A 453,149-nucleotide genomic window follows, 5' to 3' on the forward strand; every position below is an offset into this window, starting at 1 on the left:
TCCCGCGGACCTGAAGGATGATCTGCGGGCACGTTCCTACATCGTGGACAGGGTCGCACCCGGCACGGAAATCAGCAGACGTCTCCGCGTGGAGAACAACACCGGGGCGCCGCAGACGGTTCGGATTTATCCAGGGGCTGCGCAAATCAGGGATGGGTCATTTACCGGTGAGGGTGTTGACGTCGCAAGCGACCTCACCCTCTGGGCCGCGGTCGAACGTCAGCAGCTGCGCCTGGCGCCGGGCGAGTCAGCCGATGTGCCAGCCACCATCAACGTGCCGGCGGATGCGCCCGAGGGCGAACACTACGGCGTTTTCTGGGCCGAGATCCGCGGTACTGCAGGTGCCGGCGGAGTCATCGCCGTCAACAGGGTCGGTGTCCGCATCTATCTGTCTGTGGGTCCCGGCGGCGGCAAAGCCGCCGATTTCACCATCACGTCAGTCACCGTTGCCCGGGACACTGAGGGCAACCCCCAACTAAAGGCCGTAGTCACCAACTCAGGGGGACGAGCTCTTGACCTCACCGGCGAACTCAGCCTGACAGCAGGCCCGGGCGGACTTTCCGCCGGTCCGTTCGGTCTGCAACAGCAAACGACACTTGCCCCCGGCGAGGTCCGCACCGCGGACTTTTCGGTGCCCCGCGAAATACCGAACGGCCCATGGAACGCCCGGGTCACCCTGAAGAGCGGACTCCTGGAACGACAAGCCCAGACCCGAATTACTTTCCCGGACGACGGGCCCCCCACCGAGTCGGTGGCGAAACCGGCGCAGGAACCGGCAGCCCCGTGGTGGCAAATCCTCGCCGCCCTGGTCTTGCTTGCCGCTGCGCTGGCCTGGGTTCTGATGCGCCGGAGCCGGCGCACCCGGCCCGCCCCCGACGACCCGGTCTGACCCCCGGCTCCTTCTCCGCCCCGCATCGTTCCTGGTCCGCATTCGACGGTGACTACTGACATCAGCCCTGCGATTCGCGGACCTAGCACGCAGTCTCGCTCTTCCCCGGCGCCAAAGACGCCGGCTCCGCTGCAGACCTATATCTGTGGGCCGGAACGGTTTACGGCGCAATACTGGAAAGGGACCGCTGGCATCGCCTCGTCCCGGTGTTAGCGGCCATGAAAAACTGCCCATAGGCGGCCACGGAACTGCCCACTGAGGCGGGTTCTAGCGATCGTTGCAACACCCCCGAATAATCGGGAGTTGCAACACCCATGGAATCACCATCAAGGATTGGTTCTTCCTTAAAGAAAAAATCTGCTTCAGCGGAGAAATCCGTGCCTTTGGCTGGGGGCACCGTGAAGCGTCTGCAGCAGTCCCATACCGGTGCCCAACGACAAGATTTCCTGGCAGCGGTGGCGCGTCTGGGAACTGTCGCCGCGGCGGCCAAGGAACTCGGCATCAACAGGAGTACCTGCCAGAAGTGGGCGAACGCTGCCGGGATCAGGCGCAAGCGCCAGTACACCCAGGCCGAGAAGGAACAGTTCCATGCCGCCCTTGATCGAACCGGGAGAATCGTGGCGGCAGCCAGGGAACTGGGGCTGAATATCGGCACCGCGCATAACTGCGCTGGCAGGATCAATTCAGCAGCTAGCCCGGATTTTGCATCGGTCGTCGGTCGGGGGTGTTGATGGCGGCTGAGCGGCTGGCGTGTTGTCTGGGCGGATTCCGGGCACCCTCGACCGTCCCATGCGCCGGGGTTGGCGCGGGTTTCCACGTACCCGTGATGGCTGTCTGTCTGCTCGCAGTGATGGGGCTGGTTCCGGGCGTCAGGTCTGCATGATGGCGGTGGGGTTCTTGAGGCTCGCCGCGATGCTTGCGGTGGCTTCGAGTAATCTGTGGATCAGTTGGTGTTCGGGTGCCGTTCCGGGCAGGAGGAGATAGCTCTTTCTGGCGCGGGTGATGATCTTGCCTGCAGTGGCGAAGAGCCGGTAGCGCCAGCGTTTGATGTCCCATCCCTTGGCGTGGTCGCCGGCGGGGAGCGCGGTGAGCTGGAGCCAGGAGACGAGGTTGGAGGCCAGGGCTGCGATCCACGCCCAGGCCTGGTTCGCGGCGAAGTCGAAGAACGGCAGCTTGCCCAGACCGGTGTTTTTCAGGGTCTTGATCCGGTTTTCGCACCGGGCCCGGGCCCGGGCGCGGTGTCTGGCGTCAAGGAACGGGCCGTGCCAGCGCGGTGAGTTGGTCAGGAACGCGGTGATCCGGTGCCCGTCGATGTCCAGCAGCGTCGGTTGCGCGCCGGAACAGGTTCGTTCCCGGCGGGTAGTCGGTGAGCGGGATGATGTCGGTGGCGTTGATGACCCAGGCATCGGTCCGGTCGTTGCCGGCCTGGTCCAGGGCCGGCTGCCAGTTCTTCTTGTCGTTGATCCAATCGACCATGTGGGCTTTGGCCGCGGGGACGGGGTAGGAGACGGAGAACTGGGCGTTCCGGCTGTGCAGGTACCAGAGGAACTTCCTTGAGGCTCCGGCGCTGTCGGTGCGGACCAGGACGTTCTCTCCGGCCAGCGCCCCGGTCTCGTCGAAGAATCCTTCGGGCAGGCCGGACACGGCGGTCTCGAAGACGCGGATGTGGTCATCGGCGCTGTTCGCGCCGGCGTTGCCGGGCCGCAGCAGGCAGGCGAGGATTTCCCCGGTGCCGTTACCGGCACCGTAGTCACAGGACGCGATGAAGGGGGCGAAGCCGTAGCCGCCCTTGTAGGTGCCGGCGACGTTTTCCTTCTCCGAGTGTGAGGCCACGAGGGTGGCGTCCAGGTCCAGGATGAGCGGATCCGCCGCTGTCGCCGACAACGCCGGGTTCCGGTTCCCGGCCGCTTCCCGGGCCGTGGAGCGCAGTTGCCGGGTGAGGGTTTCGATGCCATAGTCGAACAGCTCGGGGTTCGTCACGGTCCGTTCGAAAAACCGGGACACCGTCGCGTTCGAGGGCAGCTGGCCGAAGACCCCCGGTGAGACCCGCAGGATGTCCAGATCGGACACGTGTTCACCTCCGGCGGCCAGCATCGCCGCCAGAGAACCGACCAGCCGGCCGGGCCGGTGCGTCGCGCCTGCGGGAACGAACTGGCCCAACCGGTCCTCGCACAGTGCCCCGAAACCCAGGGCATCCATGAAACCGGTCAGGACCTTCACCCCGCGGTGGGAGACCAGCGACTGGCCGGTGAAAGTGACCGGAACCGACGGAAAAACACAGGTAGACTTTTGCATCGAAAGGGTGCTCCTTCACTCGGCAAATAACGGTCTCGACAACCACTATTTTCCCAGCTCAGAGCACCCTTCCCTGCTTAAACACACACCCTCAGCCACCCGCCATGAAATCCCCGGGCTAGGAAGCCACGGAACACCAGGTTAGTGAAGACCGGGCCGCCGCAACGCTACCCGTCGGCGCTGATTGAGGAGTTCCTCAGCGTGCTGCGCGAAATCGGCAGCGTCAGCGCGGCAGCGAAGCAGCTGGGTCTGAACCGCTCCACGTGCTCGAACTGGGCGATCGATGCCGGCATCGTCTCCACCTGTCTGCGACGCTCGTCGGCGAAACAGATTCACTACCTGCGCTTGCGCCAAGAAGGTGCCGGCCGGAGGGACGCCGCCCTCGCCGTTGGTGCCAGCAAACAGAGCTCTTACCAATGGGACCGGCAGCAGGCTGCGAAGGACACGGCCGCGACCGAAGGTCATGCCGGGGATCTGCCGTATAAACAGGAAGTGACAACTACATTCGCGGAACCTTCGTCTCCTGCAGCGGCGCCGGAGCTGCCAGCCTTAGCAACGGAGCCTGCACCCGCCGCGGTGGCGTTGGAAGCTCTGGAGCAGTCCGTCAGCGCCCGATACCTGTCATTGCAGGAGCGGGAGAGAATTGCGGACCTGCGCTCCCACGGAACCTCAATGCAGGCGATCGGCAGGGCATTGGGTCGGTCTGTGGGCACCATCAGCCGGGAGATCAAGCGCAACAGTCACCCGATGCTGGGTTACCGGCCTTACGGTGCTCACCGGGCCGCCACGGCGGCCCGGGCACGGCCGAAGGACAGTAAGCTGGCAGAACCGGGGGAACTGCACGACTACGTGAAAACCAAGCTCCTCACCCGCTGGTCCCCGCAACAGATTTCGAAGCTCCTGATCAAGGAATTCCCCGATGACGGGCAGATGCGCGTGAGTCACGAAACGATCTACCAGGCCCTCTATTTTCAGGCCCGCGGCGGACTCAAACGTGAGGTCAAAGAGGCGTTGCGCTCCGGCAGGACCCGCCGCAAGCAGCACAGGAATCCCGAAGAACGCACCTCCCGTTTCCGGGACCCGATGATCAACATTTCCGAACGCCCCGCCGAGGTCCAGGACCGCGCCGTCCCGGGCCACTGGGAATCTCAATGTTTCTGTCAAGCCGCCTGAGCGGTGATGCTTGGCAGTGGTTCCCGGTAGGTGCTGTGGTCGCGGAGCATGGCCCAGAGGACGTTGATTCGGCGTCGGGCGAGGGCGATGAGCGCCTGCTTGTGGGACTTTCCTTCGCGGCGTTTCCGGTCGTAGTAGATTCGTGAGGCCGGGCTGTTCTTCAGGCTGGAGAGGGCGGCGAGGTAACAGGTTCGGAGAAGCCTGCGATTGAAGCGACGCGGCCGGTGCAGATTCCCGCTGATTCGTCCTGAATCTCGTGGGACCGGTGCCAACCCGGCGACGCTGGCGAGCCGGTCGACCGAGTCAAAACCCTCCAGATTGCCGCCGATGTTCGCGAGAAAAGTTGCCGCGAGAACGGGGCCGAACCCTGGCATACTCAGCAGAACGTCGGCGCTCTCGTGCTTCCGGAAGATGTCCGTGATCTGGGCATCGACGCCGGCGATCTCTGCGTCGATTGTGCCTATTTGGTCGGCCAGCCGGGCGACCAGGGCTGAGCCCGTGGATTGGGCCGGCAGGACGGTGTGCTGGGAGTTCGCGGCCTCAAGGGCTTTCTCTGCCATGGCAGCGCTGTTACGGCATCTGCGTTTCTTGAGCCAGCTTGTGAGCCGGGTCAGTCCTATCCGCCGAATGCCTTCCGGCGTTTGATAGCCGCCCAGGAGGATCAGGGGCGCCTTCTTGGAGTAGTCGAATGCCCGCTCAAGTGCGGGGAAGTACTCCAGCAAAGTGGCCCGGAGCCGGTTGATCGCCCGGACCCGATCACACATCAGATCCGTGCGGCGGGCAGTAAGCAGCTGCAGGTCAACGCTGATCTGGTCCGCAGTGCGAACCGGTTGGAGGTCGGTGCGCATGCGTGCCTGGTCGGCGATGATCCGGGCGTCTTTGGCGTCAGTTTTGCCATCCCCGCGATAGGTTGCTGCGGCGTGATGCACGACCCGTCCGGGGATATAGAGCAGCCGCTGGGCGTGCGCGGCCAACAGCTCGATCATCAGCGCCGCGCCGCCGGCGTTCAGATCCGTGGCCCAGCAGACCTCGCCACCGGCGGCGATCTCCGCGACCTCGGCTATGAGCTCGAGGAGTACGCCTTCGTCGTTTTCAACCCGTTTCGAAAGCATTACCGTCCCGGATTGGTCGATAAGTACGCAATGATGTGTTCTCTTGCCTGAGTCGATTCCTGCCCACACCGCCGGCATGCCTTGTCCCTTCGATCAGCTCCGATTTTTCGTGGCCCTGTCGATAACTGCGCCGGCACGTCCTTACCCAACGATCAATGTCGTAATTCTCAATCAGCGGTCGAGTTATCGGCGGGCAGCGGGCGGCCATTCCCAGTGGGCCGTCCAAGCGGCAGGGAGATCTGTGCCATACCCGCCACCCGAGGGTGATCGAAACACTACGACAGCCCCGAAATCACCCACAACAACACCGTAAGGAGGGGGATTTAATAACCGGAGCCTACAACCAGTCGGCGATCGCCACCCTGGTCGAGCGCACCACCCGTTACGTGATGTTGGTGCACCTCCCGGTGTACCATACCGCCGAATCGGTCCGCGACGGGCTGATCAAGACCATGGGGACCCTGCCGGCGCACCTGCGCGGATCCCCTGACCTGGGACCAGGGCGCCGAAATGGCCAAACACAAGGCTTTCAGCATCGCCACCGACATGGACGTCTACTTCTGCGACCCCGCCAGCCCTTGGCAACGCGGATCCAACGAGAACACTGTGAGGTCTGCTACGCCAATACTTCCCCAAGGTGCCGACCTGAACGCCTACGGGCCCGAGGACCTGGAGCACGTCGCCCAGGAACTCAACGCACGACCACGCAAAACACTGGACTGGGACAGCCCGGCAGAGCGTCTTCGTGATTTACTGATAGCCAGCTGACCTCGGGTGTTGCATTGACCCCTTGAATTCGCCCAGCGGGCATTTCTGCTGGCCGCCCGTGGGCAGAAACTATTGGCCATTGACATCCCGGCAATTCCGTCAGCCCGGGGAAAGGGGAAGGCCTGTGACGTCCGGTCAAGTGAAGCCACCAGGGGACATCTGGCGGACGGACCCGTTTACCTTGCGGGACATCGTCCTGGACCGCGCCGCCACGGAGGACTGCCTTACACAATGCCCTGCGCTGGAACGGATCTGGATTCTGAGCCTGTTGGACCTGCTGCCAGGAGCATCGGACCGGTTCCGGACACTGCTCGTGCTCGCCCAAGGCCTACCAGCGGCAGTACTCCTGGCACGAGGCCACCCGGCTGCACGAAGAGGCCCTGCGCCTGGTCCGCCGTCAAATCGGCAAGCGGCTGTTCAATGAAGCCCGGTACAGGGAAGCTGCCTCGGAGTTCGAATGGGCCCGGGACCTCTATCGCAGCACCGGCCAACGCGAGCATCTCGCACAGGCATGCCAGCAGGCCCTCAACAGAGCACGGCAACTGACCAGCACGGCCTAACCGTCCGAACCCGGGCCTCTTGAAAAGAACCAGAGCGGAACGACCAAGCCGGCTCCGCGCATAACGGATGCCGGCGTTCCTTCCCACCGCATTCAATCCCCTGCTGTTGCCACACCCCGACCGCTGACCCCAACGTCTACAGACCCGTGACCACAAGGACTACGGAGATCAGGCCACAACCGGCAGAACCGCCCACTCCCAACTGTGAAATAACCGCCATGCCCAACGAAAAGTCACACCTAAACCGTACCGAAAGTTATCCATGTGACAGGTGATTATGGCGGTGGTTTTTGAACAACATACGGGACAGTCAGATTACGCGGCATCTAAACGATTCAGATTCGTGGGGGAGCGTCCCCCATGGGCGTTCCAATTCCAAGGAACTGGGACACTTCCCCAGGTGTGCCGGCAGCCACGGGACCCTAGACAGCAGGGCAGGAATTATGCGTCCGCCCTGATCCCGAGGAGCCATGCGTAGAGCGCCATCGATACAATGTAGAGCGCGAGGATAATGGCGTAGCCATACAAGTGGACGCGAAGCGGCTGGCCGCGCTTGAGCCACCAGCCAAAACGCTGGAATGCCCATGGCACGAGGAACCAGCCCAGCAACTGCGTGCTCACTAAGTTTCCAATGAACAGCGACAGCCAGAACGGTACGCCATGGCTGTCGATAAGCGGCTCGCTGACGAAGTACCCCCACAGGAACACAAGGGGGTACAACATCAGCAGCACCACGAGATTGCTCTTGAAGATGGGGTCCGGAGTCGGCGAACCACCGGACCAGAAACCGAAACCATAGCTGGTCTTGGCCAATGCCAGCTCCCTGTTGAAGGGTGCCCCCGCCTTCAACAGCGCGGCGCGTTCGCCCGATTCGAGCCAGGCATTGAGATGTTCGTTTGAATCAAAGCTCAGGACCACCACCCAGTGGTCCCGTACACCCGGCACCGGCCGCTGGACCTGATGGCCGATGAACCCATCAAACGTCGACTCTGCGGACGAGATGATCCGCTGCCACGCCAGGAACTCCTCTTCCTGGTCCGGATCGACCCGGCTGGAGATCAGCACCGATGCGGCCTGGGATGGGTATCTCGTGGTCTCGGTGATGAGATGGACGTCAGCGTCCCCTTTGAAATGGCCCACCATCTCGGCTTCAAGAGCTTGGCGGTCTTTGCTGTGTAACCAGGCGCGCGCCGAAGCTGCATTCCGGAAGTGTTGCACGATGACCCAGTCGCTCTGCACGGGCGGCCGCGGCTCAATGATTTCCTGGCCGAGAAACCCGGGCCAGGAAGCCAACCGCTCGCACACCTTTACGTGCCAGGCCTCGTAGGTGGGATAGTTGGATTCCGCCAGTCGGCGGTGCACCACGAGGGCGACAGGCTCAGCTGGTTCCACTGCACCGTCGCGCACCTTCTGCTCGGCCATGACGTTCAGGCCTTCTTGTAGGCCCGCTCGCCCATGATCCATGTTTCATCCACGGCACGTTCGTCGCCAACCATCATGATGCCGAACAGCAGTTCCGCGGCGGTGTCGATATCCTGCGGGCCACCGTCCTGGACGAAAAGGCTCATGTGCCACTCGGTTGCCGGTGGGCCGCCGTTCCAATCAAGGGCCACGAAGTCCGCCTCCTTGCCGACGTCGAAATTCCCCACCAGATTGTCGATGTACAGCGCCTCGGCGCCGCCCTTCGTCACAGAATAGAACGCGCGGTACGGGGAGAGCTTGTTGCGCTCCGATTCGGCGAGGTCTTGCTGCATGGGATCGATGCTGCCATCAAGGATCGTGTTGTTCAACATGCCCACCTTGTAGGCATCTTCCAACGTATTGAGCAGGCTGAAACGGTTTCCACCGCCCATATCCGTGCCGAAGGTCAGCAGGACCCGATGCTCGGGGTCGGTCGCCCGTCCGAGGCGGAACAGCCCACTGCCCAGGTAAAGATTGGAACCCGGGCAGAACGTGACAGCGGCACCAGCATCCGAGATCCGCCGGAACTCATCGTTTGTCAACCAGACGCCGTGCCCTCCCGTGAACTTGGGGCCGACCAGCTCGAACTTCTCGTACACCCCAAGGTAGTCCTGGCAGTCCTTATGCAATGCCGTGACTCCGCGGACCTCGGCCGGGTTCTCCGAGACATGTGTATGCACCCAGAGGTCGGGATTCTCCTGCTTGAGCCGGTGGCACGCCTTCAACAGCTCGTCGGAGGCGCCGAAGGCAAAACGCGGCGTGATCGCGTAGAGGTTCCGCCCCATGCCGTGGTATTTCTTGATGAGCCTCGTGCCCTCGGCGTAGAAGTCATTGGCTGAGATCGTGAACCATTCGGGGGCGTTTTGGTCGATGCCGGTGATGCCGGTGATGATCCGCATGTTGCGGCGCGACGCCTCCTCAAACACCTCTTCCGTGCAGACGGACGTGCTGTTCGTGAAGGCCTGGCAGGTGGTGGTTCCGGAGGCGAGTAGATTGTCGAAGAAACGCGCGACGCCCTGCTTCGCATACTCGCGCTCACCGTACCTGCGTTCCTCGGGGAATACCGACTTCTGCAGCCACGGCAGCAGCTGCTCGCCGTAGGCGCCAAGTATGCGTGTCTGCGGCACGTGGATGTGGCCGTCAATGAATCCAGGCAGGATCAGCCTGTTCCAGATCTCGATGACCTCGAGGTGGTCATATTTCGGCAGGAGGTCGGCAGCCGGGCCGAAATCGACGATGATCCCGTCGACGACGACGAGAAGGCCGTCGGCGAGGAATCGGGCCGCATCGTGTTCGTGGCCGACGAACTTCCACGGGTCATCGACGAAATCGAGGAAGGTGCCGCGAATGGCTTTCTGAGACATGGGAATCGCCCTGACCGTCGATGTATCACCGAGCCGAATTGACCGTACTTGGTGTCGTCGGCCACGAACCCATGATGGCACGGTGGGTCCGCATTGGAAACCCTCGCGTTGACTCAAAGATGCCCGCCTAACCGCCATCTTCTGCCGCACGCGCCGGCCCTGACCATGGATTACAAAGAAGCAAAAGCTGCACAGGAGGCTACCATCCCGGATGGAACGAAGCTGCTCGTTGAGCGGCCGCATGTTGGTCTGTACCGTTGTGCGCCTGCCGTGGCCGGAGGGATTACCTGTACGCGACCAGTGCCTGTTTGCGGGCGTTCGTCCAAGCGTCGCTGCTGGTAACCCGCCGTGCGGCTCCTTGGCTGCGGGGAGACGCGGCACGGCCCTGACGGGGTTAAAGTAGTGCTGAAACGGAAGGCAAGGCCGCATGATGGAACAAACGGAGACTGACTTATCCGGCACGGTCCTGCGCGAGCGTTACAGGGTCGGCGAAGTGCTTGGCCACGGCGGCATGGGGAGCGTCTACCGGGGAACTGATCTGGTTCTGGACCGGGAGGTGGCCCTGAAGATATTCCGGGCCGATGTCGCTGACCCGGAGGAATTGGGCAGGCAGCAGATAGAAGCCCGGATACTCGCCCGGTTGAACCACCATGGCCTGGTCACGCTCTTCGATACCGGGACGCTGCTCCGCAACCAAAGGGAAGTGCCCTTCCTGGTGACGGAACTCGTCAATGGAGTTGACCTTCGCCGCCGTCTTGCGCAGGGGCCGCTGCCGGGGGCTGAAGTGGCTCGGCTGGGCGCTGAACTGGGTGAGGCATTGCAGTACATCCACCATCGCGGTGTGGTGCACCGGGACGTAAAGCCGGCCAATATCTTGCTGACCCGATACGCGGCCGATGCCCCATTGCGCCCTAAACTCGCAGACTTTGGCATCGCACGGATGCTAGACGGAGCCCGGCTCACCGCGACCGACATGGTTCCTGGTACGGCCGCCTACCTGAGCCCGGAACAGGCCAGCGGAGAACCAGTGGGCCCGCCTGCAGACATCTATTCGCTGGGCCTGGTGTTGCTGGAAGCCCTCACTCGGAGAGTGGCATTTCCCGGACCACCGCTGGAAGCTGCAGTGGCCCGGCTCTCCCGTCTCCCTGACATCCCTGATGCCCTGGGTCCGCGATGGAAATCGTTACTTACCGCGATGACCGCCCGGGATCCGCACGACAGACCGGACGCCGGAAGCATCGCAACGACACTTCACGTCGGAGACTGGAACGCGACGGCCGAATACAGCACTGAGGCAAGAACTGTCACCCAAGCGCTTCCACTGGGAACCCTCGTCCTGAACGCGGGCGGACCAAAGAGTCCTGAACCCGGTGAGCGTGCCGGGGCGCAGGGTGCCAGGCTGCCTGCCCTGCCGCGCAGCGAAATAACCAACGCCACCTCATTGCAACCAGCCCCTCAGGTGCCGGCGCGTGAACCGGTCTCCGCGCAGGGGAAACCGGACCGGCGGCGTCTCAGGAAGAAGTTGGGCAACATCGGAGGCCGCCGGCTTCGGGCCCTCGTTGCCGGTGCCGCTCTCGTTGTGATCATCGCCGGAGTACTGCTGACTTCTATCCAGCGGCCGCCCCCCGCACCGGTGGAAACTCCGCAGCCGGTTATTTCTGGGCAGATGGGCGAACATTTCAAGGAACTGGAAGAAAGCGTCACGCCATGAACCGAAGAGAACTTGCCGACGTGAAGGGGACGAATCCCGAACTGCCACCCGGCGCCGGGCCGCGCAGGAAACCTTCCTTCCGAAGGGCTCTTGGCTGGGTTCTAGCTGCCTGTCTTGGATTTTTGTTGTTCACTGCATGCTCCGCCGCGCCCGAGCTGGATAAAGGAACGGCCGGGAAATTCCAGACCCGCGTGGCTGCAGCGAAACAACTCACCGCGCAACAGAACTTCCCCGCCGCGGTGACTGAGCTTCAGCAATTAGGCCAGGATGTGACAACAGCTGCAGAACAGGGCCTGATGTCACAGGAGCGGAAGACCCGGATTGAGGCTGCAATCAGCAAAGTCAGGGCCGACGTGGAAGCCGCCATGACCCCGGCGGAGCCCCAACCTGTCCCACCGGCCCCTGCTACTGAACCTCCAGCAGGAAACGACGGAAAACAGCAGGAAGAAGACGCGAAAAAGGAGGCCGAGAAACAGCAGGAGGAGGAGGAGGAAAAAAAACAAAGACGAGAAGGAGAAAGACCGAGACAACGACTGATGGCGACGCTCGTCACCGAACATAACGTCCCGGCTTCCAAATGTCGAACACCTTCAACATGTCACCGCTGCCCCGACCGGCGTTGGTGCTGGTAAACCCTGTCGTCTGTGTCCTACACACAGTGACTGTGTCAACCCCTGTTGGCCCGGCAGGGCAGGTATTCTTGGCCCCGGTCGGCAGGTTCGCATACGGGACTTTCAATGACGCGGGGATCCTCGCCGCTTGGCAGAGCGGATACACCCTCGGAAGCGTTCCACCGGTCGGATTCTCCTGGGACCCGGTCAACGACACGCTCAAAGGCCAGCTGGACCTTGAACAACACTGCGGACGCACTCCGGCCGGAGTCATGCCCAGAATCGTTCAACGACTACTGGCAATGACAACAGCGATCTGGCACAACGACAGCACCGGCGCAACTATCCGCCGCTCACTCACCGCCTACGACCACTAACATCCCTTCGAATTACTCATCTAGGTATTGCTCAGCATTATCTACGGCTCTTCAACGTTGAGTTGGACAGGTAAGTCGAATTTGGACGAGGTCCCGTGGATTTCAAAATTTCTTGCGGATCGAAGTTACGCTTGCTGATCGAGATCAAGAAAGCTCACAACGGAAAGTTCTGGCATGGGCTCCAAACTCAGTTACCCAGCTACCTTCAATCTGATGATTGCGACTATGGCTGGTATCTGGCGATCCGCTATCGGAGCAACCCCGCCTCTGAGGTTCGCATGAAAGACTTCCTGGTCGCGTGAAAAGTACCGCCCATCACGTAGGTAAGACCATTGAGTACACGGCGGTAGACGGACGGCGGAAAGACTCTGCATCCAAGCAAGAATAATCCCCGCGTGATCGGTCTTCGATTCATGGCGGCCTGACCGAACGTCGATAATGGAGATCTACTCGCGGAGGTATTGGCGGAGTCCGGGGATTGCGAAGTCGACTTTGCCATAGCCCGCGGTCTCGATCAGGCCCGCAGCGATGAGCCTTTTCCGGTACTTGGAGACGACGTTGGGCTTGGCCTTGAGGATGGTGCCAATCTGGCTGGCCGCGGAGGGGCCGTCCTGAGCGGCCATGGCGTCCAGGAACTCGCGGTCTTTGTCAGAGATGTCCGACAGCGCCGACTCGACGACCACCAATGTGTTCCGTCTTTGGGCGGCGGTAATGGCACGCTGAACGCTGCTCTGATCCAGTTTCCATCCTGCCTTGTCGGCTTCGAGCCAGAGGCAGTAGCCGACCAGTTCGATCAGGAAGGGATACCCCTCGGTGGCCTCGGCTGATTCGTTGATGAGGTCGGGGGAGATGCTGATGCCTCCCTGGCTGAAGAGCTCGCTGTAGGATGCGGTGACTTCGGCGATGGCTGCTTCGTGGAGATTGATCCTGTCGGCGCGCCGCAGGAAGGTGGCGACGCCTTCGTTGAGGAGGTCGGACACGGCTGATGGCAGGCCGGCGAAGATCAGGCCGATGGGCAGCCCCTCGCGGATGGAGTGCTCGACGTCGGCGGCCAGCTGGGAGATCTCCGTCCTGTCGACGGCATGAATCTCGTCAATGGTGATGACCAGTCCTGTGCCTTGTGCGTCCAGCAGGCGCAGCAGCTCGTTCCCGGTCCGACGCCAGTCGGCCGCCCGTTCCGGGAGGAGCTGAGTTGTCAGTCCGAACCCTGCAGCGGAAAAGGCTGTATTTTTCGGGCAGGAAGCCCGTCCCCGAGCTCCTCGACGAGCGCGAGCATGTCGTCGCCGACCCCGGCCAGGAACCCGGGTGTGGCTGTCCGGGAGATGACGGCCCAGCCGTGAGCCCGGGCGATCCCTTCGGCCGCGCTCAGCATGACTGTCTTGCCGATGCCTTTGGACCCCGTGATGATGGTCAGGAGGCCGGGCGCCCCGGAACCTTGCTGCAGGCCGTACTCGAACTCGTACAAAAGGCCGGCCCGCCCGACCAACGCAGGGGGTGTTGCTCCGGCCGTCGGCTTGAAGGGGTTCTGCACAGACCTCCTAGTAGTACTTTGTTAGGTTGGTGGGGCGTGTTGGCAGTAGGGGCAGCGTCTGAGCTGTCGGATGAGGATCCGTTGGAGTTCCTTGAGGACCCCGTACAGGCTCAGGCTGCCCCTGCTGCTTTTGGGGTGGCAAGGCGTTTTTTGGTGATGAACAGGTGTGCTGCGGACACGAGGGTGACGTGGTGGTGGAAGCCCGGGAAGGATCGTCCTTCGAAGTGGGAAAGGCCGAGGCCGGTTTTCAGTTCGCGGTAGTCGTGTTCAATGCGCCACCGGATTTTCGCCAGCCTGACCAAGGTCCTGGTTGGTGTGTCGGCGGGCAGGTCGGAGAGCCAGTAGTCGGTGGGCTCCTTGGCGCCGGGTGGCCATTCGGCGATCAGCCAGGCCTCGGGCAACGATCCGTCTTCGCCGGGGGCGATGTGCCGGCTGGCAGGTCTGACGCGCAGGGCCAGGAAGCGGGATTTCATGGCCGCGGTCCTGTTGGTGCCGGTGTTCTTGGTGCCGTGCCGCCAGGTGATCCTGCGTAGTTGTCCCCTTCCGGCGGCCACCGCGAGTTCGGCCAGGCTGGCCGGGTCCTGTCGGTAGCGGGGCACACTGGGCCTGCCCCTGGGGCCGGAGCGTTCGGCGAGTTCGGGAACGGCATTGGCCGGGTAGGCGCTGGTGGATGCCTTGACCGCCATCACCCACGGAATGGACCGCCGGGTCAGCTCAAGCCGGAACAGCGCGTTGTCCCCGTACCCGGCGTCGGCAACCGCGACCGGGCACCTGCGCCCCCAATGGGCGAGTTCATCGATCATCTCCAGCGCGAGTTCCCACTTGGGCCGGTGCCGTACGTATTCGGGGATCTTCGCCTTGATCCGGCGGGCGGCGACGGCTTCGGCGTGCTCGTTGGTGTCCGCACAGGCGTCATCCCAGGCCTCGGGCACGAACAGGCGCCAGTTCACCGGGGCCGAGGCATGGTCGGTGACCATGTGCACGGTGGAGGCAACCTGGCAGTTGCCGATCTTGCCCAGCGTGCCCGAGTACTGGCGCGCCACGCACGCCGAGGCGGCCCCGTCCTTCTTGAACCCGGTATCGTCAATCACCCACGCCTCCGGCACGATAGCCTCATCGGCCAGGGCTGCCAGGCGGCGGCGGACCGGCTCCACCTCCCACGGCGAGGACGTAACGAACTGCTGCAGCTGCTGGTGGTCCACATCCAGGCGCTCCGCCATCGGCTGCATCGACTTGCGCCGCCCCTCCAGCATCAACCCCTGCAGATACAGCCGGCCCTTCGCCCGCTGGTCCTTCCGGCCCAACGACGCGAACACCTGCCCGACGTAATCCTCCAGCTCGACCCGCAGTCCTGCCTCTTCCATGCCCACGAAACGAAATTAACAGCTCAGGCCAGCGATTAAAAGCCCCTCACCGAAGACCTAACAAAGTACTACTAGTGTCCTGCGCCTGAAATTCGCTTCAGAAGTCGCCCGAGGGATTCGAGGATCTGTTCCGCGGTCTTTGTCCAGGTGAAGGGTATGGGGTTGGTGTTCCATTCGCTGACCCATTTGCGGATGTCCGCTTCGAGGGCCTGGACGCTGCGGTGGTCACTGCGGCGCAGCAGGTCCTCGGTGACGAATCCGAAGAACCGCTCGACCTGGTTGAGCCAGGAGGAGTAGGTCGGGGTGAAATGCATGTGGAAACGCGGGTGATTCTCAAGCCATGTCTTCACGGTCGGGGTCTTGTGGGTCTGGTAGTTGTCGCAGATGAGATGGACGTCCAGGCCCTCGGGGACCTGGGTGTCGATCTTGGCCAGGAACTTCCTGAACTCGGCGGCCCGGTGCCTGCGGTGCAGGCTGGAGATCACTGACCCGTCCGCGGTGTTCAGGGCGGCGAACAGGGTGGTGGTCCCGTGCCGGACATAGTCGTGGGTCCGCTTCTCCGGCATGCCGGGCATCATGGGGAACGCAGGCTGGGACCGGGCCAGCGCCTGGACCTGGGACTTCTCGTCCACACTGAGCACGACCGCCGATTCCGGGGGATTCAGATAGAGACCGACCACGTCGTAGACCTTCTCGACGAACAAGGGATCGTTGGAGAGCTTGAAGCCGTCGGCGCGGTGGGGCTTGAGTTCGAAGGTCCGCCAGATCCGTCCGATCGTGGACTTCGAGAGCCCGGAGCGTTCGGCCATCTTCGCCCTCGACCAGTGCGTGGCGTTCGCCGGCGTGGATTCGAGCGTCGCAACGACCACGTCCTCGACCTGGTCGGCGGTGATCGAGGCCGGCCGTCCGGGCCTGGGATCGTCGACCAGTCCGTCCAGCCGGTGCTCCAGGAACCGGCGCCGCCACTTCGCCACAGTATGCGGCTCGACACCGCACCGGGCTGCGACAGCCACGTTCGTCAGACCCTCGGCGCTGGCCAGCACGATCCTCGACCGTGTCGCCAACGCCTGGGATGAGTTCCGTCTCCGGGCCCACCGCTCCAGCGTCCCGCGTTCTTCAGCCGGCAGATCCAGCAAGGCCTTCGGCCGCCCGACATTCGCCATATCCTGATTTTATAATTACGAAGCGAATTTCAGGCGCAGGACACTAGGGGAAAGTGGGTGAAACTAGTGTCCTGCGCCTGAAATTCGCTTCAGAAGTCGCCCGAGGGATTCGAGGATCTGTTCCGCGGTCTTTGTCCAGGTGAAGGGTATGGGGTTGGTGTTCCATTCGCTGACCCATTTGCGGATGTCCGCTTCGAGGGCCTGGACGCTGCGGTGGTCACTGCGGCGCAGCAGGTCCTCGGTGACGAATCCGAAGAACCGCTCGACCTGGTTGAGCCAGGAGGAGTAGGTCGGGGTGAAATGCATGTGGAAACGCGGGTGATTCTCAAGCCATGTCTTCACGGTCGGGGTCTTGTGGGTCTGGTAGTTGTCGCAGATGAGATGGACGTCCAGGCCCTCGGGGACCTGGGTGTCGATCTTGGCCAGGAACTTCCTGAACTCGGCGGCCCGGTGCCTGCGGTGCAGGCTGGAGATCACTGACCCGTCCGCGGTGTTCAGGGCGGCGAACAGGGTGGTGGTCCCGTGCCGGACATAGTCGTGGGTCCGCTTCTCCGGCATGCCGGGCATCATGGGGAACGCAGGCTGGGACCGGGCCAGCGCCTGGACCTGGGACTTCTCGTCCACACTGAGCACGACCGCCGATTCCGGGGGATTCAGATAGAGACCGACCACGTCGTAGACCTTCTCGACGAACAAGGGATCGTTGGAGAGCTTGAAGCCGTCGGCGCGGTGGGGCTTGAGTTCGAAGGTCCGCCAGATCCGTCCGATCGTGGACTTCGAGAGCCCGGAGCGTTCGGCCATCTTCGCCCTCGACCAGTGCGTGGCGTTCGCCGGCGTGGATTCGAGCGTCGCAACGACCACGTCCTCGACCTGGTCGGCGGTGATCGAGGCCGGCCGTCCGGGCCTGGGATCGTCGACCAGTCCGTCCAGCCGGTGCTCCAGGAACCGGCGCCGCCACTTCGCCACAGTATGCGGCTCGACACCGCACCGGGCTGCGACAGCCACGTTCGTCAGACCCTCGGCGCTGGCCAGCACGATCCTCGACCGTGTCGCCAACGCCTGGGATGAGTTCCGTCTCCGGGCCCACCGCTCCAGCGTCCCGCGTTCTTCAGCCGACAGATCCAGCAAGGCCTTCGGCCGCCCGACATTCGCCATATCCTGATTTTATAATTACGAAGCGAATTTCAGGCGCAGGACACTAGGTGAATGTGGTGAAGTGGCTCGGTACGGCAGCGGTGTCGTGCCGGGCAAGTCCGTGCGCCGGGAGTGCCGAAGGGTAAGGCGGTAGCATCGGGGGCATGACTGGGAAGAGAACTATGTCGAGCACGTGCTGCAGGTCGGGGAGGGGCTTACGGGCCTGACCCTGAAGCAGTTAGGTTTCGAACCGCGCCTGGACGATCTGACGGAGGATCAGCGGAGCCGCCTGGACGCTGATGACCTCGAATGGGCCGGCTCAATCACCCCGGAGCGGCGCGACAGGAGCCTGTTCTAGGCAAAGCTCCTGGCCGGCGCCCTGTGGGAGGCCTCCGCCGTCCTGATCGACCAGCTTTTCGAGGATCTCGACGGTTTGAGGGAACCTTGACCGGGTTCGCCAGGACATCGCCAACACCTTCGTCCTGTCCGCTCTGCCACCCCGGCACGCCGACAAATACGACGTCCGGTTCGCCCAACAGTTTCTCATCATAGCTGCGGACATGACCGGGGCGCTGGTCGGCGGCTGGACGCGTCCTTCCTGCGTCCCAGGAGCTGGCGCTCCGCTGCCTTTTTGACCAGGTCGAAGTCATACAGGACCTGTAAAACCTCGATCTTGCAGACAACTGGCGGGGCCTGCTTGAACAACACCTGCTCGAAGACACGGACAGCGAGTTGCGCTGCCAGAACGCCATGGACGGTTTCGAAGGCGACATCGAACTGAACATGCAACTGGGCCTTACCCCAATGAAAATCAGGACTGGTTCGAGCCCTTCAACGACGCCTGCCTCCCGCCCTACGTGCGCTGAAGCACGGGATAGCTCCCCGTTCTGAGTACGGTGGCGGACCCTGAAAGAATGGGCTGCATGGACAAACTTGAGGCCGGCAACCGGGTTCGCCCGGAGATCCTGGAGGTTCGCGTGGAACTGGTCCACAGCGAGCCTGACATATGGCGTCAGTTCAAGATCCGTGGCTCCATGGCACTGGATCAGGTACACCAGGTCCTGCAGGCCGCCTTTGGCTGGGAGGACGCGCACCTGCACAGGTTCACATCAGATGATCCGTTCGGGCCGCTGCGGCCGGTTGATGGAGAGGTTCCGGAAGACCTGCAGTGGCTTCCCGGGCAGGAGTGCGAAGAACCGGCGGACAGGCCTGAGGAGGATTGTTCCCTTGATCGGCTGCTCGCGCTGGGTTCAGGTGCGGCGTTCTACGAGTACGACTTTGGTGACAGCTGGCTTCACCGGCTCGAGCTGGTTTCCCGCCGGCCCGCGGACGAAGACACTCCGCCGGCCCGATTGATCGACGGCGCCAGGCGCGGCGCGCCAATTTAGACTGCATCCATGACCGAAACTGAACGAACCACCACGGACCCGGTTTTCGAAGCTGCCTACGAAGCCGCACAAAAGAGTCTCCGAGAGGGCGGCATCCCGATCGGCGCTGCCTTGGCCCGCGGCGGGGAAGTGATTGCCAGCGGCCACAACGAGCGTGTCCAGCATGGTGATCCAATCGCCCACGGCGAGATGTCTGCGCTGCGGGCTGCCGGACGCCAGAAGAGCTACCGGGACACGACCCTCTACACCACCCTGGCGCCGTGTGCGATGTGTACCGGTACCATCATCCAGTTCAAGATTCCGCGCGTGGTGGTGGGCGAGGCCGAGACGTTCCCCGGCGAATTCGATCTTCTGCGCTCCCGTGGCGTCGAAGTAGCGGTGTTGAATGATGCCCGATGCGTCGAGATGATGCGCACCTTCCAGGCCGAACACCCTGAACTGTGGGCGGAGGACATCGCCGAGTAATCAACGGCACAAAGAAGCAACGGTGAAATGGGTCACGACCATGCCAAAGCCATCGTGTGCCGCGAAATCATGCGCCTGTCGCCTGGCGGTCCAGTGCCGCAGGCGTTCTTCTCCCTCGTTTGCCACCTGCCACGCATACTTTCCAGCCGCTGCTCCGGTCTGTAGGTAGGAGAAGTTGCTCTGGTTCTCCTCTGAGGTTTGTCCCGTCTCAGTAAAGTTGGCAACGGCGACGTGGGGTTCTGCCAAGTTGACTGAGACAGATCCTGTCGCCGGCGTCTCATTTGAATTGGCAATTCCGTATGCATCTCGGCGGCCGCGAGGTGCGACTGGTCAGGTAGCGCAAGGCCAGTCCGCCAGTCGCGTTGCCAAGTGGTGGTGAGACAGAGCTTGGCCGGTCGTACATGGCCATGTCTATTGAGAATTCTTGCCAACATAACTGAGATCGGACAAGGTTCCAGCCGAAGTAATAGTTAACTATTGCTTTACTGGTGAGCCGGCGTATTCGGAACCTGCGAATACGCCGGCTTGAATTGCTCGACTTAGCCTCGGAGAACGTGGGTCGCCGCGGGTCGGTGATTTGCTGGTTGGCGTGGTTATGAATGAAGTGCTGCGCGGGCGAAGGCTTGCCCTGGCGCTTTGACGGTGTTTGCTTTGAGCCCGACGCGGTCGTCGAAGATGCCGAGGTTCAGCAGGACGTCTTGGGCGTCGACGAGGAGTGCTTGGACGGTTTTCGGTTCCAGTGCGGCTCCGGTGCGGGTGCTCCAGCCGAGTGCGCCGAGCCCGAAGGCGACGGCTTCAAGGTAGTCGGCCCATTCGGTTCGTTTCCCTGCGGCGACCTCGAGGAGGAACAGCAGGACCGCGTCGCGCTCGGAGTCGTGACGGTGCCGGTGGGCAAGGGCTCGGGCGAGGAAAAGCCATAGGCCTGCGGGGTCATCGAGCAGCCGCTTGGTGGCGGATGTGAGGACGAGCCTGCCTTTGATTTTGCGGATCAGTCCGAGGCGCTGGGCGCTTTCGCGCAGCTGGAGAACGGGCAGGGTCTGGTCTTCGCGGTTGGCTTTGCCGATCCAGTCTTTGGCCCAGCCGAGTTCGGTCATTGCCTCGCGGACCACGGCCGGCGGCAGCCAGCCGGCAGCGGTGAGGGAAATGCCGTCGGGCCCGATGCGGCGGGCGAGCCAGAGGTAAGGGGCGGTCATTGATTCAGCGATGTCCCTGTCCACCTGTGTGGGGCGGTCGAGACCTGCTGAGGCGGCGTAGGAACGGAACTCGCGGCGTATTCCCGGGGGCAGCCGGTGCGTGAGCTCCCGGATCAGTGGCTGGCTGGCGGGTCCGGGTTCGTTGACGGTTGCGCCGGGGAACAGCAGGGCGAGCTCGTTGTTCACCGCATTGATATCCAATTGTTCCGGGTCGAATTCCTGCCATGGTCCGGCTGTCCAGGCGACCCATGCCTTCAGGTCCCGGTGATTGTCGTGGCCGGGGTCTGCGAGGGCGTCGAGCAGGTCGTGGTAGCCGCCGATGCCACCGGAATCTTCCAGCGGTGCCCGCCGTGCCCCGTCCAGGAGCCGTGCCCTCGGAGCGTTGGCCGGGGCGGGGAGGTTGCCTGTGAGTTCGAGGCGGTGGATCCACCCGTCGCCGAAGTCATATTCATAGAACAGGGGACCTGATTCGGGGGTGAGGATCTGGCCCAAGGCCCAGTCCGCCTCCGGGAGGTCCTCGTCGCTGTCCTCCAGCAGGTCCTGGGAGACCCACCGCCGAGGCTCCTGTAACTTCCCGTTGACGGGCCGCAGCCGCTTGTAGGGGTCGGTGTCGGTGAAGGAGTGCAGATGCGAATCCCGCCAGCCGACGGCCGTTTGGATGACGTCGTGGATCCTGTCCAGGGTAAGGGAAGGGTCGACCTCGAGGAGCCGCCAGATAGCCGGTTCGCTGCCTTCGATCGACACTCTCATCCGCAGCTGTGTCGGCCTATCATCTCCGTCAAACGCCTGTTTCGTCACAGCACTATCCTGCCAGTCGTCTTGGGGAGCGCCCCGTGCATTGTGGCAGCTGGCCGTGAGCTATCGCCGGTAAGAGGCGTAGGTGGTCCAGGTGTTGCCGGCTTGTTTGGCGTGTTGTTCGGTGATTTGGGGGCTGTAGCCAAGCGCCTGGGCGGCAACCGGTGGGGGCATGGTGAGCACGAGCGCGCGGAGCGTGGCGTTCCTGGCGCCCAGGAGGTGGATGCCGCTTTCGCGGAGCTTCTTCATGAGATGGCCGGGATGAAGATGTTGGCCGGTGCGGTAGCCGGGAAAGAGCCACGCCGAGGTGCTCTTGAAGGATGTTGTCAAAGGGATGGGGGACAGGGACCGGTCGGTCATCGAAGACGACGACGGTTTCGCCGTCGCCGTCGCGGCTGATTTGCTCACATCGCATGCTGGCAATGCGTGTCAGCGGCTGGACGTAGAGAAGAAGCAGGACCGCTGCGGCCCGGTGGTGGAGCGGAATATCCCGGTTCTCGAGGGTTTCCCGGAGCAGCCGGAGCCGTTCGTTCTGGTCCAGGACGGGCCGGGTTTCAGCTTTGCGGTAGGGGAATTCGACGCGGGGAAGATGCTGGTTCCGGACGGCCCAGCGCACGAAGGTCCTGGCCGTGCTCCGCGTTGTCGGTCCCGTCGCGAGCCAGTGGTCGATGTCCGACTGTCGGCATTGGGAGGGCAGTTTCCCTCGTTCTGAGAGATGCCGGAGGAAGTCCCGGGCTACGGAGATGTCTTGTTTGGCTGCCCGGGCGGTGCCCCAGTGCAGTTCTCCGGCGGCGGAGAGTCGGCGCATCCGGCGCAGGTGGTGCCAGGTGGCGAACTGTTTGATGAGGGCGTGGTGGTCCGGGTCCGTGAGCTCGGCCAGGAACCGGTCCAGCCAGGTCTCGAAGTGCAGCAGGTTCCGGTCGATCGGCTCCAGCAGTCCGTGCTCGATGAAGAGTTCCCGCAGGTGCATGGCGGTGCGCGGTGACCGGTGGTCATCGAAGGTGGCGTGGGCCAGCGGCCGGGCGCCGGTGGCGATGGAGGACAGCAGATCGCGGACGTCCGGGTTGCGCAGCCAGGTCAGTGCTGCGGGGATGGGGCTGAGAGCAGATCCCTTCATGCAGGGGCTTGAGCGGTTCAGCTATGGTCCCGGTGTCGTCGTCGAGGAGTTCCGAAAGGTGGTCGCGCAGGCAGCAGCGGGCGCAGCGCCGGGCCCGGTAGGGTTCTTCCTCCGCTGAACATTGGGCGCAGTGGAAGTCGGCCGGGATGCCGGCGCAGTCGACGCAGACCGGGGAGCCCGTTCCGTCCAGGCCCGGCAGTAGCCGGTCGGTGCCGCGGCCCGGACAGGTCCCATGGGTCCGGGCAGCGCGCTGGTAACAGAGCCGGCAGACCCGCCCTTCTGGCCATTTCGCCCCGAGCCTGGCGGCCGGTTTCCGGCAGCGGGCGCAGAACTTCTCGTTTGGGGTAAGTATCACTCGACGGGACGGACGCGGGCGCGTTTGGGCCGGATCGTCGTGTTCAGGTCAACCACTTTCGGGCCGTTCGATGCAGGCCCGTTCACGGTGTTTTTCCGCCGCTGGGCTGTGGCAACGGCGCGGAAGTGGCACAAATCCTCGACCGTGCAGTCGAGGGCATCGCAGAGGGCGCCGAGCAGAGTCATGGACATGCGTTCGGGTTTCTGTCCCACGAGCCGGTAGATCTGCGAAGGGGAGAGTTCGATGCCGCGTTCGACGAGCAGGGGGATGAGGTCGGAGATGTTGAACAGTCCGCGTGCGGCCATGATTTCGCGAAGCCGCCAGGAGTATTCGATGTGCTTTTTCATGGTGTCTTCCTCTGGTTGGTGCCGGTGGCTTCTGCGGCAATCTTGGTCATGGCCGCCCGCAGGGTGCGGGTGCGGTAATCGGAGGAGACACCGGTGTAGAGGGCGGTGGTGGAGGAATGTTCGTGTCCGACCTGTTGCTGGACGAACAGGGCGTCGTAGCCGTCCTCGACTAGGTGGGTGACGTAGGAGCGGCGCAGGGAATGGAAATCAATACCGTCCGCGAGCCCGAGCCCGGTCCGCAGCAGCGTGAATTCCCTGGTCAGTGCGTCGGCGCTGACCCGGCCGCTGCGCTCGGTCGGCCAAAGGGACGCCTGGTCCTCACCGGTTCCGGCCGGCCGGACCTCCTCGATCCATTGCCTCAGGCAGTCCACGGCCCAGCCGGTGTGGGGGACCGTCAGGACGCTGCGGCGCTTGGGAGGGCAGCCGCGCATCGCCTTGCCATGCCGGACGTAAAGAACGCCGTATCCGCCGAACTCGGGCGCGTGCGGGTTGGTCCCGAAGTCGGGCAGTTCGAGCATGCGCACCTCGTTGCGCCGCAGGCCCCAGGCGTAGGCGACTTTGATCGCCGTCGCGATACGGAAGGCCGAGATCCAGCCTTTGCGCCACTGCTTGCGGGCGTGGTCGACCCGGTCATCGGCATAGTCGAACAGGTCCTGGAGCTCGTCCCGGGTCAGCGGCCGTTTGCGCGGGCGGGCGGAGGCTTCCTGGACATGCGCGGCGGTGCTCCACTCGTGGCAGACCTGCACGGGGTGGGTGCCGAACCGCTCCATGCGAACTCATCGACATCGCCCACGGTCCAGGACCACGGATCCTCACCGGTAAACGAGCGGAAACGCTGGATGACCTGCTCACGGCGGGCGATCGTCGTGAAGGCAAGGTTCCGGCTCAGCTGCTGATTGCGCCAACCGTCCAGCATCGCCTGGAACACCTGCTCGGCAGGGTTGAACAACGCCACATCCCGGGCGATTTGCTGCCCGGCCGTTCCCGCCGGTCCTCGCTGCCTGGTCACATCTTGTCCTCGCATAACACGCGATACTTTCGCATATTCTGCGAGACAATGGCAAAACGGCCTGTAACTGCAGGGAATTTCATTCGCGCAGCACGCCACGTCTGGGTGATTTAGCTCCGGTAATATGTTTCCGTTCGACCTCTCATGAGCCGAAAACATAATGATCCCGGGGGTGTGGCCGGTTATCGGCGGGGCAGCGGTATCGAACTCCGTCGAATTCGCACCAGATGCGATTCGCCGGGTTCTGGCTTACATAAGGTCCTTATCGGCGCACAAAGTACGGGAGTAGAAGTGGATGCGAGAACTGCCGTCTCCTGAAGAACCGGACGTTTTCGCAGGTCAGAGGCAGTTCTGCATTCCTTGGTCATCCGGACGCGCCATCCGGATTTGATCCGCTGCGGCTGAACGCTATAGGTTTCCGGCATCTAATGCATGTTTCCATGGTTTAGGGGTTGCAGTGAATGGTGCCGTTCCGGGATTCGTTCCGCGGATGCTCAGGGATCCGGATGTTGGCCTGTTCAGGGCCGACGAACGGGCGTTCACGGCCATGCTGGATGGCTGGCGTGCGCAGATGCTTGCCCGGGGACTGACAACGCAAACGATCGAGAAGCGCTGCCAGGTGTTGACCCGGTTTCAGGGGTTTACTGGTGAGTTTCCCTGGCACTGGCGGCCGGCGGACGTCGAGGACTTCCTGGCCAAGCTGCGCTCCGGGGAGAAACCGATTAGTCTGGCCACCTTGCGCTCCTACAGCAATGCCGTGGCGATGTTCTGCGCCTACCTGACGCACCCGGGCTATGGATGGGGTGAGTTCTGCGAACGCACTTTCGGCGATATCCCGACTCAGATCTGCTTCGAGTGGAACACGCCCAGGCACACGGCCGACGACGCGGTCCCGGCCAGGCGGCGGGCGTTCACCAAGGCGGAACTGCAACGGATTTTCGACCATATCGACGATCTTGTCGACCATGAATATGCTGCCGGGAGCAAGCGGTGGTTGCCCCTGTTCCGCGACTCGGTTGCCTTCAAGGTCTGCTACGCCTACGGGCTTCGCCGGCGTGAGATGACCATGCTCGATCTGGAGGATTTCGGCCCCAATCCCCACGTCAGCGACTATGGACGGTTCGGCGCCGTCCAGGTCCGTTGGGCCAAAGGCACCGCAGGTTCCGGACCCAGGCGGCGCACCGTTCTGACCGTCCCCGAGTTCGACTGGGTCGTCGAGCAACTGCGGACCTGGACAACCGGCGGGATGCGGGCGCGGTTCCCGACGGCAGACAGGTCCTCAGCCCTCTGGCCAAGCGAACGGGGCGCCCGGATGACACTGGGCGGTTTCGGGGACGCCTTCGCGGCGGCACGCGACGCAGTGGGACTGCCCAAGGACCTCGGGCTGCACTGCCTCAGGCACTCCTACGTAACCCACCTGATCGAGGCCGGCTACGACCCGGCGTTCGTCCAGACCCAGGTCGGCCATTCCTATTCCTCCACGACCGGGCTCTACACCTCGGTATCGTCGGACTTCAAGCAGAAGACCGTGCAGAAAATGATCGCCCACCGCCTCGCCAACCAGGAGGACCCTGATGCCTGAACAACGCCGCATCGGCTATCGCTGGAACCTGCGCGCCCTCATGGCCAAACGCAACCTCTGGAAGACCACCGAACTGATGCCCCTGCTGAGATCCCGCGGAATCAACCTCTCCGAGAGCCAGGTCTACCGGCTGGTCACAGCCACGCCCGAACGCATCCCGGCCAGGACGTTCGCAGCCCTCTGCGACATCCTGGACTGCACGCCGAATGACCTGTTTGAACCCTTCGTTGAGATGCGTGCCGCGTCCACAGCAAACGCCCCGCAGCGCAGCGAAGACCTCGGAATCCAACCGGGAAACCCGATCGCCAAGCGCATCCGCCTCGTCGCACCCGGGAACGGTGAGTAGGCCACGCAAAGCAGAGGACCCGATCCGCTGGCCGGTCCCCTGCGCCCGCTGCGGCCAGCACCATCAGACCGTCGCCCGATGGCCCGACGGCGGAGTCTGCGGCTACTGCTACCAGCAAGCCAAACGCACCGCCGGCACCTGCGCCTGCGGACACGTTGGAGTCCTCCCCGGCCTCATCGATAACCAATCCGCGTGCCGTCGATGCTCAGGCATCCGACTCAACGTCGACTGCCGGACCTGCGGAGCCGAAGACGAACTTCACAGCGGCGGCAGCTGCTGGACCTGCGTCCTCGGCGCAGCGGTGGATGACCTCCTCACCGACCCGGCCACGGGATCCATCGCCAACGAGCTGATCCCGCTGGCGGCAGCGCTGAAGTCGATGAAACGGGCCAACAGCGGCCTGACCTGGATCCGCCAAAAGCACGTCACCGCGTTCCTCCGCAACCTCGCGGCCGCACCCGAGATCACCCATGAAACTTTCGACGAACTGCCCGAGTCACGCACCCGCGAATACGTCCGCGGACTCCTCACCGAACACGGCGTACTCCCCCGACGCGACGAACTCCGGATCCGTTACGAAAACTGGGCGGCCGAAGCAATCAAACGCGTCAGCGACCCGCAGAACCTTGACGTTTTCCGCCGCTACATCCGCTGGCACCACCAACGACGGATGAACCACATGGACGAAGTCACCCGCGGCACCTTCCTCCGCGCCAAACAGGAAGTCACCGTGGCCATCGACCTCCTCAACTGGCTCACCGGCCACGACATCAAACTGCCCGAGCTGCAGCAATCCCACCTCGATGTATGGCAGGCCGAGGGGCCAACAACCCGGCGCATCGCCGAGCGCTTCATCAAATGGGCCATCAAAACCAAAGCCGCTCCTGCAGGTCTCGCCATCCTCCCGCACCGCCGCGGCACCAGCCAAAGACTCGCCAAACCAGGACAGGATCAAGCACTCAAACGAATCATCCACGCCGACGAATTCGAAGCACGTGACAGGGCCGCCGCGATCCTCATCCTCGTCTTCGGCCAACAGGCTGAAAACATCGCACGACTAACCTGGACCGACCTGACCATCACCGAAGAACTGGTCACCATCCAGCTCGGGACAACCCGCATCGCACTGCCGGATCCGCTCGCCCAGCCATGGCGCGAACTCGCCGCAAACCCAGGACATAGCCAGACCGCCTCCCATCCCAACAGCAAGTGGGTATTCCGCGGAATCTCGCCCGGGCGTCACATCCACCCCGGACACCTCACAGTACGCCTCGGCCGGCTGTTCAGTACCGGGCCGCACGGCTCGGAACCCTCCACGAACTCACCAAACTCGCACCCGTGGCCATCATCGCCGAGACCCTGGGCTATTCGCCTACGACCATCGAAAGCCACGCGACCGATTCGGCCGCCGCTTACGCCCAGTACGTCGCCGCAGCACGCGAACAGCACACGCGCGATAGCTGACTGCCCGAGACTCCCCGGTTGCCTTCTCTGACCAGGGGCCGGAGGCTTGGGGCCGCTGCCACCAGCAGGGACCCCCGGACCCGGCCCGACTCGAACGGGCAGCCACCCTCTCCATCCTGGGTACGGTCATCCGGAGCTGTCGCACCTTGAGCGAGATCGAATCCATTGACTCACACCCCACGTGCTCGATGCGGGCCGACGGCTTCCATTCCTGCCGCCTACGATTGGGGCGCCCAGGCAGGGTGAGCCCTACTCCCGGCCCATGAATACCCGTGCATGCCAGTTTGCCGTGGAAGGGGATGGGAGTCCTGTGCCGCCACCAGTGACACAGGCGGGTTCGGCAGAAAATTAAGGGCAATGAGCAAAGCCGCACGCATTGCAGCGATAGAAGCTGTCTCCGACGAACTAGCTATCCTCGCCTCAGTTCCGCGATTTTCTTCGCAGGCGCTCTCTTTGATCAGCTAAACCGTCAGTCGGCGCCGCCGTTGCCGGGCGGCGGCCCGGACTCCGGGAGCTCACTGAAGCGGTCCGTGCTGACGTTGCCGGTTGACTATGGCACGACCTACCTCGTGCTGGTAACAGTGCCGTGGACCGGCATCTTCCGGCCGTTGTACGCGGCCTTGGCGCTCATTCATTGCCTGTTCTGCGCAGCCTACCTAACCAAGTTCTACCGTACCCTGGCGAGGATGGACTGAATGGGCCGGCTCAGCCGGTACGTTGCCATCGGGGACCAGGCGGTATCGAGCATTTCCAACTTCGTGGCAGTGGCCATCACGGCCAACGTTGCGACCGCCGGGCAATTTGGCCAGTTCTCCCTGGGCTACGCCGGTTTGCTCCTCTTTCTCGGCGCCCAGCGCGCGCTCATCGGAGAGACACTGCTGGTCAAGTACTCCGGGGCGGGCAAACTGGATGCCACAGTGAGGAGGGCCGTCCTTGGCGCCAGCGTGCTGGCATCCGCAGCGGCCCTGCCATTGTTGCTGGCCGGCGCCATCCTGACCGACGAATCGTCCCGCCTCCTCTGGCTCGTGATCGCCGCGAGCCTGCCGTTTGTGCTCGTACAGGACACGCTCAGATACCTGTTCATCTGCGCGGACCGCCCATCGCGCGCTCTGCTGATCGACGGCGTGTGGGCCGTCCTGTCCATCGCTTCGATGGCGCTGGTCGCGCTGAACGACGGGACAGTGTGGGCCGTCGTGCTCTGTTGGGGTGGCGGTGCAGCTGCGGCACTGGTTTTGCGCCTCGTCCTTGGCCGGACGCTGCCGTCGCCCCGCGGCGGCACGCGCTGGCTGAGCGCAAACCGGAACCCCGGCCTGCGCTATCTTGGCGAGTTCTCGGCCCTCAACGCGTCCACCTTTGTCGTACTGTACTTACTCGCGATCCCCTTGGGAGCTGCGGGTGTCGGCGCGTTGCGCGCCGCACAATTGCTCTTCTCGCCGCTTAATACCGCCTTTCTCCGCGATTAAGATGGCTGTCATTCCTGAACTGGTGCGTTCCAGGGGAACCGGAGCGTTCCGGATCCGGCTCATTGAAACGTTCGTCGTGGTGGCAGCCTTGGCAGGCTTCTGGGGCGGCGTGGTGATGTTCCTGCCGGCCTCCGTGGGAGCCCTCCTGCTCGGTGACACGTGGCAGTCGGCATCCGAACTCCGGTTGCCATACTTCCTGCAATACGTGGCGATGGTGCCCTGCACGGTCCTGCTCGCCTACTACCGGTCAGCCCAGGCGGACCGGCTGTCGACGCTTATGCGCGCGGCTCTGGTCCGGGCTGACCCTCGTGTTGCCGCTTGCTCTGGCCTATGCGGGAGGGACCCCGGCATCGGCATGGGCATTCACCCTAGCGGTTGCGGCGGCCACGATCGTCGGAGGGATTGCCACACTGCTGTCCATGTCGAAGTCCCGGACGGAAGCATCGCACCGGTTCGATCCGGCCGATGCCGAGGTGTGGCCGGCTGCCGGCCAACGATGAGTGCCGGAACTGAACAAATTAACCGGGGTGCCGGGCGTCCCACGCCGCGGACTAAGTGATCATCATCGATTCTCCGCCGGTCCTCCCGGTCGCGGACGCCAGTGTCCTGACCCGAAGCACAGACAGTGTGCTGCTGGTGGTCGGCACGAAGAAGGTCAGCCAGCACAGCTTGTCCAAGGCCATCGACCAGCTGAACTTTGTGGACGCCAACATCCTGGGCGTAGTTCAGAACAGGATTCCCCGGCGAGGCCCCGACGCGAATACGGCTTACATTGCCGGGTATGGCGCCACTCATACCGAGAGCCGTCCCACCGCGCCGCCCAAGCACGACGACGACGGGTCCTTCCGGCCCGCGCACGTCCGCCGGGGCAAGTTTGTGAGCGTGGAAACGTGATGGATCCTGCACTGCCGGACGGGAAGGAGACCGCGGCCAGGGGCGGATAACTCTTCGGTAAAGGCCCGCCGCGCGACGGTGCCGGGCGGGCCGCTGTGTCTATCCTGAAAGGGTTAGCTGCAGTCTCGGGGGAAGCGGGCTACGCCGTCAACTGTCCGCCGAACAAGGATTTCCGTGGCATTCGCAGAGTACGACGTCCTCATCCAGCGCGACGCAATGAGTGTTTACAACTTCCTCGCGGACCCCCGGAATCTGCCGCGCTGGCGAGTCGGCATCCGCAGCATTGAACTGCAGTCCGGCGCTGAGGGGGCCAAGGGTGCCGTCTACCGGCAGTTCCTCACCGGCCCGGGGGGACGCGCGGTGGCCGGGGATTTCGAGATCATCGAAGCGCGGCCGGGGGCGGAGATCCAGTATCAGGTCATCGTCGGCCAGGCCCGACCGCGGGGTGGCTACTACCTGAGCACCGAAGGCGAGCGCACGCGGGTCCGCTTTGCGCTGGAGTGCGAGCCGAAGGGGATCCTGGCGCGGTTCACGAGCCCGTTCCGGCGGGCGATGAAAGCGGAAGTCTGCCAGCTGGAACGGCTCAAGACGGTGCTGGAAGACATGCCGCACTCGGAATAGACGCTCCCGGCGGGGTAGCAGGCGAGGCCGGAGCCGGAGGGCGTAATACAGGCCTCCGGGGAGCCGGCCTGGATGGAGTGCGGTATTTTTGATCTGTGCTGATCTCAGACCGCGACATTCGTGCCGAAGTAGACTCCCAGCGGATAGTGCTGGAGCCGTTCGACCCTGCCATGGTTCAGCCATCGTCGGTGGACGTCCGGATCGATAGGTTTTTCCGGCTCTTCGACAATCACAAGTACGCCCACATCGATCCGGCCGAGGATCAGCCCGAGCTGACCCGTCTCGTCGAGGTGGAGTCCGGCGAGCCGTTCATCCTGCACCCGGGGGAGTTCGTCCTGGGCTCCACCTACGAGACCGTGACCCTGCCGGACGACATCGCCGCCCGGCTGGAGGGCAAATCCTCGCTGGGCCGGTTGGGATTGCTCACGCATTCCACCGCAGGCTTTATTGATCCGGGTTTCTCGGGCCATGTCACGCTGGAGCTGTCCAATATGGCTACGCTGCCCATCAAACTGTGGCCGGGCATGAAGATCGGCCAGCTGTGCTTCTTCCGGCTCAGCTCCGCCGCCGAGCACCCCTACGGCTCTGGCAAGTACGGCAACCGGTACCAGGGCCAGCGCGGCCCCACGGCGAGCCGCAGCCACCTGAATTTCCACCGCACGGAGATCTGACCCGCAGCTTCGCCCGGGCCGGCGGATGGCAGGCGCCCGCCGCGCTCTGGCTGCCGGCCGCTAGACTCCGCCGGCCGTGCGTACAGCCGGCGGACTGGCCGGGCGGCGCAGCATCGCAACTACAGGTTCCACGTACCTGGCTGCGAGCGGGCCGGTGATGGCCATAATCAGCACGTAGGCAGTGGCGAGGGCCGCGAGCTCCTGCGGGACCACGCCGGAGGCGACGGCCAGGCCTGCTATGACTATCGAGAACTCGCCGCGCGCGATCAGCGCGGCGCCTGCGCGGAAGCGGCCCGGCACCCCGATCCCGGCCCGTCTGGCGGCCCAGATTCCGGTGAGCATCTTGGTCGCCGCCGTCACGAATGCCAGCAGGAGGGCCCAGCCCAGGACCGGCGGAATGGTCGAGGGATCAGTGTTGAGGCCGAACACCACGAAGAAAATGGCCGCGAAGAGGTCCCGCAGCGGCTCCAGGATGCGCGTCGCGCTGTGCGCGGTGGCGCCGGAAATGGCGATCCCCAGCATGAAGGCTCCCACGGCTGCGGACACCTGCATGGCGGCGGCGAGCCCGGCCACAAGCAGGGCGGCGCCGAGCAGGTTGAGCAGGAAGACTTCGGAGTTTTCGCTGTGCACCGCCTTGGACACATGATGCCCGTGCCGCAGGGCCACGAGCAGGACCACCGTGACGACCGCGAGCGAGATACCCACCGTCTGCAGCCCGGTGACAAAGCTGACACCAGCCAGGGTGGCCGTCAGGACCGGCAGATAGACGGCCATGGCGAGATCCTCGAACACCAGGATGGAGAGCACCACCGGCGTCTCCCGGTTACCGATCCGGCCCAGGTCCGTGATCACCTTGGCGGCGATTCCCGAGGACGAGATGTACGTGACACCGCCCATCACCATCGCCCCCACCAGACCCCAGCCGAGCAGGACGGCCAATGCGGCGCCGGGCAGGAAGTTCAGGACCAGGTCCAGGACGCCAGCCTGCCACGACCGCCGCAGGCCCGTGACGAGCTCACCCGCCGTGTATTCCAGTCCGAGCATAAGCAGGAGCAGGATCACGCCGATCTCGCTGGAGAGGTGGGCGAACTCCTGCATCCCTTCGAGTTTGACGAGGCCGCCGGATCCGAAGAACAGCCCGCCCACGAGATAGAACGGGATGGGTGACATTCCGATCCGCCCGGCCAGCCTCGCCAGCAGGCCGAGGCAAAAGACGACGGCCCCGAGTTCGATCAGGGTCAGTGCGAGCGGATCCATGCCGTTTATCCGTTGCGCAGGATGCTGGCCGCTGTATCCAGTCCTTCTTGCGTTCCCACCGCAACGAGCAGGTCACCGGGATGCAGAACGACGTCGGGACCCGGGGAAGGGACGACCTCGCCTTCCCGCATGATGGCCACGATCGACACGCCGCTGCGGGTCCGGATGCAGGCCTTGCCCATCGGCTGGTTGACGAACGGGGAGTCGGGGGCGATGGAGAACTGTCGCGTGACGATGCCCGGGATCTCCCGGTGCTCTTCGGAAAGTTGCATGGCAAGGCGCTGCCCGCCCAGGAGGTTGCCCAGCGCGGCGGCTTCCTCGGCCGTCAGCGGGATGGACGCCTGGCAGGTGTCCGGGTCGTCCCACGTCGAGACGATCAGCTCGGTCTGGCCCTCGCGGTACTCAACGACGCCGATCCGGCGTCCCGATGCGGTCATGAAGTCCTTGCGCCGGCCGAGACCGGGGAGGTCTGTCTCATCCACGTTCATGCTCCCAGCCTAGTGCGCGGCAGGGGTTTGAGGCAGCTTCAGGCGGCGGGGACCACGGCGATTTCCGATTTGCCCGGCGGCCTGACCGGCAGCAACGCCAGCAGGCCGGCCAGCAGCACCACCATGATGCCGAGGATGCCCCAGCGCTGGGCTTCTCCGGGTGCCACGAGCGGGGCGGCGACGGCGATGCACAGGGTAAACAGTGCGGGGGCGAGGAAGCTGACGGCACGGCCGGTGGTGGCGTACAGGCCGAACAGTTCCCCGGACTCGCCGTACGGGGCGAGCCGTGCGAGGTAGGCACGAGCGGCGGACTGCGCGGGTCCCACGAACAGGCTCAGGAACAGCCCGAATACCCAGAAGGTCGTGGTGCCGGCCCAGGCCATGCCGAAGACGACGTAGTTTCCGTCGCCAAGGATGAGGATCATGGTGCCCGCGATCAGGAGACCGATCAGGGAGCCGATGATGACGGCTTTCGGCCCCACCCTGTCGTCGAGGAAACCACCGATGATGGCGCCCACGGCAGCGACGACGTTACCGAAGATCGCGAAGACTATGACCTCCCTTAGCTCGAAGCCGAAGGTTCCGGCGGCAATGATCCCGCCAAAGGTGAACACTGCAGCCAGCCCGTCACGGAAGACGGCGCTCGCCAGCAGGAAGTAGATCGTGTGCGGGCTGGTCTTGTAGATCGCCCTGATGCGCCGGATCAGCAGGCCGTAGGATGCCAGGAAGCCCAGGCCGGTGCCCTGCCTGGTCCTTGGCACTTCCGGCACGGCGAATAGCACCGGGATCGCGAAAATCACCAGCCACAGGGCCGAGAACACCGCGACGAGGCGGATGTTCAAACCTTCCCCGGTGGATGCCCCGAACCAATCAAAACCGGGCTGGACAAACAGCTGCAACACGATCAGCAGTGCCACGATCCCGCCGAGGTACCCCATGCCCCAGCCGAAGCCGCTGACCTTGCCGATGTTCTTCGGGGTGGAGATCTGGGCCAGCATGGCGTTGTAGTTCACGCCGGCGAACTCGAAGAACACATTCCCGAGTGCAATGAGCGTCACGCCAAGCAGGAGAAACTCCGGCCGCGGCAAAACAAAGAAGCACAGTCCGGTCAGGAGCGCGACGGCGGCCGTGTTGACTCCCAGCCACAGCTTGCGCCGGCCGCCGGTGTCCGAGCGCTGCCCGGTGACCGGGGCCAGCAGGGCAATGGCGGCGCCTGCGATGGCCAGCGCGCCGCCGAGGACCGCCGAAGTCTGGTCTTCCCCGCCGAAGGGGCTGGAGGTCAGGTAGACGGTGAAGACGAAGGTGGTCATGACGGCGTTGAAGGCTGCCGATCCCCAGTCCCACGCCGCCCATGCGAGGACCCGTCCCCTGGAAACCCCGCTTCCGGATTCCAGTTCCGAGGCAGGATGAATGGCCTCGGGGGCAGCAGCGGAGTTCATAGCCGAAATAGTATCTGCCCCTGAAAAAGAATTTGTCCCCGCTTGGTAAACTGGCCGCACCGAACCCAACGAATACCCGCCAGCTCCAACTCTTGACCATCGAATGCCTGACGTTGCGGAGTTACCAGTGATCACAGTCCTTGCCGTGCACTTTGCGGTGGCTGCCGTGGCGCCGTTTCTCTTTCGGAAGTTCGGCCGGAACTCGTTCTACGCCCTCGCGGCGGTGCCGGCGGCGTCGTTCATCTGGCTGATCCTGCAGCACGGCGCCGTCTATTCGGACGCTGGTGCTGGCTCTCCGCACCCCGGAACGGCCGAGGTGTTGCCATGGATACCGGGGCTGCAGCTGGAGCTCGCCTTCCGCATGGACGCCCTGGCCTGGGTGATGTCCCTGCTGATTCTGGGTGTCGGCGCCCTGGTGCTCATCTACTGCGCCCGGTATTTCAAGCCCACGGATGACTACCTAGGCGGCTTCGGCGCGCAGCTGCTGGCCTTCGCCGGTGCCATGTTCGGGCTCGTCACGGCGGACGATCTGCTCCTGATGTTCATCTTCTGGGAACTGACGACTGTCCTGTCGTATCTGCTGATCGGCTATGCACGGACCCGGCTGTCCGCACGCCGCTCGGCTTTGCAGGCCCTGATCGTGACCACCGCCGGCGGGCTGGCGATGCTCGTGGGCCTGATCATGCTGGGCTTCAGCGCCGGTACCTACCGGATCTCAGGCATCCTGGAGCAGGCTCCGGCGCTGGCTACGGGCCCCGCCGGGGCCACGGTGGGCGCCGCCGTCGTACTCATTCTGATCGGTGCCATCACCAAGTCAGCCCTCGTCCCCTTCCATTTCTGGCTTCCGGGCGCCATGGCAGCCCCGACGCCGGTCAGCGCGTACCTGCACGCCGCCGCCATGGTGAAAGCCGGTATCTACCTCGTGGCACGGCTTGCCCCGGGGTTCGCGGAAGCGACCTTCTGGCTGCCCCTGGTGCTAGGCCTGGGCCTGGCCACCATGCTGGTCGGAGGGTACCGCGCCCTGCGCCAGACGGACATCAAGCTCATCCTCGCCTACGGCACCGTCAGCCAGCTCGGCTTCCTGACCATGGTCGTAGGGCTGGGCACACCCGACGCCGCCCTCGCCGGCCTGGCGCTGCTACTGGCGCACGGGCTCTTCAAGGCGACACTCTTCCTGGTGGTGGGCATCATTGACCACCAGGCCGGAACCCGCGACATCCGGAAGCTCTCCGGCGTCTACGGCTCCGCCCGGGGGCTGGCCATCGTGGCCGCTATCGGAGCGGCGTCCATGGCCGGCTTTCCGCCGCTCGCCGGGTTCGTGGCGAAGGAGTCCGTTTTCGAGGCTTTCGTCCGCTACGGCACCGATCCCGCCGCGGGGCCGTGGGGTCCGGTGCTCCTGGCCGGCCTGGTGCTCGGCTCCATTCTGACCTTCGCCTACAGTGCCCGCTTCATGTGGGGCGCCTTCGCGGTGAAGCCCGGCGTCGAGACTACGCCGTTCAAACCGATTAAGCCGGCATTCCTCGCGGCCCCGGCCGTGCTGAGCCTGCTGACCATCGTCTACGGCGTATGGCCGGACTCCGTGGACGGCTGGATCCAGCCCTACGCCGCCCTCTTCGCAGACCGTTCGGCCGACGGCGGATCCGCAGCTGGCGCCGCGGGCCACCTGGCGCTGTGGCACGGCTTCACGCCCGCGCTGGGTCTGACCGCCCTCACCTTCGTCCTCGGCCTGGCCATGTTCTACGCCCGCGATGCCGTGGCCCGTCTCCAGAGCCTGGTCCCCGGCTGGATCGACGGTGACCGCGGCTACCAGCTGGTGATCGGGGCCCTCGACGATACCGCCGTCTGGGTCACCGGCCGGACGCAGCGTGGATCCTTGTATTTCTACCTCTCCGTCATCCTGACCGTGGCGTTCGTCCTCCCGCTCACTGCGCTGCTCGCGGCGCGGAAGCCGCTGCCCGAGGACCTGTACTTCATTGATCCGAACTCCCCGCTGCAGCTGGTGGTCGGTGCCGGCATCGTGATCGGGGCCCTCGCCGCGGTGCGCGCCAACAAGCGCTTCCTCGCCGTGCTGATGGTCTCCGTCACGGGCTATGGCATCGCCCTGATGTTCGCGTTGCAGGGCGCCCCGGACCTGGCCCTGACCCAGATGCTGGTGGAAACCATCATCCTGGTGGCGTTTGTCCTGGCCATGCGGAGCCTGCCCGCCGAGCTGCGGGACCGCACGGGCGGCAGATACCGGGTGGTGCGGGTCATCATCGGCGTCGCGTTCGGGGTCACGATGGTCTACGCCGCGATCTATGCCCTGGGCGCCCGCGTGGCCAGCCCGGTCTCGCTCGAGTTCCCGGGGCTGGCCTACGAGGGCGGCGGCGGGCTGAACATCGTCAACGTCACGCTTGTGGACATCCGCGCGTGGGACACCTTCGGTGAGATCTCCGTGCTCGCCCTGGCGGCCACCGGGGTAGCCAGCCTCATCTTCGTCCGCGGCCGCGGGGACGGCATCCGGGCGTCCTCCAGCGTCGCCGAAGGAACCGTGGGCCGCCACCGCGGGGCACGCGGCAACACCCGGGATGACGCCGCCCTGGCCATGAGCCGGCGCTTTGCCGCCTCAAGCCGAGACGCCTGGCTCGTCGCGGGACGGACCCTGGCGCCGGAACGGCGCTCGATCATCTTCGAAGTTGTCACCCGGCTGGTCTTCCACACCATGATCGTGTTCTCGGTCTACCTGCTCCTGGCCGGCCACAACCTTCCCGGCGGAGGCTTCGCCGGCGGGCTCACCGCCGGCCTGGCCCTCACCATGCGCTACCTCGCCGGCGGCCGCTTCGAGCTGCGCGAGGCCACGCCGGTCAGCGCCGGCGCCCTGCTCGGCATCGGCCTCGCCACGGCGGCTGCCTCCGGGGTCACGCCCCTGCTGCTCGGCGGCCAGGTGTTCCAGAGCGCCATCATCGAACTCTGGCTGCCGGTCTTCGGGGACATCAAATTCGTCACCTCGACCCTCTTCGACATTGGCGTCTACATCGTCGTCGTCGGGCTGGTGCTGGACGTGCTGCGCAGCCTCGGTGCGGAAATCGATGAACACTTCGAAGAAGCTCCGGGAGCGCCATCCGGCGACCAGGAAACCGGCAGGGTCCCCGCCGAAGCCACCGGCTCCGCCGCCAGGAGGCAAGCATGAGCGTCAACCTGACCCTGCTGACTGTGATGGGGGCCCTGTACGCCTGCGGCATCTACCTGATCCTGGAACGCAGCCTCACCCGGGTGCTCCTGGGCCTGATGCTGCTGGCGAACGCGACCAACCTCCTGATCCTCGCCACCGGCGGCTACGCCGGGCTCGCTCCGCTGTTCAACAAGGACACCAACCCGGGGAACTACAACGACCCGCTGCCGCAGGCACTGATCCTGACCTCGATCGTGATCTCCTTCGCGGTCACCGCGTTCATGCTTGGCATCATTTACCGCACCTGGCTGCTGGCCCGCCAGGACGAGATCCAGGACGACGTCGAAGACCGCCGCGTCGCCGAGACCCCCAGCTTCGACGCCGAGGATGACGCCGTGATCCCGGTGGAGACCTCGGAATTCCCGCTCACCATGATCGGATCGGACGGTGGTGGGATCTCCGACATGCAGGCCGCGAGGACCGCCGCCACCGTCAAGGTTGCCGACCGCAAGCTCAACGCCGAAAGTGTCGCCGCGGAAGAACAGCCCGGCTCGCCCAGGGTGGCCCCACCGGGCCCGGAAGGAGGCGGACGGTGAACCTCGCCAGTTTCGCCCCGCTCGCCGTCGTACTTCCCATCCTCGGCGCCGCCCTGACCTTCCTGCTGATCCGGCACACCCGGGCCCAGCGGGCGGTCAGCATCGCGCTGCTCTCCCTGACGCTGCTGCTGGAATGCCTGCTGCTCGCCTCCGTCTGGCACGGCGGCACCGCCGCGGTCAATATCGGTGGCTGGCTGCCGCCCTGGGGCATCGTGATGGTGGTGGACCAGTTCTCCTCGCTGATGCTCGTGGTCTCCTCCACGGTGAGCCTCGCGGTGCTGGTCTACGCCACCGGGCAGGGTATGGCCGACGGAGACCAGGACGCGCCCGTCTCGATCTTCCACCCGACCTACCTGATCCTGGTGGCCGGGGTATCCAACGCCTTTCTCTCCGGGGACCTGTTCAACCTCTACGTGGGCTTCGAGATCCTGCTGACCGCCAGCTACGTGCTCATGACCCTGGGCGGAACCGGGCCGCGGATCCGGGCCGGGGTGACCTACGTCGTGGTCTCGGTGGTGTCCTCCGTGCTCTTCCTGATCGCGATAGCGATGGTCTATGGCGCCACCGGCACCATCAACATGGCAGACCTCGCCATCAAGCTCGCGGACCTGGACCCGGGCACCCGGAACCTGCTGCACGTCATGCTGCTCGTGGCCTTCGGCATCAAGGCCGCCGTGTTCCCGCTGTCCTTCTGGCTTCCGGACTCCTACCCGACGGCGCCGGCACCCGTCACGGCGGTGTTCGCCGGGCTGCTGACCAAGGTAGGCGTCTACGCGATGGTCCGCACCGAGACTCTGCTCTTCCCCGGGGACACCCTCAACACGCCGCTGATGGTCGCGGCGTTACTGACCATGGTGGTGGGAATTCTGGGCGCCCTGGCCCAGAGCGACATCAAGCGGCTGCTGTCCTTCACCCTGGTCAGCCATATCGGCTACATGGTCTTCGGGCTCGCGATGTCCTCCGTGGCCGGCCTCGGCGCAGCCGTCTTCTACGTGGCCCACCACATCACCATCCAGACGAGCCTGTTCCTGGTCACCGGCCTGATCGAACGCAGGGGCGGAAGTTCTTCCATGGACCGCGTCGCGGGCCTGGCCAAGCTCTCCCCGCTCCTGGCCGTGCTGTTCTTCATTCCGGCCATGAACCTGGCGGGAATCCCGCCGTTCTCCGGCTTCCTCGGCAAGCTCGGGCTGCTGCAGGCCGGTGTCGAGCTGGGCACCCCGCTGGCCTACGCCCTGGTGATCGGGGGAGTGCTGACCAGTCTGCTGACCCTGCTGGCGATCGCGAGGGTCTGGAACCGGGCGTTCTGGCGGAAACCCGAGGACGCCGAACATCCCGACCCGGTGCTGCTGGCTTCCCCCGAGGATTCGGCCACCGGTGACCGGGGCGGCAAGACCAACGTCACCCTGTTGCCGCGGACCATGGTGGGCTCCACGCTGGGGCTGGTTGCCTTCGGCGTGGCGCTGACGGTGTTCGCCGGCCCGCTGTTCCGGGTTGCGGACCAGTCCGCCGGGGAGATGCTGGACCGTGCCGGCTACATCCACGCGGTCCTCGGCGGGGATGCGCCGGTTCCGGCCCTGGCCCAACCTGCGCAGCCGCAGCCTGCCCTGCCGCAGCCGGACCAGCCGCAGCCAGCCCTGCAGGGAGGGCAGAAATGAGCCGCAAACGGATCTCCCTGCGCCAGGAACTCCCGCTGTTGGTCTGGCTTGTGATTGTCTGGGGTGCCCTCTGGCAGGACTTCAGCCCGGGCAACCTGCTTTTCGGCGCCCTGATCGCAGTCGTGGTGGCCAGGTTGTTCTACCTGCCGCCGGTGGAGCTGGGCGGGCGATTCAACGTACTGCGTGCCGTCCCCTTTGCCCTGACCTTCCTGGTCAAGGTCGTGGCGGCGAGCTTCCAGGTGATGTATCTCGCTGTGGCCAAGGGGCCAAAGGTGATCAGCGCCGTCGTCGCTGTCCCGCTGCGAAGCCATTCGGACCTGCTGGTGACCGCGACCGGGCACGTGCTTTCGCTGATTCCGGGCTCGCTGGTAGTGGAGGTGGACAGATCAACGTCCACGCTCTACATCCACGGCATCAACGTCCGCAACCCCGAGGACGCCGCCAGGCTCCGCAAGGAGGTCCGGGACACCGAGGCCGGGCTGATCCGGATCATGGGCACCAGGGACGAACTGTCCGCACTCAAGCAGGAGGTGGGCGCATGATGCAGCTCGTCCTGACCGTGACCGCCGTCGTGCTGTCCCTGGCCGCCGCCGGTGCCATCATCCGGATTGCGAGGGGCCCGTCGCTGCTGGACCGGGTGCTGGCCGCCGACGTGCTGCTGGCCATCCTGGGCGCCGCACTGTGCATCGACATGGCGCTGAACCGGCACCTCAACAACCTCATGCTGCTCGTGGCGGTATCCATCATCGGGTTCATCGGTTCGGTCACCGTTGCCCGGTTCGTCGCCGACCGGCGGGAGCAAGCCCGTGAATCCTGAAACATTCTCCGGCGATACGGTGATCGACGCCGTCTCGGCGGTGTTCATGGTGGTGGGAGCCCTGATGTCCCTCGGCGCGGCAATCGGCCTGCTGCGGTTCCCCGATCTCATGAGCAGGATGCACGCGGCGACGAAGCCGCAAGTGCTGGGGCTGTTCCTGCTGCTCTGCGCCGTGGGACTCCAGCTGCGCACCTGGTGGGTCTGGCCCGTCCTGATCGTCGCCTGGATCTTCCAGCTGCTCACCGTTCCGGTGTCCGCCCATATGGTGGGCCGGGCCGGTTACCGCACCAGGCACCTCCACCGGGAGCTGCTGAGCGCAGATGAGCTTGAGGCCGTGGTGCAGCAGGCGGCGGGCGCGAGCGGATTCCCGGACGACAGCGACGGCCAGACGGGCCGCCGCCGGTAAGGGTGCCGGCAAGGGGTACCGGTAAGCGCCGCCGGTAAGGGGTGCCGGTACAGGTGCTGCCCGGGGTGGCCTGCCTTGTCTGCCTAGACGATGTCCTGCGACTTGGCGAAGCGGGTGATGGCGCGCTGGGTGCCGCGGTTGGCGAGGACCTGGATGATGGCGCTGACCGAGGCGGAGATCAGCGCGAATGTCAGGGCCGAGCGCAGCGTGGTGGGGATGTCATCATCGTGGCCCTTGGGCGGCTTGTTGCCGGTGGACTTTTCCCAGACGGTGTCGACGATCTTGGTGCCGACGAACCCGGCGAGCAGGCTGATGCCGGTGCCGAGCAGCTTGATGAAGATGTTCATTCTTCGGACTCCTTCGGGGAGGGAACGGGGCTTCCCCCAGCCTAGCGTCCCGGCCCTGACCGGAGGGACCCGACGGTTCGGACCCCGCCTGATGGCCCGGCGGGTGCGGCCGGGGCGTGATCCGGCGGGAATGTGACGGCCGCCAACGGAAACCCGGCCGGCCGGGTGTAAACTGGCAGCGCCCACAAGGGTGATCTTAAAAACGACAGGGGAGCGCCGCCGTCGGCAGCTGGAGGAATCCAGGGACCATCGGTGGGCGCTGAGAGTGCGGACAGCCGCAGACCCTCGAACCTGATCCGGTTAGTACCGGCGCAAGGGAGTCGAGTTCTCAGAGTGCCCGGCGGGGCGGCGGAAGCCGCGGCCGGCCGGTGCACTCTCCCCTCCTGTTCCTCAGGAGGACGATATGACTGACATTTCTGCCAAGCAGGGCCTGGCCCGGCGCAACTACAACTGGCGCGTGGTGGACATTGTGGTGGCTGCCCTGATCGCGGTTGCCGGCGGGGTTGTCTTCTGGGCCTGGTCCCAGGGCGCCAACCTTATTTCTGCTCCGGTCAACGCGCTGTACCCGCCGCTGACCGGGCTCTACGCCGGCGGCTGGATGATTCCCGCCGTGCTGGGCATGCTCATTATCCGCAAGCCGGGGGCGGCCCTCTTCTGCGAAACCGTGGCGGCCACCGGCGAGCTGATCATGGGGTCCCAGTACGGAACGACGGTGCTGATCTCCGGCCTCCTGCAGGGACTCGGCGCGGAGCTCGTGTTCGCCGCCGTGGTCTACAAGAAGTTCAACCTGCCGGTGTCGCTGCTGGCCGGTGCCGGCGCAGGCCTCTTCTGCGGCCTCAACGACTCGTTCCTGCCCTGGGGCTGGAACATCGCCTACGCCGGCGGCGACAAGCTCGCCTACATCATCTTCACCGCCGTCTCCGGTGCGGTGATCGCCGGTGGACTGTCCTGGCTCGCCACCCGGGGCCTGGCAAAGACCGGGGTGCTGAGCTCCTTCCCCTCGCGCAAGGCCGCCACGGAGCCCGTGTTCTCCTGAAGACTGCACTGCTCCGGGCGGAGTCAGCAATGACGGGCCGCGGCTCATGAGCACCGCCGACCGAGTCCGCCCGGCCGGGGTCACGGCCCGCGGCTGGGGCTGGCGGCACGCGGGCCGGTCCCGGCCCGCGGTCAACGGGCTGGATCTGGACATCAGCCCCGGGGAACGGGTGCTGCTGCTGGGGCCATCGGGCTCGGGCAAATCAACGCTGCTCCACGCCCTCGCAGGGGTCCTCGGCGACAACGCCGCCGACGCCCTCGGCGACAACTCAGGCGCGGTGACCGCTGAAGACTCTGACGAAACCGGCACGCTGCACATCGACGGTGCCGCCCCGCGGGCGCAGCGGGGCCGGGCCGGGCTCGTACAACAGGACCCGGAAACCCAGGTGGTGCTCTCCCGCCTCGGTGACGACGTCGCGTTCGGAGCGGAGAACCTGTCGGTTCCGGCGGCCGAGATCTGGACCCGGGTCGGGGAAGCGCTCGACGACGTCGGGCTGGGCCGGCTGCCGCTGGACCATCCGACCTCGGCCCTGTCCGGCGGACAGAAGCAGCGGCTGGCCCTCGCCGGAATCCTGGCGATGCGTCCGGGGCTGATCCTGCTTGACGAACCCACCGCCAACCTCGACCCGGCCGGCGTCCTGGAAGTACGGGACGCCGTGGGCCGGTGCCTGGACAAAACCGGGGCCACCCTCGTGGTCGTGGAGCACCGGGTCTCCGTGTGGAAAGACCTCGTGGACCGGATCGTGGTCCTCCAGCCCGGCACCGCGACGGAACCGGCCGTGCTGATCGACGGTCCGCCGGACCGGGTCCTGGCACAGGCGCGGGACATGCTCACCGCCGCGGGCGTCTGGGTCCCCGGCTACGTGCCGCGGACCCGGGGCCGTACGGGGCCGGCAACTCCCGTGGGCTCTGCGGGAACCGGCAGGCCCGGAGGGCACGACGCCGGGACGCTGCTGATGACTGCCGAGAACCTGGCCGTCTCCCGCGACCGCGGCCGCCGTTCCGGTGTGCGCGGGGGCTTCCGCACGATCCCTCCGGTAGCGGTGCAGTCCGGCATCACCGCCCGGGTCCGGGCCGGCGAAGCCCTGACCATCACGGGCCCCAACGGCTCCGGAAAGTCGACCTTCGCCCTGACCCTGGCCGGCCTGCTGGCGCCGGTCTCCGGGGCCGTCTCCGCAACGCTGGAGCTGAGCGCCGGCGCGGGGATCGATCCGTACAAGTGGAAGGCGCAGCAGCTGATTGCCCGGATCGGAACGGTCTTCCAGGAACCGGAGCACCAGTTCGTCACCGGCCGGGTGCTCGACGAGTTGATGTTCGGCCCCCGGCACCTCGGCCGTGGAGAAGAACGGGTGGACGAGTTGCTGGAGCGGCTGCGGCTGACCGAGCTGGTGGACGCCAACCCTTACACGCTCTCCGGCGGCGAAAAGCGCCGGCTCTCGGTGGCCACCGTGCTCGCGGCCCATCCGCAGGTGCTCGTGCTGGACGAGCCCACCTTCGGCCAGGATGCCAACACCTGGTCCGAGCTGGCATCCTTCCTCTCCGAGCTCCTCGACGCCGGCACCGCCGTCGTGTCCGTCACCCACGACGCGGAATTCACCGCCGTGCTCGGCGGCACCGAACTCAGCCTCAACACCCCGGGCCGGCGGGACCCGGACCCGGTGAAGGCGCCATGAGGGATGTCCTGAACCTGCGCGGCAACCAGGCGCTGCTGACCCGGGCGAACCCGCTGGCCAAGTTCGCCGCCGTCGTGCTGATTACGCTGGTGTTGGCGTTGTCCATCGACTGGGTTTCCGCCTCGGTGGCGCTGGTCTTTGAAGTGGCTCTGTTTCCGCTCGCCGGACTGAGCCTTGCGTTGCTGTGGCAACGCGGCTGGCCGCTGATCCTGGCGGCGGGACTGGGCGGCTGGAGCACCGCCATCCTGGCGCCGGACAGCGGCAGGATACTGCTCGACGCCGGCATCTGGTCCATCAGCGAAGGCTCCCTCGAACTCGGGCTGGGTTTCCTGCTCCGCGGGCTGGCCATCGCGCTGCCGGCGGTTCTGCTGATGAGCTGCACGGACCCTACGGACCTGGCCGACGCGCTGGCCCAGAACGCGAAACTGCCGCACCGCTTTGTCCTGGGCACGCTGGCCGCGTTGCGGCTCGTGGGGATCATGGCCGAGGAATGGCAAACCATCGGCATGGCGCGGCGCGCGCGTGGCGTGGGCTCGCGGGGCACTCCCTACCAGCGCCTCCGCTCCACGCTCGGGCAGAGCTTCGGGCTCCTCGTGCAGGCCATCCGGCGCGCTTCCCGGCTGGCTGTCACCATGGAAGCGCGCGGCTTCGGCGGCGCCGAACGGACCTGGGCCCGGCCCTCGACCTTCAGCGGCCTGGATCTCTGGGTGCTGCTGGGCGGCGCCGGGATCGCCGCGGCCGCCGTGGCCGCGGCGCTCGCGGCCGGGACCTGGAACCTCGTCTTCCTCAGCCCGCAGTAGCACCCAGCCAGCGGCACTCCGCATCACGGAAATCCACCCGACTTATCGCACAAGATGGGTATTCCTCAAAGACACTTGGAATTCTGGGGTAGTTTCCCGGTCCCATAGCTCATTGGTGATATATTTAGGTATGACACAAGAGACTGCCGAACACGTAGGCGCCCTGCTCCGCGATGCCCGCGGCCAGAAGGGCTGGACCCAGGGACAGCTCGCCGCCGAACTGGGCACCAGCCAGAGCGCCATTGCCCGGATGGAACAAGGGAAGCAGAACCTGAGCCTGAAAATGATCCAGCGGCTGGAATCCATCTTCGGCCGGAGCATCGTCAAGGTCGGCCGGCCGCAGATGACCCACCTGCGGGTCGAGGGCGGCCACACGCTGTCCGGGTCGGTGGCTGTCAACAGCAGCAAGAACGCCGGCGTCGCGCTGCTGTGCGCCAGCCTGATCAACCGCGGCACCACGACGCTGCGCCGGCTGGCGCGGATCGAGGAAGTCAACCGGATCGTGGAAGTGCTGACCAGCATCGGCGTCGAATGCAGCTGGCTCAACGCGAACGATCTGCAGATCCGCCGCCCCGCCGTGCTGGACCTTGATTCCATGGACGTAGAGGCGGCCCGCCGGACCCGCAGCGTCATCATGCTGCTCGGCCCGTTGCTGGACGAATCCGGCGAATACCGCCTGCCGTACGCCGGCGGCTGCGACCTCGGCACCCGCACGGTTCAGCCCCACATGCAGGCGCTGCGCCAGTTCGGCCTCAGCGTCGAGGCGAAGTCGGGGTTCTACACCGTGCAGGCGCCGCCGTCGGACGGGGACAACCGCTCCTTCGTACTGAGCGAACGCGGTGACACCGTCACCGAGAACGCGATCATGGCCGCGGCCCACCGCCCCGGCACCACCATCATCCGCAATGCCAGCCCCAACTACATGGTGCAGGATCTGTGCTTCTACCTGCAGATGCTCGGCGTCGAGATCCAGGGCGTGGGTACGACCACCCTCAAAATCACCGGCCGGGCCTCGGTCGACGCCGACATCGAGTACTTCCCATCGGAGGATCCGATCGAGGCGATGAGCCTGATTACCGCCGGCATCGTGACCAACTCGGAAGTCACCATCCGCCGTGTCCCGATCGAGTTCATGGAGATCGAACTCGCGACGCTCGAACAAATGGGCCAGGGCCTCGAGGTGTCGGGCGAATATCTGGCCCGCAACAGCCGTACCCGGCTGGTGGATGTCACTACCAAGCCCTCGGAATTGCGGGCGCCGGAGGACAAGATCCACCCGATGCCGTTCCCCGGCCTGAATATCGACAACCTGCCCTTCTTCGCGGTCATTGCTGCCAACGCCCACGGCCAGACCATGATCCACGACTGGGTGTATGAGAACCGTGCGATCTACCTGACCGAACTGAACAAACTCGGCGCCCAGGTGCAGCTTCTGGATCCGCACCGGATCTACGTTAACGGCCCGACCAGGTGGCGGGCAGCAGAAGTGGGCTGCCCGCCGGCGCTCCGCCCCGCGGCCTGCCTTCTGCTGGCGATGCTCGCCGCCCGAGGGGTTTCCGAGCTGCGCAACATCTACGTGATTGAGCGCGGCTACGAGGATCTGGCCGAGCGGCTCAACACCATCGGAGCGAAGATCGAGTACTTCCAGGACTGAACTGATCCCGGTATGAGGGTTTCCCGGACCGTCGCGGAGGGATTCCGGGGGCGGCGAGACACCGCAGCGGGGTAGCGCGTTTCCGGAAGTCCTGACGCACAATAGATTCATGCGCACCTTCGGTGTCGAGGAAGAACTCTTGATAGTGGACCCGGAAACGGGGCTGCCGCTGGCCTTGGCCGATGTCATGCTGCCGGTCCTGCTCCCGCCGGCGCCGGAGGCCGGGCGGGTGGTCGCAGCGCAGCAGCCGGTCCACGAGGACGCCGGCTTCAGCTTTGAACTCAAGCTGGAGCAAATTGAAACCCAGACGCGGCCGTGTCTGGACTACAACGAGCTGCTCCGGCAGCTCCGGCAGGGCCGGGCCCTCACGGACCAGGCCGCCAGGGCCCACGGCGGCCGTGTCGCGGCCCTGGCGACATCGCCCCGCGGCTCCGCAACGCACACCACTCCCTCGCCGCGTTATGTCACCATGCAGGAACGCTTCGGGCTCACCGTCCGGAACCAGCTCACCTGCGGCTTCCACGTTCACACCTTCGTGGAGTCCCCCGAGGAGGGTGTGGCGGTGATGGACCGGATCCGCGACAAGCTGGCCGTGCTGGTAGCCCTCAGCGCAAACTCCCCGTACTGGAACGGTGCGGAGACCGGGTTTGAAAGCTACCGTACGCAGGCCTGGAACCGCTGGCCGGGCTCGGGTCCCACGATGATCTTCGGCAGCCTGCCCGTCTACCGGCGGGTCGTGACCCGGCTGGTGGAAAGCGGCGTGCTGCTGGACGAAGGGATGATCTATTTCGACGCGCGGCTGTGCCGGCATCACCCCACGGTGGAGGTCCGGGTCGCCGACGTCTGCCTCCGAGCCGAGGACGCGGCTCTGATTGCCGTGCTGGTGCGCGCCCTCGTGGAGTCGGCCGGCCGGGAGTGGGCCGACGGCGTGGAGCCCGCCCCGGTACCCACGTTATTGCTGCGGATGGCCGCCTGGCAGGCCAGCAACTGCGGGCTTCGCGGGGAGCTGCTGGACTTCGGGACGTTCCTGCCGGCCCCGGCTGCCCAGGTGGTCCAGGCGCTCGTGGACTATCTGGCGCCGGTGCTGGCCGAGCAGGGTGAGCTGGAGCTGGTCCGCGAGGGCATCGCGCGGATCCTCGCCGAGGGGACCGGTTCCCAGCTGCAGCGCCAGCCGTTCAAGCACGGCGGACTAGTGGCCGTCGTCGACCGCGCGGTCGAGGTGACTACTCAAGGGACGGAACCCTCGCAACGCGCGGACCAGACATCGCGGGGACCGGCCCGCCGGGCCTGAGCGGGAGACCCTGAGCGGGAGGTCCTGAGCGGGAGACCTTGAGCGGGAGGTCCTGAGCGGGACAACAGGTCCAGGCAGTGCGGAAATACTGCCGCGGACTGTCATCCCGCGGAGGGAAGAAGCCCTACACCTGCTTGAGCGCCTGGCCGAGGTCGCGGATCAGGTCGTCGATGTCTTCCAGGCCCACGGAGAGCCGCACCACCCCGTCGCTGAGACCAATCGCCGCGCGGCCCTCCGGGCCCATGGCGCGGTGCGTCGTCGTGGCGGGATGGGTGATCAGGGACTTGGCGTCGCCCAGGTTGTTGGAGATGTCGATGATCCGCAGCGCGTCCAGCAGCACGAACGCTGCCTCCTGGGCGGAGCGCCCCGGGGAGGGTGAAAGCTCCAGCGTCAGCACTGTGCCGCCGGCCTTCATCTGCTGCGCCGCCAGTTCGTACTGCGGGTGGGACGGCAGCAGCGGGTACTTCACCCAGTTGACCGCGGGCTGCTCCTCGAGCCATTCAGCCAGCCGCAGGGCCGATGCCGAGGAGTGCTTCACCCTCAGGGCCATGGTCTCCAGGCCCTTCGTGAGCACCCAGGCGTTGAACGCCGAAAGCGCGGGGCCGGTGTGGCGCATGAGTTGCTTCACCGGACCGTCAATGAATTCCTTGGTGCCCAGGATCGCGCCGCCGAGTACCCGGCCCTGGCCATCGATGTGCTTCGTGCCGGAGTAGACGACCACGTCGGCGCCGAGATCGCCGCAGCGCTGCAACAGCGGGGTGGCAAAGACGTTGTCGACGACGACCGTCGCGCCCGCGGCGTGCGCCAGGCCGCTCACGGCCGCGATGTCCACGATCTCCTGCATCGGGTTCGACGGCGACTCGAAGAAGACCGCCGTCGTGGGCTCCGACAACGCCGAACGCCACTGCTCCAGATCCGGTCCGTCCACGAATACCGTCTCCACGCCCCAGCGCGGCAGGATCTCATTGAGGATCACAAAGCAGGAACCGAACAGCGAGCGGGCGGCGACCACGCGGTCGCCGGCGCCGAGCAACGCGCCGAGCGCGGTGAACACCGCGGACATGCCCGACGCGGTCGCAAAGCACGCCTCGGTGCCTTCAAGCAGCCGGAGCCGTTCCTGGAAGGTCGCGACCGACGGGTTGCCGTACCGGGAGTAGACGAACCGCTCGTCCTCGCCGGTGAAGGCCCGCTCCGCGGCGGCGGCGGATTCGTAGACGAAGCCGGAGTTGAGGAAGATCGGCTCGGTGGTTTCCTGGAAGCCGGTACGGTCGAGCCCGCCGCGGACAGCCTGGGTTTCGGCGCTCCAGGCGGCGGCGTCGGGATTGAAAGTCATTTAGATCTTTCCGGGGTTGATGGGCAGCCCGCGGTTCTTCCAGCCGTTGACGTTTCGTTCGCCGTATTGGTCCGGCGCGCCTTCGAAGCCCTCAAGGACGTTGTAGGAGACGAAGCCGGCCTCTGTGGCGGCGTTCGCGGCGGCGATGGAGCGGGCGCCGGAACGGCACAGGAAGACGAGTTCGGTCCCGGCGGCATCCGGGGCTTGCTGCTTCAACTGCTCAATGAAGTGCGAATTGGGGACGCCGCCGGCCAGGTTCCACTGGATGAACAACGGATCAGTCCGCTTTTCGTTCGCGGACGCGGTTTCCGGGATGCCGATGCGGGCCCATTCGGACTCGGTGCGGACGTCGACCAGGATGGCGCCTGCTTCGAGCTTGGCCCACGCATCCCGGGGGCTGAGGTCTCCGGCGTAGCTCATGCGTGGCCCCCGATAACATCTTCGAAGCCATACGCTTCGCCGTCCAGGTCCTCCACCGCATCGGCGACGGCGGCGTCCGCACTGGCAATCGCGGCCGGCAGCACCACGGCCTGGGCCACGATGACGGTGCTGCCGTTGAACGTTGCGGACGGGCTGCCGTGCAGCACGTAGCCGTCGGCCAGTGCGGTGGAAACGCGCTCGCAGAAGGAGCGGTCGTCGGGGCCGGTGTAGAGGCGGTAGGCCAGCTTTTCCTCGGCGGCAGAGCCGGGGACAGCGGGGGACGGGGCGGTTGCTGTCCTCGGAACAGCGGGGGCGGACGCGTCGGGCACGACGGGACTCCTTCTTTTCACGCTTGCAGCTCGAATGGTCGATATGCCGAGTATTCACCTGAGGCACCCCGCCGCGAAGAGGGTTGCCGACCGGCCAGTCAGGGCTTGACGCCGGTTCTCATTACTCTGCAAAAACGTAACACCTGCGGCCCGCTGGCGCACCGCCGTCGCCGTCATGTTCCGTAACCGGCGCCTGCCTCCCCGGAGCGGACGTCAGCCTGCGGGCGCACTCCGGTGTCCGGTAAGGGTCGTTCAACCATGACCGGTGGACATGCCCTCCCGCGACGTCCCGCTGAGTGGTGGACATGCACTCCCCGAGGCGGCAGCAATGGACATAGAGCCGTTATGCCCATCCCTGCGTGCCAGCGTGGGACATGCCCTCCCGTGACGTCCCGCTGAGTGGACATGCCCTCCCGCGGGCACCAGCGATGGACATAGAGCCACCATGTCCATCCCTGCGTGCGGCCGTGGGGCATGCTCTCCCGTGGCCGGTGGACATGCCCTGCCGTGACGTCCCGCTGACCGGTGGAGATGCCCTCCCGTGACGTCCCGTTGAGTGGACATGCCCTCCCGGTGGCACAAGCGATGGACATAGAGCCACCATGTCCATCCCTGCCTCCGACCGGTGGACATGCTCTCCCCGTGACGTCCCGCTGAGTGGTGGACATGCCCTCCCGGGGGCACCAGCGATGGACATAGGGCCACTATGCTCATCCCTGCGCGCCAGCCTGGGACATGCTCTCCAGCCGAACGTGCCAGCGTGGGACATGCTCCCCGGTCGAGCGGGACCAGCGTGGGACATGCCCATGGTTCGCGGCCCATGCTCGCCCCGGGTGCGGGCCATCTGGGTAGCCGGAAGCCCAGTCCACGTATCGCGGGTCCGCCCGGGCTATGCGCCGGAGCCAGTTTCGAGTATCGGCTACTCGGGCCTTGTGATAGGCCGCTCGCTTTTACTGGTAGGCGAGGCTGCCACGCTTCCGGCGGCCTCAAGGTGCAAACCGCCGCTGCTTGAAGGCGTGTCGCGCAGGGTCATGCCACACCCTGGGCGCCGTCTCAGAATTGAATTGAATGGAGAAACCGTGAAACCCCGTATCCTGATCACCGGTGCCGGCGCCCCTGCCGGGCGCGCGCTAGCGGCGCAGTTGAAGTCCAGAGACATTCCCTTCCTCGGAGCCGACGTCCGCGAACTGCCGGTAGGGGCGGGCTTCACTGCGGTCCGGGTTCCCCCCGCCACCGATCCGGAAATGGTACCGGCGCTACGGCGCCTCGTCGCCCGGGAGAGCATCAATCTCGTCATTCCGGCGGCCAGCGAGGAGCTGACCCACCTCTCGGCCGCCCGCGCCGGTTTCGGACGGGACGTCCGCGTCATTATCGGGGACCCGGGACCCGTGGCACTGGCCAACGACAGGCTCTTCACCGCCTGGCAGCTCCGCACGGCCGGAGTCCCGGTCCCGCGCTGCGGCGTTCCCGGGGATTTCGCCGGCGCGGATGACGCCATGGCGGCGCTGGACGGCCCCGTAGTCGTCAGGCCAAGAGTCTGCCGCGGCGAAGGTTCCGTGATGTTCATCGACGGCAGCCAACATGTCGACTGGGCAGCGCTGCCCGACGGGCAGATCGTGCAGGAATACATTCCCGGGACGGAATACCTTCCCTTGGTCTTTGGAACCCCCGCGGACAACGGAACGGCTCCCTTCGTGATCGTGGCAGAAAGGACAACCTCGGCAGACGGAAACCCGGGCAGGGCGGACGGATGCGTCCGCCGGGCCGTGGCCGGCGAGGATATGGACGTCGGCAACCTTGCGATGGCCGCCGTCCGTTCATTGGGACTGACGGGCCCTGTCGAGCTCGCGGTCCGGCGCCGGGACGACGGGACGCCGGTGGTACTGGACGTGAACGCCCGCTTCGGGGCCAGCAGCGAGTCGGCACCGGAACTGCTTGATGCAGTCCTGGCCTCCTTCAACCTTCCCTCTTTCAACCCCGCCTCGTTCCGGCAGGGAATCGGAGCGTACGCCTATGCCGTGGTTTGACGCAGCAGACCCGGGTATCCAACTTTTCCTGCTGCTCATCCCGGGCCTGCCGATCGCCGTATTTGGACTCGTCCAGCTGCTCGCGCTGCCGTTGGCGGTGGGGTTCGAGCTCCCTGCCGCCAGCGCCGGCGCCAGGGAGTGCCCACGTTGTGGGATGAATGGCCCAGCGTGTCGATCATTGTTCCGGCCCGCAATGCGGCCAGCGTCATCGACAACTGCGTCCGGTCTATCACGCGGACCCGTTACGCCCGGTATGAGGTCGTCCTCGTTGACGAGGGCTCCACGGACAACACCGCGGAATTGATGGCCTCCTTCGCCGTGGCGGATCCTCGGATCAAGGTCCTGCGGCACTCCCATGGAGGACGGGCAGCAGCCCGGAATCTGGGCGCCCGGCATGCGGCGGGCGACGTACTGATGTTTGTCGACGCGGACGCGATCTTCTGCCGGTGCACCGTCGACCGCATGCTTCAAGGCTTTGAGGACCGGCGCACCGGGGCCGTCTACGGGGATGACTGGCCGGCCCGCTGGAACCGGGGTCGGGGCGGGCTGCTGGCCGCGCTCAGTCATCTTGGTACCGGAATGACCCGACGGGTCTTGGCCGCAGGCGGGGGCCTCCCGTTCCTTCCCGGCGGCATCGAAGCGTTCCCGAGCAAAGTGCTGGCCGAGATCGGGCCCTTCCGGGAGGGCGCGGCAGACGCGGAGTTGGAGCTTGCCTGGCGCGTATGCAAGGCCGGCTACCGTGTCGGCTTCGCGCCGCGGGTCCGGATCCAGGCCGCGTCTTCGTCGACTCTGCGGGAACTCTGGCGGCTGCGCTCCCGCCGGACGCGGGGCCTGTTACACACAGTGGCGGCCCACACCGGCACGCCCTGGCCGGGATTCTTGCTGCGCCACCGGTGGCTCGTGCCGCTCGTCCCGGTTTACTCCCTGTTCACGGCCGTGTTCATGCTGGCCGGCCTGGTGCGGCACGTTCGCGGACTGGCTGGGCGCCGGGACAAGCAAAGCCACACCACGTCAGCCGGCCCCGGCGCGGACCGCGACGACGACGCCTGGCGGGCGCTCCGGGAGGCCTGGGCCTGAGTGCGCTGAAGCGCCGGGAACCGGCTACTCGATGGTGGCGTAGAGCGCATTCAACTCTGCCGTCAGCTGTTTGCGCAGTTCCGGAGTGCCGATCTCCTTGCCGTCAATGTGGTTGACAGGGGCCAGCAGCCTGATGCTTGAAATGAGCCAGACCGCGTCGGCGTCGAGCAGGTCCTTCGGCTCCAGCGGCCCGTAGCCCAGCTCCCAGCCGGCGGCCTTGGCCGCGGTGAACAAGGCGCCCTGGGAGGTTCCGGGCAGAATTCCGCTGTCCAGCTGCGGCGTGATGAGCCGACGGATCGTGCGGACGCCGCCCTGGCCGTCGTCGGACGTTTCCAGGTGCGCCAGCAGGACTGTCGACGTCGGACCCTCGAGGACGCGGCCGTCCGCGGAGGTGAAGATGACATCGTCCGCGCCCTGATGGTGGGCGTAGCGCAGCGCGGCCATGTTGACGGCGTAGGAGAGGGTCTTGGCGCCGAGCAGCAGCCACGGGGCCCGCTCGCCGACCTCGCTGTCGTAGCCCCGGTCCAGGAGCAGGACGTCGATCCCGGTCTCGCGCTGGCGGCGGCCGGCGGCGCCGGGAGCGGAGACCTGCACCCAGCAGGTGGGCCCCCCCTCGCCCTCCACCCCGCGCGTCACGAGGAGTTTCACCACCAGCTCATCAGCCGGCGCAGCGGCAGGGGCCTCCGCAGCGGCAGGCGCCTCCGCCACGTCCGGCACCTGCGGACCCCGGAACTCGCGGATCGCCGTCTCAATGGCACGCCGCCACTGGTCCTCCGCCGGAATCTCGAGCTCGAGAACCCGCGCGGAGCTGGCCAGCCGGTCCAGATGGGCCTGCAGTTTACGGGGCCGGCCGCCCACGGCCAGCAGCGACTCGAACACGCCGTCGCCGCGGGTGGCGCCCTGGTCGGTGGCCATCAGCTGCGGTTGGGACGCGTCAGCAACCCGGCCGTTTTCAAACTCGGGGTCCAGGAACACCAGCACCGTGGCGGGGCCGGCAACAGAGGCAGAAGTCATGGTTTCAGCTTAGTGCGGCGCGGGCCGCGATAGGATCTGAAGGCTGCCCGTTCCGGAAATGCTCCGCGGGTCTGGAACATGAGGGGTTTGCCTGTGCTGTGGCCATTTCCGCTGATGGGAACGCTCCCCTCCTGGGCAATCCTCATCCTGACCCTGATCGACTTTGCGATCCGGGTGCTGGCCCTCGGCATCATCCCCGGAAACCGCCGTCCCACCACCGCCATGGCCTGGCTGCTGGGCATCTTCTTCGTCCCTGCCTTGGGCCTGGCGTTGTTCCTGCTCTTCGGGAACTTCCGACTCTCCCGCAATCGCCGGGCCCAGCAGCAGGCCGTGAACATGCGCGTCCGGGAGGGCACACTGGAACTGGCCAGCCTGGAAAGCCACTACGACGGTCCGGAGTGGGTGGCTTCCGCCGCGGAACTGAACAAGACCCTCGGCTCCCTGCCGATGGTGGACGGCAACAAGGTGGAGCTGTTGCCGGGTTATCCGGATTCCATCAGGGCGATGGCGGCGGCCGTCCGTGAGGCCAAGGACTTCGTCAACGCGGAGTTCTACATCATGAGCACGGACCATGTCACCGACGAGCTGCTCACCGCGCTCGAGGAAGCCGCCGAGCGCGGCGTCGAAGTCCGCGTCCTGTTCGACCACCTCGGCACCTTGCGCATCAAGGGCTACCGCAAACTCATCGCCCGGCTCAAGGCCAGCAAGATCAGCTGGCGGCCCATGCTGCCGTTGCGGCCCGTGCACGGGCAGTGGCGCCGCCCTGACCTGCGCAATCATCGCAAGATCATGGTAATCGACGGCGAAATCGCCTTCACCGGTTCGCAGAACCTGATCGAGCCCTCCTACAACAATCCGCGGCACCGCAGGGTGGGCCGCGAGTGGGTGGAGCTGATGGCCTGCCTGCGCGGTCCGATCGTCACCACCCTCAACGTGGTTTTCGCTACCGACTGGCTCGGCGAAACCGACGAGTCGCTCGAGCACCAGCTCGGGCACCGGCCCGAGCTGCACGCCGGCGACATCACGGCCCAGGTGGTCCCCAGCGGTCCCGGCTTCATCACAGAGAACAACCTGCGGCTCTTCAACACGCTGATCTATTCGGCGCAGCACAAGGTCTCGATCTGCAGTCCGTACTTCGTTCCCGATGACTCGTTGCTTTACGCGGTGACGACGGCCGCGCAGCGTGGCGTCGACGTCGAACTGTTCGTATCGGAAAAGGGCGACCAGTTCCTGGTCCACCATGCCCAGCAGTCCTACTACCAGGCGCTGCTGGAGGCCGGGGTGCGGATCTACCTGTATAAGGCGCCTTTTGTGCTGCATGCCAAGCACTTCACGATTGACGACGAGGTTGCCGTGCTGGGCTCGAGCAACATGGACATGCGTTCCTTTTCGCTGAACCTCGAGGTCTCGGTGATGCTCCTGGGCGAGGACATCGTGCAGCGGCTCCGCGCCGTGGAGGACACGTACCGGGACATCTCGCGCGAACTGACGCCCGATGACTGGATGCAGCGTCCCATGCTAGTCAAGTACGTGGACAACGTGGCACGGCTGACGGCGACGCTGCAGTAGCCCGCCGTCAGGAACCGCCGGCCCGGCCGGCCGGGAATTCGGCGCCGACGGCGGAGAGCACGCCGAACGCCTTGGTCCGGATCTCCTCATATTCCTCGTCGGGAGAGGAATCCGCCGTGATCGCGCCGCCGACGCCGAGGCTCAGCCGGGTACCGCCGTCCCCGTCCGCGGACTCGCTGATCACCAGCGTCCGGATCGCCACGGCGAGGTCCGTGGCGCCGCTGAGCGAGAAGTAGCCGATCGCCCCCGAGTATACGCCGCGGGGGGCGCCTTCCAGGCGGTCCAGGATGGCCATCGTGCTGACCTTCGGCGCGCCGGTCATGGAACCCGCCGGGAAGCAGGCCGCGACGGCCTCCGCCCGGGGCATGCCGGGCCGAAGCCGCGCATCGATGGTGCTGACCAGCTGGTGGACGGTCGCGTAGCTTTCAACCGCGCAGAGCCGGCTGACGGACACGGATCCGGGCACGGCGAAATGGCTCAGGTCATTGCGCAGCAGGTCCACGATCATGATGTTTTCGGCGCGGTCCTTGGGTGAGGCTTCCAGTTCCCGTCTCAGCCCCGCATCCCGTACCGGGTCAGGGTCCCGTCGCCGGGTGCCCTTGATCGGCTCGGCCCGCATGCCGCCGTCGGCCGCAATGCGCAGGAAGCGCTCCGGCGAGGTGCTGGCCACGCTGAATTCCCCGAAACGCAGGTAGCTGGCGAACGGCGCTGGATTGCGGCGCCGCAGCGCCAGATATGCCTGCCAGGGGTCCAGGCCGCCGGCCGGCACGCGCGCCGTCAGGGCGGTGGTGAGACAGACCTCGTAGCTGTTTCCTTCGGCGATCTGATACTGCGCGTCGGCAATCTTGGACTTGTAGGCGATCTCCGAGTCCCGCGCGGCGAAGTCCGGCCCGGCCGGCAGTTCGACGGCGCCACCTCCCCCCGCCGGCGCAGGCACCGCTCCGGCCTGCGGCACCGCCGCCGCCCCGGTCTGCGCGACGGCGGACCGGGCCGCAGCCAGCCACTCCCCGGCATCGGGGGTGTCCAGGGCGAGCAGCCATACCGTACGCTCCAGATGGTCCAGCACGACGGCGCGTCCGGCGAAGAGGAGGCAGGCGTCGGGCGTATCTGAGCGAACGTCGCTGCCGCCGGTCTCGCGTTTGAGTTCGTAGCCGAGATACCCCAGCCAGCCCAGCGCGAACTCGCCCGGGTAGCCTTCGGGAGCGCGGAGCGCACTTCGGCCCCAGGCGCCGTCGAGCCAGCGGAAAAACGGTCCCTCGGTTCTGACGGTGGCGTTTCCGACGCTCACGGAAGTCTCGCCCGAACTGTGCCGGACCGTCTGGCCGAACCGGCCGCCGTCGTCCGCCAGGATGCTGAACCGGCTCCGTTCGGCCGCGCCGTCCCGTTTCGCACCGCCCCGTTCCGCACCGTCCCGTTCCGCACCGTCCTGGTCCGCGACGTGCGGCCCCCGTCCTTCCGGCGGGAGGGAGGAGTCCAGCCATACCGCATTGGCCGAGTGGCCGAAGAGGCGCTCGAACAGCATGACGGCGTCCGGCGCGGCATCGATCCGCTCGGCCCGGAGCTGCAGCCCGCTGCGGGCCGCGAGTTCCGGCATCAGTACCGGGGCCAGCGCGGGCAGATACTGGAGGGACTCCAGCACCTCCTCCGGGGCGGCACCGTCCGCGAGATTGACTACCCGCACGTCGGCGTGTGCCGGTACGTCATCCCCGGCCAGCCATTCCTGCTCCTGGGCGGCCCATTGATCCCAGTAGGGTTCGTAGCTTGCACCGTCGCGCTCGAGTGCCCGGCTGCGGCGGTCCTGGTCCGGTGAGTCCACCCAGACCACGGCGGCCAGGAACGGGCGGGCGGCTTCGGCCGCTGCGCCCACGCCTTCTACCAGGACAATCTCGGCGGGCTGGGTGGTACGGGTTTCGCCGTCGTAGTGGCGGTTCCAATCCCAACTGACCCATTCGGCAGGTTTGCCGTGCTGGAGAGGTCGCAGGACCGTGGAGACGTAGCGTTCTATGCCTGCCGCGAGTCCGTTCCAGCCGGGATAGATTTCCTCCAGATGGAACAGCGAGACCTTGTGATGTTCCCGCAGCCTGACGGCGAGTTCGATCGCCAGGGTGGTCTTTCCTGCGCCGGACCGGCCGTCGATGGCGATGATCACAGGTGCGGGAGTCATGAAATAGAGCGTACCCGCTGCTCCGGACGCTGCCCTTGCACCGCACCCTGTTGGGCCAGATGCGTGCGGACGTGCTCCACGATGCCGGGCACGGCGGCATGGATCAGATTCCAGGTCAGGTCGAAGTCCGCGTGCCCGCCATACCACGGGTCCTCGATGCCCTGGTCCAGGGTGTCCATGCCCGCCACCGCGGGATCGAAGCTGCGCAGCATCCGGATCTTGGACAGGGACTCGTGGTCGGGTGCCGCCTGCCGCAGCCAGCCATAGTGGTCCACATCCAGGGCCAGGATCAGCTCGTGGCTCTGGAACCATTCGGACCGCCATTCCCGCGCCACGTGATGGTCTGAGGAAGTGCCGTGGGCCAGCAGCTTGCGGGCGGCGCGGGGATCGATCGGCCGGCCAACCTCGTAGGCCGTTGTTCCGGCCGAGTCCACGACCGCGGCGGCAAGGCCCTCGGCGGCGAAAGCCTCCGCGAGCATCAGCTCGGCCATCGGGGACCGGCAGATGTTTCCGGTGCAGACCGTGATGATCCGGTACTGCCTCGACGGTGAGTCCATAGCTAAGCATGAATGATGCGGACGTCTCTTGGCTAGCCGTCAACCCGGCAGTGTTACAGCATCTGTCATGTTAGTTGCTTGAATGTGTCACAGGCCGGGCGTACCGTGGCTCAGTGGATCAGGGCCAGTAGAACGCCGACCGCGACGAAGAGCACGCCGAAGGTCCGGTTGAGGATCTGCTGCCCGCGCACGTCGTGGGTGAACCGCTGGAACGACTTGGCCGCGGCGGCGAAGAAGAGCCACATGACCAGGATGTCGATCACGATAACCGTCAGGGACAGGACCAGGTACTGCGGGAGCAGCGGCTGGTCCGGACGGACGAACTGAGGCATGAAGGCCAGGAAGAACACGATGGCCTTGGGATTCAGCAGGTTGACCCAGAGCCCCCGGCGGAACATGGAGAGCGCCGCCTCGTTGCGCAGCGCGGCGGCCTTCTCCTGGTCCAGATCCGGTTTGTGCCGGAACTGCCGGACGCCCAGATACACCAGGTAAGCAGCGCCGGCGTAGCGGATGACATTGAAAGCCGCCGGCGAGCTCGCCACCAGAACCCCCACCCCCAGAGCCACGATCAGGATGTGCACGATCAGGGCGGCCTGCTGGCCGAGGATGCCCCAGATCGAGCGGCGGAAGCCCGAATTCAGTGAGTTGCTCATCGTGTTGATGGCGCCTGCGCCGGGAGTGAAGCTGATCAGGACGCCGGCGCCCGCAAGGGCGAGCCAAAGGGAGGGTTGCACTGATTCAGTTTAGTGCCGTCCGCTGCCCGGCGGCGGACCCCGCCCGGGCCGATGTCGACGGCGTTGACGCGGAAGACGGGCAGTTGGACGACGTGGGGAAGGCGATGGCAACAACCAGGAACACGTACCCGACACCGTCTCGCCGACGCCGCAAGGGCCCAGTGGACCCGCTCCCGGACACTCACGGGAAAGAACCCGAACGGAGAACCCGGCACCGGGTTCCGGCACATGTTGGAATCAGCCCAGGTTTGATTCTTGGATTTATAGCGAAAAGGGAGGTCTCTCCGGTCAGGCAGGGACAGGGTTTCGCTGGATGTGGACGAGCCCGGTGAGTGACCTTTCCGAAGAGCCGGTGCCGGGATGCGAGCCGGCCACGCTGGATACTGGTGCCGTTCCCGATTGTCCCGCTGGGCCGTCTTCGCCCGGACGCCGGTTTTCATGTGGCGGCAGATCACTGGCCAGGCGGCGTTTGACGGTCTCTCCGGAGGGCACTCGGTGCAACGCCAGGTGGCAACGCCAGAGGGCTGCCCGGTCCCGCCGCAGGGTTCCCGATCCCGGAAAAACCGGCCAAAAAAATCTCCGCAGATGCTTGAAGGATCCTTCCTCCGGTGCTAAAAAATCTATATCAGCCAATACAGATCGGCTGGTAGGGAAATGTGTACGACGGCGGTGTCCTGACCCTGCGGATTCCGGTCACCGAAAAGGCCAAGCCGCGCAAGATCGAGATAGAAACCAAGGAGGCACAGCACCAGATCGGCGCCTAGTTTCACCACGGGACCGGGAGGTCCGCACGCTGTGTTGACTGCCTAGTTGGGGCGATCTGCCATTTGCGTGCACGCCACAGCGCCACAGGGCGCGTCGGCAGCAGGCGACGGTACCTTCCAAGAAGGCGGCCCCCGCAACGCGGGGCCGCCTTCTCACCTTGGTCGGGCCATTCCGGGCGGGGCGAGGCTTGGGCATGGCAGCCAGGGGATACCGCCGGATCGACAGGTTCGGGATGCCCGCTAGCACAACTGGTAGTTGCGCCGGTTTCTGGTACCGGAGGTTCCAGGTTCGAATCCTGGGCGGGCAGCGGCACCTGTAGCTCAGCCGGTAGAGCAGCGGACTTTTAATCCTCGGGTCGTGGGTTCGAATCCCACCGGGTGCACACCAGACAATAAGGCCTTGTGTCCCGCCCGGCCCGCCCTGCCCGCGGGGCCAGGCGAAAGGACGGTGATTCCCGATGAATTCCGAACTTGAGCGGCTGCGGGCACTGGCGGCAGTGATCGCGACGGCCGAGGCAGCCCTGGACATGGCCTACCGGACGCTGCAGGAATCCGCCGCCGGGCTCCTGCGCATCAGAGACGCCACTCTTGCCGAAGTCAGCGAGGCTACCGGGCTGAACCAGGGTGACCTTTTGGAGATGCTGAGCCAGAACTTTCCCGGCCGCGAACTGTCCTGAGAGCAACCGGGGAGCTGATCGGCTGCTGCCATGGAGCCGATGGATTGTCTGATCATCTACGTCCCCATCGACGCTGCGGACGCTGTCCGGCCGGCCATTGACGACGCCGGGACGGGCAGGCTGGGCAACTACTCGCACCGGCCTGCGGGTCACTGTGCTGCCGCACGTCACGAGAGTGAAGGAGGCATGTGATGGGCCGGGACTTCGGTCCGCTGCTCGTTGCTGTCGGGTTGCTGGTTGTCCTGGCGGGCGTACTGGCATGGAACGGCTGGCTGTCGTGGTTCGGCCACCTGCCTGGCGATGTCCGCATCGATCGGGAGAACGTGCGGGTCTACATCCCCTGGGTCTCCATGATCGTGGTTTCGGTTGTAGTCAGCATCGTGATTTCCCTGTTCCGCCGTTGACGCCCGTCCTGCATTTGCCGGCCCTCCCGGGGCCAGCACGGCAAGCGGCGGACAGCCCTGGGATTTTTGCGAGTAGCTCGAAGTCAAAACCTGCCTGGTTGATCATGATTTGATCCTAGAAGCCACGTGCGGACGTCCTCCAGTGCCCAGCGTGCGTACGTGGAAAATCGATACCGGGTTCATGCCCGGGCAATCACCTCGCCGTTGGGAATCAGGAACCAGCCGTCGTCGGTGGAACCCCAGCGGTGCCAGCCGGCCGAAATCCGGGCCAGATCGGCGGCGTTGGCGAAGCCGTACTCGAGCGCCTGGTCCGCGAAGGCCGAGTGCAGCACCCGTTCGCCCCAGACCCGTGCCTGCCAGCGGCGCTGCTGGCCGGTGGCGTAGAGCCAGTTGCTGCTCGAGGGTGCGACGTCGGTGAACCCGGCGGACTGGGCCCACGAGACCAGGCGGCGGCCGGCGTCGGGCTCGGCTCCGTTGCGGCGCGCAATCCGCTGGTAGAGCTCCATCCATTGATCAAGCTCGGGGACGGCCGGGAACCAGCTCATGCCGTGAAAATCTGCGTCGCGCACCGCCACGATGCCGCCGGGCCTGGCGACCCGTCGCATCTCCCGGAGGGCAGTGACCGGGTCCGTGAGATGCTGCAGCACCTGATGGGCGTGCACGACGTCGAACGTTCCATCCTCGAAGTCGAGGTCGTAGATGTTGCCGGCGACGAACTCGACGTTCTGCACGCCGCGCTCCGCCGCGAGCAGCCGGGCCTGGGCGATCACTTCGGGGGAACGGTCCAGCCCGGTGACTGTGCCGGGGGCGGTGAGTTCCGCGAAATCGCACGTGATGCTGCCCGGCCCGCAGCCGACGTCGAGCACTGAGACCCCTGGGGTGAGGTGCGGGATCACGAACGCTGCGGAGTTCTCCGCCGTCCGTGAGGCATGGGCTCGGACCACGGATTCATGGTGGCCGTGGGTGTACACGTCGTCGGGCTGCTGCGCACTCATAATGAAACGCTACCGCCCCGCGCGCAGAAATGGCCGGACCCACCCGTTTGGCCCGCGGTTGTTGCCGGTTGAGCCCGCGGAAACGGCAACTATTGCGGGTCAGTTGGGGGCGGTACCGTCTCCTGCGCGGCCTCCTGGCCGGCCCGGAGCCGGAATCCGAGCCCGCCGCCGGGCCCTTCGGGGACCCCCTGTTGCCTCCCCGTGCCGCTCGATAGACTGCCTTTATGCCCGCCCCGGGCGTGCCTGATGCTTCCAGGAAGGACCCTCCATGTCTGAAAACAGCAAGTTTGACCGAACGGCGGCCGAGATGCAGGAAGGGCGCACCGCCCGGCCGGGAGCCGCCGGGGATGAAGCAGCCGACGGCGATGCTGGCCAGTACGTCGAGGGCGACTACGGCGACGCGGGCGTGGCCGGTGAGAATCCGGCCGCCGCCGAGGAGGGCGAATACCAGACCGGTGACTACGGCGACGCCGGGGTGGCCGGAGGGGCCGTCGTCGGCGACGAAGCGGGCGATTACCCCGAGGGCGATTACGGAAAAGCCGGCGCTCCCGGCGAGACACCAGCCGCGGCCGGCGAGGGGGAATATCCCGAAGGCGACTACGGCGCCGCGGGATCCGCCGGCGACCAAGGCACCGGTGACCAAGCCGCCGGCGACCAAGGCGCCGGCCGCCGTGCCGTCGCCGACAGTCCTGCCGATGCTGCCGTGCCGCGCGAGGAGCGGTAGGCGGAGGCTTCGCGCAGAGCGAAACCGCGGCACTGAATTTCCCCACCCCGCCGCCAAACCCCCGGAAGTCCAGGGAAAATCTGACCTCAGCTGTGCGGTTCTGTGCGCTGAACCCTGCCTGAAAACAGAAACTTGAGTGTGGTTGACTCAAGTTGGGTTGACTTGGATCCGGGTCTGAGTAAAGTTGAGCCTAGACCACTCAATACCGGCCGGGCTCTAAAGGTCCGCGGCCAGCTCAGCAAGGGTTCCACGGAAAGAAGGAAGCAACATATGTCACGTGCAGTAGGTATCGACCTCGGAACAACCAACTCCGTCGTCTCCGTTCTCGAAGGTGGCGAGCCCACCGTCATTGCCAACGCCGAGGGTGGCCGCACCACGCCGTCGGTCGTTGCGTTCTCCAAGTCCGGCGAAGTGCTGGTCGGCGAGATCGCCAAGCGCCAGGCTGTCAACAACATTGACCGCACCATCGCTTCCGTTAAGCGCCACATGGGCACTGACTGGAGTGTCGCCATTGACGACAAGAAGTACACGGCGCAGGAAATCTCCGCCCGCATCCTGATGAAGCTGAAGAACGACGCCGAGTCGTACCTGGGCGAAAAGGTCACCGACGCGGTCGTCACCGTGCCGGCGTACTTCAATGACGCCCAGCGCCAGGCCACCAAGGAGGCCGGAGAAATCGCGGGCCTGAACGTTCTGCGCATCGTCAACGAGCCCACCGCGGCCGCACTGGCCTACGGTCTGGACAAGGGCAAGGAAGACGAGCTCATCCTCGTCTTCGACCTCGGCGGCGGAACCTTCGACGTCTCGCTGCTGGAAGTCGGCAAGGATGAGGACAACTTCTCCACCATCCAGGTCCGCTCCACCGCCGGTGACAACCACCTCGGCGGCGACGACTGGGACCAGCGCGTCGTTGACTTCCTGCTGAACCAGCTCAAGGTCAAGGGCATCGACCTGTCCAAGGACAAGATCGCCCTGCAGCGCCTGCGCGAGGCAGCCGAGCAGGCCAAGAAGGAACTCTCTTCCTCCACCAGCACCAACGTCTCCCTCCAGTACCTCTCCGTCACCCCCGACGGCCCGGTCCACCTGGATGAGCAGCTGACCCGCGCCAAGTTCCAGGACCTGACCAAGGACCTGCTGGACCGCACCAAGAAGCCGTTCCGGGACGTCATCAAGGAAGCCGGCATCAAGCTCTCCGAGATCGACCACATCGTGCTTGTCGGCGGTTCGACCCGCATGCCGGCCGTGTACGAGCTCGTCAAGGAACTGGCCGGCGGCAAGGAGCCGAACAAGGGCGTCAACCCGGACGAGGTCGTCGCCGTCGGCGCCGCACTGCAGGCCGGTGTCCTCAAGGGCGAACGCAAGGACGTGCTGCTGATCGACGTCACGCCGCTGTCCCTCGGCATCGAGACCAAGGGCGGAGTCATGACGCACCTGATCGAGCGCAACACGGCCATCCCGACGAAGCGGTCCGAGACCTTCACCACCGCCGATGACAACCAGCCGTCCGTGGCCATCCAGGTTTTCCAGGGCGAGCGTGAGTTCACCCGCGACAACAAGCCGCTGGGCACGTTCGAGCTGACCGGTATCGCTCCGGCACCGCGCGGCGTCCCGCAGGTCGAGGTCACCTTCGACATCGACGCCAACGGCATCGTGCACGTTTCGGCGAAGGACAAGGGCACCGGCAAGGAACAGTCGATGACCATCACCGGCGGTACCGCGCTGTCCAAGGAGGACATTGACCGCATGGTCCGTGACGCCGAGGAGCACGCCGCCGAGGACAAGGCCCGCCGCGAGGCAACGGACACCCGGAACACGGCCGAGCAGCTGGCCTACTCGGTCGACAAGCTGATCGCCGACAACGCCGACAAGCTGCCCGAAGAGGTCAAGACCGAGGTCAAGGCCGACGTCGACGCCCTCAAGTCAGCCCTCGAAGGCACCGATGACGCCGCTGTGAAGACCGCGTTCGAGAAGCTTCAGGCTTCCCAGACCAAGCTCGGCGAGGCCATCTACGCCCAGGCCGGTTCCCCGGACGGCGCCACCGGCGCCCAGGGTGCACCCGCCGGCGAGCAGGCTGCCGGAGCCGACGAGGACATCGTCGACGCCGAGATCGTTGACGAAGACGAGAAGAAGTAATCATGCCCCATCACGGTAACGAGGAAGAGCACGGTTCTTCGGAGGACCGGAGCCACGGCAACGAGCAGGAGAACGAGCCGCAGAAGCCGGTGATCCACGACAACCGCAAGGTTGATCCGAAGACCGGCCAGGCCCGCCACCCTGACCAGGAGCGCGCCGCCGCAGGGGACTCCGAGTCCGGGGACGCACTGTCCCAGGCCGAGGACATCCTGAACAGTGTCGAGGTTCCGGCCGAGGAGTCGGTGGCGCAGGGTGTGGACGCGGCCGCGGCGGAGGAGCTCAGGAATGACCTCCGCCGGCTGCAGGCCGAGTACGTCAACTACCGCAAGCGCGTCGAACGCGACCGCGCCGTGGCAGGGGAGATGGCCGTCATCGGCGTCCTGAACTCCCTGCTCCCGGTACTGGACGACGTCGATGCCGCACGCCAGCACGGTGACCTCACCGACGGCCCGTTCGCCGCGATCGCCGCCAAGCTGGAAAACGCCCTGAAGACGTACGGCCTGACCCGCATCGATGAGACCGGCGTGGAGTTCGACCCCACAGTCCACGAGGCCCTCATCCAGCAGCCCGGCGATGTCGAACTCGACACCGTCAGCCAGGTCCTGCGCTCCGGCTACAAGTCCGGCGACCGCGTGCTCCGGGCAGCACAGGTCATCGTGGCTGTTCCGGCGTAGAGTCGCCTTCGCGAAGCGAGACAAGGGGCCCCGCCCCTCCGCCGGGTGGCCAAGGACCTGCGATCCTCGGCCACCCGGCTCCGGCAGCGGATAATGGCCTTCCCAACACTCGCAAGCTCGGGTCGGGGCCCTCGGCCAAATCCTTACATGCCACTCCCGGGCCCCTTGTCTCGCTCCGCTCCCGCGGTTGACTCGCCTAAGGTGAGTTTAGCTACGACGCATCAGAACTAGAGAGGAAACGCCATTGGCTAGCCAGGACTGGGTGGACAAGGACTTTTACAAGATCCTTGGTGTCGCCAAGGACGCTTCCGACGCTGACATCAAGAAGGCTTACCGGAAGCTCGCGCGGCAGCACCATCCGGACACCAACGCGGGAGACACCGCTTCGGAGAAGAAGTTCAAGGACATCTCCGAGGCCTACTCCGTGCTCTCCGATCCCGACGAGCGCCAGCAGTATGACGCCGTCCGCGCCATGGGCGGAGCCCGCTTCGCGCCGGGCGGCACAGGCGGCGCAGCCGGCGGCGGTGCGGGCTTCGAGGATCTCTTCGGCGGCCTCTTCACGGGCGCGGGCGGACGGCACTCCGGTGGCTACAGCACCGCAGGCGGCGTCCCGCCCGAGTTTGCGGACCTGTTCGGCGGCGGCTTCGGCGGCGGCCAGTCGTTCCAGCGGGCCCCGCAGAAGGGCGCAGACCGCACGGCGTCCACCAGCATCTCCTTTGCCGGGGCGATCCGCGGCACCACCATCGGGCTCCGCGAACCGGACGGCGAAGTCATCGACGTCCGCATTCCGGCCGGGATCAAGGACGGCCAGAAGGTCCGCGTACGCGGCAAGGGCCAGTACGGCCCCGCTGGCAACGGCGACTTGATGGTCACAGTCTCCGTGAAGCCGCACGATTTCTACGTCCGCGACGGCGACAATCTCCGCATCCACGTTCCGGTCAGTTTTCCGGAGGCGGCCCTGGGTGCCGACATCGAGGTCCCGACGATCGAGGGTGACACGGTCAGGGTGCGCGTTCCGGCCGGTACCCCATCGGGCCGCACGCTCCGCGTCAAGGGGCGCGGCGTCAAGCATGCCAAGGCAACCGGGGACCTGCTGGTGACAATCGACGTCGCCGTTCCCCGGAAGCTCAACAAGGAAGCGGAAGAAGCCGTGAAGACCTTCGCGGCCGCCACGGCCGGCGAGGACGTGCGCGCCGGCCTGGCAGCCAGGGCCCGGCTCTAGGAACGGGTCCTGCCATGGACATCGAGTCCGACCAGCCCATCTTCGTCATCTCCGTGGCCGCGGAGCTGGCCGACATGCACCCGCAGACCCTGCGGCAGTATGACCGGCTGGGCATCGTCTCGCCGAGCCGCGCCCCGGGAAAGTCCCGGCGCTATTCCCAGCGGGATGTCACGATGCTCCGCGAAGTGCAGCGGCTCTCGCAGGAGGGCGTTTCCCTCGAGGGCATCAAGCGGATCCTCCAGCTGGAGAACCAGGTGGCCGCGCTCCAGCACCGGGTCATGGAACTGACCGAGGAGCTGGGACGGCGCCGCCAGCCGCTGGATGCCCGCGTTTTTGCGGCCGGGACCGCCGGGGACGTCGTCAGCCTCGCCCGCGGCAAGCGGCCCCGGCCGCGCTCCCAGGCCATCGTGGTGTGGCGGCCGCGCGGTTCCGAATGACCATCACACTCCCCGGCGATGCCTTCGGCGGACCTTCGGGATCCGAGTAGCCGTCGACTGAAAGACGGGTACCGGGCCCGCGTGACGCCGGCCTCCTCGGGCCTGTTGAATTGGAGCCCTCAACACATCTGATTGTCTGGGGGGGCAATAAATGTCGAATGCAGGGAAGCCACGCACAGCTGGACCTGGTGCACCGGTCCTGGGGGCAACGCCATGAGCTCCGGAATGGAAACGGCCGTGGTGTTTGCAAACTCGCTGCCCGGCTCGATCCTGATGTCGCTGGGGCAGGGCCTGGTGCTGGTCTGTGTCTGTGTCGACATGGTCCGCCTGCTGTCGGTGCCGCGGTCCCACCGTCGGTATCTGGCGAACACCGTCTTTCTGGCCCTTGCCTGGCCGTCCATCGTGATCAGCGCCTCAGTGGTGCTGGTTTATGCCGCCAGCGGGGCGTGGCAGAACGTCGCGGGCGGCGTCTTCATCCTGGTTGCAGTGATCTTCCGTTGGCAGCGCAGCGGGGATGAGGACAGCTGGTGGAAGGGCAAGGGCAAGGCCCTTGTACGCTGGCTCCGGAAGCAGGCGGCCGCAGGCTCAGCCGCGGCACCGGCCACCGCCTGATCTGGGTCAGTCGTTGAACAGCCCGGCCAGATCCTCCGCCGTCAGTGCGCCTCCAGACAGCGCGTCGCCCTGCATGACGTCTGCGAACAGCTGGGACTTCTTGGCCTTGAGGGCCATCACCTTTTCCTCGATGGTGTCCTTGGCGACCAGCCGGTAGACCATCACGTTCCGGGCCTGGCCGATCCGGTGCGTGCGGTCCACGGCCTGCGCCTCGGAGGCGGGGTTCCACCAGGGATCCAGCAGGAACACATAGTCCGCCTCGGTCAGGTTCAGGCCGAAGCCGCCGGCCTTGAGACTGATCAGGAACACCGGGGCAGCGCCGTTCTTGAATTCGTTGACCACGTCGGTGCGGTTCCGGGTGCTCCCGTCGAGGTAGCAGAACTCGATGTTTTCCGCCACCAGCCGTTCCCGGACCTTGCCCAGGAATCCCGTGAACTGGCTGAAGATCAGCGCCCGGTGGCCCTCGGCCACGAGGTCCTCGAGCTGTTCGAAGAGCACATCGAGCTTGCTGGACCGCACACCGGAGAGGGACGGATCAATCAGCGAGGGGTCCAGGCTGAGCTGCCGCAGCAGGGTCAGCGACTGGAAGATCGTGAAGCGGTTCGTGTTGACGTCGTCGATCAGGCCGAGAATCTTCTGGCGCTCCCGCTGCAGGTGCGTCTGGTAGACCTTCTGGTGCCGCGGATTGAGCACCACCTCGAGGATCTGCTCCTGTTTCGGCGGCAGGTCGTGGATGACCTGTTCCTTGGTGCGGCGCATCATCAGCGGCCGGACCCGGCGCCGAAGCTTGTCCAGTTGCGCCTTGTCGCCGTTCTTTTCCACCGGCTTCTGGTAGTACTCGGCGAACCGTTTCGGGCTCGAAAAGAGCCCTGGCGCCACGATCGACGTCAGTGCCCAGAACTCCATAAGGTTGTTCTCCAGCGGGGTGCCGGTGATGGCGAGTTTGAAGGCCGCCGGAAGTTTCCGGGCGCACTGGTAGGCCTTGGACTGGTGGTTCTTCACGAACTGCGCCTCGTCGAGCACAAAGCCGGCCCACTGCCGGGAGGCGTAGGCGTCGTAGTCGATCCGGAACAACGCGTAGGAGGTGATGACGATGTCCGCGCCGGCCATCGCGTCCGCAGGATGCGAGCCGCTCTTCGCGAAGGTTTCGCTGATGGCCCGCACCGTCAGGCCCGGCGCGAACCGCGCGGTCTCCGCCTCCCAGTTCCCGACCACACTCGTGGGGGCGACGACGAGGAACGGTGCCGCCCCGGCCGGGGACGGCGCCGCGCCGTCCGCCGGTGGTCCGGTGTCCGCCGGTCCGGGGGATACTGAACCGGCCTCCGCGGCAGGTTCCGCGGCGGCCTCCTTGGCCGCGCAGATCAGCGCCAGCGCCTGCACCGTCTTGCCCAGGCCCATGTCATCGGCGAGCACCCCGCCCAGTCCGTGCCGGTAGAGGAAGCTGAGCCAGTTGAAGCCTTCGAGCTGGTAGGGGCGCAGCTCGGCATTGAGGGTCGAGGGCAGCGGCAGGCCCTGCACCCCGCCCTCCAACAGGCCGCCGACAGCCTGGCGCCACGCGGCGGCCTGCTCGTCGACAATCCCGAGCTGGGCCAACTCATCCCAGAGGCCGGCTTGGAAGCGGCTGATCTGCAGCGGCGCATCCTTGTTGCCTTGGTTGTCCTGAAGGATGCGGGCTTCGTCGATCAGCGCCCGGAGCTGGTGCAGCTCGGGCAGGTCCAGGGAAAAGTACGCCCCGCTGGGCAGCAGCATCCGGGTTTGGCCGGCCGCGAGGGCGGAAAACAGGGCCGCGAAGGACACCGGCTGACCCTCCAGGGTGATGACAATGCCAAGGTCGAACCAGTCGCGGCTGTCGGTGGCCTTGGTCGAAATGGCCACCACGGGGGCTTCTTCGGCTTCGCGGTAGTCGGCCATCTCGCCGGCCGTATCCACCGTGATCCCGGGCAGCTCACGGAGCCGGGGGAGGACCTCCTCGGTGAAGGCCAGCGTGTCGAGGCCGCTGAGTTCGGCTGAGGCGGCCAGGCGCGGGGTCCCCCAGCCGCCGGTGGCCGACTCGCCCAAGGCGGGCACAACGTTCCAGGGCTGCCCCACGGTCTCCAGGATCTCGCCCTCCGCCGCGTCGTCGCGGTAGCCGTGATCGCCGGGGTGGCGCCACAGCGGCTGGGAGGTGACGAGCTTCCCGGATTTGTAGTGCCATTCCCAGTGCAGCCGTACCCGGTGGTCCGCGCCGTAGTCGGCCAACAGGGACAGGGTGGGGACGGCCAGCGCGGGCAGCTCGACCGACTCGTCGGAGGCCGTGACCCGGGCGGACTGCTTGAGCTTGGGATAAAACCCGGTCAGGAACCTGGTCTCATCACGGGCCGGGATGTGCAGGGTGCTCCCGGCGGTCACGAAGGTCAGCAGTTCCTCGCTGAGCCCGGCTTCCAGCGGGGCAAGGCTGATGATGGAGTCCGACGGCGCAACGCCGGGCAGGGCGTCGCCGTCCGAGGTCAGGAAAATCCCGTGCGCCGGCCGTCCGATCGTGCCGACGTGGGCCGGGTCGATCACGACACCCTCGACCGTGATGGTGGGCGCCAGCGACAGCCCTCCGCCTTGATCCGTGCCGGCGTCCGTGGCCGCGCCGCCGCCAGCGGCACCCCTTAAGGCCCGGGTTCGGCCCCTCCCCGAAGCGGGTGAGGTTGAGTCCGACGGCGGCAGGGGTCTCCACCACGCGCACCGGCTCCTGGCCGCTGCCGTGGACCAGGGCGACGCCGATCTTGCGGGCCTGGGCCAGCAGGCTCCACAGGTTCTTGCCGGCGTAGGTGTTAAGCCCCAGCCAGGGTGCGGAGCCCGAGTGCTGGCGGCTGGCAAGGGCAGTGTGCGACGCGAGGAATTCCTGCATCCACTCGACATGGGCCTCGTTGCATTCCCGCCGGTAGCTCAGGTAGCTCAGGGTGTTCCACGAAACGTCCCCCCGGATCCACTTGCCCTTGGCGCCCATGATCACGGGCCGGGCCTTCAGCTGCCGTACGCTGCGCAGCGGGTCCCGGCGGCCGGTGTAGGAGAAATGCGGGGTCGGTTCTTCAATTTCGAACTGGAGCGCGAGCGGAATTCCGTTGGTGGACGGGGTGATGCCCGGGCGGGCGATCAGCGGGCTGAGGGCCTGTTCCCAGTCCGGCACCTCGAGGACCGGAGCCTGGCGGGAGAGCCGGGACGTATCGGCGGGGGCCAGCAGCTGGACGCGCGTTGCCGGGTTGTCCTCGGCCGCGAACAGCAGGGCGGCCACGTGCTTGCAGTCCTTCCGGACCGGGCAGCTGCAGACACCCACGGTGCAGCTCCAGCCGCCCGCTTTCCGGACCAGCTTCGCCGTCGTCGAATAGGGCACATCGGAGCCGCCCCGCACTTTACCGAGCATCAGTCCGGTGGCGGCGTCGAAGGAGATCCCGGAAACCCGGCTGCCCATGGCGTAGGCCAGTCCGGCCGCAAGGGAGCGGTCGTTGATCGCGGGAGTCTGTATTGCCAGTGCCGCACTCTCGTCCGGATGGGATGGCATGTGCGCACTACTTTCAGCAGTTGGTCATCTGATCCATCTTAGCGAGCCTGGGGCAGCAGTCCGAACGTCAGCGGCTGGAGGCCCGGCAAGGTGAAGACCCCGACGGACAGCAGGATACGGAGGTATGCCACCCACATTTCGCCTAAAGTTCAGCTTCACCTCAACTGCCGGGCCAGCGGCGGGACATACTGTGAAGTGGTTCGGAGCGCCACCCGCAGTCAACAGCGAGGATTTCCCATGAGCGACGGCCTTACCACCAGCCTTACCGAGACCAGCTACGCCCCCGTTCTGACCCGCGAGAGCATCAAGGGCAGCGACGCCGAGGTGGTTGACGCGAACGTGGACGTGGTCAACAGATGTACGCGGAACTGCTGGACGTCGAGGAAATCGCGCCGGCCGCGCTGGGCAGCTATTACGTGGATTTCTACCTGACGCAGTCGCTCGGCGGCGGATTCGCCCAGTACGTGTTTACCGCGCCGGAACGCGAGGATATCGACTCATACATCCGGGCAGGGCTGGAAAAGATGGGGGCCGCCGCGCACCTGGACCTCTTCAACCGCACCGTGGCCGCGTTCGACTCGCTCTCCGATGATGAAGCGGACGCCTACCTCGACGGGGACGCTGACCTGGACACGGGCGCCGAGGCCGCTCCCGGCGCCGACAGCTCCGCGGCGGTACGCCTTCTCGAGGAGCTCGACGCCGAGTTCGAGTCGCTGCTAGAGACCGAGGACATCATTGCGCTCAACGCCCGCTGGCTCCGGGGCCTCGCGGATCTCCTGGTCCTGGACGACGAGGAACTCGACCGGCACATCGCCGAGCGGGTTTCCCGGATCCCGAACCTGGAAGAACGCCAGGCCGCGGCTGCCGAAGACGAACGGCTGCACGCTCCGGAGTTCGAACTAATCATCCGCGAACTGTGCGATCTGGCAGGCCACACGCTGCTGAAGATCACCATGGGCGACCCCAACTACAGCCACGACGGCCAGACCACCCTGGCGTGGCATTTCACCACTGACCAGGGCGAGTTCCTCATGCTGGAAGACGACGACGAAGCGTTCATGATCCATCCGGATACTAAGGAAATTCTGGCCGCCGTCGAGTTTGAGGAAGCGGACAGCGACCCTCTGCGCTAAGTGTTCTGGTGCAGCGCCCGGGCCAGGATGGCAAGGACCTCCTCGTTGACCGGAGTGTCGGCGCGCAGCCGGATCCGCCATCCTGCACGGACCCTGACGGCTTCGAGCCGACCTTCGGCCGGCGCGTCGATACGGAGAGTTACATCGACGCAGCTGTTAGTGGCGCGGGTGATCTGCGCGAACTTCCGCCGTGGGCTGTGGAGCGAAACGTACCCCTTGCGGAGCTGGATTTTCACGCCGTCGGTTTCCGCCGCCCACGCCAGGAGGTCGTCGGCGATCGGGCGCAGCTCGGGGTGGTTGGCGTACTGCGCCTCGAACAGCTCGTCGGCGTCGCGCAGCATAAAGTCCGGGTAGCCGAACATCTCCCAGGAAGCGGCGTACTGGGCATAGCCGGTGATGCCGTGCTGGTCCCGCATCCAGGCGCGGAGCTCGGCGTCGTTGGCAAGCCCGGCGGCGCGGCCCTGCTCCGCCCACCAGGCCGTGTCGGGTCCCGATTTCCGCAGCAGCAGCGACTGGTTGCTCTCCACCATGAACCGCCAGGTTTTCGCCGTGGTCTTCAGATCAATTTTGCCCATGCGTTGATCCTAGCGCCGGGTCTGCCGCCGCGGCAGCGGCAGGAGCCCGACGAGCCTGTGGTCCCTAGGAGACCTCGGATCATCCTTGTGCCCGCACGGTCCGGGCGCCAACAGACAGGGGCCAACAAGTCCGGCTACATAAGGTGCCGCGTTCGGCAAAACTTTGAGCCGGCCCGGGCAGCCGCGTTGTTGAAAGAGTGCACGAACCAGAACCAGCGGCGTTACGGCATTCGAATAAAAATCGAGGCTAGGCCACCGAGGGGTCGCTGGCATTCGATAGAGGAATGCCTTCCCGGGCCCGAGGGATTTCCATCGGCGGGTTGGTTTCTTCGTCAAGACGACGCGGTTGGTGCACCACCGGCACGGTCTGGGTGGTGCAATGACCGCTCTAGCCTGCCTGTAGGGAACCCCTCCTTTACCTCGGACTAGTTGCTGAGGTAGCCGTTCGGGTTCGGGACATACTTCGTGGCGGCTCCGGCATCGAATTCCGCGTACCCCCGCGGGGCATCCTGGAGCGAAATGGCCGTGGCGTTGACCGCCTTGGCGATCTGGATCCTGTCATGCAGGATCGCCATCATCAGCTGCCGGTTGGCCGGCGGCGGTGAGGTCCATCAGCGAATTGAGCACGGCGGCCGGCGCCTCCGGGCCTCGGCACCGTGCCCGTGTCCGCGGGCCTCGAAACCGACCGCGTCGATACCGGCATCGACCTCCCGGACGCCGAGAAGCTGCTCGATCTGGTCAGCCGGGTCGCCGTTGGCCACGTTGACGGTTTCGCAGCCAAAGGACCGGGCCTGGGCCAGGCGATCCTCATTGAGATCCCCCACGATGACCACCGCGGCCCCCAGCAGTTGGGCGCTGGTCGGGGGAGCCCGCGGATCCATAGGCGGCAAGCGAAACGCCACGCGTGGCATTCTCGCTCTTGTATTCTTGCCGTGAAAACAATCCCTGATGCTGTCCGGCCTAGAGCAGCTGGAAGCGGCTAGGCATCGATCACCAAATCGGTCCGCGCGGTGGAGCAGCAGGGCAGGAACTTGCCGGCAGAGATTTCCCGTGCCCGGATCCCGCCCTGGTGGTTCATCTCGACCTCCCCGGAAAGCTTGACGACCTTGCAGGAGCCGCACATGCCTTCCTTGCAGTTCGCGCCGATCCGGACGCCCGCACGCTGGGCCGCCTCGAGGATGTGTTCGGCGGGGTCGATGCGCACATTGATGCCGGTGCGCATGAAGGACATGGTGAGGCTTCCCGTTCCGACCGTGTCGAAGCTCGAGGCATCGGGGGACCCGGCCTCCGGCCCCGCGTCCGGACTGCCGTCGGGGGCTTCGGGACAGGGCGCGTCCGGGTCGACGGTTTCCAGCGGCAGCCCCGTGGCCTTCAGGGTTCCGTCGGCGTCGTAGCCAGGCTCGTAGAGGCCGAACGCGGCGGGTTGGCTTTCGAAGTAGTCCTCAGCGGATTCGGCGATCTCCTCCGCGATCTCCTCCGCGAAGTCGGCTGCAAGTGCCACCTCCGCCTGGTATTCAAGGAGCGTCTGGCGGTCTCCCGAGAAGAACTCCATGTAGATGGAAGTGTCATCGACACCAACCTTCTTTAGGAGCTCGGTGGCGGTGTTCAGGTACCCCTCAGGACCACATGCGTACACCTGGCGGCCGTTGGCGTCCGGGGCCACCTCCTCAAGCATCGCCGCCGTCAGCCTTCCGCTGAGTCCTTCCCACCCTTCCGGTACACTGCGGTCGCCCAGGGAGTAGTAAACCTTGACGCGTGAGTCCACGGAGGCGATATAGGCCAATTCCCGGTGGAAGGCAAAGCCTCCAGTATCTGAGCCGTGGTAGAGCACCACAACATCGGCGTGTCCGGGCAGGGAGTGGATGGTCCGCACCATGGACATGATGGGGGTGATGCCTGCGCCGGCGGCCAGCAAGAGGTACCGTGCCCGCCGGTCGGCGTCGGGCAGGTGGAATGCTCCCACCGGTCCCAGCATCTCTAGGACGGTGCCGGGTTTGACCTTCTCGTGCACCCATGGCGAGACCAGTCCCGTGGGGTCACACTTGACGGTGATGCTGAAGGTCCACGGCTCGGTGGGCGAACTGGACAGCGAGTAGCTGCGGTCCACCGGTTCCTGGTCCTCACCATTCACGGGGAATGCGACGTTCACGTACTGGCCCGCACGGAACGCCAGGGGCGCACCGTCGCAACGGCGGAACACAAAGGTCATCATGGCGCCGGCCTCGGGAACGGTCTCGACGCATTCGGCCATGAACTCCTGCGGATGCCACGGGCCCAATGCACGGGCTGCCCGGGCAGGTGTCTCTGTGCTTCCCATCACCCTGTTCCACGGCATCTCAAGACCGCGAATACGCTGTGGTTCGTGGATTGCCGTTTCAGTGAGGAGTTCAATCATGCCAAGTGCTCCTGCACGCGCTGCACGTACCAGTTGATGAATGCCTCGACCTGGTATTCGCTCTTCATGTAGGGGCCGGGCTCGTAGGCGGGACTGCCGGCACCCTGCTGGCACAGCTCCACGAACGCCTTGTCCTGCAGGTTCGTCTGCTTCCAGGTGTAGGTGAGCTTCTCCAGGTCGTAGTCGACGCCTTCCACGGCGTCGTCAGCCACCAGCCAAGTGGTGCGTACGAGGCTCTGGTGTTCGTTTATGGGGAAAACACCGAACGTGATGACGTGGTCGCCGAGGAAGTGGAACCAGCTGTTGGGCTGCAGGTGCATTGAGCAGCGGCCAAGGCGGAAGTCGCGCAAGTCGCCGAGCAGCTTCTTGGAAAGCCTGCGCCCGTCGGCGGAGAACGATTCACCCTCTCCATCGAGTGATTCCCGTGAGATGCGGATTCCCGCGATGCGCGTGTCAAGCTGCTCGACCACCTCGTAGGGAAGGCCATAGCGGCGGCAACGCTCCTCGAGGGAGGACTGGGCCTCCTTGTTCCGGTCCCACACTTCCTCAAGATGGGTCGGGATCAGGCCCTCCGTCAGGCCCCAAGTGGGGAATAGGGAGCAGGCGAGCTCGGGGTGGCCGTCGCAGTGGTAGCACTCACGGTTGTTCTCCATGACGAGCTTCCAGTTGCCCTCTTCGATGATGTTCTGCTGGTAGGCGATTTTTGTCTTCGAGAGATCATGGGGCGCGAGGTAGGGCTCAAAGATCTTCGCGGTTTCGTCGAAGTCCGTTGGCGGTTCATCCGCAATGCAGACGAAGATGAGTCCGGCGACCTCGCGGCCGTGGGCGCGCTTGAGGCCGAAGCAGCTCTTGTCGAACTTCGTTTCCCCCGGCGCGGAGGCATGGATCAAATTGCCCTCTGGGGAGTAGGTCCAGGAGTGGTAGCCGCAGACCAGGTTTCCGGTTGACCCGGCAGCTTCGGTCAGAACGCGGGCGCCGCGGTGGCGGCATACGTTGTGCAGGACGTTCACGTCGCCGTCGTCGTTGCGCAGCACAATCAGGGAGTAGGGCCCGTAGTCGACGGTGACGTAGTCGCCCGGTTCCGGCAGTTCGGCGGTGCTGGCGGCAAAGATCCAGTGCTGGCCGAAAATGGCCTCCATGTCGATGTTGAAAATCGTCGGGTCGGTGTAGAAGGGGGCATCGAGGGAGAAGCCGGCGCGCCGGAACTCAAACAACTCGGTGATTTCTGCCAGCTGCTCGGCAGGCAATGAGGCAGCGAGTTTTCCGCGTGAGTTGAGGGGCACGTTCACTGAAGCAGTCATGGGTTTCCTCCCGGGAGGGCTGGGGAAGTGTGCGATTCGGGGAGACCACGGAGTTGGTAGGTGCAACCGGCGTTGTCGCAAACGATGTAGCCATGAGATTAGTCACAAACCTTTTGCAATAAAAGCGCAAGATTGCGAAGATTACCATGCACAATAGGTGCATGATCGATGCGAGGCTCATCACACTTCGCGTGTTCGCCCGGTGCGGCACCATAGGGGCGACCGCGGAGCTCACGGGTTATTCTCCCTCTGCCGTCTCCGCGCAATTGCGGGAGCTCCAGCGCGTGCTTGGAATGCAGCTGCTGACGAAAGACGGCCGGGGCGTGCGGCTTACCGCCACGGGCCGCTTTATCGTGGCGGGCTCGGATCCCCTCATTGCACAATGGGAGAGCCTGCGCGCCGCAGCCATGGAGGCCGGCGACCAGGTGCAGGCCCGTTTTGGCCTCGGCGGATTTTCCACTGCAGCCGCCCAGCTGCTCGCGCCGCTGGCCGCCACCCTGCGCACAACACGCCCCCTGCTGGAGGTACAGGTACTCGAGGCCAACCCGGCCCGTTGCTTCGACTTGTTGATCGCGGAACGAATCGACCTTGCGGTTATTGTCGCCATGCAGTCCGACACTTATGGTGAGGACGATCCGCGCTTCGAGCAGACAGTTCTGCTCGACGATCCACTGGACGTGATCATTCCCGGTGACCATCCGCTGGCAGCACGGGAAACAGCGACGCTTGAAGAGCTGGCATCGGAACCGTGGATCACGGAGGCCGCTGGTTCCACCTACCATTCCCTCTTTACCGCGGCGTTCACGGCAGTCGGGGTGACACCGCGCATTGCCCATGAGGCCGTTGAATGGGAAACCCATATCGCGTTCGTGGGTGCGGGTCTGGGCGTCGGCCTGCTGCCACGGCTGGCGCCCCTGCATAGTGCCGAGAACGTGGTTCGGCTACGTATCACCGGTAAGGCAAAACCCACGCGCCGCATCGTCGCCGCGGTGCGCAGGGGCAGCATCGCCTCACCCCTGATCCAGGAGTCGCTCCGCATCCTGCAGGTTAACGCCCATCGGATCCTCACCGCCCGACCCGAAGACGACCTCTGAAAGCCCATGGCCGCGAGTCGTTGCCGACGGGCCAGCAGGTCCAGAAGGTGGCGTCACGTCGGCGCGGCCGGCCTTCTGCGCGCCGCACCAGACGGGCCGCGGCTCCAGGATGAGCCAGAGTGCGCCCACAACCGGCCCACGAAAGGGCCGTTTGCGGGCTGGAACCACTCCCAAACCACTCCCGGTGTCTTGATGAGGGCCAATGCTGGCCGCTTTTGTGGCCACCGTTGGCCCCTTGTTGGACCTTGGTTGCCTGGCTATCTAGGTAGACAGTATCTGTCTGTGAATGACATCGAATTCGACCAGGAAATGACCGGCGCGCGCTTCCGCATGCATCCATCGCTCGCTGTGCTCAGCCACGGAGAAAGTCACGGCTACGCGATCGGAGGTCCTTCGGCTGGACGGCTTCACCCGCATCAAAGGCGGGACGCTGCCCGCTCCTGAAGCGATTCGAAGACCAGGGGCTCGTCGAGCACACATGGCAACACGGCCAGACCGGTCGGGCCGAAAGCAGTTCACACTCACTAGGCCGCCAGGAATTCGAGCCTGGCGGCGAATGAGCGAAACTCTTACCGAGATCCAGACGACGCGACGGGAACAACCATGAGCTACGAGGAACGCCTGACTTTCAATCTCCGAGTGCGTGGGCTGCCTGAGCCAGAAATAGCTGAAGTCCTGGACGAAGTCCGGGCCCACGAGGCTGCCACAGGAACAGCCGCGGAAGCCGAATTCGGCGCAGCCGAGGAGTATGCGATGCAGTTCCCCAAGCAGAAGAGCCGGACGCGGGGGAAGTACCATTACTGCAATCAGCCCAGCCTTGGCTGTCGCCTATGCCACCAAGCGCTCGATGTCGTCCTGATGAAGCGGGATTCGCCGGTTGTTGAGCCACCTGTGGATGCCGGAGTCGCGGCAGTAGCGCCGGAGTTCCGTCGTGGTCATCCCGAGCTCGGGGCTACCTCCTCAGGGGTTCGGAACACGAGCACGATCGGGTCATTAGTCATTCTGCCGATGCCAGTGCCCGCATGACGAGCCGGCGGGTCGTGCCAGAATAAACGGAGAGAATGTGGAAGGACTACCAGCATCTGAACTGCTGCCCGTGTCATACGCGGAAGATTGCCTACAGTCTGGATGAGTCCGCTGCCCGAGTCGGAGCAGTACTAGGCTCCTGCGGCGCCAAATCGAAAACAGCTAATTAGTAGCGCGCTACGTCAATTCGAAACCACTCATCGCCCATGAAGAATTGGTCCCATGGCTCAATAGCATGCCGACAAAGGCTCTTAGCAATGGGGACCTATATCTCATATACGAAGCGCCCCGCCCTCCGTATATGGAGGGCGGGGCGTTGGTGTTTGGCTAGGCGGGTACGCGGTCAGGGACCGTGATGGCGATGGCCCGGGCGCTCACTCAGCGCAGGTCGAAGCGGTCGAGCTCCATCACCTTTACCCAGGCTGCCACGAAGTCGTTGACGAACTTCTCAGTGGCGTCGTCGCTCGCGTAGACCTCGGCGATCGCCCGGAGCTGGGAGTTGGAGCCGAAGACCAGGTCCACGGGTGTGGCGGTCCACTTCAGTTCGCCGGTGGCGACGTCACTGATTTCGTAGACGTTCTCCTCCGACTCCGACGCCTTCCACTTGGTGCCCGGTGAGAGCAGGTTGGCGAAGAAGTCGTTTGTCAGGACCTGGGGCCGGTCCGTGAGGACGCCATGGCTGGAACCGCCGACGTTCGTCCCGAGGGCGCGCATGCCGCCGATGAGCGCCGTCATCTCCGGTGCGGAGAGGTCCAGCAGGTACGCCTTGTCCAGCAGGAGAGTCTCCGGCTGGAGCTTCTCGCCGGGGCGCACATAGTTCCGGAACCCATCCGCCCGCGGCTTCAGGTACTGGAACTGCTCGACGTCGGTCTGGTCCTGGGCGGCATCGGTGCGTCCCGGACGGAACGGCACGGTGACGGCGAAGCCAGCGTCCCGGGCAGCCTTCTCCACCGCGGCGCAGCCGCCGAGGACGATCAGGTCCGCTAGCGAGACCTTCTTGTCCCCGGCTTGGGCGGCGTTGAACTGCTGCTGGACCCTCTCAAGCGCCTGCAACGCCGTCGAAAGCTGCTCGGGTTCGTTGACCTCCCAGCCGCGCTGCGGCTCCAGCCGAATCCGCGCACCGTTGGCGCCGCCGCGCCGGTCGGTCTTGCGGAAGGTGGACGCCGCGGCCCATGCCGTACCGGCAAGCTGTGAGACGGACAGACCCGAGTCCAGCAGTTGGGCCTTGAGCGAGGAGATGTCCTGCTCGTCGATCAGCGCGTGGTCCACTGCCGGGACCGGGTCCTGCCAGAGCTGGGCCTCGGGGACCCACGGACCGAGCATGTGCGGGCCAACCGGGCCCATGTCGCGGTGCAGCAGCTTGTACCAAGCCTTGGCGAATGCAAGCGCGAACTCGTCCGGGTTCTTCAGAAAGCGGCGACCTATTTCCTCATAGACCGGGTCGACGCGAAGCGACAGGTCCGTCGTCAGCATGGTGGGCCGGTGCTTTTTCTCCGGGTCGTGCGCGTCCGGGATGATCTCCGGGGCATCTTTGGCAACCCACTGGTGGGCGCCGGCGGGGCTCTTGACCAGCTCCCACTCGTACTCGAACAGGATCTCCAGGAAGCGGTTGCTCCACTGGGTGGGCCGGTCGGTCCAGGTGACCTCGAGGCCGGAGGTGATCGTGTCACCAGCCTTGCCGCTGCCGTACGTGCTGAGCCAGCCCAGCCCCTGCGCCTCGAGGTTGGCGCCTTCCGGCTCGGGACCTACGTGGGCGTCGGCGTCACCGGCGCCGTGGGTCTTTCCGAACGTGTGGCCGCCGGCGATCAGCGCGAAGGTCTCTTCGTCGTTCATGGCCATCCGCTTGAAGGTTTCGCGGATGAAGGCTGCCGCGAGTTTGGGATCCGGATTGCCCATCGGACCCTCGGGATTAACGTAAATGAGGCCCATCTCCGTGGAGCCGACCTCCTCCGACATCTGGCCTTCGCCGATGTAGCGTTCGTCGCCGAGCCAGGTGTCCTCGGGCCCCCAGAAAATCTCTTCGGGCTCCCACACGTCTTCGCGGCCGAAGGCGAAGCCGAAAGTCTTGAATCCCATGGACTCGAGGGAGACGTTGCCGGCGAGGACCAGCAGGTCCGCCCAGGAAAGCTTTTGGCCGTATTTCTGCTTCACCGGCCACAGCAGCCGCCGGGCCTTGTCCAGGTTGGCGTTGTCCGGCCAGCTGTTCAGTGGCGCGAACCGCTGGCTGCCGTCCCCTGCGCCGCCGCGGCCGTCGTGAACGCGGTATGTGCCGGCGGCGTGCCAGCTCAGCCGGATCATCAGGCCGCCGTAGTGGCCGAAGTCTGCCGGCCACCAGTCCTGGGAGGTGGTGAGGACCTGGATGATGTCCTGCTTGAGCGCCTCGACGTCGAGCTTCTGGAACTCTTCGCGGTAGCTGAACGTGGGGCCAAGCGGGTTGCCCGCCGGGTTATGGCTGTGAAGCACCGAGAGGTCCAGTTGGTTAGGCCACCAGTCCGCGACGGTCCGCGGCCGGTGCCCCTTGGGCTGCGGCGAATCGATGGCCGGGTTTTCACTCTCGCTGCCGTGCGAGGTCACGCTGCCATGCGCCACCGGGCACCCGCCTTCAACCTTGCTGTCCAGGCCCTGGGCACTTCCGGGGGAGGGGATCGGGGGGTGTTCCTGCCTATCAGTCATGTGCTTCCTTCCATATGGCCGAGGCCGCGTGTTTTTGGTCGTGGTGCTGGGACATGTAGACACCTTTGCTATGCGTTGGAGGTGGGTGTGCCCAGGCGGCACGGGTCGGAACAAGCCGCGTGCCGCCGAGGTGGGTTGCTACTTAAGGTGCGCAGCTATTTACTGTCCGGGTCCGGATGCTTGGGCTCGACGGTTGGGATGCTCCCCGTGGGAGTCCCTCCCAGACAGTCCGAGTCGGGGCACTTTTCGGCGCGGTCGTGCTTTGTTACGAGGTCGAATTGAACGCCGCCGTGTTGTTCCACGCCAGTGCGTATGGCCCGCTCCACTACGGATGTGGCCAGGCGCCGTCGCAAGGAGAGGGGATCCCGGCGGAGGTCCTTGGTGAGGGCAAAGCAGAGCAACAGCATGACGATGACGAACGGTAGCGCTGCCACGATGGTGATTCGTTGCAGGCCGGCCAAGGCTTCCGATGGTTCATCGCCGCCGGCCAGCAACATGACCGCCGCCACGGCGCCGGTGAGGCAGCCCCAGAAAATGACAACTCCGCGGCGAGGGTCCTCGGCGCCGTTGGAGCTGAGCGATCCCATCACGATGGAGGCCGCGTCGGCGCCAGTGATAAAAAAGATCGCAACTAGAATCATGGCCAGCACGATAACGGCTGCGGTGAGCCAGCCAGGCATGTTCATGTTCTTGACCAGGTCAAAGAGTGCTCCGTCGAAGTTGACGGACGGTGTCCCGTTGACCATGGTGGCCAGGCCGGAGGTGTTGGCCTTGTCGGCTTCCTGCTGGACGTGGAAGGCGGCTCCGCCGAAGACGCCAAACCAGATCACGCTGACGATGCTGGGCACCAGTAGCACGCCGGTGACGAACTGGCGGATGGTGCGGCCGCGGCTGATGCGGGCGATGAACATGCCAACGAACGGCGTCCAGGAGATCCACCAGGCCCAGTAAAAGATGGTCCAGCTGGTCATCCAGCTTCGCAGTGACTCGTCGCCGACCGCTTCGGTCCGGGATGACATCTCGGCCAGGTCGCGGGCGTAGTCGCCGACCGCGGAAGGGATCAAGTTGAGGATGAACAGGGTGGGGCCCGCGATGAAGACGATTAGTGCCAGGACGACGGCCAGGACCATGTTGATGTTGGAGAGCCACTGGATGCCGCGGCTGATGCCAGAGACGGCCGAAGCGACGAAGGATAAGGTCAGGACGGCGACGATCACCACGAGCACGGGGGTGCCGATTTCGCCGAACCAACCGTTGGAGGTCATGCCGCTGCCAATCTGCAGGGCTCCCAGGCCCAACGATGCGGCGGTACCAAACAGGGTGGCGAAAATAGCCAGGATGTTGATGAACTTCCCGACCGGCCCTTCTACCGTCCTGATGCCGAAGAGCGACGTGAAGGCGACGGAGATGAGTTGCCTGCGACCCAAGCGGTACGTGCCGTAGGCCATGGCGATGCCGACCACCGCGTACATGGCCCAGGGGTGCAGGGTCCAGTGGAAGATCGAGGTGGCCATGGCGGTCTGGATGGCTTCGGGGGTCCGTCCATCCACGGTGCCGGGCGGGGGAGAGATGTAGTGGTAGAGCGGTTCGGCCACGCCGTAGAACATCAGCCCGATGCCCATGCCGGCGGCGAACATCATCGCGACCCAGGAGACGGTACGGAATTCGGGTTTTTCCCCGTCTTTGCCTAGCGGGATGTTGCCGAACTTGCCTAGGGCCAGCCACAGGACAAAGACCACGAAGAGCGAGGCCAGGAGCATGAAGAGCCAGCCGGTGTATTCCATGACCCAGTTCAGGGCACCCGTGGAAGTGTCGGACAGACTGTCGCGTCCCACGAAGCCCCAGATAACAAAGGCAATGGCGATGACGCCTGTGATCCCGAACGTGATCTTGTCGAGAATGAGCTTATGGTTCCGGCGATCCGCAACTGCTTGCTCAGTCTTGGCATGGCGCAGCTCTTCGAGGATTTGCTCGTACTCGACGTCCGGCAAGGTGGCTGCGTCTCCTTCCTCCGGATCGAGGACAGCGGGGGTTCTGTCTACTTCGCCGGAGACACTAATGACTACTTTACTATTCTCCGCATTTACAGGTTCTTCGTTGCTCGGAGCCTCTGCCACCCCGTTGTCAGCAGGCAACTCCTCGGGTGTGTGGGATTTTAGGTCACTATTAAAAGCCATGAGCGGGTCCTTTGCTCGGTGAGGCATGGGCCTGCGGTTAAACATGGCCCTCGGGAGTCAGACGGGCGGAAGGTCGGGGGGCCTCGTCCGATTCAATGACCATGCTGTTGCCGTCGATGATTTGAAACGTACCGAATGCAGCGCCGCCCTTGGCGTGCGCTACGCGCTCCGGCACCCGCTCGCGGTTGAACTGGGCGAACTTTTCCACGAGGTAGTGATCGGTCAGGATGGTGGCGCCGTCGGCACCAACTGACCTAGAGTGTCCGTCGGACGTAACGGGGGCACCTGACTGCATTGTTGAAATGGCAGTCGAAATAGTCGCGGTCATGATGCTCCTTTTTCTGGGTTTGGCGAGGTTGGGCGGGTGGCTATGGTTTGGCCTGCGCCGACCCACTCCACGGTGCCGTCTTCGAAGAACTGTTCTTTCCAGATCGGCACGCGGGCTTTGATGCGGTCCACAAGTTCTGAACACACAGCAAAGGCCTGGCCACGGTGAGCTGCCGAGACGGCACAGACCAGTGCAGGATCACCCACCTGGAGCATCCCGACGCGATGGGCGGCCCAGATGCGGACCGGCTTGTCGGCCTTCCCGGCATGCTCCGCGACCAGTTCTGTCACGACTTCGGCCAGGATGTGATGTGCTGTGGGGTGCGCCGAGTAGCTTAATCTGCTGACGGCCATGCCGCCGTCGTGGTTCCGGACCACGCCGCTGAAGCTGACCACCGCCCCGGCTTCGTGGCCTTGGACTGCCGCTGTGGCCCAGTCCACCGAGATAGGGTCTTCACTGAGCTGGGCGAGGACTACGTCAACGCCGGGCATAGGTTTCCTCGCGGATCACGTTCTGCTGAGGGCCAAGCCTTTCGCGTCCCGCGTAGACATTCAGGCTGTGTCCCCTGCTGAATGCAACCAACGTCACTCCGGTCTCGACGGCGAGGTCGGCGGCCAGGCTGGAGGGCGCGCTCACGGCAGACAGGACGGGAATGCCGGCCATGGCGGCCTTCTGGACAAGCTCGAAGGAAGCCCGCCCCGAAACCTGGAGTACAGTGCCGCTCAACGGCAGCAGGTCTTGCCGGAGGGCCCACCCCACCACTTTGTCGACCGCATTGTGACGGCCGACGTCTTCCCGGAGACAAAGCAGTTCCGGGCTGGTACCGTCCACCTTGAACAGGCCGGCCGCATGGACGCCGCCGGTCTTGTCGAACAGACCTTGGGCCTCGCGAAGCCGCTCCGGCAGTCCGGCGAGGAGATCCACGGGAATCCGCAGCGCGTCCTGGGCGGGATCGAAGGGTAGGGTCTTGCGGACGGAGTCGATGGAGTCTGTCCCACAGATGCCGCAGGAGCTTGAAGTATAGACATGCCGCATAGTGTCCGGCATGGGTACACCCGGCCTCAGCTGCACCTCGATCACGTTATACGTCTGTTCTCCCCCGGCATCGCCGGCGCAAAAGCGCAGCGATACGAGCTCGGAATGGGAACTGATGATGCCTTCTGAGACCAGGAACCCGGCCACTAGGTCAAAATCGTCCCCAGGGGTCCTCATGGTGACAGCGAAAGAGCGGCCGCCGATTCGGATTTCCAAGGGCTCCTCAGCGGCGAGTATGTCTTCCTTGAACCGTACCGCGTATTCGGTGCCGGAACCGTCCAGATGGAAGCGGTGGATCTTACGGCGCTGTGTCATGCGGGCCATGCGGTGCTCCGTGCTCGGTTGGTGGTGGAAAGAATTGTTTGGTTAGCCTGCGTCCAGGGGAGGGGGAGCACAGGGACCGGCCCGCCGGACTGGACTCCGCCAGGGGGAACGGCCATGACGCCGTCGGCCCAAGCCAGTCCACGCATCATGCCGGGCCCTGTATGGGAGGCGGGAAAGGCCAGCCCCTCGATGAACCTGCAGGGAAGAAGACGCGTACGGCCAGGGTACGGATCAACGTCAGCGGCGGAGGTCACCTGTCCAACAGCGCTCAGGGGCCTGCCTCCGAGTGCCGCCAGCAGCGGGTCTGCGAGTGTGATGAGGGCCATCATTGCGGCCAAGGGATTTCCAGGAAGTCCGACGACGAAGTGACCATCGGGGAGTTCGGCCAGGACAGCCGGGTGGCCGGGGCGCATAGCGATGCCGTCCAGCAGCAGGCGCCCACCGAGGGCGGCCACGGCGGCGCGAAAATGATCTGTCCCTGAACAGCCAGTTCCGCCAGTGGTTACGATCACGTCCGGCATCTGCCCGGGGAACGCGTCTGAACCGCCAAGTGCCGCGAGCCATTCGGGGTAGGAATCCCCAATCCGCAGGGAGCCGGCGGGCGTGCCCCCCAGAAGGGAAATGACTGTGCCCAGCTGCGGACCAAAGGTGTCTCTGACCTGTCCTGGTGCCGGAACGCCCTGGGTCACCACTTCGGAGCCGGTCAATACGATCGCCACCACTGGTTTCGCCTGGACCTGCAGTTCGTCGTGGCCAGCCACTGCAGCGAGGGCAAGGTGGGCGGGGTTCAGTATTGTGCCTGCCGGGATCAGCACTTCACCGGCGGCAGCTTCTTCGCCTGCAGGACGAAGGTGTTGGCCCGGCCCAGGTTCGCCTTCCTTTGCATGGTCATTGAGCCGCAGGAGAAGGCTGCCGTCAGCGTTTTGATGGATCTGGCCGCTTTCCTTGCGGAGTATCGACTGGGCGCCGGCAGGGACCAGTCCGCCGGTAGCTATGACGCTGGCACTCCCGGGGAACAGAAAGGGTTCGTGGTCGGTAAGGATCCATGGACCACCGCCATTAATGGCCCAGCCGTCCATGGCAGAGGAGTCATAATGGGGGAGTTTTTGCAGGGCGGCGACGTCGCGGGTAAGCGTGCGACCTACTGCCAATGGGAGCGGGACATCCACGGGCGCGAGCGGGACCGCGCAATCGAAAGCCAGCTGCCGGGCTTCGGGCCAGGTGGGGGAGGGATGCCCCGAAGGTCGCCATGCAAGGTGCAACTCCGAAGTGCTGTCGCTTGTGGCGGTCTCTTGGACGAGCAACGGTGGCCCCTTTTCTAAAGGTAGTGATGCACTGAAACGTGCAGGGCCGGGGAACGTAAGGATTGCACCACGTGGTGCCGTCCCGCAGTCCCCGGCCCCGTCAGCCGGTGTGTTACGCCTTGACGTATCCGTTCGGGTTCAGCACGAACTTTGTTGCCGAGCCGGCGTCGAATTCGGCGTAGCCGCGCGGTGCCTCCTCAAGCGGAATCGCTGTGGCATTCACTGCCTTGGCGATCTGGACCTTGTCATGCAGGATGGCCATCATCAGTTGGCGGTTGTACTTCATGACCGGGCACTGGCCGGTGGTGAAGGACAGGGACTTTGCCCAACCGGTGCCGAGGGACAGCGAGAGGGAGCCATGCTTGGCTGCATCGTCAATTCCACCCGGATCTCCGGTGACGTACAGGCCGGGGATACCCAGCGCACCACCTGCAGCGGTAATGTCCATGAGGGAGTTCAACACGGTTGCCGGGGCTTCGTGGGAGGCATCCTTCCCGTGGCCGCGGGCCTCGAAACCGACGGCATCCACGGCGCAGTCCACTTCTGGAACGCCCAGGATCTGGTCGATTTGGTCCTTGGGGTCTCCGTTGGACACGTTCACTGTTTCGCATCCGAACGACCGGGCCTGTGCCAGGCGGTCCTCGTTCATGTCCCCAATAATTACGACTGCCGCGCCGAGCAGTTGGGCGCCGACGGCGGCGGCCAAGCCGACCGGACCGGCGCCGGCGATGTAAACGGTGGATCCTACGCCCACGCCTGCGGTGACGGCTCCGTGAAATCCGGTGGGAAAAATATCTGAAAGCATGGTCAGGTCCATGATCTTTTCCAGAGCCTGATCGCGGTCGGGAAACCTCAGCAGGTTCCAGTCAGCGTAGGGAACCAGCACGTATTCGGCTTGACCGCCCACCCAGCCACCCATGTCCACGTATCCGTAGGCGCTACCGGGCCGGTCTGGGTTGACGTTGAGACAGATCCCGGTCTTGCCTTCCTTGCAGTTCCGGCACCGGCCACAGGAGATGTTGAATGGCACGGAGACGATGTCGCCGACCTTGATGAATTCCACATCGGGACCGACTTCTACCACCTCGCCGGTGATTTCGTGTCCCAGCACCAAGTTCGGGGGGGCCGTTGTTCGCCCGCGTACCATGTGCTGGTCCGAGCCACAGATGTTGGTAGTCACGGTGCGGAGAACCACACCGTGTGGCACCTTCCGGCCGACGTTGACTGGATTGACGCCGGGTCCATCTTTGAGTTCGAACGTCGGGTAGTCGGTATTGATGATCTCGACGACACCGGGTTCCTTGTAGGCGACTGCTCTGTTTCCTGACATGGGACACTCCTTGGACAATTGCTGTGTTGTGAGGACTTCGATGCTGACCCGCCGCCCGAAAGCGATGCTTCGATGAGCTACCTCCCCAGGTTTTCAGGCCATCGAAGCATCGTTCACGGGAACGGGTCGGTCATCCGTGATGGAACCCTCCCGTTGGTGCCTAGCTCTGGGCCGCTGCCCCTGCGGATGCGACCGTGTGGTCATTTTCAACGATGATGTCAGACATGGTTCCTCCGAATGGATACTGATATGTCCAATACTGATATGTCGAATCATCCGTCAAGATATATCAGTTACATCTTATTGCAGGACGGGGTGTGTGTCCAGAGATTTCTTAGCGTCCCTGTATCAGGCTGAGCGCCTCAGCCCGGGCCGCCGGCAGACGGAGCTCCCCGCGGACGGCTGAAGTGATGGTCTTGGCCCCGGGCTTGCGGACACCGCGCATCGACATGCAGAGGTGCTCGCACTCAACTACCACAATGGCCCCCAGGGGCCGCAGCGAACTGACCAGCGCATCAACGACCTGGGTTGTCAACCGTTCCTGGACCTGGGGCCTGCGTGCAAAGACATCGACGAGCCGGGCCAGCTTGCTCAGTCCCGTGACGATACCCTCAGCCGATGGGATGTAGCCAACGTGGGCTACGCCGTGGAACGGCACCAGGTGGTGCTCGCAGGTGGAGTAGAAGGGGATGTCCTTGACGATGACCATTTCTCCGTGCCCAAGGTCAAAGGTCTTATCCAGCACGGCCAGGGGGTCCTCATGAAGCCCGCCAAGTATCTCCGCAGCCGCCCGGGCTACCCGCGCGGGCGTATCCACGAGCCCTGGCCTGTCCGGGTCCTCTCCGATCGCAAGTAGATATTCGCGGACGGCCTGCTCAACCCGCGGCCCGTCCACACTCTTGGACGCTGTTGCCGTCGTCATGTCGGCGCTCACGCTTCGGCCCGTTCCAGCCGCACGATGACGGACTTGGATGTCGGTGTACCGCTGGTGTCAGCTACCGAATCGAGCGGCACGAGCACGTTGGTCTCCGGGTAGTATGCTGCCGCACAGCCCTTCGGCGTCGAGTACGAAACGATCCGGAAGTTGTCGGCCCGCCGCTCTGTCCCGCGGAACTCGGAAATCAAATGAACCATGTCACCGTCCCTAAAGCCCAGCTCAGCGATGTCAGCCTCGTTGACAAGAACCACGCGACGCCCACCGTGGATACCGCGGTATCGGTCATCCTTGCCATAGATGGTGGTGTTGTACTGGTCATGTGAGCGCAGGGTCTGAAGGACCAGCCGCCCCTCGGGTACTTTGATGAATTCCAGCTCATTGCCGGTAAAGTGGGCCTTGCCCGACGCGGTCTCGAACTGTCTGGCGTCCCGCGGAGGGTGGGGGAGGACAAAGCCGCCAGGGTGCCGGATCCGGCTCCTCGAAATTTTCGAAGCCGTCGATGACCGCCTCGATGTGTTTCCGGACCAGGGAGTAGTCGTCTTTCATCGAGAGCCAGGCAGCTTTAGGCGTGTTGGGCAGTGGGAGGTTGTCACTGTCGGTGAAGAGCTTATGGGCGAGGTTGCACACTATGGCCACTTCTGAGTGGAGGTGCTCGCTGGCCGGCTTAATCCGTCCGCGGGACGCATGGACGGCGCTCATCGAGTCTTCCACCGTCACCCTCTGGTCCCCGGTGCGCTGCGCGTCCTTTTCGGTCCGACCCAGCGTCGGGAGGATCAGCGCGCGTCGGCCCGTGGACACGTGGGAATGGTTCAGCTTCGTGGAGATCTGTACCGTCAGGTCTGTGTTGGCCAATGCCCGCTCCGTGACCACGGAATCCGGGGCCGCCCGGACGAAGTTTCCACCCATTCCGATGAAGACGCGGACTTTGCCGTCCCGCATGGCACGAATCGCTGCAACGGTGTCGTAGCCGTGCTTGCGAGGGGAAAGGAACTTGAACTCCTGGTCCAGCCTGTCGTGGAACGCCTCTGGCATCTTTTCGAAGATGCCCATGGTGCGGTCGCCCTGGACGTTCGAGTGGCCGCGGACGGGGCATACTCCTGCTCCGGGCTTACCGATGTTGCCTTGGAGAAGCAGCACGTTGACGACGTCCCGGAGCGTGGGAACTGAGTGTTTGTGCTGGGTTAGGCCCATGGCCCAGCAGACGATGGTGGCATTGGAGGCCAGCAGGCGTTCGCCCGTGGCCTTGATCTGCTCCAAGCTCAGGCCCGTGGCTTCGACTATTTCACTCCACTGGACCTTTTCGAGGTGCCGCAGGTATTCGTTGATGCCCACGGTGTGGTTATTGATGAATTCGTGGTCCAGGACCGTAGTCAGTCCCGGGGTCTGCCTCCCCTGCGCCTCCGCCTCGAGGAGGTATTTGCCAAGCCCCTGAAAGAGGGCCTGATCCCCGCCGGCCCGGATCTGCAGGAAGTCATCGGTCAGTTGCGTGCCCACGAGCGTTCCGGAGATCGTCTGTGGATTCTCGAACCGGAGGAGCCCGGCCTCGGGAAGTGGGTTGACGGAGATGATGACGGCGCCGTTCTTCTTCGCTTTTTCCAGGGCGCTGAGCATGCGCGGGTGGTTAGTACCTGGATTCTGCCCGGCAACGAAGATCAGCGAGGCTGTCTCCAGGTCGACGAGGCTGACCGAGCCCTTGCCGATGCCGATGGTTTCGACGAGGGCTGAACCCGTGGACTCGTGGCACATGTTGGAGCAATCGGGGAGATTATTCGTGCCCAGTCCCCGCACGAGGAGCTGGTAGAGGAAAGCGGCTTCATTCGAGGTCCGCCCGGAAGTGTAAAAAACTGCCTGGCCGGGATGGTCCATTTCTTTCATCTCCTGGGCAATCAGCTCATAGGCTGCGTCCCATTCGATGGGTGTGTAGTGCGTGGCTCCCTCGGCCAAAAGCATCGGGTGGGTCAGCCGGCCCTGCTGACCCAGCCAGTAGTCGTCCCGCGTTTTCAGGTCCTCGATGGAGTGTTTGGCGAAGAACTCGGGGGTGACGCGGCGGCGGGTGCCCTCCTCGGCCACTGCCTTCGCGCCATTTTCGCAGAACTCGGCTGCGTTGCGCTTTTCGTGTTCGGGCCACGCACAGCCCATGCAGTCGAACCCGTCGACCTGGTTGACTGCCAGCAGCGTTTGGACACTGCGCAGCGGACCCATCTGCTGTAGGGAGATCTTCAACGAGTTCACGACGGCGGGGATGCCGACGGCCTTGGACTTGGGTTTGGTGACAGTCAGCTTTGACTCGTCGATATTCTGTTTGGGGGCTTTTGAAGCCATGTGATCGTTCCTTCAGATCTGGGCAGGAAACAGGGAGCTGGCGGGGTTGCTTGGTGGCAATGCGGTGGCCTCCCGCAGCCTCGGGAGGCTGTCCAGGAGGCCGGGCAAGCGGCCTAGGTCGTTGAAGGTGTAGACGTGGAAACCGGCAAAGAGCGGATCACCTGCCAGCTCTTGGTGAACTTCGCGGATCAGTCGGCCACTGTCGTAGTTCATGAAGTCGCCTCGCCGCCAGAGGGCGCCTGCCATGCCTGAACTGCGGGCCAGCTTGAGCGAACGGCCGACGCCGAGGCGTGCTCCCATGGACACAAGCTTATTAACTGACACCGGACCGGGCACCCCAACCCACACCGGGAGCTCAACGCCGTTTCTGCGGATCGTCCGGAGGTAGTTGCTGATCGCCTCGGCAGAAAAGCACATCTGGGTGATCAGTGATGACGCCATTGCGCCTTGATCTCGAGGCTGCTCACGAGTTTGTCCTGGCCCAGGTGGGGGTGGCCTTCAGGGTAGCCGGCAATGCCTGCGGAAAAGGCAGGTGAATACGCTTTGACAGCCTCCAAGAGCTGTCCGCTCCAGGAGTAGGGACCCGCGGGGGTGCGGCGGTCACCGGCAACGACAAACAGCTCGGAGACTCCCGCCCCCTGCAACTCCAGCAGCAGGGCATGCAGGTGGGCCTTGCTGGTGATGCTGCGGGCGGCCAAATGGGGAACCGCGTGGTACCCCAGGCGCGCCAGGCGCGTGGATGTTTCTACGGTGCGTTCAGGACCGTGGTGCGGAAGGCACGTCACGCTCACGGAGCCCGGAGTGTCAAACACCAGGGGGAGCTGGGTGAGCAGATCGGCTGAGGGAACAACTTCCAGCCGCACCCTTGCAACAGCTTTATTGCTCATTGCTCTCCATTCGTGGCGTACGCGTTGCAGATCCGGTACCGTCCGGAGCCCTCACCCCTTTCGGAAGAAACTGGAGCCCTTGACATTTTTATGCTTACATATTGATATATCAGTTATAGGAATACTATGTACTGGGAGCCGGGGCGTCAAGGCTCGGACGCATATCGGGAGGAGACTTGAACATGGCAAACGCTGGCGGATTACCAGTGGAGGCGGGGGGTTCCTTGGTGCCGCTGAGGCAGGACGACGAATCCTTTGCCGACTTCGCCTATAGGATCTTGTGCGATGAATTGATCGTTCTGGACATCAAGCCGGGTGAGCCCCTCAACGATGAAGTAATCTCCAGGCGTCTCGGTGTCGGCCGGACGCCGATCCGCGAAGCTATGAAGCGGCTTGAGAGCGACCATTTGGTGGTGGCCTATCCGCGCCGCGGAACGTTCGCCGCGGGCGTGGACATTAAAGATCTGGCTGAAATCTCCGAGATTCGCCACCTTCTGGAGCCTGCGGCAGCCGCGCGGGCTGCGCGGATTGCGTCGCCGCAGCTTCGGCAGGAGCTTAGGGACTTTGCACGGGAAGTAGGGCAGCTGCTGCCAGGGATGCAGTCGCAGCAGGACCTCATGCGCCTGGACATGCGGGTACACCGGACGATCTATCGCGCCACAGGAAGCCGGCACCTTCAAGATGTCCTGATTCGTTACGACAATCTGGCAACACGGATTTGGAGCCTGGTGCTGGAAAAGCTTCCGCCGGTGTCCGAGCATATTGCCCAGCATATTGAGCTTCTCGAATGCATCGCGGCCGGGGACTCCGAAGCTGCTGCGCGGTTGACCACCCAGCACGTCACCGATTTCGAGAAGCTCATCAGGGCTGTGCTGTAGACCAGGCCAGGACCCGCTCAGCATGAGCTCATACGGGAAAAGCGGCGCCTAGGACTCCAAGGATGGCAGTGGCCTTGGTGCGAATCTCTGCCAGCTCATCGTCGGGGTCGGAGTCGGCTGTGATGGCCCCGCCGATACCCACGGACAGCCGCTGCCCGTCCGCGGGTGAATTCTGGAAGACGGCGCTGCGAATGGTGACCGACAGGTCCGCGGCGCCGTTGGGGGAAAAATAGCCAACCACACCCGAATAGGGCCCGCGCGGTTGAGATTCCAATTCGTCGAGGATGTCCATGCTGCTGATCTTGGGAGCCCCGGTCATCGACCCGGGAGGATAGGCAGCCGCGACCACTGCCGTCCTTGACCGGTCCCCGGCAATTGTGGCTTCGATGGTGCTTACCAGCTGGTGCACCGTTGTGTAAGTCTCAACGTCGCAGAGCCGTGTCACGGAAACTGTTCCCGGTTCGGCATGGCGGGAGAGGTCGTTTCGCATCAAATCCACGATCATGATGTTCTCCGCCCTGTCCTTTGTCGAGGTCGTGAGGTCATGCTTCAGCTGCCTGTCCGCCAGTGGTGACGTGTCCCGTCGTCGGGTTCCCTTGATAGGTTCGGCGCGGACGTGACCGCCGGCGGTGATACTGAGGAACCGCTCCGGCGAGGAGCTCGCGATTGCCACCGCTCCTAGCTGGACGAAGCTTGCGAACGGCGCGGGGCTGGCCCGGCGGAGTCTGCCGTAAAAGTCCCACGGATCCAGGCTCTCGTGGAAATTACTGAAAATTTGGGTCGTGAGGCACACCTCGTAGGAGTTTCCCTGCACGATTTCGTTTTGGGATGCAGCGATTTTTTGAAGGTAGGACTCGGCGGTGTCCGCTGCGCTGAACTGTACGGCCGGCAACCGGCTGCTGAGGCTCCGGGGCGCGGAAGTCAGGCGCCGGATGCGTCGCGCGGCGTTCCGGCACCATTGTCGGCCTTCCGCGCTGGCTTCCGCCAGAAGGTATACGCACCGCGCCTCATGGTCAAACACCACAGCCCGGCTGCAGCGGATCAACGAGGCATCCGGCAGTGGTGATTCCACCGCGTTGCCGCCACACTCGCGCTTGAGCTCGTAGCCCAGGTAGCCCAGCCAGCCGAGGGCGAACCCCAGCCCGGGGGGAAGAGCCGGATCCGGTGCCTGGTTGCTGGACCAATTCCTTTCCAGCCAACTGAAGAAGGGACCTGGAATTCGGGCAACCACCAGCTTTGACTCCACGGTAGTCACGCCGTTCGCATGCTGTGCCCTCATTCCGCGGCTGCCCGAATCGTCAGCCATGATGCTGTAGCGGTTGCGTCCCGCCACGGCGTCCGTGATCGCGTTCGAGCTGTCCAGCCAGACGCGGTGGCTGGAGAGTCCGTAGAATTCGTGGAAGGCCGCTTCCGGATCCGGATAGGCCGCAAGCGAAACACAGTGGAGGGACGGGGAAGCGGACAGTTGCCCGAAACCGCGAACTGCGGCGAGGGCGGGAAGCTGCGCCAGGGCCTCGGCAGCGTGCAGCGGCGCCTCCGGGTGCGAAGGGTCCAAGACTGTGATCTCCGCCGGCGCCCCGAACGGGGAGTCCTGCGGCCCGGGGATAATCCGGAGCATGCAGTGCCCGGCGTTGCCTCGGCAGGTCACGAAAACAACATCGGGGCATTCGCCGGGCGCGTGCAGCACATCCCGGTCGGTTTGAGTCCGCGCCGTGCAGAAGGAATTCAACACCTGCACGAGCGCGGACACAAAGGCTCGCCCTTCAAGCGATTCCACGCCTTCGGTGGATACGAGAACGGGTTCCACGGGGTAACAGTTGTGCCCGGGGTGGATCATCCGGCCGATCCCGGGACCAAGGCACGCAACTGTTCCCGCGCGGCCTCGGTTGTGTGCAGAAGAAGCAGGGATGTGGTGACGGAGCCGACGCCGCCCGGGACAGGAGTCAGGGCCGCGGCGATGCCCCGCACGCTACCCTCGTCGACGTCCCCGACGAGGGATCCGTCAGGAAGGACGTTGGTGCCGACGTCTATGACTATGGCCCCGGACGAAACATGGCCGCCGTTCAACAGACCGGTACGCCCGGCTGCGACGACCACGACGTCGGCGGTCTTGGTGTATTTCTCCAACGGCCCTGACCTGGAGTGGCAGACGGTAACCGCGGCGTCGCGCTCCAGCAGCAGCAGGGACAGCGGTTTTCCCACCACGGCGGAACGGCCAATGACGACCACATTCCGGCCTGCCAGCGGAATGTCGAAGTGGTCAAGAATCTCGATTACGGCGCGGGCGGTGGCAGGTGCGAACGAGGGCTGGCCCACAGCAAGGCGGCCAAGACTCAACGGGTTCGCGCCATCGACGTCCTTCTCCGGGGCAATGTGCCCGACCAGCTCATCTGTTCCGACGCCGGGAGGCAGAGGCGTCTGGAGGATGATGCCGTGAACGGATGGATCCTCGCTGAGGTCCTTCAGGACTGAGGCCAAGACCTGTCCGGTGGCATCGGGGCCGAGGTCCACGATCCGGCAACTGATGCCGGCACTTTCGGCGGCACGTTCGATGGACCGGACGTACCAGTGCGTGGAGCCGTCGTCGGTGGCCACAACCACTGCGAGCGTGGGGCGTAGCCCGTCGGCTTCGAGGTCCCGGGCCTCATGTTGGGCCTTCTGCTTAATGGTCCCTGCCAGTTGTTTTCCGGAGAGGAGTACGGCACTCAACCGAGAATCCTTTCACGCACGCGCCCCACGAGGGAGTCTGCTGCCAGGATGACCTTTTCCTCGAGGCCGTCGGTTTGGTCAGCCAACCGCGAACGGGCCGCGGCGTCTTTGATGGCCACCACGTTAATGTCGATGTTCACCCGGGCGGTGCTTGCGGCTGCGCGGGCTGCGTCGGCGGCAGCAGCGACATCGCTGATCACATTGGCATTCGCGACCTCGAAAAGTTCCGTGGCAAGATCCACGATGGCGCCGGCGAGCCTAATGAGCTGCGCGGGCGTTTGCGCCGCCAGGATGAGCGCCTCCTGGATGGATGCCGTCCGTGCGGCTTTAAGCTCTTCCGTCCCGGACGGAAGTTTGTACGAATCAATGACGCCTTGGAACGCATGTTGGTCAGCATCCGCCAGGCGCAGGGCCTCGACTACCAGTCCGTCGGCGGCGCTGATGATTCTTTGTACAAGTTCGTCGTGCTGCTCGTATTTCAAGCCGGTGGTGTATCTGGCAACCATGGCGACGAGCGCTGCCCCCTGGGCGGCGTGGAGCGCCGCGGCTGCGCCGCCGCCTGGGGTTGGTTCGCGCGAGGCAAGCCTTGCGAGGTATGCGTTGATTGTTTCTGAACTGATCATGTGTCTTCCTGGGCTGAAGCTTGAGTCGACTGGGCAGGGTTGAGATGCCATGGAAGAGCAGCGGCCCGGACTCTGGTTGCGAGGTGACGAGTCCGGGGCGCGTGCCCTTGAATGGTCTGGCGGGTGGGTTAGCCGCGGAGCCTGGTCATCGTCGGGTCGTAAAGCGGATCCGCGGTGACTGTGGCCTGGATGCGCCGCCCGAAATACTCGATCTCAACCGAGTCCCCAACGCTGACAGCGGCAGGAAGATACGCGTAGGCGATCGGCTTGGCGACGGTGTAGCCGTAGGCGGCACTGGTGACATAGCCGACTGCCTGGTCCTTGTAGAAGACCGGTTCCTTGCCCAGCACGATGCTCCGGCCGTCGTCGACCGTCAGGCAGCGCAAGCGGCGGGCGGAGTTCTCCTCGGTGCGGCCTTCCAAGGCGGCCTTTCCGACAAAGTTTTCCTTGGTCATCTTCACGGCGAATCCGAGGCCGGCTTCCAGAGGGTCGTGCTCAGTGGTCATGTCAGTGCCCCACGAGCGGTAACCCTTTTCCAGACGCAGCGAGCTGAAGGCGGCCCGGCCCGCGGCGATGACGCCGTGGGGCTGCCCGGCCTTCCACAGGGCATCCCAGAGGCGCTGGCCATTGTCTGCGCTCGTGTACAGTTCCCAGCCCAGCTCGCCGACGTAGGACAAGCGCATCGCGGTCACGGTGACGCCGCCGATGACAACCTGCTTGGCCCGGAAGTAACGAAGACCGTCGTTGGAGAAGTCGTCGCTGCTGACAGTGCTGATCAGGTCCCGGGCGAGGGGGCCCCACAAACCGATGCAGCAGGTGCCGCCTGTCGTGTCGCGCACCTGTACCCAGTCGCTGGCGGTTCCGCTTTCGGTCTGGTGACGGGCGGCCCGCTCAAAGTATGCGGTGTCGATGTTTCCGTTGGCTCCGAGCTGGAAGGTGTCTTCGCTCAGCCGGGCCACGGTGATGTCGCTTCGAATGCCGCCGGCGTGGTCCAGCAGGAGGGTGTAGGTGACTGCCCCGGGCTTCTTCGCCAGGTCCGCTGTGGTGAGCTCCTGCAGCAGCTTCAGTGCTCCCGGGCCGGAGATCTCGAGGCGCTTGAGCGGAGTCATGTCGTACATGGCCACCGCGGTACGGGTCTTCCAGGCTTCAGCGGCTGCAATGGGCGAGCTGAACATCGCGGACCAGGCATCACGGGCCGGGGGCTGCCACTCAGCCGGCATCTCCTTCAGCAGTTCCGCGTTGGCTTCAAACCAGTAGGGGCGCTCCCATCCGCCGCCCTCCAGGAAGAACCCTCCCAGTGCCTTGTGACGGGCGTGAAAAGGGCTGACGCGGAGGTTGCGGGGGGAGAGCTTGGGCTGCAGGGGGTGCAGGACATCATAGATTTCTACGAAGTTCTGCTGGGAAGTTTCGCTGACATACTCAGGGGTCAGCTGGACTTCTTCGAAACGGTGGATATCGCATTCACCAAGGTCGATCTGGGATTTTCCGGTGGTCAGGAGTTCGGCAACAGCCCGGGCGATGCCAGCCGAGTGGGTCACCCAAACGGCTTCGGCCACGAAGAAGCCATCGAGCTCCTTGGACTCGCCCACCAGGGGCCCGCCGTCGGGAGTAAAGGAGAAGATGCCGTTGAAGCCGTCCTCGATGTCGCTTTCCCGCAGCGCTGGAAGCAGCTGCTTGGTGGCCTCCCATGCCGGGAGGAAGTCCTCCAGGGTGAAGTCGAGGCGGGAGGGCATGTTGTGCTCGCTGATGCTGTTGGCGTCGTAGGAGCCCAGGTCCGCAAGGTCCACGGGCATGGGACGGTGCGCGTAGGAGCCGATGCCGTAGCGGTCGCCGTGTTCGCGGTAATAGAGGTCCTGGTCCTGGTGCCGCAGAATCGGCAGCGAAGCCCCGTTGGGAAGTTCGTTGCGTCCCTTCTGTGCTGGCACCGGAGTGGTTTTGACGTACTGGTGGGCCAGGGGGAGAAGGGGGACGACCATGCCAATCATTTCGCCGATCTTGGCGCCCCAGAAGCCTGCGCAGGAGACCACGATGTCGGCGGGGATGACACCTTCGGAGGTCTCGACACCGGTCACGCGACGGCCGGACTGCTCAATGCCCGTGACCGTGGTGTTGCCCAGGTACTTGACGCCTGCGGATTCCGTGCGCTGGATCAGCAGCTGGACGGCCCGGGCGGCACGTGCCAGGCCGTCACTGGGGACGTGGAGCCCGCCCAGGATGTCTTCCTCGTTCAGGAGCGGGTAGAGCTCCTTGCACTCAGCGCGGGAAAGGATCTTGCCTTCGATTCCCCACGCGGCGGCGTATCCGAGCTTCCGCTTCAGATCCGCCAGGCGGGTCTCGGTGGTGGCGACTTCGAGGCCACCGACCTGGTCGAAGCAACTGACGCCGTCCTCGGTCAGGGACAAGAACTTCTCAACGGTGTACCTGGCGAAGGTAGCCATGGTCTTTGAAGGGTTCGTTTGGAAGACGAGACCCGGGGCGTGGGACGTGGAGCCCCCGGGCATGTTCAGCGGTCCCTGGTCCAGGACAGTGATGTTGTTCCAACCCCGGGCGACCAGTTCATCGGCCAGGTTTGTGCCGACGATTCCAGCTCCGATAATGACAATGCTTGGCGTCGATGCCATGTGGTTTCTCCTGCTGATTTTCGTGTTTTGTCTTTGCTGGTTTGGTGGTCGTGCTTAGCGGAACACGACAGTGCTGGTTTGGTCCAGCAGCACACGGTGTTCGCAGTGCCACCGCACGGCGCGTGACAGTGCCAGTGCTTCGGCGTCCTGTCCGACTGTTGAGAGGGCGGTCGGTCCATAGCTGTGGTCGACCCTGATGACTTCCTGTTCGATGATTGGCCCCTCATCCAGTTCCGCGGTTACATAGTGGGCCGTTGCGCCCACCAGCTTGACTCCACGGTCGTAGGCCTGGTGGTAAGGGCGTGCACCCTTGAAGCCCGGGAGGAAGGAGTGGTGGATGTTGATAGCCCGGCCTTCCAGCGAGCGGCAGAGGTCGTCGGACAATACCTGCATGTACCGGGCGAGCACGACGAGGTCAATGTTATGCTCGTCCACCAGTTCCAGCAGGCGCCGTTCGGCATCCAACTTTGTCTCAGGGGTTACCGGGAGGTAAATGAAGGGGAGGCCGGCGGCCTCGGCCATGGCCCGGTGGGTTTCATGGTTGGAAACTATAAGGGCGATGTCGCCCCCGAGGCTTCCGCCACGCCATCGGAAGAGCAGGTCGTTCAGGCAGTGGCCGAACTTGGACACCATCACGAGGACGCGTTGCTTGGTCTGGTCATGGAAGCTGAACTTCATGTCGAAGCGGTCAGCGATCGAACGAAATTCTTCCTGGAGCCTCTCCGGGGTGTAGGCCGACGAGCCGGAGAAGGCGGTGCGCAGATGCAGTGTCTGGCGGAGGCCGTCGTCGAACTGCTGGTGTTCGTCGATGTTAAAGCCACGCTCGAAGAGAAAGGTGGTGACCGCCTGGACGATGCCCGCGCGTTCGCCGCACGACAGTGTGAGCACGAACTTCTGCGTCTGGTCTTTCACGCGGGCCTCCGACTGAGGCAGCGTGCTGGTAGATGAGTCTGTCGCCACTAGGGTCATGTCTCCTCCTTTTAGATATATTTCAAGTTTTAGAACTGATATATTAGGACTGGCATTCAGCGTATACTGGTCAGTGGTGGAGGTCAATAGCCTTCTTGGCTTGAATGAAAAGGGGTCCACGCTATGGCTTTTGAAGTTCTAGCAATTGCTGATTCGGCAAAGAGGTCGTTGGCTGACGTGGCCTACGAGCGCATCCGGGACCGGCTGCTGATGCTTGACATCAAGCCTGGCGACCTCATCAATGACGACGACCTCGCCAAGGACCTTGGCGTCGGTCGGACTCCGGTGCGTGAAGCCCTGAAGCGGCTGGAGCTGGATCGCCTGGTAGTTTCCTATCCGCGGAGGGGTACTTTCGCGACGCGGGTGGAGGTCACTGATCTTGCGTTCATTTCCGAAATCCGCACCCAGCTTGAGCCTCTTGCCGCCTCCCGGGCTGCGCGGGTGGCGACGGAGTCGATGAGAGAGCAATTGCGGGCTGTTATGCGCGCTGTCGAGTCTTTCGACACAAGTGCGGCCTCCGTCGTTGAAACCCTGCGCCTCGATGCCCGTGTGCACCAAGGCATTTACGCGGCCGCCGCCAATCCCCACCTCGAAGATGTCCTGATTCGCTACGACAATCTCGCGACACGAATCTGGTGCCTGGTCCTGGATCGCCTTCCCGACCTGTCCCGTCACGTGCATGAGCATGTGGACCTGCTCCGTGCGGTTATCGACGGAGATGAAGCCCGGGCCGCGGAGCTCGCGCGGATCCACGTCACTGGCTTCGAGCACGCTGTGCGCGAAGCTCTTTTCGCCGCCTAGCCCGGATCTCCACGCCAGGAATGGAGCGCAGCCCGGAAGGGCTGCGCTCTAGGCGTTCAAGGCCTTCGTCTGCTTCGCGGCCGCTCTTGGCTCTCCTGGCTAAACCCTCAGAAATCTGTTGACACCCTCCGGAGTCGATAGCATACTTGAGTCACATAACTAATATATCAACAGGATATTAGATAGCAGACTTAGGAGAAATGATGGTCGACGTTCTGACCCGCTCGCTCGCAGAGACCGATCCTCTGATCCATGCCGCTGTGCAGCAGGAACTGCTGCGCCAGCAGGGCACCCTGGAGATGATCGCCTCCGAAAACTTTGCGCCGACTGCGGTCATGGAGGCGCAGGGATCCGTCCTGACCAACAAGTACGCCGAAGGCTACCCGGGCAAGCGTTACTACGGCGGCTGCGAACACGTTGACGTGGTCGAGCAGCTGGCCATCGACCGTCTTAAGTCATTGTTCGGCTCCGAATTCGCCAATGTGCAGCCCCACTCAGGCGCCCAGGCCAACGCAGCGGCGATGTTCGCCCTAATCCAGCCCGGCGACACCATCCTGGGGCTGAACCTCGCACACGGTGGCCACTTGACACACGGGATGCGAATCAACTTCTCCGGCAAGCTCTACAAAGTGGTCCCGTACGGAGTCGGCGAAGACACCCTGCTGATTGACATGGCTGAAGTCGAGCGCCTGGCGGTTGAGAACAAGCCGAAGCTGATCGTCGCCGGCTGGTCCGCTTACTCCCGGCAGCTGGACTTCGCCGAGTTCCGCCGTATCGCGGACCTGGTAGGTGCCTACCTGATGGTGGACATGGCGCATTTCGCAGGCCTGGTGGCCGCAGGGCTTCACCCCAACCCCGTGCCTCACGCCCACATCGTCACGAGCACCACCCACAAGACTCTTGGCGGCCCGCGCGGTGGTGTGATCCTGACCAACGACGCCGACATCGCCAAGAAGGTCAACTCCGCGGTGTTCCCCGGACAGCAGGGTGGCCCGCTGGAGCACGTCATTGCCGCGAAGGCTGTTGCGTTCAAGCTCGCTGCTGAGCCGGCGTTCCGCGACCGCCAGGAACGCACCCTGGAAGGCGCCCGCATCATCGCAGAACGCATGCTGTCCGCCGACGTTGCAGAGTCCGGCGTGACCGTAGTCAGCGGTGGCACTGACGTGCACCTGGTCCTGGTGGATCTGCGCAATTCGGAACTGGACGGCCAGCAGGGCGAAGACCGCCTGCACCGGATCGGCATCACGGTCAACCGCAACGCCGTGCCCTTCGACCCGCGTCCGCCGATGGTCTCTTCCGGTCTTCGTATCGGCACGCCGGCACTGGCCACGCGTGGCTTCGGGAAGGCAGAATTCACCGAGGTCGCGGACATTATCGCTGCAGCACTCAAGCGCGAGTTCAGCGACGAGACCGTGGCGGAACTCCGGCAGCGGGTTGAAATCCTGGCCGGAAAGTTCCCCCTCTACCCCAACCTCTCCTCTGACGCGACCGAGGTGGCATGATGGCCGATCTGCTTCCGGAGCACCCGGAATTCCTCTGGCACAACCCGGACCCCAAGAAGAGCTACGACGCCGTGATTGTCGGCGGCGGCGGGCACGGCCTGGCCACCGCCTACTTCCTGGCCAAGAACCACGGGATGACCAACATCGCGGTCCTGGAAAAGGGCTGGCTCGCCGGCGGCAACATGGCCCGGAACACCACCATCATCCGCTCCAACTACCTCTGGGACGAGAGCGCGGCCATCTACGAGCACGCGCTCAAGCTCTGGGAGATCCTGCCCGAGGAGCTCGAATACGACTTCCTGTTCAGCCAGCGCGGCGTCATGAACCTGGCGCACACACTGGGCGATGTCCGCGAGAGCATCCGGCGCGTTGGAGCGAACAAGCTCAACGGCGTGGACGCAGAGTGGCTGGACCCGCAGCAGGTCAAGGAACTCTGCCCCATCCTGAACATCAATGACAACATCCGCTACCCGGTGATGGGCGCGACCTACCAGCCGCGCGCCGGCATCGCCAAGCACGACCACGTGGCCTGGGCCTTCGCCCGCAAGTGCGACGAACTCGGCGTGGACATCATCCAGAACTGCGAAGTGACCGGCTTCGTCAAGGACGGCAACAGGGTCACCGGCGTCAAGACCAACCGCGGCACCATCAACACCGAAAAAGTGGGCCTGTGCGCTGCCGGCCACAGCTCGGTCCTGGCGGAAATGGCCGGCTTCCGGCTCCCCATCCAGTCCCACCCGCTCCAGGCACTGGTCTCCGAACTGCACGAACCGGTCCACCCCACCGTGGTCATGTCCAACCACGTGCACGTGTACGTCTCCCAGGCCCACAAGGGTGAACTGGTGATGGGCGCCGGCGTGGACTCCTACAACGGCTACGGCCAGCGCGGCTCGTTCCATGTGATCGAGCACCAGATGGCGGCCGCCGTCGAGCTTTTCCCGATCTTTGCCCGGGCGCACGTGCTCCGGACCTGGGGCGGGATCGTGGACACCACCCTGGACGCCTCCCCGATCGTGGGCACCTCCCCGGTGGAGAACATGTTCGTGAACTGTGGCTGGGGCACCGGCGGCTTCAAGGGCACCCCGGCCGCGGGCCTGACCTTCGCGCACACCATCGCCACGGGAACCCCGCACGAACTGAACAAGCCGTTTGCGCTGGAGCGGTTCGAAACCGGCGCCCTGATCGACGAACACGGCGCAGCCGCCGTGGCCCACTAGAAGAGAGTCCGGACATGCTCCTCATTTCATGCCCCAACTGCGGCTCCCGCGACGAGACCGAGTTCCACTACGGCGGCCAGGCCCACGTGGCCTATCCGGAGAACCCTAACGAACTGAACGACCGCGAATGGGCCGAGTTCCTGTTCTACCGCGACAACACCAAGGGCGCCTTCGCCGAACGCTGGCTCCACAGCACCGGCTGCCGCCAGTGGTTCAACATGCTCCGCGACACGGTCACCTACGAGATCCAGGCTATCTACCGCATGGGCGCGGCCCGTCCGGACAAAGCCGCCCCGGCACCTGAGTCCGGCACCGCCAGCACCGCCCCGGACAGCACCACCACCGGGACCGCGGCTCCCAGCATCGCTGCAACCAGCATTGCCACAAGCACAGCCCCCGCCAGCACCACCGCCCCGGAAGGAGCAACCAAGTGACTTCCCAGAACGCCCGCCTCGACGCCGGCGGACGCATCGACCGCACCATCTCCTGGCGTTTCACCGTGGACGGCGAGGAATTCACCGGCCACCCCGGCGACACCCTCGCCTCGGCCCTGCTCGCCAACGGCCGCATCGCCGCCGGCAACTCACTTTACGAGGACCGCGCCCGCGGCATCATGTCCGCCGGCGTGGAGGAATCCAACGCGCTGGTTCGTATTGAACCCCGGTTCCCGGGCCACGTGGCCGAGTCCATGCTCCCGGCCACTACCGTCACCCTGGTGGACGGCCTGAAGGCAGAGCTGCTCAACGGACTGGGCAAGCTGGACCCGGAAGATGACCGAGCCGAGTACGACAAGAAGTACGTCCACACCGACGTCCTGGTCATCGGCGGCGGTCCCGCCGGCCTGGCCGCCGCCCGCGAGGCCCTACGCACCGGCGCCCGGGTGATCCTGATGGACGACCAGCCCGAGTTGGGCGGCTCGCTCCTGTCAGGGTCCACGGCTCCCGGCCTGGCCGAGACCATTGAAGGCAAGCCGGCCCTGGAATGGGTGGCGGACGTTGAAGCCGAACTGGTTTCCGGTGCCGAGTCCACCGTCCTGAACCGCACCACCGCCTTCGGTGCCTACGACGCCAACTACGTCATCGCCGTCCAGAACCGCACCGACCACTTGTCCAGCCCCGCAGCACCCGGCGTCTCCCGCCAGCGTATTTGGCACGTGCGTGCCAATCAGGTGGTGCTGGCCCCCGGCGCCCACGAACGCCCCCTGGTCTTCGAGAACAACGACCGCCCCGGGATCATGCTGGCCTCCGCCGTCCGCAGCTACCTCAACCGCTACGCCGTCGCCGCCGGGCGCCGCGTGGTCATCAGCACCACCAACGACAGCGCCTACGCCCTCGCCGCGGACCTGCGCGCCGCCGGCGTCAAGGTGGCGGCCGTCGTCGACGCCCGCCCGAGCCTCACGAAGGTGGCGGCCGCCGCCGTCGAAGCCGGCACCCGGGTGCTGATCGGCAGCGCGGTGGCCAACACCGCTGCGAACGGCACCGGCCGCCTGAACGCCGTCACCGTCCGCAGCATTAACGACGACGGCGAACTCACCTCCGGCGTTGAAAACATCGCCTGCGATCTGCTCGCTGTCTCCGGCGGCTGGAGCCCGCTGGTCCACCTCCACTCCCAGCGGCAGGGCAAGCTGCGCTGGGATGAGGAGCTGGCCGCTTTCGTGCCCAGCACCGTGGTACCCAACCAGCAGACGATCGGCTCCGGCCGCGGCAGCTTCGAACTCGCGGACGTCCTTGCCGAGGGCATCTCGGCCGGAGCATCGGCAGCCATCGCCGCCGGGTTCGAGTCCGCTACGCAGCCGTCCGTCATCGGCGAGCCGAAGGCAAGCGCCCCCACCCGCCAGCTGTGGCTGGTCCCCGGCCAGTCCGGCACCGCGGATGACTGGCACCACCACTTCGTGGACTTCCAGCGCGACCAGTCCGTGGCCGACGTCCTGCGCTCCACCGGCGCCGGCCTGCGCTCGGTGGAACACATCAAGCGCTACACCTCCATCAGCACCGCCAACGACCAGGGCAAAACCTCCGGCGTCAACGCGATCGGCGTCATCGCCGCCGCTCTCCGCACAGCCGGCGAAGCGTCCCGCGGCATCGGCGACATCGGCACCACCACGTACCGTGCACCGTTCACGCCCGTGGCCTTCGCGGCCCTCGCCGGCCGCCAGCGCGGCGAACTGTTCGACCCCGCCCGCAAGACCTCCATCCACCCGTGGCACGAGGCCAAGGGTGCCCTGTTCGAGGACGTGGGACAGTGGAAGCGCCCCTGGTACTACCCGCAGGCCGGCGAGGACATGGACGCGGCCGTGCTGCGCGAGTGCGCCGCCGTCCGCGACTCCGTCGGCTTCATGGACGCCACCACCCTCGGCAAGATCGAAATCCGCGGCAAGGACGCCGGTGAATTCCTCAACCGGATCTACACCAACGCCTTCAAGAAGCTTGCTCCGGGTTCTGCCCGCTACGGCGTCATGTGCATGGCGGACGGCATGATCTTCGACGACGGCGTGACCCTCCGTCTCGATGACGAGCGCTACTTCATGACCACCACCACCGGCGGCGCCGCCAAGGTCCTGGACTGGCTGGAGGAATGGCTCCAGACCGAATGGCCCGAACTCGACGTGCACTGCACCTCGGTGACCGAACAATGGAGCACGATTGCCGTCGTCGGGCCCAAATCCCGGGCGGTCATCGCCAAGCTGGCACCGGAGCTGGCAGCGGATGGCGGGCTGGAAGCAGAAGCCTTCCCGTTCATGACCTTCCGCGAAACCACCCTCACCTCCGGCGTCCGCGCCCGGGTCTGCCGGATCTCCTTCTCCGGCGAGCTGGCCTACGAGATCAACGTGCCGTCCTGGTACGGGTTGAACACCTGGGAAGCCGTGGCAGCCGCAGGCGCCGAATTCAACATCACCCCCTACGGCACGGAAACCATGCACGTGCTCCGCGCCGAGAAGGGCTACCCGATTGTCGGACAGGACACGGACGGCACCGTCACCCCGCAGGACGCGGGCATGGAATGGGTGGTCTCCAAGGCCAAGGAGTTTATCGGCAAGCGCTCCTACTCACGGGCTGATGCCCAGCGCGAGGACCGCAAGCACCTGGTCAGCGTGCTGCCACTGGACGGGACGCTGCGCCTGCCCGAAGGCACCCAGCTTGTGGAAAAGGGCATCCCGGCCACCCCTGCCTACGGACCGGTTCCCATGGAGGGCTTTGTGACCTCCAGCTACCACAGCGCTGCCCTGGGCAGGTCCTTCGCCCTGGCCCTGATCAAGAACGGCCGCAACCGCATCGGTGAGACCCTGGTGGCCGCCGCCGGCGACCAACTGGTCGATGTTGTTGTCGCCGAAACCGTACTTTTTGACCCCGAAGGGACCCGCAAAGATGGCTAACACCGCAGCACTCAACGGCATCAATGGACTCCGGGACATCCGGCGCAGCCCCGCCTCCCACCTGGCCGCCGCGCTGGAAGCCGGCTCCATCGAGGGGACGGTGGTCCTCAATGAGGGCCCGTTCCAGACCATGGCTGGCATCCGCGTGGACCCCCGCTCCGAGGAAGGCGCACGGGTCGCCGCCGTGGCCGGCAGCCTGCCGGTCCGCTGCGGTGAGGTGGGCGGCGCCGACGGCGTCAGCGTCCTCTGGCTGGGACCGTCCGAGTTCCTGGTGGTCGCACCGGAAAAGGCCCACGACTCCCTGGGCGGCAACCTCCTCGGTTCCCTCACCGCCGCCCTGGGCGGGTCCCCGGGCCAAGTGGTGGACCTGTCCGCCAACCGCACCACGTTCGAACTCTCCGGCCCCCGCGCCCGTGCCGTCCTGGAAAAGGGCTGCTCCCTGGACCTGCACCCCCGCAGCTTCACCCCGGGAACAGCCCTGAACACCGAGGTGGGCAATATCCCGGTGGTCCTGCAGAAGACCGGCGATGAAAGCTTCCGGCTCTTCCCCCGCGCCTCGTTCGCGGACTTCCTGGGCCGGTGGCTCATCGACGCAATGCGTGAGTACGCCTCGCCAGAGGTCCCCTGATGGCGCTTAGCGTCCTGGATCTCTTTTCCGTTGGCATCGGGCCCTCGTCGTCACACACGGTCGGCCCGATGCGGGCGGCAAAGCTGTTCGCCGACGGACTCAAAGGCGACGGACACCTGAGCTCCACCAAACGCGTCCAGGCCGAACTGTTTGGCTCGCTGGGCGCCACCGGGCGGGGCCACGGCTCTGACAAGGCAGTGGTCCTGGGCTTCAAAGGGCTGGACCCGGAAACCGTGGACACCTCCACTGCCGATGACCAGGTGGCTGCCGCAGCCCTCGACGCCGAACTGTGGATTGGCGGTGACCACCGGGTGGACTTCAACTGGGACGAGGACGTGGTGCTGCACCGGCGCAAGTCCCTCCCGGCCCACCCCAACGGCATGACCTTCCGGGCCCTCGACCACGCCGGGGCCGTCCTCAGCGAACGGAGCTTCTACTCCATCGGCGGCGGCTTTGTGGTGGACGGCGATGCCGACGCCGGCGACCGCGTGGTGGCCGACGCCACAGTCCTCCCCTTCCCGTTCACCACCGCCGACGAACTCCTGGAGATCTGCAAGCGCGAGGGCATGTCCATCTCCGATGTGATGCTTGCCAACGAACTTACCTGGCGCAGCGAGGCGGAACTCCGCGAAAAGCTGCTGGCGCTCTGGGCGGTGATGCGCGAGTGTGTGGACAACGGCTGCGCCGCGGAAGGAATCCTTCCCGGCGGGCTGAACGTCAAACGGCGCGCCCCGTCGCTCTTCCAAACCCTGACGGCGGACACCGGCGTCACCGATCCGCTGCGGGCCATGGAATGGGTGAACCTGTTCGCGCTGGCCGTCAACGAGGAAAACGCCGCGGGCGGGCGCATCGTCACCGCCCCGACCAACGGTGCAGCAGGGATAGTGCCCGCGGTGCTGCACTACTACGTCAAGTTCGTTCCCGGGGCCGACGACGACGGCGTGGTCCGCTTCCTGCTGGCGGCCGCCGCCGTCGGAATCCTTTTTAAGATCAACGCCTCCATTTCCGGCGCGGAAGTGGGCTGCCAGGGCGAGGTGGGGTCCGCCTGTTCCATGGCCGCCGCCGGTCTCTGCGAAGTGCTGGGCGGCACGCCGATGCAGGTGGAGAACGCCGCCGAAGTGGGCATTGAGCACAACCTCGGCCTGACCTGCGACCCGGTGGGCGGTCTGGTGCAGATCCCCTGCATCGAGCGTAACGCCATTGCCAGCGTGAAAGCCATCAACGCCGCCCGCCTTGCCCTGCACGGCGACGGCTCGCACAAGGTATCCCTCGACAAGGCCATCAAAACCATGCGCGAGACAGGAGCGGACATGAAAAGCAAGTACAAGGAGACGTCCCGCGGTGGCCTCGCGGTCAACGTCATCGAGTGCTGAAGCCCGTGAAGTACCGGTAGCCCGAACGTGAACAGACATCTCGGAGTTCGTCACATTAGTAAATGTCTGGCTTTGCAGGCATCCCGCCCGTTTGGAGCAAGAAGTGCCCCTTAGACCACTCCCACACGAACACGTCGCCGTCGCCGGCAGCAACCGCGTCAAGCGCGGCATGGCTGAGATGCTCAAGGGCGGCGTCATCACGGACGTCGTCAACGTCGAACAGGCCCGCATCGCCGAAGACGCCGGTGCCGTGGCCGTGATGGCGCTGGAACGCGTTCCGAAGTCCTGACCCCGGCCGACTATGCCCACCACATCGACAAGTGGAACTTCACCGGTTCCCTTCGTCTGTGGTGCCACCAACCTCGGTGAGGCCCTGCGCCGCATCAACGAGGGCGCGGCCATGATCCGCTCCAAGGGCGAGGCAGGCACCGGTGACGTCTCCAACGCCACCACCCACATGCGCCAGATCCGTGCCGAGATCAAACGTCTGGCCGGCCTGGCCGAGGACGAGCTCTACGTCGCCGCCAAGGAACTGCAGGCCCCGTACGAACTGGTCAAGGAAGTTGCCGCCACCGGCAAGCTCCCCGTTGTCCTGTTCACCGCCGGCGGCATCGCCACCCCGGCGGACGCCGCCATGATGATGCAGCTCGGCGCCGACGGCGTGTTCGTCGGCTCCGGCATCTTCAAGTCCGGCAACCCGGCCAGCGCGCCGCCGCCGTCGTGAAGGCCACCACGTTCTTCGATGACCCGGACGTCATCGCGCAGGCCTCCCGCGGCCTGGGCGAAGCCATGGTCGGCATCAACGTCGACGAGATCCCGGTCCCGCACCACCTCGCCGAGCGCGGCTGGTAAACCGGATCACGTTGGGTACGAGCCCAGGCAAGACCTCAGCCGGACGTGGGCTGCGCAGCGACTGGGCCCGGTTGACGGGCCACACGGTTGAGGTGTGGCTCTTGGGGGAGCACATCATGACCGGGGTGGTGGAACAAGCCGCTGATGACGACTCCGTCCTCTGGATTACGGCCGCCGGAGCCAGCACGCGAAAGCTTGGTGCACCGGCCCGCACAAGGGGGCCGTAGAGGCGTCCATCAAGAAGTACAGTCCGCAGCCGGAAGAAGTGGCCGTGCCGGTAGCTGCCGGAGCTGCCGCTAATCCCTGGGTAACCGGGCAGGAGGTTCCAAGATGACCGATCGATATCGGCCGATTCAGTGAAGGGCCCAGCACCAGCGTAGAAGAGCCTGCCCACACAGCGGGGGAGGAGCAGAAGCCACCAGAGCTGGTCTACGGCTCCGCCGAAGAATTCGTGCACGAGCAACTGCTGCCCACCTAAGTCAGAGATGTCGACGGCCGCTCCGCAAAATGGTGCATGGACTGGTACTTCCACCCGGAAGCAGTCTCCCGTGTAGAGGCGCTGTGGCGTGCGTGGGAACATCTAAGACTCGACGGCGCCACCGGCATCAGCGTCTGGTTCAAAGACCACGCCGACCACCACATGAGCGTGCTCCTCGACCTCGGCCCTTGCTTACATGGGCATGGCCAAAAATGCAGTCACTCGGCTGCTTTTGGCGCCAGTCGTGCGCATTAGAGCAGGGCGTCCTGTCAGCGGGATGCACCATCACGACTTTGGCCATATTCTGGCCAAGTGATTACAAACACCATGAAGTCGGGCCAACAGGGCGAACAGATTGACAGGCAGGCGCGCATTCTCGAAGCGGCACTGGAGCTGCTGTCGCGCCACGGCATCTCAGGTGTCAGTATGCGCGCGGTGGCCCGGGAAGCCGGCGTCGCACTCGGGCTGGTGAACTACTACTACGAAGACAAGATGAGCCTGATCCGTGCGGCCTTGCACCAGATTGACGAGCGCGATGTCAAGCTGGTCGCACCCGATCCGGCATCGCCCCCCGACGGGCAGCTCCAGAAGGCTCTTCGCCGCGTTGCGGACCCGGAATTCCTCACCACCGAACATCTGTCCCTGCGCCTCCACCTCTGGGCACTCGCGCAGGCCCATGAAGACTTTGCGCTGATTAACGCGGCGGCCTTCGAGCGGTACCTCGATGGACTCGCGGCGCTGATAGGCAATGCCAAACCCGAACTCTCCAGTGATGAATGTAGGGTGCGGGCGGCTGACATTGTTGTCGTGCAAAACGGGATGTGGCTGACAGCGCTCCTGGGCGTGGACGAGGCCTCCATCCAAAGGAGCATCGCCCGTACCGAGGAGATCGCCTTCGCCGCCTAGCGGGAATTGCCCAGGAATTCCGTGAAGGCACCACCGCCATCTCCCGCGACGCTAGAACTCTTCAAGCTCAGCCGCCGCACGGCCGCCAGTCCCTGGCGCGTACCGAGCCGCGGCAGCCCTTGCACGTAACAAACAAACTTTTCTGAACACTTGTCCAGTAGTGCTATTGAACACTTGTTCAAGTTGCTTTAGTGTTCATCGGTATGACCTACACCACACAAGTGACGTCTTGCGCATTCTCCGGAGCGCCATGGTGTACCGCCAGTTTCCGGAAGCAGGATCACCGGCCCTGGGCGGAAGATCTGCGCCAGGCAGAAGGAGAGTTTGCAGCATGACAAAAACCAACTACGACTACGTCATCGTCGGTGGCGGAAGCGCGGGGTCCGTGCTTGCCAACCGTCTGAGCGATGGAGGCCAGAGCAGCGTCCTGGTCCTCGAAGCCGGGCGGAGTGACTACCCCTGGGACCTCTTCATCCAGATGCCCGCCGCGCTGACCTTTCCCAGCGGCAATCCTTTGTACGACTGGCGATACAAGTCGGACCCCGAGCCTCACATGGGCGGCCGTCGGGTGGCGCACGCACGCGGCAAGGTACTGGGCGGCTCCAGCTCAATCAACGGCATGATCTTCCAGCGCGGAAACCCGCTCGACTACGAACGCTGGGGCGCAGACGCCGGGATGGAAACATGGGACTTCGCGCATTGCCTGCCGTACTTCAACCGGATGGAAAACGCGTCCGCCGCGGACCCGGACGATGAACTGCGCGGACACTCCGGCCCCCTCGTGCTGGAACGCGGCCCGGCCACCAACCCCCTGTTCCAGGCCTTCTTCGCCGCCGCCCAGGAAGCCGGTTACCCGCTGACGGATGACGTCAATGGTTACCGCCAGGAAGGCTTCGCGGCATTTGACCGCAACGTCCACAAAGGCCAGCGGCTCTCGGCGTCCCGCGCCTACCTCCGGCCCAATTTCGGCCGGGACAACTTGACCATCCTGACCCGGGCCTTGGTCACCAAGGTCAACTTCACGGGCAACGTGGCTACCGGCGTCACTTACCGCCGCAACGGCAGGACCCACCAGGTGAACGCAGGCGAAGTGATCCTCGCAGGCGGCGCCATCAACACCCCACAGCTGCTCCAGCTCTCCGGCGTTGGAGACGCGACCCACCTGAACTCCCTGGGCATCAACTCCGTGGTCAACCTGCCCGGCGTCGGCGAAAACCTCCAAGACCACCTCGAGGTCTACATCCAGCACGCCTGCACCCAGCCGGTCTCCATGCAGCCTAACCTTGACCTGTGGCGCTACCCGCTAATCGGGCTCCAGTGGCTGCTGGGCCGGACGGGACCAGCAGCCACCAACCACTTCGAGGGCGGCGGCTTCGTCCGCTCCAACGAGGATGTTGCGTACCCGAACCTGATGTTTCATTTCCTCCCGGTCGCAGTCCGCTACGACGGCCAGAAGGCCGATGCCAAGCACGGCTACCAGGTGCACATCGGCCCCATGTACTCCGACGCCCGCGGCACCCTCAAGATCAAGTCCACCGATCCCACCGTGCACCCGTCCATGGTGTTCAACTATCTCTCCACGGACCAGGACCGCCGCGAATGGGTTGAGGCCGTTCGTGTGGCCCGTGACATCCTGGGCCAGTCCGCCATGGTCCCCTTCAGCGGGGGTGAGCTGTCTCCGGGCCGGGCCGTGCAGACGGAAGCGGAGATCCTCGACTGGGTTGCCCGCGACGCCGAAACAGCACTCCACCCGTCCTGCACAGCGAAGATGGGCCCCGATTCCGATCCCATGGCCGTAGTGAACCCGCTGGACATGACCGTGCACGGCACCAGGGGCCTCCGCGTGGTGGACGCCTCCGCCATGCCCTATGTCACCAACGGCAACATCTACGCGCCTGTCATGATGCTCGCTGAAAAGGCCGCCGACCTGATCGCCGGCAATGCACCTTTGGCGCCGCAGCACGCGGAGTTCTACCGGCACGGCGTCAGCCCGCTGGAGCGTAACGGCAACGCCGCCCCTGCGGCCAGGGGCTAGGAATGATGGATGCACACACCAGAAGGAGAGACAATGACTGCCACGGTTGAGCAAGTCCATCAGGCCGGGAAATCACGGGATCCCATCAAGGGCCTTTACATCGGCGGAGCCTGGCAGCAGGCGTCCGACGGCGGCACGACATCCGTGCGCTGCCCGGCAGACGGGCACGAAGTGGCAGTTGTCGCGTCGTCCACCGTAGAGGATGCCGAGCGGGCGATCGCCAGTGCACGGGCAACGTTCGATGGCGGCCCGTGGCGCAGGCTCACAGATATCGAGCGGGGTACCGTGCTGCTTCGCGTGGCCGGCCTGCTCGAGCGGGACAAGGCCGCCTACGCCCAGGCGGAGGCGCTCGACACCGGCAAACGCCTCGTCGAGGCCGAGTACGACATAGACGACATTGCTGCCTGCTTCCGCTACTACGGAAAGATCGCAGGCCTCGACGCCGGCAGGGTGATCGACACAGGCCGGCCCAACGCCATCAGCCGCGTGGTCTACGAGCCGCTCGGCGTCTGTGCCCTCATCGCACCGTGGAACTACCCGCTCCTCCAGGCTGCATGGAAGGTGGCGCCAGCACTCGTCGCCGGAAACTCGTTCGTGCTAAAGCCCAGCGAGCTCACACCGTCCACTTCGATCCTGCTCATGGAAACCCTCGAAGAGGCAGGCGTCCCTGCCGGCGTCGCCAATCTCGTCACCGGACCCGGCTCGACGGTGGGCGGCCCACTCAGCTCCGACCCGCGCGTCGACCTCGTCTCCCTGACCGGAAGTCTGGCCACAGGCCAGACGATCATGGCCGCGGCCGCGGAGACAGTGAAGAGCGTCGCCTTCGAACTCGGCGGGAAGAACCCGAACGTCGTCTTTGCGGACGCGGACTGGGACGCCGCCGTCGACAACGCCCTGACTGCCGTTTTCCTGCACTCCGGGCAGGTCTGCTCGGCAGGGGCGCGGCTCGTCGTCGAGGAGTCGATTGCAGACCGCTTTGTGGCCGAGATCGTGGAACGGGCGAAAAAGATCCGGATGGGCGGGCCGTTCGATCCCGACGCCGAGACCGGGCCGCTCATTTCCGCCAAGCACCGGGATCAGGTCCACGCCTACGTACAGGCCGGCATTGCGGAGGGCGCCGAGCTCCTGTGTGGCGGCTACATCCCCGACGAGGGACCGCTCGCCGACGGCTACTTCTACCCGCCCACCGTACTCGGCAACTGCCGCTCCGGCATGAGCGTACTGCGCGAGGAGTCATTCGGCCCCGTGCTGACCATCGAGACGTTCCGGACCGAGGATCAGGCCATCGCAATCGCGAACGATACAGAGTACGGCCTGGCCGGCGCGGTATGGACATCGGACGCCTCCAAAGCGCAGCGCGTCGCCGGCGCCCTCCGGCACGGAACCGTGTGGATCAACGACTACCACCCGTACGTACCCCAGGCTGAGTGGGGCGGCTTCGGGAAGTCCGGGATCGGCCGTGAACTCGGCCGGGCGGGCCTCAACGAGTACCGCGAGGCAAAGCACATTTGGCAGAACATCCAGCCCGCACCCAGCGGCTGGTTCGGCCCGGCTCCGGCTCCGAAGGAAACGGGGGAGGGCACAGCCAACTAGGCAACAGCATTGGGGGAAACAGCCGGGCGCCACAACGGCGCGGCGCCCGGTCTCTTGGTTTCATCTGCGTCCAAAGCGGCCGCAGATCACCACCATCGTGCTTTTCTGACTTAGGAGTTCAATTGACAGAACCCAGCAAGAGTACTGATTCAAGCGGCATGGACCAGTTCGGCTATGCCCAGACCCTGGACCGAAGCATCGGCAAGTTCGCCAGCTTCGCGGCCGGAGTCAGCTACATCTCCATCCTTACCGGCGTTTTTCAACTGTTCTATTTCGGTTTCGCCATGGCCGGCCCGGCCTACGCCTGGTCCTGGCCGATTGTCTTCGCCGGGCAGCTGATGGTGGCCTTATGCTTCGCCGAACTGGCAGGACGTTACCCTGTGGCCGGTTCGGTCTACAACTGGGCCAAAAGGCTCTCCTCCGGCACCTTCGCCTGGCTGGCCGGGTGGCTGTTGTTAATTTCCTCAATTATGGCCCTGGGCGCCGTGGCACTGGCCCTCCAGCTCACCCTGCCCCAGATCTGGTCCGGGTTCCAGATCATCGGTGACGGCACCGGCACCTACGACTTCGCCCTCAACGGGGTACTGCTCGCGAGCATCATGATCGGCATCTCCACCCTCATCAACGCCTTCGGCGTGAAACTCATGACCAAGATCAACAGCGTAGGCGTCTTCGTTGAACTTGCTGCCGCGGTGTTGCTTATCCTCGCACTTGCATGGCATATGGTCCGCGGACCCGGCATCCTCTTCGAAACCACGGGGTTCGGGGCGGACCACCCCTTGGGCTTCTTCGGAGTGTTCATCATCGGCGCCATGGCATCGGGCTACGTGATGTACGGCTTTGATACTGCCAGCTCCCTCGGCGAAGAGACGAAGGACCCGAAGCGCACAGCACCCAGGGCCATCCTGCGGGCGATCACCGCATCCTTTGTGCTGGGCGGACTGATCCTGCTCACCGGACTCCTCGCGGCCCCGGACCTGGATGATCCCAAGCTAGGCTCTGCCGACGGCGGCCTGCAATACATAGTGCTCTCCGTGCTGGGCGGCCCCTTCGGCAAAGCCTTCCTGCTGTGCATCGTGGTGGCGGTCATGGTCTGTACGCTGGCCGTCCACGCCGCCGCCATCCGCATGATGTTTGCAATGGCCCGGGACAACAACCTTCCGTTCAGCCGCCACCTGGGCAAGGTACACCCCGTCCGGAAGACCCCAACGGTCGCCGCCATCGTGATCGGAATCATCGCGGTCATCCCGCTGATCGTGAACGTCTCCCAGCCCGCCATCTTCACCATCCTCTCCAGCATCAGCATTGTCCTGATCTACCTCTCCTACCTGCTGGTGACCGTGCCCATGCTTCGGAACCGCCTGGCCAAAAAGTGGCCGCTGCCCGATGACGGCACCGAGCCCGGCTTCAGCCTGGGAAAATGGGGACTGCCGGTGAACATCCTCGCGGTCCTGTGGGGCGGCGCCATGACACTGAACCTCATCTGGCCACGCCCGGAAATCTACAACTCCGTGCCGCCGTTCGAGTGGTACCTGCAGTGGGGCGGGGTTCTCTTCGTCGCTGCCGTCACCCTCACCGGCGTCCTGATGTACCGACTGAAGCTTCGGCACCAGACGGGTGTCCTCGCCGGGCATGCAGCCGCAACCACAGCACCTCCGTCGCGGGGCTCCGCCGAGACGAAATCGGAGCCCATTAGCGTGGTGTAACGGCCCGGCTCCCGGGCGTGTTGCTCCCGGACGTGAGGCGGCCACCGCGTGATTCTTGAAACGACCTACCAAAGTACGTTTCGACAGAGAGCTCACGCGGTGACCGCACCCGGGGAATCCATCGTGCTCCTGCGCGGACTCAGTTCGACGGCCTCGAAACGACGAAGGGGGCAGGCCCGAACGCCCCAACGCCCGGACCGGCCCCTCAAATAGCCATTAGTTCAGCACGCTCCTAGTAGTACTTTGTTAGGTCTTCGGTGAGGGGCTTTTAATCGCTGGCCTGAGCTGTTAATTTCGTTTCGTGGGCATGGAAGAGGCAGGACTGCGGGTCGAGCTGGAGGATTACGTCGGGCAGGTGTTCGCGTCGTTGGGCCGGAAGGACCAGCGGGCGAAGGGCCGGCTGTATCTGCAGGGGTTGATGCTGGAGGGGCGGCGCAAGTCGATGCAGCCGATGGCGGAGCGCCTGGATGTGGACCACCAGCAGCTGCAGCAGTTCGTTACGTCCTCGCCGTGGGAGGTGGAGCCGGTCCGCCGCCGCCTGGCAGCCCTGGCCGATGAGGCTATCGTGCCGGAGGCGTGGGTGATTGACGATACCGGGTTCAAGAAGGACGGGGCCGCCTCGGCGTGCGTGGCGCGCCAGTACTCGGGCACGCTGGGCAAGATCGGCAACTGCCAGGTTGCCTCCACCGTGCACATGGTCACCGACCATGCCTCGGCCCCGGTGAACTGGCGCCTGTTCGTGCCCGAGGCCTGGGATGACGCCTGTGCGGACACCAACGAGCACGCCGAAGCCGTCGCCGCCCGCCGGATCAAGGCGAAGATCCCCGAATACGTACGGCACCGGCCCAAGTGGGAACTCGCGCTGGAGATGATCGATGAACTCGCCCATTGGGGGCGCAGGTGCCCGGTCGCGGTTGCCGACGCCGGGTACGGGGACAACGCGCTGTTCCGGCTTGAGCTGACCCGGCGGTCCATTCCGTGGGTGATGGCGGTCAAGGCATCCACCAGCGCCTACCCGGCCAATGCCGTTCCCGAACTCGCCGAACGCTCCGGCCCCAGGGGCAGGCCCAGTGTGCCCCGCTACCGACAGGACCCGGCCAGCCTGGCCGAACTCGCGGTGGCCGCCGGAAGGGGACAACTACGCAGGATCACCTGGCGGCACGGCACCAAGAACACCGGCACCAACAGGACCGCGGCCATGAAATCCCGCTTCCTGGCCCTGCGCGTCAGACCTGCCAGCCGGCACATCGCCCCCGGCGAAGACGGATCGTTGCCCGAGGCCTGGCTGATCGCCGAATGGCCACCCGGCGCCAAGGAGCCCACCGACTACTGGCTCTCCGACCTGCCCGCCGACACACCAACCAGGACCTTGGTCAGGCTGGCGAAAATCCGGTGGCGCATTGAACACGACTACCGCGAACTGAAAACCGGCCTCGGCCTTTCCCACTTCGAAGGACGATCCTTCCCGGGCTTCCACCACCACGTCACCCTCGTGTCCGCAGCACACCTGTTCATCACCAAAAAACGCCTTGCCACCCCAAAAGCAGCAGGGGCAGCCTGAGCCTGTACGGGGTCCTCAAGGAACTCCAACGGATCCTCATCCGACAGCTCAGACGCTGCCCCTACTGCCAACACGCCCCACCAACCTAACAAAGTACTACTAGGATGCGGGGGCCGTGGTGATCATCTCACCGGAGGGTGCCACGAGGTACCAGACGCTGTTAACGCCCTGGCCCAGGATGTCGCCTGCAGCCTTGTCCTTTTCGAAGTAGTAGATGGGCATGCCGTTGATGGTCACCTGCTTCTTGCCGTCGGGGGTAGTGATGGTGCCCAGTGTGCCTGTGACGCCTTCCACGGAAGGTGTCGCGGAGGTGGTGAAAACGGGCGGCCAGGCGGTGAGGCATCCGCCGGTGCAGGCGCTTGTCCCGGAATCCTTCGTGTCTTTGGTGAAGTAGTAGACGCTCATGCCTTTGCCATCGACCACAATCGGGCCGAGCTTGGATTCCGCAACCTTGAGCTCTGTCGCGGCGGCCGGAGCGGGAGTCGGGCTGGCCGGGGGAGCCGAAGTTGCGGCCGGTGCGGGGGGCGCGGTCGGTGCCGTGCTGCCGCCTCCGCCGGCACAGCCGGAAAGCAGTGCGGCAACTGCGAAAGCGGACAGGCCAATGCTGAGGTGCTTCTTCATCTGTTGCTCCTTGACTCGTACCGGCCAACTCGTCAGGCCAGCGCTACCCCATACGACGCCGTCCGGTGAAGAATGGTTCAGGACGGCGGCTTTGAACTTTTGCGCGGTCCCGTACGTCGTAGGGGGCAGAAGGGCGCAGGGCACAAGGCCGGGGAGGCATCGCATGTCGCTTGACGAAGACGTGGTGGCCGCGATCTACCGCGATCACGGCCGGGCCCTGAAACACTTTGTCTTCAGCGCCTGCCGGGATGCGCAGCTGGCGGACGACGTGGTTCAGGAGACCGTTCTGCGCGTCTGGCAGCAGGCGCCGGAGATCACCGGCAGTCTGCGCAGCTACCTGTTCCGGACGGCCCGCAACATCATGATCGACAATTACCGCAAAGCCCAACGCCGGCCCCGCGAAGTCGCGGAACGCGAGGCTGCGGACCCCGTGGACGCGGCCGGACGCGTGGACGAACTCCTCAACAAGGTCCTCATGGAGGAGGCGCTGCTGCGGCTGAGCGCCGAGCACCGCGACGTCCTGGTTGCCCTCCACTACCGCCGCTACACGGTTCAGGAGGCATCGAAAAAGTTGAACATCCCCAGCGGAACGGTGAAGTCCAGGGCCTTCTACGCGGTCCGGGCGCTGCGGACGGTCCTCGACGAAATGGGGGTGCAGCGGTGAACGGAACGGAGCCACACCAGCTGCTCGGCGCCTATCTGCTGGGCGGACTCGAGCCGGCCGACGTCGCGGCCTTCGAGCAGCATCTGGAATCCTGCGCGAAGTGCCGGGGGGAGCTTGATGAACTTGCCAGCCTGCCCGCGCTGCTGGACGAGGTGGCGGTGAGCGACGCCCTGGCGCTCACCGGCGTGGCTGCTGCGGCGGGTCCCGTTGCGGCGCAAGGGGCCAGCGCTGGTTCCGTCCCCAAGCGGCTGCTGGATGAGTTGGCCGTCCGCCGCCGCAGGGTTCGCCGCCGCTGGTTCGCGGCGGTGGCGGCCGCAGCCGCGGCCTGCCTCGCCGCTGGCGTCCTCGGCGGGCCGCTGCTCAACCCGCCGGCCAAGCCGGACGCCAGCTACTCGGTGCAGGCCGGCGACGGGATTCAGTTCACGGTCGGCCTGGTCAAGAAGACCTGGGGCACGGAGCTCGCAGTCGATGGCCGGAGTCTGCCGGTGGACGGCACCTTCTCGCTCTGGGTGAAGGACCGCGACGGCGGCGAAGACCGGGCCTGCGCCTGGACGGCCACCCCCAGCGGCCGGGTCAGGATCACGGGCGCCACGCCTGTTCAGCTCGCCAGCATCGCCAGCGTCGAAATGCGCAACGGGCAGCAGCAGACGGTGGCCGTCATCGCCGTGCCGAGCGGCTGACGCCCCCGCTTTTGTCCGACCCGCGCCGGGCATCACATCTTGGCGAGCCTGGACCGCACCATCATGAAAATGCCGTAGCAAATCAGCCCGGCACCCACCGCGGCCAGCATGTAAAAGCCGAACGGCTGATCGCGCAGGCCCTTCAGGCCGCCGTCGATTCCGGTTGATTCCTCGGGGTGCGCCGTCACGGTGGCGACGATGATCAGCAGGCCCGCCAGGAGCAGGGCGATGCCTTTGGCGGCATAGCCGCCCACACCAAGGACCGCTAGAGCCGTTCGGGCTTTGTCCGAGGCCGGAAGCCGGAGGTACTTGGCGAAGGACTGGCGGAAGCCGCGGACGACGTAGACAATTCCGGTGATGGCAACGGCCGCGCCGATCGCGAGCAGCAGCGCGTACCCGCCGGGGGCCTTCATCACGGACACCGTGAGGTCGCTCGTGGATGTGGTGTGGTCCTTGCCCGCGCCGTTGGCGAACGACGCCAGCGTCACGGCCAGCCCGGCATACACCACTGCCTGAAGCGCGGCCTTGAGCTTCTTCCCCAGCTTTTTCTTTCCCGGGAGGTGTTCGAACTCGAAGATGGCATCGCTGATCTGCCAGAGCGCCAGCGCAACGCAGGCTGCGAAGGACCCCCAAAGGAGCACCGGCCCGGCGGGCTGGCCGGCCAGCTGTTCGACTGCCCCGCTCACGTCCGCCTCACCCTCGTCGCCCATGGCCACGCGGATCGCGACCAGCCCCACCAGGAGATGCAGGATGCCGCTCACGGCAAACCCGGCCCGGGCCACCAGCTCGAGTGCCCGGGAGTTGGTAACGTCCTCGACGGCGTCGGCGGCACCCTTCAGTTCTCTTTTGATGTTCGGTCCCTCAACTGTCTCGGTTGATCCGCCGCGTACATCATGGCCCGGATGCGACTCCCGTAATCCTGTCACGCGGTGCAGCTCTGGAATAGTGCTGCCGCTTCAGGGTTGGGCCGGGACCGGCTGCGGACAAGAGCCACCAGAGTGCCTCCGGTACCCGCAGTCGTGCCTTTAGCGCCGCCGGTAACTGAGGTCGAAAATGAGCCGCCCGGCCTCGTGCGCCTTGTTCTCGAAGCTGGTCAGAACCCTGCCCTCGAACCGCGGAGCCCAGCCGCCGGCCTCATCCGTGCCTTCATTGGGACCCGTGTGTTCAGTGCTCACCGGTGCCCGGCCCTCCTTGACGGGCGCACCTCCTACCAGCAATTCGACCCCGGATTCCCAGACCCGGGTCAGGGGGCTTTCGCCGCCGCTGCGCTCGCCCTCGTGCAGGTTCTCGAAGTCGGCGGAGGCGGCCAGTACCTTACGCACGTGGACCGCATAGTTGGACCAATCCGTCGCGATCCGCCAGATGCCACCGGGCTTCAAAGCGCGCGCGGCGAGCTCGGCGAACGCCGGCTGGATGAGCCTGCGCTTGTGGTGCCGGGACTTGTGCCACGGGTCCGGGAAGAAGACCCACACTTCCGTGACCGAGCCTGCCGGGAGCATGGTGGCCAGCACTTCCGGGGCGTTCGCCTCCACGACCCGGACGTTGCTGAGCCCGCGGCTGTTGATCTTGATCAGCGTGTTGGCCAGGCCCGGGGTGTACACCTCGACAGCGAGGAAGTCCTTGTCCGGGTTCTCCTCGGCGGCGTGGCAGACGGCGTCGCCCAGCCCCGATCCGATTTCCACAATCAGCGGGGCCGAGCGCCCGAATTCCGCCTCCGCGTCGAACTCATAGTCCGGGTGGATCGAGGTGTTGGCGATGTGTCGCGGAACCTCGACGGCCCAACGGTCAGAATGCTCTTCCCAGGCGGCCTGGCGCCGGCCCTGCAGGCGGGTGCCGCGGCGCACGAAGCTGACTGGGCGGCCGCCGTAGGTGCCGAAGGAGGCCTGGCTGCCGGGGGTCACCGGGCGGGACGGCTGCGGCGCCTGGGGGGATTCTGGGGTTTCACTCATCCCTTCCAGAATAGTGGAGTTCGGCGGGCTGGTGCGGGCCTGACGGAGCTCTTGTCAGGGGCAGCGCGGTGCGGCCTGCCAGAATGGGGTCCGTGACGTTACCGCAGAACGCCCCGGATTCCACTCTCGGGAGCACCCCCGCCGCCGGGGACCGCAGCAGCACGCTAGTGGACGCCGAGATCGACGATGTCCCCGCGGCCGCGGCCACCCGTGTCGGCAGCCGCCGCGGGCTGGTCTATCTGGGACTCTGCCTGGTCCTGATCGGGCTGAACCTCCGCACGGTATTCTCAAGTTTTTCGGCGGTGCTTCCCGAGCTGACGGCCGACACCGGGCTGCCGGGCTGGGCGGTCGTGGTCCTCACCACGGTGCCCGTCACGCTGCTCGGGGTGTTCGCCCCGCTGGCCCCCGTGCTTGCCCGCCGCTTCGGCGCCGAACGCGTGCTGCTTGGTGCCATGGCGGTGCTGACCGCCGGGCTGCTGCTGCGTCCGCTGGACCTCGCGGGCGCCGGGCACCTTCCCGCCCTGCTCGCCGGGACGGCCGCCTGCGGTGCCGCGATCTCGCTCTGCAACGTGCTGCTGCCGGGCCTGGTCAAGCGCGACTTCCCGCACCGGCTGGGACTAATGGGCGGTCTCTACACGACGGCGATCTGCGCCTCCGCGGCCCTCGGAGCCGGCTTCACCTACCCCGTGTTCGCCGCGACGGGGGAGTGGACGGCGGCACTCTGGTTCTGGGCGCTGCCCGCCGGCGTCGTCCTTGTGCTGTTCCTTCCGCTGGCCGTTCGGCAGCGCCATGGCCGGCACCAGCAGGCGGCCGACGGCGTCAACGTGTGGCGCTCTGCCATTGCCTGGCAGGTGACCATCTTCATGGTCCTGCAGGCGATGATGTCCTTCAGTGTCTTTGCCTGGCTGGCGCCCATCCTGCGCGAGCGTGGGGTGGACGGGGGCACCGCCGGACTGATCGTCTCCGCCTCGATCGTGCTGCAGATGCTCGGTTCCCTCTTCGCCCCTGCCCTGGCGGCCCGTTTCCGGGATCAGCGCGTCATCAGCACCGTGGTGGCGCTGATGACGGGCGGAGGATTCGCCCTGAGCATCTTCGGCCCGCTGGAGCTGATCTGGCTGTGGACCGGGCTGCTGGGCCTGGGCCAGGGCAGCTTGACCGCCGTCGCGCTGACTCTGATCATGCTCCGAACCCGCGACGGCCACACCGCGGCCCACCTGTCCGGCATGATGCAGGGCGTCGGTTATGGGCTGGGCTCCACCGGGACCCTCTTGGTCGGCCAGTTGCAGCAGTCCACGGGGTCCTTCGCCGCGGCGGGGGTGCTCTTCCTCGCAATCGGCGCGCTGGCCGCGGTGTTCGGCTACCGCGCCGGGCGGAACCGCTTCATCGGCGGCTGACCGGACTCGCCAATCCACAAGGGGTGGTGCGCGCCACGCGCCGGCTGTGGCATGCTTCCCCTTAGCCGTCCCCACGCTCCACCGGAAGCTCTCCATCCAACCGCAACGGACGCACCGTGGCCCCAACTTCCGGTGAGGCATTGCGGCGGCGTCCGGAACTAGCGATCAGGCCCCGCCCGTGCCCCGTATTGCCCCCGCCCCGGCCCCGGAATCAGCCGGCCTCTTCCACCGCAGCTACCTGCTGGTGACCCTCGGCGCCTGTGCCCTGGTGTTCCTCGCCGCTTTCGAATCCATGGCGGTGACCACCATCATGCCGCTCGTCAGCCGCGAGCTGGGCGGGGCAGCCCTGTACGCGCTGGCCTTCGCCGGTCCGCTCGCCACCGGCGTCATCGGCATGGTGGCGGCGGGCAACTGGTCCGACCGGCGTGGTCCGGCGGGTCCCCTGTACGCTTCCGTGGCCCTGTTCGTACTCGGCCTGCTGATCGCGGGAACGGCTGGGAGCATGGCCGCCCTGGTCGCCGGCCGGCTGGTGCAGGGCCTCGGCGGAGGTGCCATGACCGTGTCCCTCTACGTGGTGGTCGCTAGGGTCTATCCGCCCGTGCTGCACCCTAGAATCTTCGCCGCGTTTTCCGCAGCGTGGGTGATTCCCTCGCTCGTTGGCCCTTTCGCCGCCGGGCTCGTGGCCCAGCTTGCCAGCTGGCACTGGGTCTTTCTGGGCGTGGTGGGGCTCGTGGTGCCGGCGCTGCTCATGATCGTTCCGGCCGTGCGCGGGCTGCACGGGACCACGGAGCGGAAATCCACGGAGCGGAAATCCACGAAGCGGAAGTCCACGGAGCGGAAGTCGCCGAAGCGGGAATCCCCGGACGAAGGCAGCCCGGGGGACATGTCCAGCGCTGCGCCGGATCGGGTCCGCACCCCGGGAGGGTACGGGCGGCTGGCCTGGGCAACGTTGGCCGCGCTCGCCGTGCTGGGCCTGAATCTGTCCGCCGAGGTCCCGGTCGCCGGTGGCGTGCTGGCGGCAGCCGCCGTCGCCGTGGCGCTCGTGGCGGTCCGACCGCTCGTGCCGCGCGGCACGCTCACGGCGCGCCCCGGGTTGCCCAGCGTGATCCTCACCCGGGGGCTGGCCTCGGCGGCGTTTTTCGGCGCGGAGGTCTACCTGCCTTATCTGCTGGTGGAGCGCTACGTCTTCCCGCCGACCTTTGCCGGCCTCACGCTCACCGGGGGAGCCCTCGCGTGGGCCGCCGCCTCAGCCATCCAGGGCAGGCTCGGGCCCCGCCTGAATCACCGCCGCGCGGTCCGGATCGGGGCGGGAATGGTCCTCGGCGCCGTCGTCCTTACCCTCGCGACCACCGTGCTTGGCTGGCCGGCAGCCGTCGCGATCGCCGGCTGGGTGTTTGCCGGCGGGGGCATGGGACTGATGTATCCGCGCCTGAGCGTGATGACCCTGGCCCTGTCCACCAAGGACACCGAAGGCTTCAACAGCTCCGCCATGTCCATTGCCGATTCCCTCGGCGGGGCGCTGGCCCTTGCCGGCACGGGAATCGTCTTTGCCGTCTTTACGACGACGGCGGCCTCCTTCGCCGGTGTCTTCGCGCTCACCGCGGCCATCGGGGTCGCCGCCGTCGTGGTCGCCCCGCGCGTAGCCAGGACGTCCGCCGGCGGCTGACCGCGCACCGGGACGGCGCCAACCACCGGTCGCCGACGCTATTGGCGGCTGTCGACTGGCGGCCGGTGCGGGACCGGACGTCAGCGGGCGGCGAGCCGGGTGGCGCGCAGCACAGCGTCCGTGAGCTCGGCCGCCTCGCCGTCGGGTCCGGTCGCACTGCGCAGCCGGCTGTCCAGAACGTCAAGGTGCCACTCAGGTGCCTCGATCCCCAGTTCCCGCGCCACCTCCTCGGCAGTGAAGTACTTTTCGGCTGAGTGGTGGTTCCCCCAGGGCGGCAGCCCCGCGGGGTGGTGCCCGACGATGAGCAGGGTGCCGCCGGTCCGCACCGCGGCGGCGGCCAGGCGCAGGGCCTGCTGCCACGGCAACAGGGTCGAGTGCAGGAACTGGGCGCTGACCAGCTCGTACTGCTGGTCCGGCACCCAGGTGGCGAGATCCTGCTCTACCCACTCGATGTTGCTGTCGTGCCCCGTCTCGCGGGCATGCTCGGCTGCCCGTTCAAGCGCGACGGCGGAGACATCCATGCCGTCACGGTCCAGCCCCGGCTGGCGAGCCAGATAGCGTCCGCGCCCTCGCCGCAGCCCAGATCGAGGGCGACGCCGGGCTTGAGTCCGGACGCTTCTGCCACCAGCTGCGGATTGGGCCGACCGCTCCAGACCTTGGGCCTGCTGGCGTACCTCTCGTCCCATAGCTGCGCGGCCGTGCTCTCATCCGTTCCGCCGGCGGCGTGATGCTGGTGCTCCGTCATGATTCTCCTTCACATGGGGTTCCCTCATTCTGGCAGGCGACCCGGTGGAAGGACACAAAGAAATCACGGCGCGGAAACGCCTCCGAAACGTTTCAGCGGCAAGCTGGAGGCGACAACAGAAGCGCTGGAACGTAGGTGAGGAGCAGGCCATGGCTGCAGAGGAGGCCCGGCGGGTCCGTTCGAGCTCGGAGCTGTCGGTGGGGGACGAGATTGAGGCGTGGCACAACGGCAAGCTGTTCCACCGGGGACGTGTCAACCAGACGGTTGCGTCCATGGATTTGTTCTGGATCGTGGACTCGAGCACCGGTGCCCGAAGGCTGATCGACGTCGAGGCGCTGGTCATCCTCCGCGCGTCGGCCCCGGCGGAGCCCTCTCCGCACGGCCCCGCGATGACCGGAACGGTGATGACTTCCGCGGTGACGGGATCCGCAACGGCCGAAACTGCAGTAACGGGATCCGGTTCGGCGAAGGCGGGCGCGGGGGCCAGGACGCCCCCTGCATCGCACCTTCCGCTGTTCCAGGCCCCCAGCCTCGCGCTTTAGCCGGGGCCGAACTGGAACCGGTCGCGGATCTTCAGCGGCACCGGGAAGCACCCCTTCGCCGTGCCCGTCGACCGGGCCCGGCAGGAGGGTTAACGGGGCGCGCGGGAGTGGGTATCAGGGGAGCCGCCCCCCGGAATCGGGCTTAGGCCCGCCCGGATGGTAGAGTGGTGGAACTTGATGTGCAGTGACGCCCACTTTAGATTCGGTTGATCATCTTGATTGACTGGTTCCGGTTCATCAACCGGTTCCCCTGCTGGATTCCTCCGGAATCTGCCTGCAGGAAGTGGGTTTTTTCATGTGAGAGGCACATCCTGCGTCGATGAACGCGTTCTATTTGGTCCCGACCGCCACTGCCGCAAGGCTGGTAGCGGCCCGGTTGATCACCTGACTTTTCTTCGGCGAACCCCTGAGCCAACCGGCATCGGGGCCGATATCCGCACGGATACCGCCTGAAAGACCTTTGACTACATGACTACTTTTGCTGCCCTCGGCACGCCCAAGGCCCTCGCCGACACCCTCACCGCCCAGGGGATCGTGGAGCCGTTCCCCATCCAGGTCAAGACCCTCCCCGACACCCTGGCAGGACGTGACGTCCTGGGCCGCGGCCGCACCGGCTCCGGCAAGACCATTGCCTTCGCCATCCCGCTTGTGGCGCGACTCGCCGAGCGGGAAGCCAAGCACTTCCGCAAGCCGGGACGCCCCATGGGCCTGGTCCTTGCCCCCACCCGTGAGCTGGCGACGCAGATCAACGCCACCATCGAGCCGATGGCCAAGGCCATGGGGCTGACCACCACCGTGATCTACGGCGGCATCTCCCAAGCCCGCCAGGAAAAGGCCCTGCGTGCCGGCGTTGACATCGTCATCGCCTGCCCGGGCCGCCTGGAGGACCTGATCCGCCAGCGCATCCTGACCCTCGAAGGCGTCGAGATCACCGTCCTCGACGAGGCCGACCACATGGCCGACCTCGGCTTCCTCCCGGTCGTCAAGAAGCTGATGGACATGACCCCCAGCCAGGGCCAGCGCCTGCTGTTCTCCGCCACCCTGGACAACGGAGTGGACAAGATCGTCCAGCGCTACCTGTCCAACCCGCTGACCCACGCCGTGGATGAATCACAGGCCGCGGTGACCACGATGGAACACCACGTGCTGGTGGTCAACGACCAGACCGTCAAGAAGCAGCTGATCGTCGAGCTCGCCTCGGGTGCCGGCCGCCGGGTGCTCTTCCTGCGCACCAAGCACCACGCCCGCAAGCTGGCCAAGACGCTGACCGACGCCGGTATCCCGGCCGTCGACCTGCACGGCAACCTCTCGCAGAACGCCCGTGACCGCAACCTGGCCGAGTTCTCCTCCGGTGACGTCCGCGTCCTGGTGGCCACCGACGTCGCCGCCCGCGGCGTCCACGTCGACGACGTCGAGCTGGTCATCCATGTGGATCCGCCCACAGAGCACAAGGCATACCTGCACCGCTCAGGCCGTACGGCCCGTGCCGGTTCCGACGGCACCGTGGTCACATTGACCCTGCCCGAGCAGCAGTCCGACGTCAAGAAGCTGATGAAGGCCGCCGGCGTCGAGGTCAACTTCGAGCGCGTTACCGCCAACTCGCCGCTGGTTGCGGAACTGGTCGGCGAAATGGCCGACAAGATCGACCCGCGCACCCGCGCCGCGCTCCTGGCCACCAAGTCCGGGCAGCAGGGCGGCGGCAGCTCCACCGGTGCCAACGCCGAGCGCAAGCGCGCCCGCCGCACCACCCAGGCTGCGCCCACCGCGGGTGGCCGTGGCGGTCGTGGCGGACGCGGACGCGTCGGGGCCGAGGCTCCCCGCACTGATCTGCCTCGCGCCGAGCGCCGTGCCGTGGCCTATGAAGGCCAGGCCGCGGCCCGCAACGCGGCAGAACGCGTCGCGGAGAAGAACGAGGACCGGATGGACGCCGAGCGCGCAGCACGCCGCAACGCCCGCGGACGTTCCACGGCCTACGCGCACCACAACGACGTTCCGGCTGCTGGCGGCCGCGCATCCGCCGGCCGCGGCTCGGACGGGCGCGCCGCTGAAGGACGCGGGGACGCCCGGGGCGGCTCTGCTCCCCGCAGCGGCACACCCCGCTCCGGGGGCGCACCCCGCACGGGTGCCTCGACCGGCGGCCAGCGCGGCGGACGTCCGGCAACGGGCCAGCGTGCAGCTGCCGGTGCCAAGCCCGCTGGAAGCAATAGCGGAGGAAGCAAAACTGGAGCAAGCACCGCTGTCTGGTCCTCCAACACCGGCGGCACCTCGGGCGGGTCTTACGCAGGCGGCGGCAACGGCCGCTCCGGCGAGAGCCGTCCGGCGCGCAGCGGCCCCCGCCGTGCGTCCGCTCCGGCGTCGAACGAACGCCGCAGCCGCTAAAAGCACGCCTGTCCGCTACGCAAAGTAGCTGGCGATACGCCAAATGCCGGTCGCTACGGGAATTCCCGCGGCGACCGGCACTATGCGCAGCGCAAATCACGAAGCGTAGCGCCAGCTACCAGCCGCGGGCGCGCCACTCTTCCAGGTGCGGGCGTTCGGCGCCCAGGGTCGTCGGCTTGCCGTGACCCGGATGCACCACCGTGTCATCCGGATAGACCTCGAACAGCCGCTGGCTCACATCGGTGATGAGCCGGGTGAACCGTTCCGGATCCTTCTCGGTGTTGCCGACGCCTCCCGGGAACAGCGAGTCGCCGGAAAAGACGTGGGCGGGGCCCGCCGGGTCCCGGTACACAAGCGCGATCGAACCCGGTGTGTGGCCGCGCAGGTGCACTGCCGTCACGTCGAAGCCGTCGAAGTTTCCGACGTCCCCGTGATCCAGCAGCACATCCACCGGCACCGGCAGCTCCGGGGCATCGTCTGTCCCGGCCGCCGTTTTCGCACCCGTGGCTTCCACCAGGCCCGGCAGCGCCCGGACGTGGTCCCAGTGCTGGTGGGTGGTCGCGATCAGCGCCAGCTTCGGGGCCGCGGAAGTATCCGCTGCGGCATCGGCAAGCAGTCCCTGGATGGCGCCCAGATCATCGGCCGCGTCGATCAGCAGCTGCGCGCCGGATGCCTTGCTGGTGAGCAGATACACGTTGTTGTCCATCTCGCCGACCGAAATCCGGCGGATGGTGATGTTCCGTAAAGAGTGAATGAGCGAGTCCATGGGCTTCAGTCTACGGAGCCGCTATTCGCGGCCTTGGGACACCCAGTTGGGGTCCGCGGAGCGGGAGCCGACGACGGCGTCCGCGGCGGCGTCGAGCTTCTCGAGCTGCGCTGCGGTGAAGTCGAGCGCCAGGGCGCCCAGGTTTTCGTCGATACGGTCCGCCTTGCGCGTGCCGGGGATCGGGACCACGGGCAGTCCCAGCTTCCGGCCCTGCGCGAGCAGCCAGGCCAGCGCCACCTGGGCGGGGGTTGCAGCCTGCCCGGCAACGGTGAGTTCCGCAGCGACGGCCCGCACGGCGGCCACCACGCCCTGGTTGGCGCCGGCGGCCTCGTCGGCGAAGCGCGGGATGTTGCGGCGGAAGTCGTTGCTGCCCAGCGTCGAGGTTTCCACGGTGCCGGTGAGGAATCCCCGGCCCAGCGGCGCGTAGGGCACGAAGCCGACCCCGAGCGCGGCCGCGGCCGGAACCACGTTGCTTTCCACGTCGCGGCTCCAGATGGACCATTCACTCTGGACGGCGGCGATCGGGTGGATGCTACTGGCTTCACCCAGCTCCTCGGCCGTCACCTCGGACAGGCCAAGATGCCGGACCTTGCCGGCCTGCACCAGCCCCGCCATGGCCTCCACGGTTTCCACAATCGGAACGCGGAGGTCGCGGCGGTGCAGGTAGTACAGGTCAATCGTCTCCGTGCCCAGCCGTTGCAGGCTGCGGTCCACGGCCTGGCGCACATAGGCGGCGTCGCCCCGGATGTCCGAGTAGCCGGTTGCCGGCGTCCCGACCAGGCCAAACTTGGTCGCGAGCTGAACCTCGCCCCGGAGCTCCTTGAGCAGCCGGGCGATCAGTTCCTCATTGCTGCCACCGCCGTAGACATCCGCCGTGTCGATGAAGCTGACCCCTGCATCCACCGCATGGTGCAGCGTCCGCAGGGCCTCGGCGGGATCCACTTCGCCGTACACCGGTGTCAGGGCCATGCCGCCGAATCCGAGGGGGCTGACCTGCAAGCCGTCGCCGAGCTGGACTGATGCTGCCGCATTCATCGGGATCTCGATCCACTGTCGGTGCTGCCGGGAAATGCCGTCCCTCCCAAGAACCCCACCCCGGCCGCGAGTATTCCGGCTGCCGGCCGTGCGCCTCGCCGCACGATTCTCCCCACCTTTTAAGGTGGCGAGACCGGCTACGACGGCGGCTCCGGGGCCCGCCGTCGTACTGTCTCAAACCCGGGGAGGTTCGGCGCCTGAAGCCGGCGCCTCCGGGACCCCGGCCGGCAGCAGTTTCAGCCCCGCGGCGCAGCCTACGATCCCGGCGATGAAGAGCAGCTTCAGCGGACTGGCCGGTTCGACGCCGGCCGCCATCGCCCAGCCGACCGTCAGGGCCGCGCCAATCCCCACCCAGACCGCATAGGCCGTCCCGAGCGGTATGCGTTTCACGGCCAGGCCCAGACCGGCCATGCTGAGGGCGGCGGTTACGGCGAAGACCACCGTGGGCAGCGGCCGGGTGAACCCGTCCGAATGCCCCAGCGCGGTGGCCCAGACTGCTTCGAGCACGGCTGAGGCCAGCAGGACGGTCCATGAAAAGGCGGACGGCTTGGACATTGTCACGCCACCACTTTCAGGCCGGCCACACAGGCCGCGATCCCTGCGAGCAGCAGGATCCGGGCCGCCGTAGCGCGTTCAACCTTCGCGACGATCGCGTAGCCGGACGTCAGCACGACGCCGACCCCCACCCACACGGCGTAGGCCGTTCCGGTCGGGATTGACTGCATGGCAATGGCCAGGCCCCCGGTGCTGGCGAGGACGGAGATCAAGAAGACCAGGGCCGGGACCAGCCGGCGCCGGCCCGCCGCCTGCGCGGTGCGGTGCAGGGCGGCGGCCCAGACGGCTTCCAGCGCCCCGGAAAGAATGAGAATTAACCACGACATGACGGCTCCTGTGGCCAGTCTTGTCGCGTGCCGGGTACTGAACCGTCGTCCGGAGGCCGCCCGGGGAGGCGCCTTGGGTCCATCTTAACCCAGACGGGTCAGAACCCGCTCGGCACCCTGTCGATCGACACCACGGCCAGGAAGCCGCGGCCCAGGATTTCCGGCGACGCGGTGTCAGAGCCGACGACGGCGTCGTAGCGCTCCAGCGTTGCCGGCTCGGCGGCGGCAGCCTGTCCCGGGCCGGCGGCGGTCCCGATGGCGGGCGCCGCGCTGGGGTCGGAGCCCGCTGCGCCGGGTCGGACGCCAGCCGTGCCGGGCGCGGAGCCCGCCGTGCCGGGGCTGACCGTGGCCTGACCCTGCAGCAGGATGCCGAGCTGGCCTTCGAACACGGGATGGGCCCGCTTCTTGGAAAGCTCGATGATGGAGGTATACCCCTTGAAGACGCCCTGGCGGGTGATGACGTTAAGGTCGCGGATGTCACCGGTGGGCAGCGCGCCGACGGAGTCGGCCTCGCCGGAAAACCGGAACGGGCGGTATTTCTCAAGCGGATGTTCGACGCCGTCGACGCTCAGGAGGAGCAGTTCGCCCTCGATCACGGTGAGCACGCGGTCCATGCCGGGGAAGGCGGAGAATGTTCCGGCCTTGGTGACCTCGGCGATGCTGACCCGCCAGTCCCAGATGGTGTCCTGCGCCCGGTCAACGGGCGTGGTGCCGGCGTCTGCCCCAGTCGAGTAGCCGCTGGCCACTTCGCGGCTCACCCCGCCGCCGTTGCGCCAGGGTTGGGCTTTCAGCTCGGCATAGCGGATGATCTCCATCGCCCCAGCCTATCCGGACCGCATCGAAGGGCCGCGGCCGGTCAGCCGGGGGCGTAACGTCCGCACGCACCGCCGCAACTTGCTAACGTGAAAGTCAGGAGCGCTGCAGAAGGAGCCGAATGTTTGTCAAAGTGTGCGGGCTCAGTACCCCCGAGTCCGTCCTGACCGCGGTCGCGGCCGGCGCGGACGCCGTCGGTTTCGTCTTGACGCCCAGCCCTCGTGAAGTGACCCTGGCCCGGGCCCGGGAACTCCTGGCCCTTGTTCCCGTCGGCGTCGCCGCCGTCGGTGTCTTTCGGCACGAGCCAGCAACGGACGCCGTAGCGCTGGCACGCGCGGCCGGGCTGGCCTGGGTCCAGCTGCACGGCGACCGCACCCCCGCGGATGTGCGGGCTGTGCACGCCGGCGGGCTCAAAGTGATCCGGGCCGTGACCATGGAGGCAGGGAAGGAGTCGTTCGCCAGCTGGGGCGAGGAACTGCTGTTGATCGACGCCGCCGTACCCGGATCCGGCGAAGCGTGGGACTACGCCTCCGTCCGGGCCAAGGGGCTGGCGGGCCGGAACTGGTTGCTTGCCGGTGGCTTGGATCCCGCCAATGTTGCCGGCGCGGCTGCACACGCCGGAGCGTGGGGCGTGGACGTGTCCTCCGGCGTCGAGTCAACCCGGGGCGTCAAAGACCTGGCGAAGATCCGCGAGTTCGTGAAGGCGGCCAAGCCAGCGTAGGCGGTCCGGGCAGCCCCTGCGGCGGGCGGTCAGCTGCTGCTGCGCTTGATGATCACGTCATCGATGTACTCGTCGCCCTTCTGCCGGCTGTGCTCGGCGCCCAGTTGAACCTTGCTCAGGGTCGTGGCATTGATGTTGACCGCGCTGCTGGAGTACTTCAGCGAATTGTCGAGCCACACCTGGACCGTTGACCTGGTGCCGTTCGTCGTGACGCGCATGCCGACGCGATGCCAGGCGTTCATGGAGACGCTCCCGGGAGTCAGCCTCGTGTAAACGAACGATCCGGAGGGCGAGGTGACGCGCAGCCACATCTGCCCGTTGCTGTTATACCGGTAGACATCGGCAATCCGGGTGGAGCCCGAGAAAAAGCGGAAATACGGGACATTGTTGCCGGCGACACCGGCGGTGGTGATGTTGAACCAGCCGTCGGCGTACGCCGTCTTGGTGGTCGAGGTGAAGGGCATGGACAGGTTCGCCATGGAGCCGGACGTGTCCGTCACATGCAGCTTGGCCGATTTGGTCCCGGTCTTTTTCTGTGAGCTCGAAATAGTCGCGGTGCCGTCTCCCCCCACCTTCGCGACGAGGCCGCAAAAGCCGCTGGCCTCGAAGCTCGTGTCCAGGACGGTGCTTCCCGGAAAGGAGTTCGATGGCGAGGGCTCACACGTCGCAGCCGTAGCCGTTTGGGCGGAACCGAAAACAAGGGAACTGGCGACGAGCAGTCCCAAGGTGCCCGCGGAGCCGAGCGCTTTTAGTGTTCTCATTGATTTACCTCAGAATATGTTGTGGATTACTTTCAGTAGTCCGCAAGTACGGACTGGCCCAGCGGCAGGGGCAGTCTGACGCCGCTTACAAGAGGCGCATCAGCTGCGCTATTAGCGAGACGCCGACTACGGAGAGTAGGGCCGCCGTCGTATATACCGCGGCCCGGGGGAGCGGCTTTTCGGGGTTCAATACCCGCAACACATCACAGGTCACGAGCGAGGTGATGACAGCCAGCCCGGTCAGGAAAACTATCATCTCGCACCTGCCAAGGAGCCCCTCGACCGCTTGAGTTCGGGTGCCAGCAGGCCAAGCGTGACAAGGGACAGGATGCACACGCCCACCGGGGGTGACCAGAGGCCTGCGTAGATCATCGCCGTCGATACGAGCGTTGACATCGCGAGGCTGAAGCCAATTGCGATGGCGATGGCGAGAGGGACCGTTCCGCCGTTCTGTGCGGAAGGCGGGGGGCCGAACCGGAGCAGCAAAACCAGAGCCGTTCCCGGGCCGGCGAGCATCAGCAGCCCAATGATGGCCAGACGAAGGCCTTCCGGCCCGAAAAACGACAGCGGCACGGCGGCTATGGCGATGGCGGCCGTCGCGTAGCTTAGGTAGCGCCGTTCAATTGCCATTTCTTGCTCCTTCAATGCGGAAGATCACGCCGTCGTCATTCTCGGCGATTCTCGTCCAGCCGGGGTTGGCACCGCACGTGGCGACAAAGTTCTGAAGGTCGCCGGCGGGTGTTGATCCGCGGAGTTCCGCGGCGTGAAGCTGGCTCACCGTAACGATCAGGTAGGCCCCGGAACGGGCGGCTATCTGGTTGGCGGCCTCACATGTCAGCGGGCTCGCACCGGGCCTGGGTTCTGCCGGGACCAGCGACCGGTAGTCGTAGCCGGAGTAGTGCTGGAACTTCCAGGGGGTGTTGCGGACCGCTTCGATCAGCTTGGACCCGGGGGGTGCGGTCTCGTAGAGGCGGTTCACGAGGGCGATCTCGTCCGTGGTAAAGCTCTCCATGATGTCGTTGCCGTACCTGGTGACGATGGTGGTGGCGGAGAGAACAGCACCCAGCACCAAGAGGGCGATGCCACGCCGCAGCCCGGGGCCGGAGGGTTTGTCCGACATCAGCGGCAGCACGGCCAGGCACGCTGTGAATGGCAGGCTGAAGAGGTAGATCCGCAGCAGCAGCTCGCCCCCGTAAGGCTGGATCGGGATGAGGACCAGCAGCGCCAGCGCCCCGACCGCCGCCGTGAGCCAGGGCGCGCCCCGTCGTCGGCCCACCACGGCCCCCACGGCAGCGAGCATCCACAGCGCCGCCACCTCGGCCAGGCGGGTGTAAACGACAAACTGGTGCGAGTCGCTGCCGGATACTCTCGAGCTCAGGCTGTCGAAGGTGTTGGCGCCGATGTCTCCGAACGAGCCGAACAGCTGGTCATGGTGGCCCTGCAGGTACGTGGACGCCGCGAACACCAGCCACCCCACCGGCAGCACCAGTGCCAGTACGGGCAGAAAGCGCAGCCGCAGCCGGCCCGTCAGCAGCAAGACGGCCAGGATCGGGATAGCCGCAAAAGGTGTCAGCTGGTGGGAGGCGGTCATGGCGAAGAGGAGTACCGCACAGACCACCACCAGGACGGCACTGTCTCCCCTGGGCGGACCAGTCAGGCCTTGCTGTGGGATGGGAGAGTCGAGTTTTCCGACGATCCGGGCCAGTGCAGTGGTAAACCGGTTCCGGTCAGTCCGCCATGCCCACCCGGTAAAGGTACTCAGGATGCAGGCGATGAGGGTGATCAGCAGGATGAAGGCGTAGGCCTGGGGGGCCAGATAGTCCTGGCCGACCCAGCTGGTCAAGTAGAAGAGCCAGACGGCGGCCCAGGCGTGGCGCCGATGGGCGGTCAGCCGGGACGCCAGTGCCAGCAACGGGGCCAGAAGGAGGACGTTGACCCCGATGGGTGCCCACGTCGCCACGCCCATCAGATCCTTCACCCCGGTTGAGCCCGAAAGCATTCCCAGCAGGTTGAAGAAGCCCGGCCAATTGAAGTAGGCGTCCAAGGCCGGGTCCAGCTGGCCGGACTTGGCAAGGGTGTCGGCAATCCCGAGATGCCGGTAACTTGCCTCGAGCCGGGGGAGTCCGTGGACGATGGGATCGAGGCCATGGAGGATGAATACCGTTACCAGTACCTGCCAGGTCTGGAGAGCCGGACTGAACCGGGGAAGGCTCAGTGAGGCGACAAATCCGACCAGGCTCAGGGCGAGGGCGACGAAATAGACGGGCGGCAGGACTCCAATGAGGCCGGAACCGCCGACCTGCCGGGGATCGACGATGAGCATGCCCCAGATTGCGAGAATGAGGGCCAGCGCGGCGAGGGATGCGAGAGCGCCGGTCTGCCACCCCGGCGTCACCCCGGCTCCGCTGCCGGGGGGCGGTCCGGCACTGGAACTCCGAACACTGTCCTTCAGGCTGCGCCACGTGGTGACGCGTGCGGTGGTGGCCGAATCGTTTGTCATGGAGTCTCCATCCCGGTCGGCTCCTGGCTCGCCGACGAAGGAATCTGGGCGGCCGGGGAGGTCACCTTGGTATGGGCCAATGCTATTAGGCGCCAGCCGGCGATAAGGGCGACCGCACATTGCGCCAGGGACCACAGCATGGAGACACCCGTGAGGCCATACGAATGGGCAACTGCGGGGGCCGGCCCCAGAACCAGGGCCGCCGCCACCACGGCGACGGCCGTGGATTCAACGAGACGCCCTTGCGCCCGGCACAGCCCGTAGTAGACCTGGGTGATGCAGCTCAGGAGGAGCGCCGGCACGAGAATCGGTATCAGCATCCATGCGGAGGCGTAGTCCGGACCCAGGAACCGGAGCAGCCAGGGCCCGACAAATACGAGAAGCCCGCCGGTCACCAGCGTGAGCAGGAGGCTTACGCGGAGGGCGGAAGCGACAAGCCCGGGCCGCGAACGCGTTCCGGCCAGGGCGGTCTGGAGTGAAAACCCGGCGGACTGGGGCACGAAGTACACGGCCGAGGCCATCATCCAGACGATGTACCAGGCTGCTGTCGCCGCGGGGCCGAGAGTGGCAGCGACGATGAGGGGGAGCAGGTAACCGGGAGCGCGGTCGGCAAGCATCAGGGCGTGGTTCGGCAGTCCGGGCTTCAAGAGCTTCAGGGCGTGTCTCGGCCGTAGTCCATGCCGCCAGTCGGGGGAGACCCGGGCGCGGCGGAGCTGCCGCATCCCCACAACCACACTGGCCAGGGCGCCGGCAGCGACCGCGGCCACCACAACCGACAATTCGTGGATTCCAACGATGAAAGCGAGAGCCACCACGGCGAGCTGGACGATGCTCTGGATGACGCTTCGGATGAGGGCCCGGTCCGCGCGCTCCTGGGCTAAGCCGATGTGGTCCAGCTGATAGGCGACGGCGGCGGAGACGGTCGTGGTGAGGAACAGTACCGTGACCAAGGGGTTGTTCCATGCCTCTCCGACCCCGGAACCGAAGGAGCTGGTGATCGCGGCGAGCCCTATGGCCACGGCGAATGAAAAGGTCCCCACGGTGAGCAGGCTGGTTGCGATGAGGCGGCGGCCGCCGTCCGCTTCCCCGGGCAAAAGGGTCAGCGTGGCGGGTCCCACGCCGAACATGCCCAATTGAACGGTGAGGAGCGCCGCCGAGATCACCACGGAGCCCAAACCGGTTTGGGCGGGAGGCAGTACCAGAGCCACCAGCGCCCAGAAGAGGAAACCGGTGACCATCGGGGCCACCCGGGCTGCCGCCAGCCACGCGGCGTTTCCGCCCAGAGAAAGGGGTTGGCCCGCGGGGCGCAGGATCTCGCCGATCATGGAGCGGTAGTTGAAGAGGAGGAACCCGGGCCAGTAAGGCAAGAAGCGGGGTGCCCGAACCAGTGAGATCCCCACGCCGCGGACGGTGGCCAGCAGGGGGAGCATGACCATCCAGCCGGCCCGCGCGGGATGTTTGCGGATCGTCCGCGCCATTCCGGCACCGTCCTGCTCCCATTGGTCGCGTGCCCCGGCAAAGGTGTCGGCAAACCGGTGCCGCACCACGGTGGTGGGCGAGACGCCAAGCCGATAGCCGGCCTTCTCCAGGCGGATCCGCAGCTCAACGTCCTCGCCGGAAATGAAGGAGGCATCGAATCCGACCGAAAGTAACAGGTCCCGGCGGATGAGCGTGGCGCAGACGCCGAACCAGGAACGAACCCGGCTGTGGTTGTGGTGCCAGGCCAGGGCCGATCCCCAGTAGCCGGGCCCGTCCGCCTCGCTGGCCAACCCGAACTGCAGGCCGTCGAAGCCCCCTGCCTCGAATTCGCCCAGGAGCCGCTCCAGGCTTCCGGGCGGCAGGACGACGTCGGCGTCTATCAGGGTGACGACGTCGCAGCGGGCGCTTTGGACGCCAAGCATTCGGGCAGCAGGCAGCCCCCGGCCCTCGTCGGAAATAATTTGCGCGCCGAAGGAACGAGCGATAGCGACCGTGTCGTCGGTTGAACAGCCATCGACCACGATTACCTCGCGGGGACCCTGTCCCGTGATGGACTCCAGGCACTCGCGCAGCCAGGCGGCGGCGTTTCGGGCCGGAACAATTACCGACACCTCGAGTTCTACCACGTCCGCTCACCTCACCCGTCGAGCTTTGAGCGCACCAGGTTCGCGACAAAGTCTGAGGCCTGGTCCGCGGACCAGGCGACAGGGAGACGGAGCAGCGAGCACGGCACGTCTTCGAGGGCGCGACGCACGACGGCGGCCTTTTCGCCGAAATGTTCCTCCAAGGGAACCAGGCCGGACGCACCCAGCGCTTCAACGAGCCGGCGGGAAACCATTGGGAGCTCGGAATGGAAGTTGCCGACGATCCGGGACGTCATCCAGTCGGCACTGCGGGGTTCGAGGCGTGCCTCGGCCCCGTCGTAGCGCTCCAGGAAGATGGCGAGCTGGGCCGGTGCCGCCGATGAAATCCGCTGCGCGCCGAAGACCTGCTCCGGGTGCACCATCCGGTGCTCAGGAGACCAACGTCTGGTGAAGGCAGCCGTCTTCGGATAACGCACAATCACCGGGTGGACAGCCGTGGCGAGGTGGGCCACGGGAGTCGTGAGCCACCCCGGGGCCAGAGGCTTACGGGCCCCCTGGAACAGCTGGGGATAGATCGCCCGATGGTGGGGTTTGATGAACATCGGCTTCGCGTAACCCATGAGCATGCCGCCGGCACCGAGGAAGGCCCAGTCATCCGCCATGAAGCCGACGTCCGGCATGGCAACGAGTTTGGCCACAGTGCTGGTTTTTCCGACTCCGCCCCAGGCCGGGAGCAACACGCCGGAACCACGGAAGTCGACGACGGCGGCGTGGATCATCGCAGTCCCTTCCCGGACGCAGAGCCTGTCCAGCAACGGGATCACCGCGGTCAGCAGTTCACCGCTGCCCTGAATCCGGTATCCCTTCGCCGTTTCAATGATCTGCACGCGGTCCGCGGGGAGATAGAGCGAGTTCGCTGTGAATCGGTAGGCGTCCTCGGCGTGAGACTGACCGGGAATAGGCGATATCTCTTCGCTGATGGAGAGCCGCCGGGAGGCAACGGATTTCCCGAGAAAGGGGGCAAGCATATCCCGCAATTGCGACTCACCGGGAGTATCCGGTGCGACATCAATTCCGACCACGCCGTGGACGTCGAAGCCGACGCCGCTGGCGGCGCCGGACTGCTGGACGACGTCTCGTTCAGACTGGCTCATGGCGGAAACTTCCTGACGTCATGACTGCCGAAGCGGCAATCTTCGGAGCCCGGGGCTCATGCCTCTGCTTCATTGGACTTCCCTCCACAGTTCGTCCTGTGGCTTCACGGCGGTTTCCGCTGGCAGGGAACCGGCAGGCAGCCGGCGGCCGCGCAGATAACCGGTTGCAGTGGCTGCAAGCACGGCGAGGATCGTGCCCGCGCGGCTCAGGCCTGCAGGGTCCTTGCCCCGGATCCAGTCGCGGGTTCCGGCAAATACTGCCCGCGGCAACACCTGCCGGACGTAGCGCCGCTCCGGGCCCAGCGCGCGCTTGTGGCCCACGATCCGGCTGACCTGAGCTTTGGAGAGGCCCTCGGACCAGGAGCGTGCCAGCATGTAGCGCCAGGTGCCACGCTCGGCGGGGACGTGGTGGTGCACCAGGGCCGCAGGTTCGTAGACGACCCGGGATCCGGGGGCGCCCAGAACGGCTCGGATGCAGAGTTCCGTCTCTTCACAGCCGAGCGGAAGTCCGTCCTGGCGGCCCAGCGACGGGTTGAACCCGCCGACCCGGTCCAGGACTTCGGTGCGGAAAGACATGTTCGCGCCGATCACGTTGCGGACCTCAGCGGCGACCTTCGGCATGCCCCGGTAGGTGCAGCCGACGATCCAATCCACCTCTTCAGCGAAGTACCCCGGTCGGCCGGCCTCCCACCGCGGCTGGACCCGTCCGCCTACGGCCAGGACGTCCGGATCGTCGTACATGGCGGCCAGGCGTTCGAGCCAGTCCGGTGCGGCCTCGGCGTCGTCGTCGAGGAAAGCCACGACCTTGGCCTTCGCGACCGCGGCCCCGGTGTTGCGGGCGCCGGAAAGACCCTTGGGTCCGCTGTTTTCAATGATCACAACGTCGGGCACCGTGAAGATGAGGCGCTTGTACAGATCCATGTTGTAGTCGACGACGACGATCGTCTGCTGCGGGGGATGCGTCTGGGCCCGGACCGAGTCCAGTGCGCCCATCAACCTGTCCCATCGCTCCTCCGTGTAGGAGCAGATAACAACGGAAACGGTCGGGAATCCTGCGGCGGGGGACATCTTAGGCTCCCGGGCGCAATCCCAGAACACTCTGGGGATCCGTGGGGATGTGCGGGAACATGACACTCGGATACTTGTATTTGACCCGTCTCAGGGCTTCGGGCCTGGCCCCGGCCGTGGGGGCCTCCCAGCTGATACGTTCATGGGCGAGGGTCCGCAGCACGCGCCACCCGTCCCGGAAGGTATGGAGATTGGATTTCCCGGAGATGCGGCACAGCTCATGGCTCGGGACCTCAGCAATCCGCAAACCTGCCCTCGAGGCCCGGACAATCAGCTCCGTCTCGATTTCAAAGCCGTCGGACTGCAGCTCCAGGATCTCCACGCATTCCCGGCGCAGCGCGATGTATCCGTAGCAGAGATCGGAATAGTCGCTGTGCAGGACCGCGTTGGCGAGCCAGGTCAGCATGCGGTTGCCGGAGTTCCGTAACCTGGTAAGGTCATCCGAGCCGCCGCCCGTGACGTAGCGCGAGCCCTTCACGAAATCGTATTCGTGAAGGAGCGGTGTGACCAGCCAGCCGATTTCCTGCGGGTCCATGCTGCCGTCGCCGTCGAGCATGACGATGATGTCGCCGGACGCGGCGGCGAATCCTGCCCGAACCGCGTTGCCTTTGCCCGGGCGTGGCTCGGCAACAACTACGACGTCCAGGCGCAGTGCCCGGGCCACGTCGACGGTACTGTCCAGGGAACGGCCGTCGACGATTACAACTTCGTCCACATATGCCGGCATCCGGCGGAGCACCCACGGCAGATTCATGGCCTCATTGAGGGTGGGGATGACCACGCTCACTGATGGACCAGACTGGGGCGGCGTCGTTTGGGGGCGCAACTTGGGTTTGAGATTTGGGATGGACATCAGCCTCACCACTCAATGACGTAGTCTGCTGCCCCAACCACAGCTTGCCCTGAGCGCGAACCGGTAAGCGCAGCCATTTGGCTGGTGATTGTAGGCATTTAGGTATATTTCCCCCTGATAAATATTGCTCCCGCCACCTTTTAGAAACCTTGAGTTAAGTTGAATCTTTGAGTTTCTGGAAATCCGGGAAATTCCGACTGGTGACCAGGGGTACGCCTGACAAAATCTGTTGATTGCCAGGCTCCGTACGTGCGAGACTGACCGGATGCGGACATCAGCTCAAGGGGGCGCTGAACGAACTCGCGTCTGTAGCTCACGGTTCATGCTTGTTCCTGCCGTCGTCCTGGTTCTCCTGGGTTGCGGGGCCGATCCGAGCCCCCGGGTCGAGCGGCCGTTCAGCGCTGAGTCCGCCTCACCCCCCGGCGCAGCAACCGCTAGTCTCCCGCCTCTGACCCCGGCGGCCCCCCGCTCGCGCATACCGTCCCCCAATCCGTCCCGAACCACCGATGTGAACCCGGTAGGCGATCTGCCCGGGTGGAAGCACGTCTTTATGGAGGACTTCACCGCCGGTGACGTCCCGCTCGGCGCCTTCCCCGGCCCCCTGTACCGGGAGCGGTGGAGTGCGGGCTACAAGGACGGGACGCCGGACACGGCAGGCCAGGTCAGCGGTGGCAAGTCCGGCTACTATCCGACCAAAGTGCTCAGCGTCCAGAACGGCGTGCTGGACTGGTTCCTGCACTCGGAAAAGGGCATTTCCATGGGGGCTGCGCCTGCACCCAGGATTCCCAACGCGGCCAAGAATCCGCCGCGTGAAAACAGCCTCCTCTACGGGCGGTACTCAGTTCGCTACCGGGCTGACTCGATGCCGGGATTCAAGACGGCGTGGCTCCTATGGCCGGACAGCGGCATCTGGCCGCGGGACGGTGAGATCGACTTTCCCGAGGGCGATCTCGGCGCGACAATCACCGCGGCGGCCCATTTCATGTCCTTGGATCCAAAGCGTTTTGAACAGTTCTTCACGGACAAGTTCTCCACGGAATGGCACGTGGCCACGACGGAGTGGCGTCCCGGCCAGGTCGAGTTCTTCGTCGACGGCGTGTCCATTGGTGTCAGTACCACCGATGTACCGTCCACGCCAATGCACCTGATCCTGCAGACCGAGTCCTGTCTGCCGAACTGTCCGGCCCCCGCAACCCAGGGCCACGTCTTCCTGGACTGGATCAGCATCTGGGTGCCGGCCTAGCCGTCGGTTGCCGGCCGGGGGCTCGGGCAGGCCAGACTAAGTTGCGCCGGGTCATACACCAGCTGCCATATCACCTGGTTTCGGGAAGCAGGGGAACGGGACTTCCGGCTTCACTCCGTGAGGTCCTAGCCGGGAAACAGCCACGTCATTAGCATGCTCATTAAGGGAGTATCCCGATGACCGGCGGGTCCGATCCGCCACCCTCTCGAAGGAGACCGTTGTGACTCTGCCCGAAGGTTTGACCCCCGGCGTCTGGACGCTCGACTTGTCGCACAGCGAAATCGGATTCAGCGTCCGCCATGCCGGCATAAGCAAGGTCCGCGGCCGCTTCAACGAGGCTTCCGCCGAGGCCCACGTGGGGAATTCACTGGCGGACTCGAGCCTGCACGCGAGCGTCAAGACTGCCAGCTTTGATTCCGGCGACACCAATCGGGACGCGCACGTCCGCGGCCCCGACTTCTTCGACGTCGAGAATTATCCTGAGATGGCGTTCCGGGCCAAGGCCATCCGGGGCGACGGTGAGGACTATGTCCTGACCGGTGACCTGACGGTCCGCGGGATCACCAAACCCGTGGACCTCGAGGTCGAATACACCGGCGTTGCCGTGGATCCTTTCGGCGCCACCCGCGCGGGCTTCAGTGCCGAGGCGGAAATCAGCCGTAAGGAATTCGGGCTGACCTGGAACGCCGCGATCGAGGCCGGCGGACTGCTGGTCAGCGACAAGGTAAAGATCAATGTTGAAGCGGCCATGGTGAAGCAGGCCTAGCCGGCAGCACTGGAAGTGGTCAGAACAGCAGCAGGACCACGCCCCCGACCGTGGCGAGGGCACCGACCGCGGTGAAGATCCAGCCCACGATCCAGGCCGCATGGTCCCGTTTGGGCGGCGCCAGCCCCCAACGGGACGGGTGGCACACGTCGTAAAAGAGGACGACGTCGGCCCCGACCGCCAGCCCGTGGGCCTCGGCCGCGGGCAGCAGGGAGCGGTGGTCGGCGTCGTCGCGGTCCGTCCAGCGGTAACCCGTGAACCCGCCGGCGCTGATCACCTGGCCCGTGGTCTCGGCCCACTCGCACCGGCGCCGCAAGGAGATCCAGCCCCAGCCAAGGAGCGGCAGGCCCACGACGAACCCCACCCACGACATGACCTCGAGGATGGGGCCGAGGATGTCCCCCACGTTCGTCACCGGTTCGCCCCGAACTTCGTCAGCGGCGGCGTCAACGCAGTGAGCGCGAACGGCGCAGGAAGAACAGGACGCCGGCGCCTGCCAGGACCAGGAGGCCAACGTAGAGCAGGAACTGCACTGCCTCCACAACAAAACCCACCACCAGCAGGGCGAGGGCGATGATCAGGGCAAGCTTCAGGAGTGCAGGCATGATCCAAGTATTGTTCCGATCCGTGAGTTCGCAAAGCTCGCTGGACGCAGAGGGGTCTCGGGAAGCAATTCGGGGATTGTCCAGGGCCAACTCCTACGCCGGATCGGCGCCGGGCAGGAGAGAATGGAGCCATGAAGACACTGCTGAACATCATCTGGCTGCTCTTTGGCGGGCTCTGGCTCGCGATCGGATATTTCGTGGCCGGCATCGTCTGCTGCCTGCTCATCATCACCATTCCCTGGGGGCTTGCCTCCTTTCGGATCGCGTCCTATGCACTCTGGCCGTTCGGCCGCACGGTGGTGGACCGGCCCGGCGGAACGGGCGTGTTCTCGCTGCTCGGCAATGTGGTCTGGCTGCTCGTCGCCGGCATCTGGATGGCCGTCGGGCACGTGGTCACGGCCTTCGCCATGGCCATCACCATCATCGGTATCCCGTTGGCCATCGCCAACCTCAAGCTCATCCCGGTGTCCCTGATGCCACTGGGCAAACAGATCGTCCCGAGCGAGAGGCCCTTCGTAACCGCGTACAGCAAGGCCTACCGCTAGGCCTACAAGGAGGAAGACCGCAATGTCAGAACAGGCCAGCTCTGATGCCGCAAGCCCTGTACAGCAGGGACAGCGCCCGGGGGTGCTGACGGATGAGCTCATGCTCGTCATCACCCGCGAATTCCAGGTTCCGATCGATAAAGTGTGGTCGGCCTTGACGGATCCGGACCAGGCACCGGCCTGGTGGGGACCGCGCGGCTTCCGCACGCCGCGCGAGAGCATAGACACGGATCTGGAAATCGGCGGCTTTTACCGCGCCTGCATGATCCAGGGCAACACCGGACAGGAGCATTGGTGGAGCGGTGTCCACACCGACATCGAGCCGCCGAACCTGTTGGTCTTCACCCACGCCTGGGACAACCCGGACGGTACCCGCGGCTTCGAAACCGAGGTCACCTTCCAGCTGGAAGAGATCGACGGCGGCACACGGATGACGTTCACCCAGGGCCCCTTCGACACGCTGGACAACCGGGACGCCAACGGCGTCGGCTGGCGGGAATCATTCGACCGCCTGGCCGAGCACCTCCGTCCGAGGGTGTGACCGCTCAGGCGAGCTCGCCGCGCAAGTTCCGGCGGGCCGCCTCCAGCCAGAGCTCCCTGGCCCGGCCCGTGTGGAAGAGCGGGTCGAGGTCCAGCAGCCCGCGGACGACGGCGGCGCGACCGGCCGCGAAGTCCTGGTCGCCGATGTGGGCAAAATCCTGCCGGACCGCGGCCAGATAACGGGCGTAAGCGGCAGGTTCCCCGCCCAGCACGGACAGGTCCGCGTCGCTGAGCAGGGCTCCGGCGTCGTCTCCGGGCTCCGGGCGGTGGTCTGCCGTCAGCCGCACCAGCCTTGCAACCTCGTCCACCTCGACGGCGGGCAGCCCCGCATGGCGGAGCCGGTCCTCCGCCAGACGGGCGGACTCCTCTTCGTCCTGGCCGGCGATGCCGCGGTAGACGGCATCATGGAACCACGCGGACAGCACGACGGCGCGGGGCGGACGGGCCGGCTCCGACAGGAGGTCAAGCGCCTCCAGCACGGCGAGGAGGTGGGTGCGGCCGTGATAACGGCGGTGCTCCTCACCCCAGCGGTCCAAGAGGTCCAGGAAGAGCGCATCGTGGCCCGGGAGCACCTCGTTCCAGCGGGTCAGCAGCGGGAGCTTCAGTGAGCCGCTGCGCCGTCGGGCCGGGATCCGCAGGCCGCTGGCGATCAATTTGCGCACCAGGATCCGCCCCTCCACCGGGACGGCGCCGGCCGTGACGAGGGCATCGTACCGGTCCTCGGCGACGTCGTAGTGGTCGCCGTCGAACGCCCGTTCCGGAATGCCCGCGGCTGCCGCGAAGGCGTGAAGTTCCTCGAGCGAGGTGTCCGAAATCAGGTGCGAGAAGTGGGTGTCGTGGGCAGGCCAGAGCGGCGGGTCAAGGTAGACGGCCATGCTTGAAGTCTAATCCGCGGCCGGTTCAGCCGTGGCGGGCGTCGCCGGCCGCCGACTCGGCGTGCTCCTGCTCCAGCTGCTCCTCCGGAGTCCGCGCAGCTCGCGGCCTGGAGCGAACGCCTCCGCCCTTTTCGTTCAGGCGGGTCTCGTGCTCGGCCTCGATAATTGCCGCGGGGGTGATGGGGTCCTTGGAATTCCAGGCCTTGATCGCGGCCCAGGCGACAGCCACCAGAGGCACGGAGAGGATTGCCCCGACGATGCCGGCAAGGATGGTGCCGGCGGTGAGGGCCAGCAGGATGACCAGGGCGTGTACATTGAGCGCCTGGCCCATGACCACCGGCTGCAGGAAGTTCCCCTCCAGCTGATTGACGACAATCACGACGATGATGACGATCAGCGCGCTGGCCGGACCGTTGGCTACAAGGGCAACGAGCGCGGCGAGGACACCCGCCAGGGTGGCCCCGATCAGCGGGATGAACGCGCCGATGAAGACGATTGCTGCCAGCGGCAGTGCCAGCGGGACGCCCATCAGGACCAGTGCCAGGCCGATGAAGAACGAGTCCACCAGCGCCACGATCGCGGTACCGCGCACGTAGCCGCCGAGGACGTTGAGGCTTCGCTCGCCGACACGGCGCGCTTTCACGAGGTTCGGGCCCTTGAACGCCCGCAACACGAAGGCCCAGATGCGTTCGCCGTCCTTCAAGAGGAAGAACAGGATCACCGCCATGAGCAGGGCACCGGTGATGAAGTTGCCCGCCGCGCTGAGCCCGGAAATCGCCCCCGCCCCGACGGTGCTGCTCGTGGCGAAGTCCACGACGGCGTCGCGCGCCTGCTGGATCTGCTGGTCATCGACGGGGATGGGGCCGTTCCGGACAAAGGCGTAGACCCGGTCGAAACCCTCGCTGGCCTTGCTGGCCAGTTCGCCGGCCTGGCCCATAACGGCGAAGACGATGCCGGTGATCAGACCGCCGAAAGCCAGCAGGAGCAGCAGGAAGGAGGCGGTCGTGGCGATTGTGCCGGGCCATCCCTTGCGGCGCAGCCAGTGCACGAACGGCGCGATTGCGGCGGCCAGGATCAGCGCCAGCAGGGCCGGAATCACGACCAGCCGCACCTGGATCAGGGCGTAGACCACCACCACCGCCAGAACCACGAGTAAGAGGACCTGGGCTGTCCTGATACTGGCCCGGCCCAGGCCATCACTCCAAGGGGATGTCTTTTCCGGACTGCGCATGTTGTTGTGTCTCCCCTGTTGGTGGTCAAGTACGTACCAATCAACCGTCTCACGGGCACCGGGAAGCGGCCGCACTGCCTCCCCCGGACGAGGCGAGGGGCCGTCAGGTGGCAGGCAGGATGTTCTGGTTGCCACGGAAGGTGTTGCCCGGATCGAATTCCCGTTTTACCCTCGCCAGCCGCTGGTAGTTTTCGTCGCCGTAGGCTGCGCGGATCCGGGCCTGCCCTTCGTCGCCGATGAAGTTCAGCCAGACACCGCCGGTTGCGTAGGGGGCAATATCCCGGCGGAACCGCTTGACCCAGGCCTTCGCCTCCTGCCCGCCCTCCGGCGTGTCGCCCAGGCCGAACGGGTGGCTCACCCAGCTGGCACTGCGGTTCAATAAGGGAGTAGCCGCTGCGGCAGGGCCTCCGACCGCCCCACCCCAGCGGGCTATCATCTGCTGGGAACTCGGCCCGGGCAGGCTGCCGGCGGAGTCGATGATGACGTCCAGGGCGGCGTCGGACAGCTCGTCGTGATAGTCCGCGCTCCAATAGTTGTACTTGCCCGGCGGGTCATCGAGGGAACACTGGAAGTCTGCGTAGCCCGTATCCTCGACCAGGTCCACGGCAGGGCCCAGCGCCCGGTAGGCCCTGGCGTGTTCCGCACCTTCCGCGGCGTCCCCGGCGTACAGGTAGACCACGAACACCGCCATCTTGCCCACCATGTTCGGGGGCACAAAGGATTCCGGCGGGGCGATCCCGTAGATCAGGGTGGCGGACTCCTCGTTGGGGGCGGCGAGGGCAAGCTCCCGGTAGGCGCGGCTGACTTCGGCGGCGGCGTCCCCGGGCCACATGAGCAGTCCCGCGTGAACCTTCGGTCCGAGCCGGTGCAGACCGAAGGTGAACGACGTGGCGACGCCGAAGTTTCCGCCGCCCCCGTGCAGGGCCCAAAACAACTCGGGGTTCTCCCGGGCGCTGGCTGTGACCTCTTCCCCGGCAGCCGTGACCAGGTCCACGGAGATCAGATCGTCGCAGGCGAAACCGAAGGCGCGCTCCAGCCAGCCCGACCCGCCCCCGAGGGTGAAACCAGCGAGGCCCGTCGTCGACACCCGGCCGCCGGTGAGGGCGAGGCCATGCTCCTGCGTGGCGCGGTCAAACTCCCCGCAGGTGAGGCCGGTGCCGACCGTGGCGGTGCGCGCCTCCGGATCCACCCGGACGGACTTCATCGGCCGCACGTCCACCACCAGGCCGCCGTCGTTCAACGACATGCCGGCCACGGAATGACCGCCGGCCCGGACGGCGACGTCCAGACTGTTGACATCAGCATATTTCAGCGCCTCGGCCACCTCGGCCGGGCTGCTGCACTGGGCGATGACCGCCGGGCGGCGGTCGATCATGGCGTTGAACAGTGTCCGGGCCTCGTCATAGTCCGGGCTGTCAGGTTTGATCCACTTCATGGCCTGCTCCTAGGCGACCAAGGCTCCACCCCTTCCAAATGCTACGGCTGGAGCGGCCGCGCGGCTATGGCCACCCCGGGGGCGGGGCGGGGCACCGATGATCCGGTTTGCGGAGTAATTGTGTACTGAAGACCGCAAATGCGGGTTAGTCTTGGCTCATGCCTAATATCCGCGTTTCCGAGGCCGCCCGGTTCCTGGGCGTCAGCGATGACACGGTGCGGCGCTGGACCGAGAACGGAAGTCTGACGGCGCTCAGGGACGACTCCGGCCGGCTTGCGGTGGACGGCCTGCAGCTCGCGAAGCTGGCCCGGGAGCAGGCGCAGCTGCCGGATGATCCGGCCCGGGCGGGCAGCTCCGCACGGAACCGGTTCGTCGGACTGGTTACCGCCATCACCGCCGACACCGTCATGGCGCAGGTGGAGCTGCAGTGCGGTCCCTTCCGGGTGGTGTCCCTGATGAGCAGCGAGGCCGTGCGGGACCTGGGCCTGGAGCTGGGTTCCGTCGCGACCGCCGTCGTCAAGGCCACCACGGTGATCATCGAGACGCCGAGGGGCAAGGGTGTCGTATGAGGCGCGTCCTGAAAGCCGCCGCCGTGCTGCTGGCGGGGTCGCTGGCGGCCGGGCTCGGAGGCTGTGCCACACCAGCCGACGATGGCGCCGGTAAGATACTCACGGTTTTCGCGGCAGCCTCGCTTCAAGGACCCTTCACGTCGATCGCCGCGGCATTTGAGGAGCAGTATCCGGGCATCGCCGTGAGGCTCAGCTTCGCCGGTTCCTCGGACCTGGTCACCCAGCTCAGCCAGGGCGCGCCCGCGGACGTCTTCGCCTCGGCCGATGCCAGGAACATGGCCGGACTCCAGGACGCCGGACTGGTCGAAGGCGCACCGCAGGACATCGCCACGAACATCCTCACCATCGCTGTGCCGCCGGCCAACCCCGCGACGATTGGCTCGTTCGCGGACCTCGCCAACCCGGGGGTGAAACTGGTCATCTGTGCGAGCCAGGTTCCGTGCGGTGCTGCCACCAAAACGGTCGAGAGGGAAACCGGTGTCGTCCTTAAGCCGGTCAGCGAGGAGGCCTCCGTCACCGACGTCCTGGGCAAGGTCAGTTCCGGGGAGGCCGACGCCGGCCTGGTCTACGCCACGGACGTCTTGGCCGCCGGCGGCAAAGTCAAAGGCGTGCCCTTTGCCGAGGCGGGCAAGGCCGTGAACACCTACCCGATCACCGCCCTCCACACGAGCAGGAACAAGGACCTCGCGGCCGCCTTTATTGCCGCGGTCACCGGCCCGGACGGCCGGAAGATCCTGACCGACGCCGGTTTCGGCACCCCCGGCCCGTGAACCCGCGCCGGGTCAGTATGTACAGCGGCATCCCGCCGTGGGTCATGGCGATCGCAGCCGTCGGGGCCCTGTTCGTGCTCCTGCCGCTCGCGGCCATGGCGACCCGGGTCAACTGGGCCCAGTTCATCCCGCTGATCACCTCGGACGCCTCGCTCACGGCCCTGGGCCTCAGCCTCCGCACCGCGGCCGCAAGTACCGTGCTCTGCGTGCTGTTCGGGGTGCCGCTGGCCCTGGTGCTGGCCCGCGGCGACTTCCCCGGCCAGCGCCTGCTGCGTTCCTTCGTCCTCCTGCCGCTCGTGCTGCCCCCGGTCGTGGGCGGGATTGCCCTGCTCTACACCTTCGGCCGGCAGGGGCTCTTGGGCAAAAGCCTGGAAGTGGCCGGACTACAGATCGCATTCTCGACGACGGCGGTGGTTTTGGCCCAGACCTTTGTGGCCCTGCCGTTCCTCGTGGTCAGCCTTGAGGGGTCGCTGCGCTCGGCCGGCAGCCGCTATGAGGCCGTGGCCGCAACCCTCGGGGCGTCCCCCACCACGGTGCTGCGCCGGGTCACGGTGCCGCTGGTCCTGCCCGGCCTTGCTTCCGGGGCGGTGCTGTCCTTCGCCCGGAGCCTGGGCGAGTTCGGCGCCACTCTCACCTTCGCGGGCAGCCTGCAGGGCGTCACGCGGACCCTCCCGCTGGAGATCTACCTGCAGCGGGAGACCGACGCCGATGCCGCCGTCGCGCTCTCCCTGGTGCTCGTCGCCGTCGCGGTGATTGTCGTCGGGCTCTCGTACCGGCCTCCGGCGGCCGCCGGTATCCGCAGTTCGGCGCTCGGGCAGCGGGTGCCTTCATGACGTTCACCGTCGACGCTTCGCTCGCCGCGCGCGGTTTCGAGATCTCGCTCAGCCTGGGCCCGGCCGAGACGGTTGCCGTGCTCGGCCCAAACGGCGCCGGAAAATCCACCCTGCTCGCGGTGATCGCGGGCCTGCTCCGCCCGGACGCCGGCCGGGCCAAGGTGGACGGCAAACTGCTGTTCGATCTTCAGCAGGGGACGCCGGCTGGCATCTGGACGGCGCCGCACCGCCGCGGGACAGCCCTGCTGGCACAGGAGGCCCTGTTGTTCCCGCACCTGAGCGCCCTCGAAAACGTGGCTTTCGGCCCCCGGAGCGCGGGCATTCCCAGGGGGGAGGCGCATGCAGCCGCCCGGCGCTGGCTCGCCGAGGTCGGCGCCGGCGATCTTGCCGCACGCCGCCCGGACGAGCTGTCCGGCGGCCAGGCCCAGCGCGTGGCGGTGGCCCGGGCGTTCGCGGCCAACCCGGAGGTTCTGCTGCTGGACGAGCCGATGGCGGCATTGGACATCCACGCCGCGCCGCTGCTGCGTCGGCTGCTCCGGCGGGTTCTTGCCGGCAGGCGGGCCATCATTGTTACCCACGATGTGCTGGATGCCTACATGCTGGCGGACCGGGTGATCGTGATGGAGCAGGGCCGGATCACCGAGCAAGGCCCAACCCGGGAGCTGCTCCGGCGCCCGCGCAGCAGCTTCGCCGCCGGACTCGCCGGGCTGAACCTGGTCTCCGGAACGGTGACGCCGACAGGGATCCGTTCCCCCGAGGGCCTCGAGTTCGCCGGCCTGCACGACGCCCCGCCGGTTGCCGGACAGTCCGGCGTGGCGGCATTCCCGCCGTCGGCCGTGTCCGTGTTCCTGAGCGAGGCGCACGGCAGCCCCCGGAACTCGTACAAGGTGACCGTCACCGACCTGGAACCGCACGGGGACCAGATCCGGGTCCGTGCCGGGGAACTGTCCGCGGACGTCACGCCTGCTGCCTCTGTGGACCTCGGCCTGGCGCCAGGGCTCGAAGTCTATTTCGTGGTCAAGGCCGCGGCCGTGGCCATCTATCCGGCGTAGCGGCCGATTCCCCCTGTTAGTCGCGGGCGCTGCGGACCGGGTGCTCGCTGACGATCGAGACCCGGTTGAACGCGTTCATCGCGATCGCCAGCCAGCTCACGGCCGAGAATTCCTGGGCGCTGAGGTGCTTCCGGGCCGCGGACCCTTCGCGCTCGCGGGCGTGGGCATCGGAGATGTTCGTGACCGCCTCCGCCAGGGTCAGCGCGGCGCACTCCTTTTCGGTGAAGAGGTCGGTGTCCCGCCAGGCGGGCAGGACGGCGAGGCGCTGGGCGGATTCGCCGTTCTTCACCGCATCGCCGACATGAAGGTCGAGGCAGTAGGCGCAGCCGTTGATCTGCGACATGCGGACGTTCAGCAGCTCAATGAGGGTCCGGTCCAGGCCCGCCTCCTCGGCGGCTTCCTTGACTTTCAGCCCCAGCCCGTTCAGCGCCCGCCAGACGGCAGGGTGCTCCTTGTCCAGAAAGACGGATCGGGTGGTGTGGTGCTGCGCTTCCGATGTCTCATCCATGCTCAAAAGATTACCCGCGACAAACATTAAAAAAAGTACGTGACAAATTTGTCATATCTGTGACAGGATACCTGAACAGTGATATCCCCTGCGGGAGCGGTTCCCCCGACCCCTCCCATGGAACTGGTCCGCCGACATCGGCCCAGCCCCCAGCAATCGACGGTCGGCTCCTTGGGGGGGCCGACCGTCGAATGGGTTTAACGGGGCTAACGAGGTTTGGCGGGCATGGCGGCGGGCCGGGCCGGCAACGCCACGAGCCGGGCTCCGGCGGTGACCATCGCGGCCGCGTCACTGGCGACCATAACGTCGTCGAAGTTGCCGGCGTAGTCGCCCAGATCGGAGCCCATGGAGCCGACGACGGCGTAAACGCGCTTCGCGCCGCACCTGGCGAGAATCGCCGCGATGATCTTTCCCTGACCGGTTTGGGAATCCAGGCGGCCCTCTCCGACCACTACCGCGCTGCAGGCGGCCACGTGCAGGTCGAAGTCCAGGAGGTCCAGCACAAAGTCCGCGCCGGAGACCAGGGCAGCCCCGTAACGTGCCCACATGCCGCCGGAGAATCCTCCGGCGGCCCCGGTCCGGTCCACGGTCCGCGGGTCGCGGCCGTGATCGCGGAGGAAGACTCTGGCCTGCTTCTCAAGCCGGTCGGTAAGTATGTCCACCGTGGCCGGATCGGCGCCCTTCTGCGCCGCGAAGACCCGTGCGGCGTCGCCGAACCGGGTGGTGACGTCGCTCAGAACCACCACGTCCGCGCCGCGGAGCCCGCCGAGTTCCTCGATCGCAGCGATGGCGCCGGCGCCGCCGTCGGTTGTCGCGGAACCGCCAGAGGCCACAAGGATACGCTGTGCTCCCAGCCGGGCGGCTTCGGCCATCAGCACACCAGTGCCATAGGTGCTGGCGCCCACTGGATCCCGATCCCGGCTGGAGCGAAGATTGAGCCCGCTGGCCATGGCAAGCTCGACGACGGCGGTGCCGTCCGCGGTCAGGCCGATCTCGGCCAACAGGGCGTCGCCCCACGGTCCGACGGTGCTCACATCGACCGGTCGGGCGTCGAGGCCCCGGACCAGCACGTCAAAGGTTCCCTCGCCGCCGTCGGCCACCGGCAGTTCGGTGGCGTCGCCACCGGCGGAGCGTATACCGGCCGCAATGTGTCGGGCAACCTCGACGGCGGTGAAGGTCCCCTTGAAGCTGTCAGGGGCAACCAGGATGCTCATCCGCTCAGAAACCCACCTTGTCGCGGCCCTTGAGCTGCAGCATTTCCCGGGCCTCGTCCGGGGTGGCGACCTCGAAGTTGAGGGCCTCGAGGATGGTGCGGATCCGGGTGACCTGCTGGGCGTTGGACGTTGCCAGCTGTCCGGGGCCGATCCAGAGTGAGTCTTCCAGCCCGACCCTGACGTGTGAACCCATGGCTGCGCCGATCGTGGCCAACGGCATCTGGTTCTTCCCGGCGCCCAGGATGGACCATTCGTAGTCCGCGCCGAGCAACCGGTCCGCGGTGCGGCGCATGTGCATCAGGTCCTCCGGGTGGGCGCCGATTCCGCCGAGCAGGCCGAAAACGGACTGGACGAACAACGGGCCCTTGGCCAGGCCGCGGGCGTGGAAGTGCGCGAGATTGTTCAGGTGCGAGATGTCGTAGCACTCGAATTCGAAGCGTGTGCCGTTCTCGTTGCCGATGCCCAGGATGGTCTCGATGTCCTGGAAGGTGTTCTTGAAGACGAGGTCGCGGCTCTTTTCGAGGCCTTCCCGCTCCCAGTCGTGGCCGAACTCGTTAAAACGGTCCAGCATCGGGTACAGGCCGAAATTCATCGAACCCATGTTGAGCGACGCGAGCTCGGGCTTGAACAGGGCCGCGGGCTGCATCCGCTCTTCCACGGTCATGTGCGGGGATCCGCCGGTGGTGATGTTGATGACGGCGTCGGTGTTGCGCTTGAGCTTGTCCAGGATCGGGGCGAAGTGCTCCGGTTCCTGGGAAGGCCGCCCGTCCTTGGGATCACGGGCGTGCATGTGCACAATGGCGGCTCCGGCCTCGGCGGCGCCGATGGCGGCGTCGGCGATCTCATCGGGGGAGACCGGAAGGTACTTGGACATGGAGGGGGTATGGATGGCGCCGGTAACGGCGCTGGTGATGATGACTTTGCGGGCAGCAGCCATGGAAGAACTCCTTAGTTGGACCGAAATTTCCGGGTGGGCTGGATCAGTAGAGCTTCTCGGTGTTGCCGTCAACAGCCAGGGCCTGGCCGTTGACGTTGCGGGCCAGGTCGCTGGCGGCGAAGGCGGCCATATTGGCGATGTCCTCGGCTTCGATCAGCCGTCCCAGCGAGGACTGGTTGTGGTAGAGGTCGGAGACCTGGTCCTCCGGCAGGCCCAGCATCTGCGCTTTGGCTGCGATGACCGCGTCGATCCGGGGGCCGTTGACGGCTCCGGGGCAGATCGCGTTGACCCGGATCCGGTCGGGGCCAAGTTCAATCGCCAGGGTCTTGGTCAGCCCGACGACGGCCCACTTCGACGCCGAATATGCGCTGCGCCCTGCCATGCCCAGCCGCCCGGCGGCGGAGGAGAGGTTCACGATCGAGGCTTCCCGGCCCTGCCGCAGCATCGGTAGGGCGTGCTTGATGCAGAAGAACTGGCCGTGGATATTGACGTCGAAGGTCGCTTTCCAGGCCGCCGTGTCCAGCGATTCGAGGGGCCCGGTGGGACCTGCGATGCCGGCGTTGTTGACGAGGACATCCAGCCCGCCCAGTTCGTCCTGGACCAGGGCCATGAGTTCGCGGACATGCTCCTCGTCGGAGACGTCGCTGACAGCGGCAGCGAGTCCGTTGACGCGTGCCTTTTCGACGGCTTCAGGGTCGATGTCCGTGACGAAGACGGCGGCGCCGAGCTGCTGGAACTTGTCGGCGATGGCTAGGCCGATGCCGTTGGCTCCGGCGGTGACCAGCACCCTTTTTGAGCTGAAATCCATGAATATTTCCTTGGGTTGGGGTGGTGGGATGAGGCGGGTGCCTTAGTGGGCGGCCGCGGCGAGCTGGGGCTTTTCGGTGCCCCGCTTGAGCATCAGCGAGAGCAGGGCACCGATGATGCACATACCCACGATGAACCAGAGCCCGGCGAGCTTGGAACCGGTGACGTCCTGCATCAGTCCCATCACATACGGGCCAAGGAAACCGCCGCAGAGGCCGATGGTGTTGACGAACGCGATGCCGCCGGCGAGGGCGGCACCGGTGAGCCTGGTGGCCGGGTAGGTGAAGAGGATCGGCTGCAGGGCGAAGAAGTTGAAGGCGGCGAGGCAGAATCCGATCATGCCGAGCACGGGGCCGCCGACGGCACCGAGGGCGAAGCCGGAGACGATGCCGATCATCGTTCCGGTGACGAGCAGGCGGGAGCGCCGGCCGTCGGTGGCGAACCGCGGAATCAGCAGGGCGCCGGCGGCGGAGAAGATCCACGGAATCGCCGTCAGCAGGCCGATCTGCAGCGGGTTGAGCTTGCCGTATGTGCCGATGATGGAGGGCAGGAAGTAGGACAGCGCGTAGACGGCGATCTGGTGGGTGAAGTAGATGCCGACCACCAGGAGGATCTGCTTGTCCTTGAGGACATCGCGGAGGCGGTGGTTTCCGGACGCTTCGGCCCCGGCCTTCTCCTCGGCGGCGATTCGGGCTTCGAGGTCGGTGGCTTCTTCCAGGGTGAGGAACGTTGCCTGGGTGGGCCGGTCCGGGAGCTTCTTCCAGACAACGTAGGCGAGGATACAGGCGGGCAGGCCTTCGATGATGAACATCCACTGCCAGCCGTGCAGGCCGCCGAAGCCGTCCATGGTGAGCAGCAGGCCGCCGAGAGGTGCGCCGACGATGTTGGCGATGGAAACGCCCAACAGGAACATGCCGTTGGCTTTCGCACGGTCCTTCACCACGAACCACTGGGTCAGGAAATACATGACTCCGGGGAAGAGCCCCGCCTCTGCCACGCCCAGCAGCATCCGCATGATGTAGAAGGACCATTCGCCCTGCACGAAAGCCATGCAGGCGGAGATGATGCCCCACGTGATCATGATCCGCATGATCCAGAAACGGGCGCCCACCTTGTGCATGATCAGGTTCGACGGGATCTCCGAGAGGGCATAGGTGAGGAAGAACAGCCCGGCTCCAATGCCGTAGGCGGTGGCGGAGATGCCGAGGTCAATCTCCAGCCGGTCCTTGGCCATGCCGATGTTCGTGCGGTCCAGGAACGCCATGATGTAGGCGCCGATGAGCAACGGCATGACTCTGCGGAGGATCACACCGTTTATTTCCCTAGGCGTGCGCATCTTCGTTGGTGCGGATACAACTGACATGGTTCTTCGTCCTTGAATTGGTGGTCAGGGCTGGTGGATGGGCGGTTCGTGGGCAGCCCGGAAGCCGGGCAACGCGGTAGGAGCCAGGGTGGCCGGCCGGAGGAGTGGGGCGTTGGCGGGGACTAGCGGGCGGGAGGGGTGCAGCCGCAGGTCCGCCCGATATGCAGGCGGTGCCGGCACACCTTGGAGCTGTAGGTGCTGGAGGGCGCTTCGATGCGTTTGAGCAGCATGGCGAAAGCCGCGTGGGCCATTTCCTGCTGCGGTTGGACGATGCTGGTCAGGTTGATGAGCCCGGACCGGCTGTGCGGGAGGCCGTCGCAGCCGGCGACGGCGACGTCCTCGGGAATGCGGAGTCCCTGGGCCAAGGCGTATTCCATGACGCCAATGGCGAGTTCGTCACTCCCGCACACGACGACCCTCGGTGGTGTCCCGGCGGAGAAGAGACGCTCGGCCGCCAGCCGTCCGCCTTCGTTGTTGACCCGCGTGCTGATCTTGCGGTCACCGCTGATGGTGATCCCAGCGGCAGCGGCCGTGCGGACGAACGCCTGTTCCCGGGCCAGCGAGGCGGTGGAGAAGCGCGGGCCGATCACAGTGGCGATCTCCGTGAAACCATGGCTCAGCATGTGCTGCATCAGCGTCGTCGCTGCGGCGTCGTCGTCGATCCCGACAAAGTCGGAATCGAGGAAGTCCGCCCGGCGCGAGAGGCAGACGTAGGGAATCCTCGCCGACCTGAGGGTACGGAGCGCGGTGGCGTCGTCCCGGAGTGACGCGGCCAGGATGATGCCGTCCACGTTGCGGTGCGCGAGGGTCGATGTGACCTGGGCGAGCACGTCGGGATCGTCCTGGGTGGTAGCGACGAACACTTCATAGCCGGACTCGGCTGCAGCGGAAATAATGCCCTGGGCCCACCGCGGAAACATGGGATTAATGATGTTCGGCAGGATCAGGCCGATCACCCGGGTCCGTTGAACATCGGTGGACTGCGAGGACTTACGGGGCCTGAAGCCCAACTCGTTTGCAACGTGGATGATGTGCCGGCGGGTTTCCGGCGAAACGCCGCCCTTGCCGTTGAGAACGTAGGATACGGCGGCGGAGGAGACCCCTGCTGCCCGGGCCACAGCCGCGGCCGATACCTGCGGGGTGGGCCGGTCTGCGGCAACACTTGTGGCGTTTCTGCGCATCCCGGCACTCCTTCGCGTCGTTGTTGGTTCCTGTGACCTCAGTTACATTAGGGACGCGGAACAGTGTTAAGCAACGTTAAGTGATTTTCCTGCCGCGCCTGCCGGTTTTTCAGTAGGCCTGGCTGCCAGAAGGCGGGGATGGTGAGACCTGGACCATCGAGGCCGCGGCCAGCCTGCTCGAGAATCGGATCAATGCTCAGGGTCGGGTGGATGAGCAGAAGGTTTACGTCGCGCTGGACCCGCTGGAGCGGGTTCGAAAGCCCGTGGGCGTTCCCTCCTGATCCCCCATGATCAGGCTGACGGCTCCCGACAGGCAGCTTGGCTTTCCACATCCATACTGGCGGGCGGTGAGGGGCCGGCGCAGCTATGCCGTGGAGCCGTCCAGATGCGCGTCCCTGATTGGCGATGCTCCGGTCAAATAGCGGTTGACCGGAGCATCAGTCCTTTCTGCCTAGCTGAACCTTAGAGTTGGCGGGAGGCCGGGTTAGCTCTTTGCGGCAGCCAAGTCCCGCTCGCCGTTGAAGTATTCGAGCTGCCAGCCGTCGACGGCATGGTGGTGCGCCAGGTTAAGCACCGCATTGTCAATGCTCTGCAGGGTGCGGCCGATCGCCCGGCTGAGGCTGACGCGGAGGAGCGTGCCGTGGGCGACGACCAGCACGCGGCGGCCGCGGAACTCCTCGGCCAGTGCTTCCAGCGAGTTCAACCCGCGGGATGCTGCCTCGTCCTCGCTTTCTGCGCCGCGGAAACCACCGGGGATGCGGAGTGCGTCCAATTCGGGGCCGGCCTGCAGGCCCTCCGCTGGTCCGAAGCTACGCTCGGTGAGCTCAGGCACGTGCCGCGCCACGTTGAGCCCCAGCCCTGCGGCAATGAGGTTGGCGGTTTCTGCGGCGCGGCTCAGGGGCGAGGAGATGATCGCATCCCACTCGTGGCCGGAAAGAAAGGCGACGGCGTCGCGCGCCTGGCCGCGGCCGACGTCGTTGAGTGGAATGTCGGTGGATCCCTGCAGCCGGCGCTGAGCGTTCCAGTCTGTCTGGCCATGGCGGACAAGGGCGAACGTCGTAAGGGTCATGCTTCCCATTCTGCCCTGACAGCGAACGGGCACCGGAATTGCGGCTACGTGAGACCGCGTGCGGGGCTTTGATCGCGACCAGGGGCTTTGATCGCGACCATATCGTGCAACGCTAGATGCATGGATCTGGAGGTGTCGCCCGCGCTCACGATTCCCACGTCGGAACTCGGCTGGCGGTTCTCGCGTTCGTCCGGGCCAGGCGGTCAACACGTCAACACCACGGATAGCCGGGTCGAACTCTCGTGGAACGTCGCAGACTCGGCGGCGCTTTCGGAGGACCAACGGCAGATGCTCATCGGGCGACTCGGACGACGTCTCATCGCCGGCGTGATCACTGTGACCGCCTCCGAGCAGCGCTCTCAGCTGCGCAATCGCGAGACCGCCCTGGCCAAGCTCGCCGACGTCGTGGCAGAGGGTCTTGCTCCGGAAGCTGCTCCCCGCCGCGCGACCAAACCCACTCGGGGCTCGAACCGTCGACGCCTCGCCGCAAAGGAACAGCGGGCGGCGACCAAACGGCAACGACAGCGGCCGTCCGCCGAGTAGCGTCGGCGCCGCGCGGGGACATGTCCATTCCTGCGGCCGAGCCCATCGGGACATGTCCATTCCTCCGGGCAAATGTTTGGGGACATGCCCACTCGCTGATCCCGAGGATGGGCATATTGGGATTATGTCCAACGGTCCGAGCTTGCGGGGGGCATGTCCGCTCCCGCGGCCCGGTCCGGCAGGACATGTCCAGCGGAGCCAAGCACTCCCCGGCGCCGCCGCCCCGGCCGCCCGGCCGCCGCCCCCTGCCGCACCGCCAAGGTCTAGACAGCGGTTTCGCCGTGGGCAAACATGGAGCCAAGGGTGTCCGTGTCAGAGTTGAGTCGGGTAGACTCAAGTTTGACACCAGCACCATTCCGGAAGGAGCTCTCTTTGGACGCCAAATTCACCACCAAGAGCCAGGAGGCTCTTTCGGCCGCCGCGATGAATGCCTCGACGGCAGGGAACCCGCAGCTCGAGCCTGCCCACCTGCTCAAGGCGCTCATGGACCAGCGGGAAGGTGTCGCTGTCTCGCTCCTCCGGGCCACGGGGACGGACCCGGATGCGGTCAGTGTCCAGGCGAGCAGTGCCATCAAGGCACTCCCCTCCACGTCCGGCAGTTCCGTGCAGCAGGCCCAGCTGTCCCGGACCGCCATGCAGGCCATCAAGAACGCCCAGAACGAGGCCGAGCGGCTCGGCGATACCTTCGTCTCCACCGAGCACCTGCTGCTCGGGCTCGCTGCCGGGAGCGACGCCGTCGGCAAGCTGCTGCGCGACGCCGGCGCCTCCCACGAGGCGCTGATCGCCGCCCTGCCCGGGGTCCGCGGCGACCGCAAGGTGGACAACGCGGATCCGGAAAACACCTTCCAGGCGCTGGAGAAGTTCGGCACCGACCTCACGGCGATCGCCCGCTCGGGCAAACTGGACCCGGTGATCGGCCGCGACGCGGAGATCCGCCGCATCATCCAGGTCCTCAGCCGGCGCACCAAGAACAACCCGGTGATCATCGGCGAGCCTGGCGTCGGCAAGACCGCCGTCGTCGAGGGCCTTGCCCAGCGGATGGTGGCCGGTGACGTGCCGGAGAGCCTGCGCGGGAAGACCCTGATCGCCCTGGACCTCGCCTCAATGGTGGCCGGGGCCAAGTACCGAGGCGAGTTCGAGGAGCGTCTCAAGGCGGTGCTGGAGGAGATCAAGAACTCCGAGGGCCAGATCGTCACCTTCATCGACGAGATCCACACCGTGGTGGGGGCGGGCGCCACCGGGGACAGCTCGATGGATGCCGGCAACATGCTCAAGCCGATGCTGGCCCGCGGCGAACTCCGCCTGATCGGTGCCACCACCCTGGACGAATACCGCGAGCACATTGAAAAGGACCCGGCCCTGGAGCGCCGCTTCCAGCAGGTCTACGTCGGGGAGCCGAGCGTGGAGGACACCATCGGCATCCTGCGCGGGCTCAAGGAACGTTACGAGGCGCACCACAAGGTCGCCATCGCCGATTCCGCCCTGGTCGCGGCGGCTGCGCTGTCCAACCGCTACATCACGGGCCGGCAGCTCCCGGACAAGGCGATCGACCTCGTCGATGAGGCCGCATCGCGGCTCCGGATGGAGATCGATTCGGCCCCCGAGGAAATCGACCAGCTGCGCCGGGCCGTGGACCGGCTCACGATGGAGGAACTGGCCCTGGCCGGCGAATCGGATGCCGCGTCGATGGAACGCCTCGCTGCCCTGCGCAAGGACATGGCGGACAAAAAGGAAGAGCTTGCCGCGCTCAACGCCCGCTGGGAGGCCGAGAAGGCCGGGCTGAACCATGTCGGGGACCTCAAAGCCCGGATCGATGAGCTGCGGTCGGCCGCGGAGAAGTACCAGCGCGAGGGTGACCTCGAGGCCGCCTCCCGCATCCTCTACGGAGAACTCCCCGCCCTCGAGCGGGAACTGAACGCCGCCGCCGAGGCCGAGTCCGCCCGGGTGGCTGGCGGCGGCGCCAAACAGGAGCTCATGGTGGCCGACGAGGTCACGGCGGACGACATTGCCGAAGTGATCTCCGCCTGGACCGGCATCCCTGCCGGGCGCATGCTGCAGGGCGAAAGCCAGAAACTGCTGGAGATGGAGAGCGTCCTGGGGGAACGGCTGATCGGCCAGCAGAAGGCCGTAGCCGCCGTGTCCGACGCCGTGCGCCGCGCCCGCGCCGGCATCAGCGATCCCAACCGCCCCACGGGGTCCTTCCTGTTCCTGGGCCCCACCGGCGTCGGCAAGACCGAACTGGCCAAGGCCCTCGCGGACTTCCTGTTCGACGACGAACGCGCCATGGTGCGGATCGACATGTCCGAATACTCGGAGAAGCACTCCGTGGCCCGGCTCGTCGGTGCGCCTCCCGGCTACGTCGGCTATGAGGAGGGCGGCCAGCTCACCGAGGCGGTCCGCCGCCGGCCGTACTCGGTGCTGCTGCTGGATGAGGTCGAGAAGGCCCACCCGGAGGTCTTCGACATCCTGCTGCAGGTGCTCGACGACGGCCGGCTGACCGACGGCCAGGGCCGCACCGTCGACTTCCGCAATGTGATCCTGGTGCTGACCTCAAACCTGGGCAGCCAGTTCCTGGTGGACCCCGGCCTGGACGCCGCCGCCAAGCGGGAGGCCGTGATGGCCACCGTGCATGCCTCGTTCAAGCCGGAGTTCCTGAACCGGCTGGACGAGGTGGTGCTGTTCGATCCGTTGACCGTCGAAGAACTCTCCCGGATCGTGGAGCTGCAGGTCAAGGAACTGGCCGAACGCCTCAAGGGCCGCCGGCTTAACCTCGAGGTCACGGAAGGTGCCCGCGCCTGGCTGGCCGTGACCGGGTTCGACCCGGCCTACGGGGCCCGTCCGCTGCGCCGCCTGGTCCAGCGCGAGATCGGCGACCGGCTGGCCAAGGCCATCCTCGCCGGCGGAATCATGGACGGGGACACCGTGGTAGTGGACACCGCCCCGGATCTGATGGAGCTCACCATGGGCGGTGCGGAAGCCCCGGACTGGCCCGACGGCGGTGCCGCCACCGGGGGCGGGCTGTCGGTGCGCCGCAAGGGGTAAGGCCGAGCTGCGGCAACCGCCCGCGGGAGCAGTAGGAGCTGCGCGAACAAAGAAAAAGGCCGCCCGGGATTGTCGTCCGGGCGGCCTCCGGCGTGTTCCACTTCGCCGGCCGGGGGAATTATGGCAGCAGGGTTTCGTTGATCACGTTGCCGGTGTTCACGACGACATAGCAGTCCACGCGGCGGTCGCCCTTTTCCCAGCTGGAGGAACTCGGGTAGGCGAGCCTGTAGCTCAGGTCGTAGCCGCCGGACTTGTCCGCCAGGGGAGCGGCCTTGCAGGCGTCGCGGGCCCGCTGTTTCAGCTCGTTCCTGCCGGGGTAGGCGTCCGGGGCGGCGTACTGCTCGATTGCGACGAGCTGGGCGGAATGCCCGGTGTCGCAGGCCACCACCGTGGACTGCGGCGCGTCGGGATCGAAGTCCTTGAAACAGTCGCCGAGCCGGAAGTCCAGCGGGCTCACGCTTTCGAGCGGAAGCGGCCCGCGGCTGGCCGGAGCGGACGGCGCCGCAGAGGGCGTGGGTGAGCTTGCCGCCTCGGACGGCTTAGTGCCGCCCAGGGTCGAGGCAAGCAACCAGACCAGGAGTCCGACGACGACGAGCACGACCGCCGCCGCGCCGATCCGCGGAAGGCTCTGGCGCCGGACCCAGCGGCCCAGCCGGACGGTGTTCGCCGAAACCAGCTTGGCTGCAGCGGCCATCGCCGCCATCGCCATCGCGGCGACCGGGGCGCCCGCGGCAGCGCTGCTCCCGGCCGTCGTCTTGGCCATCTCGGGACCTGCCGCGGGCGCAGGGGCTTCGGCGTCCTCCAGCGGCGGCACGGCCTGCGGGGCGCCCGAGGGGCCGGTTTTCCCGACCTTCGGCGCTGCTGCCCGGACGACCTTCGGCGCTGCCGCCCGGACGACCTTCGGCGCTGCCGCCGGCGCGACTATCCGCGTCGCCGAGGTGGGCGGCGTCGACGGCTTGGGCGGGATGGCCCCGGGCGCTGTCCCGGAACCGGCCGGAGCAGGGGAGGGAGCAGGGGAGGTGGCCGGGCCATCGGCAGGGCTGGAAACGGGCGGCGGGGGCGGGGCTGCGGGCGTTGACCGCCCGCCGGGATTACCGGCAGGGGGAACCTCAGGCGTTCCGGCGTCGCCGTGCCTTGCGTTCTCTTCGGTCACTGAGAATTCACCACTTTCCTGCGTTTTTGCCGTGGCGGGACGCCCGGCGTTGTGGCTGGTTTCGGGAAGTCCACTCCGAAACTCTATCTAAGAAGAGGGCCGGGCGGCGTGCCTCCGCTCACTGGCAGGGCTGTCGCCGGCGCCGAACCGTCCACAGCAGCGGTGGTGGCGAGCAGTTGGGCCCGAAAGCATGTAATCTAGGTGTACGACAAATTGACCAAACATTCCGGGGCCTCACTAACGCCAATGGTGACCACCTCCGGTCCGAGTACAAAAGGGGGTCACGCCATGGGGCGCGGCCGTCAAAAGGCAAAAGCTACCAAGCAGGCTCGGGATATTAAGTACTATTCCCCGAACACTGACTACTCTGCGCTTCAGCGTGAGCTCAAGAGCTCTGAGGGTCGTGCACCGAGTCATTTCTCGAGTGAGCCAATTGAGCCGGATTATTCGGCTTATGTGGATAAGTACGCGGACGATGTGGAAGAGGACGACGACGAGGTAGATTCCCGTCGGATAGGTTAGTCGACACTTCTTTCCGGCATCCCGTCGGTATCGGGTTGCCGGCCACTTATTTTCAGGCCCGCAGGCCACGCCCTCCTAGGGCGTGGCCTGCGGGTCTTTTTTCTGCCCGGGCCGGGCCGCTACGAACGCCTATCCGGCAGGCTTCCATCGAAACGGCGGAGCCGGGACGTGTTGTCCATGTGCCCGGGACTGGATTAGGTTGATTCCGCCGGAGCTCGGCATCACAGAAGGCGGAAGGCACACCATGACCAAGCGCACAGGGTTCGCTGAAGGCGAGGTCTGCTGGACGGACCTGCAGACCGAGGACGTGGAGGCTGCGAAGTCCTTCTACGCGGACGTCTTCGGCTGGCGCTTTGAGGACCAGCCGACGTCGGACGGGCGCAGCTACGCCCAGGCATTCCTCGGCGACGCGCTGGTGACCGTCATCGCCCCGCAGAACCCCCAGCAGAAAGCCGCTGGAGCCCCCGGTCAATGGAACGTATACTTCGCCGCCGACGATGCGCGCGAACTTGCCGACAACCTGGTCCACTCCAACGGCACGCTCGAATTCGGTCCGGAAGCCGTGGGCGACACGGGCGTGATGGTCTTCTTTGCCCCGCCCGGCGGCGGCACCACCGGCGCCTGGCAGGCCGGGACGCACTTCGGCACGGCCCGGACCGAGGAGCCCGGCGCCCTGGCCTGGGCTGAACTGCTCACCCCGGAGCCGCAGGCCGCCGTCGGATTCTTCCAGCAGTTGTTCGGCCATGAGGTCACCGAATACCCGCAGGACGACGGCGGGACCTACGCCACATTGATGGTGGACGGCTCCGAGGTGGCCGGCATCGCGACGGTCCCGTCGGACGCCGAGGGCACCCTTACGCCCGGCTGGCAGGTGTACTTCGGGGTCGCCAGCGTCGCGGACGCGGTGGCGGCCGCCGTGGCCGCGGGCGGTGTCGTGCTGATCGAACCGGACGAGGTGGAGGAAGGCGGCAGCATTGCCACCCTGAAGGATCCGCAGGGCGGCGTGTTCAGCCTGCTCGAGGCCTGACCCGGGGTTTAACTCAGAAGTGCTCCGCACCCGCCGTTTTGAAACGGCGGTTGCGGAGCACTCGATGAGGTCTAGGCGTAGGCGTTGACCAGGCGGACGGCGCCGCCGTCCACGCCCTTGGCGCCCTGCACGTAGTCCGGTCCGGTCTTGAGGATCGCGTCGGAGTTCTCTTCAACCGTGCCCATGATCCAGGCCGGCAGGCCGCGGTCGTTGAGGCGGTTCACCGCGGCGTCGGCGATCCCGGGGGACACGATCGCCACCATGCCGACGCCCAGGTTCAGCGTGCGTTCCAGGTCGGCCAGCGGGACGTTGCCGAGTTCGGCGACCAGCTTGAAGATGGCCGGCAGTTCCCACGTGGCGCGGTCAACGGTGGCGACCAGGCCCTGGGGAAGGACGCGGGCAAGGTTGGCCGCGAGGCCGCCGCCTGTGACGTGGCTGAAGCCGTGCACACCGTGGGCCGAGTTCACCGGGAAGGTGCGGGCAAGGTCCAGGCAGTCGGCGGCGTAGACCCGGGTCGGCTCCAGGAGTTCCTCGCCCAGGGTGCGGCCGAGTTCGGAGACCTGGCGGTCCAGGGCCCAGCCGGCGTGGTTGATGACGCGGCGGACCAGAGAGTAGCCGTTGGAGTGCAGGCCGGAGGAGGCCATGCCGATCACCACGTCGCCGGCGCGGACGCGGTCCGGGCCCAGCAGGTCGGCGGCCTCGACAACACCGGTGGCGGCACCGGCGACGTCGTACTCATGCTCGCCCAGCAGGCCCGGGTGCTCGGCGGTTTCGCCGCCCACCAGGGCGGTTCCGGCGACCGAGCAGGCGGCCGCAATGCCGCGGACAATGTCCGCGATGCGTTCCGGGACCACCTTGCCGCAGGCGATGTAGTCGGTCATGTAGAGCGGCTCGGCGCCCACCACCACGATGTCGTCCACCACCATGCCCACCAGGTCGAAGCCGATGGTGTCGTGGATGTCCATGGCCTGCGCAATGGCCACCTTGGTGCCGACGCCGTCGGTGGAGGTGGCCAGCAGCGGGCGCTTGTAGGTGAGCAGCTTCGAGACGTCGTAGAGGCCAGCGAAGCCGCCGACGCCGCCGATCACCGAGGCGTTGTGCGTCGCCTTGACGGCGTCCTTCATGAGTTCGACGGCGCGGTCGCCCGCTTCGACGTCGACACCGGCGGAGGCATAGGTGATGCCGGCGGAGTTCTGGGCGGCGTTCATGTCGGCGGCCGGCGAGGCGGAAGTCATACGGGCTCTTTCTTTTCAGCAGCAATGGAACGATCAGCGGTGGGGACGCGGTCGGCATCGGTGAGCAGTTCTTCGAACTCGGCGTCGGGCCCCGGATCGCAACCGGTGGCGCCGGCCTTCTCGGCCGGATCGTCCTGGGGCGAGATGGCGATGGCGGCATCGGCGGCAACGGGCGTGCCCAGAGGGGCAGCGACTGCGGCGGGGACGCCGCCGAGGTCGGTGCGTTCCAGCAGGTTCTTGCCCAGCTTGTCGGCACCCGGCAGCTCGATGGGGTACTTGCCGGTGAAGCAGGCGGTGCAGAGCCGTTCGCGCGGCTGCCGGGTGGCGTTGATCATGCCGTCTTCGGAGATGTAGGCGAGCGAATCGGCGCCGATGGCCTGGGTGATCTCGTCGATGGTGGCGCCGTTGGCGATCAGTTCCGCGCGGGAGGCGAAGTCGATGCCGTAGAAGCAGGGCCACTTGACGGGCGGGGAGGAAATCTTGATGTGGACGCTCGCGGCGCCGGCTTCCCGGAGCATCCGTACGATGGCACGCTGGGTGTTGCCGCGGACGATCGAATCGTCCACCACCACCACGCGCTTGCCGCGGATCACGGATTCGAGGGCGTTGAGTTTGAGCCGGATGCCGAGCTGGCGCAGGGTCTGCGAGGGCTGGATGAACGTGCGGCCCACATAGGAGTTCTTGACGAAGCCGTGCGCGAACGGGATGCCGGATTCCTCGGCGTAACCCACGGCCGCGGGCGTGCCGGATTCCGGGACCGGGATGACGATGTCCGCTTCCTGGGTGTTCTCCCGGGCCAGTTGGCGGCCCATCTCCACGCGGGACTCGTACACCGAGCGGCCCGCGATGGCGGCGTCCGGACGGGCGAGGTAGACGTACTCGAAAACGCAGCCCGCCGGCGTGGCTTCCGCAAAGCGCTGGGAGCGGACGCCGTCCTCGTCGATGGCGATGAATTCGCCGGGTTCGATTTCACGGATGAAGCTGGCGCCGACGGTGGCGAGGGCGGACTGCTCGGAGGCTACCACCCAGCCGCGTTCCAGCCGGCCCAGGACCAGCGGGCGGATCCCGTAGGTGTCGCGGGCGGCGTAGAGGGTGCCTTCGTCCATGAAGACAAAGCAGAAGCCGCCCTTGATCTTAGGCAGCAGCTCCATCGCGGTCTGTTCGAGGGACTTGCCGTCCTCGCCCTCCAGCAGTGCCGTGACCAGGGCCGTGTCCGAAGTGTTGCCCTGCTTCATTTCGCCGCTGAGCTGGCCGCCGTTGCGGTCCTCGATCATGGCCTTGAGTTCGGCGGTGTTGGTCAGGTTGCCGTTGTGGGCCAGGGCCACGGTGCCCGTCGCCGTCGCGCCCAGGGTGGGCTGGGCGTTGGCCCAGTGGCTGGCGCCGGTGGTGGAATAGCGGCAGTGGCCGACGGCCAGGTGCCCGGTCAGGGTGTTCAGCGTGGTCTCGTCGAAGACCTGGGACACGAGGCCCATGTCCTTATAGACGTTGATCCGCTTGCCGTCGCTGGTTGCTATGCCAGCGGACTCCTGACCGCGGTGCTGCAGTGCATACAGCCCGTAATAGGTGAGTTTTGCAACCTCTTCGCCGGGAGCCCAGACCCCGAAGACGCCGCAAGCGTCCTGGGGGCCCTTTTCGCCGGGGAGAAGGTCATGAGAAAGTTTTCCATCGCCGCGTGCCACTGGTCGATTATCTCACGTTGTGCGCTAAGACTTTTCCGGTCCCCGCTTTGTGACCTCTGCTGGCCTCAGGGCCGGGGCTGGCTGCCCGCGCCGCCGTCGAGCCGGCCGTCGTTCTCCGGGCCGGCGTCGGGGACGCTGTCCGGGACGGCCTCGACGACGGCGCGCTGCGCACGACGGAGGCTGAGGCGGTCCAGCAGCAGGGCGACGACGGCTCCGAGGATAGCGCCGCCGGCGGCGCAGGGGACCAGGAAGAAGCCGAAAACAGTGCCGGCATCGTAGCTCTCATTCCCAGGGAACCGGTAGACGAGGACGGCCGCCACGGCGAGACCCAGCAGCCCGCCCAGGATCAGGAACGGCACGTACTTTGGCGCCCGCCGGACGGTGACTTCGCGCCGCTCGGGCGCCGGAGTTTCTGGGGAAGACATGGCATTAAGCCTACTGCCCTGACTCTTTGCTTCGTGCCGTCGGGCGAACTCATTGATCAGTCCCCGTGGCGGGCGCACACTATGGGATGGGGGGGACCGCAGGTAGGGACAAGCTTAGGAATTGCCATGTCAGCCTCCGCCGCCGCGATCCGGGACCAGCAGCGCATCATCTGGAATGAGTTCTCGGCCGGGTGGAGGACCAGGGACGCGGAACTGCTCAGCTGGCAGGCGCCGTTCGGGGACGCCCTGCTGCAGGAAACGCAGCTGCGGCCAGACGCTGCGGTGCTCGATGTCGCGGCCGGTTCGGGGGTGCCCGGGCTGACCGCCGCCGCGCTGGTGCCTGGCGGGTGGGTGGTCCTGACCGACATTTCGCCAGGCATGCTGCGGGTGGCGCAGGAGAAGGCGATGGCCGACGGCCTGAAGAATGTGAGTTTCGTCGTCTGCGACGCGGCAGCCCTGCCGTTCGCCGATGGTAGCTTCGACGCCGTGACCTGCCAGTTCGGATTCATGTTCTTCCCGCAGATTTCAGCCGTCGTTCGAGAGATAGTGCGGACAGCCAAACCCGGGGCACGGATCAGCGCCTCGGTCTGGGGCCGCGCCGCGGAGAATCCTTGGGCCAGCCTCATCCTTGGAACGATCGCCCGGCACACCGAGCTGCCGCTGCCGCCGGTCAACACACCCGGGCTGTTCCGCTGCGCCGCGCCGGGTTCGATGGCGCGCCGGTTCAAGGATGCGGGCCTGATCGACGTCACGGAGCGGAGGGTCAGCACCGAGCTGGTGCACCAGACCCCCGGGGACTACTGGGAATTCATGACGGATATCGCCGCCACCGTCTCCATGCAGCTGGCGAAGGCCGACAAAGCATCGCAGGAGCTGATCCGTGCGGACGTGTTCCAGATGCTCGGCCGCTATCAGCACGACGGCGCCATCCGGCTGCGGTCCACAGCAACGGTTGTGACGGGGACGCGGGCGTAGTCGGACCGGTGCCCGGAGCAGGCCCGGCGGCGCCCGGCGCAAGCGCGCGGCGTCCGGCGTCCTCAGGCGGGGGTGCCGGGCCCGGATGCGTCCGCGATGATGGCCCGGACGCTGTTGTTTCGTTTGTCGTGCGTGAGTTCCACGAGTCCCAGCGCCTCCAAGAGTGGCGGCAGGTACATGCCGAAGCGGCCGCGGTAGCCCTTCCGCAGGCCGTACCAACCGCCCACGGGGTTCTGCGGGTCGCGACCCCAGGCCTCGACGCTCCCGTCGGCGGCGGGCTTGTTCTCGTCGGCGGCGCCCAGCGGCACCCAGTCCACCTTTTCCATCAGCCACAGGTGGAGATCCTCCAGGGCCCGAAGCCGGTATTTCAGCGTCGTGGAGCCGACCTGGCAGACCAGCGCGGGAGGATCTGACGCCTCGTCGCGGTACATCGAGTACTCCGACGTTCCCGGGGCTGTCTTCAGCACCCAGGGGTCCTCTTTGGTTCCGTTTGCCACGAGCTAGCCGCCTTACGTCCGGCCGGTTTTCCGGCGCTGTTGGACCGAGCCTACCGAGCCATGCCGGCCCCGGGTGAGCCCTTGGCAGCGAAAATCCGCGCATTCGAGCACTGATCGCGCATTTTTCAGTCCCTGTCAGGGGCATGCCATGCCTGTCTCAGGCTAGACGCCGAGTTCCTGCCTGAGCGCCGCGACATGGCCCTGGGCCTTCACCTGGTACTGCGTCAACTTCACCTTGCCCTCGGGGTCGAGGACGACAGTGGATCGGACGATGCCCTCGGTGACCTCGCCGTCGACCAGCTTCTCGCCCCAGGCGCCGTAGGCGAGGGCCACGGCATGGTCCTCGTCGGCCAGGAGCGGGAAGGTGAGGGCGAAGTCGCCGGTGAACCCGGCGAGGGCTGCGGGGGCGTCAGGGGAGATTCCGAGTACCTCATAGCCGGAGCCCTGCAAGGAAGAGAGGCTGTCGCGGAAATCGCAGGCCTCGGTGGTGCAACCCGGCGTTGCGGCCTGCGGGTAGAAGTACACGATGACGTTCTTGCCGCGGTAATCGGCGAGGGACACTGACCGGCCACCCGCGTCCGGCAGGGTGAAGTCCGGTGCGGGTGTGCCGGGCTGAAGCTTTACGGTGACATTCTGGCTCATGGGGATTCCTTCGGGGGATGGGTTGCGGGGCTTTCGTGCACAACACCGGGGGCAATTGCTGTATTCCGGCGGCGGGGGCGCGGTCCGGGGCGGCTTTGACGCGGCCCGGCGTCGAAATGGTCGACGTCGGCCCGGCGTTTCGTGTCAAAGTGTCCCCGGACCGTGTCACCAAGGCAGCCTGGCGGAGGTTACTTGGGAAGCCGAGCAGCGCGTCGTTGACCTCGGCCGCCGCATGCGTCCACAGGGCGCGGTCCGGGGCGGCTTTGACGCGACCCGGCGTCGAAATGGTCGACGTCGGCCCGGCGTTTCGTGTCAAAGTGCCCCCGGACTGTGTCACCAAAGCAGTCCGGCGGAGGTTACTTGGCGAGGAAGCCGAGCAGCGCGGGTCAGATCTTGCCCGGGGAGCTGCCGGCGGAAGATAAGGCCCCTTCAGGGACGGCCGGTGGATATAGGAAGTCCTCGGCCTGGGCAGCCCACTGGGGCCGGAAGGAATAGAGGCAGCCCAGCCGCAGGCGGCTGGCGCCGGCGTAGGCATCGAAGCGCGCCGGGCTCACTCGCAGTTCCTCGGCCGCCGCGATGACCTGCCGGCTGGCGGTCTGGTACCGCTGGTCGCTCAGGCGCTGTTGCCGCAGGCGCAGCTGAAGGTGCATGGCCAGGTTTGCCAGGTCTGCGGCGGCCTCGGCCCGCCCGGACTCGTCGAAATCCAGCAGCCCCAGCGAATCATCGGCGCTATCAACGAAGATCTGCTTGTCGTGAAGGTCCCCGTGAGACCACACCAAGGGATCAGCTTCGCTCCCCAGCAGCTCTTGGGCGACCTGCGTAGCGGCCGCGCGGACGCCGGAACGCTGCGCTTCGGCCCCAGGAACGTCGTGGGCGTGCAGGAGCCACAAGTTCACGATGCGCCGCAGATTCGCCAGTTCGACGGCGGCGCTCCGGGGCGGGAGCGCCTCGAGGGTGAGACGCTGCGGGAGAGCCCGGGCCAGGGACTGCTGCCGGACCCAGCCCTCGGCCCACTTTTGCCAGGCCTTCTCGAACACGGCCTCACTGACCGCAGCATCCCTTCCCAGATCGAACAGGGAACGCCCGGGCAGGCTGGTGAGGGTGAGGCAACCCGGCGTGTAGGAGACTATGTCCGGAGTGCGGAAGTCCTCGGGGCCCAGAAGTTCGTTCATCCAGGCGTGCCTGCTGGCTGCGCCGGCGGCCTGGCGGAGACGGAAGAGCTTGGCATACTGGTCCCCGGCCCGGACCACCGCGCGGTGGTGAGCCCGGTGCACCACCACTTCACCATGCTTCGCCACGTGCTTTAGCCCGGGAAGGCGCCGGTCACGGCCCGCCGGCAGCAGCTCCAGCTGCCCCGACCGGAGGTGGGCTGCCCGGACGCCTGGCCGGTCCGGAGCCAGAAGCTCCAGGACGTAGTCCTCCGCGGTCTGGCCGGGCCAGGACCTGATGACCTGCCAACGGGTGTCTTCCACATCCAGAATGGCGGCGGGGACGGGCGGGTGCCAGCCCATGGATCAGCTCCGCGACCCGACAGGCCGGCTGCCGGTCAGAACCGGGGATCCGAAGGACTGGCGCTGTGCTCGTTCGTCGAGAACGGCGGTTGCCAGGTTTGAGCGCGAGGGGAGCGAAGAACACGCCAGTCGGAGCCAGCTGGCGTCCGAATAGGCCTCTAGCCGGCGGGGGCTGACCTGTAGTTGCTCGGCGACGGCGAGTACCGCCGTGTGGGCCTTGACGTAGCGCGCCGGCGTCAGGCTGTTCCGCCGCACGCGGAGTTCCAAGTGGACGTCCAGGTTGGCCAGATCACGTGCGGCCTCGGACTGGGCTGCGTCGTCGAAGTCCAGCAACCCGAACGGTGACCGTGCGTTGCGGGCGATGATCTGCCGGTCGTGGAGGTCCCCGTGGGCCCATCCCAGCGGGTCCGGCTCTGTGCCGAGCAGATTTGTCGTAATGTGCTCTGCCGTGGCGCGCAGGGCTTCGCGCTGGGACGCCAGGGCCGGTACGTCTTCCGTGTGGCGCAGCCATCGTTTCAGCCACCGGGCCACGTCAGCGGCTTCCGCCTCTGATGAATGGACCGGTAGGGTGCCGAGGACTTTCCGCCTGGTGGCGTCGGACGCGGCGGCCAGTTGGGCGAGCCAGGCGTCGGACCATTCCGCCCACATGCCGGCAAATGCTGCTTCGCCGACGGTGACGTGGTCCTCGCCGACTTCACCCAGCGTCGGTCCGGAGAGGGCCTTGAAGACGAGGGTGTCCGGGGAGCTCTGCAGAACCTCGGGCGCCGTGAAGGCACCCGCGTCCAGCAGGTCGTCCATCTGGGTGCAGCGTTCCGCGGGGACGACGGCGCTGCCGGGCCGGAAGATCTTGATGTACCGGCCATCCGCCCGGATGATTGCCCGCATGTAGGGCCGGTAGGCGATGATTTCCCCGTGCTCCCTTTCCGCCCGGAGGGCCGGCAGTTCCGGGTCGTCTTCGGGTAGAAGCCTGAAACGTCCGGAACTGAGATGGGCTCCCCGGACGCCGGGCTGTCCCGGGGTCACGACCTCCAGCACATACTCTCCGGGTTTCTTGTCGTGCCACGCCCGGTGGACGCGCCAGACTGTGCCAGCCTCATCGGTGTAGGTGGAAAGTGGCGGGTGCCAGTTCATGCGATCAACTCCAAGGCTCGGCGGATGTGCCAGTTGGTGTCGGCCGGCCAGTCGCTGGCCCGGTTTCTGAACGGGTCCACGCTGTTCAGGAACAGCCGGAACGCAGCCCAGGTATCCACTCCGGTCTGCGATACGCGGCCGCCGGCCTGGCGGTAGCCGTCGATCAGCTGGGCCGTCTTGCGTCCCCCTGCCTGGGCTCCTGCCAAAGCGCCTGTCTCGGCAGGACCGGCAATTTCCTGTACGGCGGCGAAGGACCCGAGGTCCATCGCCGGGTCGGCGGTCCTGACGCGGTCAAAATCGATGATGCGGACGGCCGCACCATCGACCAAGATCTGGTCCGCCGAGAAGTCCCCATGGACCAGCACGCTTTGCAGCCCGCGAGGGCCGGTGGTGCACGTTTTTGCCAGGAGCCGGTTGGCGAGTGCGCTTAGCGGCGCCTCGAGCCCCGGGAGCAACTGGGCGATCATCGACCGTGTGGCGGCGAGCTGGCGGACCAGGCTTCCTACTTCCTCCGCAGGATCGGCGTCGGGTCCTGGCTGGATGCGATGGAGCATCGCCAGCGCTTCGCCTGCCCGGAAGGCGGCCGCATCGTTGTTCCAGCCGCTGAGGTCCCCATCGCCCCAGCCGGGGGAGGCGCTGATGCCGTGCCGGGCGCATTCGGCGTCGGCGAGTTCGGGAAGGACCGGGACGCCGTGGCTCGCCAGCCGCTGCCGCAGCCGGAGTCCCGCGGCCTCTTCGTCCGGTTGCGCGGCGGTTCTGACGACGACGGAACGGGTACCGGAGGGAACCCTGACCACGAGCCTGCGCTCCGGGTTGTATCGCAGCACGCTGGCGGGGGAGGCCAGAAAGTGCTCCGGTGCCGCTCCGGGAGCTCCGAGCGCTCCGAGCCGTCCGAGGCCGTGGTCCCGGAGCCAGCGCAGGTTCGCGCGCAACGGCCAGTCCTCCTCGATGCGGCCGACCGCGACGACGGCGCCCGGGTCGAGCTGGTCGGGCTGGATCAACCGGATTCCGACGCCGTGTCCCTGCGAGCTTGCCGCCCTCCGCTGCAGTTTCCCGACGTGCTCGGCGGTTGTGGTTGAGGCCCAGCCGAACGTCTCGGCCCCGTCGCCGGTGCCGCGGCGGAAGGCGACGAGAACCGACGTTCCGGGCTTGTAGCGAGTCCTGGTGATTCGGACGCTTTCGCCGAGCAGTTCCGAGAGCAGCTCGTCGTCGAGTACCCAGTTCAGTGCCGGGATCCGGGAGTCCCGGGCGGCCAGGGCGCGGTCCGCTTCCCGCCGCTGCGCGTCCAGTCGTTGCCCTGCCTGACCTTGCCCTGCCTGACCTTGCCCTTCCTGACCCTGCCCTTGCAGCGCGGTGCTCATGTTGGCACCTCGAAGAGTTCATCCGGCTGCTTGGTCTGCTGCCGCCGGACCCACCCGGCGAAGCGGGAGTCGGGAGCGGCCAGCAGCGACTGCGGCGGGCCGTCTTCGACGATTTCGCCGTCTTCGAGCCAGATCACCCGGTCGCACGACTGGGCCGAGTTGATGTCGTGGGTGATCGTGATGGAGGTCCGGCCCTCGGTGAGTTGATCGAGGGCGCTGAGGACTGAATCGCGGGAGGCCGGGTCCAGGCCGGCGGTGGCCTCGTCCAGAATCACTACGGGTGCCTTCCGGAGCATGGCGCGGGCGACGGCCAGCCGCTGTCGCTGACCCCCGGATAGATCGTTGGCGGACTCGCCGAGGACCGTATCGTAGCCTTCAGGCAGGGCGCGGATGAAACTGTCGGCCTCGGCCAGGGCCGCCACCGCCTCGATCTCCTCGTCGGTGGCGTCGAGGCGGCCGAACCTGATGTTCTCCCGGACCGTGGTGCCGAACAGCACGGAATCCTGGAGCAGGATTGAGACATGGGAACGGACCGAAGCGATCGTCACATCCCGCAGGTCCTCGCCTCCCAGGCTGACGCTCCCCTCCGATGGGTCCACCATCCGAAGGATCATGCTTGCCAGCGTTGACTTCCCGGCGCCGGACGGCCCCAGCAGGGCGCAGTGTTGACCCGTCGGTATGGTCAGGTCGATCCCCTTCAGCACCGTGGCTCCGTCGAGGTGGCCGGCCCGGACGCCGTCGAACACAATGTCCGGATGCGGGCAGTTCAGGGCGATTGCGTGCGGGGCCTCGGGCAGGTCGGTCTGGGCCTCGAGCAGGTCCGCCACGCGCTCGCCGGAGGCGGTGGCACGGGCTACGCGGCTGGTGTACCTGGCCACATCCTTGAGCGGCCGCATTCCGGTCTTCAGGTAGAACAGGAAGACGATGAGATCCCCGGGCGTCATGGCCTGCTGCATCACCCGCCAGCCTCCCGCGGCCAGGACCACCGCCGTGGCGATTCCCGTCAGCACGTCGGTTTTCCGTTGCAGGCCGGCGGACAGCCGGAGCGCCGCGACGCCGGAGCCGAGTGCCGCCTGGTTGCTGCGGCTGAAGCTGGAGCTGATGGTGTCTTCGAGTCCGTACGCCTGGACTTCCCGGATGGCCCCCAGGGTCTCGGCCGCGGTGGTCGCCAGCGCGCTCTCGCCTTTGCGGGACTTGCGGGCCGCGGATGTGATCGAGCCGGAGGCCCTGCGGGACAGCAGGAAGAAGATGCCGATCGCAAGGGAGGTGACGAGGGCGATCAAGGGATCGAGCCAGACCATGATGGCCATCATGGCGAACAGCGACACGATGTTGCCGATGAGGGGGAGCCCGGCCGTAACAGCCACTTCCTGCAGCCTCGACACGTCCCCCACGAGCCGCTGGACCGAGTCGCCTGTGGAGGCGTGGCTGTGGTGCCGCATCGATAGGCTCTGCAGATGCCGGAAGGTCCGGGCGCGCAACTCGGACGAGACCCGGGTGCCCACGAGGGCGAACGAAATGGCCGAGAAGTAGCCGGCGACGGCCCGGGCCACACTGATGGCCACCACGGCGCCGGCGCAGAGGAGGAGCAGCTCTGTGCTGGCCTCCGCACTGAAGGGGGACCGGCGCAGGGTCGCGCCGAGCGAGTGCGAGACGGCGTCGATGACGATCTTCAAAGGCCACGGCTCAAGAAGCCGGAAGAGGACTTCCGCGGCCATGGCGACAAAACCCCACGTGATGAGCAGCCTGTGCCCGCGCAGATGCGGACGGACGCAGCGCAAGGTCCGCCGCAGCGGTGATGGTACCGCTGGTGCTTTGGCGGCGGGCCTTCGCCAGAAGGTCCGCCAGCTCCGCGATGGTGAATGCTTGGCCGCTGTGCTCATTAGGCGACGACCCTCCGGACAGGAGGCAGCGAACGGGTGATGCGCGCGAGCACGCCGTCCCAGCTAAAACGCTGCGCGGCGTCCGCGCGGGCGGACGAGCCAAGCCGTTCGCGTAGGGCGGGATCCGCTGCGAGCCGGGTGAGGGCCTCGGCCACCGCTGCCGGCTCCCCGGGCGGCACCAGGATCCCGGTGCGCCCAGGCTCCAGGATGGACGGGATCTGGCCCACGGCGCTCGCGATGATGGGCAGCGCGGCCGCCATGTATTCGTAGACCTTGAGCGGAGAGAAGTAATCGTCCTGGCCCACGACGCCGGCCGGGTAGGGTGCGGCGGCGGCGTCGGCGCGGTCCAGGAGCCCGGACACGGCGTCGGGCGGCACCGCGCCGGTGAATTCGGCCTCCACGCCGAGTGTTGCGGCAAGCCGTTCGAGGTCCTCGCGGCCGGGGCCGTCCCCGATCACCAGGACCCGCCAGCGGCATGCGGGGTCCGGTGTCAGCGCATTGGCCAGGGCGACCCCCGTGCAGCAGGCCGGGCACCCCGTGCCACGGCTTCAGCGTGCCGACAAAGGCCACGGTGAGGTGGTCCGGGTTGCGCCGGCCTGGCTGCCGGGCGGTGATCCGGTGGACGTTGACGCCGTTCGGCACCAATACCGTCCGCGCGGCCGGCAGCCGCTCCCGCACCCAGCGGACCACGGGTTCTGAGACGCAGGCGACGACGTCGGCGGTTCCGGCGTTGCGCCGCAGCACGGTTTCGGCTTTCTTGACGTCCACCAGCTGGCGGTACCGCTGCTGCTCCTCGATCAGTGGGGCGTTGACTTCCAGCACCGACGGGATATCCAGCACGGGCGCAAGCACGGACAGGGCCGGACTGAACAGCGAATAGCGTTCGTAAACCAGGCCACAGCCGCGGTGGAGCACTTCATCCACCAGGGCCAGCGCGGCGTTCTCGATGGCCTGCTCGCGGGCGGCACCGGCCGGGGCCGAGTTCGGAGGGACCTCCACGACGTCGAGATCGGCAAGATCGGCGGGCCGGTCCGTGCCGCGGCGGGCGCAGTAGACCGTGACGTCGGCGCCGGTGCCGCGCCACGCCCGGACAATCTCCTGGACGTGGACCGAGGAGCCCTTGGTGCCGAAAACCGGCACTCCCGGGTCTGCGCAAAGATAGGCCACGCGTGTCATGCGACTTGCCTCTCCGGGCGGGAGAGGGACCTGAGGAGTTCGGCCTGGCGGTGGACGTCGTAGTCCTCCTCGACCAGGGCGCGGGCATTGCGGGCCAGGGCCACCCGGTCGGTGCCGGGCGAAGCGAGGGTACGGACGGCCCCGACCAGCGCATGGGGATTTGCGGGCCGGACGAGGATCCCGGTGGAGCCGTTGCGGATTGCTTCCGGAATCCCGGTGACCGACGTGCTGACGCAGGGGACTCCCGTGGCCATGGCTTCCAGCAGCACGGTGGGCATGCCGTCCGCGTTGCCGTCGGCGCCGACGACGCAGGGGGCAACGAAGACATCGGCGGAGTCGAGCAGTTCGTGGATCTGATCCTGGGTCTGCGGCCCGAGCAGATGGACGTTGTCCTGGAGCCGGAGCTGCCCGATGCCCGCCTCCAGCTCCTCGGCCAGCATGCCCGTTCCGGCGATGCGCAGCTCCAGCTTGACGCCGCGTTCCAGGAGCTCGGCGGCGGCCGGCAGCAAATGCTGGAACCCCTTCTTCTCCACCAGGCGCCCCACGGCGGCGATGCGCAGCGTGGTTCCGGGCGGGCGCGGATCCCGGTACGGGAATCGCTCCAGCTCCAGCCCGTTTCGCACCAGATGCAGCCGGGACGTGGAGGCGGGGAAGCGGCGGCGCAGGTAGCGCAGGTTAAAGCGGCTGATGGTCACGGCATGGTGGGCCTGTTCGAGCTTCAGCTGGAGGTCGTCGTCGCGGACAGACTCATGGAAGATGTCCACCGCGTGCGCGGTGAAGGAAAACGGGATGCCGGCGATGGCAGATGCCAGCCGCGCCACCGTGGTGGCACCGGAGGCGAAGTGGACGTGCATATGCCGGATGTTCCGGCCCTGCAGGACCGTGGCCAGGTTGATGGCCTGGACGGCGTCGTCCGCGGCGGCGGCGGCGAGGTCGCCAAGGTTCCGGCCCAGGGCGGGCGCGAGTCCGGCTGCGACGGCCGTTTGGAGGCACTCCCACAGGGCCACAGTTTTGATGGGCCGGTCAATGTAGGTGACCGGCGCCTGGACCCGGGCGAGTTCCGAATGGAACCGGGAATCTGTGGTCGGACGGAGGGAGAAGATCTCGATCCGGTCTCCGGCGGCTTCGCGGGCCAGGATCTCCGAAACGATGAACGTCTCGGAGAAGCGCGGATACATCTTGAGGACGTAGGCCGTCCCCGGCTCAGACGGCAACACGGGCGGCACTTCCCTTCGCCGCTGCGGGCACCTCGACGACGTTGGTCTCCGCTTCGTCCGCCGCGACGCCGGCGGCGACGGCGGTCTGCAGCAGCCCGGCGGCCAACTGCGGAACGCGGATCAGCCCGTCCAGGACCGCCCGCCGCCGGTCCACCGTTGTGCCGAGCCGCGAGGCCAGCCAGCCAGCCAGAATCTCCGGCGTCAGCGTGCCGATCTCGTGCTGTTCCAGATAGCCGGCCTCGGCGAGGGAGCTGGCCCGGATGCGCTGCTCGGCCCGCGACTCGGTGCGGGGGACAATGAGGGCGGGGACACTGGTGCTCATGATCTCGCAGACCGTATTGTACCCGCCCATTGCGACTACAGCGGCCGCGTGACGGAGATGGAAGACGACGTCGTCCAGGGCCGGGACCACCTTGACCCCGGGGCGGGCGTGGCGGATGAGGTCCTGGAACGCCTCGGCGGGCATCTGGGGGCCAGCCACAACCAGGTGGCCCAGCCCGGCGGGAACCGGCGCCGCGACGGCGAGCCGCGCCAGGGCGTGGCCGTCAGAGCCGCCGCCCACCGTGGTCATCACGTAGGGGCCGTCCATCCGGCTGGTGCCGGAGACCGAAGGACGCCCGGCGGCCAGATACCCGGTGTACCGGATGAGCTTGCGCAGCGAGAACGGGATCTCGCCGGACGCCACCGGGTCGTGGATGGCAGGGTCGCCGTAGACCCAGATCGCGTCGAAGAGCGACTTGACCACCCGGGCTCCGCCGAAGCGGGCCCATTCGCTGAAGGCGGGCTCCGGGGCGTCGAGGACTTCGCGCAGGCCCAGCACGACGCGCACGGGGCTGTCGGCGCGGGCGTGCCGGAGGGCGCTTTCCAGTTCCCGGTGCACTCCGGTGGCATGACGGTCCACAATCACCAGGTCGGGGCGGAAGCCGGCCAGCACCCCGTGCAATAGCCGTGAGCGCAGGGACACGAGCTCGGCCATGGGCAGGCTGAGGTTCCGGGGCAGGTAGCCCTCGGGACTTTTCCCGACGCCGGGCAGCAGCACCCAGTCCCAGCCCTCCGGGGCCGGGAACCCGGGGGCATGCGAGGTGCCGGTGATGAGGATGCCGGTGACGGGGCGGCCGGTCAGCCCCGGGAGCTGGTTGGCGAGCGCGTGGGCCAGCACCAGGTTGCGTCGCACATGGCCTAAGCCCACGGAATCATGTGAGTAAAGCACTATCCGCAGTGGCTGCACGGTCATCCTCCCCGATTCTTCTTAGCTACAGCCTGCGGCCGCAGCGTGAGGAATCGATGAGGGGAAGATTAATGATTTTTCATCAAACGGGCGGGACAGTTCAGAGCCGTGCGCCGACTGACTGCAGCGGGATCCGGATCATAAAGCGGGACCCTTCGCCGTATTCGGATTCGACGCCGGCGGTCCCGCCGTGCGTTTCGGCGATGGCGGAGACGATTGCCAGGCCCAGCCCGGATCCCTCCTGTCCGCGGCCGGGGTGGGCCCGGCCGAACCGCTCGAAGATCCGCCGCTGGTCCTCCGCAGCGATCCCGGTTCCGGTGTCCCGCACCCACAGCAGCAGGGTGTCCGAACCCGGCAGCGGCGAGCCGTCCGGCGCCGTCGAGCGCTCTACCCGGCTGCCGAGGGCGATCGTGGAGGACGGCCCGGTGTATTTGACCGCGTTGGCCGCCAGTTGGACGAGGGCCTGGGTGAGCCGCTGCGGGTCGGCATCCAGCACCGAATCGGCCGTCTCGTCCAGCTGCCAATGGCGGTCCGCGAGGACGTGGACCTTCTCCATCACCTGATGCAGGAATTCGGGGAACCGGACCGGCTGCTTCCTGAGGAAATCGGGACGCCCGGCGTTGGCCAGCAGGAGCAGGTCGTCCACGAGCCGCTGCATCCGGTCCACCTCTTCGAGGAGCATGTCCCGCGTGGCCGTCACGTCGGCGGGGTCGTCCACGGACACGAGTTCGAGGTGTCCGCGCAGAATCGTCAGCGGAGTCCGCAGCTCATGGCCGGCGTCGTCGAGGAACTTCTGTTGCTCCTGCGCGCCCTCGTCGAGTCTTTCCAGCATGGTGTTAAAGGTTTTCATGAGCAGCGTGACGTCGTCCGCGCCGTTACGGACCTCCACCCGCTTGGTCATGTCCTCCGGGCTGACTACCTGGGTGGCTTCGCGGAGACGGCGCAAGGGGTATAGCAGCCTGCCGGCCACCGTGCCCCCGAGGATGGCGGCGGCGAGCAGTGTACCGGCGGCCACCAGGACGTAGGTGTGGATTGAGGACACGAGCTGTTCCTGAAGGTCCCCGGTGTCCCGCCCGACCAACAGATAGGTCACCGGGCCGGGCGCCCCCTTCACCGGCACGACGACGGCCCGGAAGGGCCGCCCTTGGGCGGCGAAGTCACCGAACGCGGCGTCGGGAGCACCGGTCAGGGCCACGGCTGCGGGGTGCCTGTCCTCGTTGAGGAGGTTCTCTTCGGAGCTGCCGTCGACCGTCCACTTGACCTTGCCGTCGGTGATGCCGGCCATCACCTCGTTGCTGCGCGGTTCGATGTCCTCGGCAGCCTCGTGGAGCCCGCGCTCGAGGGCTTCCCGCTCCGACCGGTCCTTGCTCGGCACCAGTTTAACCACGGCGTGGGCCTTGTCCAGGAGGGCCTGGTCCACCCGGGCGTCGGAATCCTGGAACTGGACAGCGAAACTGATGAGTCCCGCAACCACCAGGCCTGCGAGCATCATGAGCAGCATGGCCGCCACCACGCGGAAGCGCACCGAGTGTGCCCTGGCGCTCCACCCCTGCTTGTCCAGGTTGCCGCCGGGGGGAGGAGCAGGCGGTGTGGCCCGCGCGGCCCTGGCGCTTTCACGCAGTCGGCTAAGGGTGGCGGTCACGGCATATCCTTCCTAGCCCAGGCGGTATCCGGCGCCGCGGGTGGTGACGATGTGGTCTGCGCCAAGCTTCATCCGCAGTTGGCGCACATACACATCCACGACGTTGGATGTGCCGTCAAAGTCGTAGCCCCACACCCGGCTGAGGAGCTGTTGCCGGCTCAGGACCTGCCCCGGGTGGAGCAGGAACATCTCGACCAGCGCGAATTCGCGGGCTGAGAGTTCCACGGTTTTGTCCCCGATGCTCACCGTGCGGCTGTGCAGGTTCAGTTCCAGTGCGCCGTAGCGGAGGACGTTGCCCGCCGGCGGATCGCCGTTCTCCCCTGGGCGAAGCCGGGCCCGGATCCGGGCCACGAGTTCCTCGAAGCGGAACGGCTTGACCATGTAGTCGTCCGCGCCGCCTTCCAGCGCCGCCACGGTGTCCGCGGCCGAGGTCCGGGCTGTCAGGAAAATGACCGGGATCGCCACGTGCGCCTGGCGCAGCGTAGCCAGGACCGTGAAGCCGTCCAGACGGGGGAGCCCGACGTCGAGGAGCAGGAGATCGAAGTCGCCGCTGGACGCGTAGTCCACGGCTTTAACGCCATCCGCGACGACCGTCGGGGCATAGCCGGCCGCTCGCAATCCCTTTTCGATGAACCGGGAGATACGCTCTTCGTCTTCGGCAATCAGTATGCGGATCACGGTGACTCCCTGGAAAAGCCCGGGACCGGAACTGCCCAGTGGAGCGCACTCCCGCGCTCCGGGCACTAGTTCCGGGATATCAGGCCTATTCCAATAACTGCGGCGTCTCCTGCACGTGAGCTGGGAGGTATTCCGAAGCCCCAGCAGCCTCGATACGCCCGGATTAGGGGCGTGGAGCGGACACAGTCTGCGTCCGTACACGGCTTTCCGGTGTCCGCATTGAGCGTTTGGAACCGGTTTCCTTATCTTGCTCCTAGTTCGGTGCGGGCGCCACCCCTCGCGGAAAGCTTTTCGGAGGATTGCTTCGGCCGGGAAAGGCACGTCGGGGGAGGGCGAATACCGCGGTTGGGCGACCTAACCCTTCCGCCAATCGTGTCCGGTGATGTGCGAACCGGCCTGCGGGCCCATCTGCAACATTCCGCCGTCTACGGCCCACGAAGCACCTGTGACATAGCTGGAGGCGGGAGAGGCAAGGAACTCGATGACGGCGGCGACCTCCCGGGCGTCTCCCGGCCTTCCCAGGGGGACGCCCGGCCGATCGGTCCGCGTCGGATCCTGGTCCGTCTGCCCGGTCATGGGGGTGGCGATCTCGCCGGGGGCCACGTTGTTGGCGGTAATGCCGTACTCCGCGAGCTCCAGGGCCATGGTTTTGATCAGCCCGCCCAGGCCGTGCTTGGACGCGTCATAGGCCGCGGAACCGACCCGCGGCTGGAACTCATGGACGCTGGTGACGGCAATGATCCGTCCGCCCCGGCCCTGCTTGACCATGCGCCGGGCCGCGGCCTGCAGGCAGATGAAGGCGCCGTTGAGGTTGGTATCGAGGGTCCGCATCCAGGTCTCAAGGTCGAGATCCAGGAAGTTCACGCCGTCGCCGGTGCCGGCGTTGTTCACGAAGACGTCCACTCCACCCAGTTCGTCCGCGAGCGCGTCGATGGTGGCCGCGGCTCCGCGGACATCGGTGGTGTCCAGGCGCCGCACCACGGCCTGACGACCCACTCCGCGGACCTCGTCCGCTGTGTCTTCCGCGCCCTGCTGATCGGAATGCCAGGTCACTCCGACGTCCAGACCGGACTTGGCCAGCGCCACCGCCGTGGCGCGGCCTATGCCGGAATCCGAACCGGTGACAATCGCCGTTGCGGGCAGGAAGCTGGTGGTGTCTTCCATGGGGCAGCCTTTCGTGAGTGGATTTCCGGAACCGGGAACGCCTTCACGTTAGGGGCCTCGGACGAGCGGCACAAGAGGCGGCCCGGGGCCGTTCCTGCGCTCTCACTTACCGAATAATGCCCCTGCCGGATGCAGGTCAGTTCGTGGACAAGGGCCAGCCGCTCCTCGCTCTCGACGGCGTCCTGGCCCCAGGTGTAGATGACCGCTCATATCCAGTGGGCCTCGTCTGAGTCTGGCCGTCGGTAACCGCGAACCCAGTCGACAAAGAACTCTTTGGGGTACGGGAAGGTGGATTTCCCTTCGAACTCGTAGACATTGAGCATGAGCTGCATCGGGTAATTTGGGGACTGTTCGACCCTGGCGACGAACTGGTCGTCGAAGTAAAAGCTGACACCTTCCGGAGTCCAGTCCGCACTATAGGTGTGAAACTCGGTTACATCCGCATCCAGCCGGATTCTCAGGAACTCGTCGCGCAGAAAGGGGTCGGCGAACGGATGTATCCCCATTCCGCTTATCGCAGTGTCAGAGCTGACATCCGAGCCGAATATCTCAAAGACGCATATTTCTGCCGAGCGTTCTGGCACGTCTTCAAAGCCGATCATCCACAGAGCCACCATACAAGCGGGGTCAGCAATGGCAGCAATGCGGGCCTCTACGAGTCCGTAGTGAGGGGTGTAGAGACGCTGTTCAGTCTGGACCTCGGAGACCCTGAGACCGGACGTGAACTTGTGCTGGCCTATAGCTCCCCAGCGGCCCCGAAAAGACCCCCGTCTGAAAGTTGGAAACGCGCAAACCACCATCGTGTTCGGGGGACCATGGAGGTTGGTCCTCCTCAATCACCAAGGCCAGCATTCCGGAATCGAGGTGATACCTGGCTCCTGCGCGTTCGGTACTACTCCACTGCGGAAGATAACTCGGTATCCATTTCGTGGCGTCCAGCTTAGGTTCGTCGAAGCTGTCTTCGAATTCTAGAACATAGTGGGTACGGTCCAATTGTTGGCGTATGCCGGATTCGTTCATTGCCGGCCATGCAGTCGTTTGGCCTTGCACATCTCGGTCCTCCTTGTGTAATCCGTAGGGCGCATGCGAGGCCCCCTGTGGGTTGGAGTTTGTCGTCACAAGGTGTCGCTTTCCCTCGACGAGGGAGTCACGGGCTCCTCCGTCCTACGGGATGAGCGGGCTTGCGGCCCGCACGGCGGAGACGACGTCGAGGATCCCCCGAGCGGTCGCGGCCGCGTCCTCTTGATTGGTGATTAATGACGCATGCGTCGCCCCGTCGATGACGCGGTGCAGGCTGTTGGTCGAGAGTGCGGCAAGGGCTTCCTGCGAATCGTCCCAGCCGGGCTGGCTCCCACTGCCTGCCGTCAGGACGACCAGTGGCTTGTCGCTGGAGCTCCTTAGAGCGGCGGCTTGCTGCGACGAGGAGCCCGCTTGGATGTACTCGTCTATCGTGCTCCGGAGGTCGCCGGGTGTCACACCGAGCAGCCGGCCGACACCTAGTCGAGATGCACCTGCGACCAGTGCGGAAACACGGCTCGCCGTGTCATCGGAGTCCGTGTCAGTGAGCTGTGCTGATTCCGGGTGCGCTGCCGGGGCGGTCGAGTCCACCAAAACCAAGCCGGCTAGGTCTTCGGGATAGCTGGCAGCGAAAGCGAGTGCGTAGAGGCCGCCGAACGAATGTCCCGCCAGCACATAAGGTCCCGGAACGTTTCCGCGCTGCAGCAGGGTGTGGAGGTCGGTCGCGATCTGCGCGCCGTCCTGCACGGTGTTCGCCGGATCGCTCCACCCATGACCTGCCCGGTCGTAGACGCAAACCCGCGTGTCAGGGGCCACGGCCGGCGCTATCCATCCGAGGTCAGACGACATCAGGCCCGCGCCCGGTTCGAGCACGACGGTTGGACTGCCTGATCCGGTGCAGTTCAGGTACAGGCGGTGTCCGCCGACGTCGATCAACTGGCCCTGCACTGGGGAGGCCGCTGCGTCCGCCGCTCCGCGGAGGGTTTCGAAACCGGCGCCCAATGACGACAGAACCAGCATCGCGATCACTGGGTAGAGCAGCACGCGCCCGCTCCGGCTATGAAGCTGGCGATGAGCCCTGACGACCATCCAAACCACTAACACCAGCAAGGCGGCGGGCCACACCCAGGTGAGCGCCTCCTGCATTGGGGAGCCGAACGCCACCAGAAGGAAACCGCCCAGGCCCATGAAAAGCGCTGGAGCCAGGGCCCACCTCTGTGGTTGATCCGTGAACCTCACCGACAACACAGCCACCAGGGCCCATCCCAGCGCAAGCCCCAACAGGATGGCACCGGTCACGCCGCTTTCAGTTGCAGGAACGATCGGGGCGCCGGCCAGCAGAATTGCAGCGAGGACCCCGGTAACCAACGAGCCGGCCACCAGCCAACCGAGGTGTCCCTTTTGCGAGGGATCAGGGCCGGGCGGACGGGCCGGGCCCTTGGATGTGGGGCTCGTGGGAGTGGTAGCCGTCATGTCCTGCCCCGCCGGAAAGAGTGTCATGCGCCCATGCTGTCATTCACGGGCAGCGGAAGTGCACGGCAAAAATGCCCTGTATGGAAAGGATTCTGCATACCTGGTGCCTTAGTGAGTACAGTGGCCCTATGCACCGAGTCGTCGCGCTGGCACTACCGGATGTGGTCGCTTTCGACCTTGCCATTCCAGCGCAGGTTTTCGGCCACGAGGATGAACGGGGACGGTACTCCTTCCGGGTCTGCGCAGCCCAGCCTGGCCTGGTGCCGACGACCTCCGGGTATTCCATCCACGCCCTCGATGGCCTGGACGCCCTTCTGTCCGCGGATACTGTCGTGGTGCCCGGCTACGCACCGCTCAACGATCCGCCCGCCGAGGTCTGCGAGGCTCTGCGTCAGGCAGCGGCCAACGGAGCCCGCGTGGTGTCGGTGTGCACAGGCGCCTTCGCTCTCGCTGCTGCAGGTCTCTTGGACGGCAAGCGGGCAACCACCCATTGGAGAAACGCCGAACGCCTTCAAACCCTGTACCCGGGCGTCGCCGTCGACGCAGACGTCCTGTACATAGACCAAGGCCGCGTCAGCACCAGCGCCGGGGTCGCGGCAGGCATAGACCTATGTCTGCACCTGGTCCGCAAGGACTATGGAACCGAGGCAGCTAACAGCATTGCACGACGGATGGTAGCGGCCCCGCACCGGGAAGGGGGCCAAGTCCAGTTCATGGAACGTGCGGTCGCCGCACCCTTGGCCCTCTTCGCCGACACCTGCGCCTGGGCCAGGCAGAACCTGGCTGAACCGCTCACAGTGATCGAGATGGCCGCCCACGCCGGCTGGGCACCCAGGAGCTTCACTCGGAAATTTACGGCCGAAGCAGGAATGACACCTTTGAGGTGGCTGAACGATCAACGCATAGCCGAAGCATGCCGGCTCCTGGAAACCACTGACCTGACGGTGCAGGCGGTTGCCTCCAGGACCGGTCTGGGAACGACAGCAAATTTCCGGCTCCACTTCACCCGCAAACTCAACACCACACCCTCAAGCTACCGCCGCCTCTACCAAGGCAGGAACCGGCAAGCCGCGCCAGCCTAGACCTTCACGGCGTGGCCAACTCTTCAAGCGGAATGAAAGCTCATCTCCGGCCATAGCCGGCCCTGACCGCCTTGCTCACAGCGCTGGCAGGGCGATGGCCGAGGACGACGCCACCGAGCCGCTCCATGGGCTGCAATCCGATAAAGCTGCTCCCAATGCAGCCCTGATCTTGCGGGCGATCTTGCCGATCGTGGCACCCGGGAAAGCAGTTGCGTGTTGCGTTCCGGCGCTCAAATGCTTCATTCAAGGTGTATCGAACTGTGCGCTCGGAGATCAATTGGCGTTCGAACTCGGCAGCTCGGCCAGGCTCTCGCCGCGGCGGAGAAGGACAAGGCGCCTATCACCCGCGATCGACTGATGGAGCACCTCGGCTCACTCACGGAAGCACCGTCCCTGGACGAGACCGTGGCGATCAACCGCGCCGCGCATCACTGACAACCGCCACCGGCTGAACACGCTGCAGCCGCCCCGGACCCTGCTTCGGCCGGGGCGATTCCACATACCTAAAGGCGCCGCGAACGTGCAGCATCCGACCACACATCGGCACGGCCGCACTGCCCCGGCGCGCACCCGGGGCTGCGGGGGCCGGGGCGGCGAGAACGGGCTCTCCACGGAGGCCAGGAAGTCCGTCCAGGGGACCGGACCGGTGCGGACGACGGCGGCCGTGACGGCGGCGACGAAGACAAGGGCGGTGGCCAGCGCGCACCAGAACGGCACGGCCGGCACTCCGCGGCGGCGGCTGCCGCGGCCCGGCAGTGGTCATAGCGTTCAGGATCTTCCGATCAACGGGGAGGGGCTTCCTGAACCGTATGTCCCGCAATGGGCATGTCCTAGCTACGTGCGGGTCACCAACTCAAATTCACCGGAGCTGGGAGGCCTGTCACAGAGGCTTGGTTTCGGAAATCTCCTCGCGCAGCTTCGACCGCCCGGGCCTCGCTCAGCGCGGAACCAGCCCCTCGCCGCCCGGTCCGCGGTGCAGGCCACCAGTTGAGGTTCTGAACAGCCTGACCAGAGACCGGTACAACCCGACCGTCACGACCTTGAGGAGGAGGATGACAAGCTTGACCGTACCGACCAGGAGCAGGAGCAGGCCAAAGCCGATAAGAATCGGCAGGTATAAGAGAAAAGCGCCAAAAATTACCGCGATGTAGCCGGCGGCGTAGGCAATGATGGTGGCGTGGTCCACCGGAATCCCGTCAACAGCCGGATGAATGGCTCCGGATGCCAGCTGCTGATCCCCGTTGCAGCGTCGGTGATGGAACTCCCGGCCGCTGTCGCTGCCGGAAATCCCCGCGTGGGTGGGATGCCGGAGGCCGCTGAAGGTGCTGATGCTGCTCGCCCTTAGGCGGCGGGGTTCCCTGAGGGCTTCGGCCCCCAGGCAGCCTCAGCGACGCTGCATCCCGTCCCGGATCGTTATAGGCCGTGAACTGGTGTCGGTAACCTCTACCGGCCTCCTTGTAGATCCTGACGGGGATGGTTTCGGCGGGTTCGAACGGGCCGATAGGGCGTTTATAGCACCACCCTTCTGGACTGGCAAGAGCAGGTGGAGGCGGGGCTCGGGATGCTCCGGCTCCACGGCAGACTCCCATCAAACGCTGACAGCTCGCGGACGTAAACTGGCGTTCGAATCACTGTGCGGGACACGTGGCTGGGAGTACGGAGGCTCTGGAAACTGCTCGTCGAATACCTGCGGCCGCAGCGGCGGCTGTTGCTCGCCGTCGTCGTCTTCCAGCTGGCGCAGTCCATCGCCTCGCTTTACCTGCCCACCCTGAACGCGGACATCATCGATGAGGGCGTCGCGAAGGGGCCTCATCACCCGCTCCACCAAGGACGAGCCCAAATTCGCCGCGCATGCTGGTCGCCGCGCTGCCAGCCGAGGTCAATCGCCGAAGGGGAGGCGGGGTCTACGTCCTGTCCTGCCCAGGTCTGGCGGATCCAGCCGTGGTGCGGGTCGTCGCTGATCAGCCAGTCGCGGACGGGGCCGGGGCCGTGCCAGCCGTAGGGGACCAGCACGACGTCGCCGCTGCGCACCTCGGCCGCCACGTCGATCGGGCGCTCATCTGAGGCGTAGACACGCTGGTAGCCGATCGCGTCTCCGACGGTTCCTACCGGCGTCCCCGGGGCAATACGGGTTTCGAAGTAGTAGATCTCTTCGAGGCTGGTTTCGCCGTCCTTTTCCTCGTCGTGCTTGTGCGGCGGATAGGACGACCAGTTCCCCGCCGGTGTAAGGACCTCGCAAACGATGAAGCGGTCGGCTTCGAGGGCTGCCGGGGTGCCGAAGTTGTGGACCTGGCGTGAGCAGTTGCCTGCGCCGCGGAGCTCCACTGGGATCTCTGCCGCCGTGATCAGCCGGCTGGGGAATGAGGACTTCGCGGGGGGCGGTAGCAACCGCTACCCGGCCCCCGTCGACAGAACTGGTAGTCACGGCGGTGTCTGTTCCCGTGTACAACACACCACTCGGTCCGCTGAAAACGCTGTTCCTGCCCGCCAGAGGGTACTTCTGGCCCGCCACCGTCACCGTGAAGGATCGGTTGAGCGGGACTATGATGCGCTCCTCACCGGCGGCGGGCAGGTCGACGGCGCCGCCGGCGGCCAGTGTGGTCATCTTCAGCCCTGTGTGTGCCCAGCCGTCCACGGTGAGCGCGGAGTCGGCAGTGCCAATGGACACGTCCCAGCTGCCGTCCGCAGCGGAACCTAACGGATAGACCAGTTGGCCATGTATGTGTCTCCTTTTGATAATGCCAGCGCTCAGCGCTAAGCAAGTGTCATGTCAAGCTAATTGCCGGCGGACGCGGATCCGCGCCGGCGAACAACCCACCATTGCCTACTCTGGCGCCCATGTGCGGTCCGTGGGATTCGTCCCTACACGCCTTCAGTACTGCCCAAACGGGCCAGCAACGCGAGTCCCCGGGAGGCTACGGCGTCGGGTGTGAACCCGAAGTGCTCAAGCAGCTCGGCCGGTTTTCCGGAGGCGCCAAACGTGCTTATGCCGATGATGTCGCCCGAGTCCCCCGCGATTCGGCCCCAGGACTGGGGATGGGCCGCCTCCACAATAAGCCGTGGAGTGCCGGGCGGCAGGATTCGGGACCGGTAGTCTTCCGGCTGTTCGCTGTACGTCTCGAGGGAAGGAATGGAGACTACTTGCACTTCGTACCCTTGGGCCCGGATCAAGGCGGCCGCTTCTACGCACAGCGAGACTTCGCTTCCAGTGGCGGCGAGGACAATGTTGGCATCCGGCCGGGGTTGCAAGGCATATCCGCCTCGGCTGGCGTCTCCAAGCTGCTCGGAGTGGTCAAGCTGGGGAACGGGCATCCGGGACAGGATGAGGGCAGTTGGCCCGGTGGTATTCAGCAGCGCCATTTCCCACGCCAGTTCAGCCTCCTTCCGGTCCGCGGGGCGAAGGACGAGGGTGTTAGGTGTAGCACGGAGCATGGGCAGTGATTCGATGGGCTGGTGGGTGGGCCCATCTTCGCCCACGGAGATGCTGTCGTGAGTGAGCACATGGATGACCTGTAGGCCCTGCAGGGCAGCCATCCGGAGGGCGTTGGCCTCGTAGCTGGCGAACACGAGGAACGTACTGGCGAAAGGAATCAGTCCGCCGTGCAGGGCTATGCCGTTACTGATCGCCCCCATGGCGTGCTCCCGGACTCCGAACGCGATGTTGCGGCCATCGTGACTGTCCGGTCCGTAAACCGGACTCCCCGGAACCACGGTGAAGGTCGCTGCAGCAAGATCGCCCGATCCGCCGACCAAAACGGGCAGATGCCGGGCGACGACGTCCATCACAGCACCTGATGATGCCCGGACGGCTTCCGGCGTTGATGCCACCGGAACGTCGGCCAGAGCCTGAATCGCGCTCTCCGCGTCGATCACAAGTTCCCCGCCGCCGGTGATTTCCACGCCAGCCGCTGTGCGGGCTGCTGCCTGCCAGTCCTCAAAAGCGGCGCGGCCCCGGTCTCCAAACGCCTGCCAGTGCTGCCTCACGATGTCAGGAACATGGAACGGCTCACTCTCGGGCCAGCCCAGGTTTTCCCGGATGGTATCAATGTCGTCAGCCGAGGGCGCGCCGGAATGCGACGAGGGATCGTCCGCGAGCCTGCTCCCAAAACCAATGACGGTCTTGACCTGGATGAGGCTCGGCGCATCGGTGCGTGCCAGACTTTCGCGGATGGCTGCGTCGATGGCCTCCGGCGATTCGCCGTCGACCGGTCCGGTGACGTGCCAGCCGTAGGCGGCAGCTGCCTGGCAGACCGCCGCTGCGTCGTGGACCTGGGCGGCCCGCCCATCGATCACTACATCATTGTCGTCGTACAGGAGGACGAGTTTGCCCAGCTGCAGGCGGCCGGCCAAGGCCATCGCCTCAGTGGCAATCCCCTCCATGAGGTCGCCGTCGGAGACGACTGCAAAGGTTCGGTGGTTGATGAGGTCGCGGCCGGACTGGTTGTATTGCGCGGCCAGCATCGTTTCTGCCATGGCCATGCCCACGGCGTTGGCCACACCCTGGCCGAGTGGACCGGTGGTTGCGTCCACGCCGGCGGTCACTTCGCGCTCGGGATGCCCGGGGGTCCTGGAACCCAGCTGCCGGAAGCCGCGCAAATCCTCGATGGAAAGGTCAAAGCCGGCCAGGTGCAGCGCCCCGTAAAGCATGGCGGAACCGTGGCCCGCAGACAATACAAAGCGGTCGCGGTTGACCCACTCCGGATTTGCCGGATCGGACACGATGTGCCGGTGGAACAGGGTATGGACCATCGGGCTGGCACCCAGGGGGAAGCCGTAATGGCCGGAGCCGGCAGCGGCGACCTGGTCCACAGCGAGTATTCGAATGGTGTTGATGGCCAGGTTGTCGAGCTCACCGGAGACGGCTGTCGAATCAAGGTCGGGCAGGAGGGTGGTCATTGAGGACTCCAGGAGGGGTTTGGCGTGAATGGGGAGGGCGGGGTGCAGCGCTAGCCCTTGGTGGCGCCCGCGGACAGGCCGGCCACCACGTGTTTCTGTACGAATATCGAGATCAGGATGATGGGCAGCGTCATCAGCGTGGCCGCCGCCATCAGTCCGCCCCAGTCGATGCTGGCGTAGGAAATGAAGTCGAACAGGGCCACCGGAAGCGTTTTCGTCCGCGACCCGCCCAGGATCAGGGAAAAGAGCAGCTGGTTCCAGGAGAAGATGAACGCCAGCAGGCCGGCAGTGACAATGCCACCGCGCGCCAGGGGAATGACGATGTGAATAAAGGCGCCGAGGCGGGTGAGGCCGTCCACTTGGGCTGCTTCCTCAAGCTCCACCGAAGATGATTCAAAGAAGCCGATCATGATCCAGACCACCATGGGCAGGGCAATGAGGAGGTGGCTGATGATCAGCGGGATGAAGCCGCCTACCAGGCCTACCTGGGTGAAGATCATGTACCAGGGCACGAGGTAGCAGATGCCAGGCAGCATCCGCACCAACAGGAGGATCACACCGACGCGCTTCATTCCGAACCGGGCAATGGCGTACGCGGCGGGGAGCCCGATGACGAGTGCCAGCGCGGTGGATCCGACCGCTGTGACCAACGAGTTACCGAACGCAGGAAGAAAGCTGCCGCCGCTGAGGACATTCCCGAAATTTTCCAAGGTCGGGCTGAAAAGGAGAGCCTTGGCCGGGTCTGCGACGTCCAGTTTCGATTTGAAAGCCGAAATCAGCATCCAAGCAAGTGGAAAAGCGCAGGCCAGGCAGACCACGACGATGAGTACGGTCCGGATGAGCGAGGCCCTGGCACGCCGGGCCTTGTAGCCGATCTGCGGGCGCACGGCCGCTGCTGGCCGCGGACCAACCGCGGCGGGCGCCGCGTCACTTCGCGGCGGGTGAATCTGATCCCGTGTGGTCGTCAAGACAGGTCACCGACTTTCGAACGGACTTTGGAGACGACCAGTGTGACCGCCAGGACGATGGCAAAGAAGATAATGAGGACGGCTGAGGCGCGTCCGAAGTTTGTGTACTCGAAGGCCTGCATGAAGCCGTAGGTGTTAAGCGTTTCCGTGGCGTTCCCGGGGCCGCCCTTGGTGGTCACATAGATGATGTCGAACGTTTTGAGGGAGTCCACGAGGCGCAGGAGCAAGCCTGCGAACAGTGTCGGGACCATCAGCGGAAGGGTCAGATACTTGAACTGCTGCCAGCTCGATGCACCATCCACCACTGCGGCTTGGTAGGGATCATCCGGAAGCGAGGTCAACCCCGCCAGTGCGATCAGCACGATCATGGGGGTCCATTGCCAGACGTCGATCATCATCAGCAGCCACAGGGCTCCGGAAGCTGAACCAAGGAATTCCTGTTCGGGGATCCCAAAAGCGCCGAGCACTTGATTGCCCAGCCCGATGGTCGGCTCCAGCAGCAGCAGCCAGGCCATGGAGATCGCCACGGGTGTAGCGACGAGCGGCAAGAGAATGATGGTGCGCACGATGCGTTCGCCGCGGAAGCTCTTGCGAAGAATGAGGGCGATGCCGAAGCCAAGCGTGACTTCGGCGGCGACCGTCACGCCGGTGAACAGCAAAGTTCTACCGACGGCGTCCACGAAGCGCGGATCGTTGGTGAAAAGGTTGATGTAGTTTCCCGCGCCCAGCCAGAGGGGTGCCTTGACGGAGCTTCCACTCCATTTGTGGAGACTCATCCATGTCGTATAGATCAGGGGGAACACGAGGAGCAGTGCCGTCAGCACCAGCGCGGGCGCCGTAAACGTCCACTTCATGTTCTTTGATATCCAGTTGAGCACTGTATTTCCTTCCGGGCGGCGCGGAACAGGGTGCGGGCGGCCGGGCTGGCCGGCCACCACCCGCACCTGCGTCAGTTACTTGGTTTGTGCCTCGGACTTTTCGACGTCGATCATGGCCTGAAATTCCTTGGCCGCCGTCTTGGCTGCTGCTTCAACGTCGCCGCCCTGGATGGCTACAACCATGGGGCCGCCGACGACGTCGCGAGCCTCGCCGACCTTGATGAGGCGGGGACGGTCGTACGGCACACCGTTCTTGGCGCCGAATTCAACGGCGTCGATGACTTCCTGGGGGAACTTCTTCGCCGTTTCAGCTGACTTCCAGCCCGACGCGCGGGCACCCATGACGCCTTCGCCCTGGGCCTTGGTGGTCATTTCCTTGCCTGTGGCCCACTGGATGAACTTCCAGGCCGTGCCGCTGTGCTTGGACTTGGCGCTGATGGCCAGTGCCTGCGCCGGCACATTGCTCGGGTGGCCACCGGGGGTGGGTGCGAAGCCGACTTCTGCTGCTGTCAGCTTGGTCTTGGCGGGATCAATGAATTCGGGCCAGCGGTCGTCACCTTCGGTGTACATGGCGGCTTTGCCCTGCTGGAAGAGTGCGCTGCATTCAGCCCAGGACATGTTCAGCACACCTGGAGGGCCGTAGTTGCGGAGCAGGTCGCCGTAGTACTTGTAGGCCTCGACGGCCTCCTTGCTGTCGATGGCAGCCGCACCGTAGACCTCGCCGTCCTTGGTCCAGTCGGCATCGTGGCCGTACATGTAGGAGGCCAGCGCCGTCACCGCCTGGGCGCGCTGCCCGCGGCTGCAGATGCCGTACGTTTCGTCCTTCGTGAGCACCTTGGCCGCGTTCATCAGTTCGTCGTAGGTGGTGGGGACGCTGAGACCGGCAGCCTTGAAGAGGTCCTTTCGGTAGAAGAGCATCTGGCGGGCCGTGGCCACAGGAACGGCGTTGATGACGCCCTCCTCATCGGTGACGGCTGCACGGGTAGCCGGCTGGAAATCCTCCCAGTCGAAGACCTTGTCCGCCTTCACCTTGTCCGTAAGGTCCATCAACCAGCCATTGGTGACGAACTGCCGGTGGTCCTGCAGCGGGCGGTACATGATGACGTCCGTGTCACTGCTGCCCGACCCGAACTCCACCTTGACCTGGTTGGAAACCTGGTCCTCGTTCAAGATGGTGACCTCCACCTTGACTTTGTTGTCCGCCTCAAAGTCAGCTAGGTCCTTCTGTATGACAGTGGTCCACTGATGGGGCGACAGAAGCACGCGGATGTTGCCGCCGTCAGACTCGGCCGGGCCTGCAGCGGCACCGCCGCCGGAACCGCAAGCCGTGAGGCCGATGGCTGCCGCCACCGTCATTCCGACGACAGAAGCTATTTTGGGAAACTTCACTGTATCCTCCGTTTTTGAGTGATTTGGGCATGACCGATCGACGTGCGGCCTGACGTCCGCAAGTTGGTGGGGCTTGGCTGCTGGGCTTGGGCCGGCCGGGCCTAGCGGGGCTGACCCGGAGCCGAGATGGAACCTCGGATGATGAGCCGTGCCTGCAAGCTGACGGCTGAAGGGACAGCGTCGGGATTTTGGAGTCGGTTAGTAAGCAGATCGACAGCTGTTCTGCCGAGTGACAAATGTGAAACGGCGATGGACGTCAGCGAAGGCGTGGACATCTGTGCAAAAGCGACATCGTCACAGCCCACGACGCTCATGTCAGTTGGGACCGCGACACCGCGGCTTTGCAGCCGAGACATCATGCCGATGGCCATCATGTCGTTGTAGCAAATAGTTGCAGTGGCACCTGTGGCGATCGCCCGGTCCGCCGCGGTGTGCCCGCCCTCGTGATCTGGAGAAAAATTCCCCACATCAACAACTTCTACTCCGAGATCACCGGAGGCTGCCAGCAGTCCGTCCATGCGCTGTGACCCGGAGATGGAAGTTCTCCAACCACTTGCATAGGCGATCCGGGAATGCCCCAAGGCTGCCAATTGGGCAACGGCCTGGTAGTAGCCGTCCTTTAGGTCTCCGCTGACGGATGCCGCGCCGGGATGCTCCCTGTTGACGAGGACAACTTGCTGACTCCGCACGATGGAGTCGAGCTCTCCGTCAGTCATTCGCGGTGAACAGAGAATCAGGCCGTCAACCTGCGCGGCCAGGCGCGTGATCATCGCACACTCGTTGGGCTGATCCTCATCCGTATCCAGTATGAGTACCGACACGTCGTGCTTGCGGGAGCGCTCCAGGATGGCTTTTGCGACTCCCACCAAGTACGGATTCGACAGATCGGGCAAGGCCAAGCCAATGTTGATAGTTGACCCGCCACTGAAGCTGCGGCCACCGGAATTGGGTGCGTACCCGAGAGAGGCAGCAGCCTCCATGACCTTGTCCCGCGTCCGCTGGTTCACGTATTCGGCTCCCGCCAAGGCCCGGGAGACGGTGGACAGTGAGACGCCGGCGCGCTCGGCCACCGCCTTGGCTGTAGTTGCCATGATCTCCCCAACTCTTCAATGAGCCACAGCTTTATTAGCTGTGTACGCCCATTGAATACGCGCTGCAACTGCCTGTCAACACTTTCAGAAAATGGCTTCAGAAATTGCATGAATTTGCAGCCTATGCCGGGTGAAAGGTCCCACACGGAGGCGCGGCAATCGAAGGTCGAGGACCCTCAGCTTTTGTAACTTTGTCTCATTGTCTATACAAAGTTTGACAGCTCGGGCTCCTGGCCTGCAGAGTGTCTTCGGTCACAGACGCCTGCACGGTTCCACCGACGGAACGGCGCGTCGTCTTTACGCCGATTCAACGAAGATGACGAGCGGGCCCATTGGCGGGCCTTGGAGTAAAGGGGAAACCTTGACGGGAACGGTACAGGTCGACCGCACAAAGCGGTCTACCAGTGATCTGGTTCGAGCAGCAGTCTCGGGCTGGCTGGGCACTGCGATGGAGTACATGGATTTCCAGCTCTATTCGTTGGCCGCGGCCATTATTTTCAACCGCATTTTCTTTCCCAACTTCGATGCGGTGGTCGGAATGCTGGTCGCCTTCCTGACCTACGCCGTCGGTTTCCTCGCGAGGCCGCTGGGCGCGTGGTACTTCGGGCGTATGGGCGACAGGCTGGGTCGTAAGAAAGTCCTGGTCACGACCATCATGCTGATGGGTGTCTCCACCATGTTCATCGGCTTCCTGCCGACGTACGAGCAGATCGGCGTAGCCGCGCCGTTGCTGCTCGTCGTCCTGCGGCTGGCCCAGGGCTTTGGAGCCGGCGCAGAGCTTTCCGGCGCATCCGTGATGCTTGCCGAATATGCTCCGCCGCGGCGCCGCGGCTTGGTTGCCTCCTTTGTCTGCCTGGGCACGAACTCGGGAACACTCCTCGCATCCGGCCTCTGGGTTCTGCTTATGATGCTGCCCGAAGAAGCGCTGTTCTCCTGGGGATGGCGCGTTCCGTTCATCCTGAGTATCGGCATCACGATCTACGCCCTGTGGATGCGCCGCAACCTCAAGGAGAGCCCGGTCTTCGAGGCATCCCGCCCGGACGTGGCAGATGTTGAAACGACTCTTCAGCTGGCCACGCGTCGCAAGGGCAAGGCCTTCGTCCTGGCCATGTGCCTCCGCATCGGCGAGAGCGGCAACTCTGCGATCATCCAAACCTTCCTCGTGGGCTACTTGGTCTCCGGGCTGAAGATGGACAGAGGAGTGGGAACGCTCGCCATCCTCATCGGTTCCTTTATCGGATTCCTGACGGTCCCCTTGTTCGGCTGGCTGTCGGACCGTGTGGGACGGCGCACCATGTACCGCACACTTTCAGGCTTCCAACTTCTCTTCGCCGTTCCCGCAATGCTCATGATCCAGTCCAAGGACCCGTTCCTGGTCAGCACCGCGATCATTATTGGACTGTCGATTTCCGTGCTGGGAATGTTCTCAGTGCAATCGGCCTATGTGAACGAACTTTTTGGATCGAGGAGCCGTTACACCAAGCTGGCCTTGGCCAAGGAAATCGGGGGCGTCCTCTCCGGCGGACTGGCTCCGCTGGCGGCCGGAGCATTGCTGGTCGCTTTCAGCAATTCCTGGTGGCCGATCGCCGGTCTGATGATGCTGTATTCCGCGATTGCCTTCGTAGCCACCTTCTTCGCTCCTGAAACCAATGACCGGGACCTCACGCTGGTGGAGGACGCAGTATGAAAGCCGTCGTCGTACACGGGAAGGGCGACCTGAGGGTAGAGGAGCGTCCCGACCCGCTTTGCCCTCCGGACGCTGTGATCGTTGATATTGAGTATGGCGGCATCTGCGGCTCGGATATTCACTACGTTCTGCATGGGGCCACCGGCCTGAGCAAAGTTAAGCAGCCGATGATCCTGGGCCACGAAGTGGCGGGCCGGATCCGGACCCTCGGCGCCGACGTCTCGGGGCTTCGCGAGGGCGAGGTCGTGACGATCCACCCCGCGACGACGTGCGGAGCATGCACGGCATGCCTTGCCGGCCGGAGTAACCTCTGCGGGCACGTCAGCTACTACGGAAGTGCTGCTCATTTCCCGCACACGGAAGGAGCGTTCGCGAGCCAAAAGGTCGTGGCGGCCGACCAGATTCGCGTGGCACCGCCGGGTGTCAGCACCCGCCATGCGGCCGTAGCCGAGCCGCTTGCTGTTGCGATTCATGCCGTGAGGCGTGCAGGAACCCTCGAAGGTAAGACGGTCCTCGTCAATGGCGCCGGTCCCATTGGATCCTTGGTAATTGCTGCCGCCCGTCTCGCCGGGGCAGCAATCATCCACGCTAGCGACGTGGCGGAATCTTCACTCGCCGTCGCCAGGGCCATGGGCGCCGATACGGTAGTCAACGCACGGAACGAGGCACTTCCCGAGGCGGATGTGGCTTTCGAGGCCTCCGGCATCCCTGGCGTGCTGGGCGGCGTGCTATCTGCTGTCCGCCGGGGAGGCATCGTGGTTCAGGTAGGGAACCTGCCCGCCGGTCCCGTGTCAGTCGAACTCGCGGCCTTGGTATCACGCGAGATCGACTACCGCGGAACCTACCGTTTTGAGGACGAGATAAGCACCGCCTTGGACTATCTCGCCGACGGGCTGGATGTGGAACCGGTGCTGTCGCATACGTTCGACGCTGATGACGCCGCGGAGGCCTTTCGCACCGCATCGGACCGAGGCACAGGGTCGTCAAAAGTCCTGCTGAAGTTCTGATTCCAGCCTGCACCCTGCCTGCTCAGAGACAGGGTGCAGGCCCGTGGTTACTGCTTCCTCTATGGCACCTCACCAGGGAGCGGGGTGGGGGGCACCGGCCTCGGGGACCCTCCCAGCTCAAGGCAAATTCCCAGCACCGCTGACAACCAGCGGACGTAAACTGACGTTCGGACCACTTCGGGTGGCACCGGGCTGGGAGTACGGATGCTCTGGAAACTGCTCGTCGAATACCTGCGGCCGCAGCGGCGGCTGCTGCTCGCCGTCGTCGTCTTCCAGCTGGCGCAGTCCATCGCCTCGCTGTACCTGCCCACCCTGAACGCGGACATCATCGATGAGGGCGTCGCGAAGGGCAACACGGAATACATCCTGGCCACCGGCGGCGTGATGCTGCTGGTCACGCTGCTGCAGATCGCCTGCACCATCGCCGCGGTGTACTTCGGTGCCAAGGCCGCGATGGGAATGGGGCGGGACTTGCGCGGATCCATCTTCGGCCGGGTGGTGGAGTTCTCCGAGCAGGAGGTCACCCGCTTCGGCGCCCCCAGCCTCATCACCCGTTCCACCAACGATGTCCAGCAGGTCCAGCAGCTGGTGCTGATGTCCGCCACCATGATGGTCGCGGCGCCCATGCTCAGCATCGGCGGGGTGATCATGGCTATCCGGCAGGACGTGCAGCTGTCCTGGCTGATCGCCGTCAGCGTGCCCGTGCTGCTGATCGGGATCGCGCTGATCATCAGCCGGATGGTCCCGCTGTTCCGGCTGATGCAGACGCGGATCGATACGGTCAACCGGGTGCTGCGCGAACAGCTCACCGGCATCCGCGTGGTGCGCGCCTTCGTCCGGGAGGAGCTGGAGACCGCCCGCTTCGGCAAGGCCAACGAGGACGTCACGGACACGGCCCTGCGCGCCGGCCGGCTGATGGCGCTTGCGTTCCCGGTGGTGATGCTGGTGCTGAACGTCTCCAGCGTGGCGGTGATCTGGTTCGGCGCGTTCCGGATCGAGGACGGCTCCATGCAGGTGGGCACCCTGGTCGCGTTCCTCAGCTACCTTCTGCAGATCCTGATGTCCGTCATGATGGCCACCTTCATGGCGATCATGATCCCGCGCGCCTCGGTCTCGGCGGACCGGATCGGCGAGGTCCTCGGCACCGAGTCCAGCGTCCGGCCACCGGAGCACCCGGTCGGCTTTTCCGGCCGCACCGGCCGGGGCGAGCTGGAAATGTGCGACGTCGGCTTCGCCTACCCGGGTGCCGAGGCCCCGGTCCTGAGCGGGATCAGCCTCACCGCCCGCGCGGGGCAGACGACGGCGATCATCGGCAGCACCGGCTCCGGCAAGACCACCCTGGTGAACCTGATGCCGCGGCTTTTCGATGTGACGGCCGGCTCGGTGCGGATCGACGGCGTCGACGTCCGCGAACTGCACCCGGACCTGCTCTGGGGGCACATCGGCCTGGTCCCGCAGCGGCCCTACCTGTTCACCGGAACGGTCCGCAGCAACCTGCTCTACGGCAAACCCGACGCGAGCGAGGACGAACTCTGGCGGGCGCTCGGGATTGCGCAGGCGGAGGACTTTGTCCGGGAGATGGAGGGCGGGCTGGATGCGCCGATCTCGCAGGGCGGAACCAACGTCTCCGGCGGGCAGCGGCAGCGGATCGCGATCGCCCGGGCGCTGGTGAAACGGCCCGAGCTCTACATTTTTGACGACTCGTTCTCCTCGCTGGACACGGCCACTGACGCCCGGCTCCGGCAGGCCCTCAAGCAGCACACCGCCGGTGCCACCCTGGTGATCATCGCCCAGCGGGTCTCCAGCATCCTCGACGCCGAGCAAATCCTGGTGCTCGACGACGGCCGGATCGTCGGGCAGGGTACGCACGGAGAGCTGCTGGAGACGTCGGCGACGTACCAGGAGATTGTGAGTTCCCAGCTCGCGGCGGAGGAGGCGGCATGAGGGCGCCGAACCGCACGACGCCGGTGGCGCCGGGCGGCTCCAAGCCCGGCGGGGCGCCCGGTGCGGCGCCCGCCGTCGTACGGATTCCGCGGCCTGCCGGCGGACCAGGCCGCGGAGGACCCTTCGCCGGGATGAACATCCCCGCGGAGAAGGCGATGAACTTCGGGCCCTCGGCCAAGCGGCTGCTGGGCCAGCTGCGTCCGGAGCGGCTGTGGCTGGTGCTGGTCCTGGTGCTCGCCGTCGTGAGTGTGGCGTTCTCGGTGATCGGGCCGCGGCTGCTCGGCGAGGGCACCAACCTGATCTTCGCCGGCGTCGTGTCCAAGGAGCTGCCGCCCGGGGTGGGCAAGGCGGAGCTGCTTGCGCAGCTGCGCGCGGCGGGGGAGAACCAAAAGGCGGAGATGCTCAGCGCGATGGCGCTGACGCCCGGGACCGGGATCGACTTCACCGCACTGTCCGCCGTGCTGCTCTGGGCGCTGGCGCTGTATGTGCTGGCCTCCGCGTTCGGCTGGGTGCAGGCGTACGTGCTCAACGGCGTCGTGCAGCGCACCGTGTACCGGCTGCGGGAGCGGATCGAGGCGAAGATCAACCGACTGCCGCTGCGCTACTTCGACTCGATCCAGCGCGGCGAGCTGCTCAGCCGGGTGACGAACGACGTCGACAACATCTCGCAGAGCCTGCAACAGTCGCTCAGCCAGGCGGTGACCTCGCTGCTGACCGTCGCGGGGGTGCTGCTGATGATGGTTCTCCTCTCGCCCACGCTGGCGCTGATTGCGCTGGTGACCATTCCGCTGACGCTCGTGACCACGGCCATGATCGCCAAGCGCTCGCAGAAGCTGTTCGTGGCGCTGTGGAAGCACACCGGGGAGCTGAACGGGCAGATCGAGGAGACCTACACCGGGCATGCGCTGGTGAAGGTCTTCGGCCGGCAGCGGGAGGTGGAGGAGCGGTTCCGGCAGAAGAACGCCGAGCTGTACCAGGCCAGTTTCGGCGCGCAGTTCATTTCCGGGCTGATCATGCCGGCCATGACGTTCATCGGGAACCTGGTCTATGTGGGCATCGCGGTGGTGGGCGGGCTGCAGGTGGCAACAGGTGCGATGCAGCTGGGGGATGTGCAGGCGTTCATCCAGTACTCGCGGCAGTTCACCCAGCCGCTGGCCCAGCTCGGGGCGATGGCGAACCTGCTGCAGTCCGGGGTGGCGTCGGCGGAGCGGGTGTTCGAGCTGCTGGACACCGATGAGCAGTCGCCGGATCCTGAGCCTGGTGTTGCTCCTGCCGGTGGGCGGGGGCGGCTGGTGTTCGAGGACGTGTCGTTCTCGTATTCGCCGGACAAGCCGCTGATTTCGGACCTGAGCCTGGTGGCCGAACCGGGGCAGACGGTGGCGATCGTGGGTCCCACCGGGGCGGGCAAGACCACGCTCGTGAACCTGATGATGCGCTTCTACGAGATCGACGCCGGCCGGATCACGCTCGACGGCGTGGACGTCACCGCGATGACCCGCAACGAGCTGCGCTCGCGGATGGGCATGGTGCTGCAGGACACGTGGCTGTTCGGCGGCAGCATCCGCGACAACATCGCCTACGGCATGCCCTCGGCATCCGAGGACGAGATCCTGGAGGCCGCCCGGGCGACGCACGTGGACCGGTTCGTCAGGTCTCTGCCGGAGGGCTACGACACCGTGCTCGACGACGAGGGCGGCAACGTGTCCGCCGGCGAGAAGCAGCTCCTGACCATTGCCCGGGCGTTCCTGGCCCGGCCGTCTGTGCTGATCTTGGACGAGGCGACGAGTTCGGTGGACACCCGGACGGAGGTGCTGGTGCAGAAAGCGATGAGCGCGCTGCGCTCCGACCGGACCAGCTTCGTGATCGCGCACCGGCTCTCCACCATCCGCGACGCCGACCTCATCCTGGTGATGGAGGCCGGCCAGATCGTGGAGCAGGGGACGCATGCGGAGTTGCTGGCTGCGGGCGGGGCGTACGCGGCGCTGTACGCGGCGCAGTTCGCGGCTCCGGTTGCGGAGGTATAGCGGGAATCTTAGGTCATAGGTTCTGATCGAATCAGTCTGTCGGCTTGGCTGAGGTCTAGTACGATCCCTTCCGAGATTTGATCACGGATCGACTGCGGGACGTCGTTGTCAACGGCAATTATTTGCAATCTACCCTCGTATTCATCCGACACGTCGATGAGTAACTCGTACATATCCCTAACTCGATCGTGGTCGAAACCGTCTCTGCCTGCATTAGCAGAAATTCCGTCCAGAACGAGAAGCCCAGGCAGCGGCAAGCTGCGGTCGATCGCTACCGTGTGGTGCGCGAGCGCATGGGCGACGTTCATGAGCGTTTTCAGTCCCTGGCTGGAGAGCTCATCGAATGATCGCCCGCTTATTTCTGGTAAGAAAGTGCTTCGATTCAATCTGACGCTGAGAAGGTCGCCTAGTTGTGGAATGTGCAATCTTTCCAAATACTCCAGCGTTCTTCTTTCCAAGGCCTCCAGGTTTTGATCCGCATGGCTATGACTTATCTGTCGCCGTTCGATGGCACGGCGTCCGCCTCGGCACTCATGAGCGCATTGATAAACGTGGTCAGCATCGAGGCATCAGGTCAGGGCTGGCCTGCTCGAGTTGTTCGGGCAGGAAGCGGGCAGGGTCGATATCTTGGGGTGCGGTCATCGCGTGAAATCTCCTTGTGAACAGACTTTGTAGGTCGTTTCAAGAATCACGCGATGGCCGCCTCACATTCGGGAGCAACACGCCCAAGCCGGGCCGTTACACCACGCTAATGGGCACTACTGGAACCCGATGGAGGCCGCACCCGTTCTGCAGGTGGCGAATATGCACGCGGGGGTGCAGCATGTGCCTCATGGATGTTGCAGCAAATAGGCGCCAAGAAGCGGGCCACGTGGTCCTGCTGGGCGATTCCATCTTCGACAACGGCGCCTACGTTAACGGTGGCCCGGACCTTATCAGCCAGCTGCGGCAAGAGCTGCCGGGCTGGAAATGCTCCCTCCTTGCGGTGGACGGGGACATCATCGCCGGCGTCGCCCGCCAGCTTGGCGAACTCCCCGGGGACGCTACCCACCTGGTGGTGAGCGCGGGCGGAAACGACGCACTCGGCTATGCGCCCTTACTGCAGGAGCATCCCGCCTCTGTGGCCGAGGCACTGCTTCTGCTTGGCGCGGCGAGGGACAGGTTCGACGCCGATTACCTGGGCATGCTGCCTGCCGTCCTGGCACATGGTCTGCCCACGGCCGTATGCACCATCTACGACACTCCCCCCTCAGAGCCCAACCAGAAGGTCATCAAGGCAGCGCTGTCCCTCTTCAATGATTCCATTACGAGGGCAGCGTTTTCCCGCGGAACACCCCTGATCGACCTCCGGCTGATCTGTAGTGAAGACGGGGACTACGCGAATCCAATCGAGCCTTCGTCCCAAGGCGGACGTAAGATTGCGCAGGCCATCGCTACCCTGGTCCGTACCGAGCGTCCTGGCCCTCATTCGGTTGTTGTCGCCGGGGCTCCGCAAGAATCTGCTGCTCCGCCAGATCCAGCCAGGTAACCAGCGCTCTTGCCGTCAGTGCATCAGTGCGGACGCAGGCTTCGGGTGTGATTAGTCCTATGAGACACGGATACTACGGCCTTGCCTAACGTCGGCTATGGGTCGATTGACTTCATCCCGCACGTCTTCCGGGTTGAACCGCAATGAGGTCTCCTGGCGGATCCCGGACCCCAATCTGCTCTGATCGAATTCCTGCCGCCCGGCGAATAACTTGCGTCCTGGAGTTTTGGCCTGCTCCCTTTTACTCGACGGGACCTCTTGTCCTCTCCTGCCGCCCCTGGATCATCGGAGGGTGCTGAATTCGCCAGTATGTTGCCCTTTTGTTCCTATAACGTGGGTATCCAGAAGCGCTTTCGGTGCCTCCTCCGCATTTATCTCGAACTCGGCCGTGATGTACAGGCCCAGAGGCCTGCGCTTCAGCGCCGTGGCGCCTGGCGCCACCATCACCAACATCGTGGCCAACTGGGGATCCCAGCTCGCGGCCGAACGCCTCGGCCCGCTGATGCAAGCCACGTCCCGACGCCCGCCACCGCCGCGCAGCTCGCCGCGTCCATCACCTTCCTGCTCATTGACGACGGCACCAACGTCAACGGCGCCATCCTCGCCTCCGACGGCGGCTGGTCGGCGCTGTAGGTTCTGCTACCTTCCCAGAAGCTCGGCCAACGGCGCGGAGCTTCTTTTCGGGCCAGACGAGGAAACTAGGGGCCGGCGAGCCTTATAGTCCTGCCCCGGATGGAATCCGGTGCCCGTCGATCAGCACGTCTGAACGCAAACGCACCCGCCACTCAAGAACCTACATTGTCGGCATCACTGGTTGACTGCGGGGGCAGACGGTACATGGACTGACTGGCACGATTGGCGTTCGATCAGCTTGACAGGAATGACATTCTTCCGCCGGAACCTCTTGGTGGGCGCTGCAATCCGGGCGAGGATGCGTTCGGCAGCGACTCGTCCAACGTAACGGGGGTTCTGATCGATGACTGACACCGAGGGCTGGAGGACATCCGCCATGGGGAAGTCGCCAAAGCTGATCAGCGCAATATCAGTTCTGTTCAAGGCCTGAAGGGCCGGGAAAACGCCGGTTGAGAACCGCGCGTTGGACGAAAAGATGGCGGTGGGCGCATCAGGCAGCGCTAGCAGGGTCTTGCAGACATGGGCGGCAGCATCCGCGTCGCGCGAACCGAGCGCAATCAGCCCTTCGTCGCTTTTCAAACCAGCGTCGGCGAGGGCGGCGAGATACCCCTCCAACCGCAGCTTCGTGGTGGGGACGTCAGTTGAGTCTCCGACGATGGCGATGCGGCGGTGCCCGTGGGCGATGAGGTGCTGCGTCGCTTCAAATGCTCCGCCGAAGTCGTCTTCGACGAAGTAGTCCGCGTTGAGTTTGGTGGGTATGCGGTCGATGAACACGATGGGGAAGCTGTCCTGCCAGCGTGCGAGGTAGGACTGGTCGGCGGCGATCGGGGCGATAATGAGGCCGTCGATCTGGCGGCGGACCGTCGTTTCAATAATGCTTTGCTCCAGGGGCGGGTTGTCTCCGAGGCTGGTAACGACTATGGCCATGTCGTGTTCACGTGCCGCCAGCTCGATCCCCTTCGTGACGGCAGCGAAGAAGGGATCGGCAACGTCGGGCACGGCGATGCCGATGACGGCTGACTTGCCCTCGCGGAAGGTGCGGGCGAGCATGTTCGGCACGTACCTGAGTTCGCGCATGGCCGACTGAACGCGCTCCCGCGTGTCTTCCGTGACGTGCGGGTCGTCATTGAAGACCCTGGACACGGTCTTGGCGCTCACCCCGGCTCGCGTGGCCACATCCTGCATGGTCGTCACGGTTCGGCTCCTTCATTGTTTTCTGGGCACACCTACAGGTGGGGCTGTCCAAAACGGAACACCACCAACACTGAGTATGTCATCGGTGACAATCTGCTGCCTCCCCATCCTGCCTGATGTTCAGGGTAACTTCAAGCAACTCATGTCATCGATGACATAAGTTTTCGGATATTCCTTGACATCGATGACATGGGCCCTCTAAATTTTTTGTAAGGCAGATCACGGCGAGTCCTCGAAGCCTTAGGTTCGAGCCCCGCGATCAAGACGTACCGGTTAGTTTCAGACAACGCTTCAAAGGTGTAGCAGCAGAGCTTCTTCACCGTGGCATGACCAACGGAGGAGACAGTGATGAACACCGCTGAAGATCGGAGCTCGGCACCCTTCCGGGGGCCTGAGCGGCTGGCTTGCTCGCTAGATGATCTAGTGGAGCGGGCCGGCGCCCTTGCTGTTGCTGGAAGCCGGCGCATCCTGGGAATAGCTGGTGCGCCTGGTGCCGGAAAGTCCACGGTGGCGCAGGCTATCGCCGATGCCTTGGATGGCCAGGCTGCCCGGGTCGGAATGGATGCTTTCCACCTGGCCAACGAAGTCCTTGCGGCTCACGGCTCGCGGGACCGTAAAGGCGCTCCGGACACGTTCGATCCGTGGGGATATGCCAACCTGCTGCGCCGGCTCAAGACGAACGATGAACCGGTTGTTTATGCCCCGATGTTCGATCGCAGCCTTGAGGAATCCATCGGCAGCGCGGTTCCGGTGGAGCGCGACGTACCGCTGGTCATCACCGAGGGAAATTATCTCCTTCTGGACGCCGAAGGCTGGCGGGAATGCAGGGAACAGATCGACGAGGTCTGGTTCCTGGATATCAGCGACGGCGAGCGGCAGCTCCGGCTCCTGAGGCGGCACGAAGCTTTCGGCAAGTTGCCCGAGGAGGCAGAGGCATGGGCGCTGGGCAGCGACCAACGCAATGCCGATGTTGTTGCCTCGACCCGGGAACGGGCCGATCTGATCATCGACCTGCGGTATGCCCAAAGCCGTGAGACCTTCGCCCAGCCTTCAACGAAGAGGAAGACAGAAGTGACAACACAACGAAGTGTCTCCGGCTGCTCGGCCGGAGCCTCTGCAATCGTCCCGTACCAGCTGACAGGTCTTACATCATGACAACAATCCCGGTTCTGGAAGCCCGCGGCCTGACCCGCAGCTTCGGCAACGTACGCGCCTTGGATGGCGTCGACTTCGACGTCCACGCAGGCGAAGTGGTTGCGCTCATCGGCGACAACGGCGCCGGAAAATCGACCCTCGTGAAGGCACTGTCCGGAAACCTTGCACTGGACTCCGGCAAGATCCTGTTTGCCGGCGGTGAGGTCGAACTTGGTTCCCCGAGCCAGGCCAGCAGCCTGGGCATCGAAACCGTCTATCAGGACCTGGCCCTGGCGCCACACCTGAATGCGGCCCAAAACATGTTTCTGGGCCGCGAAATCCCCAAGCCCGGCTTTCAAGGGCGGCTCGGATTCATGGACAACAAGGCGATGCGCGCCAAGTCACAGGAAGCCTTCGATGAACTTGGCGCCACGGTTCGAAGCCTCTCCGACCCCGTCGGCAGCATGTCGGGCGGCCAGAAGCAGGCGATCGCCATTGCGCGGGCCGTTGCCTGGGCCAAGGGCGTCATCTTCCTAGACGAACCGACAGCCGCTCTTGGCGTGGTGCAGACCAGGAACGTGCTCGAGACAATTCGCAGGGTCCGTGACAAAGGCGTGGGCGTCGTGTTCATCAGCCACTCGATGCCGCACGTCATCGACGTAGCCGACCGCGTCCAGGTGCTCCGGCTCGGACGCCGCGTGGCCACCTACGAAGCAAAGAAAACATCTGTGGAAGAACTAGTCGGCGCAATGACCGGCGCACTTGATGGAGCACACTCATGACCACCACCGAAGCCGTACCCCGCACCGCCGGGACCGCAACCGAAATTTCACGGACACACACGCTCCGGCAGGTGCTCCAGGTTCAGTCGTTCCAGATCCTGCTTGTTCTGCTGGTCATCTTCCTGGTCTTCTCAGCCCTGGCACCGGAAGTATTCCCGACGTGGGGCAATGTCCGCCAGATCATCCAGAATGTCTCCATCCTTGGCGTCCTGGGCATCGGAATGACGTTTGTCATTGTCACGTCGGGGATCGATCTGTCCGTCGGATCCAACCTTGTTTTCTCCGGGGTAGTGGCGGCAAAGGTCATGCAGGCCATGGGCGACTCGGGTTGGAGCACGGCCCTTGTGGGTATCTTGGTCGCCGTCGGATGCGGGCTCGGCTGGGGGCTTCTCAACGGGGTTCTCATCGCGAAGGCCAAGGTGCCGCCGCTGATCGTCACCCTCGGAACACTTGGCGGCGCCTTGGGGCTGGCACAGGTCATCACAGGTGGCGTGGACATCCGGGAAGTCCCGGCGGTGCTCCAGGACACCATCGGCTACGGCAACGTCCCGGGAACCACGCTGCCGACAATATCCCTGATCGCGATGGTCCTTATCCTGATCTTCGGCACCGTACTCCACCGGACCAGATTCGGCCTCTACACCTTCGCCGTCGGCTCCAACGAGGAATCCGCCCGACGAGTCGGCGTGAAGGTGGATCGCCAACTGATCTCCATCTACGCACTCTCGGGCGGCCTCGCCGGCGTGGCAGGCATCCTGTCGCTGTCCCAGTACGGCACCACTGCCATCGCGGGTCAGTCGGCGACGAACCTTAACGTCATCGCCGCCGTCGTGATCGGCGGAACTTCACTCTTCGGCGGCGTCGGCACCATCTTCGGAACCGTCGTCGGACTCTTCATCCCCGCAGTACTACAGAACGGCTTCGTCATCGTCGGCATCCAGCCGTTCTGGCAGCAGGTGGCAGTCGGGGCCGTCCTCGTCGTCGCCGTCTATGTCGATCAGCGCCGCCGGGCTGCGGCAGCCCGGGGACATTCCGCCAAGGCTGACGGCAAGAAGAAGCTCTTCGGCCGACGGTCCCGCTGATTTCCCTTCCGTCTTAACCCCTTCAAACAAACAGGAGCCCGACAATGAAGTTAACCCCTAAAATGACCCTGCTCGCTGCAGGTGTCCTCGCCGCAACGTCCCTCACGGCCTGTGCCGGCGGAAGCGCCTCGGCAGGGACTGCGGCCGGAACGCAGCCCAGGCTCACGTTCATCCAGGGTGTTGCCGGAGACGAGTTCTACGTCAGCATGCAATGCGGCATCGACGCTGCTGCCAAGGCGGCCGGCGCAACGGTCAACACGCAGGGCCCGGCCAAGTTCGACCCGACGCTGCAAAAGCCCATTGTCGATTCCGTCGTGGCATCCCAGCCGGACGCCATCCTCATCGCGCCGACCGATGTGGCCGCGATGCAGGCGCCGTTGAAGGCGGCTGCGGCCGCCGGCATTAAGGTGATCCTCGTTGACACTACGGTGCAGGACCCTTCGTTCGCCGCGTCGGCGATCGCCTCGGACAACAAGGGCGGCGGCCTGGAGGCTTTCAAGGCAATCCAGAACCTCAGCCCCGGCGGGGGCAAAGTCCTGGTAATTTCCACCGACCCCGGCGTCTCGACAGCCGATGCCCGTGTCGCGGGCTTCGAAGAGGGCGCCAAAGCCGACCCGTCCTTCGAATACCTGGGTGTGCAGTACAGCCACAACGACCCGGCTGAAGCGGCCAAGCTCGTCTCGGCTGCCCTGGCCAAGGACCCAGACATTGTCGGCGTGTTCGCAGCCAACACCTTCGCAGCAGAAGGAACAGCAACAGGCATCCGCCAGGCCGGCAAACAGAACCAGGTCAAGATCGTCGGCTTCGATGCCGGGCCCGCGCAGGTCAAGCAGCTCAAGGACGGCGTCGTCCAGGCCCTGATCGCCCAGGAACCTGCGTCCATCGGCACGCAGGGCGTGGACCAGGCCATGAAGGCCATCAAGGGCGAGTCCACCGAGAAGGAGATCCAGACCGGGTTCAAGCAGATCACCGCGGACAACATCAGCGGTGACGGCGCCCAGTACGTCTACAAATCTTCTTGCTAACCGGCTTTCCGGTGCTGTTGCCCGCCCACTCACAAGCGGGCAACAGCACCGTCCCACCTCTCCCGACCGAAGAGAAGAATGACATGACGTCCCTGAATGAAGCGGCCCTTCCAGAACTGGAGGACCGGCTACCCATCCCCTCGTATCCTCGGCACGCCGTCCGGACAGGCATCGTGCACTTCGGCGTCGGCGGATTCCACCGCTCGCACCAAGCCATGTTCATCGACAGGCTTCTGAACCTCGGGGGCTCGCAGGACTGGGGAATTTGCGGCGTCGGCGTCCTGCCCTCGGACGCCCGCATGCACGATGTCCTCACCAACCAGGACGGCCTGTACACCCTCGTGCTGAAGGGCGCCGAAGGCACCGAACACGCCAGCATCATCGGTTCCATCACCGAATATCTCTTTGCGCCCCACGACCCCGCGGCGGTCATCCGCAAACTCGCGGATCCTGCCACCCGCATAGTCTCCCTGTCCATTACCGAGGGCGGCTACAGCATCAGTGACAGCACAGGGGAATTCGATCCGCGCACGCCGGACGTCCTCCATGACCTGGAGCCGAACACCGTTCCAGGCTCCGCGTTCGGCCTGATCACCGCAGGCCTGGCGCAGCGGCGTGAGCAGGGCACTGCCCCGTTCACCGTCATGTCATGCGACAACATCCAGGGGAACGGCAACGTCGCCCGCAAGGCGCTCGTGTCCTTCGCCCGGCTCAAGGATTCCGGGTTGGCAGGCTGGATCCGGGAAACGGTAGCTTTTCCCAACTCCATGGTGGACCGCATCACCCCCGTCACCACCGACGCCGACCGGGCTGCAGTGACCGCAACCTACGGATTTTCAGATGCATGGCCGGTGATTGCCGAACCCTTTGAGCAATGGGTCCTCGAGGACAAGTTCCCTGCCGGCCGCCCGCCCCTGGAAGACGTCGGCGTGCAGATGGTGGACGACGTCGAGCCCTATGAGGTCATGAAACTCCGGCTCCTGAACGCCAGCCACCAGGTCATGAGCTACCTCGGCTGCCTCGCCGGTTACCGGCATGTCCATGAGGTTTGCACGGATCCGCTGTTCGCCGATTTCGTCGCAGGCTTCATGGAGAGCGAAGTGGCACCCACCCTGCGGCCCGTACCCGGCATCGATCTGCACGCCTACCGGAACGAACTCATCCACCGATTCTCCAACCCCGCCGTCAGGGACACCCTGGCCCGCCAAATGGTCGACGCCTCCGAACGGATCCCTAAATTCGTGCTGCCTGTCGTCCGTGAACAGCTCCGCCTTGGAGGCCCCGTAGTCCGGGCGGCCCTGGTGATCGCAGCCTGGGCGCGCGTTCTCGAAGGCACTGACGAACAAGGCGAACCCATCGACACCACCGACCGGCGCCTAGGCGAACTCCGCGCAGCCAGCCGAGCGGACCACACGGAACCTGGCGCCTTCCTCAACCTGACCGACGTATTCGGCGACCTGGGCCGGAACGCCCGCTTCGCCGCCGCATACCGGCAGGCCAGGGAAGCGCTGCAACGGTCCGGAGCGCGCACTGCCGTCCAGGACCTCACCGAACCTTCGATACCCACCAGGAGAACCTCATGACCAACTCACCCACAGCCAGCGCCGCCGTCGAAGCCAAAACAGCGGGCTTCAGCGGCCGCACCATCCTTGTTACCGGGGCGAGCGGCGGCATCGGGGCGGCCACCGTACGGCAACTCGCTGCCGCCGGGGCAAAAGTAATCGCCAGCGCCCGCACGCTCGACTCGCTGTCATCGCTCTGCGACCAGACCGGCGCGCAGCCCTTGGCCTTCGACCTGACCTCCGAGGAAAGCATCAGGGACGCCGTCGAGGGCCTCGCCCTTTGGGGTGTCGTGAACTGCGGCGGCTTCGGCGGAGAAATCGCCACCCCGCAGGACACCGACATCGACGTCTTCGACAAGGTCATCAGCGTCAACGCCCGCGGCGCCCTCCTGGTCATCAAATATGCGGTACCTGCCATGATCCGCCAGGGCAACGGCGGCGCAATCGTCAACGTTTCCAGCCAGGCCAGCATGGTCGCGCTGCCGGGCCACATCTCCTACGGATCCTCAAAAGCCGCCCTGGACAACATCACCCGGGTGTCCGCCCTGGAACTTGGCAGGCACAACATCCGCGTCAACAGCGTCAACCCCACGGTGGTCATGACCGACATGTCCAACTCCTACTGGGGACGGCCGGAAATCGGCGGCCCCTTCCTCGAGCAAATGCCCCTCGGACGCTGGGCCGCGGTCGATGACGTCGCCGGCCCCATCGTCTTCCTGCTCAGCGACGCCGCCTCCATGATCACCGGCGCTTCCCTCCCCATCGACGGCGGCTACACCAGCCGCTGACCGTCCTTCCGGCGCAGGGGCGCCGCAAACTGACCTCACTTTGAAATGGATGACCATGAACATGACCGAAGAACGCGCATCCGAGGCGATCATCGTCTGCGGGGTGCCGGCGAGTGGCAAAACAACCTTTGCCCAGGATCTGGCCCGCCAGCTCCACTGGACCATCCTTGACCTGGACACCGTCACAAACCCGTTGTTTGAACACATGGGCGGCGAGTTCCTGGTGGACGTCCCCACGGCACAACCCGCCGCGCGGGCGAGCGTGAACGATATCCGCTACACCTGCCTCTTCGACACCACCCGGGAGAATCTCGCTCTGGGCAACAGCGTGGTTGTTGTTGCCCCGTTCACTTCCGAACGCACGTTCCCGGCGGCATGGGAACGACTGGTTGAGCGGCTCGCAATTCCGGACCCGCGGGTGCACCTCGCCTGGATGGACACCCCGCAGGGCGAGGTGGTGAGGCGCATGCAGCTCCGCGGAGCCGCACGCGACCTCGACAAGATCAAGGAACCGGAGCGTTTCCTCTCTCCCGAAGTCACGCAGCCTCCCGGCGTCGCGCATATCCGCATTGACGGCCTGCTGATGCCGCACGAACAGATCGATCATTTCCTGGCGGACTTCGCAGGGCGGAAGGCCATGCGCTGAGCTGCCGCTAGCGGTTCCACTCCAACCTCCCGCCAAGGGCCACACCTCCCAGAGCAGCACCCCGTACGGGGCGCGATTCGTCGTGCCCGATTCCAGACCCCACTAGACCAAAACCACCCAATTAGGAGAACCCAGTGAATACACTCACCACGCTCGAACGCCGCGGCATGGCAGCGATCTCGACCCCCAGCGGCAAGATGCTCATCGTGGCCGCCGACCAGCGCAACGGAATGAAAGCCGTGATGAACGACGCACCCGATGGGCCGAACTCCATCACCGCCCAGCAGCTCTCCGACGCAAAGGCGGACCTAGTCCGCTACCTGGGAAACGCCGCGCCGGCGATCCTGCTCGATCCTGAAGTTGCCCTGCCCCGCGTGGCGGACGAGGGCGTACTCTCCCGCGACACCGCGCTGGTTGTGGGCCTGGACGCTTCCGGTTTCGATACGGCGGACGGCCTGCGCTACACAAAGTTCGTCCCGGGGATGTCGCCACGCAGGGCGCGCGAACTCGGCGGAGACGTCGCCAAGATGCTCTGGTACATGCGCCCCGACCTTCAGGATGCCGGCTCGCGCGTCGCGGACGAAATCCGCGAGCTCGTCAAGGCATGCACCGACGAGGGTCTCCTCCTCATCGTCGAGATCCTGGTCTACCGTCTCGAAGGCGAAAGCGAGGAAGCCTACGCCGCGGCGTTCCCCGACCTCGTTGCCGACTCTGCGCGGCTCTCCGTCGAATGCGGCGCTAAGGTGCTCAAACTGCAGTACCCGGGATCTGCCGAGGCCAGCGCCGCGGTCACCGAGGCCTCCGCCGGCGTGCCGTGGGCCGTCCTGTCCGCGGGAGTTGACCACGAGACGTTCATCAAGCAGGTCGAGATCGCGGTGGCCAATGGCGCCGGCGGTGCCATGGCGGGCCGCTCGCTGTGGAAGGACAGCATGGCAGTCTCCGCCGAAACCCGCGAGCACCTGCTGACGACACGGGCACTCCCGCGTCTGCAAGAGCTCGAAGCCGTCGTCGACGGCACGCTTGTGGCTTCCACCGGCGGCTGGTCAGCACCCTAGGGGAGCGGCACCAAACGCTAGCGGACGACGGCGGAAGGTCCCGCCGTCGTCCGTTTTTCCTGCACGGCGGCTCTATGTCAATTTGACTAATGCTTGCTGTGGCCCCTTCAGGCGCCCTGTAGCGTAAAGCTGCCGCAGGATGAGTGCTCCATGCCAAACTTTCAGCCATGGAGCCTATGGATTGTCTGGTCATCTACGTCCCCACCGAAGCTGCGCACGCTGTGCGGCAGGCCATTGGCGATGCCGGGGCGGGCAGGCTGGGCAACTACTCGCACTGCTCGTTCAGCCTCGACGGCACCGGGCGCTTTACGCCGCTGCCGGGCGCGAATCCGACCGTCGGCGCCGTCGATTCGCCCGAGGATGTCCCGGAAACCCGGATCGAGGCGATTTATCCGCGCTCCCGGCGCAACGATGTCGTCAACGCCGCACTGTCCGCGCACCCGTACGAGACGCCGGCGTTCATGACCTTCCCTGTCGATGCCGGCCCGCCGGACGGAACGGGCACCGCGGCCTAGCGGCTGCTCACCTGACCGAACAGCTTCGCGATTGGTGCCAGCACGAGCGGGCGGGCGGCGTACCAACCGGCCGCCGTGATGGCGATTGCGGCCGCGAAGAGCCAGAACCCGACCCAGTTCACCACGTCGGTGCCGCCGAACATGTGGGTCAGGTTGCGCAGCGCACCGGTCGAGAACACCAGGAACACGTGGATGAGAATGAACAGCACGAAAAACAGCATCGTCGGGAAGTGAAGCGCGCGCGCAGCCTCCACCGGGTAGATCTTGTTCAGCGTCTTCGCGTCTTTCGGCCAGAACTCGCTCATGCGTGCACCCGTGACCGCCGCGAGCGGGGCCGCGATGAACACCACGAGGAAGTACATGAGCTGCTGTAGGGGTGTCCTGGACGCCGAAGCGCGGTGGCAAGAAAATCAGCATCAACCTGTGGTTGCACCAGTCGCTCGACATTCTCTGGCTGGCCAACGGACTCATCTTTGCGGTGCTGCTGTTTGCCTCGGGCCGCTCTGGGTGCGGACGCGTCGATGCTGTCGCGCCCGGCAAACCGGTCTACGCCTTCGCATACGACGTCCACTCGGTGTGTGTGAATACGGCGGCACTGACTGAACTCGGGATCACCAGCAGCACTCCGAACCCTCCTGGTGGCACGATCAAGCGCGACTCCGAAGGGCACGCGACGGGCTACATCGACGAAACAGCGTTCCGCAACATCGTTCTCCCTTTCCTTGACGCGCGAGCGAGCGAGAACGAGAACGAGGCGAGCCTTACGGCCGTTCAACGTGCTTACCGGGAGACCGGTGTCACCACGGCCTGCGACATGTGTTTCAACGAATCTGATCTCATGACGTTTCGGCGCGCGGCAGAGGCGGGCAAGTTGACAAGCCGGCTTATCGCCTATTGGCGGGTGAACAATACGGGCTCGGTCGAAGACAACATCGCCCAAGTGCACCGGGTGGCCGCTCTCGCCGTCGAACACACCTCACCCTGGCTCCCGGTGGTGGGAATCAAAATGATCCTGGAACAATCGACGGCTGCACCGCCGAGGCCCCTTCCCGCCGGTGACCGCTGCGCGATGTGCAACGCCGCCGTCATTGTGCTAAGCCCGGCGCAGGCTCCAGAACGCCAGCCCCGCCGCCAAAACCATTAGCCCCGCACCGATTCCGGAGGTGAGGGTGATGCCGCTGTCGAACGCGTGGAACGCCGACGCCAGCAACTGACCGCCAGATGAGGGGGGCAGTTCGGACGCAACGTTGACCGCACCCCCAAGCGTTTCCGTCGCGGTGGTTGCCTGTTCCGCGCTGAGCCCCGCAGGCAATACCAGGTGCTGCTGGTAGGAGGCCAGAAGCACACTGCCCAGCAGCGCCGTGCCAAAGACAGAGCCCACCTCGTAGGCAGTTTCCGACACTGCTGACGCCGCCCCTGCCTTGGCCGCAGGCACAGTCGAGAGAATCAGGTCATTCGAGACCGTCTCCGATGCACCAACACCCATTCCAAGCAGAACAAATGCGAAGAGCAGCGTGCTGGCCGACCCGCCCTGCCCCGCGAACGCCACGAAGGCATACGCTACGGCGGACACCATGAGGGCAGCCGGAACTACGATGAACGGGGGGATCCTCTTGACCAGGGGCACGACCGCAAGCCCGGAGACAATGGTCATGGCGAGGCCGGGCACCAGGATCACGCCGGCCTCGAGCGGGCTGTGACCGAGCACAAGCTGCAGATGCTGTGACACAAAGTAGATGAATCCCACCAGCGAAAAGATCGCGAGTAGATTCACCAGGACTGCGCCGGTGAACGCGCGGACGGTGAACAACCGCACGTCCAGCATCGGATTGGAGCGGTTCAGCTGGCGGCGCACAAACACGATGCCGGCAGTCAAACCAACGACAACGGCGACAACGGTGACTGCCACGGCTCCGCCTTTGGCGAGGTTCTTGATGGCAAACACAATGGGCAGCATCGTGGCGATGGACAGGACGATGCTCAGGTAATCGACATGACCTGGATTGGGATCCTTGGATTCCGGCACCAGGAAAGGGGTGACGGCGAGAAGCACTACCAGCACGGGCACCGCCAGCAGGAAGACTGAACCCCACCAGAGATGCTCCAGCAGTGCACCGCCCACGAGGGGCCCGAGTGCTGCGCCAGCTGAGAAACCCGCGGCCCAGACGGCGATGGCAAGCCTGCGCTGGTTGCGGTCGCTGAAGATGTTCCGGATCAGCGAGAGGGTTGACGGCATGAGCATGGCACCGAAAACGCCGAGCCCTACGCGGGATGCCACGAGGAACTCTGCCGTCGGCGCGAAGGCAGCAACGGCGGAGAAGATCGCAAACCCGGTGGCCCCGGTCATGAGCAGGCGGCGCCGGCCAAAGCGGTCCCCGAAGCCGCCCATGGCGACGAGCAGACCTGCGAGCACCAGGGGATAGCTGTCAATGATCCAGAGAAGCGTGGTGCCGCTGGTGTTGAACTCAAGCGAGATCGCGGGCATGGCGAAACTGAGCACCGTGTTGTCGACGGCCACGAGGAGGACCGGAAGCATCAGGGCCGCAAGCGCAACCCATTCACGCTTGCCTGCGCGGCCGGGCCGCTGGGTCTTTAGTGACTGCTCGAACGCGGTCACCCCAAGGGTCCGCGCTGACGGCTGCATGTACGGTGTCATATCGCAATACTATACCGTCCAGACGGTATAGTAAAGTTCAGCATCCGCAGTATCATTGCTTGCATGGCCAGTTCCAGGGAGCGAATCCTCGACAGTTTTGAAGACATCCTCATCAGGGACGGCGAGCGGGCGGCAACCATGGAAAATGTTGCGGCTGCGGCCGATGTGTCCAAGGGTGGACTGCTCTACCATTTTCCGTCCAAGGAATCCTTAGTGGATGGGCTGGGCGAAAGGTTGGACTCGCTCTCCGCACGGGACCTTGAATCGATGGCGGCTGACCCGGAGGGCCCGGCGCGATATTACGTGCGCACATCGATGTATGAGAACAGCCCGTTGGACCGGGCCCTGGTGGCGATGGCGCGCCTGGCGCAGCAGGGCCATCCCAAGGCGCAGGCCAGTTTCAGCCTGATTCAGGAACTGTGGCTCACAGCTCTGGAGGAGCAACTCGGCAGCCGAAGTGTTGCCCGGGCAGTGAAGCTCATGGGGGATGGCCTCTACTATGATGCGGCGTTCTTCGCTGGCGTAGGGGCCGGACGCCTAACCGCAAGCGAACTGCAGGACGTCCTCAAAATGGTGGACCTGGTGGTCCGCGAGGGCCGCCGGGTGGCGGGGCACGGATAGACGTGCCGAGGTAGTAGGGCTTTCCGGCGGCCGTCCCCTCGTCGATTCGGTCAATGCATTCTCTGGCCGCATGCGCTGGATCTTCGATCTCGTTTATAGCCGCAGCAATGATCGCCGACGCAACGGCACTCTGGAGCTCCGCAGGTGGGTCGACGATGAAACCGGGACCTCCCGAGTTGCGAGAAACGGGAGGCCCCGGCGGCTGAGGTGCCCGCTCCGAGGCGGGATTGAGCGGAACGATGGGCAGCATGCTGCCAATCAGTCCGTCTCAGGTCCGCTGCAGTAGTCGCAGAAGGCATCGCATTCAATGGCAGCTTCTTGTCTGCCCGCGGTAGTGGGAACGTTGGCACTGTCCATCCGGCGGCCCAAATCTTCCTTCTTGCGTCACATCAGATGTTTACCCTGTTAGTGCGACGCCGCAATGCCAGCATTACGTTGCATCGGCCTTCGTTCCGGGCCGGGATACTCACCGGCGGGGCGGGGCGCGGCTCGTCCGTGTCGTTAAGTACCACGACGTCGCCATCAACGACGGTGAGCACCACCTGGGTCGTTGCGAAGTCATCCGGAGCGTCCCGCAGCGGATTGCGGCGGAACACACTGAGATCGGCCCGCGCGCCTGGTTCTATCAGGCCACCTGGTTCACCCACCGATTTCCAGTACTGGCTTGTGTATCCTTCAAGCGCGGCCCGCGCAGTGAGAGCCTGCTGCGGTTGCACCGGCGCGACGTCGGGACGGCCGGGTGGCCGGCGCGTTTGTGCTGAGGCGATGATGGACCTCGGGTCAAACGGTGCGATTGGCCAGTCCGAGCCGAGAGCAACGATCGCTCCCGCATCGCGAAGGTCCCGGGTACGCCAGGCGTGGTTGGCTCGTTCGGTCCCGAGCCTGCGGCCGCTGAAAGATGCGTGGCTGATCACCTCAGAGCACTGGCAGAACCTGCTGTGCGACAGCGACGCCGGGTGCTGCCTGCCCGAACCGCTGGAATCCATCACCGACGGGCACCTGAACGCAGAACTGATATTCCGTGGGAGCAGCTACCAAAAGGAACCCGGCACCACCTACCCGCCGTCTACCGGTCCAGCGGACACCGCCGAGCAGATCCGCGAAGCCCTGCCCGGAGTATTCGCCGGGGAGCTGTGGTGCGAGCCCATCAAGGGGAGACCTCCCTCTAAATTGCCGAGCCTTCGAGCTCTTGATTAAGACTGAGGCCCTCTGGATGAGCCGGTGTCACGAACGGCTAGTGAGATGGCGGACCAACGAGTCCTGGAATTAGGTCGCCGCGTGCCCCGAACAGGCTCACTCATGACAGGGAGAAGAGTTAGGAGCAGGAATTGAACGTGTACTGCGGCCTCGACTGGGCCGAAAATCACCATGACATCGCGCTCGTCAATGAAGCCGGCGAGCTATTGGCAAAACAACGCATCAACGATGACGCCGCAGGCTACAAGATCCTGCTGGATCTGCTCGTTGCCCACGGCGACACCCCTCAGGCCCCGATTCCAATAGCAATCGAGACCAGCCACGGACTCCTCGTAGCCACCCTGCGAACAGGAACACGCCAGGTCTACGCCGTGAACCCGCTCTCAGCCGCTCGATATCGGGACCGGCACGCAGTTTCCGGCAAGAAATCCGACCACGGCGACGCGCTCGTCCTGGCCAATATCCTGCGCACCGACATGGCTGCCCATCGGCCTCTGCCGCAGGAGAGCGAACTGGCCCGGGCCATCACTGTCCTCGCCCGAGCTCAACAAGACGCGGTCTGGGCACGGCAGCAAATAGCCAACCAAGTCCGCTCGCTCCTGCGCTACTACTACCCCGCAGCCCTACAGGCGTTCCTTGGCAAGCAGAATGGCCTCACCCGAGAGGATGCACGCATCATCCTGACCATTGCTCCCACCCCGGCCAGGGCAGCGAAACTCACGACCACGCAACTGCAGTCAGCCCTTCGCCGATCAGGCCGCAGCAGGGGAATCGAGGCAGAAGCAGCCCGACTCAAAGAGATATTCCGCGATAACTACGCCCGACACCCCCAGCCCGTCGAGGACGCTATGGGCCTGCAATTATCAGCCCTGCTGCTGCAACTTGACGCCGCATGCACGGCAGCAGACCGGCTCGCCCAGGCCGTGGAAGAGGCATTCCTGCAGCACCCAGACGCAAAAATTCTCCTGAGCTTCCCAGGCTTAGGTGTCCAACTCGGAGCACGAATACTGGCCGAGGTCGGCGACGACCCCACTCGATTCGTTGACGCCCGAGCGCTGAAGGCCTACGCCGGATCAGCCCCGATCACGCGCGCATCTGGGAAAAAGACCTACATCGGCCGACGATACGTCAAAAACCACCGGCTGATGCACGCAGGATTCCTCTGGGACTTCGCCTCCCTCAAATGCTCCACAGGCGCCAACGGACACTACCGACGGCGCCGGGCAGCCGGCGACTGGCACGCAGCTGCCCAACGCAACCTCTTCAACCGATTCCTCGGCCAGCTCTATTACTGCCTTCAGAGCCGGAATCTATTCGACGAGCACCAGGCCTTCGCGTCTGCCGCCTGACCAGAACCTCATCAAACAACCCAAGACTCTTCAACGGCCGGGATCGGTCGTGATGCTGTGCTGCCGCACTGAGCCTACGACTCGCTCACGGCTACCCATCTTCCTGACGCTAAGGTCCAGGCCCAGCAGGTAGCATGGGAATGTCTTTTTTGCCGAGGGAGCGTAGGCCCATTCGTCGAGCATGGTGCGGTTGAACCGCTCAACCTTGCCGTTGGTCTGGGGGCGATAGGGGCGCGTGCGTTTGTGCTTGATGTCCGCACCGAGAGCCTGGGCGAAGACGCGGGAGCGGTAGCAGGAGCCGTTATCTGTCAAGACCCGGCTCACCGTGATCCCGGCGGCGTTGAAGGCAGCGTTTGCCCGTTCCCAGAAGCCGGCGGCGGTTTCTTTCTTCTCGTCAGAGAGGATCTCGGTGTAGGCAAAGCGGGAGTGGTCGTCGACTGCGTTATGCAGGTAAGCGTAGCCGGGCCTGCGGTTGGCGTTTGTGCCGGTCTTGTTCCGGTTCCCCGCGGCCCGGCCGGTCACGCGGTGTCCGCCGCCGTCAGGAATCCGGCCGAGTTTCTTGATGTCCACGTGGACCATGTCCCCGGGGTTCTGGTGCTCGTAGCGGCGGATCACCCTGCCCGTGGCCCGGTCCAGCCACGACAGCCTGGCAAGCCGGTACCGGGAGAGGACCTTGTGCACGGTGGACGGGTGGATACCGAGCAGGTAACCGATCCTCGCCGGCCCCCAGCGGCGGTTGACCCGCAGCGCGATGATTCGTCGTTCCCGCCGGGCAGGAGTGCGGCGCGGGGACCGGGACGGCCGGCTGGAGAGGTCCTCCATGCCGTCTTCGCCCAGCTCCCGGTAGCGGCTGGCCCAGCGTGCCGCGGTCGGGACGGGGACCTGCAAACGTTCTGCAGCCCGACGTAACGGCCAGCCGTCCTCGACAATGCACTTTGCCAGCTCGATCCGTCCCCTGCGGGCGAGAAAAGCATTAGGGTGGGACATTGAAGACCTCCGTTTGTGGAATTGGACTCTAGACAAGCCCCACTCCACTCGGAGGTCTTCTTCATGTCACCACACCACACCGATCGTCACTAACGTCTGTGGTTAATACACCTAGTTGTTGCTGGCCAGAAGGTTGTTGAAGATGGGCCCGCGTCAGGCTCTCAGCAACCGACATGCCGCATCCTTGGCCTGCGCGGCGGCGTCGGCATTCCCTGAGATCCCGGCGGTCACCATGCATCCCTCGATCAGGAGGAAGATCCCATCGGCCACAGCTTGCGACGCTCCCGCCTCAGTCACGACGTCGTTCACGTAAGTTCGTAGCCGCGTCTTGTGCCGCCGTACCGCCTCTGCGACGTCTGGTGATGTTCCGCCGAGTTCGCCAAACGCGTTGATCCACGCGCATCCGCGATGCCCTTCGCCTGCAAGCCAGCCTGAGAGCCAATCGAAGATCGCCAGCACTCGGCTCTCCGGCTGTGTTTCGCGGCCGACTCGCTCCGCGAGCGAGATGTGCCATCGTTCGTCGCGTCGATCGAGCATTGCGACCGCGACCGCGTTCTTGCCCTTGAACAGTGAGTAGATGCGCTTGAGAGGCAGATCAGAGGCGGCACGAAGGGCATCCATCCCGACAGATTGATACCCGCGTTCGTAGAAGAGTTCCTCTGCAGCATCCAGCAGCTGGTCGACGTCGGGGCGAGGCGTCATGACTGGTCACCAGTCCTTCGAGTTTGCATTGAGAACGATCGTTCTCTAGTCTATCAGAACAGCAGAGAACGACCGTTCTCACCTACTTCAAGGAGTACACCCATGACCGTTGACACGAAGCCGATCCTGGCCAGCAAAGCCCCCGCGCGCCCAGCTGCGCCTATCCTGCTGGTGGCGACACTCACCTCGACTGCAGCCCTCACGGCCCTCGTCGGTCTGGGAGTCCTGTCGGGGCACCTGTTGCTCATCCCGCCGATGGCAGCGAGCATGGCGCTCGTCGCCGGCGCGCCGTCATTGCCGCTGTCCCAGCCGCGTCACGTCATCGGTGGACAGGTGATCTCCGCGATCGTCGGCGTCACGGTCGGATTGGTGAGCCATTCGCTCTGGGCCGCGGCTATCGCAGGCGGTCTCGCCCTCGGAGCGATGCTACTGACGCGTACGTCGCACTCTCCGGCCGCCGCAACCGCCGTTATCGGAGCGATGACGGCGGACCAGCAACTCTCCTTCGTCGTCTGCGCCGGGCTTGCCGCCGTCGTTCTCGTGCTGTTCGGGCTGATCCGCTCCACTCTCAAGCGCACGGCGTATCCCGTGTACTGGTGGTGAGCGCGATCGCGCTCACTACCAGTAACAGGCGAGCTGGCTGAATGACGCACCGGAACGCGCCGTTGACAGTCGAGGGGCGTCGCCGCCTCATCCAGCGCTGCCGCACTCGCCCGATGTCACACGTCGCCGCAAAGATGGGCATCTCCCGCGCAACCGCATCGAAGTGGGTTTGCTGGTGTGTACTTCCTTGCCACGGGTGGTGCCGCCGCGTCCTGCGGGTTCGGCCATCTGTTGATCCTGCTCGCCGCTGTGGCGCGGGCGGTCCATGTGACCGGGATGCACAGGACTAAAAGCCGACCCACTGGTAGAACGCTTCAGAACTCATGGGAGACGCACGGTCCTCGGCCGTCGCCCAGCCCCGGATGATTGCAACGACGGTGGCCACCAGTATTAGTGCGGCGATGAAAACTGCGCGAGGTTTCATAACCGAAGCCTAGATTTGGCATGTGGTCCAATTGAGACGCAGCCGCAGTTGCCCCATTAGGCGGTCCTCAAGCAGAAACTCCTCCACCTGACCTGAGACGTTGGAACCTGACCAGGCAAGGCATCCCGCAAGACCAGTCCGACAAATCGTCCCAGGAGGGAGCCCTGTATGAGCACTGCGTTGAACGATTTGTCCGCGGAACAAGGTCCTGTCCTCGCTTGGGGTAAGACACCTCAGTCCAGGCAGTCTCATGAAGGATTGAACATGCTCAGTTGAGGCTGGTCCGGAAATCGCCGTCTTAGCGGTGCTGCGTCACGTTGGCATAGTCAGCGGCAGGACTGGCACTTGACCCTTGGCACCGTGAGATGTCTAATTCCGCGCGTTGGTCCTGGAATCCGGACCCGTGCTGTTGAGGGTGCGCACGAAGCCGGTCCCTGGTGGTCGGTTACGCCGCTGGCGGTGCGACCTTGAATTCCGCCGATTTCGTTCCTCTCAGCAAAGTCAGTCCGGTCAGAGTGGCTGGTCCATCACCGTCACAGCCCGAGGGGCTTGAAATGACAGGAGCCGGATCCAGTCTGGATTCACGTCCCGTAGCTGTATTCGCGAAAGTGCTGCGGCGGTTTCCTGGACAATGATGGCGGCCTCGAGTTCTGCCAGTTTGGCACCGAGGCAGCGGTGGATGCCCGAGCCAAAAACCAGGCCGTATGCGGTCGGTGGTATGTGCTGGGCCTCTTGGGTTCGGGGAGAGGAGCCTCGGGTTTCGGCTGGTACCGTGACGTGGTTGCCGCTCAGTTCGAGGAGGATTTCTGTGCCAGCAGGGATCGGGGCGCCCTCAAGGCTCGTGTCATGGGCTGCCAAGCGGCGCCAGGTCGGGACGGATGATTCGGTGGCGAGAACGTGCCGGACCGTGCTCCTGGAGCCTTCTTCGGATGCGGCGTCCTTCCAGCCCACTGGGTTGGATCCTTCCAGGAGGCGGAACAGGGTGGTGCTGATCAGCTGGGTGGTTGTTTCCTGTCCTGCAATGAGCAGGAAATAGCCGAGCGAGCAGATTTCGGGGGTTGACAGGCCGTGTTCAGCCAGAGATTTGAAGAGGTTGCGTCCCGGTGCCGTCATGGATTCTGCGACGAGTTTGCGCAGCCAGAGGTAGAACTCCGCCGCGCTGTGGGCCAGCTCGAGTTGCCGGGCTCCGTCGGGCCAACCCCAGAACAACTCCATGGAGTCAAGACTCCACCGTTTGAGGTCTGCAAGGTCCCGTACGGGCAGCCCGAGGAGTTCGAGCATGACGATTGCCGGCGGAAACGCCGCCACCGTTTGGACGAGGTCCACATGAGCGGACCTCGCGAGCTGGCCCGCAGCGTTCCTTGCCGCTTCCTGTGCCAGTTCCCGGATCCGCGGCTCCATGGCCGCGACTGTGGCGGGCGTGAAAAAACCCGCCACGATCTTGCGGATCCCGGCGTGCGTGTCGGTGTCGTTGCTGGCCAGCACGGGAGGCAACGCAAAGCGAACGCGCTGCAGCACGCGCAGGGCCGGTCCTGCCAGGGGTGTCACCGCGACCAGCGCATTGGCTGGGCTGAAATCGCCCGGCCGGTGCAGGACTTGCCGGACCATATCCGGGTCACGCACCACCATGTACGGGCATTGGGCCTGTCCAAGGCTTTCCGTCTGCGGCTCCGCGGATCTGGTTGCTGGTGGCGGGTTCATGCGGGCAGGCCGTTCAGCCACGCCGCCGCTTCGGCACGGAAATCCGCGGGGCTCAGTTCCGAGGCGTGCCCGGGGAGGGCGCCGAGCAAGGGCACCGACAGCGATCCGAGCACCTGTCGGTTGCTATGGTGCACGACGTCGGGGTTGGCTGGCCAGCTTCCCAGCACTACGCCGAGGACCTGAAGGTCCCGTGTTTGCAGCGCTTCGAGGGTCAGGGCGGTGTGGTTCAGGGTGCCGAGGTCCGGCCGGGCGACGAGCACAAATGCCGCTGCCAGGAGTGAGCCGAGGTCCGCGAGGGTGCAGCCGTCGGAATCCAGCTCCACCAGCAGGCCGCCTGCGCCCTCCACCAGGACGTGGTCGTGGGACGCGGCGAGCTCGCGGACCCTCCCGGCGTGCGCAGCCACCCGGGGCAGCGGTGTTTTATCGATGGCGGCTGCCGCTACCGGCGCCAATGGCTCCTGCAGAACCACCCCGGTTTCTGCTGTCACATCGCCGGCGAGCCGGATGATTTCGGCTGTGTCGGAATCGCCGGCGGCAGCTCCTGACTGGCAGGGCTTGTAAACCGCGACGCTGCGCCCTTTTTCGTGGAGAGCGGCGGCGAGGGCCGCCGTTGTGATGGTCTTGCCGACGCCGGTGTCCGTTCCGGTGATCATGATGACATCGGTCAGGTTCATGGAAGTTCCTCCAAAATGCTGCGCAGTACTGCGCAGCTGTCTTCGATTTCCTTGGGTGTAAGGGTGGCCCGGGCGGTGAGCCGCAGCCGCGAAATCCCGTCCGGAACGGACGGGGGCCGGAAGCAGCCGATCCGAACGCCGGCGGTGCGCGCAGCCCCGGTGGCTGCCAGGGCCGATTCGGCCGACGGCATGGCGATGGACTGGACCCCCCCCGCCCCGTGCTCGACCTCAGCGCCGCGGGCCGCAAGGGCCGGGGCGAGTCCGGCGGCAAGGGCAGCAGCGTTAGTTCGGACGGACCCGGCCCGCCAGGGTTCCTCGCGGATGATCCGCACCCCGGCGAGGGCCGCGGCGGCGGACGCGGGCGCCAGGCCGGTGTCGAAGATAAAGCTTCGGGCACGGTTGATGAGGTGCTCCCGGAGCAGGGGGGATCCTAGGACCGCCCCGCCCTGGCTGCCCAGGGCCTTGGACAGCGTCGCGGTCACGATCACGTTCGGATGCCCGGCGAGGGCTGTTCCGGCTACCGAGCCGCGGCCCTGAAAGGTGCCGGCGCCGGTGACTCCCAGGCTGTGCGCCTCGTCGATGAGCAGCACCGCGTCGTGCTGCTCCGCCAAGGCCAGCAGACCCGCGAGCGGGGCTTCGTCGCCGAGGACGCTGTAGAGGGATTCGACGGCGATGAGCGCGCGCGGCTCCGGTCGGCCGGCCAGCAGACGGCCGGCGTCCTCCACTCTGTTGTGGGTGAACGATTCGGTGCGGGAGCGGCTGAGCCGGAATCCGTCGATCATCGAGGCGTGGCAGTGTTCATCCGCGACGATCAGGGTCCCCGGACCGCCCAGCCCCGTGATCACACCCATGTTCGCCAGATAGCCGGAGGAGAATACCAGCGCTGTCTCCATACCGGCCAGCATGGCCAGTTCCTGCTCGAGGTCCAGGTGCAGCCGGGTCGTTCCGGCGACCAGCCGCGAGGACGTGGCTCCCGCACCCCACATTGAAGCGGCCGCCGCGGCGGCGTCCGCAAGCCGCTGATCCGTTGCGAGGCCCAGATAGTCGTTGCTGGCCAGGTCGATGAACTGTTCGTCCGCGGCGCGGGGGAGCGGGCGGCGGACCAGACCACGGCGGTCCCGGACGGAAGCCTGCCGTTCAAGCCACCGGGTCATCGAGGTGCTCATGCTGCGTCTCCGGAGCGTTCCGGGCCGCGTTCGCTGACTTCGGTGACGGCAGCCGTCATGCCTGCGGTGATCTGTTCGATGTCCGCCGCGGTGCTGACGTACGGGGGCATGGTGTAGACGACGTTCCGGAAAGGGCGCACCCAGACCCCCTGCCGGATGGCAGCCCGGGTGACGGCGGGGACGTCGACGGCGTCATGGAGTTCGATGACTCCGACGGCGCCGACGGTGCGGACCTCTGCCACGGACTCAAGTCCCCGGGCGGCGGCGAGCCCGGATGCCAGGCCCGTGCCGATCCGGGCGACGTCGGCGCGCCAGACACCGTCGTCGATGATGCCCAGGCTTGCGTTGGCCACCGCACAGGCCAGCGGGTTGCCCATGAAGGTGGGGCCGTGCAGCAGCGCACCTGCTGGCCCGTTGGACACGGCACCAGCGACGTCTGCGGTGCAGAGCATGGCGGCCAGGGTCAGGTACCCGCCGGTCAGGGCCTTGCCCACGCACATGATGTCCGGGACCACGCCGGCATGGTCGGCGGCGAACAGCTCGCCGGTGCGGCCAAAGCCGGTGGCGATCTCATCGAAGATGAGCAGCAGCCCGTGCCGGTCAGCCACGTGTCGCAGTACTGTCAGGCATTCGGCAGGGTAGGGATACATGCCCCCGGCGCCCTGGAGGATAGGTTCGACGATGATCGCAGCCAGCTCCCCGGAACGCGCTGCCGCGATGCACTTGAGCTCGGAGGCCCACGCCTGGATCGTTTCCGGGGTTGCGGACGCCGCGGCCGGGGGCCGGGGAGCAAACACGTTGCCGCCCAGCAAACCGGGGAAATCCGCGTGCATCCCGTCCACAGGGTCACAGACCCCCATGGCCGCAAAGGTGTCACCGTGATATCCACCGCGGATGCTCAGGAACCGCTGCCGCTGCGGGTGGCCGGACGCGGTCTGGAACTGCACCGCCAGCTTCAGCGCGACCTCCACCGCAATCGAACCCGAGTCCGCGAGGAACACCCGGTCCAATCGGGACCGCCCGGGCGCAGAAGGGGCCATATCCACCAGCCGCTCGGCCAATCCCACCGCCGGAGCATGGGTGAGTCCACCGAACATCACATGGCTGAAATCATCGAGTTGCCGCTTCGCGGCCGCGTCCAGTACCGGGTGGCGATAGCCGTGGATCGCCGACCACCACGAGGACATGGCATCAACGACTTCATGGCGTGTGCCGTCTTCGCTGCGGAGACGCAACCGCACACCGTCGGCCGCCTCGACCTCCCACAACGGGAGGTTAGGGGACGCGGGGGCGTACGGGTGCCACAGGCGTGCGCGGTCCCGCTGAATCAGGCTCATCGGAGCCGCAACCTGCGTCATCGGATGAGCACCCCGTGGCGGGAACATTCTGCGCTCCAGCCGGTCGGCGTGACCTGGACCTTCATCCGTCTCCTGCAGTGGGCGCAATAGCGTGGCGGTTCTAGCGTCAGCAGCTCGACGCAGCGCCGGTGTTTGTCCGCCGCCGGAAGGCCGACGTCGTCGGGCTCTCCGCAGTGTCCGCAGAATGGGCCGTTGCTCGAGCCGGTCCGGACCCCGGCTGCCGGGACCGTGTTCATAGTGACTTCTGGAATTCCTTGATGGGCATGTTCAGCTCGACCAGCAGGTTCAGGTCCGCGTCGGCGGCCCGGCCCAGCGTGGTCAGGTAGTTCCCGACGATGACGGCGTTGATGCCGCCGAGCAGGCCGTCGCGGGTACCGAGATCACCGAGGGTCAGTTCGCGGCCGCCGGCGTAGCGCAGCACGGTCCGTGGCATGGCCAGACGGAACGCAGCGATCGCGCGGAGGGCGTCCTTTCCGTCCATGATCCCCTGGTTTTCGAGAGGGGTCCCGGGCCGGGGGTTCAGGAAGTTCAGCGGGACCTCGTGGGGTTCGAGGGCGGCGAGCTGGGCGGCGAGTTCGGCCCGCTGTTCGAGGGATTCGCCCATGCCGATCAGGGCGCCGCAGCAGAGCTCCATGCCGGCGGCCTTGACCATGTTGCAGGTCTCGAGACGCTCCTCGTAGCTGTGCGTGGTGACCACCTCGGAAAAATAGCTGCGCGCTGTTTCCAGATTGTGGTTGTAGCGGTGCACCCCCCAGGCGGCGAGCTGGTCCACCTGGTGCTGGGTCAGCATGCCCAAGGAGCAGGCGATGTTGATCTCCACGGCTTCGTTAATGCGGTCTATTGCGAACTTGATCTGGTTCATCAGTTTGATGTCGGGTCCACGGACGGCGGCCACGATGCAGAATTCGGTGGCACCGGTCGCTGCCGTTTCTTTTGCCGCCTTGACCAGTTCGGGAATGTCCAGCCACACCCCCCGGACGGGGGAATCGAACAGCCCCGACTGGCTGCAGAAGTGGCAGTCCTCGGGGCACCCGCCGGTCTTGATGGAGATGATGCCTTCGACCTCGACGTCCTCACCGCAGTGCCTCAGACGCACCTCGTGGGCCAGCTGCAGCGCCGCCGGAAGGGCTTCATCGGGCAGGCGCAACACCTCCAGCAGTTGGCCCTGCGTCAGCCCGCGTCCTTCTTCAAGGACCTGCTCTCGGGCTGTTTCGAGAATCTCGTACCGGGTAATCGCCGGATGTGCCGGAATCGTCATTGATCGTCCTTTGCGCTGCCTGGTTGCGGGTATGCCAACCTACGTCGAAGGGGACACCTCCACGCACTGGTTCCGCTCCCAAGACGCCTGCTTCGAAGCGATCACGGCCGAGGTGTTCTTCCACTGGAAATGCGGCCAGTCCGACGGCCCGGACAGCCTCCCCGCCACAGCCGCCGGTCTGCCGGACCAGGACCGGAAACCCTACCCCGGCTGGACCAGCTAAAAGCTACTGAGGTGTCCCGGCCACAAACCGGCAGGGACACCGGAGCGGCACGCCAATATCCGTTGACAACATCATTGAGATTCCTGCGGATCGTACGTGCCCGCTCCACCGGCTCAACCATCCTGCGCGGCCAGTGCCCGCATTATCCAACGGAGACTGCCTGTACCGCGTGACTACTACGACCAAAAGGGAGTTGATACTGGTGAGGCCAACCCCACCCCGGTCGGGAATCCAGTACTACAGTGGATGCATGGCTGCCAGCCGCAATCCACTCGACGACCTGCGCGAAACCATCGGCCATCTCGCCGATCAGCTCAAGCTGCCCAGTTCGGAGCGCGTCGACGACCTGCTCGGCGATCTCATCGGTGCGAGGCCCGGGCCGGCCCGGCCGCTGTCCGAGGTGCAGGCCGAGCTCGACGCGCTGGTCGGACTGGAGACCGTGAAGGAACAGGTGCGGGCGCTCGTCGCACTGCTCCAAGTCCAGGCCCGCCGTAAGGCGCACGGCCTGCCGGAGGTGGCCACATCACAGCATCTGGTGTTCCTCGGAAACCCGGGCACGGGCAAGACCACTGTGGCGCGGCTCTTGGCCGAGATGTACCGCGCGGTCGGTCTGCTGCAGAAAGGCCACCTGGTCGAGGTCGACCGTTCGGGCCTGGTGGGGCAGTACGTCGGCGCGACCGCCATCAAGACGGACCGGGTGATCCGGCGTGCGCTGGACGGCGTCCTGTTCATCGACGAGGCCTACGCGCTGGCCCCGGAGGACGGCCGAATGGACTTCGGCCCCGAGGCGATCGAGGTCCTGCTTAAGCGGATGGAGGACCACCGCCACCGCCTGGTCGTGATCGTGGCCGGGTACCCGCGGCTGATGGAGTCCTTCTTGCTCTCGAACCCCGGACTGCGCTCCCGGTTCGCCCGCGAGATCACGTTCCCCGACTACTCCGTCGACGCGCTCCAGACGATCTTCCACCAGATGCTGGCCCAGCACGAGTACACGCTGGAGCCGGGTGCGGACCAGATGCTGCGCCGCATCCTCACCGGGCTCCACGCGGGCGAGGACTCCGGCAACGCACGGTTCGCCCGCACGCTGTTCGAGCAGGCGCTCAACCGCCAGGCGCTGCGGCTCTCGCTCGACGAGGAACAAAGTCTCGACGCGCTTGATCGTGAGGCCGTCATGACGCTCACCGCGGACGACATCGTCGAGGCCGCACTGGCCTTGGGCGAGGAACCGGAGCCGGAACCGACGCCGGAACCGGAGCGGTCACGCTGGTGGCGCTGGCTGGGTTGAGAACGCGCAGGCCCGCGCCTTTTGCCCTAAGTTCGCGGCGAAGGCGAGCATGTTCTGGGTCGAACGTCCGAGCCTGTCCAGCGTCGTGATGACCAGGGTGTCGCCATCGATCAGCGCGTCGAGGGCCTGATCGAACTGCGGCGTGAAGTTCGAGCCCCAGACACCCCGTGATCCACATACAGGTCATCGCGGACGCCGGCGGCAAGAAGATCAGCCTGCTGCCGGTCAGTGGACTGCTGTCGCGTCGAAACACGTGCGTACCCGATCAGCTTCATCATGACGCCTCTCAATGTGTCTCGTAACTAACAATGCATACGCCGATTCAAGCAGGTGGTTTCGATACATGGTTACGAGAATTGTCGGCTATCGACGAAGGCTTGGCACTGCACTGAATTCAGGGACGGCCGCCAGAGCCGCAGGCTGGTCCAGAGAGACGTCTCGTATCCAAAGGGATATGAGACGGTACCCAGCGGTGATCGTGGTGGTCCTTGATTCAGGACCACGGACGGGGCCCATCGCGCGTCACCGCTTCTCAACAATCCAGACCGCCTCAATCACAGCTAGGCTTCACCTTGTGGTGTCAGGTTGTGGCTCGCAGAGTCGTGGCCCGGGAGTGGCGGGTTGAAGTGGCCTCCGCTGCCGGCATGATCGGGTCTGTCCTTTTTGTGGCCGCCTTCACCATTCCGACGTGGTTGTACCCTGGCTATTCTTGGGCGGCGATGTTTGTCAGCGAACTGTCGCTTGGCCCCCATGGATGGATCCAGGTCCTGAACTTCGTGCTGACAGGCGCGTTCATGCTGGTGTTCGGCGACGGCCTTCGCCCTCATTTCAGCGCCGGCGCGGCTTCCCGGGCCGGTCCGGCGCTTGTTCAGTGCATGGGCGCGAGTCTCATGCTGTCTGGACCCTTCACAACCGACCCGTCGGTGATGGTGGGCCAAATCACGGCGCACGGTGTCGTGCATGGCGTTTTCGGGGCGCTCTTCTTTCGTTCGCACCCCTATGCTGCTTCGTCTTCTACCGGCGTTTCCGCACTGACCCGAGTTGGGGCCCGTTCGCGGGATGGACACTGTCCGCCGGTGTTCTCCTCTGCCTCGGGATAGTGATCCTCAGTATCAGTCAGCAGCCCGGGACCGGGCTCTTCGAGTGGAAGGGCCTGGTGCAGCGCGTCTTCCTGATCACATTCATGACCTGGATGTTTGCGTTCGCGTTCCGCCTTCGTCACCACCACCGGGACGGGAATCATCGGCCAGAAGCCCTGTCGTGAAGCAAGACAACCCCAGGCGCCCCATCTTTGACCCGGCTAAGGGTATGCGAGTGAGTCAGACCAGGCGGCCGTGGTCCTTGCATTGACGGGAGCCCGTGCCTGCCGGAGGATTTGCGTGGCGGGTGTTCTAACATTCTTTGTTGGGGGAACATCCGTCCGGGAACTGGCTGCGGTTTCAAATCTGCGTGGGGGAGTCAACTCCCGTCTTGCGGAAGCTGTATGCACACGACTTCGTGGGTGCGACACTGCATTAATGAGCATCTCCGAGTGGTGGCCACTGGTCCAGGCGGAAACCCGCAACTGGCTCATTGAGCACAACGGCGAGCCGCTGCCCCAGCCTGTTATGGCCGACATCCTCGCGGTTGCAGGCGGCACGGCTGATTCTGCGTGGTGGGTTGGCGGATCAGCGGACGGTCCCCTGCTTTCCGACGAGGCTGTGGACTGGATCGAGGCTGTCGCCAATGACGAGGAGCCGACTGCCGGCTGAAATCGTCGCCCCGATGACGGACACGCAACTTTTGAGGATCATGGGCGATCCCAGAGGTCCGGCGGTGCTCATTTCCGGCTTGTCGGATGAAGAACTAACCCGACTGATGGATGCTCTTTATCGAAACCTTGATACTCGCGCGCCGGAACCGGGAGCAATTTTTTGGTACGAAGTATGCGGGGAAGAAAGCCGCCGCAGGGTGAATTGAGTTGCGACATGCCGACCCTGCAGCCGGGCACCGGTGAATGTACCCGCACCGCGCAAAGACGCCCGTTCACTGTACCGAGCAGGACGGTGCTACCCGATGATGGGGCGTTCTTCGGGGAGGCGGTAGAACCGGGGGCGTGCTGAGAGGGCGAGGGCTGAGGCGACGGCGACGGTGCCGATACGGCCGGTGAACATGAGGGCCATGAGGACCCATTCTGCGGACGGGGGCAGGTTGTAGGTGATGCCGGTGCTCAGCCCGACGGTCGCGAAGGCGGAGATGGATTCGAAGAGCACCTTTTCGAGGCTGTAGTCGGTGAACATGAGCAGAAGCATGGTTCCGGAGACCACGGCGGCGATGCCGAGCAGGGCGACGGACAGGGCCTGGCGTTGCGAGGAGGAGCTGATGGAGCGGTGGGCGATGGTGACCTGGTCCCGGCCGCGCACTTCGTTCCAGATGGCAAAGCCCAGGACGAGGAAGGTGGTGATTTTGATGCCGCCGGCGGTGCCGGCGCTGCCGCCGCCGATGAACATCAGGATGTTGGTAATCATGAGTGTTTCCGGTGCCGCGGCGCCGTAATCGATGCTGTTGAACCCGGCGGTGCGGGGGAAGACTCCGCCGGCGAACGAACCGAGGAGTTTCCCGGTGAGGGAGAGCTGGCCGAGGGTTTCGTTCCTGTTCCATTCGAAGGCCGCGAACAGTGCTGTTCCGGCGGCCAGGAGGAAGAGTGTTCCGTAGATGGTCAGGCGCAGGTGGGTGGTCCAGTTTTTGGGTTTGAGTTCGCCGCGGGTGAGTTGGATGATGACGGGGAACCCGAGTCCGCCGGCGATGATGGCCAGGCAGATGGGGGTGATGATCCAGGGGTCTTCGGCCAGGCCGATCAGATTGTCGCTGTAGAGGGAAAAACCTGCGTTGTTGAAGGCGGAGATCGCGTGAAAGATGCCGTGCCAGAGCGCGGTGGCGGGGTTCTGGTCGTAGGCGATGCAGAACCTTATGGTGAGGATCAGGGCTGTTGTGGCTTCGAAGCCGAGCATAATTTTGGCTACCCGGATCAGGACGGTGCGGATGTCGCCGAGGTTCAGGGTGTGGGTTTCCGTTTGGGCGACGAGTTGGCCGCGCAGACCGATGCTTTTGCGGACCAGCAGCGCCAGGAGCGTTGCCAGGGTCATGATCCCGAATCCGCCGGCCTGGATGAGCCCGAGGATGATGCCTTGACCGAAGGGTGTCCAGAACGTTGCGGTGTCCACGGTGATCAGGCCGGTGACACAGACGGCCGAGACTGAGGTGAACAGGGCCGGCATGAACGCGTCAGCGCCTGGGGCGGTCCGCGACACGGGGAGCATCAGCAGGGCCGCCCCGATGATGATGACGAGCAGGAACGCCAGGGGAACGGCCCGGACGGGATGGGACATCACCTTGCGGATGATGTTTTCTTTCCTGCCGGCTTTGCCGTCGCGGAGCATCTTCTGGACCGCGGCGATGCTGAAGATGTCCGCGCCCGGGCTGCCGTTATGGGAGGGCGGGTCTTCTTTGCGGCTCACCCGACGTGGATGCCCGGGCGGCGGTCGGGGTCCGGCTCGTTTTCACGGATGATCTCCCGGACCACGGGGGCGGTATCGCCGCGTCCAAGGAGCAGGTAGCGCATGAGGTGGGCCAGAGGGTTTCCTTCAGACCATTCGAAGTAGGCGTGCGGGCGGATCCCGGTGGCATCACGCAGGGCCAGGAGGATAGCGGCGATGGCGTTGGGCGCTGCCGGGCTTTGGGCCCGCAGGACCCGGTGGCCGTCCACTTCAACGCCGTGGACTTGGAGGGTGTCGCTGAACTCGGAGGGGTCGGTGATGTCGATTTCGAGGAAGATGACATCTGCTGTGCCGGGGACGGGGTTGTTCTCCCGCTGGACGGCTTCCTTGTCCGCGTATTCGGCGCCGTCCCGGGCCTGTGGCCGGTTAGCGATGAGGTTTATCCGGCCGTCGAACTTCAGGGTGTCGCTGATGAAGCGGCGCGCATCATCGTCGAACTCAATCCTGTCCACCCGCAGCTCGGTAGTGCGGCTGACCCGGGAGACCAGGGAGACGGCGATGATGCCGAGGATGAAGAATCCGGAGATGGTGATGCCGTCCGGTTTTGCGATCACGTTGGCGGCCAGGGCGTAGAGCATCACTACGGTCAGAATTGTGAAGCCGATGGACGCGCGGCGTTGTTTTTTTCGGACGGCGGAGATGGTGACCGCGATGGCGCCGGAGACCATCATCGCCAGGATTCCGGTGGCGTAGGCGCCGGCCTGGGCGTTGACGTCGGCGTTGAATCCGATGGTGATCAGGATACTGATGGCGGTGTAGACCAGGACCACGGGCCGGACGGCGCGGGACCAGTCCGGGGCCATGCCGTAGGAGGGTAGGTAGCGGGGGACGATGTTGATCAGACCGGCCATCGCGGAGGCCCCGGCAAACCAAAGGATGAGGACGCTGCTGATGTCGTACACGGACCCGAAGCCGTTGCCCAGGTGTTCGTGGGCCAGGAAGGCCAGTGCGCGGCCGTTGGCTTCGCCGCCTGCCTGGAACTCCTCGGCGGGGATAAGCACGGTGGTCACGAAGCTGCTGCCCAGCAGGTAGACGCTCATGATCAGTGCGGCTGCGGTCAGGAGTTTGCGGGTGTTTTTGATCCGGCTGGCGAGTTTTTCCTCGGGGGTGGTGCCTTTGGCTGCGACCAGGGGCATCATGCTGACGCCGGTTTCGAATCCGGACAGGCCCAGGACCAGCAGGGGGAAAGCGACCAGGGCCGGGCCGATGATTCCGGTGAAGCCGCCTCCGGAGGAGGTCAGGGCCTCGGTCCAGGTGGTGAAGGCGCCGGGGGTGGAGAAGATGTCGATGATTCCGGTGCCGATGATGATGGCGTTCATCAGCAGGAAGACGGCAACGAGGGGGATCGCGACGGCGACGGCTTCGGAGAAGCCCATCAGGAACACTCCGCCCAGGATCAGGAGCAGGACCACGGTGATCGGCACGGCCTGGCCTTCGAGGAAGGGCGGCAGGTAGGGGTTTTCGAGCAGGTGCACTGTCGCGTCAGCCGCGGAAAGGGTGATGGTGATGATCCAGGAGGTCGCGACGAAGCCGAGCAGGACCAGTACGAAGATCTTTCCCTGCCAGAACGGCAGGAGCCGTTCGAGCATCGCCACGGACCCTTGCCCGTGGGGGCTTTCCTTGGCCACCCGCCGGTACATCGGGAGCATCCCGAGCAGTGTCAGTGCCACGATCAGCAGCGTCGCCAGCGGTGACAGTGCCCCGGCGGCCAAGGCAGCGATGCCGGGCAGGTAGGACAGGGTGGAGAAGTAGTCGACCCCGGTCAGGCACATGACCTTCCACCAGCTCTGCTGGGTGGCATGGGTTTCGGTGGTTTCAGGCCCGACGGGCTGGTTGACCCGGTGTTCGAGCAGCCACCGAACCAACCCGTTCGCGGGTACGGTTTCCCGTTCGGGGTTCGGAACGGTGGCAGGGATGGAAAACTGGGCGGAGGCCGTCAAGGACGTGTCTTTCTTTACTGCCTGAACAGGCACAACAGTCCCCGTTTCAGGCGCGACGCTGTGCTGATAACCACCGGAGCGTAGCACCGGGCAAAGCCTGTCAACGCGGCGTTTCCGCGGATCTTAATGCTTTCTTAACGCCCTCGGCCGCAGCCGAAGCTCAGTGCTTGGGCCTATTCCTGGAAGCGGTATCCCAGTCCGGACTCGGTCAGCAGGTGCCGCGGGTTCGCCGCGTCTGTTTCCAGCTTTCGCCGCAACTGTGCGAGGTAGACCCGCAGGTAGCCTGTCTCCTCGGCGTAGGCCGGTCCCCACACCTGTCTGAGGATCTCCTCGTGCGTGACCAGGGCGCCGCTGTTCCTGACCAGCAGCTCCAGGATGTTCCATTCAGTGGGAGTCAGACGGACAGGAACTCCGCGGCGCGTTACCTGCTTGGCGGGGAGGTTGACGGTGAAGGCTTCGGTTTCGATGACGGGGACGTCCCCGGATGATCCTCTCCGCAGGGCTGCCCGGAGGCGGGCCAGGAGTTCATCCATCCCGAAGGGCTTGGTTACGTAATCGTCAGCGCCCGCGTCCAGGGCCTGAATTTTGTCATCGGAACCGTGCCGTGCTGACAGGACCACAATAGGAACTTCGTTCCAACGCCGGAGCCTGCGGATCACTTCAACCCCGTCCAGGTCAGGAAGCCCAAGGTCAAGGATGATGACGTCCACCGGATGCTGTGCTGCCTGTTCCAGAGCATCGTGACCGTTGAACGCGGTCACCGTCGAGTAGCCCCTGGCGGTCAGATTGATCTGCAGGGCTCGGAGGATCTGAACTTCGTCGTCAACGATCAGTACTGATGCCATGGAGTCCTTTCGTACCGGAGGACGGCGCTACGCCCGTGGAGAGCGGCAGCCGGACCACCATGGTCAGCCCCCCGCCAGGGGTGGGCTCCGCCAGGAGGACCCCGCCCATGGCTTCGGTGAACCCTTTTGCCACGGCAAGACCAAGACCGATCCCTGTTCCGGGGGTGGTGTCATCAGCGCGTTGGAAGGGCCGGAACATTGCCAATACCTTGTCAGCTGGAATGCCCGAGCCGTGATCGACGACGGTGAGTTCACTGGCGGGGACATCCCCAATTCTTGCACTGCCGGCACCGCCAACGGCTCCGGCGATCACGACATCGGAGTCGGGGGCATACTTCAGGGCGTTTTCAACCAGGTTGGCAATGACCCTCTCCAGCATTCCGGGGTCGGCGTCGACTGGGGGCATGTTGTCAGGCAGCAGCACGCGGAGCCGCTCGGAGTCCGTGCCGCGGAGCGCTTCGCCTACCAGGTCGGCCCAATAGACGGGACGGATCAGGGGTGCGACCGAGTCAGCGGTAATCCTGGACATATCCAAAAGGTTGCTGACCAGACGGTCCAGTCTGTCTGCGCCGGACTCCACGGTGGCGAGAAGTTCTTCCTGCTCCTCAGCGCTGAAGGTGATGGTCTTATCACGCAGGCTGCTGGAGGCGAGCTTGATGCCGGCCAGCGGAGTGCGGAGATCATGGGACACCGCCCGCAGAATGGATGTCCGCATGGTGTTGCCTTCGGCAAGGCGAAGGTTTTCGCGCTGGCTCGCGGTGAGCTCTTCGCGCTGGACCATGGCCAGCAGATGTGCAGCGAAGGCGGCCAGCAGCCGCCGTTCATCCTGAGTCAGTTCCTTTCCGGTGAGTGTGAGCATCCGGTCCCCGTCCAGCTGCTCCACAGTTTCAGCCTCTGATACGTCACCCGGTTGGGGTTCGCCAGAGGATTCCTGAAGCTCCCATACCACGATCTTGCCCGGGCCGGTCTCCCGTTTGGCCCATAAACCAGCTCCCTTCACCTGGAAATGTTCCCGGACTTTATCCAGGAATGCGGGGATACTGTTTCCTTCGGCGACTGCCCTTCGGCTCAAATCACTGAGGACGGCCGCTTCCGCGCCGGCAATGCGGGCTTCCTTGCTGAGCTTGGCCGACCGGTCCACTACCAGTGACACGGCCACCGCCACCAGGACAAAGATCAGCAACGCCAGGACATTCTCGGGATCAATCACCGACAGTGAGCCCACAGGCCGGACACTGAAGTAATTCACGATCAGCCCCGCGAAGACGGCCGCCAGCACTGCGGGCCAGAGCCCCCCGAGCAGCGCGACCCCAACAATGCCGGTGAGGTGTACCAGCATGTCCGTTGACAGCTGGTCGTGGGGCAGAAGGTCCAGGAGGAACTGCAGGAGCGGGGGGAGCCCCAGCGCGAGAATAAATGCCGGTATCTCCCGGCGCCGCCCCAGCCTCGGAGGCGTGCGCCCCTCGCGGTCCCCAAGAAAGATACGCAGATTACCTCGTGCCATGGCTCTATTGTTCCCCTCCGCCCGAAGCTCGACGCCCCGAAAGGCGTGAAGGGTTCCCCATCAAACTTGGTGTCTCGAAACCGTTCCGTCTCAAAACACTAGCGTTTCGAGACAAGCCGGCAGGACGCGACAGTCGATGTGTCTGTCCCGGCGGACCATATTCTGCGCTCTTGCGGGCAGCGAGGGCGACATAAATAGGCGGCCAAAGGACTTCCACGTATCGCTGCACTTTCACGGGCTGCTTAAGGACGCTATCTGCTCGTGTCGGTGTTCTGCTCCCGGATCATGCGCCGGAGGCTGGTTCGGGCCGCGGTGAGGTCGTTCTGTAGGGCCGTGATCTGGAGGTTCAGTTCGGTGTTCGATGCGCGGGCCTCCGCCAGCTCGCCGGCAAGGCGATTGAGCCGGTCGACCAGAGGGGCGGCGCTGAGGTTGTTTAGTTGGCGGTCGAGAGCCTGCCTGAGGCTTGCGCGCAGGTCCTCACGTTCGCGGCGGAGGACGCTGATCTCTTGACGGGCCATTGCCAGGTCGGTTCGGAGGGACTCGATTCCTGCCGGCTGGCTTGTGGTCTGGTTGGGCTGGCGTTGCTTGGTGATAGCCTCTTGGACCTGTTCTCGTGTGCCAGGTGAATAGACGAGCCAAGTCGAGACCTTCGCCCGGCGCGCGACCTTGACGAAGGTGATGGGATCGCCGTCAGCGAGCATTTCGCCGAGTTCCCGTGCGACAGCTGCGCGTTTCTCGCGGCTTTCCTTCTGCCGGGATTTCAACAGCACTTGGGCGGGTGTTCTGGGCGCGGGCTTCCCCGCCGCGTTCGTCGTCACGAGGTGTGTGTCCCGGTCTTGACAGTGAGGGGTAGCTGCGTTCGACCGCCGCCTCCGGCGCGTATGCGGCGTAGCAGGATACCGGCCTGCTCGACTTCCTGTCTCTCATCCTCTGGCAGGGCGTCCAGATGCTCCTTCATGCCGCCCAGGACGTGCCGGTAGCTCTCGATCTGGTCATCGAGATTTCGCAGCACGTAGGTGTCGACGTCCATCGCGGCCGCTGTCTCGCGGTCAGCCTTCAGCGAGCGGATGTGGTCCTCGATCACCGGTAGGTAGGACGGATCGGGGCGGTAAAAGCCGCAGCCTGAGCATTGGAACCGGATGGGGCAGCTTCCTCCGCCGGCCTTGACGTTAGACGGCTCGACGCAGTTACAAAACGGTGCCCCTACCGAACGCATCTCGTAAGCGGTGCTCGACGCGGTCGGCACGGCGAATCCGTGGCGGTCCTCACCGTGCTCCTGGACAAGGCCGAAACCCCGGAACAGCGTTCCGCGTACGCCTCCGCCGCCGTCGAGTACGGCTGGTCCCGGAACGTACTCATGAACATGATGATGAACAAAACCCTGGAACGCACCGGGGCAGCGCCCTCGAACTTTGTGCAACAGCTTGTTGCACCGGATTCAGAGCTGGCCCAGCAGGTCGCCAAAGACCCTACAACTTCGAATTCCTCGGACTCTCCGGAGAAGTCGCCGAACGCGATCTCGAGAACGCCCTGACCAGCCGGATCACCGAGACGCTGCGCGAACTGGGCCCCGGCTTCTCCTTCGTCGGACGGCAGGTCCACTTCGATGTCGACGGCGATGACTTGGATCTTCTGTTCTTCCACATCGAACAATCCCGCTATGTGGTCATCGAGCTCAAGACCGGCAAGTTCCAGCCCGAGTACGCCGGTTATGCCCAGCTGGACGTTATGCCGAAGTCTTCGTTCGTGCTGGCGTGTTGACGGCAGTCGCTGAAGGGGTTCTTGGCATAACGCCCCGCGGTGGTGGGGGTCAGCGTCCGAGGTTGGTCAGCCAGGTGAGGATGTCCTTGTCTTGGTGCCACAGGGGCATGGCATCGGGCGGGGTGAGGTTGGTGAAGGCGCTCTGGAGTGCCCGTCGCTTCATCTCGCCGTCGATTCGGGCGTAGATCTCGGTGGTCTTCAGATCGGCGTGGCCGAGGATGTCTCGGATGTAGACGAGGTTGACTCCGGCTTGAAGCAAATGCATCGCCTTGCTGTGCCTGAGGGTGTGTGGCGAAATCGTGACCGGCAATGCCACGGGGTTGGCTAACCTCGCGGCGGTTACGTGCTTATCGAGGATGTAGGCGATGCCGCTTCGGGTCATTTTCTTTCCGCCGCGGTTGGGAAACAGGTGCAGGGACCTGCTGGCGGGCCCGGTGAGACCAGCGCCGTCGGCGTAACGCTGGACCAGTGCGACTGTCGGAAGCATCAGCGGCACGATCCTGGTCTTGCCGCCTTTGCCGGTGAGTTTGACTGTTGCGGGAGGATCGGTCCGCAGGTCGCCGAGGGTCAGGTCGGCGATCTCCTGGACCCTGGCGCCGGTGTCGTAGATCAACGCCAGCATTGCGAGGTCGCGTCGCCCAGAGGTTCTGCTGGTATCGGGCTGGTCGAGGACCAGCCGGATCCCGTCGAGCGAGAGGTGGCGGGGTGGGGCGGTGGTGGTCTTCTTCTTTGGTATCGCCAGGACACGCTGGTACTGCCCGATCCGCTCGACGTCCCGGGCTTGCAGGTAGCGGCAGAACGAGCGGATCGCGGCCAGTCGCTGGTTGCGGGTCGTTGGGCCGCAGCCCCGCTCGGCCTCCAGCCAGGCCAGGAATCGTTCCACGAGGTCCCTGGTCAACAGCTCGCACGTCATGTGCTCGGGGGTAATGTTCTCGTGGACCTTGCAGTACCTGAGAAGCAAGGTGAATGAGTCTCGGTAGGACATGATTGTGTTCGTCGCTGAGCCGACCTCGCCGGGCAGGAACCGAGCGACGAACTCGCTGAGATAGTACTGGAATTCGTGGGTCGTCATTCGGGCTCACCTCCTGGGATCACGCGCGAGGCGATGGCACTCACAGCGGCAGTGACTTCGGGGAACATATCCGGGATCAGGCGGACGTACTGCCCGGTCGCCGCGACCGAGGCGTGGCCAAGGTAAGTGGCTAGTGTCGGCAGCGCCCAGTAGACATCAGCGCCTTGGTCGACCATGGCTTTGAGTGAGTAAACGGCGAAGGTGTGCCGCAGGTCGTGCACCCGTGGACCATGACCACGGCCGCCGTGCGAGATGCCTGCCGCCCACAGGGTCTTCCTGAACCATCTGTAGATGCTGTCGGGGGCCACGGGCCGGCCGTCCTTGTGGGTGAAGAACCATGTGTCGCGGTCGGCGGTGAATAGCCGCGGTGTGGTGGCGTCGTAGCGGCGCATGATGACGGCCATCGACGACGAGAGTGGGACGAGTCGGTCCTGGTCGTACTTCGCGTGGCGGATGGTCAGGCAGCAGTTGTCGAGATCGACGTCACATCGGGTCAGGTTCAGCGCCTCGGACACCCGCAGGCCGCACCCATACAAGAGCCTGAACAAGACCGGCAGCAGGACTGGCATGACCGAGGGTGCTTTGGCCTCGAGGCGGTCGCATGCTGCGAAGAGCTGGTCCAGCTCGCGTCGGGTGAACACGTATGGGGTGAACGATTCACGATCACGCCGACGGTTCGGGGTCTGCGGGAAAGCCACCGTGACGCCCTGTGCGGCTAGGTAGCTGAGGAACTGGTTGGTGTGCACGACCCGTTTGTGCTGGTTGCTGCGACGCTCGTTGGGCCGTCTATGGCACCACTGGTCGATCAGCTCCTGACTGATCGTCAGGTCGGTGTGGCCCGTGGACGCGATGAACCTGGACAGCGCCCTCAACGACTTGGGCACGTCGGCGTAGCTCAGGCCTTGTGCGCGCTTGTAACGGACGAAGCCGGCCATGTGGGCGGCGAAGACGGACTCGTAGTACGACGCCTGCTCATCGGCCCTCATCGTTCTCACCGCCCAGGCTGTCAAGGTACCCCTGGGAGAGGCCGGGCACATCCAGTCCGCAGCCCCGCAGCTGTCCCAGATCGATCTTCAGGTAGCCCGCAGTCGAGCCGGTGTCGGCGTGCCCGAGCGCCTCCGAGATCGCCGGTAGCGGCACCTTTTTCTCCAGCAGAGCCGAGGCAAGCGAGTGCCGCAGCGCGTGCGGACCGTGCTTCTTCCCCTGCGGGATCACAACCCCTGCCGCCTTCAATCGTGTATAGACGACGGCGTGGATCGAGATCGGCTGCATCGGTTCGCATGGTCCGTGCAACTTGAGGAACACGTAGTCGGAGTCCGAGTACGGCCTGGCATTGCGCAGGTAGTCAATGACGGCTTCGCCAAAGTCGTTGAGTAGGGGCAGTGCCAGGACCCGGCCGGTCTTCTGCTGGACGATCTCGATGGCGTCATGCTCCCACCTGAGGTTCGAGAACCGTAGTCCGGCGATATCGGAGGCCCGCAGCCCGAGCCTTGCCGCCAGCAGGATGAGCGCCAGATCCCGCTTTCCTCGAGGGTTGCCCCGGTCGATGGCGGCGACCAGCTGCTCCACTTCCTTGCGGGAGTAGGCCGAGGGGATCCTGGCCTTCTTCGTGTAGCGGATCCTGGGAACCAGCGGGCTCAGGTCCCGCGGGACCATGCCCTCCCCGTGCAGATAGCCCAGCACACTGTGCAGGACGCACACCGCGTTGTAGATCGTCGGCAGCTCATAGACCGCCAAGCTCTCGACGAACCCGTGAACATGAACCGGATCCAGCCCGGAGATGTCCTTTAGGTCAGCGTGATCCAAGAACGCCGCGAACCTCTCCAGGTAGGTGCTCGAGTTACGGATGTGCGCCGACGACATGCCCTTCGCCGCCATGCTGGCCACATACGCCTGGAACGGGGTGGCGGCCGCGCCGGTGAACACGAACTCCCGCCCGGGCCTGCGCAGCGTCAGCACGCCCGTACGTTTGAAGTCGCTCAGCAAGTAGATCGCCTTCATCCACCGATAGGAGGTCGCCTCGCTCAGCGGGTGCGAGCGGATGTGGAGCACGTCCTCTAAGAACTCCATGCCGTGCTCGACGCTGAAGGCACCCGCCGGCATCGCGCCCGAGTGCCCGCACAGCTTGTCCCACACGATGCGGTACTGCTCGATGACGGACGGCTTATAGTTCCGCCGCTCCATCTCAGCGATGATCGCCCCCACGAGATCGGCCACCGTGACAATCTGGTTCTCCATTGCAGCCCTCCAACCTTGAGTTGTGGCGCTTATGCGCCACCCTTCAAGGTTGGATCGTTATGCAAAGCCTTCACCACCAGGACCACCGCCCCAGGACCACCGATCACCTCGCCGCAGGCATACCTGGCTTGTCGGTGAGTCTCGGGGGCGTTTGTCGCCGACTTTCAGGACCATCCCAATTTCGGAAAGATTGATGTTTTCAACTGCACACCGATGTCAGCAAGTTCGAACGTTACAGTTGTCGCACCCTCACCGGGCATTTCATCGTGCGGGGCAAACGTACATGGCAGTGGCCCGAACTCATGCGGATGCGCTTGCTCGAAGTCGGTTGCACGGTGAACGACCGGCTTACGGACAGCTTCGTCTCGCTTCAGGTATCGTGCTTGCATGGCACAAATCGTCGTTTACGGGCATCGAGGGACACTTGGCCGTCGGCGCGCGGCACTGAAGAACGCCATTCACGGCGCAATCATGGCCGCCCTTGAGTACCCGGCAGACAAATGCTTCCAACGCTTTATCGCGCTTGACGATGACGACTTCGTCCATCCCGAGGATCGCGGTGCCGACTACACGATTATCGAAATCTCCATGTTCGAGGGCCGATCCGATGACGCGAAGCGGGCGCTGATCGCCGAGCTATTCCATCGTGTTGAGGTAGAGGCCGGAGTTGCACCCCACAGTCTTGAGATCACCATCACTGAGACCCCCAAGGTGAACTGGGGCATCAGAGGATCTAATGCCGCTGACCTCACTCTTGGCTACAAGGTCGAAGTCTGACCGGAGCATTGCGTCCCGGTCAAGGATCCCCTATTGTGCGTCCCGCTCGAAGGTGCCTGGGTTGAACAGCGATCTTGCTGACACCTTGTGATGTTGGCTCTCGCCGGCATTCGACCCTAGAAGGGCTGCACTGGCGCTCCTGAAGTCGGCGACAAATGCTACTGAAACTCACCAACACAGCCAAGGGCGTTATGCCAAGAACCCTTTCGGCGACTGCCGTCAACACGCCAGCACGAACGAAGACTTCGGCATAACGTCCCGCTGCGCATAACCGGCGTTATGCGCAGCTGCGCATAATGCCGGAAAGCTCAACTTCTACGTAGCTCTCGTCGATGATGTGCTCCGGCGCGGCCACCACAACGAAACCATTGGCATCCTCATCTGTGGCACCAAGAACGACCGGAGCGTCCGGTACAGCCTGGGACGCTCCACCTCACCCATGGCCGTCTCCGCCTACACCTACGACAAACTCCCCCCAGCCGAACAGCAAGCACTCCCCAACGAAGGACACATCGTCGCAGCACTGGAATGGGCCGAACCCGACGCGAATGACGATGCCACCTCAGGGAAGGCCTAACGCTCGAAAAGTCTTACCAAGACTGCATCTCGTCCCGCCGCAGGGGAATACCGAAGCCATGGTGTAGGTTGCATTTCGGTCCGGTAAGAACATCAGAGAAGAGAATCACCGCAGTGGCAACCGATTACGACGAAGTTCGTTCCGACGTCAAGGAATCACAGGATCGATCCCTCGAGGCTCTGCAATCCGCGAGTGCACCGGATGCAAGAAGCGTCGTCCGCGACCTAGACGAGGCCGACGCACTGGATGACGCGATGACCCCCGGCGGAGAGTTCGTCGCCGAGGAACTGATCGTTCAGGTGATTCCCCAGGCAGGGGACGAGTTCACCTGCTACGCCTGCTTCCTGGTACGGCACCGTTCCCAACTCGAACGCGAAAAGGACGGCCACTCGTACTGCATCGAGTGTGAAGGCTAGCGCGCAGCTCATCCCGGGGCCGGAATAGACGGCCTTCCTTAGAGCAACACGGCCGGCACGTCAGGCACTCGGACCGGGGGAGTGGATCAGTGGGCGTAAGGGGAAACGTGCCTTTCATCATTGAATGGTTCGAACCAGTGCTCCAGTGCCATGGGTGCTAGGCGGAGCTGCTGGTTTAGAACTTCATCGTGTTGGAAACCGTCAAGACTCCGGTCGTAGAGCACGTCGCTGTCGGTGTCTTCGAGGATCCGGTCGGTGAGTATGCCCCGCCAGTGCGGGTCAAAGTCCAGGTCGTAGGTGTCTGCGGTGATTTCGATCTGGTCCAGGAGGCACCGGACGGCGAGCTCCTGGGCCACGCAGCTGGGCGAGGTCCAGCCGGCCACCAGTTTAATGACCATGTCAGCGGCCACCACCAGGAATCGCTGGGCAAAGAGCCCGTTGTATTGCTCCGCGTACTGCGGCGGCAGGGCAGAGAGGATCCAGGTTTCGTCGATGTCTTCGCGCGTGATCGACTCCTTATCATGCAGCGTGTGGATGTCCTGAAACAGCTGATCGATGAGAAGGACGGAGGCATGCCAGATGGTCCCGGCCAGAAGGCGGCCACGGGTCAGACTCCGCTGGCGGTCCTCTCCCGAAACGCCAGCCATCCATTCCATCGTTTCGGAATCCAAGCCGGCCAGGTCTTCGACGGACAGATCCTTGGGATCGGGAACGTAGCCGAGGTCTTCCAGGCTCAGGCCCTGCAGGCGATCGGCGTCGGCGTCCAGCTTGGCAATAATCAGCTCTCGTTCCTTGTCCATGGAGCAGATGCTATCCCGACCGCCGATGCAATACTCGCCCCCTTGTGGATCAGGTGCAGCGTCCGGTGTAGGCCCGGCGTATTCGCACCAGATTGGTTCGTCCCAGATTGGTTCGTCGGGGTTCTTCTTTGAGTCATATCCTCTGTCGCTGCCGGATCCGTGCGGGGACTGTCACGCCCCAATTAACGCAGCAGTCCGCTGCGCCATAGGCTGCCCCGCTTGGACTGTCTGAGGCTAGGGGAGTTGCCTCTCGACCGAGTTTGTCCCAAAGTGTGTGGGACAAAGCCTGTGCCGGTGCTAGCGGCTCTCAGACGGGCCTGTTGGAGGCAGGGGTGCCGAGTCGGCGTCGAGACAACGGTCTGGCGGAGTGGTCTCAAAAGCGGCCCAATGCAGAGGGAGCTGGGGAGTCAGGTCGTACTTCTCCTTGAGGACGTCATCGATCGACGTTTGACCTGCCAAGAGGTGAGGAGCGCCCGGCCTGTTCTCGACTCGTCCCCTTGGCATGTCTTGACGATACGAGCACCTCGTGGGGCGGGCCGAACAAGACACGCAGAACCAGGCATTGAGGCTGTCATAACGGCCGCTATCGGTGGGGCCAGAACCTGCTCAAGCTTTCCTTCTGACCGCATCCTTGAGCGCCAGGCCATCCCGCGGGCGCAGTCCTGACCGTGGCAGTTGTGGAAGCCGCCGAAAAATACGTCACCACCCAGCCCGGCGGCCGGCTCGCCACCCCGCTGCTGCGCATCCTGGACGAAGCCGCGAACGTGTGCCGGTGGAAGGCACTGCCTGACCAGTACAGCCATTACGGCTCCCGCGGCATCATCCTCATGACCATCCTGCAGTCATGGTCCCAGGGCGTGGAGGTCTGGTCCCCTGGAAGGCATGCGGAAACTCTGGTCCGGCGTCGAACGTGAAAATCTATGGCGGCGGCGTCTCCGAGGTCGGCTACCTCGATGAGCTCTTCCGCCTCATGGTCAGTACAGCTACATCAACGTCTCCCGCAGCCACAGCAGAACCGGGTCCTCGTCCTCGCGGCAGGAGAGCAAGGACGAGATCCTGTCCGTGGCTGATCTGACGGCGCTGCCCCGGTTCCGGGCCATCCTGGGCGCCTCCGGCGCCCCTGCGACGATGATCGAGACGACTCCGTGGATGAACGGCCCCCACGCCCGGACGGTCAAGGACTCCCTCACCACCAAGGGAAAAGCCGATCGTGAGCCGGTGGACGTTCCGGCGCACACCCCTTGGACGGACGGGGAAATCTCTTGAGCGGAGAGTTTCGGGGACGCGTTCGGCGACGAAGAGGTTCAGTCCACAAGCGGCTGTCACGGTCATGCCGGGCCTGATCCCGAGCTGGTGTACTCCAGTGCCGTTGAGTTCTTCGCCGAACTCCTGGCCCGGTCCTACGGCCCGGGAAGTCAATGAAGGCGCAGCGTTCGCCTGGTGCCCCGAATGGTACAAACACCCCGAAGCCCTCATCCGCATGGAAAGCATCTGGCGGGCTTGGAACATCTCCGGCTTGAGCCGGCCCTGGGGATCAGCACCTGGTGGCTGAACCACGCAGACCCCCATATGCGCATCCTCATGGACAAAGAAGGCCCCTTCAATAAATGCGCCTACGACGGGCACAAGCCACCCGCACCGGAGAAGGCGGCCCTGTCGCACGTCGTACCGGCGGCAGGGATCTTCGACTGACAGTCGCCCTTGGCCGCCAGCGCGATATCTGATCTATCTTCCAGCCCGAGGGTTGGTAATACGGGTACGTGAGACGGTAGGTGTTTGGCTTGTTAGGGCGCACGAGCGTCTCGTAGCGCTGTCCCTCAGGTGTCTACGGCCTGGGCTGTTGGAAATACTGTTGTGAGAGAGGCTGGGGCACGGGCGGTTATCGATTAGGCATGGGCCTGAACGGGCGTTCAGGGCGTTCAGCCGTAGCGGGAGCCTGACGTCCGTTCCGGCGGGCCTGGTCGTGCTCGTGGATGAGTCCGAACGGAACGTCTGCTGAAAGAGTCACGGAGAAATGGCCAAAATCGTGACGAGTCAGGAGAACTCCGCGGGTCCGGTCGGCGTGTGCATGCTGCGGGCTGCCCCGTGTGCGGCATCCAGCTTTTCGTCCACCTCGGCCTGGTACTCGACGTGGAAGTCGGCGACAACGTGCATCACGGTTTCTCTTCTCTCGAGGTAGTTCGAACGTGAGTCGTTGGAGCTGCCCGGACAAGGCCTGACAGCTTTTCCCTGTCGCCGGGCAGGCCGCAGCGCCCGGTGCGGCGGTCCCGAAATGTTTCGGTCAGTCGGCATAGGGGGCGGCGATGCCGATGTACTGGGTGGGGTGTATTCGGCGATGCCTTCGGATCCGCCCTCGCGGCCCAGGCCGGAGTGCTTGACGCCGCCGAAGGGCGCGACGGCGTTGAAGATTGGGTAGACCGCAAGCAACCTTCGCCATCGTTCTCGCCCCTAGCGCCGGCAGGCAGCCTGATCTTTCGTTTCCGGGCCAGCACTGCCACCAGCGCTGCTGACCAAGTAACTAGGGTGTGCCATGCCGCGTGCCAGCTCCAGGCAAGCGCCGCATAAGGGTTTGGACCGCTGCGATTCTGCGGCTTGGCGACCGGTCCTGCATTACCCGCCACGTAGCAATCAGCGAAGTCCCTGCAAAGATTAGGCTACACCCGGCCCAGCGCGTCGATGTCCTCGAGGAACTGTTCGTGGACCTCGTCGCTCACGGTGGTCCGGGTGTCCCCGATCGCGTCGAGGTAGTCCTGGGTGGCCGGGCCCTTCCGGACCGCCGCGCGGACGGAGACGTCACCGCCGGAAGCCATCCCGCCGTCGTCGTACACCGCCTTTTCCAGCGCCCGCTGGGAGGCGCTCCGGGCCGCGTACTCGATGTCCGCGGGGGAGAAGCCCTCGGTGCGGTCCACCAGCAGCTCCACGTCCACATCGTCCACGACCGGCGCGGGGATGAAGCGCTGCCACATGGCCTCGCGGGCCTGGCGGTCCGGCAGGCCGATCGGGATGACATAGTCGAAGCGGCCGTGGCGCAGGAACGCGGTGTCCAGGGCCCGGATGAAGTTGGTGGCGCAGACCAGCAGGCGGCCGGGCTGTTCACGGAACGCCGGGATGATCTTGAGCAGTTCGTTGGTGACGCCCTGCAGCGGCGACGGCGGTTCGCCCGAACGCTGGGAGGCGATCTCCTCCACCTCGTCGATGAACACGACGGCGTGCTCCAGCTCGGCGATCTCCAGGAACGTCTCGCGGAGCGCACCGGCCAGCCCCTTGGGATCGGAGGCCAGCCGCGAGGGGAAGACCTCCACGAACGGCCACTCCAGGCGGGAGGCGATCGCCTTCGCAAAGGTCGTTTTCCCGGTGCCGGGCGGACCGAAGAGGACGACGGCGCGCGGCGGCACCACGCCGTATTCGTCGGCGAGATCGGCCTCGGCCAGCGGCAGGACCAGGCGCCGTTCCAGAAGTTCCTTCTCCCTGCGCATGCCTGCCACGTTTTCCCACAGGTCCCGGGCCAGGATGCGGCCGCCCAGCTGCCCCAGCGCGTCGAGCTCCTGCCGCTGGACCGGGATCTTGCGTTCGAAGTAGCGCAGGTTCTTCTTGAGGACGAAGCCCCGGCCCAGGAAGGCCTCCACCCGGGTTTCGGCTTCGGGCATCAGCGCCGAGAGCTTGTCCAGCCCGTGCGGGGCCATCCGGTTTTCGACGGCGGCGAGCAGCGAGGTGCCGATCCCGCGGCCGCGGTATTCCGGCAGGGTGGCCAGGAAAACAATCCAGCCCTGGTCGTGCGCGGCGCGTCCGACGGCGGCGCCCACGACCTGGTCGCCCTGGACCGCGACGACAGCGTGGTCCTTTTCGCAGGAGGCGAGCACCTCGGAGAGGGCGTAGACCGGCTCGACGTTCGTGGCCTTGAGGGATTCCCAGAGGTGCAGGATCCCGTCAAGGTCGGCCGAATGGAAATCCCTGATCCGCCAGGTGGTCATAAAAAGTGTCTCTTTTCTCGCTGGCTGGCGTCGTGCCCATTGGACACCGAAATCTAGCCCGGGGGTACTTTCTGAAGCAGGAAGCCGTAACCGTAAGTGTTGGCGGATTAGTAGTAAAGCGTCAGGCCCAATGTGCGTAAATTCGAGCGGGTGGACAATTCAAAAAGAGCCTGACACAGCCGTCTTGACTCGCTCTTGGGGCCTGACGATGGTTCGGAGGTTATCTGCTTGAGGTCTCTCTGTCCCGGATTACCGTCGTCACCCTTCGCGTTTTGCGCTTGACCGGAAAGCGGGAAGGGCCGGTTTATAGCGGGATTACGATTACGACTTAATCCGTCGTCTGCCGCCCGCCCCGCGGAGGGAGTAGCAACCCGGCGACGGAAATCTCGAGAGGCTCGATTACCGAGGATCAGGCATCCATGAGCACGGGCTCACCGACCGAATCCCCGGATCCCTTGCGGCCCTGGTACAGGAACCGGTCGTATGCGGGAACTGTCAGGAAGGCCGGGAACCCAGGGTCAAGGGTAACCTCCTCGAAGATGTCGTGGGCGTCGGCGACGAGCATCGTTCACTCTTGTTGTGAGTGGGGGCGATGGCCGTTGTCCTCAGCCTAGGGACGGGAGGGTTGCGCCTAGGTTGCGGCCTTGTGAGTCATCTCACGGACGCCGGTGTGTTCCGAGTTCGGATTCCAGACGCTCCAGGTCAGCAACCACCGCAGCTCTCTTGGGTGAGCGAGGCGGCAGCAGTTTCAGCGCCGCCATCCGGACAGCCACGTCATCGCCCGCTTCAGGAAGTTCCGCATACTGGAGCAGGGCCTCCGCGCTGCCGTCCGTTAATAGGGCCTCCCGAAGGAGTGTGGAGACGCGCCTCCGGAGCTTCACCACACCCGGAGCCTCGGAGCGCGGCAACACCGGACCGCGATAAATTTCCAGGGCGAGCCGGTGTGCCCCGCGCTGGAGGCAGCTGAGAACCTGGCCCGCGTCCGGCAGGACGTCCACGGTGAGCCTGTAGGGGCGGGATTCCGGCACGGCGGCAGCATTGAACTGCTGAAGGACTTTCCTCAACCGGACCATCTCCGCCCGAAGCGTCATGGCCGGGACTTCCCCGAAGAGCAGGCTGCACAGCTCCTCAGCGCTGAGGCCATCCGGATGGATGCTCAGCAGGGCAAGCATCTCACTGTGCCTAGGAGACAGCGATATCGTCCTGCCTTCAATGCTAAGCAGAGCGTGGTCCCGGCCGAGCAACTGCAGGCTGTTGCGATACAGACTCCGGACCGGTGCGCTGCTCCTGCGGACCGTCCTGGACAGAGTGGCGGACGCAGATCTCCGCCGCTCCGCGAGTCGGTCCCGCTGCGCGGCGGCCAGCTGAAGCCGCTCCACGCGAAGCTGCGCCTGCGCGGCCGCCACGGTGGCCTCAACGAGGGTCAGGGTATGCGGGGCGACTGCCATCTCCGTGCCGGTGATATCCAGGACTCCGATCACGGCCCCCGTGTCCGGATCATGGAAGGGCACCGCCGTGCAGCTCCACGGGTGAACAGCCCGATTAAAATGCTCGGCACCGGCGACCTGGACGCTGCGGCCCAGCGCCAGGGCGGTCCCGGGTGCGCTCGTGCCGACGCTGGCCTCGGACCAGTCCGCACCCTCAACGAACATCATGCGCTCGGCACGCCGGCGCAGGGCAGCATCGCCATCGACCCACAGGAGCCGGCCCAGTTCATCCCCGACAGCGACGAGCAACCCTTGTTCGGAACTGGGCTGAATCAGCAGTTTATGAATCACCGGCATGATGGACGCTAAGGGATGGCCCCGGCGGTAGTCCTTAAGGGCCTCGCCGTCGAGGGTCAGCGCAGACGGCGGCAAATCGGGGTCGGCCTGCAGACGCAACGAACGCTGCCAGGACTCCTCAATGATTCTGCGAAGGGCCCCTTGCCCGGACCTGACCCCAAGCTGCTTCGACGCCGGGAGAGGCAGGGTAACGGGAAGAATTGTCGCCGCCGCTAGGCTGGGCGACAGCGACCGGGAATTAGGCACGGTGGCTCCATGGTCGACAGGCGGAAAGGGGACAGATGTGGCCCCAATCACAAGCATACCGGCCTCTTGTAGATTGCATCGTTCAGGTTAGCGGAATATTTGCGTATGTTGACAAGTGGCATCCGCTGAATTTTCTGCTCCCCGGCAGTCTGATCGCACATGAGGGGCGTCGGCTATCGGCACTGCATCCCAAAGGGTCACGGCGCGGCTCACATGAAGCCCGGCCGCCGACACAGATCAGCCAGCCACCATCCTGGGACATTTGCTTCAAATTTCCGCTCGTCCCAATGGGGGAGTGTCTGAATAACGGTGGATCCGGGGTCAGCCTGACACGCCGGGCGGTGCCTGGCAGGAAGGACCGATCATGAGCGAAACCATGGATCCCATGGCGACTGATGTGGATCAGCAAGAGTTGGCGCAACAGCTCCTGGCCCGGGCCAAAGAGCAGGGCATCGGGCTCGTCGGCCCGGACGGGTTGTTGAACCGGCTGACGAAGAACGTCCTGGAGACCGCTTGGAAGCGGAGCTGGACGAGCATCCCGGATACGGAAAACACGACGTGGGCGGGCGCGGTAGCGGGAACTCCCACAACGGCACCCGCACCAAGACGGTCCTGACCCGGGAACCGACGCTACCGACGTCCAAGTCCACATGACCCCCGTTCCTCCCCAAGTACGGTAGCTACACGGCCGAAACCAAGCGGATCGCCTGAGAACTGGCGCCCGTTCACCTTGACGTGCGGCCTGGATAAAGTCCGCAGACCCGCCGTTAGGTGCTTGCCCGTGAACAACTCTCCCGGGCCAGATGGAGGCTTGGGATTCGGCCCATGCCGCGTTTGATGCCGCCGCCCCATCGCCGGGCAAAACAAAGCTAGGCTTCACACGACTGCCAGTCACCGAAACCCGGAAGAACACCCCGCTCGGCCGGGCAGCGGGAAGCAGAATCTCGCAGCGCCCCGCGCACCTGACGCCAACCAAGAACAAATCTCCTTACGCCACAGGCGTCCCGGAAACATCGAACCTGGTCTGCCCGGCCCCTGCCATCCCGACGGTTTCCATCGTCGGTCAAAAGTGACTGACTAAATCCCGCAGCCATCTGAGCCGGAATGGTTTGGTCAGGTAGGCGCTGGCGCCGGACGCCAGCGCAATCAGTTCGTCCGCTGGTTCGGCGCCGGCGGAGATGACGATGATTGGCGCGCCGGAGATCTTCCGCAGGCGGGGAAGGAACTCAATGTCCTCCAGGTCCATGCCTGTCAGATCAGTTGGGATGAGGTCCGGCTCGGAACAAGCTGCCGCCTCGAGTCCGGCTGCTCCGAAGTGCGCCGTGAGGACGCGAAAGCCAGCAGGGGAGAAAGACGTCGCGAGCAGGCTCCGAATGTCCGGATCACCCTCGATGACGAGGAATGCACCTTCAGATTCCATTAGCTCCCCAGCCACGAATGCCCTTTCAATCTACGGCCTAATCACACGCCACCGGAGGACTCCTGAAACTGGAATGACGACGCACACCAGCAGATGGTCGCCGTGATGGTGCATGGAAGGATCCTGTACCCGGGTTCTCAGTCAGCCACTTCCGGATGACGGGAATCGGGATCGAGCCGTTCCCCTTGATTCAGGATGTTCTTGTCCGGTGCTTTCTCTGCGCGGGCGCATCGGGACCAGGATGCGTCCCAACGGGGGGCTGGTCAGCAGCTGCCGGTTCCCGCTGCAGCCTCGGCGCAACCTTTGAAGTTCTAGCATGGGGCCAGGACGAAGACGTCCGTTTTCCAGAGGAGTAACCATGACTGTTTATGTACAGCCCGGCCAAGAAGGATCGAAGGTCCGGTTCAAGGACCGCTACGAGAACTGGATCGGCGGCGAGTGGGTGGCTCCGACAACCGGCCAATACATTGAGAATGTATCGCCTGTGAATGGCAAGCAGTTCACGGAGGTGGCCCGTGGCGCCGCTGCGGATGTTGAGCTGGCACTGGATGCCGCCCACAAGGCGGCACCGTCCTGGGGCAAGACGCCCGTCGCAGAGCGGGCTGCGGTGCTGAACAGGATCGCGGAGCGGATCGACGCCAACCTGGAGATGCTGGCAGTGGCCGAGTCCTGGGACAACGGCAAGCCCATCCGCGAGACGCTGAACGCAGACATCCCGCTGGCCGCGGACCACTTCCGCTACTTCGCCTCCGCTATCCGTGCCCAGGAGGGCCGGCTGTCCCAGCTCGACGAGGACACCACCGCCTACCATTTCCATGAGCCCCTCGGCGTCGTGGGCCAGATTATCCCGTGGAACTTCCCCATCCTGATGGCCGTGTGGAAGCTCGCCCCGGCGCTGGCGGCGGGCAACGCCGTGGTCCTCAAGCCGGCTTCCAACACCCCCGCCTCCATCCTGGTCCTGGCCGAACTCATCGGTGACCTGCTGCCCGCCGGAGTCCTCAACGTGGTCAACGGGTTCGGGGCGGAGGTCGGCAAGCCGCTGGCCTCCAGCCCGCGGATCCGCAAGATCGCCTTCACCGGCGAAACCACCACCGGCCGGCTGATCAGCCAGTACGCCAGCCAGAACCTGATCCCGGTCACCCTGGAACTGGGCGGCAAGAGCCCCAACATCTTCTTCAACGACGTTGCCGACTCCAGCGACGCGTTCTATGACAAGGCGCTGGAGGGCTTCACCCTTTATGCCTTCAACCAGGGCGAGGTCTGCAGCAGCCCGTCCCGGGCCCTCATCCAGGACGGCATCTACGATTCCTTCATGGCGGACGCCGTTGCCCGGACCCAGAAGATCATTCAGGGCAACCCGCTGGACACCGACACCCAGCTCGGCGCGCAGGCCTCCAACGACCAGCTGGAGAAGATCCTCTCCTACATCGACATCGGACAGCAGGAAGGCGCCAGGCTGCTCACCGGAGGTGCCCGGGCCGAGCTGCCCGGGGACCTCGCCGGCGGCTACTACGTCCAGCCGACCATCTTCGAAGGCCACAACAAGATGCGGATCTTCCAGGAGGAGATCTTCGGCCCGGTGGTCTCCGTGGCACGGTTCAGCGACTACAACGACGCCATGGGCATCGCCAACGACACCCTTTACGGGCTCGGCGCCGGCGTCTGGTCCCGCAACGGCAACGTCGCCTACCGTGCCGGCCGCGAGATCCAGGCCGGCCGTGTGTGGGTCAACAACTACCACGCCTACCCGGCAGGCGCCGCGTTCGGCGGCTACAAGTCCTCCGGCATCGGTCGGGAGAACCACTCCATGATGCTGGACCACTACCAGCAGACCAAGAACCTCCTAGTCAGCCACTCCGAAAACAAACTCGGCTTCTTCTAGCCCGTCCGGGGAACACCGCAAGCGTTCAACAACCAGGTACCACGAAGGGGCTTTTGAATGACGAGAATGTTGATTATCGGACCTCCCGGTTCGGGCAAGGGAACGCAGGCGGAACAGGTCTCGGAGCGCCTGGGCGTTGCCGCGATTTCCACCGGCGACATCTTCCGTGCCAACGTCAAAGGCGAGACTCCGCTGGGAATCGAAGCCAAGAAGTACCTGGACGCCGGAGACTTCGTTCCGGACAGCGTGACCAACAAAATGGTCCGGGACCGCCTGAGCGAAGCCGACGTCCAAGACGGCTTCCTCCTCGACGGATACCCGCGCACCACCGCCCAGGTCGATTATCTGGACTACATCATCGCCGGCAAGGATGACAAGCTCGACGTCGTCCTGCAGCTCACGGCCGACGACGAGGAACTCGTGGCCCGCCTTCTGGGACGTGCCAAGGAGACCGGGCGCAGCGATGACAACGAAGCTGTCATCCGCCACCGCCTGGATCTCTACCACGAGCAGACCGAAGCCGTGGTGGCCAAGTACGCAGCCCGCGGAATCCTGGCCAGGGTTGATGGGATCGGCGGGATCGGCGAGGTCACCGACAGAGTGATGAGTATCCTCGAAGATCTCCTCAAGGTCCCCGCCGGAAACGGACGGTAGTACTTCAGCCGCCTGCACCGGTGATCGAGCCTGTCGGAAACCACCAGCGGAATCCGACAGGCTCGACTACCCTTGGCACGTACTTCCGTCGCCCCAGCGTGCACCGGCCACAGACTTCCTGAACAGCGCCGGTTCTTCAAAACAGGGATCCCAAGAGTATTCGAATCGAGAAGAATCGGTCTCCACGGCCGTCCTTCCAGGCGGGAGCGCACCCAGTCTTCGCCGGTGGCTTCGGCGTCCAGCCGATCATTGTTGAAGGCTACAACAGGATGCGCATCTTCCAGGAGGAAATCTTCGGCCTCGTGGTCGTGGTCCCGGTGGCAGGGTTCAGCGATTAACATGACGCCGTCAGCAGGCCCAATGGCTCCTGTAGGCACTCGGCGCCCGTGTCTGGTCCGACAACGGCAACGTCGCGTACCGGGCGGCCCGGGAAGTCCAGGCCGGTCACGGCCGGCGGACTGTCATCGTTGCCGGCCAATCTCGGGCCTGATCCACGGGTGCTGCGGCAGCCGCGTGTCACCAAAACAGCCGGCTTTCGGACTTCGTCCTGCACCCCGGGGCACCGATCATCCATACTGTCTACAGATCCGCAGGAGAATGGTTCCGCCGATCAGCCCGCCGGAAATCTACGGCCAGCCCCATCAGGAGAATGCCGGGTACCCTCTCAAACCATCGCTTTCCGCCCCTCCGGGCCTGCCCGGCCTCTGGAAGCCTGTGCCCGCTGAGAGGCCCGGCACATTCCATCGAGAAAGAGACCACGATGATCAAGCGCCGCTCGGACCTCGTCCTGGAAATCACCGCCCACGACCCGAACACCGTCGAAAACGACCTGAACACTGCCGTGGAAATCGCCCGCGAACACGCCAGGACGGAACGCCGCCACGGCACCTCCTGGTCACCCAACACGGCTACGCCAGCTATACCGTCGCCGTCAGCGGCGATGTCCCCTACGGGCAAACACACGAACGGCGCGAGTAGCGGCAGACTTACATCGGGCGACGGGCCACAGCGAGAGATTGTCCGAACACGCTCGCACCTGACCGCCGGACGCTTGACGACACCCACAGAAGCTCGAGGTCGAGGTCGCCGCGCAGCTTCCACGAACGGCTGTCGTGGGCGCCCACCCACGGCGCCCGAAAGGCGAACAGAACCTGCCGGTGTTCCTCCAGGCCGGCCTCATGCTGAAGCAGCGAAGGCAGTCTGGGACATCTCCTGATCGTTCATTCCGGGCGCTGCCTTAGCGGCAGGACTCAGCAGTGTCGAGTGTTCGGTCCACACCGTATATCCGCTCGCCTTGTCGGCGAACTCGCGGGAACATGGACCCTGGGCGGTGATCCACAGACCGGAAGAGTCGGGCATGGCGTCCTCGACGATGCCCCGCCGGTGAAAGTCATCGTGGAGATAGACGTCCACGACCGCTCCGGCCAGACAAACCCACTCTCCCGTGCAGATCATTCCTGGGCCTGAAGCGTGTCCTTCGATCACTAATACCCATGGGTAGGTCGTCCTGGATTTGGCAGGTGCTGCGGCTGCACGGGTCGTCTCGGTGCGAGCAGCAGCGCCCCTGCCGTGCTCCGGGCGGCTGGCTTCACTTGCGCATCTTGAGGGAGTCGGTGATGGTTTGCATGATGGTGTTGTCCGCCAGGGTGGTGGCGTCGCCCACTTCGCGGCCTTCCGCGACGTCCTTGAGCAGGCGGCGCATGATCTTGCCGGAGCGGGTCTTGGGCAGTTCCGGCACCACGAGGATGGTCTTGGGCTTGGCGATCGGGCCGATCTCCTTGCCCACATGGTTGCGGAGCTCCTGGACGATCGAGTCCCCGGTGTCCACGGCGTCCGCGCGCAGGATCACGAACGCGACGACCGCCTGGCCGGTGGTCTCGTCCGCCGCGCCGACGACGGCGGCTTCGGCGACGGCGGGGTGGGAGACCAGGGCGGATTCGATTTCGGTGGTGGAGAGCCGGTGGCCGGAAATGTTCATCACGTCATCCACCCGGCCGAGCAACCAGACGTCGCCGTCCTCGTCCTTCTTGGCGCCGTCACCGGCGAAGTACATGGTCTCGAAACGGGACCAGTAGGTGTCCTTGAAGCGCTCCGGATCGCCCCAGATGCCGCGCAGCATCGCGGGCCACGGTTCGCGGATCACGAGGTAGCCGCCGGAGCCGTGGGGCACCGATTCACCGGCCTCGTCCACGACGTCCGCGGCGATTCCGGGCAGCGGGACCTGGGCGGAGCCGGGCTTGGTCGCGGTCACACCGGGCAGCGGGGCGATCATCTGCGCCCCGGTTTCGGTCTGCCACCAGGTGTCCACGATCGGTGCCGGCGCGGCTTTCTGCTCGCCGTTCTTGCCGGCATTGGAGCCGATGACCTCGCGGTACCACATCCACGCCTCGGGGTTGATGGGTTCGCCGACGGAGCCCAGGACGCGGATCGAGGAGAGGTCGGACCGGGCCGGGATCTCCTTGCCCCACTTCATGAAGGTGCGGATGGCGGTCGGGGCGGTGTACAGGATGGAGACCTTGTACTTCTCCACGATCTCCCACCAGCGGCCCTGGTGCGGGGAGTCGGGGGTGCCCTCGTAAATGACCTGGGTGGCGCCGTTGATGAGCGGCGCGTAGGCGACGTAGGAGTGCCCCGTGATCCAGCCGACGTCGGCGGTGCACCAGTAGACGTCCGTCTCCGGGTGCAGGTCGAATACGGCCTTGTGCGTGTACGCGGTCTGGGTGAGGTAGCCGCCGGTGGTGTGCAGGATGCCCTTGGGCTTGCCGGTAGTGCCGGAGGTGTAAAGGATGAAGAGCGGGTGCTCCGAGTCGTGCCCCACGGCGGTGTGCTCCGGGGAGGCGGCCCCGACGGTGTCCGCCCACCAGTGGTCGCGGCCGTCGTGCCAGTCCACGTCCTGGCCGTTGCGCTTGACCACCACGACGTTCTGGACGCTGTGGCCGGCACCGTTTCCCTGGCGGGACAACGCCTCGTCGACGGCCTGCTTGAGCGGGCTGGGTTTGCCGCGGCGGTAGGTGCCGTCGGCGGTGACGACCAGCTTGGCTTCGGCATCCTCGATCCGGGAGCGGAGCGCGTCGGCGGAGAAGCCGCCGAAGACCACCGAGTGGATGGCGCCGATCCGGGCGCAGGCCAGCAAGGTGATGACGGCCTCGGGAATCATCGGCAGGTACACGGCCACGCGGTCACCCTTGGCCACGCCCAGGGACTCGAACGCGTTGGCGGCTTTCTTGACCTCCTCGGTCAGCTGCGCGTAGGTGTAGCTCCGGGTGTCGCCCGGTTCGCCCTCGAAGTGGATGGCGACGCGGTCACCGAGCCCGTTTTCCACATGGCGGTCCAGGGCGTTGTACGCGGCGTTGATCTCGCCGCCCACGAACCATTTGGCGAAGGGCGGGCGGGACCAGTCCAGGGCCTGCGTGAAGTCCCTGCTCCAGCTCAGCAGCTCCCGCGCCTGCTTGCCCCAGAAGGCGGGGCGGTCGGCGTCGGCCTCGGCGTAATCGGCGGTCGTGACCACGGCGTCGGCCGCGAACTCGGCGGAGGGCGCGAACCTGCGGTCCTCGTGGGAGAGGTTTTCGAGCGCGTCGCCGGCCTGGATGGGGGCGAATGATGCCGCGTTGCGGGCGTTGGACATAGAGGTATACCTGTTCTTTCTTTCAGATGTTTGCGGCGGCGTGCGCATCGCGGCCGGTGCACCCTGGCTGCAGGGCTGCCACCGCCGAATCTCAACCAGACTGTCCGACTGCGGCGAGGTCGCGGACGTGGGTCGAGGGTGGCGATGCGGCTCAGGCCGTTGACCGCCTCGATGTCCCAGCGTCCTCGCTTTACAGCGAGGCCGGGATATCTTCATGTCCGCGGTTTCCTCCACGGAGCAACCGCGGCCGCGGCCGCCGCCATGCAGGAGGCCGACGATCCCAATCCCGGTGGACCGACCCGCATCCCGTCTCTCCTGGGTGCGGGCCGGCGTCGCGGACTCCGGGGACGGAAGTTTCAGACGGCGAGGATCTCTGATTCCCGGGATCCGTGGATGTACCGGTCGTATGCGGGAACTGTCAGGAAGGCCGGGAATCCAGGGTCAAGGGTGACCTCCTCGAAGATGTCGCGGGCGTCGGCGAAGCGGTCGCCGTCGAAGCGTTCCAGTTTGGCGAACTCCTCGTCGAGCATGTCCTCTGCCCAGTCGCGGGTGATGACGTCACCTTTGTCGGTGATGGCGCGGGCGTAGATCCACTGCCACAGCTGCGAGCGGGAGATTTCCGCGGTGGCGGCGTCCTCCATCAGATTGTGGATCGCTACCGCGCCGTTGCCGCGCAGCCAGGACTCGATGTAGCGGATGCCGACTTCGATGTTGTTCCGGATGCCCTGTTCGGTGATGGTGCCGGTGGTCGAGGCGATGTCGAGCAGGGCGCGGTCGTCCGGGGTGATGTCCTCGCGGAGCCGGTGAAGCTGGTTTGGACGGTCGCCGAGGACGCCGTCGAATACCTCGCGGCACACCGGGACCAGGTCCGGGTGCGCGACCCAGGAGCCGTCGAAGCCGTCGCCGGCCTCGCGGGTCTTGTCCGCGCGGACCTTCTCGAAGGCGTTGGCATTGGCGTCCGGGTCCTTGCGGTTGGGGACGGCGGCGGCCATCCCGCCAATCGCCATGGCGCCGCGCTTGTGGCAGGCGCGCACGAGCTGTTCGGTGTAGGCGCGCATGAACGGCTGGGTCATGGTGACCTGGGCCCGGTCCGGCAGGACGAACAGTGGTCCGCGGGTGCGGAAGTTCTTGATCAGGGAGAAGATGTAGTCCCAGCGGCCGGCGTTCAGGCCGGCGGCGTGGTCCCGCAGCTCGTACAGGATCTCCTCCATCTCGAAGGACGCGGTGATGGTCTCGATCAGCACGGTGGCGCGGATGGTCCCCTGCGGGATGTCGAGCAGGTCCTGGGCGAGGATGAAGATGTCGTTCCAGAGCCGTGCCTCGAGGTGGTTTTCGATTTTCGGCAGGTAGAAGTAGGGGCCCTTGCCCTGGGCGATCAGGCGGCGGGCGTTGTGGAAGAAGTACAGGCCGAAGTCCACGATGCCGCCAGCCACGGGGGTGCCGTCGACGAGCATGTGCTTCTCGGGCAGGTGCCAGCCGCGGGGGCGGACCACGATGGTGGGCAGGTCCCCGGCGGGACGGAGCTTGTATTCCTTGCCCTCCGGGGAGGTGAAGTCGATGCGGCGTTCCAGGGCGTCCGTGAGGTTCAGTTGCCCCTGGATGACGTTGCGCCAGGACGGGGTGGAGGAGTCTTCCATGTCGGCGAGCCACACCTTGGCGCCCGAGTTCAGCGCGTTGATGGTCATCTTCTTATCCACCGGGCCCGTGATCTCCACCCGGCGGTCCTCCAGGCCCGGGGCCGGGGGAGCGACGTGCCAGGAAGGATCGTTGCGGATGGCCTCGGTCTCCCGGAGAAAACGCGGGTCCTGGCCCCTGCCAATCTGGAGGCGCCGGTCACGGCGGCCCTGCATCAGTTCCTGGAGGCGGGGTGCCGTCGCCTTATGCAGCCGTGCCACGAACTCCAGTGCATCCGGGGTGAGGACCTCGTTCTGCCGTTGGATCGGCCGGGCGGCCAAGGTGATCCCGTTGATTGAAAAGTCGTCGGTTAAGGTCGAAAAGTCGTCGGTTAAGCTGTTCATGGAAAATTCTCCTGGGAAATGGCGTGTGCAGGGGGCCGGGCCCTGTTGGAGGGCCTGGCCCGCGCTCGTCCGCCGTCGTGAGTTCTAGTGGAACTGGCCTTCTTCGGTGGATCCCACCAGGGCCAGGGTGGATGCGTTCGGGTTGAGCGCGGTAGCGATGTCGTCGAAGTAGCCGGTGCCGACTTCGCGCTGGTGCTTGGTCGCGGTGTAGCCGCGGGACTCGGAGGCGAATTCCTTCTCCTGCAGCTCGACGTACGCGCTCATGCCTTCCCGGGCGTAACCGTGGGCAAGATCGAACATCGAGTAGTTCAGGGCGTGGAAGCCGGCCAGGGTGATGAACTGGAACGTGAAGCCCATGGCGCCGAGTTCACGCTGGAACTTCGCGATCGTGGCGTCGTCCAGGTGCTTGCGCCAGTTGAACGACGGGGAGCAGTTGTAGGAGAGCATCTGGTCCGGGAAGTCGGCCTTGACGGCCTCGGCGAACTTGCGGGCAAGCTCCAGGTCCGGGGTGCCGGTTTCCATCCAGATCAGGTCCGAGTACGGGGCGTAGGCCTTGGCGCGGGCGATGCAGGGTTCGATCCCGTTGCGGACCTTGTAGAAGCCTTCCGGGGTGCGCTCGCCTGTGACGAATTCCTGGTCGCGGGGATCGACGTCGGAGGTGATCAGGGTGGCTGCCTCGGCGTCGGTGCGGGCGATGACGACGGACGGGGTGCCCGCGACGTCGGCGGCCAGGCGGGCGGCGTTCAGCGTCCGGACGTGCTGCTGGGTGGGGATCAGGACCTTGCCGCCGAGGTGGCCGCACTTCTTTTCCGAGGCGAGCTGGTCCTCCCAGTGCACGCCCGAGGCGCCGGCCTGGATCATGGACTTCATCAGCTCGTAGGCGTTGAGCGGGCCGCCGAAGCCGGCCTCGGCGTCGGCGACGATCGGGACCATCCAGTCCTCGACCGTCTGGATGCCTTCGGAGAACTCGATCTGGTCCGCGCGGAGCAGGGCGTTGTTGATGCGGCGGACCACCGTGGGGACCGAGTTCGCGGGGTAGAGCGACTGGTCCGGGTAGGTGTGGCCGGAGTTGTTGGCGTCCGCGGCGACCTGCCAGCCGGAAAGGTAGATGGCGCGGAGGCCGGCCTTGACCTGCTGCACCGCCTGGTTGCCGGTCAGGGCGCCCAGGGCGTTAGTGTACTTGCCTTCCTTGTGCTCCTCGGTGAGCTGCTTCCACAGCTTCGCCGAGCCGCGGCGGGCCAGGGTGTGCTCTTCGGAGACGCGGCCGCGGAGCCGGATGACGTCGGAGGCCTTGTAGTCCCGGGTGGCACCTTGCCAGCGCGGGTCGGAGGCCCACTCGAGCTGCAGGGCGGCGGCCTGCTCTTCGGGCGTCTGTTGGGTGGGCTCAAATGTTGCGGTCATCGTTGTCTCCTTCATTGTGCTCCGGGCCGCCCCTTCCTGCCTCTTGGCAGGTCTGGTCAGCGGATCCGGTGCGGTGTTGCACGGCTTCGCAGCCGCAAGGCGTCCTGAGTTCCCGTGGGCGAGGCGCCGTCTGCGGCGCCTCGCCTACGAGCTACTCTCGGTGGTTCTTTGAACTATTGGCTTCTTCGCTGGGCATCAGCGCCCTGCGGCGGCGGGGTACCGAAGGCGCCCGGGGATACACCGCCGCCGCTGGCAGCGGGATTGATCAGTATTTGATAACGACGCGGCCGTCGATCTTGGCGTGCTTCATCTCGTCAAGGACGGCATTCACTTCGGAAAGCTCCCGGGTCGAGACTGTGGGATGGATCTTGCCCTGGGCGTAGAAGTCCAGGGCCTCCTCCAGATCCTGCCGGGTTCCCACGATGGAACCGCGGACGGTCAGGCCCTTGAGCACAATCTCAAAGATGGGCGCCGGGAAGTCACCCGGCGGCAGCCCGTTGAACACAATCGTTCCGCCCCGGCGGGCCAGCCCGATTGCCTGCCCGAATGCTGACGGGTGCACAGCCGTGACCAGGACTCCATGGCAACCTCCGGTTTCGCGCTGGATGACTTCGGCGGGATCTTCGTGCAGGGCATTGACGGTCAGCTCGGCCCCGTGTTTCCTGGCCAGGGCCAGCTTGTCGTCGGCGATGTCCACTGCGGCGACTCGAAGGCCCATGGCCACCGCGTACTGGACGGCGATGTGGCCGAGTCCGCCAATCCCCGAGATGGTGACCCATTGGCCGGGCCGGGTCTCGGTCATCTTCAGTCCCTTGTAGACGGTCACTCCGGCGCAGAGCACCGGGGCCACCTCGACGGGGTCCGAGCCGGCCGGAATCCTGGCCGCGAACCGGCTGTCCACCAGCATGTATTCACCGAAGGAACCGTCGACACTGTAGCCGGCGTTCTGCTGCGCTTCACACAGCGTTTCCCAGCCGGTTCCGCAGTACTGGCAAGCGCCGCAGGCAGACCAGAGCCACGCATTGCCGACCAAATCGCCCACATTCAGGTCCGTGACGCCCTCCCCGAGGGCAACGACCTCGCCGACGCCTTCGTGGCCGGGGATGAACGGCGGTGCCGGCTTCACCGGCCAATCGCCTTCCGCGGCGTGGAGGTCGGTGTGGCAGACGCCGGTGGTCAGTACCTTGACGAGGGCCTCCCCCCTGCCGGGCACGGGAACGGGGAGGGTCTGGATCTGCAGGTCCTGGCCGAATTCGGTTACTACTGCTGCTTGCATCGTCGTCATTGTCGATATTCCTTCGTCGTTAGTGCCGGCAGCGAAGAGCGCCGGGGCATGAATTGGAACGGCCCGCAAGACACCGGGCTGGATGCTGAGTAGCCGTCGGTCACAGCATCATGTGTGGGTTTCACGCCCGATGCCGGAGGACAGCCGCTGCCGAGGCACCTCATCGGCCGGGTAGACGATTGAGGCGGACGGAACGTCAAGGCAGGGATACCCTGTCAGCGTTCCAGCCCGTGTCGCTATTCTGGAACGTCACTCCGATCGTCGTGGTCTGCGGTGTGAAGCACGGGCATCGTTCACTCTTGTTGTGAGTGGGGGCGATGGCCGTTGTCCTCAGCCTAGGGGCGGGAGGGTTGCGCCTAGGTTGCGGCCTTGTGAGTCATCTCACGGACGCCGGTGTGTTCCGGGTTCGGATTCCAGACGCTCCAGGTCAGCAACCACCGCAGCTCTCTTGGGTGAGCGAGGCGGCAGCAGTTTCAGCGCCGCCATCCGGACAGCCACGTCATCGCCCGCTTCAGGAAGTTCCGCGTACTGGAGCAGGGCCTCCGCGCTGCCGTCCGTTAATAGGGCCTCCCGAAGGAGTGTGGAGACGCCCCTCCGGAGCTTCACCACTAGCGGTCGCGGACAGAACCTGCTCAAGCTTTCCTCCTGGCCGCATCCTTCGACGCCAGGCCATCACGCAGGTGTATTCCTTCGTGCGCGGCAAAGCCACCCTTTACAGCCTCTCCCGCGAAGGGACCGGAACCGCCGGGCCGCTGGTGACCGCGCTGACCGTGGCCGTCGTTGAAGCCGCTGAGAAGTACGCCACGTCCTAGTAGTACTTTGTTAGGTTGGTGGGGCGTGTTGGCAGTAGGGGCAGCGTCTGAGCTGTCGGATGAGGATCCGTTGGAGTTCCTTGAGGACCCCGTACAGGCTCAGGCTGCCCCTGCTGCTTTTGGGGTGGCAAGGCGTTTTTTGGTGATGAACAGGTGTGCTGCGGACACGAGGGTGACGTGGTGGTGGAAGCCCGGGAAGGATCGTCCTTCGAAGTGGGAAAGGCCGAGGCCGGTTTTCAGTTCGCGGTAGTCGTGTTCAATGCGCCACCGGATTTTCGCCAGCCTGACCAAGGTCCTGGTTGGTGTGTCGGCGGGCAGGTCGGAGAGCCAGTAGTCGGTGGGCTCCTTGGCGCCGGGTGGCCATTCGGCGATCAGCCAGGCCTCGGGCAACGATCCGTCTTCGCCGGGGGCGATGTGCCGGCTGGCAGGTCTGACGCGCAGGGCCAGGAAGCGGGATTTCATGGCCGCGGTCCTGTTGGTGCCGGTGTTCTTGGTGCCGTGCCGCCAGGTGATCCTGCATAGTTGTCCCCTTCCGGCGGCCACCGCGAGTTCGGCCAGGCTGGCCGGGTCCTGTCGGTAGCGGGGCACACTGGGCCTGCCCCTGGGGCCGGAGCGTTCGGCGAGTTCGGGAACGGCATTGGCCGGGTAGGCGCTGGTGGATGCCTTGACCGCCATCACCCACGGAATGGACCGCCGGGTCAGCTCAAGCCGGAACAGCGCGTTGTCCCCGTACCCGCGCGTCGGCAACCGCGACCGGGCACCTGCGCCCCCAATGGGCGAGTTCATCGATCATCTCCAGCGCGAGTTCCCACTTGGGCCGGTGCCGTACGTATTCGGGGATCTTCGCCTTGATCCGGCGGGCGGCGACGGCTTCGGCGTGCTCGTTGGTGTCCGCACAGGCGTCATCCCAGGCCTCGGGCACGAACAGGCGCCAGTTCACCGGGGCCGAGGCATGGTCGGTGACCATGTGCACGGTGGAGGCAACCTGGCAGTTGCCGATCTTGCCCAGCGTGCCCGAGTACTGGCGCGCCACGCACGCCGAGGCGGCCCCGTCCTTCTTGAACCCGGTATCGTCAATCACCCACGCCTCCGGCACGATAGCCTCATCGGCCAGGGCTGCCAGGCGGCGGCGGACCGGCTCCACCTCCCACGGCGAGGACGTAACGAACTGCTGCAGCTGCTGGTGGTCCACATCCAGGCGCTCCGCCATCGGCTGCATCGACTTGCGCCGCCCCTCCAGCATCAACCCCTGCAGATACAGCCGGCCCTTCGCCCGCTGGTCCTTCCGGCCCAACGACGCGAACACCTGCCCGACGTAATCCTCCAGCTCGACCCGCAGTCCTGCCTCTTCCATGCCCACGAAACGAAATTAACAGCTCAGGCCAGCGATTAAAAGCCCCTCACCGAAGACCTAACAAAGTACTACTAGCCGGGTGGGCGTCTCGCGACACCGCTGCTGGGGATCCTGGACGAGGCTGCGAACGTCTGCCGGTGGAAGGCCCTGCCGGACCAGTACAGCCACTACGGCTCACGCGGGATCATCCTCATGACTATCCTGCAGTCCTGGTCCCAGGGCGTGGAGGTCTGGTCCCTGGAAGGCATGCGGAAACTCTGGTCCGCGTCGAACGTGAAAATCTACGGCGGCGGCGTCTCCGAAGTCGGCTCTGGCTAGCCCCGGCAAATAGTCCAAAGCTCTTTGGACTATTTGCTTGCGTGAGGTGGGCTGGATCAAGCATGTCGCGCAAGGTGAGGGTTGGGTGACGCTTCTGTTGAATCGCTGTCTCGCAAGCCGCGGGTTGCAATACGGATGTGTGAGACACAGCCCTTTTAGGTGCTGCAAGGCGCCGGGCGTCTCGTCAGTCTGTTTCTCAAGTGCTGCCCGTCTCGCCTGTCATCAGGCACTGTTGTGCGACAAGGCTCCCCAAGGCAGTACGCCGGACCGTTCTCATCGTGCAGGTCCTCTGACAATGAAAATGAACGATCGGGCACCGGGCAGGGGAAAGCCGATATGCCGAACCCCCAGCGGCCCGGACAGGTCTCTATCTGTGAGTTCGCCGGCTCTTCGCGCCGTTCGTGAGTCTGCCCGTAGGGACGTCGCGGCTTACAGCGACGGTGTAGCTGGTGTATCCGCGCTGGGTAACGAGGATGTGCCGTGACGGCATTCCTTCATGGCGTGTTCGCGGGCGATCTCTACGGCGGCGTTCAGATCGTTTTCGACGGATGTCAGAGTGGCGCTTGATCATCGTGGTCTCTTTCTCGTCGGGATGTGCCGGGGCTCTCAGCGGGCAGGGGCTTCCGGGGCCGGGCACAGCCGGGGAAGGCGGAAGCGGTGGTTCCAGAGGGGTTGCCCGGCATTCTCTGATGGGGCGGTGGTGGCCGGCCGTAGCGTTCGGCGGGCTGGATCGGCGGAAGCAATCTCCTGAGGATCTGTAGTCAGTGTGGATGATCGGCGGGCCGGCCGCAATACAAAGTCCGAAAATGTCGCCTGTATCCGTGCCGCGCTTGGATCGCCCGAGACCGGCCGGCCCAATTCGGTGCTCCAAATGATCGGCCTCGCCCGGGAATCTGATCCTCACCCATGCTGCCCACACCACGATTTGGAATCGTTTTCTACAACGTGTAGCAATGAAGCATAAATACTCGCACTGCGAAAGCGATATTTATATTGCGGTCCGGACCAAAGGCCCCGGGCCCCTACCTCAGGAGTACACATGCTCTCGGACAAATCCCGCCCTGTCATCGAGGCCACGCTTCCGCTGGTCGGCTCCCGGATCGGCGACATCACGCCCAAATTCTACGCACGGTTGTTCGCAGCCCACCCCGAGCTCCTGGACGGCCTGTTCAGCCGCTCCAACCAGCGCTCAGGAAACCAGCAGCAGGCTCTGGCCGGCAGCATCGCCGCCTTCGCCACGCACCTGGTCAATAACGCGGGAACGCTCCCCGAGACAGTCCTGTCCCGGATCGCGCACAAGCACGCCTCGCTGGGCATCACCGAGCCGCAGTGCCAAGTGGTCTACGAGCACCTGTTCGCCGCCATCGCAGAAGACCTGGCCGAGGTGATCACACCGGAAATCGCCGAGGCCTGGACCGAGGTCTACTGGCTCATGGCCGATGCCCTGATCAAACTGGAGAACGGCCTCTACGCAGCCCAGGCCAACGACAAGATGTGGACGCCCTGGAACGTAGCGGCCAAGTCGCCGGCGGGAACCGGCGCCATAACCTTCACCCTTGAACCGGCGGATGACACTCCCGTTACGCCCGCCCTTCCCGGCCAGTACGTCAGCGTCAAGGTCCAGCTCCCGGACGGCCTCCGTCAGGTTCGGCAGTATTCGCTCTCGGACGACGCCGGAACCAGCCGCACCTTTACCACCAAGCTGGACGACGGCGGCGAGGTCTCGCCGGTCCTGTACAACGGCGTCGAGGTGGGTGACATCCTGGAGATTTCCAACCCGTACGGCGAAATCACCCTCAAGGACGGCGAAGGGCCCGTGGTTCTGGCCTCCGCCGGCATCGGCTGCACGCCCACGGCATCCATCCTCCGGTCCCTGGCCGAGGCGGGGTCCGACCGGGAAGTGCTAGTGCTGCACGCCGAGAGCACTTTGGACAGCAGGGCACTCCGGCGGGCAAATGATTGCGGACGTGGCTCGCCTGGATGGCGCCGACCTGCAGCTCTGGCTCGAGGAGCCGCAGGGCAATTCCAAGGCTGGATTCATGTCCCTGCGTGAAGTGGATCTCCCGGCCGACGCGTCGCTGTACCTTTGCGGACCGCTTCCCTTCATGAAGAAGATCCGCAACGAGGCAATTGACGCCGGCATCCCCGCCACACGGATTCACTACGAGGTCTTCGGCCCCGACATCTGGCTTGCCTCCTGTTAAACGCCCGGGCAGGCGACGCAGGCAGGGGGTTCCCGACCCCGTCCTGAAGACCACAGTTCCGTGATCGACCGTGAAGTTGACCGGAAAAATATCCGGATGATCCCCAATCCAGACCGCGAGCCTGCCCACGGACACCCCGCGCAACAGGCTCCAGCATTGCTGTGATTCCAGGTTTTCTGTCCGGGAAGGCTCCGCTTCGTTCTTCATACCGCCGATCCTAGGCCCATCAACCCGGAAGTGACAGGGCGGCGCCCCCGGTACCTTCCACCCCCGCAGGCATCCAGGGGCGCCGCCCGCGAGGGCGTTCCGGGCCCCTTAAGCTGAAGCATGGATGTCGACGATGTGCTGTGGATGGCGGCCCGGGACCGGGCTGATCCTGCTGATGCCCACGGACGTCTTCCACACGCTCCTTGATCCGCACGGGACGGGCCCGGTCTGCCGGGCGATCATTCGCGGATTCTGGCTGCTGTCCGGAAAATTCAGCAGACGGGCATCGACCATCGCAGCCCCTCTGGCGATGGCTGCCGTGATCGGCGCCTGGGCCGCCCTGGCGGTGCTGGGCTGGGCACTGGTGTATTTACCGCATCTGCCTGCAGGATTCGTCTACGCAGACGGGGTGGCGCAACACGGCGACTTTACCGAAGCGCTCTACATCTCGAGGGTCAGCCTCTCCACCGTCGGTTACGGTGAAATAGTTCCAGCGCAGCCTCTGCTCCCGCTGGTCGCCGCCGCCCAGGCCCTCACCGGCTTCGGGCTTGTAACCGCTACGGTCTCCTGGATACTGCAGACCTACCCTGCCCTTAGCCGCCGCCGTGCCCTGGCGCACCGGCTGAACCTGTTTCGGGAAGCGGCTGGACCCCAAGGTCTCTCGTCGCTGACCCCTGTTCATGCCGCCGGGCTGCTCGAATCTTCGGGTCGTATTGCAAGGTGTTCAGACCCCAAGTGCCGTTGTCGTTCGACAGCAAGCTGCGTCCAGGGTTCAACAGCGAAGCGTTCATTTGAACAAGTACTCTTCCCGCCGCTTTCCTGAAGATGATGACGCTTACCGAGATGTTGACAGCTGTAAACACCAACGCGATGAGAGCCATGACAAATGCAGTGGTTGGATCCATGTCAGGAGCATAGTCTGCTCGGCAAGCGCTGCCTTCACCGCTGGCCGTACGAGGAGCACATGGGTTGACTATTCCACCCATCAGCCTGTTGGTCGTTGCGTCGCCGAACAGGCCAGGTCCCTGTCGCAGTGAGGTGTATCACCAGAGCGTCTGGCAGTAGGGGCTACTCTGCATCAGAGATTAAGTGCGTATGCGACTAGCAGCTTACTTACTTTACGTAACGTCAACTATCGGGATCTCCTGAATCGGAAGACGGCTCTGGGGGAGAGGGCGCTGGGTTGTACCTGGCAAAATTGCCGGTGTCCAGGCAGACAACGCTGCCAGCCGCCCTGACCAACACAGCGCCGCGGGGCGGACCGCCCGTGGACGGAGCATTACGGGCCGGGAGTCCCGGCGGACCTCTAGCTCCCCGAGGGCTCGCTTGTGGACCTGATGGAGTCTTCCGTCAAGCGCTTTGGATCCAAGACGGCCTTGGAGTTCTTCGGGGCGCAGACGAGCTACCGCGAGCTTGGCGCGCTGATCAGCCGGGCCGCGGCTGGCCTAAAGAAACTCGGCGTCCAGGCCGGAGACCGTGTGGCCCTTGTCTTGCCGAACTGCCCGCAGCACATAGTCGCGTTCCACGCCGTAATGCCGCCCTAACCAAGCTCATCTGCGAAGGGCCGCTTACCCTCTGCATGACCTTTGCAGTGAGCATCGGAGCGAAGCTGGTCCTGTTCCCGAAGTTCGACCCTGATCTGGTGCTGAAGGCGCACCGGAAGTCGCCGGCGACCTTCCTTCCAGCGTCCCGCCGATCTACGACCGGATCGCCGCCGCAGCGGCGGAACGTGGACTTGGGCTCGGGAGCATCCGATTCTCCATTTCCGGAGCCATGAATCTTCCCGCCGCGACCGTGGATACCTGGGAAAAGGCAACCGGCGGGTACCTGATCGAGGGCTACGGGCTGACGGAAACGTCCCCCATCGCACTGGGAAATCCGATTGGGGCCAGCCGGAAACCGGGCACCGTGGCGGGCCCTTCCCCCTCACCGACATCCGCGTGGTGGACCCGAAGAACGTCGCCCTTGACCGCGCCCCCGGTGAGGAAGACGAACTGCTCATCCGCGGCCCCCAGGTATTCGCGGGGTACTGGAACCGGCCGGAGGAAACCGAAGACGCCCTCCTCGAGGGCGGCTGGTTCCGCACCGGCGACATCGTCTCCCGTCGATAAGGGCCACTTCGTCACGATCCGGGACCGGATCAAAGAACTCATCATCACCGGCGGGTTCAACATCTCACCCACCGAGGCCGAGGACGTCCTGGCCGGCTTCCCCGGGCTCGCGGACGTCTCGTGGTCGGCCTGCCCCGGCCCGGCGGGGGCGAAGATGTCGTCGCCGCCGCCGCCGCCGTCGTCCCGGCTCCGGGGAACACCATTAATGCGGATGCGCTGCTGGCCTTCGCGCGGCGGCAGCTGGCTGCCTATAAGGTGCCGCGCCGCGTCGTCGTGCTCGAGGGAGCTGCCCCGCTCCCTCATCGGGAAGGTCCTGGCCGTGAGATCCGGGACACCTAGCCGCCGGCCGGTAAGGTGGTCCGCCGGGAGGTTGCCAGCAACCCAGGCACTTCCGTGCCAACCTCCTACCGATGGGTACCCGCAACTGGCGCCTCGAAGGCACCAGCCAGCTGACGGTATCGTTTAATCCAGGCGATTTTGGCATAAATCGCCGGTAGTGCAGCCGACTTCAGACACTGCCTGTTCATACCCGTCCGTCAGACGCGGCGGCCCGATGCAAGCGCAACGATTCTCAAATCAGCCACTCCTTGTAATTCTTTGATTCTGAGAACGCGAGCAAGGAATCTTATGGGCGCTCCTAAGGGCGATGGCGGCGATAGTCAGGCTGAACGACTGCATCGGAAGGGACCCTTTACAGGGTCGATTTCGTCGGTTTATGAGGGGTCCTTTAGGGCCGTCAGGGGTCGTTCGGTTGGGGTGGCGAAGCAAAACCTTAAGTTCCAGCGGACGGCGCGCCCTCTATACAAGAAATTGACGTCTATGAAACGGGACTGCAACATCGGAAGAGCATCCTGATCTAAAGGGTCAACCTGCGCAGAGAAGGAGCTGGCCGTGGCTGTAGCCCAGGAATCAACGTGCGAGGCGCTTATGCATGGTCAGCGCAAAGCACCGACCGGGATGGGGAGAACCGATGAGGCTTGAGAGCTGGCGCGTAATGGTGTTCTTGGCGATGCTTCTGGCGGCCGCCGTCGTTGTTGAGGCGACCATCATCGTTCTCTGGACGGTTCGCTTCGTCAGGAACGGGATGCCCGCGGCCAAGGCCTTCCGCTGAACTAGATCATGACGGAAGACAAAAAGGATGTTCGGGCGGCCTGGAAGCGGGATGCAGCTCCGAATCTGGAGTGGGTGCTAATGTACCGTCTACCTGCATGCCTACACCGACGGAACATCCGATTCGGAAAAAGCGGCCGACAGGATCGGCGCCGTCTTGGAAGGCGCCCACGGAACGCCCATCCTCCAAGCTTCCCTGTTGACCGCTGACGCAGAGGGCCACATCACCGCAGCCATCGTCACTATAGAGCGGGCCCTCGGAAGCGACGGACCCAGGACAGCTTTCATCGCGGAACTATTCACCCACCCCGATCACCGCAGGCAGGGCCTCGCCGAAGGACTCCTCAGCCACGCCGTGCAGGCCCTGGCCTATCACAGTGCCGATCGCCCTTAAGGAGCGTCTCTGGGCGCACAGGACCGCGATCTCCTCACGCTGGCCAAAGGTCAGACACCGGCCCTTCAGACCACGGCCCCGCCGGGGCCTGACCCCGCCCGCCTCAACCAGGACCCGGCACCCGGTACGCCGGCTCGTATTGATCGGAGCAACGGCATCGGTGATGAAATCACCCGCCTGCATCCCGGCCACCGGCGCGACCGGCCTGCCGGTATCAATCACAAGGCGCGCAGCCTGACAGTGGGATCCCCCGCGGGGAAATGCTGGACAGCTGCCGGGTTTCACACCGAAGAAGGCCGAGACTCCTGGTGGGCACTTACAAAGAAGCAAAGCTGCACAGGAGGCTACCATCCCGGATGGAACGAAGCTGATCGTTGAGCGGCCGCATGTTGGTCTGTACCGTTGTGCGCCTGCCGTGGCCGGAGGGATTACCTGTACGCGACCAGTGCCTGTTTGCGGGCGTTCGTCCAAGCGTCGCTGCTGGTAACCCGCCGGGCGGCTCCTTGGCTGCGGGGAGACGCGGCACGGCCCTGACGGGGTTTAAAGTAGTGCTGAAACGGAAGGCAAGGCCGCATGATGGAACAAACGGAGACTGACTTATCCGGCACGGTTCTGCGCGAGCGTTACAGGGTCGGCGAAGTGCTTGGCCACGGCGGCATGGGGAGCGTCTACCGGGGAACTGATCTGGTTCTGGACCGGGAGGTGGCCCTGAAGATATTCCGGGCCGATGTCGCTGACCCGGAGGAATTGGGCAGGCAGCAGATAGAAGCCCGGATACTCGCCCGGTTGAACCACCATGGCCTGGTCACGCTCTTCGATACCGGGACGCTGCTCCGCAACCAAAGGGAAGTGCCCTTCCTGGTGACGGAACTCGTCAATGGAGTTGACCTTCGCCGCCGTCTTGCGCAGGGGCCGCTGCCGGGGGCTGAAGTGGCTCGGCTGGGCGCTGAACTGGGTGAGGCATTGCAGTACATCCACCATCGCGGTGTGGTGCACCGGGACGTAAAGCCGGCCAATATCTTGCTGACCCGATACGCGGCCGATGCCCCATTGCGCCCTAAACTCGCAGACTTTGGCATCGCACGGATGCTAGACGGAGCCCGGCTCACCGCGACCGACATGGTTCCTGGTACGGCCGCCTACCTGAGCCCGGAACAGGCCAGCGGAGAACCAGTGGGCCCGCCTGCAGACATCTATTCGCTGGGCCTGGTGTTGCTGGAAGCCCTCACTCGGAGAGTGGCATTTCCCGGACCACCGCTGGAAGCTGCAGTGGCCCGGCTCTCCCGTCTCCCTGACATCCCTGATGCCCTGGGTCCGCGATGGAAATCGTTACTTACCGCGATGACCGCCCGGGATCCGCACGACAGACCGGACGCCGGAAGCATCGCAACGACACTTCACGTCGGAGACTGGAACGCGACGGCCGAATACAGCACTGAGGCAAGAACTGTCACCCAAGCGCTTCCACTGGCAACCCTCGTCCTGAACGCGGGCGGACCAAAGAGTCCTGAACCCGGTGAGCGTGCCGGGGCGCAGGGTGCCAGGCTGCCTGCCCTGCCGCGCAGCGAAATAACCAACGCCACCTCATTGCAGCCAGCCCCTCAGGTGCCGGCGCGTGAACCGGTCTCCGCGCAGGGGAAACCGGACCGGCGGCGTCTCAGGAAGAAGTTGGGCAACATCGGAGGCCGCCGGCTTCGGGCCCTCGTTGCCGGTGCCGCTCTCGTTGTGATCATCGCCGGAGTACTGCTGACTTCTATCCAGCGGCCGCCCCCCGCACCGGTGGAAACTCCGCAGCCGGTTATTTCTGGGCAGATGGGCGAACATTTCAAGGAACTGGAAGAAAGCGTCACGCCATGAACCGAAGAGAACTTGCCGACGTGAAGGGGACGAATCCCGAACTGCCACCCGGCGCCGGGCCGCGCAGGAAACCTTCCTTCCGAAGGGCTCTTGGCTGGGTTCTAGTTGCCTGTCTTGGATTTTTGTTGTTCACTGCATGCTCCGCCGCGCCCGAGCTGGATAAAGGAACGGCCGGGAAATTCCAGACCCGCGTGGCTGCAGCGAAACAACTCACCGCGCAACAGAACTTCCCCGCCGCGGTGACTGAGCTTCAGCAATTAGGCCAGGATGTGACAACAGCTGCAGAACAGGGCCTGATGTCACAGGAGCGGAAGACCCGGATTGAGGCTGCAATCAGCAAAGTCAGGGCCGACGTGGAAGCCGCCATGACCCCGGCGGAGCCCCAACCTGTCCCACCGGCCCCTGCTACTGAACCTCCAGCAGGAAACGACGGAAAACAGCAGGAAGAAGACGCGAAAAAGGAGGCCGAGAAACAGCAGGAGGAGGAGGAGGAAAAAAACAAAGACGAGAAGGAGAAAGACCGAGACAACGACTGATGGCGACGCTCGTCACCGAACATAACGTCCCGGCTTCCAAATGTCGAACACCTTCAACATGTCACCGCTGCCCCGACCGGCGTTGGTGCTGTTAAACCCTGTCGTCTGTGTCCTACACACAGTGACTGTGTCAACCCCTGTTGGCCCGGCAGGGCAGGTATTCTTGGCCCCGGTCGGCAGGTTCGCATACGGGACTTTCAATGACGCGGGGATCCTCGCCGCTTGGCAGAGCGGATACACCCTCGGAAGCGTTCCACCGGTCGGATTCTCCTGGGACCCGGTCAACGACACGCTCAAAGGCCAGCTGGACCTTGAACAACACTGCGGACGCACTCCGGCCGGAGTCATGCCCAGAATCGTTCAACGACTACTGGCAATGACAACAGCGATCTGGCACAACGACAGCACCGGCGCAACTATCCGCCGCTCACTCACCGCCTACGACCACTAACATCCCTTCGAATTACTCATCTAGGTATGGCTCAGCATTATCTACGGCTCTTCAACGTTGAGCTGGACAGGTAAGTCGAATTTGGACGAGGTCCCGTGGATTTCAAAATTTCTTGCGGATCGAAGTTACGCTTGCTGATCGAGATCAAGAAAGCTCACAACGGAAAGTTCTGGCATGGGCTCCAAACTCAGTTACCCAGCTACCTTCAATCTGATGATTGCGACTATGGCTGGTATCTGGCGATCCGCTATCGGAGCAACCCCGCCTCTGAGGTTCGCATGAAAGACTTCCTGGTCGCGTGAAAAGTACCCCCCATCACGTAGGTAAGACCATTGAGTACACGGCGGTAGACGGACGGCGGAAAGACTCTGCATCCAAGCAAGAATAATCCCCGCGTGATCGGTCTTCGATTCATGGCGGCCTGACCGAACGTCGATAATGGAGATCTACTCGCGGAGGTATTGGCGGAGTCCGGGGATTGCGAAGTCGACTTTGCCATAGCCCGCGGACTCGATCAGGCCCGCAGCGATGAGCCTTTTCCGGTACTTGGAGACGACGTTGGGCTTGGCCTTGAGGATGGTGCCAATCTGGCTGGCCGCGGAGGGGCCGTCCTGAGCGGCCATGGCGTCCAGGAACTCGCGGTCTTTGTCAGAGATGTCCGACAGCGCCGACTCGACGACCACCAATGTGTTCCGTCTTTGGGCGGCGGTAATGGCACGCTGAACGCTGCTCTGATCCAGTTTCCATCCTGCCTTGTCGGCTTCGAGCCAGAGGCAGTAGCCGACCAGTTGGATCAGGAAGGGATACCCCTCGGTGGCCTCGGCTGATTCGTTGATGAGGTCGGGGGAGATGCTGATGCCTCCCTGGCTGAAGAGCTCGCTGTAGGATGCGGTGACTTCGGCGATGGCTGCTTCGTGGAGATTGATCCTGTCGGCGCGCCGCAGGAAGGTGGCGACGCCTTCGTTGAGGAGGTCGGACACGGCTGATGGCAGGCCGGCGAAGATCAGGCCGATGGGCAGCCCCTCGCGGATGGAGTGCTGGACGTCGGCGGCCAGCTGGGAGATCTCCGTCCTGTCGACGGCATGAATCTCGTCAATGGTGATGACCAGTCCTGTGCCTTGTGCGTCCAGCAGGCGCAGCAGGTCGTTCCCGGTCCGACGCCAGTCGGCCGCCCGTTCCGGGGGGGAGAGCTGAGTTGTCAGTCCGAACCCTGCAGCGGAAAAGGCTGTATTTTTCGGGCAGGAAGCCCGTCCCCGAGCTCCTCGACGAGCGCGAGCATGTCGTCGCCGACCCCGGCCAGGAACCCGGGTGTGGCTGTCCGGGAGATGACGGCCCAGCCGTGAGCCCGGGCGATCCCTTCGGCCGCGCTCAGCATGACTGTCTTGCCGATGCCTTTGGACCCCGTGATGATGGTCAGGAGGCCGGGCGCCCCGGAACCTTGCTGCAGGCCGTACTCGAACTCGTACAAAAGGCCGGCCCGCCCGACCAACGCAGGGGGTGTTGCTCCGGCCGTCGGCTTGAAGGGGTTCTGCACAGACCTCCTAGTAGTACTTTGTTAGGTCTTCGGTGAGGGGCTTTTAATCGCTGGCCTGAGCTGTTAATTTCGTTTCGTGGGCATGGAAGAGGCAGGACTGCGGGTCGAGCTGGAGGATTACGTCGGGCAGGTGTTCGCGTCGTTGGGCCGGAAGGACCAGCGGGCGAAGGGCCGGCTGTATCTGCAGGGGTTGATGCTGGAGGGGCGGCGCAAGTCGATGCAGCCGATGGCGGAGCGCCTGGATGTGGACCACCAGCAGCTGCAGCAGTTCGTTACGTCCTCGCCGTGGGAGGTGGAGCCGGTCCGCCGCCGCCTGGCAGCCCTGGCCGATGAGGCTATCGTGCCGGAGGCGTGGGTGATTGACGATACCGGGTTCAAGAAGGACGGGGCCGCCTCGGCGTGCGTGGCGCGCCAGTACTCGGGCACGCTGGGCAAGATCGGCAACTGCCAGGTTGCCTCCACCGTGCACATGGTCACCGACCATGCCTCGGCCCCGGTGAACTGGCGCCTGTTCGTGCCCGAGGCCTGGGATGACGCCTGTGCGGACACCAACGAGCACGCCGAAGCCGTCGCCGCCCGCCGGATCAAGGCGAAGATCCCCGAATACGTACGGCACCGGCCCAAGTGGGAACTCGCGCTGGAGATGATCGATGAACTCGCCCATTGGGGGCGCAGGTGCCCGGTCGCGGTTGCCGACGCCGGGTACGGGGACAACGCGCTGTTCCGGCTTGAGCTGACCCGGCGGTCCATTCCGTGGGTGATGGCGGTCAAGGCATCCACCAGCGCCTACCCGGCCAATGCCGTTCCCGAACTCGCCGAACGCTCCGGCCCCAGGGGCAGGCCCAGTGTGCCCCGCTACCGACAGGACCCGGCCAGCCTGGCCGAACTCGCGGTGGCCGCCGGAAGGGGACAACTACGCAGGATCACCTGGCGGCACGGCACCAAGAACACCGGCACCAACAGGACCGCGGCCATGAAATCCCGCTTCCTGGCCCTGCGCGTCAGACCTGCCAGCCGGCACATCGCCCCCGGCGAAGACGGATCGTTGCCCGAGGCCTGGCTGATCGCCGAATGGCCACCCGGCGCCAAGGAGCCCACCGACTACTGGCTCTCCGACCTGCCCGCCGACACACCAACCAGGACCTTGGTCAGGCTGGCGAAAATCCGGTGGCGCATTGAACACGACTACCGCGAACTGAAAACCGGCCTCGGCCTTTCCCACTTCGAAGGACGATCCTTCCCGGGCTTCCACCACCACGTCACCCTCGTGTCCGCAGCACACCTGTTCATCACCAAAAAACGCCTTGCCACCCCAAAAGCAGCAGGGGCAGCCTGAGCCTGTACGGGGTCCTCAAGGAACTCCAACGGATCCTCATCCGACAGCTCAGACGCTGCCCCTACTGCCAACACGCCCCACCAACCTAACAAAGTACTACTAGTGTCCTGCGCCTGAAATTCGCTTCAGAAGTCGCCCGAGGGATTCGAGGATCTGTTCCGCGGTCTTTGTCCAGGTGAAGGGTATGGGGTTGGTGTTCCATTCGCTGACCCATTTGCGGATGTCCGCTTCGAGGGCCTGGACGCTGCGGTGGTCACTGCGGCGCAGCAGGTCCTCGGTGACGAATCTGAAGAACCGCTCGACCTGGTTGAGCCAGGAGGAGTAGGTCGGGGTGAAATGCATGTGGAAACGCGGGTGATTCTCAAGCCATGTCTTCACGGTCGGGGTCTTGTGGGTCTGGTAGTTGTCGCAGATGAGATGGACGTCCAGGCCCTCGGGGACCTGGGTGTCGATCTTGGCCAGGAACTTCCTGAACTCGGCGGCCCGGTGCCTGCGGTGCAGGCTGGAGATCACTGACCCGTCCGCGGTGTTCAGGGCGGCGAACAGGGTGGTGGTCCCGTGCCGGACATAGTCGTGGGTCCGCTTCTCCGGCATGCCGGGCATCATGGGGAACGCAGGCTGGGACCGGGCCAGCGCCTGGACCTGGGACTTCTCGTCCACACTGAGCACGACCGCCGATTCCGGGGGATTCAGATAGAGACCGACCACGTCGTAGACCTTCTCGACGAACAAGGGATCGTTGGAGAGCTTGAAGCCGTCGGCGCGGTGGGGCTTGAGTTCGAAGGTCCGCCAGATCCGTCCGATCGTGGACTTCGAGAGCCCGGAGCGTTCGGCCATCTTCGCCCTCGACCAGTGCGTGGCGTTCGCCGGCGTGGATTCGAGCGTCGCAACGACCACGTCCTCGACCTGGTCGGCGGTGATCGAGGCCGGCCGTCCGGGCCTGGGATCGTCGACCAGTCCGTCCAGCCGGTGCTCCAGGAACCGGCGCCGCCACTTCGCCACAGTATGCGGCTCGACACCACACCGGGCTGCGACAGCCACGTTCGTCAGACCCTCGGCGCTGGCCAGCACGATCCTCGACCGTGTCGCCAACGCCTGGGATGAGTTCCGTCTCCGGGCCCACCGCTCCAGCGTCCCGCGTTCTTCAGCCGACAGATCCAGCAAGGCCTTCGGCCGCCCGACATTCGCCATATCCTGATTTTATAATTACGAAGCGAATTTCAGGCGCAGGACACTAGGGGAAAGTGGGTGAAACTAGGTGAATGTGGTGAAGTGGCACGGTACGGCAGCGGTGTCGTGCCGGGCAAGTCCGTGCGCCGGGAGTGCCGAAGGGTAAGGCGGTAGCATCGGGGGCATGACTGGGAATCTCAATGTTTCTGTCAAGCCGCCTGAGCGGTGATGCTTGGCAGTGGTTCCCGGTAGGTGCTGTGGTCGCGGAGCATGGCCCAGAGGACGTTGATTCGGCGTCGGGCGAGGGCGATGAGCGCCTGCTTGTGGGACTTTCCTTCGCGGCGTTTCCGGTCGTAGTAGATTCGTGAGGCCGGGCTGTTCTTCAGGCTGGAGAGGGCGGCGAGGTAACAGGTTCGGAGAAGCCTGCGATTGAAGCGACGCGGCCGGTGCAGATTCCCGCTGATTCGTCCTGAATCTCGTGGGACCGGTGCCAACCCGGCGACGCTGGCGAGCCGGTCGACCGAGTCAAAACCCTCCAGATTGCCGCCGATGTTCGCGAGAAAAGTTGCCGCGAGAACGGGGCCGAACCCTGGCATACTCAGCAGAACGTCGGCGCTCTCGTGCTTCCGGAAGATGTCCGTGATCTGGGCATCGACGCCGGCGATCTCTGCGTCGATTGTGCCTATTTGGTCGGCCAGCCGGGCGACCAGGGCTGAGCCCGTGGATTGGGCCGGCAGGACGGTGTGCTGGGAGTTCGCGGCCTCAAGGGCTTTCTCTGCCATGGCAGCGCTGTTACGGCATCTGCGTTTCTTGAGCCAGCTTGTGAGCCGGGTCAGTCCTATCCGCCGAATGCCTTCCGGCGTTTGATAGCCGCCCAGGAGGATCAGGGGCGCCTTCTTGGAGTAGTCGAATGCCCGCTCAAGTGCGGGGAAGTACTCCAGCAAAGTGGCCCGGAGCCGGTTGATCGCCCGGACCCGATCACACATCAGATCCGTGCGGCGGGCAGTAAGCAGCTGCAGGTCAACGCTGATCTGGTCCGCAGTGCGAACCGGTTGGAGGTCGGTGCGCATGCGTGCCTGGTCGGCGATGATCCGGGCGTCTTTGGCGTCAGTTTTGCCATCCCCGCGATAGGTTGCTGCGGCGTGATGCACGACCCGTCCGGGGATATAGAGCAGCCGCTGGGCGTGCGCGGCCAACAGCTCGATCATCAGCGCCGCGCCGCCGGCGTTCAGATCCGTGGCCCAGCAGACCTCGCCACCGGCGGCGATCTCCGCGACCTCGGCTATGAGCTCGAGGAGTACGCCTTCGTCGTTTTCAACCCGTTTCGAAAGCATTACCGTCCCGGATTGGTCGATAAGTACGCAATGATGTGTTCTCTTGCCTGAGTCGATTCCTGCCCACACCGCCGGCATGCCTTGTCCCTTCGATCAGCTCCGATTTTTCGTGGCCCTGTCGATAACTGCGCCGGCACGTCCTTACCCAACGATCAATGTCGTAATTCTCAATCAGCGGTCGAGTTATCGGCGGGCAGCGGGCGGCCATTCCCAGTGGGCCGTCCAAGCGGCAGGGAGATCTGTGCCATACCCGCCACCCGAGGGTGATCGAAACACTACGACAGCCCCGAAATCACCCACAACAACACCGTAAGGAAGAGAACTATGTCGAGTACGTGCTGCAGGTCGGGGAGGGGCTTACGGGCCTGACCCTGAAGCAGTTAGGTTTCGAACCGCGCCTGGACGATCTGACGGAGGATCAGCGGAGCCGCCTGGACGCTGATGACCTCGAATGGGCCGGCTCAATCACCCCGGAGCGGCGCGACAGGAGCCTGTTCTAGGCAAAGCTCCTGGCCGGCGCCCTGTGGGAGGCCTCCGCCGTCCTGATCGACCAGCTTTTCGAGGATCTCGACGGTTTGAGGGAACCTTGACCGGGTTCGCCAGGACATCGCCAACACCTTCGTCCTGTCCGCTCTGCCACCCCGGCACGCCGACAAATACGACGTCCGGTTCGCCCAACAGTTTCTCATCATAGCTGCGGACATGACCGGGGCGCTGGTCGGCGGCTGGACGCGTCCTTCCTGCGTCCCAGGAGCTGGCGCTCCGCTGCCTTTTTGACCAGGTCGAAGTCATACAGGACCTGTAAAACCTCGATCTTGCAGACAACTGGCGGGGCCTGCTTGAACAACACCTGCTCGAAGACACGGACAGCGAGTTGCGCTGCCAGAACGCCATGGACGGTTTCGAAGGCGACATCGAACTGAACATGCAACTGGGCCTTACCCCAATGAAAATCAGTACTGGTTCGAGCCCTTCAACGACGCCTCCCTCCCGCCCTACGTGCGCTGAAGCACGGGATAGCTCCCCGTTCTGAGTACGGTGGCGGACCCTGAAAGAATGGGCTGCATGGACAAACTTGAGGCCGGCAACCGGGTTCGCCCGGAGATCCTGGAGGTTCGCGTGGAACTGGTCCACAGCGAGCCTGACATATGGCGTCAGTTCAAGATCCGTGGCTCCATGGCACTGGATCAGGTACACCAGGTCCTGCAGGCCGCCTTTGGCTGGGAGGACGCGCACCTGCACAGGTTCACATCAGATGATGCGTTCGGGCCGCTGCGGCCGGTTGATGGAGAGGTTCCGGAAGACCTGCAGTGGCTTCCCGGGCAGGAGTGCGAAGAACCGGCGGACAGGCCTGAGGAGGATTGTTCCCTTGATCAGCTGCTCGCGCTGGGTTCAGGTGCGGCGTTCTACGAGTACGACTTTGGTGACAGCTGGCTTCACCGGCTCGAGCTGGTTTCCCGCCGGCCCGCGGACGAAGACACTCCGCCGGCCCGATTGATCGACGGCGCCAGGCGCGGCGCGCCAATTTAGACTGCATCCATGACCGAAACTGAACGAACCACCACGGACCCGGTTTTCGAAGCTGCCTACGAAGCCGCACAAAAGAGTCTCCGAGAGGGCGGCATCCCGATCGGCGCTGCCTTGGCCCGCGGCGGGGAAGTGATTGCCAGCGGCCACAACGAGCGTGTCCAGCATGGTGATCCAATCGCCCACGGCGAGATGTCTGCGCTGCGGGCTGCCGGACGCCAGAAGAGCTACCGGGACACGACCCTCTACACCACCCTGGCGCCGTGTGCGATGTGTACCGGTACCATCATCCAGTTCAAGATTCCGCGCGTGGTGGTGGGCGAGGCCGAGACGTTCCCCGGCGAATTCGATCTTCTGCGCTCCCGTGGCGTCGAAGTAGTGGTGTTGAATGATGCCCGATGCGTCGAGATGATGCGCACCTTCCAGGCCGAACACCCTGAACTGTGGGCGGAGGACATCGCCGAGTAATCAACGGCACAAAGAAGCAACGGTGAAATGGGTCACGACCATGCCAAAGCCATCGTGTGCCGCGAAATCATGCGCCTGTCGCCTGGGGGTCCAGTGCCGCAGGCGTTCTTCTCCCTCGTTTGCCACCTGCCACGCATACTTTCCAGCCGCTGCTCCGGTCTGTAGGTAGGAGAAGTTGCTCTGGTTCTCCTCTGAGGTTTGTCCCGTCTCAGTAAAGTTGGCAACGGCGACGTGGGGTTCTGCCAAGTTGACTGAGACAGATCCTGTCGCCGGCGTCTCATTTGAATTGGCAATTCCGTATGCATCTCGGCGGCCGCGAGGTGCGACTGGTCAGGTAGCGCAAGGCCAGTCCGCCAGTCGCGTTGCCAAGTGGTGGTGAGACAGAGCTTGGCCGGTCGTACATGGCCATGTCTATTGAGATTCTTGCCAACATAACTGAGATCGGACAAGGTTCCAGCCGAAATAATAGTTGACTATTGCTTTGGTTTACGTAACGCCGGATATCGGCCGTTGCAGAGTTTCTTGGATGTTTGCTCTGATCGAGGCGGTTGCCCTGATTAGCAATCTCTATCAGACCGGCACCGCAGAACTGCTACCGCCGCCACCAGATCCGGCGCCGGAGCCAACCCTGCGGCCACCGAACCCATGCCTCAAACCTCGCCGAAAAACGCGGCACACCGACACCCCGCTACGTCCTCGCGGGCTCCAACCGAAACCAAATACGCCCGCGACGCATCACGCTGCGGCGCCAGGGACTCGTAGCTCGGACTTGCCACTTCGGGGTGTTCGGCGGTCATCCGGAGCCGGCCGCGCGTGACCGCGAGGTCCGGCAGACCAGCAACCCCCATCCTTGCGTCAGACGGCGGCTGGTCAGCGCTGTAGATCTGCGGCATCCAGCCCAAGCGGACGACGGCGGGAAGCCCCGCCGTCGTCCGCTTATCCTGCCGCCGGTGGCTCAGGTGTGTCAGTTTAGCGAAAGAACCCGTAGAGGGGGATTGCGGTTGGGAATCCGGCTCGCGGCCGAACGCCTCGGCCCGCTGATGCAGACAACCGTCGTCCCCCGCCCGCCACCGCCGCGCAGTTCGCCGCCTCCTTCACCTTCCTGCTCAGCGACGACGGCACCAATATCAGCGCGGCCATCCTCACCGCCGCCGGCCGCTATGTCTCTCCCGTTGGCTCAGGGTATTTCTGGCACGCCCTTCAGTATCGTAGTTCTGGCGTAGCCTCCTCGACGAGGGAGCTGGCAATTTCACAAATCACCTGCCCAGATCACTGCAGCGACATGCCCGCAGGTCGAGTCCTCGATGCCAGCAGCCTGGGCACTCCCCTTAGTTACCCTTCGACAGCCCTGCCCGTTGATATTCCGCTCAGCGTGTCGATGTAGTCGAGCGCTTTGGGACTGACATGCCGCACGGTCCCAAGAGCCTCCCGGAGAACGGCTCTATTGGCTTTGTCCCCAAGCGCTTCCCGGAGTTCCATTACCGTCTCGATGCCCTGACTCTCGAGCACACCCGTCATGTCCTCTACCTGAGCGAGACGGCCAGGCGACGGCCAACTGATAACTTCGGAAAGCGTCCCCGTATCGAGGCGCCGCCGGAATCCACTGGTCGTGGCGGCATCCGGCCATGCCTCGACCAGAGCGACAACTCGTGGCCTGACCGTCGCGTAGTAGTTCTGTCGTCGCTGCAAGGTGGCATCGACGATGATGGCCCCGATGTGGTCCCAACTACGGCTGACTTCAGTCGAGGCGTCTATGCCGGTTGAATCTATTGGCGCCGGGAGGTCGGCAGCATCATTATCGATAGTCATAAGTGAATACTTCCATGTGTCAGCGGTGAGCGTGCGGCTGCGGCAAATCCGACGTCGGAGGCTATCCCGGTGCAGGCGGTGAAGCCTAGCGGCTGCTCACCTGACCGAACAGCTTCGCGATTGGTGCGAGCACGAGCGGGCGGGCGGCGTACCACCCGGCCACCGTGACGGCGATTGCGGCCGCGAAGAGCCAGAACCCGACCCAGTTCACCACGTCCGTGCCGCCGAACATGTGGTTCAGGTTGCGCAGCGCACCGGTCGAGAACACCAGGAACACGTGGATGAGAATGAACAGCACGAAAAACAGCATCGTCGGGAAGTGAAGCGCACGCGCAGCCTCCACCGGGTAGATCCTGTTCAGCGTCTTCGCGTTTTTCGGCCAGAACTCGCTGAGGCGCACACCCGTGACCGCCGCGAGCGGGGCCGCGATGAACACCACGAGGAAGTACATGAGCTGCTGCAGGCTGTTGTAGTTCACCCACCCGTTCTCGACGGGCCAGTCGAGTGTCATGTACTGCAGGAGCGCGGAGAGCGCGTTCGGGAACGCCTCCCAGCTGGTCGGTACGATTCGCATCCAGCGGCCGGAGGCGAACAGCAGCACCGCAAAGATGAGTCCGTTGACCAGCCATAAAAGGTCGAGCGACTGGTGCAGCCACAGGTTGATGCTGATTTTCTTGCCACCGCGCTTCGGCGTCCAGAACGCGGGCGGCTTCTGCTGGGTGCGCACCTGATAGCCGGAGCGAATGATGAGCACCATCAGGAAGATGTTCAGGAAGTGTGTCCACTGCGCCCACCACGGGAAGCCGGGCTCGGCGGTCGGGGGCAGGTGATAGGCGCCGGGGTATCTCTCGAGGAACTCCGGCGCACCCGGCAGCGTGGTGACACCGCGTGCGGCGAGCACCAGAATCCCGGCGGCAGCCACGGCGCCGACGGCGAGGAGCATGACGCGCTTGATCCACTGGCCCAGGGTGCGCGAACCGTAGAGCCTCGCCTCGGCCTTTGGACTCGCGGGCTTTTCGGGCGGCGGCCGGCTTTTCGGCGGCGGACGTTTCGACGACGGCGGCGGGTGCCACCGGCGCTGTGGCGGTTGGGACCGCGGGTGCGCTCTCGGTCACCGACGGAGCCGCCGCCTCTGCAACGGTCTCCACGGCGCTGGGCGCATGGGCCTGCCCGCTGCTGGCCGGCGCAGAGGCGTGCGCCAGGCGCGCGGGTTCTGCCTGCACCGCCGGGGAGGCAGCGACCACCGGGGCAAGTCCAGCTGGCGGCCACGGTTCACCACCGGGGACGCGGGGAAGCCCGCGACGAAGCGGTGTGGTTCCCACCGTCAAGGTGGCGGGTGCGGTGGCCGGAGCAGCTGCAGGCGACGTCGCTGCCGGCACTGCTTTCTCAGCAGCATCGGCGGCCGGCGCGGGCATGGCGCCTGCGGCGGGAGCCTCGGACAGAGCAGGCACTGATACCGAGACCTCGCCTGCTGGCGGCCAGGGCTCGCCGCCCGGCACGCGCGGCAGGCCACGGCGAAGCTGCCGCGCCACCGCGGCGCCTGCGTACACTGCAGGGGCCGGACCAGAGGATGCCGCTCCCGGTGCCGTTTCCCGGGCAGCAGCGAGTACGGAGGGCGCGGCGGCCGCTGGACCCGAGGTGACCGATCCCTCTCCGGAAACAGACGCCGTCGGAGTTGCCACTCCTGCCGTGGCAATGCGTGCGGGCGCCTCGCCTGCTGCTGGCCAGGGGTCACCGCCTTCGACGCGCGGCAGGCCCCGCCGAATGGACCGAGACTGAGTTGCCATCGCTACTTCTTCCGAGCCTCAAGAGCGCTAATCAGCTGGGGCACAACCTTGAAAATGTCGCCAACCACACCGAAGTCGGCGATCTCGAAGATCGGCGCGTCCCCATCCTTGTTGATGGCGACGATCGTCTTCGCGGTCTGCATGCCAGCCCGGTGCTGAATCGCGCCGGAAATGCCCAACGCGATATACAACTGTGATGACACGGAAGCCCCCGTCTGGCCGACCTGATACGACTGCGGGATGTAGCCCGCATCCACCGCGGCACGCGAAGCACCGACGGCAGCACCGAGTGCATCGGCGAGCTGTTCAACGAGGGCGAACTGTTCCTCCGACCCGAGGCCGCGGCCACCCGCGACAACCTTCGCGGCACCACGCAGCTCCGGCCGCGAGGTGGCGGCAACCACTTCCTCGAACGAGTCGATCCGCGCGGCCGGCTTCCCGGAGCGCGGCACTGCCAGGGTCTCCGACGCCTGCGGCTGAGCCATGGCACGCGCCTCGATGGAGCCCTGGCGAACCGTAATCACCGGCGCCCCAAACGTGGACGTTGACGTCACATCGTAGGCACCGCCGTAAACGGAGTGGTGCGCCACGACACCCTCGTCATCACGTGACACTCCGATCGCGTCGGCAGAAATCGCTGCACGCGACCGAGCAGCGTAGCGGCCGGCGAGGTCGCGCCCATTCAGGGAATGCGAAATCAAGATCGCGTCTGGCTGCACCCGCTCCACAGCGGCGGCAAGCGCGTCAACGCTCGGCACGCCGAGCACGGACGGATCCGGAGTCTCTGCGACCAGCACGCGCGCGGCACCAAGGGCCGCGGCCTCCGCGGCGGCGGCGCTCCCGGCGCCGGGTGAGGCAAGCACCAATGCAATCGGGGTGCCAACTGCAGCGGCAGCGCCGAAGAGCCCGGCCGCAGCCTTCTCGAGTTCACCGGAAGCCCGGGGTTCCACGACGACGAGGATTGCGTCACGAGGGAATTCAGTCACGTCGATTCTCCTTACGCCAGTCGGTTTTCTACAAGGAAGTCAGCGAGCTTCTCGCCGGCATCACCCTCGTCAATGATCTTTACGCCCGCCGCACGCGGGGGCTTCTCTGCAACGGTCAGCATGATCGAACGGGCTGCATCCGGGTTGTCGGCCGTGATCCCGAGGTCTGCGAGGCTAAGCACCTCAAGGGGTTTCTTCTTCGCGGCCATGATCCCTTTGAAGTTTGGGAAGCGCGGCCCGGGAAGCGCCTCGGTAATGGAAATCACCGCGGGGAGGTTCGCTGATACCTTCTGCACGCCGGATTCAACGGGCCTAGAGCCAGACACCGCGCCGTCGCTGATCTCTACGGAGCTCAGGCCGGTAGCAAGCGGCACGTCAAGCAATTCTGCGAGCATCGCGGGAATCATGCCGCCGGATCCGTCAGTGGAGACGTTGCCAGTGATCACAAGGTCAAACTCAACCCGACGGATTGCTGCTGCGAGGGTTTCAGCGGTAAGTCCAAGATCCGCGCCCCGCAGCGCCTCGTCAGAGATGTGGGTGGCGCTCCCCGCACCCATCGCAAGGCACTTGCGTATCGTTGCCGTCGCACCCTTGGGAGCGAGGGAGAGGACTGCGACCTCAGTGCCTTCGTTCGCGTCGGCGTACGTCAGTGCCAGCTCCAAGGCCCGCTCACCGATCTCATCAATGACCGTCTCGCTGGCTTCTCGGTCGGCGAGGCCTGTTTCAAGGTTCAGTTTTCGGTCCCCGTACGTGTCGGGGACCTCCTTTACTAGGACGATAATCTTCATCGATGGCTCTTCCTGTGGCGGGCTTGTCTCTCTAGAGGAGACATGTCGAAGCTCCATTGAGTCTACGAAAGTGGGGACCTTCCTGGCGGACAGGGCCCGTGTCGTTAATTGAAGTACCAGTCTTCGCCCGTGGCGGTGATGACGCCGGCGGGATCAGAGCCATGACGTTCGAGTCGTGCGAAGGTCAGACCGGAGCAGGCCGGGAGAGGGTGTCAGAGCTGTTGTGTAAGGAACGCAGTCTCTAGTGTCCTGCGCCTGAAATTCGCTTCAGAAGTCGCCCGAGGGATTCGAGGATCTGTTCCGCGGTCTTTGTCCAGGTGAAGGGTATGGGGTTGGTGTTCCATTCGCTGACCCATTTGCGGATGTCCGCTTCGAGGGCCTGGACGCTGCGGTGGTCACTGCGGCGCAGCAGGTCCTCGGTGACGAATCCGAAGAACCGCTCGACCTGGTTGAGCCAGGAGGAGTAGGTCGGGGTGAAATGCATGTGGAAACGCGGGTGATTCTCAAGCCATGTCTTCACGGTCGGGGTCTTGTGGGTCTGGTAGTTGTCGCAGATGAGATGGACGTCCAGGCCCTCGGGGACCTGGGTGTCGATCTTGGCCAGGAACTTCCTGAACTCGGCGGCCCGGTGCCTGCGGTGCAGGCTGGAGATCACTGACCCGTCCGCGGTGTTCAGGGCGGCGAACAGGGTGGTGGTCCCGTGCCGGACATAGTCGTGGGTCCGCTTCTCCGGCATGCCGGGCATCATGGGGAACGCAGGCTGGGACCGGGCCAGCGCCTGGACCTGGGACTTCTCGTCCACACTGAGCACGACCGCCGATTCCGGGGGATTCAGATAGAGACCGACCACGTCGTAGACCTTCTCGACGAACAAGGGATCGTTGGAGAGCTTGAAGCCGTCGGCGCGGTGGGGCTTGAGTTCGAAGGTCCGCCAGATCCGTCCGATCGTGGACTTCGAGAGCCCGGAGCGTTCGGCCATCTTCGCCCTCGACCAGTGCGTGGCATTCGCCGGCGTGGATTCGAGCGTCGCAACGACCACGTCCTCGACCTGGTCGGCGGTGATCGAGGCCGGCCGTCCGGGCCTGGGATCGTCGACCAGTCCGTCCAGCCGGTGCTCCAGGAACCGGCGCCGCCACTTCGCCACAGTATGCGGCTCGACACCGCACCGGGCTGCGACAGCCACGTTCGTCAGACCCTCGGCGCTGGCCAGCACGATCCTCGACCGTGTCGCCAACGCCTGGGATGAGTTCCGTCTCCGGGCCCACCGCTCCAGCGTCCCGCGTTCTTCAGCCGACAGATCCAGCAAGGCCTTCGGCCGCCCGACATTCGCCATATCCTGATTTTATAATTACGAAGCGAATTTCAGGCGCAGGACACTAGATCGCTGCCGCCGGCGAAATGGAGTCGTTCAAGGCCTCCGGTGCTTTCGATGAGTTGATGGAGCAGATCGGCGCACCACGTAAACGCACTTTGTGCCGTGCTGCCTTCGGGATGTCGGCCGGATCCTGCCTACACGCCGGACGCTCCATACCCAAATCTTTTGACGGTAGCTGCGGGCCGCTCGGGCCCTCGGCGAATGCCCGTAGTCTGTGGAAGGTTAGCCGAGGAGTTCGGCGCGCTGCTTGACGGCGCCCACGAAGTCACTGAGGTCCTTTTCTGTGGTGCGGAAGGGGGACGGGATGATGTCGCGCAGCGGGCCTTTGCTCTCGTCCCTGACGAGCAACAGTGTCATTCCGGCCCGGGACGTCAGCACAAAGGTGCGTACGGTGATGCCCAGTCGCGGCTGCACGACTCTCTTCCAAGTCATGAGCTCGCCCGGGATCTGTTGGACGCGAAGGCGGAAGCGTTTGTTGCCACCGTGTCGGGTGCGGATCTTGATGGTTCCTCCGTTGCGGATTTCGCCCGAAACGGTTGTGATGCCGGAGTTCCAGACGGCGAGGTTCCCGGCATCGGTGATGATGTCCCAGACGGTGGAGCTTCGGGCGTTGATGAGATGCTGCGCCTCGGTGGGTGCCATACGCGACAGGGTACATTGCGACAGTGAACATCAGGGGCGGGGACTTCTGCTGTTTGCTGGAATTCGGGACATGCGTCCGCGGGGCAAGGTGGAGGCGCTCCCGCGACGAGAGGACCAGCCCCACTTCGCGCCGTTCATGGATTCTTCCCCTGCCGGTCATGCGCGCACCACCGGACGGACAGCAGGTCCGGGCACCGTGGAGGCGTGAGGATCGCAATCGTGGCCGAATCATTCCTGCCGCTCATGAACGGGGTAACGCACTCCATCCTGCGCGTGCTGGAGCATCTTCAGGGCCGTGGAGACGAAGTGCTGGTGATCGCCCCGTCCGCGCAGGACGCTGACGTTCCTCCAGAGGTCTGCGGGGCCTTCGTCCACCGCCTGCCGTCGGTTCCGCTGTCAGGGTATGAGAATGTGCGAGTGGCGTTGGGCGGTGTGTCTCGGGTCAAGCGAATCCTTGCCGACTTCGCACCGGACGTGGTCCACTTAGCGTCCCCCTTCGTGCTTGGCTGGCGTGCGGCGCAGGCCGCGCACCAGCTCGGCATCCCCAGCGTGGCCATCTATCAAACCGAGGTCCCCAGCTACGCGGCGCGCTACGGGGTACCCTTCCTGGAGAGCTGGGCGTGGAACCGGGTGGAGCAGATCCATCTATTGGCCGCCCGCACCCTGGTCCCCTCAACCTTTGCGCTGGACCAGCTCCACGGCCGTGGCATTCCGCGGGTGGAAATGTGGCGCCGCGGCGTGGACTCCGAGCTCTTCCGTCCGGAAAAACGCGACGGCGCGTGGCGGGCTTCCGTGGCCCCGGGCGGGGAACGCATCATAGGCTTCGTGGGCCGGCTCGCCGTCGAGAAGCAAGTGGAAGACCTCGCGGTGCTTGCCGATATTCCGCGGACCCGGCTGGTGATCGTGGGCGACGGACCGCAGCGGCAGGCGCTCCAGGCAGCTCTGCCGACGGCGGTTTTCACCGGTTTCCTCGGCGGCGAGGAGTTGGCACGCGCCGTGGCGTCCTTCGACCTCTTCGTGCACCCCGGCGAGCTGGAGACGTTCTGCCAGACCATCCAGGAGGCCATGGCCTCGGGTGTCCCGGTCGTCGCCACAGGACGCGGCGGCCCGCTGGACCTCGTGGAGAACTCCCGCACCGGCTGGCTGTACCAGCCGGGCGACCTCGCCGGTCTGCGCGCCCGGGTAACGGACCTGACAGGCGACGACACTAAACGCCGGGCCTTCGCCGCGGCAGCCCACGCCTCGGTCCAGGGCCGGACCTGGTCTGTTCTGGGGGACGAACTCGTCCGGCACTACAAGGCGGTGCTCCACACCGACGCCGCCACCGGGCAGATCCCGGCCTCTCTGGTTACATAGCGCTACATCGACGTGCACCCGGCCTCGCCTATGAAACAACGACGCCGCCAAGAAAATACGTCGTTGCCCCGGACCCTGGCGGCGCCTCGCTTTTCGTCGGTGCGTCACCCCGCTTTTGCATACGCGCCTGCAGTAATTGTCCGTGACGACAGCAGAACTGAGCCGGAAAAACCGTCCGCTGAATACCCGCGGATACACTACTTGTTCCGAAGCTTAGGGTCAACGATCTCCGTCCGGATCACTGCCGCCAGCGTCTGGACCGTTGTGGTGATCCCGGTATTCCGCTTGATTTCCTTGCGGATCGTTTCCAGCACCGTGTCGGACAGAATGACGTCCAGCAGCGCATCCGGCGACGTTGCCGCGCGGTGCTTCCACAGCTCGTCGATCCGACGGCGCTTGAGCGCCTCCCGGTGCAGGAAGAACATTTTGTCGGCTTTTGCCTCCAGCGATTCAGGGCCGAGGAGGTCAACCTCGAAGGCGAGATTTACAATCACGGGGAGTCCGCCGGTCAGGTGGTACGCCTGCCAGACCTGGCCGTTGGTGAGGATCATCCACTCCACACCCTCGTTGACCGCATACATCTGGACTTGACGAAGGTGGCGCTCATTCAGTTTCTGGCTCACCCGTTTGACCTCTATGAATGCAACCAGCTGCTTGTCAATTCTGACGCCGTAGTCCGCGAAATCCTGTTTGACCATGTATTCGGTGCTCAGGTCGCGGAATTTGTCATAGCCCAAACCCTCGCAGAGCATGTCCGTAATCAAGAGCCGGGTGTCGCCCTCATTGGCGTCACGCGTGAGGAGATCGTGGAGTGGTCTTGTGAATCTCTGCACGGCACCTTTAACCTGCTCATGGGCCTCGGACTCCCACTTCGGCCCCTTGGCAATGGGGGTCGTGGGTTTGATCTCCGCGATGACTGTGACGGCTTCGGCGGCGTGGCTGCTGCCGTGTTCCGTGTCCGGGGAAAGGACCGTCACGAGGCTCACTTCCATCGCCGCCGGCGCCGGCGCGTCGGCTGAATTTTCGTCGGCTGGAACGACTTGGAGAGCGTGGGCCGCACCCGCGGGACGCGACAATTCGTCGGGGAGCTGGACATGTGGGTCCACGACACCAAAAGCTGCCTGTTTCAACAGCCACTGGATTGTCGGCAACCAAGGCTGGACGGCCTCCCTGCTTACTCCCGGGGCCTCGCCGGTCCTCGCCGCGGAGATGGCCTCCAGATCGGCAATGCGCGGGACAAGGTGACCCTGCCCAGCTGCCTCAGTCGCCCAATGGGACAGCACCTGCAGACGTGCCTGATACTTGATGTCTGTCATTTTTCCCCCATTTGTATTCAATCCTTACTTGGACATTGACTTCGGGTGAATGACTTCCAGCAAGAGCCGTCCTTTGCGTCTGAGATTCGGCAATTAGACGAGACCATACACTGCCACCTTGTCCGGCTCCGCCCGCGCCACGACTCCAATTCGAAGCTCAAGGAGACGCACGCGAAGTGTTCTTGAAAGCATTTGGCTGGTCGCCTGTTATTCCGGTTTCCGCGCCATTCCAGGCCTTCGCCGTCTCTTTGCTTCTGCCGCCAGCGTCAGGCGGCTTCGCCATCACCTCGATTCCGGCTAGGATCACTCTCGAACCCGGCCTGATCGGCATGGTCTGCGTCCTCACCCCTCTAACTTCACATGTACGCACGGAACTAGCGCATGGCCGGAGTCGTTGGGACCTGAGGACACGAGTATTCAAACTAGCTGGAGGTTAAGAAATTATGGGATTGAGCTTGCAGAAGGGCCAGTCGCTGTCGCTGACCAAGAAAGACGGCGGTTCGCTCACTAAGACCAAGATGGGGCTGGGCTGGGACTCGGCGGCCCCGGCCAAGAAGGGCTTTTTCGGCAAGGCCAAGACCGTGGAGGTCGACCTCGACGCATCGGCCATTTTCTTCGACGCGGCTGGAAAGTCGCTGGATCAGGTCTGGTACAACCAGTTGCAGAGCAAAGACGGCTCCACGCGTCATACCGGGGATAACCTGACGGGCGACGGCGACGGCGATGACGAGACGATCCTGGTCAACTTGGAGCTCGTCTCCCCGGCCGTGGCACACATCGTCTTCGTCATCAGCAGCTACACCGGCCAGACCTTCGATCAGGTGCAGAATGCCTTCTGCCGGCTGGTGGACGACTCCACGCCAGGAAGCCCGGAAATTGCCAAGTACCAGCTGACCGACTCGGGAACCCATTCGGCCATGATCATGTCCAAAGTATCCCGTGACGGCGCGGGATGGACCTTTAAGGCCATCGGGGAGCGGGCCCAGGGCCGGTCGGTCGCGGATTTGATCGCACCTGCTGCCGCCGTCCTCTAGTCGCTCGAAGGATCCTTTATTGTGTCGAGTCTGACCCTTACCAAAGGCAATAATCTCTCACTCACCAAGGCTGATCCGGGGCTGGAACGGGCCCTGATCGGCCTGGGCTGGGATCCGCGGACCACCAGCGGCGAACCCTTCGACCTGGATGCTTCGGCGCTCCTGGTCGGGGCGGACGGCAAGGTCCGGTCCCAGGACGACTTCATCTTCTACAACCAGCTCCAGTCCAAAGACGGGTCGGTGGTCCACCAGGGCGACAACCGCAGCGGTGTGGGCGACGGGGACGACGAACAGGTCCTGATCGACCTCAGCCTGATCGCAGCGGACGTGGAGCGCGTTGTCATCGTTGTTTCCATCGACCAGGCGGATGCCCGCGGCCAGAACTTCGGCCAGATCCGTGACGCGTACTGCCGTGTGATGAACCAGGACACGGATCAGGAAGTGGTCCGCTACGATTTGAGCGAGGACGCGGCACCTGAAACGTCGATGATTTTCGCCGAGATTTACCGCAACCGTGCCGAATGGAAGTTCCGGGCGGTTGGCCAAGGCTATGCCACGGGTCTTCACGGCATCGCCACCGATTTCGGCATTTCGCTGGACTAGTTCGCAAGATCGATTCAACACGAAGGAATGGTACAAACATGGCAGGACTAACCCTTACCAAAGGCAGCAATCTGTCCCTGACGAAGAGCGCACCAGGCCTGACGAAGGCTGTGGTGGGATTGGGCTGGGACCCGCGTACGACGACGGGAGAGTCTTTCGACCTCGACGCCTCCGCCCTCCTGGTGGCGGCGGACGGCAAGGTCCGGTCCTCCGCGGACTTCATTTTCTACAACCAGCCCGCTGCCGCGGACGGCTCCGTCAGCCACCTGGGGGATAACCGGTCCGGCGAAGGCGCCGGCGACGACGAACAGATCCTGATCGATCTCTCCCTGGTTGCGGCCGACGTCGAGCGTGTTGTCATCGTGGTCTCCATCGACCAGGGTGAAGCGCGCGGCCAGAACTTCGGCCAGGTGCGCAGCGCCTACTGCCGGGTGGTCAACCAGGTCGATGACAAGGAAATCGTCCGCTACGACCTGAGCGAGGACGCTGCGCCCGAAACGTCGATGATTTTCGCCGAGGTCTACCGCAACAACGGGGACTGGAAGTTCAAGGCCGTCGGACAGGGGTACGCCACCGGACTCGCCGGCATCGCCAAGGACTTCGGCGTCGACCTTAGCTGATCAGTGCCCCGGACTGATTAGAGTCCCGGACTGACTAGCTCCGCATCGTTTCCACCTGAGGTGGTGTCCCGGCCAATCGACACCGGGACACCACCGCTCTCTCGAAAAGGCAGCATCATGAATTCTCCGTTGACTCCCCCCGACGCCGCAGAGGCTTCATTGGTGCTTCAGGCTCCGGACGCCCCTGCCATAGTTCAGCCCGAAGACGCTCCCGGGATGGTGCCGGTCCCCGACGAACGAAGGGCCGAGATCAACAGGCAGGCCAGAGAGTTCGTGGCCGGTCTGGCCCAGCTGGACGCGCGCAGCCCGGAGTTCTCCTCACAGGTCGATGGCATCAACAAGATCGGCAGCGCCGAGATCACAGCGTCCAGCAACTCCTCCAGCAGGCTGCTGGAGCGTTCCTCGACGTCCGTTGCCGGCGCCAAGAAGTCCGGGAACAGCGCTCAGGTTGCGGTCGCCAACACCCTGGGTGAGCTGCGGAGCACGGTAGAGGAGCTTACTCCCAACCAGGCCAACATGAGCGTGGGCAAGAAGATCTTGGGCTTCATCCCCGGCGGCAACAAGCTGGCCAAGTACTTCCAGAAATACGAGTCGGCGCAGACCCAGCTGAACCAGATCATCAAGGCGCTGATGACGGGCCAGGACGAGCTGCTCAAGGACAATGCCAGCCTGGCCAACGAAAAAATCCAGCTCTGGGAAACGATGCAGGCGCTGAGCGAATATGCCGTCTTCGCCAAGGCACTGGATGCCGCCTGCGTGGAGAAGATCGACTCCACCCGCGCCGCCGGGCAGATTACCGAGGCGCAGAAGATGGAGGCGGACGTCCTGTTCCCCGTGCGCCAGCGCCACCAGGACATCCTGACCCAGCTTGCCGTCTCGGTTCAGGGGTACCTGGCGATGGACCTGATCCGTAAGAACAACGTTGAACTGATCAAGGGTGTGGAACGGGCGCGGACCACCACCATTTCTGCCCTGCGCACGGCAGTGATCGTGGCCCAGGCCTTGGCCAACCAGAAGATGGTCCTGGACCAGATCGACGCCGTCAATACCACCACCAACAACATGATCCTGAGCACCAGCGAAATGCTCAAGGACCAGACTTCCCGAATCCACCAGCAGGCGTCCAGCTCCGGGGTCAGCGTGGAGACGCTGCAGAAGGCCTTCGACAATGTGTTCGCCACGATGGATGCCATTGACACCTTCCGGTCGGAGGCGGCCAAGAACATGGAGAGCACCGTCGGGGCCCTCGAAGCCAGTGTGCAGAAGGCCAAACCGTACCTGGAACGCGCACGCCAGGGCCAGACAGACTAAGTGACGGCGGAAAGCAGCAGGCGGTACCGCAGTGATTGGTAAGTTCATCGGCTCCCTGTTCGGCGGCGCCCCCGTGCCGAGCATCGCCGAACAGGCTCCCGAGCCAACGGCCGACGCCGAGATGGCGCAGACCGCCGGATCCTTGGACAACCTGCGCAGCGCCATCCGGCGGGCTGGCGCTGAACTGCCGACGTCGGTGTCCTCGCAGCTGCGCCAAATCGACGATGTGCTGCGCCCGCTGGTGAGCCATATGGCCGAGCAGGGGGCTTCGATGGAGCAGCAGGTGCTGTTGAATTCCATCGTCTGCAGCTACATCCCGGATCCCCTGCGCACCTATCTGGCGCTCCCGGACAGTGCCAGGACCGAGGAGTCCGGGCCGACGCGGCTGCTGGCGGAACAGTTCGCCACGCTCGAGGAGATAGCTCGGGACCTGGCCAACCAGGTGCGGATCGGTGCCATTGCCGAGCTGTCCACCCACGGCCGGTTCCTCGAAGATAAGTTCGCGCCGTCCACGCTTCGTCTGGAAGGCCGCTGATGGGCAATCTTGTGGCCGGGGCCAACGCCGCGCTGACGGCCGAGAACCCGGGACTGAGCAAGATCCTGGTCGGCTTGGGCTGGCAGTCCATCCCCAGCCGGGGGCCCCAGTCCGAGCTGGTTCCCCTGGCGATCATGTGCGACGCCAGCGGCCGGGCCGTCTCGAACGATCACCTGGTATTTTTCAACCAGATCGCCAGCCCGGAGGGCTCGGTGGCCTTCGCCGGCACCGACGACCAGGAGCAGATCGACGTCGACCTGTCCCTGGTGCCGGTCAGCGTTGCCAAAATTACGTTCATTGTCTACGTCGACCCCGATCTCCGCGGGCCCGGCACCTTCTCCGCCATCCGCGGCCAGTACATCCGGGTGGCTACCGCACAGAATCAGGAGCTGGTGCGCTTCGATATTCCCCAGTCCCCGCAGGACAACATCACCGCCATGATGTTCGGCGAACTGTACCGCCACCGCGAGGACTGGAAGTTCCGGGCCCTGGGCCAGGGCTACACGACCGGACTGCGCGGCGTGGCAGCCGACTTCCGGTTCGATGTCTAGGCGATGGCACTGAACAGGTCCAACATCCGCACGGACATCACGTATCTCAGCCGGCGGGTCAAGCCGGCCGCCCAGGCTGGCCGGGCCGCCCGCGCTGACACATCGGACCCGGCAACATCCGAGCCGGCTGCATCCATACGGACACCGGCGGCGCCGTCGAAGCCGATGTCCCCGGCCGCCGCCCCGACCACCCCGACAGCCGCCCCGTCGCTGTCCCTGAGCCGATCGCCCGCGCCAGCATCCCCAGCAGCAGCCACCTCGCCAGCGACGCCATCGGCCGGAGCCCGGCCGGCAGCCGCGGCTCGGCCCGCCCGGCTTTTTCCGGCTCCCGGGATCGGCGCGACGAGGCTCATCGACGCCCAGACGCCCATGATCCGCCTTGACGCGCGCCAGTCGGCGATTGGAAGTCTGCTGGTGACCGGGGCAACCTCGGCGGCATGGGAAAGCTCCGACCGTGTGACCGGGGCAATGACGGTTGACGGCGCCGTCTCCGGCACTTCCATCAAATGCTCGGGAAACCGCCCGCTGGTCGGCTACGTGGACGGGACGGCAGTCGTGGCGCTGCGGCATATCCGCGAACTGCGCCGGGCGCTCTTTATCGGACCGCGTTCGGCCCCCCTGACCGTTGAGATCTTCGACGGCGGCACCGTGACGCTGCCCGCAGCCGACGGAGAGCTCAGATACATCCTGTCCCTGACCGCGATCGATGGACTCATCGAGTTGCGCGCCGAACCGGTGCCGGCCCGCGCCGATGCCGCCTTGCTCTGGCAGGAATTCGGCTTTTCTATGACCACCCAAGCTGCCGCCCGTCGGCAGGGACCCTGACGGGACGGCATGCGCCATTTCAGTTTTCTAAGCGACGAGCATGCCTCGCGCCTTTTCCACATCGCTCCGCAGGAGCTGAGCCTGGGCTCGGCCCCCGCGCTGCTGGCCGTGGCCTTGGGCGCCACGCTCTACACTCCGGCGGACCGCCCGAACCTGGCGCAGGATATCAGCAAACAGGCGGCCCGCGGCTGCCTGAGCATGGTGATCTGCCTCGAGGATTCCATCGCCGATGATGTGGTGGACGCCGCCGAGACCAACGTCGTGAACACGCTGACCCGGCTGCATGCCGGTTCCGCCGGGCCGGGCCGCGGGAGCGGCGTCGGCAGCGACGATGACAGGAGCGGCGACAGCGGCAGCGACCCCGAAGGCGCCTTCCACCTCGACGAGGGGCCTTTGCTGTTTCTCCGGGTCCGCACCCCGGAGCAGATGCTGAGCCTGGCCCGCCGCTGCGGCAATGCCCTGGACCTGCTGATGGGCTTTGTCATTCCGAAGTTTGAGAATGAGACCGGCCAGGCGCAGCGGTTCCTGGACGCCCTGCATAACATCAACGCTTCCCGCGGGGGCGGCCGCAGGCTGCGGATAATGCCCATCATGGAATCGCCGGTCATGATCCACGGCGAGACCCGGGCCAGGACCTTGTCCGGTATCTGCGACGTGCTGCAAGCCAACCGGGAGGATATTCTGGCCGTCCGCGTGGGCGCCACGGACATGTCCAGTGCCTTCGGCCTGCGCCGCTCCCGGGACCTGACCATCTATGACGTCAAGGTGGTCGCCTCCGTAATCGGGGACATCGTGAATGTGCTGGGCCGGCCGGATGACGGGTTCGTGATCTCCGGTCCGGTGTGGGAGCACTACGGCAACAGCGAACGAGTACTGCGCCCCCTGTTGCGGCGAACTCCCTTCGCGGACGCAAATGAGATGCCCCTGCGCGATCGGATTCTGACGGCCAACCTCGACGGGCTGATCCGCGAAATCGAACTGGACCTGGCCAACGGGCTGCTGGGCAAGACGGTCATCCACCCCACCCATGTCCCGCTGGTCCATGCCATGTGTGTCGTCAGCCACGAGGAATACGTGGACGCGCTGGAGATCGCTGGCAAGAACGGCGGCGGCGCCTCGGCCTCGCCGTACGGCAACAAGATGAATGAGATGAAGCCCCATAAGGCCTGGGCCGGCCAGACGCTGCTGCGTGCCGCAGCGTTTGGCGTTGCCGCCGAGAACATCACCTACGTTGACCTTCTGGAAGCGAGCATGAATTGAGCCAGCACCCCTGGACCGGCGGCTTTGTGCGGGACGCCCTCGGCGTCAGCATCAAGACGGACCACTCCGCCAGCCTGCTGCCGGTCGAGGACTTGGTGGGACTGGCACTGCGTCGCAACCCCAAGCGGGCTCACCTGCTGGTGTCCCGGGTGCTGGGCAAACACGTCCCGTCGGAACCCGGGCTGGTCATGGCCGCCGGTGAGCTGCTGGGGGTGCTCGTCGGCGAGGCGCTGTCCGCCTCCCCGGAATCCGGATCCGTCACTCGGACCATTGCGGCCGGGCTCGCCGCGCTCCTGCGCGGGGAAACGCACGACGACGGCCGGCGGGCCGCGTTGCGGAGTCTCCGGCGGCGGCTCGCCGGGTTGAAGACCCGCAACCAGCAGATCATTACCATCGGCTACGCGGAGACGGCAACCGGCCTGGGGCGGCTTGTGGCCGACACGATCGGCTCGTACTACATCCATTCCTCCCGGCATGCCCCGGCGGGCGCCGCCGCCTATGGGTCCTTCGAGGAATCACATTCGCACGCCACCTCACACCGGCTGCTGCCCACGGATCCGCGGCGCCTGAACGCCCCGGAACCGGTGGTGCTGGTCGACGACGAACTCAGCACCGGGGCCACGATCATCAACACCATCACCGAACTCCACGCCCTGGCGCCCCATCCCAGCTACACGGTGGCCGCACTCGTGGACCTGCGGACACCGGGCGACCGGGCCAGGCTCGACGAACTGGCGGAACGGCTCGGAACCCGCATCCGGGTGGTGGCCCTGGGCACGGGGCAGATCACCCTGGGCGCGGACATTCTCCAGCGTGCCGACGAGGTGGTGGCGGCCCTGCCGCAGGTGCCGGCAACTCCCGATTCGGCACCCGGAACGGTGACCTTCCTCAAGGTCGCTGCGGACGGCGCAGCCGTCCGCAGCGACCGGTTCGGCAACGGCGGCCCCCCCGCGGCGGCTACCCTGGCCGAGATCGGGGCATCGATCCACCGGGTGCTTCCGCAGGCGGCTGCCGCGGAGTCCGTTCTGGTCCTGGGCAGCGAGGAGTTCATCCACGTGCCCCTGGCCGTGGCCGATGCACTGGACCGGCTAAATCCGGACCGCGGCGTCCGGTTCTCCACCACCACCCGCTCCCCGATCCTCGCACTCGACCGCCCGGACTACGCCATCACCGGCACGGTGCAGTTCACCAGCCATGACGTCACCGTGGACGGCCCCGGTGCGCGCTTCGCCCACAATGTTTCCTCCGTCGGCCGCAGATTCGGCACCATCGTCCTGATGCCCGAACCTGGAACCCCCGCAGAGGTCCTCTCGGGTGCCGGCAGCGTGACGGAGGCGCTCAGCGCCGTCTGCAGCGCGGTCGTCGTCGTCCTCCTGCACGCCTCACCCATCCTCCCGGCGCCGCTGGCCGGACCGGCGTTCGGTTCCTACGCACCGGAGGAAGTCACCTGGTTGCTCAAGGACATCGGTGATGCCGCGCTGGAAGCGCCAGCGGCCGATCGTGAAGCCGCGATGCAATCGGGCGGGGCGAGCTATGCAGAGTCCCTGCCGATCGAATATTCGCCCTCGCAGCAGTACCAGCAGCTGTACCGGGACGCCTTGAAACGCTCCTCCGCGCGCGTCGCGCAGGCCGTGGGCACCGTGACCGAGATGGCGCTGGCCGCGCGCCGGAACCGGCCGGTGTTGGTTTCCCTGGCTAGGGCCGGCACGCCGGTCGGCATCCTGATGCGCCGCTGGGCGCAGCAGATCCACGGCATCGACCTGCCCCACTACACGATGAGCATCGTGCGCGGCGTCGGGCTGGACCAGACCGCGCTGCGCTACCTGGCCGCCCACCATGATCCGGAGCAGATCCTCTTTGTGGACGGCTGGACTGGAAAGGGCGCGGTCACCCGCGAGCTCTCGGCCGCCCTCGACCGCTTCGCCGATTCCGACGGTATTGCCTTCCCGAAGGACCTCGCCGTGCTCGCCGATCCAGGGCACTGCGCCGACATGTACGGCACGCGCGAGGACTACCTCATACCCTCCGCCTGCCTGAACTCGACGGTGTCCGGGCTCGTGTCCCGCACGGTCTTCAACACGAAGTTCATCGGCCCGGACGACTTCCACGGGGCCAAGTATTACCACCAGCTGCGCGGTGACGACGTCTCGCGGGAATTCCTGGCCGCCGTCTCCGGCCATTTCGCAACCGTCGAAGCGTCCGCCCGGGCCGAAGCCCCGGCCCTGCTGGCCGCAGACCGGACGCCCACCTGGGCCGGCCGGCTCGCGGTGGAAAACCTCGGCCGGGAACACGGGATCGACGACCTGAATCTGGTCAAACCTGGGGTCGGCGAGACAACACGGGTGCTGCTGCGCAGGGTGCCGTGGAAGATCCTGATGCGTCCTGATGCCGCGCCCGAGATAGCGCACATCCTGCTGCTGGCTCAGCAGCGCGGTGTGACGGTGCTGGAGGTGCCGGACCTGCCCTTCAGCTGCGTGGGGCTCATCGATCCGCGGTTCAGCCGAAGGGCATCCGGTGCCGATGGATTCACTGCGGCGGCCGCCCTGTGAATTCCGTCCTGGTGGCCTCGGATCTCGACCGGACCCTGATCTACTCCGCGAAGGCCTTCTTCCTGGAGGTCCCCGACCACCTGGCACCGGCCATGGTGGTTGCGGAGCTCCACCAGGGGGTGCCGATCTCGTTTATGACCCGCACCGCCGAACAGCTGCTGCTCGAACTGACCCGGACGGCCATCTTCGTCCCGGTGACTACCCGGACCGAGGCCCAGTACCGGCGGGTCCGGCTGCCCGGTGCCGTGCCTGAATACGCGGTCACCACCAACGGCGGTGTCCTGCTCAAGAACGGCGAGCCGGACATCGAGTGGCAGACCACAGTCGGACAACTGGTCTCCGAAGGCTCCGCGCCGCTAGCCGTCATCGAGGAATTTTTGTCCCGGGAGGCCTACCGGACCTGGATCCTCCGGCTGCGCCAGGCCGAAGAGCTCTTCCTCTACGCCATCGTGGACCGGGAGCTCATGCCCGCGGAATTCGTGCGGGAGCTGGACGCATGGTGTGCCTCGCTGGGCTGGACGGTGTCCGTCCAGGGCCGCAAGCTCTACTGCGTGCCGCAGGCGGTGACGAAGAACAGCGCCGTCGCAGAAGTCGCCCGGCGGACCGGGGCCTCCCGGGTGATCGCCGCTGGGGATTCGCTGCTGGACGGACCGATGCTGGCCGAAGCCGACGTCGCCTTCCGTCCCTCCCACGGAGAACTCGCCGACGTCGATTTCCGCAGGGATCACCTGCGCGTGACCGATGCCCGCGGCATCCTGGCAGGCGAGGAAATCGCCCGGCGCATCCATGCGCTGGTCCAGCGCCTGTAGGACCCTCTTACGATCCATCGTGAATAGCGGACTCGTCCGGCTCCAGCGGAGCACCGCACGTCCCGAGAACCGTCAATTGTGCAGTCTTATTTCCTTATTTCGGGACCTGACGCCAAGGTGGACCGCATCATCTCGTCAACGTTCGGAAGGACATGATGGGCAAAAGCTGCATGGCAGGAAGCCCCCGCCGTCGTCCGCTCACCAGGTTCATTCCTGGGTGTCGAGCCCCCAATGGACGCGGATAGCCTCGGCAATTGGGCCAGCGGTGACGTCGACCCGGAAAGCAACAGGCGCGGTTCCTGTCTCTTCGATGACCGCGTCACGGTACACGCGGCCGCAAGAGGGACACAGGGTGTAGAGATCCGCATCCGCAGGCCATTTCGCCAGCCCGGCGGGGACCGGGGTGCTGTCTCCGATGTAGACGGGGACGCCTTGTGAGTTGGCCTGAATCAACCCGTCCTTGCTGACAGTGTTGCCGCACACGCAGGTGATGGTGGTGACATCATGATCAATAACATCGGCGGTTTCAGTGTCCACGATGACCTCCCCGGTGATGGAACGTTCTGTTTGTAGCCTATGCCTGCGGATTGGCCAGATGGTCTTCCTGGCAAACAAACTTCGAAGAAGGCACAGGCGGGCGCTTAGACGAGCGGCCACGGGTAACGCATGCCGCTGCGGTCTACCGGCAGCACCCCCGCGTGCAGCAGGCGCTGCACGCGGTGCTGCAGGGCACCGACCTCTTCGTCGTCGAGGAGCTCGGCCACCTCGGGAGGCACCGCCTCTGCGAGGGGAGCGATGTCCCCGAGCAGGGTGCTGGGGATGGGATCGCCGGCGAAGTCCCAGATCACGGTGCGGAGTTTGAAACTTGCCGAGAAGCACAGCCCGTGGTCGATGCCCCATACCCGTCCGTCGTCGCCGCGCAGCACGTGCCCGCTTTTGCGGTCGGTGTTGTTGGCGATGTAGTCGAACAGGGCAATCTGCGACAAGTCGCGGTGGGTCTCGGGCGCGTCAGCGTACAGCGTGAAGTAATGCTCACGGAAGTCGCACTCGATGAACCACTGCAGCGAACCGATCCCCAAGGGCGCTTCCCCGCGGATCACCGTCGTCGGCACGAGTCCCCAGTCCAGGGACTCACTGAGCAGGTAGGCGGCACGTTCCCGCCGGTAGAGCCCGGGCTCGAAATCGGACAGCGGTCTTTCCCCGGCCTCCGGCTTGTAGACCGCGTAGGCTGTGTCGTTCCCGCAGGAAATCTCCACGAGGAACGTCTCGTTGCTGCTGCGCGGGAGGCGTCCGAGCAGTTCGACGCGGCCCTCGGCGAGCAGGGTCAGCTCCCGCCCGGACACCGGCTGTCCCCTTTTACCGTCTGTCTCACCGTTAGTAGCCATTTCGCTACTAACCCCTCAGCCCGCTGAGAGGTTCCGAGGTCGAATTCACCATGAGCACAGCGGGTGCCTGACCTTCCACAAACGAGATGGCCGACACCGAGCCCGGGCTGATGACGATGCGCTGGAACAGGTCCAGGGGTGTGCCCAACGCGTGGGCGACGGCGGCCTTGATGGGGTCGGCGTGGGAGAAGCACACGACGACGCCTCCGGAGTGGGCTGCGCAAAGAACCTCAAGCGCTCCGACGATCCGCGCCTGCATCTGAAGAAAGCTCTCGCCGTTCGGGAAGCGGAAGGCAGACGGGCTGTGCTGGACGGTCTGCCACTGCGGCAAGGCGGCCATTTCGGCGATCGCGGCGCCGGTCCAGTCGCCAATGTCGCATTCGAGCAGGCCGGCGTCCCGGCTCACTTCCAGTCCCGTGCACGCTGCTGTGGGCTTCGCCGTCTCGCAGGTGCGCTCCAGCGGCGAGGAATAAATGGCGTCGACCGGCAGGCCCGCGAGCCGTTCTGCGACACGTTCGGCCTGGGCCCGGCCACGGTCGGAAAGATGCAGTCCCGGGGCCCGCCCCGGCAGCACCGTGCCCGTCGTCGGCGTCTCCCCGTGGCGCACCAGAAGGAGGAGCGTGCCTTGCTCCCTCGATGGAGGCCCCAAGGATGGCCCCGATGGTGCCGGCGGTGTGGCTGCAGTCATCAGGATCAAGCGTAGCGGCAGGGGCCCCGACCGAGCTTGCGGGGGTGGGGGAGCCGCGGAGCGGTATCGTTCACCGCCTCCCCGTGCTTCGCAGGCCCGGCCCGGGGACCCGGGCGGCCCCCAAGCTCAGGAATCCGAAAAAAATCCCTCGATTCCCCGCACAATCGAGGACTACCGTAGAGGAGTGAGTGATCGCCCCGATATCTTCACTGTTGGTGAATTGCGTGCCTCCGGCCACGTTCACAAGGACCTGCGCCGCGAAATCCGCAACAACCTGCTCGCCGCGCTCGCCGCCGGCCGTGATCCGTGGCCGGGAATGTACGGCTTCAGCCGTACCGTCCTGCCCCAGCTCGAGCGGGCCCTGCTCGCCGGCCACGACGTCGTCCTGCTCGGTGAACGGGGACAGGGCAAGACACGGCTCCTCCGCACCCTTGCCGGGCTGCTGGACGAGTGGTCTCCGGTGATTGAGGATTCGGAACTGAACGAACACCCGTACGAACCCATCACAGAGCACTCCCGCGCCCGTGCCCTCACCGAGGGGGACCGGCTACGGGTGGCGTGGCGCCACCGCTCGGAGCGTTACGTCGAGAAGCTCGCGACGCCGGACACTTCCGTCGCCGACCTGATCGGCGACGTCGACCCGATGCGGGTGGCCGAGGGCCGCCGCCTCGGGGACCCGGAAACCATCCACTACGGCCTGGTCCCGCGCTCCAACCGCGGGATCATCGCCATCAACGAGCTGCCCGACCTCGCCGAGCGGATCCAGGTCTCGATGCTCAACGTGATGGAGGAGCGCGATATCCAGATCCGCGGCTACGTGCTGCGGCTGCCGCTCGACGTACTGGTCGTCGCGTCCGCCAACCCGGAGGACTATACGAACCGCGGCCGGATTATCACGCCCTTGCGGGACCGCTTCGGTGCCGAGATCCGCACCCACTACCCGATAGAGCTCGACGACGAGGTCGCCGTCATCCGGCAGGAGGGGCAGCTGGTGGCCGGCGTCCCGCCGGTCATCCTGGAGATCCTGGCCCGCTACACCCGGGCGCTGCGGCAGTCCCCCGCGATCAACCAGACGTCCGGAGTTTCCGCGCGGTTCGCCATCGCAGGTGCCGAAACCGTCGCCGCGGCGGCCTTGCGCCGGGCCAGCGTGCGCGGCGAGGCCGAGGCCGTCGCCCGGATCATCGACCTCGACGCCGCAGTGGAAGTTCTCGGAGGGAAGATTGAGTTCGAGTCGGGTGAGGAAGGGCGGGAACAGGACATCCTCGACCACCTCCTGCGCATGGCCACTGCAGAAGCCGTGCGGGCGCATTTCCACGGTATCGACATGGGTCCGCTCGTGGCTGCCCTCGACGGCCACGCCACCGTGACCACCGGGGAACTGGTCACCGCGCGGGAGGTCCTTCAAAACCTCCCGTCCCTCAACGGATCCCGCCTCTATGACGAGATCAGTGAGCGACTGGGCGCGACAAACGACGGGCAGCGCGCGGCCGCCGTCGAACTTGCACTGGAAGGTCTCTACCTCGCCCGGCGGATCTCCAAGGAGTCCGACGACGAGGCGACGATCTACGGCTAAGAAGAAGTTCCACGGCCAGGTAGTTCTACAGCAGAGCACAGGAGTACCCATGAGCATTCATAACCGGTCCCGGTACGGCCGGTACAGGGGAGGACCGGATCCGCTCGCCCCGCCGGTGGACCTGGCGGAGGCGCTGGACGCCGTCGCCGAGGATGTCATGGCAGGCTACTCGCCCCGGCACGCCCTCCGGGAGTTCCTGCGGCGCGGCGGCCGCAACCGGGAAGGGCTCGACGACCTCGCCGGCCGCGTTCAGCAGCGACGGAGTGAACTCTTGGGCCGCCACCGGCTGGACGGCACCCTCAACGAAGTCCAGAAGCTGCTCGACACCGCGGTGCTGGAGGAGCGCAAACAGCTCGCCCGCGACGCCATGATGGACAACACCGACCGCGCCTTCCGGGAGATGCAACTGCAGAACCTGCCCCGATCCACGGCAGCAGCGGTCAACGAACTGGCCTCCTATGACTGGCAGTCGAGCACCGCACGCGAGGCCTACGAGCGAATCAAGGATCTGCTGGGCCGCGAAATCCTTGACCAGCGGTTCGCCGGAATGAAGCAGGCCCTCGAGAGCGCCACTGATGAGGACCGCGCGGCCGTCAGCGAGATGCTGCACGACCTCAACGAGCTCCTCGGCAAACACCGGCGCGGCGAGGACACCCCCGCGGACTTCCAGGAGTTCATGGCCCGGCACGGCGACTTCTTTCCGGAGAACCCACAATCGGTCGAGGAGCTGGTGGACGCGCTCGCCCAGCGCGCGGCCGCCGCCCAGCGGCTGCTGCAGTCCATGTCCGCCGAGCAGCGCGATGAGCTGATGCGGCTTTCCGCCCAGGCGTTCGGCTCGCCCGAACTTCTGGCCCAGCTCGACCAGCTCGACGCCAGCCTGCGCGCCCTGCGTCCCGGCGAGGACTGGACCGGCTCCGAACGCTTCGAAGGTGAGGAGGGGCTCGGGCTCGGCGACGGCACCGGCGTGCTCCAGGACATCGCCGAACTGGACGAGCTGTCCGAACAGCTCTCCCAGGCCTATAGCGGGTCGCGCCTCGACGACCTGGACCTGGACGCCCTCGCCCGCCAGCTCGGTCAGAGTGCCGCCGTTACGGCCCGCACCCTCGCCGAAATCGAGCGGGCCATGCAGGAGGGCGGCTACCTCCGGCGCGGGGCCGACGGCGATCTCCGGCTGTCACCGCAGGCCATGCGACGGCTCGGCAGGTCGCTGCTGCGGGACACCGCCAAGCAACTCTCCGGCCGGCAGGGACGCCGGGACACGCGCGTTGCCGGGGCGGCCGGGGAGCAGACCGGCGCCAGCCGCCGGTGGGAGTTCGGGGATGCCGAGCCGTGGGACGTCACCCGAACCATGACCAACGCCATCCGCCGCACGATTGCCGACGGCGGTGATCCGGGACGCGGATTGCGCCTCGCCGTGGGTGACATCGAGGTGACGGAGACGGAGGCGCGCACGCAGGCCGCCGTCGCCCTGCTTGTCGACGTGTCCTTCTCGATGGCCGCCGAGGGACGCTGGGTGCCCATGAAACGCACCGCACTCGCCCTGCACCACCTCGTCACAACCCGGTTCCGCGGCGACCGGCTGCAGCTGATCACGTTCGGCCGGTACGCGCAGTCCATGGACATCGGCGAGCTCACGGCCCTGCCGGCCCGGCGGGAGCAGGGCACCAACCTGCACCACGGCTTGCTGCTCGCCGGCCGGTTTTTCCGCCAGCACCCGTCGATGCAGCCCGTCCTCCTGGTGGTGACCGACGGCGAACCCACCGCGCACCTGCTGGCCGACGGCGAGTCCTGGTTCTCCTGGCCGCCGGACCCGGAGACCATCCGCGCTACCGTGGCCGAGCTGGACCGCCTTGGGCGGACCGGCACGCAGGCCACGTTCTTCCGGCTGGGCGACGACCCGGGCCTGGAACGGTTCGTGCAGCGGATGGCCCGCCGCATCGACGGCCGCGTCGTGGCGCCCGCAGCCGGAGATCTAGGCGCAGCTGTGGTGGGGGAATACCTCCGCGCCCACTTCCGCGGCCGACCCATACGACGACGCCGACTGGGCTGAGTAGACGATCAACGTGCCGCCTGCGGTTCCCCGGCGCATAGGACGGCTCTGTAGGGGAGCGGCACCAAACGCAGGCCGACGACCGCGGGAGGTGCCGCCGTCGTCCGCCCACTGCTACAGAGAACGGGATGGAACGCCTTCGCGCGCCGGATACAAACTTCAGCGGATTACCCGATAGCGCACGTGGGTGACGAGGCGGGTACCGCTCACCTCCGTCGGTTCGAGGTTGAGGTTGCCGACGCCGTCCAGCAGCAGCGCTCCGGCTCCCAGGACGATGGGTGCGATGTGGAGCCGCAGCTCGTCAATCAGCCCGGCGGACAGGTAGTGGCGGACAGTCTGCGCTCCTCCGGCAATTGCCACGTCCTTGTCGCCAGCGGCCTTCCGCGCCTGTGTCAGCGCTGATTCGATCCCATCGGTCACAAAGTTGAATGTGGTGCCGCCCTGCATCTCCAGGGGCTCGCGTGGATGATGGGTGAGAACGAACACGGGTGCGTGATAGGGCGGTTCCTCACCCCACCATCCCCGCCATTCCTCATCCCACGCCCCGGGCCCGGCGAACATGTTCCGTCCCATGATGTAGGCGCCGGCCGCGAGGATGCCTTCGAGCGCGGCTGCGTTGGGCTCAGGTTCTTCGAACATCCACCTGTGCAGGAGCTCTCCGCCCTCGCCCAGGGGGTCCGTCATGCTTTGGTTCGGGCCGGCGGCGAATCCGTCGAGGGAGATGGTCAGATCGCACGTGACTTGGCTCATGCGCCCCATCATGGACGCACGTCGAATCAAAATCCAGCGCAGGAGGCATCGGCAGGACAGTTTGCCGCCGATCCGGAGGCGTGTAAGAAGATCGCCGTCGTTTCTTAATCATCCTGAGGACGAGGATGGGGTGCGGCCGTCTCCGGCGCTTCCACAGCCGCCCGCGCATACGACGCCGAGACCCGGCGGTAGACCGGGGTCAGGAAGGCCAGCAGGGCGGCCGCGATCATGATGATCCCGGCCACCAGGAACACCAGGGCGATGCCGCGGGAGGTGCCCTCGCCCAGCAGCGGGGCGAGCTGGGCGGCACCCTCAGCGGACCGCGCGTACGGGATGATCCAGACCTGGGCGATCGGCGCAATGAGGAATGCTGTGACCGGCGCGGCCGCGGACTCGAACGCCATGGCAAATCCGAACACCCGGCCCTGCCGGGGCAGGGGCACGACCTGCTGGATGACCGTCTGCTCGGCGGCCTCCACGAAAGGCACCAGGACCAGGTACAGCCAGATGCCGGCGATGTACAGCCACGCCCATTCCCGCAGCGTGAACACCGCACCGAGGCCCCCCATCAGGATCACCGCGATGAGCATGGTGCGCAACGGGTTGGACCCGAGCCCGAACTTGCCGATCAGCGCGCCTCCGACGAGGAAACCCGTGGCGCCCAGCGCGAAGAAGGTCCCCCAGAGTTCCACGGGGAACATCTCCAGGCCGTAGGGATCCATCAACGCCATGTAGACGCCACCGATGAAGTTGTTGAACGTGGAGAACAGGATCAGCGCGAACAGTCCGGCAATCGCCAACACGGCGGCTAGGGAGCCGCGCAGGTCGAATCCGCCGTGCGCGTCCGTGGCGGCCACGCGCACCTCCTCGGGCATCCGCAGTGTAAGCAGGTGCGCGAAGGCCAGCGCCGTGAGCACCAGGGCGACGACGATCGTCCAGCCCATGCCCAGCAGTCCGACCGACAGCCCGGAGAGCACCGAGGTGACGATGAACATCAGCCCCTGCACCATGCCCACCAGCCCGTTGGCGTTGGCCCGCCGATCCGGGTCGATCAGGATGGTGACCGTGGTGGAGAGGGCGATGTTGCGCATGTTCTCCACCACCGCACCCACCAGGATGATCAGGGTGAAGACCCAGAACCACGGCCGTGTCAGGTCCAGCAGACTGGCGGCGGGTGTCATCAGGAACATGATCCCGGACAGCACGAACATCACCAGGGTGAAGCCGGCGGCGAAGCGCATCACGGCCAGCTTGCGGTAGCGGTCCACGAATGTGCCGAAGCTGATGCTGGAAAGGGCGATCAGCAGCATGTACGCGCCGCCGACTACGCCGGTGGCGATCACGTTGCGCGTCTCCAGGTACACCCAGAACGTCAGTGCAAACCACAGATAACTGGTCGTGATGTTGGCGAGGCCGGTGTTCACCAGGATCCCGGTGAAGGTGCGGGACCGCTGTGCCGGACTCCGTAAGGACGTGTCGATGCCGTCGGGATCGGCCGGGCGCGGGGCCTCGCCGTCCTCGACCGGCATGGAGGTGACGGCCGGGTCCTCGGGGAGGCCCGCGCTGCCATGGGGAGCCGCAGCGGCCCTGTACGGAGCCGGTTCCTGCTCGGTCATGCGTCCCAGTGTACTGACAACCAGGAGGCGCGGACACGGGTCGCCGCTCGTCGTGAAGTATTCGCAAAAGAGGCGTACAACCTCCCGACTACCGGCAGAGCTGCGTAAGGTGGCTCGAGACAGCGCTCCGACGGCGGCGTGGTCGGACGTAGCCGGGACGCGTCACCCGGCCGACGGATGTTCAGGGCGCGACGCCGACAAGGCGTCGGTGACGATCTGGCCCTCGTGTGGCTCCCGCGAGTGTGCTTCTCTGGAGCAAGTAGCGCGGATCCAGAAGGGGTCCGCGGCCGTTGTTCGACGAGGTGACACGACATGAAGTTGACGACCACGACCAACGTCTCGGTGGACGGCGTGATGCAGGGGTTGGGCGGACCCGACGAGGATCGCAGCGGCGGCTTCGACCGCGGCGGATGGGCCATACCACTTCTCGACACCGAAGCCGGGGACTATCTCAACCAGGTCTACGGCGGCGCGGCCGCATTCCTCTTTGGACGGCGGACGTACGAGATCTTCGCCGGCTACTGGGGAGCGATGCCCGATCCGAGCACGAACCCGATTGCCGCCGCGCTGAACAGCCGGCCCAAATACGTGGCGTCGACCAGCCTCGCCGACCCACAGTGGGCGGGCACGACTATCCTGCGCGGCGACGTCCTCACGGCCGTCGGTGATCTGAAGGCGCATCACGATGGTGAACTGCTGGTGCCGGGCAGTGGTGCCCTCGTCCGATGGCTGCTCGCCAACGACCTGGTCGACCAGCTCGACCTGGTCACCTATCCCGTCGTCGTCGGCCAGGGCACAAGGCTGTTCCCCGATTCCGGTCCGGACATCGCACTCGATCTGGTCAACTCGCGGACCACGTCCCGGGGCATCACCATCCAGACTTATCGGCCTCTCGGGCGTCCAGAGTACGCAACGTCCACCGTCGACCCCGACCAAGTGTTCTAGTTGCGCCGCCCGACGGGCCACGGCGCGTCCAATTCTCTGTTGATCAACGCGCGCGAGGTTGCCCAGCGGCAGGGCAAGGTAAACGCCGACGTAGACGCTTGTAAATCCTCATTGTGGTGGCTGCCCAACTGCGCCACCATGTTCGTATGAACGCTGAAACACCGAAGACGGCGGAGCTGAACCTTCCCCAGGCCTTCCTACTTCTGGCAACGAACGACAAAGACGGCAAACCTGAAGTGCCGGTGTACGCCCTCAGGACCACCTTGGCAGGGGCAATATTGGCCGAGCTGGACCTGATCGGTGCAATCGAGCTGCAGGGGAAGCACGTCAGGGCTACCGGCGCCGCCCCGCAAACGGACTTCCAGCACGAGCTGGAGCTCATCCGTGGCAAATCGCGGCCGCACACTCCCAAGCGGTGGGTCTCCATGCTGGAGGGCCGCGCCGAAGTGCAGCGTGTTTACGAGGGCATGGCGTCCCTCGGCATCGTGGAACATGTCGGCGAAAAGCACCGGGGTCTGTTCCGGACCGTGCGGTATCCGGAGAAGGACCACGCTCCGGAGGCGGCGCTCCTGAAAAAGATCCAGGCCGCACTCAGCGGTGCGGCGCCCGATGCCGGGGCGCCCCAACTCACGGCGCCCGCTGCCGGGGTGTCTCAAGACACGGCGCCCGCTGCCGGGATGTCTCAAGACACGGCGCCTGATGCCGGGGCGCCTGGTTCCGGGGCGCCTGGTTCCGGGGCGCCCGGTCCCGCAAAGCCTGACGCCAAGGCACCCGATGCCAGGACCACGGCGCTGATGGCCCTGCTTCAAGCGGCCGGACTGCTCGGCAAGCTCTTCCCGGCAGCAGATAAAGGCCGGGCAAGTGAGCTGGCGAAGGACTATTGGCCGTCCCGCGCGGTGGAGGACGAACTTCGTATGATCAGAATCGCGGAGCAAGAAGCCCCAACCTTATGATGCTGCCTGAAATCGCCAGGCACGGGAGCCGTGGTCAGCATGGACACCAGCAGTCCGCCGCCGGCCCAGCGCTGCAGCGCGAGCTTCTCGGCGTCGTCGAATTCCATGAGGGCGAGCCCGCAGTGCTCTTCAACATTTCTCGTCTACGCGGCAGCGAGTCGGTGCGCCGGTACGGCGGGGGCATCCATTCCCGCCCTGCAAGCGGGCCGGCGGGGTTTCGTCGGTCCGCCAACCGCTTAGCGTGAGCTCACCGCCGGGACGCCGAGAATGCTGTCCAGCAGCCCGTTGCGGAATTTTCCCTCCGGATCGTGCGCCGATGTCAGCGAACGGAAGTCCGTAAGACGGGGGTAGAGGGACTCCCAGTCGTGACCGCCGGGCGTGAAAAGCTTGCCCCAGTGCGGTCTGGCCCCGAACGGCCGAAGCAGGTCTTCGAGCTGGAGAAGAACGGCTTCCACCTGCGGCTGCAGCGGCTTCCAGGTGAAGTGCAGGGCAACGCTCTGCTGCCGGTAGAAGGGGCTAAGCCAGAATTCGTCTGCGGCGCCGGTCCGGATTTCGGAGACAAATAGCAGGGGCGCAAGTTGGTCCGCCAGGCTCCGCACTGCCTGGAGTGCGGCAGGTGCCTGTTCCAGCGGCAGGATGAATTCGCTTTGCAGTTCTTCACCCTTGCTGGGCGTGAACTCGTGGCGGAAGTGCGGTAGCCGGTCCAGCCATTGCCCGGGCTCATCCATCTGGGCTGTGCAGTTCTCGGCCGACATCCCCGGCAGCGGGTGCCGCGGGCGGATGGCAGCCGTGGCGCCGAACAGTTCAGCGATGGGAGGCTCCGAGTCCAGCGCCTTGAGCCAGACCTGGCTGATGCAATCGCCTACGTAATCGGTGAAGAGACTCACGCTGTAGGCGCTGGACACAAGCTGTGTGAAGTCCGCCAGCGCCCGTTCCCACGGCAGGTTTTCCAAAACACGCTGGCGCATGCTGAAACTTGGCCGGACGGCAAGCCGGAGGCCGGTGACGATGCCAAGAGCGCCCAGGCCCACTACGCTGCCGAGGAACTCCTCTCCGTCCGCGCGGGACAGCGATACCTGCTCGCCGGAGGGTCGGACCAGATCAATGCCCTCCACCGCTCCGGCCAGGGAGGGGTTGTTCACACCAGAGCCATGGGTTCCCGTCTGGACTGCCCCTGCCACGGAAATGTGGGGCAGCGACGCCAGATTGTGGATGGCCACGCCGGACTGTTGCAACGTGCGGCACAAGACACCGTAGCTCACTCCGCCGCTGACGCGGACCGTCTGCCGTGCTGAATCCAGTTCGATTTGCTGCGGCAGGGCGTCCAGCGACACGTGCACGCCCTCCGTGTCCCCGATACGGTTGAAGGAGTGCCGCGATCCCAGGGCCTTGACCCGGCCGGCGCGGGCCACCAGCTGGGCGAGCTCAGCCACCGACGCTGGGCGCAAGACGTCCACTGATGAGTAATTGAGATTTCCTGCCCAGTTCTTCATTTACTCGGCTTTCCGGTGAAGTTACGTTTCGCTCAACTGTGAGCGCTAACAATTTTCCTGTCAAGACGCTTCCGTCGGCGCCTGCCCAGGCGGGAGGTAACATCGTCAGCAGGTCATCCGCAGCAGCAGCCATTGGCTGCTGGCTTTGGCCCAGAAGGCCTTGGGAGGGGAGCAGTGCGCGCAACGGTCAAGGACGTCGCCCGTCACGCCGGCGTTTCACCCAAGACTGTCTCGAACGTGATGAACGGAATCGTTCCGGTTAGTGGCTCCACCAGGTTCAAGGTGGAGCAGGCCATTCTCGAACTGGATTATGTGCCCAACCTCTCCGCCCGCGGACTGCGCAACGGCAGGACGGGCGTTATCGCCCTGGCGCTGCCGGACCTGGCGACTCCCTACTCGGCCGAGATTGCGCACAACGTGGTGGAAGTTGCCCACGAGCAGGGCTGGAGCGTTCAGATCGAGGAAACCGGGGCCGATCCCCGGCGCGAATACGAACTGATGTCCCGCGCGCGGTCCAACCTCATTGATGGCCTGATCCTCAACCCGGTGGTGCTGGACGAGAGTGCCGTGAAGGTGGGCGTCTCGCTGCCCCCGGTGGTTCTGCTGGGTGAGGTGTCCCAAAAACTGGCCGACCGTGTGTGGGTGGACAGCGTTGCTGCCGCCCGTGACATGACCCTGACCCTTGCCAGGACCGGCCGGCGTCGTATTGCCGTGCTCGGAACCGCCGAAGGCCGAGGCTCCGCCGCAGCTATCCTGCGGACGCGCGGCTACCACGCCGCGCTCGAAGAGCTCGGCATTGACCGGGACGACTCACTGCTCATCCCGTGCGAAAAGTGGACACCGCAGACGGCCGCCGGCGCGCTCGCCGCCTATCTGGACTCCCGCCCGCTCCCCGAGGCGCTGTTCTGCTTCACCGACTCCATGGCCATCGGCGCTATGAGCGTGTTGTGGAACAGGGGAATCAGCGTTCCCGGCGACGTCGCCGTGGCAGGGTTCGACGACATCGCCGACGGGCAATATGCCGTGCCATCCCTCACTACTGTCTCCTTCGACAAGCGCCGGGTGGCCAGCGAAGCCCTGCGCCTGCTCACCGAGCGGATGGCAGACCGTACCGGCGAGCAGAGGGTGGTCACCGTCGACTACAGAATCGTGGAGCGGGACAGCACCCGCGCCTAAACGGGACTGCACTTAAGCGAGACTGCTGCATCATCTTGTTCACGCTAACAATTTTCCCTTGCGACGACTTTTACATCGATGTAATGTGAGTCCCGCGTCACATCGCCCCTGCCACTCCCGGGACTCAGCGCTCAGGAACGGCAGTGTTTTGTGCCATCAGGATTTTTTCAGCGGACCCATCCAAAGGAGTGACGGGTGAAGCAGATTGACTTTTTTGCCGGGAAACAAGTGACCCGGCGGCAGTTACTGGCAGGTTCGGCGGCCCTTGGCAGCGTTTTCGCGGCGGCCGGCCTCACAGGCTGCGGCGGTAGCGCCTCGGCAGCGGCCGTGCAGGACATTGCGTTCTGGCATCTCCTGTCCGGCGGTGACGGCATCAAGATGCAGGCAATGATCAGGCAGGCGAACGAGGGAAATCCCGGTTTCACCGTTCATCCCACCGTCCTGGCGTGGGGGCCTCCGTACTACACAAAGCTGGCGATGGCGTCAGCCGGAGGACGCCCGCCGGAACTGGCCATCATGCACGCCAGCCGGGTTCCCGGTTACGCCCCCGGAGGACTCATCGACCCGTGGGACATGTCCCTGCTGGCAGAACACGGGGTGACGGCGGAGAGCTTCGCACCGAGGATCTGGGACAAGAGCCAGCACGACGGCCAGGTTTTTTCCATCGCCCTGGATTCCCACCCTTTCGTCATGTTCTACAACACCGAGGTTGCCGGCAAAGCTGGAGTGCTCACCCCCAACGGGCAGCTGCAGGACGTGGGCTCTCCACAGGAGTTCCTCTCGATGGCCCGCGAGATGCAGAAGGTGACGCAGGCGCACGGCCTTTCCTTCGGCTACCTTGGCAGCGGATCCCAGATGTGGCGTCTGTTTTACACCCTCTACAAGCAGCACGGTGTAGACATGGAGCTCACCCCGGGGCAGTCGATGAAGGCCGACAGGGATGCGGCGATCGAGTCCCTGGAATTCATGGCGTCACTGTTCGACGACACAATAGCCGCACAGAGCGGGGACATTAGTACGGGCATCGCCGAATTTGCCCGCGGCAGTTCAGGCATGCTCTTCAGCGGCGTCTGGGAACTTCCCACCCTCAAGAAGGCCGGTCTGCCGGTCGATGCGGCAACCATCCCCACGCTCTACGGGACGCCGGCAGCCTATGCCGACTCACATTCCTTTGTCCTGCCGCGGCAACTAAACGACGACGACGAGAAGCGGCGCAGCGTGTACAAGTTCGTGAGCGATGTCCTCAAGGGATCGCTGTCCTGGGCGGAAGCCGGACACATTCCGGCCTATCAGCCGATTGTGCAGTCACAGGCGTACCGGGAACTTACCCCTCAGATTCATTACGCCAACGCGGCGGACATTATCGCTTACGACCCGGAATCCTGGTTCAGCGGCTCCGGCTCGGACTGGCAAACCTACTTTGCGGAAAACGTGCAGAACGTACTCCTCGGCCGCGACAAGGCAGCCGACGGTTGGGACGCCTTCGTGCAACGCACCAACACACTTCTCTCCCGGCCCAACCCGGTCTGAGCCCCCCGAGTGACAAAGGAGTCCCTGATGAGTTCCTTAGCAACATCCCGCCGGACCGCTGAGCGTACGGCAACCTCCCCAAGCCAGTTCCGCCCCGCCCCGTCCCGTCGAAGCAGGGACAACCTGACCGGCTGGGGCTTCGCCGCCCCTTTCCTGGCGTTCTTCCTGATCTTCCTTGTCTGGCCCCTTCTTTACGGCTTCGTCATGAGCCTGACAGGCAAGTCTCTTACCGGCGCCAACGACAGCCTGATTGGCTTGGCCAACTACGCTGAAGCCTTGGCCGATACGGCCATGTGGCGGTCCCTGGGCAACACGCTCTACTTCACGGTGATAAGCACGGTTCCCTTGGTGATCGTTGCCTTGGTCATGGCCGCACTGCTTAACGTGGGGTTGCCTGCGCAATGGCTATGGCGGCTCTCCTACTTTGCTCCGTACCTGCTGGCCTCGACAGTCGTCTCACTCTTCTTTACCTGGATGTACAACCCGCAGCTGGGGCTGATCAACGACTCCCTGTCGAAAATCGGGCTTCCAAAGGTGGCCTGGCTGAACGACCCGAATGTGGCGATGTGGGCCATCGTCATCGCCACGCTGTGGTGGACGGTCGGATTCAACTTTCTGTTGTACCTGGCGGCTATGCAGAACATTCCCCACCAGCACTATGAGGCGGCATCGCTGGACGGGGCAGGAGCCTGGCGACAGTTCTTCTCCATAACCCTGCCGCAGCTGGCGCCGACCACCGTGATGATCGTCCTCCTCCAGATCCTGGCATCACTGAAAATCTTTGATCAGGTGTACCAGATGACGGCTGGCGGCCCCAGCGGTTCCACCAGGCCGGTAGTGCAGTACATCTTCGAAACCGGGTTCACCGGCTACCGGCTGGGCTACTCCGCAGCCGTCTCCTACATTTTCTTCGGGCTGATCGTGATCGTCTCGGTCATGCAGTTCGTCATCACGCGCCGCAGGAGTGCATAACCATGGCAACCCAGACACTCACCCGCCCCGCTCCGCACACCGCCAGCGCAGCAAAGATCCGCAAACCCCGCAGGAAAATCACGGCCGGCAAGGCCGCCGTGACAGCGGTCGCGGCGTTTCTAGCAGTCCTGTGGCTCGTTCCCTTCGCCTGGGCCACGGTTACGGCCTTCAAGAGCGAGGCCGACGCCGCAGCGCCGACGGTCAGCTGGATCCCGCCGTCGGGCTTTACGGCGGATGCTTTCGTCAAGGTGTTCCAAGACGGCAATATCCCGCTTTGGACGTGGAATTCCTTCTATACCTCGGCCGCCATCACAGCGATCACGCTGGTCATCTCCGCGCTGGTTGCCTACGCCTTGTCCCGGATAGATTTCCGGGGCAAAAAGGTCCTGATGACGGTGATCATCGCCTCCATCATCATCCCGCCGCCAGTGCTGATGATTCCGCTGTTCTATCAGATGGTGGCGCTCCACATGATCGACACGGCCTGGGCCGTCATCCTGCCGCAGGTCATCCACCCCGCCATGGTGTTTGTGCTCAAGAAGTTCTTTGATCAGATTCCGCGTGAACTTGAGGAAGCTGCGGTGATGGATGGTGCCAGCCGGATGCGAATCTTCCTCCAAATCATCCTGCCGCTCTCACGCCCCATCCTCGCCGCCGTCGCGATCTTCGTTTTTATCAGCGCGTGGAACAACTTCCTATGGCCCTTCATCTCCACGAACGATGGCTCCATCCTGACCCTTCCGGTGGGGTTGCAGACCATCAAGAGTGCCTACGGCATTCAGTACGCGCAAAACATGGCATCCGCACTGCTCGCGGCCTTGCCGCTCATCCTGGTCTTCCTGTTCTTCCAGCGCCAGATCATCAAGGGCGTTGCGACGACCGGACTCGCCGGCACCTGAACCTGAGCCTTGATTACTTCCTACGAACCTGTTCAACCAAAAGGAGATACCCCATATGTCCCGCGCACGAATCACCCTGGACCGAGACTTCACCATCGGGGAAGTGCCCCGCCGCCTTTTTGGCTCCTTCGTGGAGCACATGGGCCGCTGCGTCTACACCGGAGTCTACGAACCGGGCCACCCGGAGGCCGACGAAAACGGTTTCCGCCAGGACGTGCTCAAGCTCGTCAAGGAACTCGGAGCCACTGTGATCCGCTACCCCGGCGGCAACTTCGTGTCCGGTTATAACTGGGAAGACGGGGTAGGTCCCCGGGAAAACCGCCCACGGCGGCTCGACGGCGCCTGGCACACCCTGGAGACGAACGCCTTCGGACTGCACGAGTTCGTGGACTGGTCCCGCCAGGCGGGGACCGAAATCATGGAAGCCATCAACCTGGGCACCAGGGGAGTGGATGCGGCGCGCGAGATCGTGGAGTACGCCAACCATCCCGGAGGAACCTATCTTTCGGACCTGCGCGCCAAGAACGGGCACAAGGACCCGTTCGACATCAAGCTGTGGTGCCTCGGCAATGAAATGGACGGACCCTGGCAGATCGGCCACAAGACCGCGGAAGAGTACGGTCGGTTGGCCCAGGAAGCCGCCAAGGCGATGCGGTTCGTGGACCCGGACATCGAACTGGTGGCCTGCGGAAGCTCCAACTCCGGAATGCCTACGTTCGGAGCCTGGGAACAGACAGTGCTGACCCACGCCTACGAGGAAGTGGATTACGTCTCGCTGCACGCCTACTACCAGGAGCATGAGGGCGACGTCGGCAGCTTCCTCGCCAGCGCCGTGGACACTGACTATTTCATCGAATCAGTCATCGCAACTGCCGATGCCGTCCGGGCGAAGGGAAAGCACAAGAAGCACATCGACCTGTCCTTCGACGAGTGGAACGTCTGGTACCAGCGCGGCCTCGATACCGAGGACCAGCCGCACCAGGTGGCCAAGGCCGGCTGGCGTGAGCACCCCAGGGTCATTGAGGACAAGTACAACGTGACGGACGCCGTCGTCGTCGGTACCCTGCTCAACTCGCTGCTCCGCCACGGGGACCGGGTCAAGATCGCCAACCAGGCACAGCTGGTCAACGTCATCGCCCCGATCCTCAGCGAGGAAAACGGCCCGGCCTGGCGGCAGACCATCTTCCACCCCTTCGCGCGCATGGCCGAACTGGCGAAGGGCCAGATCCTGCGCCTGTCCGTTGACTCGGACAAGTACGAAAATGCCCGCTTCGGCGGCACCGACCTTGTGGATGTCAGTGCGACCTGGAACGAGGAAACGGGCCGCGTGGCGCTCTTCTTCGCAAACCGCGGCCTCGAGGAAGCGGCAGACATTGAAGTCGCACTTCGCGGGTTTGATGCCCGTCGGGTGCTCCGCGCCGAGGTCCTGGAAATCCCCGAAGGCGGGAACCGTTTCACGGTCAATACCCAAGGCAGTCCGGACCAGGTTGGGCTCAAGCCGCTGGAAGGGGCAAAGGCGAGCGGCTCCGAACTCCGGGCAACGCTGCCGGCGCTGTCCTGGGCTGTGATTGAGCTGGAGGTCGTCAAAAACTGACCACATGCCCGCAGCAGGTTAACATGCCCGCAGCGGGTTGAAGAGGACGACGGCGGGAGCCCAAGCTCCCGCCGTCGTCGGCTCGGTGTGAACTCAATGCTCAGGCGTCGAGCATCACCTTTAGCGCCTTTGTTTCGCAAACTGGCCGCCTACTGGATCGCCCGGATCCAATTTCCGGGCAGGAAAGTGGCTAGCCAGCTCATCCTGTTCAGTTACCTCACGCCGATGGTCCTGCTCGTTATCCCACTCAGCGTGGTCGTAGGCGGCCTTGGACTCGCGGACACTCTCATGGGTCTCGTGGTCGCCTATCTCACCTTCGCCGTACTGCTCTGCACCTCGCTGCTGCTGGGCCAATTCCGCGATTTCCCGCCGGATTTGGAGGAGGCGGCGTCACTTGATGGAGCGACGCCGATGCGGACCCTCCTTTGCATCCTGCTGCCGGTGTCAGCCCCCGGCCTGGCCACCGCCGCGTTGTTGGCATTCACCATGGCCTGGGGTGAACTGTTCTTGCACTCACCTTCCCGACGTCATGACAGCACCGGTCGCAGTCCAGCACCTCCAGTACCGGCGATGCGCAACAGTACGGCCCCATCATGGCCGCGGCGGTTATCTCCGCAATCCCGGTAATGGCGATCTATTACCTGTCGCAGCGCTGGGTTACCGAGGGTACTTCTGAAGGAGCCTTTAAGGGCTGACCGGTTCGCACCGAGGACGGCGTGGCGCGCCTGTGGCGGGGTTCCTGTCAGGGTTCGAGACAGTGCGGGATCGTCTTGGCCTGGAGATGTTCAAGCAACGGGGCGGCCGTCGCTGCGAGTAGCCGACGATCCGGGTGATCGCGACGGCCGCCCCCGCAGGTTCTCCGGAACGTCTGCGCCTATTTTGTGCGACACACCAGCGGTGCTCGCAAGGACGACTGTGCGGGCCTCCACTTCACGGTCAACACCGCTTTGGGTGTAACGGGCGACACCGGAGTTCTTACTGTGCACGACCTCTTGCACTGCGGCTCGGAGGTGGAGGCGGTCGTGCAGCGAGCCAGCGATCGATTCGGTCAGCTTGGAGGGCCCACCGACGATGCCCTGGCTGATACCGAGTACCAAGCTGAAGTGCCCGATTCCGGCACCGGCAGAGATCTCGTCACTTTCATCCGCGGAGCGTGTGACAGTGGTCTTGAACAGTGCGGCTGCGTCTTCTGACAGGATTCCTATCAAGTCAAGGTACGAGCTGTCATTCTCGAAGTCGTAGATGCGCTGCTGCCGCATGGCTCCGGATCCCCCGAACGCTTCCTTACGACGCCCGTGTACTTGGCGGCGCCGCTAACGACCTTAATGGCGGCCGACAGGTGTCGATGCGGACGAAAGGGACAACGGAATTCGGAACGGGCAGGTGGTGATGTGTCCCTCTCGCAGAATCGGACTGGGAAAACCTGGACATGAGCAGTTCGTTCTGTGTTCCGTCGACGATAAATTGCGAATCAATTTGCCGATAGGGGCAAGAGTGACATCGCTGTGGGTTATGGCTTGGAAATAGCCATCCATTCCTTCAACGGGGTCCGATGCACGAGTACGAGTCGGCTGGAATCGGCGGATTGGCCATCAAGACCGAAGCTATCGGAGCCGTTGCCGGAACCTGGAAAAGCCTGAGCACAAGATGCCTCATCCGATGACCGTTTCGCGCTGCTGGAGCAAGGGGCCTCCTCAGTTGCTGTGATCGCCCATATGGCGCCAGTCGCAGTCTGAGATGCACAATGCGGAATGTCAAGCGATTCTATAGATCGATAATCGTGCCTCCTTAAGTCCGGGGATCTTCCGTTCTCCCAAGGGGCTCCTACTCTCGTTGAGATAGGGCGCTGGTGGAGCATAGGGTCCAAGACCCCCCCGATCTCACTCTGCGGCTACGAACCAGCGCGCGGCCACGCGACAGCGAACTCGTTACACGCGTGAAACTCCGCAATCGTTCGAAGGAAACAACCTCTTCCTAATATCGGAAGTACGATATACGATTTCGCCTCAGGGAAGTCGCTTTCCCCGTAACGGCCTGAGAGTCCAAGCAAAACGGTCTAAGGAGCTTCACTGTGCGTAGAAAGCCACTTTTCCTTCTCATCCCAGCCCTGGCGAGTGCATTAGCTCTCTCTGGATGCGCAGGTCCTGCGCAAAGCACCTCGACCAAAGCCGGCATCCTGCGCATCGGCGCCGCCGCGGAAGTGCAAACCCTCGATCCGCATTTCACCCAGCTGCCTTCCGCCAACTCCATCACTCACCTTGTTTTTGAGGGCCTTTTCACCTTAAACGCAGAGAACAAAGTTGTGCCCGAGCTGGCCGACAGCCACGAGTACAGTCCCGATGGTTTGACGCTTACCGTGAAAATTAAGTCGGGACACAAATTCAGCAACGGCGATCCTGTCGACGCTGCCGCCGTAGCCGCTTCATTCAGCCGGCTCCTCGACCCCGCCACCAAGTCGCCGTATCTCGGGCTCTTCTCGACCATCAAAGAAGTAACGGCGGTCAACGAAAACACAGTTGCGATAAAGCTGGCCTCAGCCAACGGGCATATGCTCTCCCTACTGGCTAACAACAACGCATTGATCGTCAACGTCAAAGCCGCCAAGGAGCTGGGTGCAGAATTCGGCCGCAAGCCCGTAGGCAGCGGCCCCTACGTCGTGAGTGACTACGTCGGCGGCGAACGCTACAGCGTAAAACCAAGCCCCGTCTACGTGGGCGACCGTAAAGCATCACTGACGAGCATCGAATGGGTCGTTGCACCTGAGGACGCCTCTCGCATGGCTCTCCTAGAAACAGGCGATGTGGACATCGTTGAGAGAGTCCCACCAGAATCCGTATCGACGCTCAAGAGCCTCGCCGACACCACGGTAGAGCAGCTTCCGAGCATGTTCTCCATCAATATCGAACTAAACCTAGCCCAGCAGGGCATCGACAATCCCAAAGTCCGCCAGGCCCTAAACCTTGCTGTCGACCGCAACTCCATGATCAGCGGCATCCTCGGCGGACTCGCCGAGCCATCCATCACGATGCCTGGTCCCGGAACACAGGATGAGCTTCGCAAGACTTTCGAACCCATCGGCTACGATCCGGAACGGGCCAAAGAACTACTCAAAGAGGCCGGATACGGCGAAGGCGAGCTGACCGTGGACCTCCGCTGCCCCCGCGGCCGCTATATCAAGGACGAGCAGGTCTGCCAGGCGCTGAAGTCCTCGTTTGAAAAAGTCGGGGTAAAGGCAACGGCCCAGGTCATGGATCTCGGCGCGTTCCTTCAGCACATCGCCCTTCCCCTTGATCAGCGCAACGAAAGCGGTGCCATGGTCGGGCGCGCTACTCAAGGAATGGATTACACGCTTTACCGTCTGTTCCACTCAGGGATCTCAACTAACATCACCGGCTACAACAACCCTGAGGTCGACAAGCTCCTTGAGCAGGGACGCGCTACCTCTGATACCGCAAAGCAGAAGGAAATCTACGGCCAAGTCCAGGAAATGGTCTGGAACGATCAACCGGACATCTTCCTCTGGTACCAAAAGCAGACTGTGGCCCGGTCCAATGCAGTTGGCGGCTTTCAAATCCGCGGCGACGAGACCATGCTGCTTGACGTGGCCAGTGTGAAATAACCCTCGGGCTATGTTCATCGTCAAACGCTTCGGCGCGGCAATACCGACTCTCATCATCGTCTCGCTCCTTGTATTCTTCCTCGTCGACCTGATTCCCGGCGATCCTGCCCGGAATCTAGCCGGGCAGTCAGCCACAGTCGAGGAAGTAGCCCAGCTGCGAGCGTCGATGGGCCTGGATGCCCCCATGTTCGAACGCTACGTCAGGTTCGTGCAGGGCATGTTTGATCCAGGCGCCGTGTCCTCACTCCGCACTGGACGTCCCGTCAGCACAGAATTCATCGAAAGACTCCCCAACACGCTAGCAATCGCCTTTGGCGGTCTCGCCTTCGGACTCCTCGTGGGGACCGTAACCGGCATCATCTGCGCCTTGCGTCAGGGACGGTTTGTGGACTTCATCGTCACCGTCGGAACCTTGGCGGGTATCTCGATGCCAATCTATTGGATCGGACTACTCGCCATCTGGTGGCTCTCCGTGAATCTCGGGCTATTGCCTGCCAGCGGCGCCAAATCGTGGGAGTACTTCGTGCTTCCCATACTCGTTGTTTCCACTCGACCGGCCGCGATGATATCGCGCCTGGTGACGTCGAGCCTGCTGGATGTCATGGACAAGGAGTACATCGACACCGCACGGTCCAAGGGTCTTAGCGAGATACGGGTCGTGCTGGATCACGGCCTGCGCAACGCCCTTGTGGCTGCGGTCAGTATCGCCGGTGTTCAGTTTGGCGCTCTACTCGGAGGGTCAGTTGTCACCGAAACTGTCTTCGGCATCCCGGGCATCGGCAGATTGCTTGTCGATGCGGTAGGGCAAGCCGATTACCCCGTCATCCAGTACTCAATCCTCATGTTTGCTGCCTTCTTCATCCTGATTAACCTCGTGGTTGACGTCCTGTCGAAGTCACTTGATCCGCGAACCAGGCAACTCACCTAATTTCAGAAAGATGTTGTCCATGAGTCTTGGAATACAGCTAGAAGAAGCCCGCGGCGGGACGAAAACGTCCTCGGCCGTGGCGTCCCCGCAGCGACAGAGTGGAATGGCCCGGGTCTGGGGACAGGGCAAGGGAAAAGCCGGCCTGACCATCGTAATCATGTGCATCCTGCTGGCCGTACTTGGCAGGATCGCCGCCCCCTTTGACCCTTACGAACAGGATCTGGCATCCACGCTAAGCCCTCCCGGAAACGGACATATTTTCGGGACTGATCAGCTGGGCAGAGACGTCTTCAGCCGAATTTTGGCGGGCGCTCTCACTTCACTGGGAATTGGCTTGGGCGGGGTGGCCATAGCGGCAGCCATCGGCATCCCCTTGGGCGTGCTCGCCGGTTATTTGGGCAAGAAGTTTGATTTTTTACTGATGCGCGTGGTGGACATCATGCTCAGCTTCCCAGACATTATATTCGCCCTGGCCATCGTGGCCATCCTCGGAGCCAACACCCAGAACGTCATTCTGGCAGTCGGCGTCGTTTCCATCCCCATCTTCGCCCGGACGGCGCGTGCCGTCACCATGAGCACCAAGGCAGAGCCCTTCATCGAAGGGAGTGTCTCGTTGGGATGCACTCCGGCACGAGTTGTGATTCGACACATCATGCCGAACATCTTAGGTACGATGCTGACTCTCTCGAGCCTGCTCTTTGCCACGACGCTCCTGACCTCATCCGGCCTGGGATTCCTTGGACTGGGTGTCCAGCCTCCCGAACCGGAGTGGGGAACCATGCTCGGGGAGGCCCGCTCCTACATCCGAACGCATAGTTACATGGCCACTTTCCCTGGATTGTTCCTTGCAATTTCTGCCCTCGGCTTCAACCTCCTGGGTGAAGCAATGCGCGCCGTTTACGATCCGACGTTTGCCCGCAAGGTTACCTGGCGGGCGCGTCGGGCGGCCAGACAGGCGAGGCTGGCGGACAAAGCCAAAGCTGCCCACGAAAAAGTGATTTTAAAGGCAGCCGCCGAGCCTGAGGCTTCGGAGATGCTTCACGTTCGAGATCTCCGCGTGCGATACCTCGGAACAGACGGACCCGTCGAGGCTATTCACGGCGTCTCGCTGAAGATCCAGGCTGGCCGTACTTTGGCTATCGTTGGTGAATCTGGTTCCGGCAAGAGTACGTTGCTCCGGGCCATCTCGACGCTATTGCCGAAGGGCAAAGCCGACATATCCGGCGGAAGCGTCAGAATTGGCGGTACCGAGCTGGTTGGGGCTTCGGCAGACGTTATTCGCTCCGTCCGCATGAACGAGATTGGAATAGTATTCCAAGATCCGGCCAGTGCCTTGAACCCTGTCCTAAGCATCGGGGCACAGCTCATTGAGGCCGTGAATGCCGGCGGAAAGACTTCCCGCGCAGAGGGTCGCCGCAAAGCCATCGAGCTGCTTGACGCGGTCAGCATCCCGGACCCGGCCGGACGCCTGGACATGTACCCCCATCAGTTCTCCGGGGGTATGAAGCAGCGCATTGTCATAGCTATGGCGCTGGCGCAGGATCCGAGTGTGCTGCTGGCCGACGAACCCACTAGTGCATTGGACGTAACCATCCAGCAGCAGATCCTGACGCTGCTGAGGAGACTGCAGTCAGAGAGGGACATCGCGATACTGCTGGTGACCCACGACCTAGGTCTTGTTGCTAGGTACGCCGATGATGTAGCCGTTATGTACGGAGGCAACTTGGTAGAGACCGGCTCCGTAGCCGAAGTTTTCAAATCTCCCCGGCACCCTTACACGGCGGCACTTATTAGTTCGGTCCCCACGATGGATGCAGGGAAAGACGTTGGTCTCCGGGTCATCCACGGCGATCCGCCGAGTCTGGTCGCACCGCCGAAGGGATGTGTCTTCAACCCGCGCTGTCCGCTTAAAGGCAACAGGTCGCTGTGCACAACAGAGCCACCCGTGCTGCGGGCTGTTGAACCTCAGCATCTGTCAGCGTGTCACTTCAGTGAGGAGATCAGTTGAACGTCGTCGCCCCAGCAGAACACGAACAGATGCCCAATTCCGAACCTATCGTGCAGGTCAGAAACGTTTCGCAGCATTTCCAAGGCAAATCCCACGGCGTGTTCAGACGCAAGCACGACGTCATCAAAGCCGTTGATGACATCTCAGTTTCAGTCGCCAGGGGCGAATGCCTCGCCATAGTGGGTGAATCCGGATGCGGTAAGAGCACATTGGCACGGGTCGTGGTCGGCCTGCTGCGTCCAACAAACGGCGACGTTCTCGTGGATGGGCAGTCGACGGCCGCGATCAGCAACAGCGAAATGCGGAAACTGCGTAAACGCGTGCAGTTGGTCTTGCAGGATCCACTTGCGTCCCTGGACCCACGGATGACTGTCAAGGCCATCCTGAACGAGGCACTCGTGGTGCACCGTATCGGCACATCCGGGGAAGACCGACATCGCAGGTGTGTTGAGGTGCTGAGCCAGGTCGGGCTGGGCGCGGAGTTCATGGACCGGTTCGCTAAAGAGATGTCCGGCGGACAACGCCAGCGGGTCGCCATTGCGAAAGCGATTTCTTGCTCCCCCGATGTCTTGGTTCTCGACGAGCCAGTGAGTGCCTTGGATGTTTCGGTCCAGGCACAGATCATCAATCTGCTGGTAGACCTGCAGAAGAAACTTGGCCTGACCTACATCATCATTACCCATGACCTGACACTCGTGCAGTACATCGCAGACAAGACCTGCGTCATGTACTTGGGCGCAATGGTTGAGTACGGCGATACGGCGGACGTGTGGCAACGCCCGGTCCATCCCTACACAGTAGGGCTGATTTCAGCTGTTACTATCCCCGATCCCGCCTACGAAAAAACCAGGCATATCGAGATCTTGCCCGGCACTATCCCCAGCGCGTCCGCCGTCCCCAGCGGCTGCCGGTTCCATACCAGATGCACACGCGCTGTCGAGCTGGGGCGAACAACCGAAGCGGCAGGCGTAAAGACGACATCCTTCGGGATTCTGCCCCGCTCGTGCGTCGACGACATCCCACAGATCAGCTCGGACGCCTCAACTGGCCACCAGATCGCCTGCCATTTCGCTGGCGTCCAACCGCACCTGGAACAGGGCGAGCGGATGAGTCTTTTCAACTAATGACCTTACAACGGAGGACACACCATGAATGAAGTAATCCACGACGTCGTTATTGTCGGAGGCGGCATCTACGGCGCAGCCATCGCTTTTGACCTCGCCAGAGCGGGGGCGGACGTCTTGTTGATCGAAGCAGGTGAAATCGCCTCAGGCGCTTCGGGGGGACCCGGCGAACGAGGAGTCCGTGGTTCCGGTCGAGACGTACGCGAACTTCCTCTAGTCGCACGGGCACAGGAACGCTGGGCCCAGTTTGAAGCGGAGTTCGAGGGTGGCGTCGGCTACCGGCGAGTCGGCGGCATCCAGATCTACGAGACTCCCATTGGAACCCGACCCGGCGAGATTGAGAGCGAGCTCCGGGTCCGTGCCCAGGTGCAGACGTCTCTGGGAATCCCTACGGAACTGGTTGATGCTGAACGCGCGCGCCAGATCGAACCGGAACTTGCCAAGGGAATCGCCGGCGGCAGCTACTGCCCAAATGATGGCGTGGCGGACCACACTCTCGCCACGCGTACTCTTGCCCGCGAAGCGGAAAACCATGGTGCGACCATACGCACAAATTCGTTGGTCAAGGATGTCGTCATGACAGACGGAAGAGCTAGCGGCGTAACGCTGAGCACCGGCGAAACGATTACTGTCGGCAGGCAGCTGCTCCTCTTCTGCAATGCCGGAGTCCCCGCTCTCCTGGAGCCGATCCTGGCCGCTGAAGAGACACTGCCCATGTGGTCCCATATTCCCCAGATGATGTACGTCTCGAATCCAGATGGCAAGAAAGTCAACGGACTGCTAGGGCACCGGAACCGGAAACTGGCTGTCAAGCAGCTCGTCGACGGCACCATCATGCTTTCCGGCGGGCAGACGGTGGAACACGATGAGAATGGAAACCTGCTGGGTTCGCTCGCAGCATCCGCTCTGACGCTTCAAGATGCCGTCAGCACCTTCCCGTTTTTGGAAAAATCCGAGTTTGTCAGCGTTGACGGATCTCGCCGGGAGACATTTTGTATCGACGGCGCCCCACTGATCGGCCAACCGGCCAACGCATCGAACATCATCTTCGGGACCGGCTGGTGCGGACACGGATTCGCCATTTCACTAGGCTTCAGTGAACTCATCGCCCGGTGGGTCATCACCGGGCAGCACCCCGCGGAACTTCTGCCGTTCTCACACAAACGCTTCAACTCCGTCGGGGCGTGAGAGAGCCATGAAACTTACAGTGGTCGGTTCCAGTTCAGCTGCCATCGTCACCGCAGGCTACGCAGCCAGTAACGCGCCCGAAGGGTGGGATGTTGCCCTGCTTGCGGGTTCAGAAATCCAAGACATTCCACACTACGCGGATGGACTGGTGCCAGAACAGGTCCTAGCTCTCGAAGTATCCGCCACGATCTCGGGAAGCGACTTGTTCGTGCTGGTCGGCACTGCCAACGACCTGCCGGTTACTGTCGTGAAGCACGCAGACATCATCGGGGGAAGACCCGTATTAGTGGCCCCAGGATCCTTTGGTGGCGCGTTCAGAGTTCGTAACGCACTGCGGATGGCAGGAGTAGAAAACCCAAACATTTCGGAAACCACCGGATTCATAGCAGGTGGCCGCGTGAGCGAGGGACGATGCACCGTTACATCGGTTAAGCGCAATCTGCCGGTTGCCGGCTTTAGTGATGAACTGAGTGCCAAGGCCATGGAGAGCTTCCTGCCCTGCTTTCCTACCCTGGTGGCGTCGGACTTGGTGACCACATCACTCTCCAACACGAACAATGTCCTCCATCCGCCCGTTGTCATCGCAAATGCCACGGCAATGGACAAGGGAAAATCTTTCACTTTCTACGATGAGGGCCTCTCACAGGCAACCGAGAATCTGTTGCTGGCAGTTGATCGCGAGCGGCTCCGAATCGTGCAGGAATGCCAAGGGGAAACTCTCACCCTCAGAGAATGGATGTTAAGGTTCTATGCAGACCAAGGCATGGCAGGAAGATCCATCAATGAGTGTTTGCGCTCATTCAGCGGATTCCAAGGTTCCCTCTCTCCGTCAACGCTGGACACGCGATACCTCACGGAAGACATACCTTTCGGGTTCGTTCCGTTGGAACGTCTGGCCGCCAGGCTTCGTTTACCTCATGATGCTATTTCGGCGGTGCGTGTTCTCTCGGAAACTTTTATTGGACGGGTCATGGAAACCGATGAAGAGTGCATCGAGGATTTCCTTGCATACGTTCACCAGCGCCAGGCCGATTCGGTCTTGGCATAGCGATCGGAGGACAACATGACATCGCTTAAGAGCACCATGGGGCGCGCCCCAACGCGGCCTCTCATAGCGCCAGTGCCTCGCCAGGGACTGGGGGATTCTGTCTTCAATTCCTTGCGAACGTTGCTCGAAGAGAATCAACTGCAGCCCGGCGCCCCCCTCAACATCGACGCTTTGGCGCGAGAACTCAACGTCTCGCAGACTCCCGTGCGTGAAGCATTGGTGAAACTTGAAGCCGCCTACTTGGTGGAGCGTACAGCTTCCCGAGGATTCCGAGTATCCCAGCCCTTGTCAGGGATGGAACTAGAGAAGTTCCTTAAGGTTCGGGAGATGGTTGAATCATTGGCAGCCAGATGGGCATTCGAGGCCCACGGAGCGGACCTTGCCGCCAAGCTCAGCGCCGCTGTCAAAGAGCAGAAGGAGGCACTCTTGGCCGGTGAAGGGAACGAGCCAGACTTCTTCAAGTCCGATAGGGAATTCCACCGGCTCATCTTCACCCACTGCGACAACCCTTTCCTGGAACAGATCTCCGACAACCTCGGCGCGCAGCTACGAAGAATACGCCAATACTCCAGTGTCATGGCCCGCGACGGAGTATGTGCAGTGGAAGAGCATGAAAACATTGCTAGGGCGTTTGCAGATGGAACAGCCCAATCCGTTGAGGCCCTCATGCGCGAGCACCTGACCCGGGTATCGGAACGAGCCATCCGTTCTGATGCCGATGCAGTCCCCTAGCTTTGGGGAAGCTTGCCAACTACTGGTCCAACTGTTGAGTTGCTTCGGGCGTAAATAAAAAATGTGACTGCAAACCAATCGAAGGTTTGCCTGCGGCCACCGGCCGGTCACGAATCATATTTCCCGCTAGTCGGGCGTTCTGGCTCTGGGGGATGCGGGGCCGTCAGCGATGAGGACCGTTCAGTTGGTAGGTGGTCACGCCATGGCTACCACACGGGCAGCGAGCAACTCTGGCTGCTGCCCTCCTTGAACTTGAACCCGCCACGACAATTCACGGGCACATCAATGGAGTTGGGCGCATTGCCAGCCCAGGACACTGCGACTCATTTAATGGGCGAGGGTCAGCCATCCAACAAAATCGAGAACAGCACAAGAAGCGAAGCCCCACGTGTCCAGAATGAATAATCGACTCCAGATCACAATTCCCCCTGGAACTCCACGATGTGGAATTCCAGTATCCCATTGCGAAAGTAACGCTCTGCCTCTAATGTTGAAGCAACCTCGGCGCCGAGACAGTTACCGAATTTAGGGCGTCTCGAGATTTCCCCAAACAAGGAGTGCAAATGCGCCAAACCCATAGCGTTCGTAAGGTCTCTTTAGTAGCGATTTCACTGGGTCTGATCTCCGTGACATCATGTGGCCTCAACTCGTCGCCGAGTGATGCAAAGCCGGCCTCGGCCGAGACGTCCAGCGCAGCACCGGCGCGGGATGAAACTCTTGCCGCGATGGTGCCCGAGGAGATCAAAAAAGCGGGAGTTATTCGGATGGCGATTAATCCCGCCTACCCGCCGTTTGTATCCGTCGGTTCAGACGGAAAGACGCTTGAGGGGCTGGAGCCGGACCTTGCCAATTCCGTGGCGGCCATGCTTGGCGTGAAAATCGAATTCGTGCCAACATCTTTCGACGCGATCATCCCGGCCCTTCAAGCTAAGACCGTCGATATTGCCATGTCTTCCATCGGTGATACGAAGGCCAGGGAGCAGATCGTTGACTTCGCAACCTACTACCACAACGGCACCCTTATCCTGGTTAAAAAGGGGAACCCAAAGAACATCAAGGCAAATCTTGCTTGTGGTGCCAGCATCGGAGTCATACGAGGCTCTCTCCAGCAAACGACGTTCCTCCCTAGCCAAACCGAGGACTGCACCAAAGCAGGCCTCCAGCCGCCCGTCGTTCAGGCGTATCAGGACGGACCTCAGGCTCAACTAGCGCTTCAGAGTTCCCGCATCGAGGGAGTCATGCTGGATGCTCCGCCGCTGTTGGACATCGTTGAAAAGAACCCGGAAGCCTTTGAAACCGTGGGTCCTCTCATCAAGAATCCGAATCCCGGGGGTGTCGCGTTCACCAAGGGGAGTGGGCTGGTACAACCGATCAACGCCGCTTTGAACAAGCTCATTGAAGACGGCACCTACTTGAAGAGCCTGAAGAAGTGGAACCTGGAGCCAATAAAGATTGAGAAGTCTGAAATCAACGGAGCTGTTTCCTAATGTCCGGAGATTACAGGTAGATCGGGGAAAACATTGATTGCTTCAGATGAAATAACTCGCCAGAAGGAACAGACAACTCCGCAGAAAGTCGTCAAACTACGACGACCTGGACGCTGGGTCCTGTATTTCATCATCGCCATTCTCCTAGCGATGCTCATCGACACCCTACTCACCAATCCCAACTTCGGATGGTTCACGGTTGGCGAGTACTTCATGTCACCGCGCATTTTGGACGGTCTTTCCAAGACGCTTCAGCTCACCGTCATTGCGATGATAATTGGGGTCGTCCTCGGTGTAGTTCTCGCCATCATGAGGTTGTCGACGAACCCCGCACTATCCGCGGTGAGCTGGTGCTACATCTGGTTCTTCCGGGGAACGCCTGTGTTCGTCCAGCTGCTCTTCTGGGGATACATTTCCGCGCTCTTTCCGGTGTTGTCCTTTGGCATTCCTTTTGGACCAAGCTTTTTCTCGACAGACACCAACACGCTGATTACGCCGCTCGTGGCGGCTATTCTGGGTCTTTCCCTCAATGAGGCCGCGTACATGGCAGAGATTATCCGAGCCGGAATATCGTCCGTAGGCAAGGGCCAGATCGAAGCGGCTCAAGCCCTGGGAATGTCGAGGGCCCGAATTCTGCGAAGAATAATTCTTCCCCAGGCCATGCGCGTCATCATCCCCCCTACGGCCAACAACACCATTTCGATGCTTAAGACAACATCCTTGGTCAGTGTCCTTTCATTCCCTGAGCTCTTGTATGCATCCCAACTTATATATTCAGTTAACTTCAAGACGATTCCGCTCCTTCTCACCGCCTCAATTTGGTACTTGATCGTGACATCAGTCCTCACGGCCGGCCAGTACTATCTAGAGCGCCACTACAGCCGGAGTGATCGAACGGCGGGTCATGGTCGGCTACGCCGTCTCGTAGAACTGCAGCGACGACGAGGGGCCAGTGATGGAAACTAGCGCAAGAACGCCAAAATCAGTGGAAAAACAGCCGATGGTACGCGCCGAGGGGGTGTGTAAGTCGTTCGGGCACGTGGAGGTTCTCAAGGGGATCAACCTGGAAGTGCAGCGGGGAGAAGTCGTCACGCTGTTGGGACCCTCCGGTTCAGGAAAATCAACATTTCTTCGCCTTATCAACCACCTTGAAACGATCAGTGCCGGCCATCTTTCTGTTGAGGGAGAGCTCATCGGGTACTCGGAAAGGCACGGGAAACTGTATGAGCTTGCCGAAACGGAGGTCACTCGCATGCGGGCAGAAGTGGGTATGGTCTTTCAACAGTTCAACCTGTTCCCCCATATGACGGTTCTACAAAACATTATGGAAGCGCCGGTTGGCGTTAAACGTCAGAGCAAAAAAGTTGCCGGCGACCGGGCGCGTTCCCTCTTGGATCGAGTCGGGTTAGCAGAAAAAGCGTCGGCGTATCCGGGTCAACTGTCCGGCGGGCAGCAACAAAGAGTCGCCATCGCACGCGCTCTTGCGATGGATCCAAAGCTCATGTTGTTCGACGAGCCAACCTCCGCTCTTGACCCTGAACTAGTTGGAGAAGTCCTGGATGTCATGAAGGACCTCGCAGCGACAGGTATGACGATGATCGTTGTCACTCATGAAATGGGTTTTGCGCGAGAGGTGGCAGATTCGGTCGTCTTCATGGATGAGGGCGTCGTCGTTGAAGCTGGTCCTCCCGATGAAGTGCTCCTTAGGCCCCAACACGAGCGGACCAAGAGCTTCCTCAGCAAGGTTCTCTGACCGCCCCTAAGAAATAAAACGGAGTTAAGGCATGAACGTAGTTGTCATCGGCGCCGGAGTTATTGGCGTCACTATCGCTGTCGAGCTGGCCCGCCGAGGCGCCAGCGTCACCGTCCTGGAAAAGGATTGGCCTGGCGCTGGCACGTCCTCAACCTCATACGCCTGGGTCAACTCCCACAACAAGGAGCCCTCGAGTTATTACGAGCTCAACCTTGCAGGATTGAAAGCCCATAGTCGACTCGCCGCTTCAAATAGCAACTGTAACTGGTTGGAGACACGGGGACACGTAGAGTTTGCCACTGATCAGTCCCACCGACAGGACCTCATGCGCCGCATGGGCCGCCTCCGCGAACGAGGGTATGAGGTGGAGCAGATTGGCGTCGAGCGCGCACGAACCTTGATACCCGACCTACTAATACCGGATGACTGTGACACTGTGGCATTCTTTCCTAGCGAAGGACACTGCTACCCCAACCTATACCTGGCCCATATGCTGGAGCAGGCATCCACTCTTGGGGTCAAGATCCGTACCGGCCTAGCAGTAGAACGCTTGCAAGAACGAAACGGCGCAGCGCACGTTGGCTTGAGCGACGGATCAACGGTCGTAGCGGACCAAGTCGTTTGCGCTGTGGGCAGATGGACAAGCGAGGTTGCACTCCTGGCGGGTATTTCACTGCCTATGGCTGAGTTTGAAACGCCTGGTGATATCACGGTGGGCTACCTAGCGGTCACAAACCCCCTCCCGGCTTCCCTGCCCCGGATATTGACAAGTCCCTGGCTAAACGTGAGGCCCGATGGTGGCGGCCGGTTGCTGCTACAAGCTCTAGATCTCGACTCCGGGGCAGATCCCTCTGATGTACCGACCACGGACTCGGTGGTGGCAAAGGAGCTAACCGCTCGTCTCCAATCAGTGCTGAAAAATACTGAAGGGGCAATTATCGAACGTATCAGCGTCGGGCGACGGGCAATCCCTGCAGACGGTTTCAGCGTACTCGGGGCCCTTCCCTCGGTTCCCTGGCTCTACTTTGTGGCGACACACAGTGGTGTAACGCTGGCCCCGTTCGTCGGTGCCGCTGTCGCGGGCGAGATCTTCGGCGATGCCGAGGCGCTCTTCGACGATTTCCGGCCCGAACGGTTAATTGGAAATTTGCAATTCGACAGGCCTTCGGCACCCCGGAAACCTGGCGAGCAGTAGCTTTTCAGCGCATGCGTGCCCGAAGGGCGCGGAATGAGCGCTTCGACGCTCCGGTAGCGCCCAAAGCTGCATCTCCGACCCAATTTGAGATGGAGTTTGAGGATATGGGGACACAACCCTGCAGGCGGCGAACCGAGACAATGCGTGCAACTCCTCCTTGGTTCGCCCGCCGGCGAATCCTGCAACGAGCATCCGTTATCAAGCACCTACGAGGGCGCTCACACGGGAGGAGGCTCCGCCAGAACCTGGACTAAATGCCAAATCAACCTCCCAGGAAAATCATCAACCGGCACTTCGGGCTATAGGGTCGGCATGATCGGAACGGCCTCCACGTAGTGACGGCGCCCGGCAGCGACTGGACGCAAGTCGCAGGAACTGGCAGCGACCAACTAGAAGGGCTTGTCTGGCACTACACCAAAAAGTCCAGTGTGACCTCTCCTGCATGCGACGCAACAACGTTGCGCCCCACTCAAAATCATGGCGCACTAGCCCGGATTTTGCATCGGTCGTCGGTCGGGGGTGTTGATGGCGGCTGAGCGGCTGGCGTGTTGTCTGGGCGGATTCCGGGCACCCTCGACCGTCCCATGCGCCGGGGTTGGCGCGGGTTTCCACGTACCCGTGATGGCTGTCTGTCTGCTCGCAGTGATGGGGCTGGTTCCGGGCGTCAGGTCTGCATGATGGCGGTGGGGTTCTTGAGGCTCGCCGCGATGCTTGCGGTGGCTTCGAGTAATCTGTGGATCAGTTGGTGTTCGGGTGCCGTTCCGGGCAGGAGGAGATAGCTCTTTCTGGCGCGGGTGATGATCTTGCCTGCAGTGGCGAAGAGCCGGTAGCGCCAGCGTTTGATGTCCCATCCCTTGGCGTGGTCGCCGGCGGGGAGCGCGGTGAGCTGGAGCCAGGAGACGAGGTTGGAGGCCAGGGCTGCGATCCACGCCCAGGCCTGGTTCGCGGCGAAGTCGAAGAACGGCAGCTTGCCCAGACCGGTGTTTTTCAGGGTCTTGATCCGGTTTTCGCACCGGGCCCGGGCGCGGTGTCTGGCGTCAAGGAACGGGCCGTGCCAGCGCGGTGAGTTGGTCAGGAACGCGGTGATCCGGTGCCCGTCGATGTCCAGCAGCGTCGGTTGCGCGCCGGGGTGCAGGGGCTCGGCGCGCAGGAACAGGTTCGTTCCCGGCGGGTAGTCGGTGAGCGGGATGATGTCGGTGGCGTTGATGACCCAGGCATCGGTCCGGTCGTTGCCGGCCTGGTCCAGGGCCGGCTGCCAGTTCTTCTTGTCGTTGATCCAATCGACCATGTGGGCTTTGGCCGCGGGGACGGGGTAGGAGACGGAGAACTGGGCGTTCCGGCTGTGCAGGTACCAGAGGAACTTCCTTGAGGCTCCGGCGCTGTCGGTGCGGACCAGGACGTTCTCTCCGGCCAGCGCCCCGGTCTCGTCGAAGAATCCTTCGGGCAGGCCGGACACGGCGGTCTCGAAGACGCGGATGTGGTCATCGGCGCTGTTCGCGCCGGCGTTGCCGGGCCGCAGCAGGCAGGCGAGGATTTCCCCGGTGCCGTTACCGGCACCGTAGTCACAGGACGCGATGAAGGGGGCGAAGCCGTAGCCGCCCTTGTAGGTGCCGGCGACGTTTTCCTTCTCCGAGTGTGAGGCCACGAGGGTGGCGTCCAGGTCCAGGATGAGCGGATCCGCCGCTGTCGCCGACAACGCCGGGTTCCGGTTCCCGGCCGCTTCCCGGGCCGTGGAGCGCAGTTGCCGGGTGAGGGTTTCGATGCCATAGCCGAACAGCTCGGGGTTCGTCACGGTCCGTTCGAAAAACCGGGACACCGTCGCGTTCGAGGGCAGCTGGCCGAAGACCCCCGGTGAGACCCGCAGGATGTCCAGATCGGACACGTGTTCACCTCCGGCGGCCAGCATCGCCGCCAGAGAACCGACCAGCCGGCCGGGCCGGTGCGTCGCGCCTGCGGGAACGAACTGGCCCAGCCGGTCCTCGCCCAGTGCCCCGAAACCCAGGGCATCCATGAAACCGGTCAGGACCTTCACCCCGGCGTGGGAGACCAGCGACTGGCCGGTGAAAGTGACCGGAACGGACGGAAAAACACAGGTAGACTTTTGCATCGAAAGGGTGCTCCTTCACTCGGCAAATAACGGTCTCGACAACCACTATTTTCCCAGCTCAGAGCACCCTTTCCCTGCTTAAACACACACCCTCAGCCACCCGCCATGAAATCCCCGGGCTAGGCATCTTCCGCTTCAGTTTCCACTGACAAGGAGGGCGGCTCCGTTGCGAGGGCAATAAACAAAGCTGCTTGCGCTGGGCGCGCAAGCAGCTTTGTTTAGCTGGTGGGTCATCAGCGAGACATAATCAGATCGTGTCAGCCGTTGATCACCTGTGGCACGCCGAGGGCTTTGAGGCCTTCGACGCCGAATTCCAGGCCGTAGCCGGACTGCTTGGCGCCGCCGAAGGGAATACGGGGGTCCACGGCGCCGTGCCTGTTGATCCAGACGGTGCCGGCCTGGATCCTGGCGGCGACTTCGCGGGCCGCCGGGAGATCCGAGGACCAGACCGAGGCGCCGAGCCCCACCTCAAGGGCGTTGGCCATGGTGACGGCGTCGTCCACGCTGGTGTAGCGGATGATCGGCAGTGCCGGGCCGAACTGCTCCTCGGCCACCAGCGGGTTGTCGTTGTCGATGTCCGCCACAAGGGTGGTGGGGTAAAAGTAGCCGGGCTGGTCGATGTCCGGGTTTCCACCAAGCAGGATCCGGGCACCGCTGTCGCGGGCAGCATCCACGAGGTTGGCCACGACGTCATACTGCGCCCTGTTCTGCAGCGGGCCCAGGACGTTGTTCTCGTCGAGCCCGTTGCCCATCGGCATGGCGGCGGCGACGGCGGTGAGTTCTTCGCAGACGGCGTCGTAGATGTCCTCGTGGACGTAGAGGCGCTTCAGGGCGGCACAGGTCTGGCCGGTGTTCAGGAAGGCGCCCCAGAAGAGGTCCTCTGCGATGGCCTTGGGGTCGGCGTCGGGCAGGACGATGCCGGCGTCGTTGCCGCCCAGTTCCAGGGTGAGCCGCTTGACCGTGTCCGCGGAGGATTTGATGATGGCCCTGCCGGCGGCAGTGGAGCCGGTGAACATGATCTTGCCGATGGCGGGGTGATCGGTCAACCGGGAGCCGACCTCCCGGCCGCAGGAGACGACGGAGAGGAGGCCCTCGGGCAGCTCTTCATTCATGACCTTGATCAGGGCGAGGACGCTCAGCGGGGTGTTCCCGGAGGGCTTCACCACGACGGCGTTGCCCATCCTTAGTGCCGGTGCGAGCTGCCAGACGGCGATCATCATGGGCCAGTTCCAGGGGCCGATGGCACCGACCACGCCGATGGGCTTGTAGTGGAGCTCGGCGCGGGTTTCGCCGTCGTTCACGATGGTTTCCGGTTCCAGAGGGATGGTGGCTGAGGCTCGCAGCCACGTGGCGCAGGCGCCGACTTCGAAGCGGGCGTTGGGGCCGTTCATGGGTTTGCCCTGCTCGCGGGAGAGCAGTTTGGCGAGTTCTTCGGCGGAGCGTTCGACGGCGTCGGCTGCTTTGAGGAGGGCGGCGGACCGGCCGTCGTGGTCCAGCGCAGCCCACGCCGGCTGGGCTGCCACGGCGGCAGCGACTGCCTGCTCAAGGTACTCGAGATCGTGAATGGGGGCCTCGCCCACCTCTTCGCCCGTTGCCGGGTCAAGGATGGTCTTTGTCGGACCGGATGTGGGAGTGATCGCGGCCAGAAGCGCGTCGTAGCCCGATGGAGCAGTAACTTCAGTGGTCATGGCATGTCCTTCAGGTCAGGTTGCAATGTTGGTTTTAGAGGGCCGGTACTGGTTGCCGCGCCGTGACGGTGTTGGTAGGCGCCGGGGCAGCCAACTGCTCGCCGACCGCCCGGGCGGCGTCGAGTCCGCTTTCGATGGCCCCGTCGATGAACCCGCCCCAGCCGTTGGCGAAGTCGGAGCCGGCGAGCCGGATTCGTCCTTCGGGCCGCTGCAGTTCGGGAAGGGAAGTGGTCAGGTAGCCGGTGTAGTGCATGGGCCAGGTTGACCGGGAATGCTGATCCTCCACCCAGTCGTGTCCGGTCACTTCGAGGACCGTCAATCCGGGCACCAGCGTGTCGAGGATGCGCTGGGCGGCTTCGATGTCGTCGACGGGCACGGCGCCTGCATCGGGGCCGAAGCACACGAGTGTGGTGCTGTCGTCGTCAATGTATTCCGCCTGCACGAAATTCAGCGGGGCGTCCTCCGGACCGAACGCGACGAACCTCTCCTGCCGTCCCTGGACCTTGACCCAGAGCTTCGCTCCCCGCCCGGCCTGGCCGCGTGCGGCGGCCTCGCGTTTGGTGGGGGAGAGCGGGGGCTGGAAGTCGATATCGTTCAGCACAGAAAGAGGCAGCGCCAGAATGAGTTCACGTGCTTTGTACTCCTGGCCGCTGGCCGTGCGGGCGGTGACTCCGTCGTCGTCCTGTGTAATCGACACAACCGCTTCGTTAAGGCGCACGTCCGCGGCGGAATCGGCGAGGATGGCTTCGGCCAGCCGGCTGGTGCCACCTTCGACCTTGAAGCTGGCGCAGGCTTCGAACATGGTTTGCCAGGAACCGGTTGCGACCGCGCACCACCGCAATGCCTGGGTGTATGCCGCTTGGTCGAGTTTGCCGTTGAAGTTCAGGGCCCAAAAGGATCGGAGCAGCTCGCGCTGGTTCTCCGGCAGTTCCAGCCGGTCAATGGCGTCGGAGAGCGTGATGCCGTCGATGTCGGCGACGTCGGGGTTGGTCAGGGGTGCCCAGGGCAGGGGGAAGTAGCGCCGTGCGTCGGCCAGCAGAGCCTGGTTCGGTGCGTCGAGCAGCTCGAGTACTTCGTCGGTGTGCCCTTCATGGCGGTGTCCGTTCACGTTCCAGTAGGCCTTGGTGAATTCGGGTCCCGGTACCGGATTGATGCCATACCGGCCCATCTCCGCCCACACGTATGGCTGGGTCCAGTGCACCCAGGTGCCGCCGAGTTCGAGGTTGCGTCCCATGCGTTCTTCGAGGAAAGTGCGGCCTGCGATACGGTCCCGGGCCTCCAGCAATGTGGTTTTGTGGCCGCGGCGGGAGAGTTCCCGTGCTGCGATGAGGCCGGCGAATCCCGCGCCGACGATCGGGACGTCAGAAGCTTCCATGGTGTGTCCGTTCCCCGCTTAGCTGTAGACGAAGTATTCGATGGTGGGTTCGAGCACCGTCCAGCGGGTCATGGCCCCTTCGGACAGGGAGGCCATCGACCCGGCGGTAAGTTCGAAGGTTTCCCCGTCCTTGACCTCAATGCGGATGCGGCCCGAGGAGATGAAGATGTTCTCATCCTGATGAATTGGCAGGTCGAAGGGTTCCGGCGCCTCCTCAGGAGTAACTTTCCAGATACCGGCCGAAAGCTTCTCGTTACCGTTATCTCCTGGGCGGCGAAGCCACTGCACGTTACCGAGCTCGAAGGGCTCGAAAGCGGCGTCATCGTGCTGGGCGAAAAAGACCTGGGTCATTGGTTATTCCTTTACTTCTTACTTGGCGTTGACAGGTGATGTCGGGTGGCGGCGACTGTACTTGACTGGTTGGCCAGCGCCCGCGGTTCCCTAAGGAGCGGCAGCCGGTCCTGGAACCGTCGCCTGATGACGTAGAGGACAAGGGACAGCAGGAGGATGCCCACGCCGATTGCCAGTTCCACCGGTCCGCCGTATCCCGACAGTTCGGAGGAGAGGGCCCCGATGGCTAGAACGGCAGCGCCATAGATCGTCAGCACCACCGCAAGGGGCACAGCCCAGGCGCCGAGCTTGAAGGTCCGTGAAGCATCCGGCCGGTCCTTGCGCAGCAGCAGGAAGCCTGAGACGGCGAGAAGGATGGCGAGCAGGTAGCCCATGTTCGCTGCGACAAGGATGGAGATGGGGTTTGACACGAAGATCATCAGCAGGACATTCATCACGACGGCGGCAATGATGGCTCGTGCGGGCACCTGGTGGCGGTTGAGTGCTTCGAACTGGCGGGGTGCGAGTCCGTCGATGGCTGCACCATAAAGTGCCCGCGATCCGTCCGCCATGGAGGCATTCACACCCATCAGCAGGGCACCGATGGTGATCAGGAGCGCGGCGTCGCCGGCGAACCCGGCGGGAAGGACGGAGGCGAAGCCGGATACGAAGACGGCGGTAGGGTCGGCCGCGGCATCAGCCTGTGTCATCAGCCCGCCGACACCTAGCGGTACCAGGGCGAACATCAGGAAGGTGTAGCCGCCCGAAGTTGAGAGGGCACGCCGGGCATCTTTGTTGCTGCGGTACTCGGGCGTGAATGCCGCGCACATTTCGGTGCCATAGGCGGTCCAGCCGACCAGGTAGAGCCAGACGATGGCGTCCTGCCAGCCGCCCCAGTGGTCAGCCCCTGGCTGCCCAAGTCCCCAGGTGAGGTTGGAGATGTCCCACTGCCCGCTGATGAGCGGCGCGATGACGAAGGTGAACAGCGGAATTAGTAGCAGCGCACCGAGTACCTTATTGACCCATGCAGCGGGCTGTGCGCCAAAGAGGTTGGGCACCATGAGCGCCAAAATCAAAGCGATGCCGATGATCTGGGCAGTGCCAATCTGCGCGATACCGAGGTTGAGCGACCATGCCGCTTCGGGGAGCCAACGGGCTTCGATGATGGCCCCGGCGGTGAGGCTGACAATCGAAATAACTGCAGACCAGCCGAACCAGTAGCCGAAAGTGGCCAGGGCACCGGCAGGGGCAAAACGTTCCTTCCAGGCCTCGTGGGCGTAGACGGGCACGCCGCCGGGCTTGTCAGGGAACATCGAGGCCATTTCTGCAAAGAGGTGGTTTTGGGCCCAACCGATGCCTGCGGCCAGAGCCCAAATGAACAAAGCAGAGAGGGCACCGATCGCTGCCATGGTGAAACCAAAGGAGACAAACAATCCGCCGGACACTGCCATCGCCAGGGCGAAGGCATCCTGCTAACGGAGCGTCCGGTGCAGGGCCGGAGCGGTGGGGTCATCGAGCGAATGCGCCATTGCATAGCCTTCCAAAGACTGGACTAAACGGGGGTGGGACTTGTGGAGCGAAGGGGTGCGCCGCTTCACAAGATTAACAACTATGCAATTGCTTAGTTGCATCTGTCAAGGGGGCCTCGCGCGGGCTACACTCGGTTTGTGGCGGCGACGAGAACCAACGAATACGGAAAAGGCCGTGAGGCACTGTTGGCGGCGACAGTGCAGGTGGTAGCGGAACGAGGACTCCACGGCTTGACCTTGCGGGCCGTTGCGGAAGTGGCCGGGGTCAACAACACCCTGATCAGCCACCATTTCGGCACCAAGGATGCGTTGCTGCATGAAGCTGTCGCCTGGGCCACAGCCCGCGCGATCCGGCTCAGCGACCTGTCTGCCACTGAGACCATAGACGGCAATTTCGCAGGTGCTCTCGTGGAACTAGTGACCAGCGAGCCGCAACTTCAGATATTTCAATACGAGTTTGTCCTTGAATCGCGGCGCCGGCCGGATCTGCGGGCCGAAGCTGTCGCCCTTTATGAGGGCTACATCGAGGGACTTGAGCTCGCACTGGCACGCCACGGACATGCAGATACAAAGCCGTTGGCACGTGCCGTCTTCGCAGCGCTCGACGGTCTGGTATTCCAACAACTCACCGTGGCCGAGGGCGCCGTCGTCCAGGCCGCAATCGAGCGCATAGGCACCCTGCTGGAAGCCAATCTCGCCAGCGGCCCTTCACGTCCATTTGAGGAAATCGGTGGAGCCAGTTGATGTAACTGCTGCTATCGGTAGTTCAAGTAAGCAGGTTACAACCGCGGATTGCCGCCACTTCTCTGCGCCTCCCGCCAGGGGTGATCCTCCACCTTGAGCTGTACAGGGACTTCAGCAGTGGTCGTCCACGGGCCATGAAAATCTCCTGATGTGCCTGCCGTCACTGTAAGGAAACAACAGGGGATTAAATGCTTGCTTGTTGCCTGGCATGAGCAGGGCTTGTCAGGGGGCTAAGCCGGTTTCATACCCTTGATAAGCTCCATGCTTCACGTCACTTGAAGATCTTCGCCCTGGGTACGGCTTTGTCAGTCCGCGTAGGGATCGGCGATGCCGATGTACTGCGTCGTGGTGTATTCGGCGATGCCCTCCGAACCGCCTTCGCGCCCGAGTCCGGATTGCTTGACCCCGCCGAAGGGCGCGGCGGCGTTGGAGATCACCCCGGCGTTGAAGCCGACCATGCCGAACTCGATCTGTTCGGCCACGCGCAGCAACCGGTTGAAGTTCCGGCTGTAGACGTAGGACGCGAGGCCGTATTCGCTGGCGTTGGCCAGCCGGATGGCGTCGTCCTCGGTTCTGAACGTGGTGACGGGGGCGACCGGGCCGAAGATCTCCTGACGGAGGATCTCGGCGTCGTTGGGCACATCGCCGAGCACGGTGGGCTGGTAGAAGTAGCCTGCCCCCTCAACCGGTGAGCCCCCGGTCACGACGGTGGCACCCGCGGCGACGGCGGCGCTCACCAGGGCGTGCACGTCATCACGGGACCCGGCGTCGATCAGCGGACCGACCTGGGTGCCTGGGTGGGTGCCGCGGCCGGTGGCCAGCGCGCCCATCGCGGCGGCGAACTTTTCGGTGAATTCGGCAGCCACGGATTCCTGGACCAGGAATCGGTTTGCCGCGGTGCACGCCTCGCCCATGTTCCGCATTTTGGCGGCCATGGCACCTTCCACGGCCTTGTCCAGGTCGGCGTCTTCGAACACGATGAAGGGCGCATTCCCGCCCAGTTCCATGGAAGTCCGCAGCACGTTCTGCGCCGCGTCGGCCATAAGCCGCTTGCCAACCGGGGTGGACCCGGTGAAGGAGACCTTGCGCAGGCGCGGATCGGCCAGCAGGGGCCCGGAGATCCCGGAGGCGCTGGAGGAGGACACCACGTTCAGCACCCCCGCGGGCAGCCCGGCGTCCAGCATGGTCTGCGCGAACAGCTGCGCCGTCAGCGGGGTGAGTTTCGCGGGTTTCAGCACCATGGTGCAGCCGGCGGCCACAGCCGGGGCCACTTTGCGGGTGGCCATGGCCAGCGGGAAGTTCCAGGGGGTGATGAGCAGGCAGGGGCCCACCGGCTTGTGCTGGACCAGGATCTTGTTTTTGCCCTCCGGCGTGGTGAGGTAACGGCCGTAATCGCGGACGGTTTCTTCGGAGAACCAGCGCAGGAACTCGGCGCCGTAGGCGACTTCGCCACGGGCCTCGGCCAGCGGCTTGCCCATCTCCAGGGTCATCAGCAGCGCGAAGTCTTCGACGCGTGCGGTCACCAGGTCGAAGGCCCGGCGGAGGATTTCGGCCCGTTCCCGCGGCGCCGTGCGTGCCCACGAGGCCTGGACTTCGGCAGCGGCATCAAGCGCGGCGACGGCGTCCTCGCTGGTCCCCGAGGCCAAGGTGGCTAAGACCTCCCCGGTGGCTGGATCGTGGACATCGAACGTCCTGCCGTCGGACGCGTCCCGCCACTGGCCGCCAATCAGCAGCCCGGTGGGCACCGAGGCGAGGAGCGTGGCCTCACGCTCGGGTGAGACGGCCACGGGTGAGACGGCCTCGGGGAAGAGGGCAGGGGAGAGCACTGAAGAAACTGTCATCGAAGAAGTCCTTAGGAAGGGTCAGTAGCTGGTGGGGGCGGCGCCGTCGGATGGCTGGATGTACCGGGCGGCGAGTGCCTCGGAGCCACGGGCCAGCAGCGCGACGTCGGCCCCCACCAGGATGAAATCGGCGCCGCTGTCCAGGTAGTGGCGGGCGGTGTCGGGGTTGAACGCGTTGACGCCGGCCGGTTTGCCGGCGGCCTTGGCGGCTTCCAGGCAGTGTCCGACGGCGGCGCGCACCTCGGGGTGCTCCTGCTGCCCCAGCAGCCCCATGGAGGCGGCGAGGTCGGAGGGCCCCAGGAAAATGGCGTCCACGCCGTCGACCTTCAGGATGTCCTCCACGGCCGCCACTGCTGTGGTCGATTCGATCTGGACCGTGACACTGATCGTGTCCCCGGCCCGGGCCAGGTAATCCGGGATGCGGTTCCAGCGGGCGGCCCGCGCCAGTGCCGAGCCCACGCCCCGGACGCCCCGGGGCGGGTAGCGGGTGGCGGCCACCGCGGCTTCCGCCTCCGCCACCGAATGGACCATGGGGATCAGCAGGTTCTGCACACCCAGGTCCAGGTACTGCTTGATGACCACGGTGTCGTTCACGGGCGGCCGCACCAGCGTGTGGACCGGGTAGCCGTGGATCGCCTGGAGTTGGGCCAGGATGGATTCGAGCCCGTTGGGGCTGTGCTCGGCGTCCACCAGGAGCCAGTCCAGTCCGGACCCGGCGCAGAGCTCGGCCACCAGCGGACTGCCCGAGCACACCCACATCCCGGCGAGGGGCCGGTTCGCGGCGGCCAGGGCGTCACGGAAGGTGTTGTCCGGTTCTATTCGAAACGGCATGTGACACTCCCCAGCGGTCCGTAGTCGGCATGGACGGTATCACCCTTGTACACCCAGACGGGCCGGGTGAAGGAGCCGGCCAGGATGATGTCGCCGGCCTTCATGCTGTCCCCGTGGGCGGCAATTTTATTGGCCAGCCAGTGCACTCCGTTAGCCGGGTGGTCCAGGACCCCGGCAGCCACCCCGGTCTCTTCCACGGTCTGGTTCTTGTACAGGATGGCTGCGACCCAGCGGAGGTCGACGGCGTCCGGCTTTACCGGGCGGCCGCCCACCACCATGGCGCCCATGGCCGCGTTGTCCGAGATGGTGTCCACGATGGTCCGGCCCTCCATCTCGATCCGGGAATCGAGGATTTCGAGGGCCGGGACCACGTAATCGGTGGCGTTCAGGACGTCGAAGATGGTGCAGCCGGGTCCTTTGAGCCCGTCCTTCAGGACGAACGCCAGTTCCACCTCGACGCGCGGGTGGGTGTACCTGTCCCACTCCACCGAGCAGCCGGTTTCCAGCACCATGTCATCAAAGATGGCGCCGTAGTCCGGTTCGGTGATGCCGGTGGCGGCCTGCATTGCCTTGGACGTGAGGCCGATCTTCCGCCCCACCAGGGTCCGGCCGGCGTCCTCGTTGCGGCGCCGCCACAGCCGCTGCACCGCATAGGAGTCCTCCACCGTCATGTCCGGATACCGGGCGGTCAGGCGGGGGATCGGGGTGCGGCTTCGGCCGGCCTCCACCAGTTCGTCCGCGATGGCCTCAATCGTCGTGGCATCCAGCATGGCTACAGCTGCGCTCCCAGTTTGAAGCCGGTGCGGTCACCCTCAGGGGACCCGTCCTTGCGGGTGTAGGAGAAGCCGTCCGCGCCCACCGTGACGGCCATTTCGCTCTTTTCCTCGCGGACAATCACGGGCTGCGGGTTGCCGTCGAGGTCCAGGACCAGGGAGGCCTCGGTGTACCAGGACGGGACCACGGGGTTGCCCCACCAGTCGCGGCGCTGGTTGTCGTGCACGTCCCAGGTGATGGTGGGGTTGTCCGGGTCGCCGGTGTAGTAGTCCTGGGTGTAGATCTCGATCCGGTGGCCGTCCGGGTCCAGGATGTAGAGGTAGAAGGCGTTGGAGACGCCGTGCCGGCCGGGGCCGCGTTCGATCCGGTCGCTGATGCGCAGGGCGCCCATCTTGTCGCAGATCTGGATGATGTTGTGCTTCTCGTGGGTGGCGAACGCGACGTGGTGCATGCGCGGGCCGTTGCCGCCGGTCAGGGCGGTGTCGTGGACCGTCTGCTTGCGGTGCATCCAAGCCGCGTAGGTCACGCCGTCGGAGTCCTTGATGTCTTCGGAGACGCGGAAGCCGAGGTCCTCAAGGTACTTGCGGCCACGGGGCACGTCCGGGGTGACCTGGTTGAAGTGGTCCAGGCGCACCAGTTCGCCGGCGGAGTAGAGGTCATAGCGCTGGGTGAGGCGCTCCACGTGCTCCACCTCGTAGAAGAACTCGTAGGGGAAGCCCAGCGGGTCCTCCACCCGGACGGAGTCGCCGATGCCCTTGGTGAAGCCGTCCTTGCGGCGCTCGGTGCGGCAGCCCAGTTCCTTGTAGTAGGCCTCGGCAACGTCCACCTCCGCTGGGGATTTCACCCGGTAGGCGAACGCGGCGACAGCGGCGATCGGTCCCTTGCGCAGCACCAGGTTGTGGTGGATGAACTCCTCCAGCGGGCGCAGGTAGATGTTGTTCTCATCTTCCTCGGTGACGTGCAGGCCGAGGACGTCGACGTAGAACTCGCGCGACTTGGCGAGGTCGGTGACCACGATCTCCATGTAGGCGCAGCGGACGATGTCCGGAGCCGGGACGGTGGGGGTGGGAACAAAGTTTGTCATGGTGTTCTCTCTTCTTTGAGCAGGGGAGGCGCAGGGGAGGGGGAGATCAGCCGTCGTTGGCAGCGGAGGCTTCGATGCTGCCGAACTTAGGTGTGTGGACGGTGCCCAGCGTGATGTGCACGGCCTGCTGGTCGGTGTAGAAATCGATGGAGCGGTAGCCCCCCTCGTGCCCCAGACCGGAAGCCTTGACGCCACCGAACGGGGTCCGCAGGTCGCGGACGTTGTGGCTGTTCAGCCACACCATGCCGGCCTCCACGTTCTGGGAGAAGTTGTGCGCCCGGGTCAGGTTCTGGGTCCAGATGTAGGCCGCCAGGCCGTAGCGGGTGTTGTTCGCCAGGGCGAGGGCTTCGTCGTCGTTCTCGAAGGGGGTGATGGCGACGACGGGTCCGAAGATTTCCTCCTGGAAGATGCGGGCGTCGGGGGCGACGTCGGCGAACACGGTGGGGGCGATGTAGTTGCCCTCCGGGAGGTGCTCGGGCCGCCCGCCACCGGCCAGCAGCCGGCCTTCGGATTTGCCGATCTCCACGTACGAGGCGACCTTTTCGTAGTGCTCCGGGTGCACCAGTGCGCCCACTTGCGTCCTGGGATCGTGCGGATCGCCCACCACGATGTTCTTGGCCCGGGCGGCGTACTTCTCGCAGAACTCGTCATAGATGGCGCGTTCCACGAGGATGCGGGAGCCTGCGGTGCAGCGCTCGCCGTTGAGGGAAAAGACGCCGAACAGGGCGGAGTCGATCGCGGCGTCCAGGTCGGCGTCGGCAAAGATGACGCAGGGGGATTTTCCGCCGAGCTCCATGGACAGGCCCTTGAGGTTGGCTGCGGCGTTGCGGAAGATGGTCTGGCCCGTGGTGGTCTCGCCGGTGAAGGAGATCAGCGGCACGTCCGGGTGCTTCACCAGGGCGTCGCCGGCTTCCTCGCCCAGGCCGTTGACCAGGTTGAACACGCCGTCCGGCAGGCCGGCATCCTTGAAGATGGTGGCCCAGAGGGACGCGGAGAGCGGGGTGAACTCGGCCGGTTTGAGCACCACGGTGTTGCCGGTGGCCAGGGCGGGGGCGAGCTTCCACGACTCGAGCATGAACGGGGTGTTCCACGGAGTGATCAGGCCGGCGACGCCGATCGGTTTGCGGTTCACGTAGTTGATCTGGGATCCCGGGACCTTCATGGCGTCGTCGAACTGGGCCACGATCAGGTCCGCGAAGAAGCGGAAGTTCTCCGCGGCACGCAGGGCCTGGCCCTTGGCCTGGGTGATCGGCAGTCCGGTATCGAAGGTCTCCAGCTCGGCGAGCCGTTCTTCCTGTGCCTCGACGGCGTCGGCGATCCTGTTTAGGATCCGGGCGCGTTCCCGCGGCTTCATCCTCGGCCACGGACCGTTTGTAAATGCTTCGCGGGCGGCGGCGACGGCGAGATTGATGTCTTCCTTCTGGCCGGCCGCGGCGGTGGCGTAGTTCTGGTTCGAGACCGGATCCAGGACGTCGAAGGTCGCCCCGTTCACGGAGTCAACGAATTCGCCGTTGATGTAGTGCTGGATGTGGGTGGGCAGGTCCTGCGGCACGTAATGGTGCTTGGTCTGTTCTGCAGTGAACGTCATTGTTTCTTCCTTTACTGCTGGGTCGGGTGGTCTGTTGCGGCGGCCTGGGCGAGGTAGGCGTCCAGGGTGGCGCTGCGGTGCCGGCGGGCCGCCTTTTCGATCGTGTCGGCGCCGGCACCGGTTTCAATGAGCCGGAGCAGGGCCTCGTGCTCGTCCACGGACTCGTGGGCGCGGCCCGGGACGAAGCGGAACGTGGAGGACCGCAGCGACGCGAGCCGGTTCCAGCCCCGGTGCACAAGGTCCAAAATGTGCGGGTTGGGGCAATGCTCGAAAAGGACGCTGTGGAAGTCCTGGTTGAGCCGGGTGAAGCGGACGGGGTCGAAGTGCTGAAGGCAATCCCGCATCTCCGCGTTGACGGCGCGGGCGCGGGCGATGTCCGGGGCGCCGATGAGCGGTGCGGAAAGGGCAGTGGCAGCGCCTTCCACAATGCTCAGGGTCTGCATCGTATAGAGATATTCGGTGGGGTCGATCCCGGACACCGTGGCGCCGACGTTCCGCTCGAACGTGACCAGCCCTTCGGCTTCGAGCCGGCGGATGGCTTCACGGACCGGTACCACGCTGACGCCCAGGTCCTCGGCGATCTTGGCCAGCACCAGCCGGTAGCCGGGGGAATAGGACCCGTCCACGATCCGGGCCTTGACGGCGGCGTAGGCCTGCTCGGACTTGCTGCCCGTGCGCGTGCCGGCGATGGCTGTCTCAGTCATTTGGTGCCTGCTTCCCATTCCTCATAGCGGGCGCGCCACTTGGGGTTCAGCGGGTAGAGCCCGTCCACGCTGTGGCCCTGCGCCACCATTTCGGCGATGAACGTTTCCTCGCGTTCCTGGGCGATGGAATCGTCGGCGAGCTCTTCGGCAAGGGCCGGCGGGATCACCAGGATGCCGTCCGAGTCCGCCACGATGATGTCACCGGGCTGCACGGTGGTGCCGCCGCAGGCGATGGTGATGTCCGTGTCCCACGGGATGTGCCGGCGGCCCAGCACGGCGGGGTGGGGGTTGGAATAGTACGTGGGCATCTCCATCGCGGCCACGGCGGAGAAGTCCCGGACGCCGCCGTCGGTGATGATCGCCGCTGCACCCCGGACCTGGGCGCGCAGGGCCAGGATGTCGCCGATGGTGCCGGTGCCCTTTTCGCCGCGGGCTTCCATGACCAGGATTTCGCCCTCATTGACGGAATCGATGGCCTGCTTCTGGGCGTTGAAGCCGCCGCCGTGCGTCTTGAAGAGGTCCTCCCGGTTGGGCACATAGCGCAGGGTCCGGGCCCGGCCCACGATCCGCTTTTCCGGGCGGGTGGAGGTGAGACCGTCGATGCTGACGTTGTTGAGGCCGCGCTTGCGCAGCTGGGAGGACAGCGTGGCGGTGCAGACGCTTTCCAGTTTCGCCTTCAACTCCGGTGAGAGGACAGGCCCGACGGCGGCGAGCCCCGCCGCTTCACGGGAACCGTAGGCTTCCTCCCGCTGCAGGTCATCGGTCTTCGGGCCGGCACCAAAGTCAGCGAACGGCGTCGTGCCTTCCTGCACCGTGGTGGTGAGACGGCCGGTGGCCAAATTACCGTCGGCGGTGCTGACTTCCACCTCGACGACGTCGCCCGGTGTCGCGATGGAGGCGCCGGCCGGGGTGCCGGTCAGGATGATGTCGCCCTCTTCGAGGGTGAGCAGCTGGGACAGGTCTGCAACCAGGCGGGCGAACGGAAAGAGCAAATCTTCTGTCGTGTCGTCCTGGACCAGTTCCCCGTTGTGCCAGGTGCGGATCCGAAGTTTGGCGGGGTCCGCGGCATCCGCGGCGATCAGTCCCGGGCCGATCGGGGTGAAGCCGTCGCCGCCCTTGGACCGGAGGTTGGAGCCCTTGTCCGCGTAGCGGAGGTCGTAGACGCCGAGGTCGTTGCTGGCGGTGACCCATTCGACGTGGCTCCAGGCGTCCTCGATGCCCACGCGGCGGGCGGGCTTGCCGATGATCAGCGCGATCTCGCCCTCGTAACCGAGGAGTTCGCAGCCCACGGGGCGTTCCACCGTGCTGCCGCTCAGGGACAGTGACGATGAAGGCTTGAGGAAGTAGGACGGCTGCTCGGGAGTGCGACCCCGTTGCGCTGCCCGGCTGGGGTAGTTGATGTGCACCGCGATCACCTTGCGTGCCGCTGCCAGGGTGTCCTCGTTGACCTGCTCCAAAGCTGTCTCCTCATCGGGTACGAAATCGTATACGAAGACTATGGCCCAGGAGTGGCTGGACGTCAACCCTTGGTTTTTCGGAGGTTTCCGGAGCACTTGTAACGTGCGTCATGTCTGCCGTACAGTTTGGATCAGAGCATTGAGTTCAATTATGGAACATGCAGTTCTAATAACGAACATCACAATCCGAGGCGACGACCGCCACACAACGAAGTGAGGAAAGCCCGTGCAGTTCCACCACCACGGTTACGTATCCGGTGACCCGCGAGTCCAGCCAGCGGCCGGCGTCGGCATCGATCGGCCCACCGAGCTTCCCGACGAGGTCGACGTGCTCATAGTCGGCACCGGACCAGCCGGCATGCTCGCCGCCGCGCAGCTATCCCAGTTCCCGAGCGTTACGACGCGGATCGTGGAGCGCCGCCCGGGGAGGCTCGCTATCGGTCAGGCCGACGGCATCCAGGCCCGCAGTGTCGAGACCTTCCAGGCCTTCGGCTTCGCCGAGCGGATCATCGCCGAGGCGTACCGGATCACCGAAATGGCGTTCTGGAAGCCGGACGTCGCGGACCCCTCGCGCATCGTCCGGACCGCCCGCACGGCCGACGACCCCGCCGGCATCAGCGAGTTCCCGCACCTCATCGTCAACCAGGCCCGCGTCCTGGACTACTTCGCCGAGTTCATGGCCAACGCGCCTAGCCGGATGGCGCCCGATTACGGTTTCGAGTTCCGCGGCCTTGAGGTCACCGGCGAGGGGGAGTACCCCGTCACCGTGACCCTTCTCCACACCGCAGGCCCCAACGAGGGCCAGGAGCGCATTGTGCGGGCGAAGTACGTCGTCGGCGCGGACGGCGCGCGCAGCAAGGTGCGCGAATCGATCGGCTGCACCCTCGCCGGAGACCAGGCCAACCACGCCTGGGGCGTCATGGATGCCCTCGCCGTCACGGACTTCCCCGACATCCGCACCAAGTGCGCCATCCAGTCCGGCTCCGGCGGCAGCATCCTGCTGATCCCCCGCGAAGGCGGCCACCTCTTCCGCATGTATGTTGACCTCGGTGAGGTGGACCCCAACCACAAGGGCGCCGTGCGTAACACCACCGTCGAGGAAATCATTTCCAAGGCGAACGAGATCCTCCACCCCTACACCCTCGACGTCCGCAACATTGCCTGGCACAGCGTGTATGAAGTGGGCCACCGGCTCACGGACCGGTTCGACGACGTCCTTCCGGAGCAGCGCGGCACCCGGACGCCCCGTGTGTTCATCACGGGCGACGCGTGCCACACGCACAGCGCCAAGGCCGGCCAGGGCATGAACGTCTCCATGCAGGACGGATTCAACCTGGCCTGGAAGCTGGGACATGTGCTTGAGGGCCGCAGCCCGGAGAGCCTGCTGTCCACCTACTCCGCAGAGCGGCAGGTCGTCGCGAAGAACCTCATTGACTTCGACAAAGAGTGGTCCACGCTCATGGCGAAGAAGCCCGAGGAGTTCGAGAACCCCTCCGAGCTGGAGGACTTTTACGTAAGCACCGCCGAATTCCCCGCCGGCTTCATGACCCAGTACGCGCCGTCGGTACTTGTCGGTGGCTCTGATGACCAGGAGCTTGCCAGCGGCTTTCCGGTTGGCAAACGCTTCAAGTCCGCTCCCGTGGTGCGGGTCGGCGACACCAACCCCGTGCACCTCGGCCACCACGCCACGGCGGACGGCCGGTGGCGCATCTACGTCTTCGCGGACGCGGCACTCCCCGGAACGGGACAGCAGGGAATGGGACAGCAGGGAACGGGACAGCAGGGGGCTGTTTCACCCACCGAACGGTTCGCCGAGTGGATCGCGAACGCGCCGGAGTCGCCGCTGGCGGCCACGCCGGAAGGCGCCGATCCTGACGCCTGGTTCGACGTGAAAGTGATCTACCAGCAGGATCACGCGAGCATCGACATCGGCAGCGTTCCCGGCATTTTCAAGCCGCAGGTCGGCCCATTCAGGCTCACCGACTACGAGAAGGTGTACGCGGCCGATCCCGCCGCTGACATCTTCGAGTTGCGCGGCATCGACCGCGGCGGCGTCGTGGTGGTGGTCCGCCCGGACCAGTACGTGGCCCACGTCCTGCCGCTGACGGCGACGGCTGAGCTGGGTGCGTTTTTCGTGCCGCTCCTGCCGGACCGCAAGCCGGAATCGGATCCATCGACGGCGCTGCCTGAAGTTCCCGCCGCCGAAGCATCCCTCGTCGGCAACGGCGCCTAAAAAAGAACGGGGCCTAAAAAAGAGGGTTTGCCGGGGGAGTGCAGCGGCCTCCCGGCAGACCCTCCTGATCTCAACTTCTCCTGCCGAGTCATTTTTCCGAAAAGAATGCCGGAGACGCCTTTCGTCCGGTGTTGCGGCGCTGGTCAGCGGGCTCGGAGCCCTGCGACGCTGACATCAACAGCATGAAGGCACTTCTCCACTGCGGTGCGGGGCTCCAGCGCGTAGGAGCCGTCGCCGAAGAGTTCAAATGTCAACGCCCCCTGGTAATCCAGTTCGCTAAGACCGCGCAGGATCTCGTTAAGGTCCAGCGTCCCGTCTCCCCATGCCAGATGGCCACTGGGAGCGCCATCTACCAGATGCACGTGCCGGACCCTGTCACCAAACGCCCGTCCGTAATCGCTGATGTTGTCCCCGGCTACCGCCATGGCCACGGTGTCTATCACTACTCCCAGATTCGGAGATCCGACGTCGTGAATCATGCGTTCGAGCGAGGAAACGTCCGTGACCAGATTGGATTCCACCCTTTGGAGCGGTTCCAACACGCACACCACCCCCAGCTCCGCGGCCCGGGCGGTGATGGCCTGCAACCCCTGGACGGACCTTTCCCAGGCCGGCCCCGCCGGTTCATCCTCGTAGCCGCGCCCGGCAGTGAGGAACAAGAGCGGCGATTCCAGCTCGCTGCAGATTTCCGCTGCCCGCAGGAAAAGCCGCACGCTTTGCTCCCGCAGCCAGTCGGCCCCGGAGGCAACGTTGACCGGGTACGCCACCTGCTCCGGGGTGAGGCAAGCCAAGGTCAGCTCCCGCTCCTGCAACAGCTTCTTCACCTGCTGTAGCCGTGCCGCGTCGGTCTCGGGAATGTGCAGGTGGGGTGCGATGCCCCACAGCTCAATCTTGGTCCTGCCCAGATCCACCATGTCGTCGAGGCAGCGCTTCAGGGTGTGGTGCTGATAGGCGAAGTTTGAGCCGCAGGCCTGATCCGCAGTGACGGCGTACACGGCTACTTTCCGACGCCGTCGGCCAGGCCGCGGATGAAGTACCGCTGGCCGGCGAAGAAGAGCACGATGACCGGAAGGGCGGCGATCGCCATGCCGGCGAAAACCACAGGATAATCCGTGCCGTGTTTGGACATCAGATTGGTGAGCCCCACCGGCAGGGTCTGCAGGGCTCCGCCGCTGGTGAAGATCATCGCGAAAAGGTACTCGTTCCAGGTGAACAGTATGTTCAGCAGGACCGTCGAGACGATGATCGGACGGCACATAGGCAAAATGATCTGCCAAAAGGCCCGGGACTTTGACGCTCCATCCACAGCGGCTGCCTCGTCGACTTCGGCGGGAAGATCCATCATGTAGGCCCGGATCAGGAATGTGGTGAATGGGACGCGGAAGGCCGTGTAGAGGATCAGCAGGGCCCAAAAGCTGTTGTGTAGGCCCATCGCCTGGAACATTTTCACCAATGGAATGAGGGCGACAGTCGGCGCCAGCATCAGTCCGGCCAAGATGAGGATCAGCACGGTGCGGCTGAAAGGAATGCTGACCTTCGTCAGTCCGTAAGCCGCCCAGGCACTTACGAACACCGTGGTCACAGTGGAGGCCACTGTGACGAGGACGCTGGTGGTGAGGTAGTCGCCTACGCCGCGGTTCCAGGCCGTCGCATAGTTTTCCCATCGCCAGGCGACCGGGAGGGCGAAGGGATTGGCGAACAGCTCGGCGTTGGACTTCACTCCGTTCAGCAGCATCCACAGCAGCGGGTAGATGACCACCACCGCGAGGGCCAACAGGAAGGCCCGGACAAAAACCCGGCCAAGAATGACGAGTACGGACGTGCGGGTTACCATTCGATCCTCCTGCGCTTGGACAACCGGAGCTGCAGCACCGCGAGCACCAGCGTGATGACAAAAACGGCGGTGGCAATGGCGGCCGCGTAGCCGAAGTCGTTGCGAACAAAGCCACTGCGGTACAGCCAGGTGCCCAGGACCTGGCTGGAATTGTTCGGACCGCCGGTTGTCATCACCATGACTTCGTTGAACACCTGGAAAGCCCCGGACACCGTCACGATCATCATCAGGCTGCTCATCTCGCGGACCAGCGGCAGGGAGATGGAAAAGAAACGCCGGAAAGGACCGACCCCGTCGATGGAGGCTGCTTCATACAGCTCCGTGGGGATCCGCTGCAACGCGACGGCGAACAACAACGTGCAGTAGCCAAAACCCTGCCACTGGCTCATGGCGATAATGCCGAAGATTGCGGTATTTTCCTGCCCGAGCCAGGCCTGGGTGAAGCTGCCCAGGCCCAGGAACTCGAGTGCAGCGTTCAGGATGCCCATCCGCGGCTCGTAGATGAAGTAGAACAGCAGGCCGGCGACCGTGAGCGATATCGCGGATGGCACAAAGTACACTGCCCGGAGGATCCCGCGCCACCGTTCACTGCGCAGCCCTTCGATCATGGCCGCCAGGATGAGTGCCCCGAAGACCTGGAAAACGATCGAGATGCCGGCATAGAGGGTGTTGTTGAGCAACGATTTCCAAAAAATGGGGTCATTGAACATTTTGATGTAGTTGTCCGCGCCCACAAAAGTCTGACGTCCGCTGTAGATGTCCCACTTGAGCATGCTGAACCCGAGGTTCTGCACGAGTGGCAGGTAAGCGAAGACGCCCAAGAGCAGGACGGCGGGCAACACCCAGACCAGGTTCCGCCAACGCTGGTAGGTGCCCCTTTTCGCCGGCCGGTCCGCGCGGAGCGCGGGCGGTGGTGTCAGCGACGGCGGTGCCGCTGGCTTCCAGGCAGTATTGGAAACTGTCATGGCACTGCCCGCTACTTGGCCGCGCTGGAAGCGGACCGAACCGAAGCCAGCACCTGTTCGGGGCTTTGCGTTCCGGCGATCAGGGCTTCTCCGCCGGCCAGCCAGGCATCAGCGACGGCGGGGACCGTAACCGAGTCGAGCCAGATGATGGCGTCCGAGGCCTCATTCACCTTTTTGATGCCCTCCACTACCGGTGCTGTGGAGTTTTCTTCCGAGACCGCGCCCTTGACCGAACTGGGCTGGCCGTATGGCGGGGCTGAGAGTTTCGCGGCGTTCTGGGTGCTCGTCGCGAACTTCATGAAGTCTGCAGCGAGGGCGGCGTTTTTGGACTTGGCATTGATGATGTAACCCTCGGGAGATCCTTCAATGGCGTTGGTGTCACCCTTTGCGTCGACCGCGGCGGGCAGCTTGAAGATCCCTAGGCCGTCCTTTTTCAGGAGGGATTCGTCAGATGCCGTGGTGTCGAATTCGAGGACCTCCTGGTAGTACATTCCGGCCTTGCCCTCGGCCAAGGCCTGTTGCGCAGTCGTGTACAGCACTCCGTTGGAATCCTTGCCGCTGCCCGTGCATTCGTTGACCAGGGTGTTGAACTGCTCCATGGCCTGAAGGTAGCCCTTGTCGTCCAGCTTTGCGGACGCCGGGTCGAAGTCCGCGTTCAGCACCTCGGCCGGTACTTCGTAGGCGAACAGCTGCTGCAGGTAATGCAGCGCCGGCCAACCGTCTTTGTTTCCGAAAGAAATGGGCTCATATCCGGCGCCCTTGAGGACCGAGCAGGAGGAAACCAGCTCCTCGAAGCTCGACGGCGGCGTGAGTCCCAGTTCCTTGAAGATCCTTTGGTTGTATCCCATGAACTTGCCGTTGTTGTACAGCGGGACGGCAAAGTACTTGCCGTCCTTTTCGAAGGCTTTCAATGCCGATTCCCCGAATTTGTCCCCCCACTCGGTACCGGGCGCAATGGCGGGGGTGAGGTCGGCAGCAAGCCCGCCGTCGATGAAGTTGTTCGCCCAGTTACCCGCCCAGGTGAAGTAAACATCCGGCAGGGCCTGGGAGGCGGTGAGCGTTTTTGTCTTGTCCTTGATGCTCTGGTCCGTCTCCTGAATAAGCTCGAAGGAAACATCCGGGTGCATCTTCTGATACTCGGCGGCCAGATCTTCAAAGTATGGCTCGAGCGGGTCGCCACCAAATTTAGTCAGGATGCTGAGCTTGCCGGAGTATGCAGGTTCTTTGGAGAGGTCAAGGGGTGCGGCGGCCTGGCTTCCGCCGTCCGCGCAGCCTGTCAGGGCGAGGGCTGCGCCCGCGACCATTGCCGTAATCAAGTGCGTGCTTTTGCGCATCATATTTCTACTTTCGCTCGGTGGCCGATCAGCCGAGGCTTCACGATTTGGAGCGGCATCCCTACCCTCCATTGGATAAGGCGCCAGCCTCCATTACTGGAATATTGGAACTGGTGATACCGGTACCACAGTGAATCATGGTTTGGGCCGTTGGGGAAGAGGCCCCAGCGGGAAATGCGGGTGATTTTCTACTTGCCGAGTACAGCCGGCACTGGCCCGTCCGACGAGCGCACGATCAGGCTGGAGGGCAGGACATGCGCCTCTGGCGGGGAGGCATCCCCGTTGATGCGGGCTACGAGCTGTTGGGCCGCTACGGCGCCCAGCTCCCGCACCGGCTGCCGGATCATGGTCAGCGGCGGCTCCATCACGGCGGCCCAAGGACTGTCATCAAAGCCGATCAGCGATACGTCTTTCAGCAGCCGCAGATTGCGCGCCCGGAGTGCATGAAGCGCTCCCACGGTGGCCTCAGTCTCGGTAGTAAAGATTGCGGTTGGCGGATCCGCGAGTGCCAGCATGCCGCTGACAGCCCGGGTAGCTTGTCCTTCGTTTTTCAGGACGTGGGTCACCAGGGCGGTATCGAAAGGTATCCCGGCTTCTTCCAGGGCGTCGAGGTAGCCACGCAGGCGTTCGCCGTCGCTCCACAGGGCCTCGTCGAGGATGTGGTGCATCTGCTCGAGATCGGTTGCCGGACTGAGGGTCACCGGGCCCCAGGCAAAGGCAATTCTCCGGTGGCCGTTCTGGATAAGGGAGGCGACGGCGGCTCGGGCCGCCTCACGGTTGTCGATCACGACCGAATCGGTATCGAGGCTATCCACCAAGCGGTCAATCAGGACTACGGGAATACCGCGCTCCATGGCGTTGGTTAGGTGCGAGACATCGTCATTCCGACCCGCGGCCGAAGCCACCACCAGGCCGTCAACCTGTTTGGCGAGCAGTACGCCGATAGCGTCCCGCTCCAGCTCCAGTTTCTCGTCCGTGCTCAGGATGATGGCATCGTAGCCGGCCAGCTTTGCAGTTTCCGAAATGCCTTTGAGGACGCCGGAGAAGAACGGGTTGGCGACGTCTGCCAGCACGATTCCGAGCGTCTTGGTGACGCCCGTCGTCATGCTCCGCGCCAAGGTGTTGGGTTTATAGCCCAATCGCTCTGCGGCGAGCATCACCTTGGCGCGGGTCGCATCACTAACCGAGCCGTAATTTCCAAGGGTACGGGCGACCGTCGCCCTGCCTACGCCTGCAGCGGCGGCAACGTCTGTGATGGTCGGAGCAGCGTCATGGTGCTGATGGTCCGACGACATCCAGCTTCCCTTCTATGTCACGGGATCCGCAATGGCGTCCCGGCGCAGTTGTTTGTTCCTGCATCAGATCCTAGTTGGTGCAGCGACGGGTCGTCCGTATCCGAAGGCGCCCTCCACATAACACTGCTCCGCAGCAGTGCCGGCTGCAAAGGCCAGAGCCTCCCGAAGGCTGTCGGGGGATGGCCGGGAGTGCCTCGTCCAGCCGGCTTTGAGGAGGCTTACCACCAGCCCGGTCAAGAAGGCATCACCGCAGCCCATGGTGTCCGCGAACCGCAGGGCGTCCGTCGGAGCGGCCTTTTGGGTAAGGAAGTCGTTTCCGTCGAACAACACGGCCCCGTCTGCTCCCTTGGTACCGACCGCCAGGGAGGCACCTGCGGCAACGACCCGCCGCAGCTCATGTTCCGCGGAGTGCAGGTTATGACCCCCCAGCGAAAGCAGTGCCAGATCGATGAATGGGGCTGTCCGTCGAAGATACTGGTCTGTTCGCCGTTCCGGTTCGGAAGAGTAGTCAAAGCTGACCAGCGTGCCGGCAGTCCGCACGGCCGGAAGCTGCGGTTCTGACGCCGAATAGACGCTCGAATGCACGAGATCCGCCGTGGCCAGGTAGGCGAGGTGCTCCGGTTCCAGCGTGAAGGGCTGGCTTATGGTGACGCCTCCGTCGTTCCAGCCTAGAAATATCCGGTCGCCGTCGACAACCTTGATCTCGCTCACACCGTTGGGGCCTTCCCGGATGACGCAGCGGCTGATATCCACTCCCTCCTCCTGTAGTGCAGAGCGGACAAAGTCCCCATGCACGTCGCTGCCGAAAACGCCGAGGTAGGCGGAGTCCACGCCCAGGCGGCGCGCCAGAACTGCGAAGTTAACGCAGTTCCCCCCTGGGTAAATAACCCTGCGGTCAAGAAAGCGGTCCACAATGTTGTCCCCGAAGCCGATTACTTTCATGCTCTTCCTGTCTCGACGCTGCGGGCCCGGGCCGGCCGGGCCCGCAGTGCTCGGTGCCATGCCCCGGCGGCGGGGTGCGGCGAACGGTCTGGCCTCAGTATTCAACGACGCGGTAGTAGCGGCGCAGGTCAAGGGAGTGATTGCGGACCCGTTCGAGGTGCTTGCTGATCCGGTCAACCACGGTGTCCATGACCAAAGGTGCCAACAGGCCGCGGAACCGGGGGCTGATGCCCGGCAGTTCGTAGTCCTTTGTATCCAGGAGGGTGGTGTTTTTGTTGTAGTTCTCTGCGAACTTCGCCACCCGTTCCATGAGCGGCCGGCTTTCGTCCTCGCCGAGGAAAAGCATAAGGCTCGTATCTTCCTCGATGAGTTCCAGGGATCCATGGAAAAATTCGGCACCGTGGACGCGCGTAGTCCGGAGCCACTGCATTTCTTCGAGAATGCACATGGAGTACAGGTATGTGAAGCCCCAAAGGTTCCCGGCGCCGACGAGGAAATGGTAGTCTGCGTCCTTGTTTTTCTCGGCGAAAGCTTCCGCTGCGGGCTCGGCTTGGCGGGCGACGCCAACGAGGGTTTCGGGGATGGTCTGCAACTCCGCCGCAAACTCCTCATAGCCTTCAAACTCACCGCGCGCGGCGAGCAGGCGCGTAGTCAGGAGCAGCAACGGAATGTCGAACGGCCAGGTCTTCGGTTCGGTGACCAAGGCCACGTCCAGCGCCTTGGCAAACGGGCTGTCACCGAACCCCGTGAACCCCACCGTGTAGGCACCTTTGGCCTTGGCAAAATCGATGGATTCGATGACGTCTTCGGTGGTTCCGGAAACGGACGCGAAAACGGCGACGCTGCCCGGCCCGAAGGTGGGATCTTCGGTCAGCATAAGCTCTTTGCCGATAGAAGCTCGAACGGGCAGGGTGGAACGCGAGCGGATGAAATGCTCGTAGGGGAGCATGGCGGCGTAGGTACCACCGGCACCGATCAGGAAGACATTCTCGAAGTCCCGCTCCTGCAGCGAGTCCACAAGCTGTTCGATCTGTCCTTGCAGCGCCAGAGCGCTGCGGGTCTGGAGTAGGAATTTCTCTTCATTAAAGCCCAGCACGAGTGGTCCTTTCGTCGTTGGAGAGCCGGTACTGGTACGTGGTGATACCGGTATCACAGCTGTCCACATCGTGTCACGCAGCGAGCTGCGCGTCAATAGGGCCTGCTTTGGCACAAAAGGATTGGCGCCGGATTGAGCACACGGGCGCCCGGATTAAGTTGGAATCGCCAGACCGCGGAATCGCAGCCTTGGAGCCGCAATCCTCACCGTCTCTGAGGCCAACGTAGAGCGAGACTTGTGGTTGGCCAGGACCGTGATCGTCATGGTTCCGATGTATGCCCCTTAAGAGGGTGGCTCTCGAGCCGCCCCTGCCTGCCGGCACGGCGAACGCGCCCGCCGGGGGCCGGGCGGACAAAGGCGCCGAGGTGCTGGATTTTGACGGGCAATCGAGAGCGGCATGGAGGCGGCCAACGACGCGGCGTTCCAGGGTACGGAGTTCGTGTCCGAGGCAGACGAGGGAACGACGGGGCCGGGAAGCTCTATCGTCGTGGACCCGGACGGCAACCCGGTCCTCGTCGATAAGCACGTCTGATCTGCGAGGCGCCGCGTCCGGCTAGGGCAACCGCGACGGGCGCAACCGGGTCGCGTCGCCTGCACGTTCGGGGTCGAGCGGCACTGGGCTGTTCAGCACTGCCGGCCCGCGGTGCAGGACGCCGCCGGAAAGCACCTGGCACCGCACGCCGCCCCGCCCGCGCATGGCTTTGTGCGCACCCGGGGCGAGCATCTCATCCATCCAGGCACAAGGATGGGCGGGCCGCCCGGCCTTGAGCCGCACCAGGTCCCCGCGGGATTCCAGCGCGAAGTCGTGTCCGAGCAGCGGCGCCAGCTGGGCCCCTCTGAGGACCACGTTGCGACGGGTCAGGAGCGGGTCAAGGGGTGCCGTTCCCAGCTCCGCGGCGATGGCTTCGAGAGCCTCGATCGCGAACACGGTGACTGCGGCATCCATGTGCGCGGCCTTGCCGAAGAACCGATCACCGACGATGCCCTTGCCGGCCACGAGCTCCGCGTGCTCGGCATCTGCGGTGGGGACGTCGGCTGCGCCCTGGCGTGCGCGCCCGAAGTAGGCGTGCGCCGGCGACACGAGCAGATGCAGGACCTCCACGTCGTACCTGTAGCTAGCCGTCATCCTCCAAAACTATCGTCTCGCGCAGGCCTAAGCGTTCTGGGGCATCCTGGTGAACCCCGGTGGACTCAATTTTGCATCCCGCCCGCGCAACGGGTAAGGTGTGAGCCGTGTCACCCACCAGTGGCACGGCTTATGATCTGCGGCGGGAGAGTCCTGCCGGTACGTTCAGCAGGCGCCGTAGGAGCAAATCCTCCCCAGGAAACTCTCAGGCCCACGTACCGCCGCGGCAAGGCAACTCTGGAAAGCAGTCCGGGAAACCGGGCTCACCGACGGTGCAAGTGGCGCGCTGCTAACAGCAGGGCAAAACGGAAACTCTCAGGTCCAATACAGAGCGGGGAGGAACCCGAATCATCGTGGCGCTTTGGCGCCACCTGAATTATGGAGTTCCTCAATGACGGTTCAATCGTCCCCGTCCACGTTCGCAGACCGCCACATCGGCGCGCGCCGCCAAGCAGACATCGACACCATGCTCAAGGCCATCGGCTACGACAGCCTTGACGGCCTCGTCGACAATGCGGTGCCCGATTCCATCCGGCAGGAAAAGCCGCTCAGCCTGGACAGCGCCCTCAGCGAAGTTGAGGTGCTGGCCGAGCTGCGCAAGCTGGCCGCGAAGAACAAGACCGCGGTCCAGATGATCGGCCAGGGCTACTACGACACCGTCACCCCGCCGGTGATCCGCCGCAACATCCTCGAAGCCCCCGCCTGGTACACCGCGTACACCCCCTACCAGCCGGAAATCTCCCAGGGCCGGCTGGAGGCGCTGCTGAACTTCCAGACCATGGTCCAGGACCTCACCGCGCTCCCGGTAGCCAACGCGTCCCTCCTCGACGAGGCCACGGCCGTCGCCGAGGCCGTGCTCCTGATGCGCAGGGCAAATAAGTCCGCAGCGGCCCGGCACGGCAAGACCGTCCTCGATGCCGACTGCCTGCCGCAGACCATCGCCATCGTGCTGGGCCGCGCCGAAGCCCTCGGCTTCGAGGTGGAGGTCGCGGACCTCTCGAAGGGATTGCCCGACGGCGACATCAACGGTGTGGTGCTGCAGCAGCCGGGTGTTTCCGGCCGGGTGTGGGACCAGACCGCTGTGATCGCAGAGGCCAAGGACCGGGGGGCGCTGGTCACCGTGGCAGCCGACCTCCTTGCGCTCACCCTGATCACCCCTCCGGGCGAACAGGGTGCGGACATCGCAGTCGGTTCCACCCAGCGCCTGGGCGTGCCGCTGTTCTTCGGCGGCCCGCACGCGGCCTACATGGCGGTCCGGAACGGCATGGAACGCACGCTGCCCGGCCGCATTGTCGGCGTCTCCAAGGACAACGCCGGCGTCCCCGCCTACCGCCTGGCCCTCCAGACCCGCGAGCAGCACATCCGCCGCGAAAAGGCCACGTCCAACATCTGCACCGCGCAGGCACTGCTGGCCATCGTCTCCTCGTTCTACGCCGTTTACCACGGCCCCGAGGGACTGAAGGCCATCGCCGGGACCGTCCATAACAACGCCCGCGCCCTCGCCACTACGCTGAAGATCGCGGGCCGGGAACTGGTGAGCGAGTCCTTCTTCGACACCGTTACGGTCCGCGTGCCCGGCAAAGCCCGCAAGGTCATCACCGCCGCCGAGGCCCGTGGCATCAACCTGCGCCTCATCGATGCGGACACCGTTGGCGTGTCAGTCGATGAGACTACGACGGCGGAGGTCCTCTCCGGGGTCGTCGTCGCCTTTGGCGCCGGTCCGGTTGTGGAGGCCAAGGGTTTCGAGCTGCCCGGGACGGTGCTGCGCACCTCCGACTACCTCCAGCACCCGGTCTTCAACACGCACCGTTCCGAGACGCAGCTGCTGCGCTACATCCGCCGGCTCTCGGACCGGGACCTCGCCCTGGACCGCACCATGATCCCGCTCGGGTCCTGCACCATGAAGCTGAACGCGACGGCCGAGATGGAGGCCATCTCCTGGCCGGAATTCGCCTCCATCCACCCCTTCGCCCCGGACTCCCAGACCGAAGGCTGGCGTGAACTCATCGGCGGCCTCGAAGCTGACCTTGCCGAGATCACCGGCTACGACCAGGTGTCCATCCAGCCCAACGCAGGGTCGCAGGGTGAGCTCGCCGGGCTGCTGGCGATCCGCGGCTACCACCTTTCCCGCGGGGACCAGCAGCGCAACGTCTGCCTGATCCCGGCCTCCGCGCACGGCACCAACGCGGCCTCGGCCGTGCTGGCCGGCATGAAGGTCGTCGTCGTGGCCACCGCCGCCGACGGCACGATCGACCACGCGGACCTCACCGCCAAGATCGAGGCCCACAAGGACGCCCTGTCCTGCATCATGATCACCTACCCGTCCACGCATGGCGTGTACGACGCCGACGTCCGCGAGGTCTGCGACGCGATCCACGCCGCCGGCGGCCAGGTCTACGTTGACGGCGCCAACCTCAATGCCCTCGTCGGGCTGGCGCAGCCGGGGCTGTTCGGCGGCGACGTGTCGCACCTGAACCTGCACAAGACCTTCTGCATCCCGCACGGCGGCGGCGGACCCGGCGTCGGCCCGGTCGCGGCCAAGGCGCACCTGGCACCGTTCATGCCCGGGGACGCGAACAACCCCGCCTCGGGTAAGGGCGTTGCCATCTCCGCTTCGCGTTACGGGTCGGCCGGCGTGCTGCCGATCTCCTGGGCGTACGTGAAGCTCATGGGCGGTACGGGCCTGACCGAGGCCACCAAGTCCGCGCTGCTGGCCGCGAACTATGTCGCGTCGCGGTTGGATGAGCACTTCCCGGTGCTCTACACCGGCGAAGGCGGACTCGTGGCCCACGAATGCATCCTGGACCTGCGCGAACTCACGGCCAAGACGGGCGTGACCGCGGAGGACGTGGCCAAGCGCCTGATCGACTTCGGCTTCCACGCCCCCACACTGTCATTCCCGGTGGCCGGCACCCTGATGGTGGAGCCCACCGAGTCCGAAGACCTCGCGGAGATCGACCGCTTCATCGAGGCGATGATCACCATCCGCCAGGAAATCGACCAGGTCTCCGCCGGTGAGTTCACTGTGGAGAACTCGCCGCTGCGCAACGCACCGCACACGGCTGCCGCCGTCGTATCTTCCGACTGGAGCCGCGAATACCCGCGCGAGCAGGCCGCCTTCCCCGTGCACACGCTCCGGCAGGACAAGTACTTCCCGCCGGTCGGCCGGATCGACGGCGCCGCCGGCGACCGCAACCTGGTCTGCTCCTGCCCGCCCCTCTCCGAGTTTGAAAACTAAGGATCCCCTGATGACTGAGAACTACACCGCACTCTATGAAGAGCACAAGAAGGCCGGCGCCTCCTTCACGGACTTCGGCGGTTGGCAGATGCCCCTGAAGTACAACTCCGAGCTGTCCGAGCACCACGCTGTGCGCAACGCCGCGGGCCTGTTCGATCTCTCCCACATGGGCGAAGTCTGGGTCACCGGCCCGGACGCCGCCGCCTTTCTGGACTACGCACTGGCCGGCAAACTGTCGGCCTTGGCCGTGGGCAAGGCCAAGTACTCGCTGATCTGCCAGGAAGACGGCGGCATCATCGATGACCTGATCACGTACCGCCTCCCCGCGGCTGCGGATGGAACAGCGAAGTACCTGGTGGTCCCCAACGCCGGCAACGCCGTGGTGGTCGCCGCAGCACTGGCCGAACGGGCCGGGTCTGGCAAAGAGGGAGGATTCGACGTTACGGTGGAGGACGTTTCCGCCGAGACGTCGCTGATCGCCGTCCAGGGACCGAACGCAGAGGCCATCCTGCTGACGCTGGTCCCGGCGGAGCAGCACGCGCTGGTCACGGAGCTCAAGTACTACGCCGCCGTCGAGGTAGGCATCACCGTCAACGGCACTGTCGAGGAGCTCCTGCTGGCCCGCACCGGCTACACCGGCGAGGACGGCTTCGAGATCTACATTCCCAACGAGGACGCAGCCGGCCTGTGGCAGGCATTGTTGGAAACCGGCGCCGGCCACGGCCTCATCCCCGCGGGCTTGGCCTGCCGCGACTCGCTCCGCCTCGAGGCGGGCATGCCGCTGTACGGCAACGAGCTCTCCCGGGAAGGTAACCCCTATGCGGCAGGCCTGGGCCCGGTTGTCTCGCTCGCCAAGGAATCGGACTTCATCGGCAAGGCGGCCCTGAGCGAGCTCAAGGCAGCCGGTGCAGGAGCCACCACGGGCCGCAAGCTGGTGGGCCTCAAGGGCCTCGGCCGCCGCGCCGGCCGCGGCCACTACCCGGTCCTCAAGGACGGCAACGTTGTCGGCGAAGTCACCTCCGGCCAGCCCAGCCCGAGCCTGGGCTACCCCATTGCCATGGCCTATGTCGACGTCGCGTTCACCGAGCCCGGCACGGCCCTGGACGTCGACCTGCGCGGCAAGGCAGAGCCGTTCGAAGTCGTGGCACTGCCGTTCTACAAGCGCGCAAAGTAGCCAACCCCCACCAGACGCTCTCTCACTTCCTGCAGGGTTTGAGCCAACGCTCTCTCACATCTTGCAGGGATTGAGCCAGCGCTCTCTCACTTTCGCAAACCAAATTAAGGACACATATGAGCAAGGTTGTTGCTGAACTGAAGTACTCCGCAGAGCACGAGTGGGTTGCTGCGGACGGATCCGGCCCTGTCGGGATCGGCATTTCGGCCGTGGCCGCCGATGCCCTGGGTGACATTGTGTACGTGGACCTGCCCGAGGTGGGCTCGGCGGTGACCGCGGGGGAGACCTGCGGCGAGGTGGAGTCCACCAAGTCCGTCTCGGACCTGTATGCCCCGGTGACGGGCGAGGTCGTGGAAATCAATCCCGCCGTCGTGAGCGACCCCGCGCTGATTAACAGCGACCCGTACGGTGCCGGCTGGCTGTTCAAGGTCGCTGTGACCGAAGAAGGTCCGCTGATGTCCGCTGAAGAGTACGCAGCAACCAACGGCGGCGAACTGTGAGCGCCCCGGCCGGCACCGCGACGGTGACGTTCGAGCAGGTCGTCGCCCCGTCCCTGGACGCGGACCTGGCCGCGCTGGACCCGGAGATCGCCGCGAAGATCGACGATGAGCTGACCCGCCAGCGGGACGGCCTGGAGATGATCGCCTCGGAGAACCACACCGCCAAGGCCGTGATGCAGGCGCAGGGCTCTGTGCTGACCAACAAGTACGCCGAGGGCTACCCGGGCAAGCGCTACTACGGCGGCTGCGAGCACGTGGACGTGATCGAACAGCTCGCGATCGACCGGGTCAAGGCCCTGTTCGGTGCCGGGTACGCGAACGTGCAGCCGCACTCCGGCGCGCAGGCCAACGCCTCCGTGATGCACGCCCTGATCCGTCCGGGCGACACCATCATGGGCCTGAACCTGGCGCACGGCGGGCACCTCACGCACGGCATGAAGATCAACTTCTCCGGCCGGCTGTACAACGTGATCCCGTACCAGGTCCGCGAAGAGGACCACCGGATCGACATGGCCGAGGTGGAGCGCCTCGCGCAGGAGCACAAGCCGGCCCTGATCGTGGCCGGCTGGTCCGCGTACGCCCGGCAGCTGGACTTCGCGGAGTTCCGCCGGATCGCCGATTCCGTAGGCGCCTACCTGATGGTGGACATGGCGCACTTCGCCGGGCTGGTCGCCGCCGGGCTGCACCCCTCACCGGTGCCGCACGCGCACGTGGCCACCTCCACGACGCACAAGACCCTCGCCGGTCCGCGCGGCGGGATCATCCTGACCAACGACGCCGACATCGCCAAGAAGATCAACTCGGCCGTGTTCCCCGGCCAGCAGGGCGGCCCGCTGGAGCACGTCATCGCCGGGAAGGCCGTGGCCTTCAAGATCGCCGCGTCGCCGGAATTCAAGGAACGCCAGGAACGCGTCCTGGCCGGCGCCCGGATCCTGGCCGAACGGCTCATCCAGCCCGACGTCACGGCGAAGGGGATATCCGTGATCTCCGGCGGCACCGACGTGCACCTGGTCCTGGTGGACCTGCGCCACTGTGAACTGGATGGCCAGCAGGCCGAGGACCGGCTCGCGGCCATTGACATCACCGTCAACCGCAACGCCGTGCCGTTCGATCCGCGCCCGCCGATGGTCACCTCGGGGCTGCGCATCGGTACGCCGGCGCTGGCCACCCGCGGTTTCGGCGAAGCGGCCTTTGCCGAGGTCGCGGAGATCATCGCCGAGGCCCTGATCGCCGACGCCGGCGCGGACCTGTCGGCGCTGCGCTCCCGGGTGGAGGCCCTCGCCGCCGCCCACCCGCTCTACCCTTCGGTTGCAAACCTCTCCTAGCGCGGAGGGGGCGCTTTACCGCACCGGTACCGGGCATTGGAGGCCGGGACCGGTGCGGCTCAGCCCCGCTGCAAAGCCGTTGCCCATCATTCTCTTTTCTTTCCGCGGAAGGTACACATCATGGCTGTTGGAGTCTTTGACCTTTTTTCCATCGGCATAGGACCGTCCAGTTCACACACGGTGGGCCCCATGCGGGCCGCAGCCGTGTTTGCCGAGGAGCTCAAATCCCTTGGCAAGCTGGCGGACGCTGCGTCGCTGCGGGTGGACCTCTACGGCTCCCTCGCCGCCACCGGGCACGGCCACGGCACCATGACCGCGATCCTGCTGGGCCTGGAGGGCTTCCACCCGGAGCTGATCCTGCCCGAGGACGTGGAGGAACGGCTGGCCGCGATCGCCGAAACCGGAACGCTGCAGCTGGCCGGATCCGTTCCGTTGCCCTACGGGGTCAAGGACATGGTGCTGCGCCCGCTGACCATCCTGCCGCGGCACACCAACGGCATGACGTTCACGGTGTCCGGCGCCGACGGCGAAGTCCTGCACAGTGCCACCTTCTTTTCGGTCGGCGGTGGCTTCATCGTGAGTGAGGGCGAGGAGGACGCCGCGCTCAAGGAACTCGACGAGTCCAAGAAAGAGCTACCGCTGCCGTTCCGCACCGCTGCGGAGCTGCTGGAACACTGCCAGTCCAGGGGCCTCTCGATCGGCGAGGTCATGTTCATCAACGAGCGTGCCTCCCGCTCGGAGGAGGAGATCCGCGAGGGCCTGCTGCACATCTACTCCGTGATGGAGGGCTGTGTCCAGGTCAGCCTCGGACGCGTTGGCCTGCTGCCCGGCGGGCTGAAGGTCCGCCGTCGGGCTCCCGACTGGCATGACCGCCTGCTGAAGGAGGACAAGGACCGGGACCCGAAGTACTGGCAGGAATGGGTCAACCTGATCGCCCTCGCCGTCAACGAGGAAAACGCTTCCGGCGGCCGGGTGGTCACCGCGCCCACGAACGGCGCGGCCGGCATCATCCCGGCGGTGCTCTACTACGCCCTGCACTTCGCCCCGGGCATGGACAAGGCCACGCAGCAGGACCGCGACGACGTCGTGGTGAAGTTCCTGCTCACCGCCGCCGCCGTCGGGGTGCTCTATAAGGAGCAGGCTTCGATTTCCGGGGCGGAGGTGGGCTGCCAGGGCGAGGTGGGATCGGCGTCGTCGATGGCCGCCGCCGGCCTGGCCGAGGTGATGGGCGGGACGCCGGCGCAGGTGGAGAACGCCGCGGAGATCGCGATGGAGCACAACCTGGGACTGACCTGCGACCCCATCGGCGGGCTCGTCCAGATCCCCTGCATCGAACGCAACGCGATCGCCGCCGCGAAGGCGATCAACGCCGCCAAGATGGCGCTCTGGGGTGACGGGTCGCACCGGGTGTCGCTGGACGAGGTCATCGTGACCATGCGTGAGACCGGCAAGGACATGAGCTCCAAATACAAGGAAACGGCCATGGGCGGCCTCGCCGTCAACGTCGTCGAATGCTGAAGGAAAGAAAACAATGACACTGGCACCAGAAGGCCGCAAACTGCTGCGGGTTGAACAGCGCAACTCGGCAGTCCCGGTGGAGCGTAAGCCGGAGTGGATCAAGGCCAAGGTCCAGATGGGCCCCGAGTTCGTGCAGCTCAAGAACCTGGTCAAAAAGGAAGGCCTCCACACCGTCTGTGAAGAGGCCGGCTGCCCCAACATCTTCGAATGCTGGGAGGACAAGGAAGCGACCTTCCTGATCGGCGGCTCCGAATGCACCCGGCGCTGCGATTTCTGCCAGATCGACACCGGCAAGCCTTCCCCGGTGGACATGTTCGAGCCCACCAAGGTGGCCCGCTCCGTCCAGGCGATGCAGCTGCGCTACGCCACCGTGACCGGTGTGGCCCGGGACGACCTCGCCGACGAGGGCGTCTGGCTCTACGCCGAAACGGTCCGCAAGATCCACGAGCTCAACCCGGGCACCGGCGTCGAGCTTTTGATCCCGGACTTCTCCGGCAAGCCGGAACACATCGAGGCGATCTGCGATTCCAAACCCGAGGTCTTCGCCCACAACGTCGAAACCGTGCCGCGGATCTTCAAGCGGATCCGGCCCGCGTTCCGCTACGACCGCTCCCTGGACGTGATCACGCAGGGCCGCAAGCTCGGCATGGTGACCAAGTCCAACCTGATCCTGGGCATGGGCGAAACCCGCGAGGAGATTTCCGAGGCGCTGCGGGACCTGCACGAGGCCGGCTGCGACCTGGTCACGATCACCCAGTACCTGCGCCCGAGTGAGCGGCACCTTCCGGTGGACCGCTGGGTCAAGCCGCAGGAGTTCGTGGACCTGCAGCAGGAAGCGGACGAGATCGGCTTCCTCGGCGTCATGTCCGGGCCGCTGGTCCGCTCCTCCTACCGGGCAGGGCGGCTCTGGGCTACCGCGATGCGCAAGAAGGGCTGGGAAATCCCGGCCGAGCTCGCCCACATCGAAAGCTCCGGCAGCACCCGCCAGGAAGCCAGCTCACTGCTCGCGGCCACTGCCTGACCAGACCCAAACCCTGATGCCCAAAACCTGATGCTCAGAGAGGACCAATGATGTTCCCCATCAGAATTGAAATCATCCCTTCAGAGGGAATCGTTGAGCGGGTCACCGCCCAGGTGCCCTTGACCACGCCGCTCACCGTGACGTGCCTGCCGCAACACGGCATCGAGCGGACCATGCGCGCCGCCGTGCAGCTGAGCATGCTCGGATACACGGTGGTCCCGCATCTCGCGGCGCGGAGCCTGCACAGCCGTGCCGATCTCACCGGAATCCTCCGCGACTGCGACGTGGCCGGCATCGGCGAGGTGTTCGTGATCGGCGGAGACCGGAAGCAGCCGGCCGGTCCCTACGAACACGCCCTTCCGCTCCTGGACGACATCGCACAATACTCCGGCGGCGCCATGCGGGCTGGCGTCGCGGGCTACCCGGAGGGCCACCCCTCCGTCAACCCCGTGGAAATACTGGACGCCCTGCTGGCCAAGCAGCACGTGGCCACGCACGTGGTGACGCAGATGTGCTTCTCGGCATCGAAAATCCTTGATTACACGGCGCTCCTGCGCCGCGAGGGCGTCCGGCTGCCCGTCTGGGCCGGGGTGGCGGGGGCCGTCCCGCGGACCAAACTGGTCTCGCTGGCCACCCAGATCGGCGTCGGAAGTTCCCTGAAATTCCTGAGCCGGAAGGGTCCGCTGGCCCGCAAACTCCTCAGCGGGGACCGCTACTCACCGCAAAGCCTGGTGTCCGGGCTGGAAAGCCAGCCCGCCACCATCGCGGGCATCCACCTCTACAGCTTCAACAGCCTTGATTCGGTTCCCGGCGAACCGGATCAGGCGCCCACTTCCGCAGCACTCCAGCCAGCATCGATTCGAGGAGCAGCACGTGACAACTAAATCCCTGACTTCCCACCAGGAGCCGCATCTTGAGCGGCAGCTCAGCAACCGGCACATCCAGCTGATCGCCATTGGCGGCGCAATCGGCACCGGCCTGTTCATGGGTTCGGGCAAAACCATCTCCGCGGCAGGGCCCTCCGTCATCTTCGTCTACATGATCATCGGCTTCATGCTGTTCTTCGTCATGCGGGCCATGGGCGAACTGCTGCTGAGCAACCTCAACTACAAATCCTTCAGCGACTTCGCCGCGGACCTCCTGGGTCCCTGGGCTGGTTTCTTCACCGGCTGGACCTACTGGTTCTGCTGGGTGATCACGGGAATCGCGGACGTCATCGCCATTGCCGGCTACTCCAAGGAACTCTGGCCGGGGCTGCCGCTGTGGATCCCAGGCCTGGCCACCGTGGCCATCCTCCTGCTCCTGAACCTCACCACCGTGAAGGCCTTCGGCGAGACGGAGTTCTGGTTTGCGCTGATCAAGATCATCGCCATCGCGGCACTGATTGTGGTGGGCATGTTCATGATCTTCACCGGGTTCCAGTCCGACGCCGGCCCTGCCACCTTCACCAACCTGTGGAGCCACGGCGGTTTCTTCCCGAATGAGTTCATGGGATTTGTGGCCGGCTTCCAGATCGCCGTGTTCGCCTTTGTCGGCATTGAACTGGTGGGCACCACGGCCGCGGAGGCCAAGGACCCGGAGAAGAACCTGCCCAAGGCCATCAACTCCATCCCCATCCGCGTGCTGCTCTTCTACGTGGGCGCCCTCATCATCCTGATGTCCGTGACCCCCTGGACCCAGTTCCAGGCCGGCCACAGCCCGTTCATCGCAATGTTCTCCCTGGCGGGCCTGGGCGCCGCCGCCACCGTGGTGAACCTGGTAGTACTCAGCTCGGCCATGTCCTCGGCCAACTCCGGCATCTACTCCACCTCACGCATGGTGTACGGGCTGGCCCAGGAGGGTGACGCGCCGTCGGTCTTCAGTAGCCTGTCCCGCCGCAAGGTCCCGCAGAACGCCCTGTTCCTGTCCTGCGTCCTGCTGCTCTCCGGCGTGGTGCTGATGTACGCGGGCCAGGACATCGGCAAGGCCTTCGACATGGTGACCACCGTGTCCGCCGTCTGCTTCGTGTTCGTGTGGTCCATCATCCTGGCCAGCTACCTGGCCTTCCGCAGGCGCCGGCCGCAGCTGCACGAGTCGTCCAAGTACCGGATGCCCGGCGGCATTCCCATGGTCTGGGTGGTCTTCGCGTTCTTCGCCTTCGTCCTGTGGGCGCTGACCACGCAGCCGGATACGCTGCTGGCGCTCTTGGTGACGCCGGTCTGGTTCATCCTGCTCGGAGCCGCCTGGTTGGTGCTGCGCCGGCGGCCCGCTCACCTGGCCCGCTATGCGGCGTTCCAGGCCGACCTCGCCCGGGAAGATGAATCTTCCAACGCCCGGGAGTTCGAAAAGGTGCAGAAATGAGCACCGCGCAGACCCTGAACAGCCCGGAGCGCATGCCAGAGGACACTCCCGGCCTGGTTGAGCATGTTCTGACCGTCGACTGTGCCGAGTCGCCGGGTATCGTCCGGGCGATCTCAGCATTCCTGTTCGACCACGGCTGCGACATCCGGGACATCAAGCAGTACGGGGACAAGGGGCAAGGGCATTTCTTCATGCGCGTCCACTTCTCGTCGGCGCAGGAGTCCAGCACTGAGGGCCTGCGCCGGGACTTCACGCCTGTGGCGGAGGAGTGGCAGATGAGCTGGCAGTTGGAGCCGCACGGCCGCAAGCGCCGGGTGCTGGTGATGGTGTCCAAAATGGGCCACTGCCTCAACGACCTGTTGTTCCGGGCGCGCACCGGCGACATCCCCGTGGAGATCGTCGCGGTGGTGTCCAACCACCGCGAACAGGAGGGCCTGGTCCAGTGGCACGGCATCCCGTTCTTCCACCTGCCGGTCTCGAAGGACACCAAGCCCGAGGCCGAGGCAAGGCTCCTGGAAATCGTGGACGCCTTGGACGTGGAACTCGTGGTCCTGGCCCGCTACATGCAGGTGCTCAGTGACGAACTCTCGGCCAGGCTCGCGGGGCGCACCATCAACATCCACCACTCGTTCCTGCCCAGCTTCAAGGGTGCGAAGCCCTACCACCAGGCCTATGACCGCGGCGTCAAAACCGTGGGCGCCACGGCGCACTACGTCAACGCCGAACTCGATGAGGGCCCGATCATTGCGCAGCAGGTTATCGACGTGGACCACACGTACACCGCCGACGACCTGGTGGCAGTGGGCCGGGACGCCGAATGCGTGGCCCTCCGCAACGCCGTCCGCTGGCATTGTGAAGGCAGGATCCTGCTGCTTGGCAACCGCACCGTCATCTTGCGGTAGTGCTCATGAAACCGACAAAGGGAGCACCTTGGCGCCGGGTGTCATGGAACGCCTTGCCCACCGGGCAGCCAGTGCGGCTCTCACAGGACGGGCGCCCCATCGGCTCCGGAGTCGTGGACGGCAGTACGCCCGACGGTTCCATCATCTGGGTTGTCCTGGACGGCTGGCGCGAACGGCGGATGTTCCACAGGGAGGACTATGTGCAAGTGGAGATCAACGCGTAGCGGGCCACGGCGCAGGCGCGAGCTGAACCGGAAACGGACCGGCCTGCGGTTGCGCCTGGAAACATGGGCGGTAACGCTCACGGCCGTTGCCCTGATGACGGTCATCATCTCGCAGGCACTGACCTCTGGTCAGTGAGAAAAAGCCACGCGGACGACGGCGGGAGGTCCCGCCGTCGTCCGCGTACGCGCTAGGCAGTTAGCACGCCGTCGGCGTGGGTTCGCGCTGCCAGCATCTTGTCCAGGGGCTTGGCATAGCGCTCCTGGACGATCCTCAGGTGCAGCCAGGACTCGACGCTGGCCACGGACGCCATGGCACGCACCTTGTCCAAGATTTCATACATCTCATCCAGGGAGCTCACGCCAGCGGTGGCCACCAGGTCATACCGTCCGAAGCAGCTGGCGATGAACTCCACGCCGGGGGTGGCGGAGAAGAATGCGATGGCTTCCTCGGTTCCCGCAGACGTCGAGATGCCGAATCCAAAGGCCATGGCACGGGAGGAGCCGGAGCGGCTGCGGATGGGGCCGATCTGCATAACGCGCGCGTCCAGCAGGCGCATGACCCGGTTCCTGGCGGCACTGGCCGAGAGTCCGATGCGTTCCCCGAGCGCCTCGAAGCCCAGCCGGCCATCCAGCTGAAGCTCGCCCAGGATCAGCAGGTCCGTATGGTCCAGCTCCAGCCCCGGATCGGGCGGCTCCTTACCGAGGAAGAGGCTGCGGACCACCTCTTTGTACATCAGGACATCCACAGCGGCCACGCCCTCGGAGAGGCGGATGGCCTCCACATCCTCGTAGAGCCGCTCCACTGTCGGCAGGCGCAGCTCCGCGATGATGCCGTACCTGCCGGTGGTCAGGGAAGCGAAGACGGCCCCGTCCAGCTGGCTCAGTTTGTTCAGAGCCGGCTGGGCGGAGCCGTTGAGCTGGATGGAGACATGCGCGACGGCGGTCAGGCCCAGCAGCCGCGGGTGGACTGCAGCGACGATGCGCAGCTCTCCGGAAGATATGAGTTCGTTGACCTTGGCCGTTGCCACGGAGCGGGTCACGCCCAACTGCTTGGATAGATCGCTGAAAGACGCGCGGCCGTCGGCCTGCAGTAGTCGGATCAGCCGATTGTCCAGATCATGCATGGTCTTCACAATAAACGCCTCTTGTTGTCGGTGCCGTCACAGCGCACCTTGGCAGATCAGCGCAGTGAACCTCCATACGATTCAATTGTTCCACAGACTGGCATCAGTTCGGTGGATTTGTCGTACCCCCGCGCCATAAGGGAGCAAATACGGTGTTTGTGAATCCTGGAACGATGGATTCGCTTGCATTTGGGTGGAACTTGGCTAGTATCGTGACCAGCGCCACATCGGCTCCACCCGCTTTTCGCACCCAAACCGCGAATCCGATGTCATTGGAGATCTGCACATGCCCAAGTTCACGAAGGCCGCCATGGCTGCGGCCGCCCTGGCCCTGCTATTGAGTGGCTGTTCCGCTGCCGCGTCCACGAGTTCCGAGGGAAAGGCGCCAGCTGCCGCCGAGGCCCCCAATGGGCTGACGACGGCTGGCAAGCTTACCCTCTGCATCGACCCCGAGTACGCGCCTCTGGAGTACTACGCAAACGGTTCAAGCGGCAACATCATCGGATTCGACGCCGACGCTGCCAGGGCGCTTGCCAAGCACTGGGGGCTTGAAACCAAGTTCGAGGTAACCACCTTTGACGGACTGATGCCGGGGCTCCAGTCCCGCCGCTGCGACGCCATTTTCGGTGGCCTGTACATGAGCGAGGCGCGCCTGGCCGTGGCCGACGCCGCTCCCGTCATGAAGGCCGGACCGTCGATTCTTGCCGGCCCCGCCCTGGCAGGACAGTTCAAGCAGCCCCTTGACCTCTGTGGCCGCAGCGTCGCCGCGCAGACGGCATCGTCCAACGCCGCGCGGATCAACACACTCAAAGACGAATGCAAGGCCGCCGGCAAGGACGAACCGAAGCTCACCGAATACCCGAAGACGGCGGAAACCGTACTCGCCGTCATGAACGGCAAATCAGACGCCCTGATCGAGACCAATGTCGCCGCTTCCTACATGGCGGCCCAGAACGAGGGCAAGCTGGCCGTGGCGCCAGATGTCTTTGAAACGGACACCACGTTCGGCGTCTTCACACGCAAGAACGATCCGATCTCCCCGGTTCTCGCCGAAGCTCTGAAGGCCCTCCACAAGGACGGCACGCTGGCCCAGATCGCTGAGGACAACAAGCTCGACCCGGCCATCGTCGACGTTCACTAGTTATCGTGCCGGGACCACGGAGCCGTGGTCCCGGCCCCACTGAAAGGAGAGCCCGATGGAATTCGATATCGGCATCTTCGTCCAACAACTCGTGAACCCGAGCTACCTCTACGGGGCCTTCCTGTCCGTGGCCGTTGCCGTGCTGGCGCTAATACTGGCCACGGCCGTCGGGTTCGCCGTCGCCCTGGGACGCACGTCCCAGAGCCGCATCGCACAGGGTACAGCGGGGTTCTACACCTGGTTCTTCCGCGCCATCCCGGCGCTGCTGGTCCTGCTCATCATCTGGAACGCGCTGCCGCAGCTGTTCCCCGTGTTGCGCCAGGAATGGTTCACCCCGTTCATTGCCGCGTTCATCGGCCTGGGCATCGTGGAAGCAGCCTTCATGGCGGAGATCATCCGCTCCGCGCTGCTGAGCGTCGACGAAGGACAGAACCTGGCCGGACGCGCCCTGGGGATGTCGCCGGCGAAGGTCATGCTCAAGGTCGTGCTGCCGCAGGCCATCCGCATCGCGCTGCCGCCGACGGGCAACGAGTTCATCGGCCTGGTGAAATTCTCCTCCCTGGCCTCCGTTATCTCCCTGCAGGAACTGCTGACCACGGCCCAGGTGGGTGTCAACATCACCTTCCGCTACGCCGAGTACTACGCGGCCGCCATCATCTACTACCTGATCATCGTGAGCCTGCTGACCCTGCTCCAGAACTACGTTGAGAAGAAATTCCTATGGACCTCACGGTCAACATCCAAGAAGCCATCCACGCTGGAACCGATCGGCCAAGGAGTTCACGCATGACCCAGATGCCACAGCCAACAGAGGCCGCGGCGTGGACGCCTGCGGACCCCGTGCTGCAGGTGCGGAACCTGCACAAGAGCTACCAGGATCAGCACGTTCTCCGCGGCGTTGAATTCGACATCCAGCAGGGCCAGGTGAAGGCCGTCCTCGGCCCCTCGGGCTCGGGAAAGTCCACCATGCTGCGCCTCATGGCACTGCTGGAACCGGCAAATGACGGTGATATCCTCCTTCGCGGACGCCGCCTGGGTGTCCGCGAGCGCGGCACCACAACCGTTCCGCTGCCTGAGCGGGAGCTCGCCAAGGAACGGCGGGACATCGGCATGGTGTTCCAGAAGTTCAATCTGTTTCCCCACCTCAGCGCCTGCCGGAACGTGATGCTCGGCCTGACCTCGGTCCAGAATGTTCCGCACAAGGAGGCCGAGGAACGCGCCATGGGCATGCTTGAACGGGTGGGTTTGTCCCACCGTGCGGGGCACTACCCGTCGGAGCTCTCCGGCGGCCAGCAACAGCGTGTGGCCATCGCACGCGCCCTGGTCATGAACCCGTCCGTGCTGCTCTTTGACGAGCCGACGTCGGCCCTGGACCCGGAGCTGGTAGGCGAGGTGCTGGACGTGATGGAAGGCCTGGCCAATGACGGCATGACCATGATCGTGGTCACCCATGAAGTCCGTTTCGCCCGCCGCGTGGCGGACCAGGTCACCCTGTTCGACAGCGGCGCGATCGTGGAGCAGGCCACACCGGACGAGTTCTTCGACAACCCCCAGCACGAGCGCACCAGGAAGTTCCTCAGCCATGTCCACTGACTACCTGTCCCCTGATTTCATGTCCCCTGACGCGGAGCGGTTCCGGCCCTTGGCCGTCTACACGGACATGGAAGACATCGACTACTCCGCGGGCGTCGCCCTGCTGGAGGAGAACGGCTACGACGTCCGGTACCTCGGCAGCCAGGATCCCACCGTCATTATGGAACAGGCCAAGGACGCCGAAGCCCTGCTGGTGGGCTATGCCTCCGTCACGGCCGGCATCATGGACGCCATCCCGAATCTGAAGATCATTGCCCTGGTCTCCATGGGATACGACAACGTGGACCTGGACGCAGCCAAAGAGCGCGGCATCTGGGTCAGCAATCTCCCCGGCGTAGCCACGGAGGAAGTGGCCTCGCATGCCCTGGCCCTGGCCCTGGCAGTCACCCGCGAGATCCCGTTCTTCCAGGGCCGTGTGGCTGAAGGCGACTGGAACGGGCGGCCGGAAACCACGGTGTTCCGGCTCAGCCAGGAGCGGCTGGGCCTGATCGGTCTCGGCAGGATCGGCAGCCGTTTCGGGAAGCTGGCCTCCGGCGTCTTCGGCGAAGTCATCGGCTACGACCCCTACCTCCCGGACACGCCGGCCACCAGGGACATGCTGGCCAAGGCTGGCATTCGCCGGGCAGGTCTGGACGAGGTGCTGGCGGAGTCCGCCGTCGTGTCCTTGCATATGCCGCTCACGGAGGAAACCAGGCACATCATCAACGTCGAAAGCCTCGCGGCCATGCGGCCGGGCAGCTACCTGGTGAACGTGAGCCGGGGGCAATTGATCGACGACGGCGCCCTCCGAGCCGCCATCGACTCAGGACACATCCGCGCGGCGGCCCTGGACGTGCTCGACGTCGAGCCCGCCCCGGCCGACCACCCGCTCATGGGCCACCCCCGGATCCTGGTGACACCGCACATCGGATTCCTCTCGGACCACACCCTGGCCGAGTACATCAGGATTCAGGCCCAGAACGTCATTTCCCAGGCCCGCACCGGCGCCCCGGACACCCCGCTGTTCGAACTGGAACCAGCAGGCTGAGTGCCGGCTGGCTCGCAGCGGCACCGCACTACTCCTACACGTAAAGGTCATCCCCCATGTCATTCCCGACATCCCATGAAACGCCCGCCGCAGCACCGGCGGCAACCCTGTTCTTTGGCGGCACCATCCGGACGGTCGACACTGAGGATTCCGTCCCAGAAGCGCTGCTGGTGATCGGAAGCCGCATCGCCGCCGTCGGGACTCCCGAGGAATGCCGCTCTGCGGCCCGCGCACTCAGCACCTCGGTTCCGGAGGTCGTGGACCTCCGGGGCCGCACACTGGTCCCCGGGTTCGTGGACCCGCATGCCCACCCGCTGATGTATGGGCAGCTGCTGTCCTGGGTGGACTGTGGGCCTGAAGCCGCGCCTGACATCCCCACCATGCTCGAACGCCTGGCAAGGGCCGCGGCGGAAAATCCCGGCGACGGTCCGATCCGGGGCTACGGGTATGAGCACCGCAACCTGGCCGAGCAGCGCCACCCGAGCCGGCAGGAACTGGACACGGTCTCCAGCACCCGCGAGGTCTACGTCATGAACGCAAGTGGCCATGGCGGCATCGTGAACTCATTTGTCCTGGACACGGCCGGAATTGACTCGAACACCCCCAACCCGCCGGGCGGCACCTTCTTCCGCGACTCCGGGGGCTCCCTGACCGGCGAACTTTCCGACGCCGCCTGCGACATCCTCACGGGCGAGGACGGAGTGAAGCTCGGCCACCATGGACCCAACTTCCACCTGGCGGACACCAAGGAACAGCACCGCGGTCAGCTGCTCCATGCCCAGCGCGAGTTCCTCAGCCACGGCGTCACAACCATCGGTGATGCCCAGGTCACGAAGCGCGAATTCGCGGCCTACCTTGACCTGGTGGAGCGCGGGGAACTGGTGACCCGCATCAACGCCTACTTCCTCTCCAGCCTCCTGGATGAAGTCCTGCAGCTGGGCCTCGTGGACCACTTCGGCGATTCGCTCCTGTCCTTCGCGGGCATCAAGCTCTACGCGGACGGAACGCTGGGCGGCTGGACGGCGTACTTCCCGGAGGGCTACCGCGACGACCCCTGCCGCACCGGTTCGCTTTACCATGAGCCCGCGGAATACCGTTCGCTGGTGGTCAGGGCCCACAGCGCAGGCCTGCAGACGGCCACCCACGCGCAGTCGCCCACGGCCATCCAGCTGGTGATCGATGCCGTGAAGGAAGCCACTGCCGTCTCGCCGCGGGCGGACCACCGCCACCGGATCGAGCACTGCGGCCTGCCCACGCCGGAGCAGATCACGGAGATGGCCGGCCTCGGCATCCTTCCGGTCAACCAGCCCCAGCACTACTTCAACTGGGGCCCGGGTGTGCTGGACGCGATCGGCAGCCCCGGGGAGCGCTTCAACCCCCTGGGCGAATTCGTGGCCGCGGCGGTACCCGTCACCATGAGCTCGGACGCCCCCGTGGCCGAACCGCGTCCGCTGGAGGCCATCCAGACCGCCGTTACCCGCAAGACCCGCTCTGGCGTGCAGCTCGGCTCGGACGAGTTGAAGATCGACGCCGCCGCCGCCCTCCGCGCCCACACCATCAACGGCGCACGGGCGATGGGACGTGAGAAGGACCTGGGTTCCCTGGAACCGCAAAAGCTCGCCGACTTCGTGATCCTCGCCGAGGATCCGCTGGCGGCGCCTGCCGAACGAATCAGCAGCATCGACGTCGTGGAGACCTGGGTCAACGGCGTGCGCGTGTACACCGTGTAGGCGCGGGATCGCCGGAAAGCTGCCAGTTCGCCGGAACCGTCCGGCGACCTCGCAGCTTTCCAGCGATTTCGGCGTCCCGGCCACAGCTCAAACGGCGACGGCGGCACTCTGGTGAGTGCCGCCGTCGCGGTTTTGTGCTGCCTGCCGAAGGGCTCAGGCCTTGCGGATGGCCTCGGCCAGGCGCTTGACGCCCTCGGTGAGCTGTTCTTCCTGGGCGTAGGAGAAGGCGATGCGCAGCTGGTTGGCACCGCCGCCGTCGGCGTAAAACGCACTGCCGGGCACAAACACCACTCCGGCCTCGATCGCCGCTGCGAGCACCCGTTCGGTGTCGGTGCCCTCCGGCAGCGTGACCCAGGTGAAGAATCCTCCCGTGGGCGTGGTCCAGCCGGTTCCCTCCGGCATGTGGGCGGCCAAGGCGTCCAGGGTGGCCTGGCAGCGGGCGGCGTAGACCGCACTGTAGGCGTCGATCTGGCCGCACCAGTCGAAGCTGCCGATGTACTGCTCCACCACTAGCTGGCTCAGCACGGAAGGGCAGATGGTGGTGGCTTCGGAAGCGATCTGGAGGCGCCCGCGCACGTCCTGCGGCGCCACCACCCAGCCGACGCGCAGCCCGGGGGCGAAGATCTTGGAGAACGAGCCAAGGTAGAACACGTTGTCCGGATCGAGCGTGTGCAGGGCGGGCTTCAGCGTGCTGTCAAAGCTCAGGAGTCCGTACGGGTTGTCCTCGACGATCAGCACGCCTTCGGCCCGGCAAATGTCCACCACGCGCTGCCGCCGCTCCATGGACAGGCTGATGCCGGAAGGGTTGTTGAAGTTGGGGATGGTGTAGAAGAACTTGATGGTCTTGCCGGCTGCCTTGAGTCCGGAGATGACTTCCTGCAGACGGTCAGGATCAACACCGTCGCTGTCCATGGCGACATGTGCCACTTCGGCCTGGAAGCCTTCGAACACGCCCAGGGCGCCCACGTAGGTGGGTCCTTCGGCAATCACCACGTCCCCCGGATCGCAGAAGAGTTTGGTTACCAGTTCAAGGGCCATCTGCGAGCCTGCGGTGATCTGCACGTTTTCCGGAGCCGCCTTGATGCCTTCGAGCTCCATGACCTGGCAGATCAGGGCCTGCAGTTCCTCGGTTCCGGCGCCGGAACCGTACTGCAGGGCCTCCAGGCCGCGGCGTGCAACCACCTCGCCCGCCATGGCAGCGATGCGGCCCATCGGAAGAACCGGCAGGTACGGATTGCCGCCGGCCAGGGAAATCATGCCCGGCTGCATCGAGATGTCGAATACAGCGCGCACGGGCGAGGGCTGGAAACCGGCCGCGCGCTTGGCCATCCGGTCTACATGGGACAGTGCTGTTGTAGTGGTCATGGTGGTCCTTTGGTGTTTTGGCTTGGGCGCGGCAGTGCGCCCGGGCGATGGTGGTTACTGGGCCGCTTTACTGGGCGGAGAGAAAACGGTGCAGGATTCGGGTTCCGGCTTGGAGCGCCGTGACGGGGACGCGTTCGTCGATGCCATGGAACATGCCGGCGAAGTCAAAGTCCGCGGGAAGCCTCAAGGGCGAGAAGCCGTAGCAGTTGATGCCCAGCCGGGAGAATGCCTTGGCATCCGTGGCCCCGGAAATGACGAACGGCAGTCCCCTTCCGGCGGGGTCGACGGCGGTGATCGCCGCTTTCATGGCGTCCAGGAGGGGGCCATTGGCCGGTGCCTCAAGGGAGCGGCCCTCGGACCAGCTCACCTCGATGCCCGGCCCCAGAAGTTCCATGAATTGTTCCTTGAACTCGTCATCGGTGCCGGGAGCGATGCGGCAGTCCACCGTGGCGGTGGCCGTGCCGGGGACAACGTTGGTCTGGTAGCCGGCGTGGAACTGGGTGGGGACGGTGCTGCTGCGCAGTCCGGGGCGGAGCATCGCGGCGAGCGATCCCAGGGAGCCGAGCTCTTCGTCGAGCCTGTCGAGATCCAGGGGACGGCCGAGAACCTCGCCCAGCTGCTCCGCCAGGGCTGTGATCGAGGCGCTCCGGACCACCGGCCATTCGTACGAGGAGATGTGGGCCAGGGCGGCCGAAAGGCGCGCGACGGCGTTGGCTTCGTTGGGCACGATCGAACCGTGGCCCGTGGTTCCCCGGGCCGTCAGCGTTGCCCAGGCGACACCCTTTTCCGCGACGCCCAGAAGGTAGATGCGCAGGTCCTCATTCAGCTGGAGGGAGAATCCACCGATCTCGCCGATCGCCTCGGTGACGCCATGGAACAGATCCGGGTGTTCGTCCACCAGGAACCCGGCTCCGAACTCTCCGGCTATTTCTTCATCGGCCACGAAGGCGAAGACGATGTCCCGCCGCGGGACGAAGTTTTCCCGGCGCAGCTGGCGAACGGCGGCCACGGTCATGGCAACCATGTCCTTCATGTCCACCGCTCCGCGCCCCCAGATGAAGCCGTCCTTGACCTCGCCGGAGAACGGGTCCACGGTCCAGTCGATCACGTCCGCGGGGACGACGTCCGTGTGGCCGTGGACCAGAAGGGCCGCCGCGTCCGGGTCTCGGCCTTTCATCCGGACTACAATGTTGCCGCGGCCCGGTACTTTTTCGACCCACTGGCACTCGAGGCCGGTTTCCGCGAGCAGCGACTGGATGTATTCGGCGCAGCGTGATTCGCCGTCGCCGGTGGTGGCCGGGTCACCGGTGTTGGTGGAGTCGATCCGGATCAGGCTGCGGCAAAACTCCACGGCCTCGGCGGCCATGGCGTCATGATGTTCCCCCACGGTGTGGTCCTTTCCTAGCGCGCGTCCACGAGTTTGGAGCGCTTCCTGAGAATGAATTCCTGGGCATCGATCCCGAACTCGCGGGCGGCAAAGCGGTGCAGCGTCTCGATCAGTTCTTCCGGCGTGAAGGTGTGGACCCCGTTCAGCGACTGGATCGCGAGTCCATCGATGGTGGCCACAAGCAGTGTTGCCAGTTCGTTGACGTCGATGGAGGGCCGGAGGAGTTTCTCGTCCGCGGCCTCTTCAAGCGCCCTCACGAAAAGGCCCCGCCATGAACTCCAGACGGCCGCGACGCTTTCGCGGATTTCGGCGTTCTTGTGGGCCGCGGCATAGATCTGCAGCCAGAAGCCCCAGGCCTCTTCGAACGGGGTGTCGCCCTGGATGGAGAAGGTCAGCAGGTCGTGGAGCCGTTCGAGGGCATTGTCGCCGCGGTCGTAGATACGCTGCCATTCCGCAAGGGATTCCTCTATGCGGTACTCCACAGCCGCGCCGATCAGCCGGTCGCGGTGCCGGAAGTAGTGCTGGATCATGCCGATGCTGAAGCCGGAGGCCTCGGAAAGTTCTGCGAAGGAGCAACCCTCCACACCCCCGCGGGAGATTACCTGCGAGGCGTAATGCAGAATGCTCTGCCGGCGTTCGGCCATCGCCTCGGCTGTGACGCTTCGCGTGCGGCGGCCCGGGGTTGTCTCGCTCATGCCGTTGCTCCTTGGTTTGTCTGGTCGCGCTGGTCGCGCTGGTCGCGCTGGTCCAGGTGTGGCGCCCTGGGTGCCGTCTGTCATCTCTCTCCACGATGTTGCCATGGTCCCTTGACACGCGTTGTTGCTCCTCCCACAATAAGTTGAACATATTGTTATTTCAACCCAATCCGAACTGGAGATCCACAAATGGTGCACAAAGGCGTGAAAAGGTCCCTCGTGGCTGTGGCTGCCATCAGCTTCCTGGCGTTGACAACGGCTTGCACCAACGCCGAGGGATCGCCTCCCACCGCATCAGGCAACGAAGCCAAAAGCGGCCAGAGCGGGCAGGAACTTGCGCAGGGAGTGCAGCCGGATTCGACGGTCCAGGAACTTGTCCCGGCCGCCATCAAGGGCAAGGGGTCGCTGACGCTGGTCACAGACCCCACCTACGCTCCGATTGATTTCACCGACGAGCAGGGCAAGATCGTTGGGCTGGAGCCGGACATGGCCCTGGCCGTGGCGAAGAAGATGGGCCTCACCATCGCCATCGAGAAAGCCGATTTCAACGGCATCCTGGCCGGTATCGAGGCCCGGCGTTACGACGCGTCGTGGGCCGCGTTCTCCATCACGGAGGAACGCAAGGACAAGGTCAACATGGTCAGCTACATGCGTGGCGGAACCTCCGTCATGGTCCGCAAGGGCAATCCGCTGGGCATCCAGTCCGAAATGGACCTCTGCGGCAAAACCGTCGCTGCCCAAACCGGAACCACCCAGGCGCTGAACGTGCTCCCGGCCTTCGAAAAGAAGTGCGCCGATGCAGGCAAAGACAAGCCCGTTTCCCTTTTGCTGCCCCAGCAGGACAACGTCAACCAGTCAGTGGCGGCGGGCCGCGCCCAGGCATTGGTGGCGGACAATGCGCTGACCGGATACTACGCCCAGTTGCAGCCGGACGCCTTCACCTCCGTGGACTCCATTCTGGTGGAACCGTCCCTGTCAGGCGTTGTGAGCCCCAAGGATGACGGCGGTTTGTCCAAGACCTTCCAGGCGGCCATCCAGTCCCTCATGGACGACGGAACCTACGCCAAGATCATGGAGTCCTGGAACCTCAAGTCCGGCATCCTCAACAAGTCCGAGGTCAACCCGTCGGTGGGGTCATGACCGTGTCCGAACGATCCGTCGCCGCCGAAAAGCGGCGTGATTTTGCGGACCTGGCTTCACGGCCGGTGCTCAAGCGAAAACGGCCCGGGCAGCTGATCGCCATGGTGGTGGTGGGGTTGTTCTCGCTCATGGGCGGCTACGTGATCGTCACCAACCCCGGCTTCGGCTGGCCCACCGTGGCCAGATACCTGTTCGATATCCGTATCCTCAACGGCCTGTTGACCACCATCGAGCTCACGGTCATCGCCATGGTCCTCGGCTTCGTGATCGGCCTGGTCATCGCGGTCATGAGGATGTCGGACAACTCCCTCCTCCGCGGCGTGGCCGGCGCCTACATCTGGTTTTTCCGCGGCACTCCGCTGTTGGTGCAGATGCTCTTCTGGGGCTTTGCCGCCGTCCTGTTTCCCACGATCGGCATCGGCATCCCCGGCGGCCCGATGCTGGTGGAATGGAACACCAATGACCTGCTGCCCCTGTTTGTGGCCGGCATCCTGGGGCTGGGCCTGAACGAAGGAGCCTACATGGCCGAAATCGTGCGCGCGGGCCTCATGGGTGTTCCGGCCGGGCAGTCCGAGGCATCCCACGCCATGGGCTTCAGCCGGATGGAAACCCTGCGCCACGTGGTCATTCCACAGGCCATGAAGATCATCCTTCCGCCCGTGGGCAATGAGACCATCTCCATGCTCAAGACCACCTCGCTGGTGATTGTGATCGGCGTCGGGGACCTGCTGTACAACACCCAGCAGATCTACGCCCGCAACCTCGAGCAGATCCCGCTGCTGATCGTCGCGAGCCTCTGGTACATCCTGCTCACCACCATCCTCTCGCTCATCCAGGCCCGCATAGAGAAGCGGTACTCCCGCGGCAACGTGCTGCAGGCACGAAAGGCGTAACGGCAATGTCTGAAGTACAGTTCCTCAACGTCCACAAGGACTTCTCCGGCATGGAGGTCCTCAAAGGCATCAACTTCACCGTTGAAGCCGGGCAGGTGGCCTGCCTGATCGGACCCTCCGGTTCCGGCAAGTCCACCCTGCTGCGCTGCGTCAACCACCTCGAAACCACCAGCTCCGGGACCATTCTGGTGGGCGGGCGCATGATCGGCTACGAAGTCCACGGGGACCGGCTCATCGAGGCACACCAGAAGGACATCAACAGGCGCCGCTCCCGGATCGGCATGGTGTTCCAGTCCTTCAACCTCTTCGGGCACATGACGGCCCTGGAGAACGTGATGATGGGCCCGGTCAAGCTCCTCAAGGTCCCCAAGGCGCGGGCCGAAGCGGAAGCCCGCGAACTCCTGGCCAAGGTGGGCCTGGCCGACCGCACCGGGCACTACCCTGCCCAGCTCTCCGGCGGCCAGCAGCAACGGGTGGCCATTGCCAGGGCGCTTTCCATGAAGCCCGATCTCATGCTCTTCGATGAGCCCACCTCCGCCTTGGACCCCGAACTTGTGGGCGAAGTCCTGGACGTCATGAAGGCCCTGGCCCGCGACGGCATGACCATGATCGTGGTGACCCACGAGATGGGCTTCGCACGCGAAGTGGCGGACGTGGTGGCGTTCATGGATGGCGGCGTCATTGTCGAAGCCGGCGATCCCAACGAGATCATCTCCCGTCCCCAGCACGAGCGCACCAAGGCGTTCCTCTCCAAAGTGCTCTAGGACCCCCTCCCTTGTCCGGTTCCCAGTCGTATGCACCATGGGCCGGCCCCAAGCCACATTCAAAGGATTCAGCCTTGACCAGCACCATCCCCACCAACAACGTCGGCCGCGCCGTCATGACCACCCTGCGGAACTACGGGATCGACGCGATCTTCGGGATCCCCGGTACCCACAACCTTGAGTTCTACCGGCATCTGAAGCCGCTCGGCATCCGCCCGGTCACCACCCGCCACGAGCAGGGGGCCGGGTACGGCTCCGACGGCTGGAGCCAGCTGAAGGGGCTGCCCGGCGTCGTGATCACCACCTCCGGACCCGGGCTGCTGAACGCCATGTCCGCCGCCGCCACCTCGTACTGCGAGTCCCGGCCCATGATCATCCTGTCCCCTGGTGCGCCCCGCGGCAGCGAATTTTCGGACATCGGGCTCCTGCACGAAACCAAGGACCCCACCGGCGCTGTCCGGGCCCTCATCGGGCGCAGCACCCGGGTCGCCAGTGGCAGCGAGGCCGTGGAGCTGATTCACGAGGCCTTCGCGCTCTTCGCCCACGGGCGTCCGCGCCCTGTCCACATCGAGATCCCGCTGGACCTGCTGGAGTCCGCCTCCGATGTCGACCCCGCCGCGCTGGAGGCTCGCCCGCTGGGCGCTCCGAAGAAAGCTGCCGACGACGCCGTCGCGGCCGCTGCGGACATGCTCCGGAACGCGTCCAACCCGGTGATTCTGGCCGGGGGCGGATCGCTGGGAACCGGTGCCGCCCTGCTCCAGCTCGCAGAGCTCCTGCAGGCCCCGGTGGTCACCACCATCAATGGCAAGGCCGCCATTCCGGAGACGCACCCGTTGTCCCTCGGCTCCGAGATCCGGCTCCCCGCGGCCCAGGACCTGTGCAACTCCTCCGACGCGTTGCTGGTCATCGGCAGCAAATTGGGCGAGTCCGAAATGTGGGGCGGAAAGATCCTCGCCCAGGGTGGCTGCATCCGGATCGACATTGACCCCCGTTCAGCTGCACTGCAACCTCAGCGCGGACCTGGAACTCCTGGGCAATGCGGCCGCCGTGGTGCCCCAGCTGCTCGCGGCACTCGCCGGGCACGTGCCGGCAGCGGCGCCGGACCTGGCCCCGCTGCGCGCCGGGCTGCAGACCGAAGCCCGCTCCATGGCGCCCGTGCTGGCCCGGATCAACGAGATCCTCGCCGGCGCACTGCCGGCGGACACCGTCATCGCCGGCGATTCCTCGCAGATCACCTACTTCGGCACCACGTCCTTCTTCCCCATGCAGCAGCCGCACCAGCTCCTGTACACACCGGCCTACGCCACGCTCGGCTACGGGCTGCCGGCCGCGATCGGCGCCAAGGTGGCCGATCCAGACCGTCCGGTAGTGGGCCTGATCGGCGACGGTGCCCTTATGTTCGCCGTCCAGGAATTCATCACCGCCGTGGAACAGGGCGTGGACCTGCCCATCATCTGCATCAACAACGGCGGCTACGGCGAAATCCGGCAGAACATGGAGGACCGCGATCTGGCTCCTGTCGGGGTCAACCTGACGCAGCCGGACTGGGTCCGCCTAGCCGAGGGCTTCGGCCTCACGGCGTTCAATGTCGAGTCCCTCGACGTCCTGGCCGATACCGTCACCAAGGCACTTGCGGTGAAGGGCCCCAGCCTCATCCACGTGAGCATCCCGTGAGCGCCATAGCCACGGCCGGCACCGCGTTCCGGGTGCTCAACCCGGCCATCGGAGAGGTGCTTGCCGAGTACGCGGAGGCCACGGCGGCGGAGGTTGAAGACGCCGTCGATTTGGCGCGCCGCGCCTTTGCCGGCTGGGGCCCGACGACGGCGGAACGGCGGGCCGCGGTGCTGCGGACCGCCGCCGGGCTGCTGCTCGAAAGAAAGGAGAACCTGGCCCGGCTTGCCACCGAGGAAATGGGCAAATTGCTGGGTGAGGCCGTCGCCGAAGTGGAGCTCTGCGCCGAGATCTTCGCGTACTATGCCGAGCACGGGCCGGGATTCCTGGCGGACGAGACGTTGGACTACGCCGGTGCGGTGCTGCAGCGACGCCCCCTGGGGCCGATCCTAGGCATCATGCCGTGGAACTACCCGTACTACCAGATCGCCCGTTTCGCGGCGCCGAACCTCATGCTGGGCAACACGCTGCTGATCAAGCCGGCGCCGGCCTGCCCGCGTTCGGCGCTGGCCTTCGAAGAGCTGCTGCTCGACGCCGGCCTGCCGGCAGATGCCTACCGCACAGTGCTGGCCGGCGGGGAACAGACGGCCATGATGGTGTCCGATCCCCGCGTTCAGGGCGTGTCGCTCACCGGAAGCGAACGGGCCGGCGCTGCAGTGGGGGCTCTGGCCGGGGCCGGGCTTAAGAAGCACGTCCTGGAGCTGGGTGGCTCGGACGCCTTCATTGTCCTGGACAGCGAGGACCTGGACTCGGTGGTTGGCCTTGCCGCGGCGGCGCGGATGGAGAACGCCGGCCAGGCCTGCACTTCGCCCAAGCGTTTCATTGTGGCTGCCCCGCTCTACGAGGACTTCGTCGCCGGGCTGGCAGCCAGGCTGGCCGCGTATGTGCCCGGTGACCCCCTCGATCCGGCCACCAGGCTTGCTCCGATGTCCTCCGCCGCTGCGGCCCGGACACTTCTGGCGCAGGTGGAGGGCGCTGTCGCCGAAGGTGCGGCGCTCATCGGCGGAGGGTCCAGTGCGGCGGCGGGGGAGGCCTTCGTGTCACCGGCGCTGCTGATTGGTGTGCGGCCGGGCACGCGCACCTACCGCGAGGAGCTCTTCGGCCCGGTGGCCGTTGTCTACCGGGCCGAGGATGAGGACGACGCCGTCAGGCTGGCCAACGATTCGCCGTACGGCCTGGGAGCATCGGTATTTACCGCCGACGCAGGCCTGGCGGACCGCATCGCCGAGCGGCTGGAAGTCGGCATGGTCAGCGTAAACCGGCTCACGCCGTCGTCGGCCGTGCTGCCCTTTGGCGAGGTCAAGAACAGCGGCGTGGGACGCGAACTGGGGCCGCTTGGCATGGACGAATTCGTGAACCGGAAACTCCTGGTCCGCTGAAGCGGATGCTGAAATCTTTGAAACTTGAGGAAGGAACGCAATGAGCGACATCAAGAATGCCGGGCTGAAGTCCACCGCGTGGGAGTGGGTTGAGGAGCAGAAAGAACAGCTCTCCGCCTGGCACACGAACATCTGGGAGCTCGCCGAACCGGCCTGGCGCGAGTACGAGTCCTGCGCCTGGTACGTGAAAACACTGCGCGAACACGGCTTCACTGTGGAAGAAGGCAGCGCCGGCATGCCCACTGCCTTCGCCGCGGAGTGGACCAGCCCCGCCGGCCCGGGCGCCCGGATCCTGGGCTACGCCGAATACGACGCCATCCCCGGCAACTGTCAGGCCGCCTCCACCAAGCGCGAGCCCCGCACCGGGTTGTCCCGGTTCGCACCGGGCCACACGGACCCCCATTCCGCCTTGGGCATCTCCACGCTCGCCGGGTTCCTCGCCGCGAAGGACGCCATGGAACGGCACAGCATCCCGGGCACGCTGGTGTACACGGGCGAGCCGGCCGAGAAGGTCCAGGGTTCCAAGGTGGTCCATGGCCTGCGCGGCTACTACGACAACCTCGACGCCATCATTTCGTACCACCCGTTTTACATGATGCCGCTGTGCAACACCGCCCGCTGGGACACCCACTGCGGCTCGTACTACAGCAAGATCTACACCTTCACCTGTGACAACCCGGAAGGGTGGAACAACACCTACGGGGACAGCCCCATCCCGTCGTCGCACTCGGCTGCGCGGGCTCCCGGCGCCGACGCGGCACTGTTCACTATGTTCTCGCTGACCAAGACCACCCAGGACTCCATGCTGCCGCAGGCCGGCGGGTGGTCGCTGTCCGAGGCGATCCTCACCGCTGGCCAGGCGACGGCAGACAACCAGCCGGCCGGGCTGGCCCAGATCCAGTACTCCTGGCGCTGCCCGAGCCTGGCCGAAGCGGATTCGGTGCTCGCCGTGCTGGACCGCAACGCCGAACTGGCCGCGGCTGCGTCGCACTGCACCGTCAGTTCGCGCTGGGTGGCTCGCAACCGGCCCGGCATCGCCAACCACACGGTGGCGCAGCTGGCGTGGGAGAACATCGCCGCCGTCGGGGCACCGGTTCTGGACGAGCGGGCCCGAGCGTTCGGGCGCGAAATCCAGGCCTCGTGCCGGGTGGAGCCCATGGAGAACCCGTTCCACCCAGCGACGGCGGAACTGATCAGCCCGCAGGACGCCGAGACGGAGCTGCGCCGGCACATTCCGGCAACGCAGCAGAACTGGACCAGCGACGACTACGTGGAGATGACCTGGTACGCACCCACTATCCGCTTCTACACCGCCCGGCCTACACTGGCTCCGGACGGTAAGGGCACCGCGTACCCGGGCTGGGCCATGACGGCGATGGGCGGCATCCCGGAAACGATCGACCCCACCATCACCGCCACCGGCAAAATGATCGCCGGCATGGTGTTGGACCTGGTGACCCAGCCGGATCTCCTGGCTGTGGCAAAGGCCGAGTTCGAGGCCGAGAAGATCCGACGCGGTTCCGTGGCCCCACTCCTGCCCGCCGAATTCACTGCGCCCACGGACTTCCGCTGGCCCGAATACATCGGTGAGGGTAAGGCCCGTGACTGGTGGATCCCCGTGTCCGAGGAAGTCTGGAACACAGCCCTGTAAGCACCCAGTCAAACGCCAGCGGACGACGGCGGGAGGTCCCGCCGTCGTCCGCTTTGCCATAAGCGGTCCCGGTTATTGACCGCTCACCGGCGACCGGCAACGATGAGGTATGACCGACTCAGCTGATACCGCAGATGCCCCTTTTGATGACGATGACAGCGTCGAGGAGGTTGACGGCGCGGAGACGGCGGAAAGTATCGCGGACGATGTCCGTGATGAAATCCGCCTGGGCCATGTCCAGGACGATGTGAGCCACGTGCTCGAGGAACGCTTCGAGGAGGCAGGCATCGACCTGCGACCCGAGGCGGTAGACGACCTCGCTGAGGAAATCGAAAAGGACGCCTCGAGCTAAAGAACCGTGCGGGCCGGAAACGGTGGAGAGCAACTTGGATTAGTGCGCTGGCCGTGTTGGGCGCATGGCTTTCCGAAGCCAATGACTTGTAGTCCACGGAAGCCATGGCAGTCCTTTCTGTCCGTTCCCGTCCTTCGGGCACAAAAAAGACCCGAGCCGCACGTCTCCGTGTGGCTCAGGTCTTGCCTCGTGGCCGAATAACAATCCTTCAGGCTGCATCGCCTGCTGGAGCAGCCCTAGCGGTGATCGAAATCACGTGCAACTTGACTTCGCGGTGGCCGCGGGCGGCCAGCGGTCGCGAATCTACTGTCGGGCCCGGATCAGAGGAGGCCGAGCTCGGCGAAGGCGGCAACGAGCCCCTCCTGCCGCGGACGCGCGGCGACGCGGTCTGCGATCGCCATGAGCTCGGGGTGGGACCCTTCGATGGCGATGCCGATGCCTGCGTACGCGATCATCTCGAGGTCGTTGGCGCCGTCGCCTATCGCAATCGTCGCCTCGCGGGCAATGCCCAGGTGGGCGATGACGGCCGCGACACCGTCAGCCTTGCTGATCTCGCGCTGGTACAGTTCACCCGCATGCCGGCCCTCGTCGGCAACCGAATTGGCGACGACGGCAATCGCCCCGCCGATTTCCTTGACCAGGCGCTCCATGGCAACGGGGGAGTCAAACACGGAGACCTTGGCGAACTGCACGGCCGCACGGTCCGCCGTGGGGTGCACGGCGTCGAGAATGGCGGACGAACCCACCGGGCCTTCCGGTGCCTGCCTGAAATGGGCGTCAAGGATGGCTCGTAAGCGCTCCATCGCCACCGGTGGAACGTGCAGCGCCTCCTGCGCCTCGAGGACATACACTGCGTCGTGCGCGTCGAGCGCCCTGACCGTTCTGCCGGCCAGGTCTGCCGGGAAGCGCCGGTCCACGAGCACGGTCCCGGCCACTTCCACGTACGCGCCCGCGCTGGCCACGAGGCCATCGAAGCCCGCGGCGAGGATACTATCGGGCAACATCGACACGGGACGTCCGGTGCATAGCAGGACCCGGTGGCCGGCTTCCCGCGCCGCCCGGACAGCGCGCACATGGCCTTCGGGGACGACGCCGTAGTCCGCGTAGGTGCCGTCCACATCCAGGAAGACAGCCCGGACAGTTCCAGTAGTGCTCGGCTTTGCGCTCATGATCCGGGATCATACCGATACAGCCCCATCCCGGCCCAACCGCAGAGAAATCGAATGGAGCAAACCTTGATTGAACGTACCGCCACCATCGCCAGCCGCGTCGGCTGCACGCCCGCCCGGCAGCCATTTTTGCCGAAGCCGCAGGCGAACTAAATGTCGACGTCAGGTTCGCCCGCGAGGGTGAACCCGCGGACGAGGCAATGGATGCAGACAGCATCCTCTCGCTCATGAGCCTCGGCGCCTCCTACGGCGACGTCATGGTGTTGCCGGCCGAAGGGACCGGTGCTGATGAGGCCCTGGACAAGCTGGTGAAAATCCTCGAGACGGACCACGACGACGGCGGGAGGTGCCTCCCGCCGTCCTCCGGTGATGTTGCTACAGGTTGACCGTCTCAAGCTTGGCTTCGCCGTGGTTCAGGCTCAGCGTGAAGGTGTTCGGCCCGCTGGCGTGGACCGCGATGTTGCTTTTCGGGGTGTTGTGGCGGACCGAGAGGTCGTGGACCAGGGCATCCAGCTCGTTGTGCATGTTGGAGCGGTCCCAGAGCTTGTGGGTTACGGAGTTGGCAGTTTCAAACGTCATTGTTCAGTGCTTCCATTCATGAATCCGGAGGTCCGGCTGCCGCACCGATGCGGAGCCGCCGTAAGCCATACCAGGAACGCCTGAGACCGTGGGCAGCTCTGCGAGCTCACCGGTTTGGCCTCATTGCGTCCACCAGGATGGGTAAAACCTTGCCGCTGATCACTTCGGGCGCTGGGCGTTCGAAGCCGACATCAGGGCTGCGTCGGCCGGGAAGTTGCCCTCCCTGCCGTGCCTTTCCATAGTGCACAGCCCGGTCGTCACGGCTCAAGCCAGACAGCGAATATTGCGGGTGAGTCTCATCACAGCTGCTGTGGGATGAGCTTGCCTGCCGCCTTCGGCATGTCATCGAGCCGGGACAGGTATTGCCCGAGGAGGCGCCGGCGTCGTCCCCGTCTCAGGCCTGGTTGAAGCGGACCATGTTGCCGGAAGGGTCACGGAAGGCGCAGTCACGCGGGCCCCACGGCTGGACGATGGGTTCCTGGAGGACCTCCGCGCCCGCGGCCCGGACCGCCTCGAATGTGGCGTCGAGATCGTCAGTGCGGAACACGATGTTGGGCAGGACGCCCTTGGTGAGCAGTTGCTGGAACGAGTCGCCGTCATCCTGGGAGCGGCCGGCGTGCGGGACGGAGAGCACGAGCTCCAGATCGGGTTGGGCAGCGCTGCCGAGCGTCACCCAGCGGTGTCCGTCCGAGCCGACGTCGTTGCGTACGTCCAAGCCGAGCACGTCGCGGTAGAACGCGAGCGACTCGTCGAGGTCGTTGACGGTGATGTGTGCATACTGCAGTGAGATGTTCATGTCTGACACGTTATTGCAGTGGTCCCGGGGACGCTTCTTCAATCCTGCTCGGCTTGCGCGCGGGCCGCGTGTGCTCCCTGGCAATGCACGTCGGCATGGCCTTCACCGCCTGGTGCCCCAGGGCGCGGTAGGCGCTGGGCGGCGTGCCGACGATCTCTGTGAAGCGGGAGCTGAACGAACCCAGCGATGTACAGCCGACCTCCATGCAGGCATCCGTCACGCTGACACCGGCCCGCAGCAGAGCCATGGCGCGTTCGATCCGCCGCGTCATGAGGTAGTTGTACGGCGTCTCGCCGAATGCTGCCTTGAACTGGCGGGAGAAATGCGCCGGGGACATGAGGGCTCCGGAGGCCATGGTGGGCACATCGAGTGGCCGGGCGTATTCGCGGTCAATCAGGTCTCGCGCCCGGCGAAGGTGGGTCAGGTTGGCCAGCTCCTGCGGTCTCATGCCGTCATTGTAGTTGTTGATGCGCTGCGGCGCGGGCCGCATCGGCGTCGGCGGGATCGGCGACAACTGTCACGTGGGGATGCCACTCCGCAGGCATCACCGTCTCCATTGCTGTGGCAGGTGTCATGGCGGGGAATGTCTTTCGATTCGTCAGTGAAGGGTAGGCGTGGGCAGCCGTTGTCATGGCGCAGCCGCCGTCACGGCGGCGTCGAAGGCGACGCGTCCGCCCACCACTGTCAGGCAGGTCCGGTTGGACAGGAGCTGCTCCGGATCGGCGCGGAGGGGGTCGGTTTCCAGGACCGTGAAGTCGGCGAGGTTGCCGGCGACGATCCGGCCTTCCCGGTCCTCGGCGCGACACGAATACGCCGCGTCCCGTGTTGCGTGGCACAGGGCGTCAGCCAGGCTCAGGGCATAGTCCGGCCGGTTGGCAGGCAGCGAGGGGTCCAGGGCCGACTTCCGGGTGGCGGCGACGTACATGTTGGGCAGCGGCTGGTGCGGCGCCGTGGGCGCATCGGTGCTCAGGGCCAGGGTTGCCCCGGCTGCGAGGAACTCCGTCCAGGGGTACGCCCGGTCGACGCGGTCATCTCCCAGCATGGCCTGCCAATTGTCCTGGATAGCGGGGTCTGCGTGGACCGGCTGCACAGAGGCCACCACGCCGAGGGCTGCAAGCCGCACCATATTGGCCTCGGTGACGGTTTCGAGGTGTTCGATGCGGTGCCGGCGGTCCCTTGGACCGTTGATGCGGTGCGCTTCTTCGAGGGCGTCCAGAGCGATGTCCGAGGCTTCGTCGCCGATGGCGTGCAAGGCGATCTGCAGTCCGGCGGCATCGGCGGCGGCAACGACCGGGATCAGCGACTCCCGGTCCCAGATGGGGTCGCAGCGGCTGCCGTCAGAGTACGGCTCCTTCATGGCGGCGGTGCAGCTGTCGATGACGCCGTCGATGACGATCTTTATCCCGCAGATTTGCAGCCACGGGCCTGACAGTTCCGCGGCCAGGTCCGCCGCGCGGGCGACCTGGGCAAGGTTCTCCTGGCCGGTTGCGCGCCGGGAGACGAGCCAGTGTCCCTTCACCCGCAGGGGCAGGAGGCCTTCGTGCCGCTGCAGCGCGCGTTGGAAGGCTTCGATATCGTCCTCCTGGACGGCCATGTCCACCGCGCTGGTGACGCCGGTGGAGAGGTAGTGTTCGAAGGCCGATTCGAGGTTTGAGTCACGGTCCGCGGCCGTAGCTGCCCTGGCCAGGGCAGGCCAGACGATTTGCTGAGCGGCGGTTTCGTAGAGCATTCCGTCCGCCTTCCCGGTCGCCGGGTCGCGGCTGATCCGGCCGCCGATCGGATCCGGCGTGCTGTCGTTGATGCATAGCTCGGCCAGGGCCGCGCTGTTGACCCACACCGAGTGCAGGTCGTTGGCATCAAGGTAGACAGGGATGTCGGGGACGGCGTCGTCGAGCATCTGCCGGACGGGCGCCGCGCCACCCAGCGCGGTGTACAACCAGCCCGTGCCCAGGATGCGGGGAGCCAGCGGATTCTCTGCTGCCGCTTCGCGCAACCGCTGCTGGATCTCGGCCAGGTCTGACGCGTCGCGCAGGGCGACCTTTTGCACGGCCTGTCCCATCATCAGCAGGTGAGTGTGGGCGTCGACGAAGCCGGGCAGGACGAAAGCCGCCGCGAGGTTGACTACTTCCGCGTCCGGTCCTGCGGCCCGGCGCGCGTCGGACGCGGTTCCCACGAAGCTAAACCGGGTGCCCTCGACAACGAAGGCCTCCGCTGCGGTGCCGTCGGCGGTGAAGACAGTGGCATTGGTATAGAGGGTACGGACAGCCATGGGAACCTTTCGGGTCATGGGGAGGGTGGCGGGGCGCATCAGACGATCGCCGCCCGCATGAACTCGGCATCCCTTGCGGCCGTGTCTGCTGCGGTCTCGGTACGGACGGAGACACGGGAGATTATGAGGAACGGGATCAGCAGGGCGAACGTCATCCCGGCCAGGACCATGCCCATTCCGGGGTAGCCGATTCCGGCTGAGAGGAAAGTGCCGAAGACGGGGGCGAAGGCGGATCCGATGAGGTAGACGCCCAGAAGCGGTGCTGACCACCGGCCGGTGGCGTCCAGGGCTGCTGCGACAGCGATGATGTAGACGAAGGCAGCGGCGTAGAGGGTGTTCCAGGCGATGATGACCACCAGGTACCAGCCCGGATCGGTCACCGCCCCGGCCAGGACCTTGAGTAAACCACCGGCCACGAGAACGACCGCCAGGGGGAGAGTACGGCCCAGCCGCCGGCCAAAGAGGCTGACAACTGCTGTCGCAACCAGCCCGCCCAGGGTGGACAGGCTCAACGCCAGGCCCATTCCGGCCTCGTCGAGACCGGCCTGCTCGGCGCCCATAGTTGCAGCCACGGCCCACAAGGAGTCCTCGCTCAACGCCCACAGTGCGAAGCAGGCCAACAGCCCCACCCCGGCTGACATCAGGGTACGGGAGGGTTTGGCGGACGCACCCGGAACAGGGGCAGTTGAGGCAGTCGTCACGGCAGGCGCGGGACGGTCCGGCAACCAACCAGTGGTCAGTAGCGCGGCCAGGGCCAGACCGGCAAGCAGGCCGAACGCGCTGCCCATTCCGGCACCCAGAGCCGGGATTGCGAACAGCACCACCGAAACGATCGCGCGGTTAGTGAAGCCGTTGATACCCGAGGCGCGGTCAGGATTACGCAAGGCACTTAAAGCGGCGCCGCCGGCGGAGACGGCCCCGCCCGCACCCAGGCCGCCGAGCACGACGCCTGCGATGACCACGGGCACTGACGGGATGAACGCGGCGGCGCCGAAACCTGCGGCTGCCAGGACCAGCCCGAGACGGGCGACGACGTAGCGTCCCCCGTGTGCCGACCACCGGGAGGTCAGGAGGCAGGAGGCAGCGCAGGCCAGCAGGGAAGCCGTCATCAGGACCCCGGCGTCAGTGACGGAGAAACCGAGTTCGCCGGTCAACGCAACAATCATGATCGGAACCAGGTTGGCGGTCATGAAACCCACCACAGTGATTCCGAAAACAGAGACGGCGCGCCTCGCCGTCAGCGGCACACGGCCCGAGCCCTCTGGCTCGACAACTTTTTTGGACATGGTCTTCCTCACGGGGGTGGGTTTAAGTATGACCGCCGTCACGGCTAATGAACGGCATTCATTTATTGTGAGGCCCTCGAGGCTCCGGCGCAAGGGGTTTGTGAAAGGCTTTCAGTAAATTTCGTGTAAGGCCTTCGCGCGTACCCCGGCGACCAGCACATCAAGGCCGAAGCCGAAAGCTGACTCTGCGCGTTCGTTGACGGACCCGGAATGTGCAACCGCGCGGTGCAGCGCAGGGAATTCACCCGCAGGAGGGGACCAGACAACCTCCGGGGCGGTCAGCTCCAGGGCCGCGCCGAGGGCGAGATAGTCGATCGTGGCAATCGCCGGTCCGATGTGGGCCAGGTCCAGGCCTGCGCGCTCCAGGGTGAAGGCGATGTTCTCATACAGGCTCACCACGCCCACGTCCTGGACAGTCTGCGTAACCAGCAAGGGCACCAGCCGCGGGTGTGCAGCGAATCCGTCGCGGTAGATCCGCACCAGCACTCGCAAGGCCTCGTCCCACGGGAGGTCCTCGACCGGAGGGACGACTTGATCAGCGAACAGCCGCCCGCGCATCAGTTCAACGATGTGCTCGCGATTGTCGATGTAGTTGTACAAAGCTGACTGGCTGACCCCAATCTTGCGCGCCACCTTGGGGAAACTGAAGTCGCCGGTTTCATCGACAAGTGCCAATGCGGCATTGACGATGGCCTCGACCGACAACAGCGGCGAATGAGGGCGGGGCATCAGGGACTCCTAGGGTGAGGACTGGTTCGAATCTACTGCGGCGGCGGCGACGACGCCTCGAATCCCGCAGCGCGAAGTGCCGGCACGGGGTTACCAGCCGTCAGGATCGATGTCCACCCGCTCCTGGTTCAATTATCTGCGGGATCCGTCAGCGCCCCCGCCATGGTCAGTCTCAGAATCGGAAGAGACCGCTGTAGGCGTTCAGCGCCAACTGGCCACCGAGGTGGGCGTAAAGTACATTGCTCGTGGCCGGGATCTCGCGCGACTTCACCAGGTCAATCAGTCCGGCGAGGGATTTGCCTTCGTATACGGGGTCAGTGATCATCCCCTCCAAGGACGCCCCGAGTCGGATGGCTTCGAGGGTGGAGTCGACGGGGACCCCGTAGAGCTCGCCCGCCCAGTCCGCGAGGATCGTGATTTCCTCGTCACGGAGGTCGCGGCCAAGGCCGATTAGTTCTGCGGTGTTACGGGCGATCTTCTCGACCTGGTCACGCGTTTTCTGCAAAGTTGCGGAGGCATCGATGCCGATCACGCGGCGGCGCCGATCCTGCCCGGCGAAGCCGGCTATCATTCCGGCCTGGGTGGATCCGGTGACGGTACAGACAATGATCGTGTCGAAGAATACGCCGAGTTCTTGTTCCTGCTGTTCGACTTCGTAGGCCCAGTTGGCGAAACCGAGACCCCCCAGTGGATGATCGGATGCGCCGGCCGGGATCGCGTAGGGTGTGCCGCCGTCGGCGATGACCTCGTCAATGGCCTCTTGCCAACTGCTACGGATGCCGATGTCAAAGCCCGCACTGTCAAGCGTGACCTTCGCGCCCATGATTCGGGAGAGCTGAATGTTGCCGACACGGTCGCTGAGCGGGTCGGGCCAGTTGACCCAGTTCTCCTGGACGAGGCGGGCCTTGAGGCCGAGCTTCGCCGCGACCGCCGCGACTTGCCTCGTGTGGTTGGACTGGTAGCCGCCGATGGACACCAGGGTATCCGCGCCACGGGCGAGTGCATCCGGGATGAGGTATTCGAGCTTACGGGTCTTGTTGCCGCCGAAGGCAAGACCGCTGTTCACGTCCTCGCGCTTCGCCCACACCTGCGCGCCGCCGAGATGCTGGGTGAGGCGCGGCAGGTGCTGGATGGGGCTCGGCCCAAACGTCAGTGGATAGCGCTCGAAATCAGTGATGGCCATGCGGATCCTTCAATCGACGGTGGCAAGCCCTCAACGAAGGCTCTGCTCTGGAGCTGACAAGTTGTATGCAATATATTGCACGAATGATAGGCTGGCAAGCCTATGGAGCCACAGGCCACGCCGTGGCGGGACCGAAAGAGCTGCCCATGCCCACACCCTCTTCCAGCGGAGTCCACACCCGCTCGCTGCTACGCGATGACGTGTACCGCTCGATCAGGGACGCCATCGTCGATGGCACTTTCGCCCCGGGTGAGCGCCTGCGTGACCCGGAGCTCGAAAAGTGGCTCGGTGTCAGCAGGACGCCCATCCGCGAGGCGTTGCTGCGCCTCGAGCGCGCCGGCCTGGTAATCGCCCTTCCCGGGCGGGCCACGATCGTGTCGCCCACCGACGGAGGATCCATACTCCACGCCCAGCAGATCGCGGCCGCAATGCACGAGCTCGCTGCCCGGCTCGCCGTGCCCAAAATCAGCGGGGCGGAGGTCGCGGCAATGGTCGCGGCAAACGAGAGCTTCGGCTGGGCACTGACCCGTCTCGACGTCGAAAGTGCGCTGAAAGCAGACGACGTATTCCACGACGTGTTCGTGCACGCCAGCGGCAACCCCATGATCGGGGAAGTTTTGGAGCAGGCGACCCCGCTGATCCGCCGTTCAGAACGACTGCGGTTCGCTTCCCTCGCAGCCCGTGACTCAGTTGCCCAGCACCAAGCGATCATCGCCAAGGCCCGGGCAGGAGATGCGGCGGGTGCAGCGATATTGTGCCGTGAGAACTGGATGACTCTCAGCCACACGCCCGAACGCCGCGAGGACGGTGAGCGCCGCGGGGGTTAGGGCGCCGTGGAAACCCACTGCATTGCTTCTGGGGCGGCGCCGGTTCTAGACCTGTCCGGCGGGCCCGCTGTCATCGACTTCGCCGCGCCAGGCTCCGGTTTCGGTGCCGCGGGACTCGATGAAGTCCTTGAACTTGCGCAGGTCGGCCTGGACCTTCAGATCATCGATGTTCAACGCCGAACCGACTTTCTCGGTGAAAGTTTCTGGAGCCCATTCGAAGCGGACGGAGACCTGGGTGTGGCTCGCGTCCAGCGGGGTGAAAGTCACGACGCCGGCGTGAGACTTTCCGTCGACGCTGCGCCAGGCGATCCTCTCATCAGGCTTCTGTTCCACGATCTCTGTGTCGAATTCCCGCCGGACGCCGCCGATTTTGGTGACCCAGTGGTTGGTCGTGTCGGTCAGCTGGGTCACCGACTCGACGCCGGACATGATCTCGGGAAAGGATTCGAACTGTGTCCACTGGTCGTAGGCCGCACGTACCGGAACAGCGACGTCAATAGTCTTTTCAACGGTTTCCATTTGTTCCTCCTTCTCGCGCACCGGCATCTCCACCAAGAGCGTCAACCGCCTCGGCTGATCCGGCACGGCGGTCAGCTGCTCGTTTCTTCGGGGTGCTCCCGCGCTCTTCTCTCCTCAGGCGTGGCCCGATCCGCATCCGGCACGAAGTCGGGGTCCACTACGGGCGAGAAAGCATCGGCGAGCGAACCGCTCGTACTCTCCTCATCATCAGGCAGAGGACGGGCGTCTTCTGGAACCTCACTCATAGGCCTACGGTAGGCCCGCATGCGCTTTATGTCGAGCAGCAGGCGGTACCCCAGTTGGCGGCGAACCAAGGCCTGCACGTATACGTGGGTGCACGATAGGGGACGGGGATGTCAGCGCCAGTCGTCGATCACGTAGGCGTCGGGGTGGCTGTAGCCGGGCTCGTTGGGGCGGTGCATGGTGACGCCCTGGAAACCGGTACGGAAACCGCGGGCGACCATGCGCTGATAGGCATCCGGGCGGCCCAGGTTCATCCCGGCTTCGAGCTGACCAAGTCCGCGCTCGGCGGCCAGTTGCTCGCAGGCGTCGAGTAGTCGTTCGAATCTGTCACCGGCCTGCCGGCCGGGGCGTACGGCACCGAACTTGACGAAGCACACCCCCGTGCCGGCCTCCGATCCCGGTCCGCAGTGACACACGGCCAGCCCGTCGAGCCCTGATTCGCCCGGCAGCAGCACGGTGTCGCCGAGTCCCTGCGCGTGCGCGGCCACGATCTCGCGTTCCAGGTCCAGACCCTCGTACACGGCGTCGGTCAGGGCGCGACAGGAACTGAGATAGCCAGGCCGCTCGGCGGCGGACAGCTCCGCATACGTGACCCGGTCGGGCACTGCGCCACGGGCCCCGACCTGCTTCTGCATGACGGCGGTCAGGAATCGGGGCCAGAAGCCGTACCGGCGGTAGAGTTCGAGGTGCTTAGGACTGTGCGAGTAGGTGAACAGGCCGAGGTGGCTATTCCCCCAGGTCTCGAAGCAGCCCATGATCGGCTCCATCAGGCTTTTGCCGACGCCGTGGTCCCACAGGTCCGGACGCACGGTCAACGGTCCGAAGTACCCGACGCTGCCCCAGTTGACGGCGAAGTTCGATCCGACGAGCTCGCCGTCGACCGTCGCGGCGAAGGCGGCGTGCGGATCGGCGGCAAATCGAGTACGGATATAGTCGATGGTCCCGAACGGATCGGGGACCCCGAGGTACGTCCCGAACGCTGCCCTGAGGATCTCGTCAGCGCGATCGAGGTCCGCCCCGCGCAGCGGGCGGACCGACACCGGGCCCACGACGCTCTTTTGCGCGGTTTCCGGTGCGGTCATGAGTTTCTCCCTCCACGACTTCTTCTTGCATTAAAAGCTGCAGACGCAACCCCATTTGCGAAGCGGATCCGACACCCCCGGCGATAGAGTCCCGTGAAATCTCGCGGATCGGGTGGTGGCCGGCGTGCTGTGAATCAGAGTGAGCCGCCGGCCGCCTCCGGTGTGCCGGAGTCGTGTGTTCCGCCGCCGTGGTGCCCCTGATGACCACCATGACCGCCATGACCTCCGCCGGGGCGTCCTTGGTCGCCGACGCGTTCGCGGGCGAGGAAATTTTCGATGTCGAAGAGGTTGTCCGCGCGGCGGGCGATGTTCAGGAGCGTGGTCATAGAGGCGACCTCTTCGACCTGTTCCTTGAGGAACCAAAGCATGAACTGCTCGCCCAGGGCGTCGTTTTCCGCCCTGGCCGCGGCGAAGAGTTCCTTAATGTTCTCGGTGACTTCCTGTTCCTGCGCGAGGGCCAGGGCCAGGGGTTCTTCGACCTTGGAGAAGTCGTTGCGGACGGGCTCGATGCCGGGGATGGCGATCTGGAGCCCGCGGTCCAGGATGTACCGGACCATCATCATGGCGTGGTTTCGTTCTTCCAGTGACTGGCGGTAGAAGTGTTTCGCCAGCTGGGGAAGGTCCTGCCGGTCGAACCATGCGGCGACGGCGATGTACTGGTGGGAGGCGGCGAATTCGTTGCCTACCTGTCGGGCCAGCAGTTCGTTGAATCTTGTGGGGCTCATGGACACTCCTGAAGTTGGGGTTCATGGCTGAGTGCCACGATCACAGGGCCACGGTCACGGGGCCTTGATTGCTCGGCCTGAGGCAGGGCCTGCATTGAGAATCCTCCAGCGCCGTCTGCGGGTCAAGACCCTACTGCTACCGTCCCCAGCAGCGTTCCCAGCAGCGGGTCGCTCGCCCATATGCGTGGCGGCCCGCTCAGCCCACTGGGTGCGGCCGGCCCAGGGGTACCACCAGGGGTGTGCCGGATACCGGGTCCTCGATGATTCGGCAGGGCAGGCCGAAAACTTCCTCCACCAGCGCCTCGGTCAGCACTTCGGACGGCGCGCCCTCGGCTACCACCGCGCCATCCTTCATCGCGATGATGTGGTTGGCGTAGCGGCTTGCGTGGTTCAGGTCATGGAGGACCGCAACGAGGGTGTGGCCCTTGTCCCGGTTGAGGTGCCGGCACAGCTCCAGCAGCTCTATCTGGTGCGCAATGTCAAGGAAGGTCGTGGGCTCGTCGAGGAGAAGCAGGGGAGTCTGCTGCGCCAGGACCATCGCCACCCAGACGCGTTGGCGCTGGCCGCCGGAGAGCTCGTCAACCAGCCGTCCCGAGAGGGGGGTGATGCCGGTGGCCTGCATGGCATCCGCGACGGCGGACTCGTCCTGCGTGGACCACTGGCGGAGCAGCTTCTGATGGGGGTAGCGGCCACGGGCAACCAGATCGGCAACCGTGATGCCGTCCGGGGCAATGGAGGACTGCGGCAACAAACCCAGCCTGCGCGCCAGCTCCTTCGCGGGCAGGCTAGCCACGGACTTGCCGTCCAGCAGCACTTGCCCGGAGCGTGGCCTGATCAGCCTGGCCAACGCCCTCAGCAGGGTGGACTTGCCACAGGCGTTGGGCCCCACGATCACGGTGAAGGACCCGTCGGGGATGCGGACGTTCAGGTTCTCGGAAATGATCCGCTGGTCGTAGCCGAGGGTCAGCGCTTCCGCGGACAGCCGGGATGTGGTGGCGGTGGTGCCGATCATGACTTCCTTGCTTCCCTGGCCAGCAGCCAGACCAGGTAGATCCCGCCGATGCACACGGTGACAACGCCCACCGGCAGCTGGATCGGAGCGAACAGGCGCTGGGCGGCGAGGTCGCTGGCTGACAGCAGCACCGCCCCCATCAGGGCCGACGGCAGCAGCGTGATCCCGGCACTCCTGGTGACCCGACGGGCAAGCTGGGGTGCCGCCAGCGCCACGAAGGCGATGGGGCCCGCGACGGCGGTGACGGCAGCCGTCAGCGCCACGCCAAGGACCATCAGCAGCACCCGGGTGGGCTCCGCCCGGACGCCCATGGCGCGGGCGGCGTCGTCGCCCATCTCCAGCATCCGCATCCGGCGTGACAGGGCCAGCCCGGCCACGGCCACCCCGATCACGACGGCGGCCGCGGGTCTGGCCTGTTCCCAGGAGATGCCGTTCAGCGAGCCCGCACCCCACACGGCTGCCGCCATGGAGACCTCGAGCTCGGCGCGGAGGATCAGCCAATGGTTCAGTGACGCCAGCATGGCACTGACGCCGATGCCGACAATGATCAGCCGGAAGCCCTGGGAGCCTCTGCGGAAGGCCAACAGGTAGACGGCAAAGGCGGTCAGGATTCCGCCGATGAGAGCACCCGCGGCGATGTGAAGGTAGCTTCCGCCGACGGCCAGGATCACCACGAGGGCCCCCGTATAGGCGCCGGTGTTGAAGCCGATGATGTCGGGGCTGCCCAGCGGGTTGCGCGTCAGCGATTGGAAGATGCCGCCGCTCATGCCCAAAGCCGCCCCGAACAGCAGCGCGGAGAGCACCCGCGGGAGCCTCCAGTCCAGAACGATGGTCCGCGTGAGGGCATCGGCGTCGCCCGCGAAAGCTTGCAACACCTGGGGAACGCTGAGCGTGAAGTCGCCGGTGGTCAACGCAAGAAGTCCAGCAGCGAGCCCTGCCATGATCAAGGGAATGCTGACGAGGAGTGTGCGGACATCCAGCACCATGCTGATGCCTGGCCCGCTGTTGGGGTGCCCCCCGGCCGCGGAGGAGCACGGTCTGCCGTCCGAAGTCGACGCGCGGGCGGGCCCCCTTGCCCGTGCTCGTCATAGTCCGCTCACTTTCCTGCGGCGTGCCAGCCATATGAGCACGGGGGCACCGATGAATGCGGTCACGACGCCGACCTGGAGTTCGCCCGGCACGGCGACCCTGCCCACGACGTCGGCGATGAGTAACAGGATGGGTGAGAGCACGAGGGTTGCCGTGAGGATCCACCGCTGATCCGGCCCGACGATCCACCGGGCCACGTGAGGGACCATCAAGCCGACAAAACCGATGGCACCGGCCGCGGCCGTGGCCGAACCGCTGAGCAGCGTGATGGCCACAACGCCCAGGATCCGGGTGCGGTTGACGCTGCTGCCCAGTGCCGTGGCCAAATCCTCGCCGAGAGCGACGGCATTCATGCCGTGCATCGCGAACAGGGCCACCACCAGCCCTGCGGCCATGAACGGCGCGACAGCAAGGACCGTGTCCATGTTGCGGGTGTCCAAGGATCCGACGCTCCAGGAGCGCAGGTGGTCGAAAGCCGTCGGATTCAGGAGCGTCAACCCGGAGCCGACCCCCGTCAGCACCGCTCCCAGTGCGACCCCTGCCAGTGTCAGGCGGACAGGGTTCACCACGTTCCGGCCCGAGGTGCCGATCAGGTACACGGCGATGGTCGTCAGGATGGCACCTGCGAACGCGCACCAAATGTAGCCGCTCAGCGTCGTGACACCGAAGACGCCGATGGCAATGACAATGGCAAAGGATGCGCCGGCATTGACCCCAAGGATGCCGGGATCGGCCAAAGGGTTTCGCGTGATTCCCTGGATCAAAGCTCCTGCCGCGCCCAGTGCCATGCCAGCGCAAATCCCCAACAGGGTCCTGGGCAGCCGGTTCTGGAGAACGATGGCGTGGTCGGCAGTGTCCTGGAAGTTTGTGAAGGCCTCCAGGATGGTTCCAGCCGCGATGAACTTTGCGCCCACGCCGAGACTCAAGAGTGCGGAGGCAAACAAAACCGCGACGGCACCGAGAAGGAAAATAAGCCGCCAGCGGAGCCTGCGGCGAACACCGCCGGGGCTACCCTGCTTCGCAGGGCCGTCCGTCACCGGGGAGACGACACGGACAGCTGTGTCGGCTCCACCATCGCGGTTTCCAGACGCGTACCGGGACGCGGGCGACATCAGGTGGGACACAAGGGGATCTCCGGACGGCTGGGACAACGGGGGAAGGCGGCGATCGGTGCAGCCGTGATCCGGACACACCAGTTGAAGAAACCGGCCTTAATTAGGTTAGCCTTACCTGGTGAAAAACGACGATTCAACAATTCAGCCGCGGCGGACCAACCGACTGCGGCACCTGGCGGCGCGGCTTGCCGGCTCCGTCCTTGTCCTCGGGCTGGTCGCCGGTTGCGGTAGTGCTGCTGGCGCCGGATCCCCGGCAGGCAGTACAGATGTTGCCACCGGTGGTTCCAAGTTCAGCACGGCCGACCAGGAGACAGCCAAGCTCGGCACGGACGCCGCTCCCGGCGAATTCCCCCGCGTCATCAAGCACGCAAACGGCGAAACAAAGCTGGAGAAGAAGCCCAGCCGCGTGGTGGTCCTGGATACCGGTGAACTGGACGACGTGCTGTCCCTCGGCATCACCCCCGTAGGCATCCCCACCACGGACGGCAAGAACTCCATCCCCAGCTACCTGGCCGACAAGGTCAAGGATGCTGCCACCGTCGGTACTATCCAGAGCCTCAACCTGGAAGCGATCGCCGCGCTCAAGCCGGACCTGATCCTCGGCAGCCAGCTCCGTGCGGACAAGCTCTACCCGCAGCTTTCTGCCATTGCCCCGACTGTCTTCAGCATTCGCCCGGGCTTCCCCTGGAAGGAGAATTTCCTCCTGGTGGGCGACTCCGTTGGTGAGGAAAGCAAGGCCGTCAAGGTCCTCAACGACTACCAGGGCCAGGCAGACGCGCTCAAGAAGGACCTCACCGGCGATCCAAAGATCTCCCTGGTCAGGTTCCTTCCCGGCAAGATCCGCCTCTACGCCAACAAATCGCTCATCGGCGTCATTCTCAAGGACGCGGGCCTGAGCCGCCCGGAAAACCAGAACATCGATGAGTTGGCTGCGGAAGTCTCGGCCGAGAACATCGAACAGGCCGATTCGGACTGGATCTTCTACAGCAGCTACGGCGACCCTGCCGCCACCGGCGAGACCTCGGTGGTCGAAGGCGCGGTCTGGCCGCGGCTCAGCGCCGTCAAGGCGGGTAACGCAAAGGCTGTCAACGACGACGTGTGGTTCCTTGGCCTCGGCCCCACCGGCGCCCAGCTGATCCTGAAGGACCTGCGCGACGTGCTGGTCGGCAACTAGACCACAGCAAGAACGACGGCGCGCGCCACTTCGCAAGGTGGCGGGCGCCGTCGGCGTTCTGGAGCGGTGAGAAGGGCAGTGGGGACGCCCAGCCGGGCCAGCCCGGAGGCGACGTTCAGCGCCGATCCGCCGGGGAATTCTTCGAAGCCGTCGGCCGTCTGGATGATGTCGATGAGTGCCTCTCCGACGACGATGACGTCCGGATCCGGGCATGCGGTGGTTGGGTGGGGGTGCATCTGTGGTCCTTGGTGGAGGGAGCTAAACCGCCAGGGCGTCTGGCGGCAGCGGAATCAGGTAGGCAGTGCTAGCGCTTGGGAGCCGAGACGGACTCCCGGATCACGAGAGGGCACTCGATGATGGTGGGGTGGGCGGCAAACAGGCCGAGGTCTGTTTTGCCCTCGATGGCTTCGATGAGGTTCCGCGTGGCCCAGGCGCCCATTTCGTAGTGGGGGAGGGCTACGGTGGTGAGCCCGGGGTGGAGGTTTTCGGCGATCAGTTGCTGGTTGTCGAAGCCCACGAACGAGACATCGTCAGGGATCTTGAGTCCCAGTTCTCCGGCGGCACGGTAGGCGCCCATGGCCATGCGGTCGTTGTAGCAGAAAACCGCCGTCGGCCTGTCCTCCGGGGACAGCAGCCGCATCGCGGCTTCGTAGCCGCCGGGGACTTCCGAGTGCTCTGACTGCACGAAGTCCGGACGGAACGCCAGGCCGGCGTCGGCGAGGGTGCTTTGGAACGCCTGGAGCCGGGAATGGGTGGCCGGGACGTCATCCGTGTTGTTGATCATGCCGATCCTGGTGTGGCCGGCATCGATCAGGGTCTGGACCGCGGCCCGGGCCCCGCCCTCTTCGTCCGGGATCACCGAGCAGATGGTCTTGCCGATGTCCTCGGAGTCGACCAGGACCGCCGGAAGCCCTGCGAGGTTGTCCGGGACCTTGATTTTGCGGTGGTACATCGTGGCGTAGAGAACGCCGTCCACCTGCCGGTCCAGCAGGGCTGCGACGTCGTGTTCCCGGCTGTCCTGGGTCCCCGTGCTCGCCGCGTTGATGATCATGATGTTGTACCCGTGGGCCCGGGCCGTTTCCTCTGCGCCGAGAATGATCCGGCCCGCGTGGGGCGTGGTGGCGATCTCCTCGCTGATGAAGCCGATCATGCCGGAGCGTTGGGTCCGCAGCGCCTGGGCCAGCCGGTTCGGTCCGTAGCCCAGCCGGCGGGCCACCTCCTGGACCCGTTCCCTGGTCTCCGTGCCCACCCGGGCGTACGCCACCTCATTGAGGACGTGGGAGACGGTCGTGACAGAAACACCGGCTGCTGCCGCCACGTCCTTGATACCGACTGCTTTATTGGTCATTGGTCTCCCAGGTCCTCATGGTGTTGATGCTGATTCTACGTGCGGCTTCTTCGTCCCAGAGCCCGTGCTCGGGCCAGCGGCGCGGCAGCCTCTCCTCGACCGGCGGCAGTTCGGCGTGGTCCGCGTGCTTTCCGTGTTCAATCGAGACCTTGAGTGAGGTGTTGAAGCGGACCGGATCCTCGATGTGGAAGCGGCACATGCCGCGGCATCGGAGTGGAAAGAAGATGTGCGCAGGGCCGCAGGCTGGGCGCGCTGCTACCAGTCGCACGCTGCGCGGGCAGCCCGGACAATCTCGGCGTCCGTTACGTGATAGGCGGTGGGATCAGTTCCATTCCGAGGGTCCATGAATACTGCGCCGGGCCGGAGGGTGGACACAGTCTTCTTGGCGGACAGGTGCACGGCGTCCAGGCCGGAGCGTTTCATGGTGGGAATGTCCGGAATCCTGAGTCCACCGCCGGCCATGATCTGAAGGCGGCCGGCAGAGAACCGGGCCATGCGTGCCAGGGTTTCCTGGCCGGCTCCCGCCGAAGCAGCCTGGCCGGAGCTCAAAACCCTGGTGAAGCCGAGGCCTATCAGCACGTCGAGGGCTGCTTCCACCTTCGGGATCTGATCGACCGCCCGGTGGAACGTAAGTTGCGCCGTGGGTTTTGCGTTCCGGACGCACTCAACGAGACGGCGGGTGGCGGTGAGATCCACTTCACCTCCAGGCGTCAGGGCTCCAAATACGACCCCGTGTGCACCTTGCATCAGCAGGTGTTGAGCCTCGCGTCCCATGGTGTCCAGTTCCGCGGCGGAGTAGATGAATCCGCCAGGGCGGCACCTGATCAGCGGATGGATCTCCAGCCGGCCGGCTGAACGCTCCGCTGCTGCGTCCATCAGGCCCTGCGACGGCGTGATCCCGCCGAGTTCAAGGCTGCTGCATAATTCGATCCGGCCGGCACCCTCAGCGGCGGCGATTCCGGCACCCTCAGCGCTGACCACTGCAATTTCAAGTTCCACGGTAACTCCTGGCGTTTGAGAACGGCCGGTCAATGGTGGCCAAATCGTGTGGGGCGGGGTCATAGCGGGGGCGCCCTCGTCTGGTGCCCTCCGGTCTAAACCTGTCCGGAGGGCACCAAGGCCTTGCCGATGTCAGAGCCAGGGCCTTGTGGGGCTGTGGTCCAGTTGGTCGTTGAATTCCTGGGCTTCGCGGTAGTACTCCTGCATTGACAGCTGGGAAGCGGCCAGGGGGTCGAGGATGATCACTGCCCGACGGTGCAACTGCAGCACTGAGGCGGGGCAGTGGGCGCTGACCGGTCCTTCCACCATGGCCTGAACGGCGGCAGCCTTGTTCTCTCCCATGGCCACGAGTACGGCCAGCTTCGCTTCGCGGATGGTTCCAAGGCCCTGGGTCAGGCATAGCCGCGGAACATCACCCTCCGGGAAGTACCGGGCGTTGTCCGCGCGGGTGGCTCCGGCCAGCGTCTTCACCCTGGTACGGGAGGCCAGGGAGGACGTGGGTTCGTTGAAGCCGATGTGGCCGTTGGCCCCGATGCCCAGGATCTGGACGTCCACGCCGCCCGCCGCCACGATGGCAGCGTCGTAGCGCTCAGCCTCGGCGATCAGGTCCGGGGCGTCCCCTTGCGGAGTGACGAGCTGACCCAGGGGCAGGTCGACATGATCGGTGAATTCCCGCCGGATGGTGGAGTAGTAGGACTGTTCGTGCTCCGGGGGCAGCCCGGCGTACTCGTCCAGGGTGAAGGCGGTGACCTGGTCGAAGCTGAGCTGTTCTTCGCGGTGCCGCCGGATGAGTTCCTGATAGGTGGATTTCGGTGAACCACCGGTGGCCAGTCCCAGTACCGCCGGTCCCTGCCGGACCCGGGCTTCGATGATGTCCGCGGCCCGGACCCCTACATCCTCAACGGACTCACACAGAATAATCTGCACGCGTATTCCTTTCCTGCGTTAGCGGTGTGCCGGCGCGGTAGACCTGCAACAGTTCAAGTTCTTCGGTGGTGACCAGCAGGTCCGCCCTGCGCCCTTCCGTGATGGAGCCAACTTGGTCGAGGTCCATCAGCCGGGCCGGGGTGGTGGAAGCAGCCATGACGGCGTCGTCGAGGGGGATGCCCCACTCAACGCAGCGGCGCACGTTTTCCAGCAGCCGGCTCGTCGCGCCGGCGATCGCCCCAGGCTGCCCTCCGTCCACCGCTGGGGCCAGCCGGGCAACGCGGTCCTGAACCAGCACGTCCAGGCGGCCCAGGGTGTACGGGCCGTCCGGCATTCCCGCCGCCGCCATCGCATCCGTGACCAGTGCAATCGACCGCCGGCCCACCAGGTCGAAGACCATGCGGACGATCTCCGGGTCCAGATGTATGCCGTCGGCAACCAGCTCCACCACCATCTTTTCCGGAGACTGCCGGGCCGCCTGCAGCAGGACCGCGATGGGCCCGGGCGCCCGGTGGCCCAGCGGGGGCATCCGGTTGAACAGGTGCGTAGCCGACCATGGACCCGCATCGCCCGGACCGGCGTTGCCCGGACCGCTGTCCGGCGAACTCGCGAGTGCTTCCCTCGTCCTGGCCGCCGTGGCGTTGGTGTGACCGAGGGACGGGACCACGCCATACTCCCGGCAAAGCTGCACCAGTTCGGCAAAGTGCGCGGTTTCGGGGGCGAGGGTGATCGAACGCACTGTGCCCTGTCCCGCCTCGAGCCACCGGGTCAGGAGCGCCGGGTCGCCGTCGATGATGGCCGCCGGGTCCTGGGCTCCGCACATGCTCTTGGCGATGAACGGACCCTCCAGGTGCAGGCCTGCCAGGGTGCCGTCCTGCACCAGCCCCCGCAGGACCGCGATCTGTTCCAGCAGCACGGGTGAGGGCGCCGAGACGAGTGAGGCGAGCACCGACGTCGTTCCCTGGGCGGCGTGATGGGCCGCGGCCAGGCGTGCACCCTCCGCATCCGCGGAGAACGTGTGTCCCACGGCGCCGTGGCAGTGCACGTCCACGAGTCCGGGCAGGATGAGCGGCACCTGCTCGATTTCGACGTCGATGCCGGATGGAAGGTCTGCCGTGGGGCCGCACCACAGGATGGCGGCCCCGGCCACCACCACGGTGCCGTCGTCGATCGTTTCTTCGCCGGGGCGGCCGGTGACGAGGCGGCCCCGCAGCCCCAGCCCGCCGTCGGCGTTCAGTGGCAGTGTCAGGTCAGCTCGCATCGGCTTTGGCCATTGACTCGTTCTCGTCGGTTTCATCTTCGCGTCCCATGGTGCGCAGGTTCCAGCGCCGGATGACGAAGCGGAAGATCACGTAGTAGACGGCGGCGTAGCCGAGCCCGATGGGGATCAGCCAGAGCGGATTTTGGGCGATGCCGAAGTTGAGGACGTAATCAATGGCGCCGGCAGAGAAACCGAACCCGTGGTGGATACCCAGGGCATTGACCAGCATCATGGACGTTCCGGTCAGGACGGCGTGGACGAGGTAGAGCGGCCAGGCGACGAACATGAAGGAGAATTCCAGCGGTTCGGTGATGCCGGTGAGGAAGGCGGTGAGGCCGGTGGAGAGCATGACGCCGCCGACGATCTTCTTCTGGGAAGGCTTGGCTTCGTGCCAGATGGCGAGGGCGGCCGCGGGCAGGGCGAACATCATGATGGGGAAGAACCCGGTCATGAAGACTCCGGCGGTGGGGTCCCCGGCGAAGAACCGGTTCAAGTCGCCGTGGGCCCCGTCGTAGTCACCGATGATGAACCAGACAATGGAGTTCAGGATGTGGTGCAGTCCCACCGGGATGAGCAATCGGTTGAGGACGCCGTAGATGCCGCTGCCCTACCACGGCGTTGTCCGCGACAGTGTTGCCCACTGCCGTCAGCCCCGTGTTGAACAAGGGGTAGATCAGGGCCATGACCACACCGATGACGATGGCGGCGAACGAGGTCAGGATGGGCACCAAACGGCGGCCGGCGAAGAACCCCAGCCAGTCCGGCAGGGTGGTGCGGTGGAACCGCTGCCACAGCCAGGCTGTTGTCAGGCCCATGACGATACCAGCCAGCACGCCGTAATTGATGACCGGATCTTCCCCGCCCTCAGGAGCCGGGCCCAGCACCAGGGGTGCCATGACTTTGAAGACGTTGGTCAGGACCAGATAGCCGACGACGGCGGCCAGGGCAGTGGAGCCGTCACCCTTTTTGGCGAAGCCGAAGGAAATTCCGACGGCGAAGAGCAGCGGCAGGTTTTCGAACAGGGCGCCACCGGCTGCGCCGATGACCTGCGCAACGGTGCGCAGGGATTCGAACCTGCCCAGCAGGTCGTCCTGGCCCAGGCGGAGAAGAAGCGCGGCGGCCGGAAGGGCGGCAATCGGGAGCATGAGGCTGCGGCCGAAGCGCTGCAGGTTCTGCAGGGCTTTGCCGCTGCCCTTGGCTTTTCCGGGGGCTGGGGCAGCCGCCGGGTCGGCCCCGGCAGAAGGGGGCGGGTTTTCCGTGGACATGGGGTTCCTCGATTCAAAGAAGGGCTTGGTGCTTGTGCGTCGGGGCCGGATTCAGTACAGTCATTTCCAAGTGGTTATAACCAGTGATACCCATCACTGTGAAGTGCGGCAGGTCCGGTTGTCAACCTCAGGGCGGACAAAAAGCCTAAAAAAGGACCCGGCCGTGGCCACCAGGAAAACAACAAGAGGAGTGGACATGTCCAAAGCAGAAATCATCCTCGCCGCCCTTGGCGGCGCCGACAATGTGGAAGAGATCGAGGGGTGCATCACGCGGCTGCGCACCGAAGTGATCGACGCCGGGCGGGTGGACGAGGCCGCGCTCAAGGCCGCCGGCGCGCACGGCGTGATGATGACCGGCACCGTCGTGCAGGTGGTCGTCGGACCCGAAGCCGAGAGCCTGGCCGAGGACATCCAGGACCTGATGTGAGCACGGCAGCACTGGCCGGGGCCATCAGCGTCGCCTCACCCCTGCCCGGGCGGCTCATTCCCCTGAATGAAGTGCCGGACCCGGTGTTCGCCAAGGGGCTCGTCGGCGGAGGGGCCGCCGTCATCCCCGACGACGAAGCCGGCGTGCTCACCGCCGTCGCTCCCCTGGACGGCCGCGTCATCAAGGTCATGCCGCACGCCTACATCGTCCAGCACGCCTCCGGGCCCGCGGTGCTGGTCCACGTCGGAATTGACACCGTGGGGCTGAAGGGCGAGGGCTTCACCGTGATCGCGCAAAAGGGCGACGAGGTCCGCGCGGGTGACCCCATGATCAGCGTGGACGTCACACTGGTCCGCTCCAAAAACCTCAGCATGTGCAGCCCGGTGGTGGTGCTGGACACCAAACCGGAGGCCGTGGACTCCCCGGCGGCCGGGGGCCGCGTGGAAGCGGGCGGGCACTTGTTCAACTTTCCCGGAAAATAGGGGACATGGATACGGCAGGGGAACTGAAACACGTCTGGGTCCGCAAGCAGATCCAGGACCTGGTGGCCACCACCCTGCGGCCCGGCGACGCCCTGCTGGGCGAACGCCAGCTTGAAGAGCAGTTCGGCGTCTCCCGCATTACGGTGCGCCGGGCCATCTCGGACCTCGTCCAGGAGGGGGCATTGGTTCGGATCAAGGGTAAGGGGACCTTTGTCTCGCACGGACGCGTGCGCTCCACCCTGCACCTGGCGTCCTTCAACGAGGACATGCGGGCAGCCGGTTTCGAACCCGGCACCCGCGTCATCACCGCCCGGACCGCGGTTCCGCCGGGCCCGGCGGCCGAACATCTGCAGCTGGCGCCAGGGCGGGAGGCGTACCAGATCAGCAGGCTGCGCCTGGCCAACGGGACGCCCGTCAGTGTGGACGAATCATGGTTGCCGCCCCGGTTGCTGCCGGGCCTGCTCTCGGAAGACCTGACAGGATCCCTCTACCGGGTCCTCGCCGCCTTCGGGCACCCCGTGCAGCATGTCGAACAGACTGTAGAGGCGGCCGCAGCACCGGAGGTAACCGCCGCCCTACTGGACATCGCACCCGGGGCGCCCGTCCTGCTCTTCCACCGCCGCTCCTTCACCGGACCGGACGATCCGGGCATACCCATCGAATACTCCATCTCCACCTACCGCTCAGACCGGTACCAGGTCTCGATGCGCCTCGGGCTCGGGTAACTGCAGGTCTGCCGTGCGGACGTTTCTGTATCCAGTGAAAGCCCTAATTCCGGGCTCGCATATACGCTGCCGGTGGCCTGCTGGTTAGACGAAGCCGAATACCGGCGGGAAGAACACGACCACGACGGTAGCCCAGAGGCCGTAGACCGGCAGGTACCGTGTTTGCCAGCGCTCGACCGCGGTAAACGGGCGTGGACCGCGCAGGAATCCGACGGCGAGCCAGCCCGCCCGGAACAGGTGCACCAGCAGTAGAAGGTTCAGGCCAAGCGCGGCGATCTTGTTCGGGCTGTAGCCGAACTCGGCGATACGGGTGAGCATCGCAGCCAGCATCACGGCATCCACAGCGAGGGCCGCGACGACGAGGACCAACTGCAGAGCATCGAATAGTCCGGGAGGTGCGAGCGGGTCGCGGGCGGAGATCGAGTAGAGCAGCAGGCACAGGACAAGCACGAGGATCGCGTCCATGAGGATCAGCAGGTTGCGGTCGATGTCGACGAAGCCGCCCGCGGTAGCAAGGACGGCCAGAAGGACCAGCAGCATGGCAACTGTCAGGGGTGTGAAAACGCGGGTGAGGACGGGGGCGATGTTTTCGACGACGTGCTGCTTGGCTTCGACGAGCCAGACGGCGACCAGGAGCGCTCCGGGCACCGCGAACGGTAGGATCCAGTCTTCCAGGACCGGTTCGAAGTCGGTGCCAATGAGCTGGAGGGTCGCGAGTGTGAGTGCGATCAGCACTGCGCCGCCGAGCGCAAGCAGCGTGAAGTAGATAGCGAGCTCGCCGGTGAATCGGACGAAGTCCATGCGTCGCTTGTCGGACCGCCACCTCCCTCCGGCGTAGGCCACTCCGGCCAGCAGCCACAGGATGACCGGGGCGTGCAGTGCGGCGAGCATCGCGGTCGGGCCGCCCGCGGCGAACGGGTAGAGGTTTAGCGCGACTGCCAGAGCGGCAAATGGGACAAGCAATGTCGCTGCCACCGCGCCGGTCAAGCGGCGCTTCCACGCGAAGTACGCAGCCAGGAATGGGAAGACGAGCAGTCCCAGGTTGCGCGTCAGTGCTGCGTCGTCGTGGATCCACACAACACCGGCCTTGACCGCCACTCCCGCTCCGACGGCGAGCGTGAGGACGACGGCCAGCTCGCGCCACGGTGGCGTGTCGGCGTCGTCGGAAGCCTCCGGCACCAGGACAAGCTGCTTCCACAGCCGGTCGGAGTGTTCGCGGGCAAACTCGTGTGAGACGGCGTCGAGGTTTCCCAGGCGCTTGATGGCGACGAGGAAGGCCTCCTCGTCATCGAGGCCGGTCGCCTGCCGGTCGGCAATCTGCTCGCGCAGGTGGTCCTCCAGTTCGTCGACGTCGGCGTGGGAGATCGTCTGGCTCCGCTGAACGTATCCGCGCCACCGGTCGATCTGGGCCTCCAGCTCAGCGTGCGATGGCATTACGCCCACCCCTCCACCGCGGCAGAGCGCCGCTGCGTTGTCTGCCACACCTGCCGCAGCGCGTCGGCGACGACGGTCCACTGCTCCTGCCGCTCGGCGAGGGCTTCCCGGCCTGCTGGCGTGATTGTGTAGTGCTTGCGCCGGCGACCGGCGTCGGAGGTGCCCCACGAGGAGGAGACGTAGCCGAGCCGCTCGAGACGGTGCAGTAGCGGGTAGAGCATCCCGTCGGTCCACTGCATGCCACCGCCCGACAGCTCACTCACGCGCTTGAGGATTGCATAGCCGTACAGGTCGCCGTCCGACAGGATACCGAGCACAAGCGGGGTGGCCGAGGCGGCGACCAGGTCTTTATCAATGCGCACAGCATCTCCTATACCTAGATCTGAAGGGTATTAAACATAGTAGCTCTAGGTATGGCAATTGGCGTCGGCGGGACGCGCGTGGGAGGACGTTCGTCGGCAGTTCGAGGCCGCGGGAAGGAACACGCGATCCCTATTACTGGCTGCCGGTCCGGCCTACACTGGTTTTGCATTCAGCGGTTGCGTCTAGGGAGAATGTCATGGCCGTTATTGAGCAAGTGTATGAAGGAATGCACGTCGTGGGCCCGGATGGGAAGAAGGTCGGCAAGGTCGAGGACCTGAAGATGGGTGATCCGGAGGCAGTGACCTCGGACGGTCAGACTGATCCTGAAACGGGAGGCCTCGTCGGCAGCGTGATTGACGATTTCGCGAGAACCTCCAGATTGCCGCGCCACACTGCGGAGAGGCTGCTGGCGGATCGGCTACGTGAAGATCGACAGGTCCGGTCTGTTCGCAGGCCACGCGTACCTTGCCTCGGATGAGCTCGACCGGGTTGAGGGCGACACGCTGTGGCTCAAAGAGGGCCTGCACACCGATCACTGAGGTGCCCCGGGCTGCTGGGACGCGCTGGCGGAGCCCGCGCCCCCCGATTCTGAAGGCGTTTTCGGTGCCCTATGAGTGCCGGGCGGAAATGGCGGTTCCGGGTTTACCGTGGATGTATGGACTACCTGAGAGGTCCGCTGTATCTGGACATCGCTGCGAAGGGTCTGTGCCTGGTGGGCATCCTGTTGATGATTTTCGGGCAGGGCGGATGGTTCGCCGTCGGGGTCTTCGCCATGGTCTTTGCGGTGCTGTTTGGGGCGTGGGCCGTGGTTGCCGTCCGTCGGATGGGATCACCGAATGGCTTCTCAGGCGTTGCACTTTTACGCGCGCGGACTCCGAAGGACGACGCCGGGGAAGGCGACGGGAAGCCATGACCATCAAGAAGTCGTCCGGATCATAGTTCAGCCGGGTGCGTCTCCAGGGACCTCTTCGCCGGCAACATCGGCCTTCGTCCAGGTAGCCACAACGCTGACGCCACCGCCTTCATCGCGATCAGTCACGATATCGATCTCGCCCGGCGCCGCACCCATGCCCAGAAGATCCTGCCGGTAAGTTGCCACGAGTTCCGAAAGACTCTCTTCAGTCCATTCGCCGGGGCGCATCCGGGTGGAGATCTCCACTGGTTCAGGCTGATATAACGTCATTCCCTGCCTCCTTGGGCGCTTCCGGGTCGCCCCGCGGCCATCTAGGCTCTGGTTCCTGCAACCCACTCGCTCCACGGTAGAACCGCCAGCGCTCCCGGACAAGAACCAGTACGGCATTGACCACGGAAAGGGGTGACGCGCCCTTCGTCGGGTTTCCCGTCCATCTCCATCTCCGGCGCTGGCAAGTCCGGCCAGGCAAGGCCGTCAATGACGACGGGTGCTTCCCCGGGCTTGGCCCTACAGGCGCGCAGCTGGGCTATTTTCGCTGGAGTGTGAAGACGTCCGTGAAGCTGTGGCCCTCAGCCGGAACGAACCGCGCGTCGAGCTTCTCCGCCGAGGCGGTGACGTCCAGCGTGCCGAGGGCAGGATTCCGATTCTTGCCCGACCAGGTGGAGAAGTAGCCGGCTTCAGGATCGTTGTTTTTCACATTGTAGAGACCAACACCCCCGACGCCGACGGTGACAAAAACCGTTCCTGAGCCCTGCACCATATCGCCGTCTTTGTCAGTCATGCACGTGGCGGAAAACTTGGCGGGGACGAGCTCCGAGCACCTGCCGCCGAACCCCACCTGATGCGATCGCTGATAGATGTGGTCATGACCGGACAAAACGAGGTCCACCTTCTTGTCGATCAACATGTTCGTGAAGTCCTTGCCGGCCTGGCAGCTTTTCTCACCCACGCTGAAGCACAGGGCATGCATTCCGACCACGGTCCAGGGGATTCCCTCTGATCGTGCCTGATCGATGGCTTCCGCAGTCCAGCGCCAGCGTTCACTTCCCCGCGAATAATCGAGGGGCTGCCCGTTCTTAAAATCGATTCCCGGGGACACCATGATGAATCGCACCACCGGATTCTGCTCCGGGACGTCAACGCGCCACTGCGTCCCGTACTCGCCCTCAAGGCCGGGCAACTTGTTCGGAAGGCAACGGACGAATTTCTCGATATCTCCGTCCTCCCCGTTGCTCTCGTGGTTTCCGGTAATCAACTGATACGGGAAGTCGGCGCCCAATTTGCCGGTGACCATGTCGCAGAATTCGTCCTCGAGTCCGGCCTTATAGCTAAAATCCCCGAGGGCAAGATTGAGTTGGGGGTCGAGACCCGCGATGACGTCCAGCACCTTTTTTGCCCCCGTCCCGACGCCGATGTCTCCCTGGGCGGTAAAGTGCACCGGTTCACCCGACGGCGGCGGGAGGATGAAGGTCGGGTCGGGCGCAGGCAGCGTTGGGGAAGGGGCGGTTTGCGTCGGGGGAGGCGTGGGTTCCGGCGGACCCGGGTCGCACGCGGCCAGCATCATGGTCAAACTCAGAAGACCGGCGCCCAAGCCGGCCCTGCCGCGTTTGCTCAGCGATCGGACCACGATTCCTCACTTCGATCAGAAGTCGGCGAAAGCTCGGTGTTCATAGGCCACCGTAGCTTGGCGCTCAGGCGAAGACCAGACCCATTGCGGAAGCTCCTGTGCCGCTGTACTTCGCCCCATGTTCGTGGGACGGGATACCGCCGACCGGAGCAGCTCGATGTAGCGACGGGCACTGTCTTACGGGACGCACGGTGGGACTGGGATGAAGGTGTTCATGAGGGTTTCTTCACGACCGTTTCATCCGTTCTTCATCGTTGTAGTTCATCTGGAGGCACGAACCGGCTTGTGCCGGAGGAAGTTTTGCGGGAGTTGAGGACCCCAGTGAACACGGACGGACAGAGCTCGAGTGTGATTTGTGAACTGGCGGAATGGACCGCCAGGACTCCCACACTCCACGGCGTGGTACCGCTGGTCGGCGTATCCGCCGGGTCCTGGAGCTGACGACATGGACTGGACCTCGCCCGTCCCCTTGTCTGCCGACGACGATGCCGGCACGACCTGGCTGGTCCGCCGGGCTTGGCCTGATAGGACGCCAGGGGACTACGTACTGGAGGTCCTGACACCCGGACGGCCCGGCCGTGCCGCCGTAGCCGCCGAGCGCTGCGCACAGCTGGACATCCTGCTGGACGCCGGCGCTTTCGTAACCCCCAGAATTCTTTCCCGGAGGTCCCAGGACGTCATCGTTTTCAGTGCCATCCCGGGGCCGACTCTGTATGAGGTCGACTCCACGACGGACGATGAATCGTTCGCCCGCGCGTGGGAGAAATGGTCTCGCGCCTGGGCCGGGCAGGTGAGCGGCTCCAAGGGCCCCGCCGCACAGGGCGTTCTTAACAACCTTCCCCTGCATTCAGCAGAGCTGGAAGCCACCAGGGTGTGGCGGCTGGTGGACCTCTGGTTGCATCACAATTAAACTGTCCCGGAACTGACATCTGCGGGTGACTCGTTGCGCTCCGCTGCAGAGCAAGTGACGACGAACCTGTTTCGGACCGCACCGGATCCACTGGTGTGGGCTCACGGAGGGCTTCACGAAAAGCAAATCATCGCCACCGAGGGCTCGTCCCCGCTTGGACTGCTGGACTTCGACAGTACGGCCCGGGCCGAGGCCGCCCTGGATTTGGCCAGCATGGATGTTTTTCTGGAGCTTCGCCTGCGGGAAAACGCATGACGTCGGCACGATACCGGACGTCACACACGCAGGTGCTGGCCACTGCGGAAGAACTGCACGTTAGTCCGGCCCGGTTCGATGCGTACTCGGACGCTAGGTGGCTCCGTCTGGGATATATGCCGCTCCGCGGTCGCTTCTCCCTTGCCCTCGCCGTCCTCGCGGAGAGGAGAGCCGCGCAGGTCGGCGAACTGAGGAAGTGACAGGGGTGTACGGGATCAATGCCTAGGGGCGGTTTTCTAGCGTGCGGGGGTCGGTGTTGGCACCGCATACGATCACGGCTACGTGTTCCTCGTCTTGGGGCAGGTACGCGCCGGAGGTGAGCGCAGCTAGAGCTGTCGCAGCCCCGTACTCGGCCGGGATAGCGAAACCCGGTACCGGCGCTGCCAACGCCAGGAACACCACCACCACCTGGTCTGTGCCGCTACTGCGGCCACACCATTGAAGTCGCCGAAACCACCGTCGAACGCTGAGCCGACCGGATAGCGCGCCAACACGGATTCGCGGGCGTCTCTCACACCGTCGAGCTCCTCGGTGTCTGCGCCCTCTCCAAGGATCAGGCCCCGGCCAAAGTCCTCTGCCAGCACCCTTGCTCCACAATTGGTAATGAGAATCATTTGCATCTAAAGTGACTGGTCGGTATACGAAGTTTTTGACGATGCAGAAGGACCAACCATGTTTGCGTACAGGATGAAGGCTGCGGTGGCGTCCGTCGCCGCGGTGTTGGTGATGTCAGGGTGCGCTGGGACAGGTGCGAACAGCGCTCCCGCGCCGCAGCAGCCGTTGAAGGTGGTGGGGCAGTTCGAGCTCCACAGCCTGGACCCGGCCACTAGCGGAGGGTTCTTCACGCGGCTGCAGGTGGCTGAAACCCTGGTTGATGCCGATAACCAGGGGGCGCTGCAGCCGGGGCTGGCGACGGAGTGGGAAGTCTCCGGGGACAACCTCTCCTGGCGCTTTACGCTCCGCAAAGATGCCCTCTTCCATGACGGAACCGCGGTGACGGCCGAGACCGTCACCCAAGCCCTGGAGACTGCCCGGGGCAAGGCAGCAAGCCCGCTGTCAACGGTTCCCCTGAAGGGCATCACGGCCGACGGCGGGGCGGTGCGGGTGGACCTGGCGGAGCCTTACGCTCCGCTGGCCGCAGTGCTGGCCCACACCAGCACGCAGATCCTCGCCCCCAGCTCCTACGGTGCAGGCCAGGCTGTGATGCAGATAGTGGGCTCAGGCCCGTACCGGGTGGAGCGGCTGGAGCAGCCGTCCAACATCGAGCTGACGGCTTTCGAGCAGTGGCAGGGTACGAAGCCGGCGATCACTAAGGTGAGCTACCAGGCCGTAGGGCGGTCAGAAAGCCGGGCGCTGATGGCCGAGAGCGGGCAGTCCGACGTCACATTCGGCATGGACCCGACCAGCCTGCAGCGCCTGAAGCAGGCCGGCAAGCTGGACATCACCGACGTCACGCTGCCCCGCACGATCCTGCTCAAGGTCAATGCAGGCCACGACATCCTCGGCGATGTCCGCGTCCGGCAGGCGTTGAGCCTGTCCCTGGACCGTAAATCGATGGCAACGGCATTGCTCCGGGATCCCGAAATGGCAGCAACCCAGCTGTTCCCGCCCTCACTCCCCGAATGGCACCAGGACTCCGTCACCCCGCTGGAATATGACCCGGCCAGCGCCCGCAAGCTGCTCGCTGACGCCGGCTGGGCCCCCGGCAATGACGGCATGCTGGAACGGAACGGCCGCAAATTCACGGTCACCCTGCGGACCTTCCCGGACCGCCCCGAACTTCCCATCCTTGCCACCGCCATCCAGGCCAAACTCAAGGAACTCGGCATCACGCTCGATGTGAAGGTGGGCAACTCCAGCGAGATTCCCGCCGGACACCAGGACGGCTCCCTTGAGCTGGGCCTGTTCTCCCGCAACTACGCGCTGGTTCCCGATGCGCTGGTCACCCTGGCCGATGACTTCGCACCCGCGGGCGCCGACTACGGGGCCATGGGCTGGAACAACCCGGCCCTGACCTCGACCCTGAACACCATGGCCGGCGGCACCAACCCCGACGCCCCGGCCGATCGCCGGAAGCAGGTAACGGACATTCTGCAGAGCGAACTGCCCGTCATTCCGGTGGCCTGGTACCGCCAGAGCGCCGTTATCAGCAAGCGGGTGGACGGACTCGCCCTGGACCCGCTGGAACGCTCCTGGCGGCTCAGCGACCTGACCTGGGCGAAATAGGGGAATCCGCCATGAACCCATCAAAAACCGCACTCCAGATCCCCGCGGGGCCGGCCGTGCGGGTACTTCGCCAACGCGCCATCCAGGCGGCCGCGGTGGTGCTGCTCGTCTCAACAGCATGCTTCGCCATCGTCCAGAGCCTCCCCGGGGACATCGCTTTCCGCATCGCCGCAGGCCGCTACGGCTATGACCACGTGACTGCCGCCTCCGCGGATGCGGTCCGTGCCGAGCTGGGCCTGGACCGGCCGGCATGGCAGCAGCTCCTGGACTGGCTCGCGAACCTGCTGACGCTTGACCTGGGCACCTCCCTGGTCACCGGAGCCGGCATCGCCGGTGAACTCGGGCTATATCTGTCCAGCAGCGTCCAGCTCGCCGCCGCAGCACTGGCCCTGGCCCTGGCAGCAGGCGTCACCGTCGGTGTCCTCGCCGCGGCACGGCCCGGCGGGGTCCTGGACCGGATGACCACCCTGTGGGTCTCGGCCGCGCGTGCGCTGCCGCCTTTTCTGCTCGGCCTGGTCCTGATCCTGTTCTTCTCTGTACACCTTGGCGTGCTTCCCGCAGCGGGCCACGGTCAAGCCAGCAATATCGTGCTCCCGGCGGCGACGCTCGCCGTCGGACTCTCCGGCCTTTTCGCCCGGGTAACCCGGGACACGGTGGTGCAGATCCGGCAGTCCGAATACGTACGCTTCGCCGCGACCAAAGGCCTTGGCGGACGCCTGGTATTCCTTCGCCACATACTCCGCAATACCGGCGTGACCCTGATCGCCTATATCGGGGTGCAGCTGCTGATCCTGATCGAAGGCGTCGTGGTCGTCGAAAGCCTCTTCGCCTGGCCCGGGTTGGGGCACGCCCTGGTCCATGCGATTTTCTGGCGGGACATCCCCATGATCCAGGCGACGGCGCTGGCCCTGGCGCTCCTCGTGGTCGTCCTGAACACCGTGGTGGACCTCGGTTCCCTCGCCCTTGACCCGCGTCCGCGCAGCCGGGAGGCAGTCCTGTGAAAACACCGGCCATGACCACAAGCAACTCCATCAGCGAGGCCGCACTCAGACAGGCGCCGCCCCCGGCACCGCCCCGGGACCCCCGGCAGCGGCACTGGCTGATGACAGGTACACCAGCGCAGCGGGCCGCGGCCGGCCTGTTGGCCGTGCTGGTGCTCTTCGCCGTCGCCGGGCCGCTGGCCTGGCGGGACCACGCAGCCCAGGACCTCTCCCGGTTCCTCGAAGCACCCAACCTGGCCGAACCGCTGGGACGGGACCACGTGGGCCGCAGCGTCATCGCCCGCCTCGCACACGCCACGCAACTGTCCCTGATGATGGCCGTGCTGTGTGTCGCCACGGCCCTGCTGGCCGGAACACTCGCCGGCATATGCGCCGCCTGGCGCGGAGGCTGGATCGACACCGCCCTCCATGGCGTGTCCGAGGCCTTCATCGCCCTTCCGGCCCTTCTAGTGGTCCTGATGTTTTCCGCCATAGCCAACGGCGACCTGTGGACGCTCTATCTGGGGCTGGCCCTGGCGCAATGGGTGGAGTACTTCCGCATGGTCCGCGCCCGCAGCGGCCTGGTGCTGGCCGGTCCCGCGGTCGAGGCCGCCGGAATGCTGAAGCTGGGCCCCGTACACATCATGCGCCGGCACCTCTGGCCCGAACTGCGGCCGCTGCTGACCACCATGGCGACCTTCGGCATCGGTTCCTCCATCCTGGCCCTGTCTACCCTGGGCTTCGTCGGAGTCGGAGTCCGGCCGCCCACACCTGAACTGGGACTGATGATCACCGAGGCGTTCCCGTATTACCACGAAGCGCCCTGGATGTCCCTTGCCCCCGTCCTGGTTCTCACCACCATCCTGATCGGGCTCCTGAGCCTGCGACGCAAGGAAACCAGCCCATGAGCATGCGCCTGAACAACCTCGCCGTCACCCACCACGGCGCCACACTGGTCGAGGTCGCCGACCTGGACTTCGAACGCGGATATCCGGTGACGATCGTCGGCGAAAGCGGATCCGGAAAATCGCTGCTGGCCCACGCGATCATGGGAACCCTCCCCGCAGCCCTCAGCGCCGAAGGAAGCCTGGTCATGGACGGCCAGGCCTACAACCTCGCCGAGCCGGGGAGCCGGCGGAAGCTTTGGGGCCCGGTGATGTCCCTGCTGCCCCAGGAACCCATGCTCGCCCTTGACCCGACGATGCGCGCCCGGGACCAGATCGCCGAAGGCGCCCGGTCCTTCACCGCAGACAGGCGGTCCGCGCGCCAGGCAGCGGGAACGCTGCTGGCTTCACTTGGTCTCGGGCACGCAACCGGGGCATTCCCCCACACCCTCTCCGGAGGCATGGCCCAACGCGTCGCGTTCGCCGCAGCCACCATCGGCGGGGCTCCCGTCCTGATCGCTGACGAGCCGTCCAAGGGCCTGGACGACCGTGCCCGGGCTGAGCTGGCGGGACTGCTCAGACGGCATATCGACGGCGGCGGCATCCTGCTGACCATTACCCACGATCTGGACCTTGCCCGCGAAATCGGGGGCGACGTCCTGGTGATGAAGGACGCCCACATCATCGAACAGGGGCCTGCCGTGCAGGTTCTCACCGAGCCCGCACATCCTTACACCCGCCGGCTGCTCGCTGCCGAACCCTCAAACTGGCAGCACCCCTGGATGACAGCCCCGGCACCGCTGCATGAAACAGCCAGAGCCCTTGTCCGCGGAGAAGGGCTGGCTAAAGCCTTCGGCGGGCAGAACCTCTTCTCGGACCTCTCCCTCGCCGTCCATCCCGGGGAACGGCTCTCACTGAGCGGTCCGAGCGGCAGCGGCAAAACCACGCTGGGGAACGTGCTGCTGCGCCTGCTGCCCTCCGATGCCGGACGCGTGCACCACGCCGATACGCTCCAGGGAGGCAGGGTGCAAAAACTTTACCAGGACCCTGCCCTGGCCTTCCCGTCGGGAGTGCCTCTCCGCGACTCCCTGGGCGACGTGATCCGCCGTCACCGGCTGGACCCTGAACGTCTGGAGGAACTCATGGCATCGCTCCGCCTCGCCCCGGTGCTGCTCACCCGCAGGCCCGGGGAGGTCTCCGGCGGTGAGCTGCAGCGCCTTGCCATCATCCGCTCGATGCTCCTGGAACCGGCCCTGCTTTTCGCCGACGAACCCACCTCACGCCTTGACCTCATTACCCAGGAAGAAACCATTTGCTGCCTAATGGAACAGGTGGGCCGCCACCGCTGCGCACTGGTACTGGTCACCCACGACAATGCCCTGGCCGACGCTGTCAGCCACCGCAGCATCCTCCTCGGGACAGGGGAGAAACTGACCAAAAGTGCAAACTCCTTCGCCTGAACGACTGGCGCTCCCTGACTCATCGACAGCCTGAGGCCATGAGCGACGGCGCTATAACTGTGACTTGACCGATCCGTCGTATCGGGTTGGAAAGGAACCGATGAGCAGGTGGGATTTGCCGGTTCCTGAGTCCCCGATCAGACACAGAGGTGCGCCTTTGCGGATTCAGTCCCCGGTCGGCAGGGTGTGGATGGTGGGGTCAGCGCTATGTGATCGTTTCTGTGAAGACACGATCAGCGGCATCTGAGCACGACGCCCCCGCCGCCCAGGGCAAGCGAGGGACGTACCGAGGTGTTCCGACGGTCCCGCGCCACGTGACCCTGCCCGGATGGGCCGTTCACCGCGGTGTTCGCGGCCCAGGAAAGGCAGCGGAAGGGTTGTTGAGGAGCTCCCTGATCTGCGAAACGGGAAGGATACGTTGACGGTACTCTCGGCTCAGGATGGTCTGCGTTGCTTGGGCCGCTGCGGCGTCCTCGGAGCCGGTGCCTTCGGATGCGTAGATGACGCGGAGATTGTGGGCGAAGGCGTCGGCCCCGGTCTGCGCGATGCAGTTGTGGGTGGACACCCCCGCCAGGACGATGGTCTCAACACTCCAATTGCGTAGCCGCAGCAGTAAGTCAGTTCCGACAAAGGCGCTGTCACGGGTCTTGACCAGCTGTGGAACGCCGTCGGTCAGCAGCCCGGGAACAAAGTCGGCCTGCTCGCTGCCGCGGAAGATGAATCCCTGGTCGTCGTCGAGCATATTGAGGGTCCATGTCGACTTGTCTGACTCGTGCTCCGTTTTCACTAGGAGGGCTTTGCCGTTCGCGTCGGCTGCGGCGTTGATCAGCGCGTTGCACGCGGCCGTTAACTCGTCCCGCTGCCCGTGCAGGGCCGGGTCCTCGAAATAGGCGTTCTGCATGTCAACGACCAACACCGCGATCATCTCCGGCCCTTTCTCGCCTCGCCTGCCGACACCGCGACCACCACGTCCGGGGGCAAGCGCAGTTCCTTGACGGACCGGCTTCCCAGGTGCGGCTCGGTCCTATTCTTACGGCACCTTGGCCAGCCGCCCGGAATGGGTTTCCGTCCCCGAGGCGCACCTGCCTGGATGATCATTGGCCGTCCGTGGACGGATAGCTGGCAAGGATGTAGTCTGCCGCGGCCGGTCCTGTCATCCGCAGCCGGCTGTGGTGCCGGTGGATGCCCTGACGGTGCATGGCAGCCCGGAAGGTCGTCTCGGCCGTTGGGTTGATGTGGTGCAGCAGGCACCAGCTGGTGTAGAGGCCGTAGAGGCAGTCGGGCTCCAAGGGGCGGCGCGTTTCGTCCGAGACGGTCGCTTCAAGGAGGAATCGTTCGAAGTGCGAAGTGGCCATGACCGGTTCTTTCGGCGGGTGCATCCATGCGCCACCGTGCGGCTACAGCGGCTCGCTTGCGGTCGTGCACCCAACCGCAAGGGGTCCTCACCCTCGGGGGTGATTGGGACTCTCAATAATCTACGCAGTCCCCGCGCCCCTGTACAGGGCCAGTAGCGAACTTGCCGACACCGAGAAATTTCAGTAGAAAAGCACTCCCACGTCGTCGATCTATTCGACCCCTTCACGCCGTCGGTCGCAGGTCTCTAACGTTAAGGGAGCGGTGACATAACTATGGACCCCAGCCCTAACGCCGACGACCAACGATTCGCACGCCTTTGCCGGCGAGGCGCACTGCAACGCGTCCACCTGCGCATCGGCTATCCGCGGGCACCGGGACCGTTCACCGTGTCCGGACATGTCCTCGATGCCGACGTGGGCCACATTGCCCTCCGGCTCCGGTATGGCTTTAAGGACGAGCAATCCCTGGAAGCCAGCACTCGCGAGGACCGCATTTTCGGTCCACGGAAGTGGATCAGCGTCAATGGAATCGAAGCGCCTCTGCTGGACGACGATGCTTCCTCCATTCTGGGTTATGCGGAGTTTTCTGATCTTGAGAGTGTGACGTCCAGGGAACTCGTCAACGAGGCCGTCCAGGCGCTGTCGTCGATATGGGAGGCAGCGACGGCGCGCGTGGAGAGCGACAGGAGCGGGCACGTTCCAATCGCTAAGTCGCTGAAGCAGCTTAACCGGATCGCGCGGGAAGTGGACCCGATCGAAGCCTGGGAGCCTCTCATGAAGGACCTCCTGATCCGTGGCCGGGAGACGCACGGAAGCGTTTCCGGTCTCCGGTTTGACGCAGCTCCCGGCCTCGCTCTGCCGAACCACTTTCATAAAGTGAACGTCTTTCTTCGCTTCACTCCCGTCGGTGGCCAGAACCCCACGGAACTAGCCGTCATCTGGCATGACAGGGGAGAGGGGACGGCTGCCCTTGACGTGAGGTTTTCCGATATACCGGGCAGCGAAACGGGCGCCGGAAGCCGGAAGGCCGGCGGAGTTTACGTTGTCGCCCAAATAATGGAGGCGATCCAGGTGGCGACGGAATGGCTGGCCGCACTTGAGCACGGAGGCCATGAGTTCGTTTTCGCGGAAACTTTTCCCGTCGTGCAGCGCATGGAGGAGGCCAGGCGCGCAGGGCTTTCCTCAGTCGACGACGAGGTCCTGCGGTGCCGGGCAGAGGCCGTCCGCAGAAGCGCGGTGGCGCACCTCAACCAGTGGGCACGCGAGGTCTTCCCATAGCGCCGAAAATGCACGCTATGCGGAAGGAGTAACGTCCGACTGCTGGCCCGCACCCGATCATGAAGACGAAACCACGACGGTCCATCGCGAGCGGGCGCATCCGTGTCAGGATCAGTCATGGCCCAACGACTGATGCTGCTCGACACCGCGTCGCTGTACTTCCGCGCGTTCTATGGCATGCCCGACACGATCCGGCGGGCCGACGGTACGCCGGTGAACGCAGTTCGAGGGTTGCTGGACATGATCGCGCGGCTCACGTCCGATTACGACGCGACGCATCTCGTTGCGTGCTGGGACGACGATTGGCGTCCGCAGTGGCGCGTCGACCTCATCCCGAGCTACAAGTCGCATCGGGTCGCGGCGGTGGTGGCAGGTGCCCCCGACGTGGAGGTCGTGCCGGACGCGCTCGAGGCGCAGCTTCCGATGATCCGCCGGGTGCTCGACCTCGCCGGCATCGCCGTCGTGGGGGCCGCCGACCATGAGGCCGACGACGTCGTCGGGACTTACGCCAGCCACGCCCGGCTTCCGGTCGACGTGGTCACGGGCGACCGCGATCTTTTCCAGGTCGTCGACGACGCCCGTCAGGTGCGGGTGATCTACACCGCGCGCGGCATGAAGAACCTCGAAGTCGTGACCGACGCGACCGTTGTCGGGAAGTACCGCGTGCTGCCCAAGCAGTACGCGGACTACGCGACCCTCCGCGGCGACACCTCGGACGGGCTGCCGGGCGTCACCGGCATCGGAGAGAAGACCGCCGCGTCGCTGCTCGGAGAGTACGCCACGCTCGACGGGCTGCTCGTGGCGGCGGCGGATGCGGGAAGCGGGCTGTCCGCCTCCCTTCGGTCGAGGCTCGCCGCTGCCGCGGACTACCTCACGGTCGCGCCCGCCGTCGTGAAGATCGTGCGCGACCTCGAGCTCCCGACGCTCGAGGAGGCGGGCGCCCAGCTGCGCCCTGTCACCGGCGATTCGCGCGGCGAACTCGAGCGGCTTGCAACCGAGTGGAACCTCGGCGGCTCGATCAAACGACTCCTCGAAGCGCTCGACCTGCGTCACTGAGATCTCAGCGGTCGGCGGCGGTGCGCTCGGGACCGGGCCCGCACGGCTGATGACAGTTCGCTGGCGTGCCTCCAGTCGCATCTACTTCGGGGTTGCGATGCTTTGCCCAAGCGTGCCGCCGGCCAAGGCAGACGCGCAGGTTCCTGCAGCCTCCGCGACCTTGTCAGCGGGCACGCCTGATGAGAGGGCGGCCCTTATCTGCGCGTCGCCTGCGGCTTTCGCCTGGTCCAGTGCCCATTCTGCTGCCTCTACCTCGCCGACTCGGGTGACCACTGCAGCGAGCAGCTGATCGTGCACCCCGGACAGGTCGGCTGCCGCCTTGCCGCCCGGAACAGGCGCATGACCCGGGTCCCCGAGCGCGGTCGATTCAACCTGCGCGATGGACAGGGGGAGGGCACTTGTATCGGTGTACGGTTCCATGGAAGGCCTGCTTATAGTTCGAAGCGAAGTTCCGCAACTGCCCGAAAGAAGGACTCTCGTGACGAGGGCTCAGAAGGATCTTTCTGACGGATCCGAGAATACACGGGCGTTCCCGGTGACCGTACATTCGGCGGCTGAATCCCGAGGAACCGACGGCAACATCCTCGGACTGCTCCAGGACCGCTGACGTCGGCAACAAACCGTTGCCGCGACCGCGCCGACGAAGGAGAATCAGACGTGCTGCTCGAAGCTGGTTAGATAAAGCCGGGCGCCGACGGAGACCGCTTGGGGCAGTCCCGCCTAACAGATGGAGACACGATGAGCATTGCCACGAGCACGGACACGGAATCGCCTGTGCTGCACGTAGCGGACAGCCACGATCTGATCCGCGTGCAAGGCGCGCGCGAGAACAACCTCAAGGACATCAGCATCGAGATCCCGAAGCGCCGTCTGACGGTGTTCACAGGCGTCTCCGGTTCGGGCAAGAGCTCGCTCGTGTTCGCCACCATCGCCGCTGAGTCGCAGCGGATGATCAACGAGACTTACAGCGCCTTTGTGCAGGGGTTCATGCCCAACCTGGCGCGGCCCGAGGTGGACCACCTTGAGGGGCTGACGACCGCGATCATTGTTGACCAGGAGCGGATGGGCGCGAACCCCCGCTCCACGGTCGGCACTGCCACCGACGCCAACGCCATGCTCCGGATCCTCTTCAGCCGGCTGGGTACGCCGCACATCGGCCCGCCCACGGCGTTCTCCTTCAACGTCCCGACGCGGAAGGCCAGCGGGGTGCTGAGCACCGAGAAGAGCGGCAGGGTCGAGAAGAGCGTAGTACAAAACGCGGTCTACCTGGGCGGCATGTGTCCGCGCTGCGAGGGCATGGGCTCGGTCTCCGACTTCGACCTCACTGCGCTGTACGACGACAGCAAATCGCTCGGCGAGGGTGCCCTGACGGTCCCGGGCTACAGCATGGACGGCTGGTATGGCCGCATCTTCAGCGGCGCCGGCTTCGATATGGACAAACCGATCGCGAAGTTCACCAAAAAGGAAATGCATGACCTTCTCTATAAGGAACCGACCAAGATCAAGGTCGAGGGCATCAACCTCACCTACGAGGGTCTGATCCCGAAGATCCAGAAATCGATGCTCTCCAAGGACGTCGACGCGATGCAGCCTCACATCCGGGCCTTCGTGGAGCGCGCCATCACGTTTCAGGCCTGCCCCGAGTGCGACGGCACGCGGCTCAGCCCTGAGGCCAGGTCCTCGAGGATCGAGGGCAAGAACATGGCCGACCTGTGCGAGATGCAGATCAGTGACCTGGCCGCGTGGGTCCGCGAGCTCAACGAGCCGTCGGTCGCGCCGCTCCTTAAAGGCTTGCAGCACCTGCTCGACTCGTTCGCCGAAATCGGGCTGGGTTACCTCTCGCTGGACCGGCCGGCGGGCACCCTGTCCGGGGGAGAGGCCCAACGTACCAAGATGATCCGGCACCTGGGCTCGTCCCTCACGGATATCACCTACGTCTTTGACGAGCCGACGATCGGCCTGCACCCGCACGACATCGAGCGGATGAACCAGCTGCTGCTGCAGCTGCGCGACAAGGGCAACACCGTGCTCGTCGTCGAGCACAAACCGGAGACCATCGCCATCGCTGACCACGTCGTCGACCTCGGCCCCGGCGCAGGCAGCGAGGGCGGCAGCGTCTGCTTCGAGGGAAGCGTGGAGGGGCTGCGGGGGAGTGACACCATCACCGGGCGGCACCTCGACGATCGGGCCACGGTTAAGGAATCGGTGCGTACGCCGTCCGGCAAGCTCGAGGTGCGTGGTGCCGCGACACACAACCTCAAGGACGTGGATGTCGACGTTCCGCTCGGCGTGCTTTGCGTGGTCACGGGTGTCGCGGGTTCGGGCAAGAGCTCGCTGATCCACGGCTCGGTGGCCGGCCGCGACGGCGTTGTGGTGATCGACCAGGGCGCCATCAAGGGGTCGCGGCGCAGCAACCCTGCGACGTACACGGGCCTTCTCGAGCCGATCCGCAAGGCGTTCGCGAAGACCAACGGCGTGAAGCCGGCGCTGTTCAGCTCCAACTCAGAAGGCGCCTGTCCCACATGCAACGGCGCGGGCGTCATCTTCACCGAACTGGGCGTGATGGCCACCGTAGAGTCCACTTGCGAGGACTGCGAGGGCAGGAGGTTCCAGGCGTCAGTCCTGGAATACAAGCTGGGCGGCCGCAACATCGCCGAAGTACTGGCAATGTCGATGACCGAGGCCGAGGTGTTCTTTGGCGAAGGGGAGGCCCGTGCGCCGGCGGCCCACAAGATCCTCGACCGGCTCGTGGACGTCGGGCTCGGCTACCTCACCCTCGGCCAGCCGCTCACCACGCTGTCCGGCGGCGAGCGGCAGCGCGTCAAGCTGGCCACCCAGATGGCAGAGAAGGGTGACGTATACGTCCTCGACGAGCCCACCACCGGCCTGCACCTCGCCGACGTCCAGAACCTGCTGGGCCTTCTCGACCGCCTTGTGGAGTCCGGCAAATCGGTCATCGTCATCGAGCATCACCAGGCCGTCATGGCGCACGCCGACTGGATCATCGACCTCGGCCCCGGCGCCGGCCACGACGGCGGAAGGCTCGTCTTCGAGGGCACTCCCGCTGACCTCGTCGCCGCGCGTTCCACCCTCACCGGTGAACACCTTGCGGCCTACGTCGGCACCTGACGGAACTTCCTCTGCGGACCGGTGGTACCAAGGACATAGGCTGCGCCATTTCGCCGTGGAGGCGTAGAGATGACGTGACCGTCGGTCGTATGCTGTCCCTAACGGTCAAGCAGTGGGCCGTTGTGTTTCGGATTCGAGCGTGAAACGTGACCCAGGAAATCTCAGCCGACAACGCGCAGGTGGCTGACGCCGGCCTCTGGGAGATACGTTTCGACAGCCCGGACATCGACACGTTCCTTCATGAGGCCATCGCTGAGTTCGTCGACGATCTCGGGGCCCCGGGCAGGGGTATCAGTTGGGCGATCACGCTCCTTCGGACAGAAGGGAGCATCACCCTGGCCTCCGGCAGCGCTGCCTCGGAAGCCGTCGACAGGGCGCAGTCCGCGTTCGACGATACTCCTTCCCGCGCCGCAGTCCGCGGTGGGGAGTTCGTGCTCGTCACCGATTCGGGCAGGGAGCGTCGTTGGCCGGGGTACGCCAGCACTGCTGTCGGCCTGGGAATCCGTTCCGTGTTGTCCGTTCCCCTCGTTCCTGCCGTCATGTTCCGCATCACCTTCAACCTGTATGCACCACAGCCACATGTCTTCACGAGTGCAGACATCACGGCAGCGGTCAGGTTCGTCCGTCACGCCTCCTGGACCCTGCGCCTGGCGCACCAGGTGCGGCAGAGGGACAAGCGCGATGAGGAGCTTTCCTCGGCCCAGCTGTCCCGGGCCCTGGCTCCCCTGGCGTTACGGGCACTGGTACGCGAATACGGGTTCAGCATCGAGGAGTCCCTTGAGTATCTGCGGCGCGCCGCCGGCAACCTCCCCCAGCCCGTGAATCCGGCCTTCCCTGTAGCCATGTGGGAGTCCCGCCACGCAACGCTGGACCCCCGGGAGAGCTCCAGCTTTCGGGCGGCAAGGGCGACCAAGTCCCGGACCGCCGGCCCTAGATCCAGCCTCCGTTAGTGATGGCCGACGCGGGTGGTGCCGAACATCAGGGTTTGCCGGCTTATGTCGTAGAAGACGGTATCCGCGGTGGACAGGAGATCCTGCAGGTTGTCCGCGTCATCGGCGTCAATGGTGAGGACTTCCTCCCAGGCCCCCTCATCAAGCACGAGTTGCAGCGTCCACGTCCCGGGTCCGCCCGCGTCCCCGGCAATCCAGGTGAACTGGTAATGGCTGAGCTGGCGTACCTTGATGCTGTCGTCGGTGATTGGCTGCTTCGGTGTAGGGCTCATGGTCATATCCTTGCCGGCTGCACCCGCTGCGCAGCCTCGTCGCCGTCTGCTGAATGTTGAATCGCTTGGTCCTGCCGGCCGGCGAGTCTCCCAACCGGGACCACTAATCTAGCCCCGGGCCGGAGGCATGTAAATGATCGGAACGGGCCAAGGGGAGCGGCAGGATGCTCGGCGCGGGCGTAAAATCTCTGCCATCGGACTGAGGGAAGGAACATCCATGGACAAGGACCCAACGGCTCCGGCGGAGCAGGACCCGGATAACAGCAGTTCTCCGGGGAGTGGAAGCACGATACCGAAATCGAAGGACGGCGTCTGGATTACCTCGACTCCCGGCGGATCAAGTTTCGAACCGGAAGAGGACGTCGCGGCTCACGACACCGGCGAGGGCACCGGAGGATCAGAAAAAGAGACCTGACGGCAGCGGCATTCAGTTTCCGGTGGCGGTGAACAACCGCACGTCCGCCAAGACGTCCTCGGGGCGGATCGAAGCCAGCAGCGACTCGTCGTGCGGGCAACGAACAGACGTGTATCCCACTTGGGTCACATCGCTTCCGCAGTCCGGGCAGTGGGTAACCCAGGACAGGTGGGCCCGGTGCAGGCTGCGCCCCAGCGGCCCGGCGTTGATGACGTTGCCGACCCAGTAAAGCCCCACGGTCGGCGTGCCCATAGCCTGGGCAAGATGCCGGGGCCCGCTGTCGTTGCCCAGCAGCACGCTGCAACGCCCCAGCAGGGCTGCCAAGGTGCCGAGATCCAGCTCCCCGGCCAGGGATGTGACCTGGCGCGAGCAGGCAGCATCAACAACTTGGGACGCCAGATCCTTGTCGTCACTGGCTCCGACCACGACGACCCTGCACCCATCCGATGCGCAAGCGGCCGCTACCTCGCCGAAGAGCCCGGCCGGCCATCTGCGGCGGGGGTCCGTTGCGCCCGGATGAATGGCAACGAGCGGGGAGGCCAATTCGCCCAGGAGCAAGTCAGCCTGATCCACAAACTCCGCCAGCGGCCGGAGCCTGGCCTCCAGTTCGATCGGGGGGGCGCCGACGAGTCCCACCACCTCAAGGGCGCGGAGGGGTTCATGCTGGTAGTAGACGTAGGGAACGGAGCGGTCCAGATCCGCGGCATCCGCTGTTCTGAGCCCCGCGGAGTGGCGGGCCCCAAGGCGAAGTAGGAACGGGTTGGAAAACCGGCCGCCGCCGTGCAGCTGGATGGCCAGATCGAACTTCTCCGAGACCATGTCGGCAAAGAAGCGTTCAACTTCGACGGCGTCCTCCGGCCCCGGGCGGACCCCCTCAGCGAACGGCAAAATGCGCACGTCCCGCACGGGAGCGTGGGTGCTCAGGAGCAGTTCACGATGCAGGGGGGTGCCCAGCAGGGTCAGGGCGGCATCGGGGTAGGCCGCCCCGAGGGCGGCCACCGCAGGGAGGGCGAACATGAGATCCCCGAGGCCGCCGCCCCGGAGCACAGCGATCTTGGCGACGTCGGGCAACTTCTCCAGGACCGGTCCGACGCCCCAGCCAACTACCTCGGCTCCGCCGAACTCCGCGGTGGTCTCGTCCACTATCCGACTCCCGTCGCTTGATTCCTTACCTGGCCCCCGCCGGCACCGGTGGGTCCACGGCGTCGCAGCGACCGCCGCCTGTACATCACCCCGTACCCGGCAATGCGGTCCTGAAACACCGCACGGTCCTGAAGCGTCCATGGGGTCCATTCCGGGGACGCGGTCACAGCAGGCCAAGGCCGCTGACCGCTGCCAGCACCTCGTGGACCCTAACGGCGAGAAGTGCCGGGTCGGGTTCCACCGCGAAAGTGTCTCCCAGGCGCAACTCCGCCTTGGTCAGGACGGTATGGGGTCCTGGCGGTGGACCCCAGTGGTCGGGGGAGGCCGGGCCAAAGAGCACCACGGAAGGACGCCGGTACGCCGTTGCGAGGTGGGCGGCGCCGGTATCGGCGGAGACCACAAGCCTGGACTCCGCGATGAGGGCCGCGAACGCGCTGAGGGACTGTTGTCCGGCCAGGACAACGTCCTCGCCGAGGCCCGCGAGGGCGGCAACCCGGGCAGCGCGCGGCCATTCGGCCGCGCTGCCCGTGAAGACCACCTCGTGGCCGGCCTGCGCCAGTTCGGCCGCAACCTCGGCGAAGCGGTCCTCGGGCCAGAGGCGGCTTCCGTACGCGGCCCCGGGGTGAAGCACCGTCGCGGACGGACGGTCCGTCCGTGCCGGGGGCAGATTCAACCTGAAGTCACCGGAATCGGCCTCGATACCGTGCCATTGCAGCAGCCGCGTCCACCGCTGACGCTCATGGATGTTGTCTTCCCAGAGTGGGCCGGGCCGGCCATCGGAGGCATGCGCTATGACCCGTTGCGGCCGGAGGGCTTCGATCCGGGAATCGCTTTCCGGGCCCCTTCCATGCAAATTAACCGCGATGTCCACCTGCCCCGGCGGCAGGGCCAACGGGACGTCGAGGCCATGCGTGGGGAGCAGTTCGTAGCCCCCGACCAGGGCAAGTGCGTCCACAAGCCAGTCCTGGGCGGCATAGAGAAGTCGATGCGCAGGGTAAGCCCGGCGCAGGGCATGCAGGGCCGGTACAGCGACGAGCAGATCGCCGAGCTTCAGCGCCCGCAGCACCAGCACCACCGGCCGGCCGTCCTCGGATACGAGCACTGGGCCGCCTCCCCGTTCTCGAGATACTTCACCCCTTGATCGAGGAGTGTAGTCCGTTGTCTGGCAATGAAGTACCGGCAGGCATCTCGTCCTATTGACACTCGACGGCTCCAGGCATAGCGTACAACCAAATGGTTGTAGATCAGGGAAGTGAGACCGACATTGACCGCCTGTTCCAGGCGTTCGCCGATGCCACCCGCCGCGACATAGTGCGCCGGGTGACTGCGGGGGAGTATTCGGTGTCCGGCCTTGCCACCCTGTATGCCATGAGTTTTGCCGCCGTTCAAAAGCATGTGGCGGTGTTGGAACGCGCATCCCTGGTCACAAAGGAGAAGCGCGGAAGGGAGCAGATCGTGCGGGGCAGTCACGAAGGTCTAGAGAGAGCCCGGCGGTTGCTCGATGAGTACGAGGCGATCTGGCGGCAGCGTGCCGCGCGGATCGCAGACATCCTCACTGAAAAGCCAAACATCCTCTGAAAAATAGGAAGGGTTGCGAAATGACGGTTATCAGTTCCACCAAGAATCCCGAGGCCTTGAGCTTCAGCCTCATCGCCGAGTTCGACGCCGGCGTTGAGAGAGTATGGCAGATCTGGGAAGACCCGCGGCAGCTTGAGCGCTGGTGGGGACCTCCCACGTGGCCGGCCACCTTCGAAAGGCACGAATTCACCCCCGGCGGCGAGGCCAGCTACTACATGACGGGACCGAATGGCGAGAAGGCCCGCGGCTGGTGGCGAATCACCGACGTCCAGGCCCCGACCCATCTCGAGTTTGACGACGGTTTCGCCGACGACGACGGCGCTCCCGTTGAGGCCATGGGCATCACCCATGCCACGGTGACGCTCGAGGAAATCGGCGCCCGCACGCGGATGACCATTCTGTCCACGTTCGAGTCAGAAGAACAGCTGAACAAGATGGTCGAGATGGGCATGGAAGAAGGCATGAAGGAGGCCGCCGGCCAGATCGACGCTCTTCTTGCCGAGCACTCTCGTGCTTGACCCTAGGGCTCCGTAACGGGCTCTGGTCAGGCAAGCACGGACGACGACGGCGGGACCTCCCGCCGTCGTCGTCCGTCTGCCCGGCGAGGGGTGCGGCCGATCTGTAGTGAAACGTGACTATCGTTTGGCACGTCTCTTCCGTCTGCCTTTCCCTACCCGCCAGGTGACGATGACACCTATGGCCAGCAGGAACACGAAGACGGCAATGTCGCGCCCGGCGGCCTTGGCGACGGCCTCGTACGAATTGCCGGCCAGATATCCAAGCAGGACAAATCCCGAACCCCACACAATGCCCCCAGCAGCATTGAAGGCGAGAAAGCGCCGGTAGGGCATGTGTGCGGCCCCGGCCAAAGCTGGTAGGACGGCACGGAAAAACGCTATGAAGCGGCCGAGGAAAACCGCCGCGCCGCCTCTGCGGCGAAGCAGATCCTGCGCCGCCTCCAACTCGCTGCGCTTGCTCCGGAAGACCCGCAGGTTAAGGAGCCGGGGACCGGCATGCTTGCCGACCGCATAGCCCACGGAATCTCCAGCGATGGCGGCGAGCACCACCAGGAGCATCATCAACTCCAACTCGGCATTGCCGCGACTGGCGATGACCCCGCCCAGCACGGCAGCCATCTCTCCGGGCAGAACGAACCCCACGAATAGCGCGTCCTCGCCGAAGACCAGGCACGTCACGAGCACGTAGGCCAGAGCCGGCGGGACGTTCAGGAGACTGTCGAGTAACTCGGTCATGGGAGCGCTTCTTTCGCCTGTGCCGGGGCGGCGGCCTCAGGATCCTGACCTTCTGCTGCTGGCCTTTGCCATCTCGAGCGAGGCCGGGTCCCGACAGAAGCCTACCCCGCCTCTTCGATGGTGGCGGGAGAACCCGCGGGCGCCAGCCGCAGCCGGCCCACCCGGTCGCCGAGGATCCGGCGGGCCTCGCCGGGCAGCCCCTCGTCGCTGATGAGTTCGTCCGCTTCCTCCAAGCCGGCGATGGTGCAGATGCCGAAGGTGCCCCACTTGGTGTGGTCGGCCAGCACCACCACCCGACGGGCGGCCGCCATAAAGGCGCGGTCCGTCTCAGCTTCCAGCACGTTCGGCGTGGTGAAGCCGGCGTCGGCATCAACGCCGTGGACGCCCAGGAAGAGGACGTCCAAGTGCAGCTGCTTCAGTGCGGAGGTCGCCAGCGGCCCCACCAGCGCCTCCGAGGGCGTGCGTTCGCCGCCGGTGAGGATCACCGCCGACGGCGAGGAGCCCTGATGGAAGACGTCCGCAATCCGCACCGAGTTCGTGACCACCGTGATCCGGGGCCCGGCGCACAGCAGCCGGGCGAGCGCCCAGGTGGTGGTGCCCGCGCTGAGGCCCACCGCCATGCCCTCGCGCACCTGGGCGGCTGCCTCCTGCGCGATTGCGGCCTTCTCCTCCTGCAGCTGCGTCACCTTCAGCTCGAAACCAGGCTCGTGGGTGCTCGCGCCGCCCGGCAGCTTGGCTCCGCCGTGGATCTTCTCCACGGCGCCGGCGGCATCCAGCGCATCGATGTCGCGCCGGACGGTCATCAGGGACACGCCCAGCAGCTGGGCGAGGTCCGCGACGCGGACGATCCGTTCACGTTGGACCTCTGCGATGATGGCGGAATGGCGGGCTGCGGCTAGCATGCTGCGTCCTTCGTGGTGGGCTCGCGGGAATGTGCGGAGTGGACAGCGGCGACTGCGCAGGCTTCCTCCTGCACATCGTAACTTCCGCGCGCACCAAACGCATCAACTTCGTGATTTATTTTGTGTTCTATTGTTTGAAAATGTTTTCCAGTGTACAAATGAGAACATGACGCGAACCACGATGACCAGGCTGGCCGACGGCCGGGAGATCCTCTACTTTGATGACGCAGGCTCGCCCGAACGACCCGCGGATTCCCTGGTGGACCACCGCAAACTGCCCGCCCGCCCCGAGCCCGGCCAGCTGCGCTTCGATGCGCTCAGCCGGGAATGGGTGGCCGTCGCCGCGCACCGGCAGTCGCGCACCCACCTGCCGCCCGTAGATCAGTGCCCGATCTGTCCAACCACACCGGCCAACCAGACCGAGATTCCGGCTCCGAACTATGACGTGGCCGTCTTCGAGAACCGCTTCCCCTCGCTCGGGCCGGACACGAGCGAGATCCCCTCGGCCCCGGCCTGGGGAACGATAGCCCCTGCGGTGGGCCGCTGCGAAGTCGTGGCCTTCACCCCGGAGCACACCGGATCCTTCGCCGGCCTGGGCTGGCAGCGCACCCGGACGGTGATCGACGCCTGGGCCCACCGGACCGCGGCCCTCAGCGACCTGCCCGGCATCGGGCAGGTCTTCCCGTTCGAAAACCGCGGAGCCGAAATCGGCGTCACCCTGCACCACCCGCACGGGCAGATTTACGCCTACCCCTACGTGACGCCCCGCGCCGCGGTCCTGGCCGCCGCGGCCGGCAAGTATTTCGACAACTCGGACGGCACGCAAACGCTCACCTCATCCCTGCTCCGGGCCGAGCGCAGCGACGGCAGCCGCATGGTCCTCGAGGGCGAACATTTCAGCGCCTACGTTCCCTTTGCCGCGCGCTGGCCGTTGGAAGTCCACCTGGTCCCGCACCGCCAGGTCCCGGACCTGGCCGCGCTGAACGGGGCGGAACGCGACGAACTGGCGGACCTTTACCCGGAACTGCTCAAGCGTTTCGACGCACTGTACCCGACGCCCACCCCGTACATCGCGGCCTGGCACCAGGCTCCGCTGGACCCGGCCATGCGCCGCGCCGGCCAGCTGCAGCTCCAGCTGACCTCGCCCCGCCGCGCCGCCGACAAGCTCAAGTACCTGGCCGGGTCCGAAGCCGCCATGGGCGCCTTCATCAACGACACCACGCCCGAATCCGTCGCGGCCCGGCTGCGCGAAGTGGCCGGCGAACCGGCCGGCGTCGCGACTCCCGCAACCCTGACTCCCGCCACTCTGGCCCCCGAAGGCGCTCCCGCATGAAGCCGACACCACGCACCGGCGCCGGACCGGCCAACCTGGCGGACCGTTTCGAGGCTACCTTCGGGGCGGCCCCGAACGGCGTCTGGGCCGCCCCCGGCAGGGTGAATCTGATCGGCGAGCACACGGACTACAACGAGGGCTTCGTGCTGCCTTTCGCCATCGACAAGCGGGCGACGACGGCGCTCCGGCTCCGCGGCGACTCTACAGTCCGGCTGCTTTCCACCTTCGGCGATCAGGGCCTGGTCCAGGCCGACGCCGCAGACCTTGAGCCGGGCACCGTCAAAGGCTGGGCCAAGTACCCCCTCGGCGTGGTCTGGGCTTTGCAGCAGCACGGCCTCGAGGTTTCCGGCTTCGACCTCCTGCTCGACTCCGACGTGCCCCTCGGCGCGGGATTGTCCTCCTCACACGCGATTGAGTGCGCCGTCATCACGGCCCTGAACGAACTCACCGGGGCAGGGCTTTCGGCGGAGGACATGGTCCGGCTGACCCAGCAGGCGGAAAACGCCTTCGTCGGCGCTCCGACCGGGATCATGGATCAGTCGGCCTCCCTGCGCGGGGCCGCCGGGCAGGCCGTCTTCCTCGACTGCAGGGACCAGGCCGTGCAACTTGTCCCGTTCGAGGCCCAGGAGGCCGGTCTCCTGTTGCTCGTCGTCGACACGAAGGTCTCGCACTCCCATGCCGACGGAGGCTATGCTTCCCGCCGCGCCTCCTGCGAGCTCGGCGCGGACGTCCTCGGCGTCAGGGCCTTGCGTGATGTCGCCGTCGCCGACCTTGAAGAAGCCCGCGGCCTGCTTGATCCGGTGACGTTCCGGCGGGTCCGCCACATCGTCACCGAGAACGATCGGGTGCTGCTGACCGTGGACACGCTCCGGAACCAGGGCCCGGCGCACATCGGCCGGTTCCTCGATGCCAGCCACGTCTCCATGCGGGACGACTTCGAGATCTCCTGCCCGGAGCTCGACCTCGCCGTGGACACGGCCCGCGCCCACGGCGCCATCGGCGCCCGCATGACCGGCGGCGGCTTCGGCGGCTCGGCCATCGCCCTGACTCCGGTGCAGGACGAGCAGCAGGTCCGCGACGCAGTCGTCCGCGCCTTTGCGGAGGCAGGATTCACCAGGCCCGATATCTTCACCGTCACGCCGGCAGCGGGAGCGGAACGCATCCGATGAGGAACGAAGCTAGGCCGCCGGAGCGGCGCAGCCGCAGGAACTGGCAAAGACGACCGTGGGCCGGTTGGCGGAGGCGAGCAGCCTGCGGCCGGCGGTGTAGCCGCCCTCGCGGGTGAACGGTCCGCGGACAATCTGGCCTTCGGGCAGCCCCGCGTCTTCGAGTGCCTGCAGCCAGCCCTGCTCACGCCGGTCGAAGTCGTTGGCCGTATTCGTTCCCATGACGAGGGCGATGTTGGTGTGGCCGTGGCCGATTCGGCACGTGCATAACCTGGCCGCACGCCGTCGTGGGCCTGACCAAGAACTCGGCGGTGATGTACGGGCCGAAGGGACTGCGCTTCAACGCCGTAGCCCCCGGGCCCACCATCACCGGCATCGTCGTCAACTGGGGCTCCCAGCTGGCGGCCGAACGCCTCGGCCCGCTGATGCAGGCCACCGTGCCCACGCCCGCCACCGCCGCGCAGCTGGCCGCTCCATCACCTTCCTGCTCAGCGAGGACGGCACCAACGTCAACGGTGCTATCCTCGCCTCCGACGGCGGCTGGTCCGTCCTGTAGCGGAGCGGCGTCCGGTCCTGACGGCGCCATCGCCAGCCGAGGATGCGGAGAACGACGGCGGGTGGTTCCCGCCGTCGTCGTCCTTCCTGCCATTGGACGCGACGCCCGGCGAGATTAGGATGGAGTTGTCAGCCGCCGGTGTACGCCGGCGGGCAGCGGACCACAAGGAGAAATGCCATGGGTTTGGATGACAAGATCGACAACACGGCCGAGAAGCTTGGCGGCAAGAGCAAAGAAGCCGCTGGAGAAGCGACCGATGATGACCGCCTGAAGGCCGAAGGCAAGGGCGACCAGGTCAAGGCAGACCTCAAGCAGGCCGGCGAGAAAGTCAAAGACGCCTTCAAGAAGGACTGACGCCAGGGACTGACAGACATTTGGGCATAAGGTGCGGCTCCAGGGAGCCGCACCTTATTGCTTAGGCCGGGACGCTGGACCGCCATATCCTGGTGTCGGTGCAGCCGGCGGATCCTGCCGCAGAAATGCAATCCACCAGCCCGGGGAGGAGACGGAATGGCCGACGCGGCAGCCGCCGAAGGGGACGGTCCGGGCGGTCCTGCCCCAGCCTCGCGCCCTCCGGCGGGGCTGCCCGCGCAGGAGCCGGATCATTCGAGGCAGCCCAGTGCCAGGGCGCGCTGGAGCAGCCGCTGGGCCACCGTCGTCGCCGTCGTGCAGCGCCTGCTCTACGTGCTGATCACCGTCGCCGTCGGCTGGGCCGTCTATTACTTCCTGCTTGCCCGGCTTGCCCGGGGCCCCGAGCAGCTGTGGGTGTTCCTGCCGGTGTGGCTGATTGGTGCTTATGCGCTCCTGCCCCGCATCCATAAGATCCTCAGCAGCCTCTACATTCCGGATTACTTCATCGGGCGTGCCCGCACCGGCGACGGCGTGCTCGGCGACCCGGTGAACCTGGCCGTCATCGGGCCCGAGCGCGAACTGCGCGAGGCCATGACCGCGGCAGGCTGGACCGAGGCCGACCCGATCACTCCCGCCACCGCGTGGCGCACCCTGACCTCCACGCTCTCGGGCAGGAGCTACCCGCAGGCGCCCGTGAGCTCCCTGTACGTTTTCGGGAAGAAGCAGGATATGGCCTTCCAACGGGAAATCGACGGAAACCCGCGCAAGCGCCACCACGTGCGGTTCTGGAAATGCCCGGAAGGCTGGAAGCTTCCGGGCGGGTTCGCCGTTGACTGGGTGGGCGCGGGCACCTACGACAAGCGGGTGGGACTCTCGCTCTTCACATTCCAGATCACGCATAAGATCGCCGATGGTACCGATGAGGAACGCGACTTCATCATTGAAACGCTGCGAAAAGCGCGCTCGGTGGAATCCGTCCACGTCATCAAGCACTTCTTCTCCGGCTACCACCACCGCAACGGCGGGGGAGACGCGATCCGCACCGACGGCCATCTGCCAATCATCGATCTGCTCCCGCAAGGCGCCCCGAAAGCAAGCGGCGGCCCCCACGGCAGGGGAACGCCAATTCCGCGACGGCCTTAGCGCCCGCTCTAGTCCCCGCTCTAGTCTCCGCTCTAGTCTCCGCCCAACGACGGGCGTACGGTGAAAAGCAAATTCTTGTCGGTTTCCTTGTGAAGCGGAGTTGAAGGCGATGCCGATGCTGCTGGAAACGGCTCTGGACGTTCAGCCGGTTGACTTGATGGCCGCCCGAATGCAAATGGCGCTGTCCCTCGGATGGCACATCATTATTGCCTGCTTCGGTGTGGGCATGCCCGCCATCACGGTCCTGGCGGAATGGCGCGGCCACCGCACCGGGGACCCCAACTATGCGCTGCTGGCCCGGCGCTGGGCGAAGGCGATGGGCGTCCTGTTCGCCGTCGGAGCGGTCTCCGGAACCATCCTGTCTTTCGAAATGGGGCTGCTCTGGCCCGGGCTGATGGGAGTCTACGGGGAGGTGATTGGGCTGCCGTTCACCCTGGAAGGGATCGCCTTTTTCATCGAGGCGATCTTCCTCGGCATCTACCTCTACGCCTGGGACAGGCTTTCTCCCCGGCTCCACCTGCTGAGCGCCGTCCCGGTGCTTGTTGCCGGAGTCGCCAGCGCCTTTTTCGTGGTCACGGCCAACGCCTGGATGCAACAACCCACCGGGTTCGATGTCGAGAACGGCCGGATCATCGCCGTGGACCCGGTTGCGGCCATGTTCAATCCCGCCACCCCCTCGCAGTCGGTGCATATGATCCTGGCAGCCTTCATGGTCGCGGGCTTCGGCATGGCGAGCGTCTACGCCGTCGCCCTGCTGCGGGGGCGCCGGGACCGCTATCACACGCTGGGATTTCTGCTTCCCTTTGCCGTAGCAGCCCTCATCACGCCGGTACAGATCGGCGTGGGCGACTGGTCCGCGCACTTCGTGGCCGACAACCAGCCGGTCAAGCTGGCCGCCATGGAGGGAATCTTTGAGACACAGCGCGGTGCGCCCCTGCATATCGGCGGCGTCGTGATTGGCGATGAGATGCAATACGCCCTGGAGATCCCCCACGGGCTGTCCTTGCTGGCACACTTCGACCCGAATGCCGAGATCATGGGCCTGAACGAGGTTCCGGAGGATGAACGGCCGCCGGTGAACCTCGTGCACCTGGCCTTCCAGGTGATGGTGGGCGCAGGGTTTGCGCTCCTGGCCCTGTCCGTTTGGCTGGCCGTCGCCTGGAAACGGCATAAAGCCCTCCCGCGTTCGGCATGGTTCCTCCGGGCAGCGAGCGCTTCGGGGGTGCTGGCCGTGCTGGCACTGGAGGCCGGCTGGGTAGTGACGGAGGTGGGCCGGCAGCCGTGGATCGTCTTCGGGGTACTGCGTACCTCCGAGGCGGTCAATCCGGCTCCGGGGCTGCTTTACGGATTCCTGCTGGTTGCAGTTGTCTACGCTGTGCTGACGGTCGCCACCGTCTATGTCCTGCGGAGGCTGGCGCGGGATATCGCGATCCCGGTAGCCCCGCAGGAATCCGACGTCTCCGGCTACCGGATCACCTGAGGCCGCCGCCATGCCGCTCGCAGAGATCCTCCTCGCAGCCATGTGGATTTGCCTCACCGCATACGCCCTGTTCGGCGGGGCGGACTTCGGCGGCGGGTTCTGGGACCTGGTGGCAGGCCGGGCCGAGGCCGGGCGCCCGCAACGGAACCTGATCGAGCACTCCATCGGGCCGATCTGGGAAGCCAATCACGTGTGGCTCATCTTCGTCATCGTCCTGGCCTGGACCGGCATGCCGTCAGTTTTTGCCGCCATCTCCTCCACCCTCTACATCCCCCTGACCCTCGCCGCCCTCGGCATCATTGCCCGCGGCTCTGCGTTCGCGTTCCGCAAGGTCAGCACCGAACTGTGGCAGCAGCGCCTCTTCGGCGCCACGTTCGCGGCGTCCTCGGTGCTGACACCGTTTTTCCTCGGCACAGTGGCCGGGGCCCTAGCCTCGGACCGGGTTCCCCCCGGGATTGCCGGCGGCCATCCGATCTGGAGCTGGGTGAATCCCACCTCAATGGTCAGCGGCCTGTTTGCAATCGGCACCACTGCTTATCTGGCCGCTGTCTACCTGACCCAGGACGCGAGGCGGATCGGAGATCCGGCGCTTGTGGACGCCTTCCGGTCCAGGGCACTGGCGGCCGGGTCCGTTATGGGTGTCCTGGCCGTGGCGGAGCTGGCTGTGCTGAGCATGGATGCCCCGCAGCTGTTCCGCGAGTTGACCACCGGCAAGGCCTTGCCTTTTGCCATCGCCTCCGCTGCTGCCGGAGTCATCTCGCTGGTCCTGATGTGGCGGCGGCAGTTCCTGGCGGTCCGGCTCTCCGCCGCCCTGGCCGTGACCGCCCTGCTCTGGGGCTGGGGCGTGGGCCAGTACCCGGAGATCCTGCCCGGCGCGACGGTGGATCAGGTGGCAGCAACCCAATCCGTGCTGAGCGCCAATCTCATCGCCATCGTTGTCGCCGGCATCCTGGTCATTCCCTCGCTCTGGTGGCTGTATGCCCTCTTCCAGCGTGACCAGCGGGATGCGGCGGCTGCGGGCCACGAGTGAGGGCCGGTCCCGATACTGGCCCGCAGTTGCTGTCGTTTCTAGGGCCGTATAAACGAAAGCGACCGCGAGCCAGACGGGCCCCGCAGCAGGGTGACCCTACGGTTGGAAGGCGACCAGTTTCTGCTCCTGGCGGCCCAGCTTTGCGATGGAGATTTCCATGCTGTCCCCTTCGCGCAAGTACGGGAACTTGCCGGAGAGCGCGACGCCCTTCGGCGTGCCGGTGTTGATGATGTCACCCGGGTCCAGCACGAGGTACTGGGAAAGGTTCCAGATGATGTGGGCCACGGAAAAGATCATGTCCGAGGTGTTGGAGTCCTGCCTGGTCTCGCCGTTGACTGCGGATCGCAAGCGGAGCTGCTGCGGATCGCCAACTTCCTCGGCCGGAACCAAAGCCGGGCCGAGGGGATTGAACGTGGCGCAGCACTTGCCCTTGGACCACTGCCCCCCCGAATGTTCCACCTGGTACGCCCGTTCGGAGACATCGTTGCTGACGGCATAGCCGGCCACATAGTCCAGTGCCTCCTCCGGGGACGCGAGGTACGAGGCACGCTTGCCGATAACGACCGCGAGTTCCACCTCCCAGTCCACCTTTTCCGCCCCGGGTGGGATCACGACGTGGTCGAAAGCCCCCACGACCGTATTGGGGTGTTTGAAGAACAGGATCGGAACCGACGGCGGGGCGTCGCCGGATTCCGCAGCGTGTGCGGCGTAATTCTGGCCGATGCACAGCACGGCTCCCGGTTTGGCGACGGGCGCGCCGATCCGCAGCGAGCCGGCTCCTTCGAGTTCGGGCAAGCCGGCTTTCAGGGCGGCGCGGGCTTTGACGATGCCGCCGCCGCCCAGGAATTCGCCGTCGATGTCGGCGGTGACCGAGCGCAGGTCGAAGTACTTTCCGTTCTCGGTGGCTACCGGGATTTCCTGGCCGGGTTCACCCAAGCGCATGAGTTCCATTTATTCGTTCCTTGTTCGCAGTTATATCTGTTGGCTGGCGGGGGGCTCAGTGGGTGTATGGCCGCAGCTTTTCCAGCGCCGGGTTCAGCTCGACCCCGAAGCCCGGTGTTTCCGGGACCTTGAGCTTGCCGTTCACGGGCACCGGCTCACCGAGCAGCATGGGGGAGAACATGGGCACCACTTCCTCGGCGGTGGGATGCATCATGAGGAACTCCGCGAACGGGCTGTTGGTCCGCGTGACGACAAAGTGGTACGAGTACACCGAAGAACCATGCGGAATGACCAGTGCGCCGGCGGCATCGGCCATGGCCGAGATCTTGCTCAGCTCGGTGATGCCTCCGCACCAACCGACGTCGGGCTGGATTATGTCCGCGCACTCCATGTCCAGGAGCAGCTTGAAGCCCCACCGGGTGGCCTCGTGTTCGCCGGTGGTGACCAGCATTTTCGGCGGGACCTGTTTCTTGAGCTTGGCGTATCCCCAGTAGTCGTCCGGAGGAAGGGCCTCTTCGATCCACTTCAAGCCGTATTCCGCGGCGCCATGGGCGAGCCTGGTGGCGTAGTCGAGGTCCAGGGCCATCCAGCAATCCAGCATCAGCCAGAAGTCGTCACCGACTTTTTCTCGCATGTCCCGGATCATTTCCAGGTTCTTCCGCAGACCTTCCTCACCCTCGGCCGGGCCGTGGTGCAGCGGCATCTTGCCGCCGATAAAGCCTAGGTCCTTGGCGATGTCGGGCCGGGCGCCGGTGGCGTACATGGTCAGCTCGTCGCGGACCGGCCCGCCGAGGAGTGCGTAGACCGGTTCCTGCCGGATCTTGCCCAACAGGTCGTACAGTGCAAGGTCCACCGCGCTGATGGCGTTGAGGACCACGCCCTTCCGGCCGTAGAAAAGCGAGGACCGGTACATCTGGTCCCAGATCTTCTCGATGTCCGTCACGCGGGCGCCTTCGACGAATCGGGCTAGGTGCTTCTCCACGATGAAGGCGCCCAGCTCGCCGGCGGTTGTGACGGCGAAACCGACGGTGCCGTCGTCGGCCTCGATCTCTACCACCAATGTGCCGAGGACGTTGATTCCGAAGCTCTGGCGGGACTGACGGTACTCGGGATAGACGGACATCGGGGTCGCGATGTGGTCATCGATCCAGTGGCCTGCGTCCTGGTCGTGGTAGTCGGCGCCGCCGCCACGGAGTGTGTAGGCGCGAACCTGACGGATTCGGTTTTCGATGCTCAATTGCTGTTCCTTGCTGAATCGAGGCGGACCAATACTTTGCCGGCGGTGCCGTCCGCGGCGGCGAGCCCGGCGAAGGCCGCGTCGGCGTCCTCCATGGAAACTTCACGGCTGATGAGTTCTGCCAGGACCGGGGATCCCTGATCCACCCACGCTGCTGCGTCGCGGAAGTCCTGGTTGTTGTAGCAGAAGCTACCCACGATTTCCCTTTCCTCGGTGGAAACACGGTATGCGCTGAACGCCAGCTCCGGCGAGCCCATGCCGACCAGCGAGACGACGCCGCCGAACTTCGTGGCGTCGAGGGCGCTGGCAATGGTGGGCTTGATGCCGACGGCATCTACTGTGGTGTCGGCGAGAGTACCAAGAGCCGCCCGGACCTGCTGGTCCAGCGGAGCGGCAGTGGGATCGAGCGCGGTGGCGCCGAGCCGTTCGCAGAGGGCGCGCCGGGCGGGATCCATTTCCGACACAAGCACGCTGGCGGCGCCTTCCTGCAGCGCTGCGAGGATGACGGATTGTCCGATTGGGCCGCCGCCGATCACGAGCACCTTGTGGCCCTGTCCGATCCGCGCGCGGCGGACGGCATGGAAGGCAACCGCGAGCGGCTCGATCAGGGCGCCGTAGACGATCGGCGTTTCAGCCGAAAGCACCACGACGTTGTCTGCGGGCACGGCGACCTGCTCGGCGAAGGCCGACACGATGGCCGGGTTCACCCCGATCACGGTCCGCTCCGGACAATGCTGCTGCTGGCCGGCCGTGCACGCCTCGCAGGCGGTGCAGCTGATCAGCGGGTTGAAGGTGACAGGCTGCCCCACCGCGAAGCCGAAGCGGTCTGTCCCGGGACCGAGGGCGGCGATGTGCCCGACAGTCTCGTGGCCCATGACCTGGCCCGGCACGCGGCGTCCGTTCTCTCCGGTGTAGCCGTGAATGTCGGACCCGCAGATGCCCGTGGCAACCACGTCGATGAGGACTTGGCCGGGGCCGGCAGCGGGTTCTTCACGATCCGTCACCACGAGTTGGCGGAAATCTTTCAGTTCGAGTACCCGCATCAGTGCACCTTTTCGGCGATGGGCTGGGCCAGCGGAGTGCCGTCAGTGATCTTACTGACCCGGTGGCTGTTGAAGAGCAGGACGGCGCCAAGGAAGGCCGTGATGGCGAGCAGGAACAGGCCGGCGTTCGGACCGAAGGACGCCTCGGCCCAGGTCTTGGCGATCGGTGCCACGAAGCCGCCGAGGCTTCCAATCGAGTTGATGAGCGCGATTCCGCCCGCGGCGGCGGCACCTACGAGCATCCCGGTGGGCAGTGTCCAGAACACCGGCTGTACCGAGATGAACCCGGCAGCGCCCAGGGACAGGGCGGCCAGGCCCATGGCGGGGTTGTCGGTGAGGGCTGAGGCAAAGATGCCGAGCGAGGCTGCGGCGAGGGATGCGGTGGCCACGAGGCGGCGCTTCCCGGTCTTGTCCGCCAGCCGGCTGAGCAGGAAAGTGGCGATGATCGCGATGCCCCACGGCACCGCCGTCATCAGGCCGACGCCGAGACCCACCTTCGCTCCCACGAGCTTGGCGATCTGGGTGGGCAGGTAAAACGTGACGCCATAGACGCTCATCTGGATGGTGAAGTAGATGAGGCAGAAGTAGAGGACCTTCGGGTTGGTCAGTGCATGCAGGGCACCCTTGGGGGAGTGGTCGGCCTTGACCTGGTCTTCAGCGTCCAGGGCCGCCACCAGGGTGGTCCGCTCACTGTCGTCGAGCCATTTGGCGTCCGCCGGGCCGTTGTCGAGGTAGGAGAACGCCCAGATCCCGACGGCGACGGTCAGGGCGCCGGTGACCAGGAACATCAGCTGCCAGCCCTGCAGGCCTCCCAGCCCGTCCAGGTCCAGGAGCATGCCGGAGAGGGGACCGCCGAAGATGAAGGCGAGTGGCGCGCCGAAGTAGAACAGACCGTTGACGCGGCCGCGGAACTGGGTGGGGATCCAGTAGGTCAGGTACAGAATGACGCCGGGGAAGAATCCTGCCTCGGTGATGCCGAGCAGCACGCGGAGGATGTAGAAGGTCCATTCGGTCTGGGCGAACATCATCAACGCCGAGACGATGCCCCAGCTGATCATGATTCGCGCCAGCCAGATCTTCGCGCCGAGTTTGCGCATCAGGATGTTGCTGGGGACTTCCAAGGCAGCGTAGCCGAGGAAGAAGATGCCGGCCCCAAGGGCATAGGCGGCGTCCGAGAGACCGGTGTCAGCCTGAAAGGCGGCCTTGGCAAAGCCGAGGTTGGCGCGATCAAGGAACGCCAGGATGTACATCAGCAGAAGAACTGGAATGAGCCGGCGTGTAACCCGGCTGACAATCGGCGCCAGCGCTTCGCTGGTGGGAGCCGTCACTTGGTTGGGCACTCTAACTCCTCGTTGAGTTCACGATTATGAATTCTTGTTCACAAGCGTGAACAAAGCGAGTATGGCACAGGTCACAGCGAGTGGCAAGGGGCCCGGAGGCGCGTTACGCGGAGCGCGCGGCGTCCCTGTCCGGAACGGGAACCACAATGTGCGGTTCCCGCACTCCGAGGTGGGCGCGGATTTCCTGGGCGGCTGCCACCAGCGGCCACAGGATGCTCCCCGGCCACTCCGCGTCGGTCCGGGCGGTGGGCATTGTCACGGAGAGGGCCGCGTGCATGCCGCCTCCCGCCTCACTTGTCAGCGGAACGGCGACACAGCGGCACCCATCAAGGTATTCCTCATCGTCGACCGCGAACCCGTTGGCTTTTGCCGCGGCCACCAGGTCCGCCAACGCCGCGACGTCGGTGACCGTTTTGTCGGTCAGCCGGGGCAGCGCCACCGAATCGAGACGGCGTCTGGACTCGTCGGGTCCAAGCATGCTGAGCAGGGCCTTGCCGATCCCCGTCGCATGCGCCAGCAG

The 453,149-nt window shown here is 65.1% G+C and carries 406 protein-coding genes, 2 tRNA genes, 32 pseudogenes and 4 riboswitches (2 of these 444 cut by a window edge); of the genes and pseudogenes, 217 read left to right on the forward strand and 223 right to left on the reverse strand.

Annotated features, from left to right (window positions below; translation table 11 throughout):
• Together QFZ69_RS00210 and QFZ69_RS00215 are read left to right on the forward strand one after the other, a co-directional pair.
• Positions 1 to 889, forward strand: the 3' portion of a protein-coding gene (locus QFZ69_RS00210) for a hypothetical protein (protein ID WP_306914720.1). It extends 155 nt beyond the left edge of the window; the window shows 889 of its 1,044 coding nt (coding positions 156-1,044); its start codon lies off the left edge, out of view; it ends in the stop codon at positions 887 to 889.
• 314 nt (positions 890 to 1,203) lie between these two features.
• Complete coding sequence (locus tag QFZ69_RS00215; RefSeq protein WP_306914722.1) at positions 1,204 to 1,620, forward strand: hypothetical protein; 417 nt, start codon at positions 1,204 to 1,206, stop codon at positions 1,618 to 1,620.
• Between the two features lie 138 nt (positions 1,621 to 1,758).
• Here the strand turns inward: QFZ69_RS00215 and QFZ69_RS00220 are convergent.
• Positions 1,759 to 3,184: pseudogene (locus QFZ69_RS00220) on the reverse strand (IS1380 family transposase).
• Positions 3,185 to 3,328: 144 nt separating this feature from the next.
• On the opposite strand from QFZ69_RS00220, the gene QFZ69_RS00225 reads away from it, so the two are divergent.
• Positions 3,329 to 4,357 carry an IS30 family transposase gene (locus QFZ69_RS00225; RefSeq protein WP_306914724.1) on the forward strand — a complete coding sequence of 343 codons (1,029 nt, stop codon included), beginning with the start codon at positions 3,329 to 3,331 and terminating at the stop codon, positions 4,355 to 4,357.
• Here the strand turns inward: QFZ69_RS00225 and QFZ69_RS00230 are convergent.
• Entirely contained in the window at positions 4,345 to 5,547 is a 1,203-nt protein-coding gene (locus QFZ69_RS00230; RefSeq protein ID WP_306914726.1) for an IS110 family transposase, read from the reverse strand. The genes QFZ69_RS00225 and QFZ69_RS00230 overlap by 13 nt on opposite strands.
• A gap of 236 nt (positions 5,548 to 5,783) precedes the next feature.
• Here QFZ69_RS00230 and QFZ69_RS00235 point away from each other — a divergent pair.
• A pseudogene (locus tag QFZ69_RS00235) lies at positions 5,784 to 6,237 on the forward strand (IS30 family transposase); the annotation flags it as partial.
• Positions 6,238 to 7,238: 1,001 nt separating this feature from the next.
• Here the strand turns inward: QFZ69_RS00235 and QFZ69_RS00240 are convergent.
• Both QFZ69_RS00240 and guaD read right to left on the reverse strand, forming a co-directional pair.
• Complete coding sequence (locus QFZ69_RS00240) at positions 7,239 to 8,219, reverse strand: antibiotic biosynthesis monooxygenase (RefSeq protein WP_306914727.1); 981 nt, start codon at positions 8,217 to 8,219, stop codon at positions 7,239 to 7,241.
• A 5-nt stretch (positions 8,220 to 8,224) separates the two neighbouring features.
• The gene (gene guaD / locus QFZ69_RS00245) at positions 8,225 to 9,622 is read right to left on the reverse strand and encodes a guanine deaminase (RefSeq protein ID WP_306914729.1); all 1,398 of its coding nucleotides are present in this window, start codon (positions 9,620 to 9,622) and stop codon (positions 8,225 to 8,227) included.
• A 427-nt stretch (positions 9,623 to 10,049) separates the two neighbouring features.
• On the opposite strand from guaD, the gene QFZ69_RS00250 reads away from it, so the two are divergent.
• The 4 genes from QFZ69_RS00250 to QFZ69_RS00265 all read left to right on the forward strand — a co-directional run bounded on the left by QFZ69_RS00250 (position 10,050) and on the right by QFZ69_RS00265 (position 12,623).
• Positions 10,050 to 11,333 (forward strand): serine/threonine-protein kinase, encoded by a 1,284-nt coding sequence (locus tag QFZ69_RS00250; RefSeq protein ID WP_306914731.1) that lies wholly within the window; start codon positions 10,050 to 10,052, stop codon positions 11,331 to 11,333.
• Positions 11,330 to 11,965, forward strand: a complete 636-nt coding sequence (locus tag QFZ69_RS00255) for a hypothetical protein (protein WP_306999840.1) — start codon at positions 11,330 to 11,332, stop codon at positions 11,963 to 11,965. Before QFZ69_RS00250 ends, QFZ69_RS00255 begins: the two co-directional genes overlap by 4 nt.
• 32 nt (positions 11,966 to 11,997) lie before the next feature.
• Positions 11,998 to 12,321, forward strand: coding sequence for a hypothetical protein (locus tag QFZ69_RS00260; protein ID WP_306914733.1), 324 nt, complete (start codon positions 11,998 to 12,000; stop codon positions 12,319 to 12,321).
• 95 nt (positions 12,322 to 12,416) lie between these two features.
• Positions 12,417 to 12,623 carry a hypothetical protein gene (locus QFZ69_RS00265; protein ID WP_306914734.1) on the forward strand — a complete coding sequence of 69 codons (207 nt, stop codon included), beginning with the start codon at positions 12,417 to 12,419 and terminating at the stop codon, positions 12,621 to 12,623.
• Positions 12,624 to 12,767: 144 nt separating this feature from the next.
• Here the strand turns inward: QFZ69_RS00265 and QFZ69_RS00270 are convergent, their stop codons facing one another.
• The 5 genes from QFZ69_RS00270 to QFZ69_RS00290 form a co-directional block, all read right to left on the reverse strand.
• A complete protein-coding gene (locus QFZ69_RS00270; RefSeq protein WP_306914736.1) occupies positions 12,768 to 13,301 on the reverse strand; it encodes a hypothetical protein in 534 nt (177 codons plus the stop codon).
• 215 nt (positions 13,302 to 13,516) lie between these two features.
• Complete coding sequence (locus QFZ69_RS00275; protein ID WP_306914738.1) at positions 13,517 to 13,852, reverse strand: hypothetical protein; 336 nt, start codon at positions 13,850 to 13,852, stop codon at positions 13,517 to 13,519.
• A gap of 110 nt (positions 13,853 to 13,962) precedes the next feature.
• A complete protein-coding gene (locus tag QFZ69_RS00280; protein WP_306912892.1) occupies positions 13,963 to 15,216 on the reverse strand; it encodes an IS701 family transposase in 1,254 nt (417 codons plus the stop codon).
• Positions 15,217 to 15,287: 71 nt separating this feature from the next.
• Positions 15,288 to 16,379 carry an IS630 family transposase gene (locus QFZ69_RS00285; protein ID WP_306914739.1) on the reverse strand — a complete coding sequence of 364 codons (1,092 nt, stop codon included), beginning with the start codon at positions 16,377 to 16,379 and terminating at the stop codon, positions 15,288 to 15,290.
• A 63-nt stretch (positions 16,380 to 16,442) separates the two neighbouring features.
• Complete coding sequence (locus tag QFZ69_RS00290) at positions 16,443 to 17,534, reverse strand: IS630 family transposase (RefSeq protein WP_306912900.1); 1,092 nt, start codon at positions 17,532 to 17,534, stop codon at positions 16,443 to 16,445.
• Between the two features lie 172 nt (positions 17,535 to 17,706).
• Here QFZ69_RS00290 and QFZ69_RS00295 point away from each other — a divergent pair, with 172 nt between their 5' ends.
• The 3 genes from QFZ69_RS00295 to QFZ69_RS00305 all read left to right on the forward strand — a co-directional run bounded on the left by QFZ69_RS00295 (position 17,707) and on the right by QFZ69_RS00305 (position 19,366).
• Positions 17,707 to 17,871, forward strand: a complete 165-nt coding sequence (locus QFZ69_RS00295; protein WP_306914741.1) for a hypothetical protein — start codon at positions 17,707 to 17,709, stop codon at positions 17,869 to 17,871.
• 565 nt (positions 17,872 to 18,436) lie between these two features.
• Positions 18,437 to 18,901 (forward strand): plasmid pRiA4b ORF-3 family protein, encoded by a 465-nt coding sequence (locus QFZ69_RS00300; RefSeq protein WP_306914743.1) that lies wholly within the window; start codon positions 18,437 to 18,439, stop codon positions 18,899 to 18,901.
• Between the two features lie 9 nt (positions 18,902 to 18,910).
• Positions 18,911 to 19,366 (forward strand): nucleoside deaminase, encoded by a 456-nt coding sequence (locus QFZ69_RS00305; protein ID WP_306914744.1) that lies wholly within the window; start codon positions 18,911 to 18,913, stop codon positions 19,364 to 19,366.
• Positions 19,367 to 19,959: 593 nt separating this feature from the next.
• Here QFZ69_RS00305 and QFZ69_RS00310 read toward each other — a convergent pair.
• The 4 genes from QFZ69_RS00310 to QFZ69_RS00325 form a co-directional block, all read right to left on the reverse strand.
• Positions 19,960 to 21,309, reverse strand: a complete 1,350-nt coding sequence (locus QFZ69_RS00310; protein WP_307000447.1) for a plasmid pRiA4b ORF-3 family protein — start codon at positions 21,307 to 21,309, stop codon at positions 19,960 to 19,962.
• A 52-nt stretch (positions 21,310 to 21,361) separates the two neighbouring features.
• On the reverse strand, positions 21,362 to 22,471 hold the full coding sequence (locus tag QFZ69_RS00315) for a hypothetical protein (RefSeq protein ID WP_306914749.1): 1,110 nt from the start codon (positions 22,469 to 22,471) through the stop codon (positions 21,362 to 21,364).
• Between the two features lie 351 nt (positions 22,472 to 22,822).
• Positions 22,823 to 23,173 (reverse strand): helix-turn-helix transcriptional regulator, encoded by a 351-nt coding sequence (locus QFZ69_RS00320; protein ID WP_306914750.1) that lies wholly within the window; start codon positions 23,171 to 23,173, stop codon positions 22,823 to 22,825.
• A complete protein-coding gene (locus tag QFZ69_RS00325) occupies positions 23,170 to 23,943 on the reverse strand; it encodes a tyrosine-type recombinase/integrase (protein ID WP_306914751.1) in 774 nt (257 codons plus the stop codon). The genes QFZ69_RS00320 and QFZ69_RS00325 overlap by 4 nt, the downstream gene beginning before the upstream one ends.
• Before the next feature lie 696 nt (positions 23,944 to 24,639).
• On the opposite strand from QFZ69_RS00325, the gene QFZ69_RS00330 reads away from it, so the two are divergent.
• The 7 genes from QFZ69_RS00330 (at position 24,640) to dcd (ending at position 31,223) form a co-directional block, all read left to right on the forward strand.
• A complete protein-coding gene (locus QFZ69_RS00330; protein WP_306914753.1) occupies positions 24,640 to 25,764 on the forward strand; it encodes a tyrosine-type recombinase/integrase in 1,125 nt (374 codons plus the stop codon).
• A complete protein-coding gene (locus tag QFZ69_RS00335; protein ID WP_306914755.1) occupies positions 25,757 to 26,110 on the forward strand; it encodes a helix-turn-helix transcriptional regulator in 354 nt (117 codons plus the stop codon). The genes QFZ69_RS00330 and QFZ69_RS00335 overlap by 8 nt, the downstream gene beginning before the upstream one ends.
• A 301-nt stretch (positions 26,111 to 26,411) precedes the next feature.
• Positions 26,412 to 27,605, forward strand: a complete 1,194-nt coding sequence (locus QFZ69_RS00340; protein WP_306914757.1) for a hypothetical protein — start codon at positions 26,412 to 26,414, stop codon at positions 27,603 to 27,605.
• Between the two features lie 664 nt (positions 27,606 to 28,269).
• The gene (locus tag QFZ69_RS00345; protein ID WP_306914759.1) at positions 28,270 to 29,037 is read left to right on the forward strand and encodes a hypothetical protein; all 768 of its coding nucleotides are present in this window, start codon (positions 28,270 to 28,272) and stop codon (positions 29,035 to 29,037) included.
• A gap of 555 nt (positions 29,038 to 29,592) precedes the next feature.
• Positions 29,593 to 29,931: a hypothetical protein gene (locus QFZ69_RS00350; protein ID WP_306914762.1), complete on the forward strand. Its 339-nt coding sequence runs from the start codon at positions 29,593 to 29,595 to the stop codon at positions 29,929 to 29,931.
• 174 nt (positions 29,932 to 30,105) lie between these two features.
• Positions 30,106 to 30,552, forward strand: a complete 447-nt coding sequence (locus QFZ69_RS00355; protein WP_306914764.1) for an SRPBCC family protein — start codon at positions 30,106 to 30,108, stop codon at positions 30,550 to 30,552.
• A gap of 95 nt (positions 30,553 to 30,647) precedes the next feature.
• Positions 30,648 to 31,223: a dCTP deaminase gene (gene dcd, locus QFZ69_RS00360; RefSeq protein WP_306914766.1), complete on the forward strand. Its 576-nt coding sequence runs from the start codon at positions 30,648 to 30,650 to the stop codon at positions 31,221 to 31,223.
• A gap of 60 nt (positions 31,224 to 31,283) precedes the next feature.
• Here the strand turns inward: dcd and QFZ69_RS00365 are convergent, their stop codons facing one another.
• Genes QFZ69_RS00365 through QFZ69_RS00375 form a run of 3 tightly spaced genes read right to left on the reverse strand, consistent with a single transcriptional unit; the run spans position 31,284 to position 34,407 of the window.
• The gene (locus tag QFZ69_RS00365) at positions 31,284 to 32,480 is read right to left on the reverse strand and encodes a cation:proton antiporter (protein WP_306999842.1); all 1,197 of its coding nucleotides are present in this window, start codon (positions 32,478 to 32,480) and stop codon (positions 31,284 to 31,286) included.
• 5 nt (positions 32,481 to 32,485) lie between these two features.
• Positions 32,486 to 32,968, reverse strand: coding sequence for a cation:proton antiporter regulatory subunit (locus QFZ69_RS00370; protein ID WP_306914768.1), 483 nt, complete (start codon positions 32,966 to 32,968; stop codon positions 32,486 to 32,488).
• A gap of 38 nt (positions 32,969 to 33,006) precedes the next feature.
• On the reverse strand, positions 33,007 to 34,407 hold the full coding sequence (locus tag QFZ69_RS00375; RefSeq protein ID WP_306914769.1) for an MFS transporter: 1,401 nt from the start codon (positions 34,405 to 34,407) through the stop codon (positions 33,007 to 33,009).
• Between the two features lie 127 nt (positions 34,408 to 34,534).
• On the opposite strand from QFZ69_RS00375, the gene QFZ69_RS00380 reads away from it, so the two are divergent.
• Genes QFZ69_RS00380 through mnhG form a run of 6 tightly spaced genes read left to right on the forward strand, consistent with a single transcriptional unit; the run spans position 34,535 to position 41,032 of the window.
• Positions 34,535 to 37,576: a Na+/H+ antiporter subunit A gene (locus QFZ69_RS00380; protein ID WP_306914771.1), complete on the forward strand. Its 3,042-nt coding sequence runs from the start codon at positions 34,535 to 34,537 to the stop codon at positions 37,574 to 37,576.
• A complete protein-coding gene (locus tag QFZ69_RS00385; protein ID WP_306914773.1) occupies positions 37,573 to 38,154 on the forward strand; it encodes a Na(+)/H(+) antiporter subunit C in 582 nt (193 codons plus the stop codon). Before QFZ69_RS00380 ends, QFZ69_RS00385 begins: the two co-directional genes overlap by 4 nt.
• The gene (locus QFZ69_RS00390) at positions 38,151 to 39,809 is read left to right on the forward strand and encodes a Na+/H+ antiporter subunit D (protein WP_306914774.1); all 1,659 of its coding nucleotides are present in this window, start codon (positions 38,151 to 38,153) and stop codon (positions 39,807 to 39,809) included. Before QFZ69_RS00385 ends, QFZ69_RS00390 begins: the two co-directional genes overlap by 4 nt.
• Positions 39,806 to 40,351, forward strand: a complete 546-nt coding sequence (locus QFZ69_RS00395; protein WP_306914777.1) for a Na+/H+ antiporter subunit E — start codon at positions 39,806 to 39,808, stop codon at positions 40,349 to 40,351. Before QFZ69_RS00390 ends, QFZ69_RS00395 begins: the two co-directional genes overlap by 4 nt.
• Positions 40,348 to 40,626 carry a monovalent cation/H+ antiporter complex subunit F gene (locus QFZ69_RS00400; protein WP_306914778.1) on the forward strand — a complete coding sequence of 93 codons (279 nt, stop codon included), beginning with the start codon at positions 40,348 to 40,350 and terminating at the stop codon, positions 40,624 to 40,626. Before QFZ69_RS00395 ends, QFZ69_RS00400 begins: the two co-directional genes overlap by 4 nt.
• Positions 40,616 to 41,032, forward strand: a complete 417-nt coding sequence (mnhG, locus tag QFZ69_RS00405) for a monovalent cation/H(+) antiporter subunit G (RefSeq protein ID WP_306914780.1) — start codon at positions 40,616 to 40,618, stop codon at positions 41,030 to 41,032. The genes QFZ69_RS00400 and mnhG overlap by 11 nt, the downstream gene beginning before the upstream one ends.
• 83 nt (positions 41,033 to 41,115) lie before the next feature.
• Here the strand turns inward: mnhG and QFZ69_RS00410 are convergent, their stop codons facing one another.
• Positions 41,116 to 41,379: a DUF4235 domain-containing protein gene (locus tag QFZ69_RS00410; RefSeq protein WP_306914782.1), complete on the reverse strand. Its 264-nt coding sequence runs from the start codon at positions 41,377 to 41,379 to the stop codon at positions 41,116 to 41,118.
• 197 nt (positions 41,380 to 41,576) lie between these two features.
• Positions 41,577 to 41,715, forward strand: a riboswitch (TPP riboswitch).
• Between the two features lie 67 nt (positions 41,716 to 41,782).
• Between QFZ69_RS00410 and QFZ69_RS00415 the strand changes: the two genes are divergently transcribed.
• The 5 genes from QFZ69_RS00415 to QFZ69_RS00435 all read left to right on the forward strand — a co-directional run bounded on the left by QFZ69_RS00415 (position 41,783) and on the right by QFZ69_RS00435 (position 47,832).
• On the forward strand, positions 41,783 to 42,415 hold the full coding sequence (locus tag QFZ69_RS00415) for an ECF transporter S component (RefSeq protein WP_306914785.1): 633 nt from the start codon (positions 41,783 to 41,785) through the stop codon (positions 42,413 to 42,415).
• A gap of 46 nt (positions 42,416 to 42,461) precedes the next feature.
• A complete protein-coding gene (locus QFZ69_RS00420) occupies positions 42,462 to 44,087 on the forward strand; it encodes an ABC transporter ATP-binding protein (RefSeq protein WP_306914787.1) in 1,626 nt (541 codons plus the stop codon).
• Complete coding sequence (locus QFZ69_RS00425) at positions 44,084 to 44,887, forward strand: energy-coupling factor transporter transmembrane protein EcfT (protein ID WP_306914790.1); 804 nt, start codon at positions 44,084 to 44,086, stop codon at positions 44,885 to 44,887. Before QFZ69_RS00420 ends, QFZ69_RS00425 begins: the two co-directional genes overlap by 4 nt.
• Positions 44,888 to 45,017: 130 nt before the next feature.
• Positions 45,018 to 46,541, forward strand: a complete 1,524-nt coding sequence (locus QFZ69_RS00430) for a UDP-N-acetylglucosamine 1-carboxyvinyltransferase (protein WP_306914792.1) — start codon at positions 45,018 to 45,020, stop codon at positions 46,539 to 46,541.
• A 109-nt stretch (positions 46,542 to 46,650) separates the two neighbouring features.
• Positions 46,651 to 47,832 carry a glutamate--cysteine ligase gene (locus tag QFZ69_RS00435; RefSeq protein ID WP_306914794.1) on the forward strand — a complete coding sequence of 394 codons (1,182 nt, stop codon included), beginning with the start codon at positions 46,651 to 46,653 and terminating at the stop codon, positions 47,830 to 47,832.
• Positions 47,833 to 47,956: 124 nt separating this feature from the next.
• Here the strand turns inward: QFZ69_RS00435 and QFZ69_RS00440 are convergent, their stop codons facing one another.
• The 3 genes from QFZ69_RS00440 to QFZ69_RS00450 are packed head-to-tail and all read right to left on the reverse strand — an operon-like array spanning position 47,957 to position 49,830.
• Entirely contained in the window at positions 47,957 to 49,165 is a 1,209-nt protein-coding gene (locus QFZ69_RS00440; protein ID WP_306914795.1) for an O-succinylhomoserine sulfhydrylase, read from the reverse strand.
• On the reverse strand, positions 49,166 to 49,585 hold the full coding sequence (locus tag QFZ69_RS00445) for a rhodanese-like domain-containing protein (protein WP_306914797.1): 420 nt from the start codon (positions 49,583 to 49,585) through the stop codon (positions 49,166 to 49,168).
• Positions 49,582 to 49,830 carry a DUF1737 domain-containing protein gene (locus tag QFZ69_RS00450; protein ID WP_306919545.1) on the reverse strand — a complete coding sequence of 83 codons (249 nt, stop codon included), beginning with the start codon at positions 49,828 to 49,830 and terminating at the stop codon, positions 49,582 to 49,584. Before QFZ69_RS00450 ends, QFZ69_RS00445 begins: the two co-directional genes overlap by 4 nt.
• A gap of 98 nt (positions 49,831 to 49,928) precedes the next feature.
• A riboswitch (SAM riboswitch) is annotated at positions 49,929 to 50,040 on the reverse strand.
• 953 nt (positions 50,041 to 50,993) lie between these two features.
• On the opposite strand from QFZ69_RS00450, the gene QFZ69_RS00455 reads away from it, so the two are divergent.
• Together QFZ69_RS00455 and QFZ69_RS00460 are read left to right on the forward strand one after the other, a co-directional pair.
• Positions 50,994 to 51,941: an ATP-grasp domain-containing protein gene (locus QFZ69_RS00455; RefSeq protein WP_306914799.1), complete on the forward strand. Its 948-nt coding sequence runs from the start codon at positions 50,994 to 50,996 to the stop codon at positions 51,939 to 51,941.
• Positions 51,942 to 52,109: 168 nt separating this feature from the next.
• A complete protein-coding gene (locus tag QFZ69_RS00460; RefSeq protein ID WP_306914801.1) occupies positions 52,110 to 53,018 on the forward strand; it encodes a glycosyltransferase family 2 protein in 909 nt (302 codons plus the stop codon).
• A gap of 24 nt (positions 53,019 to 53,042) precedes the next feature.
• On the opposite strand, the gene QFZ69_RS00465 is transcribed toward QFZ69_RS00460, so the two are convergent.
• Positions 53,043 to 54,032, reverse strand: a complete 990-nt coding sequence (locus QFZ69_RS00465; RefSeq protein WP_306914803.1) for an aminodeoxychorismate lyase — start codon at positions 54,030 to 54,032, stop codon at positions 53,043 to 53,045.
• A 114-nt stretch (positions 54,033 to 54,146) separates the two neighbouring features.
• On the opposite strand from QFZ69_RS00465, the gene cls reads away from it, so the two are divergent.
• The gene (cls, locus tag QFZ69_RS00470; protein ID WP_306914805.1) at positions 54,147 to 55,601 is read left to right on the forward strand and encodes a cardiolipin synthase; all 1,455 of its coding nucleotides are present in this window, start codon (positions 54,147 to 54,149) and stop codon (positions 55,599 to 55,601) included.
• 7 nt (positions 55,602 to 55,608) lie between these two features.
• Here the strand turns inward: cls and QFZ69_RS00475 are convergent, their stop codons facing one another.
• The 3 genes from QFZ69_RS00475 to QFZ69_RS00485 form a co-directional block, all read right to left on the reverse strand.
• Positions 55,609 to 57,765 (reverse strand): chorismate-binding protein, encoded by a 2,157-nt coding sequence (locus QFZ69_RS00475; RefSeq protein ID WP_306914807.1) that lies wholly within the window; start codon positions 57,763 to 57,765, stop codon positions 55,609 to 55,611.
• A complete protein-coding gene (locus tag QFZ69_RS00480) occupies positions 57,762 to 58,322 on the reverse strand; it encodes a low molecular weight protein-tyrosine-phosphatase (protein WP_306914809.1) in 561 nt (186 codons plus the stop codon). The genes QFZ69_RS00475 and QFZ69_RS00480 overlap by 4 nt, the downstream gene beginning before the upstream one ends.
• Positions 58,323 to 58,432: 110 nt before the next feature.
• On the reverse strand, positions 58,433 to 59,056 hold the full coding sequence (locus QFZ69_RS00485) for a LysE family transporter (RefSeq protein ID WP_306914811.1): 624 nt from the start codon (positions 59,054 to 59,056) through the stop codon (positions 58,433 to 58,435).
• 998 nt (positions 59,057 to 60,054) lie between these two features.
• On the opposite strand from QFZ69_RS00485, the gene QFZ69_RS00490 reads away from it, so the two are divergent.
• From QFZ69_RS00490 to QFZ69_RS00510, 5 genes are all read left to right on the forward strand, one after another.
• Positions 60,055 to 60,128, forward strand: a tRNA-Gln gene (locus tag QFZ69_RS00490).
• 2 nt (positions 60,129 to 60,130) lie between these two features.
• Positions 60,131 to 60,203, forward strand: a tRNA-Lys gene (locus QFZ69_RS00495).
• Between the two features lie 75 nt (positions 60,204 to 60,278).
• Positions 60,279 to 60,497, forward strand: coding sequence for a hypothetical protein (locus QFZ69_RS00500; protein WP_306914813.1), 219 nt, complete (start codon positions 60,279 to 60,281; stop codon positions 60,495 to 60,497).
• Between the two features lie 30 nt (positions 60,498 to 60,527).
• Positions 60,528 to 60,689 carry a hypothetical protein gene (locus QFZ69_RS00505; protein WP_306914815.1) on the forward strand — a complete coding sequence of 54 codons (162 nt, stop codon included), beginning with the start codon at positions 60,528 to 60,530 and terminating at the stop codon, positions 60,687 to 60,689.
• Positions 60,689 to 60,901 (forward strand): DUF2905 domain-containing protein, encoded by a 213-nt coding sequence (locus QFZ69_RS00510; RefSeq protein WP_306999844.1) that lies wholly within the window; start codon positions 60,689 to 60,691, stop codon positions 60,899 to 60,901. The genes QFZ69_RS00505 and QFZ69_RS00510 overlap by 1 nt, the downstream gene beginning before the upstream one ends.
• 179 nt (positions 60,902 to 61,080) lie before the next feature.
• On the opposite strand, the gene QFZ69_RS00515 is transcribed toward QFZ69_RS00510, so the two are convergent.
• A complete protein-coding gene (locus QFZ69_RS00515; protein WP_306914819.1) occupies positions 61,081 to 61,896 on the reverse strand; it encodes a class I SAM-dependent methyltransferase in 816 nt (271 codons plus the stop codon).
• A 268-nt stretch (positions 61,897 to 62,164) separates the two neighbouring features.
• On the opposite strand from QFZ69_RS00515, the gene QFZ69_RS00520 reads away from it, so the two are divergent.
• The 6 genes from QFZ69_RS00520 to QFZ69_RS00545 all read left to right on the forward strand — a co-directional run bounded on the left by QFZ69_RS00520 (position 62,165) and on the right by QFZ69_RS00545 (position 67,698).
• Positions 62,165 to 62,620 (forward strand): hypothetical protein, encoded by a 456-nt coding sequence (locus QFZ69_RS00520; protein WP_306914821.1) that lies wholly within the window; start codon positions 62,165 to 62,167, stop codon positions 62,618 to 62,620.
• A gap of 270 nt (positions 62,621 to 62,890) precedes the next feature.
• A complete protein-coding gene (gene dnaK, locus QFZ69_RS00525) occupies positions 62,891 to 64,753 on the forward strand; it encodes a molecular chaperone DnaK (RefSeq protein WP_306914823.1) in 1,863 nt (620 codons plus the stop codon).
• Positions 64,754 to 64,755: 2 nt separating this feature from the next.
• A complete protein-coding gene (locus QFZ69_RS00530; RefSeq protein WP_306914824.1) occupies positions 64,756 to 65,427 on the forward strand; it encodes a nucleotide exchange factor GrpE in 672 nt (223 codons plus the stop codon).
• Positions 65,428 to 65,671: 244 nt separating this feature from the next.
• A complete protein-coding gene (locus QFZ69_RS00535; RefSeq protein WP_306914827.1) occupies positions 65,672 to 66,649 on the forward strand; it encodes a DnaJ C-terminal domain-containing protein in 978 nt (325 codons plus the stop codon).
• 14 nt (positions 66,650 to 66,663) lie between these two features.
• Positions 66,664 to 67,086, forward strand: coding sequence for a heat shock protein transcriptional repressor HspR (locus QFZ69_RS00540; protein WP_306914828.1), 423 nt, complete (start codon positions 66,664 to 66,666; stop codon positions 67,084 to 67,086).
• Positions 67,087 to 67,323: 237 nt separating this feature from the next.
• Positions 67,324 to 67,698 carry a hypothetical protein gene (locus QFZ69_RS00545; protein ID WP_306914830.1) on the forward strand — a complete coding sequence of 125 codons (375 nt, stop codon included), beginning with the start codon at positions 67,324 to 67,326 and terminating at the stop codon, positions 67,696 to 67,698.
• Positions 67,699 to 67,704: 6 nt separating this feature from the next.
• Here the strand turns inward: QFZ69_RS00545 and QFZ69_RS00550 are convergent.
• Positions 67,705 to 71,227 (reverse strand): annotated as a pseudogene (locus tag QFZ69_RS00550) (SNF2-related protein).
• A 237-nt stretch (positions 71,228 to 71,464) separates the two neighbouring features.
• Here QFZ69_RS00550 and QFZ69_RS00555 point away from each other — a divergent pair.
• Positions 71,465 to 72,360, forward strand: a pseudogene (locus tag QFZ69_RS00555) (hypothetical protein).
• On the opposite strand, the gene QFZ69_RS00560 reads toward QFZ69_RS00555, so the two are convergent.
• From QFZ69_RS00560 to QFZ69_RS00575, 4 genes and pseudogenes are all read right to left on the reverse strand, one after another.
• A complete protein-coding gene (locus QFZ69_RS00560; protein WP_306914835.1) occupies positions 72,357 to 72,935 on the reverse strand; it encodes a DUF5655 domain-containing protein in 579 nt (192 codons plus the stop codon). The pseudogene QFZ69_RS00555 and the gene QFZ69_RS00560 sit on opposite strands and share 4 nt — an antisense overlap.
• A 425-nt stretch (positions 72,936 to 73,360) precedes the next feature.
• Positions 73,361 to 73,804, reverse strand: a pseudogene (locus QFZ69_RS00565) (formaldehyde dehydrogenase, glutathione-independent); the annotation flags it as partial.
• A gap of 110 nt (positions 73,805 to 73,914) precedes the next feature.
• Positions 73,915 to 75,330 carry a ferredoxin reductase gene (locus tag QFZ69_RS00570; protein WP_306914837.1) on the reverse strand — a complete coding sequence of 472 codons (1,416 nt, stop codon included), beginning with the start codon at positions 75,328 to 75,330 and terminating at the stop codon, positions 73,915 to 73,917.
• Complete coding sequence (locus QFZ69_RS00575) at positions 75,327 to 76,631, reverse strand: aromatic ring-hydroxylating dioxygenase subunit alpha (protein WP_306914839.1); 1,305 nt, start codon at positions 76,629 to 76,631, stop codon at positions 75,327 to 75,329. Before QFZ69_RS00575 ends, QFZ69_RS00570 begins: the two co-directional genes overlap by 4 nt.
• Before the next feature lie 161 nt (positions 76,632 to 76,792).
• Between QFZ69_RS00575 and QFZ69_RS00580 the strand changes: the two genes are divergently transcribed.
• Together QFZ69_RS00580 and QFZ69_RS00585 are read left to right on the forward strand one after the other, a co-directional pair.
• On the forward strand, positions 76,793 to 77,725 hold the full coding sequence (locus tag QFZ69_RS00580) for a LysR family transcriptional regulator (RefSeq protein WP_306914842.1): 933 nt from the start codon (positions 76,793 to 76,795) through the stop codon (positions 77,723 to 77,725).
• Positions 77,726 to 78,328: 603 nt separating this feature from the next.
• Positions 78,329 to 78,751, forward strand: a complete 423-nt coding sequence (locus QFZ69_RS00585) for a hypothetical protein (protein ID WP_306914844.1) — start codon at positions 78,329 to 78,331, stop codon at positions 78,749 to 78,751.
• Between the two features lie 378 nt (positions 78,752 to 79,129).
• Here the strand turns inward: QFZ69_RS00585 and katG are convergent, their stop codons facing one another.
• The 11 genes and pseudogenes from katG to QFZ69_RS00640 form a co-directional block, all read right to left on the reverse strand.
• On the reverse strand, positions 79,130 to 81,424 hold the full coding sequence (gene katG, locus QFZ69_RS00590; protein ID WP_306914846.1) for a catalase/peroxidase HPI: 2,295 nt from the start codon (positions 81,422 to 81,424) through the stop codon (positions 79,130 to 79,132).
• 155 nt (positions 81,425 to 81,579) lie between these two features.
• Positions 81,580 to 83,601, reverse strand: a complete 2,022-nt coding sequence (locus tag QFZ69_RS00595; RefSeq protein WP_306914848.1) for a BCCT family transporter — start codon at positions 83,599 to 83,601, stop codon at positions 81,580 to 81,582.
• 121 nt (positions 83,602 to 83,722) lie between these two features.
• A pseudogene (locus QFZ69_RS00600) lies at positions 83,723 to 83,929 on the reverse strand (catalase); the annotation flags it as partial.
• On the reverse strand, positions 83,926 to 84,420 hold the full coding sequence (locus QFZ69_RS00605) for a molybdenum cofactor biosynthesis protein MoaE (protein WP_306914850.1): 495 nt from the start codon (positions 84,418 to 84,420) through the stop codon (positions 83,926 to 83,928). The gene QFZ69_RS00605 and the pseudogene QFZ69_RS00600, both read right to left, overlap by 4 nt.
• Positions 84,407 to 85,288, reverse strand: a complete 882-nt coding sequence (gene fdhD / locus QFZ69_RS00610; RefSeq protein WP_306914851.1) for a formate dehydrogenase accessory sulfurtransferase FdhD — start codon at positions 85,286 to 85,288, stop codon at positions 84,407 to 84,409. The genes QFZ69_RS00605 and fdhD overlap by 14 nt, the downstream gene beginning before the upstream one ends.
• Entirely contained in the window at positions 85,276 to 86,550 is a 1,275-nt protein-coding gene (locus QFZ69_RS00615; protein WP_306919546.1) for a molybdopterin molybdotransferase MoeA, read from the reverse strand. The genes fdhD and QFZ69_RS00615 overlap by 13 nt, the downstream gene beginning before the upstream one ends.
• A gap of 154 nt (positions 86,551 to 86,704) precedes the next feature.
• On the reverse strand, positions 86,705 to 87,922 hold the full coding sequence (fdhA, locus tag QFZ69_RS00620) for a formaldehyde dehydrogenase, glutathione-independent (protein WP_306914853.1): 1,218 nt from the start codon (positions 87,920 to 87,922) through the stop codon (positions 86,705 to 86,707).
• A 334-nt stretch (positions 87,923 to 88,256) separates the two neighbouring features.
• Positions 88,257 to 88,844 carry a GTP cyclohydrolase I FolE gene (gene folE / locus QFZ69_RS00625; protein ID WP_307000449.1) on the reverse strand — a complete coding sequence of 196 codons (588 nt, stop codon included), beginning with the start codon at positions 88,842 to 88,844 and terminating at the stop codon, positions 88,257 to 88,259.
• An 8-nt stretch (positions 88,845 to 88,852) separates the two neighbouring features.
• A pseudogene (locus tag QFZ69_RS00630) lies at positions 88,853 to 91,181 on the reverse strand (FdhF/YdeP family oxidoreductase).
• 12 nt (positions 91,182 to 91,193) lie between these two features.
• Positions 91,194 to 91,622, reverse strand: coding sequence for a hypothetical protein (locus QFZ69_RS00635; protein ID WP_306914857.1), 429 nt, complete (start codon positions 91,620 to 91,622; stop codon positions 91,194 to 91,196).
• A complete protein-coding gene (locus QFZ69_RS00640; RefSeq protein WP_306914859.1) occupies positions 91,607 to 92,068 on the reverse strand; it encodes a hypothetical protein in 462 nt (153 codons plus the stop codon). The genes QFZ69_RS00635 and QFZ69_RS00640 overlap by 16 nt, the downstream gene beginning before the upstream one ends.
• 182 nt (positions 92,069 to 92,250) lie before the next feature.
• On the opposite strand from QFZ69_RS00640, the gene QFZ69_RS00645 reads away from it, so the two are divergent.
• Complete coding sequence (locus tag QFZ69_RS00645; RefSeq protein ID WP_306914861.1) at positions 92,251 to 92,946, forward strand: GntR family transcriptional regulator; 696 nt, start codon at positions 92,251 to 92,253, stop codon at positions 92,944 to 92,946.
• A 28-nt stretch (positions 92,947 to 92,974) separates the two neighbouring features.
• Here QFZ69_RS00645 and pabB read toward each other — a convergent pair whose 3' ends face one another.
• From pabB to purU (QFZ69_RS00670), 5 genes are all read right to left on the reverse strand, one after another.
• A complete protein-coding gene (pabB, locus tag QFZ69_RS00650; RefSeq protein WP_306999846.1) occupies positions 92,975 to 94,783 on the reverse strand; it encodes an aminodeoxychorismate synthase component I in 1,809 nt (602 codons plus the stop codon).
• Complete coding sequence (locus QFZ69_RS00655; RefSeq protein ID WP_306914864.1) at positions 94,780 to 95,655, reverse strand: bifunctional 5,10-methylenetetrahydrofolate dehydrogenase/5,10-methenyltetrahydrofolate cyclohydrolase; 876 nt, start codon at positions 95,653 to 95,655, stop codon at positions 94,780 to 94,782. The genes pabB and QFZ69_RS00655 overlap by 4 nt, the downstream gene beginning before the upstream one ends.
• Positions 95,652 to 96,278 carry a cyclodeaminase/cyclohydrolase family protein gene (locus QFZ69_RS00660; RefSeq protein ID WP_306914866.1) on the reverse strand — a complete coding sequence of 209 codons (627 nt, stop codon included), beginning with the start codon at positions 96,276 to 96,278 and terminating at the stop codon, positions 95,652 to 95,654. Before QFZ69_RS00660 ends, QFZ69_RS00655 begins: the two co-directional genes overlap by 4 nt.
• 128 nt (positions 96,279 to 96,406) lie before the next feature.
• On the reverse strand, positions 96,407 to 98,899 hold the full coding sequence (locus QFZ69_RS00665) for an FAD-dependent oxidoreductase (RefSeq protein ID WP_306914869.1): 2,493 nt from the start codon (positions 98,897 to 98,899) through the stop codon (positions 96,407 to 96,409).
• 54 nt (positions 98,900 to 98,953) lie between these two features.
• Positions 98,954 to 99,868, reverse strand: coding sequence for a formyltetrahydrofolate deformylase (gene purU, locus QFZ69_RS00670; RefSeq protein WP_306914870.1), 915 nt, complete (start codon positions 99,866 to 99,868; stop codon positions 98,954 to 98,956).
• A 123-nt stretch (positions 99,869 to 99,991) separates the two neighbouring features.
• Here purU (QFZ69_RS00670) and QFZ69_RS00675 point away from each other — a divergent pair, with 123 nt between their 5' ends.
• The 14 genes and pseudogenes from QFZ69_RS00675 to QFZ69_RS00740 all read left to right on the forward strand — a co-directional run bounded on the left by QFZ69_RS00675 (position 99,992) and on the right by QFZ69_RS00740 (position 117,893).
• Positions 99,992 to 100,669 carry a GntR family transcriptional regulator gene (locus tag QFZ69_RS00675; protein WP_306914872.1) on the forward strand — a complete coding sequence of 226 codons (678 nt, stop codon included), beginning with the start codon at positions 99,992 to 99,994 and terminating at the stop codon, positions 100,667 to 100,669.
• 203 nt (positions 100,670 to 100,872) lie between these two features.
• The gene (gene glyA, locus QFZ69_RS00680; RefSeq protein ID WP_306919665.1) at positions 100,873 to 102,171 is read left to right on the forward strand and encodes a serine hydroxymethyltransferase; all 1,299 of its coding nucleotides are present in this window, start codon (positions 100,873 to 100,875) and stop codon (positions 102,169 to 102,171) included.
• Positions 102,168 to 103,388: a sarcosine oxidase subunit beta family protein gene (locus tag QFZ69_RS00685; RefSeq protein ID WP_373461763.1), complete on the forward strand. Its 1,221-nt coding sequence runs from the start codon at positions 102,168 to 102,170 to the stop codon at positions 103,386 to 103,388. The genes glyA (QFZ69_RS00680) and QFZ69_RS00685 overlap by 4 nt, the downstream gene beginning before the upstream one ends.
• A gap of 14 nt (positions 103,389 to 103,402) precedes the next feature.
• Entirely contained in the window at positions 103,403 to 103,822 is a 420-nt protein-coding gene (locus tag QFZ69_RS00690; RefSeq protein WP_306914873.1) for a sarcosine oxidase subunit delta, read from the forward strand.
• Positions 103,819 to 106,761 carry a sarcosine oxidase subunit alpha family protein gene (locus QFZ69_RS00695; RefSeq protein WP_306914874.1) on the forward strand — a complete coding sequence of 981 codons (2,943 nt, stop codon included), beginning with the start codon at positions 103,819 to 103,821 and terminating at the stop codon, positions 106,759 to 106,761. The genes QFZ69_RS00690 and QFZ69_RS00695 overlap by 4 nt, the downstream gene beginning before the upstream one ends.
• Positions 106,754 to 107,389: a sarcosine oxidase subunit gamma gene (locus QFZ69_RS00700; protein ID WP_306914875.1), complete on the forward strand. Its 636-nt coding sequence runs from the start codon at positions 106,754 to 106,756 to the stop codon at positions 107,387 to 107,389. The genes QFZ69_RS00695 and QFZ69_RS00700 overlap by 8 nt, the downstream gene beginning before the upstream one ends.
• Positions 107,389 to 108,762 carry an L-serine ammonia-lyase gene (locus tag QFZ69_RS00705; protein ID WP_306914877.1) on the forward strand — a complete coding sequence of 458 codons (1,374 nt, stop codon included), beginning with the start codon at positions 107,389 to 107,391 and terminating at the stop codon, positions 108,760 to 108,762. The genes QFZ69_RS00700 and QFZ69_RS00705 overlap by 1 nt, the downstream gene beginning before the upstream one ends.
• Before the next feature lie 169 nt (positions 108,763 to 108,931).
• A pseudogene (locus QFZ69_RS00710) lies at positions 108,932 to 109,614 on the forward strand (pyridoxal 5'-phosphate synthase lyase subunit PdxS).
• Between the two features lie 514 nt (positions 109,615 to 110,128).
• Positions 110,129 to 110,347, forward strand: coding sequence for a DUF4913 domain-containing protein (locus QFZ69_RS00715; protein ID WP_306914878.1), 219 nt, complete (start codon positions 110,129 to 110,131; stop codon positions 110,345 to 110,347).
• Between the two features lie 57 nt (positions 110,348 to 110,404).
• Positions 110,405 to 110,998 (forward strand): TetR/AcrR family transcriptional regulator, encoded by a 594-nt coding sequence (locus tag QFZ69_RS00720; protein ID WP_306914881.1) that lies wholly within the window; start codon positions 110,405 to 110,407, stop codon positions 110,996 to 110,998.
• 331 nt (positions 110,999 to 111,329) lie between these two features.
• Positions 111,330 to 113,033, forward strand: coding sequence for a choline dehydrogenase (gene betA, locus QFZ69_RS00725; protein WP_306999848.1), 1,704 nt, complete (start codon positions 111,330 to 111,332; stop codon positions 113,031 to 113,033).
• 33 nt (positions 113,034 to 113,066) lie between these two features.
• Positions 113,067 to 114,626, forward strand: coding sequence for an aldehyde dehydrogenase family protein (locus QFZ69_RS00730; RefSeq protein WP_306914884.1), 1,560 nt, complete (start codon positions 113,067 to 113,069; stop codon positions 114,624 to 114,626).
• A 158-nt stretch (positions 114,627 to 114,784) separates the two neighbouring features.
• Positions 114,785 to 116,332 (forward strand): APC family permease, encoded by a 1,548-nt coding sequence (locus QFZ69_RS00735; RefSeq protein WP_306919548.1) that lies wholly within the window; start codon positions 114,785 to 114,787, stop codon positions 116,330 to 116,332.
• A 307-nt stretch (positions 116,333 to 116,639) separates the two neighbouring features.
• Positions 116,640 to 117,893, forward strand: coding sequence for an IS701 family transposase (locus QFZ69_RS00740; RefSeq protein WP_306912892.1), 1,254 nt, complete (start codon positions 116,640 to 116,642; stop codon positions 117,891 to 117,893).
• 99 nt (positions 117,894 to 117,992) lie between these two features.
• On the opposite strand, the gene QFZ69_RS00745 is transcribed toward QFZ69_RS00740, so the two are convergent.
• Entirely contained in the window at positions 117,993 to 118,514 is a 522-nt protein-coding gene (locus QFZ69_RS00745) for a hypothetical protein (protein ID WP_306914886.1), read from the reverse strand.
• Between the two features lie 163 nt (positions 118,515 to 118,677).
• Between QFZ69_RS00745 and QFZ69_RS00750 the strand changes: the two genes are divergently transcribed.
• Together QFZ69_RS00750 and QFZ69_RS00755 are read left to right on the forward strand one after the other, a co-directional pair.
• Entirely contained in the window at positions 118,678 to 119,178 is a 501-nt protein-coding gene (locus QFZ69_RS00750) for a sigma-70 family RNA polymerase sigma factor (protein WP_306914888.1), read from the forward strand.
• Entirely contained in the window at positions 119,175 to 119,858 is a 684-nt protein-coding gene (locus QFZ69_RS00755; protein ID WP_306914890.1) for an anti-sigma factor, read from the forward strand. Before QFZ69_RS00750 ends, QFZ69_RS00755 begins: the two co-directional genes overlap by 4 nt.
• A gap of 32 nt (positions 119,859 to 119,890) precedes the next feature.
• On the opposite strand, the gene QFZ69_RS00760 is transcribed toward QFZ69_RS00755, so the two are convergent.
• The gene (locus QFZ69_RS00760) at positions 119,891 to 120,697 is read right to left on the reverse strand and encodes a DUF1206 domain-containing protein (RefSeq protein ID WP_306919549.1); all 807 of its coding nucleotides are present in this window, start codon (positions 120,695 to 120,697) and stop codon (positions 119,891 to 119,893) included.
• Positions 120,698 to 120,883: 186 nt separating this feature from the next.
• Positions 120,884 to 121,807: a tRNA (guanosine(46)-N7)-methyltransferase TrmB gene (gene trmB / locus QFZ69_RS00765; protein ID WP_306914892.1), complete on the reverse strand. Its 924-nt coding sequence runs from the start codon at positions 121,805 to 121,807 to the stop codon at positions 120,884 to 120,886.
• A 167-nt stretch (positions 121,808 to 121,974) separates the two neighbouring features.
• On the opposite strand from trmB, the gene QFZ69_RS00770 reads away from it, so the two are divergent.
• Positions 121,975 to 123,201: an MFS transporter gene (locus tag QFZ69_RS00770; RefSeq protein ID WP_306919550.1), complete on the forward strand. Its 1,227-nt coding sequence runs from the start codon at positions 121,975 to 121,977 to the stop codon at positions 123,199 to 123,201.
• Between the two features lie 178 nt (positions 123,202 to 123,379).
• Positions 123,380 to 124,867: an MFS transporter gene (locus tag QFZ69_RS00775; protein ID WP_306999851.1), complete on the forward strand. Its 1,488-nt coding sequence runs from the start codon at positions 123,380 to 123,382 to the stop codon at positions 124,865 to 124,867.
• 80 nt (positions 124,868 to 124,947) lie between these two features.
• Here QFZ69_RS00775 and QFZ69_RS00780 read toward each other — a convergent pair whose 3' ends face one another.
• On the reverse strand, positions 124,948 to 125,388 hold the full coding sequence (locus QFZ69_RS00780) for a hypothetical protein (protein ID WP_373461764.1): 441 nt from the start codon (positions 125,386 to 125,388) through the stop codon (positions 124,948 to 124,950).
• On the reverse strand, positions 125,307 to 125,612 hold the full coding sequence (locus tag QFZ69_RS23195; protein WP_373461765.1) for a hypothetical protein: 306 nt from the start codon (positions 125,610 to 125,612) through the stop codon (positions 125,307 to 125,309). Before QFZ69_RS23195 ends, QFZ69_RS00780 begins: the two co-directional genes overlap by 82 nt.
• A gap of 149 nt (positions 125,613 to 125,761) precedes the next feature.
• Here QFZ69_RS23195 and QFZ69_RS00785 point away from each other — a divergent pair, with 149 nt between their 5' ends.
• Both QFZ69_RS00785 and QFZ69_RS00790 read left to right on the forward strand, forming a co-directional pair.
• Positions 125,762 to 126,154, forward strand: a complete 393-nt coding sequence (locus QFZ69_RS00785) for a hypothetical protein (protein ID WP_306914894.1) — start codon at positions 125,762 to 125,764, stop codon at positions 126,152 to 126,154.
• A 468-nt stretch (positions 126,155 to 126,622) separates the two neighbouring features.
• Positions 126,623 to 128,533: a DEAD/DEAH box helicase gene (locus QFZ69_RS00790; protein WP_306914896.1), complete on the forward strand. Its 1,911-nt coding sequence runs from the start codon at positions 126,623 to 126,625 to the stop codon at positions 128,531 to 128,533.
• 115 nt (positions 128,534 to 128,648) lie between these two features.
• Here the strand turns inward: QFZ69_RS00790 and QFZ69_RS00795 are convergent, their stop codons facing one another.
• From QFZ69_RS00795 to QFZ69_RS00815, 5 genes are all read right to left on the reverse strand, one after another.
• A complete protein-coding gene (locus QFZ69_RS00795; RefSeq protein ID WP_306914898.1) occupies positions 128,649 to 129,299 on the reverse strand; it encodes an MBL fold metallo-hydrolase in 651 nt (216 codons plus the stop codon).
• 21 nt (positions 129,300 to 129,320) lie between these two features.
• On the reverse strand, positions 129,321 to 130,334 hold the full coding sequence (locus tag QFZ69_RS00800) for an aldo/keto reductase (RefSeq protein ID WP_306999853.1): 1,014 nt from the start codon (positions 130,332 to 130,334) through the stop codon (positions 129,321 to 129,323).
• A 174-nt stretch (positions 130,335 to 130,508) separates the two neighbouring features.
• Positions 130,509 to 130,889, reverse strand: a complete 381-nt coding sequence (locus tag QFZ69_RS00805; RefSeq protein WP_306919551.1) for a multidrug efflux SMR transporter — start codon at positions 130,887 to 130,889, stop codon at positions 130,509 to 130,511.
• A gap of 2 nt (positions 130,890 to 130,891) precedes the next feature.
• On the reverse strand, positions 130,892 to 131,215 hold the full coding sequence (locus QFZ69_RS00810) for a multidrug efflux SMR transporter (protein WP_306914900.1): 324 nt from the start codon (positions 131,213 to 131,215) through the stop codon (positions 130,892 to 130,894).
• A 9-nt stretch (positions 131,216 to 131,224) separates the two neighbouring features.
• Positions 131,225 to 131,290, reverse strand: a riboswitch (guanidine-III (ykkC-III) riboswitch).
• Between the two features lie 23 nt (positions 131,291 to 131,313).
• On the reverse strand, positions 131,314 to 132,030 hold the full coding sequence (locus tag QFZ69_RS00815; RefSeq protein ID WP_306914902.1) for a HutD family protein: 717 nt from the start codon (positions 132,028 to 132,030) through the stop codon (positions 131,314 to 131,316).
• 119 nt (positions 132,031 to 132,149) lie between these two features.
• On the opposite strand from QFZ69_RS00815, the gene QFZ69_RS00820 reads away from it, so the two are divergent.
• Positions 132,150 to 132,749 (forward strand): phosphoribosylanthranilate isomerase, encoded by a 600-nt coding sequence (locus QFZ69_RS00820; protein WP_306914905.1) that lies wholly within the window; start codon positions 132,150 to 132,152, stop codon positions 132,747 to 132,749.
• A 29-nt stretch (positions 132,750 to 132,778) separates the two neighbouring features.
• On the opposite strand, the gene QFZ69_RS00825 is transcribed toward QFZ69_RS00820, so the two are convergent.
• The 8 genes from QFZ69_RS00825 to QFZ69_RS00860 all read right to left on the reverse strand — a co-directional run bounded on the left by QFZ69_RS00825 (position 132,779) and on the right by QFZ69_RS00860 (position 141,148).
• Positions 132,779 to 133,510, reverse strand: a complete 732-nt coding sequence (locus QFZ69_RS00825) for a hypothetical protein (RefSeq protein WP_306914906.1) — start codon at positions 133,508 to 133,510, stop codon at positions 132,779 to 132,781.
• 85 nt (positions 133,511 to 133,595) lie between these two features.
• On the reverse strand, positions 133,596 to 133,766 hold the full coding sequence (locus QFZ69_RS00830) for a hypothetical protein (protein WP_306914908.1): 171 nt from the start codon (positions 133,764 to 133,766) through the stop codon (positions 133,596 to 133,598).
• Positions 133,763 to 134,140 carry a hypothetical protein gene (locus QFZ69_RS00835; protein WP_306914909.1) on the reverse strand — a complete coding sequence of 126 codons (378 nt, stop codon included), beginning with the start codon at positions 134,138 to 134,140 and terminating at the stop codon, positions 133,763 to 133,765. Before QFZ69_RS00835 ends, QFZ69_RS00830 begins: the two co-directional genes overlap by 4 nt.
• The gene (locus QFZ69_RS00840; RefSeq protein WP_306914910.1) at positions 134,130 to 136,010 is read right to left on the reverse strand and encodes a hypothetical protein; all 1,881 of its coding nucleotides are present in this window, start codon (positions 136,008 to 136,010) and stop codon (positions 134,130 to 134,132) included. The genes QFZ69_RS00835 and QFZ69_RS00840 overlap by 11 nt, the downstream gene beginning before the upstream one ends.
• Complete coding sequence (locus QFZ69_RS00845) at positions 136,007 to 138,115, reverse strand: glycosyltransferase (protein ID WP_306914912.1); 2,109 nt, start codon at positions 138,113 to 138,115, stop codon at positions 136,007 to 136,009. The genes QFZ69_RS00840 and QFZ69_RS00845 overlap by 4 nt, the downstream gene beginning before the upstream one ends.
• Positions 138,116 to 138,126: 11 nt before the next feature.
• The gene (locus QFZ69_RS00850) at positions 138,127 to 139,227 is read right to left on the reverse strand and encodes a hypothetical protein (protein WP_306914913.1); all 1,101 of its coding nucleotides are present in this window, start codon (positions 139,225 to 139,227) and stop codon (positions 138,127 to 138,129) included.
• A 69-nt stretch (positions 139,228 to 139,296) separates the two neighbouring features.
• Complete coding sequence (locus QFZ69_RS00855; protein ID WP_306914915.1) at positions 139,297 to 140,295, reverse strand: glycosyltransferase family 2 protein; 999 nt, start codon at positions 140,293 to 140,295, stop codon at positions 139,297 to 139,299.
• Position 140,296: 1 nt separating this feature from the next.
• Positions 140,297 to 141,148, reverse strand: a complete 852-nt coding sequence (locus QFZ69_RS00860; RefSeq protein WP_306999855.1) for a glycosyltransferase family 2 protein — start codon at positions 141,146 to 141,148, stop codon at positions 140,297 to 140,299.
• 550 nt (positions 141,149 to 141,698) lie between these two features.
• On the opposite strand from QFZ69_RS00860, the gene QFZ69_RS00865 reads away from it, so the two are divergent.
• Both QFZ69_RS00865 and QFZ69_RS00870 read left to right on the forward strand, forming a co-directional pair.
• Positions 141,699 to 142,391 (forward strand): glycoside hydrolase family 16 protein, encoded by a 693-nt coding sequence (locus QFZ69_RS00865; RefSeq protein ID WP_306999857.1) that lies wholly within the window; start codon positions 141,699 to 141,701, stop codon positions 142,389 to 142,391.
• 220 nt (positions 142,392 to 142,611) lie between these two features.
• The gene (locus QFZ69_RS00870) at positions 142,612 to 143,157 is read left to right on the forward strand and encodes a YceI family protein (RefSeq protein ID WP_306914922.1); all 546 of its coding nucleotides are present in this window, start codon (positions 142,612 to 142,614) and stop codon (positions 143,155 to 143,157) included.
• Positions 143,158 to 143,176: 19 nt separating this feature from the next.
• On the opposite strand, the gene QFZ69_RS00875 is transcribed toward QFZ69_RS00870, so the two are convergent.
• Positions 143,177 to 143,572: a hypothetical protein gene (locus QFZ69_RS00875; RefSeq protein WP_306914923.1), complete on the reverse strand. Its 396-nt coding sequence runs from the start codon at positions 143,570 to 143,572 to the stop codon at positions 143,177 to 143,179.
• 31 nt (positions 143,573 to 143,603) lie between these two features.
• Positions 143,604 to 143,762 carry an LPXTG cell wall anchor domain-containing protein gene (locus QFZ69_RS00880; RefSeq protein ID WP_306914925.1) on the reverse strand — a complete coding sequence of 53 codons (159 nt, stop codon included), beginning with the start codon at positions 143,760 to 143,762 and terminating at the stop codon, positions 143,604 to 143,606.
• Between the two features lie 131 nt (positions 143,763 to 143,893).
• Between QFZ69_RS00880 and QFZ69_RS00885 the strand changes: the two genes are divergently transcribed.
• Positions 143,894 to 144,307 carry a YccF domain-containing protein gene (locus QFZ69_RS00885; protein ID WP_306914927.1) on the forward strand — a complete coding sequence of 138 codons (414 nt, stop codon included), beginning with the start codon at positions 143,894 to 143,896 and terminating at the stop codon, positions 144,305 to 144,307.
• Between the two features lie 22 nt (positions 144,308 to 144,329).
• Positions 144,330 to 144,848 carry an SRPBCC domain-containing protein gene (locus QFZ69_RS00890; RefSeq protein ID WP_306999859.1) on the forward strand — a complete coding sequence of 173 codons (519 nt, stop codon included), beginning with the start codon at positions 144,330 to 144,332 and terminating at the stop codon, positions 144,846 to 144,848.
• A 4-nt stretch (positions 144,849 to 144,852) separates the two neighbouring features.
• Here the strand turns inward: QFZ69_RS00890 and QFZ69_RS00895 are convergent, their stop codons facing one another.
• From QFZ69_RS00895 to QFZ69_RS00905, 3 genes are all read right to left on the reverse strand, one after another.
• A complete protein-coding gene (locus tag QFZ69_RS00895; protein WP_306914929.1) occupies positions 144,853 to 145,722 on the reverse strand; it encodes a DUF4031 domain-containing protein in 870 nt (289 codons plus the stop codon).
• 25 nt (positions 145,723 to 145,747) lie between these two features.
• The gene (locus QFZ69_RS00900) at positions 145,748 to 146,953 is read right to left on the reverse strand and encodes an AI-2E family transporter (RefSeq protein WP_306914931.1); all 1,206 of its coding nucleotides are present in this window, start codon (positions 146,951 to 146,953) and stop codon (positions 145,748 to 145,750) included.
• Between the two features lie 103 nt (positions 146,954 to 147,056).
• Positions 147,057 to 148,388, reverse strand: coding sequence for an FAD-binding oxidoreductase (locus tag QFZ69_RS00905; protein WP_306914933.1), 1,332 nt, complete (start codon positions 148,386 to 148,388; stop codon positions 147,057 to 147,059).
• Between the two features lie 158 nt (positions 148,389 to 148,546).
• Here QFZ69_RS00905 and QFZ69_RS00910 point away from each other — a divergent pair, with 158 nt between their 5' ends.
• Genes QFZ69_RS00910 through QFZ69_RS00925 form a run of 4 tightly spaced genes read left to right on the forward strand, consistent with a single transcriptional unit; the run spans position 148,547 to position 151,612 of the window.
• Positions 148,547 to 148,957, forward strand: coding sequence for a molybdopterin-binding protein (locus QFZ69_RS00910; protein WP_306914934.1), 411 nt, complete (start codon positions 148,547 to 148,549; stop codon positions 148,955 to 148,957).
• Positions 148,954 to 149,727: a molybdate ABC transporter substrate-binding protein gene (modA, locus tag QFZ69_RS00915; RefSeq protein ID WP_306914937.1), complete on the forward strand. Its 774-nt coding sequence runs from the start codon at positions 148,954 to 148,956 to the stop codon at positions 149,725 to 149,727. Before QFZ69_RS00910 ends, modA begins: the two co-directional genes overlap by 4 nt.
• Before the next feature lie 17 nt (positions 149,728 to 149,744).
• Positions 149,745 to 150,560, forward strand: coding sequence for an ABC transporter permease (locus QFZ69_RS00920; RefSeq protein ID WP_306919552.1), 816 nt, complete (start codon positions 149,745 to 149,747; stop codon positions 150,558 to 150,560).
• Entirely contained in the window at positions 150,557 to 151,612 is a 1,056-nt protein-coding gene (locus QFZ69_RS00925; protein WP_306914939.1) for a sulfate/molybdate ABC transporter ATP-binding protein, read from the forward strand. Before QFZ69_RS00920 ends, QFZ69_RS00925 begins: the two co-directional genes overlap by 4 nt.
• Before the next feature lie 16 nt (positions 151,613 to 151,628).
• Here QFZ69_RS00925 and QFZ69_RS00930 read toward each other — a convergent pair whose 3' ends face one another.
• The 7 genes from QFZ69_RS00930 to QFZ69_RS00960 form a co-directional block, all read right to left on the reverse strand.
• Positions 151,629 to 152,120: a carboxymuconolactone decarboxylase family protein gene (locus tag QFZ69_RS00930; protein WP_306914941.1), complete on the reverse strand. Its 492-nt coding sequence runs from the start codon at positions 152,118 to 152,120 to the stop codon at positions 151,629 to 151,631.
• A 206-nt stretch (positions 152,121 to 152,326) separates the two neighbouring features.
• Positions 152,327 to 153,334, reverse strand: a complete 1,008-nt coding sequence (locus tag QFZ69_RS00935) for a glycerate kinase (RefSeq protein WP_306914943.1) — start codon at positions 153,332 to 153,334, stop codon at positions 152,327 to 152,329.
• Between the two features lie 4 nt (positions 153,335 to 153,338).
• A complete protein-coding gene (locus QFZ69_RS00940; protein ID WP_306914944.1) occupies positions 153,339 to 154,271 on the reverse strand; it encodes a 3-keto-5-aminohexanoate cleavage protein in 933 nt (310 codons plus the stop codon).
• A gap of 43 nt (positions 154,272 to 154,314) precedes the next feature.
• On the reverse strand, positions 154,315 to 155,079 hold the full coding sequence (locus QFZ69_RS00945) for an SDR family oxidoreductase (RefSeq protein ID WP_306914946.1): 765 nt from the start codon (positions 155,077 to 155,079) through the stop codon (positions 154,315 to 154,317).
• Between the two features lie 42 nt (positions 155,080 to 155,121).
• Positions 155,122 to 156,441 (reverse strand): MFS transporter, encoded by a 1,320-nt coding sequence (locus QFZ69_RS00950; RefSeq protein ID WP_306914948.1) that lies wholly within the window; start codon positions 156,439 to 156,441, stop codon positions 155,122 to 155,124.
• A gap of 122 nt (positions 156,442 to 156,563) precedes the next feature.
• Positions 156,564 to 157,622, reverse strand: a complete 1,059-nt coding sequence (locus tag QFZ69_RS00955) for a LacI family DNA-binding transcriptional regulator (protein ID WP_306914949.1) — start codon at positions 157,620 to 157,622, stop codon at positions 156,564 to 156,566.
• 484 nt (positions 157,623 to 158,106) lie between these two features.
• Positions 158,107 to 158,691 (reverse strand): histidine phosphatase family protein, encoded by a 585-nt coding sequence (locus QFZ69_RS00960; RefSeq protein ID WP_306914950.1) that lies wholly within the window; start codon positions 158,689 to 158,691, stop codon positions 158,107 to 158,109.
• A gap of 120 nt (positions 158,692 to 158,811) precedes the next feature.
• On the opposite strand from QFZ69_RS00960, the gene arfB reads away from it, so the two are divergent.
• Both arfB and clpB read left to right on the forward strand, forming a co-directional pair.
• Positions 158,812 to 159,234, forward strand: coding sequence for an alternative ribosome rescue aminoacyl-tRNA hydrolase ArfB (gene arfB / locus QFZ69_RS00965; RefSeq protein WP_306914951.1), 423 nt, complete (start codon positions 158,812 to 158,814; stop codon positions 159,232 to 159,234).
• A gap of 372 nt (positions 159,235 to 159,606) precedes the next feature.
• The gene (gene clpB, locus QFZ69_RS00970) at positions 159,607 to 162,276 is read left to right on the forward strand and encodes an ATP-dependent chaperone ClpB (RefSeq protein WP_306914953.1); all 2,670 of its coding nucleotides are present in this window, start codon (positions 159,607 to 159,609) and stop codon (positions 162,274 to 162,276) included.
• Between the two features lie 118 nt (positions 162,277 to 162,394).
• On the opposite strand, the gene QFZ69_RS00975 is transcribed toward clpB, so the two are convergent.
• Entirely contained in the window at positions 162,395 to 163,429 is a 1,035-nt protein-coding gene (locus QFZ69_RS00975; protein WP_306914955.1) for a septum formation family protein, read from the reverse strand.
• Between the two features lie 288 nt (positions 163,430 to 163,717).
• On the opposite strand from QFZ69_RS00975, the gene QFZ69_RS00980 reads away from it, so the two are divergent.
• Together QFZ69_RS00980 and QFZ69_RS00985 are read left to right on the forward strand one after the other, a co-directional pair.
• Positions 163,718 to 163,951: a DUF3073 domain-containing protein gene (locus QFZ69_RS00980; protein WP_306919553.1), complete on the forward strand. Its 234-nt coding sequence runs from the start codon at positions 163,718 to 163,720 to the stop codon at positions 163,949 to 163,951.
• A gap of 244 nt (positions 163,952 to 164,195) precedes the next feature.
• Entirely contained in the window at positions 164,196 to 164,978 is a 783-nt protein-coding gene (locus tag QFZ69_RS00985) for a VOC family protein (protein ID WP_306914957.1), read from the forward strand.
• 71 nt (positions 164,979 to 165,049) lie between these two features.
• Here QFZ69_RS00985 and purM read toward each other — a convergent pair whose 3' ends face one another.
• The 3 genes from purM to QFZ69_RS01000 all read right to left on the reverse strand — a co-directional run bounded on the left by purM (position 165,050) and on the right by QFZ69_RS01000 (position 168,317).
• The gene (purM, locus tag QFZ69_RS00990; RefSeq protein ID WP_306914959.1) at positions 165,050 to 166,213 is read right to left on the reverse strand and encodes a phosphoribosylformylglycinamidine cyclo-ligase; all 1,164 of its coding nucleotides are present in this window, start codon (positions 166,211 to 166,213) and stop codon (positions 165,050 to 165,052) included.
• Positions 166,210 to 167,892 carry an amidophosphoribosyltransferase gene (purF, locus tag QFZ69_RS00995; RefSeq protein WP_306914960.1) on the reverse strand — a complete coding sequence of 561 codons (1,683 nt, stop codon included), beginning with the start codon at positions 167,890 to 167,892 and terminating at the stop codon, positions 166,210 to 166,212. Before purF ends, purM begins: the two co-directional genes overlap by 4 nt.
• A gap of 65 nt (positions 167,893 to 167,957) precedes the next feature.
• Positions 167,958 to 168,317, reverse strand: a complete 360-nt coding sequence (locus QFZ69_RS01000; RefSeq protein WP_306914962.1) for a hypothetical protein — start codon at positions 168,315 to 168,317, stop codon at positions 167,958 to 167,960.
• Between the two features lie 126 nt (positions 168,318 to 168,443).
• On the opposite strand from QFZ69_RS01000, the gene QFZ69_RS01005 reads away from it, so the two are divergent.
• Positions 168,444 to 169,292: a class I SAM-dependent methyltransferase gene (locus QFZ69_RS01005; protein WP_306914963.1), complete on the forward strand. Its 849-nt coding sequence runs from the start codon at positions 168,444 to 168,446 to the stop codon at positions 169,290 to 169,292.
• 62 nt (positions 169,293 to 169,354) lie between these two features.
• Here the strand turns inward: QFZ69_RS01005 and QFZ69_RS01010 are convergent, their stop codons facing one another.
• The 15 genes and pseudogenes from QFZ69_RS01010 to QFZ69_RS01080 all read right to left on the reverse strand — a co-directional run bounded on the left by QFZ69_RS01010 (position 169,355) and on the right by QFZ69_RS01080 (position 185,939).
• Positions 169,355 to 169,789 (reverse strand): DUF6855 family protein, encoded by a 435-nt coding sequence (locus tag QFZ69_RS01010; protein ID WP_306914965.1) that lies wholly within the window; start codon positions 169,787 to 169,789, stop codon positions 169,355 to 169,357.
• Between the two features lie 162 nt (positions 169,790 to 169,951).
• Complete coding sequence (gene bcp / locus QFZ69_RS01015; RefSeq protein ID WP_306914966.1) at positions 169,952 to 170,431, reverse strand: thioredoxin-dependent thiol peroxidase; 480 nt, start codon at positions 170,429 to 170,431, stop codon at positions 169,952 to 169,954.
• Positions 170,432 to 170,817: 386 nt separating this feature from the next.
• On the reverse strand, positions 170,818 to 171,942 hold the full coding sequence (locus tag QFZ69_RS01020) for a phosphotransferase (protein WP_306914968.1): 1,125 nt from the start codon (positions 171,940 to 171,942) through the stop codon (positions 170,818 to 170,820).
• A 3-nt stretch (positions 171,943 to 171,945) separates the two neighbouring features.
• Positions 171,946 to 173,073: a phosphotransferase gene (locus QFZ69_RS01025; RefSeq protein WP_306914970.1), complete on the reverse strand. Its 1,128-nt coding sequence runs from the start codon at positions 173,071 to 173,073 to the stop codon at positions 171,946 to 171,948.
• On the reverse strand, positions 173,070 to 174,434 hold the full coding sequence (locus QFZ69_RS01030; protein WP_306914972.1) for an aminoglycoside phosphotransferase family protein: 1,365 nt from the start codon (positions 174,432 to 174,434) through the stop codon (positions 173,070 to 173,072). Before QFZ69_RS01030 ends, QFZ69_RS01025 begins: the two co-directional genes overlap by 4 nt.
• A complete protein-coding gene (locus QFZ69_RS01035) occupies positions 174,431 to 176,152 on the reverse strand; it encodes an ABC transporter ATP-binding protein (RefSeq protein ID WP_306999861.1) in 1,722 nt (573 codons plus the stop codon). The genes QFZ69_RS01030 and QFZ69_RS01035 overlap by 4 nt, the downstream gene beginning before the upstream one ends.
• 164 nt (positions 176,153 to 176,316) lie before the next feature.
• Entirely contained in the window at positions 176,317 to 176,775 is a 459-nt protein-coding gene (locus tag QFZ69_RS01040) for a glycosyltransferase (RefSeq protein WP_306999862.1), read from the reverse strand.
• 217 nt (positions 176,776 to 176,992) lie between these two features.
• Positions 176,993 to 177,493: pseudogene (locus QFZ69_RS01045) on the reverse strand (glycosyltransferase); the annotation flags it as partial.
• Entirely contained in the window at positions 177,490 to 178,710 is a 1,221-nt protein-coding gene (locus QFZ69_RS01050; RefSeq protein WP_306914977.1) for a glycosyltransferase, read from the reverse strand. The pseudogene QFZ69_RS01045 and the gene QFZ69_RS01050, both read right to left, overlap by 4 nt.
• Positions 178,697 to 179,944: a glycosyltransferase family protein gene (locus QFZ69_RS01055; protein WP_306914978.1), complete on the reverse strand. Its 1,248-nt coding sequence runs from the start codon at positions 179,942 to 179,944 to the stop codon at positions 178,697 to 178,699. The genes QFZ69_RS01050 and QFZ69_RS01055 overlap by 14 nt, the downstream gene beginning before the upstream one ends.
• Before the next feature lie 94 nt (positions 179,945 to 180,038).
• Entirely contained in the window at positions 180,039 to 181,580 is a 1,542-nt protein-coding gene (locus QFZ69_RS01060; RefSeq protein ID WP_306914979.1) for a cell wall metabolism sensor histidine kinase WalK, read from the reverse strand.
• A gap of 12 nt (positions 181,581 to 181,592) precedes the next feature.
• Complete coding sequence (locus tag QFZ69_RS01065) at positions 181,593 to 182,258, reverse strand: response regulator transcription factor (protein ID WP_306914980.1); 666 nt, start codon at positions 182,256 to 182,258, stop codon at positions 181,593 to 181,595.
• A 354-nt stretch (positions 182,259 to 182,612) separates the two neighbouring features.
• Positions 182,613 to 183,422: an SDR family oxidoreductase gene (locus tag QFZ69_RS01070; RefSeq protein WP_306914981.1), complete on the reverse strand. Its 810-nt coding sequence runs from the start codon at positions 183,420 to 183,422 to the stop codon at positions 182,613 to 182,615.
• A 206-nt stretch (positions 183,423 to 183,628) separates the two neighbouring features.
• Entirely contained in the window at positions 183,629 to 184,222 is a 594-nt protein-coding gene (locus QFZ69_RS01075; protein ID WP_306919554.1) for a glycoside hydrolase family 16 protein, read from the reverse strand.
• A gap of 364 nt (positions 184,223 to 184,586) precedes the next feature.
• Entirely contained in the window at positions 184,587 to 185,939 is a 1,353-nt protein-coding gene (locus QFZ69_RS01080) for an alpha/beta fold hydrolase (protein ID WP_306914982.1), read from the reverse strand.
• A 101-nt stretch (positions 185,940 to 186,040) separates the two neighbouring features.
• Here QFZ69_RS01080 and QFZ69_RS01085 point away from each other — a divergent pair, with 101 nt between their 5' ends.
• Entirely contained in the window at positions 186,041 to 186,994 is a 954-nt protein-coding gene (locus QFZ69_RS01085; RefSeq protein WP_306914984.1) for a GlxA family transcriptional regulator, read from the forward strand.
• Between the two features lie 937 nt (positions 186,995 to 187,931).
• On the opposite strand, the gene QFZ69_RS01090 is transcribed toward QFZ69_RS01085, so the two are convergent.
• From QFZ69_RS01090 to QFZ69_RS01120, 8 genes and pseudogenes are all read right to left on the reverse strand, one after another.
• Complete coding sequence (locus tag QFZ69_RS01090; protein WP_306914986.1) at positions 187,932 to 188,180, reverse strand: hypothetical protein; 249 nt, start codon at positions 188,178 to 188,180, stop codon at positions 187,932 to 187,934.
• Positions 188,181 to 188,806: 626 nt separating this feature from the next.
• Positions 188,807 to 189,319, reverse strand: a complete 513-nt coding sequence (locus QFZ69_RS23200; RefSeq protein ID WP_373461923.1) for a 5-deoxy-glucuronate isomerase — start codon at positions 189,317 to 189,319, stop codon at positions 188,807 to 188,809.
• A 103-nt stretch (positions 189,320 to 189,422) separates the two neighbouring features.
• A pseudogene (locus QFZ69_RS23205) lies at positions 189,423 to 189,599 on the reverse strand (5-deoxy-glucuronate isomerase); the annotation flags it as partial.
• A 257-nt stretch (positions 189,600 to 189,856) separates the two neighbouring features.
• The gene (tkt, locus tag QFZ69_RS01100) at positions 189,857 to 191,890 is read right to left on the reverse strand and encodes a transketolase (protein ID WP_306914988.1); all 2,034 of its coding nucleotides are present in this window, start codon (positions 191,888 to 191,890) and stop codon (positions 189,857 to 189,859) included.
• 50 nt (positions 191,891 to 191,940) lie between these two features.
• The gene (locus QFZ69_RS01105; RefSeq protein WP_306914990.1) at positions 191,941 to 192,777 is read right to left on the reverse strand and encodes a carbohydrate ABC transporter permease; all 837 of its coding nucleotides are present in this window, start codon (positions 192,775 to 192,777) and stop codon (positions 191,941 to 191,943) included.
• A gap of 77 nt (positions 192,778 to 192,854) precedes the next feature.
• The gene (locus QFZ69_RS01110; RefSeq protein WP_306914992.1) at positions 192,855 to 193,736 is read right to left on the reverse strand and encodes a carbohydrate ABC transporter permease; all 882 of its coding nucleotides are present in this window, start codon (positions 193,734 to 193,736) and stop codon (positions 192,855 to 192,857) included.
• 75 nt (positions 193,737 to 193,811) lie between these two features.
• Positions 193,812 to 195,125, reverse strand: coding sequence for a sugar ABC transporter substrate-binding protein (locus QFZ69_RS01115; protein ID WP_306914994.1), 1,314 nt, complete (start codon positions 195,123 to 195,125; stop codon positions 193,812 to 193,814).
• Positions 195,126 to 195,226: 101 nt separating this feature from the next.
• On the reverse strand, positions 195,227 to 196,216 hold the full coding sequence (locus tag QFZ69_RS01120) for a LacI family DNA-binding transcriptional regulator (RefSeq protein ID WP_306914996.1): 990 nt from the start codon (positions 196,214 to 196,216) through the stop codon (positions 195,227 to 195,229).
• A gap of 361 nt (positions 196,217 to 196,577) precedes the next feature.
• On the opposite strand from QFZ69_RS01120, the gene QFZ69_RS01125 reads away from it, so the two are divergent.
• The 6 genes from QFZ69_RS01125 to QFZ69_RS01150 all read left to right on the forward strand — a co-directional run bounded on the left by QFZ69_RS01125 (position 196,578) and on the right by QFZ69_RS01150 (position 205,039).
• Complete coding sequence (locus tag QFZ69_RS01125; protein ID WP_306914998.1) at positions 196,578 to 197,903, forward strand: MFS transporter; 1,326 nt, start codon at positions 196,578 to 196,580, stop codon at positions 197,901 to 197,903.
• Positions 197,900 to 198,910, forward strand: a complete 1,011-nt coding sequence (locus QFZ69_RS01130; protein WP_306915000.1) for an L-idonate 5-dehydrogenase — start codon at positions 197,900 to 197,902, stop codon at positions 198,908 to 198,910. Before QFZ69_RS01125 ends, QFZ69_RS01130 begins: the two co-directional genes overlap by 4 nt.
• 204 nt (positions 198,911 to 199,114) lie before the next feature.
• Positions 199,115 to 200,854 (forward strand): ABC transporter ATP-binding protein, encoded by a 1,740-nt coding sequence (locus QFZ69_RS01135; RefSeq protein WP_306915002.1) that lies wholly within the window; start codon positions 199,115 to 199,117, stop codon positions 200,852 to 200,854.
• Complete coding sequence (locus QFZ69_RS01140) at positions 200,851 to 202,878, forward strand: ABC transporter ATP-binding protein (RefSeq protein WP_306915004.1); 2,028 nt, start codon at positions 200,851 to 200,853, stop codon at positions 202,876 to 202,878. Before QFZ69_RS01135 ends, QFZ69_RS01140 begins: the two co-directional genes overlap by 4 nt.
• 832 nt (positions 202,879 to 203,710) lie before the next feature.
• The gene (locus tag QFZ69_RS01145) at positions 203,711 to 204,406 is read left to right on the forward strand and encodes an SGNH/GDSL hydrolase family protein (protein ID WP_306915008.1); all 696 of its coding nucleotides are present in this window, start codon (positions 203,711 to 203,713) and stop codon (positions 204,404 to 204,406) included.
• A 333-nt stretch (positions 204,407 to 204,739) separates the two neighbouring features.
• On the forward strand, positions 204,740 to 205,039 hold the full coding sequence (locus QFZ69_RS01150) for a hypothetical protein (RefSeq protein ID WP_306915010.1): 300 nt from the start codon (positions 204,740 to 204,742) through the stop codon (positions 205,037 to 205,039).
• Positions 205,040 to 205,213: 174 nt separating this feature from the next.
• On the opposite strand, the gene QFZ69_RS01155 is transcribed toward QFZ69_RS01150, so the two are convergent.
• Entirely contained in the window at positions 205,214 to 206,224 is a 1,011-nt protein-coding gene (locus QFZ69_RS01155) for a LacI family DNA-binding transcriptional regulator (protein WP_306919555.1), read from the reverse strand.
• A 357-nt stretch (positions 206,225 to 206,581) separates the two neighbouring features.
• On the opposite strand from QFZ69_RS01155, the gene QFZ69_RS01160 reads away from it, so the two are divergent.
• The 9 genes from QFZ69_RS01160 to QFZ69_RS01200 all read left to right on the forward strand — a co-directional run bounded on the left by QFZ69_RS01160 (position 206,582) and on the right by QFZ69_RS01200 (position 214,822).
• The gene (locus tag QFZ69_RS01160) at positions 206,582 to 207,388 is read left to right on the forward strand and encodes a nucleoside/nucleotide kinase family protein (RefSeq protein WP_306915011.1); all 807 of its coding nucleotides are present in this window, start codon (positions 206,582 to 206,584) and stop codon (positions 207,386 to 207,388) included.
• Positions 207,385 to 208,149, forward strand: coding sequence for an ATP-binding cassette domain-containing protein (locus tag QFZ69_RS01165; protein WP_306915013.1), 765 nt, complete (start codon positions 207,385 to 207,387; stop codon positions 208,147 to 208,149). The genes QFZ69_RS01160 and QFZ69_RS01165 overlap by 4 nt, the downstream gene beginning before the upstream one ends.
• Complete coding sequence (locus tag QFZ69_RS01170) at positions 208,146 to 209,231, forward strand: ABC transporter permease (RefSeq protein WP_306915015.1); 1,086 nt, start codon at positions 208,146 to 208,148, stop codon at positions 209,229 to 209,231. Before QFZ69_RS01165 ends, QFZ69_RS01170 begins: the two co-directional genes overlap by 4 nt.
• 44 nt (positions 209,232 to 209,275) lie before the next feature.
• Positions 209,276 to 210,256, forward strand: a complete 981-nt coding sequence (locus QFZ69_RS01175) for an ABC transporter substrate-binding protein (protein WP_306915017.1) — start codon at positions 209,276 to 209,278, stop codon at positions 210,254 to 210,256.
• Between the two features lie 83 nt (positions 210,257 to 210,339).
• On the forward strand, positions 210,340 to 211,839 hold the full coding sequence (locus QFZ69_RS01180) for a mannitol dehydrogenase family protein (RefSeq protein ID WP_306915019.1): 1,500 nt from the start codon (positions 210,340 to 210,342) through the stop codon (positions 211,837 to 211,839).
• Entirely contained in the window at positions 211,836 to 212,606 is a 771-nt protein-coding gene (locus QFZ69_RS01185) for an SDR family oxidoreductase (protein WP_306915020.1), read from the forward strand. Before QFZ69_RS01180 ends, QFZ69_RS01185 begins: the two co-directional genes overlap by 4 nt.
• Before the next feature lie 55 nt (positions 212,607 to 212,661).
• Positions 212,662 to 213,252, forward strand: a complete 591-nt coding sequence (locus QFZ69_RS01190) for an ATP-binding protein (protein WP_306915023.1) — start codon at positions 212,662 to 212,664, stop codon at positions 213,250 to 213,252.
• 134 nt (positions 213,253 to 213,386) lie between these two features.
• A complete protein-coding gene (locus tag QFZ69_RS01195) occupies positions 213,387 to 214,307 on the forward strand; it encodes a hypothetical protein (protein ID WP_306915024.1) in 921 nt (306 codons plus the stop codon).
• A gap of 176 nt (positions 214,308 to 214,483) precedes the next feature.
• Complete coding sequence (locus QFZ69_RS01200; RefSeq protein ID WP_306919556.1) at positions 214,484 to 214,822, forward strand: hypothetical protein; 339 nt, start codon at positions 214,484 to 214,486, stop codon at positions 214,820 to 214,822.
• Here the strand turns inward: QFZ69_RS01200 and QFZ69_RS01205 are convergent.
• Entirely contained in the window at positions 214,819 to 215,184 is a 366-nt protein-coding gene (locus tag QFZ69_RS01205; protein WP_306915026.1) for a hypothetical protein, read from the reverse strand. The genes QFZ69_RS01200 and QFZ69_RS01205 overlap by 4 nt on opposite strands.
• A gap of 14 nt (positions 215,185 to 215,198) precedes the next feature.
• Between QFZ69_RS01205 and QFZ69_RS01210 the strand changes: the two genes are divergently transcribed.
• Complete coding sequence (locus QFZ69_RS01210) at positions 215,199 to 215,966, forward strand: amidohydrolase family protein (RefSeq protein WP_306915029.1); 768 nt, start codon at positions 215,199 to 215,201, stop codon at positions 215,964 to 215,966.
• On the opposite strand, the gene QFZ69_RS01215 is transcribed toward QFZ69_RS01210, so the two are convergent.
• Complete coding sequence (locus QFZ69_RS01215; protein WP_373461924.1) at positions 215,916 to 217,466, reverse strand: MFS transporter; 1,551 nt, start codon at positions 217,464 to 217,466, stop codon at positions 215,916 to 215,918. The genes QFZ69_RS01210 and QFZ69_RS01215 overlap by 51 nt on opposite strands.
• 75 nt (positions 217,467 to 217,541) lie before the next feature.
• Here QFZ69_RS01215 and QFZ69_RS01220 point away from each other — a divergent pair, with 75 nt between their 5' ends.
• Positions 217,542 to 218,099, forward strand: coding sequence for a TetR/AcrR family transcriptional regulator (locus QFZ69_RS01220; protein ID WP_306915033.1), 558 nt, complete (start codon positions 217,542 to 217,544; stop codon positions 218,097 to 218,099).
• Positions 218,100 to 218,488: 389 nt separating this feature from the next.
• On the opposite strand, the gene QFZ69_RS23210 is transcribed toward QFZ69_RS01220, so the two are convergent.
• A complete protein-coding gene (locus tag QFZ69_RS23210) occupies positions 218,489 to 219,013 on the reverse strand; it encodes an amidohydrolase family protein (RefSeq protein ID WP_306915035.1) in 525 nt (174 codons plus the stop codon).
• Here QFZ69_RS23210 and QFZ69_RS01225 point away from each other — a divergent pair.
• Both QFZ69_RS01225 and QFZ69_RS01230 read left to right on the forward strand, forming a co-directional pair.
• Positions 218,961 to 219,296, forward strand: coding sequence for a hypothetical protein (locus tag QFZ69_RS01225; RefSeq protein WP_306919727.1), 336 nt, complete (start codon positions 218,961 to 218,963; stop codon positions 219,294 to 219,296). The genes QFZ69_RS23210 and QFZ69_RS01225 overlap by 53 nt on opposite strands.
• Before the next feature lie 131 nt (positions 219,297 to 219,427).
• Complete coding sequence (locus tag QFZ69_RS01230; RefSeq protein ID WP_306915037.1) at positions 219,428 to 220,645, forward strand: IS110 family transposase; 1,218 nt, start codon at positions 219,428 to 219,430, stop codon at positions 220,643 to 220,645.
• Between the two features lie 159 nt (positions 220,646 to 220,804).
• On the opposite strand, the pseudogene QFZ69_RS01235 reads toward QFZ69_RS01230, so the two are convergent.
• Together QFZ69_RS01235 and QFZ69_RS01240 are read right to left on the reverse strand one after the other, a co-directional pair.
• Positions 220,805 to 221,632: pseudogene (locus tag QFZ69_RS01235) on the reverse strand (IS481 family transposase); the annotation flags it as partial.
• A 153-nt stretch (positions 221,633 to 221,785) separates the two neighbouring features.
• Complete coding sequence (locus tag QFZ69_RS01240; protein WP_306915039.1) at positions 221,786 to 222,334, reverse strand: TetR/AcrR family transcriptional regulator; 549 nt, start codon at positions 222,332 to 222,334, stop codon at positions 221,786 to 221,788.
• A 102-nt stretch (positions 222,335 to 222,436) separates the two neighbouring features.
• Between QFZ69_RS01240 and QFZ69_RS01245 the strand changes: the two genes are divergently transcribed.
• The gene (locus QFZ69_RS01245) at positions 222,437 to 222,937 is read left to right on the forward strand and encodes an HPP family protein (RefSeq protein ID WP_306915041.1); all 501 of its coding nucleotides are present in this window, start codon (positions 222,437 to 222,439) and stop codon (positions 222,935 to 222,937) included.
• Positions 222,938 to 222,978: 41 nt separating this feature from the next.
• Positions 222,979 to 223,107 (forward strand): annotated as a pseudogene (locus tag QFZ69_RS01250) (IS481 family transposase); the annotation flags it as partial.
• Between the two features lie 116 nt (positions 223,108 to 223,223).
• On the opposite strand, the gene QFZ69_RS01255 reads toward QFZ69_RS01250, so the two are convergent.
• The 6 genes from QFZ69_RS01255 to bioB form a co-directional block, all read right to left on the reverse strand.
• On the reverse strand, positions 223,224 to 223,361 hold the full coding sequence (locus QFZ69_RS01255) for a hypothetical protein (RefSeq protein ID WP_306915043.1): 138 nt from the start codon (positions 223,359 to 223,361) through the stop codon (positions 223,224 to 223,226).
• Between the two features lie 510 nt (positions 223,362 to 223,871).
• Positions 223,872 to 225,062 (reverse strand): cytochrome P450, encoded by a 1,191-nt coding sequence (locus QFZ69_RS01260; protein ID WP_306915045.1) that lies wholly within the window; start codon positions 225,060 to 225,062, stop codon positions 223,872 to 223,874.
• A complete protein-coding gene (gene bioD, locus QFZ69_RS01265) occupies positions 225,059 to 225,736 on the reverse strand; it encodes a dethiobiotin synthase (protein ID WP_306915047.1) in 678 nt (225 codons plus the stop codon). Before bioD ends, QFZ69_RS01260 begins: the two co-directional genes overlap by 4 nt.
• A complete protein-coding gene (locus QFZ69_RS01270) occupies positions 225,733 to 226,890 on the reverse strand; it encodes an 8-amino-7-oxononanoate synthase (protein ID WP_373461925.1) in 1,158 nt (385 codons plus the stop codon). Before QFZ69_RS01270 ends, bioD begins: the two co-directional genes overlap by 4 nt.
• Before the next feature lie 8 nt (positions 226,891 to 226,898).
• On the reverse strand, positions 226,899 to 228,239 hold the full coding sequence (locus tag QFZ69_RS01275) for an adenosylmethionine--8-amino-7-oxononanoate transaminase (RefSeq protein WP_306915050.1): 1,341 nt from the start codon (positions 228,237 to 228,239) through the stop codon (positions 226,899 to 226,901).
• A gap of 253 nt (positions 228,240 to 228,492) precedes the next feature.
• A complete protein-coding gene (gene bioB, locus QFZ69_RS01280) occupies positions 228,493 to 229,518 on the reverse strand; it encodes a biotin synthase BioB (RefSeq protein WP_306915052.1) in 1,026 nt (341 codons plus the stop codon).
• 31 nt (positions 229,519 to 229,549) lie between these two features.
• Here bioB and QFZ69_RS01285 point away from each other — a divergent pair, with 31 nt between their 5' ends.
• Both QFZ69_RS01285 and QFZ69_RS01290 read left to right on the forward strand, forming a co-directional pair.
• Positions 229,550 to 229,741 (forward strand): hypothetical protein, encoded by a 192-nt coding sequence (locus QFZ69_RS01285; RefSeq protein ID WP_306999865.1) that lies wholly within the window; start codon positions 229,550 to 229,552, stop codon positions 229,739 to 229,741.
• Between the two features lie 250 nt (positions 229,742 to 229,991).
• Positions 229,992 to 231,026 (forward strand): AAA family ATPase, encoded by a 1,035-nt coding sequence (locus QFZ69_RS01290; protein WP_306915056.1) that lies wholly within the window; start codon positions 229,992 to 229,994, stop codon positions 231,024 to 231,026.
• Here the strand turns inward: QFZ69_RS01290 and QFZ69_RS01295 are convergent.
• Positions 231,022 to 231,304: pseudogene (locus tag QFZ69_RS01295) on the reverse strand (recombinase family protein); the annotation flags it as partial. The gene QFZ69_RS01290 and the pseudogene QFZ69_RS01295 overlap by 5 nt on opposite strands.
• Before the next feature lie 366 nt (positions 231,305 to 231,670).
• Here QFZ69_RS01295 and QFZ69_RS01300 point away from each other — a divergent pair.
• Together QFZ69_RS01300 and QFZ69_RS01305 are read left to right on the forward strand one after the other, a co-directional pair.
• Positions 231,671 to 232,126, forward strand: coding sequence for a DUF998 domain-containing protein (locus QFZ69_RS01300; RefSeq protein WP_306915057.1), 456 nt, complete (start codon positions 231,671 to 231,673; stop codon positions 232,124 to 232,126).
• Positions 232,127 to 232,543: 417 nt separating this feature from the next.
• Positions 232,544 to 232,777 (forward strand): hypothetical protein, encoded by a 234-nt coding sequence (locus tag QFZ69_RS01305; protein WP_306915060.1) that lies wholly within the window; start codon positions 232,544 to 232,546, stop codon positions 232,775 to 232,777.
• Between the two features lie 297 nt (positions 232,778 to 233,074).
• Here QFZ69_RS01305 and QFZ69_RS01310 read toward each other — a convergent pair whose 3' ends face one another.
• From QFZ69_RS01310 to QFZ69_RS01335, 6 genes are all read right to left on the reverse strand, one after another.
• The gene (locus QFZ69_RS01310) at positions 233,075 to 234,445 is read right to left on the reverse strand and encodes a TrkH family potassium uptake protein (protein ID WP_306919557.1); all 1,371 of its coding nucleotides are present in this window, start codon (positions 234,443 to 234,445) and stop codon (positions 233,075 to 233,077) included.
• A gap of 74 nt (positions 234,446 to 234,519) precedes the next feature.
• A complete protein-coding gene (locus QFZ69_RS01315; protein WP_306915062.1) occupies positions 234,520 to 236,502 on the reverse strand; it encodes an amino acid transporter in 1,983 nt (660 codons plus the stop codon).
• 173 nt (positions 236,503 to 236,675) lie between these two features.
• The gene (locus tag QFZ69_RS01320) at positions 236,676 to 237,347 is read right to left on the reverse strand and encodes a response regulator (RefSeq protein ID WP_306915064.1); all 672 of its coding nucleotides are present in this window, start codon (positions 237,345 to 237,347) and stop codon (positions 236,676 to 236,678) included.
• Positions 237,325 to 238,851: a DUF4118 domain-containing protein gene (locus tag QFZ69_RS01325; protein ID WP_306915066.1), complete on the reverse strand. Its 1,527-nt coding sequence runs from the start codon at positions 238,849 to 238,851 to the stop codon at positions 237,325 to 237,327. Before QFZ69_RS01325 ends, QFZ69_RS01320 begins: the two co-directional genes overlap by 23 nt.
• A gap of 251 nt (positions 238,852 to 239,102) precedes the next feature.
• Positions 239,103 to 239,621, reverse strand: coding sequence for a DUF6262 family protein (locus QFZ69_RS01330; protein ID WP_306915068.1), 519 nt, complete (start codon positions 239,619 to 239,621; stop codon positions 239,103 to 239,105).
• Positions 239,622 to 239,665: 44 nt separating this feature from the next.
• Positions 239,666 to 239,935, reverse strand: coding sequence for a hypothetical protein (locus QFZ69_RS01335; protein ID WP_306915069.1), 270 nt, complete (start codon positions 239,933 to 239,935; stop codon positions 239,666 to 239,668).
• Positions 239,936 to 240,115: 180 nt separating this feature from the next.
• Here QFZ69_RS01335 and QFZ69_RS01340 point away from each other — a divergent pair.
• Positions 240,116 to 240,612, forward strand: a pseudogene (locus QFZ69_RS01340) (PDDEXK nuclease domain-containing protein); the annotation flags it as partial.
• 49 nt (positions 240,613 to 240,661) lie between these two features.
• On the opposite strand, the gene QFZ69_RS01345 reads toward QFZ69_RS01340, so the two are convergent.
• Genes QFZ69_RS01345 through QFZ69_RS01355 form a run of 3 tightly spaced genes read right to left on the reverse strand, consistent with a single transcriptional unit; the run spans position 240,662 to position 243,922 of the window.
• Positions 240,662 to 241,684: a site-specific integrase gene (locus QFZ69_RS01345; protein WP_306915071.1), complete on the reverse strand. Its 1,023-nt coding sequence runs from the start codon at positions 241,682 to 241,684 to the stop codon at positions 240,662 to 240,664.
• A complete protein-coding gene (locus tag QFZ69_RS01350) occupies positions 241,681 to 242,670 on the reverse strand; it encodes a tyrosine-type recombinase/integrase (protein WP_306919558.1) in 990 nt (329 codons plus the stop codon). Before QFZ69_RS01350 ends, QFZ69_RS01345 begins: the two co-directional genes overlap by 4 nt.
• Positions 242,657 to 243,922, reverse strand: a complete 1,266-nt coding sequence (locus tag QFZ69_RS01355; RefSeq protein WP_306915073.1) for a tyrosine-type recombinase/integrase — start codon at positions 243,920 to 243,922, stop codon at positions 242,657 to 242,659. Before QFZ69_RS01355 ends, QFZ69_RS01350 begins: the two co-directional genes overlap by 14 nt.
• Positions 243,923 to 244,309: 387 nt before the next feature.
• Here QFZ69_RS01355 and QFZ69_RS01360 point away from each other — a divergent pair, with 387 nt between their 5' ends.
• The 3 genes and pseudogenes from QFZ69_RS01360 (at position 244,310) to QFZ69_RS01370 (ending at position 245,692) form a co-directional block, all read left to right on the forward strand.
• On the forward strand, positions 244,310 to 244,699 hold the full coding sequence (locus tag QFZ69_RS01360) for a tautomerase family protein (protein WP_306915075.1): 390 nt from the start codon (positions 244,310 to 244,312) through the stop codon (positions 244,697 to 244,699).
• Positions 244,700 to 245,003: 304 nt separating this feature from the next.
• A pseudogene (locus QFZ69_RS01365) lies at positions 245,004 to 245,276 on the forward strand (PDDEXK nuclease domain-containing protein); the annotation flags it as partial.
• Positions 245,277 to 245,389: 113 nt separating this feature from the next.
• Positions 245,390 to 245,692: a DUF4193 family protein gene (locus QFZ69_RS01370; RefSeq protein ID WP_306915077.1), complete on the forward strand. Its 303-nt coding sequence runs from the start codon at positions 245,390 to 245,392 to the stop codon at positions 245,690 to 245,692.
• 86 nt (positions 245,693 to 245,778) lie between these two features.
• On the opposite strand, the gene QFZ69_RS01375 is transcribed toward QFZ69_RS01370, so the two are convergent.
• On the reverse strand, positions 245,779 to 246,492 hold the full coding sequence (locus QFZ69_RS01375; RefSeq protein WP_306915079.1) for a hypothetical protein: 714 nt from the start codon (positions 246,490 to 246,492) through the stop codon (positions 245,779 to 245,781).
• Between the two features lie 668 nt (positions 246,493 to 247,160).
• Here QFZ69_RS01375 and QFZ69_RS01380 point away from each other — a divergent pair.
• The 3 genes and pseudogenes from QFZ69_RS01380 (at position 247,161) to QFZ69_RS23215 (ending at position 248,184) form a co-directional block, all read left to right on the forward strand.
• Entirely contained in the window at positions 247,161 to 247,406 is a 246-nt protein-coding gene (locus tag QFZ69_RS01380; RefSeq protein WP_306915081.1) for a TraM recognition domain-containing protein, read from the forward strand.
• A gap of 148 nt (positions 247,407 to 247,554) precedes the next feature.
• Positions 247,555 to 247,758 carry a hypothetical protein gene (locus QFZ69_RS01385; protein ID WP_306915083.1) on the forward strand — a complete coding sequence of 68 codons (204 nt, stop codon included), beginning with the start codon at positions 247,555 to 247,557 and terminating at the stop codon, positions 247,756 to 247,758.
• 64 nt (positions 247,759 to 247,822) lie between these two features.
• A pseudogene (locus QFZ69_RS23215) lies at positions 247,823 to 248,184 on the forward strand (DUF4913 domain-containing protein).
• Positions 248,185 to 248,526: 342 nt separating this feature from the next.
• Here QFZ69_RS23215 and QFZ69_RS01395 read toward each other — a convergent pair.
• The 5 genes and pseudogenes from QFZ69_RS01395 to QFZ69_RS01415 all read right to left on the reverse strand — a co-directional run bounded on the left by QFZ69_RS01395 (position 248,527) and on the right by QFZ69_RS01415 (position 252,433).
• Positions 248,527 to 248,649 carry a hypothetical protein gene (locus QFZ69_RS01395; protein ID WP_306919728.1) on the reverse strand — a complete coding sequence of 41 codons (123 nt, stop codon included), beginning with the start codon at positions 248,647 to 248,649 and terminating at the stop codon, positions 248,527 to 248,529.
• Between the two features lie 124 nt (positions 248,650 to 248,773).
• A pseudogene (locus tag QFZ69_RS23220) lies at positions 248,774 to 248,901 on the reverse strand (aldehyde dehydrogenase family protein); the annotation flags it as partial.
• A 245-nt stretch (positions 248,902 to 249,146) separates the two neighbouring features.
• Entirely contained in the window at positions 249,147 to 250,463 is a 1,317-nt protein-coding gene (locus QFZ69_RS01405; protein WP_306915086.1) for an ATP-binding protein, read from the reverse strand.
• Between the two features lie 409 nt (positions 250,464 to 250,872).
• Complete coding sequence (locus QFZ69_RS01410) at positions 250,873 to 251,028, reverse strand: hypothetical protein (RefSeq protein WP_306915088.1); 156 nt, start codon at positions 251,026 to 251,028, stop codon at positions 250,873 to 250,875.
• Positions 251,029 to 251,119: 91 nt separating this feature from the next.
• Positions 251,120 to 252,433, reverse strand: coding sequence for a GAF domain-containing protein (locus QFZ69_RS01415; protein ID WP_306919559.1), 1,314 nt, complete (start codon positions 252,431 to 252,433; stop codon positions 251,120 to 251,122).
• A 424-nt stretch (positions 252,434 to 252,857) separates the two neighbouring features.
• Between QFZ69_RS01415 and QFZ69_RS01420 the strand changes: the two are divergent.
• Positions 252,858 to 253,111 (forward strand): annotated as a pseudogene (locus QFZ69_RS01420) (transposase); the annotation flags it as partial.
• Positions 253,112 to 253,556: 445 nt separating this feature from the next.
• Here QFZ69_RS01420 and QFZ69_RS01425 read toward each other — a convergent pair.
• Positions 253,557 to 253,913, reverse strand: coding sequence for a response regulator (locus QFZ69_RS01425; RefSeq protein ID WP_306915092.1), 357 nt, complete (start codon positions 253,911 to 253,913; stop codon positions 253,557 to 253,559).
• A gap of 358 nt (positions 253,914 to 254,271) precedes the next feature.
• Here QFZ69_RS01425 and QFZ69_RS01430 point away from each other — a divergent pair, with 358 nt between their 5' ends.
• From QFZ69_RS01430 to QFZ69_RS01440, 3 genes and pseudogenes are all read left to right on the forward strand, one after another.
• Positions 254,272 to 255,795 (forward strand): aldehyde dehydrogenase family protein, encoded by a 1,524-nt coding sequence (locus QFZ69_RS01430; protein WP_306915094.1) that lies wholly within the window; start codon positions 254,272 to 254,274, stop codon positions 255,793 to 255,795.
• Between the two features lie 66 nt (positions 255,796 to 255,861).
• Positions 255,862 to 256,449 (forward strand): adenylate kinase, encoded by a 588-nt coding sequence (locus tag QFZ69_RS01435; protein ID WP_306919560.1) that lies wholly within the window; start codon positions 255,862 to 255,864, stop codon positions 256,447 to 256,449.
• A 221-nt stretch (positions 256,450 to 256,670) separates the two neighbouring features.
• A pseudogene (locus QFZ69_RS01440) lies at positions 256,671 to 256,894 on the forward strand (aldehyde dehydrogenase family protein); the annotation flags it as partial.
• A gap of 731 nt (positions 256,895 to 257,625) precedes the next feature.
• Here the strand turns inward: QFZ69_RS01440 and QFZ69_RS01445 are convergent.
• From QFZ69_RS01445 to QFZ69_RS01475, 7 genes and pseudogenes are all read right to left on the reverse strand, one after another.
• Complete coding sequence (locus tag QFZ69_RS01445; RefSeq protein ID WP_306999866.1) at positions 257,626 to 257,904, reverse strand: hypothetical protein; 279 nt, start codon at positions 257,902 to 257,904, stop codon at positions 257,626 to 257,628.
• 133 nt (positions 257,905 to 258,037) lie between these two features.
• Entirely contained in the window at positions 258,038 to 260,074 is a 2,037-nt protein-coding gene (gene acs / locus QFZ69_RS01450) for an acetate--CoA ligase (protein WP_306915098.1), read from the reverse strand.
• 356 nt (positions 260,075 to 260,430) lie between these two features.
• Complete coding sequence (gene aceB, locus QFZ69_RS01455) at positions 260,431 to 262,092, reverse strand: malate synthase A (protein WP_306915100.1); 1,662 nt, start codon at positions 262,090 to 262,092, stop codon at positions 260,431 to 260,433.
• Positions 262,093 to 262,176: 84 nt separating this feature from the next.
• Complete coding sequence (gene aceA / locus QFZ69_RS01460; RefSeq protein ID WP_306915102.1) at positions 262,177 to 263,493, reverse strand: isocitrate lyase; 1,317 nt, start codon at positions 263,491 to 263,493, stop codon at positions 262,177 to 262,179.
• Positions 263,494 to 263,758: 265 nt separating this feature from the next.
• Positions 263,759 to 264,769 (reverse strand): alcohol dehydrogenase AdhP, encoded by a 1,011-nt coding sequence (gene adhP, locus QFZ69_RS01465; protein WP_306919561.1) that lies wholly within the window; start codon positions 264,767 to 264,769, stop codon positions 263,759 to 263,761.
• Positions 264,770 to 265,159: 390 nt separating this feature from the next.
• Positions 265,160 to 265,393, reverse strand: a pseudogene (locus QFZ69_RS01470) (transcriptional regulator); the annotation flags it as partial.
• A gap of 296 nt (positions 265,394 to 265,689) precedes the next feature.
• Positions 265,690 to 266,944 (reverse strand): annotated as a pseudogene (locus QFZ69_RS01475) (IS701 family transposase).
• Positions 266,945 to 267,022: 78 nt separating this feature from the next.
• Here QFZ69_RS01475 and QFZ69_RS01480 point away from each other — a divergent pair.
• Together QFZ69_RS01480 and QFZ69_RS01485 are read left to right on the forward strand one after the other, a co-directional pair.
• Positions 267,023 to 267,247 (forward strand): annotated as a pseudogene (locus tag QFZ69_RS01480) (TraG/TraD/VirD4 family protein); the annotation flags it as partial.
• Positions 267,248 to 268,301: 1,054 nt separating this feature from the next.
• Positions 268,302 to 269,466: pseudogene (locus QFZ69_RS01485) on the forward strand (globin domain-containing protein).
• Positions 269,467 to 269,493: 27 nt separating this feature from the next.
• On the opposite strand, the pseudogene QFZ69_RS01490 reads toward QFZ69_RS01485, so the two are convergent.
• Positions 269,494 to 269,673 (reverse strand): annotated as a pseudogene (locus QFZ69_RS01490) (pyridoxamine 5'-phosphate oxidase family protein); the annotation flags it as partial.
• Positions 269,674 to 269,806: 133 nt separating this feature from the next.
• Between QFZ69_RS01490 and QFZ69_RS01495 the strand changes: the two are divergent.
• From QFZ69_RS01495 to QFZ69_RS01530, 8 genes and pseudogenes are all read left to right on the forward strand, one after another.
• Entirely contained in the window at positions 269,807 to 270,496 is a 690-nt protein-coding gene (locus tag QFZ69_RS01495; protein WP_306915107.1) for a potassium channel family protein, read from the forward strand.
• A 436-nt stretch (positions 270,497 to 270,932) separates the two neighbouring features.
• Positions 270,933 to 272,100: pseudogene (locus QFZ69_RS01500) on the forward strand (AMP-binding protein); the annotation flags it as partial.
• Between the two features lie 615 nt (positions 272,101 to 272,715).
• Positions 272,716 to 272,895 carry a hypothetical protein gene (locus QFZ69_RS01505; protein WP_306999868.1) on the forward strand — a complete coding sequence of 60 codons (180 nt, stop codon included), beginning with the start codon at positions 272,716 to 272,718 and terminating at the stop codon, positions 272,893 to 272,895.
• Positions 272,896 to 273,093: 198 nt separating this feature from the next.
• The gene (locus QFZ69_RS01510; protein ID WP_306915111.1) at positions 273,094 to 273,288 is read left to right on the forward strand and encodes a GNAT family N-acetyltransferase; all 195 of its coding nucleotides are present in this window, start codon (positions 273,094 to 273,096) and stop codon (positions 273,286 to 273,288) included.
• A gap of 573 nt (positions 273,289 to 273,861) precedes the next feature.
• Complete coding sequence (locus QFZ69_RS01515) at positions 273,862 to 275,145, forward strand: serine/threonine-protein kinase (protein ID WP_306915113.1); 1,284 nt, start codon at positions 273,862 to 273,864, stop codon at positions 275,143 to 275,145.
• Positions 275,142 to 275,681: a hypothetical protein gene (locus QFZ69_RS01520; protein WP_306915115.1), complete on the forward strand. Its 540-nt coding sequence runs from the start codon at positions 275,142 to 275,144 to the stop codon at positions 275,679 to 275,681. The genes QFZ69_RS01515 and QFZ69_RS01520 overlap by 4 nt, the downstream gene beginning before the upstream one ends.
• 127 nt (positions 275,682 to 275,808) lie before the next feature.
• Complete coding sequence (locus QFZ69_RS01525) at positions 275,809 to 276,132, forward strand: hypothetical protein (RefSeq protein WP_306914733.1); 324 nt, start codon at positions 275,809 to 275,811, stop codon at positions 276,130 to 276,132.
• 95 nt (positions 276,133 to 276,227) lie between these two features.
• Positions 276,228 to 276,434, forward strand: a complete 207-nt coding sequence (locus QFZ69_RS01530) for a hypothetical protein (protein WP_306914734.1) — start codon at positions 276,228 to 276,230, stop codon at positions 276,432 to 276,434.
• A gap of 144 nt (positions 276,435 to 276,578) precedes the next feature.
• Here QFZ69_RS01530 and QFZ69_RS01535 read toward each other — a convergent pair whose 3' ends face one another.
• On the reverse strand, positions 276,579 to 277,112 hold the full coding sequence (locus tag QFZ69_RS01535; protein ID WP_306915117.1) for a hypothetical protein: 534 nt from the start codon (positions 277,110 to 277,112) through the stop codon (positions 276,579 to 276,581).
• 218 nt (positions 277,113 to 277,330) lie between these two features.
• Entirely contained in the window at positions 277,331 to 277,666 is a 336-nt protein-coding gene (locus QFZ69_RS01540; protein WP_306914738.1) for a hypothetical protein, read from the reverse strand.
• Between the two features lie 82 nt (positions 277,667 to 277,748).
• On the opposite strand from QFZ69_RS01540, the gene QFZ69_RS01545 reads away from it, so the two are divergent.
• A complete protein-coding gene (locus QFZ69_RS01545) occupies positions 277,749 to 279,002 on the forward strand; it encodes an IS701 family transposase (protein WP_306912892.1) in 1,254 nt (417 codons plus the stop codon).
• Positions 279,003 to 279,101: 99 nt separating this feature from the next.
• Here the strand turns inward: QFZ69_RS01545 and QFZ69_RS01550 are convergent, their stop codons facing one another.
• Together QFZ69_RS01550 and QFZ69_RS01555 are read right to left on the reverse strand one after the other, a co-directional pair.
• The gene (locus QFZ69_RS01550) at positions 279,102 to 280,193 is read right to left on the reverse strand and encodes an IS630 family transposase (protein WP_306915118.1); all 1,092 of its coding nucleotides are present in this window, start codon (positions 280,191 to 280,193) and stop codon (positions 279,102 to 279,104) included.
• A 188-nt stretch (positions 280,194 to 280,381) separates the two neighbouring features.
• Positions 280,382 to 281,584, reverse strand: a complete 1,203-nt coding sequence (locus QFZ69_RS01555; protein ID WP_306914726.1) for an IS110 family transposase — start codon at positions 281,582 to 281,584, stop codon at positions 280,382 to 280,384.
• A 257-nt stretch (positions 281,585 to 281,841) separates the two neighbouring features.
• Between QFZ69_RS01555 and QFZ69_RS01560 the strand changes: the two genes are divergently transcribed.
• The 3 genes from QFZ69_RS01560 (at position 281,842) to QFZ69_RS01570 (ending at position 283,501) form a co-directional block, all read left to right on the forward strand.
• Entirely contained in the window at positions 281,842 to 282,006 is a 165-nt protein-coding gene (locus tag QFZ69_RS01560; protein ID WP_306914741.1) for a hypothetical protein, read from the forward strand.
• A 565-nt stretch (positions 282,007 to 282,571) separates the two neighbouring features.
• Positions 282,572 to 283,036 (forward strand): plasmid pRiA4b ORF-3 family protein, encoded by a 465-nt coding sequence (locus tag QFZ69_RS01565; protein ID WP_306915120.1) that lies wholly within the window; start codon positions 282,572 to 282,574, stop codon positions 283,034 to 283,036.
• 9 nt (positions 283,037 to 283,045) lie between these two features.
• Positions 283,046 to 283,501, forward strand: coding sequence for a nucleoside deaminase (locus tag QFZ69_RS01570; RefSeq protein WP_306915122.1), 456 nt, complete (start codon positions 283,046 to 283,048; stop codon positions 283,499 to 283,501).
• Positions 283,502 to 284,833: 1,332 nt separating this feature from the next.
• On the opposite strand, the gene QFZ69_RS01575 is transcribed toward QFZ69_RS01570, so the two are convergent.
• From QFZ69_RS01575 to QFZ69_RS01600, 6 genes are all read right to left on the reverse strand, one after another.
• Positions 284,834 to 285,310: a hypothetical protein gene (locus QFZ69_RS01575; RefSeq protein ID WP_306915124.1), complete on the reverse strand. Its 477-nt coding sequence runs from the start codon at positions 285,308 to 285,310 to the stop codon at positions 284,834 to 284,836.
• An 85-nt stretch (positions 285,311 to 285,395) separates the two neighbouring features.
• The gene (locus QFZ69_RS01580) at positions 285,396 to 286,253 is read right to left on the reverse strand and encodes a cytochrome b/b6 domain-containing protein (protein WP_306999870.1); all 858 of its coding nucleotides are present in this window, start codon (positions 286,251 to 286,253) and stop codon (positions 285,396 to 285,398) included.
• A gap of 846 nt (positions 286,254 to 287,099) precedes the next feature.
• Positions 287,100 to 288,083, reverse strand: a complete 984-nt coding sequence (locus QFZ69_RS01585; protein ID WP_306915127.1) for an electron transfer flavoprotein subunit alpha/FixB family protein — start codon at positions 288,081 to 288,083, stop codon at positions 287,100 to 287,102.
• 11 nt (positions 288,084 to 288,094) lie between these two features.
• On the reverse strand, positions 288,095 to 288,871 hold the full coding sequence (locus QFZ69_RS01590; RefSeq protein WP_306915129.1) for an electron transfer flavoprotein subunit beta/FixA family protein: 777 nt from the start codon (positions 288,869 to 288,871) through the stop codon (positions 288,095 to 288,097).
• Positions 288,872 to 289,112: 241 nt separating this feature from the next.
• Positions 289,113 to 290,204: an IS630 family transposase gene (locus tag QFZ69_RS01595; protein ID WP_306912900.1), complete on the reverse strand. Its 1,092-nt coding sequence runs from the start codon at positions 290,202 to 290,204 to the stop codon at positions 289,113 to 289,115.
• 264 nt (positions 290,205 to 290,468) lie between these two features.
• Positions 290,469 to 290,888 (reverse strand): SRPBCC family protein, encoded by a 420-nt coding sequence (locus QFZ69_RS01600; protein ID WP_306915131.1) that lies wholly within the window; start codon positions 290,886 to 290,888, stop codon positions 290,469 to 290,471.
• A 204-nt stretch (positions 290,889 to 291,092) separates the two neighbouring features.
• Here QFZ69_RS01600 and QFZ69_RS01605 point away from each other — a divergent pair, with 204 nt between their 5' ends.
• Entirely contained in the window at positions 291,093 to 292,244 is a 1,152-nt protein-coding gene (locus QFZ69_RS01605; protein WP_306915132.1) for a glycosyltransferase family 1 protein, read from the forward strand.
• Positions 292,245 to 292,441: 197 nt separating this feature from the next.
• On the opposite strand, the gene QFZ69_RS01610 is transcribed toward QFZ69_RS01605, so the two are convergent.
• Entirely contained in the window at positions 292,442 to 293,560 is a 1,119-nt protein-coding gene (locus tag QFZ69_RS01610; protein WP_306915134.1) for a type I restriction enzyme HsdR N-terminal domain-containing protein, read from the reverse strand.
• A gap of 443 nt (positions 293,561 to 294,003) precedes the next feature.
• Between QFZ69_RS01610 and QFZ69_RS01615 the strand changes: the two genes are divergently transcribed.
• The 6 genes from QFZ69_RS01615 to QFZ69_RS01640 all read left to right on the forward strand — a co-directional run bounded on the left by QFZ69_RS01615 (position 294,004) and on the right by QFZ69_RS01640 (position 298,214).
• A complete protein-coding gene (locus QFZ69_RS01615; protein ID WP_306915136.1) occupies positions 294,004 to 294,594 on the forward strand; it encodes a TerD family protein in 591 nt (196 codons plus the stop codon).
• A gap of 21 nt (positions 294,595 to 294,615) precedes the next feature.
• A complete protein-coding gene (locus tag QFZ69_RS01620) occupies positions 294,616 to 295,197 on the forward strand; it encodes a TerD family protein (protein WP_306915138.1) in 582 nt (193 codons plus the stop codon).
• A gap of 38 nt (positions 295,198 to 295,235) precedes the next feature.
• Positions 295,236 to 295,817 carry a TerD family protein gene (locus QFZ69_RS01625; RefSeq protein ID WP_306915140.1) on the forward strand — a complete coding sequence of 194 codons (582 nt, stop codon included), beginning with the start codon at positions 295,236 to 295,238 and terminating at the stop codon, positions 295,815 to 295,817.
• A 117-nt stretch (positions 295,818 to 295,934) separates the two neighbouring features.
• Positions 295,935 to 297,128: a toxic anion resistance protein gene (locus tag QFZ69_RS01630; RefSeq protein WP_306999872.1), complete on the forward strand. Its 1,194-nt coding sequence runs from the start codon at positions 295,935 to 295,937 to the stop codon at positions 297,126 to 297,128.
• A 31-nt stretch (positions 297,129 to 297,159) separates the two neighbouring features.
• Positions 297,160 to 297,663: a hypothetical protein gene (locus QFZ69_RS01635; RefSeq protein WP_306915145.1), complete on the forward strand. Its 504-nt coding sequence runs from the start codon at positions 297,160 to 297,162 to the stop codon at positions 297,661 to 297,663.
• The gene (locus QFZ69_RS01640) at positions 297,663 to 298,214 is read left to right on the forward strand and encodes a TerD family protein (protein ID WP_306915147.1); all 552 of its coding nucleotides are present in this window, start codon (positions 297,663 to 297,665) and stop codon (positions 298,212 to 298,214) included. The genes QFZ69_RS01635 and QFZ69_RS01640 overlap by 1 nt, the downstream gene beginning before the upstream one ends.
• Here QFZ69_RS01640 and QFZ69_RS01645 read toward each other — a convergent pair.
• The gene (locus QFZ69_RS01645) at positions 298,211 to 298,585 is read right to left on the reverse strand and encodes a hypothetical protein (RefSeq protein WP_306915149.1); all 375 of its coding nucleotides are present in this window, start codon (positions 298,583 to 298,585) and stop codon (positions 298,211 to 298,213) included. The two genes, QFZ69_RS01640 and QFZ69_RS01645, sit on opposite strands and share 4 nt — an antisense overlap.
• On the opposite strand from QFZ69_RS01645, the gene QFZ69_RS01650 reads away from it, so the two are divergent.
• From QFZ69_RS01650 to QFZ69_RS01665, 4 genes are read left to right on the forward strand one after another with little or no spacing between them, the layout of a single operon-like run.
• Positions 298,584 to 299,039: a hypothetical protein gene (locus QFZ69_RS01650; protein ID WP_306915150.1), complete on the forward strand. Its 456-nt coding sequence runs from the start codon at positions 298,584 to 298,586 to the stop codon at positions 299,037 to 299,039. The two genes, QFZ69_RS01645 and QFZ69_RS01650, sit on opposite strands and share 2 nt — an antisense overlap.
• 9 nt (positions 299,040 to 299,048) lie before the next feature.
• Positions 299,049 to 300,299 carry an HpcH/HpaI aldolase/citrate lyase family protein gene (locus tag QFZ69_RS01655; protein WP_306915153.1) on the forward strand — a complete coding sequence of 417 codons (1,251 nt, stop codon included), beginning with the start codon at positions 299,049 to 299,051 and terminating at the stop codon, positions 300,297 to 300,299.
• Positions 300,296 to 302,848: a phosphoribosyltransferase domain-containing protein gene (locus tag QFZ69_RS01660; RefSeq protein WP_306915155.1), complete on the forward strand. Its 2,553-nt coding sequence runs from the start codon at positions 300,296 to 300,298 to the stop codon at positions 302,846 to 302,848. Before QFZ69_RS01655 ends, QFZ69_RS01660 begins: the two co-directional genes overlap by 4 nt.
• Entirely contained in the window at positions 302,845 to 303,657 is an 813-nt protein-coding gene (locus tag QFZ69_RS01665) for an HAD family hydrolase (protein WP_306915157.1), read from the forward strand. The genes QFZ69_RS01660 and QFZ69_RS01665 overlap by 4 nt, the downstream gene beginning before the upstream one ends.
• Positions 303,658 to 303,864: 207 nt before the next feature.
• On the opposite strand, the gene QFZ69_RS01670 is transcribed toward QFZ69_RS01665, so the two are convergent.
• From QFZ69_RS01670 to QFZ69_RS01680, 3 genes are all read right to left on the reverse strand, one after another.
• A complete protein-coding gene (locus QFZ69_RS01670) occupies positions 303,865 to 304,194 on the reverse strand; it encodes a hypothetical protein (protein ID WP_306915160.1) in 330 nt (109 codons plus the stop codon).
• A gap of 104 nt (positions 304,195 to 304,298) precedes the next feature.
• Entirely contained in the window at positions 304,299 to 305,042 is a 744-nt protein-coding gene (locus tag QFZ69_RS01675) for an SCO1664 family protein (RefSeq protein WP_306915161.1), read from the reverse strand.
• A 7-nt stretch (positions 305,043 to 305,049) separates the two neighbouring features.
• On the reverse strand, positions 305,050 to 305,730 hold the full coding sequence (locus QFZ69_RS01680; protein ID WP_306915163.1) for an MSMEG_4193 family putative phosphomutase: 681 nt from the start codon (positions 305,728 to 305,730) through the stop codon (positions 305,050 to 305,052).
• A 184-nt stretch (positions 305,731 to 305,914) separates the two neighbouring features.
• Here QFZ69_RS01680 and QFZ69_RS01685 point away from each other — a divergent pair, with 184 nt between their 5' ends.
• Both QFZ69_RS01685 and QFZ69_RS01690 read left to right on the forward strand, forming a co-directional pair.
• Positions 305,915 to 307,303, forward strand: a complete 1,389-nt coding sequence (locus tag QFZ69_RS01685) for a sigma 54-interacting transcriptional regulator (protein ID WP_306915165.1) — start codon at positions 305,915 to 305,917, stop codon at positions 307,301 to 307,303.
• Positions 307,304 to 307,352: 49 nt separating this feature from the next.
• Entirely contained in the window at positions 307,353 to 309,353 is a 2,001-nt protein-coding gene (locus QFZ69_RS01690; protein ID WP_306999874.1) for a VWA domain-containing protein, read from the forward strand.
• Between the two features lie 159 nt (positions 309,354 to 309,512).
• Here the strand turns inward: QFZ69_RS01690 and QFZ69_RS01695 are convergent, their stop codons facing one another.
• A complete protein-coding gene (locus QFZ69_RS01695) occupies positions 309,513 to 310,103 on the reverse strand; it encodes a dihydrofolate reductase family protein (protein ID WP_306915169.1) in 591 nt (196 codons plus the stop codon).
• 104 nt (positions 310,104 to 310,207) lie between these two features.
• Positions 310,208 to 311,719 carry an MFS transporter gene (locus QFZ69_RS01700; RefSeq protein WP_373461770.1) on the reverse strand — a complete coding sequence of 504 codons (1,512 nt, stop codon included), beginning with the start codon at positions 311,717 to 311,719 and terminating at the stop codon, positions 310,208 to 310,210.
• A gap of 312 nt (positions 311,720 to 312,031) precedes the next feature.
• Between QFZ69_RS01700 and QFZ69_RS01705 the strand changes: the two genes are divergently transcribed.
• Complete coding sequence (locus QFZ69_RS01705) at positions 312,032 to 312,664, forward strand: dihydrofolate reductase family protein (RefSeq protein ID WP_306915171.1); 633 nt, start codon at positions 312,032 to 312,034, stop codon at positions 312,662 to 312,664.
• A 146-nt stretch (positions 312,665 to 312,810) separates the two neighbouring features.
• The gene (locus tag QFZ69_RS01710) at positions 312,811 to 313,617 is read left to right on the forward strand and encodes a GPP34 family phosphoprotein (protein WP_306915173.1); all 807 of its coding nucleotides are present in this window, start codon (positions 312,811 to 312,813) and stop codon (positions 313,615 to 313,617) included.
• A 236-nt stretch (positions 313,618 to 313,853) separates the two neighbouring features.
• Here the strand turns inward: QFZ69_RS01710 and QFZ69_RS01715 are convergent, their stop codons facing one another.
• A complete protein-coding gene (locus QFZ69_RS01715; protein ID WP_306915175.1) occupies positions 313,854 to 315,110 on the reverse strand; it encodes a D-arabinono-1,4-lactone oxidase in 1,257 nt (418 codons plus the stop codon).
• 174 nt (positions 315,111 to 315,284) lie between these two features.
• On the opposite strand from QFZ69_RS01715, the gene QFZ69_RS01720 reads away from it, so the two are divergent.
• The 6 genes from QFZ69_RS01720 to QFZ69_RS01745 all read left to right on the forward strand — a co-directional run bounded on the left by QFZ69_RS01720 (position 315,285) and on the right by QFZ69_RS01745 (position 321,908).
• Positions 315,285 to 316,286, forward strand: coding sequence for a LacI family DNA-binding transcriptional regulator (locus tag QFZ69_RS01720; RefSeq protein WP_306915177.1), 1,002 nt, complete (start codon positions 315,285 to 315,287; stop codon positions 316,284 to 316,286).
• A gap of 195 nt (positions 316,287 to 316,481) precedes the next feature.
• Entirely contained in the window at positions 316,482 to 317,816 is a 1,335-nt protein-coding gene (locus tag QFZ69_RS01725) for an extracellular solute-binding protein (protein ID WP_306915180.1), read from the forward strand.
• A gap of 27 nt (positions 317,817 to 317,843) precedes the next feature.
• Entirely contained in the window at positions 317,844 to 318,788 is a 945-nt protein-coding gene (locus tag QFZ69_RS01730; protein WP_306915181.1) for a carbohydrate ABC transporter permease, read from the forward strand.
• Positions 318,789 to 318,790: 2 nt separating this feature from the next.
• The gene (locus QFZ69_RS01735) at positions 318,791 to 319,687 is read left to right on the forward strand and encodes a carbohydrate ABC transporter permease (protein WP_306915183.1); all 897 of its coding nucleotides are present in this window, start codon (positions 318,791 to 318,793) and stop codon (positions 319,685 to 319,687) included.
• A gap of 55 nt (positions 319,688 to 319,742) precedes the next feature.
• Positions 319,743 to 321,281: an alpha-N-arabinofuranosidase gene (locus tag QFZ69_RS01740; RefSeq protein ID WP_306915185.1), complete on the forward strand. Its 1,539-nt coding sequence runs from the start codon at positions 319,743 to 319,745 to the stop codon at positions 321,279 to 321,281.
• 129 nt (positions 321,282 to 321,410) lie between these two features.
• A complete protein-coding gene (locus QFZ69_RS01745) occupies positions 321,411 to 321,908 on the forward strand; it encodes a carbohydrate ABC transporter permease (protein ID WP_306915187.1) in 498 nt (165 codons plus the stop codon).
• A 158-nt stretch (positions 321,909 to 322,066) separates the two neighbouring features.
• Here QFZ69_RS01745 and QFZ69_RS01750 read toward each other — a convergent pair whose 3' ends face one another.
• Positions 322,067 to 322,540: an FAD-dependent oxidoreductase gene (locus tag QFZ69_RS01750; protein WP_306915190.1), complete on the reverse strand. Its 474-nt coding sequence runs from the start codon at positions 322,538 to 322,540 to the stop codon at positions 322,067 to 322,069.
• An 812-nt stretch (positions 322,541 to 323,352) separates the two neighbouring features.
• Between QFZ69_RS01750 and QFZ69_RS01755 the strand changes: the two genes are divergently transcribed.
• From QFZ69_RS01755 to QFZ69_RS01805, 11 genes are all read left to right on the forward strand, one after another.
• Positions 323,353 to 324,900, forward strand: a complete 1,548-nt coding sequence (locus QFZ69_RS01755; protein WP_306915192.1) for an ABC transporter substrate-binding protein — start codon at positions 323,353 to 323,355, stop codon at positions 324,898 to 324,900.
• Positions 324,901 to 324,910: 10 nt separating this feature from the next.
• Entirely contained in the window at positions 324,911 to 325,828 is a 918-nt protein-coding gene (locus QFZ69_RS01760; RefSeq protein WP_306915194.1) for an ABC transporter permease, read from the forward strand.
• A gap of 19 nt (positions 325,829 to 325,847) precedes the next feature.
• Entirely contained in the window at positions 325,848 to 327,836 is a 1,989-nt protein-coding gene (locus tag QFZ69_RS01765; protein WP_306915196.1) for a dipeptide/oligopeptide/nickel ABC transporter permease/ATP-binding protein, read from the forward strand.
• Positions 327,833 to 328,960, forward strand: a complete 1,128-nt coding sequence (locus tag QFZ69_RS01770; RefSeq protein WP_306915197.1) for an ABC transporter ATP-binding protein — start codon at positions 327,833 to 327,835, stop codon at positions 328,958 to 328,960. Before QFZ69_RS01765 ends, QFZ69_RS01770 begins: the two co-directional genes overlap by 4 nt.
• Before the next feature lie 24 nt (positions 328,961 to 328,984).
• Positions 328,985 to 330,148, forward strand: a complete 1,164-nt coding sequence (locus QFZ69_RS01775; RefSeq protein ID WP_306915199.1) for an FAD-binding oxidoreductase — start codon at positions 328,985 to 328,987, stop codon at positions 330,146 to 330,148.
• A 7-nt stretch (positions 330,149 to 330,155) separates the two neighbouring features.
• Positions 330,156 to 331,196, forward strand: a complete 1,041-nt coding sequence (locus QFZ69_RS01780; RefSeq protein ID WP_306915201.1) for an NAD/NADP octopine/nopaline dehydrogenase family protein — start codon at positions 330,156 to 330,158, stop codon at positions 331,194 to 331,196.
• Between the two features lie 36 nt (positions 331,197 to 331,232).
• A complete protein-coding gene (locus QFZ69_RS01785; protein ID WP_306919563.1) occupies positions 331,233 to 331,928 on the forward strand; it encodes a GntR family transcriptional regulator in 696 nt (231 codons plus the stop codon).
• 563 nt (positions 331,929 to 332,491) lie between these two features.
• A complete protein-coding gene (locus QFZ69_RS01790; RefSeq protein WP_306915203.1) occupies positions 332,492 to 333,415 on the forward strand; it encodes an ABC transporter substrate-binding protein in 924 nt (307 codons plus the stop codon).
• Positions 333,416 to 333,448: 33 nt separating this feature from the next.
• Positions 333,449 to 334,381, forward strand: a complete 933-nt coding sequence (locus tag QFZ69_RS01795) for an amino acid ABC transporter permease (RefSeq protein ID WP_306915204.1) — start codon at positions 333,449 to 333,451, stop codon at positions 334,379 to 334,381.
• 34 nt (positions 334,382 to 334,415) lie between these two features.
• Positions 334,416 to 335,168, forward strand: coding sequence for an amino acid ABC transporter ATP-binding protein (locus tag QFZ69_RS01800; RefSeq protein ID WP_306919564.1), 753 nt, complete (start codon positions 334,416 to 334,418; stop codon positions 335,166 to 335,168).
• A 31-nt stretch (positions 335,169 to 335,199) separates the two neighbouring features.
• On the forward strand, positions 335,200 to 336,363 hold the full coding sequence (locus QFZ69_RS01805; protein ID WP_306915206.1) for an FAD-binding oxidoreductase: 1,164 nt from the start codon (positions 335,200 to 335,202) through the stop codon (positions 336,361 to 336,363).
• 664 nt (positions 336,364 to 337,027) lie between these two features.
• Here QFZ69_RS01805 and QFZ69_RS01810 read toward each other — a convergent pair.
• The 5 genes from QFZ69_RS01810 to QFZ69_RS01830 form a co-directional block, all read right to left on the reverse strand.
• On the reverse strand, positions 337,028 to 338,470 hold the full coding sequence (locus QFZ69_RS01810; RefSeq protein ID WP_306915208.1) for an IS1380 family transposase: 1,443 nt from the start codon (positions 338,468 to 338,470) through the stop codon (positions 337,028 to 337,030).
• Between the two features lie 257 nt (positions 338,471 to 338,727).
• Positions 338,728 to 340,158, reverse strand: coding sequence for an aldehyde dehydrogenase family protein (locus QFZ69_RS01815; RefSeq protein ID WP_306915210.1), 1,431 nt, complete (start codon positions 340,156 to 340,158; stop codon positions 338,728 to 338,730).
• Positions 340,159 to 340,192: 34 nt separating this feature from the next.
• Positions 340,193 to 341,533, reverse strand: a complete 1,341-nt coding sequence (locus tag QFZ69_RS01820; protein WP_306915212.1) for an NAD(P)/FAD-dependent oxidoreductase — start codon at positions 341,531 to 341,533, stop codon at positions 340,193 to 340,195.
• A gap of 18 nt (positions 341,534 to 341,551) precedes the next feature.
• Entirely contained in the window at positions 341,552 to 341,884 is a 333-nt protein-coding gene (locus tag QFZ69_RS01825) for a cupin domain-containing protein (protein WP_306915214.1), read from the reverse strand.
• A gap of 11 nt (positions 341,885 to 341,895) precedes the next feature.
• A complete protein-coding gene (locus QFZ69_RS01830; protein WP_306915216.1) occupies positions 341,896 to 343,314 on the reverse strand; it encodes an APC family permease in 1,419 nt (472 codons plus the stop codon).
• Positions 343,315 to 343,530: 216 nt separating this feature from the next.
• Here QFZ69_RS01830 and QFZ69_RS01835 point away from each other — a divergent pair, with 216 nt between their 5' ends.
• Positions 343,531 to 344,136, forward strand: coding sequence for a TetR/AcrR family transcriptional regulator (locus QFZ69_RS01835; RefSeq protein WP_306915218.1), 606 nt, complete (start codon positions 343,531 to 343,533; stop codon positions 344,134 to 344,136).
• A 305-nt stretch (positions 344,137 to 344,441) separates the two neighbouring features.
• On the opposite strand, the gene QFZ69_RS01840 is transcribed toward QFZ69_RS01835, so the two are convergent.
• Genes QFZ69_RS01840 through QFZ69_RS01870 form a run of 7 tightly spaced genes read right to left on the reverse strand, consistent with a single transcriptional unit; the run spans position 344,442 to position 352,415 of the window.
• Positions 344,442 to 345,977, reverse strand: coding sequence for an NAD-dependent succinate-semialdehyde dehydrogenase (locus QFZ69_RS01840; protein ID WP_306915220.1), 1,536 nt, complete (start codon positions 345,975 to 345,977; stop codon positions 344,442 to 344,444).
• A 21-nt stretch (positions 345,978 to 345,998) separates the two neighbouring features.
• Positions 345,999 to 346,808 carry an HpcH/HpaI aldolase/citrate lyase family protein gene (locus tag QFZ69_RS01845; RefSeq protein WP_306915222.1) on the reverse strand — a complete coding sequence of 270 codons (810 nt, stop codon included), beginning with the start codon at positions 346,806 to 346,808 and terminating at the stop codon, positions 345,999 to 346,001.
• On the reverse strand, positions 346,793 to 347,578 hold the full coding sequence (hpaH, locus tag QFZ69_RS01850; RefSeq protein WP_306915223.1) for a 2-oxo-hept-4-ene-1,7-dioate hydratase: 786 nt from the start codon (positions 347,576 to 347,578) through the stop codon (positions 346,793 to 346,795). The genes QFZ69_RS01845 and hpaH overlap by 16 nt, the downstream gene beginning before the upstream one ends.
• Positions 347,579 to 347,580: 2 nt before the next feature.
• Positions 347,581 to 348,666 (reverse strand): 3,4-dihydroxyphenylacetate 2,3-dioxygenase, encoded by a 1,086-nt coding sequence (hpaD, locus tag QFZ69_RS01855; RefSeq protein ID WP_306915225.1) that lies wholly within the window; start codon positions 348,664 to 348,666, stop codon positions 347,581 to 347,583.
• A 46-nt stretch (positions 348,667 to 348,712) separates the two neighbouring features.
• A complete protein-coding gene (gene hpaE, locus QFZ69_RS01860) occupies positions 348,713 to 350,254 on the reverse strand; it encodes a 5-carboxymethyl-2-hydroxymuconate semialdehyde dehydrogenase (RefSeq protein WP_306915227.1) in 1,542 nt (513 codons plus the stop codon).
• Between the two features lie 11 nt (positions 350,255 to 350,265).
• Positions 350,266 to 350,958, reverse strand: coding sequence for a GntR family transcriptional regulator (locus QFZ69_RS01865; protein ID WP_306915229.1), 693 nt, complete (start codon positions 350,956 to 350,958; stop codon positions 350,266 to 350,268).
• Positions 350,955 to 352,415 carry a fumarylacetoacetate hydrolase family protein gene (locus QFZ69_RS01870; protein ID WP_306919565.1) on the reverse strand — a complete coding sequence of 487 codons (1,461 nt, stop codon included), beginning with the start codon at positions 352,413 to 352,415 and terminating at the stop codon, positions 350,955 to 350,957. Before QFZ69_RS01870 ends, QFZ69_RS01865 begins: the two co-directional genes overlap by 4 nt.
• A 226-nt stretch (positions 352,416 to 352,641) precedes the next feature.
• Here QFZ69_RS01870 and QFZ69_RS01875 point away from each other — a divergent pair, with 226 nt between their 5' ends.
• On the forward strand, positions 352,642 to 354,648 hold the full coding sequence (locus tag QFZ69_RS01875; protein ID WP_306915231.1) for an FAD-binding monooxygenase: 2,007 nt from the start codon (positions 352,642 to 352,644) through the stop codon (positions 354,646 to 354,648).
• 143 nt (positions 354,649 to 354,791) lie between these two features.
• Here the strand turns inward: QFZ69_RS01875 and QFZ69_RS01880 are convergent, their stop codons facing one another.
• The 7 genes from QFZ69_RS01880 to QFZ69_RS01910 form a co-directional block, all read right to left on the reverse strand.
• Entirely contained in the window at positions 354,792 to 355,643 is an 852-nt protein-coding gene (locus QFZ69_RS01880) for a sugar phosphate isomerase/epimerase (protein ID WP_306915233.1), read from the reverse strand.
• Positions 355,644 to 355,645: 2 nt separating this feature from the next.
• A complete protein-coding gene (locus QFZ69_RS01885; RefSeq protein WP_306915235.1) occupies positions 355,646 to 356,482 on the reverse strand; it encodes a carbohydrate ABC transporter permease in 837 nt (278 codons plus the stop codon).
• Positions 356,476 to 357,447, reverse strand: a complete 972-nt coding sequence (locus QFZ69_RS01890) for a carbohydrate ABC transporter permease (protein WP_306915236.1) — start codon at positions 357,445 to 357,447, stop codon at positions 356,476 to 356,478. The genes QFZ69_RS01885 and QFZ69_RS01890 overlap by 7 nt, the downstream gene beginning before the upstream one ends.
• Positions 357,448 to 357,458: 11 nt before the next feature.
• The gene (locus QFZ69_RS01895) at positions 357,459 to 358,784 is read right to left on the reverse strand and encodes an ABC transporter substrate-binding protein (protein WP_306915238.1); all 1,326 of its coding nucleotides are present in this window, start codon (positions 358,782 to 358,784) and stop codon (positions 357,459 to 357,461) included.
• Positions 358,785 to 358,969: 185 nt separating this feature from the next.
• On the reverse strand, positions 358,970 to 360,076 hold the full coding sequence (locus tag QFZ69_RS01900; RefSeq protein WP_306915240.1) for a LacI family DNA-binding transcriptional regulator: 1,107 nt from the start codon (positions 360,074 to 360,076) through the stop codon (positions 358,970 to 358,972).
• 63 nt (positions 360,077 to 360,139) lie between these two features.
• The gene (locus QFZ69_RS01905; protein ID WP_306915242.1) at positions 360,140 to 361,018 is read right to left on the reverse strand and encodes a PfkB family carbohydrate kinase; all 879 of its coding nucleotides are present in this window, start codon (positions 361,016 to 361,018) and stop codon (positions 360,140 to 360,142) included.
• A gap of 94 nt (positions 361,019 to 361,112) precedes the next feature.
• A complete protein-coding gene (locus QFZ69_RS01910) occupies positions 361,113 to 362,114 on the reverse strand; it encodes an SIS domain-containing protein (RefSeq protein WP_306915244.1) in 1,002 nt (333 codons plus the stop codon).
• A 397-nt stretch (positions 362,115 to 362,511) separates the two neighbouring features.
• Between QFZ69_RS01910 and QFZ69_RS01915 the strand changes: the two genes are divergently transcribed.
• Positions 362,512 to 362,646, forward strand: coding sequence for a hypothetical protein (locus QFZ69_RS01915; protein WP_306915245.1), 135 nt, complete (start codon positions 362,512 to 362,514; stop codon positions 362,644 to 362,646).
• 21 nt (positions 362,647 to 362,667) lie between these two features.
• Here the strand turns inward: QFZ69_RS01915 and QFZ69_RS01920 are convergent, their stop codons facing one another.
• Complete coding sequence (locus QFZ69_RS01920; RefSeq protein WP_306915247.1) at positions 362,668 to 363,240, reverse strand: MOSC domain-containing protein; 573 nt, start codon at positions 363,238 to 363,240, stop codon at positions 362,668 to 362,670.
• 133 nt (positions 363,241 to 363,373) lie between these two features.
• A riboswitch (glycine riboswitch) is annotated at positions 363,374 to 363,471 on the forward strand.
• 160 nt (positions 363,472 to 363,631) lie between these two features.
• On the opposite strand from QFZ69_RS01920, the gene gcvP reads away from it, so the two are divergent.
• From gcvP to QFZ69_RS01970, 10 genes are all read left to right on the forward strand, one after another.
• Positions 363,632 to 366,478 carry an aminomethyl-transferring glycine dehydrogenase gene (gcvP, locus tag QFZ69_RS01925; RefSeq protein ID WP_306915249.1) on the forward strand — a complete coding sequence of 949 codons (2,847 nt, stop codon included), beginning with the start codon at positions 363,632 to 363,634 and terminating at the stop codon, positions 366,476 to 366,478.
• Between the two features lie 10 nt (positions 366,479 to 366,488).
• Positions 366,489 to 367,652, forward strand: coding sequence for a glycine cleavage system aminomethyltransferase GcvT (gene gcvT / locus QFZ69_RS01930; protein ID WP_306915251.1), 1,164 nt, complete (start codon positions 366,489 to 366,491; stop codon positions 367,650 to 367,652).
• Between the two features lie 116 nt (positions 367,653 to 367,768).
• Positions 367,769 to 368,152 carry a glycine cleavage system protein GcvH gene (gcvH, locus tag QFZ69_RS01935; RefSeq protein ID WP_306913125.1) on the forward strand — a complete coding sequence of 128 codons (384 nt, stop codon included), beginning with the start codon at positions 367,769 to 367,771 and terminating at the stop codon, positions 368,150 to 368,152.
• Positions 368,149 to 369,477 (forward strand): serine hydroxymethyltransferase, encoded by a 1,329-nt coding sequence (gene glyA, locus QFZ69_RS01940; protein WP_306915253.1) that lies wholly within the window; start codon positions 368,149 to 368,151, stop codon positions 369,475 to 369,477. The genes gcvH and glyA (QFZ69_RS01940) overlap by 4 nt, the downstream gene beginning before the upstream one ends.
• Positions 369,478 to 369,597: 120 nt before the next feature.
• A complete protein-coding gene (locus tag QFZ69_RS01945; RefSeq protein ID WP_306915255.1) occupies positions 369,598 to 370,995 on the forward strand; it encodes an L-serine ammonia-lyase in 1,398 nt (465 codons plus the stop codon).
• Positions 370,996 to 371,008: 13 nt separating this feature from the next.
• Positions 371,009 to 372,016, forward strand: a complete 1,008-nt coding sequence (gene lipA / locus QFZ69_RS01950) for a lipoyl synthase (RefSeq protein WP_306915257.1) — start codon at positions 371,009 to 371,011, stop codon at positions 372,014 to 372,016.
• Positions 372,017 to 372,063: 47 nt separating this feature from the next.
• Positions 372,064 to 372,900, forward strand: a complete 837-nt coding sequence (locus tag QFZ69_RS01955) for a methylenetetrahydrofolate reductase (RefSeq protein ID WP_306915259.1) — start codon at positions 372,064 to 372,066, stop codon at positions 372,898 to 372,900.
• Positions 372,890 to 374,356: a D-serine/D-alanine/glycine transporter gene (gene cycA, locus QFZ69_RS01960; RefSeq protein WP_306915260.1), complete on the forward strand. Its 1,467-nt coding sequence runs from the start codon at positions 372,890 to 372,892 to the stop codon at positions 374,354 to 374,356. The genes QFZ69_RS01955 and cycA overlap by 11 nt, the downstream gene beginning before the upstream one ends.
• Entirely contained in the window at positions 374,353 to 375,258 is a 906-nt protein-coding gene (gene purU / locus QFZ69_RS01965) for a formyltetrahydrofolate deformylase (RefSeq protein WP_306915262.1), read from the forward strand. The genes cycA and purU (QFZ69_RS01965) overlap by 4 nt, the downstream gene beginning before the upstream one ends.
• A 5-nt stretch (positions 375,259 to 375,263) precedes the next feature.
• On the forward strand, positions 375,264 to 375,482 hold the full coding sequence (locus QFZ69_RS01970) for a hypothetical protein (RefSeq protein ID WP_306915265.1): 219 nt from the start codon (positions 375,264 to 375,266) through the stop codon (positions 375,480 to 375,482).
• 188 nt (positions 375,483 to 375,670) lie between these two features.
• Here QFZ69_RS01970 and QFZ69_RS01975 read toward each other — a convergent pair whose 3' ends face one another.
• Positions 375,671 to 376,606 carry an Lrp/AsnC family transcriptional regulator gene (locus QFZ69_RS01975; RefSeq protein ID WP_306919566.1) on the reverse strand — a complete coding sequence of 312 codons (936 nt, stop codon included), beginning with the start codon at positions 376,604 to 376,606 and terminating at the stop codon, positions 375,671 to 375,673.
• A 286-nt stretch (positions 376,607 to 376,892) separates the two neighbouring features.
• On the opposite strand from QFZ69_RS01975, the gene QFZ69_RS01980 reads away from it, so the two are divergent.
• The 5 genes from QFZ69_RS01980 to QFZ69_RS02000 are packed head-to-tail and all read left to right on the forward strand — an operon-like array spanning position 376,893 to position 382,097.
• The gene (locus tag QFZ69_RS01980; RefSeq protein WP_306915267.1) at positions 376,893 to 377,747 is read left to right on the forward strand and encodes an ABC transporter substrate-binding protein; all 855 of its coding nucleotides are present in this window, start codon (positions 376,893 to 376,895) and stop codon (positions 377,745 to 377,747) included.
• 55 nt (positions 377,748 to 377,802) lie between these two features.
• Positions 377,803 to 378,537 (forward strand): amino acid ABC transporter permease, encoded by a 735-nt coding sequence (locus QFZ69_RS01985; RefSeq protein ID WP_306915269.1) that lies wholly within the window; start codon positions 377,803 to 377,805, stop codon positions 378,535 to 378,537.
• On the forward strand, positions 378,534 to 379,340 hold the full coding sequence (locus QFZ69_RS01990) for an amino acid ABC transporter ATP-binding protein (protein ID WP_306915271.1): 807 nt from the start codon (positions 378,534 to 378,536) through the stop codon (positions 379,338 to 379,340). The genes QFZ69_RS01985 and QFZ69_RS01990 overlap by 4 nt, the downstream gene beginning before the upstream one ends.
• Positions 379,330 to 380,367, forward strand: a complete 1,038-nt coding sequence (locus QFZ69_RS01995; protein WP_306915273.1) for a C-terminal binding protein — start codon at positions 379,330 to 379,332, stop codon at positions 380,365 to 380,367. Before QFZ69_RS01990 ends, QFZ69_RS01995 begins: the two co-directional genes overlap by 11 nt.
• 56 nt (positions 380,368 to 380,423) lie before the next feature.
• Complete coding sequence (locus tag QFZ69_RS02000; protein WP_306915275.1) at positions 380,424 to 382,097, forward strand: amidohydrolase; 1,674 nt, start codon at positions 380,424 to 380,426, stop codon at positions 382,095 to 382,097.
• Positions 382,098 to 382,250: 153 nt separating this feature from the next.
• Here the strand turns inward: QFZ69_RS02000 and QFZ69_RS02005 are convergent, their stop codons facing one another.
• From QFZ69_RS02005 to QFZ69_RS02015, 3 genes are all read right to left on the reverse strand, one after another.
• Entirely contained in the window at positions 382,251 to 383,462 is a 1,212-nt protein-coding gene (locus QFZ69_RS02005; protein WP_306915277.1) for a PLP-dependent aminotransferase family protein, read from the reverse strand.
• Positions 383,463 to 383,529: 67 nt separating this feature from the next.
• Positions 383,530 to 384,849: a M20/M25/M40 family metallo-hydrolase gene (locus tag QFZ69_RS02010; RefSeq protein WP_306915279.1), complete on the reverse strand. Its 1,320-nt coding sequence runs from the start codon at positions 384,847 to 384,849 to the stop codon at positions 383,530 to 383,532.
• 14 nt (positions 384,850 to 384,863) lie between these two features.
• Positions 384,864 to 385,544 (reverse strand): TetR/AcrR family transcriptional regulator, encoded by a 681-nt coding sequence (locus tag QFZ69_RS02015; RefSeq protein WP_306915284.1) that lies wholly within the window; start codon positions 385,542 to 385,544, stop codon positions 384,864 to 384,866.
• A gap of 189 nt (positions 385,545 to 385,733) precedes the next feature.
• Here QFZ69_RS02015 and QFZ69_RS02020 point away from each other — a divergent pair, with 189 nt between their 5' ends.
• The 8 genes and pseudogenes from QFZ69_RS02020 (at position 385,734) to QFZ69_RS02055 (ending at position 393,394) form a co-directional block, all read left to right on the forward strand.
• The gene (locus QFZ69_RS02020; protein ID WP_306915286.1) at positions 385,734 to 386,684 is read left to right on the forward strand and encodes a transporter substrate-binding domain-containing protein; all 951 of its coding nucleotides are present in this window, start codon (positions 385,734 to 385,736) and stop codon (positions 386,682 to 386,684) included.
• Positions 386,685 to 386,686: 2 nt separating this feature from the next.
• Positions 386,687 to 387,577, forward strand: coding sequence for an amino acid ABC transporter permease (locus tag QFZ69_RS02025; protein ID WP_306915288.1), 891 nt, complete (start codon positions 386,687 to 386,689; stop codon positions 387,575 to 387,577).
• 5 nt (positions 387,578 to 387,582) lie between these two features.
• Entirely contained in the window at positions 387,583 to 388,341 is a 759-nt protein-coding gene (locus QFZ69_RS02030) for an amino acid ABC transporter ATP-binding protein (protein WP_306915291.1), read from the forward strand.
• A gap of 116 nt (positions 388,342 to 388,457) precedes the next feature.
• A pseudogene (locus QFZ69_RS02035) lies at positions 388,458 to 389,279 on the forward strand (thiamine pyrophosphate-binding protein); the annotation flags it as partial.
• Positions 389,280 to 389,322: 43 nt separating this feature from the next.
• Positions 389,323 to 390,015, forward strand: coding sequence for a thiamine pyrophosphate-dependent enzyme (locus QFZ69_RS02040; RefSeq protein ID WP_307000451.1), 693 nt, complete (start codon positions 389,323 to 389,325; stop codon positions 390,013 to 390,015).
• A complete protein-coding gene (locus QFZ69_RS02045) occupies positions 390,012 to 391,391 on the forward strand; it encodes an aldehyde dehydrogenase family protein (RefSeq protein WP_306915293.1) in 1,380 nt (459 codons plus the stop codon). Before QFZ69_RS02040 ends, QFZ69_RS02045 begins: the two co-directional genes overlap by 4 nt.
• Positions 391,392 to 391,431: 40 nt before the next feature.
• Entirely contained in the window at positions 391,432 to 393,042 is a 1,611-nt protein-coding gene (locus QFZ69_RS02050; protein ID WP_306915295.1) for an amidohydrolase, read from the forward strand.
• A 109-nt stretch (positions 393,043 to 393,151) separates the two neighbouring features.
• Positions 393,152 to 393,394 carry a hypothetical protein gene (locus QFZ69_RS02055; protein ID WP_306915297.1) on the forward strand — a complete coding sequence of 81 codons (243 nt, stop codon included), beginning with the start codon at positions 393,152 to 393,154 and terminating at the stop codon, positions 393,392 to 393,394.
• A gap of 320 nt (positions 393,395 to 393,714) precedes the next feature.
• Here QFZ69_RS02055 and QFZ69_RS02060 read toward each other — a convergent pair whose 3' ends face one another.
• Positions 393,715 to 394,563: an HAD-IIB family hydrolase gene (locus QFZ69_RS02060; RefSeq protein WP_306915299.1), complete on the reverse strand. Its 849-nt coding sequence runs from the start codon at positions 394,561 to 394,563 to the stop codon at positions 393,715 to 393,717.
• 54 nt (positions 394,564 to 394,617) lie between these two features.
• Here QFZ69_RS02060 and QFZ69_RS02065 point away from each other — a divergent pair.
• Positions 394,618 to 394,949 (forward strand): annotated as a pseudogene (locus QFZ69_RS02065) (HPr family phosphocarrier protein).
• On the opposite strand, the gene QFZ69_RS02070 reads toward QFZ69_RS02065, so the two are convergent.
• The 7 genes from QFZ69_RS02070 to QFZ69_RS02100 all read right to left on the reverse strand — a co-directional run bounded on the left by QFZ69_RS02070 (position 394,939) and on the right by QFZ69_RS02100 (position 401,405).
• A complete protein-coding gene (locus tag QFZ69_RS02070) occupies positions 394,939 to 395,142 on the reverse strand; it encodes a hypothetical protein (RefSeq protein WP_306915301.1) in 204 nt (67 codons plus the stop codon). The pseudogene QFZ69_RS02065 and the gene QFZ69_RS02070 sit on opposite strands and share 11 nt — an antisense overlap.
• A gap of 394 nt (positions 395,143 to 395,536) precedes the next feature.
• Positions 395,537 to 395,938 (reverse strand): VOC family protein, encoded by a 402-nt coding sequence (locus tag QFZ69_RS02075; protein WP_306915302.1) that lies wholly within the window; start codon positions 395,936 to 395,938, stop codon positions 395,537 to 395,539.
• 10 nt (positions 395,939 to 395,948) lie between these two features.
• Positions 395,949 to 396,386: a helix-turn-helix transcriptional regulator gene (locus QFZ69_RS02080; RefSeq protein ID WP_306915303.1), complete on the reverse strand. Its 438-nt coding sequence runs from the start codon at positions 396,384 to 396,386 to the stop codon at positions 395,949 to 395,951.
• A gap of 180 nt (positions 396,387 to 396,566) precedes the next feature.
• Complete coding sequence (locus QFZ69_RS02085) at positions 396,567 to 398,207, reverse strand: amidohydrolase (protein ID WP_306915305.1); 1,641 nt, start codon at positions 398,205 to 398,207, stop codon at positions 396,567 to 396,569.
• A gap of 38 nt (positions 398,208 to 398,245) precedes the next feature.
• Positions 398,246 to 399,493 (reverse strand): MFS transporter, encoded by a 1,248-nt coding sequence (locus tag QFZ69_RS02090; protein ID WP_306915307.1) that lies wholly within the window; start codon positions 399,491 to 399,493, stop codon positions 398,246 to 398,248.
• A 111-nt stretch (positions 399,494 to 399,604) separates the two neighbouring features.
• Positions 399,605 to 400,222, reverse strand: coding sequence for a TetR/AcrR family transcriptional regulator (locus QFZ69_RS02095; protein ID WP_306915308.1), 618 nt, complete (start codon positions 400,220 to 400,222; stop codon positions 399,605 to 399,607).
• A gap of 172 nt (positions 400,223 to 400,394) precedes the next feature.
• The gene (locus tag QFZ69_RS02100; protein WP_306915309.1) at positions 400,395 to 401,405 is read right to left on the reverse strand and encodes a 1-aminocyclopropane-1-carboxylate deaminase; all 1,011 of its coding nucleotides are present in this window, start codon (positions 401,403 to 401,405) and stop codon (positions 400,395 to 400,397) included.
• A 146-nt stretch (positions 401,406 to 401,551) separates the two neighbouring features.
• On the opposite strand from QFZ69_RS02100, the gene QFZ69_RS02105 reads away from it, so the two are divergent.
• Positions 401,552 to 402,232 carry a GntR family transcriptional regulator gene (locus QFZ69_RS02105; RefSeq protein ID WP_306915311.1) on the forward strand — a complete coding sequence of 227 codons (681 nt, stop codon included), beginning with the start codon at positions 401,552 to 401,554 and terminating at the stop codon, positions 402,230 to 402,232.
• A 45-nt stretch (positions 402,233 to 402,277) separates the two neighbouring features.
• Here QFZ69_RS02105 and QFZ69_RS02110 read toward each other — a convergent pair whose 3' ends face one another.
• From QFZ69_RS02110 to QFZ69_RS02135, 6 genes and pseudogenes are all read right to left on the reverse strand, one after another.
• Positions 402,278 to 402,751, reverse strand: a complete 474-nt coding sequence (locus tag QFZ69_RS02110; protein ID WP_306915313.1) for an SRPBCC family protein — start codon at positions 402,749 to 402,751, stop codon at positions 402,278 to 402,280.
• Between the two features lie 356 nt (positions 402,752 to 403,107).
• A complete protein-coding gene (locus QFZ69_RS02115; protein ID WP_306915315.1) occupies positions 403,108 to 404,076 on the reverse strand; it encodes a GNAT family N-acetyltransferase in 969 nt (322 codons plus the stop codon).
• A gap of 134 nt (positions 404,077 to 404,210) precedes the next feature.
• A complete protein-coding gene (locus QFZ69_RS02120) occupies positions 404,211 to 404,801 on the reverse strand; it encodes a ferritin (protein WP_306915317.1) in 591 nt (196 codons plus the stop codon).
• 196 nt (positions 404,802 to 404,997) lie between these two features.
• A complete protein-coding gene (locus QFZ69_RS02125; RefSeq protein ID WP_306915319.1) occupies positions 404,998 to 405,813 on the reverse strand; it encodes an ABC transporter ATP-binding protein in 816 nt (271 codons plus the stop codon).
• Positions 405,810 to 406,902 (reverse strand): annotated as a pseudogene (gene fepG, locus QFZ69_RS02130) (iron-enterobactin ABC transporter permease). The gene QFZ69_RS02125 and the pseudogene fepG overlap by 4 nt, the downstream one beginning before the upstream one ends.
• The gene (locus QFZ69_RS02135) at positions 406,899 to 408,014 is read right to left on the reverse strand and encodes an iron chelate uptake ABC transporter family permease subunit (RefSeq protein ID WP_306919568.1); all 1,116 of its coding nucleotides are present in this window, start codon (positions 408,012 to 408,014) and stop codon (positions 406,899 to 406,901) included. The pseudogene fepG and the gene QFZ69_RS02135 overlap by 4 nt, the downstream one beginning before the upstream one ends.
• Positions 408,015 to 408,180: 166 nt before the next feature.
• Between QFZ69_RS02135 and QFZ69_RS02140 the strand changes: the two genes are divergently transcribed.
• The gene (locus tag QFZ69_RS02140; protein ID WP_306919569.1) at positions 408,181 to 409,191 is read left to right on the forward strand and encodes an ABC transporter substrate-binding protein; all 1,011 of its coding nucleotides are present in this window, start codon (positions 408,181 to 408,183) and stop codon (positions 409,189 to 409,191) included.
• Here QFZ69_RS02140 and QFZ69_RS02145 read toward each other — a convergent pair.
• The 7 genes and pseudogenes from QFZ69_RS02145 to QFZ69_RS02175 all read right to left on the reverse strand — a co-directional run bounded on the left by QFZ69_RS02145 (position 409,188) and on the right by QFZ69_RS02175 (position 414,991).
• Positions 409,188 to 409,427 carry a PfkB family carbohydrate kinase gene (locus tag QFZ69_RS02145; protein ID WP_373461775.1) on the reverse strand — a complete coding sequence of 80 codons (240 nt, stop codon included), beginning with the start codon at positions 409,425 to 409,427 and terminating at the stop codon, positions 409,188 to 409,190. The two genes, QFZ69_RS02140 and QFZ69_RS02145, sit on opposite strands and share 4 nt — an antisense overlap.
• Positions 409,428 to 409,495: 68 nt before the next feature.
• The gene (locus QFZ69_RS02150) at positions 409,496 to 410,539 is read right to left on the reverse strand and encodes a LacI family DNA-binding transcriptional regulator (protein WP_306915324.1); all 1,044 of its coding nucleotides are present in this window, start codon (positions 410,537 to 410,539) and stop codon (positions 409,496 to 409,498) included.
• A complete protein-coding gene (locus tag QFZ69_RS02155; RefSeq protein ID WP_306915326.1) occupies positions 410,529 to 410,738 on the reverse strand; it encodes a hypothetical protein in 210 nt (69 codons plus the stop codon). The genes QFZ69_RS02150 and QFZ69_RS02155 overlap by 11 nt, the downstream gene beginning before the upstream one ends.
• A gap of 56 nt (positions 410,739 to 410,794) precedes the next feature.
• On the reverse strand, positions 410,795 to 411,538 hold the full coding sequence (locus QFZ69_RS02160; RefSeq protein WP_306915328.1) for a copper homeostasis protein CutC: 744 nt from the start codon (positions 411,536 to 411,538) through the stop codon (positions 410,795 to 410,797).
• A 132-nt stretch (positions 411,539 to 411,670) separates the two neighbouring features.
• Positions 411,671 to 412,465 carry a glucosamine-6-phosphate deaminase gene (nagB, locus tag QFZ69_RS02165; protein WP_306915329.1) on the reverse strand — a complete coding sequence of 265 codons (795 nt, stop codon included), beginning with the start codon at positions 412,463 to 412,465 and terminating at the stop codon, positions 411,671 to 411,673.
• Positions 412,446 to 413,726 (reverse strand): N-acetylglucosamine-6-phosphate deacetylase, encoded by a 1,281-nt coding sequence (locus QFZ69_RS02170; RefSeq protein ID WP_306915331.1) that lies wholly within the window; start codon positions 413,724 to 413,726, stop codon positions 412,446 to 412,448. The genes nagB and QFZ69_RS02170 overlap by 20 nt, the downstream gene beginning before the upstream one ends.
• Positions 413,716 to 414,991, reverse strand: a pseudogene (locus QFZ69_RS02175) (PTS transporter subunit EIIC). The gene QFZ69_RS02170 and the pseudogene QFZ69_RS02175 overlap by 11 nt, the downstream one beginning before the upstream one ends.
• On the opposite strand from QFZ69_RS02175, the gene QFZ69_RS02180 reads away from it, so the two are divergent.
• From QFZ69_RS02180 to QFZ69_RS02190, 3 genes are read left to right on the forward strand one after another with little or no spacing between them, the layout of a single operon-like run.
• A complete protein-coding gene (locus QFZ69_RS02180) occupies positions 414,990 to 415,418 on the forward strand; it encodes a glucose PTS transporter subunit EIIB (protein ID WP_306919570.1) in 429 nt (142 codons plus the stop codon). The pseudogene QFZ69_RS02175 and the gene QFZ69_RS02180 sit on opposite strands and share 2 nt — an antisense overlap.
• On the forward strand, positions 415,415 to 415,900 hold the full coding sequence (locus QFZ69_RS02185) for a PTS glucose transporter subunit IIA (RefSeq protein WP_306915334.1): 486 nt from the start codon (positions 415,415 to 415,417) through the stop codon (positions 415,898 to 415,900). The genes QFZ69_RS02180 and QFZ69_RS02185 overlap by 4 nt, the downstream gene beginning before the upstream one ends.
• Before the next feature lie 5 nt (positions 415,901 to 415,905).
• Positions 415,906 to 416,625 (forward strand): GntR family transcriptional regulator, encoded by a 720-nt coding sequence (locus QFZ69_RS02190; protein ID WP_306915336.1) that lies wholly within the window; start codon positions 415,906 to 415,908, stop codon positions 416,623 to 416,625.
• Positions 416,626 to 416,709: 84 nt separating this feature from the next.
• On the opposite strand, the gene QFZ69_RS02195 is transcribed toward QFZ69_RS02190, so the two are convergent.
• Positions 416,710 to 418,059 carry a permease prefix domain 1-containing protein gene (locus QFZ69_RS02195; RefSeq protein ID WP_306915338.1) on the reverse strand — a complete coding sequence of 450 codons (1,350 nt, stop codon included), beginning with the start codon at positions 418,057 to 418,059 and terminating at the stop codon, positions 416,710 to 416,712.
• Complete coding sequence (locus tag QFZ69_RS02200) at positions 418,059 to 418,421, reverse strand: PadR family transcriptional regulator (RefSeq protein WP_306915340.1); 363 nt, start codon at positions 418,419 to 418,421, stop codon at positions 418,059 to 418,061. The genes QFZ69_RS02195 and QFZ69_RS02200 overlap by 1 nt, the downstream gene beginning before the upstream one ends.
• 656 nt (positions 418,422 to 419,077) lie before the next feature.
• Between QFZ69_RS02200 and QFZ69_RS02205 the strand changes: the two genes are divergently transcribed.
• Positions 419,078 to 419,335 carry a hypothetical protein gene (locus QFZ69_RS02205; RefSeq protein WP_306915344.1) on the forward strand — a complete coding sequence of 86 codons (258 nt, stop codon included), beginning with the start codon at positions 419,078 to 419,080 and terminating at the stop codon, positions 419,333 to 419,335.
• 27 nt (positions 419,336 to 419,362) lie between these two features.
• Here QFZ69_RS02205 and QFZ69_RS02210 read toward each other — a convergent pair whose 3' ends face one another.
• Together QFZ69_RS02210 and QFZ69_RS02215 are read right to left on the reverse strand one after the other, a co-directional pair.
• Positions 419,363 to 419,605, reverse strand: a complete 243-nt coding sequence (locus tag QFZ69_RS02210; protein ID WP_306915346.1) for a hypothetical protein — start codon at positions 419,603 to 419,605, stop codon at positions 419,363 to 419,365.
• A gap of 256 nt (positions 419,606 to 419,861) precedes the next feature.
• Positions 419,862 to 420,773, reverse strand: coding sequence for a metallophosphoesterase (locus tag QFZ69_RS02215; RefSeq protein WP_306999877.1), 912 nt, complete (start codon positions 420,771 to 420,773; stop codon positions 419,862 to 419,864).
• 634 nt (positions 420,774 to 421,407) lie between these two features.
• Between QFZ69_RS02215 and QFZ69_RS02220 the strand changes: the two genes are divergently transcribed.
• From QFZ69_RS02220 to QFZ69_RS02250, 6 genes are all read left to right on the forward strand, one after another.
• Positions 421,408 to 421,872 (forward strand): hypothetical protein, encoded by a 465-nt coding sequence (locus QFZ69_RS02220; protein WP_306915350.1) that lies wholly within the window; start codon positions 421,408 to 421,410, stop codon positions 421,870 to 421,872.
• Positions 421,873 to 421,965: 93 nt separating this feature from the next.
• Positions 421,966 to 422,127 (forward strand): hypothetical protein, encoded by a 162-nt coding sequence (locus tag QFZ69_RS02225; RefSeq protein ID WP_306915352.1) that lies wholly within the window; start codon positions 421,966 to 421,968, stop codon positions 422,125 to 422,127.
• A gap of 672 nt (positions 422,128 to 422,799) precedes the next feature.
• A complete protein-coding gene (locus tag QFZ69_RS02235) occupies positions 422,800 to 424,353 on the forward strand; it encodes an ABC transporter substrate-binding protein (protein WP_306915353.1) in 1,554 nt (517 codons plus the stop codon).
• An 11-nt stretch (positions 424,354 to 424,364) separates the two neighbouring features.
• Entirely contained in the window at positions 424,365 to 425,354 is a 990-nt protein-coding gene (locus QFZ69_RS02240; protein ID WP_306915355.1) for an ABC transporter permease, read from the forward strand.
• Positions 425,355 to 425,365: 11 nt separating this feature from the next.
• Entirely contained in the window at positions 425,366 to 426,241 is an 876-nt protein-coding gene (locus QFZ69_RS02245; protein ID WP_306915357.1) for an ABC transporter permease, read from the forward strand.
• Positions 426,238 to 427,677: an ABC transporter ATP-binding protein gene (locus QFZ69_RS02250; RefSeq protein WP_306915359.1), complete on the forward strand. Its 1,440-nt coding sequence runs from the start codon at positions 426,238 to 426,240 to the stop codon at positions 427,675 to 427,677. The genes QFZ69_RS02245 and QFZ69_RS02250 overlap by 4 nt, the downstream gene beginning before the upstream one ends.
• 96 nt (positions 427,678 to 427,773) lie before the next feature.
• On the opposite strand, the pseudogene QFZ69_RS02255 reads toward QFZ69_RS02250, so the two are convergent.
• The 3 genes and pseudogenes from QFZ69_RS02255 to QFZ69_RS02265 all read right to left on the reverse strand — a co-directional run.
• Positions 427,774 to 427,872, reverse strand: a pseudogene (locus QFZ69_RS02255) (AAA family ATPase); the annotation flags it as partial.
• A gap of 142 nt (positions 427,873 to 428,014) precedes the next feature.
• Complete coding sequence (locus QFZ69_RS02260) at positions 428,015 to 428,602, reverse strand: cysteine hydrolase family protein (RefSeq protein WP_306915360.1); 588 nt, start codon at positions 428,600 to 428,602, stop codon at positions 428,015 to 428,017.
• 169 nt (positions 428,603 to 428,771) lie between these two features.
• Positions 428,772 to 429,032: a hypothetical protein gene (locus QFZ69_RS02265; protein ID WP_306915362.1), complete on the reverse strand. Its 261-nt coding sequence runs from the start codon at positions 429,030 to 429,032 to the stop codon at positions 428,772 to 428,774.
• Positions 429,033 to 429,419: 387 nt separating this feature from the next.
• On the opposite strand from QFZ69_RS02265, the gene QFZ69_RS02270 reads away from it, so the two are divergent.
• Together QFZ69_RS02270 and QFZ69_RS02275 are read left to right on the forward strand one after the other, a co-directional pair.
• Entirely contained in the window at positions 429,420 to 430,310 is an 891-nt protein-coding gene (locus QFZ69_RS02270) for a hypothetical protein (RefSeq protein WP_306915363.1), read from the forward strand.
• A 117-nt stretch (positions 430,311 to 430,427) separates the two neighbouring features.
• The gene (locus QFZ69_RS02275; RefSeq protein WP_306915364.1) at positions 430,428 to 431,366 is read left to right on the forward strand and encodes a 5'-3' exonuclease; all 939 of its coding nucleotides are present in this window, start codon (positions 430,428 to 430,430) and stop codon (positions 431,364 to 431,366) included.
• 81 nt (positions 431,367 to 431,447) lie between these two features.
• Here QFZ69_RS02275 and QFZ69_RS02280 read toward each other — a convergent pair whose 3' ends face one another.
• Complete coding sequence (locus tag QFZ69_RS02280) at positions 431,448 to 431,786, reverse strand: hypothetical protein (protein WP_306915366.1); 339 nt, start codon at positions 431,784 to 431,786, stop codon at positions 431,448 to 431,450.
• A 318-nt stretch (positions 431,787 to 432,104) separates the two neighbouring features.
• Between QFZ69_RS02280 and QFZ69_RS02285 the strand changes: the two genes are divergently transcribed.
• The gene (locus QFZ69_RS02285; protein WP_306999879.1) at positions 432,105 to 434,495 is read left to right on the forward strand and encodes an excinuclease ABC subunit UvrA; all 2,391 of its coding nucleotides are present in this window, start codon (positions 432,105 to 432,107) and stop codon (positions 434,493 to 434,495) included.
• 146 nt (positions 434,496 to 434,641) lie between these two features.
• On the forward strand, positions 434,642 to 435,445 hold the full coding sequence (locus QFZ69_RS02290; RefSeq protein WP_306915368.1) for a GAF domain-containing protein: 804 nt from the start codon (positions 434,642 to 434,644) through the stop codon (positions 435,443 to 435,445).
• On the opposite strand, the gene QFZ69_RS02295 is transcribed toward QFZ69_RS02290, so the two are convergent.
• Complete coding sequence (locus tag QFZ69_RS02295; RefSeq protein WP_306915370.1) at positions 435,442 to 435,717, reverse strand: hypothetical protein; 276 nt, start codon at positions 435,715 to 435,717, stop codon at positions 435,442 to 435,444. The two genes, QFZ69_RS02290 and QFZ69_RS02295, sit on opposite strands and share 4 nt — an antisense overlap.
• A gap of 217 nt (positions 435,718 to 435,934) precedes the next feature.
• On the opposite strand from QFZ69_RS02295, the gene QFZ69_RS02300 reads away from it, so the two are divergent.
• The gene (locus QFZ69_RS02300) at positions 435,935 to 436,132 is read left to right on the forward strand and encodes a hypothetical protein (protein ID WP_306915371.1); all 198 of its coding nucleotides are present in this window, start codon (positions 435,935 to 435,937) and stop codon (positions 436,130 to 436,132) included.
• A gap of 12 nt (positions 436,133 to 436,144) precedes the next feature.
• Here the strand turns inward: QFZ69_RS02300 and QFZ69_RS02305 are convergent, their stop codons facing one another.
• Both QFZ69_RS02305 and QFZ69_RS02310 read right to left on the reverse strand, forming a co-directional pair.
• A complete protein-coding gene (locus tag QFZ69_RS02305) occupies positions 436,145 to 437,275 on the reverse strand; it encodes a glycosyltransferase family 9 protein (RefSeq protein ID WP_306915372.1) in 1,131 nt (376 codons plus the stop codon).
• Positions 437,276 to 437,438: 163 nt separating this feature from the next.
• Entirely contained in the window at positions 437,439 to 438,377 is a 939-nt protein-coding gene (locus QFZ69_RS02310; RefSeq protein ID WP_306915374.1) for a glycosyltransferase family 9 protein, read from the reverse strand.
• A gap of 131 nt (positions 438,378 to 438,508) precedes the next feature.
• Between QFZ69_RS02310 and QFZ69_RS02315 the strand changes: the two genes are divergently transcribed.
• Both QFZ69_RS02315 and QFZ69_RS02320 read left to right on the forward strand, forming a co-directional pair.
• Positions 438,509 to 438,853 carry a metalloregulator ArsR/SmtB family transcription factor gene (locus QFZ69_RS02315; RefSeq protein ID WP_306915376.1) on the forward strand — a complete coding sequence of 115 codons (345 nt, stop codon included), beginning with the start codon at positions 438,509 to 438,511 and terminating at the stop codon, positions 438,851 to 438,853.
• A 20-nt stretch (positions 438,854 to 438,873) separates the two neighbouring features.
• Positions 438,874 to 439,371, forward strand: coding sequence for an SRPBCC domain-containing protein (locus QFZ69_RS02320; RefSeq protein ID WP_306915378.1), 498 nt, complete (start codon positions 438,874 to 438,876; stop codon positions 439,369 to 439,371).
• A 117-nt stretch (positions 439,372 to 439,488) separates the two neighbouring features.
• Here QFZ69_RS02320 and QFZ69_RS02325 read toward each other — a convergent pair whose 3' ends face one another.
• Positions 439,489 to 440,106 carry a DedA family protein gene (locus QFZ69_RS02325; protein ID WP_306915379.1) on the reverse strand — a complete coding sequence of 206 codons (618 nt, stop codon included), beginning with the start codon at positions 440,104 to 440,106 and terminating at the stop codon, positions 439,489 to 439,491.
• Between the two features lie 101 nt (positions 440,107 to 440,207).
• Positions 440,208 to 441,008 carry a DeoR/GlpR family DNA-binding transcription regulator gene (locus tag QFZ69_RS02330; protein WP_306915381.1) on the reverse strand — a complete coding sequence of 267 codons (801 nt, stop codon included), beginning with the start codon at positions 441,006 to 441,008 and terminating at the stop codon, positions 440,208 to 440,210.
• A 166-nt stretch (positions 441,009 to 441,174) separates the two neighbouring features.
• Between QFZ69_RS02330 and galT the strand changes: the two genes are divergently transcribed.
• Both galT and galK read left to right on the forward strand, forming a co-directional pair.
• Positions 441,175 to 442,341: a galactose-1-phosphate uridylyltransferase gene (gene galT, locus QFZ69_RS02335; RefSeq protein ID WP_306915383.1), complete on the forward strand. Its 1,167-nt coding sequence runs from the start codon at positions 441,175 to 441,177 to the stop codon at positions 442,339 to 442,341.
• Positions 442,338 to 443,510, forward strand: a complete 1,173-nt coding sequence (gene galK / locus QFZ69_RS02340) for a galactokinase (protein ID WP_306915385.1) — start codon at positions 442,338 to 442,340, stop codon at positions 443,508 to 443,510. The genes galT and galK overlap by 4 nt, the downstream gene beginning before the upstream one ends.
• 36 nt (positions 443,511 to 443,546) lie before the next feature.
• Here galK and QFZ69_RS02345 read toward each other — a convergent pair.
• A pseudogene (locus QFZ69_RS02345) lies at positions 443,547 to 443,762 on the reverse strand (substrate-binding domain-containing protein); the annotation flags it as partial.
• A 23-nt stretch (positions 443,763 to 443,785) separates the two neighbouring features.
• On the opposite strand from QFZ69_RS02345, the pseudogene QFZ69_RS02350 reads away from it, so the two are divergent.
• The 5 genes and pseudogenes from QFZ69_RS02350 to QFZ69_RS02370 form a co-directional block, all read left to right on the forward strand.
• Positions 443,786 to 444,063: pseudogene (locus QFZ69_RS02350) on the forward strand (SDR family oxidoreductase); the annotation flags it as partial.
• Between the two features lie 177 nt (positions 444,064 to 444,240).
• Positions 444,241 to 444,417, forward strand: a complete 177-nt coding sequence (locus tag QFZ69_RS02355; RefSeq protein ID WP_306915387.1) for a CsbD family protein — start codon at positions 444,241 to 444,243, stop codon at positions 444,415 to 444,417.
• A gap of 156 nt (positions 444,418 to 444,573) precedes the next feature.
• Complete coding sequence (locus QFZ69_RS02360; protein WP_306915388.1) at positions 444,574 to 445,557, forward strand: LssY C-terminal domain-containing protein; 984 nt, start codon at positions 444,574 to 444,576, stop codon at positions 445,555 to 445,557.
• Positions 445,558 to 445,672: 115 nt separating this feature from the next.
• Positions 445,673 to 447,037 carry a cytochrome ubiquinol oxidase subunit I gene (locus QFZ69_RS02365; RefSeq protein WP_306915389.1) on the forward strand — a complete coding sequence of 455 codons (1,365 nt, stop codon included), beginning with the start codon at positions 445,673 to 445,675 and terminating at the stop codon, positions 447,035 to 447,037.
• A gap of 10 nt (positions 447,038 to 447,047) precedes the next feature.
• Positions 447,048 to 448,067, forward strand: coding sequence for a cytochrome d ubiquinol oxidase subunit II (locus QFZ69_RS02370; protein ID WP_306915390.1), 1,020 nt, complete (start codon positions 447,048 to 447,050; stop codon positions 448,065 to 448,067).
• A gap of 96 nt (positions 448,068 to 448,163) precedes the next feature.
• Here the strand turns inward: QFZ69_RS02370 and QFZ69_RS02375 are convergent, their stop codons facing one another.
• From QFZ69_RS02375 to QFZ69_RS02395, 5 genes are all read right to left on the reverse strand, one after another.
• The gene (locus QFZ69_RS02375; RefSeq protein WP_306915391.1) at positions 448,164 to 449,018 is read right to left on the reverse strand and encodes a fumarylacetoacetate hydrolase family protein; all 855 of its coding nucleotides are present in this window, start codon (positions 449,016 to 449,018) and stop codon (positions 448,164 to 448,166) included.
• Positions 449,019 to 449,064: 46 nt separating this feature from the next.
• The gene (rhmD, locus tag QFZ69_RS02380; protein WP_306915392.1) at positions 449,065 to 450,246 is read right to left on the reverse strand and encodes an L-rhamnonate dehydratase; all 1,182 of its coding nucleotides are present in this window, start codon (positions 450,244 to 450,246) and stop codon (positions 449,065 to 449,067) included.
• The gene (locus tag QFZ69_RS02385; protein WP_306915395.1) at positions 450,243 to 451,289 is read right to left on the reverse strand and encodes a zinc-binding dehydrogenase; all 1,047 of its coding nucleotides are present in this window, start codon (positions 451,287 to 451,289) and stop codon (positions 450,243 to 450,245) included. Before QFZ69_RS02385 ends, rhmD begins: the two co-directional genes overlap by 4 nt.
• Complete coding sequence (locus QFZ69_RS02390) at positions 451,289 to 452,629, reverse strand: MFS transporter (RefSeq protein ID WP_306915396.1); 1,341 nt, start codon at positions 452,627 to 452,629, stop codon at positions 451,289 to 451,291. Before QFZ69_RS02390 ends, QFZ69_RS02385 begins: the two co-directional genes overlap by 1 nt.
• A 103-nt stretch (positions 452,630 to 452,732) precedes the next feature.
• A protein-coding gene (locus QFZ69_RS02395) for an IclR family transcriptional regulator (RefSeq protein WP_306999881.1) crosses the window boundary here: on the reverse strand, positions 452,733 to 453,149 show its 3' portion. The gene runs 408 nt beyond the window's last position; the window shows 417 of its 825 coding nt (coding positions 409-825); its start codon lies off the right edge, out of view; the stop codon is at positions 452,733 to 452,735.

Origin of the sequence: Arthrobacter sp. V1I7, from assembly GCF_030817015.1 — a bacterium.
Lineage (GTDB): Bacteria > Actinomycetota > Actinomycetes > Actinomycetales > Micrococcaceae > Arthrobacter.

What these genes read in the sequence shown, in the direction of transcription:
- QFZ69_RS00215 (WP_306914722.1), top strand. Translation starts at nt 1,204, where the DNA reads ATGGAATCACCATCAAGGATTGGTTCTTCCTTAAAGAAAAAATCTGCT.
- QFZ69_RS00230 (WP_306914726.1), bottom strand. Translation starts at nt 5,547, where the DNA reads ATGCCGGCGGTGTGGGCAGGAATCGACTCAGGCAAGAGAACACATCAT.
- QFZ69_RS00240 (WP_306914727.1), bottom strand. Translation starts at nt 8,219, where the DNA reads ATGGCCGAGCAGAAGGTGCGCGACGGTGCAGTGGAACCAGCTGAGCCT.
- guaD (WP_306914729.1), bottom strand. Translation starts at nt 9,622, where the DNA reads ATGTCTCAGAAAGCCATTCGCGGCACCTTCCTCGATTTCGTCGATGAC.
- QFZ69_RS00250 (WP_306914731.1), top strand. Translation starts at nt 10,050, where the DNA reads ATGATGGAACAAACGGAGACTGACTTATCCGGCACGGTCCTGCGCGAG.
- QFZ69_RS00255 (WP_306999840.1), top strand. Translation starts at nt 11,330, where the DNA reads ATGAACCGAAGAGAACTTGCCGACGTGAAGGGGACGAATCCCGAACTG.
- QFZ69_RS00280 (WP_306912892.1), bottom strand. Translation starts at nt 15,216, where the DNA reads ATGGAAGAGGCAGGACTGCGGGTCGAGCTGGAGGATTACGTCGGGCAG.
- QFZ69_RS00285 (WP_306914739.1), bottom strand. Translation starts at nt 16,379, where the DNA reads ATGGCGAATGTCGGGCGGCCGAAGGCCTTGCTGGATCTGCCGGCTGAA.
- QFZ69_RS00290 (WP_306912900.1), bottom strand. Translation starts at nt 17,534, where the DNA reads ATGGCGAATGTCGGGCGGCCGAAGGCCTTGCTGGATCTGTCGGCTGAA.
- QFZ69_RS00300 (WP_306914743.1), top strand. Translation starts at nt 18,437, where the DNA reads ATGGACAAACTTGAGGCCGGCAACCGGGTTCGCCCGGAGATCCTGGAG.
- QFZ69_RS00305 (WP_306914744.1), top strand. Translation starts at nt 18,911, where the DNA reads ATGACCGAAACTGAACGAACCACCACGGACCCGGTTTTCGAAGCTGCC.
- QFZ69_RS00310 (WP_307000447.1), bottom strand. Translation starts at nt 21,309, where the DNA reads ATGAGAGTGTCGATCGAAGGCAGCGAACCGGCTATCTGGCGGCTCCTC.
- QFZ69_RS00315 (WP_306914749.1), bottom strand. Translation starts at nt 22,471, where the DNA reads ATGAAGGGATCTGCTCTCAGCCCCATCCCCGCAGCACTGACCTGGCTG.
- QFZ69_RS00320 (WP_306914750.1), bottom strand. Translation starts at nt 23,173, where the DNA reads ATGAAAAAGCACATCGAATACTCCTGGCGGCTTCGCGAAATCATGGCC.
- QFZ69_RS00325 (WP_306914751.1), bottom strand. Translation starts at nt 23,943, where the DNA reads ATGGAGCGGTTCGGCACCCACCCCGTGCAGGTCTGCCACGAGTGGAGC.
- QFZ69_RS00335 (WP_306914755.1), top strand. Translation starts at nt 25,757, where the DNA reads ATGCCTGAACAACGCCGCATCGGCTATCGCTGGAACCTGCGCGCCCTC.
- QFZ69_RS00345 (WP_306914759.1), top strand. Translation starts at nt 28,270, where the DNA reads ATGGGCCGGCTCAGCCGGTACGTTGCCATCGGGGACCAGGCGGTATCG.
- QFZ69_RS00365 (WP_306999842.1), bottom strand. Translation starts at nt 32,480, where the DNA reads ATGGATCCGCTCGCACTGACCCTGATCGAACTCGGGGCCGTCGTCTTT.
- QFZ69_RS00370 (WP_306914768.1), bottom strand. Translation starts at nt 32,968, where the DNA reads ATGAACGTGGATGAGACAGACCTCCCCGGTCTCGGCCGGCGCAAGGAC.
- QFZ69_RS00375 (WP_306914769.1), bottom strand. Translation starts at nt 34,407, where the DNA reads ATGAACTCCGCTGCTGCCCCCGAGGCCATTCATCCTGCCTCGGAACTG.
- QFZ69_RS00385 (WP_306914773.1), top strand. Translation starts at nt 37,573, where the DNA reads ATGAGCGTCAACCTGACCCTGCTGACTGTGATGGGGGCCCTGTACGCC.
- QFZ69_RS00395 (WP_306914777.1), top strand. Translation starts at nt 39,806, where the DNA reads ATGAGCCGCAAACGGATCTCCCTGCGCCAGGAACTCCCGCTGTTGGTC.
- QFZ69_RS00400 (WP_306914778.1), top strand. Translation starts at nt 40,348, where the DNA reads ATGATGCAGCTCGTCCTGACCGTGACCGCCGTCGTGCTGTCCCTGGCC.
- QFZ69_RS00410 (WP_306914782.1), bottom strand. Translation starts at nt 41,379, where the DNA reads ATGAACATCTTCATCAAGCTGCTCGGCACCGGCATCAGCCTGCTCGCC.
- QFZ69_RS00415 (WP_306914785.1), top strand. Translation starts at nt 41,783, where the DNA reads ATGACTGACATTTCTGCCAAGCAGGGCCTGGCCCGGCGCAACTACAAC.
- QFZ69_RS00420 (WP_306914787.1), top strand. Translation starts at nt 42,462, where the DNA reads ATGAGCACCGCCGACCGAGTCCGCCCGGCCGGGGTCACGGCCCGCGGC.
- QFZ69_RS00425 (WP_306914790.1), top strand. Translation starts at nt 44,084, where the DNA reads ATGAGGGATGTCCTGAACCTGCGCGGCAACCAGGCGCTGCTGACCCGG.
- QFZ69_RS00430 (WP_306914792.1), top strand. Translation starts at nt 45,018, where the DNA reads ATGACACAAGAGACTGCCGAACACGTAGGCGCCCTGCTCCGCGATGCC.
- QFZ69_RS00435 (WP_306914794.1), top strand. Translation starts at nt 46,651, where the DNA reads ATGCGCACCTTCGGTGTCGAGGAAGAACTCTTGATAGTGGACCCGGAA.
- QFZ69_RS00440 (WP_306914795.1), bottom strand. Translation starts at nt 49,165, where the DNA reads ATGACTTTCAATCCCGACGCCGCCGCCTGGAGCGCCGAAACCCAGGCT.
- QFZ69_RS00445 (WP_306914797.1), bottom strand. Translation starts at nt 49,585, where the DNA reads ATGAGCTACGCCGGAGACCTCAGCCCCCGGGATGCGTGGGCCAAGCTC.
- QFZ69_RS00465 (WP_306914803.1), bottom strand. Translation starts at nt 54,032, where the DNA reads ATGACTTCTGCCTCTGTTGCCGGCCCCGCCACGGTGCTGGTGTTCCTG.
- cls (WP_306914805.1), top strand. Translation starts at nt 54,147, where the DNA reads ATGGGAACGCTCCCCTCCTGGGCAATCCTCATCCTGACCCTGATCGAC.
- QFZ69_RS00475 (WP_306914807.1), bottom strand. Translation starts at nt 57,765, where the DNA reads ATGACTCCCGCACCTGTGATCATCGCCATCGACGGCCGGTCCGGCGCA.
- QFZ69_RS00480 (WP_306914809.1), bottom strand. Translation starts at nt 58,322, where the DNA reads ATGGACTCACCGTCGAGGCAGTACCGGATCATCACGGTCTGCACCGGA.
- QFZ69_RS00500 (WP_306914813.1), top strand. Translation starts at nt 60,279, where the DNA reads ATGAATTCCGAACTTGAGCGGCTGCGGGCACTGGCGGCAGTGATCGCG.
- QFZ69_RS00505 (WP_306914815.1), top strand. Translation starts at nt 60,528, where the DNA reads ATGGAGCCGATGGATTGTCTGATCATCTACGTCCCCATCGACGCTGCG.
- QFZ69_RS00510 (WP_306999844.1), top strand. Translation starts at nt 60,689, where the DNA reads ATGGGCCGGGACTTCGGTCCGCTGCTCGTTGCTGTCGGGTTGCTGGTT.
- QFZ69_RS00515 (WP_306914819.1), bottom strand. Translation starts at nt 61,896, where the DNA reads ATGAGTGCGCAGCAGCCCGACGACGTGTACACCCACGGCCACCATGAA.
- QFZ69_RS00520 (WP_306914821.1), top strand. Translation starts at nt 62,165, where the DNA reads ATGTCTGAAAACAGCAAGTTTGACCGAACGGCGGCCGAGATGCAGGAA.
- dnaK (WP_306914823.1), top strand. Translation starts at nt 62,891, where the DNA reads ATGTCACGTGCAGTAGGTATCGACCTCGGAACAACCAACTCCGTCGTC.
- QFZ69_RS00530 (WP_306914824.1), top strand. Translation starts at nt 64,756, where the DNA reads ATGCCCCATCACGGTAACGAGGAAGAGCACGGTTCTTCGGAGGACCGG.
- QFZ69_RS00540 (WP_306914828.1), top strand. Translation starts at nt 66,664, where the DNA reads ATGGACATCGAGTCCGACCAGCCCATCTTCGTCATCTCCGTGGCCGCG.
- QFZ69_RS00560 (WP_306914835.1), bottom strand. Translation starts at nt 72,935, where the DNA reads ATGGGCAAAATTGATCTGAAGACCACGGCGAAAACCTGGCGGTTCATG.
- QFZ69_RS00570 (WP_306914837.1), bottom strand. Translation starts at nt 75,330, where the DNA reads ATGATTGAACTCCTCACTGAAACGGCAATCCACGAACCACAGCGTATT.
- QFZ69_RS00575 (WP_306914839.1), bottom strand. Translation starts at nt 76,631, where the DNA reads ATGACTGCTTCAGTGAACGTGCCCCTCAACTCACGCGGAAAACTCGCT.
- QFZ69_RS00580 (WP_306914842.1), top strand. Translation starts at nt 76,793, where the DNA reads ATGATCGATGCGAGGCTCATCACACTTCGCGTGTTCGCCCGGTGCGGC.
- QFZ69_RS00585 (WP_306914844.1), top strand. Translation starts at nt 78,329, where the DNA reads ATGAGCTACGAGGAACGCCTGACTTTCAATCTCCGAGTGCGTGGGCTG.
- katG (WP_306914846.1), bottom strand. Translation starts at nt 81,424, where the DNA reads ATGACTGATAGGCAGGAACACCCCCCGATCCCCTCCCCCGGAAGTGCC.
- QFZ69_RS00595 (WP_306914848.1), bottom strand. Translation starts at nt 83,601, where the DNA reads ATGGCTTTTAATAGTGACCTAAAATCCCACACACCCGAGGAGTTGCCT.
- QFZ69_RS00605 (WP_306914850.1), bottom strand. Translation starts at nt 84,420, where the DNA reads ATGCCCGGCGTTGACGTAGTCCTCGCCCAGCTCAGTGAAGACCCTATC.
- fdhD (WP_306914851.1), bottom strand. Translation starts at nt 85,288, where the DNA reads ATGGCCCGCATGACACAGCGCCGTAAGATCCACCGCTTCCATCTGGAC.
- fdhA (WP_306914853.1), bottom strand. Translation starts at nt 87,922, where the DNA reads ATGTCAGGAAACAGAGCAGTCGCCTACAAGGAACCCGGTGTCGTCGAG.
- folE (WP_307000449.1), bottom strand. Translation starts at nt 88,844, where the DNA reads ATGACGACGGCAACAGCGTCCAAGAGTGTGGACGGGCCGCGGGTTGAG.
- QFZ69_RS00635 (WP_306914857.1), bottom strand. Translation starts at nt 91,622, where the DNA reads ATGGCGTCATCACTGATCACCCAGATGTGCTTTTCTGCCGAGGCGATC.
- QFZ69_RS00640 (WP_306914859.1), bottom strand. Translation starts at nt 92,068, where the DNA reads ATGAGCAATAAAGCTGTTGCAAGGGTGCGGCTGGAAGTTGTTCCCTCA.
- QFZ69_RS00645 (WP_306914861.1), top strand. Translation starts at nt 92,251, where the DNA reads ATGGCAAACGCTGGCGGATTACCAGTGGAGGCGGGGGGTTCCTTGGTG.
- pabB (WP_306999846.1), bottom strand. Translation starts at nt 94,783, where the DNA reads ATGATCCACCCCGGGCACAACTGTTACCCCGTGGAACCCGTTCTCGTA.
- QFZ69_RS00660 (WP_306914866.1), bottom strand. Translation starts at nt 96,278, where the DNA reads ATGATCAGTTCAGAAACAATCAACGCATACCTCGCAAGGCTTGCCTCG.
- QFZ69_RS00665 (WP_306914869.1), bottom strand. Translation starts at nt 98,899, where the DNA reads ATGGCATCGACGCCAAGCATTGTCATTATCGGAGCTGGAATCGTCGGC.
- purU (WP_306914870.1), bottom strand. Translation starts at nt 99,868, where the DNA reads ATGACCCTAGTGGCGACAGACTCATCTACCAGCACGCTGCCTCAGTCG.
- QFZ69_RS00675 (WP_306914872.1), top strand. Translation starts at nt 99,992, where the DNA reads ATGGCTTTTGAAGTTCTAGCAATTGCTGATTCGGCAAAGAGGTCGTTG.
- glyA (WP_306919665.1), top strand. Translation starts at nt 100,873, where the DNA reads ATGGTCGACGTTCTGACCCGCTCGCTCGCAGAGACCGATCCTCTGATC.
- QFZ69_RS00685 (WP_373461763.1), top strand. Translation starts at nt 102,168, where the DNA reads ATGATGGCCGATCTGCTTCCGGAGCACCCGGAATTCCTCTGGCACAAC.
- QFZ69_RS00690 (WP_306914873.1), top strand. Translation starts at nt 103,403, where the DNA reads ATGCTCCTCATTTCATGCCCCAACTGCGGCTCCCGCGACGAGACCGAG.
- QFZ69_RS00700 (WP_306914875.1), top strand. Translation starts at nt 106,754, where the DNA reads ATGGCTAACACCGCAGCACTCAACGGCATCAATGGACTCCGGGACATC.
- QFZ69_RS00705 (WP_306914877.1), top strand. Translation starts at nt 107,389, where the DNA reads ATGGCGCTTAGCGTCCTGGATCTCTTTTCCGTTGGCATCGGGCCCTCG.
- QFZ69_RS00715 (WP_306914878.1), top strand. Translation starts at nt 110,129, where the DNA reads ATGGACTGGTACTTCCACCCGGAAGCAGTCTCCCGTGTAGAGGCGCTG.
- betA (WP_306999848.1), top strand. Translation starts at nt 111,330, where the DNA reads ATGACAAAAACCAACTACGACTACGTCATCGTCGGTGGCGGAAGCGCG.
- QFZ69_RS00730 (WP_306914884.1), top strand. Translation starts at nt 113,067, where the DNA reads ATGACTGCCACGGTTGAGCAAGTCCATCAGGCCGGGAAATCACGGGAT.
- QFZ69_RS00735 (WP_306919548.1), top strand. Translation starts at nt 114,785, where the DNA reads ATGGACCAGTTCGGCTATGCCCAGACCCTGGACCGAAGCATCGGCAAG.
- QFZ69_RS00740 (WP_306912892.1), top strand. Translation starts at nt 116,640, where the DNA reads ATGGAAGAGGCAGGACTGCGGGTCGAGCTGGAGGATTACGTCGGGCAG.
- QFZ69_RS00745 (WP_306914886.1), bottom strand. Translation starts at nt 118,514, where the DNA reads ATGAAGAAGCACCTCAGCATTGGCCTGTCCGCTTTCGCAGTTGCCGCA.
- QFZ69_RS00750 (WP_306914888.1), top strand. Translation starts at nt 118,678, where the DNA reads ATGTCGCTTGACGAAGACGTGGTGGCCGCGATCTACCGCGATCACGGC.
- trmB (WP_306914892.1), bottom strand. Translation starts at nt 121,807, where the DNA reads ATGAGTGAAACCCCAGAATCCCCCCAGGCGCCGCAGCCGTCCCGCCCG.
- QFZ69_RS00780 (WP_373461764.1), bottom strand. Translation starts at nt 125,388, where the DNA reads ATGGATGTCTCCGCCGTCGCGCTTGAACGGGCAGCCGAGCATGCCCGC.
- QFZ69_RS23195 (WP_373461765.1), bottom strand. Translation starts at nt 125,612, where the DNA reads ATGACGGAGCACCAGCATCACGCCGCCGGCGGAACGGATGAGAGCACG.
- QFZ69_RS00785 (WP_306914894.1), top strand. Translation starts at nt 125,762, where the DNA reads ATGGCTGCAGAGGAGGCCCGGCGGGTCCGTTCGAGCTCGGAGCTGTCG.
- QFZ69_RS00790 (WP_306914896.1), top strand. Translation starts at nt 126,623, where the DNA reads ATGACTACTTTTGCTGCCCTCGGCACGCCCAAGGCCCTCGCCGACACC.
- QFZ69_RS00795 (WP_306914898.1), bottom strand. Translation starts at nt 129,299, where the DNA reads ATGGACTCGCTCATTCACTCTTTACGGAACATCACCATCCGCCGGATT.
- QFZ69_RS00800 (WP_306999853.1), bottom strand. Translation starts at nt 130,334, where the DNA reads ATGAATGCGGCAGCATCAGTCCAGCTCGGCGACGGCTTGCAGGTCAGC.
- QFZ69_RS00805 (WP_306919551.1), bottom strand. Translation starts at nt 130,889, where the DNA reads ATGTCCAAGCCGTCCGCCTTTTCATGGACCGTCCTGCTGGCCTCAGCC.
- QFZ69_RS00810 (WP_306914900.1), bottom strand. Translation starts at nt 131,215, where the DNA reads ATGTCGTGGTTAATTCTCATTCTTTCCGGGGCGCTGGAAGCCGTCTGG.
- QFZ69_RS00815 (WP_306914902.1), bottom strand. Translation starts at nt 132,030, where the DNA reads ATGGAGATCATCCGCTATGCCGAGCTGAAAGCCCAACCCTGGCGCAAC.
- QFZ69_RS00820 (WP_306914905.1), top strand. Translation starts at nt 132,150, where the DNA reads ATGTTTGTCAAAGTGTGCGGGCTCAGTACCCCCGAGTCCGTCCTGACC.
- QFZ69_RS00825 (WP_306914906.1), bottom strand. Translation starts at nt 133,510, where the DNA reads ATGAGAACACTAAAAGCGCTCGGCTCCGCGGGCACCTTGGGACTGCTC.
- QFZ69_RS00830 (WP_306914908.1), bottom strand. Translation starts at nt 133,766, where the DNA reads ATGATAGTTTTCCTGACCGGGCTGGCTGTCATCACCTCGCTCGTGACC.
- QFZ69_RS00835 (WP_306914909.1), bottom strand. Translation starts at nt 134,140, where the DNA reads ATGGCAATTGAACGGCGCTACCTAAGCTACGCGACGGCCGCCATCGCC.
- QFZ69_RS00840 (WP_306914910.1), bottom strand. Translation starts at nt 136,010, where the DNA reads ATGACAAACGATTCGGCCACCACCGCACGCGTCACCACGTGGCGCAGC.
- QFZ69_RS00850 (WP_306914913.1), bottom strand. Translation starts at nt 139,227, where the DNA reads ATGAGCCAGTCTGAACGAGACGTCGTCCAGCAGTCCGGCGCCGCCAGC.
- QFZ69_RS00855 (WP_306914915.1), bottom strand. Translation starts at nt 140,295, where the DNA reads ATGTCCCCCGCCGCAGGATTCCCGACCGTTTCCGTTGTTATCTGCTCC.
- QFZ69_RS00860 (WP_306999855.1), bottom strand. Translation starts at nt 141,148, where the DNA reads ATGTCCATCCCAAATCTCAAACCCAAGTTGCGCCCCCAAACGACGCCG.
- QFZ69_RS00865 (WP_306999857.1), top strand. Translation starts at nt 141,699, where the DNA reads ATGGAGGACTTCACCGCCGGTGACGTCCCGCTCGGCGCCTTCCCCGGC.
- QFZ69_RS00880 (WP_306914925.1), bottom strand. Translation starts at nt 143,762, where the DNA reads ATGCCTGCACTCCTGAAGCTTGCCCTGATCATCGCCCTCGCCCTGCTG.
- QFZ69_RS00885 (WP_306914927.1), top strand. Translation starts at nt 143,894, where the DNA reads ATGAAGACACTGCTGAACATCATCTGGCTGCTCTTTGGCGGGCTCTGG.
- QFZ69_RS00890 (WP_306999859.1), top strand. Translation starts at nt 144,330, where the DNA reads ATGTCAGAACAGGCCAGCTCTGATGCCGCAAGCCCTGTACAGCAGGGA.
- QFZ69_RS00895 (WP_306914929.1), bottom strand. Translation starts at nt 145,722, where the DNA reads ATGGCCGTCTACCTTGACCCGCCGCTCTGGCCTGCCCACGACACCCAC.
- QFZ69_RS00900 (WP_306914931.1), bottom strand. Translation starts at nt 146,953, where the DNA reads ATGCGCAGTCCGGAAAAGACATCCCCTTGGAGTGATGGCCTGGGCCGG.
- QFZ69_RS00905 (WP_306914933.1), bottom strand. Translation starts at nt 148,388, where the DNA reads ATGAAGTGGATCAAACCTGACAGCCCGGACTATGACGAGGCCCGGACA.
- QFZ69_RS00910 (WP_306914934.1), top strand. Translation starts at nt 148,547, where the DNA reads ATGCCTAATATCCGCGTTTCCGAGGCCGCCCGGTTCCTGGGCGTCAGC.
- modA (WP_306914937.1), top strand. Translation starts at nt 148,954, where the DNA reads ATGAGGCGCGTCCTGAAAGCCGCCGCCGTGCTGCTGGCGGGGTCGCTG.
- QFZ69_RS00920 (WP_306919552.1), top strand. Translation starts at nt 149,745, where the DNA reads ATGTACAGCGGCATCCCGCCGTGGGTCATGGCGATCGCAGCCGTCGGG.
- QFZ69_RS00925 (WP_306914939.1), top strand. Translation starts at nt 150,557, where the DNA reads ATGACGTTCACCGTCGACGCTTCGCTCGCCGCGCGCGGTTTCGAGATC.
- QFZ69_RS00930 (WP_306914941.1), bottom strand. Translation starts at nt 152,120, where the DNA reads ATGGATGAGACATCGGAAGCGCAGCACCACACCACCCGATCCGTCTTT.
- QFZ69_RS00935 (WP_306914943.1), bottom strand. Translation starts at nt 153,334, where the DNA reads ATGAGCATCCTGGTTGCCCCTGACAGCTTCAAGGGGACCTTCACCGCC.
- QFZ69_RS00940 (WP_306914944.1), bottom strand. Translation starts at nt 154,271, where the DNA reads ATGGCTGCTGCCCGCAAAGTCATCATCACCAGCGCCGTTACCGGCGCC.
- QFZ69_RS00945 (WP_306914946.1), bottom strand. Translation starts at nt 155,079, where the DNA reads ATGGATTTCAGCTCAAAAAGGGTGCTGGTCACCGCCGGAGCCAACGGC.
- QFZ69_RS00950 (WP_306914948.1), bottom strand. Translation starts at nt 156,441, where the DNA reads ATGTCAGTTGTATCCGCACCAACGAAGATGCGCACGCCTAGGGAAATA.
- QFZ69_RS00955 (WP_306914949.1), bottom strand. Translation starts at nt 157,622, where the DNA reads ATGCGCAGAAACGCCACAAGTGTTGCCGCAGACCGGCCCACCCCGCAG.
- QFZ69_RS00960 (WP_306914950.1), bottom strand. Translation starts at nt 158,691, where the DNA reads ATGACCCTTACGACGTTCGCCCTTGTCCGCCATGGCCAGACAGACTGG.
- arfB (WP_306914951.1), top strand. Translation starts at nt 158,812, where the DNA reads ATGGATCTGGAGGTGTCGCCCGCGCTCACGATTCCCACGTCGGAACTC.
- QFZ69_RS00980 (WP_306919553.1), top strand. Translation starts at nt 163,718, where the DNA reads ATGGGGCGCGGCCGTCAAAAGGCAAAAGCTACCAAGCAGGCTCGGGAT.
- QFZ69_RS00985 (WP_306914957.1), top strand. Translation starts at nt 164,196, where the DNA reads ATGACCAAGCGCACAGGGTTCGCTGAAGGCGAGGTCTGCTGGACGGAC.
- purM (WP_306914959.1), bottom strand. Translation starts at nt 166,213, where the DNA reads ATGACTTCCGCCTCGCCGGCCGCCGACATGAACGCCGCCCAGAACTCC.
- QFZ69_RS01000 (WP_306914962.1), bottom strand. Translation starts at nt 168,317, where the DNA reads ATGTCTTCCCCAGAAACTCCGGCGCCCGAGCGGCGCGAAGTCACCGTC.
- QFZ69_RS01005 (WP_306914963.1), top strand. Translation starts at nt 168,444, where the DNA reads ATGTCAGCCTCCGCCGCCGCGATCCGGGACCAGCAGCGCATCATCTGG.
- bcp (WP_306914966.1), bottom strand. Translation starts at nt 170,431, where the DNA reads ATGAGCCAGAATGTCACCGTAAAGCTTCAGCCCGGCACACCCGCACCG.
- QFZ69_RS01020 (WP_306914968.1), bottom strand. Translation starts at nt 171,942, where the DNA reads ATGGGCTGGCACCCGCCCGTCCCCGCCGCCATTCTGGATGTGGAAGAC.
- QFZ69_RS01025 (WP_306914970.1), bottom strand. Translation starts at nt 173,073, where the DNA reads ATGAACTGGCACCCGCCACTTTCCACCTACACCGATGAGGCTGGCACA.
- QFZ69_RS01030 (WP_306914972.1), bottom strand. Translation starts at nt 174,434, where the DNA reads ATGAGCACCGCGCTGCAAGGGCAGGGTCAGGAAGGGCAAGGTCAGGCA.
- QFZ69_RS01035 (WP_306999861.1), bottom strand. Translation starts at nt 176,152, where the DNA reads ATGGCCGCGGAAGTCCTCTTCCGGCTTCTTGAGCCGTGGCCTTTGAAG.
- QFZ69_RS01055 (WP_306914978.1), bottom strand. Translation starts at nt 179,944, where the DNA reads ATGACCGTGCAGCCACTGCGGATAGTGCTTTACTCACATGATTCCGTG.
- QFZ69_RS01070 (WP_306914981.1), bottom strand. Translation starts at nt 183,422, where the DNA reads ATGGAAGACACCACCAGCTTCCTGCCCGCAACGGCGATTGTCACCGGT.
- QFZ69_RS01075 (WP_306919554.1), bottom strand. Translation starts at nt 184,222, where the DNA reads ATGGTGGTTTGCGCGTTTCCAACTTTCAGACGGGGGTCTTTTCGGGGC.
- QFZ69_RS01080 (WP_306914982.1), bottom strand. Translation starts at nt 185,939, where the DNA reads ATGACACTCTTTCCGGCGGGGCAGGACATGACGGCTACCACTCCCACG.
- QFZ69_RS01085 (WP_306914984.1), top strand. Translation starts at nt 186,041, where the DNA reads ATGCACCGAGTCGTCGCGCTGGCACTACCGGATGTGGTCGCTTTCGAC.
- tkt (WP_306914988.1), bottom strand. Translation starts at nt 191,890, where the DNA reads ATGACCACCCTCCTGCCCGACCTTGATTCGACAGCCGTCTCCGGTGAG.
- QFZ69_RS01120 (WP_306914996.1), bottom strand. Translation starts at nt 196,216, where the DNA reads ATGGCAACTACAGCCAAGGCGGTGGCCGAGCGCGCCGGCGTCTCACTG.
- QFZ69_RS01130 (WP_306915000.1), top strand. Translation starts at nt 197,900, where the DNA reads ATGAAAGCCGTCGTCGTACACGGGAAGGGCGACCTGAGGGTAGAGGAG.
- QFZ69_RS01135 (WP_306915002.1), top strand. Translation starts at nt 199,115, where the DNA reads ATGCTCTGGAAACTGCTCGTCGAATACCTGCGGCCGCAGCGGCGGCTG.
- QFZ69_RS01140 (WP_306915004.1), top strand. Translation starts at nt 200,851, where the DNA reads ATGAGGGCGCCGAACCGCACGACGCCGGTGGCGCCGGGCGGCTCCAAG.
- QFZ69_RS01145 (WP_306915008.1), top strand. Translation starts at nt 203,711, where the DNA reads ATGGATGTTGCAGCAAATAGGCGCCAAGAAGCGGGCCACGTGGTCCTG.
- QFZ69_RS01155 (WP_306919555.1), bottom strand. Translation starts at nt 206,224, where the DNA reads ATGCAGGATGTGGCCACGCGAGCCGGGGTGAGCGCCAAGACCGTGTCC.
- QFZ69_RS01160 (WP_306915011.1), top strand. Translation starts at nt 206,582, where the DNA reads ATGAACACCGCTGAAGATCGGAGCTCGGCACCCTTCCGGGGGCCTGAG.
- QFZ69_RS01165 (WP_306915013.1), top strand. Translation starts at nt 207,385, where the DNA reads ATGACAACAATCCCGGTTCTGGAAGCCCGCGGCCTGACCCGCAGCTTC.
- QFZ69_RS01170 (WP_306915015.1), top strand. Translation starts at nt 208,146, where the DNA reads ATGACCACCACCGAAGCCGTACCCCGCACCGCCGGGACCGCAACCGAA.
- QFZ69_RS01175 (WP_306915017.1), top strand. Translation starts at nt 209,276, where the DNA reads ATGAAGTTAACCCCTAAAATGACCCTGCTCGCTGCAGGTGTCCTCGCC.
- QFZ69_RS01180 (WP_306915019.1), top strand. Translation starts at nt 210,340, where the DNA reads ATGACGTCCCTGAATGAAGCGGCCCTTCCAGAACTGGAGGACCGGCTA.
- QFZ69_RS01185 (WP_306915020.1), top strand. Translation starts at nt 211,836, where the DNA reads ATGACCAACTCACCCACAGCCAGCGCCGCCGTCGAAGCCAAAACAGCG.
- QFZ69_RS01190 (WP_306915023.1), top strand. Translation starts at nt 212,662, where the DNA reads ATGAACATGACCGAAGAACGCGCATCCGAGGCGATCATCGTCTGCGGG.
- QFZ69_RS01200 (WP_306919556.1), top strand. Translation starts at nt 214,484, where the DNA reads ATGGATTGTCTGGTCATCTACGTCCCCACCGAAGCTGCGCACGCTGTG.
- QFZ69_RS01205 (WP_306915026.1), bottom strand. Translation starts at nt 215,184, where the DNA reads ATGTACTTCCTCGTGGTGTTCATCGCGGCCCCGCTCGCGGCGGTCACG.
- QFZ69_RS01215 (WP_373461924.1), bottom strand. Translation starts at nt 217,466, where the DNA reads ATGCAGCCGTCAGCGCGGACCCTTGGGGTGACCGCGTTCGAGCAGTCA.
- QFZ69_RS01220 (WP_306915033.1), top strand. Translation starts at nt 217,542, where the DNA reads ATGGCCAGTTCCAGGGAGCGAATCCTCGACAGTTTTGAAGACATCCTC.
- QFZ69_RS01240 (WP_306915039.1), bottom strand. Translation starts at nt 222,334, where the DNA reads ATGACGCCTCGCCCCGACGTCGACCAGCTGCTGGATGCTGCAGAGGAA.
- QFZ69_RS01245 (WP_306915041.1), top strand. Translation starts at nt 222,437, where the DNA reads ATGACCGTTGACACGAAGCCGATCCTGGCCAGCAAAGCCCCCGCGCGC.
- QFZ69_RS01255 (WP_306915043.1), bottom strand. Translation starts at nt 223,361, where the DNA reads ATGAAACCTCGCGCAGTTTTCATCGCCGCACTAATACTGGTGGCCACC.
- QFZ69_RS01260 (WP_306915045.1), bottom strand. Translation starts at nt 225,062, where the DNA reads ATGAACCCGCCACCAGCAACCAGATCCGCGGAGCCGCAGACGGAAAGC.
- bioD (WP_306915047.1), bottom strand. Translation starts at nt 225,736, where the DNA reads ATGAACCTGACCGATGTCATCATGATCACCGGAACGGACACCGGCGTC.
- QFZ69_RS01270 (WP_373461925.1), bottom strand. Translation starts at nt 226,890, where the DNA reads ATGACCCGGTGGCTTGAACGGCAGGCTTCCGTCCGGGACCGCCGTGGT.
- QFZ69_RS01275 (WP_306915050.1), bottom strand. Translation starts at nt 228,239, where the DNA reads ATGAGCCTGATTCAGCGGGACCGCGCACGCCTGTGGCACCCGTACGCC.
- bioB (WP_306915052.1), bottom strand. Translation starts at nt 229,518, where the DNA reads ATGACGATTCCGGCACATCCGGCGATTACCCGGTACGAGATTCTCGAA.
- QFZ69_RS01285 (WP_306999865.1), top strand. Translation starts at nt 229,550, where the DNA reads ATGCCAACCTACGTCGAAGGGGACACCTCCACGCACTGGTTCCGCTCC.
- QFZ69_RS01290 (WP_306915056.1), top strand. Translation starts at nt 229,992, where the DNA reads ATGGCTGCCAGCCGCAATCCACTCGACGACCTGCGCGAAACCATCGGC.
- QFZ69_RS01300 (WP_306915057.1), top strand. Translation starts at nt 231,671, where the DNA reads ATGATCGGGTCTGTCCTTTTTGTGGCCGCCTTCACCATTCCGACGTGG.
- QFZ69_RS01305 (WP_306915060.1), top strand. Translation starts at nt 232,544, where the DNA reads ATGAGCATCTCCGAGTGGTGGCCACTGGTCCAGGCGGAAACCCGCAAC.
- QFZ69_RS01310 (WP_306919557.1), bottom strand. Translation starts at nt 234,445, where the DNA reads ATGCTCCGCGACGGCAAAGCCGGCAGGAAAGAAAACATCATCCGCAAG.
- QFZ69_RS01320 (WP_306915064.1), bottom strand. Translation starts at nt 237,347, where the DNA reads ATGGCATCAGTACTGATCGTTGACGACGAAGTTCAGATCCTCCGAGCC.
- QFZ69_RS01325 (WP_306915066.1), bottom strand. Translation starts at nt 238,851, where the DNA reads ATGGCACGAGGTAATCTGCGTATCTTTCTTGGGGACCGCGAGGGGCGC.
- QFZ69_RS01345 (WP_306915071.1), bottom strand. Translation starts at nt 241,684, where the DNA reads ATGACGACCCACGAATTCCAGTACTATCTCAGCGAGTTCGTCGCTCGG.
- QFZ69_RS01350 (WP_306919558.1), bottom strand. Translation starts at nt 242,670, where the DNA reads ATGAGGGCCGATGAGCAGGCGTCGTACTACGAGTCCGTCTTCGCCGCC.
- QFZ69_RS01355 (WP_306915073.1), bottom strand. Translation starts at nt 243,922, where the DNA reads ATGGAGAACCAGATTGTCACGGTGGCCGATCTCGTGGGGGCGATCATC.
- QFZ69_RS01360 (WP_306915075.1), top strand. Translation starts at nt 244,310, where the DNA reads ATGGCACAAATCGTCGTTTACGGGCATCGAGGGACACTTGGCCGTCGG.
- QFZ69_RS01375 (WP_306915079.1), bottom strand. Translation starts at nt 246,492, where the DNA reads ATGGACAAGGAACGAGAGCTGATTATTGCCAAGCTGGACGCCGACGCC.
- QFZ69_RS01405 (WP_306915086.1), bottom strand. Translation starts at nt 250,463, where the DNA reads ATGACCACCTGGCGGATCAGGGATTTCCATTCGGCCGACCTTGACGGG.
- QFZ69_RS01410 (WP_306915088.1), bottom strand. Translation starts at nt 251,028, where the DNA reads ATGCTCGTCGCCGACGCCCACGACATCTTCGAGGAGGTTACCCTTGAC.
- QFZ69_RS01425 (WP_306915092.1), bottom strand. Translation starts at nt 253,913, where the DNA reads ATGGAATCTGAAGGTGCATTCCTCGTCATCGAGGGTGATCCGGACATT.
- QFZ69_RS01430 (WP_306915094.1), top strand. Translation starts at nt 254,272, where the DNA reads ATGACTGTTTATGTACAGCCCGGCCAAGAAGGATCGAAGGTCCGGTTC.
- QFZ69_RS01435 (WP_306919560.1), top strand. Translation starts at nt 255,862, where the DNA reads ATGTTGATTATCGGACCTCCCGGTTCGGGCAAGGGAACGCAGGCGGAA.
- QFZ69_RS01445 (WP_306999866.1), bottom strand. Translation starts at nt 257,904, where the DNA reads ATGATCTGCACGGGAGAGTGGGTTTGTCTGGCCGGAGCGGTCGTGGAC.
- acs (WP_306915098.1), bottom strand. Translation starts at nt 260,074, where the DNA reads ATGTCCAACGCCCGCAACGCGGCATCATTCGCCCCCATCCAGGCCGGC.
- aceB (WP_306915100.1), bottom strand. Translation starts at nt 262,092, where the DNA reads ATGAACAGCTTAACCGACGACTTTTCGACCTTAACCGACGACTTTTCA.
- aceA (WP_306915102.1), bottom strand. Translation starts at nt 263,493, where the DNA reads ATGACCGCAACATTTGAGCCCACCCAACAGACGCCCGAAGAGCAGGCC.
- adhP (WP_306919561.1), bottom strand. Translation starts at nt 264,769, where the DNA reads ATGCAAGCAGCAGTAGTAACCGAATTCGGCCAGGACCTGCAGATCCAG.
- QFZ69_RS01495 (WP_306915107.1), top strand. Translation starts at nt 269,807, where the DNA reads ATGTGCTGTGGATGGCGGCCCGGGACCGGGCTGATCCTGCTGATGCCC.
- QFZ69_RS01505 (WP_306999868.1), top strand. Translation starts at nt 272,716, where the DNA reads ATGGTCAGCGCAAAGCACCGACCGGGATGGGGAGAACCGATGAGGCTT.
- QFZ69_RS01515 (WP_306915113.1), top strand. Translation starts at nt 273,862, where the DNA reads ATGATGGAACAAACGGAGACTGACTTATCCGGCACGGTTCTGCGCGAG.
- QFZ69_RS01520 (WP_306915115.1), top strand. Translation starts at nt 275,142, where the DNA reads ATGAACCGAAGAGAACTTGCCGACGTGAAGGGGACGAATCCCGAACTG.
- QFZ69_RS01545 (WP_306912892.1), top strand. Translation starts at nt 277,749, where the DNA reads ATGGAAGAGGCAGGACTGCGGGTCGAGCTGGAGGATTACGTCGGGCAG.
- QFZ69_RS01550 (WP_306915118.1), bottom strand. Translation starts at nt 280,193, where the DNA reads ATGGCGAATGTCGGGCGGCCGAAGGCCTTGCTGGATCTGTCGGCTGAA.
- QFZ69_RS01555 (WP_306914726.1), bottom strand. Translation starts at nt 281,584, where the DNA reads ATGCCGGCGGTGTGGGCAGGAATCGACTCAGGCAAGAGAACACATCAT.
- QFZ69_RS01565 (WP_306915120.1), top strand. Translation starts at nt 282,572, where the DNA reads ATGGACAAACTTGAGGCCGGCAACCGGGTTCGCCCGGAGATCCTGGAG.
- QFZ69_RS01570 (WP_306915122.1), top strand. Translation starts at nt 283,046, where the DNA reads ATGACCGAAACTGAACGAACCACCACGGACCCGGTTTTCGAAGCTGCC.
- QFZ69_RS01575 (WP_306915124.1), bottom strand. Translation starts at nt 285,310, where the DNA reads ATGACTATCGATAATGATGCTGCCGACCTCCCGGCGCCAATAGATTCA.
- QFZ69_RS01580 (WP_306999870.1), bottom strand. Translation starts at nt 286,253, where the DNA reads ATGCTCCTCGCCGTCGGCGCCGTGGCTGCCGCCGGGATTCTGGTGCTC.
- QFZ69_RS01590 (WP_306915129.1), bottom strand. Translation starts at nt 288,871, where the DNA reads ATGAAGATTATCGTCCTAGTAAAGGAGGTCCCCGACACGTACGGGGAC.
- QFZ69_RS01595 (WP_306912900.1), bottom strand. Translation starts at nt 290,204, where the DNA reads ATGGCGAATGTCGGGCGGCCGAAGGCCTTGCTGGATCTGTCGGCTGAA.
- QFZ69_RS01600 (WP_306915131.1), bottom strand. Translation starts at nt 290,888, where the DNA reads ATGGCACCCACCGAGGCGCAGCATCTCATCAACGCCCGAAGCTCCACC.
- QFZ69_RS01610 (WP_306915134.1), bottom strand. Translation starts at nt 293,560, where the DNA reads ATGACAGACATCAAGTATCAGGCACGTCTGCAGGTGCTGTCCCATTGG.
- QFZ69_RS01615 (WP_306915136.1), top strand. Translation starts at nt 294,004, where the DNA reads ATGGGATTGAGCTTGCAGAAGGGCCAGTCGCTGTCGCTGACCAAGAAA.
- QFZ69_RS01625 (WP_306915140.1), top strand. Translation starts at nt 295,236, where the DNA reads ATGGCAGGACTAACCCTTACCAAAGGCAGCAATCTGTCCCTGACGAAG.
- QFZ69_RS01630 (WP_306999872.1), top strand. Translation starts at nt 295,935, where the DNA reads ATGAATTCTCCGTTGACTCCCCCCGACGCCGCAGAGGCTTCATTGGTG.
- QFZ69_RS01640 (WP_306915147.1), top strand. Translation starts at nt 297,663, where the DNA reads ATGGGCAATCTTGTGGCCGGGGCCAACGCCGCGCTGACGGCCGAGAAC.
- QFZ69_RS01650 (WP_306915150.1), top strand. Translation starts at nt 298,584, where the DNA reads ATGATCCGCCTTGACGCGCGCCAGTCGGCGATTGGAAGTCTGCTGGTG.
- QFZ69_RS01645 (WP_306915149.1), bottom strand. Translation starts at nt 298,585, where the DNA reads ATGGGCGTCTGGGCGTCGATGAGCCTCGTCGCGCCGATCCCGGGAGCC.
- QFZ69_RS01655 (WP_306915153.1), top strand. Translation starts at nt 299,049, where the DNA reads ATGCGCCATTTCAGTTTTCTAAGCGACGAGCATGCCTCGCGCCTTTTC.
- QFZ69_RS01675 (WP_306915161.1), bottom strand. Translation starts at nt 305,042, where the DNA reads ATGGCTACTAACGGTGAGACAGACGGTAAAAGGGGACAGCCGGTGTCC.
- QFZ69_RS01680 (WP_306915163.1), bottom strand. Translation starts at nt 305,730, where the DNA reads ATGACTGCAGCCACACCGCCGGCACCATCGGGGCCATCCTTGGGGCCT.
- QFZ69_RS01690 (WP_306999874.1), top strand. Translation starts at nt 307,353, where the DNA reads ATGAGCATTCATAACCGGTCCCGGTACGGCCGGTACAGGGGAGGACCG.
- QFZ69_RS01695 (WP_306915169.1), bottom strand. Translation starts at nt 310,103, where the DNA reads ATGAGCCAAGTCACGTGCGATCTGACCATCTCCCTCGACGGATTCGCC.
- QFZ69_RS01700 (WP_373461770.1), bottom strand. Translation starts at nt 311,719, where the DNA reads ATGACCGAGCAGGAACCGGCTCCGTACAGGGCCGCTGCGGCTCCCCAT.
- QFZ69_RS01705 (WP_306915171.1), top strand. Translation starts at nt 312,032, where the DNA reads ATGAAGTTGACGACCACGACCAACGTCTCGGTGGACGGCGTGATGCAG.
- QFZ69_RS01710 (WP_306915173.1), top strand. Translation starts at nt 312,811, where the DNA reads ATGAACGCTGAAACACCGAAGACGGCGGAGCTGAACCTTCCCCAGGCC.
- QFZ69_RS01715 (WP_306915175.1), bottom strand. Translation starts at nt 315,110, where the DNA reads ATGAAGAACTGGGCAGGAAATCTCAATTACTCATCAGTGGACGTCTTG.
- QFZ69_RS01730 (WP_306915181.1), top strand. Translation starts at nt 317,844, where the DNA reads ATGAGTTCCTTAGCAACATCCCGCCGGACCGCTGAGCGTACGGCAACC.
- QFZ69_RS01735 (WP_306915183.1), top strand. Translation starts at nt 318,791, where the DNA reads ATGGCAACCCAGACACTCACCCGCCCCGCTCCGCACACCGCCAGCGCA.
- QFZ69_RS01740 (WP_306915185.1), top strand. Translation starts at nt 319,743, where the DNA reads ATGTCCCGCGCACGAATCACCCTGGACCGAGACTTCACCATCGGGGAA.
- QFZ69_RS01750 (WP_306915190.1), bottom strand. Translation starts at nt 322,540, where the DNA reads ATGCGGCAGCAGCGCATCTACGACTTCGAGAATGACAGCTCGTACCTT.
- QFZ69_RS01760 (WP_306915194.1), top strand. Translation starts at nt 324,911, where the DNA reads ATGTTCATCGTCAAACGCTTCGGCGCGGCAATACCGACTCTCATCATC.
- QFZ69_RS01765 (WP_306915196.1), top strand. Translation starts at nt 325,848, where the DNA reads ATGAGTCTTGGAATACAGCTAGAAGAAGCCCGCGGCGGGACGAAAACG.
- QFZ69_RS01775 (WP_306915199.1), top strand. Translation starts at nt 328,985, where the DNA reads ATGAATGAAGTAATCCACGACGTCGTTATTGTCGGAGGCGGCATCTAC.
- QFZ69_RS01780 (WP_306915201.1), top strand. Translation starts at nt 330,156, where the DNA reads ATGAAACTTACAGTGGTCGGTTCCAGTTCAGCTGCCATCGTCACCGCA.
- QFZ69_RS01785 (WP_306919563.1), top strand. Translation starts at nt 331,233, where the DNA reads ATGGGGCGCGCCCCAACGCGGCCTCTCATAGCGCCAGTGCCTCGCCAG.
- QFZ69_RS01790 (WP_306915203.1), top strand. Translation starts at nt 332,492, where the DNA reads ATGCGCCAAACCCATAGCGTTCGTAAGGTCTCTTTAGTAGCGATTTCA.
- QFZ69_RS01800 (WP_306919564.1), top strand. Translation starts at nt 334,416, where the DNA reads ATGGTACGCGCCGAGGGGGTGTGTAAGTCGTTCGGGCACGTGGAGGTT.
- QFZ69_RS01805 (WP_306915206.1), top strand. Translation starts at nt 335,200, where the DNA reads ATGAACGTAGTTGTCATCGGCGCCGGAGTTATTGGCGTCACTATCGCT.
- QFZ69_RS01810 (WP_306915208.1), bottom strand. Translation starts at nt 338,470, where the DNA reads ATGCAAAAGTCTACCTGTGTTTTTCCGTCCGTTCCGGTCACTTTCACC.
- QFZ69_RS01815 (WP_306915210.1), bottom strand. Translation starts at nt 340,158, where the DNA reads ATGACCACTGAAGTTACTGCTCCATCGGGCTACGACGCGCTTCTGGCC.
- QFZ69_RS01820 (WP_306915212.1), bottom strand. Translation starts at nt 341,533, where the DNA reads ATGGAAGCTTCTGACGTCCCGATCGTCGGCGCGGGATTCGCCGGCCTC.
- QFZ69_RS01825 (WP_306915214.1), bottom strand. Translation starts at nt 341,884, where the DNA reads ATGACCCAGGTCTTTTTCGCCCAGCACGATGACGCCGCTTTCGAGCCC.
- QFZ69_RS01830 (WP_306915216.1), bottom strand. Translation starts at nt 343,314, where the DNA reads ATGGCAGTGTCCGGCGGATTGTTTGTCTCCTTTGGTTTCACCATGGCA.
- QFZ69_RS01840 (WP_306915220.1), bottom strand. Translation starts at nt 345,977, where the DNA reads ATGACAGTTTCTTCAGTGCTCTCCCCTGCCCTCTTCCCCGAGGCCGTC.
- QFZ69_RS01845 (WP_306915222.1), bottom strand. Translation starts at nt 346,808, where the DNA reads ATGCCGTTTCGAATAGAACCGGACAACACCTTCCGTGACGCCCTGGCC.
- hpaH (WP_306915223.1), bottom strand. Translation starts at nt 347,578, where the DNA reads ATGCTGGATGCCACGACGATTGAGGCCATCGCGGACGAACTGGTGGAG.
- hpaD (WP_306915225.1), bottom strand. Translation starts at nt 348,666, where the DNA reads ATGACAAACTTTGTTCCCACCCCCACCGTCCCGGCTCCGGACATCGTC.
- hpaE (WP_306915227.1), bottom strand. Translation starts at nt 350,254, where the DNA reads ATGACGTTCACTGCAGAACAGACCAAGCACCATTACGTGCCGCAGGAC.
- QFZ69_RS01865 (WP_306915229.1), bottom strand. Translation starts at nt 350,958, where the DNA reads ATGACTGAGACAGCCATCGCCGGCACGCGCACGGGCAGCAAGTCCGAG.
- QFZ69_RS01885 (WP_306915235.1), bottom strand. Translation starts at nt 356,482, where the DNA reads ATGGTAACCCGCACGTCCGTACTCGTCATTCTTGGCCGGGTTTTTGTC.
- QFZ69_RS01890 (WP_306915236.1), bottom strand. Translation starts at nt 357,447, where the DNA reads ATGACAGTTTCCAATACTGCCTGGAAGCCAGCGGCACCGCCGTCGCTG.
- QFZ69_RS01895 (WP_306915238.1), bottom strand. Translation starts at nt 358,784, where the DNA reads ATGATGCGCAAAAGCACGCACTTGATTACGGCAATGGTCGCGGGCGCA.
- QFZ69_RS01900 (WP_306915240.1), bottom strand. Translation starts at nt 360,076, where the DNA reads ATGTCGTCGGACCATCAGCACCATGACGCTGCTCCGACCATCACAGAC.
- QFZ69_RS01905 (WP_306915242.1), bottom strand. Translation starts at nt 361,018, where the DNA reads ATGAAAGTAATCGGCTTCGGGGACAACATTGTGGACCGCTTTCTTGAC.
- QFZ69_RS01915 (WP_306915245.1), top strand. Translation starts at nt 362,512, where the DNA reads ATGGAGGCGGCCAACGACGCGGCGTTCCAGGGTACGGAGTTCGTGTCC.
- QFZ69_RS01920 (WP_306915247.1), bottom strand. Translation starts at nt 363,240, where the DNA reads ATGACGGCTAGCTACAGGTACGACGTGGAGGTCCTGCATCTGCTCGTG.
- gcvP (WP_306915249.1), top strand. Translation starts at nt 363,632, where the DNA reads ATGACGGTTCAATCGTCCCCGTCCACGTTCGCAGACCGCCACATCGGC.
- gcvT (WP_306915251.1), top strand. Translation starts at nt 366,489, where the DNA reads ATGACTGAGAACTACACCGCACTCTATGAAGAGCACAAGAAGGCCGGC.
- gcvH (WP_306913125.1), top strand. Translation starts at nt 367,769, where the DNA reads ATGAGCAAGGTTGTTGCTGAACTGAAGTACTCCGCAGAGCACGAGTGG.
- QFZ69_RS01945 (WP_306915255.1), top strand. Translation starts at nt 369,598, where the DNA reads ATGGCTGTTGGAGTCTTTGACCTTTTTTCCATCGGCATAGGACCGTCC.
- lipA (WP_306915257.1), top strand. Translation starts at nt 371,009, where the DNA reads ATGACACTGGCACCAGAAGGCCGCAAACTGCTGCGGGTTGAACAGCGC.
- QFZ69_RS01955 (WP_306915259.1), top strand. Translation starts at nt 372,064, where the DNA reads ATGATGTTCCCCATCAGAATTGAAATCATCCCTTCAGAGGGAATCGTT.
- purU (WP_306915262.1), top strand. Translation starts at nt 374,353, where the DNA reads ATGAGCACCGCGCAGACCCTGAACAGCCCGGAGCGCATGCCAGAGGAC.
- QFZ69_RS01970 (WP_306915265.1), top strand. Translation starts at nt 375,264, where the DNA reads ATGAAACCGACAAAGGGAGCACCTTGGCGCCGGGTGTCATGGAACGCC.
- QFZ69_RS01975 (WP_306919566.1), bottom strand. Translation starts at nt 376,606, where the DNA reads ATGCATGATCTGGACAATCGGCTGATCCGACTACTGCAGGCCGACGGC.
- QFZ69_RS01980 (WP_306915267.1), top strand. Translation starts at nt 376,893, where the DNA reads ATGCCCAAGTTCACGAAGGCCGCCATGGCTGCGGCCGCCCTGGCCCTG.
- QFZ69_RS01985 (WP_306915269.1), top strand. Translation starts at nt 377,803, where the DNA reads ATGGAATTCGATATCGGCATCTTCGTCCAACAACTCGTGAACCCGAGC.
- QFZ69_RS01990 (WP_306915271.1), top strand. Translation starts at nt 378,534, where the DNA reads ATGACCCAGATGCCACAGCCAACAGAGGCCGCGGCGTGGACGCCTGCG.
- QFZ69_RS01995 (WP_306915273.1), top strand. Translation starts at nt 379,330, where the DNA reads ATGTCCACTGACTACCTGTCCCCTGATTTCATGTCCCCTGACGCGGAG.
- QFZ69_RS02000 (WP_306915275.1), top strand. Translation starts at nt 380,424, where the DNA reads ATGTCATTCCCGACATCCCATGAAACGCCCGCCGCAGCACCGGCGGCA.
- QFZ69_RS02005 (WP_306915277.1), bottom strand. Translation starts at nt 383,462, where the DNA reads ATGACCACTACAACAGCACTGTCCCATGTAGACCGGATGGCCAAGCGC.
- QFZ69_RS02015 (WP_306915284.1), bottom strand. Translation starts at nt 385,544, where the DNA reads ATGAGCGAGACAACCCCGGGCCGCCGCACGCGAAGCGTCACAGCCGAG.
- QFZ69_RS02020 (WP_306915286.1), top strand. Translation starts at nt 385,734, where the DNA reads ATGGTGCACAAAGGCGTGAAAAGGTCCCTCGTGGCTGTGGCTGCCATC.
- QFZ69_RS02030 (WP_306915291.1), top strand. Translation starts at nt 387,583, where the DNA reads ATGTCTGAAGTACAGTTCCTCAACGTCCACAAGGACTTCTCCGGCATG.
- QFZ69_RS02050 (WP_306915295.1), top strand. Translation starts at nt 391,432, where the DNA reads ATGAGCGACATCAAGAATGCCGGGCTGAAGTCCACCGCGTGGGAGTGG.
- QFZ69_RS02055 (WP_306915297.1), top strand. Translation starts at nt 393,152, where the DNA reads ATGACCGACTCAGCTGATACCGCAGATGCCCCTTTTGATGACGATGAC.
- QFZ69_RS02060 (WP_306915299.1), bottom strand. Translation starts at nt 394,563, where the DNA reads ATGAGCGCAAAGCCGAGCACTACTGGAACTGTCCGGGCTGTCTTCCTG.
- QFZ69_RS02070 (WP_306915301.1), bottom strand. Translation starts at nt 395,142, where the DNA reads ATGACGTTTGAAACTGCCAACTCCGTAACCCACAAGCTCTGGGACCGC.
- QFZ69_RS02075 (WP_306915302.1), bottom strand. Translation starts at nt 395,938, where the DNA reads ATGAACATCTCACTGCAGTATGCACACATCACCGTCAACGACCTCGAC.
- QFZ69_RS02080 (WP_306915303.1), bottom strand. Translation starts at nt 396,386, where the DNA reads ATGAGACCGCAGGAGCTGGCCAACCTGACCCACCTTCGCCGGGCGCGA.
- QFZ69_RS02085 (WP_306915305.1), bottom strand. Translation starts at nt 398,207, where the DNA reads ATGGCTGTCCGTACCCTCTATACCAATGCCACTGTCTTCACCGCCGAC.
- QFZ69_RS02090 (WP_306915307.1), bottom strand. Translation starts at nt 399,493, where the DNA reads ATGTCCAAAAAAGTTGTCGAGCCAGAGGGCTCGGGCCGTGTGCCGCTG.
- QFZ69_RS02095 (WP_306915308.1), bottom strand. Translation starts at nt 400,222, where the DNA reads ATGCCCCGCCCTCATTCGCCGCTGTTGTCGGTCGAGGCCATCGTCAAT.
- QFZ69_RS02100 (WP_306915309.1), bottom strand. Translation starts at nt 401,405, where the DNA reads ATGGCCATCACTGATTTCGAGCGCTATCCACTGACGTTTGGGCCGAGC.
- QFZ69_RS02105 (WP_306915311.1), top strand. Translation starts at nt 401,552, where the DNA reads ATGCCCACACCCTCTTCCAGCGGAGTCCACACCCGCTCGCTGCTACGC.
- QFZ69_RS02110 (WP_306915313.1), bottom strand. Translation starts at nt 402,751, where the DNA reads ATGGAAACCGTTGAAAAGACTATTGACGTCGCTGTTCCGGTACGTGCG.
- QFZ69_RS02115 (WP_306915315.1), bottom strand. Translation starts at nt 404,076, where the DNA reads ATGACCGCACCGGAAACCGCGCAAAAGAGCGTCGTGGGCCCGGTGTCG.
- QFZ69_RS02120 (WP_306915317.1), bottom strand. Translation starts at nt 404,801, where the DNA reads ATGAGCCCCACAAGATTCAACGAACTGCTGGCCCGACAGGTAGGCAAC.
- QFZ69_RS02125 (WP_306915319.1), bottom strand. Translation starts at nt 405,813, where the DNA reads ATGATCGGCACCACCGCCACCACATCCCGGCTGTCCGCGGAAGCGCTG.
- QFZ69_RS02135 (WP_306919568.1), bottom strand. Translation starts at nt 408,014, where the DNA reads ATGTCGCCCGCGTCCCGGTACGCGTCTGGAAACCGCGATGGTGGAGCC.
- QFZ69_RS02145 (WP_373461775.1), bottom strand. Translation starts at nt 409,427, where the DNA reads ATGCACCCCCACCCAACCACCGCATGCCCGGATCCGGACGTCATCGTC.
- QFZ69_RS02150 (WP_306915324.1), bottom strand. Translation starts at nt 410,539, where the DNA reads ATGACCAATAAAGCAGTCGGTATCAAGGACGTGGCGGCAGCAGCCGGT.
- QFZ69_RS02155 (WP_306915326.1), bottom strand. Translation starts at nt 410,738, where the DNA reads ATGTGCCGCTTCCACATCGAGGATCCGGTCCGCTTCAACACCTCACTC.
- QFZ69_RS02170 (WP_306915331.1), bottom strand. Translation starts at nt 413,726, where the DNA reads ATGCGAGCTGACCTGACACTGCCACTGAACGCCGACGGCGGGCTGGGG.
- QFZ69_RS02180 (WP_306919570.1), top strand. Translation starts at nt 414,990, where the DNA reads ATGGGGTTCCTCGATTCAAAGAAGGGCTTGGTGCTTGTGCGTCGGGGC.
- QFZ69_RS02190 (WP_306915336.1), top strand. Translation starts at nt 415,906, where the DNA reads ATGGATACGGCAGGGGAACTGAAACACGTCTGGGTCCGCAAGCAGATC.
- QFZ69_RS02195 (WP_306915338.1), bottom strand. Translation starts at nt 418,059, where the DNA reads ATGCCATCGCACGCTGAGCTGGAGGCCCAGATCGACCGGTGGCGCGGA.
- QFZ69_RS02205 (WP_306915344.1), top strand. Translation starts at nt 419,078, where the DNA reads ATGGACTACCTGAGAGGTCCGCTGTATCTGGACATCGCTGCGAAGGGT.
- QFZ69_RS02210 (WP_306915346.1), bottom strand. Translation starts at nt 419,605, where the DNA reads ATGACGTTATATCAGCCTGAACCAGTGGAGATCTCCACCCGGATGCGC.
- QFZ69_RS02220 (WP_306915350.1), top strand. Translation starts at nt 421,408, where the DNA reads ATGGACTGGACCTCGCCCGTCCCCTTGTCTGCCGACGACGATGCCGGC.
- QFZ69_RS02235 (WP_306915353.1), top strand. Translation starts at nt 422,800, where the DNA reads ATGTTTGCGTACAGGATGAAGGCTGCGGTGGCGTCCGTCGCCGCGGTG.
- QFZ69_RS02240 (WP_306915355.1), top strand. Translation starts at nt 424,365, where the DNA reads ATGAACCCATCAAAAACCGCACTCCAGATCCCCGCGGGGCCGGCCGTG.
- QFZ69_RS02245 (WP_306915357.1), top strand. Translation starts at nt 425,366, where the DNA reads ATGACCACAAGCAACTCCATCAGCGAGGCCGCACTCAGACAGGCGCCG.
- QFZ69_RS02250 (WP_306915359.1), top strand. Translation starts at nt 426,238, where the DNA reads ATGAGCATGCGCCTGAACAACCTCGCCGTCACCCACCACGGCGCCACA.
- QFZ69_RS02260 (WP_306915360.1), bottom strand. Translation starts at nt 428,602, where the DNA reads ATGATCGCGGTGTTGGTCGTTGACATGCAGAACGCCTATTTCGAGGAC.
- QFZ69_RS02265 (WP_306915362.1), bottom strand. Translation starts at nt 429,032, where the DNA reads ATGGCCACTTCGCACTTCGAACGATTCCTCCTTGAAGCGACCGTCTCG.
- QFZ69_RS02275 (WP_306915364.1), top strand. Translation starts at nt 430,428, where the DNA reads ATGGCCCAACGACTGATGCTGCTCGACACCGCGTCGCTGTACTTCCGC.
- QFZ69_RS02280 (WP_306915366.1), bottom strand. Translation starts at nt 431,786, where the DNA reads ATGGAACCGTACACCGATACAAGTGCCCTCCCCCTGTCCATCGCGCAG.
- QFZ69_RS02285 (WP_306999879.1), top strand. Translation starts at nt 432,105, where the DNA reads ATGAGCATTGCCACGAGCACGGACACGGAATCGCCTGTGCTGCACGTA.
- QFZ69_RS02295 (WP_306915370.1), bottom strand. Translation starts at nt 435,717, where the DNA reads ATGAGCCCTACACCGAAGCAGCCAATCACCGACGACAGCATCAAGGTA.
- QFZ69_RS02300 (WP_306915371.1), top strand. Translation starts at nt 435,935, where the DNA reads ATGGACAAGGACCCAACGGCTCCGGCGGAGCAGGACCCGGATAACAGC.
- QFZ69_RS02315 (WP_306915376.1), top strand. Translation starts at nt 438,509, where the DNA reads ATGGTTGTAGATCAGGGAAGTGAGACCGACATTGACCGCCTGTTCCAG.
- QFZ69_RS02320 (WP_306915378.1), top strand. Translation starts at nt 438,874, where the DNA reads ATGACGGTTATCAGTTCCACCAAGAATCCCGAGGCCTTGAGCTTCAGC.
- QFZ69_RS02325 (WP_306915379.1), bottom strand. Translation starts at nt 440,106, where the DNA reads ATGACCGAGTTACTCGACAGTCTCCTGAACGTCCCGCCGGCTCTGGCC.
- QFZ69_RS02330 (WP_306915381.1), bottom strand. Translation starts at nt 441,008, where the DNA reads ATGCTAGCCGCAGCCCGCCATTCCGCCATCATCGCAGAGGTCCAACGT.
- galT (WP_306915383.1), top strand. Translation starts at nt 441,175, where the DNA reads ATGACGCGAACCACGATGACCAGGCTGGCCGACGGCCGGGAGATCCTC.
- galK (WP_306915385.1), top strand. Translation starts at nt 442,338, where the DNA reads ATGAAGCCGACACCACGCACCGGCGCCGGACCGGCCAACCTGGCGGAC.
- QFZ69_RS02355 (WP_306915387.1), top strand. Translation starts at nt 444,241, where the DNA reads ATGGGTTTGGATGACAAGATCGACAACACGGCCGAGAAGCTTGGCGGC.
- QFZ69_RS02360 (WP_306915388.1), top strand. Translation starts at nt 444,574, where the DNA reads ATGGCCGACGCGGCAGCCGCCGAAGGGGACGGTCCGGGCGGTCCTGCC.
- QFZ69_RS02365 (WP_306915389.1), top strand. Translation starts at nt 445,673, where the DNA reads ATGCTGCTGGAAACGGCTCTGGACGTTCAGCCGGTTGACTTGATGGCC.
- QFZ69_RS02370 (WP_306915390.1), top strand. Translation starts at nt 447,048, where the DNA reads ATGCCGCTCGCAGAGATCCTCCTCGCAGCCATGTGGATTTGCCTCACC.
- QFZ69_RS02375 (WP_306915391.1), bottom strand. Translation starts at nt 449,018, where the DNA reads ATGGAACTCATGCGCTTGGGTGAACCCGGCCAGGAAATCCCGGTAGCC.
- QFZ69_RS02385 (WP_306915395.1), bottom strand. Translation starts at nt 451,289, where the DNA reads ATGCGGGTACTCGAACTGAAAGATTTCCGCCAACTCGTGGTGACGGAT.